Source organism: Duganella sp. LjRoot269, assembly GCF_964254095.1.
Taxonomy (GTDB): domain Bacteria; phylum Pseudomonadota; class Gammaproteobacteria; order Burkholderiales; family Burkholderiaceae_D; genus Rugamonas; species Rugamonas hordei.
Genome location: NZ_CAXUSL020000001.1, coordinates 3,412,938 through 3,872,350, shown reverse-complemented (window position 1 = coordinate 3,872,350; position 459,413 = coordinate 3,412,938). Strand labels below are relative to the sequence as shown.

Annotated in this window: 387 protein-coding genes, 5 tRNA genes and 6 pseudogenes (2 of these 398 cut by a window edge); 200 read left to right on the top strand and 198 right to left on the bottom strand. The window is 64.3% G+C overall.

The features are described from left to right. Positions 1-2,012, top strand: the 3' portion of a protein-coding gene (locus tag ACSQ3S_RS17325) for a TonB-dependent receptor (protein ID WP_436143157.1). Its footprint begins 160 nt before the window's first position; only the last 2,012 of its 2,172 coding nucleotides appear in the window; the start codon falls outside the window, past its left edge; it ends in the stop codon at positions 2,010-2,012. A gap of 1 nt (position 2,013) precedes the next feature. Here the strand turns inward: ACSQ3S_RS17325 and ACSQ3S_RS17320 are convergent, their stop codons facing one another. From ACSQ3S_RS17320 to ACSQ3S_RS17285, 8 genes are all read right to left on the bottom strand, one after another. Next, positions 2,014-2,511 (bottom strand): TPM domain-containing protein, encoded by a 498-nt coding sequence (locus tag ACSQ3S_RS17320; protein ID WP_353403685.1) that lies wholly within the window; start codon positions 2,509-2,511, stop codon positions 2,014-2,016. Between the two features lie 8 nt (positions 2,512-2,519). Beyond that, positions 2,520-3,356, bottom strand: a complete 837-nt coding sequence (locus ACSQ3S_RS17315; RefSeq protein ID WP_436143156.1) for a TPM domain-containing protein — start codon at positions 3,354-3,356, stop codon at positions 2,520-2,522. Continuing rightward, entirely contained in the window at positions 3,353-3,985 is a 633-nt protein-coding gene (locus ACSQ3S_RS17310; protein WP_413446122.1) for a LemA family protein, read from the bottom strand. Before ACSQ3S_RS17310 ends, ACSQ3S_RS17315 begins: the two co-directional genes overlap by 4 nt. A 113-nt stretch (positions 3,986-4,098) precedes the next feature. After that, on the bottom strand, positions 4,099-5,493 hold the full coding sequence (locus ACSQ3S_RS17305; RefSeq protein WP_436143155.1) for a DUF2799 domain-containing protein: 1,395 nt from the start codon (positions 5,491-5,493) through the stop codon (positions 4,099-4,101). 59 nt (positions 5,494-5,552) lie between these two features. Then, complete coding sequence (locus tag ACSQ3S_RS17300; RefSeq protein ID WP_436143154.1) at positions 5,553-7,334, bottom strand: sensor domain-containing phosphodiesterase; 1,782 nt, start codon at positions 7,332-7,334, stop codon at positions 5,553-5,555. Positions 7,335-7,348: 14 nt separating this feature from the next. Next, positions 7,349-9,010, bottom strand: coding sequence for a methyl-accepting chemotaxis protein (locus ACSQ3S_RS17295; RefSeq protein ID WP_436143153.1), 1,662 nt, complete (start codon positions 9,008-9,010; stop codon positions 7,349-7,351). Between the two features lie 189 nt (positions 9,011-9,199). After that, on the bottom strand, positions 9,200-10,570 hold the full coding sequence (locus ACSQ3S_RS17290) for a sensor histidine kinase (protein ID WP_353403629.1): 1,371 nt from the start codon (positions 10,568-10,570) through the stop codon (positions 9,200-9,202). Positions 10,571-10,577: 7 nt separating this feature from the next. Then, positions 10,578-11,234 (bottom strand): response regulator transcription factor, encoded by a 657-nt coding sequence (locus ACSQ3S_RS17285; protein ID WP_436143152.1) that lies wholly within the window; start codon positions 11,232-11,234, stop codon positions 10,578-10,580. A 178-nt stretch (positions 11,235-11,412) separates the two neighbouring features. On the opposite strand from ACSQ3S_RS17285, the gene ACSQ3S_RS17280 reads away from it, so the two are divergent. The 6 genes from ACSQ3S_RS17280 to ACSQ3S_RS17255 all read left to right on the top strand — a co-directional run bounded on the left by ACSQ3S_RS17280 (position 11,413) and on the right by ACSQ3S_RS17255 (position 18,658). Then, a complete protein-coding gene (locus ACSQ3S_RS17280) occupies positions 11,413-14,160 on the top strand; it encodes a TonB-dependent receptor (RefSeq protein ID WP_436143151.1) in 2,748 nt (915 codons plus the stop codon). Beyond that, positions 14,147-15,316 carry a DUF5009 domain-containing protein gene (locus ACSQ3S_RS17275; RefSeq protein WP_436143150.1) on the top strand — a complete coding sequence of 390 codons (1,170 nt, stop codon included), beginning with the start codon at positions 14,147-14,149 and terminating at the stop codon, positions 15,314-15,316. The genes ACSQ3S_RS17280 and ACSQ3S_RS17275 overlap by 14 nt, the downstream gene beginning before the upstream one ends. Positions 15,317-15,328: 12 nt before the next feature. Beyond that, positions 15,329-16,390 carry an acyltransferase family protein gene (locus ACSQ3S_RS17270; protein ID WP_353403625.1) on the top strand — a complete coding sequence of 354 codons (1,062 nt, stop codon included), beginning with the start codon at positions 15,329-15,331 and terminating at the stop codon, positions 16,388-16,390. Between the two features lie 175 nt (positions 16,391-16,565). Beyond that, positions 16,566-17,288 carry a PEP-CTERM sorting domain-containing protein gene (locus ACSQ3S_RS17265; protein WP_436143149.1) on the top strand — a complete coding sequence of 241 codons (723 nt, stop codon included), beginning with the start codon at positions 16,566-16,568 and terminating at the stop codon, positions 17,286-17,288. A 69-nt stretch (positions 17,289-17,357) separates the two neighbouring features. Next, a complete protein-coding gene (locus tag ACSQ3S_RS17260; protein WP_436143148.1) occupies positions 17,358-18,170 on the top strand; it encodes a sterol desaturase family protein in 813 nt (270 codons plus the stop codon). Next, a complete protein-coding gene (locus ACSQ3S_RS17255) occupies positions 18,167-18,658 on the top strand; it encodes a hypothetical protein (protein ID WP_436143147.1) in 492 nt (163 codons plus the stop codon). Before ACSQ3S_RS17260 ends, ACSQ3S_RS17255 begins: the two co-directional genes overlap by 4 nt. On the opposite strand, the gene fusA is transcribed toward ACSQ3S_RS17255, so the two are convergent. Further along, a complete protein-coding gene (fusA, locus tag ACSQ3S_RS17250) occupies positions 18,655-20,757 on the bottom strand; it encodes an elongation factor G (protein WP_436143146.1) in 2,103 nt (700 codons plus the stop codon). The genes ACSQ3S_RS17255 and fusA overlap by 4 nt on opposite strands. Positions 20,758-20,912: 155 nt before the next feature. Here fusA and ACSQ3S_RS17245 point away from each other — a divergent pair, with 155 nt between their 5' ends. Further along, entirely contained in the window at positions 20,913-22,070 is a 1,158-nt protein-coding gene (locus tag ACSQ3S_RS17245) for a phospholipase A (RefSeq protein ID WP_176650663.1), read from the top strand. Here the strand turns inward: ACSQ3S_RS17245 and ACSQ3S_RS17240 are convergent. The 3 genes from ACSQ3S_RS17240 to ACSQ3S_RS17230 all read right to left on the bottom strand — a co-directional run bounded on the left by ACSQ3S_RS17240 (position 22,067) and on the right by ACSQ3S_RS17230 (position 23,626). Further along, the gene (locus ACSQ3S_RS17240) at positions 22,067-22,264 is read right to left on the bottom strand and encodes a hypothetical protein (RefSeq protein WP_176650662.1); all 198 of its coding nucleotides are present in this window, start codon (positions 22,262-22,264) and stop codon (positions 22,067-22,069) included. The two genes, ACSQ3S_RS17245 and ACSQ3S_RS17240, sit on opposite strands and share 4 nt — an antisense overlap. Positions 22,265-22,395: 131 nt before the next feature. Continuing rightward, complete coding sequence (locus tag ACSQ3S_RS17235; protein ID WP_353403619.1) at positions 22,396-22,644, bottom strand: hypothetical protein; 249 nt, start codon at positions 22,642-22,644, stop codon at positions 22,396-22,398. A gap of 58 nt (positions 22,645-22,702) precedes the next feature. Then, positions 22,703-23,626 carry a methyltransferase domain-containing protein gene (locus ACSQ3S_RS17230; protein WP_436143145.1) on the bottom strand — a complete coding sequence of 308 codons (924 nt, stop codon included), beginning with the start codon at positions 23,624-23,626 and terminating at the stop codon, positions 22,703-22,705. 185 nt (positions 23,627-23,811) lie between these two features. On the opposite strand from ACSQ3S_RS17230, the gene ACSQ3S_RS17225 reads away from it, so the two are divergent. Continuing rightward, entirely contained in the window at positions 23,812-24,609 is a 798-nt protein-coding gene (locus tag ACSQ3S_RS17225; RefSeq protein ID WP_436143144.1) for an alpha/beta fold hydrolase, read from the top strand. Positions 24,610-24,620: 11 nt separating this feature from the next. Here ACSQ3S_RS17225 and ACSQ3S_RS17220 read toward each other — a convergent pair whose 3' ends face one another. Next, positions 24,621-25,292 carry an ankyrin repeat domain-containing protein gene (locus tag ACSQ3S_RS17220; protein ID WP_436143143.1) on the bottom strand — a complete coding sequence of 224 codons (672 nt, stop codon included), beginning with the start codon at positions 25,290-25,292 and terminating at the stop codon, positions 24,621-24,623. Between the two features lie 7 nt (positions 25,293-25,299). Then, positions 25,300-26,079, bottom strand: a complete 780-nt coding sequence (locus tag ACSQ3S_RS17215; RefSeq protein ID WP_436143142.1) for a TatD family hydrolase — start codon at positions 26,077-26,079, stop codon at positions 25,300-25,302. Positions 26,080-26,145: 66 nt separating this feature from the next. Here ACSQ3S_RS17215 and ACSQ3S_RS17210 point away from each other — a divergent pair, with 66 nt between their 5' ends. Both ACSQ3S_RS17210 and ACSQ3S_RS17205 read left to right on the top strand, forming a co-directional pair. Then, entirely contained in the window at positions 26,146-27,162 is a 1,017-nt protein-coding gene (locus ACSQ3S_RS17210) for an alpha/beta fold hydrolase (RefSeq protein ID WP_436143141.1), read from the top strand. A 65-nt stretch (positions 27,163-27,227) separates the two neighbouring features. Further along, positions 27,228-27,818, top strand: coding sequence for a DNA-binding protein (locus tag ACSQ3S_RS17205; RefSeq protein WP_176650656.1), 591 nt, complete (start codon positions 27,228-27,230; stop codon positions 27,816-27,818). Here the strand turns inward: ACSQ3S_RS17205 and ACSQ3S_RS17200 are convergent. From ACSQ3S_RS17200 to mltG, 5 genes are read right to left on the bottom strand one after another with little or no spacing between them, the layout of a single operon-like run. Further along, on the bottom strand, positions 27,793-28,308 hold the full coding sequence (locus ACSQ3S_RS17200) for a GNAT family N-acetyltransferase (protein WP_413446138.1): 516 nt from the start codon (positions 28,306-28,308) through the stop codon (positions 27,793-27,795). The two genes, ACSQ3S_RS17205 and ACSQ3S_RS17200, sit on opposite strands and share 26 nt — an antisense overlap. Before the next feature lie 15 nt (positions 28,309-28,323). Next, positions 28,324-28,704 carry a PilZ domain-containing protein gene (locus tag ACSQ3S_RS17195; protein ID WP_176650654.1) on the bottom strand — a complete coding sequence of 127 codons (381 nt, stop codon included), beginning with the start codon at positions 28,702-28,704 and terminating at the stop codon, positions 28,324-28,326. Positions 28,705-28,707: 3 nt separating this feature from the next. Then, the gene (locus ACSQ3S_RS17190) at positions 28,708-29,748 is read right to left on the bottom strand and encodes a DNA polymerase III subunit delta' (protein WP_436143140.1); all 1,041 of its coding nucleotides are present in this window, start codon (positions 29,746-29,748) and stop codon (positions 28,708-28,710) included. Between the two features lie 47 nt (positions 29,749-29,795). Beyond that, the gene (gene tmk, locus ACSQ3S_RS17185; RefSeq protein WP_176650652.1) at positions 29,796-30,413 is read right to left on the bottom strand and encodes a dTMP kinase; all 618 of its coding nucleotides are present in this window, start codon (positions 30,411-30,413) and stop codon (positions 29,796-29,798) included. Between the two features lie 4 nt (positions 30,414-30,417). After that, on the bottom strand, positions 30,418-31,407 hold the full coding sequence (gene mltG, locus ACSQ3S_RS17180; RefSeq protein WP_176650651.1) for an endolytic transglycosylase MltG: 990 nt from the start codon (positions 31,405-31,407) through the stop codon (positions 30,418-30,420). 168 nt (positions 31,408-31,575) lie between these two features. Between mltG and ygfZ the strand changes: the two genes are divergently transcribed. From ygfZ to ACSQ3S_RS17145, 7 genes are all read left to right on the top strand, one after another. Next, the gene (gene ygfZ, locus ACSQ3S_RS17175; RefSeq protein ID WP_413446139.1) at positions 31,576-32,586 is read left to right on the top strand and encodes a CAF17-like 4Fe-4S cluster assembly/insertion protein YgfZ; all 1,011 of its coding nucleotides are present in this window, start codon (positions 31,576-31,578) and stop codon (positions 32,584-32,586) included. Between the two features lies 1 nt (position 32,587). Then, on the top strand, positions 32,588-32,875 hold the full coding sequence (locus tag ACSQ3S_RS17170) for a DUF4936 family protein (RefSeq protein ID WP_436143139.1): 288 nt from the start codon (positions 32,588-32,590) through the stop codon (positions 32,873-32,875). Beyond that, positions 32,866-33,609: an NRDE family protein gene (locus ACSQ3S_RS17165; protein WP_436143138.1), complete on the top strand. Its 744-nt coding sequence runs from the start codon at positions 32,866-32,868 to the stop codon at positions 33,607-33,609. The genes ACSQ3S_RS17170 and ACSQ3S_RS17165 overlap by 10 nt, the downstream gene beginning before the upstream one ends. A gap of 77 nt (positions 33,610-33,686) precedes the next feature. Continuing rightward, complete coding sequence (locus ACSQ3S_RS17160) at positions 33,687-35,285, top strand: inorganic phosphate transporter (RefSeq protein WP_436143137.1); 1,599 nt, start codon at positions 33,687-33,689, stop codon at positions 35,283-35,285. A gap of 14 nt (positions 35,286-35,299) precedes the next feature. After that, the gene (gene ppk2, locus ACSQ3S_RS17155) at positions 35,300-36,220 is read left to right on the top strand and encodes a polyphosphate kinase 2 (RefSeq protein ID WP_413446141.1); all 921 of its coding nucleotides are present in this window, start codon (positions 35,300-35,302) and stop codon (positions 36,218-36,220) included. Positions 36,221-36,270: 50 nt separating this feature from the next. After that, positions 36,271-36,642 (top strand): VOC family protein, encoded by a 372-nt coding sequence (locus tag ACSQ3S_RS17150; RefSeq protein WP_436143136.1) that lies wholly within the window; start codon positions 36,271-36,273, stop codon positions 36,640-36,642. A gap of 6 nt (positions 36,643-36,648) precedes the next feature. Further along, complete coding sequence (locus ACSQ3S_RS17145; RefSeq protein ID WP_436143135.1) at positions 36,649-37,014, top strand: glyoxalase superfamily protein; 366 nt, start codon at positions 36,649-36,651, stop codon at positions 37,012-37,014. A 51-nt stretch (positions 37,015-37,065) separates the two neighbouring features. Here ACSQ3S_RS17145 and ACSQ3S_RS17140 read toward each other — a convergent pair whose 3' ends face one another. The 5 genes from ACSQ3S_RS17140 to ACSQ3S_RS17120 form a co-directional block, all read right to left on the bottom strand. Further along, positions 37,066-39,393: a GH92 family glycosyl hydrolase gene (locus tag ACSQ3S_RS17140; protein WP_436143134.1), complete on the bottom strand. Its 2,328-nt coding sequence runs from the start codon at positions 39,391-39,393 to the stop codon at positions 37,066-37,068. A gap of 113 nt (positions 39,394-39,506) precedes the next feature. Further along, on the bottom strand, positions 39,507-40,409 hold the full coding sequence (gene gspK, locus ACSQ3S_RS17135) for a type II secretion system minor pseudopilin GspK (protein WP_436143133.1): 903 nt from the start codon (positions 40,407-40,409) through the stop codon (positions 39,507-39,509). Beyond that, on the bottom strand, positions 40,409-41,536 hold the full coding sequence (locus ACSQ3S_RS17130) for a polysaccharide lyase family 7 protein (protein WP_436143132.1): 1,128 nt from the start codon (positions 41,534-41,536) through the stop codon (positions 40,409-40,411). Before ACSQ3S_RS17130 ends, gspK begins: the two co-directional genes overlap by 1 nt. Positions 41,537-41,668: 132 nt before the next feature. Continuing rightward, a complete protein-coding gene (locus ACSQ3S_RS17125; RefSeq protein WP_436145040.1) occupies positions 41,669-42,832 on the bottom strand; it encodes a cyanophycinase in 1,164 nt (387 codons plus the stop codon). A gap of 44 nt (positions 42,833-42,876) precedes the next feature. Further along, entirely contained in the window at positions 42,877-43,830 is a 954-nt protein-coding gene (locus ACSQ3S_RS17120; RefSeq protein WP_176650969.1) for a MurR/RpiR family transcriptional regulator, read from the bottom strand. A 121-nt stretch (positions 43,831-43,951) separates the two neighbouring features. Between ACSQ3S_RS17120 and ACSQ3S_RS17115 the strand changes: the two genes are divergently transcribed. Then, positions 43,952-44,269: a FlxA-like family protein gene (locus ACSQ3S_RS17115; RefSeq protein WP_436143131.1), complete on the top strand. Its 318-nt coding sequence runs from the start codon at positions 43,952-43,954 to the stop codon at positions 44,267-44,269. A gap of 30 nt (positions 44,270-44,299) precedes the next feature. On the opposite strand, the gene ACSQ3S_RS17110 is transcribed toward ACSQ3S_RS17115, so the two are convergent. The 4 genes from ACSQ3S_RS17110 to ACSQ3S_RS17095 all read right to left on the bottom strand — a co-directional run bounded on the left by ACSQ3S_RS17110 (position 44,300) and on the right by ACSQ3S_RS17095 (position 47,969). Further along, positions 44,300-45,124 (bottom strand): SDR family NAD(P)-dependent oxidoreductase, encoded by an 825-nt coding sequence (locus ACSQ3S_RS17110; RefSeq protein WP_436143130.1) that lies wholly within the window; start codon positions 45,122-45,124, stop codon positions 44,300-44,302. 61 nt (positions 45,125-45,185) lie between these two features. Continuing rightward, positions 45,186-46,187 carry an NADP-dependent oxidoreductase gene (locus tag ACSQ3S_RS17105; RefSeq protein WP_436143129.1) on the bottom strand — a complete coding sequence of 334 codons (1,002 nt, stop codon included), beginning with the start codon at positions 46,185-46,187 and terminating at the stop codon, positions 45,186-45,188. Between the two features lie 134 nt (positions 46,188-46,321). Next, a complete protein-coding gene (locus ACSQ3S_RS17100) occupies positions 46,322-46,921 on the bottom strand; it encodes a TetR/AcrR family transcriptional regulator (protein WP_436143128.1) in 600 nt (199 codons plus the stop codon). Between the two features lie 31 nt (positions 46,922-46,952). Beyond that, complete coding sequence (locus tag ACSQ3S_RS17095) at positions 46,953-47,969, bottom strand: AraC family transcriptional regulator ligand-binding domain-containing protein (protein ID WP_436143127.1); 1,017 nt, start codon at positions 47,967-47,969, stop codon at positions 46,953-46,955. Between the two features lie 186 nt (positions 47,970-48,155). Between ACSQ3S_RS17095 and ACSQ3S_RS17090 the strand changes: the two genes are divergently transcribed. The 5 genes from ACSQ3S_RS17090 (at position 48,156) to ACSQ3S_RS17070 (ending at position 54,514) form a co-directional block, all read left to right on the top strand. Beyond that, positions 48,156-48,965 carry an SDR family NAD(P)-dependent oxidoreductase gene (locus tag ACSQ3S_RS17090; RefSeq protein WP_436143126.1) on the top strand — a complete coding sequence of 270 codons (810 nt, stop codon included), beginning with the start codon at positions 48,156-48,158 and terminating at the stop codon, positions 48,963-48,965. Next, positions 48,962-49,273 carry a YciI family protein gene (locus tag ACSQ3S_RS17085; RefSeq protein WP_436143125.1) on the top strand — a complete coding sequence of 104 codons (312 nt, stop codon included), beginning with the start codon at positions 48,962-48,964 and terminating at the stop codon, positions 49,271-49,273. The genes ACSQ3S_RS17090 and ACSQ3S_RS17085 overlap by 4 nt, the downstream gene beginning before the upstream one ends. Continuing rightward, on the top strand, positions 49,273-50,004 hold the full coding sequence (locus ACSQ3S_RS17080; protein ID WP_436143124.1) for a glutathione S-transferase family protein: 732 nt from the start codon (positions 49,273-49,275) through the stop codon (positions 50,002-50,004). Before ACSQ3S_RS17085 ends, ACSQ3S_RS17080 begins: the two co-directional genes overlap by 1 nt. Before the next feature lie 92 nt (positions 50,005-50,096). Next, positions 50,097-51,461, top strand: coding sequence for an amino acid permease (locus ACSQ3S_RS17075; protein ID WP_436143123.1), 1,365 nt, complete (start codon positions 50,097-50,099; stop codon positions 51,459-51,461). After that, positions 51,458-54,514, top strand: a complete 3,057-nt coding sequence (locus ACSQ3S_RS17070; protein WP_436143122.1) for a sensor histidine kinase — start codon at positions 51,458-51,460, stop codon at positions 54,512-54,514. The genes ACSQ3S_RS17075 and ACSQ3S_RS17070 overlap by 4 nt, the downstream gene beginning before the upstream one ends. On the opposite strand, the gene ACSQ3S_RS17065 is transcribed toward ACSQ3S_RS17070, so the two are convergent. Continuing rightward, entirely contained in the window at positions 54,511-54,780 is a 270-nt protein-coding gene (locus ACSQ3S_RS17065) for a GlsB/YeaQ/YmgE family stress response membrane protein (protein ID WP_176650975.1), read from the bottom strand. The two genes, ACSQ3S_RS17070 and ACSQ3S_RS17065, sit on opposite strands and share 4 nt — an antisense overlap. Before the next feature lie 166 nt (positions 54,781-54,946). Here ACSQ3S_RS17065 and ACSQ3S_RS17060 point away from each other — a divergent pair, with 166 nt between their 5' ends. Continuing rightward, the gene (locus ACSQ3S_RS17060; RefSeq protein WP_436143121.1) at positions 54,947-56,269 is read left to right on the top strand and encodes an amino acid deaminase; all 1,323 of its coding nucleotides are present in this window, start codon (positions 54,947-54,949) and stop codon (positions 56,267-56,269) included. Here ACSQ3S_RS17060 and ACSQ3S_RS17055 read toward each other — a convergent pair. Further along, a complete protein-coding gene (locus tag ACSQ3S_RS17055; RefSeq protein ID WP_436143120.1) occupies positions 56,266-59,343 on the bottom strand; it encodes a response regulator in 3,078 nt (1,025 codons plus the stop codon). The genes ACSQ3S_RS17060 and ACSQ3S_RS17055 overlap by 4 nt on opposite strands. Beyond that, entirely contained in the window at positions 59,344-60,492 is a 1,149-nt protein-coding gene (locus ACSQ3S_RS17050; RefSeq protein WP_436143119.1) for a glycerate kinase, read from the bottom strand. 200 nt (positions 60,493-60,692) lie between these two features. Between ACSQ3S_RS17050 and ACSQ3S_RS17045 the strand changes: the two genes are divergently transcribed. Beyond that, the gene (locus ACSQ3S_RS17045) at positions 60,693-62,081 is read left to right on the top strand and encodes an amino acid permease (RefSeq protein WP_353403589.1); all 1,389 of its coding nucleotides are present in this window, start codon (positions 60,693-60,695) and stop codon (positions 62,079-62,081) included. Between the two features lie 47 nt (positions 62,082-62,128). Here the strand turns inward: ACSQ3S_RS17045 and ACSQ3S_RS17040 are convergent, their stop codons facing one another. Beyond that, positions 62,129-62,815 carry a pentapeptide repeat-containing protein gene (locus tag ACSQ3S_RS17040; protein ID WP_436143118.1) on the bottom strand — a complete coding sequence of 229 codons (687 nt, stop codon included), beginning with the start codon at positions 62,813-62,815 and terminating at the stop codon, positions 62,129-62,131. After that, positions 62,812-63,261, bottom strand: a complete 450-nt coding sequence (locus tag ACSQ3S_RS17035; RefSeq protein WP_436143117.1) for a nuclear transport factor 2 family protein — start codon at positions 63,259-63,261, stop codon at positions 62,812-62,814. Before ACSQ3S_RS17035 ends, ACSQ3S_RS17040 begins: the two co-directional genes overlap by 4 nt. Before the next feature lie 14 nt (positions 63,262-63,275). Here ACSQ3S_RS17035 and ACSQ3S_RS17030 point away from each other — a divergent pair, with 14 nt between their 5' ends. The 7 genes from ACSQ3S_RS17030 (at position 63,276) to ACSQ3S_RS17000 (ending at position 68,805) form a co-directional block, all read left to right on the top strand. Further along, a complete protein-coding gene (locus ACSQ3S_RS17030) occupies positions 63,276-64,196 on the top strand; it encodes an ROK family protein (protein ID WP_436143116.1) in 921 nt (306 codons plus the stop codon). Beyond that, a complete protein-coding gene (locus ACSQ3S_RS17025) occupies positions 64,189-64,914 on the top strand; it encodes a copper homeostasis protein CutC (protein ID WP_353403584.1) in 726 nt (241 codons plus the stop codon). Before ACSQ3S_RS17030 ends, ACSQ3S_RS17025 begins: the two co-directional genes overlap by 8 nt. A gap of 100 nt (positions 64,915-65,014) precedes the next feature. After that, entirely contained in the window at positions 65,015-65,683 is a 669-nt protein-coding gene (locus ACSQ3S_RS17020) for an amino acid ABC transporter permease (protein WP_436143115.1), read from the top strand. Next, positions 65,683-66,354, top strand: a complete 672-nt coding sequence (locus tag ACSQ3S_RS17015) for an amino acid ABC transporter permease (protein WP_176650984.1) — start codon at positions 65,683-65,685, stop codon at positions 66,352-66,354. The genes ACSQ3S_RS17020 and ACSQ3S_RS17015 overlap by 1 nt, the downstream gene beginning before the upstream one ends. A gap of 1 nt (position 66,355) precedes the next feature. Next, entirely contained in the window at positions 66,356-67,090 is a 735-nt protein-coding gene (locus ACSQ3S_RS17010; protein ID WP_436143114.1) for an amino acid ABC transporter ATP-binding protein, read from the top strand. Beyond that, positions 67,087-68,007, top strand: coding sequence for an isoaspartyl peptidase/L-asparaginase (locus ACSQ3S_RS17005; RefSeq protein WP_436143113.1), 921 nt, complete (start codon positions 67,087-67,089; stop codon positions 68,005-68,007). The genes ACSQ3S_RS17010 and ACSQ3S_RS17005 overlap by 4 nt, the downstream gene beginning before the upstream one ends. 12 nt (positions 68,008-68,019) lie before the next feature. Then, positions 68,020-68,805, top strand: a complete 786-nt coding sequence (locus ACSQ3S_RS17000; protein WP_436143112.1) for a transporter substrate-binding domain-containing protein — start codon at positions 68,020-68,022, stop codon at positions 68,803-68,805. Here ACSQ3S_RS17000 and ACSQ3S_RS16995 read toward each other — a convergent pair. After that, positions 68,795-69,793, bottom strand: coding sequence for a LacI family DNA-binding transcriptional regulator (locus ACSQ3S_RS16995; protein WP_413446166.1), 999 nt, complete (start codon positions 69,791-69,793; stop codon positions 68,795-68,797). The two genes, ACSQ3S_RS17000 and ACSQ3S_RS16995, sit on opposite strands and share 11 nt — an antisense overlap. A gap of 110 nt (positions 69,794-69,903) precedes the next feature. Here ACSQ3S_RS16995 and ACSQ3S_RS16990 point away from each other — a divergent pair, with 110 nt between their 5' ends. The 7 genes from ACSQ3S_RS16990 (at position 69,904) to ACSQ3S_RS16960 (ending at position 76,937) form a co-directional block, all read left to right on the top strand. Beyond that, positions 69,904-71,202, top strand: a complete 1,299-nt coding sequence (locus ACSQ3S_RS16990; RefSeq protein WP_436143111.1) for a cation:proton antiporter — start codon at positions 69,904-69,906, stop codon at positions 71,200-71,202. A 54-nt stretch (positions 71,203-71,256) separates the two neighbouring features. Beyond that, positions 71,257-72,369, top strand: a complete 1,113-nt coding sequence (locus ACSQ3S_RS16985) for a GNAT family N-acetyltransferase (RefSeq protein ID WP_436143110.1) — start codon at positions 71,257-71,259, stop codon at positions 72,367-72,369. A 124-nt stretch (positions 72,370-72,493) separates the two neighbouring features. Next, complete coding sequence (locus tag ACSQ3S_RS16980) at positions 72,494-72,868, top strand: nuclear transport factor 2 family protein (RefSeq protein WP_436143109.1); 375 nt, start codon at positions 72,494-72,496, stop codon at positions 72,866-72,868. 128 nt (positions 72,869-72,996) lie between these two features. Further along, complete coding sequence (locus ACSQ3S_RS16975) at positions 72,997-73,236, top strand: hypothetical protein (RefSeq protein WP_436143108.1); 240 nt, start codon at positions 72,997-72,999, stop codon at positions 73,234-73,236. A gap of 155 nt (positions 73,237-73,391) precedes the next feature. Further along, positions 73,392-75,881, top strand: a complete 2,490-nt coding sequence (locus ACSQ3S_RS16970) for a GGDEF/EAL domain-containing response regulator (RefSeq protein WP_436143107.1) — start codon at positions 73,392-73,394, stop codon at positions 75,879-75,881. Between the two features lie 37 nt (positions 75,882-75,918). Next, positions 75,919-76,446: a flavodoxin family protein gene (locus ACSQ3S_RS16965; protein WP_176650995.1), complete on the top strand. Its 528-nt coding sequence runs from the start codon at positions 75,919-75,921 to the stop codon at positions 76,444-76,446. A 14-nt stretch (positions 76,447-76,460) separates the two neighbouring features. Further along, positions 76,461-76,937, top strand: a complete 477-nt coding sequence (locus ACSQ3S_RS16960; RefSeq protein WP_353403573.1) for a pyridoxamine 5'-phosphate oxidase family protein — start codon at positions 76,461-76,463, stop codon at positions 76,935-76,937. Here the strand turns inward: ACSQ3S_RS16960 and ACSQ3S_RS16955 are convergent. Genes ACSQ3S_RS16955 through ACSQ3S_RS16945 form a run of 3 tightly spaced genes read right to left on the bottom strand, consistent with a single transcriptional unit; the run spans position 76,934 to position 79,842 of the window. Further along, positions 76,934-77,884, bottom strand: a complete 951-nt coding sequence (locus tag ACSQ3S_RS16955) for an ornithine cyclodeaminase family protein (protein ID WP_436143106.1) — start codon at positions 77,882-77,884, stop codon at positions 76,934-76,936. The two genes, ACSQ3S_RS16960 and ACSQ3S_RS16955, sit on opposite strands and share 4 nt — an antisense overlap. Continuing rightward, the gene (locus ACSQ3S_RS16950; RefSeq protein ID WP_436143105.1) at positions 77,871-79,277 is read right to left on the bottom strand and encodes a nitrilase-related carbon-nitrogen hydrolase; all 1,407 of its coding nucleotides are present in this window, start codon (positions 79,275-79,277) and stop codon (positions 77,871-77,873) included. Before ACSQ3S_RS16950 ends, ACSQ3S_RS16955 begins: the two co-directional genes overlap by 14 nt. Beyond that, positions 79,261-79,842, bottom strand: coding sequence for a TetR/AcrR family transcriptional regulator (locus ACSQ3S_RS16945; protein WP_436143104.1), 582 nt, complete (start codon positions 79,840-79,842; stop codon positions 79,261-79,263). The genes ACSQ3S_RS16950 and ACSQ3S_RS16945 overlap by 17 nt, the downstream gene beginning before the upstream one ends. Positions 79,843-79,936: 94 nt before the next feature. Between ACSQ3S_RS16945 and ACSQ3S_RS16940 the strand changes: the two genes are divergently transcribed. After that, positions 79,937-81,037 carry an acyl-CoA dehydrogenase gene (locus ACSQ3S_RS16940; protein WP_436143103.1) on the top strand — a complete coding sequence of 367 codons (1,101 nt, stop codon included), beginning with the start codon at positions 79,937-79,939 and terminating at the stop codon, positions 81,035-81,037. A 13-nt stretch (positions 81,038-81,050) separates the two neighbouring features. Here the strand turns inward: ACSQ3S_RS16940 and ACSQ3S_RS16935 are convergent, their stop codons facing one another. From ACSQ3S_RS16935 to ACSQ3S_RS16910, 6 genes are all read right to left on the bottom strand, one after another. After that, positions 81,051-82,793: a PHA/PHB synthase family protein gene (locus tag ACSQ3S_RS16935; protein WP_436143102.1), complete on the bottom strand. Its 1,743-nt coding sequence runs from the start codon at positions 82,791-82,793 to the stop codon at positions 81,051-81,053. A 125-nt stretch (positions 82,794-82,918) separates the two neighbouring features. Then, positions 82,919-84,493: an AAA family ATPase gene (locus tag ACSQ3S_RS16930; protein ID WP_436143101.1), complete on the bottom strand. Its 1,575-nt coding sequence runs from the start codon at positions 84,491-84,493 to the stop codon at positions 82,919-82,921. After that, positions 84,483-85,484: a zinc-dependent alcohol dehydrogenase family protein gene (locus ACSQ3S_RS16925; RefSeq protein WP_436145039.1), complete on the bottom strand. Its 1,002-nt coding sequence runs from the start codon at positions 85,482-85,484 to the stop codon at positions 84,483-84,485. The genes ACSQ3S_RS16930 and ACSQ3S_RS16925 overlap by 11 nt, the downstream gene beginning before the upstream one ends. A gap of 50 nt (positions 85,485-85,534) precedes the next feature. Continuing rightward, a complete protein-coding gene (locus ACSQ3S_RS16920) occupies positions 85,535-85,972 on the bottom strand; it encodes a universal stress protein (protein WP_176651011.1) in 438 nt (145 codons plus the stop codon). 18 nt (positions 85,973-85,990) lie between these two features. After that, positions 85,991-86,653, bottom strand: a complete 663-nt coding sequence (locus tag ACSQ3S_RS16915; protein WP_436143100.1) for a BON domain-containing protein — start codon at positions 86,651-86,653, stop codon at positions 85,991-85,993. 21 nt (positions 86,654-86,674) lie between these two features. Continuing rightward, positions 86,675-87,373: a lipid-binding SYLF domain-containing protein gene (locus tag ACSQ3S_RS16910; RefSeq protein WP_436143099.1), complete on the bottom strand. Its 699-nt coding sequence runs from the start codon at positions 87,371-87,373 to the stop codon at positions 86,675-86,677. A 244-nt stretch (positions 87,374-87,617) separates the two neighbouring features. Between ACSQ3S_RS16910 and ACSQ3S_RS16905 the strand changes: the two genes are divergently transcribed. From ACSQ3S_RS16905 to ACSQ3S_RS16870, 8 genes are all read left to right on the top strand, one after another. Then, the gene (locus ACSQ3S_RS16905; RefSeq protein ID WP_176651014.1) at positions 87,618-87,956 is read left to right on the top strand and encodes a DUF5335 domain-containing protein; all 339 of its coding nucleotides are present in this window, start codon (positions 87,618-87,620) and stop codon (positions 87,954-87,956) included. Between the two features lie 107 nt (positions 87,957-88,063). After that, positions 88,064-88,765: a phosphoribosyltransferase gene (locus ACSQ3S_RS16900; RefSeq protein ID WP_436143098.1), complete on the top strand. Its 702-nt coding sequence runs from the start codon at positions 88,064-88,066 to the stop codon at positions 88,763-88,765. 47 nt (positions 88,766-88,812) lie between these two features. Further along, complete coding sequence (gene dnaK, locus ACSQ3S_RS16895; protein WP_413446183.1) at positions 88,813-90,711, top strand: molecular chaperone DnaK; 1,899 nt, start codon at positions 88,813-88,815, stop codon at positions 90,709-90,711. A gap of 4 nt (positions 90,712-90,715) precedes the next feature. Further along, positions 90,716-91,132, top strand: a complete 417-nt coding sequence (locus ACSQ3S_RS16890) for a bis(5'-nucleosyl)-tetraphosphatase (RefSeq protein WP_436143097.1) — start codon at positions 90,716-90,718, stop codon at positions 91,130-91,132. Between the two features lie 80 nt (positions 91,133-91,212). After that, positions 91,213-92,202, top strand: coding sequence for a PaaX family transcriptional regulator C-terminal domain-containing protein (locus tag ACSQ3S_RS16885; protein ID WP_436143096.1), 990 nt, complete (start codon positions 91,213-91,215; stop codon positions 92,200-92,202). 104 nt (positions 92,203-92,306) lie between these two features. Beyond that, positions 92,307-92,606: a DUF1540 domain-containing protein gene (locus ACSQ3S_RS16880; RefSeq protein ID WP_436143095.1), complete on the top strand. Its 300-nt coding sequence runs from the start codon at positions 92,307-92,309 to the stop codon at positions 92,604-92,606. Positions 92,607-92,681: 75 nt separating this feature from the next. After that, positions 92,682-94,691 carry a hypothetical protein gene (locus ACSQ3S_RS16875; protein ID WP_436143094.1) on the top strand — a complete coding sequence of 670 codons (2,010 nt, stop codon included), beginning with the start codon at positions 92,682-92,684 and terminating at the stop codon, positions 94,689-94,691. Between the two features lie 153 nt (positions 94,692-94,844). Beyond that, positions 94,845-96,779, top strand: a complete 1,935-nt coding sequence (locus ACSQ3S_RS16870) for a hypothetical protein (protein WP_436143093.1) — start codon at positions 94,845-94,847, stop codon at positions 96,777-96,779. 4 nt (positions 96,780-96,783) lie between these two features. Here ACSQ3S_RS16870 and ACSQ3S_RS16865 read toward each other — a convergent pair whose 3' ends face one another. The 3 genes from ACSQ3S_RS16865 to copC all read right to left on the bottom strand — a co-directional run bounded on the left by ACSQ3S_RS16865 (position 96,784) and on the right by copC (position 98,949). Then, on the bottom strand, positions 96,784-97,632 hold the full coding sequence (locus ACSQ3S_RS16865; RefSeq protein WP_436143092.1) for a MipA/OmpV family protein: 849 nt from the start codon (positions 97,630-97,632) through the stop codon (positions 96,784-96,786). Positions 97,633-97,704: 72 nt separating this feature from the next. After that, the gene (locus ACSQ3S_RS16860) at positions 97,705-98,580 is read right to left on the bottom strand and encodes a CopD family protein (protein WP_436143091.1); all 876 of its coding nucleotides are present in this window, start codon (positions 98,578-98,580) and stop codon (positions 97,705-97,707) included. Beyond that, entirely contained in the window at positions 98,581-98,949 is a 369-nt protein-coding gene (gene copC, locus ACSQ3S_RS16855) for a copper homeostasis periplasmic binding protein CopC (protein ID WP_176651023.1), read from the bottom strand. It lies immediately after the preceding gene. 264 nt (positions 98,950-99,213) lie between these two features. Between copC and ACSQ3S_RS16850 the strand changes: the two genes are divergently transcribed. The 8 genes from ACSQ3S_RS16850 (at position 99,214) to ACSQ3S_RS16815 (ending at position 107,239) form a co-directional block, all read left to right on the top strand. Then, positions 99,214-100,074: a GNAT family N-acetyltransferase gene (locus tag ACSQ3S_RS16850; RefSeq protein ID WP_436143090.1), complete on the top strand. Its 861-nt coding sequence runs from the start codon at positions 99,214-99,216 to the stop codon at positions 100,072-100,074. A gap of 2 nt (positions 100,075-100,076) precedes the next feature. Further along, positions 100,077-101,024, top strand: coding sequence for a 2-hydroxyacid dehydrogenase (locus ACSQ3S_RS16845; RefSeq protein ID WP_436143089.1), 948 nt, complete (start codon positions 100,077-100,079; stop codon positions 101,022-101,024). 127 nt (positions 101,025-101,151) lie between these two features. Then, positions 101,152-102,531, top strand: a complete 1,380-nt coding sequence (locus ACSQ3S_RS16840; RefSeq protein ID WP_176651025.1) for an aspartate aminotransferase family protein — start codon at positions 101,152-101,154, stop codon at positions 102,529-102,531. 102 nt (positions 102,532-102,633) lie between these two features. Next, on the top strand, positions 102,634-103,131 hold the full coding sequence (locus ACSQ3S_RS16835; RefSeq protein WP_176651026.1) for an Lrp/AsnC family transcriptional regulator: 498 nt from the start codon (positions 102,634-102,636) through the stop codon (positions 103,129-103,131). A gap of 170 nt (positions 103,132-103,301) precedes the next feature. Further along, on the top strand, positions 103,302-104,408 hold the full coding sequence (locus ACSQ3S_RS16830; protein WP_176651027.1) for a tartrate dehydrogenase: 1,107 nt from the start codon (positions 103,302-103,304) through the stop codon (positions 104,406-104,408). Then, positions 104,399-105,883 carry an NAD-dependent succinate-semialdehyde dehydrogenase gene (locus ACSQ3S_RS16825; protein WP_436143088.1) on the top strand — a complete coding sequence of 495 codons (1,485 nt, stop codon included), beginning with the start codon at positions 104,399-104,401 and terminating at the stop codon, positions 105,881-105,883. Before ACSQ3S_RS16830 ends, ACSQ3S_RS16825 begins: the two co-directional genes overlap by 10 nt. Continuing rightward, on the top strand, positions 105,880-106,839 hold the full coding sequence (locus ACSQ3S_RS16820) for a M14 family metallopeptidase (RefSeq protein WP_436143087.1): 960 nt from the start codon (positions 105,880-105,882) through the stop codon (positions 106,837-106,839). The genes ACSQ3S_RS16825 and ACSQ3S_RS16820 overlap by 4 nt, the downstream gene beginning before the upstream one ends. 25 nt (positions 106,840-106,864) lie before the next feature. After that, on the top strand, positions 106,865-107,239 hold the full coding sequence (locus ACSQ3S_RS16815) for a cupin domain-containing protein (protein ID WP_436143086.1): 375 nt from the start codon (positions 106,865-106,867) through the stop codon (positions 107,237-107,239). On the opposite strand, the gene ACSQ3S_RS16810 is transcribed toward ACSQ3S_RS16815, so the two are convergent. Then, complete coding sequence (locus ACSQ3S_RS16810) at positions 107,236-107,955, bottom strand: hypothetical protein (RefSeq protein ID WP_436143085.1); 720 nt, start codon at positions 107,953-107,955, stop codon at positions 107,236-107,238. The genes ACSQ3S_RS16815 and ACSQ3S_RS16810 overlap by 4 nt on opposite strands. After that, on the bottom strand, positions 107,937-109,154 hold the full coding sequence (locus tag ACSQ3S_RS16805; protein WP_436145038.1) for a DUF1624 domain-containing protein: 1,218 nt from the start codon (positions 109,152-109,154) through the stop codon (positions 107,937-107,939). The genes ACSQ3S_RS16810 and ACSQ3S_RS16805 overlap by 19 nt, the downstream gene beginning before the upstream one ends. A gap of 309 nt (positions 109,155-109,463) precedes the next feature. On the opposite strand from ACSQ3S_RS16805, the gene ACSQ3S_RS16800 reads away from it, so the two are divergent. From ACSQ3S_RS16800 to ACSQ3S_RS16785, 4 genes are read left to right on the top strand one after another with little or no spacing between them, the layout of a single operon-like run. Continuing rightward, complete coding sequence (locus ACSQ3S_RS16800) at positions 109,464-111,026, top strand: ABC transporter substrate-binding protein (protein ID WP_436143084.1); 1,563 nt, start codon at positions 109,464-109,466, stop codon at positions 111,024-111,026. A 19-nt stretch (positions 111,027-111,045) separates the two neighbouring features. Then, positions 111,046-111,762: a HupE/UreJ family protein gene (locus ACSQ3S_RS16795; RefSeq protein ID WP_436143083.1), complete on the top strand. Its 717-nt coding sequence runs from the start codon at positions 111,046-111,048 to the stop codon at positions 111,760-111,762. 14 nt (positions 111,763-111,776) lie between these two features. Then, entirely contained in the window at positions 111,777-112,376 is a 600-nt protein-coding gene (locus tag ACSQ3S_RS16790) for a transmembrane anchor protein (protein ID WP_436143082.1), read from the top strand. A gap of 4 nt (positions 112,377-112,380) precedes the next feature. Then, positions 112,381-114,360, top strand: a complete 1,980-nt coding sequence (locus ACSQ3S_RS16785; RefSeq protein ID WP_436143081.1) for a PepSY domain-containing protein — start codon at positions 112,381-112,383, stop codon at positions 114,358-114,360. Between the two features lie 68 nt (positions 114,361-114,428). Here ACSQ3S_RS16785 and ACSQ3S_RS16780 read toward each other — a convergent pair whose 3' ends face one another. The 4 genes from ACSQ3S_RS16780 to ACSQ3S_RS16765 all read right to left on the bottom strand — a co-directional run bounded on the left by ACSQ3S_RS16780 (position 114,429) and on the right by ACSQ3S_RS16765 (position 119,491). Next, positions 114,429-114,806 (bottom strand): hypothetical protein, encoded by a 378-nt coding sequence (locus ACSQ3S_RS16780; RefSeq protein WP_176651034.1) that lies wholly within the window; start codon positions 114,804-114,806, stop codon positions 114,429-114,431. A 57-nt stretch (positions 114,807-114,863) separates the two neighbouring features. Then, positions 114,864-115,601: a DUF4198 domain-containing protein gene (locus ACSQ3S_RS16775; protein WP_436143080.1), complete on the bottom strand. Its 738-nt coding sequence runs from the start codon at positions 115,599-115,601 to the stop codon at positions 114,864-114,866. A gap of 11 nt (positions 115,602-115,612) precedes the next feature. Further along, on the bottom strand, positions 115,613-117,793 hold the full coding sequence (locus ACSQ3S_RS16770) for a TonB-dependent siderophore receptor (RefSeq protein WP_176651036.1): 2,181 nt from the start codon (positions 117,791-117,793) through the stop codon (positions 115,613-115,615). A gap of 210 nt (positions 117,794-118,003) precedes the next feature. After that, a complete protein-coding gene (locus tag ACSQ3S_RS16765; RefSeq protein WP_436143079.1) occupies positions 118,004-119,491 on the bottom strand; it encodes an aldehyde dehydrogenase family protein in 1,488 nt (495 codons plus the stop codon). A 426-nt stretch (positions 119,492-119,917) separates the two neighbouring features. On the opposite strand from ACSQ3S_RS16765, the gene ACSQ3S_RS16760 reads away from it, so the two are divergent. Genes ACSQ3S_RS16760 through ACSQ3S_RS16725 form a run of 8 tightly spaced genes read left to right on the top strand, consistent with a single transcriptional unit; the run spans position 119,918 to position 128,381 of the window. Beyond that, positions 119,918-120,586, top strand: coding sequence for a haloacid dehalogenase type II (locus ACSQ3S_RS16760; RefSeq protein WP_176651038.1), 669 nt, complete (start codon positions 119,918-119,920; stop codon positions 120,584-120,586). A gap of 23 nt (positions 120,587-120,609) precedes the next feature. Beyond that, complete coding sequence (locus ACSQ3S_RS16755) at positions 120,610-121,884, top strand: NAD(P)/FAD-dependent oxidoreductase (protein WP_436143078.1); 1,275 nt, start codon at positions 120,610-120,612, stop codon at positions 121,882-121,884. A gap of 7 nt (positions 121,885-121,891) precedes the next feature. Continuing rightward, positions 121,892-122,848: an ABC transporter permease gene (locus tag ACSQ3S_RS16750; RefSeq protein WP_436143077.1), complete on the top strand. Its 957-nt coding sequence runs from the start codon at positions 121,892-121,894 to the stop codon at positions 122,846-122,848. Then, entirely contained in the window at positions 122,845-123,723 is an 879-nt protein-coding gene (locus tag ACSQ3S_RS16745; RefSeq protein ID WP_353403517.1) for an ABC transporter permease, read from the top strand. Before ACSQ3S_RS16750 ends, ACSQ3S_RS16745 begins: the two co-directional genes overlap by 4 nt. Then, the gene (locus ACSQ3S_RS16740) at positions 123,720-125,576 is read left to right on the top strand and encodes an ABC transporter ATP-binding protein (protein ID WP_436143076.1); all 1,857 of its coding nucleotides are present in this window, start codon (positions 123,720-123,722) and stop codon (positions 125,574-125,576) included. Before ACSQ3S_RS16745 ends, ACSQ3S_RS16740 begins: the two co-directional genes overlap by 4 nt. Continuing rightward, positions 125,573-125,881 (top strand): (2Fe-2S)-binding protein, encoded by a 309-nt coding sequence (locus ACSQ3S_RS16735; protein WP_176651043.1) that lies wholly within the window; start codon positions 125,573-125,575, stop codon positions 125,879-125,881. The genes ACSQ3S_RS16740 and ACSQ3S_RS16735 overlap by 4 nt, the downstream gene beginning before the upstream one ends. Continuing rightward, on the top strand, positions 125,863-127,245 hold the full coding sequence (locus tag ACSQ3S_RS16730) for an FAD-dependent oxidoreductase (protein ID WP_436143075.1): 1,383 nt from the start codon (positions 125,863-125,865) through the stop codon (positions 127,243-127,245). The genes ACSQ3S_RS16735 and ACSQ3S_RS16730 overlap by 19 nt, the downstream gene beginning before the upstream one ends. Continuing rightward, positions 127,242-128,381 (top strand): NAD(P)/FAD-dependent oxidoreductase, encoded by a 1,140-nt coding sequence (locus ACSQ3S_RS16725; protein WP_436143074.1) that lies wholly within the window; start codon positions 127,242-127,244, stop codon positions 128,379-128,381. Before ACSQ3S_RS16730 ends, ACSQ3S_RS16725 begins: the two co-directional genes overlap by 4 nt. Before the next feature lie 10 nt (positions 128,382-128,391). On the opposite strand, the gene ACSQ3S_RS16720 is transcribed toward ACSQ3S_RS16725, so the two are convergent. The 3 genes from ACSQ3S_RS16720 to ACSQ3S_RS16710 all read right to left on the bottom strand — a co-directional run bounded on the left by ACSQ3S_RS16720 (position 128,392) and on the right by ACSQ3S_RS16710 (position 133,869). Then, a complete protein-coding gene (locus ACSQ3S_RS16720) occupies positions 128,392-130,341 on the bottom strand; it encodes a TonB-dependent receptor plug domain-containing protein (protein ID WP_436143073.1) in 1,950 nt (649 codons plus the stop codon). A 235-nt stretch (positions 130,342-130,576) separates the two neighbouring features. Further along, positions 130,577-132,775 (bottom strand): LamG-like jellyroll fold domain-containing protein, encoded by a 2,199-nt coding sequence (locus ACSQ3S_RS16715; protein ID WP_436143072.1) that lies wholly within the window; start codon positions 132,773-132,775, stop codon positions 130,577-130,579. A gap of 26 nt (positions 132,776-132,801) precedes the next feature. Continuing rightward, positions 132,802-133,869, bottom strand: a complete 1,068-nt coding sequence (locus tag ACSQ3S_RS16710; protein ID WP_436143071.1) for a hypothetical protein — start codon at positions 133,867-133,869, stop codon at positions 132,802-132,804. Between the two features lie 459 nt (positions 133,870-134,328). On the opposite strand from ACSQ3S_RS16710, the gene ACSQ3S_RS16705 reads away from it, so the two are divergent. Together ACSQ3S_RS16705 and ACSQ3S_RS16700 are read left to right on the top strand one after the other, a co-directional pair. Continuing rightward, entirely contained in the window at positions 134,329-140,310 is a 5,982-nt protein-coding gene (locus ACSQ3S_RS16705) for a beta strand repeat-containing protein (RefSeq protein ID WP_436143070.1), read from the top strand. Positions 140,311-140,331: 21 nt separating this feature from the next. After that, positions 140,332-140,895, top strand: coding sequence for a hypothetical protein (locus tag ACSQ3S_RS16700; protein WP_436143069.1), 564 nt, complete (start codon positions 140,332-140,334; stop codon positions 140,893-140,895). 11 nt (positions 140,896-140,906) lie between these two features. On the opposite strand, the gene ACSQ3S_RS16695 is transcribed toward ACSQ3S_RS16700, so the two are convergent. The 3 genes from ACSQ3S_RS16695 to arr form a co-directional block, all read right to left on the bottom strand. Beyond that, entirely contained in the window at positions 140,907-141,254 is a 348-nt protein-coding gene (locus tag ACSQ3S_RS16695; protein ID WP_436143068.1) for a hypothetical protein, read from the bottom strand. Next, positions 141,247-141,777: a GNAT family N-acetyltransferase gene (locus tag ACSQ3S_RS16690; RefSeq protein WP_176651051.1), complete on the bottom strand. Its 531-nt coding sequence runs from the start codon at positions 141,775-141,777 to the stop codon at positions 141,247-141,249. Before ACSQ3S_RS16690 ends, ACSQ3S_RS16695 begins: the two co-directional genes overlap by 8 nt. Before the next feature lie 89 nt (positions 141,778-141,866). After that, complete coding sequence (arr, locus tag ACSQ3S_RS16685) at positions 141,867-142,262, bottom strand: NAD(+)--rifampin ADP-ribosyltransferase (protein ID WP_176651052.1); 396 nt, start codon at positions 142,260-142,262, stop codon at positions 141,867-141,869. A gap of 240 nt (positions 142,263-142,502) precedes the next feature. Between arr and ACSQ3S_RS16680 the strand changes: the two genes are divergently transcribed. Together ACSQ3S_RS16680 and ACSQ3S_RS16675 are read left to right on the top strand one after the other, a co-directional pair. After that, complete coding sequence (locus ACSQ3S_RS16680; protein ID WP_436143067.1) at positions 142,503-144,473, top strand: sialate O-acetylesterase; 1,971 nt, start codon at positions 142,503-142,505, stop codon at positions 144,471-144,473. 172 nt (positions 144,474-144,645) lie between these two features. Continuing rightward, a complete protein-coding gene (locus ACSQ3S_RS16675) occupies positions 144,646-146,421 on the top strand; it encodes an NPCBM/NEW2 domain-containing protein (RefSeq protein WP_436143066.1) in 1,776 nt (591 codons plus the stop codon). A 31-nt stretch (positions 146,422-146,452) separates the two neighbouring features. Here the strand turns inward: ACSQ3S_RS16675 and ACSQ3S_RS16670 are convergent, their stop codons facing one another. Continuing rightward, on the bottom strand, positions 146,453-147,442 hold the full coding sequence (locus ACSQ3S_RS16670) for an alpha/beta fold hydrolase (RefSeq protein WP_436143065.1): 990 nt from the start codon (positions 147,440-147,442) through the stop codon (positions 146,453-146,455). A gap of 121 nt (positions 147,443-147,563) precedes the next feature. After that, positions 147,564-148,463 carry a LysR family transcriptional regulator gene (locus tag ACSQ3S_RS16665; protein WP_436143064.1) on the bottom strand — a complete coding sequence of 300 codons (900 nt, stop codon included), beginning with the start codon at positions 148,461-148,463 and terminating at the stop codon, positions 147,564-147,566. A gap of 105 nt (positions 148,464-148,568) precedes the next feature. Between ACSQ3S_RS16665 and ACSQ3S_RS16660 the strand changes: the two genes are divergently transcribed. After that, positions 148,569-149,930, top strand: a complete 1,362-nt coding sequence (locus ACSQ3S_RS16660; RefSeq protein ID WP_436143063.1) for an alpha/beta fold hydrolase — start codon at positions 148,569-148,571, stop codon at positions 149,928-149,930. A gap of 59 nt (positions 149,931-149,989) precedes the next feature. On the opposite strand, the gene ACSQ3S_RS16655 is transcribed toward ACSQ3S_RS16660, so the two are convergent. Genes ACSQ3S_RS16655 through ACSQ3S_RS16645 form a run of 3 tightly spaced genes read right to left on the bottom strand, consistent with a single transcriptional unit; the run spans position 149,990 to position 154,467 of the window. Continuing rightward, positions 149,990-150,781: an SDR family NAD(P)-dependent oxidoreductase gene (locus ACSQ3S_RS16655; RefSeq protein ID WP_436143062.1), complete on the bottom strand. Its 792-nt coding sequence runs from the start codon at positions 150,779-150,781 to the stop codon at positions 149,990-149,992. Between the two features lie 35 nt (positions 150,782-150,816). Further along, on the bottom strand, positions 150,817-151,452 hold the full coding sequence (locus ACSQ3S_RS16650) for a response regulator (RefSeq protein WP_436143061.1): 636 nt from the start codon (positions 151,450-151,452) through the stop codon (positions 150,817-150,819). A gap of 60 nt (positions 151,453-151,512) precedes the next feature. Further along, entirely contained in the window at positions 151,513-154,467 is a 2,955-nt protein-coding gene (locus ACSQ3S_RS16645) for a sensor histidine kinase (protein ID WP_436143060.1), read from the bottom strand. A 135-nt stretch (positions 154,468-154,602) separates the two neighbouring features. Between ACSQ3S_RS16645 and ACSQ3S_RS16640 the strand changes: the two genes are divergently transcribed. Continuing rightward, positions 154,603-155,508: an alpha/beta fold hydrolase gene (locus ACSQ3S_RS16640; RefSeq protein WP_436143059.1), complete on the top strand. Its 906-nt coding sequence runs from the start codon at positions 154,603-154,605 to the stop codon at positions 155,506-155,508. 112 nt (positions 155,509-155,620) lie between these two features. On the opposite strand, the gene ACSQ3S_RS16635 is transcribed toward ACSQ3S_RS16640, so the two are convergent. Then, complete coding sequence (locus tag ACSQ3S_RS16635) at positions 155,621-156,751, bottom strand: sensor histidine kinase (RefSeq protein WP_436143058.1); 1,131 nt, start codon at positions 156,749-156,751, stop codon at positions 155,621-155,623. A 298-nt stretch (positions 156,752-157,049) separates the two neighbouring features. On the opposite strand from ACSQ3S_RS16635, the gene ACSQ3S_RS16630 reads away from it, so the two are divergent. Then, positions 157,050-157,679 carry a glycine zipper 2TM domain-containing protein gene (locus ACSQ3S_RS16630; RefSeq protein WP_436143057.1) on the top strand — a complete coding sequence of 210 codons (630 nt, stop codon included), beginning with the start codon at positions 157,050-157,052 and terminating at the stop codon, positions 157,677-157,679. Between the two features lie 69 nt (positions 157,680-157,748). On the opposite strand, the gene ACSQ3S_RS16625 is transcribed toward ACSQ3S_RS16630, so the two are convergent. After that, positions 157,749-160,112 (bottom strand): S53 family peptidase, encoded by a 2,364-nt coding sequence (locus tag ACSQ3S_RS16625; RefSeq protein ID WP_436143056.1) that lies wholly within the window; start codon positions 160,110-160,112, stop codon positions 157,749-157,751. Positions 160,113-160,174: 62 nt separating this feature from the next. Here ACSQ3S_RS16625 and ACSQ3S_RS16620 point away from each other — a divergent pair. Continuing rightward, positions 160,175-160,550 (top strand): annotated as a pseudogene (locus ACSQ3S_RS16620) (ketopantoate reductase C-terminal domain-containing protein); the annotation flags it as partial. A 4-nt stretch (positions 160,551-160,554) separates the two neighbouring features. On the opposite strand, the pseudogene ACSQ3S_RS16615 reads toward ACSQ3S_RS16620, so the two are convergent. After that, a pseudogene (locus tag ACSQ3S_RS16615) lies at positions 160,555-161,459 on the bottom strand (methyl-accepting chemotaxis protein); the annotation flags it as partial. A gap of 93 nt (positions 161,460-161,552) precedes the next feature. Then, positions 161,553-161,753 carry a hypothetical protein gene (locus ACSQ3S_RS16610; RefSeq protein ID WP_176650959.1) on the bottom strand — a complete coding sequence of 67 codons (201 nt, stop codon included), beginning with the start codon at positions 161,751-161,753 and terminating at the stop codon, positions 161,553-161,555. A 312-nt stretch (positions 161,754-162,065) separates the two neighbouring features. On the opposite strand from ACSQ3S_RS16610, the gene ACSQ3S_RS16605 reads away from it, so the two are divergent. Beyond that, on the top strand, positions 162,066-163,616 hold the full coding sequence (locus ACSQ3S_RS16605; RefSeq protein WP_436143055.1) for an SDR family oxidoreductase: 1,551 nt from the start codon (positions 162,066-162,068) through the stop codon (positions 163,614-163,616). 46 nt (positions 163,617-163,662) lie between these two features. After that, complete coding sequence (locus ACSQ3S_RS16600) at positions 163,663-165,039, top strand: wax ester/triacylglycerol synthase family O-acyltransferase (RefSeq protein ID WP_436143054.1); 1,377 nt, start codon at positions 163,663-163,665, stop codon at positions 165,037-165,039. Here the strand turns inward: ACSQ3S_RS16600 and ACSQ3S_RS16595 are convergent. The 8 genes from ACSQ3S_RS16595 to ACSQ3S_RS16560 form a co-directional block, all read right to left on the bottom strand. After that, complete coding sequence (locus tag ACSQ3S_RS16595) at positions 165,036-165,272, bottom strand: SRPBCC domain-containing protein (protein ID WP_436145037.1); 237 nt, start codon at positions 165,270-165,272, stop codon at positions 165,036-165,038. The two genes, ACSQ3S_RS16600 and ACSQ3S_RS16595, sit on opposite strands and share 4 nt — an antisense overlap. 74 nt (positions 165,273-165,346) lie before the next feature. Further along, the gene (locus ACSQ3S_RS16590; RefSeq protein WP_436145036.1) at positions 165,347-165,784 is read right to left on the bottom strand and encodes a GNAT family N-acetyltransferase; all 438 of its coding nucleotides are present in this window, start codon (positions 165,782-165,784) and stop codon (positions 165,347-165,349) included. 275 nt (positions 165,785-166,059) lie between these two features. Next, positions 166,060-166,965, bottom strand: a complete 906-nt coding sequence (locus ACSQ3S_RS16585; protein ID WP_413446228.1) for an SDR family oxidoreductase — start codon at positions 166,963-166,965, stop codon at positions 166,060-166,062. Between the two features lie 2 nt (positions 166,966-166,967). After that, on the bottom strand, positions 166,968-167,966 hold the full coding sequence (locus tag ACSQ3S_RS16580) for an NADP-dependent oxidoreductase (protein WP_436145035.1): 999 nt from the start codon (positions 167,964-167,966) through the stop codon (positions 166,968-166,970). An 11-nt stretch (positions 167,967-167,977) separates the two neighbouring features. Beyond that, complete coding sequence (locus tag ACSQ3S_RS16575; RefSeq protein WP_436143053.1) at positions 167,978-168,760, bottom strand: SDR family oxidoreductase; 783 nt, start codon at positions 168,758-168,760, stop codon at positions 167,978-167,980. Positions 168,761-168,772: 12 nt separating this feature from the next. Next, positions 168,773-169,075, bottom strand: a complete 303-nt coding sequence (locus tag ACSQ3S_RS16570) for a Dabb family protein (protein WP_176650644.1) — start codon at positions 169,073-169,075, stop codon at positions 168,773-168,775. A gap of 13 nt (positions 169,076-169,088) precedes the next feature. After that, positions 169,089-170,987, bottom strand: a complete 1,899-nt coding sequence (locus ACSQ3S_RS16565) for an acyl-CoA dehydrogenase (protein WP_436143052.1) — start codon at positions 170,985-170,987, stop codon at positions 169,089-169,091. A 5-nt stretch (positions 170,988-170,992) separates the two neighbouring features. Further along, entirely contained in the window at positions 170,993-172,171 is a 1,179-nt protein-coding gene (locus ACSQ3S_RS16560) for an acetyl-CoA C-acyltransferase (RefSeq protein ID WP_436143051.1), read from the bottom strand. A gap of 208 nt (positions 172,172-172,379) precedes the next feature. Here ACSQ3S_RS16560 and ACSQ3S_RS16555 point away from each other — a divergent pair, with 208 nt between their 5' ends. After that, positions 172,380-174,077: an MFS transporter gene (locus ACSQ3S_RS16555; RefSeq protein ID WP_176650641.1), complete on the top strand. Its 1,698-nt coding sequence runs from the start codon at positions 172,380-172,382 to the stop codon at positions 174,075-174,077. A gap of 116 nt (positions 174,078-174,193) precedes the next feature. Here the strand turns inward: ACSQ3S_RS16555 and ACSQ3S_RS16550 are convergent, their stop codons facing one another. Beyond that, positions 174,194-176,281 carry a 3-hydroxyacyl-CoA dehydrogenase NAD-binding domain-containing protein gene (locus ACSQ3S_RS16550; protein ID WP_436143050.1) on the bottom strand — a complete coding sequence of 696 codons (2,088 nt, stop codon included), beginning with the start codon at positions 176,279-176,281 and terminating at the stop codon, positions 174,194-174,196. 354 nt (positions 176,282-176,635) lie between these two features. Between ACSQ3S_RS16550 and ACSQ3S_RS16545 the strand changes: the two genes are divergently transcribed. From ACSQ3S_RS16545 to ACSQ3S_RS16510, 8 genes and pseudogenes are all read left to right on the top strand, one after another. After that, entirely contained in the window at positions 176,636-178,333 is a 1,698-nt protein-coding gene (locus tag ACSQ3S_RS16545; RefSeq protein WP_176650639.1) for a methyl-accepting chemotaxis protein, read from the top strand. 2 nt (positions 178,334-178,335) lie between these two features. Next, the gene (locus ACSQ3S_RS16540) at positions 178,336-179,169 is read left to right on the top strand and encodes a CheR family methyltransferase (protein ID WP_436143049.1); all 834 of its coding nucleotides are present in this window, start codon (positions 178,336-178,338) and stop codon (positions 179,167-179,169) included. Then, positions 179,166-179,717, top strand: a complete 552-nt coding sequence (locus ACSQ3S_RS16535; protein ID WP_353398497.1) for a chemotaxis protein CheD — start codon at positions 179,166-179,168, stop codon at positions 179,715-179,717. The genes ACSQ3S_RS16540 and ACSQ3S_RS16535 overlap by 4 nt, the downstream gene beginning before the upstream one ends. Next, positions 179,704-180,618, top strand: a pseudogene (locus ACSQ3S_RS16530) (chemotaxis protein CheW); the annotation flags it as partial. The gene ACSQ3S_RS16535 and the pseudogene ACSQ3S_RS16530, both read left to right, overlap by 14 nt. A 51-nt stretch (positions 180,619-180,669) precedes the next feature. Beyond that, positions 180,670-181,209 (top strand): chemotaxis protein CheW, encoded by a 540-nt coding sequence (locus ACSQ3S_RS16525; RefSeq protein WP_436145034.1) that lies wholly within the window; start codon positions 180,670-180,672, stop codon positions 181,207-181,209. Between the two features lie 66 nt (positions 181,210-181,275). Beyond that, complete coding sequence (locus tag ACSQ3S_RS16520) at positions 181,276-181,968, top strand: DUF4197 domain-containing protein (RefSeq protein WP_353398492.1); 693 nt, start codon at positions 181,276-181,278, stop codon at positions 181,966-181,968. A 116-nt stretch (positions 181,969-182,084) separates the two neighbouring features. Beyond that, on the top strand, positions 182,085-182,528 hold the full coding sequence (locus ACSQ3S_RS16515; RefSeq protein ID WP_436143048.1) for a MarR family winged helix-turn-helix transcriptional regulator: 444 nt from the start codon (positions 182,085-182,087) through the stop codon (positions 182,526-182,528). Continuing rightward, a complete protein-coding gene (locus ACSQ3S_RS16510) occupies positions 182,525-183,961 on the top strand; it encodes an MDR family MFS transporter (protein WP_436143047.1) in 1,437 nt (478 codons plus the stop codon). The genes ACSQ3S_RS16515 and ACSQ3S_RS16510 overlap by 4 nt, the downstream gene beginning before the upstream one ends. A 6-nt stretch (positions 183,962-183,967) precedes the next feature. On the opposite strand, the gene ACSQ3S_RS16505 is transcribed toward ACSQ3S_RS16510, so the two are convergent. Beyond that, complete coding sequence (locus ACSQ3S_RS16505; RefSeq protein WP_436143046.1) at positions 183,968-185,614, bottom strand: 3-(methylthio)propionyl-CoA ligase; 1,647 nt, start codon at positions 185,612-185,614, stop codon at positions 183,968-183,970. A gap of 145 nt (positions 185,615-185,759) precedes the next feature. On the opposite strand from ACSQ3S_RS16505, the gene ACSQ3S_RS16500 reads away from it, so the two are divergent. The 7 genes from ACSQ3S_RS16500 (at position 185,760) to ACSQ3S_RS16470 (ending at position 191,141) form a co-directional block, all read left to right on the top strand. Beyond that, the gene (locus ACSQ3S_RS16500) at positions 185,760-187,226 is read left to right on the top strand and encodes a protein adenylyltransferase SelO (RefSeq protein WP_436145033.1); all 1,467 of its coding nucleotides are present in this window, start codon (positions 185,760-185,762) and stop codon (positions 187,224-187,226) included. A 14-nt stretch (positions 187,227-187,240) separates the two neighbouring features. Continuing rightward, entirely contained in the window at positions 187,241-187,639 is a 399-nt protein-coding gene (gene msrB / locus ACSQ3S_RS16495; RefSeq protein WP_176650632.1) for a peptide-methionine (R)-S-oxide reductase MsrB, read from the top strand. 9 nt (positions 187,640-187,648) lie between these two features. Continuing rightward, positions 187,649-188,278, top strand: a complete 630-nt coding sequence (locus ACSQ3S_RS16490) for a septation protein A (protein WP_176650631.1) — start codon at positions 187,649-187,651, stop codon at positions 188,276-188,278. Then, positions 188,275-188,559, top strand: a complete 285-nt coding sequence (locus ACSQ3S_RS16485; RefSeq protein WP_353398479.1) for a BolA family protein — start codon at positions 188,275-188,277, stop codon at positions 188,557-188,559. Before ACSQ3S_RS16490 ends, ACSQ3S_RS16485 begins: the two co-directional genes overlap by 4 nt. A gap of 122 nt (positions 188,560-188,681) precedes the next feature. Next, positions 188,682-189,461, top strand: a complete 780-nt coding sequence (locus ACSQ3S_RS16480) for a peptidylprolyl isomerase (RefSeq protein ID WP_176650629.1) — start codon at positions 188,682-188,684, stop codon at positions 189,459-189,461. A gap of 100 nt (positions 189,462-189,561) precedes the next feature. Further along, complete coding sequence (locus tag ACSQ3S_RS16475) at positions 189,562-190,338, top strand: foldase protein PrsA (protein ID WP_176650628.1); 777 nt, start codon at positions 189,562-189,564, stop codon at positions 190,336-190,338. Positions 190,339-190,475: 137 nt separating this feature from the next. Beyond that, on the top strand, positions 190,476-191,141 hold the full coding sequence (locus tag ACSQ3S_RS16470) for a DNA alkylation repair protein (protein WP_436143045.1): 666 nt from the start codon (positions 190,476-190,478) through the stop codon (positions 191,139-191,141). A gap of 43 nt (positions 191,142-191,184) precedes the next feature. On the opposite strand, the gene purL is transcribed toward ACSQ3S_RS16470, so the two are convergent. After that, entirely contained in the window at positions 191,185-195,258 is a 4,074-nt protein-coding gene (purL, locus tag ACSQ3S_RS16465) for a phosphoribosylformylglycinamidine synthase (protein WP_436143044.1), read from the bottom strand. 245 nt (positions 195,259-195,503) lie between these two features. On the opposite strand from purL, the gene ACSQ3S_RS16460 reads away from it, so the two are divergent. Continuing rightward, complete coding sequence (locus ACSQ3S_RS16460; RefSeq protein WP_176650625.1) at positions 195,504-197,144, top strand: response regulator; 1,641 nt, start codon at positions 195,504-195,506, stop codon at positions 197,142-197,144. Between the two features lies 1 nt (position 197,145). Here the strand turns inward: ACSQ3S_RS16460 and ACSQ3S_RS16455 are convergent, their stop codons facing one another. After that, on the bottom strand, positions 197,146-197,286 hold the full coding sequence (locus ACSQ3S_RS16455) for a hypothetical protein (RefSeq protein ID WP_176650624.1): 141 nt from the start codon (positions 197,284-197,286) through the stop codon (positions 197,146-197,148). Positions 197,287-197,487: 201 nt separating this feature from the next. On the opposite strand from ACSQ3S_RS16455, the gene ACSQ3S_RS16450 reads away from it, so the two are divergent. The 3 genes from ACSQ3S_RS16450 (at position 197,488) to ACSQ3S_RS16440 (ending at position 200,682) form a co-directional block, all read left to right on the top strand. Beyond that, on the top strand, positions 197,488-198,624 hold the full coding sequence (locus tag ACSQ3S_RS16450) for a sensor histidine kinase (protein WP_436143043.1): 1,137 nt from the start codon (positions 197,488-197,490) through the stop codon (positions 198,622-198,624). Positions 198,625-198,827: 203 nt separating this feature from the next. Next, a complete protein-coding gene (locus tag ACSQ3S_RS16445) occupies positions 198,828-200,168 on the top strand; it encodes an MFS transporter (protein WP_436143042.1) in 1,341 nt (446 codons plus the stop codon). A 55-nt stretch (positions 200,169-200,223) separates the two neighbouring features. Beyond that, complete coding sequence (locus tag ACSQ3S_RS16440; RefSeq protein WP_436143041.1) at positions 200,224-200,682, top strand: cache domain-containing protein; 459 nt, start codon at positions 200,224-200,226, stop codon at positions 200,680-200,682. A gap of 13 nt (positions 200,683-200,695) precedes the next feature. Here the strand turns inward: ACSQ3S_RS16440 and ACSQ3S_RS16435 are convergent, their stop codons facing one another. Beyond that, positions 200,696-204,310: a hydantoinase B/oxoprolinase family protein gene (locus ACSQ3S_RS16435; RefSeq protein ID WP_436143040.1), complete on the bottom strand. Its 3,615-nt coding sequence runs from the start codon at positions 204,308-204,310 to the stop codon at positions 200,696-200,698. 95 nt (positions 204,311-204,405) lie between these two features. Here ACSQ3S_RS16435 and ACSQ3S_RS16430 point away from each other — a divergent pair, with 95 nt between their 5' ends. Next, positions 204,406-205,926: an NAD(P)H-hydrate dehydratase gene (locus ACSQ3S_RS16430; RefSeq protein ID WP_436143039.1), complete on the top strand. Its 1,521-nt coding sequence runs from the start codon at positions 204,406-204,408 to the stop codon at positions 205,924-205,926. 16 nt (positions 205,927-205,942) lie between these two features. Here ACSQ3S_RS16430 and ACSQ3S_RS16425 read toward each other — a convergent pair whose 3' ends face one another. Then, positions 205,943-206,662, bottom strand: coding sequence for an ABC transporter ATP-binding protein (locus ACSQ3S_RS16425; RefSeq protein WP_176651242.1), 720 nt, complete (start codon positions 206,660-206,662; stop codon positions 205,943-205,945). 31 nt (positions 206,663-206,693) lie between these two features. Between ACSQ3S_RS16425 and ACSQ3S_RS16420 the strand changes: the two genes are divergently transcribed. The 3 genes from ACSQ3S_RS16420 (at position 206,694) to ACSQ3S_RS16410 (ending at position 211,086) form a co-directional block, all read left to right on the top strand. Next, positions 206,694-207,338, top strand: coding sequence for an arylesterase (locus ACSQ3S_RS16420; protein WP_436143038.1), 645 nt, complete (start codon positions 206,694-206,696; stop codon positions 207,336-207,338). Then, complete coding sequence (gene mnmH / locus ACSQ3S_RS16415; protein ID WP_436143037.1) at positions 207,335-208,396, top strand: tRNA 2-selenouridine(34) synthase MnmH; 1,062 nt, start codon at positions 207,335-207,337, stop codon at positions 208,394-208,396. Before ACSQ3S_RS16420 ends, mnmH begins: the two co-directional genes overlap by 4 nt. Before the next feature lie 254 nt (positions 208,397-208,650). Beyond that, positions 208,651-211,086: a TonB-dependent receptor plug domain-containing protein gene (locus ACSQ3S_RS16410; protein ID WP_436143036.1), complete on the top strand. Its 2,436-nt coding sequence runs from the start codon at positions 208,651-208,653 to the stop codon at positions 211,084-211,086. A gap of 47 nt (positions 211,087-211,133) precedes the next feature. On the opposite strand, the gene ACSQ3S_RS16405 is transcribed toward ACSQ3S_RS16410, so the two are convergent. From ACSQ3S_RS16405 to ACSQ3S_RS16345, 13 genes are all read right to left on the bottom strand, one after another. Then, positions 211,134-213,044, bottom strand: coding sequence for a SurA N-terminal domain-containing protein (locus ACSQ3S_RS16405; protein WP_436143035.1), 1,911 nt, complete (start codon positions 213,042-213,044; stop codon positions 211,134-211,136). Positions 213,045-213,356: 312 nt separating this feature from the next. Beyond that, positions 213,357-213,433: transfer RNA gene (locus ACSQ3S_RS16400), tRNA-Asp, on the bottom strand. A gap of 27 nt (positions 213,434-213,460) precedes the next feature. Further along, positions 213,461-213,537 (bottom strand) — tRNA-Asp (locus ACSQ3S_RS16395). Positions 213,538-213,572: 35 nt separating this feature from the next. Beyond that, positions 213,573-213,648, bottom strand: a tRNA-Val gene (locus ACSQ3S_RS16390). Positions 213,649-213,698: 50 nt separating this feature from the next. Beyond that, on the bottom strand, positions 213,699-213,971 hold the full coding sequence (locus ACSQ3S_RS16385; protein ID WP_070266615.1) for an HU family DNA-binding protein: 273 nt from the start codon (positions 213,969-213,971) through the stop codon (positions 213,699-213,701). 204 nt (positions 213,972-214,175) lie between these two features. Next, positions 214,176-216,587, bottom strand: coding sequence for an endopeptidase La (gene lon / locus ACSQ3S_RS16380; RefSeq protein WP_176650616.1), 2,412 nt, complete (start codon positions 216,585-216,587; stop codon positions 214,176-214,178). 279 nt (positions 216,588-216,866) lie between these two features. Then, a complete protein-coding gene (gene clpX / locus ACSQ3S_RS16375; protein ID WP_176650615.1) occupies positions 216,867-218,135 on the bottom strand; it encodes an ATP-dependent Clp protease ATP-binding subunit ClpX in 1,269 nt (422 codons plus the stop codon). Between the two features lie 162 nt (positions 218,136-218,297). Beyond that, a complete protein-coding gene (gene clpP / locus ACSQ3S_RS16370; protein WP_020703301.1) occupies positions 218,298-218,915 on the bottom strand; it encodes an ATP-dependent Clp endopeptidase proteolytic subunit ClpP in 618 nt (205 codons plus the stop codon). A 167-nt stretch (positions 218,916-219,082) separates the two neighbouring features. Then, positions 219,083-220,423 carry a trigger factor gene (tig, locus tag ACSQ3S_RS16365; RefSeq protein ID WP_176650614.1) on the bottom strand — a complete coding sequence of 447 codons (1,341 nt, stop codon included), beginning with the start codon at positions 220,421-220,423 and terminating at the stop codon, positions 219,083-219,085. Between the two features lie 32 nt (positions 220,424-220,455). Continuing rightward, a tRNA-Leu gene (locus ACSQ3S_RS16360) sits at positions 220,456-220,542 on the bottom strand. A gap of 185 nt (positions 220,543-220,727) precedes the next feature. Then, entirely contained in the window at positions 220,728-221,189 is a 462-nt protein-coding gene (locus tag ACSQ3S_RS16355; RefSeq protein ID WP_436143034.1) for a cupin domain-containing protein, read from the bottom strand. 63 nt (positions 221,190-221,252) lie between these two features. Beyond that, a complete protein-coding gene (locus ACSQ3S_RS16350) occupies positions 221,253-224,345 on the bottom strand; it encodes an efflux RND transporter permease subunit (RefSeq protein WP_436143033.1) in 3,093 nt (1,030 codons plus the stop codon). After that, positions 224,342-225,478, bottom strand: a complete 1,137-nt coding sequence (locus tag ACSQ3S_RS16345; RefSeq protein ID WP_176650611.1) for an efflux RND transporter periplasmic adaptor subunit — start codon at positions 225,476-225,478, stop codon at positions 224,342-224,344. Before ACSQ3S_RS16345 ends, ACSQ3S_RS16350 begins: the two co-directional genes overlap by 4 nt. Before the next feature lie 156 nt (positions 225,479-225,634). On the opposite strand from ACSQ3S_RS16345, the gene hpnC reads away from it, so the two are divergent. The 3 genes from hpnC (at position 225,635) to ACSQ3S_RS16330 (ending at position 227,333) form a co-directional block, all read left to right on the top strand. Then, positions 225,635-226,477: a squalene synthase HpnC gene (gene hpnC, locus ACSQ3S_RS16340; protein ID WP_436143032.1), complete on the top strand. Its 843-nt coding sequence runs from the start codon at positions 225,635-225,637 to the stop codon at positions 226,475-226,477. Between the two features lie 64 nt (positions 226,478-226,541). Further along, on the top strand, positions 226,542-227,060 hold the full coding sequence (locus ACSQ3S_RS16335; RefSeq protein ID WP_436143031.1) for a hypothetical protein: 519 nt from the start codon (positions 226,542-226,544) through the stop codon (positions 227,058-227,060). Between the two features lie 141 nt (positions 227,061-227,201). Beyond that, positions 227,202-227,333: a hypothetical protein gene (locus tag ACSQ3S_RS16330; protein ID WP_436143030.1), complete on the top strand. Its 132-nt coding sequence runs from the start codon at positions 227,202-227,204 to the stop codon at positions 227,331-227,333. Positions 227,334-227,349: 16 nt separating this feature from the next. Here the strand turns inward: ACSQ3S_RS16330 and ACSQ3S_RS16325 are convergent, their stop codons facing one another. From ACSQ3S_RS16325 to ACSQ3S_RS16310, 4 genes are all read right to left on the bottom strand, one after another. Continuing rightward, positions 227,350-227,574 carry a hypothetical protein gene (locus ACSQ3S_RS16325; protein ID WP_436143029.1) on the bottom strand — a complete coding sequence of 75 codons (225 nt, stop codon included), beginning with the start codon at positions 227,572-227,574 and terminating at the stop codon, positions 227,350-227,352. A gap of 158 nt (positions 227,575-227,732) precedes the next feature. Beyond that, complete coding sequence (locus ACSQ3S_RS16320) at positions 227,733-228,833, bottom strand: ATP-binding protein (protein WP_436143028.1); 1,101 nt, start codon at positions 228,831-228,833, stop codon at positions 227,733-227,735. Between the two features lie 3 nt (positions 228,834-228,836). Further along, positions 228,837-229,967, bottom strand: a complete 1,131-nt coding sequence (locus ACSQ3S_RS16315; RefSeq protein ID WP_413447614.1) for an FIST signal transduction protein — start codon at positions 229,965-229,967, stop codon at positions 228,837-228,839. A gap of 64 nt (positions 229,968-230,031) precedes the next feature. After that, on the bottom strand, positions 230,032-230,448 hold the full coding sequence (locus ACSQ3S_RS16310) for a VOC family protein (protein ID WP_436143027.1): 417 nt from the start codon (positions 230,446-230,448) through the stop codon (positions 230,032-230,034). 118 nt (positions 230,449-230,566) lie between these two features. Between ACSQ3S_RS16310 and hpnD the strand changes: the two genes are divergently transcribed. From hpnD to ACSQ3S_RS16285, 5 genes are all read left to right on the top strand, one after another. Then, positions 230,567-231,400 (top strand): presqualene diphosphate synthase HpnD, encoded by an 834-nt coding sequence (gene hpnD, locus ACSQ3S_RS16305; protein ID WP_436143026.1) that lies wholly within the window; start codon positions 230,567-230,569, stop codon positions 231,398-231,400. Continuing rightward, a complete protein-coding gene (hpnE, locus tag ACSQ3S_RS16300) occupies positions 231,393-232,805 on the top strand; it encodes a hydroxysqualene dehydroxylase HpnE (protein ID WP_436143025.1) in 1,413 nt (470 codons plus the stop codon). The genes hpnD and hpnE overlap by 8 nt, the downstream gene beginning before the upstream one ends. Positions 232,806-232,921: 116 nt before the next feature. After that, positions 232,922-233,068, top strand: coding sequence for a hypothetical protein (locus ACSQ3S_RS16295; RefSeq protein WP_353398416.1), 147 nt, complete (start codon positions 232,922-232,924; stop codon positions 233,066-233,068). Between the two features lie 4 nt (positions 233,069-233,072). Further along, positions 233,073-233,870, top strand: coding sequence for a DUF1700 domain-containing protein (locus ACSQ3S_RS16290; RefSeq protein ID WP_176650602.1), 798 nt, complete (start codon positions 233,073-233,075; stop codon positions 233,868-233,870). A 12-nt stretch (positions 233,871-233,882) separates the two neighbouring features. Next, on the top strand, positions 233,883-234,689 hold the full coding sequence (locus ACSQ3S_RS16285; RefSeq protein ID WP_176650601.1) for a head GIN domain-containing protein: 807 nt from the start codon (positions 233,883-233,885) through the stop codon (positions 234,687-234,689). Position 234,690: 1 nt separating this feature from the next. On the opposite strand, the gene ACSQ3S_RS16280 is transcribed toward ACSQ3S_RS16285, so the two are convergent. Further along, complete coding sequence (locus ACSQ3S_RS16280; protein ID WP_436143024.1) at positions 234,691-235,932, bottom strand: TIGR03862 family flavoprotein; 1,242 nt, start codon at positions 235,930-235,932, stop codon at positions 234,691-234,693. A gap of 33 nt (positions 235,933-235,965) precedes the next feature. Here ACSQ3S_RS16280 and ACSQ3S_RS16275 point away from each other — a divergent pair, with 33 nt between their 5' ends. Continuing rightward, positions 235,966-236,211 carry a hypothetical protein gene (locus ACSQ3S_RS16275; RefSeq protein ID WP_353398409.1) on the top strand — a complete coding sequence of 82 codons (246 nt, stop codon included), beginning with the start codon at positions 235,966-235,968 and terminating at the stop codon, positions 236,209-236,211. A gap of 10 nt (positions 236,212-236,221) precedes the next feature. Here the strand turns inward: ACSQ3S_RS16275 and moaD are convergent, their stop codons facing one another. The 8 genes from moaD to kbl form a co-directional block, all read right to left on the bottom strand. Then, complete coding sequence (gene moaD / locus ACSQ3S_RS16270; RefSeq protein ID WP_176650598.1) at positions 236,222-236,476, bottom strand: molybdopterin converting factor subunit 1; 255 nt, start codon at positions 236,474-236,476, stop codon at positions 236,222-236,224. Continuing rightward, complete coding sequence (locus ACSQ3S_RS16265; protein WP_436143023.1) at positions 236,476-237,696, bottom strand: molybdopterin molybdotransferase MoeA; 1,221 nt, start codon at positions 237,694-237,696, stop codon at positions 236,476-236,478. The genes moaD and ACSQ3S_RS16265 overlap by 1 nt, the downstream gene beginning before the upstream one ends. 1 nt (position 237,697) lies before the next feature. Further along, entirely contained in the window at positions 237,698-239,176 is a 1,479-nt protein-coding gene (gene thrC / locus ACSQ3S_RS16260; protein WP_436143022.1) for a threonine synthase, read from the bottom strand. Between the two features lie 145 nt (positions 239,177-239,321). After that, a complete protein-coding gene (locus ACSQ3S_RS16255) occupies positions 239,322-239,852 on the bottom strand; it encodes an FxDxF family PEP-CTERM protein (protein ID WP_436145032.1) in 531 nt (176 codons plus the stop codon). A gap of 51 nt (positions 239,853-239,903) precedes the next feature. After that, the gene (locus ACSQ3S_RS16250) at positions 239,904-240,449 is read right to left on the bottom strand and encodes an FxDxF family PEP-CTERM protein (RefSeq protein ID WP_436143021.1); all 546 of its coding nucleotides are present in this window, start codon (positions 240,447-240,449) and stop codon (positions 239,904-239,906) included. A 311-nt stretch (positions 240,450-240,760) separates the two neighbouring features. Then, positions 240,761-242,164 (bottom strand): L-serine ammonia-lyase, encoded by a 1,404-nt coding sequence (locus ACSQ3S_RS16245; protein ID WP_176650593.1) that lies wholly within the window; start codon positions 242,162-242,164, stop codon positions 240,761-240,763. A 31-nt stretch (positions 242,165-242,195) separates the two neighbouring features. Beyond that, on the bottom strand, positions 242,196-243,164 hold the full coding sequence (locus ACSQ3S_RS16240; RefSeq protein WP_176650592.1) for an NAD-dependent epimerase/dehydratase family protein: 969 nt from the start codon (positions 243,162-243,164) through the stop codon (positions 242,196-242,198). Between the two features lie 26 nt (positions 243,165-243,190). After that, on the bottom strand, positions 243,191-244,396 hold the full coding sequence (gene kbl, locus ACSQ3S_RS16235; protein ID WP_436143020.1) for a glycine C-acetyltransferase: 1,206 nt from the start codon (positions 244,394-244,396) through the stop codon (positions 243,191-243,193). Positions 244,397-244,566: 170 nt separating this feature from the next. Between kbl and ACSQ3S_RS16230 the strand changes: the two genes are divergently transcribed. Further along, positions 244,567-245,142 (top strand): helix-turn-helix domain-containing protein, encoded by a 576-nt coding sequence (locus ACSQ3S_RS16230; RefSeq protein WP_176650590.1) that lies wholly within the window; start codon positions 244,567-244,569, stop codon positions 245,140-245,142. 4 nt (positions 245,143-245,146) lie between these two features. On the opposite strand, the gene ACSQ3S_RS16225 is transcribed toward ACSQ3S_RS16230, so the two are convergent. The 5 genes from ACSQ3S_RS16225 to ACSQ3S_RS16205 all read right to left on the bottom strand — a co-directional run bounded on the left by ACSQ3S_RS16225 (position 245,147) and on the right by ACSQ3S_RS16205 (position 254,351). Next, positions 245,147-246,349 carry an ammonium transporter gene (locus ACSQ3S_RS16225; RefSeq protein ID WP_176650589.1) on the bottom strand — a complete coding sequence of 401 codons (1,203 nt, stop codon included), beginning with the start codon at positions 246,347-246,349 and terminating at the stop codon, positions 245,147-245,149. A 169-nt stretch (positions 246,350-246,518) separates the two neighbouring features. Continuing rightward, positions 246,519-249,026, bottom strand: a complete 2,508-nt coding sequence (locus ACSQ3S_RS16220; RefSeq protein ID WP_436143019.1) for a zinc-dependent metalloprotease — start codon at positions 249,024-249,026, stop codon at positions 246,519-246,521. Then, complete coding sequence (locus tag ACSQ3S_RS16215) at positions 249,023-251,194, bottom strand: prolyl oligopeptidase family serine peptidase (RefSeq protein WP_436143018.1); 2,172 nt, start codon at positions 251,192-251,194, stop codon at positions 249,023-249,025. Before ACSQ3S_RS16215 ends, ACSQ3S_RS16220 begins: the two co-directional genes overlap by 4 nt. A gap of 92 nt (positions 251,195-251,286) precedes the next feature. Next, positions 251,287-253,695 (bottom strand): putative bifunctional diguanylate cyclase/phosphodiesterase, encoded by a 2,409-nt coding sequence (locus tag ACSQ3S_RS16210; protein WP_436143017.1) that lies wholly within the window; start codon positions 253,693-253,695, stop codon positions 251,287-251,289. Between the two features lie 14 nt (positions 253,696-253,709). After that, positions 253,710-254,351: a methylamine utilization protein gene (locus ACSQ3S_RS16205; RefSeq protein ID WP_436143016.1), complete on the bottom strand. Its 642-nt coding sequence runs from the start codon at positions 254,349-254,351 to the stop codon at positions 253,710-253,712. Between the two features lie 238 nt (positions 254,352-254,589). Between ACSQ3S_RS16205 and ACSQ3S_RS16200 the strand changes: the two genes are divergently transcribed. Next, positions 254,590-256,341 (top strand): GGDEF domain-containing protein, encoded by a 1,752-nt coding sequence (locus tag ACSQ3S_RS16200; RefSeq protein WP_436145031.1) that lies wholly within the window; start codon positions 254,590-254,592, stop codon positions 256,339-256,341. 10 nt (positions 256,342-256,351) lie between these two features. Here ACSQ3S_RS16200 and ACSQ3S_RS16195 read toward each other — a convergent pair whose 3' ends face one another. The 7 genes from ACSQ3S_RS16195 to ACSQ3S_RS16165 form a co-directional block, all read right to left on the bottom strand. Then, positions 256,352-257,737, bottom strand: a complete 1,386-nt coding sequence (locus ACSQ3S_RS16195; protein ID WP_436143015.1) for a tetratricopeptide repeat protein — start codon at positions 257,735-257,737, stop codon at positions 256,352-256,354. A gap of 128 nt (positions 257,738-257,865) precedes the next feature. Continuing rightward, positions 257,866-258,648, bottom strand: coding sequence for a metal ABC transporter permease (locus tag ACSQ3S_RS16190; RefSeq protein ID WP_353398377.1), 783 nt, complete (start codon positions 258,646-258,648; stop codon positions 257,866-257,868). Beyond that, the gene (locus tag ACSQ3S_RS16185; protein ID WP_353398374.1) at positions 258,645-259,553 is read right to left on the bottom strand and encodes a metal ABC transporter substrate-binding protein; all 909 of its coding nucleotides are present in this window, start codon (positions 259,551-259,553) and stop codon (positions 258,645-258,647) included. Before ACSQ3S_RS16185 ends, ACSQ3S_RS16190 begins: the two co-directional genes overlap by 4 nt. Positions 259,554-259,563: 10 nt before the next feature. Continuing rightward, positions 259,564-261,027 carry a hypothetical protein gene (locus ACSQ3S_RS16180; RefSeq protein ID WP_436143014.1) on the bottom strand — a complete coding sequence of 488 codons (1,464 nt, stop codon included), beginning with the start codon at positions 261,025-261,027 and terminating at the stop codon, positions 259,564-259,566. Between the two features lie 74 nt (positions 261,028-261,101). After that, positions 261,102-261,458, bottom strand: a complete 357-nt coding sequence (locus tag ACSQ3S_RS16175) for a hypothetical protein (RefSeq protein WP_436143013.1) — start codon at positions 261,456-261,458, stop codon at positions 261,102-261,104. A gap of 55 nt (positions 261,459-261,513) precedes the next feature. Further along, positions 261,514-262,134 carry a 3'-5' exonuclease gene (locus ACSQ3S_RS16170; protein ID WP_436143012.1) on the bottom strand — a complete coding sequence of 207 codons (621 nt, stop codon included), beginning with the start codon at positions 262,132-262,134 and terminating at the stop codon, positions 261,514-261,516. Between the two features lie 9 nt (positions 262,135-262,143). Next, positions 262,144-263,394: an Hsp70 family protein gene (locus ACSQ3S_RS16165; protein ID WP_176650579.1), complete on the bottom strand. Its 1,251-nt coding sequence runs from the start codon at positions 263,392-263,394 to the stop codon at positions 262,144-262,146. Positions 263,395-263,593: 199 nt separating this feature from the next. Between ACSQ3S_RS16165 and ACSQ3S_RS16160 the strand changes: the two genes are divergently transcribed. The 6 genes from ACSQ3S_RS16160 to ACSQ3S_RS16135 all read left to right on the top strand — a co-directional run bounded on the left by ACSQ3S_RS16160 (position 263,594) and on the right by ACSQ3S_RS16135 (position 270,876). Next, a complete protein-coding gene (locus tag ACSQ3S_RS16160; protein ID WP_176650578.1) occupies positions 263,594-264,712 on the top strand; it encodes a LacI family DNA-binding transcriptional regulator in 1,119 nt (372 codons plus the stop codon). Beyond that, a complete protein-coding gene (locus tag ACSQ3S_RS16155; RefSeq protein ID WP_436143011.1) occupies positions 264,709-266,892 on the top strand; it encodes a UvrD-helicase domain-containing protein in 2,184 nt (727 codons plus the stop codon). The genes ACSQ3S_RS16160 and ACSQ3S_RS16155 overlap by 4 nt, the downstream gene beginning before the upstream one ends. Before the next feature lie 116 nt (positions 266,893-267,008). Continuing rightward, positions 267,009-267,536, top strand: a complete 528-nt coding sequence (locus ACSQ3S_RS16150; RefSeq protein WP_353398359.1) for an OmpA family protein — start codon at positions 267,009-267,011, stop codon at positions 267,534-267,536. Between the two features lie 60 nt (positions 267,537-267,596). Continuing rightward, positions 267,597-268,922 carry a chloride channel protein gene (locus ACSQ3S_RS16145; protein ID WP_436143010.1) on the top strand — a complete coding sequence of 442 codons (1,326 nt, stop codon included), beginning with the start codon at positions 267,597-267,599 and terminating at the stop codon, positions 268,920-268,922. Between the two features lie 62 nt (positions 268,923-268,984). Continuing rightward, positions 268,985-270,490, top strand: coding sequence for a catalase (locus ACSQ3S_RS16140; protein ID WP_436143009.1), 1,506 nt, complete (start codon positions 268,985-268,987; stop codon positions 270,488-270,490). Between the two features lie 158 nt (positions 270,491-270,648). After that, a complete protein-coding gene (locus tag ACSQ3S_RS16135; protein ID WP_353398350.1) occupies positions 270,649-270,876 on the top strand; it encodes a hypothetical protein in 228 nt (75 codons plus the stop codon). Between the two features lie 14 nt (positions 270,877-270,890). Here ACSQ3S_RS16135 and ACSQ3S_RS16130 read toward each other — a convergent pair whose 3' ends face one another. Continuing rightward, positions 270,891-271,643: a Crp/Fnr family transcriptional regulator gene (locus tag ACSQ3S_RS16130; protein WP_176650572.1), complete on the bottom strand. Its 753-nt coding sequence runs from the start codon at positions 271,641-271,643 to the stop codon at positions 270,891-270,893. Between the two features lie 449 nt (positions 271,644-272,092). On the opposite strand from ACSQ3S_RS16130, the gene ACSQ3S_RS16125 reads away from it, so the two are divergent. Further along, the gene (locus ACSQ3S_RS16125) at positions 272,093-272,764 is read left to right on the top strand and encodes a transposase (RefSeq protein WP_436143008.1); all 672 of its coding nucleotides are present in this window, start codon (positions 272,093-272,095) and stop codon (positions 272,762-272,764) included. Between the two features lie 50 nt (positions 272,765-272,814). Here ACSQ3S_RS16125 and ACSQ3S_RS16120 read toward each other — a convergent pair whose 3' ends face one another. Next, positions 272,815-274,887 carry a TonB-dependent receptor family protein gene (locus tag ACSQ3S_RS16120; RefSeq protein WP_436143007.1) on the bottom strand — a complete coding sequence of 691 codons (2,073 nt, stop codon included), beginning with the start codon at positions 274,885-274,887 and terminating at the stop codon, positions 272,815-272,817. 85 nt (positions 274,888-274,972) lie between these two features. Between ACSQ3S_RS16120 and ACSQ3S_RS16115 the strand changes: the two genes are divergently transcribed. From ACSQ3S_RS16115 to hmpA, 3 genes are all read left to right on the top strand, one after another. Continuing rightward, positions 274,973-275,329, top strand: coding sequence for a DUF2946 domain-containing protein (locus ACSQ3S_RS16115; RefSeq protein WP_436143006.1), 357 nt, complete (start codon positions 274,973-274,975; stop codon positions 275,327-275,329). A gap of 88 nt (positions 275,330-275,417) precedes the next feature. Then, complete coding sequence (locus ACSQ3S_RS16110; RefSeq protein ID WP_436143005.1) at positions 275,418-277,688, top strand: TonB-dependent receptor; 2,271 nt, start codon at positions 275,418-275,420, stop codon at positions 277,686-277,688. Positions 277,689-277,789: 101 nt separating this feature from the next. Continuing rightward, on the top strand, positions 277,790-278,971 hold the full coding sequence (gene hmpA, locus ACSQ3S_RS16105) for an NO-inducible flavohemoprotein (protein ID WP_436145030.1): 1,182 nt from the start codon (positions 277,790-277,792) through the stop codon (positions 278,969-278,971). On the opposite strand, the gene ACSQ3S_RS16100 is transcribed toward hmpA, so the two are convergent. Next, positions 278,889-280,685, bottom strand: coding sequence for a putative bifunctional diguanylate cyclase/phosphodiesterase (locus tag ACSQ3S_RS16100; protein ID WP_436143004.1), 1,797 nt, complete (start codon positions 280,683-280,685; stop codon positions 278,889-278,891). The genes hmpA and ACSQ3S_RS16100 overlap by 83 nt on opposite strands. Positions 280,686-280,824: 139 nt before the next feature. On the opposite strand from ACSQ3S_RS16100, the gene ACSQ3S_RS16095 reads away from it, so the two are divergent. Together ACSQ3S_RS16095 and ACSQ3S_RS16090 are read left to right on the top strand one after the other, a co-directional pair. Continuing rightward, entirely contained in the window at positions 280,825-281,535 is a 711-nt protein-coding gene (locus ACSQ3S_RS16095) for a Crp/Fnr family transcriptional regulator (RefSeq protein WP_436143003.1), read from the top strand. Continuing rightward, positions 281,532-282,167, top strand: a complete 636-nt coding sequence (locus ACSQ3S_RS16090; RefSeq protein ID WP_436143002.1) for a Crp/Fnr family transcriptional regulator — start codon at positions 281,532-281,534, stop codon at positions 282,165-282,167. Before ACSQ3S_RS16095 ends, ACSQ3S_RS16090 begins: the two co-directional genes overlap by 4 nt. On the opposite strand, the gene ACSQ3S_RS16085 is transcribed toward ACSQ3S_RS16090, so the two are convergent. Together ACSQ3S_RS16085 and ACSQ3S_RS16080 are read right to left on the bottom strand one after the other, a co-directional pair. Then, positions 282,159-282,371 carry a 2-hydroxymuconate tautomerase family protein gene (locus ACSQ3S_RS16085; RefSeq protein WP_176650564.1) on the bottom strand — a complete coding sequence of 71 codons (213 nt, stop codon included), beginning with the start codon at positions 282,369-282,371 and terminating at the stop codon, positions 282,159-282,161. The genes ACSQ3S_RS16090 and ACSQ3S_RS16085 overlap by 9 nt on opposite strands. 10 nt (positions 282,372-282,381) lie before the next feature. Continuing rightward, a complete protein-coding gene (locus ACSQ3S_RS16080) occupies positions 282,382-283,113 on the bottom strand; it encodes an SDR family oxidoreductase (RefSeq protein ID WP_176650563.1) in 732 nt (243 codons plus the stop codon). A gap of 131 nt (positions 283,114-283,244) precedes the next feature. On the opposite strand from ACSQ3S_RS16080, the gene ACSQ3S_RS16075 reads away from it, so the two are divergent. Beyond that, on the top strand, positions 283,245-284,159 hold the full coding sequence (locus ACSQ3S_RS16075; RefSeq protein ID WP_436143001.1) for a LysR substrate-binding domain-containing protein: 915 nt from the start codon (positions 283,245-283,247) through the stop codon (positions 284,157-284,159). Here the strand turns inward: ACSQ3S_RS16075 and ACSQ3S_RS16070 are convergent. Beyond that, entirely contained in the window at positions 284,071-285,138 is a 1,068-nt protein-coding gene (locus tag ACSQ3S_RS16070) for a LysR family transcriptional regulator (protein ID WP_436143000.1), read from the bottom strand. The two genes, ACSQ3S_RS16075 and ACSQ3S_RS16070, sit on opposite strands and share 89 nt — an antisense overlap. Positions 285,139-285,167: 29 nt before the next feature. Between ACSQ3S_RS16070 and ACSQ3S_RS16065 the strand changes: the two genes are divergently transcribed. After that, on the top strand, positions 285,168-286,067 hold the full coding sequence (locus ACSQ3S_RS16065) for an NmrA family NAD(P)-binding protein (protein ID WP_436142999.1): 900 nt from the start codon (positions 285,168-285,170) through the stop codon (positions 286,065-286,067). 43 nt (positions 286,068-286,110) lie between these two features. Here ACSQ3S_RS16065 and ACSQ3S_RS16060 read toward each other — a convergent pair whose 3' ends face one another. The 4 genes and pseudogenes from ACSQ3S_RS16060 to ACSQ3S_RS16045 form a co-directional block, all read right to left on the bottom strand. Then, positions 286,111-286,941, bottom strand: coding sequence for a dienelactone hydrolase family protein (locus ACSQ3S_RS16060; RefSeq protein ID WP_176650560.1), 831 nt, complete (start codon positions 286,939-286,941; stop codon positions 286,111-286,113). Between the two features lie 44 nt (positions 286,942-286,985). Next, positions 286,986-287,281, bottom strand: a pseudogene (locus ACSQ3S_RS16055) (monooxygenase family protein). 137 nt (positions 287,282-287,418) lie between these two features. Then, positions 287,419-287,844, bottom strand: coding sequence for a GNAT family N-acetyltransferase (locus ACSQ3S_RS16050; protein WP_176650559.1), 426 nt, complete (start codon positions 287,842-287,844; stop codon positions 287,419-287,421). A 28-nt stretch (positions 287,845-287,872) separates the two neighbouring features. Continuing rightward, complete coding sequence (locus ACSQ3S_RS16045; RefSeq protein WP_176650558.1) at positions 287,873-288,733, bottom strand: LysR family transcriptional regulator; 861 nt, start codon at positions 288,731-288,733, stop codon at positions 287,873-287,875. Between the two features lie 78 nt (positions 288,734-288,811). On the opposite strand from ACSQ3S_RS16045, the gene ACSQ3S_RS16040 reads away from it, so the two are divergent. Next, positions 288,812-290,233, top strand: coding sequence for an MFS transporter (locus ACSQ3S_RS16040; protein ID WP_436142998.1), 1,422 nt, complete (start codon positions 288,812-288,814; stop codon positions 290,231-290,233). Positions 290,234-290,255: 22 nt separating this feature from the next. Here the strand turns inward: ACSQ3S_RS16040 and ACSQ3S_RS16035 are convergent. Beyond that, a pseudogene (locus ACSQ3S_RS16035) lies at positions 290,256-291,698 on the bottom strand (RecQ family ATP-dependent DNA helicase); the annotation flags it as partial. A gap of 135 nt (positions 291,699-291,833) precedes the next feature. On the opposite strand from ACSQ3S_RS16035, the gene ACSQ3S_RS16030 reads away from it, so the two are divergent. From ACSQ3S_RS16030 to ACSQ3S_RS16015, 4 genes are all read left to right on the top strand, one after another. Next, positions 291,834-292,184, top strand: coding sequence for a PilZ domain-containing protein (locus ACSQ3S_RS16030; protein WP_176650556.1), 351 nt, complete (start codon positions 291,834-291,836; stop codon positions 292,182-292,184). A 102-nt stretch (positions 292,185-292,286) separates the two neighbouring features. After that, a complete protein-coding gene (locus tag ACSQ3S_RS16025) occupies positions 292,287-295,493 on the top strand; it encodes an efflux RND transporter permease subunit (RefSeq protein ID WP_436142997.1) in 3,207 nt (1,068 codons plus the stop codon). A gap of 1 nt (position 295,494) precedes the next feature. Then, positions 295,495-296,748, top strand: coding sequence for an efflux RND transporter periplasmic adaptor subunit (locus ACSQ3S_RS16020; RefSeq protein WP_436142996.1), 1,254 nt, complete (start codon positions 295,495-295,497; stop codon positions 296,746-296,748). Continuing rightward, positions 296,745-298,130: an efflux transporter outer membrane subunit gene (locus ACSQ3S_RS16015; protein ID WP_436142995.1), complete on the top strand. Its 1,386-nt coding sequence runs from the start codon at positions 296,745-296,747 to the stop codon at positions 298,128-298,130. The genes ACSQ3S_RS16020 and ACSQ3S_RS16015 overlap by 4 nt, the downstream gene beginning before the upstream one ends. A 19-nt stretch (positions 298,131-298,149) precedes the next feature. Here ACSQ3S_RS16015 and ACSQ3S_RS16010 read toward each other — a convergent pair whose 3' ends face one another. From ACSQ3S_RS16010 to ACSQ3S_RS15995, 4 genes are all read right to left on the bottom strand, one after another. Beyond that, positions 298,150-299,562, bottom strand: coding sequence for a PA domain-containing protein (locus ACSQ3S_RS16010; protein WP_436142994.1), 1,413 nt, complete (start codon positions 299,560-299,562; stop codon positions 298,150-298,152). Further along, on the bottom strand, positions 299,559-300,668 hold the full coding sequence (locus tag ACSQ3S_RS16005; protein WP_436142993.1) for a choice-of-anchor J domain-containing protein: 1,110 nt from the start codon (positions 300,666-300,668) through the stop codon (positions 299,559-299,561). The genes ACSQ3S_RS16010 and ACSQ3S_RS16005 overlap by 4 nt, the downstream gene beginning before the upstream one ends. 149 nt (positions 300,669-300,817) lie before the next feature. Further along, complete coding sequence (locus ACSQ3S_RS16000; RefSeq protein ID WP_436142992.1) at positions 300,818-309,079, bottom strand: galactose-binding domain-containing protein; 8,262 nt, start codon at positions 309,077-309,079, stop codon at positions 300,818-300,820. Between the two features lie 468 nt (positions 309,080-309,547). Continuing rightward, positions 309,548-309,934, bottom strand: coding sequence for an OsmC family protein (locus ACSQ3S_RS15995; RefSeq protein WP_436142991.1), 387 nt, complete (start codon positions 309,932-309,934; stop codon positions 309,548-309,550). A 120-nt stretch (positions 309,935-310,054) separates the two neighbouring features. On the opposite strand from ACSQ3S_RS15995, the gene ACSQ3S_RS15990 reads away from it, so the two are divergent. Next, a complete protein-coding gene (locus tag ACSQ3S_RS15990) occupies positions 310,055-312,307 on the top strand; it encodes a TonB-dependent receptor domain-containing protein (RefSeq protein ID WP_436142990.1) in 2,253 nt (750 codons plus the stop codon). On the opposite strand, the gene ACSQ3S_RS15985 is transcribed toward ACSQ3S_RS15990, so the two are convergent. Then, complete coding sequence (locus ACSQ3S_RS15985) at positions 312,308-313,462, bottom strand: branched-chain amino acid ABC transporter substrate-binding protein (RefSeq protein ID WP_436142989.1); 1,155 nt, start codon at positions 313,460-313,462, stop codon at positions 312,308-312,310. A 123-nt stretch (positions 313,463-313,585) separates the two neighbouring features. On the opposite strand from ACSQ3S_RS15985, the gene ACSQ3S_RS15980 reads away from it, so the two are divergent. Together ACSQ3S_RS15980 and ACSQ3S_RS15975 are read left to right on the top strand one after the other, a co-directional pair. Next, the gene (locus ACSQ3S_RS15980; RefSeq protein WP_436142988.1) at positions 313,586-314,734 is read left to right on the top strand and encodes a pyridoxal phosphate-dependent aminotransferase; all 1,149 of its coding nucleotides are present in this window, start codon (positions 313,586-313,588) and stop codon (positions 314,732-314,734) included. An 8-nt stretch (positions 314,735-314,742) separates the two neighbouring features. Continuing rightward, positions 314,743-316,965: a hybrid sensor histidine kinase/response regulator gene (locus ACSQ3S_RS15975; RefSeq protein WP_176650546.1), complete on the top strand. Its 2,223-nt coding sequence runs from the start codon at positions 314,743-314,745 to the stop codon at positions 316,963-316,965. Positions 316,966-316,970: 5 nt separating this feature from the next. On the opposite strand, the gene ACSQ3S_RS15970 is transcribed toward ACSQ3S_RS15975, so the two are convergent. Continuing rightward, on the bottom strand, positions 316,971-319,061 hold the full coding sequence (locus tag ACSQ3S_RS15970; protein ID WP_436142987.1) for a putative bifunctional diguanylate cyclase/phosphodiesterase: 2,091 nt from the start codon (positions 319,059-319,061) through the stop codon (positions 316,971-316,973). A 108-nt stretch (positions 319,062-319,169) separates the two neighbouring features. Here ACSQ3S_RS15970 and ACSQ3S_RS15965 point away from each other — a divergent pair, with 108 nt between their 5' ends. Further along, on the top strand, positions 319,170-319,925 hold the full coding sequence (locus ACSQ3S_RS15965) for a substrate-binding periplasmic protein (RefSeq protein ID WP_436142986.1): 756 nt from the start codon (positions 319,170-319,172) through the stop codon (positions 319,923-319,925). 17 nt (positions 319,926-319,942) lie between these two features. Here ACSQ3S_RS15965 and ACSQ3S_RS15960 read toward each other — a convergent pair whose 3' ends face one another. Further along, the gene (locus ACSQ3S_RS15960) at positions 319,943-320,710 is read right to left on the bottom strand and encodes a substrate-binding periplasmic protein (RefSeq protein ID WP_436142985.1); all 768 of its coding nucleotides are present in this window, start codon (positions 320,708-320,710) and stop codon (positions 319,943-319,945) included. A 267-nt stretch (positions 320,711-320,977) separates the two neighbouring features. Here ACSQ3S_RS15960 and ACSQ3S_RS15955 point away from each other — a divergent pair, with 267 nt between their 5' ends. Then, positions 320,978-322,996, top strand: coding sequence for a putative bifunctional diguanylate cyclase/phosphodiesterase (locus ACSQ3S_RS15955; protein WP_436142984.1), 2,019 nt, complete (start codon positions 320,978-320,980; stop codon positions 322,994-322,996). Between the two features lie 70 nt (positions 322,997-323,066). On the opposite strand, the gene ACSQ3S_RS15950 is transcribed toward ACSQ3S_RS15955, so the two are convergent. From ACSQ3S_RS15950 to ACSQ3S_RS15940, 3 genes are all read right to left on the bottom strand, one after another. Next, on the bottom strand, positions 323,067-324,647 hold the full coding sequence (locus ACSQ3S_RS15950) for a GH39 family glycosyl hydrolase (RefSeq protein ID WP_436142983.1): 1,581 nt from the start codon (positions 324,645-324,647) through the stop codon (positions 323,067-323,069). 218 nt (positions 324,648-324,865) lie between these two features. Next, the gene (locus ACSQ3S_RS15945) at positions 324,866-326,077 is read right to left on the bottom strand and encodes a XylR family transcriptional regulator (protein WP_436142982.1); all 1,212 of its coding nucleotides are present in this window, start codon (positions 326,075-326,077) and stop codon (positions 324,866-324,868) included. 313 nt (positions 326,078-326,390) lie between these two features. Then, positions 326,391-327,527, bottom strand: coding sequence for a helix-turn-helix domain-containing protein (locus ACSQ3S_RS15940; protein WP_436142981.1), 1,137 nt, complete (start codon positions 327,525-327,527; stop codon positions 326,391-326,393). 353 nt (positions 327,528-327,880) lie between these two features. Here ACSQ3S_RS15940 and ACSQ3S_RS15935 point away from each other — a divergent pair, with 353 nt between their 5' ends. Together ACSQ3S_RS15935 and ACSQ3S_RS15930 are read left to right on the top strand one after the other, a co-directional pair. Next, positions 327,881-330,019 carry a beta-galactosidase gene (locus ACSQ3S_RS15935; RefSeq protein ID WP_436142980.1) on the top strand — a complete coding sequence of 713 codons (2,139 nt, stop codon included), beginning with the start codon at positions 327,881-327,883 and terminating at the stop codon, positions 330,017-330,019. Between the two features lie 55 nt (positions 330,020-330,074). Continuing rightward, a complete protein-coding gene (locus tag ACSQ3S_RS15930; RefSeq protein WP_436142979.1) occupies positions 330,075-331,751 on the top strand; it encodes a sodium:solute symporter family transporter in 1,677 nt (558 codons plus the stop codon). Between the two features lie 93 nt (positions 331,752-331,844). Here ACSQ3S_RS15930 and ACSQ3S_RS15925 read toward each other — a convergent pair whose 3' ends face one another. The 17 genes from ACSQ3S_RS15925 to ACSQ3S_RS15845 all read right to left on the bottom strand — a co-directional run bounded on the left by ACSQ3S_RS15925 (position 331,845) and on the right by ACSQ3S_RS15845 (position 351,724). Continuing rightward, the gene (locus ACSQ3S_RS15925; protein ID WP_436142978.1) at positions 331,845-332,948 is read right to left on the bottom strand and encodes a hypothetical protein; all 1,104 of its coding nucleotides are present in this window, start codon (positions 332,946-332,948) and stop codon (positions 331,845-331,847) included. 609 nt (positions 332,949-333,557) lie between these two features. Further along, complete coding sequence (locus ACSQ3S_RS15920) at positions 333,558-336,677, bottom strand: TonB-dependent receptor (protein WP_436142977.1); 3,120 nt, start codon at positions 336,675-336,677, stop codon at positions 333,558-333,560. Positions 336,678-336,768: 91 nt separating this feature from the next. Then, the gene (locus ACSQ3S_RS15915; protein WP_436142976.1) at positions 336,769-338,043 is read right to left on the bottom strand and encodes a hypothetical protein; all 1,275 of its coding nucleotides are present in this window, start codon (positions 338,041-338,043) and stop codon (positions 336,769-336,771) included. Positions 338,044-338,305: 262 nt separating this feature from the next. Next, on the bottom strand, positions 338,306-339,250 hold the full coding sequence (locus ACSQ3S_RS15910; protein ID WP_353399216.1) for an ABC transporter substrate-binding protein: 945 nt from the start codon (positions 339,248-339,250) through the stop codon (positions 338,306-338,308). Between the two features lie 50 nt (positions 339,251-339,300). Further along, positions 339,301-340,284 carry an ABC transporter permease gene (locus ACSQ3S_RS15905; RefSeq protein WP_176650532.1) on the bottom strand — a complete coding sequence of 328 codons (984 nt, stop codon included), beginning with the start codon at positions 340,282-340,284 and terminating at the stop codon, positions 339,301-339,303. 4 nt (positions 340,285-340,288) lie between these two features. Continuing rightward, the gene (locus ACSQ3S_RS15900) at positions 340,289-341,845 is read right to left on the bottom strand and encodes a sugar ABC transporter ATP-binding protein (protein ID WP_436142975.1); all 1,557 of its coding nucleotides are present in this window, start codon (positions 341,843-341,845) and stop codon (positions 340,289-340,291) included. A gap of 14 nt (positions 341,846-341,859) precedes the next feature. Then, complete coding sequence (locus ACSQ3S_RS15895; protein ID WP_436142974.1) at positions 341,860-342,726, bottom strand: fumarylacetoacetate hydrolase family protein; 867 nt, start codon at positions 342,724-342,726, stop codon at positions 341,860-341,862. Between the two features lie 37 nt (positions 342,727-342,763). Continuing rightward, the gene (locus ACSQ3S_RS15890) at positions 342,764-343,510 is read right to left on the bottom strand and encodes an SDR family oxidoreductase (RefSeq protein ID WP_436142973.1); all 747 of its coding nucleotides are present in this window, start codon (positions 343,508-343,510) and stop codon (positions 342,764-342,766) included. 3 nt (positions 343,511-343,513) lie between these two features. Next, positions 343,514-343,843, bottom strand: a complete 330-nt coding sequence (locus ACSQ3S_RS15885) for an L-rhamnose mutarotase (protein WP_176650528.1) — start codon at positions 343,841-343,843, stop codon at positions 343,514-343,516. 10 nt (positions 343,844-343,853) lie between these two features. Continuing rightward, on the bottom strand, positions 343,854-344,681 hold the full coding sequence (locus ACSQ3S_RS15880) for an amidohydrolase family protein (RefSeq protein WP_436145029.1): 828 nt from the start codon (positions 344,679-344,681) through the stop codon (positions 343,854-343,856). Then, a complete protein-coding gene (locus ACSQ3S_RS15875) occupies positions 344,681-345,691 on the bottom strand; it encodes an aldo/keto reductase (protein WP_436142972.1) in 1,011 nt (336 codons plus the stop codon). Before ACSQ3S_RS15875 ends, ACSQ3S_RS15880 begins: the two co-directional genes overlap by 1 nt. A gap of 2 nt (positions 345,692-345,693) precedes the next feature. Next, the gene (locus ACSQ3S_RS15870) at positions 345,694-346,914 is read right to left on the bottom strand and encodes a UxaA family hydrolase (RefSeq protein WP_436142971.1); all 1,221 of its coding nucleotides are present in this window, start codon (positions 346,912-346,914) and stop codon (positions 345,694-345,696) included. Beyond that, positions 346,911-347,249: a UxaA family hydrolase gene (locus ACSQ3S_RS15865; protein WP_436142970.1), complete on the bottom strand. Its 339-nt coding sequence runs from the start codon at positions 347,247-347,249 to the stop codon at positions 346,911-346,913. The genes ACSQ3S_RS15870 and ACSQ3S_RS15865 overlap by 4 nt, the downstream gene beginning before the upstream one ends. 59 nt (positions 347,250-347,308) lie before the next feature. Continuing rightward, positions 347,309-348,223, bottom strand: coding sequence for a GntR family transcriptional regulator (locus ACSQ3S_RS15860; RefSeq protein WP_436142969.1), 915 nt, complete (start codon positions 348,221-348,223; stop codon positions 347,309-347,311). Between the two features lie 53 nt (positions 348,224-348,276). Then, positions 348,277-349,407 (bottom strand): mannitol dehydrogenase family protein, encoded by a 1,131-nt coding sequence (locus ACSQ3S_RS15855; RefSeq protein WP_436142968.1) that lies wholly within the window; start codon positions 349,405-349,407, stop codon positions 348,277-348,279. Continuing rightward, a complete protein-coding gene (locus ACSQ3S_RS15850; protein ID WP_436145028.1) occupies positions 349,408-350,418 on the bottom strand; it encodes a zinc-binding alcohol dehydrogenase family protein in 1,011 nt (336 codons plus the stop codon). 124 nt (positions 350,419-350,542) lie between these two features. After that, on the bottom strand, positions 350,543-351,724 hold the full coding sequence (locus tag ACSQ3S_RS15845; protein ID WP_436142967.1) for a XylR family transcriptional regulator: 1,182 nt from the start codon (positions 351,722-351,724) through the stop codon (positions 350,543-350,545). 279 nt (positions 351,725-352,003) lie between these two features. Between ACSQ3S_RS15845 and ACSQ3S_RS15840 the strand changes: the two genes are divergently transcribed. Further along, positions 352,004-352,405, top strand: coding sequence for a hypothetical protein (locus ACSQ3S_RS15840; protein ID WP_176650521.1), 402 nt, complete (start codon positions 352,004-352,006; stop codon positions 352,403-352,405). A gap of 199 nt (positions 352,406-352,604) precedes the next feature. Here the strand turns inward: ACSQ3S_RS15840 and ACSQ3S_RS15835 are convergent, their stop codons facing one another. Both ACSQ3S_RS15835 and ACSQ3S_RS15830 read right to left on the bottom strand, forming a co-directional pair. Continuing rightward, the gene (locus tag ACSQ3S_RS15835) at positions 352,605-354,716 is read right to left on the bottom strand and encodes a copper-transporting P-type ATPase (protein ID WP_436142966.1); all 2,112 of its coding nucleotides are present in this window, start codon (positions 354,714-354,716) and stop codon (positions 352,605-352,607) included. Between the two features lie 168 nt (positions 354,717-354,884). After that, positions 354,885-355,739 (bottom strand): aldo/keto reductase family oxidoreductase, encoded by an 855-nt coding sequence (locus tag ACSQ3S_RS15830; protein ID WP_436142965.1) that lies wholly within the window; start codon positions 355,737-355,739, stop codon positions 354,885-354,887. A 106-nt stretch (positions 355,740-355,845) separates the two neighbouring features. On the opposite strand from ACSQ3S_RS15830, the gene ACSQ3S_RS15825 reads away from it, so the two are divergent. The 5 genes from ACSQ3S_RS15825 (at position 355,846) to ACSQ3S_RS15805 (ending at position 363,453) form a co-directional block, all read left to right on the top strand. After that, positions 355,846-356,745: a LysR substrate-binding domain-containing protein gene (locus ACSQ3S_RS15825; protein WP_413447558.1), complete on the top strand. Its 900-nt coding sequence runs from the start codon at positions 355,846-355,848 to the stop codon at positions 356,743-356,745. Positions 356,746-357,170: 425 nt separating this feature from the next. Further along, complete coding sequence (locus tag ACSQ3S_RS15820) at positions 357,171-357,500, top strand: hypothetical protein (protein WP_436142964.1); 330 nt, start codon at positions 357,171-357,173, stop codon at positions 357,498-357,500. 129 nt (positions 357,501-357,629) lie between these two features. Then, positions 357,630-359,249: an ABC transporter substrate-binding protein gene (locus tag ACSQ3S_RS15815; RefSeq protein WP_436142963.1), complete on the top strand. Its 1,620-nt coding sequence runs from the start codon at positions 357,630-357,632 to the stop codon at positions 359,247-359,249. Next, complete coding sequence (locus tag ACSQ3S_RS15810; protein ID WP_436142962.1) at positions 359,230-361,896, top strand: ATP-binding protein; 2,667 nt, start codon at positions 359,230-359,232, stop codon at positions 361,894-361,896. The genes ACSQ3S_RS15815 and ACSQ3S_RS15810 overlap by 20 nt, the downstream gene beginning before the upstream one ends. Positions 361,897-362,142: 246 nt before the next feature. Then, positions 362,143-363,453, top strand: coding sequence for a sensor histidine kinase (locus ACSQ3S_RS15805; RefSeq protein ID WP_436142961.1), 1,311 nt, complete (start codon positions 362,143-362,145; stop codon positions 363,451-363,453). Positions 363,454-363,640: 187 nt separating this feature from the next. On the opposite strand, the gene ACSQ3S_RS15800 is transcribed toward ACSQ3S_RS15805, so the two are convergent. Further along, entirely contained in the window at positions 363,641-364,399 is a 759-nt protein-coding gene (locus ACSQ3S_RS15800; RefSeq protein WP_436142960.1) for a hypothetical protein, read from the bottom strand. Between the two features lie 101 nt (positions 364,400-364,500). On the opposite strand from ACSQ3S_RS15800, the gene ACSQ3S_RS15795 reads away from it, so the two are divergent. The 4 genes from ACSQ3S_RS15795 (at position 364,501) to ACSQ3S_RS15780 (ending at position 368,808) form a co-directional block, all read left to right on the top strand. Next, the gene (locus ACSQ3S_RS15795) at positions 364,501-364,815 is read left to right on the top strand and encodes a hypothetical protein (RefSeq protein ID WP_436142959.1); all 315 of its coding nucleotides are present in this window, start codon (positions 364,501-364,503) and stop codon (positions 364,813-364,815) included. A gap of 165 nt (positions 364,816-364,980) precedes the next feature. Next, a complete protein-coding gene (locus ACSQ3S_RS15790; RefSeq protein ID WP_436142958.1) occupies positions 364,981-365,964 on the top strand; it encodes a hypothetical protein in 984 nt (327 codons plus the stop codon). 259 nt (positions 365,965-366,223) lie between these two features. After that, positions 366,224-366,562 (top strand): hypothetical protein, encoded by a 339-nt coding sequence (locus tag ACSQ3S_RS15785; protein WP_436142957.1) that lies wholly within the window; start codon positions 366,224-366,226, stop codon positions 366,560-366,562. A gap of 8 nt (positions 366,563-366,570) precedes the next feature. Then, entirely contained in the window at positions 366,571-368,808 is a 2,238-nt protein-coding gene (locus tag ACSQ3S_RS15780) for a DotA/TraY family protein (RefSeq protein ID WP_436142956.1), read from the top strand. Positions 368,809-368,820: 12 nt separating this feature from the next. Here the strand turns inward: ACSQ3S_RS15780 and ACSQ3S_RS15775 are convergent, their stop codons facing one another. Then, positions 368,821-369,141, bottom strand: a complete 321-nt coding sequence (locus ACSQ3S_RS15775) for a hypothetical protein (protein ID WP_436142955.1) — start codon at positions 369,139-369,141, stop codon at positions 368,821-368,823. A gap of 236 nt (positions 369,142-369,377) precedes the next feature. Between ACSQ3S_RS15775 and ACSQ3S_RS15770 the strand changes: the two genes are divergently transcribed. From ACSQ3S_RS15770 to ACSQ3S_RS15740, 7 genes are all read left to right on the top strand, one after another. Next, a complete protein-coding gene (locus tag ACSQ3S_RS15770; RefSeq protein ID WP_436142954.1) occupies positions 369,378-370,424 on the top strand; it encodes a hypothetical protein in 1,047 nt (348 codons plus the stop codon). 389 nt (positions 370,425-370,813) lie between these two features. After that, positions 370,814-371,095, top strand: a complete 282-nt coding sequence (locus ACSQ3S_RS15765) for a hypothetical protein (RefSeq protein WP_436142953.1) — start codon at positions 370,814-370,816, stop codon at positions 371,093-371,095. Further along, positions 371,085-371,615, top strand: a complete 531-nt coding sequence (locus ACSQ3S_RS15760; protein ID WP_436142952.1) for a hypothetical protein — start codon at positions 371,085-371,087, stop codon at positions 371,613-371,615. The genes ACSQ3S_RS15765 and ACSQ3S_RS15760 overlap by 11 nt, the downstream gene beginning before the upstream one ends. 1 nt (position 371,616) lies before the next feature. Continuing rightward, positions 371,617-372,189, top strand: a complete 573-nt coding sequence (locus tag ACSQ3S_RS15755) for an exonuclease domain-containing protein (protein ID WP_436142951.1) — start codon at positions 371,617-371,619, stop codon at positions 372,187-372,189. A gap of 1 nt (position 372,190) precedes the next feature. Further along, complete coding sequence (locus ACSQ3S_RS15750) at positions 372,191-372,697, top strand: hypothetical protein (protein ID WP_436142950.1); 507 nt, start codon at positions 372,191-372,193, stop codon at positions 372,695-372,697. A gap of 76 nt (positions 372,698-372,773) precedes the next feature. Next, positions 372,774-373,925 carry a DUF262 domain-containing protein gene (locus ACSQ3S_RS15745; RefSeq protein WP_436142949.1) on the top strand — a complete coding sequence of 384 codons (1,152 nt, stop codon included), beginning with the start codon at positions 372,774-372,776 and terminating at the stop codon, positions 373,923-373,925. A 41-nt stretch (positions 373,926-373,966) separates the two neighbouring features. After that, positions 373,967-374,635: a hypothetical protein gene (locus ACSQ3S_RS15740; protein WP_436142948.1), complete on the top strand. Its 669-nt coding sequence runs from the start codon at positions 373,967-373,969 to the stop codon at positions 374,633-374,635. A gap of 102 nt (positions 374,636-374,737) precedes the next feature. Here the strand turns inward: ACSQ3S_RS15740 and ACSQ3S_RS15735 are convergent, their stop codons facing one another. From ACSQ3S_RS15735 to ACSQ3S_RS15705, 7 genes are all read right to left on the bottom strand, one after another. Next, entirely contained in the window at positions 374,738-375,133 is a 396-nt protein-coding gene (locus ACSQ3S_RS15735) for a DUF1496 domain-containing protein (RefSeq protein ID WP_436142947.1), read from the bottom strand. Between the two features lie 363 nt (positions 375,134-375,496). Beyond that, entirely contained in the window at positions 375,497-375,880 is a 384-nt protein-coding gene (locus ACSQ3S_RS15730; protein ID WP_436142946.1) for a hypothetical protein, read from the bottom strand. 3 nt (positions 375,881-375,883) lie between these two features. Beyond that, positions 375,884-376,903, bottom strand: coding sequence for a site-specific integrase (locus ACSQ3S_RS15725; RefSeq protein ID WP_436142945.1), 1,020 nt, complete (start codon positions 376,901-376,903; stop codon positions 375,884-375,886). Between the two features lie 111 nt (positions 376,904-377,014). After that, positions 377,015-377,089 (bottom strand) — tRNA-Val (locus tag ACSQ3S_RS15720). 60 nt (positions 377,090-377,149) lie between these two features. Continuing rightward, positions 377,150-377,866, bottom strand: a complete 717-nt coding sequence (dnaQ, locus tag ACSQ3S_RS15715; RefSeq protein WP_176650514.1) for a DNA polymerase III subunit epsilon — start codon at positions 377,864-377,866, stop codon at positions 377,150-377,152. 47 nt (positions 377,867-377,913) lie between these two features. Further along, positions 377,914-378,354, bottom strand: a complete 441-nt coding sequence (rnhA, locus tag ACSQ3S_RS15710) for a ribonuclease HI (protein WP_413447557.1) — start codon at positions 378,352-378,354, stop codon at positions 377,914-377,916. Further along, positions 378,347-379,126, bottom strand: a complete 780-nt coding sequence (locus ACSQ3S_RS15705; RefSeq protein WP_436142944.1) for a class I SAM-dependent methyltransferase — start codon at positions 379,124-379,126, stop codon at positions 378,347-378,349. The genes rnhA and ACSQ3S_RS15705 overlap by 8 nt, the downstream gene beginning before the upstream one ends. 20 nt (positions 379,127-379,146) lie before the next feature. Here ACSQ3S_RS15705 and gloB point away from each other — a divergent pair, with 20 nt between their 5' ends. Beyond that, positions 379,147-379,953, top strand: a complete 807-nt coding sequence (gene gloB / locus ACSQ3S_RS15700; protein ID WP_353398226.1) for a hydroxyacylglutathione hydrolase — start codon at positions 379,147-379,149, stop codon at positions 379,951-379,953. A gap of 118 nt (positions 379,954-380,071) precedes the next feature. Here the strand turns inward: gloB and aceB are convergent, their stop codons facing one another. Further along, positions 380,072-381,670 carry a malate synthase A gene (gene aceB, locus ACSQ3S_RS15695; RefSeq protein ID WP_436142943.1) on the bottom strand — a complete coding sequence of 533 codons (1,599 nt, stop codon included), beginning with the start codon at positions 381,668-381,670 and terminating at the stop codon, positions 380,072-380,074. Between the two features lie 214 nt (positions 381,671-381,884). On the opposite strand from aceB, the gene ACSQ3S_RS15690 reads away from it, so the two are divergent. Beyond that, positions 381,885-382,796, top strand: a complete 912-nt coding sequence (locus ACSQ3S_RS15690) for a LysR family transcriptional regulator (RefSeq protein WP_436142942.1) — start codon at positions 381,885-381,887, stop codon at positions 382,794-382,796. An 82-nt stretch (positions 382,797-382,878) separates the two neighbouring features. On the opposite strand, the gene ACSQ3S_RS15685 is transcribed toward ACSQ3S_RS15690, so the two are convergent. From ACSQ3S_RS15685 to ACSQ3S_RS15660, 6 genes are all read right to left on the bottom strand, one after another. Continuing rightward, entirely contained in the window at positions 382,879-383,082 is a 204-nt protein-coding gene (locus ACSQ3S_RS15685; protein ID WP_008448165.1) for a cold-shock protein, read from the bottom strand. Between the two features lie 301 nt (positions 383,083-383,383). Further along, positions 383,384-383,737 (bottom strand): Hpt domain-containing protein, encoded by a 354-nt coding sequence (locus tag ACSQ3S_RS15680; protein ID WP_176650508.1) that lies wholly within the window; start codon positions 383,735-383,737, stop codon positions 383,384-383,386. A 5-nt stretch (positions 383,738-383,742) separates the two neighbouring features. Beyond that, positions 383,743-384,393, bottom strand: coding sequence for a uracil phosphoribosyltransferase (gene upp, locus ACSQ3S_RS15675; protein WP_161009427.1), 651 nt, complete (start codon positions 384,391-384,393; stop codon positions 383,743-383,745). A gap of 38 nt (positions 384,394-384,431) precedes the next feature. Continuing rightward, entirely contained in the window at positions 384,432-385,013 is a 582-nt protein-coding gene (locus tag ACSQ3S_RS15670) for a TetR family transcriptional regulator (RefSeq protein WP_176650507.1), read from the bottom strand. Between the two features lie 43 nt (positions 385,014-385,056). Continuing rightward, positions 385,057-386,733: an isovaleryl-CoA dehydrogenase gene (locus ACSQ3S_RS15665; RefSeq protein ID WP_436142941.1), complete on the bottom strand. Its 1,677-nt coding sequence runs from the start codon at positions 386,731-386,733 to the stop codon at positions 385,057-385,059. Then, positions 386,730-387,890 carry an acyl-CoA dehydrogenase family protein gene (locus tag ACSQ3S_RS15660; RefSeq protein ID WP_436142940.1) on the bottom strand — a complete coding sequence of 387 codons (1,161 nt, stop codon included), beginning with the start codon at positions 387,888-387,890 and terminating at the stop codon, positions 386,730-386,732. The genes ACSQ3S_RS15665 and ACSQ3S_RS15660 overlap by 4 nt, the downstream gene beginning before the upstream one ends. Positions 387,891-387,999: 109 nt before the next feature. Between ACSQ3S_RS15660 and ACSQ3S_RS15655 the strand changes: the two genes are divergently transcribed. The 4 genes from ACSQ3S_RS15655 (at position 388,000) to ACSQ3S_RS15640 (ending at position 393,900) form a co-directional block, all read left to right on the top strand. Further along, a complete protein-coding gene (locus ACSQ3S_RS15655; RefSeq protein WP_436142939.1) occupies positions 388,000-389,202 on the top strand; it encodes an acetyl-CoA C-acetyltransferase in 1,203 nt (400 codons plus the stop codon). 11 nt (positions 389,203-389,213) lie between these two features. Beyond that, positions 389,214-390,503 carry an enoyl-CoA hydratase-related protein gene (locus ACSQ3S_RS15650; RefSeq protein WP_436142938.1) on the top strand — a complete coding sequence of 430 codons (1,290 nt, stop codon included), beginning with the start codon at positions 389,214-389,216 and terminating at the stop codon, positions 390,501-390,503. A 164-nt stretch (positions 390,504-390,667) separates the two neighbouring features. Next, positions 390,668-392,392, top strand: coding sequence for a putative bifunctional diguanylate cyclase/phosphodiesterase (locus ACSQ3S_RS15645; RefSeq protein ID WP_176650502.1), 1,725 nt, complete (start codon positions 390,668-390,670; stop codon positions 392,390-392,392). Then, positions 392,392-393,900, top strand: coding sequence for an HDOD domain-containing protein (locus ACSQ3S_RS15640; protein WP_176651234.1), 1,509 nt, complete (start codon positions 392,392-392,394; stop codon positions 393,898-393,900). Before ACSQ3S_RS15645 ends, ACSQ3S_RS15640 begins: the two co-directional genes overlap by 1 nt. Before the next feature lie 8 nt (positions 393,901-393,908). Here ACSQ3S_RS15640 and ACSQ3S_RS15635 read toward each other — a convergent pair whose 3' ends face one another. Together ACSQ3S_RS15635 and aroC are read right to left on the bottom strand one after the other, a co-directional pair. After that, positions 393,909-395,060: an MFS transporter gene (locus tag ACSQ3S_RS15635; protein ID WP_176650501.1), complete on the bottom strand. Its 1,152-nt coding sequence runs from the start codon at positions 395,058-395,060 to the stop codon at positions 393,909-393,911. 3 nt (positions 395,061-395,063) lie between these two features. Then, positions 395,064-396,161 (bottom strand): chorismate synthase, encoded by a 1,098-nt coding sequence (gene aroC, locus ACSQ3S_RS15630; protein WP_436142937.1) that lies wholly within the window; start codon positions 396,159-396,161, stop codon positions 395,064-395,066. Between the two features lie 230 nt (positions 396,162-396,391). On the opposite strand from aroC, the gene ACSQ3S_RS15625 reads away from it, so the two are divergent. Continuing rightward, complete coding sequence (locus ACSQ3S_RS15625; RefSeq protein WP_436142936.1) at positions 396,392-398,656, top strand: putative bifunctional diguanylate cyclase/phosphodiesterase; 2,265 nt, start codon at positions 396,392-396,394, stop codon at positions 398,654-398,656. Between the two features lie 76 nt (positions 398,657-398,732). Here ACSQ3S_RS15625 and ACSQ3S_RS15620 read toward each other — a convergent pair whose 3' ends face one another. After that, complete coding sequence (locus tag ACSQ3S_RS15620) at positions 398,733-399,191, bottom strand: CBS domain-containing protein (RefSeq protein WP_176650498.1); 459 nt, start codon at positions 399,189-399,191, stop codon at positions 398,733-398,735. A 196-nt stretch (positions 399,192-399,387) separates the two neighbouring features. Here ACSQ3S_RS15620 and ACSQ3S_RS15615 point away from each other — a divergent pair, with 196 nt between their 5' ends. Both ACSQ3S_RS15615 and ACSQ3S_RS15610 read left to right on the top strand, forming a co-directional pair. Continuing rightward, the gene (locus ACSQ3S_RS15615) at positions 399,388-400,698 is read left to right on the top strand and encodes an O-acetylhomoserine aminocarboxypropyltransferase (protein WP_436142935.1); all 1,311 of its coding nucleotides are present in this window, start codon (positions 399,388-399,390) and stop codon (positions 400,696-400,698) included. 1 nt (position 400,699) lies between these two features. Beyond that, the gene (locus tag ACSQ3S_RS15610) at positions 400,700-401,503 is read left to right on the top strand and encodes an alpha/beta fold hydrolase (RefSeq protein ID WP_436142934.1); all 804 of its coding nucleotides are present in this window, start codon (positions 400,700-400,702) and stop codon (positions 401,501-401,503) included. A 55-nt stretch (positions 401,504-401,558) separates the two neighbouring features. Here ACSQ3S_RS15610 and ACSQ3S_RS15605 read toward each other — a convergent pair whose 3' ends face one another. Then, positions 401,559-402,935 (bottom strand): YihY family inner membrane protein, encoded by a 1,377-nt coding sequence (locus tag ACSQ3S_RS15605; RefSeq protein ID WP_176650495.1) that lies wholly within the window; start codon positions 402,933-402,935, stop codon positions 401,559-401,561. Between the two features lie 65 nt (positions 402,936-403,000). Between ACSQ3S_RS15605 and wrbA the strand changes: the two genes are divergently transcribed. The 10 genes from wrbA (at position 403,001) to ACSQ3S_RS15555 (ending at position 415,021) form a co-directional block, all read left to right on the top strand. After that, a complete protein-coding gene (gene wrbA, locus ACSQ3S_RS15600; protein ID WP_176650494.1) occupies positions 403,001-403,612 on the top strand; it encodes an NAD(P)H:quinone oxidoreductase in 612 nt (203 codons plus the stop codon). Positions 403,613-403,625: 13 nt separating this feature from the next. Next, a complete protein-coding gene (locus ACSQ3S_RS15595; RefSeq protein WP_176650493.1) occupies positions 403,626-404,033 on the top strand; it encodes a DUF2069 domain-containing protein in 408 nt (135 codons plus the stop codon). Continuing rightward, complete coding sequence (locus tag ACSQ3S_RS15590) at positions 404,030-405,436, top strand: FAD-binding oxidoreductase (RefSeq protein WP_436142933.1); 1,407 nt, start codon at positions 404,030-404,032, stop codon at positions 405,434-405,436. Before ACSQ3S_RS15595 ends, ACSQ3S_RS15590 begins: the two co-directional genes overlap by 4 nt. 11 nt (positions 405,437-405,447) lie before the next feature. Then, positions 405,448-405,882 (top strand): DUF4124 domain-containing protein, encoded by a 435-nt coding sequence (locus ACSQ3S_RS15585; protein WP_436142932.1) that lies wholly within the window; start codon positions 405,448-405,450, stop codon positions 405,880-405,882. Positions 405,883-405,893: 11 nt separating this feature from the next. Beyond that, the gene (locus tag ACSQ3S_RS15580) at positions 405,894-408,458 is read left to right on the top strand and encodes an FtsX-like permease family protein (RefSeq protein WP_436142931.1); all 2,565 of its coding nucleotides are present in this window, start codon (positions 405,894-405,896) and stop codon (positions 408,456-408,458) included. Beyond that, a complete protein-coding gene (locus ACSQ3S_RS15575; RefSeq protein ID WP_436142930.1) occupies positions 408,458-409,555 on the top strand; it encodes a lipocalin-like domain-containing protein in 1,098 nt (365 codons plus the stop codon). The genes ACSQ3S_RS15580 and ACSQ3S_RS15575 overlap by 1 nt, the downstream gene beginning before the upstream one ends. A gap of 70 nt (positions 409,556-409,625) precedes the next feature. Further along, a complete protein-coding gene (locus ACSQ3S_RS15570; RefSeq protein ID WP_436142929.1) occupies positions 409,626-411,470 on the top strand; it encodes an ABC transporter transmembrane domain-containing protein in 1,845 nt (614 codons plus the stop codon). 79 nt (positions 411,471-411,549) lie between these two features. Then, positions 411,550-412,323, top strand: coding sequence for a sterol desaturase family protein (locus ACSQ3S_RS15565; RefSeq protein ID WP_436142928.1), 774 nt, complete (start codon positions 411,550-411,552; stop codon positions 412,321-412,323). A gap of 24 nt (positions 412,324-412,347) precedes the next feature. Further along, complete coding sequence (locus ACSQ3S_RS15560) at positions 412,348-413,433, top strand: beta-eliminating lyase-related protein (protein ID WP_176650486.1); 1,086 nt, start codon at positions 412,348-412,350, stop codon at positions 413,431-413,433. A 61-nt stretch (positions 413,434-413,494) separates the two neighbouring features. Further along, the gene (locus ACSQ3S_RS15555; RefSeq protein ID WP_436142927.1) at positions 413,495-415,021 is read left to right on the top strand and encodes a DEAD/DEAH box helicase; all 1,527 of its coding nucleotides are present in this window, start codon (positions 413,495-413,497) and stop codon (positions 415,019-415,021) included. A gap of 53 nt (positions 415,022-415,074) precedes the next feature. Here the strand turns inward: ACSQ3S_RS15555 and ACSQ3S_RS15550 are convergent, their stop codons facing one another. Next, complete coding sequence (locus tag ACSQ3S_RS15550) at positions 415,075-416,550, bottom strand: hypothetical protein (RefSeq protein ID WP_436142926.1); 1,476 nt, start codon at positions 416,548-416,550, stop codon at positions 415,075-415,077. A gap of 33 nt (positions 416,551-416,583) precedes the next feature. Continuing rightward, positions 416,584-417,963 carry a hypothetical protein gene (locus ACSQ3S_RS15545; RefSeq protein WP_436142925.1) on the bottom strand — a complete coding sequence of 460 codons (1,380 nt, stop codon included), beginning with the start codon at positions 417,961-417,963 and terminating at the stop codon, positions 416,584-416,586. Between the two features lie 236 nt (positions 417,964-418,199). On the opposite strand from ACSQ3S_RS15545, the gene ACSQ3S_RS15540 reads away from it, so the two are divergent. The 4 genes and pseudogenes from ACSQ3S_RS15540 (at position 418,200) to ACSQ3S_RS15525 (ending at position 420,312) form a co-directional block, all read left to right on the top strand. Beyond that, entirely contained in the window at positions 418,200-419,174 is a 975-nt protein-coding gene (locus ACSQ3S_RS15540) for a thymidylate synthase (protein ID WP_176650484.1), read from the top strand. Beyond that, complete coding sequence (locus ACSQ3S_RS15535) at positions 419,171-419,866, top strand: alpha/beta fold hydrolase (protein WP_436142924.1); 696 nt, start codon at positions 419,171-419,173, stop codon at positions 419,864-419,866. Before ACSQ3S_RS15540 ends, ACSQ3S_RS15535 begins: the two co-directional genes overlap by 4 nt. Beyond that, positions 419,863-420,054, top strand: a pseudogene (gene yidD, locus ACSQ3S_RS15530) (membrane protein insertion efficiency factor YidD); the annotation flags it as partial. The gene ACSQ3S_RS15535 and the pseudogene yidD, both read left to right, overlap by 4 nt. A gap of 48 nt (positions 420,055-420,102) precedes the next feature. Continuing rightward, on the top strand, positions 420,103-420,312 hold the full coding sequence (locus ACSQ3S_RS15525) for a hypothetical protein (protein ID WP_436145105.1): 210 nt from the start codon (positions 420,103-420,105) through the stop codon (positions 420,310-420,312). Between the two features lies 1 nt (position 420,313). Here ACSQ3S_RS15525 and ACSQ3S_RS15520 read toward each other — a convergent pair whose 3' ends face one another. Beyond that, positions 420,314-420,670 carry a cupredoxin domain-containing protein gene (locus ACSQ3S_RS15520; RefSeq protein WP_353398161.1) on the bottom strand — a complete coding sequence of 119 codons (357 nt, stop codon included), beginning with the start codon at positions 420,668-420,670 and terminating at the stop codon, positions 420,314-420,316. A 3-nt stretch (positions 420,671-420,673) separates the two neighbouring features. Further along, positions 420,674-421,552: a metallophosphoesterase family protein gene (locus tag ACSQ3S_RS15515; protein ID WP_436145027.1), complete on the bottom strand. Its 879-nt coding sequence runs from the start codon at positions 421,550-421,552 to the stop codon at positions 420,674-420,676. 173 nt (positions 421,553-421,725) lie between these two features. Here ACSQ3S_RS15515 and ACSQ3S_RS15510 point away from each other — a divergent pair, with 173 nt between their 5' ends. The 7 genes from ACSQ3S_RS15510 to ACSQ3S_RS15480 all read left to right on the top strand — a co-directional run bounded on the left by ACSQ3S_RS15510 (position 421,726) and on the right by ACSQ3S_RS15480 (position 430,129). Beyond that, complete coding sequence (locus ACSQ3S_RS15510; RefSeq protein ID WP_436142923.1) at positions 421,726-422,274, top strand: sigma-70 family RNA polymerase sigma factor; 549 nt, start codon at positions 421,726-421,728, stop codon at positions 422,272-422,274. Further along, positions 422,264-423,058, top strand: coding sequence for an anti-sigma factor family protein (locus tag ACSQ3S_RS15505; RefSeq protein ID WP_436142922.1), 795 nt, complete (start codon positions 422,264-422,266; stop codon positions 423,056-423,058). Before ACSQ3S_RS15510 ends, ACSQ3S_RS15505 begins: the two co-directional genes overlap by 11 nt. A gap of 50 nt (positions 423,059-423,108) precedes the next feature. Further along, positions 423,109-423,594 carry a dihydrofolate reductase gene (locus tag ACSQ3S_RS15500; protein ID WP_436142921.1) on the top strand — a complete coding sequence of 162 codons (486 nt, stop codon included), beginning with the start codon at positions 423,109-423,111 and terminating at the stop codon, positions 423,592-423,594. Between the two features lie 35 nt (positions 423,595-423,629). Then, on the top strand, positions 423,630-424,229 hold the full coding sequence (locus ACSQ3S_RS15495) for a DUF4337 domain-containing protein (protein WP_176650478.1): 600 nt from the start codon (positions 423,630-423,632) through the stop codon (positions 424,227-424,229). Between the two features lie 200 nt (positions 424,230-424,429). Then, a complete protein-coding gene (locus tag ACSQ3S_RS15490) occupies positions 424,430-426,682 on the top strand; it encodes an Orn/Lys/Arg decarboxylase N-terminal domain-containing protein (RefSeq protein ID WP_176650477.1) in 2,253 nt (750 codons plus the stop codon). Between the two features lie 221 nt (positions 426,683-426,903). Continuing rightward, positions 426,904-428,682 carry a DUF1800 domain-containing protein gene (locus ACSQ3S_RS15485; protein WP_436142920.1) on the top strand — a complete coding sequence of 593 codons (1,779 nt, stop codon included), beginning with the start codon at positions 426,904-426,906 and terminating at the stop codon, positions 428,680-428,682. Between the two features lie 10 nt (positions 428,683-428,692). Then, positions 428,693-430,129 carry a DUF1501 domain-containing protein gene (locus ACSQ3S_RS15480; protein WP_436142919.1) on the top strand — a complete coding sequence of 479 codons (1,437 nt, stop codon included), beginning with the start codon at positions 428,693-428,695 and terminating at the stop codon, positions 430,127-430,129. On the opposite strand, the gene ACSQ3S_RS15475 is transcribed toward ACSQ3S_RS15480, so the two are convergent. From ACSQ3S_RS15475 to ACSQ3S_RS15465, 3 genes are read right to left on the bottom strand one after another with little or no spacing between them, the layout of a single operon-like run. After that, complete coding sequence (locus ACSQ3S_RS15475; RefSeq protein ID WP_436142918.1) at positions 430,130-431,002, bottom strand: intradiol ring-cleavage dioxygenase; 873 nt, start codon at positions 431,000-431,002, stop codon at positions 430,130-430,132. A 12-nt stretch (positions 431,003-431,014) separates the two neighbouring features. Beyond that, complete coding sequence (locus ACSQ3S_RS15470; protein ID WP_436142917.1) at positions 431,015-431,695, bottom strand: hypothetical protein; 681 nt, start codon at positions 431,693-431,695, stop codon at positions 431,015-431,017. A gap of 35 nt (positions 431,696-431,730) precedes the next feature. Then, positions 431,731-432,288 carry a Spy/CpxP family protein refolding chaperone gene (locus ACSQ3S_RS15465; protein ID WP_436142916.1) on the bottom strand — a complete coding sequence of 186 codons (558 nt, stop codon included), beginning with the start codon at positions 432,286-432,288 and terminating at the stop codon, positions 431,731-431,733. A gap of 207 nt (positions 432,289-432,495) precedes the next feature. Here ACSQ3S_RS15465 and ACSQ3S_RS15460 point away from each other — a divergent pair, with 207 nt between their 5' ends. Together ACSQ3S_RS15460 and ACSQ3S_RS15455 are read left to right on the top strand one after the other, a co-directional pair. Next, positions 432,496-433,188: a response regulator gene (locus ACSQ3S_RS15460; protein WP_176650471.1), complete on the top strand. Its 693-nt coding sequence runs from the start codon at positions 432,496-432,498 to the stop codon at positions 433,186-433,188. Positions 433,189-433,192: 4 nt separating this feature from the next. Beyond that, on the top strand, positions 433,193-434,764 hold the full coding sequence (locus tag ACSQ3S_RS15455) for a HAMP domain-containing sensor histidine kinase (protein ID WP_436142915.1): 1,572 nt from the start codon (positions 433,193-433,195) through the stop codon (positions 434,762-434,764). Between the two features lie 19 nt (positions 434,765-434,783). On the opposite strand, the gene dcd is transcribed toward ACSQ3S_RS15455, so the two are convergent. Together dcd and ACSQ3S_RS15445 are read right to left on the bottom strand one after the other, a co-directional pair. Further along, positions 434,784-435,350: a dCTP deaminase gene (gene dcd, locus ACSQ3S_RS15450; RefSeq protein WP_176650469.1), complete on the bottom strand. Its 567-nt coding sequence runs from the start codon at positions 435,348-435,350 to the stop codon at positions 434,784-434,786. Between the two features lie 56 nt (positions 435,351-435,406). Continuing rightward, positions 435,407-436,240 (bottom strand): alpha/beta hydrolase, encoded by an 834-nt coding sequence (locus ACSQ3S_RS15445; protein ID WP_436142914.1) that lies wholly within the window; start codon positions 436,238-436,240, stop codon positions 435,407-435,409. A gap of 180 nt (positions 436,241-436,420) precedes the next feature. Here ACSQ3S_RS15445 and ACSQ3S_RS15440 point away from each other — a divergent pair, with 180 nt between their 5' ends. After that, a complete protein-coding gene (locus ACSQ3S_RS15440; protein WP_436142913.1) occupies positions 436,421-438,892 on the top strand; it encodes a hypothetical protein in 2,472 nt (823 codons plus the stop codon). On the opposite strand, the gene ACSQ3S_RS15435 is transcribed toward ACSQ3S_RS15440, so the two are convergent. From ACSQ3S_RS15435 to ACSQ3S_RS15415, 5 genes are all read right to left on the bottom strand, one after another. After that, a complete protein-coding gene (locus ACSQ3S_RS15435) occupies positions 438,889-441,390 on the bottom strand; it encodes a DNA internalization-related competence protein ComEC/Rec2 (RefSeq protein WP_436142912.1) in 2,502 nt (833 codons plus the stop codon). The genes ACSQ3S_RS15440 and ACSQ3S_RS15435 overlap by 4 nt on opposite strands. Before the next feature lie 71 nt (positions 441,391-441,461). After that, positions 441,462-442,256 (bottom strand): CsgG/HfaB family protein, encoded by a 795-nt coding sequence (locus ACSQ3S_RS15430; protein ID WP_176650465.1) that lies wholly within the window; start codon positions 442,254-442,256, stop codon positions 441,462-441,464. A gap of 63 nt (positions 442,257-442,319) precedes the next feature. Beyond that, complete coding sequence (locus ACSQ3S_RS15425; RefSeq protein ID WP_436142911.1) at positions 442,320-443,123, bottom strand: TatD family hydrolase; 804 nt, start codon at positions 443,121-443,123, stop codon at positions 442,320-442,322. Positions 443,124-443,128: 5 nt separating this feature from the next. Then, entirely contained in the window at positions 443,129-443,824 is a 696-nt protein-coding gene (gene lolD, locus ACSQ3S_RS15420; protein WP_353398127.1) for a lipoprotein-releasing ABC transporter ATP-binding protein LolD, read from the bottom strand. Continuing rightward, positions 443,817-445,082, bottom strand: a complete 1,266-nt coding sequence (locus ACSQ3S_RS15415) for a lipoprotein-releasing ABC transporter permease subunit (RefSeq protein WP_436142910.1) — start codon at positions 445,080-445,082, stop codon at positions 443,817-443,819. The genes lolD and ACSQ3S_RS15415 overlap by 8 nt, the downstream gene beginning before the upstream one ends. A gap of 226 nt (positions 445,083-445,308) precedes the next feature. On the opposite strand from ACSQ3S_RS15415, the gene ACSQ3S_RS15410 reads away from it, so the two are divergent. Then, entirely contained in the window at positions 445,309-446,364 is a 1,056-nt protein-coding gene (locus tag ACSQ3S_RS15410) for a hypothetical protein (RefSeq protein WP_436142909.1), read from the top strand. A gap of 1 nt (position 446,365) precedes the next feature. Further along, the gene (gene recJ / locus ACSQ3S_RS15405; protein ID WP_176650460.1) at positions 446,366-448,060 is read left to right on the top strand and encodes a single-stranded-DNA-specific exonuclease RecJ; all 1,695 of its coding nucleotides are present in this window, start codon (positions 446,366-446,368) and stop codon (positions 448,058-448,060) included. Positions 448,061-448,070: 10 nt separating this feature from the next. Here the strand turns inward: recJ and ACSQ3S_RS15400 are convergent, their stop codons facing one another. Then, positions 448,071-448,529 (bottom strand): YybH family protein, encoded by a 459-nt coding sequence (locus ACSQ3S_RS15400; RefSeq protein WP_436142908.1) that lies wholly within the window; start codon positions 448,527-448,529, stop codon positions 448,071-448,073. Between the two features lie 82 nt (positions 448,530-448,611). Between ACSQ3S_RS15400 and ACSQ3S_RS15395 the strand changes: the two genes are divergently transcribed. The 3 genes from ACSQ3S_RS15395 to ACSQ3S_RS15385 are packed head-to-tail and all read left to right on the top strand — an operon-like array spanning position 448,612 to position 450,072. Continuing rightward, the gene (locus tag ACSQ3S_RS15395; protein WP_436142907.1) at positions 448,612-449,049 is read left to right on the top strand and encodes an antitoxin Xre/MbcA/ParS toxin-binding domain-containing protein; all 438 of its coding nucleotides are present in this window, start codon (positions 448,612-448,614) and stop codon (positions 449,047-449,049) included. Then, a complete protein-coding gene (locus ACSQ3S_RS15390; protein ID WP_176650457.1) occupies positions 449,050-449,739 on the top strand; it encodes an RES family NAD+ phosphorylase in 690 nt (229 codons plus the stop codon). It begins immediately after the preceding gene. Between the two features lie 3 nt (positions 449,740-449,742). Further along, positions 449,743-450,072, top strand: coding sequence for a DUF2288 domain-containing protein (locus ACSQ3S_RS15385; protein WP_436142906.1), 330 nt, complete (start codon positions 449,743-449,745; stop codon positions 450,070-450,072). 6 nt (positions 450,073-450,078) lie between these two features. Here the strand turns inward: ACSQ3S_RS15385 and ACSQ3S_RS15380 are convergent, their stop codons facing one another. Beyond that, complete coding sequence (locus ACSQ3S_RS15380) at positions 450,079-451,929, bottom strand: carbohydrate-binding module family 20 domain-containing protein (RefSeq protein WP_436142905.1); 1,851 nt, start codon at positions 451,927-451,929, stop codon at positions 450,079-450,081. A gap of 250 nt (positions 451,930-452,179) precedes the next feature. Between ACSQ3S_RS15380 and ACSQ3S_RS15375 the strand changes: the two genes are divergently transcribed. The 3 genes from ACSQ3S_RS15375 to ACSQ3S_RS15365 all read left to right on the top strand — a co-directional run bounded on the left by ACSQ3S_RS15375 (position 452,180) and on the right by ACSQ3S_RS15365 (position 454,624). After that, positions 452,180-452,866 carry a GntR family transcriptional regulator gene (locus ACSQ3S_RS15375; protein ID WP_176650454.1) on the top strand — a complete coding sequence of 229 codons (687 nt, stop codon included), beginning with the start codon at positions 452,180-452,182 and terminating at the stop codon, positions 452,864-452,866. Between the two features lie 115 nt (positions 452,867-452,981). Further along, entirely contained in the window at positions 452,982-453,917 is a 936-nt protein-coding gene (locus ACSQ3S_RS15370; RefSeq protein ID WP_436142904.1) for a glycoside hydrolase family 43 protein, read from the top strand. Next, the gene (locus ACSQ3S_RS15365; protein WP_436142903.1) at positions 453,917-454,624 is read left to right on the top strand and encodes a hypothetical protein; all 708 of its coding nucleotides are present in this window, start codon (positions 453,917-453,919) and stop codon (positions 454,622-454,624) included. The genes ACSQ3S_RS15370 and ACSQ3S_RS15365 overlap by 1 nt, the downstream gene beginning before the upstream one ends. On the opposite strand, the gene ACSQ3S_RS15360 is transcribed toward ACSQ3S_RS15365, so the two are convergent. The 3 genes from ACSQ3S_RS15360 to ACSQ3S_RS15350 all read right to left on the bottom strand — a co-directional run bounded on the left by ACSQ3S_RS15360 (position 454,600) and on the right by ACSQ3S_RS15350 (position 458,492). Continuing rightward, positions 454,600-455,961 carry an 8-oxoguanine deaminase gene (locus tag ACSQ3S_RS15360; RefSeq protein WP_436142902.1) on the bottom strand — a complete coding sequence of 454 codons (1,362 nt, stop codon included), beginning with the start codon at positions 455,959-455,961 and terminating at the stop codon, positions 454,600-454,602. The genes ACSQ3S_RS15365 and ACSQ3S_RS15360 overlap by 25 nt on opposite strands. 77 nt (positions 455,962-456,038) lie before the next feature. Further along, on the bottom strand, positions 456,039-457,397 hold the full coding sequence (locus ACSQ3S_RS15355; protein WP_436142901.1) for a nucleobase:cation symporter-2 family protein: 1,359 nt from the start codon (positions 457,395-457,397) through the stop codon (positions 456,039-456,041). 195 nt (positions 457,398-457,592) lie between these two features. Then, positions 457,593-458,492 (bottom strand): LysR substrate-binding domain-containing protein, encoded by a 900-nt coding sequence (locus ACSQ3S_RS15350; RefSeq protein ID WP_436142900.1) that lies wholly within the window; start codon positions 458,490-458,492, stop codon positions 457,593-457,595. A gap of 116 nt (positions 458,493-458,608) precedes the next feature. Between ACSQ3S_RS15350 and ACSQ3S_RS15345 the strand changes: the two genes are divergently transcribed. Both ACSQ3S_RS15345 and ACSQ3S_RS15340 read left to right on the top strand, forming a co-directional pair. Continuing rightward, positions 458,609-459,154 (top strand): carboxymuconolactone decarboxylase family protein, encoded by a 546-nt coding sequence (locus tag ACSQ3S_RS15345; protein ID WP_353398100.1) that lies wholly within the window; start codon positions 458,609-458,611, stop codon positions 459,152-459,154. Between the two features lie 24 nt (positions 459,155-459,178). Then, positions 459,179-459,413: the start of a 2Fe-2S iron-sulfur cluster-binding protein gene (locus ACSQ3S_RS15340; RefSeq protein WP_436142899.1), read on the top strand. It continues 1,361 nt past the right edge of the window; 235 of the gene's 1,596 nt are visible here — the first part of the coding sequence; its start codon is at positions 459,179-459,181; its stop codon lies off the right edge, out of view.

Below are 459,413 nucleotides of genomic sequence, written 5' to 3'. Positions count from 1 at the left end.
CCGGCGGCCAGGTCGCGCGCGGCGGCCGCCTCGGGCTGCTCGGCAATGTCGACATGATGGACACGCCTTTCAACACGCTGAACTTCACGCAAGCGCTGATCCAGGACCAGCAAGCCCGCAGCGTCGCCGACGTGCTGCAGAACGATCCGTCGGTGCGCGTGGCGCGCGGCTTCGGCAACTACCAGGAGCTCTATGTGATCCGCGGCTTCCCGGTCAATTCGGACGACCTGGCCTACAACGGCTTGTACGGCCTGCTGCCGCGCCAATTCGTGGCGTCGGAACTGCTGGAGCGCGTGGAAGTCTTCCGCGGCGCGAACTCCTTCCTGAACGGCGCGGCGCCGGGCGGTGGCGGCGTGGGCGGCTCGATCAACCTGCTGCCCAAGCGCGCCAGCAACAACCCGCTGACCCAGCTGACGCTGGGCGTCGAAACCGGCGGTCAGGGCTATGCGGCGGTTGACATCGGCCGCCGCTTTGGCGCAGACGGCAACACCGGCGTCCGCGTCAACGCCGCCCGCCGCGACGGCGACACCGGTGTCGACCGCGAACACCGCGAACTGACCGTGGCATCGGTCGGCGTCGACTTCGAAGCACGCTTTTTCCGCCTGTCCGCCGACGTCGGCTACCAGGACCACAAGCTGAAAGGCGCGCGTCCCAGCGTGACCGTCAACACCGACATCGCCCTGCCCTCCGCGCCTGACGCCAGCAGCAACTGGTCGCAGAAATGGACGCACTCGAACGAGCGCGACACCTTCGGCACCCTGCGCGGCGAGGCAGACCTGGCCAGGGACGTGGTGGCGTGGGCCGCGTTCGGCGCACGCAGCGGCGACGAGTCCAACATCCTGGCCGCGCCCACCGTCAGCAAGACCGACGGCAGCGCCAGCATGTACCGCTTCGACAACGAGCGCCACGACAGCGTGCGCACCGGCGAGATCGGCGTGCGCGCCAGGCTGAGCACCGGCGCCGTCGGCCACAACCTGAGCGCGACCGCATCCAGCTACTGGCAGGAATCGCGCAATGCCTATGCCTTCAGTAATTTCAGCGGCTTTGCGACCAGCATCTACGCACCGGTCGACGTGGCAGCGCCGGCTGCCGACTTCTTCGCCGGCGGCGTGTTGAGCGATCCCAAGCTGACCAGCAAGACCATCCTGTCCAGCTACGCCGTGGCCGATACGCTGTCGCTGCTGGACGACAAGCTGCTGGTGACGATCGGTGCACGCAACCAGACCATCAAGACCGACAGCTATGACTACAACAACACCGCCACGCTGTCGCACTACAATGAAAGCAAGGTGACGCCGGTGGCCGGCATCGTCTACAAACCATCGAAGAACGTTTCGCTGTACGCAAACTATATCGAAGGCCTGCAGCAAGGCGCCGTCGCTTCCGGCCAGAACATCGACAACATCGGAGAAGCATTCGCGCCGTTCACGTCGAAGCAGAAGGAAGTCGGCGTCAAGTACGATGGCGGCACGCTGGGCGCCAGCGCGGCGCTGTTCACCACCAACCAGCCGTCGGCCTATGTGCAGAACAATCACTTCGGCGTGTTCGGCGAGCAGCGCAACCAGGGCCTGGAGTTGACGGTGTTCGGCGTTCCGCTGCACGGCCTGCGCGTGCTGGGCGGCCTGACGCTGCTCGATGCAAACCAGCGCGTGACGGCCGGTGCGGTCAACCAGGGCAAGGACGTGATCGGCGTGCCGGATACGCAGCTGAACATCGGCGCCGAATGGGATGTGCCGGGCGTTCGCGGCCTGGACCTGAATGCCCGCGCCCTGTACACGTCGTCGCAGTACGCGGACGGCGCCAACAAGCAGCAGCTGCCGTCGTGGAACCGCCTGGACATCGGTGCCAGCTACGCCACCCGCATCGCCGACCGCAACGTGACCTTCCGCGCGCGCATCGACAACGTCGCCGATAAAAACTACTGGGCCTCGGCCGGCGGCTACCCCGGCTCCGGCTACCTGGTACTGGGCGCACCGCGCACGATCGTGGTATCAGGCTCGGTCGATTTCTAATCTACAGCAGCACGACCTTGTCGGGCAGCTCGTTGCGGCGGGCGCCGTGGGATGGGAAGTATGTCGTCAGCAAGCGGGTGATCGCCTGGATGCCGTCGATGACGCCTTGTTCGTAGCGTCCGCCGCGAAACGCGGTTTCCATGCCGCGGCAGATTCGCTCCCATTCGGGCGCGCCGGTCTTCGCGTGCACGCCGCGATCGGCCACGATTTCCACCGAATGATCGGCCAGCAGCAGGTAGATCAACACGCCGTTGCGCTCATCGGTATCCCATATCCGCAGCAGCGAAAACATATCGATCGCGCGCTCCCTCGCGGATTGATCGCGGTACAGAAGCGAAGCCGGCAGGCCTCCTTCCACGGCAAAACGGATTTCGCCCAGGTGTGCCGCTTCGCTGGTCTTGATCTCCTGTTCAATGGCGGCCAATGCGCTTGGAGGGAACGCGCGCTCCACCTGCCAATGCGTCAACACTGCATGCCGCAAGATGCGCTTCATGTTGATCTTCATGTTCACCACCGTCCCGAGGCGCCGCCACCGCCGAAGCTTCCGCCTCCGCCGTGAAAGCCGCCCGATCCACCGCCGAAGCCGCCGCCATAATGCCGTCCGGCCATGCCGAGCGCGCGTCCACCCACCAAGGTGAAGAACAAAGCCAGCACGCCAGCAATCACGGCGGCGGACAACGCTCCCGCAAACAGCCAGGCAAGGAAGGCCACCAACCCGCCCGTCATGATCGCGCCGGGCAGCCTGCCCAGCAACGCGCGCAGGATGCCGCCCACGACCAGCGCCAGGACCAGCAGCACAGGCAGGTATGATCCCACGCCGCCATCCGCTGCCGGTCGGGCCGGCGCAGGCAACGGCTCACCCTCAACGACGCGCAGCATGCCGTCGATGCCGTCGCGAATGCCGCCATAAAAGTCGCCCTGCTTGAATTTCGGCGTGATGACCTCACTGATGATGCGCTTGCACACAGCATCGTTGAGCACACCCTCGAGGCCATAGCCGACCTCGATCCGCATGGTACGGTCGTCCTTGGCGACGATCAGCAACGCGCCGTCATCCACTTTCTTGCGGCCCAGCTTCCATTGCTCGGCCACGCGCAGGGAATACTGCTCGATGGTTTCCGGGGCGGTGGAGGCAAGTATCAGCACGCCGATCTGGCTGCCCTTCTTCGCTTCGAAGTCCTGCAGCACCTGTTCCAGCGACGCCTTCTGGTCCGAGGTCAGCGTGCCGGTCGTGTCGGTCACCCGCGCCGACAACGGCGGCACAGCGACCTGCGCACCAGCGGCGACCGCCCAGCCCAGCAGGCAGACAAGCAACAGGACTCTTGCAAGACTAAGCGCTCTCACTGGCCACCTCCCGGCGCGGGATTTGGCGGTGGACGCGTGGCAGGTGAAAAGTCGACCTTGGGCGGCACCGCGATGGCGCGCTCGTCCGCCACGCTGAAGTTGGGCTTGACCGTGTAGCCAAACGCCATCGCCGTCAGATTGGTGGGGAAGGAACGCACGGTCACGTTGTAGTCCTGGACTGCCTTGATGTACCGGTTGCGCGCCACGGTGATGCGGTTTTCAGTGCCCTCCAGCTGCGCCTGCAAATCGCGAAAGTTGGCATCGGCCTTCAGCTGCGGGTAGTTCTCCGATACCGCCAGCAAGCGGGACAGCGCACCGGAAAGCTCGCCCTGCGCACGCTGGAATTTCTCGAATGCCTGCGGATCGTTGAGCAATTCCGGCGTGGCCTGGATCGTCCCCACGCGCGCCCGCGCCTGCGTCACCTCGGTCAGCACGGTGGCCTCGTGCGACGCGTAGCCTTTGACGGTGTTCACCAGGTTGGGAATCAGATCCGCGCGCCGCTGGTACTGATTCACCACTTCCGACCAGCCGGCCTTGATCTGTTCGTCCTGCGCCTGCATCGCGTTATAGCCGCAGCCGCTCAAGCCAAGCAGCAGCATCGCTAGCGCTACAAATTTCCAATATTTCATGAGATTGCCTCCGGTCATCGGCTTATCTCAATGATATGGCTCAAAACATCGACATTCCTTGATGTAAATCAAGCGCGGAAGTATGACCGGCGTGCCCAACCATAGGCTTTCAATCAGTAAATCTCACGGCGCAGGCGCTGCATTTGCAGGTCGTGACGCTCCGCCCAGCGGCGGGCGTCGTCCAGCTGGCGCTCCAGGCGCTGGATATAGTCGGACAGTTCACGGCGCTCCTGCTCGCGACGGGCGTCCTGCCTTTTCGTGTCGTCGTTGACGACGCGGTCCTTCGCTTCCAGATTGGCGCGAATCTCGCGCTCCAGGCGTCCCAGGCGATTGCGGTTGTCGCGTACGCGGCCCGACAGTTCGTTCACGTCGCTGACGGCCTGGCGGTATTTGACGGCGGCCACCTCGTAGTCCTGGCCGCTGACGTAGGCGTGCTTCAACTGGTTGCGCAGCTCGGCGCGGCAGACATCCACCGCCATGCCGCTGTTGGCGCGGCCGCGTTCGAAGGCGTTGTCCGGCACACAGTACCTGGCGTTCTGTTCTTCCCACGCCGCCGTGTACACGCTGCGCGTGGCGGGAATGACGAACACGCCGTTGCGGCCGGCGTTGGCGATGCGATCTTCCAGCAGGAAGGGCTTGCCGTAGCCGTCGTCCTCGCCGGCCTGGCGCCAGTAGTCCGTCAGGCGCGCCTCCCACGCCAGGCGATATTCGGTTTCGTAGATCTTCAGGCCCTTGGCGCGGGCTTCCTTGCCGCGCGCGGTGAAGTCCTTGCCGCTGACCGCGTCCTGCGTGCCGAGATTGCGCCAGTAGTTGATGATCTCCGCGTTCCACGCGGCGCGGTAGGCTTCTTCCTGCACCTGCACGCCGGCGTTGCGGGCGGCGGAGGCGCGGTCGCGGAACTCGCTGTCCGGCGTGCCGTTGCGGGCGTCGGTGTAGCCGGCGTCCTGCCAGAAGGTGCGGTTGCCGATCTGCCAGCCGTCGCCATACGCGGCTTCGTCGTAGCGCAGTTGCATGGCGGCGGCCTTGGCGCGCGCGGCCTCCCGTTGCGACAGCGGCTTGCCGTCCGTGCCGTCGCGCCGGCCCAGCGTTTTCCAGTATTCCGAATTCCCTAGTGCCCAGCCCGCGTCGTAGGCCGGACGGTTGAGCGGCGTCTTGTGCTTGCGTACCTCGTCGCCGACCACATGGACGTCGTAGTGCGACGGCTGCATGCCCGCCGCGCCGTCCTTCTGGCCCAGCACCGACCACAGGTCCCAGTTGCCTTGCGCCCAGCCGTTGATGTATTGCGCCTCCGAGCCGGTGGCGGCAGGCTTCTTGTCGTTGGCGTGATCGTCGCAGAAGTCCTTGCGCTCGGCGTAGTCCGGCGGATCGCCTGCCAAGCCATCCTTGTGGCCGATGGCGGTCCAGTCGCCGACCTTGCAGTCGGCGATGCGCTGGGCCGTGGATTGGCAACCGGCCAGCAGCAGCGGCGCGATCAGGATCAGGGCGTGAAGTCGGTTCAGTTTTGTCATTGCCCGATTATATGGCAAAGATGACAAAAGAAAAAAGGCCGCTTGACGGCGGCCTCCAGTCAGGCGGCGACCTTGTGGCTGTCGCGGTACCGGATCACGTGCGCCAGAAAGGCCGGCGCCGCCAACGGCTTGGCAAAGTGGTAGCCCTGCGCGATATGGCAGCCCCACTCCCGGATCAGGCCCAGCGATTGCTCGGTCTCCACGCCCTCCGCCACCACCTGGTAATCCAGCTCTCTGGCCAGCGAGATCAGCGAGCGCACGATGCGCTGGTCGCGCGGGTTGGCGTGGACGTTACGGATCAGCGACTGGTCGACCTTGACCACCGTGGCCGGCACTTTTTGCAGGTAGGCGAAATTGCTGTAGCCGGTACCGAAATCGTCCAGCGCCAGGCTCATGCCGAGCGCGCGGATGTCGTGCAGCGTTTTCAGGATGCCGCTGCCTTCCATCCAGATGCCTTCGGTGCATTCGATCTCCACGTAGCGCGGATCGACGTTGAATTCGCGGCAGACATCCGACAGCCGCTGCACGATGTCCGGCTCCTCGAAGTTGTAGGCCGACAGATTGATGGCGACCTTGACCCGGTGACCATCCGCATGCCACTCCGATACCTGCTTGATCGCCGTGCGTATCACCCAATGCGTCAGGGGACCGATCAGCGCGGTCTTCTCGACCAGCGGGATGAACTCGGCAGGCGATATCGGTCCCAGTTCGTCGTGATTCCAGCGCAGCAGCGCTTCCGCCGACAGGCAGGCGCCGTTCGCCAGATCGTGCTTGGGCTGGTACACCAGCTGGAACTGATCGGCCTCGATACCGGCCTGCACGTCGTTCAGCAGGCGGAAGGCGCGCTGCTGCCGTTCGTCTTCGGCGTTGTTGTAGACGCTCCAGCGCTGCTGCTTGATCAAGGCCTGGTTGACGGCCGCCGCGGCCTTGCGCGGCGCATCCTTGGCGGCGGTCGGGCACAGCTCGAAGGCGACGATGCCGCCGAAGCTGGGCAGGTTCAGCGGAATATTCAGGTTGAGCAGCGGCGCCTGCAATTGCGCTTCCAGTCCCTGCAGATAGTCGATGAAGCCCTGCGTGTCCTCGTCGTTGGAGAGGATGGCGAAGCGCGCGTCGGTCAAGTGATAGAGGTGCGCCCGGTTCTCGAACAGCAGCTTCAATCTGTCGCCGACGGCGCGTATCAGCTGGTCGTAGACGGCGACGCCGAGCACGCGGACGATTTCGAAAGCGCGGGCGGAATCCGGCATGTCGATCGCCACCAGCACCCGCTGCTGGCCGGCGTGGCGCTTGCCGAGCGCGTCGAGGTCGTCGGCCATCTGGTATTTGTTCGGCATGCCGCTGACCGAGTCCACATGGCCGACCGCGCGGCCCAGCATGATGTGCGACATCACCAGCGCCGCCATCGCGGTCAGGCGGTCGCGATCGGCCTCGCTCAGGGTGCGCGGCTTGGTGTCGATGACGCACAGGGCGCCGATGGCGTAGCCTTCCGGCGTCACCAGCGGCGCGCCGGCGTAGAAGCGCACGCCGGTCGGACCGGTGACCAGGGGATTGCTGGCGAAACGGGGATCGAGCAACGTATCCTCGATCATCAGCACCCTGCCCTGGCGGATCGTATGATCGCAAAAGGTCTGGTCACGCTGGTTGGCGCTGGGCGGCGGACAAAAGCCTACCGTCGATTTGATCCACTGCCGGTCGCTGTCGATCAGCGAGATGTATGCGCCGGACATGCCGAACATCTCGGCCACCAGCCGGGTGACGGCGTCAAAATATTCGCTGGTGTTGGTGTTCAGGATACCCAGCTGGTGCAGCGCTGCGATGCGCTCCGGCTCGGAATTCCTCAGCATAATCTCCTGCATCATCACACACCCGCCGGTGCCGGCAGCATGGCGCGCTGGCGCGTGCCGGCGGCCTGTTTGCCGCGCGCAGGCGCAGCATGGTGCGATGCCGGCTCGGTCTTGAACACGCCGACCGCGTGGTTCAGGTGTCCGGCCTGGTCCTGCAGCGTTTGCACCGCGCCCGCCGCCTGCTCCACCAGCGCCGCGTTCTGCTGCGTGACCTGGTCCATCAGCGAAATGGCGCGGTTGACTTCCTCGATGCCCTGGCGCTGCTCGTTGCTGGCGGTGGTGATCGCCTCGACCATGCCGCTGACTTTCTTGACGCTGTCGACGATGTCGCGCATGGTCGTGCCGGCGTGCTCCACCAGCTGGGTGCCTGCATGGATCTGGCTGACCGATTCGTCGATCAGCGCCTTGACTTCGCGCGCCGCCGTCGAGCTGCGCTGCGCCAGGTTGCGCACTTCGGAAGCCACCACGGCAAAGCCGCGGCCCTGTTCGCCGGCGCGCGCCGCCTCCACCGCGGCGTTCAGCGCGAGGATGTTGGTCTGGAAGGCGATGCCGTCGATGACGCTGATGATGTCGACGATCTTGCGCGACGAGTCGTCGATGGAGTTCATCGTGACCACGACTTCCTCGACGATCTGCCCGCCCTTGCTGGCGATGTCGGATGCGCACTGCGCCAGCGTGTTGGCTTGCTGGGCGCTGTCGGCGTTCTGCTTGACGGTGGCGGTCAGCTGTTCCATCGCCGACGCGGTTTCTTCCAGCGAGCTGGCCTGGTCTTCGGTGCGGCCGGACAGGTGCTGGTTGCGCTCGGAGATCTGGCCGCTGATGTCGCTGACGGCGTTGGCGCTTTCATGTACTTCGGTGACGGTGGTGCGCAGGTTGCCGCTCATTTTTACCAGCACGGCCATGATGCTGTCCCTGTCGCCATCGCGCAGGTCGACGTTGTGATACAGCTCGCCGCGATCGACGGCGTTGGCCAGCGCCTTCACTTCGGCCGGCTCGGCACCCAGGGCGCGCAGCAGATATTGGGTCACGCGCCATGCCACCACCGCGCCGAGGGCCACGGCCGCGGCCAGCAGCGCCAGCATCAACGACTGGAAGTTGTGCGCGGCCTTGCGCGCCAGTTCCGATTCGGCTTCCGTCATCTTTTCCTGTTGATCGATGAAGCCGTTGATGGCGGCCAGCCATTCGACAAACGCCGGCTTGGCCTGCGCCAGCATCATCTGGCGGGCGCCTTCGATGTCGCCGGCGCGGCGGGTGTCGATAATCTTCTTGATCATCGGCGTGGTGCGGCTTTCGCTTTGCTTGATCTTGGCCAGCCAGTCGCGTTCTTCGCTGCCGATCTTGGCGCCGGAGGCGGAGAACAGGCTGTCCAGCGGCTGTGCGGATTTCTGATAGTCCGCGTCCAGCTTGTCGATCAGGCCGGTGACGCCGCCGATGTCGCCGTCGGCCACCAGCGTCACGTCGCGCAATGCGATGGCGCGGTCGTGCACACTGCCCCGGAAGTTGATGGCGTAGCGCTGCTTGACGTTGTTGACGTCGCTGATGTGCTGCAGGCTGGCGTCGATGGCGTTGACTTTGTAGATGCTCAGCACCGTCAGCACCAGCATCATGGCAAGCAAAATGCCAAAGCCGACCGTGAGACGCGTCGCAACGCTGATTTCATTCTTTGAGGATTCCATGCTGTTTCCTTAATTCTTACCTGGTGAACGCAATCATATTCCATACGGCAAATGTTCGTGAAATTTATTAATTAAATAAATTCAATAGATATTGACTATACGAAATGTCGATAAGTTAATCCACTTAAAAATTTACTACCAATTGGCAACGAAAACGACCCTCGAAAGAGGGATTGTGCGGAATGGGCGTCAGGTGATACCGGTACCAAAAACCACCAGTACCCTCAGGCCGGGGCCGTCGTCGCGGTTGTCCAGCCGGATGGTGCCCTGGTTGCGCGCGGCGGCTCGTTCGGCGATGGCCAGGCCCAGGCCGCTGCCCGCCTGGTCCTGGTCCGGCAGGCGGAAGAAGCGTTCAAACACCTTGCGCAGCATGTCGGCCGGGATGCCCGGCCCCTGGTCGGCCACGGACAGCGCAACCCGGCCGTCCAGCTCCGCGATGGAGATCGACACCCGCCCGCCGAGCGGCGAATACTTGACCGCGTTGCTGACCAGGTTGTCGATCAGCGAGGCCATGCTTTCCAGATGCATGGGCAGCGGGCAGCGCTCGGGCGCCTGCAGTTCGATCTCGATGCCGCGCGTGGCGGCGATCTGCCCGGCCAGCGCCAGGCGGTCGGCCACCAGTTCCACCAGGTCGCGCGGCGTCAGGCTGGTGTGATCGCGGTCGCCGCCGGAACGGGCCAGCGCCAACAGTTGATGCACTGTATGGGTGGCGCGCTGCACGCCTGCGCGCAGGCCCTCCCCCGCCTGTTCCACGCGCTGTACTGTCCGTGTAGTGGTCAGTGTATCGGCGTTGATCTGGATGATGGACAGCGGTGTTTTCAGCTCGTGCGCGGCGTCGACCAGGAATTCCTGTTCGCGCTCCAGGCGCTCGGTCAGCCGCTCCATCAACTTGTTGACGGAGCCGACCAGCGGCGACAGCTCCTGGTACGGCGACGCCGCCAGCGGCGACAGGTCCGTCGCCGAACGCTCCTCGATCTCGCCGACGATGGACTTCAGGGGACGCAGGCCGACGCGGATGATGAACCACGCCGGCAGCAACAGGAAGGGAATGCTGAACAGCAGCGGCGCGAAGTAGTAGCCGATGCTCGACACCTGCAGCATCCACTCGCCGATCACCTCCGTTGCCATGCGCACGGTGACGCCGGTCGCGGGATCGTCCTCCACCGAGACGACCCAGCCTTCCCGCAGCGGCTGGCCGTACGGGCCGGCGGCGGCGTCGGTCGGCGGCAGGCCCGGGTCCGGCGATGCATAAACCAACTGGCCGCGCTTCCAGACCTGGGTCTGCAGCGCCGGAATGTACCAGCCAAGTTCCTTGTAGAGTGCATAGTGCAGCCCTTCCATCTTGCGCACGACGGGCTGGATCTGTTCCGGCGGCCGCTCGCCGATGGTCTGCATCACGACCAGGATGCGCAAGGCGCTGGCACGCAGTTCGCGCTGCATGTCGCGCCGCTTGGCGGTGCGGGTTTCGTAGACGTCCAGCGCCAGATTGGCCAGCCACACCAGCAGCATCACCGAGATGAAGCCCAGCAGCAGGCGGCGGAACAGCGAGCGATTCTTCATCGGCTGTTCATTTGTCGACCACGTAGCCGACGCCGCGCACGGTGCGGATATAGCCTTCGCCGATCTTCTGGCGCAGGTGCGACATGTGCACGTCCAGCGCCGCGCCTTCGCTGTGCGGCAGCGCGCGCGACTCCAGCTCGCGCCGGGTCAGCACCCGGTCCGGGTAGCGCATCAGCGCATGCAGCAAGGCGAATTCGGTTTTCGACAAGACCACATTGGTTCCCGCTCGTGTCAGCAGCATGCGCTTGTCATCCAACACCAGGTCCTTGACCTTCCATACCGGCTCGCCCGATTCGCTCCAGCCGGTGGACCGCCGCAGCACCGCGCGCAGCCGCGCCAGCAATTCGGTGACGACGAAAGGCTTGACCAGGTAATCGTCGGCGCCGCGATCGAGGCCGTTGAGGCGGTCCTCCAGGCTGTCGCGCGCGGTGATGACGAGGATGGGCAGCGTGTGGCCTGCGGCGCGCAGGTCGCGCAGCACATCGATGCCGTTCCCATCGGGCAGGCCGAGGTCCAGCAGCACCGCATCGAACGGCTCGGTCTCGACCCAACGACGGGCGTCGCCGGCGCGGCGCACCCATACAACTTCCTGTCCCGCGTCCTGCAAGGCCGATTGCAGCGCCTTGCCCAACTCCAGGTCGTCCTCGACCAGGCATATCTTCATGACTCTTTGCTCCACTGCGTGAAGTCCGTATCTACGCATCTTCTTGCCGATGTGTCAATCGCCTGCGCGCCACAGCCTTAGGCAAACGTTAAGGTTTCTTTTGGATTTGCTTAAGGAAGACTGTGGAGAATCCGGCAACAGTAGTTCGAATAAATCCAATCAATACAAGGGAGAGTAGATGGACAGCAAAGCAGGGATGAAAACGGTGCCGACGCCTATCGCGTCGGCTGTGGCATTGATGCTGGCGTCGATGGTGACGTGCGCATCGTCGCCGGCGCTGGCACAGCAGGCCGCGGCCGACGGCCAGCCGATGGAACAGGTTGTGGTGACCGGCATCCGCGCCTCCCTGCAGCAGGCGCTCACGCGCAAGCGCAACAGCGACACGCTGTCCGAAGTGGTATCGGCCGAGGACATCGGCAAGATGCCGGACAAGAACGTGGCCGACGCCATCCAGCGCGTGCCGGGCGTGAACATCTCCTCCTCTGCCGGCGGCGAAGGCGGCTTCGCCGAGAACGACCGCGTCAGCATCCGCGGCACCAGCTCCAGCCTGACGCAAACGCTGGTCAACGGCCACACCATCGGCACCGGCGACTGGTTCGTGCTGGACCAGGCGGGCGCCGTCGGGCGCAGCGTCAGCTACGCGCTGCTGCCGTCGGAAATCGTCAGTGCCGTCACGGTCCAGAAAAGCCAGCAGGCCGACATGGTCGAAGGCGGCGTGGCCGGCTCGGTCAATATCGAAACCCGCAAGCCGCTCGATTTCAAGAAGCAGCTGACGCTGGAAGCCTCGGTCCAGGCGATCCGCGCCGACCTGCCGGGCAAGACCGACCCGCAACTGAATGCGCTGATCGGCTGGAAGAACGACGCCAGGACCTTCGGCGTGCTGCTGCAGCTGTTCTCGGAAAAACGCCACGAGCGCCGCGACGGCCAGGAGTTCTACGGCTATGCGCCGATCGACGCCGAGAGCAACGCCGCCAAGGCGCACCCCGAACTGGCGGGCGTACTGGCGCCGGCCGGCATCAGCGCCTCGCTGTTCGAACAGACCCGCAAGCGCACCGGCGGCGCCATCGACCTGCAGTTCAAGCCGAGCAGAGACTTCAGCTTCGACATCAACGGCTTCAGCTCGCAGCTGGACGCGGCCAACTACAACCGCAGCTTCTACAACAACATCGCCGGCAACCTGAACGCCACCGATCCGGACACCGGCGCCTCCGTCGGCGTGGTACCGTCGGCCTACACGGTCAGGAGCGGCACGCTGGTGTCGGCCACGATACCGGCCTCGCAGTACCCGGCGGTCAGCGCCACGAAGCCGTACAATTCGTCGCTGTACTCGGCCTTCGGCGACCAGATCTATCGTCCCGGCTCCTCGTCCTCCTCGGCCTACATCGATCTCGATGGCGCCTACAAGGTCAACCAGGACTTGCGCATCACCGGCAGCGCGGGCTACACGCGCGGCACCGGCAAGACCCCGGCCGATATCGGCTACGAGGCAGGCCTGACCGGCGCCGGCTCTAGCTACACGCTGAACGGCATGTTGCCGGCGACGATATCCTTCCCTGGCGCAGACACTTCCAAGTTCACCAACTACGTGACCGCCTCCGCCTGGGGCTCGCACGTGGTCACGCTGGATACGGAAAAATACGGCCAGCTTGACGGCGAACTGAAACTGGACAAGGGCGTCATGGAGTCGGCCAAGTTCGGCGTGCGCTACGCCGAGCACCACCGCAACGTCAGCCAGCCCGAGAACCGCAGCTGCGCCGTGTGCGACGGCACCACGTCGGCGCCGCTGCCGGTGTGGGATGGCGCGACGTATCCATCCAACTTCGGCAACGGCATTTCCGGCAGCGGCGGCTTCCTGCGCAACGTGTGGCAGATCAGCCCCGCCAACATCGCGGCCTGGGCCACCAGGTACGACCTGGCCGGCGGCCCGAATACCGAGAACTGGGCCGGCGAGATGGATGTCAAGGAGAAGACCAGCGCCGTCTACGGCATGGTCAACCTGGCCGGCGACGGCTGGCGCGGCAACGTCGGCCTGCGCTACGTGCACACCAACCAGGCGACGATCACCAACATCCCGGGCGGCGACAATCCGATCGGCCAGAACAACGTCAACGGCGTCTACACGCCGACCCTGAACCAGCGCGGCTACAACGACGTGCTGCCTAGCGCGAACGTCAAGGTCGACCTTTCGCCGACGCTGGTGGGCCGCTTCGCCGTGGCCAAGACCATGGCCCGCGCCGACTACAGCGCGATGGTGGGCGCCGTCACGCTGAACGACACCAACCTGACCGGCAGCAGCGGCAACCCGAACCTGAAGCCGGTCCGCTCGACCAACTACGACGCGGCGCTGGAGTGGTACTTCTCGCCGAAGTCCCTGCTGTCGGCCGGCCTGTTCTACATGGACATGTCGTCCTACGTCACCTACGGCACGGCCAACCTCACCTACTTCAACAACTCGTTCAAGCGCTTCGACAGCTACACGATCTCGTCGCCGACCAACATCGGCGCCAAGAACAAGGGCGCGGAGCTGGCCTACCAGCAGGACCTGTTCGGCGGCGTCGGCGTGGTGCTGAACTACACCTACACCGACGGCAAGGCGGACGACGGACTGGCGGTGGTGGGCAATTCCAAAAACACCTACAATGCCGAGACTTACTACGAGGACGACAAGCTGAGCGCGCGCCTGGCCTACACCTACCGTTCCAGCTTCTCCGGCGGCTTGTACAACAGCTTCCCGCAGGTGATGGCGGGCACCGGCAACCTGGCGGCGTCGGTCAGCTACAAGATCAACGAGAACCTGTCGGTCACCTTCGATGCGCTGAACCTGAACAACGCCGTGCTGCGCTACTACGGCATGAACAAGGACCAGCCTATCGCATCGTACTCGAACGGCCGTCAATACTATCTGGGCTTGCGTGGCAAACTCTAAACCACAACGGGTGCTGGCGATCGATGCCTTCCGGGGCATCACCATACTGGTCATGATCTTCGTGAACGCGCTGGCCGGCGTGCGCGGCGTGCCGGCCTGGATGGATCACGCCCCGGCCGGCATGGACGGCATGACCTTCCCCGACGTCGTGTTCCCGGCGTTCCTGTTCATCGTCGGCATGTCGATCCCGTTCGCCGCGGCGCAGCGGTTGGCGGCGGGCGACTCCACGTGGCGGCAGTGGCGCCACATGCTGTCGCGCGCCGCCGGCCTGCTGGTGCTGGGTGTCTTCATGGTCAATGCCGAGGAAGGCTACAACGAGGCGGCGATGGGCATGTCCATCCATGTGTGGTCGCTGCTGTTCTACGTCTGTGCGATCCTGGTATGGGCGGTGTACCGGTTCGAAAACAAGGCGCTGGCAATCGGTTTGCGCCTGCTCGGCGCGGCCGGTCTGGTCGCGCTGGCGCTGGCTTTCCGGGGAGGCCCGGACGGCAGCCTGCGGCTGGCGCCGCAGTGGTGGGGCATATTGGGACTGATCGGCTGGGCCTACCTGTACGCCAGCGTGGCATTCCGGCTGACGCGCGGCAGTCTGGTGGCGGTGGCCCTGCTGGTGCTGGGCTGTGCGGCGTATTACTGCCTGGCCCGCACCGTGGCGGCACCGTCGTGGTTTGGCGCCCAGGCCGAGAACGCGGTGCACACGTCGATCGCCTTGTGCGGGCTGCTGACGGCGCTGATCTTCTTCGGCGATGGCGGGCGGGCCGGCCGAGCATTCGGCATGGCGGCGGCGCTGGCCGCCGTGCTGGCGGTCATCGCCTTCTTGCTGCGCCCTGCCTTCCACGTCTCCAAGATCGACGCCACGCCCAGCTGGGCCCTGTACAGTTCCGCCATCTGCGTGCTGCTGTTTGCGGCGCTGTACTGGCTGGTGGACGTCCAGCGGCGGCAGCGCTGGACCGCGCTGGTGCGCCCGGCCGCCGCCAATCCGCTGCTGACCTACATCATTCCCTACATCGTCTACGCGCTGATGCAGTATCTGCATCTGTCGTTTCCCGCCGTGCTGGGCGCAGGCTGGCCCGGCCTGCTCTGGGCCGCCGCCTATGCCGTTATCGTCATGGCGCTGGCAGCAGTTCTCAACCGCATGCATATCAAACTGCAGCTATAAACTTAAAAATCTATGCGCATCAATTCTATCGACGCAGTGCGCGGCCTGACGGTGGCCGCCATGCTGCTGGTGAACGACGCCGGCGACTGGTCGCACGTCTACCCCTGGCTGGAACACGCCGAATGGCACGGCTGCACGCCGCCCGACTTCATATTCCCCGTCTTCCTGTTGATCGTGGGCGTGTCCATCAACCTGGCGCTCAGCCCTCGCCTGGATGCAGGAGCGGCCACGGCGCCGTTGACGCGCGCCGTGCTGCTGCGCGCCGTGCGCATCGTGCTGCTGGGCCTTGCGCTGCACGTGGTGGCGATGCTGCTGCTGAATGGACGGGGCTTCCGCCTGTTCGGCGTGCTGCAAAGGACGGGCATCTGCTTCGCCGCGGCGGCGCTGCTGACGATCCATGTGCGCAGCGCCCGCGCACAGTGGGCGATATGCGCGGCCATCCTGCTCGGCTACTGGGCGCTGCTGACCGCCGGCGGATCGCTGGAGCCCGGCCTGAACCTGGCGGACCGCATCGACAGCGCCTTGCTGGGCCACCTGGCCTACCAGTACGACGCCGCCACCGGCATCGGCCACGATCCCGAGGGCATCCTGGGCACGCTGCCGTCGCTGGCCACGGTGATCCTCGGCCTGCGCGCCGGCGACTGGCTGCGCAAGGGACAGACCCGCAACCTGGCGCTGGCCGGCGCGGCGGCGATGCTGCTCGGCGGCCTGTGGTCGCTGGCACTGCCGTTGAACAAGCAGTTGTGGACTTCCTCGTTCGCGCTGTGGACCGGCGGCTTCGGCATGTTGGCCATTGCGCTGGCGCACCAGTTGATCGATGTGCGCGGCTGGCCGGCGCTGGGCCGCGCGATGGGCGTGAACGCCATCGCCGCCTACGCCGGATCGTGGATCGCGACTTGCGTGATTGAAGGCAGCGGGGTCATGGCGCCGCTGTATGCCCATGTTTTCAGCCGCCCGCTGGCACCGCTTTTCGGTCCCTGGGTGGCGTCCGTGGCCTTCGCGGCGGCCTTCACCGGCGTGTTCTGGCTCGCTATGGCGTATGCCTACCGGCGCAACTGGCGCATGACGATCTGACGGGCGCGGTTTGCTCAGGCCGCCGTGGCAGCGCTTCCAATTTTTAGCATAAGACTTAAACTAGTGGCAACTTACTTTACAAATTAAAAATATTCCTAAAAAAACTATTCTTGAGCATAATGTCGCTCAGGCAAGTTCTTGCTTTTTAATTAGTGAACTTTATCAGGAGCCATCTATGCGTTTGAAATCCTTACTGCTGGCCGTTACCGCCGCCGCTGCCCTGTGCAGCGGCGTTGCCAGCGCATCCACCGAGCTGATCGTCAACGGCAATTTCGAATCCGGCGACTACGGCCAGATCAACTGGGGCGGCCATCAGCTGCAAGGCTGGACCACGGCCGGCTACAACTTCCTGTTCAGCGGCTCTAACGTCGATCACGGCGGCACGCCCGGCAGCTACGGCAACCTGCAATTGTGGGGCCCGAACAATGGTTCGGCCAATGGCCTGCAGGCCAGCCCGGTCGGCGGCAATTTCGTCGCCTCCGACGGCGCGTTTGAAGTCGCTCCGCTGTCGCAGACGGTCAACGGCCTGGTGGCCGGCCAGCAGTACAACCTGACCTTCTACTGGGCCGGCGCCCAGCAGTCCGGTTTCAACGGCGCCACCACCGAACAGTGGAAAGTCTCGCTGGGCGGCGAAACCCAGTCGACCGCCGTGAAGAACAACGTCAACCACGGCTTCACCGGCTGGCAGAAGGAAACCTTCACCTTCACCGCGACCGGCACCAGCGAACTGCTGAGCTTCCTGGCCGTGGGCACGCCTGCAGGCGTGCCGCCGTTCTCGCTGCTGGATGGCGTGTCGATGACCGCCGCTGTACCTGAGCCGCAGACCTGGGGCATGCTGGGCCTGGGTCTGGGCCTGGTTGGTTTCGCCGCGCGCCGCCGCAAAGCCAAGGCTGCGTAATATACTGTCAGCCGCAACCGATGCCGGACGCACGCGTCCGGCATTTTCTTTTCCGCTATCATTCCAGCCATGACACTGATAAACGACATCCTCGCCTACCTGCCCACCTTCGCCGTCAACGTCGCGCGGCTGTGCCTGTGGCTGGTGCTGCTGTCGCTGGTATTCGTGCCGCTGGAACGCTGGCTGGCGGTGCGCAAGGCGCGACTGACACGGCGCGCGCTGGCGCTCAATCTCGGCCTGTATTTCCTCAACAGCCTGCTGCCGGCCGCCATCCTCGGCGCGCTGATGGCGGTGGTGGCCGTGGCCGCGCAAGCGGTGCTGCCGGTCGCCGTGCCCGCCGCCATGGGCGCGCTGCCCTTGGCGGTCAAGCTGCCGCTGTCGATGCTGATCGCGGAAACCGGCTTTTACTGGGGGCATCGCCTGAGCCACCGCTTGCCGTGGCTGTGGCATTTCCATTCGGTGCATCACAAGCCTGAGCACCTGTACTTCCTGATCAACACGCATGCGCATCCGGTGGACATGATCGTCACCCGCCTGTTCGGCATGACGCCGCTGTACGTCCTCGGCCTGGCCGGCGCCAGCGCGGGCGGCAGCGCGGCGCCGGCGCTGGTCATCGTCATCGGCACGGCATGGGGATTTTTCATCCATTCGAACTTGCGGGTCCGTCTCGGCCCGCTGGAATCGATCATCGCCACGCCGGCCTTCCATCACTGGCACCACACCAGCGTCGCGCCGCTGGACCGCAACTTCGCGTCGACCCTGCCCTTCCTCGACCGCGTGTTCGGCACCTGGCACCTGCCGGCCAAGTGGCCGGAAGCCTACGGCCTCCACCGGGACGCTATAATCCGTCGTCCTCAACATGACGAAGAAAGCTTCGGATGATCAAAAGTTTGCGTATTGCCGGCGCGGTGCTGCTGGCCTGCCTGTCCGGTGCGGCGGCGGCCGACACCTTTGAAACCATCGAATCGGCGCCGCTGAAGGAAGTGTGGCTGAACGGCGGCTTCTACTCCTACCACTTCCAGCGCGACAAGGGCCTGAACGACAGCAATCCCGGCCTGGGCGGCGAGTACCGCTTTTCGACGGTGGCGTCGGCCACGGCCGGCCGCTTCTACAACAGCGACCGCGGCTACTCCAATTATGTGGGCTTGTACTACCAGCCGTGGAAAATCGGCCCGGTGCGGCTGGGCGCGGTGGCGGGCGGCTTCAACGGCTACCCGAAGATGCGCGACGGCGGCTGGTTCCTGGCGGCGATCCCCACCGCCAGCTTCGAATACAAGAGCGTGGGCGTCAATGTCGCCATCGTGCCGACCTATAAGGACCGGCTCTACGGCGCCATTTCCGTCCAGCTCAAGCTGAAGGTCTTCGACTAACGGCCCTTGACGGCGACCTGGTCCAGAATGTGCTTCGGCACGGCGGCGTAGTGCTTGAACTCCATCGTGTACGTCGCCCGGCCCTGCGTCAGTGAACGCAGCGTGGTCGAGTAGCCGAACATCTCGGCCAAAGGCACCAGCGCGCGGATGATCTTGCCGCCGCCGCCCGGGATCTCGTCCATGCCCTGCACCATGCCGCGCCGCGCCGTCAGGTCGCCCATGGCGTTGCCCATGAACTCTTCCGGCGTTTCCACTTCCACCTGCATCATCGGCTCCAGCAGCACGGGATCGGCGCGCTTCATGCCGTCCTTGAAGGCCATCGAGCCGGCCATGCGGAAGGCGTTTTCGTTCGAGTCCACGTCGTGGTACGAGCCGAACGTCAGCGTGACCTTGACGTCCACCACCGGATAGCCGGCCAGCACGCCGCTGCGCAAGGTTTCCTGCACGCCCTTGTCGACGGCCGGAATGAACTCGCGCGGCACCACGCCGCCCTTGATGGCGTCGACGAACTGGTAACCCTTGCCCGGCTCCAGCGGCTCCAGGGTCAGCACCACGTGGCCGTACTGGCCCCGTCCGCCCGACTGCTTGACGAACTTGCCTTCGATGTCGCTGGCCGTGCGCTGGATGGTTTCACGATAGGCCACCTGCGGCTTGCCCACCGTCGCCTCGACGCTGAACTCGCGCCGCATGCGGTCCACCAGAATCTCCAGGTGCAGCTCGCCCATGCCGGACATGATGGTCTGGCCCGATTCCTCGTCCGTGTGCACGCGGAACGACGGGTCTTCCTGCGCCAGCCGGTTCAGGGCGATGCCCATCTTTTCCTGGTCAGCCTTGGTCTTCGGCTCCACCGCCTGCGAAATCACCGGTTCCGGGAAGATCATCTTTTCCAGCACGATCACGTGATCGGGCGAACTGAGCGTATCGCCGGTGGTCACGCCTTTCAGCCCGACCGCCGCCGCGATGTCGCCGGCATAGACTTCCTTGATCTCCTTGCGCTCGTTGGCATGCATCTGCAGGATCCGGCCCAGCCGCTCCTTCTGGCTCTTGGTCGGGTTGTAGACCGTGTCGCCGGAATTGACCACGCCCGAATACACGCGGAAGAACGTCAGCTGGCCGACGAACGGGTCGGTCATGATCTTGAACGCCAGCGCCGAGAACGGATCGCTGTCGTTCGGATGGCGTTCGATCGGATTATCGTCCTCGTCGGTACCGGCGATCGCCGGCACGTCCACCGGCGACGGCAGATACTCGACCACCGCGTCCAGCATGGCCTGCACGCCGCGGTTCTTGAACGCGCTGCCGGCCAGCATCGGCACGATCTCGTTGCGGATGGTGCGCTGGCGCAGCCCGGCCTTGATTTCCTCCTCGGTCAGCACGCCACCGTCCAGGTATTTTTCCAGCAACCCGGGCGAGCCTTCGGCGGCGGCCTCGACCATCTTGTCGTGCCACTCCTGCGCCAGCGCCTTCAGGTGCTCCGGAATGTCCTCGTAGGTGAACTTGACGCCCAGGCTCTCGTCATCCCAGTTGATGGCGCGCATCTTGACCAGGTCGACCACGCCGTGGAAATTGTCCTCTGCGCCCAGCGGTATCTGGATCGGAATGGCGGCGCCCTTCAGCCGCGTGGCGATCTGCTCGCGCACGCGGAAGAAGTCGGCGCCCACGCGGTCCATCTTGTTGATGAAGGCGATGCGCGGCACCTTGTACTTGTTCGCCTGGCGCCACACGGTTTCCGACTGCGGCTGCACGCCGCCCACGGCGTCATACACCATGACGGCGCCGTCCAGCACCCGCATCGAGCGCTCGACTTCGATGGTGAAGTCGACGTGGCCCGGGGTGTCGATGATGTTGATACGGTGTTCGGCGAAATTGCCGGCCATGCCTTTCCAGAAGGCGGTGGTGGCGGCCGACGTGATGGTGATCCCGCGTTCCTGTTCCTGCTCCATCCAGTCCATCGTCGCGGCACCGTTATGTACCTCACCGATTTTATGGTTGACGCCGGTGTAAAACAGGATGCGCTCCGTGGTCGTGGTCTTGCCAGCGTCGATGTGGGCGCTAATGCCAATGTTGCGGTAACGCTCGATGGGGGTCTTGCGGGTCATCACAATTCTCCTTGAACACAATTCTGTTGGATGCAGGTGCGGCGGTTTATGGCGAATTCAAGTGCTGCCTTAGCGTGCGACATGACTAGAGGCAAGTAATATAGTCTGTGGAACAAACAGCAACCTGTATAGCTTACATCACCTGGAAAATCTGCATGCCGCTTCGACCGAAAATCTCATTTATCCTGACCTTGGGCGTGGCCCCTGGCCTGGCCCTGGCCCAAGCCGCATCACCGCAAGCCTCCGACCTGGAGATGCGGCTGGAACGCTGCGCGCTGCTCGGCGACGCCAGCGCGCGCCTGGCCTGCTATGACGGCCTGTCGAAAACCGGGCCCGCCGTCACCGCCGCCGGCGGCAACGCGGTCGGCAAACCCGATCCCGGCAAGACCAGCGCGCTGGTGACGGCGATCACCCAGCCATCCTCGGCGGCGCCCACGCAAGCGACGCAGCCGGCAGACCCTCCGGCCGAGCCCAAGCTGCCTTCCAAACTGGCGGCCATCACCACGATTCCGCCGGAAGACACGGTGTCGCGCATGGTGCAATGGTGGGAGCTGGACCGCTCGGCCAAGCGCGGCGTGTTCAATTTCCGCCCCCATCGCGACACCTACCTGCTGCTGGCCAACTACAGCACCAGCTCCAACGATGGGCCTTTTGAGGATTTCACGCCGGCCGGCGTCAAGTCCAAGCACGTGGAACTGACTTACCAGCTCAGCTTCAAGATGAAGTTGATCGAACAGATGCTCAATACGCCGGTCGACCTGTGGTTCGGCTACACCCAGAACAGCTTCTGGCAAGCGTACAACCGCGCCGCCTCCAGCCCCTTCCGCGAGACCAACTACCAGCCGGAACTGATGCTGACCACGCCGCTGAGCCTGGCACTGGGCAGCGCGCTGGACATCCGCTACCTGACCCTGGGCATGGTGCACCAGTCGAACGGGCAGACGTCCACGCTGTCGCGCAGCTGGAACCGGGTTTATGCGGAGGTGGGGGCGGAACACGGCAAGTTCGCCGCGCAATTGCGCCTGTGGAAGCGGCTGGACAACGCCCGTTCGGACAACGACAACATCGACATCACCGACTATCTGGGCCACGGCGACCTGAATCTGAGCTACCGCAGCAACGGCCACGAAGTCTCGCTGATGGCGCGGAGGAATTTTTCGACCCGCCACGGCGCCCTGCAGGCCGGATGGGCGTTCCCGCTGTCGGCCAACCTGAAGGGGTATTTGCAGGCGTTCACCGGCTACGGCCAAAGCCTGATCGACTACAACTATTCGCAGAAATCCCTGGGAGCGGGATTCCTGGTCGACTTTTAACGGGGCGAGCCGCGCAGTATGCGCGCCGGCAGCATGACGACGGCGCGCAGCAACTCGAACACGCCCTCGACGCCGATGCCGATCAGGCGGAACGGCAGGCTGATCAGCCAGAGCAGCGGATACAGCACCAGCGCCAGCAAAGCCAGCGGCCAGCACAGGAATAACAGAACCAGCCACAGCACGAATCCCAGCATGAGATGCTCCCGAGTCAGTTAATGCGTTGTCAATGCTATCACTGTAATGCGCTGGCCGGCGACGGGCAATTGCCATGCGACCAACTGCAGAAAAGCGCGATCAATCGCGGGAATTCGCGGATGAATGGAGATTACTGGCCGACGCAGATGATCTTGGTGACGTATTCGTGGGCGTTCGGTTTCTTCTTGGCCGCCCATTCGATGGCTTGGTTGGCCTGCTCGATGGTCAGGATCGACGCTTTTTCCTTGGATTTGATGAAGGAAACGCCTTCGAACACGCCTTCCTTGCTGCGCATGACTTTGGCAAACACGGGCGGCTTGGTGTCGCCGTCGGCGATCTTGTTCTGCTGGATGAGGTAGCGCTGGTCGTTCTGTTCCATATATTTCTCTGTGCAAAAGACGAAATATACGCTGCGGAACGACCTTCGTGGGGACTATTTACGCGTAGGCGGGAACAGATTGAAAGGGCTGCATTGCCGCCTCGTAGAGGATGTCGGCGCGCAGCGAAGCCTGCAGCGACGGGATCGAACCGCCGGCGCGGTACTGGAAAGTGACCTGCAGCACGTCGCCCTCGCGCGCCTGGACCGGCGTGGCCAGAGGCAAGGTCATATAGTGGTTCAGCCAGTCGATGGTGGATGACCGCTCGCTCACCACGGCCAGGATGTTCTTGGTGACGAAGCGCATGGCGTTGATCTCGCCGCTGCGTTCGACCACGAACTTGCCCTGCCACGAATAGGTCAGCTCGTTGGGCTGGTTGAAGTCGATGATGCTGTAGACGGCCGGCTGCGCCATTTCCACGGTGCCGGGATAGATGACGGTGGTTTCCTGAAACTGCACGATGGGCGCGTAGAAACCTTCGAAATCGTATTCCTGCTGCAGCGGCTGCACCGCCATGATGACGGCTTCCGGCAGGAACACCGGCAGCGGGCCGCCGAAGCGCTCGGTATAGCGGCGCTTGAACGATTCGATGACTTCGACCTGTTTTTCGCGCAGCATGCCGACGTGGATCATCTCGCAGATGACGACGTCGACCGGTTCCGGCGGCAGGTATTCGAAGGCGTCGGCGTGCACCACCTCGACTTTTTCGCCGTTGGGGTTCAGCGCCAGCATCTTGCGCGCTTCCTTGACCATGTCGGGATTGAACTCGACGCAATAGACCTTGTCCGCCTTGGCCGCCGCGAACCACGACAGCACGCCGGTGCCGCCGCCCAATTCCAGCACCTTGGCGCCGGGCTTGACCGCGTAATCGATCGCCGACTTGAAGCCGTGCATGCGGTTTTGATCCATCAGCATGTTGTGATGGTAGTGGACTGGAATGAATTGCCCCAGATAGCAGCTTTCAATCTCGCGTTCGTTCAGCATGGGTATCCTTGGTTGATGCGCATTGTGTCTGGGAGCAATGCACTGGAGCCATTATCGTCAACAATGTTGACCCGCCAAGCTGGGAACTGGAGCCCAAAAACCCGTCAATTCGGGCGTTGTTGAAAAGCCAAGCACCAGCCGCCATTGGTGTCTATACTAGCGCCACCATAACCTCCGGAAACTTCATGACCATTCAACGCCGGAACAATGTGCACTGCCTGGGCTCCGGTCCGAAAACCATCATGTTCGCGCACGGCTACGGCTGCGACCAGCAGATGTGGCGCTTCCTGGCGCCGGCGTTCGCCGAGCGCTACCAGGTCATACTGCTGGACCTGGTCGGTTGCGGCGAATCCGACCTGAGCGCCTACGATCACGAGAAATACGGCAGCCTGCACGGCCACGCCAATGACATCCTCGATGTCATCGAGGCCTGCGCCACCGGGCCGGTGATCTTCGTCGGCCACTCGGTCAGCGCGATGATCGGCATGCTGGCTTCGATCGAGGCGCCGGAGCGGTTCGCCGGACAGGTCATGATCGGACCGTCCGCCTGCTACATCAACGATGACGACTACGTCGGCGGCTACAATCCCGAAGACATTGAAGGATTGCTGCAACTGATGGAAGAAAACTATCTGACGTGGATAAAAAAGATGGCCCCGGCCATCATGGGCGCGCCGCGGTTTCCCGCGCTCTCCATGGAGTTGCTGAACCGCTTCGAGCGCAACGACCAAACTATCGCCAAACATTTTGCCCGGGTCACGTTCACCGCCGACCATCGCGCGGACTTGCCCAAGTCCACCGTACCGGCCCTGATCCTGCAGTGCAGCGACGACCTGATCGCGCCGCGCAAGGTTGGCGACTATCTGCATGCGCACCTGCCGCGCAGCCGGCTGCAAGTGATCGACAATACCGGCCACTGTCCGCACCTGAGCGAACCGTCGACCAGTTCGGCTCACATCCACGATTTCCTGGCCAGCCTGTAGCTGCCGGACAGCTAGCGCTTGGCCTTGGCGGCCAGGTGGGCGTTGATGGTCTTGGCGATCCAGGGCTTGTCGGCCTTGGTCGCGAATTCGGCGGCGGTCAGGTGGAAGCCGCCGTCTATCAGCGAGGCGTCGGCGCCCTGCTCCAGCAGCAGTTCGACGACTTTCTCCTGGCCTTCGCGGGCGGCGATCATCAACGGCGTCATGCCGGACGGCGCTTCGGCGTCGATGTAGGCGTAGTTGTCCAGCAGCAGCTGGGTGACCTCGACGCTGCCGGCGGCGGCCGCGTAGTGCAGCGCGGTCCAGCCTTTCTGGTTCACCTGGGCGCCGCGCTTGATCATGTCCAGCACCACCGCCTTGTTCTGGCGGAACGCCGCCATCATCAGCGCCGTGTTGCCGTTGGGCGCCTTGGCTTCGAGGTCGATGCCGGGCTGGTCCATCAATATCCTGGCCACGTCGTAGGCTTCGTAGCGCATGGCGACGATCAGGGCGGTCTCGCCGGCCGGCTCGCGCAGGTTTGGGCTGACGCCGCGCGCCAGCAGCTTCTTGATGCCGGAAGTGTTGTTCAGCTGGGCCGCGCGGAAGAAGTCGACTTCGTCATCGCTCTGCTCGGCGGCCATGGCCGGCGCGGCCAAGGCGCATGCCAGCATGGTCAACAGCAGGCGCCTCTTGGATAGAATCAACATGAGAAAGTCACGCTACCACGTTGAATAATTTAAAGAAATTGGCGCTCGTCTGTTCGGCGACCTGCTCCACCGGGATGCCCTTGAGCTTGGCGATGTACTCGCCGACGTGGGCGACGAAACCCGGCTCGTTCATCTTGCCCCGGTGCGGCATCGGCGCCAGGTAGGGCGAATCGGTCTCGATCAGGATGCGCTCGAGCGGCACTTCCAGCGCCACCGCCTGCAGGTCCTTGGCGCTCTTGAAGGTCACGATGCCGGAGAATGAGATGTAGAAACCCATGTCGATCGCCGCGCGCGCCACTTCCAGCGACTCGGTAAAGCAGTGCATGACGCCGGCCACGCCGCCAGCCTCCGTGCCCGCACCCTCTTCGCGCATGATGCGGACGGTGTCCTCGCTGGCGCTGCGGGTGTGAATAATCAAGGGCTTACGCGTGATTCTTGATGCTTTGATGTGAGTGCGGAAGCGCTCGCGCTGCCATTCCAGATCGCCTTGCAGGCGGAAATAATCCAGCCCGGTCTCGCCGATGGCGATGATCTTCGGATCGTTGGACAGCTCCACCAGCTGTTCGACGCTCGGTTCGGGCGTGTCTTCATAGTCCGGATGCACGCCGACCGAGGCGTAGATATGCGGATACTCGTGGGCCAGCGCCAGCACCTGGGGGAAATCCGGCAAATCCACCGACACGCACAACGCGTGGGTGACCTTGTTGTCGGCCATCTTGGCCAGGATTTCGGGCATGCGAGCAGCCAGCTCGGGGAAATTGATGTGGCAATGGGAATCGATAAACATGCCGTGATTGTAACCTATGCGTAGCTGGCCTAGAATCGGCGATCCGAATCCAAGAGGAGTCCCCGCATGCCCCGCCGCATCCTTCCCGCCCTCGCACTCGCTCTCCCCCTGTCAACAGGCCTGGCCGCCGAAGCGCCGCCCCAGCAGTTTGCCGACCTCGGCGACGTGCGCCTGGAAAGCGGCGCCGTCATCAAGGATTGCAAGCTGGGTTACCGGACCCTGGGCAGCTTGAACGCGGCCCGCTCCAATGCCGTGGTGTTCCTGCCCTGGCATACCGGCAAGAGCGCCGAGGCGCTGGGCCTGCTCGGAGCCAAGGGCTTGTTCAACACCGCCGGGCATTACGTAATAGTCATCGATGCGATCGGCAACGGCGTGGGCTGTTCGCCGTCCAACAGCGCCAGCCAGCATGGCACGGCGTTCCCGGTTTTCAACATCCGCGACATGGTGGAATCCGAATACCGGCTGCTGACCGAGAAGCTGGGCCTGAAGCAAGTCCATGCCATCGTCGGCTACTCGATGGGGGCGACGCAGACCTTCCAGTGGATGGTCAGCCATCCCGATTTCATGAAGGTGGCCGTACCCATCGCCGGCACGCCGCGCCAGACCAGCTACGACCTGCTGTTCTGGCGTACCGAGGAAGCGGCCATGCTGGCCGACCCGGAATACGCCAACGGCGGCTACAAGCAAAACCCCAGGCTGCCGCTCTACCACCAGATTTTTTCGCTGAATTTCGATACGCCGGCCTACCGCGCGGCCAAGACCAGGCCTGCCGAGGTCGAAAAGTTCATCGCGGAGACGGTGGAATACGATCCGGACGCGGCCGACGCCAACGACACGCGCTGGCAGATGCGCGCCTTCCTGGCCCAGGATATCGGCGACGACGCGGCGAAAAAAATCAAGGCCAAGGTCCACATCATCAACCCGCGCACCGACCTGATCGTCAATCCGGCCCCTGCCCTGGCCTTGGCCCGGCAGATCCGCGCCACCACCACCGTGCTCGAGGGCGATTGCGGCCATTCGGCCGTATTCTGCGCGGCGGACCAGATCCGCCCCGCCGTCGACCGCGCGCTCAAGCAGCCTTAGGCGGTCGGAGAGACATCTATCGACGCCAGGCTGTTACAATCCTCAACTATGAACTTGAACCACGGATGACGAGACCAATGGCGCGTACAGGATTAAGCAAGTCCCAAGTCAGGGCAAGCCGCGATCAGCTGCTGGCGGAAGGACGCTACCCGTCCGTCGACGCGGTGCGCCTCATGCTGGGCACCGGCTCCAAGTCGACTATCCACAAGTATTTGAAGGAACTCGGCAGCGAGGACGCCGGCGCCGGCATGACGCGGGAGGACACCGCCCGCACCCTGCTCGGCGTAGTCGAACAGCTGGCGGACAAGCTGCACGGCGACGCCGAACGCCGCCTGGATGCGCTGCGCGCCGAGCACGAGCAGGCGCTGCGGCAGAAGGAAGAGGAACTGGCCGAGCTGCGCCGCACGGTAGCCAGGCTGGCCGCCCGGGTGGAAGAGCTGGGCGGCGACCCCGTCCCCGGCGGCTACACCAACCCGCCACCGCTGGCCGACGGTTTCGGCAATTTCAGCAATCTGCAATCGTCCTCGCGCGACGGGCGCAGCGAAATCTCGCCGTTCGGCATGAGCCTTGCCGGCGGCCGCTCCGCGGTATTCGATTTCGACGGCCTGCGCCCGGCAGGCCAGATCCAGCTTACGCCACGCGTTTTCCCAGGATAATCAGGTCGCGCTCGACGCCGTCGAGGTTGGCCACCTTGGGCAGGTTGGCCCAGGTTTCAAAGCCGTACTTGGCGAACAGGCCCAGGCTGGGCTTGTTGTGGCCGAAGATGAAACCCAGCAAGGTGTGCACCTTGATAGCCGGCGCATACGCGATGGCCTGCTCGATGCAGTAGCCGCCTATGCCCTTGCCGCGCCATGCCTCGGCGATATAAATCGAGATTTCCGACGTGCCCGAATAGGCCGGACGGCCGTAGAAGTTGGAATACGACATCCAGCCCAGCGTTTCCGGCCGCTCCGACACGTCGTCGGCCTTTTCAATGATCCACAGCGGACGCTTCTCCGGCGTATGGTCGTGGAACCACGGCAGGCGCGATTCGACCGACACCGGTTCGGTATCGGCGGTCACTTCGCGCGAGGCGATGGTGGTGTTGTAGATGGCTACGACGGTTGGCAAGTCTTCAAGCGTGGCGAGGCGATGGCGGAAAGTCATGGCATAAAAGCAAGGTTACAGGGTATGGGTGGCGCGCGATGAACGCAACGCTGCGCCGAGGATCTCTTCGATGCGCAGGCGGGCGCGCTGGCCGCTTTCGTCTTCGGGGAAATGCACGCCTATGCCCTGCGCCTTGTTGTTGTGCGCGCCGGCTGGCGTGATCCAGGCGACTTTGCCGGCGATCGGGTATTTGTTCGGGTCGTCCATCAGCGCCAGGATCAGGTAGATCTCGTCGCCGATCTTGTACGGTTTCTGGGTCGGCACGAAGACGCCGCCGTTCTTCAGGAAAGGCATGTAGGCGGCGTACAGGGCCGCTTTTTCCTTGATGGCCAGCGACAGCACCGTCGGCCGTGCCAGCGGCACGGTGTTCGGATCGATAGGGCTGGCAGCAGACATGGGTTACCTTTCAGCGCAGCAGGCGGCGTAGTCCAGCAACATATCCTCCAGGAACAGCTTGGGCGACAGGGGATGATCGGCCGTCGCCCGGCGTTCGTTGGCTCCCTTGATCGCGGCCAGCAGACGGCTGACGTGAATCTTGTCGGCCAGACTCGCCAGTTCCTTCTGGTAACGAGGATAGTACCGGATGTTACCTGCCAGTTTGTAGGAAAACACATCATAAAGCCAGCGCTGCAACCAGGAAACTTGTGCACTCAGCGGCACTTTTTGCAGTTTGTCGGCAACTTTCAACGCGCCTTCGACGCTGGGACGGACCAGCAGCTGTAGCAGTACCTCCAGATCGTCGCGGTTGCCCACTTCGGCCTGCGCCATCGCGGCCAGCGGCGCGCCGCCCTGCTCGCGCAGCCAGCTGTCGGCGTCGGCCACGCCTTGCGCCTTGAGCCAGGCCAGCGCTTCGGCATGGCTGGGCATGGGCAGCGCGAACTTGCGGCAGCGTGACAGGATGGTCGGCAACAGGCGGTCCAGGCTGTTCGACGCCAGCAGGAACACGGTGCCCGGCGGCGGCTCTTCCAGCGTCTTCAGCAAGGCGTTGGAGGCGGGCATGTTCAGCGCCTCGGCCGGATACAGCACCACCACCCGCAGCCCCTGGCGGTGGGTGGAAATGTTCATGAAATCCGCTAATGCGCGGATCTGCTCGATCTTGATTTCCTTGGACGGCGCCTTGGTCGACTTGGCGGTCTTCTTGCTCTCGCCCTCGCCTTCTTCGCCTTCGGCGGCAGGCTCGTCTTCCAGCGCCTCCGGCCGCACGCGGCGGTAGTCCGGATGGTTTTGCTGGGAGAACCAGCCGCAGGAGGAACATTGGCCGCAGGCGTGACCGTCGGGCAATACCGCCTCGCACAGCAAGCCTTGGGCGAAGCGTTCGATGAAGTCGGACTTGCCTATGCCGGCCGCGCCGTGGAACAGGATCGCGTGCGGCATGCGCTGGCGCAGCAGTTGCAGCTGCTGCCAGGACGCTTCCTGCCACGGGTAGATGGAATTGCTCATTATTAGTATTCTGTTTTAAAACAAGCGCTTATGCAATGCTTTTAAAGTTAAAGTAACTCGTCGAGGATGGCGCCGATCTGGGTTTGAATCTCGGCGATGGTCTGGGTCGAGTCGATGACGCGGAAGCGCTCGGGGAATTGCGCGGCGCGGCGCAGGTATTCGTTGCGGGTGGCGGCGAAGAAATCGGCCTTTTCCTGCTCGAACTTGTCCAGCGAGCGGGTGGCGTCCAGCCGCGCGCGCGCCACTTCCAGCGGCACGTCGAACAGCAAGGTCAGGTCCGGCTGCAGGTGCGGGTGCACCCACTGCTCCAGCGCTTCCAGCTTGGCCAGGTCCATGCCGCGCCCCCCGCCCTGGTAGGCGAAGCTGGCGTCGGTGAAGCGGTCGGAAATGACCCAGGCGCCGCTGTGCAGCGCCGGCGCGATCACCTGCGCGATGTGCTCGCGGCGGCTGGCGAACATCAGCAGGGCTTCGGTTTCCAGGTGCATCTTTTCGTGCAGCACCAGGTCGCGCAGCTTTTCGCCCAGCGGCGTGCCGCCCGGCTCGCGCGAGCTGACCAGCGCTATGCCGCGCGCCTTGATGTAGTCGCCGACGAAGGCGATGTGGGTGGATTTTCCGGCGCCGTCTATGCCTTCGAAGGTGATGAATTTACCGCTGTGTTGAGTCATGTGCTTATCGTTGATACTTGTTTACTGCCCGATTGTGGTCGGTCAAATTGTCCGAGAACTGGCTGGTGCCGTTGCCCTTGGAGACGAAATACAGGGCCGGCGTCTTGGCCGGGGCCAGCGCGGCCGACAACGATTGCACGCCCGGCAGGGCGATCGGCGTCGGCGGCAGGCCGGTGCGGGTATAGGTATTGTAAGGGGTGTCGGCTTCCAGATCCGATTTGTGGATCTTGCCGTCGTATTTGTTGCCCATGCCGTAGATCACGGTCGGGTCGGTCTGCAGCAGCATGCCGATCTTCAGGCGGTTGACGAAGACGCCGGCGATCATGCCGCGCTCGGACTTTTGCCCGGTTTCCTTTTCGACGATGGAGGCCATGGTCAGCGCCTCGTACGGCGTCTTGTACGGCAGCGAAGGATCGCGCTTGTCCCAGGCCTCGGCCAGGTGGCTGAGCATCATCGCGTGCGACTGCTTGTAGATCTGCAGGTCGCTGGCGCCCTTGGCGAACAAATAAGTATCCGGGAAGAACAGGCCTTCCGGCAACTTGTACTCCGAGGCGATCGCGCTCATCACTTCCTTGTCGGACAGCGCCACGGTGTCGTGCTTCAAGCCCTTGTGGGCGGCGATGGCGGCCCGCATCTGGCGGAAGGTCCAGCCTTCGATGATGGTCAGCTGCTCTTGCGCGAACTCGCCGCGCACCAGCTGGTCGATCAGGCGCAGCGGCGTGGTGCCCGGCTTCAGCTCGTAGGCGCCGGCCTTCAGCTTGCCGCTCTTATTGGTCACGCGCGCCAGCAGGTTGAACAGCAGCGGCTCGATCGGCACGCCGGCCTCGGCGATCTGCTGGCCGGCCGCATGGGCGCCGCTGCCCGGGGTGATATTGAATTCGATAGGCTCGATCTCGTCGCCGATGATCGGGTGCTGCGACCAGTACATGAAATAGCCGCCGCCGGCGATCGCCAGCATGATGCAAAGAGTGATGATTTTTTTTATAAAAGCCATTGTTAAAGCCGTTGGGTTGGATCAAGTGTTGGATCAAGTCGCACAGCTTGCCACTTCTTGGCACAGTCCGCCAGTGCCGCGTTTTGCGCAGCATCCGACGCGATCCGTCCGACATCACTATAATGAGCCCGTAATGATAATGCTTTAATCGTCAAATTATTGGAAATTATGTCTTCTTGGAATGAACTTTCAGCATCGCAGGTGCTGACGACCACCCAGCTGGCCGTGGGTTTCGCCGCGCCGATCGCCGACCAGGGCCTGATCGCGCTGGACGGCGAGGAATCGGCCGCCTTCCTGCACAACCAGCTGACCAACGATGTCGAACACCTGGGCACGGGCGAAGCGCGCCTGGCCGGGTATTGCTCGCCTAAAGGCCGCCTGCTGGCCTCTTTCCTGATGTGGCGTAGCGAGACCACCATCTTCCTGCAGCTGCCGCGCGAGATCCAGGCGCCGGTGCAGAAGCGGCTGGGCATGTTCGTGCTGCGCGCCAAGACCAAGCTCAGCGACGCCACCGAGGCGCCGGCCAACCAGGTCGTCATCGGCCTCGGCGGCGGCCTGGCCGAAGCGGTCCTGCAAAACTGGTTCGACACCCTGCCCGCGCAACCGTTCGCCAAGCTGGACCATCCGCTGGGCACGCTGATCCGCGTCGCCGACGCGTTTGGCGCGCCGCGCTACCAGTGGCTGATGTCTGCCGAGACCGCCCACACGGTGGCGCCGGTGCTGGCCGACAAGCTGGCCGTGGGCCGCACGGACGCCTGGCACCTGTCCGAAATCCACGCCGGTGTGCCGCAGATCACCAAGGCCACGCAGGAACAGTTCGTCCCGCAGATGATCAATTTCGAGCTGCTGGGCGGCGTCAATTTCAAGAAAGGCTGCTACCCGGGACAGGAAATCGTCGCCCGCAGCCAGTATCTGGGCAAGCTCAAGCGGCGCACCACCCTGGTGACCATCGCCGACGCGGCCGCCGCGGCCGGTGTTGAAGTGTTCGCCACGGCCGACCCCGAGCAGCCTTGCGGCATGATCGTCAACGCCGCGCCGAACGGCCACGGCGGCATCGACGCACTGGTCGAAATGAAGCTGGCCGCCATCGAAGCGGCCTCGGTCCGCCTCGGCTCGGCCGACGGCGCGCCGCTGATCTTCCTCGACATGCCATACCTGCTGGACCCGCTCGATCTCTAGCATGGATCTCTATATTTACTACCAGGTCAAGGATGCCGACGCGGCGCCCTTGCAGGCGGCGGTCGTCTCGATGCAGGCGGAGCTTGCCGCGCAGCATGGCGTGACCGGCCAGCTCAAGCGCCGTCCGGAAGCGAAGGACGGCATGCAGACGTGGATGGAAGTGTATGCCGCCACGCCTGACGGATTTGCGGCGGCGCTCGGCGCCGCGGCAGAACAAGCCGGCTTGTTCGCATGGATAGCCGGCGCGCGCCACACCGAAGTTTTTACGGATTTAGCCCCATGTGCCTGATCGTTTTTGCCTGGCGGGTCATACCGGGAGTACCGCTGGTGGCCGCGGCCAACCGCGACGAGTTTTACCAGCGCGCCACCGCGCCGGCCGGCGTGTGGCCGGAGCATCCGCAAATCTACGCCGGCCGCGACCTCAAGGCCGGCGGCAGCTGGATGGGCATCACCCAGCCGTCCGGCGACAACGGCCCGTCGCGCTTTGCCGCCATCACCAACATCCGCGCGCCGGCCGAGCACCGGGACGACGCGCCCTCGCGCGGGCACCTGGTGTCCGACTTCCTGGCCGGCAGCATGACGCCGCAGCAATACGTCGACGCGATCCGCCCCGGCGCCGGCGCCTACAATGGTTTCAACCTGGTGCTGGGCGACCGCGACACGCTGATCTGGTTCTCCAACCGCGGCGACAACGACCCGCGCAACGGCAAGCCGCTGGAACCGGGCGTGTACGGCCTGTCGAACGCGCTGCTGGACGCGCCATGGCCGAAGGTGCTGAAGACCAAGGCCCAGTTCGCCAGCCTGCTGTGCCTGGGCGCGCCGGACGACGCCTTCTTCGAAATGCTGGCCGACACCACGCCCGCCCCCGACCAGCGCCTGCCGGAAACCGGCGTGCCGCTGGACCTGGAGCGGACGCTGTCGGCGGTGCGCATCGAAAGCCCGAGCTACGGCACCCGTACCTCGACCGTGGTCAAGCTGTACACCAACGCCCCCGCCACCTTGCAGGAGATGCTGATCCACTAGCCAGCGGAAAGTCGTCATACCTCTGTCACAATCCCCAAGTACATTCAGTTACCAAATTTATATTGGAGCTGAATGGCATGAATACGATAGTCCAAGCCGCGCGCGTCAGCCCCGCTGACAGCAAGAGCACTCCCCTCACCGCCGCCATCTTCGTCGTGCTGCTGGTCGCCGGCCTGCTGTTCAGCGCCTACAGCCTGCGCGCCGACGTCACCGAGGCCGGCCCGGTCGCCACCAGCTGGCTGCCCTACATCCTGCTCGGCGTCGCCCTGCTGATCGCGCTTGGCTTCGAATTCGTCAACGGCTTCCACGACACCGCCAACGCCGTCGCCACCGTCATCTACACCAACTCGATGCCGGCCAACGTCGCCGTCGTGTGGTCCGGGTGCTTCAACTTCCTCGGCGTGCTGATGTCCAGCGGCGCGGTCGCCTTCGGCATCATCTCGCTGCTGCCGGTCGAGCTGATATTGCAGGTGGGTTCGAGCTCCGGCTTCGCCATGGTGTTCGCGCTGCTGATTGCCGCCATCATCTGGAACCTCGGCACCTGGGCGCTCGGCCTGCCTGCATCGTCGTCGCACACGATGATCGGCTCCATCCTCGGCGTCGGTATCGCCAACGCGCTGATGCACGGCCGCGACGGCACCAGCGGCGTCGATTGGGCGCAGGCGTCCAAGGTTGGCTACTCGCTGCTGCTGTCGCCGATGGTCGGTTTCGGCTGCGCCGCCTTGCTGCTGCTGGCCTTGCGCGCACTGGTCAAGAGCCGCGAGCTGTACGAAGCTCCGGTGGGCAACACCCCGCCGCCGTGGTACATCCGCGGCCTGCTGATCCTCACCTGTACCGGCGTCTCCTTCGCGCACGGCTCCAACGACGGCCAGAAGGGCATGGGCCTGATCATGCTGATCCTGGTCGGCACCGTGCCGATGGCCTATGCGCTGAACCGCGCCATGCCGGTCGACCAGGTGACGCAGTTCGTCGCCGTCACCCAGGTCACCCAGCAGTCGCTGCAAAAATACGTGGTGCCGAACGCGCTGGCGGCCGCCGAGCCACGCACCGTGCTGTCGACCTACATCCGCAGCAAGGAAATGACGCCGGCCGTGGTGCCTGCGCTGGCGGCGCTGACCGGCGAGATCGGCCAGGCCGTCAAGCTGCATGGCTCGCTGGCCAAGGTGCCGGCCGAAACCGTGGGCAACGTGCGCAACGACATGTACCTCGCCGCCGAAGCCATGCGCCTGCTCGACAAGTCCAAGGCCCTGCCCTTCGACCAGGATACCGCAGCCAACCTGAAGGCCTTCCGCAAGCAGCTGGACGACGCCACCAAGTTCATTCCGCTGTGGGTCAAGGTGGCCGTCGCCATCGCGCTGGGGCTGGGCACGATGGTCGGCTGGAAGCGCATCGTCGTCACCGTCGGCGAGAAGATCGGCAAGTCGCACCTGACCTACGCGCAGGGCGCATCGGCCGAACTGGTGGCCATGCTGACCATCGGCGCCGCCGACGTCTACGGCCTGCCGGTATCGACCACGCACGTGCTGTCGTCCGGCGTGGCCGGCACGATGGCGGCCAACCGCTCCGGCCTGCAATGGTCCACCGTCCGCAACCTGGCCATGGCCTGGGTGCTGACGTTGCCGGTGGCGATCCTGTTATCGGGATCGCTGTTCTGGCTGTTCTCCCATATTTTCTGAACCAAGGAATGACCATGCAATTGAATGAACAGGATTTGATGGAGCGCGTACAGCGCGAACTGACCGACAGCTACGACGAAGAGCTGGAAATGGAACTGGAAGACCGCGAGATCGACCCGGTCACGCGCGAAGTGGTGGTCACCGAGCGCAGCGCCGAAGCCAAGGAAGCGCGGCGCCAGTACTTCCGCGAGCTGTTCCGCCTGCAGGCGGAGCTGGTCAAGCTGCAGGACTGGGTGGTCCACACCGGCCACAAGGTGGTGATCCTGTTCGAGGGCCGCGACGCAGCAGGCAAAGGCGGCGTGATCAAGCGCATCGTGCAGCGCCTGAATCCGCGCGTCTGCCGCGTCGCCGCGCTGCCGGCGCCGAACAACCGCGAACGCACGCAGTGGTACTTCCAGCGTTACGTGTCGCACCTGCCGGCGGCAGGCGAAATCGTGTTGTTCGACCGCAGCTGGTACAACCGCGCCGGCGTCGAGCGGGTGATGGGCTTCTGCACCGACGACCAGTACGAGGAATTCTTCCAGACCGTGCCGGAGTTCGAGCGCATGTTGGCCCGCTCGGGCATCCAGCTGATCAAGTACTGGTTCTCGATCTCCGACGAAGAGCAGAACGCGCGTTTCCTGGGCCGCATCCACGATCCGCTGAAGCAGTGGAAACTGAGCCCGATGGACCTGGAATCGCGACGCCGCTGGGAGGAATACACCCGGGCCAAGGAGATCATGCTGGAGCGCACCCATATTCCGGAGGCGCCGTGGTGGGTGGTGCAAGGCGTCGACAAGAAGAAGGCGCGGCTGAACTGCATCCACCATTTGCTCGAACAGATGCCTTACGAGGAAGTCGAGCATCCGGTGATCCAGTTGCCCGAGCGCGAGTATCACGACGACTACGTGCGCCGTCCGGTGCCGACCGAGATCATCGTGCCCGAGGTGTACTGAGCGGGGCAAGTGTGCTAGAGTTGTTAGATCAGCCACGTTAGGAGATCGACATGCAACTCGGCGCATTTTCCATCAGCCTGGCGGTCAAGGACCTTGCCGCCTCGCGGGCTTTCTACGAAAAGCTGGGGTTCAAGGAGTTTGGCGGCAATGCGTCGCAGAACTGGCTGATCATGAAGAACGGCGACCACGTCGTCGGCCTTTTCCAGGGCATGTTCGAGAAGAATATGCTGACCTTCAATCCCGGCTGGGACCAGGACGCCAAGCCGCTCGATGGCTTTACCGACGTGCGCGAGATCCAGCGCCAGCTCAAGGAGCAAGGCGTCGCCCTCGCCTCCGAGGCTGACGAGACCACTACCGGCCCGGCCAGCATCATCGTCATCGATCCCGACGGCAATCCGGTGCTGATCGACCAACACCTATAGGCCGCCATGATCCTCGGACAAGTCACCCCCATCCTGCGCAGCTTCGACGAAGCGAAGACGCGCGAATTCTATGTGGACTTCCTCGGTTTCAAGGTCGATTGGGAGCACCGCTTCGAAGACAATCTCCCGCTTTACATGCAGGTCTCCAAAGGCGGCTGCGTGCTGCACCTCACCGAGCATTTCGGCGATTGCAGTCCCGGCGCCGCGCTGCGCATCCAGACCGACGGCCTGGCGGAGTACCATGCGGAGCTGAATGCCAAGCAGTTCAAACACGCCCGTCCGGGCATCGAGAATCCGCCCTGGGGCGGCAGCGAGATGTCGATCAAGGACCCATCCGGCAACCGCCTCACCTTCGTGCAGAACGGCGAGTAGCACTCGGCCTGCCGCCTGTGATGCGGAGCGGGGCGCACCTGCCCCGCTGAATCAATACGCCGTTTGCGTGTAGGGACGCGCGGCGGTGCCTTTGCCCCAATCCATATTCGGCTTGCCGGACATCGTGAATACCAGCTCTCCGCCCGCCGTGATCTGCTCATGGCGCAGGAAGGTCTGCGCCAGCGGCTTGCCGTTCAGGGTCACGCCGGCCACGTACACGTTCTCCGCGCTCAAGCCGACGGCGCGGATGGTGAAGGTCTTCCCGTTCGGCAGATTCATGACCGCCTTGTCCAGGAACGGCCGGCCGATCACGTACTCGTTGCTGCCCGGCGCCACAGGGTAGAAGCCCAGTGCCGTAAAGGCCAGCCATGCCGACATCTGCCCCAGGTCGTCGTTGCCCGACAAGCCGTCCGGCTTGGCGCTGTACTGCGACGCCACCACTTGCGTCAGACGCTTCTGCGTCTTCCACGGCGCGCCGGCATAGTTGTACAGGTAGGCCACGTGATGCGACGGCTCGTTGCCATGCGCGTAGTGGCCGATCAGGCCGGAGATATCCTCCATGTGCGCATACACCTTCTCGTCCACCTTGGCGTCGAACATCATGTCGATCTTGTTCTGCAGGCCGGCATCGCCGCCCAGCATCTTGATCAGGCCAGCGTTATCGTGCGGCATATACCAGGAATACTGCCATGCGCTGCCTTCGGTGTAGTCGCTGCCGAAGTTGGACAGCACAGGATCGAATGGCTCACGGAACGTGCCGTCCGATTTCTTCGCTCGCAGGAAGCCTGTCTTCACGTCGAACGAATTGCGATAGTTCTGCGCCCGCTTGTAGTAGCGCGCCGCGATATCCTTCTTGCCCATCTTCTCGGCCATGCGCGCGATGGTCCAGTCGTCGAACGCATACTCCACCGTCTTCGACGCCGCCTCCGGTTCAAGATCGATCGGCACATAGCCCAGCTTCATGTAGTACTGCAGGCCGCCATACGGACCATATTCGGCGCTGCTGGTCATGGCCTTCAGCGCCTCCTCCGCATCGAAGCCCTTCAGTCCCTTCATGTAGGCATCGGCGATGACCGGCACCGCGTGATAGCCGATCATGCACCACGTCTCCAGCCCGTGGAACTGCCATACCGGCAGGATGCCGTACGGGCTGGCTTTCTGCGACTCGATCAGCGAGCGCACGAAATCGACGTTGCGCTGTTCCGGCTGGATCAGCGTCAGCAGCGGATGCAGCGCGCGATAGGTGTCCCACAGCGAGAAGGTCGAATGGAAGCGGAAGCCCTGCGCCTGATGCACCTCGTTGTCCGGGCCGCGATAGCGTCCGTCGCGGTCCATGAACAGGCTCGGCGCCAGCATGCTGTGATACAGCGCCGTGTAGACCATCTTGCGCATGTCCGGCGCGGCTTCGATCGCCACCGCGCCCAGCGCCTCGTTCCACGCCGCCGATGCTTTCGCGCGCTCGGCGTCGAAGTCCCAGCCCGGCATCTCCGCCAGGTTGGCGATGGCGCCCTCCTCGCTGACGGCGGAAATCGCCACCTTCACTTCAAGCTGGCCATCCGGCGGCACGCCGAACTCCAGCGCGCCGACCAGCGCCTTGCCCTCCACCACGGCCTTGTCGCCAGGGCCGCTGCCCGGACCGGCGAAGCCCTTGTACTCGACATCGAGCTCCATGTTGCGCAATGCGCGCGAGGTCAGCGGATGCGAGAACGATATCGCGAAGTACAGCTGACGGCCGGCCGCCCAGCCGCGCGTTTCGCGCATGCCGGTGATCAGCGTGTTGTCGCGCACGCGCAGCCGCGACCACAGGTTCTTGGCCTTGTAGTCGTAGATGCTGCTGCGCAGGTCCAGTATCACCTTGGCCTCGGCGCCCTTGGCATACCGGTAGCGATGCAGGCCGACACGCTCGCTGGCGGTCAGCTCGACATCGACATCGTTGTCCATCAGCTTGACGGCGTAGTAGCCCGGCTCCGCATGCTCGTCCTGGTGCTTGAAGCGCGAACGGTAGCCGCTGAACGGACGCTCGGGATAGCCCGGCTCCAGCTTGGTCTCGCCGCTGTACGGCATCAGCAGCACGTCGCCCAGGTCGGAATGGCCGGTGCCGGAGAAGTGCGTGTGCGAGAAGCCGAGTATGCTGTCGTCCTCGTAGCGGTAGCCGGACGCCCATGGATAACTCTGGCGGAACGGCCGCACCTGCGTATCGGGACTCAGCTGGATCATGCCAAATGGCCGCGCCGCGCCGGGGAAGGTATGGCCGTCGCCGCCGGTGCCGATGAAAACATCGACCGCGGCGGCCGGTGTGGTCTGGCCGGTCGCGATCGACGGTAGTGCAAGGACCAGCGACAGCGCGGCGGCGGTTGAAAAGAGTTTAGTCGCGTTCATTCGGATTCCAGTACAGGGACGATCCGACTTTATAGCCCCGGACAGGGCACCGGTCAATCACTTCCCCGCCGCGATGGGCATTGTTTAGTAAATTCGCTAAACAATGCCCTCGTCTAGTCCTCCCGTGACCATAGCAGTGCGGCGCCGGCCTTCCCTGCTCCGCGCTGTATCAGCCCCTGCATGCGCAGCGTGGCGCGCGCCAGCGTCAGCGTGCTGTCGACCAGGAAGTAGCTGCTCGAGACCTCGTAGCTGACGCCCTCCAGCGTCTCCTTGTCGTTCAGCCGGAACGCGAAGTCGCTGGGTCCAGTGAAATAAGCCTGCCGGCGGCGGCCGATCAGCTCCCGCGCATCCTGCAGCGAAAAGTTGACCACCGTCGTCAGCACTTCCGGCGAAGCCGTGTTCACGTTGACCGGCGTCGCCTCCGGCAGCACGACGGCGAACTCCCGCAAGCGTTCCAGTGCCGCCGGACTGAAACCGGCGATGGTGCGCAGGTCGTCGAGCCGCTGGATATCCATGCCCTTCTGCGCGCCGGCGACGGCTTCCGCCACCCGGTAAGCCAGTCCGGTATCGAGCCGCAGCACCGCCAGCAGCCGCGAAAACGCCGTCACCTGGAACAGGTCGATCTTGCCGCCGGGCGCCAGGTTGCGCAGATTGAAGCGCGACTGCGCGTCGACGATGCGCTGCGCCAGCCGGCCACCGGAGCCCATCCCTCCCGGCCCGGCATCCTGCCCGAGGTAGCGGTCCAGCCGGTCCTCCAGCAGCGGCGCGGTCCAGGCGCCGTCCAGCGTGGTGACGTTGGCCTGCGCCGCCACGTCGAGCAGCGCGAGGCGCGCGGCATCCTGCGCCGCCCGCACTATCAGCTTGCCCTGCAGTTGCAGGCGCTGCCCCTCCATGCCGCGCACCAGTACCTGTTGCTGCCAGAAGATACCGGTGACCAGCGTGACGGACAGCGCCGTCAGCAGCAAGGCCGTCACCACGGCCACGCCGCGTTGACGTCCCCTCCGCCGCGCGGGCATTACTGCAGCGCCGTTACCGCGACCTTGGCATGGGTGCCGTCGGCCGACGAATCCTGCGAGTACGCGCCGATCTTGAAGTACAGGTCGATCGCGCTCCACGACGCCGTGTCGTAGGTATAGGACTTGGAAGTGCCGTTCACCGTTACCGTCACCGTCGATCCAGCCAGCTTGATGGTGTAGTCGATGTTGTCACCCAGCGCCAGGCCGCTCTTGATGAGGATCTGCTGCTCCGGATCGGCGAAGTGCTGCTTCACGCCCATCAGCACATCGCCATTGGTCCAGCGGATTTTCAGCAGCTCGGAACCGCCGGTCTGCTCGCCATGGATCTGGCCGATGATGATCTTGCCGGTGGCCGGCTGCTGCAGCACCTTCATCGATGCCGACAGCGTATGCGTGCCGCCCATGTTCCAGGTGGCGTTGCCGCGCATTTCGGAGCGCGGATACTCCGAATTGGCGGTCGAGCCGGCGCCGGAAGGCACGTAGAACGTCATCGCGCCGGTGGAGCCGTCGGTATAGAAATACGGATCGGTGTAGCTGCCGATCGGGCTGACCTGCTTGAGCTGCAGCGAGCCGTCCAGCGTCTGCAGCTTATAGCCGGACAGGTCGAAGTTCTGGCCTGGCGCCTTGGCGGTATCGAGGCCGGTGCAGCTGCCCGCGCCGTTGGTCCATATCTCCATCTCCGACAGGCTGACCCACTTGTTCACATCGCTGCCCGTGCTCTGCACCCGCACGTACTTGGCCGACTTGTCGCCGAAGGTGTAGGGTTTGAGCTGCGCCGTGGTGCCGCTGTTGGTGCCGTTGAATACATCGCTCCAGCTGTTGCCGTCGTTCGACGTCTTCAGCGACAGGCTGTATTTGCGCGTATCGCCGTTGTACCAGGCCAGGTTGGCGTAAGCGACCTTGTAGCAGCCGCCGAGGTTATATTGCAGCCACTGCGCGCCGGCGGTGGCGTCGGCCGACCAGCGCGTGGCCAGCGAACCGTCGTTGGCGTTGACCGGCAGGTTGGTGTCGCTGCCGCTGGCAGTGATGTTGGAATTGGCGATCGTCAGTTTGGTCTGTGCCGAAGCCGGGGCGAGCGCCGCCAGCAGCACAGCAGCGATCGCTGCCTGAGCTGAAATTTTTTGCATGTCGAGTGTCCCCTGTAGTTTATTTTCGGGTGAATTGCCAATTCATCATACTCAACACATAATTCAAGGTAAACGTTTTTCTAATATGTCGTTGTTTTAACGGAACCAACTAGTATCTTCAAAGTAAAACGTTTACTTATACCAAGGCCGCGTGATCTGCAGCGGACGCACATCGAGCCGTACATTGAGGATCGTATAGGCGTCGGTGGTGGCGGACGCATAACCGATGCTGTCGGCCGTGCGGGTGAATTTGAACTCGAACCCCAGTTCCTGGAACGGCTCGCCGGGGCCCGCGGTGGCGATGCCGATCGCCTCGGTCTGCACGTTGTCGATCAGCTTTTCCAGCATCACCAGCACCGTGTTATGGCCGAGGACATCGGTCGAATAGACCGGATCCTTCTCCTCCGGTTTGAGCGGATCCAGCAGCCCATCGGCCTTGTCCGCCGATGGCGTGTAGCGGCGCGTGGCCAGGTTATAGCGGTCGCCGTGATCGAGATAGCTGATGCGCGCATTCGACAGGTTGAATTCCTTGGCGCCGCTGGTCTTGGCTTGCGACAGGTCGAGCAACAGCGCGCCCTGGTAGCCGATCACCTCCACTTCGTGCTGCGGGCCGATGATCAGCGCCGAGTTCTCGTCGATCCCCAGCCCGAGCTTGTAGCCCTTCTTCAGCATCGCGGGCAGCATGCGCGCAAAGCGTCCGCGCGCCAGCAGGTGCTGGTCGACGAAGACGTCGTTGCCGATGAAGCCCAGTCCCGGCGCCAGTTCCACGCCATCGTTGACGCCCTGGCTCAGGGTGCCGAATACGGTCTTGGCGTTGTAGTACATGGTGGCGCTCATGATTGCGGCGCCGGCGCTACTGCCGGCGATCACGCCGCCGCGCCGGTACACATCCCATATCGCTTCCAGCGCCGCAGTGCGGCTGCCGTCCGCGCGCACCAGCGCCTGCGTGATCAGCGCCTGGTCGCCGCCGGCGAAATAGACGCCGCCGGCCTGGCGGATCGATGCGGCCAGCGCCGCGTCTTCCGCATCGCGGCGATAGTCATGATCCTTCAGGCGCACCGCCAGCGGCACCACGAACGCCGAGGCGCCGTAGTGGTTCAGGTATCCGGCCAGGTTGGCGCCGGAGAGCACGGGATTGGCCGCGGCGGCCGGGATGACGGCAATCCGCGCACCGGCGCCGCCGGCCAGCTTCACGACCCGCTGCCAGATTTCGGCGTTGTCGGCACGCAGCGCGCCGCCGACGATGACCAGTGAACCCTGAGGCGCCTGCTCCGCCGCCTGCGCGGCCGGCAGCATCGCGCAAAGCAAAGCACAGACCCGGATCACACGAAGAAGATAGCTCACGCCTTGCCCTTCCCCTTGCCGTTCTTGCCGGCCGTCGGGCCGTACAGGTAGGCGGATATCGCCTCCGTCAGTCGCGCGGCCTTCTCCACATTATCCTTGTTCGACACCATCAACGACACCGCCAGCGCTTCAATGATCGCCACGGCGGCCGTCGAGCTGCTCGGCAGGACCGGATGGGTGCTGTTCGCATACAGCACGTGCTGCGACATTTCCACCAGCGGCGAGGCCGGAGCATCGGTCAGCGCGATGACGCAAGCCTGGTGGTCGCGCGCATACTGCGCCAGGCGGACCACGTCGAGCGCATAACGCGGGAACGAGATCACCACCAGCACATCCTCCGCGCCGATAGTGGCCAGATGGCCCGCCGCGACCTCGGTGCCGCCCGCGGCCGCCACCTCCACCACATGATGGCAGAACGGCTGCAGATGCAGCGACAGCAGGCCCGCCAGATAATAAGACAATCCAAAACCCAGCACATACACGGTACGCGCCGCGCCCAGTTTTTGCACCACCTGGTCCATGTCCGCCTGCGACAAGGCGTTGCGGGCAGCGCCGATATTGGCCAGCGCGTACTCCACGCTCTCGCCGCCGGGCCACATCGAGCCCTCGCGGTTCTCTATCGAGTGGCGCAGTTTGTCGACCGGCTGCATTTCCGAATGCAGCGTCTCGGCCACGGCGCTGCGCATGGCGGCGTAATTGGCGAAACCGATATCGCGTGCGAAGCGGCTGATGGTCGCGGTGGACACCTGGCAGCCTTCGGCCATTTCATCGATCTTCAGCGCGGTCACCCGCATCGGGTTGCGCAACAGGTAATTCGCGATACTGCGATTCGATGCCGAGCCCTGGGCCAGGACTCCGGACAGCACATGGCCCAGCGACGACTGCGCAAACGCGACACCCGCCGACGACGATCGAACCGCAGGCGCCGAAACTGGTTTGCTGGTTTTCATGCAGTCCTCGATTTTCGAAAGAACGTAAGGATACTGATATTTCTGGAAATTTCGAGTCGTATTTACACTTATACACAGTTAGTTGACTTACAATACCAAAAAAAACCAACCAGGAGTCACAATGGTATCCAGCATTACCTCAGGAGGCGCGCGCAGCGCGGGTGTCGTCTCCGGCGCCCAGGCACAGATTAATGGCCTGCTGGGGAATATCAAGAAGTTGCGCAAACAGATCGCCGCGCTGCAGAAGCAGCTGATGGAAACCAGCGATCCCCAGGCGCGCCTGCAGCTGATCAAGGAGATCGAGGATCTGAACCGCACCGTGCAACTGCTGGAGCGGCAGATCGCGCAAATCGAGGAAAACGAACGGCGCAAGGCGGAGACGCACCGCCAGGCGCAAATGGATATGAAAAAGGAGGAGGAAGCGCGGCGGCAGCGATAGCTCGACCCCGTCAAGGGGCCCTGAGTGCGCTTAACTAGCTCTTCGCGCCGGCAGCGCCAACCGCGGCTTGCCTAGCACCAGAGTCGCAACCCGCGACGCGAACCGCCGCGTCAAGAAGCGCACGCCGAAGCACGACAGCTTGTTGAACAGGCCGGGCACAACCGTACGCTTGCCGCGCAGCATCGCACGGATAGCGGCGCGCGCGACGAACTCCGCGCTTTTCGTCGACGCGTTCGCAATCCACGAATAGTCGCCCCCGCCGGATGCGGCATGGAACTCGGTTTCCGTGCCGCCAGGGCAGACGCAGGTCACCGACAGCGACGTGCCGCGGTGCTCGTCATGGAGGCCCTCGCTGAAGTTGCGGACGAACGCCTTCGACGCGGCGTACAGCGCCATGTTCGGCACTGACTGGTACGCGCCGGTCGACGCGATGTTCACCATGTACGCGGGTCCGGTGCCTGCCTTGCGCGCGTCGACGAAGCACCGCGCGAGTGCGACGAGCGAGGTCATGTTGAGTTGGACGAGCTCCGCGTCGCGCGCCCAGTCGACCTCGTCGAACCGGCGGAAGTAGCCGAATCCGGCGTTGTTGATCAGGATGTCGATCGGGCCGGCCGCAGTGGCGGAGGCCCACAGCGCGCGCGCGGCATCGGGCTTGCCGAGATCCGCGATAACGATCTCGACCTTCACGCCCTTGCAGGTCGCGGCGACCTCCTCGAGTGCGTCGCGGCGCCGCGCCGTCAGCACGAGATCAACGCCGAGCGCCGCGAGCTCGCGCGCGATTGCCGCGCCAATGCCGCTGGATGCACCGGTCACCAGTGCGCGCTTGCCCATGCCGACGGTTGTGGATGTACTCAAATCGCTCTCCTTATCGTGTGAAAATCACCCTAGCCAGGTGATCCGGGGTCTTTGACCGCCTCTATCTCATCTTGACGACGACCTTGCCCCTGGAACGCCCCTGGGCAAGGTATTCAAGGGCTTCCTTTGCTTGCTCGAATGGAAACACCTTGTCGATCACCGGCCGGATGTGCCCTCCCTCGAGGAGTTCGCCGATTTGGGCGAGTTGATCGCCATCGGGACGCACGAACAAAAACGAGTAGGCGACTTCCCGTCTTTTCGCAAGGCGGATGATCTTGCGGCTCATCAAGCCGAACACGAAGGTCAGCAAGAAGTTCAGCCGTCGAGCGCGAGCGAATGCCGCGTCCAGCGGTCCGACCAGGGATACCATCGTGCCTCCCGGCTTGAGGATATCGACGGTTTTCTCCAACGCGTCACCCCTGACCGTGCCAAGCACCGCGTCGTAGTCGCGTAGCACTTTCTCGAACTCCTGCTTCTTGTAGTCAACCACCTCGTCCGCGCCCAGCCCGCTCACCAGTTCGACGTTGCCGGTGCTGGTGCTGGTTCCCACCTTGGCGCCCAGGTGCTTTGCCAGTTGAATCGCAAACGTGCCAATACCGCCGGAGCCTGCGGGAATGAACACCTTTTGACCAGCCCGAAGAATGGCGCGTTCACTCAGCGCTTGCCACGAGGTGAGCCCAACCATCGGGATCGATGCCGCCTGCACGAAGTCCAGGTTGGCCGGCTTCATCGCGGCCGCGCTCTCCGGCACCACCGCGAACTCGGCGATCGAGCCCGTGCCCATGTCGAAGATGCTGGCGAAGACCGCATCGCCGGGTCTGAAGCGCGTCACGCTGCTGCCGACCTCCGTCACCACACCGGCTAGATCGCTGCCCAGCGTAGCCGGAAGCCGGAACCGAAGGACGGGTTTGAAGATGCCGGTGGGGATTATGTTGTCGATCGGGTTCACGCCCGCGGCGTGGACCTGAACCAGCAGTTCGCTGGGCTTGAGCGTCGGGCGGGGAACGTCCGAGATGCCGATGTCGGGCGACTTGCCATAGCGTTTGAAGGTGAGCGCTTTCATGATTTTCCTTGTTCCTGACGTAGCGAGGTTTGTGAATGGCGTCGTATGACTCCATGCTGGGGACGTAATTTTTATTTTCGCATGATGATCATCATATTTTTAGGCAAGCGAAGAATTGATGGATTTCAGTGGCGTCAGGCGACGGGCAGGTGCTTCAAGGCAGCCGTAAGCAGGCTGTCGGACAGCGCAGGCTCGTCGACGACGCGGGCCAACAGCAACGTGCCGACCATGGCAGAGATGGTCACGAGGGAGCGCTCGTGGACACCCGGCTGCCCCCAATCCGGCGACTGGCGGGCAACAAGATCGACCATTTCCTTGATGTACCGGGTGGTCACGCGCCGGACTTCGGGCGCTTGGCGCACGGTCTCCGAGCCCAGCGCGGCCAGCGGGCACCCCTGCTCCACCTGCTCCAGGTTTTCTCGCGAGAGATAGGCGTGGAGCATGTAGGTCAAAGCCTGTTCCGGGGGCACGCTGGCAACAACGTCTGCCGCTACGGCTGCCGACTCCGCACAAGCCCGCCCCACTGCTTCCGCCAGCATGGCCTCGCGCGAGGCGAAGTGTGCGTAGAAGGCGCCGTGGGTCAGGCCGGCCTCCTTCATGATGTCGGCTACTCCGGTCCCGTCATAGCCGCTGCGACGGATCGCCCGCGCAGCGGCGGCCACGATGCGCTCATGCGAGGCTTCCTTGGCTGCCGTTCTAATGGTGGGTTTTGTATTTCGCATGACGATAATCATACACGATTTCAAAAAAATGTGTTGTGAGGCGTCAAACCGTTGTCGCAACGCTTTCCTCCCTTACCGTCTGCGGGGTCTTTCCTGTCCAGGCATGAAATGCCCTGGCAAAGGAATTGGAATCCTCAAAGCCCAGCAGGAAGGAGATCTCCGCACCCGACATGTGCGTGTTGCGCAAATAGTGGTGTGCCAGCGAGCCGCGCAGCGTATCCAGCGTTTGCTGGAACGTGGTGCCCTCCTCTTTCAGCCGACGTTGCAGCGTGCGCGTGCTGACTGCCAGCTTGCGGCTGACCGTCAGCATCGACACTTCGCCGGCCGGCAGGCATTCCAGCAACGTGCTGCGCACCCTCTCCAGCATGCCGGCGCTGCGGTCCAGATCGGCCAGCCGCTGCCGCAACGACGGTTCGAAAAACAGCCACATCTTGTGGTTTTCGGTCAGAAAGGGGCGATCCATATCCTCGTTGGCGAAGACCAACGTGGCCAGCTGCGCGTCGGTCACCGCCATGCCGAAGTGCGAGGCGTATTTATCCGCGTCCGCTTCGGTGATGGCATGAAGAGGCCAGCTGACGCGCAGTGGCTGGACATGCGTGCGCGTCGCCAGGCGCGCCAGCTGAACAAAGAAAACCAGCTTGAACGCCAGGAACACCAACGGCGGCCGCGCGGTGGGCTCGATGAAGTCGATGGTGACCGTGGTCTGCGCCGGCGCACGCGTCATGTTGATGCTCATGGGCGCGATTAATTTGACGTACTTGCTGATCCGATCCAGCGCAGCGGCCAGGTTAGGACTGCACAGTGCGGCAAACAGTTCAGGATCGAACCATTCAGAGGACATGACCTGCGCGATACGCAGTGGCGCCGGCAGGTCCGGGGCGAGCGATGCCGCTTCGTCGTCGATCGCGGTCCACAGCTTGAAGAAGTTGGCGGCATCCAGACGCACGTTCTGGCGCGCGAACAAGTCGCCTGGCAATTGCGCGCGGCGCAGCACCGGCGCGGTGGCCAGCCCCGCATCCTGCATCAACAGGCGCCAGCCCGGCCAGATCGCATAGTCCATTTTATTTGATGAGTTCATGGGATCAGTCTAGCTCGCAGAACACGCCACCACAATAGCCAACGGCGCCAGGACGCCTACGGTGAAGTTGGCGCATTTTGCGCTTATGTGGCGCGATTGGCGAGTGCCAGCAACGTCCGCCTCAGGCAAAGTAAAGCCACTGCAAAACTCTACAAAGAAGGCAATGAAATGAAAAAGACTATCCTGATTACCGGCGCATCGTCGGGTTTCGGCATGCTGTTGGCTAACCACCTGCACCAACAAGGCCACACAGTGATCGGCACCAGCCGCGAGCCGGAAAAGCATGCCGGCAAGTTGCCGTTCAAGCTGCTCCCACTGGATATCGGCGACGACCGCTCCATCCGGGCATTCACGGAAGCGCTGTTCCAGCACACGTCGAAGCTCGATGTGCTGGTCAATAACGCTGGCTACATGGTGACGGGCATCGCCGAGGAGACCTCGATTGAGCTGGGGAGGCAGCAGTTTGAAACCAACTTCTGGGGCACGGTGAAGGTGACGAATGCTTTGCTGCCGCAGTTCCGCGCGCAGAAGCAGGGGCAGATTATTACGGTCAGTTCCATCGTCGGCCTGATCGGACCACCCAACCTGTCGTTCTACAGCGCTTCCAAGCATGCGGTACAGGGGTACTTCAAATCGCTGCGCTTCGAGCTTAACCAATTCAACATCAAGGTCAGCATGGTTGAGCCGGTGTGGTTCAAGACTAACCTGGCCCATAACGCAGTTGCGGCAAGCCAGACCAATATCGCGGATTACAACAGCTATCGCCGCAAGGCGAATGCCGCAACTCAAAAGGGCATCGATGAAGCGGAGGCGCCGGATGCGGTGGTCAATACCATTGATCGGTTGATCAGCACGCAGGAACCGAAATTCAGCAATCCGGTCGGCAAGATGACCGGCATGATTCTGTTCCTGCAAAGCTATGCGCCGAAGATGTTTGAAGGCTCCATTCTGAAAAGTGTGGAGACCGCCTTATCATGAAATACTACCTCTGCAAATACATTCCGCCACGCGCGAACTTCCTGTCCACCATTTCTGCCGATGAGCAAGCTTGGATGCAGCAGCATGGCAACTATCTGAACCAGTTGCTGGAGCAAGGCGCGATTGTGGCGCATGGACCGGTGATCGATGAGACTGGCGGCTATGGGGTGTCGCTGTACCAGATCGCCGACGACCAGGAGATTGACGCGCTGACATCGGAAGACCCGATTATCAAGCACGGCATAGGCCACTACGAGCACTACACCATGTTGCATTTGAAATTCAAGCCATTGCCGCCGCACGAGTGATGCCCGAAGCCGGCGGCGCGATTTCTTTTTCGCCCGCCGGCTTTTGCATTAGAATCAGCGTCTTTGCATACCGCTCAGGGAACCCGATGGCAGATGTGCCCCTTCTCACGGTTTACGGTGCACAAGCGTCGGGATCGATCGCCGTCGAAGCGGCACTGACACTGCTCGGTATTCCGTACTCCCTCATCGAGGGCGCCACTTGGGTGGATGAGGAAGCCAGAGACCGCGTCGCAGCGGAAAATCCGATGCGGCAGATCCCAACCTTGGTCATGCCAGACGGAGAGGTCATGACGGAGAGCGCCGCAATACTGATCTACCTTGCGGATCTGTACCCTGACGCGGGCCTGGCGCCGGCGCCGGAAGACCCTCGGCGGCGCCAATTTCTGCGATGGATGGTCTACGTATCCTCAGCCATCTACTCGCTCCATTGGATCAAGCCCGATGTCCAGCGCATCGGCGCGCCCGTCGGCGCACGAACGTCCGTGGTCAACGCAGTGCATGAGCGCATCGCATTTTGTTGGAACAACATGGATCGTCAGCTAAAGCCAGGCCGGTATCTTCTTGGTGATGATCTGTCCGTGCTTGACCTCTACGTCACGGTGGCCTCCCGCTTCGGCCCTTGGCGCGATCGTTTCTACGAGGTCGCGCCACGCATGACGCCGGTGGTACGCCGCGTGGACGAAGACCCCCGTCTCACGACCTTCTGGCGCGAGCGTTTCCCGCAAGACTAGACGCAACCGCCCAGGCCGGCGGCGCGATTTCTTTTTCACCGGCCGGCTTTTGCATTAGAATCATCGTTTTTGCATACCGCCCAGGGAAACAGATGGCAGATGGTAAGAACGAACTCAAACGGGGCCTGAAGAGCCGGCACATCCAGCTGATCGCGCTTGGCGGCGCCATCGGCACCGGCCTGTTCCTCGGCATCGCCCAAACCATACAGATGGCCGGGCCGTCGGTGCTGCTGGGCTATGGCATGGCCGGCCTGATCGCCTTCTTCATCATGCGCCAGCTGGGCGAGATGGTGGTCGACGAGCCGGTCGCCGGTTCGTTCAGCTACTTCGCCGACAAATACTGCGGCCACCTGGCCGGCTTCACGGCGGGCTGGAACTACTGGGTGCTGTATGTGCTGGTCAGCATGGCCGAACTGTCGGCGGTCGGCATCTACGTCCAGTACTGGTGGCCGGCGATCCCGACCTGGGTTTCTGCATTGGCGTTCTTCGCCATCATCAACACCATCAGCCTGTCCAACGTCAAGGCCTTCGGCGAGATGGAGTTCTGGTTCGCCATCATCAAGGTGGTCGCCATCGTCGGCATGATCGTGTTCGGCGCCTACCTGCTGTTCTCCGGCAGCGCCGGTCCGGAAGCCACGGTCGCCAACCTGTGGCAACACGGCGGCTTCTTCCCCAACGGGGTCGGCGGCCTGGTCATGGCGATGGCCGTCATCATGTTCTCGTTCGGCGGCCTGGAGCTGATCGGCATCACCGCGGCCGAGGCGGACAATCCATCGCATACCATACCCAAGGCCACCAACCAGGCCATCTACCGCATCCTGATCTTCTACATCGGCGCGCTGGGCATCCTGCTGTCGCTGTACCCCTGGCAGAAGGTGGTCACCGGCGGCAGCCCGTTCGTGCTGATCTTCCATGCGCTGAACAGCAACCTGGTGGCGCACGCGCTGAACGCGGTGGTGCTGACGGCCGCGCTGTCGGTGTATAACAGCTGCGTGTATTCCAATACGCGCATGCTGTACGGCCTGGCCAAGCAAGGCAACGCGCCGCAGGCGCTGCTGAAGTTGAACAAGCGCGGCGCGCCGCTTGCGGCGCTGGGCGTGTCCGCGCTGGCGACCGGCATCTGCGTGGCCGTCAACTACTTCATGCCGGGCAAGGCCTTCGGCTTCCTGATGGGACTCGTCGTCTCGGCGCTGATCATCAACTGGGGCATGATCAGCTGGATCCACCTGCGCTTCCGCGCGCAGAAAAAGGCCGAGGGCCAGACCACCGCGTTCCGCAGCCTGGGCTACCCGCTGACCAACTACCTGTGCCTGGCCTTCCTGGCCGGCATCCTGGTGGTGATGTACATGACGCCGGACCTGCAGCTGTCGGTGTACCTGATCCCGGTATGGCTGGCGGTGCTGGGCGTCGGCTACCAGCTGCGCACCAAAAAGCCAAGCGCCGCAGCGGTGCAATGAACGTGCGGCGCGGCCGGAGCTGGCGTGCCCTCGTCGGCGCCGCCATGCTGTGGCTGGCGTGCGCGCCGGCCGCGGCGCTCAATCCGGACATCCGGCTCGACGACTACAATCACGCCTCATGGACTGCGCGCGACGGCGCGCCGGGCGAGGTAAAAAGCCTCGCGCAGACGCCGGACGGCTGGCTGTGGCTGGGTACCACGACCGGCCTGTTCCGCTTCGACGGCGTGCGCTTCGAACGCTACGTCCTGCCGATCAACGGCGAATTCGCCCGCCGCCGCATCACCGAACTGCGCGCGCAGGACAACGGCGACCTGTGGATCAGCTACATGGTCGGCAGCCTGTCGGTGCTGCACAAGGACGGCAGGCTGGAAGACCTGCCCGCATTCGACAGCAAGAACGGCCGCGTCATGACGCTGGCGCCGGACAGCGACGGCGGCGTGTGGATCGCGAGCGACAACGGCCTGTTCCTGCATGCGCACGGCCAGCCGCGCAAGATCGGCCCGGATCAAGGCCTGCCGGAGTTGATGGCAAAGAGCGTACTGCTCGACCAGTACGGCCAGGTCTGGACCATCAATGCCCTGGGCCTGTACCGCCTGGACCGCGCCACCGGAAAATTCCAGCAAGTGCTGGCGCAGGCCAACGACGCCGCGCTGATTCAATCGCCCGACGGCCGCATGTGGCTGGCCGATGGGCAGCGCCTGCAGCCGGTGCCGTTGGCGCTGAGCCTTCCGCCCGGCTACGCCCCGGCCCGCGCGCTGCCGCGTTCAGCCGGCTTCAATCCGGCCGAATCACGCTGGGCCGGCCAGTTCGACCGTGACGGCAATCTGTGGACCCAGCACTGTCCGCAGGGCTTGTGTGTGGTGGCGCGCGGCGGCCAACGGCAGGACGCATTCACGCCGGTGCGCGACGCCACAGACACGCTGAATCCGCTCACACAGATGTCTGCGCGCGCCGCCAACGTCATCATGGAAGACCGCGAAGGCAATATCTGGATCGCCACCCAGGGTGGCCTCGACCGCTTCCGTGAAAACCGTTTGATACCGGCGCGGGTGCCGCTGTCGGCCGGCATTTTCAGCATGGCCGGCGACACCGAGGGCGGCGTCTGGGCCACCACGCAGAACACCGCCACCGCCTGGCGACTGGCGCCGGGCAAGGCGCCGCAGGAAGAACGCAGCCAGCCGTTCTCGGTGGTGGCCAACGCCCGCGACGGCGCGCTGCTGCTGGCGGGCCGGCGCGAGATCGAGCGCCGCCTGCACGGCCAGGTCAGCAAGATACCGCTGCCGCCGGGCCCCGACGGCCAGCCCACGGACCTCGACGTGCTCGGTCTGCAGGACGACGGCAAGGTGCTGTGGATGGCGGCCTCCAAGGTCGGCCTGATGGGCTACGTGGACGGCCGCTGGCTGCCGCGCAGCGCCTTCACGCTGTCGCCGCGCATCTTCCTCGGCGCGCCAGGGCGCGGCGCCGGCCAGCGCTGGCACGCCACGGCAGACGGCATGCTTGTCTTCAACGACAACGGCAAGATGACCACATACGACGGCCGTGCCCTGGGGCTGATCACCAGCATCACCGCCGGCGAGGACGTCGTGGCCGGTGGCGACCAAGGCCTGGCGGTATTGCAGGGTCAGGGCTTCCGCATGCTCAAGACCGACCGGCCCGACGCGCTGGTCAACATCTCCGGCATGGCCATCACCGCCGACGGCGACCGCTGGCTCAACGGCGCCAAGGGCGTGGTCCACGTGCGCCGCGACGACTGGCGCGACGCCGTCGACCATCCGGACGCGCCGCTGCGCTACGAATTGACCGGCGCCCTGGATGGCTATCCGGGCCAGGCGATGGTGGAGAACCGCCTGCCCAGCGTGTTTGCCGACCGCGCGGGCCAGCTGTGGTTCATGGCCAGCGGCGGCATCGTGCGGCTGGCCCCGGGCCAGATCCGCCGCAACGGTTTCAAGCCGGAAGTGCGGGTGCTGCGTATCGACGCCGGCGCCACCAGCTACGCCGCCAAGGCCGGCCTGCGCCTGCCGCCCGGATCGCAGGACCTGGACATCCAGTTCACCGCGCCCGGCCTCGGCAAGCCCGAGGCGATGCGTTTCCAGTACCGGCTGTCCGGCGTCAACGGCGACTGGCAGGAGGCAGGCGGCCGCCGCACCGCCTACTACACCAACCTCGGCCCGGGCAGCTACAGCTTCCGCGTGCGCGCCTGGAACGACGACGGCGTGCCGGTCGAGCAGGAGGCGCTGCTGGAATTCGAGATCGCGCCGACCTTCGTGCAGAGCATCTGGTTCAAGCTACTATGCGTGCTGGCGGCGGCCGGCCTGCTGTACCTGCTTTACCTGCACCGCATGCGCGTCGCCGTCGAACGCGTGGCCGAGCGCATGCACGTGCGCATGGCGGAACGCGAACGCATCGCCCGCACGCTGCACGACACCTTCCTGCAAAGCGTGCAGGCGATCATCCTGCGGCTGGACGTGGTCGTCACCACGCTGCCGCAAGACAGCGCGGCACGCAAGGCGCTGGAACCCATCCTCGACAATGCCAGCGACACCGTCGTCGAAGGCCGCGACCAGGTGCACGAGCTGCGCTCTGGCCGCATCGACGACGTCGAGCGCGCCGCGCGCGAGGCCGGACTCCAGCTGGAAAGCGAGCATCCCGGCACCCGATTCGTGCTGATGGTCTGCGGCGCGCGCGTCAAGCTCGACGCCCTGGTGGCGGAGGAAGCCTGCGAGATCGGCCGCGAAGCGATGCGCAACGCCTTCCATCATGCCGGCGCGGCCCAGGTGGAGGTGCAGCTCATCTACGAACGCGAACACTTCATGCTGCAGGTGGTCGACAACGGCAAGGGCATGACCGCCGCCGAGGTACAGGGCGAGAACAGCCCCCGGCACTACGGCCTGGTCGGCATGCGCGAACGGGCGGCGCGCGCCGGGGGCAAGCTGGACATCGACAGCGCACCCGGCAAAGGCACCCGCGTGACGCTGACCGTTCCAGCCCGCCTGGCCTACGCCGGCGGCGTGCGGCGCTGGTGGCGCCGCCGGCAGCACCCCAAAGCCGCCTAGCGCAACCGGCCGCGCCGCAGCAGGTTGACAACGGCCAGCAGCACCAGCGCGCCGACGAAGGATACCGCCAGCGATTCGACACTGAAGTCGTTCGCATTGATGGTGCCGGTGCCCAGCATCGGCGCCAGCAGCCAGCCGCTGAGCAGCGCGCCGACTATGCCGACCACGACGTTCAGCACCAGCCCCTGCTGCGCGTCGGTTCGCATGACCAGGCTGGCCAGCCAGCCCAGTATTCCTCCCACCACTATCCAGATGATGATATTCATCGTACTCCTCCGTGTGATCAACGCGGCCGGCGGCCGCTGTGTGACGATTATCCAAAGCCCGGTCGTTCGCGCCTATCGGAGTTGGCGCCGCCACGGCGTCGGACTGCTCCTGCCTCGCGACGGAGTAAAATGGCGGCAAGCACATGCACTCTGAACGGGACCACACTTGAACCGCACCGCCCCAGCCTCCATCACCAAGCTTGAACAGCAGCTGCTGCAGCCCGGCGTCAAGGGACTGCCGATCACCATGCCGCTGCGCCAGGCGGACATCGCAGCCCAGCACTGGAACGTGCTGCGGGCGGAGACCGGCTTTCCGGTGGCGCTGCTGAAGATCTCGGCGCTGGAGCACAACCTGCAATGGATGCGGCGCTTCTGCGCGCAGTACGGCGCGCAACTGGCGCCGCACGGCAAGACCACGATGAGCCCCCAGCTGTTCGACGCCCAGCTGTCCAACGGCGCCTGGGGCATGACGCTGGCCACCGCCGCGCAAGTGCAGGTTGCCTACCGCTTCGGCGTGCGGCGCGTGCTGATGGCCAACCAGCTGGTGGCGCCGGCCGACATCCACGCCATGCTGACGCTGATGCAGCGCGATCCATCGTTCGAGTTCTACGCGCTGGTCGATTCCAGCGCCGGCGTGGCGCGCTTGTCGCAGGCGGCGAAAAAGCTGGGCATGCAGCGGCCCTTGCCGCTGCTGGTGGAGCTGGGCCTGGCCGGCAAACGCGCCGGCTGCCGGAGCACCGACCAGGCCCTGGCGCTGGCGCGCGAGGTCGCCGCCGCGCCCGGCCTCGAACTGGCCGGCATGGAGGGCTACGAGGGCCTGCTGCACAGCCACGACGCCGAGCAGGACCGCGAGGCCGTCGGCGGCTTTGTCGGTCAATTGTCCGAGCTGCTGCGCCAGGCCGACGCCGAGCAGCTGTTCACGCGCGACCAGATCCTGCTATCGGCGGGCGGCTCCGCCTACTTCGACCTGGTCGCCGCAGGCTTCGCGCAGGTCAAGGGCTTGTCGCGCACGGTGCTGCCGGTGCTGCGCAGTGGCTGCTACCTGACCAGCGACCACGGCTTCTATAACGGCATGATCGCCCAGCTCAACGAGCGCGAAGGCACGGCGCAGGACCAGGGCCTGCGGCCGGCGCTGGAAGTGTGGAGCATGGTGCTGTCGCGTCCCGAGCCGACGCTGGCGATACTGGGCATGGGCAAGCGCGACGCCTCCTACGACATGGACCTGCCGCGCGCCCTGCTGTCGCACCGCCCGGGCACGGCGGCGGCCAGGCCCACGGCATTGCCGGACGGCTGCCGCATCGAGAAAATGAACGACCAACACGCCTATCTGCGGCTGCCGGAGGGCCATGCCATCGGCGCGGAACTGGAGGTCGGCGACCTGATAGGCTGCGGCATTTCGCACCCCTGCACCACCTTCGACAAGTGGCCGCTGATCCTGGCGGTGGACGACGACTACGGCGTGCGCCACGCCGTCAATACCTTCTTTTAGGCCGCGCCTGCGGGCAGGTGCTTTTTCATGACGGCGAACATCTGCTCGACGTCGATCGGCTTGCCGATGAAATCGTCCATGCCGGCTGCGATGCACTGCTCGCGCTCGGACTCCATCACGCCGGCCGTCATCGCGATCACCGGCAAGGCCAGCGCCAGCTCGGTGCGAATCGCGCGCGTCGCCGCAAAGCCGTCCATGACCGGCATCTGCACGTCCATCAACACCATGTCGTAGCCCCTGCTCTCGCGCAGGCGCGCAAGCGCGGCCTCGCCGTTGTCCGCCACCGTCACCACGGCGCCGGCGTGTTCAAGGATGCCGCGCGCCACATGCTGGTTGATCAGGTTGTCCTCCACCAGCAGCACGCGCAGGCCCGCAAACGCCGGTGCCGCCACCGGATCGCCGTCCACCGCGCCAACCGGGCGATGCGCCAGCGCCGTCTGCATCGCGTCGAACAGTGTGGACGATGTCACCGGCTTGGTCAGGAATGCCGACGCGCTGTTCGACGCGGCTTCCTCTACCAGCTTGTTGCGCCCGAACGCGTTGACCATGCAGATCACCGGCACGCCCGGCATCTGCCGCTGGATCGCGCTCATGGCGGCCGGACCGTCCATGCCGGGCATCTGCCAGTCCACCAGCGCCGCATCGTAAGTCCGTCCGCCATCCAGCAGCTCCAGCGCTTCCTCGCCCGAGGCCACGACATCGCAGGTCCAGTTCCAGCCCATGATGGTCTTGCCGAGGAAGGAGCGGCTGGTCGGGTTGTCGTCCACCACCAGCAGGTGCAGACGGCCGGCCTGCTTGCCGGTCTCCGCCGCCGCCTCGCCGGAAGGGTTCATCGGCAGCGTAAACGCAAACGTGCTGCCCTCCCCGACCACGCTGTGCACGGCGATGGTCCCGCCCAGCAGCTCGATCAGGCCCTTGGAGATCGTCAGTCCCAGCCCGGTGCCGCCGAAGCGCCGTGTGGTCGACAGGTCGCCCTGCGTGAACGGCGAGAACAAACGCGCCAGCTGTTCCCCGCTCATGCCGATGCCGGTGTCGCGCACGGTAAAGCGCAGCATCAGCAGCGGGCCGTCGCCGTCCGCGCGCTCCACCAGCACCGACACCTCGCCCTGCGCGGTGAACTTGATGGCGTTGCCGGTCAGGTTGACCAGTATCTGCTGCAGGCGCAGCGCGTCGCCCACCAGCATGCGCGGCACGTCCAGCTCCACGCCGATGCACAGCTCCAGGTTCTTTTCGCCGACGCTGACGCTCATGATGCTGGCCAGCGAATGCAGCACCTCGTCCAGATGGAAGCTCGCCGGATGGATTTCGATCTTCCCGGCGGTCATCTTGGAGTAGTCCAGGATATCGTTCAGTATCCCCAGCAGCGACTGTCCGGAAGCCCGTATCATCTCCAGGTAGCGTGCCTGCTCCTGCGACAGCCCGGTGGTGCTGAGCAAATGCGCCATGCCCAGCACGGCGTTCATCGGCGTGCGCAGTTCGTGGCTCATATTGGCCACGAAGATGTCCTTGGCGGCGCTGGCGATCTGCACCTGCTCCATCGCCTGCCGCAGTTCCGTTTCGGCGCGCTTCTGCTCCGTGACGTCGCGCACGATGCCGACGAACAGCGGCTGGCCTTCGACATGCAGCGCCCGTATCGACAGCTGCAGCGCGAAGGTGGTGCCGTTCTTGCGCAGTCCCTCCAGCTCGACATTGTTCTTGCCTACCACCGTCGGCGCGCCGCCGCCAAGGTAGCGCTTCATGCCCGCGTCATGCGCGCCGCGCATTCGCTCCGGCATCAGCCGCACGATGTTGGAGCCGACCGCCTCCTCCGTCGTATAGCCGAAAATGCCCGAGGCGGCGCGGTTGAACGATTCGATCACGCCACTGGCGTTGATGGTGATGATGCCGTCGCCGACGTTTTCCATCACGGTGCGCGTGCGCAGCTCCTTGTCGATCGCCTCGCGCCGGGCCGATTGCAGTTGCAGCGTGCGTTCCTCGATCACGCTTTCCAGGCGGTCGCGGTACTGCTGCAGTTCCGTCTCCACCGCGTGCAGCGTCTGCAGGGCATCGTCGGCCTCGAGGAAGATCGGCCGCGCGCGCCCGCGCCCGGAGACGGCGCCGCCGCCGCGCCCCAGCGCGGTCGCCGCCAGCGACAGCATGCTGACCGAATCGCCGATGCGGCGCGCAAAGTACCAGGCCATCGCGACGCCCATCGCCAGCAGTCCCGCCACCAACAGGCTGATCCACCTGATCGATTTCAGCATCTCCGCCAGCACGGTGCTGCGCGGGACGGCGATCACCACCGCCCATCCGGTGGCCGTCGAATGGCTGATCATCGAATACACCGGCGTTCCCTCGTGGGTGGTCGATTCGATCACCGCGTCGCCGCTGCGCCCCATCTGCGCCAGCAGCGAGGGCGAGCCAGGTTTGCCGATGTATTTTTCAGGTTCGAGTGTGCGCGCCACAGTCACGCCCTGCGTATCGAAAATGCCGGCCACCCGTCCCTTCGACAATCCCTGTTCCATCAACACCTTGCCCAGCCGCTCCGGCACGAAGCCCACCGAGATACAGTAGATCACCTTGCCGTCGCGGATCACCGGCACGTGCACCGCCACCAGCGGCCGTTTCAGCGCGCCGCCGATAAACACATCCGACACCACCGTCCGCCCGGTATCGAACACCTTGCGGATGCGTTCGAGGCTGCCCGGATCGGCCATCGATCCGCCGAACGGCCGCACGGTGTTGAGCAGCTGGACCGAGTCGCGGTCGCTCAGCACGAAATTAAAGCCGGGGAATTCGGGACCCAGTGCCCGCGTGGCCTGGCGGTGGAACGCGGCCAGGTCGCCCCGGTCCAGGCTGGGCGAGTGGCTCAAGGCCAACGCCAGGGAGATGCCGGTGTTCAGGTCGCGGTCGACCACCCGCATCAGGGCGCGCGCGGTGATCAGCGCCTCATGCTGGATCTGCGCGCGTTCGCGCTCGAAGAAGTTATTCGCCAACAGCGCAAAGCCGACAACGGCCGGCAGCGCGCAGGCCCACACCAAAGTGTAGATCTGCGTCCGGATCGACGGCAGCGGGCGTCGGGCGGCTGGCTTCATCTACAACCTGGCGCCCAGGCTGAGCACCGCCGCCACGTTGCGCGCGGCGCTGCGCACGTTCTGCGCCGCCTCGGCCAGCGCCTGCTCGACGCTGCACGGGCGAGCGACCGCCGCGAACACGGCGTCAATGCCGTGCTGGTGCACCACGCCGGCGCCCGGTGCCAGACAGCCGGCGATGCCGATCACCGGCTTGCCGTGCCGCTGCGCCACGCGCGCCACGCCGATCGGCGTCTTGCCGTGGATGGACTGGCTGTCGATGCGGCCTTCGCCGGTGATCACCAGGTCGGCGTCTGCGACGGCCGCATCCAGCCCGACCGCCGCCGTCACGATCTCGCTGCCGGGACGCAGCCGGCCGCCGAGGAACACCAGCATCGCCGCCGCGATGCCGCCGCCGGCGCCGGAGCCCGGCACATCGGCCACCTCGGCCAGCTGCCGCCCCAGGTCGCGGGCGACGATGGCGGCGTAGTGGCGCAGGTTGTCGTCCAGTTGCAGGACCGTGGCGACATCGGCGCCTTTTTGCGGGCCGAAGATATGCGAGGCTCCCTGCGGGCCGACCAGCGGGTTGCTGACGTCGCAGGCGACGTCGAATTGCGCCTCGGCGATGCGCGCATCGAGACCGGCGGCATCGATCCGGGCCAGCGCGCGCAAGGCGCCGCCGCCGGCGCACAGCTCGGCGCCGCCGGCATCGAGCATGCGCACGCCCAGCGCCTGCAGCATGCCGGCGCCGCCGTCGTTGGTGGCGCTGCCGCCCACGCCCAGCACGAAGCGCCGCGCGCCGGCGTCGAGCGCATGGCGTATCAACTCGCCGGTGCCGTAGCTGGTGGTGCGCAGCGGATCGCGCTGCGCGGGCGCCAGCAGTTCCAGTCCGCTGGCGGCGGCCATTTCGATCACCGCTGTTTTCCCATCCCCCATCATGCCGTAGAACGCGGCGACCGGCGCGCCCAGCGGGCCGGTGACCCGCAGCTCGATGCGGCGCCCGCCGCTGGCGTCTATCATCGCCTGCACCGTGCCTTCGCCGCCGTCGGCCACCGGCAGCTTGCGATACTCGGCGTCCGGGAAGAACTCGCGGAAGCCGGCCTCGATTTCATTGGCCACCTCCATCGCGGTCAGGCTCTCCTTGAACGAGTCGGGCGCAATCACAATTTTCATCAGGGAAACCCAATCAACAGTCGATACAGCAAGTATCGCACCAAACAGCAACATGCTGGCCGCCGATTCGCGGATTTGGCTTGCCCATATAACAACAACCTCGGCACAAGCGCCAACTTCCTGTATTATTTGCCGTTGCCTGAAACGGCTCATGAGGCCGTCTTGGGAACAGAGATAAACACAATAAAATTGGAGCCATTTTGAGCATCTTTAGAACAAAGAACCTTGACGACATGATCGCCAACAGCCGCAAACCCGGCGGCCTGGCGAAAGTACTCGGTCCCTTCGACCTGATCCTGATGGGTATCGGCGCCATCGTCGGCACCGGCATCTTCGTCCTGACCGGCACCGGCGCCGTCACCGCCGGCCCCGCGCTGACGCTGTCGTTCATCGTCGCCGCCATCGCCTGCGGCTTTGCCGCGCTGTGCTACGCGGAATTCGCTTCCACCATCCCGGTGGCCGGCTCCATCTACACCTACACTTACGCCACCCTCGGCGAACTGGCCGCCTGGATGATAGGCTGGGACCTGCTGCTCGAATACGGCCTGGCCACGTCGGCGGTATCGGTCGGCTGGTCGGGCTACTTCCAGTCGCTGATCGCCGGCTTCGGCATCCATCTTCCGGTCGCCTTGACGGCCGCTCCCGGCGCGCTGCCCGGCGTGCACACGCTGATCAACCTGCCGGCGCTGTGCATCATGCTGGTGCTGACCGCGATGCTGAGCTGGGGCGTGCGTGAATCGGCCCGCCTGAACAACGTCATGGTGGCGATCAAGGTCGGCGTGGTGCTGCTGTTTATCGTGGTGGGCGCGCGTCACGTGCAGCCGGCCAACTGGCAGCCGTTCCTGCCGTTCGGCTACAACGGCATGCTGAGCGCCGCCGCGCTGGTGTTCTTCGCCTTCATCGGTTTCGACGCCGTGACCTCGGCCGCCGAGGAAGTGAAACGCCCCGAGCGCGATCTGCCGATCGGCATCATTGGTTCGCTGGCCGCCTGCACCATCCTGTACGTGGTGGTGTCGGCCATCATGACCGGCATCGTGCCGTACCAGCAATTCCTCGGCATCGACCATCCGGTGTCGCTGGCGCTGCAGCACGCGGGCGAGAACTGGTTCGCCGGCTTCGTCGACCTGGGCGCGATCCTGGGCATGACCACCGTGATCCTGGTGATGGCCTACGGCCAGACCCGCATCATCTTCGCCATGTCGCGCGACGGCCTGCTGCCGAAGCGCCTGTCGAAGGTGCATCCGCGCTTCCACACGCCGTTCTTCGCCACCTGGCTGGTCGGCATCGTGTTCGGCCTGATCGCCGCCGTGGTGCCGCTGAACGTGCTGACGGAGCTGATCAACATCGGCACGCTGGCCGCATTCAGCCTGGTGTCGATCGCCGTGATCATCCTGCGCAAAACCCGCCCAGACCTGAAGCGCGCCTTCCGTTGCCCGGGCGTGCCGGTGATCCCGGCGCTGGCCGTGATCTTCTGCGTCATGCTGATGACCTATCTGAGCTCGTTCACCTGGATCGCCTTCGTGATCTGGCTGGTGATCGGCCTGGCGATCTACTTCGGCTACGCCCGCAAGCGCTCGGAACTGAACTAAGTATCTGAATTATCTTCGCCGCCGGCTGTCCTGCCGGCGGCAGTCCACTAGACAACGATCAGGTCCAGCTCGCGCAGGAAACTGGCCGCCTGCGCGTGCGAGATGATCGCGCCCTTGAACAGGCCGGCCTCGGTCAGCTTCACGCCTTCGATATCCGCGCCCCGCAAATCCGCTCCCTGGAATTTCGCCAGCTTCAGCGTGGCGTTGCGCAGGCTGCCGTCTTCAAACACCGCTTCGCGGAAATCGCATCCGGCCAGGTAGGCGTCGGAAAAATCCAGCTCCTTCAGCGTCATCTTCTTGAACGACATGGCGCGCAGGTCGGCGCCCACCAGCAGGCTTTCCTCGAAGCTGATGCCGAGGTGCGCGACTTCCTCGAACGACGCGCCGGTCAGCTTGCAGCCGCGGTAGGACACCGCCGCCAGCTTGGCGCGGCGCCACTTGGTGTTATTCAGGTCGCAGCCATCGAAGCGCGCGTCGACCGCATCCACCGACTCGAAATCCGCGCCACCGGCGCGGCAGCGCAGCCAGCTGCTACGCGCCAGCTTGGCGGCGAACAGGCTGGTGTCGACAAAGGTGCAGCGTTCGAAGGTGCAGCCTTGCAGGTCGAGACGCGACAGGTCGGCGTCGTCGAAGCTGCAGTTGTCGAAGCTGCGCACCGGTTGCGCAAGGTGCGCTTCCAGTGCGGCCCTGTCCAGCGTTGCGCCGGAGACTCTGGTGTTCGTGGTTTCCGTCATTTTTCGCTGGACCATACTTTCATCGTTTGATTCGACAGCAGCTTGCACTTGCCGCCGTCATTGACATAGGTGCGCATGAACTGGTAACGGTTGCTGCGGAAGGTCTTGCCGTCGGCGTTCCACTGATCGACGGTGCTCAGGCCGCGCAGCACCACGGTGTCGCCCTGGATGTGGGCATGGACGTCGCTGGTGGTGCGGGCCTTGTAGACGATAGCCGGCTTTTCGGAACGGGCCAGGATGACGGCCTTGGTCTCGACCTGCGCTCCCAGCGTGTGGACCCAGACGTAGTCGTCCGCCAGCAGGTCCCGCAGGAACGGCACATCGCCGACCCGCAGCGCCTCTTCATACTGGGAGTCGCGCGCGACCAGGGCATCGGTCGGCAGGCATGGCGCGGCCAGGACGGAGGTCGGGAGTGCCCAGCATAGGCACAACAGGAGCTTTTTCATCTATCATTCCAATCATGAAAATTACATGCTTCGATATCGGCGGCAGCGCCATCAAGTGCGCCAGCGCGGCTGCGGACGGCAGCATCGGCCCCTTGCGCCGCGTCCTCACGCCCACGAACGACTTTGCCGCGTTCACCGCGGCCATGAGTGCCTTGATCGCCGACGGCGGCCCCTCTGACGGCGTCGCCATCTCCATCGCGGGAGTGATCGATCCCGCCGACGGCCGCATCAAGTGCGCAAATATACCCTGCATCGACGGCCGAGCGCTAGCCGCGGATCTTGAGGACGCCTTTAAACTGCCGGTCTGGATCGCCAACGACGCCGACAGCTTCGCGCTGGCCGAGGCGCAGGCCGGCGCGGGACGTGGCCACGCCAACGTCTTCGGGCTGATATTGGGCACCGGCGTCGGCGGCGGACTGGTGATCGAGGGCCGGCTGATCGGCGGTCCGGGCGGCTTTGCCGGCGAATGGGGCCACGGCCCGGTCGCCGCCCACTTTGCCGGCACGCCGCCGGTGGCGATTCCGCGCTTCGCATGCGGCTGCGGCCAGACCGGCTGCCTCGATACGGTGGGCGGCGCGCGCGGGCTGGAGCGCCTGCACCACACGCTGCACGGCACAGCGCTCGACAGCCGCCAGATCATCGCCGCATGGGAGGCCGGCGCGGCCGACGCGGAGCGCACGGTGGCCTGTTTCATCGACCTGCTGTGCGGGCCGCTGGCGATGCTGGTCAATACCATCGGCGCCTCGGTGCTGCCGGTCGGCGGCGGCCTGGCCAACAGCGCGCCGCTGATCGCGCGGCTCGACAGCGCGGTGCGCGGCGCCATCCTGCGCAAGACCGATGGCCCCATCATCGTGCCGGGACAGGCGGGCACCGAGCCGGGACTGATCGGCGCCGCGTGGCTGGGACTGGGCAAACTTGGAGGTGCACATGGCTGAAATCATGTTGGAAGTCTGCGTCGACAATGTGGATGGCCTGGCGGCCGCCATCGCCGGCGGCGCCGACCGGATCGAACTGTGCTCGGCGCTGGAGATCGGCGGCCTGACCCCTTCGGCGGGGCTGATGCGGGTGGCGGCGGCCAGCACGGTGCCGGTCTACGCGATGATACGTCCGCGCGGCGGCGAATTCATCTTCGACGACGTCGAGGTGCAGCTGATGCTCAATGAGATCGACGCCGTCGCTTCGGCCGGCCTGCAGGGTGTAGTGCTGGGCGTGTCGCTGCGCGACGGCCGCCTGGACCAGCAAACGCTGGACCGGCTGATACGGCGGGCCCGCGACCATGCCCTGCCGGCAACGCTGCATCGGGCGATCGACCTGTGTCCCGACATTGCGCAGGCGACCAGGCTGGCGATAGACCTCGGCTTCGAGCGCATCCTGACCTCGGGCGGCGCCAAGAGCGCCCTGCAGGGCATCGACGGCTTGCGGCGCTGCTTCGACGCGGCCGCCGGGAGCATCGCCGTCATGCCCGGCGCCGGCATCAACGCCGAGAATATCGGGCAGCTGCGGGCGCGCCTGCCGCTGCAGGAGGTGCATGCCTCGTGTTCGGCGCCGTCGCCGGTGTCCGGCGCGCCGGCGCTGGCCTTCGGCTTCGACAGCGGCAACCGCCGCCAGACCAGCCGCGAACGCGTCAGCGCGTTGAAGGAAGCCCTGCTTTAACCACCGTCCCGCCGCCGCCCTCTTGAAACTCCGGGCAGTTTGTGTGACACTCGTCCGTATTGCAGTGAAACCGGTTTCACTTTTAGCTGGAGCACCCTGTTTGGCGTTCGATCCGACTATTCTGGCACCCTACCTCGGCGACCTGGCGGCAGGCGCGCGCCTGACCGCGCTCGCCTGCGCGCTGGCCCTGTCCGGCGGCCTCGCACTGGGCATCGTGGCCGCGCTGATGCGCACCGCCGCCTCGCCGCTGGCCCGCCGCGCGGCAAATGCCTATGTCGACATCTTCCGCAACGTTCCCTTCATCGTGCAGCTGTTCTTCCTGTTCTATGGCCTGCCCGAAATCGGCATCGAACTGGATGCCTTCGGCACCGGTGTCCTGGCGCTGTCGCTGGCCGGCGGCGCCTTCACCTCGGACGCGATCCGCTCCGGCATCCTCGCCATCGAACCCGGCGTGCTGGAAGCGGCCCAGGTGAGCGGCCTGTCGCGGTTGACGATCTACCGCCGGATCGTGCTGCCGATCGCGCTGCGCACCTCGGTCCGGCCGCTGGGCTCTGTGTTCGTCAACCTGATACTGACGTCGTCCATCCTGTCCGCGATCACGGTCAATGAACTGACCGGCAGCGCCAAGATCGTCGCCGCCGACACCTTCCAGCCGTTCGAGGTGTACGCCCTGCTGCTGCTGGCCTACGTGACGCTGACGTATCTGGTCTCGCTGTCGGCCGGCGCCCTGCACCGCCGCCTGAACCGCGACCGCGCACTGGGCAGCTGATGCGCTATTCCGACTTCACGCCCAACGACATCCTGCTGCTGCTGCAAGGGCTGGGCGTATCCGTCGCGCTGTTCGCCGCCACCACCGCCATCGGACTGCTGATCGGCCTGGCCTGGGCCGTGCTGCGCTACTACCGCACGCCGTTGCTGGCGCCATTGGCCGGCGCCGTAGCCGAGCTCCTGAAAAATTCGCCGGTGCTGGTGCAGCTGTTCCTGGTCTTCTTCGGCCTGCCGGTGCTGCTGGAGACCGACCTGACGCCGGTGCAGGCGGCCGTCATCACACTGTCCGGCAATACCGCCGCCTTCATCTACGTGATCGCCGTGTCGGCCATCGAATCGGTCGGCCGCGAACAGCTGGAAACGGCGCGGGTATTCGGCATGAGCCGCTGGCAGGTGCTGCGCCACGTCGTCGCGCCGCAGGCCGCCGCGTTCGGACTGGGGCCGCTGACCGGATTGCTGGTCAACCAACTGCAGGTCACATCGCTGATCTCGGTGGTCGGCGTGCTGGACCTGACCAAGATCGGCCACATCCTGAACCTGCGCACCTTGAAGCCCTTCATCGTCTGGACGGTGGTCGGGCTGCTGTACTACCTGATGGCCAAGCTGATCGCCAGGGCCTGCGCGGGCCTGGAGACGCGCTTGCGCGCTCATAGTCAATGGAAGGGTTTGTAGCATGATCGAGATCGAGGGCGTGGGGAAGAAATTCGGCGCCACCACCGTGTTGGATGGCGTAGACCTGCGCATTGCGCCGGGCGAAGTGGTGTCCATCCTCGGCGCCAGCGGCTCCGGCAAATCCACGCTGATACGCTGCATCAACGGACTGGAAAAACTGGACCGGGGCAGCATCGCCGTCGATGGCCATCGCGTCGACGACCCGAAACAACTGCAACTGGCGCGCCGCTGCTCGGGCACAGTGTTCCAGCTGTTTAACCTGTATCCGCACATGACGGCGCTGCAGAACATCGCACTGGCGCCGGTGGAAGTGCTGAAAATCCCGCGCCGTCAGGCCGAGGAGGAAGCGCGCGCCTTGCTCGCTTCCGTCGGACTGGCCGACCGCGCCAACGCCTTCCCTGCACAACTATCCGGCGGACAGCGCCAGCGCGTCGGCATCTGCCGCGCCTTGGCGATGAAGCCGCGCTACCTGCTGCTGGACGAGGTGACCAGCGCGCTGGATCCGGAGATGACGGCCGAAGTGCTGGACATCCTCGCCAAGCTCGCCGCAGCGGGCACCACGATGCTGTTCGTCACCCACGAAATCGAATTCGCGCGCAGCATCTCCAACCGCGTCGTCTTCCTCGACCAGGGGCGCCTGCTGGCCGACCTGCCGACGGCACAATTCTTTGCCACCGATGGCGGCCTGGCGCATCCTCGCATCGCCCAATTCCTTTCACGTATGAGCAAATCATGAGAATGCTGCTTGCAAACGCCGAGGCCTGGCCCGGATTCGATACCACCGTCGAACTGCTGAAAAACGGCGGCGCCGGCATAGACGCCATGGTGGCAGGCATCGCCAAGGTCGAACGCGAGGCCAAGGTGCGCAGCGTCGGCTATGGCGGCTGGCCGAACATGATAGGCGACATGGAGTTCGACGCCGGCGTCATGGACGGCACCACGCGCGACGTCGGCGCGGTCGGCGCGGTGCCGGCCACGCTGCCCGTCGCCGCGCTGGCGCATGAAGTGATGAAGCACCTGCCGCACGTGATGCTGACCGGCGCCGGCGCCCGCCGCTTCGCCACCGAACGCGGTTTCGCCGTCGACGACACGCTGCACCCGGACAGCAAGCGCGTATGGTGGGAGCGGCTGCAGAAGGAGATGTCGCCCGAGCAGCTGGCTGCCTTCCCCGATATTCCGCTGGCCCCGCTCAGCAACACGATCACCGATCCGGAGCGGGTGCGCGACACCACCGTCTTCCTCGCGCGCGACGCCGCCGAGGGCCTGGGCGTGGTCACGTCGACCTCCGGCTGGGCGTGGAAATATCCCGGCCGGCTCGGCGATTCGCCCATTGTCGGCGCGGGCTTCTACGCCGACAGCCGCTACGGCGCGGCCGCCTGCACCCACACCGGCGAGATGACGATGCGCTGCGGGACTTCGCGCAGCATCGTGCTGGCGCTGCGGCTGGGTTATTCTCTGGAGGACGCCGTCAAGCTGGCGGTGGAGGAACTGTCGGAACTGAAGACGGGCTTCCTGGCCGGCGTGGTGATCCACGCGATCGACGCCAAGGGGAATCACAAGGTCGTCAACTACCGCAACGAGGAAGAGATACGCTACTGGTACTGGGACGAACGGATGGCCGCGCCGGAACTGCGCGTCGCCGGCACTATCTAGAAAGGACTGCACATGCTGAATAAACTGTTCGCCGTCGCGGCGCTGGCCATGCTCACTGCCAGCGCCCAGGCCGGCCGCATCGAGGAAATCAAGGCGCGCGGCTATGTGCGCATCGGGGTCTCGCTGGGCGGTGAGCCGGTCGGCTTCCGCAATGCCAAGAACGAGCCGGTGGGCTACGACGTCGATGTCGCCACGCAGCTGGCGGCCAGGCTGGGTGTGCCGGTACGGTTCTCCGACGTCTCCAGCGACGCCCGCATCTCGATGCTGATGTCGAAGCAGCTCGACCTGGTGGTGGCCAATGTGTCGATCACGCCGCAGCGCGCCCGCGTGGTGGACTTCTCGATGCCCTACAACCAGGCCGGCCTGCGCGTCATCGTGCAGAAGAGCGCGGGCATCAAGACGCTGGCGGACCTGAACGGCAAGCGCGTGGTGATCGGCCGCGGCACGCCGGGCGACGCCTTCCTCAAGCAATCCGCGCCACGCGCCATTCCCGTCTACACCGACAACTTCGCGCCGGACGGCGTGCTGCTGCTGCAGCAAAAACGCGCCGATGCCGGCATCGAGGATTCGTCGCTGCTGGACTACCTGGCCAGCAAGGGCGACCAGCTGGATACCCTGCCCGGCCTGTACTCGAACAGTCCGATCGGCATCGCGATGGCCAAAGGCGATCCCGAGCTGCTGAAGTTTGTGAACGCCTTCGTGGCCGACTACGTCAGGAGCGGCGCCTACGCGGCCAACTACAAGAAATGGTGGGGCGCGAAGACCGCGCCGCCGGTTCTGGAAGGCGCTAGCCGGTGAGGCGCGGCACGAAGCGCGTGGCGACCAGCACATGGGCGCTGTTTTGCGCCAGCTCCGCCGGCTGGTTCAGTATCCGCACAATCTGCGCGACGTATTCCTTTTTGTCGGCGCCTATCGACGAAATCGGATAGGCGTCGAACTGCGTCAGCGAGACATTGTCGAAACCGTACAGGCGGAAGCGCGCCGGCCGGTGCTCGGGGAAGTGCCGGCGATGCGCATCGAGCACGCCCATCGCCATCGCATCGGACGTGCAGAACACGGCGCCGGTGCCTTCCACATCGATCTGCTGCGCCAGCGCGCGGCCGCTGGCATATGAATAGTCCCCCGCCAGCTCGTCCAGCAGCTTGATGCCGTGCCGCTGCAAGGCTTGCCGGTACGACGCCACGCGCGCCTGCTCGACCAGCGACATCATGCGTCCCGTCAGCAGCGTCGCTGTGCGCACGCCCTTGCCCGCCGCATCGGCCACTGCTTCGGCGATGCCCTGCGCCTCGTCCATCGTCACCGACGACGCGCCCTCGTCGTGATGCCCGTTCAGCATCAGCACCGCGTTATTGCGGAACATGCTGCGCACCGTGGCGGCGTCGGCAAAGTCGGAAAACACCAGCGCGGCGTCGACATGATAGGCCACGCCGTCGCGCAGGAAGCGCTCCGCGTCCTCGCCGGCGCCGACGCGGATGAAGATGACCTGCTTGCCGATCGCCTGTATCTGCGCCAGCAGCAGGTCGAACAAATCCAGGTCCGACAGGTCGTGGATGTGGTTGACGAGGATGGCGACCAGGTTGACGGTCTTGCTGGCCAGCCCGCGCGCCAGCAGGTTGGGACGGAAGCCCAGCGTTTCCGCCGCCCGCACCACGCGCTCGCGCTTGTCGGCCGACACCGGCCGTGGCTGCGCCGACAGCGCCCGCGACGCGATCGCCCGCGATACGCCCGCCAGCGTCGCGACATCGGACAAGGTGGGTTCAGGGGCGGGTTTCCGGGCATCGGTCATGGATCGATTATAACCGGCCAGGGTGCCCTATCCCACAGACAAGGCCGTCGAAACCTCATACGCTAAGGGATAAGATAAAGAATAAGGCACGTCATTGCGAAGGAGACCGCATGAGTACCAATCAATGGTTCCTGCTGGTCGGCTGCCTGATGCTGGCGCGCGGACTGGCGGCGACGACGATCTCGCGTTCGCCCTTTACTTCAGCCATCGTCTACCTTGGCGTCGGTATCCTGCTGGGCCCGACCTTGCTGAATATTTTCGGTTTCGACCCGAAGCGCGAATCCGCCCTGCTTGAAATCATGGCGCAGATCGCGCTGTTGATTTCGCTGTTCTCGGCCGGGATCAAGATGCCGGTGCCGTTCAAGCTGAAACGCTGGGACGCTCCTCTGCGGCTGGCGTGGATTTCCATGACCCTGACCGTGGCGCTGGTCGCCCTGTTCGGCTACTACGTGCTGCAGCTTCCCGCCGGCGCGGCGGTGCTGCTGGGCGGGATCCTGGCGCCCACCGATCCGGTGCTGGCCACCGATGTCCAGGTGCGCCACGCGGGCGACAAGGACCAGCTGCGCTTCACGCTGACCTGCGAGGCCGGCATGAACGACGGCAGCGCCTTCCCCTTCGTCCTGTTGGGCCTCGGCATGCTGGGCCTGCCGGAGGCCGGCGGGCATCACCTGCACTGGCTGCTGGTGGACGTCCTGTGGGGCACCGTCGGGGCGATCCTGGTCGGCGTGGCGGCCGGCGCCGGCGTCGCCCGGCTGGGCTGGCAACTGCGTATCGTCGAGCCCAAGCACGAGATCATGGACGATCTGGTGGGGCTCGGGATGATCGGCGTGGTCTACGGCGTCGCCAGCCTGTGCAAGACCTCGGGCTTCCTGGCCGTGTTCTTTGCCGCCGTCGCCTTGCGCCAGACCGAGTTGATACTGGCCGGCGCGCCGAAAGACCGCCACGGCCTGATGGAGCCGGACACCGCCAAATCCGAAGTCGCGCAGGCCAGCGAGACGCACGAGGCGCCGCAGGTGGTCAGCACGGAGGCGCTGGCGTTCAAGGAACACCTGGAGCGCCTGTCCGAGCTGACACTGGTGCTGCTGTTGGGCGGCATGATCTCGCTGCGCCAAATGGACTGGCAGGCCGTGGGCACGGCCGCCTTCCTGTTCCTGGTCGCCCGTCCGCTCAGCGTGTTTGCCGGGCTGGCGGGCAGCGCGACCAGCCTGCGCATGCGCGCCATGACCGGCTGGTTCGGCGTGCGCGGCATCGGCTCGATCTTCTACCTGATGTTCGCCGTCGAAGCCGGCCTGCCCGCCGCGCTGGCCGAGCAGCTGACGCGCATCGCGCTGTTTGTCGTCATGTTGTCGATACTGGTCCACGGTTTCAGCGTCAAGCCGCTGATGGACACCCTGTGGCGCCGAACTTGAGCCGATTGGACCTGCGTCAACAACAGACCGCCCGACCTGTGGGATCGTCTTGCGATGAGCGACGCAGACAACTATCACATCGAAAGGGCCAGCCACAGGGTCGGCGACCAAAGCCTGCTGCTGCGCTGGCGCGAACTGCTGGCGGAAAGCGAAAGCCCCGGGCGGCTGTACCAAAGCCCGGAATTTTTCGACTACCTGCTGGCCACCGCCCCCGATGACGGGCCGCCGGAACTGCTGCTGCTGCGCGAACGCGCCGGCGGCGCCATCGTCGGCGTCATCCCCATCGCGCTGCGCCGGCACAGTTTCAACTTCGCGGCCGGCCGGCGCCAGCTGGCCCGCGTCGCCATCCCCAGCATCGTACTGCTGGGCAGCGCGCCGCTGATGCCGGCGCGGACCGAGCTGTTCGCGCTGCTGCTGCGCTTCCTGCTGGCCGAATACCCGCGCCACCAGGCCGTGTCGCTGACCGCGTTGCCGCAGGACAGCACACTGTGGCGCTGCATCAGCGGCACCGGCGATTTCGCCCGCGGCTACCAGTTGCATCTGCTCAACGACTGGCGCGATTGCCACCAGATACCGCTGCCGGCCACCTTCGAACACTTCATGTCGCAGTTCAGCTCCAAGCGGCGCTACAACCTCAAGCGCCAGCAGCGCCAACTGCGCGATCACGGCCAGGGCCGGCTCGACTTCCACTGCATCGAGCATCCCGGGCAACTGGACATGCTGCGCACCGCGCTGGCCGCGCTGACCACGCCCGCGCACCGCAGCGAGCTGTGGACCGAGGCAGACCTGCTCGGCTTCGCCCGGCGCGGCATGCTGCTCTGCTATCTGCTCGATTGCGGCGGCCAGGCCTGCGCGCTGATGCTGGGCTTGCGTTCCGGCGGTACGCTCTACCTGTTCAACATCCTGCACGACAGCGCGCTCGACCATTTATCGGTCGGCACCACGATGCTGCACCTGGCGATCGAAGACCTGTGCGACCGGCGCCATTTCTCAATAATCGACCTGGGCTATGGCACGCCCGGCCACAGCTACCAGTCCACCAACGTCACCGTGCAGCGCGCACATCTGCTGTTGATGCGACGCAACCTGAGGAACCGCCTGGCAAGTCAGCTGCACCATGGTTTTTCCAGCGCCATCGACTGGCTCAAGAAGAACAAAAAAAGATAGCTTTTCAAAGAACCTTGTCATGTGGCCGGGCGCATCATGCGCCACGGCCTATACCCGCTATGCGCGCGGCGCGGTCACGGCAAGAGCGCCGTCGCGTAGGATGCGCTCTCCAACTGGAGACTTCATGACTACTTTTAACGACGAACAACTGGCCGCGCTGGAACCCGTACACAACTACTTCCAGGGTCACGCCCAGGACAACGCCGCCTTCATGCGCCAGGCCTTCCTGCCGAGCGCGCATATCGAATCAGTGCGCGACGGTGTATTCACCTCCTGGCCGCTGGACGTGTACTGCGAGCGTTTCAAAGGCACGCCGGCTGCCGACGAGCCAACCCGCGAGCGCAGCGTCGACTGGATCGAGGTGCACGGCAGCGCCGCCAGCGCCCGCATCACGCTGGAGCACGGCGCGATGAAATTTGTCGACTACTTCGTGCTGCTGAAAACCGAACAGGGCTGGAAGATCGCCAACAAGGCCTTCCACGGCCAGGCTGCGACGTAGTTTCTATCCGGACTCTTGTATTCTCCGAGCATCGGACCAGTCCTACACGCGCGCTGCAAGCACGCCGATGGCACGCAAACTCAGGAATAGCTAGCATAAGGCTCGATCCCTCCCACAAGGAAACAGCCATGAAACAGCTCCACGTCACCGCCAAATTTGCCTGCGCATTGATACTGACGGCAGCCGCCGTCACCGGATGCCAGAAAAAGGAAGTGGATACGCCGCCGGCTCCTGAAGTCGTTACACCGGCGCCGGCCCCTGCGCCAGCCGCCACGCCGCCTGCCACCGACAGCAATGTGACGCCGCCAGCGGCAGGTACCACGCCGCCCGCCGACACGCCGCCACCGGCAGCGCCGCCGGCACGCTGACCGGCAGCTGGGACGGCTGCCGGTCCGCCGCAGCCGTCTGACTCACCACTCCGCCGCCGCGCTGGCCCCAAAATTGCGTACGCCTGACACAGATCAAGACACCGATCCGATGACAGTCGACGATGGCTGGGTAAATAGCGAACAGCGAGACCCTCATGGCGGCAACCGGCGATCCGACAGTGGTGCACGCGGCCACACGGATACTGGTGGTCGAGCACGAGCACGCCGCTGCGGAAGAGCTATGCGGCCAATTGGGTTCGCTTGGCTACCATGTCTGCGGACGCACCGACACCGGCGCCGCGGCCATCGACGCGACGGCGGCGCTGCGGCCCGACGTGGTCGTGATCAATGCCCTGCTGCCGGGCGAGATCAGCGGCATCCGCGCGGCGGCGGAGATCGGCGGCAGCCTGGAGACGCCCTTGCTCTTCCTCAGCGCCAACAACGATCCTGACACCGTCGAACTCGCCTTGCGTGCCCATCCCTACGCTTATCTGAGCAAACCCTTCGAGCTCCACGAGCTGTACGCGCAGATCGAAGTATCCCTCGCCAAAGGCCGCTCCGACAAGCAATTGCGCGACGCCCTGCAATGGTATGCGGCGACCCTGCGCGGCGTTGCCGACAGCGTGGTCGTCACCGATGCCGCCTCGCGCGTGCGCTTCCTCAACCCCGCCGCGGAAACACTGGTGGGCTGGCGTCTGACGGAGGCGCAGGGACAGGACATCGACCGCGTGCTGCAGCTGCAGGACGCCGACCGCAATCCGCTGCCCTCGCCGCTGCGCCAGGTCTTGTCGGCCGCTCCGAGACCGGCGATGCCGCAGGGCCTCAGGCTGGTCCCGCGCGGCGGCGAATCGCACGTGGTGGAGGATTCCGTCGCGCCCATCTACAGCAACCAGGGAAAACTGCTGGGCGCGGTCATGGTCCTGCGCGACATACAGCAGCGCGCGGCAGCGGAACAGCGGCTGCGCCAGAGCGAGGAGCGCTTCCGCAACGCCTTCGACCTGGCGCCCGGTGGCATGGCGCTGGCGGCGGCGGACGGCCGCTTCGTCCAGGTCAACGCGGCCATGTGCCGCCTGCTGCGCGTCGCCCCCGATAACTTGACCGGCCGCAAGCTGGACGACTACGCCGCCGACGAGGCCGGCGCCGCGCCCCATCTCGAGTTGCTGCACGGCGGCCATGGCGCCACCGTCCAGTTTGAACAACGCCTGCGCGCGGGCGGCCTCGAGGTGTGGGCGCTGGTCAGCGTCTCCCTGCTGCGGCCGGACGATGGCGGCGGCATGCTGTTTCAGCTGCATGACATTACCGAGCGCAAGCTTGCCGAGGCCAGGCTGGCGCGGCTGGCCCATTTCGACGCCCTGACCGGCTTGCCCAACCGCGCGGCGATCAGCGAAGAGATCGAACGCCAGATCGCGCTGGCGCGCCGCCACGGCCATCGCCTGGCCGTGGTGTTCCTGGACCTCGACTATTTCAAGCACGTCAACGACAGCCTCGGCCACGAGGCCGGCGATGAACTGCTGCGCGTGATCGGCCGGCGGCTGCGCGCGGCGGTGCGGGTGTCGGACATGGTCGGCCGTCTCGGCGGCGACGAATTCGTGCTGCTGCTGCCGGAGATCGCCGACCTCGAGGATGTCATGAAGGTGGCCGCCAAGATGCAGGCCGAATGCCTGAAGCCGATACACATGCTGGGCCACGAGCTGCGGGTCGGCATCAGCCTCGGCGCCAGCCTGTTTCCCGACGACGCGCAGGACTCCCGCAGCCTGCTGCGCTATGCCGACAGCGCCATGTACGCGGCCAAGGCCGAGGGCCGCCACAACCTGCAATTTTACCGGCGCGACATGACGCGCGGCATGGAGCAGCGCCTGCGGCTGGGCGCCCACCTGCGCCATGCCCTGGAGCGTCAGGAGTTCGAACTGTATTTCCAGCCCATCGTCGCGCTGGACTCGTCGCGCCCGCGCGCGGCCGAAGCCCTGCTGCGCTGGAACCATCCGGACCTGGGGCTGCTGGGGCCGGACCAGTTCCTGCCGCTGGCCGAGGACATCGGCCTGGGCGCCGCGTTGAACGCCTGGGTGTTCCAGGCGGCCTGCCGCGCGGCGGCGGTCTGGCCGGCCACCGCGCCGGAGCCGCTGCGGCTGTCCATCAACGTCTCGCCATCGCAGTTCCGCGACCACAAGCTGATGCAGCTGATCCGTCAGTCGCTGAGCGCGTCGGGCTTGCCGCCGGAACGATTGTGCGTCGAAATCACCGAACACCTGATGCTCGGCGATAACCCGCACAACCGCGACATCTGCCACCAGCTCAAGGCGCTGGGCGTGCAGATCTCCATCGACGACTTCGGCACCGGCTATTCTTCGCTGAGCTATCTGAGCCACTTCAACCCCGACGAACTGAAGATCGACCGCTCCCTGATCCGGCCGCTGTGCGACGAAGCCGAGCACGCCGCCATCGTGCGCGCGGCCATCGCGATGGCGCACGGCCTGCAGTTGACCGTGGTCACCGAGGGTGTGGAGAACGCGCAGCAGCATGCGCTGTTGCGCGCCATGGGGTGCGACTACGGCCAGGGCTATTGGTATCTGCGTCCCTGCCCGGCGGCCCAATTCGACGCCTGGCTGGCGGGAACCATGGCGGCGCGCAGCGGTCCAACCCCATGACATTATCCGCCGGTCGATGCGGAAAAAAGGAGGCGCCATGAAACTTTGCCTGATCGTGTACTACTCGCGCACCGGCGTCACCGCCCGCGTCGCCACCGAGCTGGCCCAGGCCTGCGGCGCGGACCTGGAGCAGATCCTCGACGTGCGCCCGCGCAGCGGCGCCGGCGGCTATGTGCGCTCGGCATGGCAAGCCTTGCGCCAATTGCCGGCAGAGATCGTGCCGCCGCAGCGCCGTCCCGCCGACTACCCGTTCATCGTGCTGGGCACCCCGGTCTGGGCCGGGCACATGAGCGCGCCGATGCGCAGCTACATCCTGCAGCAGCGCGAGCACTTCCGGCGTATCGGCCTGTTCTGCACCATGGGCGGCAGCGGCGGCCACAACGTGCTGAGCGCGATGGCGGACATGTGCAACAAGCTGCCCGTGGCCAGCCTGTGCCTGCGCCAGGCCGACGTGCTGGCCGGCCGCCATGCCCAGCCCCTGGCCGACTTCGCCAACGAACTGGTGGCCGTGCGCGACAGCGAGCAAGCCGCCACGGCAGCGGAATCGCTGGCCCGTCCTGTTTGAACCCGCGAGGCCCCATGCAACCACTGGACCGCACCCATCGCCAATTCGTCCTCAGCCTGCTCGGGGGCACCCACGACATGACGCTGGCCACGCTGCGCCCGGACGGCTATCCCCAGGCCACCGTGGTCAGCTACGTCCACGACGGCCTGACGCTGTACGCCGGCATCGGCCTGGACAGCCAGAAGGCGCACAACATCCGCCAGCACGACAAGGTATCGGCCACCATCACCCCGCCTTACGACGACTGGCGGCACATCCGCGGCCTGTCGCTGGCCGGCCGCGCGGAGATGGTCAGCGGCGCCGACGAGAATGCGCACGCGGCCGACCTGATGCTGTTCCGCTTCCCGCAGCTGCGCCAGTTCGTGCAGGCCGGCGCCGTCACCTGGCCCGGCGCCGTCTTCGTACGCATCACGCCGTCGGTGATCTCGGTGCTGGACTACGAACAGGGCTTCGGCCACACCGAGCTCTATGAGGTATTGCCCGGGATTTAATCTGCTTCGGTGTTTTTCAACACCAGCTGCGCCGCGATCAGGTCGCTCAGCGCCGTGCCGACCGACTTGAAGAGCGTGATCTGATCCGGGCTGTCGCGCCCGGCCGGACCGGCGCGGCACAAGTCCTTGAGCTCGCCGCGTATGGCGTCGGCGCTGAACACGCCCTCCGCGATCGGGATCAGCAATTCGCCGGCTTCGCGCAGCACGTTGTCGCGGTTGTCGACATAGACCGCGCTGCCGGCCACCAGTGCGCTGTCGCACTCGCGCCGGTCGGGGCTGTGGTTGCCCAGCAGGTCGACATGGCAGCCGGGCTTGACCCATGCGTCAAACAGCAGCGGCGTGGCCGCGCCCGTGGCGCTGACGATGATGTCCGCCGCGCCCGCGCACTGCGCCAGATCCTGCGCGCAGACAAATTCGACAGCCGGATGGGCGGCCTGCAGCCGGGCCTGCAGCGCCAGAACTTTTACCGCATCGCGGCCCCACAGGAAGACGCGTTGCAAATCGCGCACGGCAAGGTGGGCGGCCACCAGGAACGAGGCCAGCCGGCCGGTCCCCAGCAACAGCAGGCTGGCCGAGTCAGGCCGGGAAAGAAGGCGCGCAGCCAGCGCCGACACGGCGGCGGTGCGCCAGTAGGTCACGGCGGTGCCGTCGACCAGGGCCAGCGGCACGCCATGGCTGCGGTCGAACAACAGGATCTTCGAATACAGCGACGCGAAGCCGGCCGCCTCGTTGTCCGGAAAATAGGTGAAGGCCTTCACGCCGATCAGCGTGTCGTTCCACGCCGGCAGCAGCGCGAAGCCATCGTGCGACGACGCGTCCTTGCCCGCCAGCTGGAACACCTGCCGCGGCGGCATGCCGAAGTCGTCCCGGAATCCCGCTTCAATGGCGTCGATCAGGCTGGGAAAATCCAGCGCCCGGTCGACCTGTTCCGCTTCAAGTATTTTCACGCTTCCTCCTTCGTGGCAGCCAGATCATCGCCAGCAGGAACAGGTCCAGCCAGGCAAACCAGTCGCCCCAGCGCGCGTACAGCGTGCGGGACTGATGCAAGGGCAAATCGGCGACCAGTTGCGCGCTGCCCTGCGCGTCGCTGGTTTCCGCGACGATGCGTCCACGGTCGTCCGACAGCGTCAGGTTGCCGCGCTTGGCCGCGCGGGCAATCGCCAGACCGTTTTCGACGCCGCGCAGGACCGCCATGCGGCTGTGCATCGTGCCGTCGACATCGAAGTCCCAAGCCGGCACCAGCAGCAGATTGGCGCCGCGCGCGGCGTAGGCGCGGCCGGTGTCGTGGAAGTCCATGTCCTTGCAAATCGCCAGCCCGGTCCGCGTGCCGGCCAGCATGGCGTAGTCCGTTCCCGGCTGGTATTGGCCCTCCAGCCCCGGTATCAAGTGGTGCTTGGCATAGCCGGCGGCGACGGCCGGCGACGGCCCATACGCCAGCGCCTGATTGCGACCCTTCAGCGCGACGCCGGCGTCTATCCAGATCCGGTGGCGCGCCGCGCTGGCCGCCAGTTCGGGAATCGCGGGCTGATCGGTGCTGAACGCCGTCTCCGGCAAGACCACCGCCTGCGCGCCCTGCGCGGCAAGCTTGTCGATCACGGCGAGATAGCGCTGCAGCTGCGCCTTGCCTTCCGCCGTGGCCAGCGATGCGCGAAACGGTCCGTCCAGCGACGCCAGGCCGATGCGCATGCTGCCGCTTGCCGGCTGCTGCAGGCGCGCGGCGCCGAAACCGAAGGTTGCAACGACCAGCAGCGCCGCAACGCCGCCGAGCAGCGCGCGTTGGCGCGGCGGCACATCCGGCAGCAGCACAACGGCCAGCGCGGATGGCGCCAGCAGCACGATAAAGGAGACGCCCCACAACCCCGTCAGGCTCGCCAGTTGAAGGACGTGCAAGGCATCCACCTGGCTGTGCGCCAGCGTGCCGAACACGCCGTGTGGCGAGCCCAGCGACCCAAGATAATCAAGCGCCACCCACAGCGCGGGAAAGGCCAGCAGCGCCCGCCCCGGCCGGCCCGACAGCAAAAAATAACGGTGCAACAGCAGGCTCAGCGCAAACTTGAGCGCCGCGCCAACCGCGACCAGCACGCCGATCGTCACTGGCAGGCCGATCACGCCGCACAGGTAATGCCACAGGTTGAGCCCGGCGCATGCACCGGCGCACAAGGCGGCTAGTCCGGCATATTGCCATCGCAGGCGCGGCGCGATCAGCAGCAGCGGCAACGGCGCCAGCCAGGTCAGCCACGCCTGCGGCGCCAGTCCCGTGCCCAGCCACCACGCCGCCCCGGACAGGATGGTGGCCGCGAGCGTCCATGCCAGCAATGCGCGTTTATCGTTTGATGCCATCGAACAGTACTCCGAAGGATTGCAGGTAGAAGGCGCGGAACCGCGCCTCGTCGTAGCTGAAGCGGCCAGCCCGGTACAGGGCGATCAGACCATGGGCCTGGGCCCACAAGGTCATGGCCAGGTCCCACGGATCGCCGTCGCGCAGCAGGCCGAGGCGGATGCCTTCGGCCAGCAGGTCGGCGATCACATTCAGCGTGGGCGACTGGCGGTCACGAAAATCGTCGGGGAAGCGGCGCGCATCGTCGCGCGCGACCGAAAAGTTGTAGTCGAACAGATGCGGCTGCCGCAGCGCGTAATCGAGGTAGTTCTCCATCGAATGCAGCAGGCTGTGCATCAGGTCCGGATGCCGTACCTGGCCCAGCCACTGCTGCGCCACCGCGGCAAAGGCCTCGTCGGAAATATGCTTCAGCAGCGCCTCGCGGTTGGCGAAATGCCGATAGATCGCCATCGGCGTAATGCCCGCGGCATCGGCCACGCGCCGCATGCTGACGGCGGCCGCGCCTTCCCGCTCCAGTATCCGGCGCGCCGCTTCGACGATTTTCCGTTGGGTGTTCGGCTGATTCATGTATACAGCGTATACACGAATAATTCCGCCGTCAACACGTTTGGCATCTCAAAGATGAGAAAATGCCGGACTTTGCCACCGCCACAAGCTCCGCATGACATTGCCAACCTCCTCTCCCCTGGGCGCGCGCGACACGCGCCGTATCGAGCGCTACGCAGGGCTGGCCGACGCCGCCCGCTTCCTTCATCCCGTCCAGCAAGCGCTGCTGCACCGGCGCGGCTGGCTCAAGATGCTGGCGCCGCGCGCCAGCGGCGGCGCCGAGCTGCCGTTGCCGGAAGTGGTGCGCCTGGAAGAGGCGGTCGCGGCCGTGGACGGCAGCATGGGATGGGTGCTGACGCTGTGCGCCGGCGCCGGCTGGTTTGCCGGCTTCCTGGCGCCGGAACTGGCGCGCGGCATCATCGGCACGCCGCGCGTCTGCCTGGGCGGCAGCGGCGCGCCTACCGGCCATGCGGAACAGGAAGGCGACGGCTACCGCATCACCGGCCGCTGGGACTACGCCAGCGGCGCGCCGATGGCCACCCATTTCACCTTGAACGCCGTGCTGCGCGCCGGCGGCCAGCCCCTGCTGGACGAACACGGCGCGCCGCGCATCCGCGCCTTCCTGGTGCCGGCTGCGCAGGTGCAGATCGTGCCGTCATGGGGCAGCATCGGCCTGCGCGCCAGCGCTTCGCACAGTTACCGCATCGATGGGCAATGGGTGGGCCAGGAGCATGGATTCACCATCAGCCCCGCCACCGCCACGGCGGATGGGCCGCTGTACCGCTACCCGTTTTATTCGCTGGCCTTCGTCACGCTGGCGGCCAACGTGGCGGGCATGGCCAGCCATTTCATGCGGCTGGCGCGGCCCTGCATCGAGCGCCGCCGGCATGCCGTGAAAAACCTGCCGCTGCTGGAGGTGCCCGAAGTGGCCGCCCTGTTGCGCGACAAGGAGCAGGCCCACGCCGCCGCCCGCGCGCATTTCTATGATGTGCTGGACCGCAGTTGGGCATCGGTGGCGGCTGGCATGGCGCTCAGTGTGGACGACATGCTGGCCGTGCGGACCGGTTCGCTGGCCCTGGTGGCCGCCTCGCGCGCCGCGGTCGACGAGCTCTACCCCTACTGCGGCCTGTACGCCGCGCACCAGGACAGCGCCATCAACCGGGTCTGGCGCGACTTCCACACCGCCAGCCAGCATTCCTTGCTGCTGCCGTGCTGAGCGCGTCCCTGGCTCAGGGTTGCACCACGAAGCGCCCCGGCGCCGGCCCCAGCGTCCGGCCCAGTCCCATGGCCGGCGGCGCCACGCGCTGACGGTCCGAATGCCGTGCCAGCCACTGCTGCCAATGGGGCCACCACGAGCCTTCGGTGTGCTCGGCCTGCTCCAGCCACTGCTCCGGGCTGGTGTAGCCGATCGGCGCCACGTTGGCGGGATGGCTGTAATAGCTGCGGTTGGCGTGCCCCGGCTCCGAGACGATGCCGGCGTTATGGCCGCCCGAGGCCAGCACGAAGTCGATCGGCCCGTTGCACAGCAGGTGGATCTTGTAGACCGAGCGCCACGGCGACACGTGGTCGCGCTCGGTGCCCAGCACGAACATCGGGGTGCGGACATCGGCCAGCGCCACCGGCTTGCCGGCCACCTTATAACGCCCCTCGGCCAGATCGTTGTGCAGAAACAGCCGCCGCAGATATTCGCTGTGCATGCGGAACGGCAGCCGCGTGGCGTCGGCGTTCCAGGCCATCAGGTCGTTCGGCGCGCTGCGTTCGCCCAGCAGGTATTCGCGCATCATGCGCGACCACACCAGGTCGCGCGCGTGCAGCAGCTGGAACGAGGCCGCCATCTGGTCGCCGTCCAGATAGCCCTGGTCCCACATCAGCGCGTCGAGGAAGGCCAGCTCGCTGTCGTCGATAAACAGGCCCAGCTCACCGGGCTCGTGGAAGTCGGTCTGCGCCGCCAGCATGGTCAGCGACGCCAGCTTGCCCTGCGCGTCCAGGTGGCCCGCGCTGAGCGCCGCGGCGCCCATCGCCAGCAGGGTTCCGCCCAGACAGTAGCCGGCCGCGTGCACCGGCGCGCCGTCGCACAGCAGGTCGGCCTGCTCCAGCGCGGCCAGCAGTCCGCGCCGCAGGTAGTCCTCCATGCCGAGATCGCGGTCTTCGGCGTCGGGATTGCGCCAGGAAATCATCAATACCGTATGTCCCTGTTGCACCAGATAGCGCACCAGCGAATTGTGCGGCGACAGATCGAGGATGTAGTACTTCATGATCCACGACGGCACGATCAGCACCGGCTCCCGGTACACCTTGGCGGTCTGTGGCGTGTACTGGATCAGTTCGATCAGATCGTTGCGATAGACGACCTCGCCGGGCGTCAGCGCCACGTCTTGTCCGGGCACATAGGTCCGGCCAACCGGCTCCGACACCGTCGCGCCGGGCGGCGCCAGGCGCCGGCACAGATCCTTGCGCCAATTGAGGGCGCCATCGATCAGGCTGCGACCGCCGCTGGCGACCGCCGCGCCCAGCACCTCCGGGTTGGTCCACAGGAAGTTCGACGGCGAGTACATATCGAGCAGCTGACGCGCGGTGAACGCCACCACGTCGGCGTGATGCGACGACACGCCGGCTACGCCGCAGGTGGCCTGCTTCCAGAACTCCTCGGCGTGCTTAAAGACCTGCGCGTACCCGGAAAACGGCCACTGCCGCCAGGCGGCATCGGCGAAGCGCTTGTCGGCGCCGACGTCGACCGCCTGCGCGCCGCCGGCCAGGGCGCCGCTCCAATAGGCCAACAGTTCGCTGCACTTGCCCGGGGACACCGCCAGGTGCTGCCACCAGTCGTGGAACGCCAGCGACATCGCAATCGGCGACACGCCGCCCGTCATGCGCGCCACTTGGCTTTGCAGATATAAATCCAGTGCGTTGCGGCTGTCCATCGCCGCCGTGGGCGCCGGCGCGCCAGCCGGACTCGATATGGCCTTCAACATTGTTTTTTCCACATTCCCTCCCTGATCATCATCGGACGATTATGGTTGGCGGAGGTTCCTGACGTATTTGATCCAGGTCAAATACGTCAGCGATGTCGCTCACAGCACCAGGCCGCCGTGAGGGCCTACAGCCTGGCGCGTATCGCCACCGTCAATGCGGCGGCCCGCACGGCGTCCCAGCCGCCACCGGTATCGACCACCAGCGCGTGCGACTGCTCCTGCGCCTGCAGCGGCTCGCGCGTCTGCTGCTGATAGGCCAGCAGCTCGACTCCGGCGTCGGAGGCTTGCTCCGACTCGCCGCCACGCGCGGACAGGCGTGCCGCCAGCGTCGCCGCAGGGGTGACGATATCGAGCAATAGCCAATCAGCGCGGAGCCGGCGCGCCAGCCGGACCAGGCGCCGGCGCTGCCATCGCTGCAGAAACGCCGCATCCAGCAGTACCGGTTGGCCGGCCGCCGCCGCGCGACAGGCCAGCCGCAGCAGCCAGCCGTAGGTTAGACGGCTGGCTTGCCCGGTATAGATGCCGGCTCCTGGCGCGGCGGCGGCGCGCTGGCTGGCGGCCATCCCGTGCAGACGCTTGCGCTCGACGTCCGAACGCACGCGCACGGCGGCAAGCGGCTCGACCAGACTGTCGCACAAGGTCGACTTACCGCTGCCGGACAGCCCATGCGTCGCCAGCAGCAACGGTGGCGCCGGCAAGCTGGCTTGCAGCGCCCAGTCCAGATAGCGTTCCGCCTCGGCCATGGCTTGCCCCCTGGCCGCGCCATCGCCGCCGCGCAGCAGCGCCACCTTGGCCCGCACCAGCGCCCGCTGGCAGCGGTAATACGGCAGCAGCACCGCGCCGTCATAGTCCCCGCCGCGCTGGAGATAGGCGTCCAGCAGCCGCGCGGCCAGGTCGGCGCGGCCGCGGCACTGCAGATCCATGCAGACAAAGGCCAGGTCCTGCTGCACGTCGGTCCAGCGCAGGCCGGCGTTGAATTCGATGCCGTCGAACACCAGCACCTGGTCCGCCAAGGTCAGGATATTGCCGCAGTGCAGATCACCGTGGCATTCGCGCACCCAGCCGCCGGCCCGGCGCCGTGCGAAACGGCTGGCCAGCCGGCGCTGCTGCGCGTCCAGCCAGGCCGCCAGCCGCGCCAGCGTCGCACGCGCCGGCGAGGCCGGCGGCAGCAGCGCGTCCACTTCGGCCAGATCGGCGCCGGTGCGCTCGCAGATGGCCGTCGGCGTGCCCCACGGCGTGTCGGCCGATGCGCGCGCGGCGCCGGCATGAAAGTCGGCCAGCAGCAGGCCCAGGTCCCGCGCCTCGCCGGTATCAAGACTGCCGTGCGCCAGTCGTGCCGTCCACAGCGCCTGCTGGTCGAAGCGCAGCATCCGTACGGCGTAGTCCAGCACCGGCCCGGTGCCGCCGAACCGTGGCTGGCGCACGCTGCCGGTGACCGCTTCCACGCCAAGGTACAGGCTGGGCGCCAGCCGCCGGTTCAGCCGCAGTTCCTCCTCGCAGCAGCGGCGCCGCGCCTCGACGTCGCTGTAGTCGAGCCAGTCGAGCCGGAGCGCCTTCTTGAATTTGTAGGCGTGCGTGCCGGCCAGCAGCACCCATGAGATATGGGTTTCGATCAGCTGGCCGTCGAGCCGCCGCGCCAGCGCATGGATCAGCTGCCGCTGGCGTGCGGCGGCCTGCGCCAGCGGCGCGTCAGCGCCCATGGTCCGGCACCAGCACGGCCGCGCCGTCGAATGCGCCGGCCCTCAGGTCGGCCAGCGCTTCGTTCGCCTGCAGCAGCGGATACGTCACCGGCGCGGTGCGCAGGTCGATCTGCGCGGCCAGCCGCATGAACGCGGCGCCGTCGGCCCGCGTCAGATTGGCCACCGAGCGCAGGCTGCGTTCGCCCCACAGCAGCGCATACGGCATGGCCGGCAAGTCGCTCATGTGGATGCCGGCGCAGACCACCGTCGCACCCTTGGCGCAGGCGGCCAGCGCCAGGGGCACCAGCCGGCCGTCGGCGGCGAACAGGATGGCCGCGTCCAGCGGCACCGGCGCCGGGCCGCTCGATGGACCGGCCCACACCGCCCCCAGCGACCGGGCGAACTGCTGCGAGCGCGTGTCGCCGTCACGTGTGAACGCGTACACCTCGCGCCCCTGCGCCACCGCCAACTGGGCCACGATGTGGGCGGCGGCGCCGAAGCCGTACAAGCCCAGCCGCCTGGCGGCGCCGGTCATCGCATAAGCGCGATAGCCGATCAGGCCGGCGCACAGCAGCGGCGCCGCATGCACATCGTCGTAGCGGTCCGGCAGCGGCAGGCAATAGCGGCTGTCGGCCAGCGCGTAGCCGGCATAGCCTCCGTGCCGGTCGCAACCGGTGAAGCGGGCGCGGTCGCACAGGTTTTCCCGGCCGGCGCGGCAAAACGCGCACACGCCGCAACTGTGGGCCAGCCACGGAACGCCGACCCGCTGCCCCACCTGCCACCGTCGTACGCGCCCGCCGACGGCGCTCACGACGCCGACGATCTCATGCCCGGGCACCAGCGGCAGCCGGCGCGGCGCCAGCTCGCCGTCCAGCAGGTGCAGGTCGGTACGGCAGACGCCGCAGGCCGACACCCGCAGCAGCACGTCGTGGCCGCGCGGACGCGGCACGCCGCACTCGCGCTCACGCAACCGCGCACCGGCGCCGCTGTGTTCCAGCACCATGGCCCGCATGACGGCGCCCGCCGCCGGCCCGACCCTTCCCGTCGCAGGCAGATCGGCACTCAACGAAACACCAGCACCGGCAAATGGCAGTGGGTCAGCACTTTCTGGGTTTCGCTGCCCAGCAGCAGCGCCTGCACGCCCCTGCGGCCGTGCGACGCCATCGCCACCAGGTCACAATGATGCTGGAGCGCGGCGTCGATGATGGCTGCATACGGATGCTCATGCTCCATCGTCAGCGTGTCGCACGCCACGCCTCTCGAGCGGGCGGCGGTCGCCACCCGCTCCACGCAAGCGCGGGCCCGCTCCTGGCTATGGACCGCGTAGCCTTCCGGGGTATCGGCCAGCACCTCGGCGCGCGTGCTCAGCACGTGGAATGGCTCGGTCACGTGCAGTACCGTCAGCCGGGCGCCCGTCTCTTTGGCGAAGCTCAGGCACGGCGTCATGGCGGCGATGGACGGCGCCTCGCCGTCGGTGGGAAACAGGATATGTTTAAACATGGAAGGACCCCGGCGCCGTCAGCGCGTCAGCGTGGCATCGATGGTGATCAGGTTGTTGACGTGGGTCACGCCGGGGGCCAGCCAGGCCGCCCGCTCGGCCGCCTCGCGCTCGGACCATGAACGCACGCTGCCATGAAGCGTCACCGTGCCGCCGCTGGCCTCGACCCGCAGCCTGGCCGCATCGACCGCGGCGTTGCGGTGAAAGGCCGAGACGATCTTGCGCTCCACGTCGTGGGGCTCGACCGCCGGCCGCAGGTGTATCTGGTTGGTGACGCCGCGCACGCCGCGTATCCGGCGCACCGCCTGCTCGGCGCGCTGGCGCTGGTAGTTCCATTCCACCTCGCCCTCCAGCTTGAGCATGCCGCCGTCGGCCACCACCTGGATCGATTCGGCCGAGTGCGGCAGCTGGAATTTGAGCACGGAGGCCGCTTCGCGCGCGATGTCGGCGTCGAGCCGGCCCTCGCCGGCCAAGCGCACCTCGATATCGTTGGCCACGCCAGCCACGCCGACGACGCGCTGCGCGGCGCGTTCCGCGACGATCTTCTGGCTGTAGCTGCGGACAAAGCCGCTGAGCGTGACGATTTTCTCGCGCACGGAAACGCCCACGTCGGCCGCGGCCAGATCGGCATCCCAGGCCAGCTCGTGCTCGACGTTCTTCTTGATGTCGCTATCGGTCATCATGACTTCCTCCTTGCGTCGCCGCTACTTGGTGATGGTCGACGCCTCGCCCAGCGCCTGTTGCAGCGGCTGCGCCTGCGGATTGCTGACGGTGCCGGCGGCAATGTCCTTCGGCGACAGCGTGCGACCGTAGTAGGCGTTGGTCAGGTTTTGATTGAAGCGGATGTCGTTCAGTCCGATCGCCACGGCGTCGCCGAACAAGCCCTTGGTGCCGCTCCAGGCGACCACATCACCGGTGCCCGCCGTGCCCTGGGCCAGCTTGGACCAGTTGACCACGGTCAGGCCGGCCTCGGCGCTGAGGGCGAAGTTGTTTTTCTTCATGAACTCGGCGACCGCCTTGTCGTTGTTGAGGACCATGGCGATCGCCCCGCCCTCGGCGCCGACCTGCAGGCCCACCGTCAGCCCGCCGAGGTCGTAGAACGCCGGTCCGCTCCAGCTGCCGTCGGTGCGCTTGAGCAGCAGCAGGCCGGCGCCGCCGTGGGCGCCGACGCCGAGCGCCGCGCGCCCGTACGACGGCACGATCAGCACGCCCTTGGCCTGCTGCAGCAATTGCTTCATGCGCGGCTCGGCCTCGAGCTGGCGTACCACGGCCAGCGCGTCGCTGACGCGCCGCGTCGCGCTTTGCGCCGGCTTGGAACTGGTGTCGGCCTGGCTGGACTGGTTCGATTGATCAGCCTGGCCCGCCGCCTGCGCCACCGTTGCGCCGCAGATGGCCAATGCCACCAGACTAGCCAGTACGCTTTTCCGCTTGGTATGTTCAATAGGCATAGCGTTCCCTCCTGGGTTGATGTTCTTGCACACCCCTCGTGTACCGGATCATGCTAGTCCCGCCACACGCGTGACATCCTTGATCTCGGTCAAATGCGCACTGGATTGGCCCATTGGCGCTGGAGGGAATCCTCGGCCGCCGCGATGGTCAAAAACTGGAAGGCGGAGCTACCCGCCGCCATACCTTGGGAGACCAGCCATGACCACTACCAGCAAGCTCGAGAAAACAGCATGGAAGCCGTACTTCGATCACGTCTCCACCCTTCTGGAGGGAATGAACGTCGGCATCGAAGTCGCATCGCTGCAGATCGGCAGCCAGTTTGCGGCCGAATGGCTGCCGCTGACCGGCGTCGTCTACGATCCGAAAGACGACCTCATCGCGATCATGGCGGAGGGACTCGACCACATGATACGGCGCCCGCGCGAAGTGTTTATCGAGACCAAGGGCGTCAACCTGCTGAGCATGGAGGTGGTCGACGCCGACGGCGTCAGCCAGGTCATCCGGTTCAGGGAACCGCTGAAGCTGCCGGCACCGTAGGCGCCGGCCGGGCCGGGAACCAAACCGGCGGCCGCGCGTCCAATGCAAACGATGTCCCTCAAGCGTACGGAGGAAGAACGACAGCGCTGAATTTTCGAGGACCGCTCATGCGCAGACTGTTCAACAATCGACTGCACGCGGGCAAGCTGCTGGCCGGCAGGCTGCACAGCTACGCCGGGCGCGACGACGTCATCGTGCTGGGTCTGCCGCGTGGCGGCGTGCCCACCGCCTTCGCCGTGGCAGAGGATCTGGCAGCGCCGCTGGACGTGCTCCTGGTGCGCAAGCTGGGCCTGCCTGGCTATCCGGAATATGCGATCGGCGCAGTCGCAGGCGAAGGGCCGTGCCTGCTCAACCTCGAGGAGCTCAGGCTGCTCGGCATGCCGGCGGCCGCACTGAACGAAGAGGTCGACCGCGAACGCGAGGAAATCGCCCGCCGGGAAGTACGCTATCGCGGTGGCCGTCCGCCACCGCAATTGCGCGACCGGATCGTGCTTCTGGTCGACGACGGCATGGCCACCGGCGCCACCATGCGCATGGCGATCCTGGTGGCGCGCCAGGCGCGGCCGGCGAAAATCATCGTTGCCGTGCCCGTCGCCCCGCAGGAAGTCTACCGGGCGCTGGCCGGCGAGGTCGATGCGTTGGTCTGCCTGCACACGCCCCATCCGTTCCATTCGGTCGGCGAGTGGTATCGGGACTTCGAGCAAGTCGGCGACGAGGAAGTGGCCAGCCTGCTCGCGCGGGCGTGGCGCGGGGTCGCCGGCGCCACTATTTCCACGCGTATCTGTCGCAACAATTCGACGGCCGGTTGAACTCCGGCAGTCGGCGGCAGGTCCAACCACAAAAGGCGGAGGCTATCATGGGCAAGATGATCGGTATCGATCTCGGCACGACCAATTCCTGCGTGGCGATCATGGAGGGCGGCCAGGCCAAGGTGATCGAGAACGCGGAAGGCGCGCGCACCACGCCGTCGATCGTGGCGTATCAGGACGGCGGCGAAATCCTGGTGGGGGCGCCGGCCAAGCGGCAGGCGGTGACCAATCCGCTGAACACGCTGTTCGCGGTCAAGCGCCTGATCGGCCGCAAGTACGACGAGCAGGAGGTGCAAAAAGACATACACCTGATGCCGTTCAAGATCACCAAGGCCGACAACGGCGACGCCTGGATCGACGTGCGCGGCAAGAAGCTGGCGCCGCAGCAGGTGTCGGCCGAGGTGCTGCGCAAGATGAAGAAGACCGCCGAGGACTACCTGGGCGGCCCGGTGACGGAGGCGGTCATCACCGTGCCCGCCTACTTCAACGACGCGCAGCGCCAGGCCACCAAGGACGCGGGGCGCATCGCCGGCCTGGACGTCAAGCGCATCATCAACGAGCCGACGGCGGCGGCGCTGGCCTTCGGCCTGGACAAGACCGGCAAGGCCGACCGCAAGATCGCCGTCTACGACCTGGGCGGCGGCACCTTCGATATCTCGATCATCGAAATCGCCCAGGTCGAGGGCGAGAAGCAGTTCGAAGTGCTGTCGACCAACGGCGACACCTTCCTCGGCGGCGAGGACTTCGACCAGCGCATCATCGACTACATCATCGACGAGTTCAAGAAGATCAACGGCCTGGACCTGAAGAAGGACCCGATCGCCCTGCAGCGCATCAAGGCCTCGGCCGAGCGCGCGAAGATCGAGCTGTCGTCGTCGCAGCAGACCGAGATCAACGAGCCGTACATCGCCATGGCGAACGGCGCGCCGGTCCACCTGACGCTGAAGATGACCCGCGCCAAGCTGGAATCGCTGGTGGAACAGCTGATCGACGCCACCATCGCGCCCTGCCGCATCGCGCTCAAGGACGCGGGGCTGGAGATCGACAAGATCGACGACGTGATCCTGGTCGGCGGCATGACCCGCATGCCCAAGGTGCAGGAGGCGGTCAAGGCGCTGTTCGGCAAGGAGGCGCGCAAGGACGTCAATCCCGACGAGGCGGTTGCTGTCGGCGCCGCGATCCAGGGCTCGGTGCTGTCGGGCGAACGCAGCGACGTGCTGCTGATGGACGTGACGCCGCTGTCGCTCGGCATCGAAACGCTGGGCGGTGTGATGTCCAAGATGATCGGCAAGAACACCACGATCCCGGCCCGGTTCAGCGAAGTGTTCTCAACCGCCGACGACAACCAGCCCGCCGTGACCATCAAGGTCTACCAGGGCGAACGGGAGATGGTCAGCGGCAACAAGCTGCTGGGGGAATTCAACCTGGTCGGCATCGCGCCGGCGCCGCGCGGCATGCCGCAGATCGAGGTCGCCTTCGACATCGACGCCAACGGCATCCTGCATGTGAGCGCCAAGGACAAGGCCACCGGCAAGGAAAGCAAGATCACCATCAAGGCCAACTCCGGCCTGACCGAGGCGGAGATACAGAAAATGGTGCGCGACGCCGCCGCCCATGCCGAGGACGACCGGCGCCTGAAGACGCTGGCTGAGCGCCGCAACGCGGGCGAGGCGCTGGCGCACGCGACACGCAAGTCGCTGGCCGAATACGGCGCGCGGCTCGACGCCGCCGAGCGCGCGGCGATCGAGCAGGCCATCGGCGCGCTCGACACCGCGCTCAAGGGCAACGACCAGGCCGACATCGACGCCCGCATCGAGGCGCTGTCCGCCACCGCGCAAAAGCTGGGCGCCAAGATGTACGCCGGCACGCCGGAGGCCGAGACCGGCAATGTCCCGCCACAACAGGACGACGTCGTCGATGCCGACTTCAGGGAAGCCAAACACTGACGGCTTGAAACCACGTATTCTTTCCGCCGGCGTCGTGGTTCAACATCGCGGAGCGCAAGGTTGCCGCTATCTGCTGCTGCGCAGCTACCAGTACTGGGATTTCCCCAAGGGCCTGGTCGAAGCCGGGGAAAGCCCGCTGTCGGCCGCCTGCCGGGAGGTGCGTGAGGAAACCTCGCTGGACGCGCTGGCGTTTCCATGGGGGTATGCGTTCCGCGAAACGCCGCCTTACGGCCAGGGCAAGGTGGCGCGCTATTACCTGGCCCAGAGCCACAGCGACGACGTGCGCCTGCCGGTCAATCCGCAACTGGGGCGCCCCGAGCACCATGCCTTCCGCTGGCTGCCCTACGCCGCCGCGCGCGACCTGCTGCCGCTCCGGCTGATCCCGGTGCTGGACTGGGCGCATGCGTTGACCGAAGGTTAAGGCGGCCCGCGCTGCCGGCCGATTACGCGGTGTCAAGGCCGAAGTTTTTGATATGCATCAAAGAAATGCGGTTTGGGCCGGTGGGACAATCCATCCAGCCCATCACCGAGGACGACTATGATGCAGCACGACCTGGCCGCGGCGGCGCGATCATGAACGCCGCCGCCGAACACTATCTCAACCTGTACCTGGGTCAAGCCCGGCCCCGGCTGCGCACCATGCTGCGGCTGATGTTCAGCAGCGCCCAGGAATACGGGCACAAGAGCCTGTGGCTCGGCAGCGCCATCGAATTGATGCGGCCGCTGGGATTCCAGCAGCCCGCCGTGCGCGCCGCGCTGTTCCGGCTCGGCGTGCATCAGCAACTGCGCGTCGAGCGGCACGGCCGCCACAGCCTGTGCACGCTGACGCCGGCCGCCAACGCCGCGATCCTGACGGCGCGCCAGCGCCTCAACACGCCGCCGGAGCGCAGCTTCGCCGAGGACTGGACCATGCTGATCAACAGCGGCGGCATCAGCTCCGCGCGTTATGCCCGCGTCCGCCGACAGTTGCAGGGGCTGGACTACTGCCTGCTGGCGCCGAATGTGCTGGCCCGTCCCGCCGGCTACGCCAACGCCATGCCGTCGGCCGAAGACCATGGCCTGGCGCTGTTCCATGTCTGCGGCAGCCAGTTGGCGGCCGCGGTACGCCAGCCGCTGTTCGGACTGCCGGAATGGGACTTCGACGGCGCGGCGGCGCTGTATCAGCAGTTTGAAGAGCGCTTCGCGCCGCTGCTGCCGATGATCGGCCGGCATGATGCCATCGACGACGAGCAAGCCTACCTGATCCAGCTGCTGGTCAGCCACGGCTACCAGCACTGCCGCCAGGCCGATCCGCTGCTGCCGCAGGAGTTGCTGCCGGACGCCTGGCCGGCGACGACGGCCTACCGGACCTACGCGGCGCTCTACAACGGCTGCGCCGAGCAGGCGCGACGCCACCTGTTGAGCGTGACGGCGGCGCCGGACCGGCCGGCGGCCGCAGGCGCAGCCAGCCGCGCCTGCGACGAGCGGCTTGAAATGAGCCGGACTGCTTGATATAACGCAAACCCGCGATACGCGTGGGGACGCGCCTCCTCCCTCTCTCCGTATACTCCTTCAATGGGCGCGCTTCAATGCGCGCTCATTAGCCGGAGGTCATCATGAAACAAGTTTCCATCGAAATGCCGCTAGTCGCACAGTGCTCGGTTGTCGAGTGCGCCTACAACACAGACCGCTGCTGCCACGCCCGCGCCATCACGGTGGGCAGCGGAGTCCACCCCGGGTGCGACACCTTCCTCGACTCCGCACCGCACTCCAAGGCGGAACAACGCACCGCCGGCGTCGGCGCCTGCAAGGTCTCGGCTTGCCGGCATAACGACGATTACGAGTGCATGACCGATCACATCACCATCGGCCGCGACAGCAACTCCGTCCGCTGCCTGACCTATCAGCAGCGCTGAACCGCCATCGTCGCGACCATCATCGGCGCCACGCAAGCGCCTGCTTGCGCCAACTTTCTTGCAAGGGGAACCATCATGCAGCAACCATGGAGCAGCAATGCTGGATTACGCACGCACCTCATCGCCGGCGCTGTCGCCGGCGCCTTGGCCGCACTTGCCGCGCCCGTTGCGGTCTGGGCCGGCGAGCAGGCCGCGCCCGCCGCTGCCGACAACTTGGTCAGCGGCCCCGGCGACACCGAAGCCAGCCGGGCGCGCACCTGCATCTACAGCGTCATCAACCTGGGGCCGGAGGCTGGCGCCGCGGCCCTGCTCAACGAACGCGGCCAGGCCGCGTTCGGCTCCTTCATTGGCGGGGGCATCACCAACGGCTTCTTCGACGGCGACCGCGTGCACGATATCGGCTCGCTGGGCGGCAGCTATACCCTGATACACGGGCTGAACAAGCTAGGCGTGGTGGTGGGCGAATCGGAAGACGCCGAACAATTCAGCAACATCCTGGCGTTTGCGTGGACCGTGGGCGGCGGCATGCACGCGCTGCCCGGCACGACGGTCTCGAGCGCGCGCGCCATCAACGACCGCAACCAGATTGTCGGACAACGGCCAGCGCCCGGCATCGCCGCGCGCGCCGTGCGCTGGAATCCGGGCGGCGCCGTCATGCCGTTGGGACCGCTCCCGCTGTCGCTGTCGGAGGCCGATGCCATCAACCAGCAAGGCTTTTCGGCCGGCTATGCCGATGTCGCCGGCGGCGCGATCCACGCCATGCTGTGGGACCGCGCGGGCAACCAGACCGACCTCGGCACCTTGGGCGGCACCCTCGCGTTCGGCGAGCACATCAACGAGCGCAACGAAGTGGCCGGCGAGTCCGACAACGCCGCCAACGACAAGGTACTGGGCTTTTTCTGGAGCCGCGACAGCGGCATGGTGCAGATCAACGTCGAAGGCGGCGGCTCGCGCCTGATCGCCGGCCTGAACAACCGCGGCGAGGTGGTCGGCGACACCGTCATCGGCGAGCGCAGCGTGGCCTACCAGTGGGCCATGGGGCGCGGCGTGGTGCAGCTGCCGTCCGGCTCGGCCGTGAGCAGCGACGTGTTCGACATCAACAACCGCAGCGAGATGGTGGGCATGATCGAGCGGCCCGCCGGCGACGGCGGCGGCCGGCGCGCGGTGCGCTGGCCGGCGCTGACCGAGCCGATCGACCTGAACGCGCATCTGTACCGTCCACCTGCCGGGCTGGTGCTGGAGGCCGGCGCAGCCATCAACGACGACGGCGTGATCCTGGCCCATTCAAATGCCGGCCTGGTCATGCTGCGCCCCGGCACCCGCGGCACCGACGCGCCGGTGCTTGGCCCCCTGCTCGGCCTGCCGGACGTGATCGAGGTCGGACAGGACCTGGCGCTGACGGTCGGCTTTGTCGACAACGCCGCGGCGCAGACCCACACGGCCAGCGTCGCCTGGACCGACCAGTGCGCTTCGCCGGCGCCGACGGTAAGCGAAGCGCGCGGAGTCGGCCAGGTCCGATTGCGGCACCAGTTCTGCGCCGCCGGCTATTACACGGTCAAGGCGCAGGTCACCGATTCGGGCGGCCGGTCCACAGCGGTCCAGCGGGACATCGTGGTTGATGCGTCCGGGCTTGCCTCGCTCAGCGGCAAGGGCACGCTGGCCGGCGGCGGCGCAGCGGCCGCGCGCGGCTTTCGGGACCTGCCGCTGCACTTTGCGCTGTGGGCGCCGCTGGCCAGCGGCACGCAGAGCAAGGCTGCCGCCGGCAGTCCTGTCGTCATGTTGTCCGGCCCCTTCCATTTCCGCAGCGATCAGGTCAGCACCGCCGCATCGTCCGGCCAGCAGGCGCGCGTCGAAGGCACCGGACTGCTCAATGGCCGCGCCGGCTACCGCTTTGCGCTGGAAGCCTGGGATGGCGGCAAGCAAGGCGCCGGCCCGGACCGCCTGCACGTGCGGGTGACGCATGCGGACGCGGCCACCGGCGTCGAAGCGGTCGACTACGACAATGCCGCGCCGGCCAAGGCCAGGACGGCGCTCGCGCTGGACCGTACCGCCGTGGCGGAGGGCGGGCTCAGGCTGCGGAATTAGCGATATGAATGGGCCTGCCGGCCAAAAAACGTCCGCTGATTGGTGAATTTCGCAATTGCACACTCAGCATGTTCATTGCACAATACGGAGATGAGACACTCGACACTTGTTCGCCATGCGGTTTTGCTGACTTGCGCGCTAGCCGCCGCAGGGATGGCCGACGCCGCAGACGGGACTGTGCCGCAGTCCTACACCCCGGATTACTTCACCCAGTTTCAGGCCGGGACAGCGATGGACATGGTGACCCGCCTGCCCGGCTTCGTCTTCGACGGCGGCAATGCGGCGCGCGGTTCGGCCGGCAACGTGCTCATCAACGGAAAGCGCCCCGCTTCCAAGACGGATCCGCTCGGCGACGCGCTGGCGCGCATCCCGGCGGCGGGCGTTCAGCGCATCGACGTGATCAACGGCGGCGCGGGCGGCATCGATATGCAGGGCTACGCCACCGTGGCCAACATCGTGCTCAAACAGATGGACCTGGTTTCCGCCGCCACCAGCGTATCGGGCTACCTGATGCCTGACGGCAGCCTGCAGCCCTCGATGGATGGCAATTACAGCCTGAAGCGCGGGGACCGCAGCATCAACGTCACGCTGGGCTGGACCCGGACGCCGGATACCACGCAAGGACACAAGACCACGACGTATGCCGGCGCCGCCGCTGCCGCCGAGGCGACGATGGAGAACGCGGGCATTGCCGACAACAAGGCGATCAAGCTCAATTACGGGCAAGACCTGCTGGACGGCCAACTGAGCTTGAACGGCGCGCTCAGTCCGTGGACCTACCAGTCGCAGGGCCGCTACGACGCCGGGACGCCCTCCCTGAACAGCAACGACAACGCCGGGCGCACGCGGGAACAGGGCCTGGCTTATACGCGGGACCTGGCGCACGGCGCCAGCATGGACCTGAAGGCACTGCATCGGACAGCCGACATTGCCGCCGAATCGACATCCACCACCAGCGGCAACAGCTCGTATTCGCTGTCGAACAGCACGGCCAGCGAACAGATTCTCGCGGGACAACTGAGTTGGCAGGCGCTGGATGGCGTCGTGATACGCGGCGGCTTTGAACGGGCCGTCAACACCAATGACAGCAGCAACAGCTATCAGGCCAACCCCAACGCCGCAGCGGCGCCCACCGCCAGCGCCTGGGTGCAGGAATCGCGCTTCGAGGGCCAGCTGTCCTCGGCATGGCAGGTCGACAGCTCGATCACCGCCGAAGCCGGCCTGAAGGTGGAGCAATCCAGCCTGAGCATCGGCGCCGACCAGCCGGAGGCCAAGGCTCACGTCTATCCCAAGCCGCGGCTGCGCCTGTCGTTGTCTCCCTCGCCGTCGCTGCAGCTGCGCTTGCGCATGGAGCGCGAGACCAGCCAGCTGAACTTTGGCGATGCCGCGGCGTATTTCGCCATCGCCGACAAGACGCTGCGGGCCGGCTACCCCGATCTGGTGCCGGCCAAGACCTGGCTGTGCGAAGGCGCGCTCGAATACCGCTTCTGGGAACGGGGCGCCGCCATGCTGAGCTACACGCAGTCGCACATCAGCGACGTCATCGACCGCATGCCGATCCGCACCCCGTCCGCCACCATCGACACCGCCGGCAATATCGGCGACGCCAGCGCCGACAGCGTGACCGGCATGCTGAACCTGCCCACCGACAGCTGGTCGCTGCCGCAGGGGCTGATCAAGTTGTCGACGACCTGGAAGTCCTCGTCGGTCACCGATCCCGTCACGCTGGCGACGCGCCGGCTGTCCGGCGAACAGCCGCTGTCGTGGCGGGTCGAGTTCTCGCAGGACTTGCCGCGCCAGAGAACGGCCTGGGGCTTTTCGGTCGACAACGGCTGGACCAACGACAACTGGCAGCTTGCCGAACGCGATACCAGCAGCGGCACGGGCTGGGCCAGGGCCTTCGTCAACTACCGCCCCGTGTCGAACATGATGGTCACGCTGGAACTGAACAATCTCGCCGGGCGCGCCGTCACCTATGACCGGACGCACTATGCCGGCGACAGGCTGGCCGGCGGCGTCGACTTTGTCGAGCACAACATCACCCGCACCCAGCCGTTCGCCATGCTGCGCGTCCGCAGGGACTGGTAGGCGCTCATTCCCAGGCCCGCGCCAGCGAGCGGTAGGCCGTCCAGGTAAAGCCGACGCCGAGCGACAGTCCGCTGTTCTGGCGAAACAGCGGACTGTCGCGGTTGGCGGCGTGCGTGTAATTGTCGTAGCGGGCGAAACCGAATACGCGCCAATCGGGCGATACCCGGCGCGACAGGCTCAGGCCGAGCCGCGTCATCATCCAACCGCCCGTCGCGTGGTAGGCCGGGCGCGCGGCGTTGGCGTATTGCGGTGCGACTTCATAAAAATACTGGTTCAGGCGGGCATTCCCAAACACCGCGCCCAGGTTGGCGTCGGCCTGCCATCCGCCGGTCTTGTCGCCGGCCTCGAACACCACGCGCGGCTCAAACACCAGGCCCTGGCGCCGAAAACCATTTCCAAGCTCGAGCGGCACCCGCAGCGGCAGCTCCAGTCGCACGCGGCTGGCGGCCGTGGGCTCGGCCAGCAATACTTTCAGGCGCGGGCCGAACTCCAGCAGCGACTTCAAGTCCGGCATGCCGGCGCGGGCCGCCACGTCGCCGGAGCGGGCCGGCAGCGACAACGCGAACCCAAGATCGAGCTCGACCCGCTCGGTGTTGAGCAGGCGCGCGGCTACGCCGGAACGGTCGGCGCGCAGCACCTTGCCGCGATAGATCAGCAGCGGCAGCAACAGCGCGCGCGTGGAGCGGTCCTCGGCGCCCGGGTAGGCCGGCGTGGTGGCGGCGCCGCCGAACAGGCCCACTTCCCACAGCGGCAGATCCGCTACCGGCGTTGGCTCCGCCTGCTGAGCGGCGGCTGGCGCCATCAGCGCCAGCGTTGCCAGCGGTGCCATCCCAGCCCACATGCGCTGCTTCATGGTTGCGTCCTCGCCGATCTTGCAAAGACAGACATCTTATCAGCTTGCCATCCCCGCCCACAACACGCTTGATCAACCGAAAGCCGGCGGCGCCTGGCTGGTCAGCACAGCAGCCGCCAGCGCCGCCGCCGCCAACAGCAGCGACTCGATCCGAAGCACCAGCACCACCACGGGCCGGGCGCCGGCTTGACCCGCAACGATGGCGGGAAAGCCTCGCAGTTTGTTGTAGCCACCCAATGCCACGGCCAGCGCAACCAGCACCAGCTTGACAGTCAATGCCACGCCGTATGGGGTGGCGGCCAGGTTGTCCAACTTGCCCAGCCCGCGCCATGCGTTGAAGATGCCGGTGGCGACAATGCCGGCCAGAGCCAGCGTCGCCGCGTCCGACAGCTTGCGCAGATAGGCGTCCGGTGCCGCGCCGCCCCCGGCGGCGCTGGCGGGCAGCACCACCCAGGCGGCAACTGCAACGCCCCCCACCCACAGCGCGATCAGCAGCAAGTGCAACCATTCAACCAGGAGCGGCAAGGTGAGCAAGCCCTGCTCGGCCGCGTGGCTGTTGGCGACGCGACTGAAGGCAAACGCAACCAGCACCGCCAGCGAGCGGCCCGGGCTCAGCGGCCAGAACGCCAGCGCCGCCAGGCAGGCGGCAGCGGCCCATGCGGCTTTGCCATAGTCGCTCTGCGCCAGCAGCATCCACAATGCCGCGCCGGCTTCGGACAGCGGCACATCGGCCATCGCCGCCGCCACCGCCCACAGCACCAGCAAATACGCCGCCAGGCAGACCAGCGCCGCCGCGCGACAGGACTGCTGCGACCACAACCGGCAGCGCAGTGTCCAGCCAGTGCCTTCGTTGCGCAGCCAGAATGCCGCCGTACACGCGCCCACCATCCAGGCCAAAGCCAGGTTCAACGCCCACACGGCGCCAACCTGCAGCAACATCGTCGTCATTTACTTGACCGAGAAGCCATACTGGCCGGTGCGGCGATGACCATCCGGTCCCACCGCCACCCAGCGCACGATATAACGGCCGGACTTCAATGCCGGCAGCGCCAGCGTCATTTGTGCCGGATGGGCGGCATCGGTCTGCGCCTTGTCGGTGGGGACGACTTTGCCGGTCTCGTCCTGCAGCGCGATGGAACTGAAAGCGGGTTCGACTTTTTCGTTGAAGGTCAGCTGGACCTGCTGCGGCGCCTGCGGCAGCACGGCGTCCGCCGCCGGCAAGGAGGCCTGCAAGGTGGCGTGAGCCGATGCCGGCAAACTGGCCAGCGTGGAGACGGCCAGCAAGGCGCCCAGCGCCAGGGAGTGCAATCGTTGCATGTTGATTCCAATTCAAAAGTCGAGGGAGAGTGCGCGCTCCACTGTAAACGTTGCCCCCCTGGTAAGGTCAAGCGCTTTTTCGCGTCGCGATGCTACTCGACAGGGATGCGAAAAAAGCGATGCCCCGACAGCACTTTGTGCCGAAACGGCTGGCGCGCTTGCGACTTCCTTGCGTTCTTACTTCGGTGCTGGCGCGCCCCGCCGCGGCTGGGTTAGCATGGCTGCACGCTGCAACCACCAACACTGCTGAAGCACGGAGGAAATGTGAGTGATCCACAAACCGGAACCGCGGTGCGCTACCGCCGCATGACCGAGCAAGACCTCGACGCGGCGCACCGCCTGTCGCTGTCGGTGCGCTGGCCGCACCGGCTGGAGGACTGGGCCTTCATTCAACGCCTGGGGGCCGGCTATGTGGCTGAAAACGACGAAGGTCTGATCGGCACGGCCCTGTGCTGGAGCCACGGCACCGAATTCGCCTCGATCGGCATGGTCATCGTTGCCGGCGCGTGGCAAGGAAAAGGCATAGGCCGCAAGCTGATGGCAATGGTGATGGCGGAACTGGGCAGCCGCAACGTGCTGCTGCACGCCACCGCCGCCGGCAGGGACCTGTATGCCCGCATTGGATTCCAGCAGATCGGCGAGATTCATCAGCACCAGGGCACCGTCTTCAAGTCGCCGTTGATGCCGTTGCAGCCGGGGGAGCGCATCCGTCCACTCGGCTCGCGCGATGCCGCCAAGCTGGCGGCGCTGGGCGCCCGCGCCACGGGCATGCCGCGCGCCACGGTCATGGCCGCGCTGCAGGACGTGGCCGAGGGCGTGGTGATCGACCGCTACGACGAAGTGATCGGCTGCGCCATGCTGCGCCGCTTCGGCCACGGCTACGCCATCGGCCCGGTGATCGCGCCCGACATCGAACGGGCCAAGGCGCTGATCAGCCACTGGACCGGCACCTACGGCGGCGCCTTCCTGCGCATCGACGTCAGCGGCAGCAGCGGCCTCGGCCCGTGGTTGACCGAACTGGGGCTGGTGCAGGTCGACAGCGTGGTGGCCATGGTGCGCGGCGACGCGCCGCTGCCCGATCACGGCGTGCGCCAGTTCGCCATCATCAACCAGGCGCTGGGTTGAGCATGCGCTGGTCCGAACTGCCGGCGGGCACCTTCCTGTACAAGGCCGATCCGCAGCGCGGCGCCGAGTGGGCGCGCCTGTTCGCCCGCCACGCGCCGCAGCTGGACTTCCGTATCTGGCCCGACGTCGGCGATCCGGCCAAGGTACGTTACCTGGCGGCGTGGCTGCCGCCCGACGACCTTGGCGCCTTTCCCCGGCTGGAGCTGATCTTCTCGATCGGCGCAGGCATCGACCAGTTCGACCTGGCCGCGCTGCCGCCGGAGCTGCCGCTGGTGCGCATGGTCGAACCGGGCATCGCCGCCGGCATGGCCGAGTATGTGACGCTGGCGGTGCTGGCCATCCATCGCCAATGGGCCACGTATGCGGCGCAGCAGCGCAAGCACGCGTGGCGCGCGTTGCGGGTGCGTCCCGCGTCGGCCTGCCGCGTGGGCGTGCTGGGACTGGGCGTGCTGGCGCAGGCCGCGCTGGCGCAGCTGGTGCGGCTGGGCTTTGACTGCGCCGGCTGGAGCCGCTCGGCCCGCGCGCTCGACGGCGTGGCCTGCCACGCGGGCGCCGCCGCGCTGCCGGACTTCCTGGCCCGCTGCGACATCCTGGTCTGCCTGCTGCCGCTGACGGCCGACACCCGCAACATCCTGAACCGGGCCCTGTTCGATGCGCTGCCGCGCGGCGCCGCGCTGGTGCACGTGGGCCGCGGCGGCCACCTGGTGCAGCAGGATCTGCTGGACGCGCTGAACGACGGCCAACTGGCGCAGGCGGTGCTGGACGTGTGCGAGCCGGAGCCGCCGCCTGCCGACCATCCCTTCTGGGAGCATCCCGCCATCGTGCTGACGCCGCACATCGCCAGCATGACGCAGCCGGAAACGGCGGTGACGGTGGTGCTGGACAATCTGCTGCGCCATCATCGCGGTCAAGCGCTGGAAGGCCTGGTCGAGCGCACGCGCGGCTACTGAGGCGCAGCACAATCTGCCGCCGTCGCCGGAAATTCGCAATTTCGATGCGCTGCGCCGACGACAATCGCCAGCACTGGCTGCGGTAACGGTCCTAAGATGGTGACAGACCATTACACGGATCGTCATCATGCCCAACACCTCCCTCGTCGACCTCGATCGACAATTCCTGATTCACCCCGTCAGCAACTTCCGTCAACATGAACAGCGCGGCGCCGCCGTGCTGGCGGCCGCCCATGGCGTCTACCTGCGCGACGACGCCGGCCGGGAACTGCTGGACGCCTTCTCCGGCTTGTGGTGCGTCAACACCGGATACGGCCACGAAAGCATCGTCCAGGCAGCCAATGAACAGATGCGGCGCCTGCCCTACGCCACCGGCTACTTCGGCTACGGCTCCGAGCCGGCCATCCGCCTGGCCGCCCGGCTGGTCGAACTGGCGCCGGCCTCGCTGCGCCACGTCTACTTCACGCTGGGCGGATCGGACGCCGTCGACAGCGCGCTGCGCTACATCAGCTATTACTACAACGCGCTGGGCCAGGAGCGGCGCACCCAGTTCATCTCGCTGCAGCGCGGCTATCACGGCTCGTCCTCGGTGGGCGCCGGACTGACCGCGCTGCCGGTGTTTCATCGCCATTTCAACCTGCCGCAGGCGAACCAGCACTACCTGCCCTCGCCCTATGCCTACCGCAGTCCGCTGGGCGACGACCCGCAGGCCTTGATCGCGGCCTCCGTCGCGGCGCTGCGCGCCAAGGTGGCGGAACTGGGCGCCGAGCGCGTCGCCGCCTTCTTCTGCGAGCCGATCCAGGGTTCCGGCGGCGTCATCGTGCCGCCGCGCGGCTGGCTCAAGGCCATGGCCGATACCTGCCGTGAACTGGGCATCCTGTTCGTGGTCGACGAAGTGATCACCGGCTTTGGCCGCACCGGACCGCTGTTCGCCTGCGAAGCCGAGGGCGTGCAGCCCGACATGATGACGCTGGCCAAAGGCCTGACCGCCGGCTATGCGCCGATGGGCGCGTTGATGATGTCGGACCGGATCTACCAGGCCATCGCCGACGGCGCCGGACCGGAGCTGGCGGTCGGCCATGGCCAGACCTATTCAGGCCATCCGGTCAGCGCCGCCATCGGGCTGGAGGTGCTGCGCCTGTACCACGAAGGCGGCCTGCTGGCCAACGGCGTGGCGCGCGCGCCGCAATTCGAACAGGGCCTGCGCGACCTGCTGGCGCATCCGCTGGTGGGCGACGCCCGCAGCCGCGGCCTGCTGGGCGCGCTGGAACTGGTGGCCGACAAGCACAGCAAGCGCCAGTTCGCGGCGGAGCTGAAGCTGCACGAGCGGGTGGCGCGCGCGGCCTACGATCAGCAGCTGGTGTTCCGCGCCTTCGGCGACAACATCCTCGGCTTCGCGCCCGCGCTGTGCTACACCGCCGATGAATTCACGCTGCTGTTCGCACGCTTGCGCGCCACGCTGGACCAGGTGCTGGCCCAGCCCGAGGTGCGCCAGGCGTTGTCGTAAGCGCGCCACCGCGGCGCCGCGCAGGGGCCTTGTAAGGCATTACCGCCATGCTACAATCACCCCGGGCGCCGCATCATTGTGGCGCATCGGGCAAGGGAGCTTATGTTAGAAGGTGCTTTCAAACTGGACAGGATCGATATCCGCATCCTGTCTCACCTGCAACAAAGCGGCAGGATCGCGAACGTCGACCTGGCCGATGCGGTCGGCTTGTCGCCCAGTCCCTGCCTGATCCGCGTCAAGCGGCTGGAAAAAGCCGGCTACGTGACCGGCTATGGCGCCCACATCGAACTGGAAAAAATCGGCAACGTGCAGCTGGTGTTCACCCAGGTCACGCTGTCGGACCACCGCCGCGAAGACTTCGTCAAGTTCGAGGCCGCGGTGCGCAAGATCGATGAGGTGGTCGAATGCCATCTGGTCAGCGGCGGTTTCGACTACCTGCTGAAGTTCGTCACCACCGGCGTGGTGCACTACCAGACCATCATCGAGGGCTTGCTGGACCAGCACATCGGTATCGAAAAATACTTCAGCTACATCGTCATCAAGTCGCCCTTCACCAAGGGTTATTACCCGGTCGAAAAGCTGTTCACCCAGAACAGCTGACCAGCATCCCGGCGGCGCGGCACAATCTGCCGCTGCCGCGCGAAATTCGCAATTTCCCACCCGTCGTCCCGCCCCAATTCCGCGTCACCCGCCAGCCTTCCTCCACTACCATGGTCTCAGCAGTTCCCGGCCGGCGTCCGCCGCCCGGCAATCACTGACCGACCACACACATGAGCCAAACTTTTCATATCGCCGTCATCGCGGGTGACGGCATCGGCAAGGAAGTCATGCCCGAGGGCCTGCGCGCGCTGAACGCGGCGGCCGCCCGTTTCGGCATCACCCTGCGCTACACCCATATCGAATGGGCCAGTTGCGACTACTACGCCCGCACCGGCCAGATGATGCCGGACGACTGGAAGCAGCAACTGTCCGCCATGGACGCGATCTACTTCGGCGCGGCCGGCTGGCCGGACGCGGTGCCCGACCACATATCGCTGTGGGGATCGCTGCTGAAGTTCCGGCGCGAATTCGACCAGTACATCAACCTGCGCCCGGCGCGCCTGTTCGAGGGCGTGCCCTGCCCGCTGGCCGGACGCCGGGCCGGCGACATCGACTTCGTCATCGTGCGCGAAAACACCGAAGGCGAATACTCGTCGGTCGGCGGCATCAGTTTCGAAGGCACGCCGCGCGAAGTGGTGATGCAGCAGGCGGTGTTCTCGCGCCACGGCACCGACCGGGTGCTGCGCTTCGCCTTCGACCTGGCCCAACGACGCAAGCGCAAGCACGTCACCGTCGCCACCAAGAGCAACGGCATCTCGATCAGCATGCCGTGGTGGGATGGGCGTGCCGCCGACATGGCCGGACACTATCCGGACGTGGCCTGGGACAAGCAGCACATCGACATCCTGTGCGCCCGTTTCGTGCTGCAGCCGCAGCGCTTCGACGTGGTGGTGGCCTCCAACCTGTTCGGCGACATCCTGTCCGACCTCGGTCCGGCCTGCACCGGCACCATCGGCCTGGCGCCGTCGGCCAACCTGAATCCCGAACGCAGCTTCCCCTCGCTGTTCGAGCCGGTACACGGCTCGGCGCCCGACATCTACGGCAAGAACATCGCCAACCCGATCGCCATGATCTGGTCCGGCGCGCTGATGCTGGACTTCCTCGGCCAGGGCGACGCCGCCTGCCGCGCCGCGCACGACGCCATCGTCGCCGCGATCGAAACCGTGCTGCTGAACGGCCCGCACACGCCCGACCTGGGCGGCCAGGCCTCGACCACGGAGCTGGGCCAGGCCGTGGCCGCCGTGATCGCATCGATGCCGGAGGCGCCATGCCACTGACCCTGACCCGCGCCGCCCTGCTTTGCGGCGCCAACTACATTGCCGGCGTCTGGTGCGCCGGCCGCGACGCCCTCGCCTATGAGGTCTGCGACCCGGCCGACGGCATCGCCTTTGCCACAGTGCCGGACAGCGGCGAGGCCGATGCCGCCGCCGCCGTCGATGCCGCCGTGGCGGCCTTCGAGGGCTGGCGCGCCCGCAGCGCGCGCGATCGCGCCCAGCTGCTCAAGCGCTGGCACGCGCTGATCATCGCCAATGCCGACGACCTGGCGCGCCTCATCTCGCGCGAACAGGGCAAGCCGCTGGCTGAAGCACGCGGCGAAGTGCTGTACGGCGCTTCCTACGTCGAATGGTTTGCCGAGGAGGCGGTGCGCTGCTACGGCGACGTGATCCCGGAACCGGTGCGCGGCAAGAAGCTGATCGTGGTCAAGGAAGCGGTCGGCGTGGTGGCCGCCATCACGCCCTGGAACTTCCCGCTGGCGATGATCGCCCGCAAGATCGCGCCGGCCCTCGCGGCCGGCTGCACGGTGGTCGCCAAGCCGGCGGAGGACACGCCGTTGACCGCGCTGGCACTGGTCAGCCTGGCCCACGAGGCGGGCATTCCGCCGGAAGTGCTGAACATCGTGACGGCCTCGCGCGCGCGCACCCCGGCCGTGGTCGGGGTCTGGCTGGCCGACGCGCGCGTGCGCAAGATCACCTTCACCGGCTCCACCGCGGTCGGCAAAAGCCTGGCGCGCGATTCGGCCGCCACGCTGAAAAAACTGTCACTGGAACTGGGCGGCAACGCGCCCTTCATCGTGTTCGACGACGCCGACCTGGATGCCGCCGTCGACGGCCTGATGGCGGCCAAGTTCCGCAACGGCGGCCAGACCTGCGTCAGCCCGAACCGGGTCTACGTGCAGGACGCCGTCTACCAGCGCTTTGCCGAGCGGCTCACGGCCCGCGTGGCGGCGCTGAAGGTCGGCCCGGCCGCCGATCCCTCGTCGCAGATCGGTCCCATGATCAACCGCCGCGCGCTGGACAAGATCCAGGCCCACGTCGCCGACGCCCTGTCGCACGGCGCGGTGCTGATGTGCGGCGGCGAACAGCTGCATCCGCCCGGCGCGGACGGCCCCACCTACTACGCGCCCACCGTGCTGGGCGAGGCAGGCCCGCACATGCAGCTGGCGCAGGAAGAGACCTTCGGCCCGGTGGTGCCGCTGTTCCGCTTTGACACCGAGGCCGACGTGGTGGCGCAGGCCAACCACACGCCTTTCGGACTGGCGGCCTATTTCTACGCGCGCGACATCGCCCGCGTGTGGCGCGTGGCCGACCGGCTGGAGACCGGCATCGTCGGCATCAACGAGGGCGCGCTGGCGGCGGAGGCGGCGCCGTTCGGCGGCGTCAAGGAATCGGGCTATGGCCGGGAAGGCTCGCGCTACGGCCTGGAAGACTATATGCACACCAAATATCTCTGCATGGGCGGACTGCAAGCATGACACTGGAAACCTATCCGATCGAAGTCGAATTCCCCGATTTGTCGGCCTACGCCAAAGGCAACACCGGCATCCCCTACGTCTACACCTTCGACAGCGGCAAGCCCGGTTGCCATACCATGATCAACGCCCTCACCCACGGCAACGAGGTGTGCGGCGCGATCGCGGTCAAGGCCCTGCTGGACGGCGGGCTGCGCCCGCGCCGTGGCCGCATCACGCTGTCTTTCGCCAACGTGGACGCCTACCGGCGCTGGGATCCCGCGCGACCCGACGCCTCGCGCTTCGTCGACCAGGATCTCAACCGCGTCTGGCAGCCCGCCATCCTGGACAACCTGGAACTGGACAGCGTCGAACTGCGCCGCGCGCGCGCGATGCGGCCGCTGGTCGACACGGTGGACTTCCTGCTGGACCTGCACTCGATGCACGAACGCTGCGCGCCACTGAACGTGTGCGGGCCGCTGGACAAAGGCATCGCCATGGCCCAGCGCCTGGGCGTGCCGTCCTACATCATCAGCGACGCCGGCCACCAGGAAGGCTGCCGCCTGCGCGACTATGGCGCCTTCGGCCAGGCGGGAAGTTCGCGCAACGCGCTGCTGATCGAATGCGGCCAGCATTGGGAAGCGCAGGCCGTCACCGTGGCCAAAAACAGCTGCGCGCGCTTCCTGCTCTTGTGCGGCAATATCGACCTCGGCGATGTCCCGCACGGCTGGCTCAAGCCGCATCCCGAGCAGCGCCACGTGGTGCGCGTCACGGACGCGGTGGTGGCCAGCAGCACCGACTTCCGCTTCGCCGCCAACTACACCGGCCTGGAGACCTTCCCCGAGGCCGGCACCGTCATCGGCTGGAACCAGGGCGAGACGGTGCGAACGCCCTATCCCAATTGCGTGCTGGTGATGCCGTCGCTACGCCAGCTGCGTGCCGGCGTGACCGTGGTACGCCTCGGCCGCCTGCTGACCTGACTCTCCATCAACGAAAGGAAAACCCATGACCCAGCCCACCATCGCGCACTTCCACGACATCGCGCCCGAGACCACGGTCCAGTATCCGGACCCCGAACGCCGCATCAAAGGCAATCCGAAACGCACCGCGCGGGAATATTTCGCCAACCAGCTGCACGGCGTGCGCGCCGGCACCTGGCAGGCCGAAACCGGCTCCTACCGCATCGCACTGCCGGCCGACAAGCATGAATTCTTCCACATCATCAGCGGCCACGTGATCATCTCGGCGCCGGACGGAAGCCAGTCCCGCCATTTCGGGCCGGGCGACAGCGGCGTCATCACGCCGGGATTCGAGGGAGTTTTCGAGATCGTGGAAGCGGCCAGCAAGTTCTGGGTCGTGACCGAGCACGCACCCGCTTAACGCAGCAGCTGCACTCCCAGATACAACACCAGCCGGCGCCGCGCTTCGCGCTCGCCGGCGATATCGCGTCCGGCGCTGGCCTGCAACAGCAGGTCCGCACCCAGACTCCATTTGCCGCCGGCGCTCAGCAGGGTCTGACCGCGCGTGCCGGCGGCCCGCGAGTGATCGAGTTCGATGCGGCACTCCAATTGCGGCAGGCACTGCCGCATCACCTTGACGCCCGCGCGCCATTCGTCCGGGCCACGCTGCGCCAGGTTGCGGCCCATTTCGGCGAACAGGCCGGTATCGCCGCTGCGGAAACCCGCCAACAGCGGGAGCAGCAGGCTATGTCCCTGTGGCGCCACGCCACGCGCGGCCGACGTGCCGGATGGCGTCCAGGTGAAGCGCGGATACCAGCCCAGGGCGTAGCCTGCCTCGGGCGCATCCAGCCAGCGCCATTTCACGCCGGCGGTGGCGGCGCCCAGGCCCGATTTTGCGCTCTCCCCGCCCTGGCTGGCATTGATGAAGGGCTGGGCCAGCAGCAGCTGCAGATGGTCGGACAGGCCATGGCTGACATCGATCGCCGGCAGCGCGCGTTCGCGGCTGCCGGCGTGCAGTTCCTGCGCCGCGCCGAGATTGATTTCCCAGCGGCCGGCGCCGAGCATGTCGGTATCCTCCGTCGCGGCCGCCGGCAGGACGGCGCCCAGCAACAGCGCCCTTAGAAATAACGTACCCATGCCTGGTTCGACGTCCGCTTGAAATTGGCGAAGGCGCGGCAAGGCACGTACAATACCGGCATCAAGATCAGCGCCACCACCCACACCGGCCACAGCTGGTCGACACCGAAGCGCGCGCCATGGTTGGCGCCGAACAGCGTCACCAGCACATGCTGCATCGCCAGCAGCAGGTACAGGTGCAGCAGGTAGTAGAACATCGGCGCGCCGCCGAAGGTCGCGCAGGCGCGCGTGAACCAGTTTTCCAGCGGTTCCATCACGGCCAGGGCCAGCATGCCGGTGCCGATCGTCATCAGCAGAAAGTCCAGCGACGGCGGGTATTTGGTGAAGTTAAAGAAGGACATGACCGTCTGTACGGCGGTCGCGCCATGCACCCAGGGCAGTTCCTCGCCATAGATGTTAAAACCGCGCAGCACGGCCAGCAACAGCAGCGACACCGCGCCCAGCATCAGCAACAACTGCCGGCGGCGCTGCGGATCCATCGCCTTCGCGTACAGCGGGCCGGCGGCGTAGCCGAGCAGGATCACGCCCACCCACGGCAGCAGCGGATACGTCACCTTCAGCTTGATCGCGCCGTCAGCCACCAGGAAGCCGCGATGCAGCAGGATGGTCCAGGCATCGTAGGCGATGCTGCCCGGTTCAAAACTGATCCAGGTCAGCGCATTGTGGCCGAACACGATCAGCAAGCCGACCGCCATCAGCAACTTGAGCGACAACCGGTGCAGCAGCGCCAAAATGATCATCGCCAGCCCGATCACCCAGATCACCTGCAAATACAGCACCGGCGGCGGGAACTGGCCGGCCCAGGCGAAGTTGACCACCACCAGTTCCAAGCCCACCAGCAGCAGGCCGCGCTTGACCAGGAAGCCGGTCGCATTGCGCGGACCGGCCGCCGGATGGGCGTACAACCAGGCCGACAGACCGGTGAGGAAGACGAACATCGGCGCGCAGAAGTGCGCCGCCATGCGGGTGAAGAACAAGGCCGGCTCGGTGGCGGCGACCGTCATCGGGTCGGTGACCTGCATGTGCAGGTACAGCGTCTCGCGCACATGATCGAACAACATGATCAACATGACCAGGCCGCGCAGCACATCGATGACCGCGATGCGCGAGCGGACGGCCTGGCCGGCCGGGTTGGCGGCCGCCGGTGCGGCCTGCTTGTGCGCCCACAGGGGGGGATTGTGAATACTGGTGTGGTCCATCATGCGTGTCCTGCCCATTTATCTGGTTATAGAATACTCCGCGAGGGGCCGCCCGTCGCCTTGCGGGAGCGGGTTGGCCACCAGGTCATTGTACGGACGGGGACTGGTTTTTTCTGCTTTGTTGGGCCCCGCAGGCGATGTTTGGGCAGTAAAGTTCGCCGTAGCTCAGCATATTCTACGGTCGGCAAACTATGCTGAAGCGGGCCGGAAAAACCGTCGTTTGTGCGCTGCATGGCGCCGCAAACGCCACATCTGCCATGGCGGTTTATGATGTAATGAAGTTATTGAAACAGGCTGGAGGCATATCTGATGAAATCCGAGTATCCCGCGCCAGCGGCCGCTTGCCCGTCCCCGCAGCGCCGTACGTTGTTGCGCGGCGCCGCCGGTGCTCTGCTGTTGCCGGCCAGCGGCGTGCTGCAGGCGGGCCAGCAACCGCGCCGGGGCGGCATGATGACCATCGCCACCCAGTCCAGCTCCAATGCCGACACCCTGGACCCGGCCAAGGGCGCGCTGTCGACCGACTACCTGCGCGCCCACATGTTCTACAACGGCCTGACATCGCTCGACAGCCAGCTGGCGGCGCAGATGGTGCTGGCCGAGGAGATCGTCACCGACGACGCCATCACCTGGATCGTCCGCCTGCGCAAGGGCATCCATTTCCACGACGGCAGAGAGTTGACCTCGGCCGACGTGGTGTATTCGCTGAACCGCCACAACGATCCGGCGGTCGCGTCCAAAGTGCGCGGCGTGGCGCAGCAATTCGACAGCGTGCGCGCGACAGGGCCGTTGACGGTGGAGATCACGCTCAAGGGCGCCAATGCCGACCTGCCGGTGATGCTGGCGACCTCCCACTTCGTCATCATCCCGGACGGCACCATCAACTTCGCCACGGCCAACGGCACCGGCGCCTTCAAGTGCAAGGAGTTCACGCCGGGCGTACGCACCATCGGCATCCGCAACGAACATTACTGGAAGCCCGGCCTGCCCTACCTGGACCAGGTATCGCTGTTCGGCATTCCGGACGAATCGGCGCGCATCAACGCGTTGCTGTCGGGTGACGTGCACTGGGTAAACGAAGTCAATCCACGCTCGACCAAACGTATCAAGGGCGAGCCCGGATACGCGGTGCTGGACAGCCAGGGCGGCCTGTACACGGACCTGATCATCCGCCAGACCGTAGGCCTGGGCCGCAATCCCGATTTCACGCTGGGCATGAAGTACCTGATCGACCGCGAACAGATGAAGCGCGCCGCCTTCCGCGGCTACGCCGTGATCGGCAACGACCAGCCGATCGCGCCGTCCCACCGCTTTTACTTCGCCGGCCTGCCGCAACGCCCCTACGATCCGGAACGGGCCAAATTCCACCTGCGGCGCGCCGGTGCGCTGGGCTTGACCTTGCCGGTGGTGGCCTCGGTGGCCGCCTCCGGCTCGGTGGACATGGCCATGCTGCTGCAGCAGTCGGCGCAAAAGGCCGGCTTGAACCTGGCCGTCAAACGGGTGTCCGCCGACGGCTACTGGTCCAATCACTGGATGAAATCGCCCATCGGCTTCGGCAACACCAATGCCCGCCCCAGCGCCGACATGTTGTTTACGCAGTTCTTCAAGTCGGACGCGCTATGGAACGAGTCGGGCTGGAAGAACGAGCAGTTCGACCAGCTGTTGATCCTGGCGCGGGCCGAAACCGACGACACCAAACGCCGTCAGTTCTACGCCGACATGCAGGTGCTGGTGCATGAAAAATGCGGCGTCGGCATCCCGCTGTTCATCAACAACCTGGAAGGGATCAGCACCGCCGTGCGCGGCGCCACCTCCCATCCACTGGGCGCCTTCATGGGCTATACCTGCGCAGAGCAGGTCTGGCTGGATGCCTGACACCTCTTCAAGGACCATCATGCGACATTACCTTTCCGCGGCGCTGATGCGCTGCCGCCCGGCCCTGCTGCCGGCCCTGACCATCCTGATGGCGCTGGCGGCCGGCGACGGCATGGCGCATGGCGTGGCCGAGGACGACAAGGCTTACCTGGAGCAGACCAGCGGGATGCAGATCCTGCCCTTCATCTACCTGGGCGCCAAGCACATGGTGACCGGCTACGACCACCTGCTGTTCCTGGTCGGCGTGATCTTCTTCCTGTACCGGCTCAAGGATGTCGGCGCCTACGTCACGCTGTTCGCGCTGGGCCACAGCATCACGCTGCTGTCGGGCGTATTGAGCGGCACCCACATCAATCCCTATCTGGTGGACGCCATCATCGGCTTTTCGGTGGTGTACAAGGCGCTCGACAACATGGGGGCGCTGGAACGGCTGCTGGGATTCCAGCCCAACACCAAGGCCGCGGTGCTGATCTTCGGCCTGTTCCACGGCTTTGGCCTGGCCACCAAATTGCAGGAGCTGACGCTGTCGCAGGAGGGGCTGGTGCCCAACATCCTGTCGTTCAATATCGGCGTCGAGATCGGGCAGATGCTGGCGCTGAGCAGCATCCTGATCGCGATGGGATATTGGCGCCGCAGCGCGTCCTTCCGGCGCCAGGCCTTCAACGCCAACGTGGTGCTGATGATCGCCGGCTTCGTCCTGATGGGCTATCAACTGACCGGTTACGCGACCGTCTGAACAAGGAAACCAGCATGATCACCACCTATGAAACCGCATCCCTGCCCACGCTGCAGCAACTGGGCACGGCAACCGGCGTCGCGCTCGCCGTCGCCGCCCTGATCCTGACCGTGGCGGTACTGCCGGCCGAATACGGCATCGATCCGTTGGGCGCCGGCGGCGCGCTGGGACTGACCAAGCTGTATGGCGGCGCCCGCAAGACGGCCGAGGTGCTGCCGGTTCCCGCGTCCGGCGCCACGCAGGCTGCGGCCACGCAGGCCGGCCCGGTAAGCAGCAGCGCCATGCCGCTGCGTTCCGACGAGATGCGCGTGACGCTGCAGCCGGGCCAGGGGGCCGAAGTCAAGGCGCTGATGCGCAAGGGCGAGCATTTCGTGTTCAGCTGGTCCAGCGACGGCGGCCCGGTCAAATCCGACATGCACGGCGAACCGGAACATGCGAAGCCGGGGGAGTTCACCACCTACTGGAAGGTGGCGCAGCAGAGTGCCGCGCAAGGCGCATTCACCGCCGGCTTCGACGGCATCCACGGCTGGTTCTGGCGCAACAAGGGAGCGCAGCCGGTGACCATCACCGTCAAGGTCACCGGCTTCCACGAAAAGCTGTTCCGGCCGTCGTGATGCCATGAAGCGCGGACTGCTGCTACTGCACCGCTGGAGCGGGCTGACCTTCGGTGCGCTGTTCGTGATGGTGGGCGTGACCGGAGCCGGCATGGTATTCCGGCCGCAGCTCGAACCGCTGGTCAGTGCCGATCTGCTGCGGGTCGCACCCTGCGCCGTGTCGTTGCCGCTGGATGCGCTGGTGGCGGCCGCGCGGCAGGCCAACCCGCATGGCGGCGCGCCCGGAACGATCCGCATCGCCGGCGACGCAGGCACCAGCGTCAAAGTGCGGCTCGGCGACGACCGCTGGATCTATGTCGACCCATGCAATGCCCGGGTGCTGGGCAGCCAGCAAATGTATGGCGGCCTGTTTGGCACTTTGGCGCGCCTGCATATCTTCGGATACCTGCCTGGCGGCGAGCTGGCGGCAGGCGGCATGGCGCTGCTGCTGGGCGGTGCGATGGCGTTGGGCGGTCTGTGGCTGTGGCGGCCCGCCAGCCTGCGGCAGCTGAAGCGCGGCTGGCGCATGGACTCCGGCTTGCGGGGACGCGCCTGGCAGTTGCAGCTGCATCGCACCGCCGGCATGTACGCCGCGCCAGTGCTGCTGGTCAGCGCGCTGACCGGCGTGCCGCAAGCCTTTGGCTGGGCGGCTCGCGCGATCGATATCTCCAGCGTATCGCCGCCCCGTGCCGCGGCCCCCACCGCAAGCGCGTCCCCGATCGACGCCATGTGGCGGAACGCGCTGCGGCTGTCGCCGCCATTGCAAAAGGCCCAACTGCGGTTGCCGCAGGCGCCGGGCCAGCCGGTGGTGATGGAGCTGGTGGCGCGCGACGCCCCCCATCCCAACGCCAACAGCTATCTGTATTTCGACCCCGCCAGCGGCGTGCTAATCAAGCAGATCCCCTACAACGCCAACCCGGCCGGCCACAAGATCTATCTGTGGGCGCTGGCCATACACTACGGCTGGGTGGGTGGCCTGGCCGGCCAGCTGCTGCTGTTCCTGGGCGCCATGTCCATCCCGTTGCTGGCCTGGGCCGGCACGCTAAGCTATCTGCACAGCCGCCGCACGCCGTCCCGATTGCAGCTGCGGGTGGATCGGATGGCGGCGGAAGCGGCAGGCATACGCAGTTTTCAACTCAGCGCCCCGGATGGCGGGCGACTGCCGGAATTCATTCCCGGCGCCCACATCGACGTCTTTCTTCCCGGCGGCTTGGTGCGTCAATACTCGCTGTGCGGCGATCCGTCCGACCGCTATCGCTACCGGATCGCCGTACTGCGCTGCGCGGACTCCCTCGGCGGCTCGCTGGCTATGCACGCGCTGGACCAAGGCGACATGCTGACCGTCGGCCCGCCACGCAATCACTTTCCCCTGGCCGCCGACGCCGCCCATTCGATCCTGATCGCCGGCGGCATCGGCATCACGCCCATCCTGTGCATGGCGCGCCACCTCGCGGCGCAAGGCGCCAGCTTCGAGCTGCACTATTGCTGCCGCGCCGAGGACCATGCGGCATTCCGCACGGAGCTGCGCGGTTCCGGCTTCCGCCAGCGCGTGCACTGGCATTTCCCTCCCGGCCGCCTGGACCTGGATGCGCTGCTGGCCAGCAGCACTCCCGGCAGCCACGTCTACGTCTGCGGACCGGAGCGGCTGATGGACGCGGTCTGCGCGACCGCGGTCGTTCATGGCTGGCCAGCCGCGCAGGTACACCGAGAATACTTCAAGACCGGAGCCGCCGACACCTCCGCCGACAGACCGTTCGACCTGAAGATCGCCAGTTCCGGACGCGTGGTCAGGGTCGATGCGGGAGTCACCGCGCTGGCGGCGCTGGCCGATGCCGGCATCGTCATTCCGTCGTCTTGCGGCCAGGGCGTCTGCGGCACCTGCGTCACGGGCGTGCTGGAAGGCGAGCCTGAACAACGCGACCGCTGTCTGCCGCCGTTCTGCATCGACCGCTTCACGCCGTGCTGTTCACGCGCGCGCGGCGCGCTGCTGGTGCTGGACCTGTGATCCGGCGCTTCAATACAGCATTAAGACAAAAAAAATGCGCCATCGCTGGCGCACAAACCATCCTATTCCTATTTGATCTCGAAGGTGGTGCTGACCTTGGTCTTCTTGTCATCCAGCGTCAGCACGGCCAGTACCTTGCTGCCCTTGACCGCACCCGGCGCCTTGGCCTCCAGCAGATTGCCGCCGGCCGGCTTCAGCGTGAACTCCGATCTGGCGGCGCCCTTCACCAAGGTCAGTTTGCCGCTGATGCCGGCGGTCGGCATATCGTCGCCATCGTCCTGCAAATACAGCTGCAGGGTATCGCCCTTCACCACAAGCTCCAGCCAGGTCTCGCCCGAGGTCTGGACGATGCCCCCGTGGTTGGCCGTCGCCGAACCGTGCGCACCGGCCAGGCCGCCGGCCAGCGCGGCGACACTCAATACCAGCCAGCCCAGAATTTTCTGCATGATGCTGCTCCTTAAGGAATGCGGCGCTCTTGATCAGGCGGCGCCGCCTGGCCCCTTTTACTCCGGTGCGTGCGGCAGCACGAACGACAGCGAGGCCAGATGCTCGATGCGGTTGTACTTGGCCGGCTGATCGGACGGCGACTCAAAGATCGCAACGATCACGTTCAAACCCTGGTTGCGCACATTCAGCGTGACGGTGCCGTCGGCGCCACTCAGCACCGGCGCGCCATCGGGGTCGTTCAGCCAGTCCTGCAGTACCTTGGCGCCGGCCACCGGTTTGCCTTGATACAGCACGCGCAGCCTGATCGGCTGACCCAGCAAGGCCGGCAATCTGGACTCGACCGGAACGATCTCCAGCGTCTGGTGCGGCAGCGCTCCGATCGGCGCGTTGACGGCGGTGCGCAGGTGCACCGCGTATTTGATGGTGCGCTCGGCAACGACGGCGTTCGGTACTTCGTCCTTGCCCTTCTTGTGCCACTTGCCGTCCGGGGTCTTGCTCCAGGTGCCGTTATCGAGCACCGCCGCCACCACCGCCGGCTGGTTTTCCAGGTTGACCAGCACCAGCCGGCCATCCGGTTCGAGCTTGGTGGCGACCGGCTTGCCGTCGGCGTCGTAACCGTCGACCGAGGTCACCTGCGGCAGGCGCTTGAGCGAATCCAGGTCGTCGGCGCCGACGCCGTACAGGAAAGCCAGCTGGGTGGCGCGCTGCGCGAACCAGATGCCGTGCGCCTGCACGCTGCCGGCGACGCCCGCGGCCAGCGCGCAGGCAACCATCAATTTTCCAATTTTTTTCATGTCAGCTCCGCTTAGAATTTGTACTGCAGATTCAAGGTGATGGTGCGCTCGATGCCGGGCGAAACCCAGACCTGGCTGTACGAGCTGGCGTAGTACTTCTTGTTGAACAGGTTGTCGACGTTCAGCGAGACGCGTACCTTCTTGTTGGGCGACCAGGAGGAAATCAGCTTGGCCGTGGTATAGGCGGGCAGCATGAAGTTGCTGGAGACCGCGACATCGCCCAGCCGCTCGCCGACATAATTCAAGCCGCCGCCCAGCGACGCCGTGCCGCCGGCCAGCGCGAAGGAACGGGTCAGCACCACGGTGGCGCTTTGCTTCGGCACATTGGGGAAGCGGCTGCCGGTGACGATGGTGTTGTCGCCCTTGGTGACGGTGGCATCGGTGTAGGCATAGGCGGCCGACAGGCGCGTGGCCGTGGCGATCTCGCCCGACAGGTCCAACTCCACGCCCTTGCTGCCTACCTCGCCGGCAGACACCGAGAAATCGGTGTTGAGCGGATTGGTGGTCAGCACATTGGACTTCTTGATGTGGTACAGCGCCAGCGTGCCGGTGATCTTGCCGTCGGCCGTTTCCAGCTTGGAGCCGACCTCGTACGAGCGGCTGTCCTCCGCCGGGAAGGCCTTGTTGTCGATGCTGATGCCGCTGTTCGGACGGAAGCCCTTGGCCGCCGTGGCATACAGCGATATCGTCGATATCGGTTGATACACCAGGCCGGCGCGCGGACTGGTGGCGGTCAGCGACTGGCTGTTCGACACGTTCAGGCGGTAGTTGGTCACCGTCTGGTCATAGGTGTCGGAGCGTACCCCCAGCAAGGCTTTCCACTGGTCGCTCAGGTCGATCTGGTCCTGCGCATAGAAGGCGTGGGCGCGCTGCTCTTCCTTGGTGTTGATCGACTGCGTCAAAGGATCGGCCACGCCGCCGTAGACCGGGTTGTAGATGTCGATCGCATAGGCGTTGGTGGCGCTCGGGTTGCGCCGCAGCTGGATGCGGCGGTCGTTGAAGCGGTAGGCGTCGGCGCCGACCAGGATGTTGTTGACCAGCGACCCGGTGCTGAATTTCCCCACCAATTCCACCCGGCCGGAAACGTCGATCGCCGAGAAGTCGCGGTAGCGGCGCTGGCGGCGCAAAGTGCGGCCGTCGGCCAACAGGTTATTGGCCTCGGTCGAGTAACCGTCGAGCGAACTGTCGCGGTACGACAGGCCCGACTGCAGTTTCCAGTCCCCGTTGAACTCATGCTGCAGGAAGACCTGGTGGCCCAGCGACTTCACCGTGATCGGGCCGTCGGCCGGTTCGCCCAGGAAGCGCGAGTTGGGCACCAGTCCCAGTACGCCTTTGACCGCCACCACGCCGCGGTCGAACGGCACCCGCTGCTCGCTGGCCTCCACCTCGTACGACAGGGTGGTGCTGTCGCCGATCAGCCAGATGAAGGACGGCGACAGGAACGACCGCTCGGTTTTTACCGTGTCGCGGAAGCTGTCGCCCTTTTCGTAGGCACCGTTCAGGCGGTAAGCCACGGTCTCGCTGATGGGGCCGGTCAGGTCGACCGCCGTGCGCCAGGTATTGAAACTGCCGAGCGACAATTCCAGCATATAGGCCGGCTCGAAGCGCGGCTTCTTGGTGGTGATGTTGACGGTACCGCCGGGCTCGCCACGGCCGTACAGCGCCGAGGCCGGCCCTTTCAGCACTTCGACGCTGTTGGTGCTGGCCGAATCGCGCAGGCCGTTGTAGCCGCGGCTGGAGCTGAAGCCGTTGACCAGGTAGTCGGAGCCGAAGTTGGGATCGCCGGTAAAGCCGCGCATCGCATAGCTGTCCCACAGGCCGCCCAGGTTGCTCTGGCGGGAAATGCCGCTGGTCAGATCGAGGGCGCTGGCCAGGTTGGTCACGCCGACGTCCTTGAGCAGGTCGGCGGTGAGCACGCGCACGCTTTGCGGCAGGTCCTTGAGCAGCGTGTCGGTCTTGGTGGCGCCGGTGGCCGACAGCGCGCGATAGTTCTGGCGCGCGCCTCTGACCTCGACCACGTCCGGTTTTCTGGGCTCGGTCTGCGTTTCCGCGGAGGCCGCCGCGCCGGCGTCACCGGCTGCGGCGGCTGCGACAGCCAGCGGTGCGGCGGGATCGGCCTCGCCGGCAAGCGCCGCCAGCGGGTAGGTGGCAGCCAAGAACAGGGCCAAGGTGCGGTGACGGGTGGGATACATGACAAACTCCTGGTTAGGTGTGAATGTACTAGATGAAACGTCTACTGAGACTGATTACAACATGGGCAGATCTCTCGTTTATCCTGTAATCGCCCTGTCACAAAACAGAAATAATTGTTTTCCGAATCAGAATCAGCACGCCTTGCTGCATGCCAGCCGCCCGCACCAGCCCAGTGCCGAATCGGGCCCGCCGCCCCAGGCAAGAGCGCCCTACTCCCCGCTTTCGGGCGCGAAATCGATCAGCACCGTCTTGTGCCGCAGGTTCGCCTCGTAAGCCTGGCGGCCCAGGTCCTTGCCCATGCCGGAGCGCTTGAAGCCGCCGGTGGGCAGCACGAAATCGTCGCTGCGGCCGTAGCGGTTGACCCACACCGTGCCGGCCTCCAGCTGCCGTACGCAGCGCAGCACGCGGCCGATGTCGGCGGTGTGGACGCCGGCCGCCAGTCCGTACGCTGGATGGTCGGCCAACGCCAGCGCCTCGTCGTCGTCGTCGAAGGTCTGCACCGTCAGCACCGGGCCGAAGATCTCGTCGCGCACCGCTTCCATGTCGGCGCCGACGCCGGTGAGGATGGTCGGCTGGTAAAACGCGCCCTCGCCGCCGAACGGCGCCAGCGCGCCGCCGGCGGCGATGCGCGCCCCCGCCTGCACGCTGCGCTGGACCACGCCGTCGATGCGCTGGGCGTCGGCCGGACTGATGATGGGCGAGAGCGTGCTGTCCTGGTCCCAGGTGTGGCCAGGACGCAACGCCTGGAAGGCCTGGGCGATGCCTGCGACCACGCGATTGGCCACGCTGCGCTGCACGATCAGGCGCGAGCCGGCCACGCAGACCTGTCCGGCGTTGCCGGCGATGGCGCCGGCCACCATGCGCGCCACCTTGTCCAGGTCCGGCGCGTCGGCAAATACCAGCTGCGGGCTTTTGCCGCCCAGTTCCAGGGTCACCGGCTTGGTGCCGCTGTGCGCGCAGGCGGCCATGATGGCGCTGCCGGTGCGGGTCGAGCCGGTGAAGGTCACCTTGGCGATGCGCGGATGGCGCACCAGGGCGTCGCCGGTGACGCGGCCGTCGCCCTGGATCACATTGAAGATCCCCGGCGGCATGCCGGCCGCAATGGCCAGCTCCGCCAGCCGCAGCACGGAAAACGGCGTCAGTTCCGACGGCTTCAGCACCACGGCGTTGCCCGCGGCCAGGGCCGGCGCGATCTTCCAGGAGGCCATCACCAGCGGGAAATTCCACGGCGCGATGGCGCCGATCACGCCATACGGCTCGGCCACCGTCATGCCGAACTGGTCGCTGCGGGTGGCCGCCACGTCGCCGCCCTCCTTATCGGCGAATTCGGCGAAGAAGCGTATGCCTTCAGCCGTAAACGGAATATCCCATGCGGCGGCGTTGGCGATCGGACGGGTCGACCCCACCGCCTCCAGAGGCGCCAGTTGCGCCACGTCGGCCTCGATCAGGTCGGCCCAGCGGCGCAGCACGCGCGCCCGGTCGCGCGGCGCCTGGCGCGCCCAATTGCTGGTCTTGAAAGCCTGCCACGCGTTCTCCACCGCGCGGTCGACCAGTTCCGCGTCGGCTACCGGCAGGGAGGCGTAGGCGCGGTTGTCGGATGGCCGGCGCACTTCCAGCGCGGCGCTGGCGGCGACATATTGGCCGCCGATGAAGTGGGCGCTGTGGACCTGGACCTGGTCGGGATGAAAGCTGGGCATCGCGGAATTCCTTAGTAGACTGATTGGTGAGCCGGGAGACGGCTGGAATGAAAGCTGCATGGCTTATGCTAAGCGCGAACGCGCAGCATTTAATGCGGTCGTCATGGCCGCGGGAGGCGCAAGCTTGTGTAGTTCGGGCGCCAGCCGTAGATCGTGCTTAGCCGGCCAAAACGGCCGCCGGGGGCCGTTTTCCCTCTGGCGGACGGCTGTTACCGCATGACCGCGACAACCGGCGCCGCGCCGGCCGCGCCGCGCAGGGGCCGCAGCAAGGTATGCTGTCGGAGTCGGGAAAAACCGTTGTTTCTGTTTCAAGGAGGCGGCAATACGGAATAAAGCGCAGCAGGGGCTATGGTGTAATGAATGTCAGCGGAACACAACGCCAACGCAAGCTGTGCAACCTGCTTCACTAACCTTCAAGGACCAACGATGAGCATCTTACGCCCCAAATACATCACCTTCGACTGCTACGGCACCCTGACCCGCTTCCGCATGGCCGACATGACGCGCGAAATCTTCGCCGACCGCGTCCCGGCCGAGCGCATGGACGAATTCGTGATGCTGTTCGCCGACTACCGCCTGGACGAAGTGCTCGACGCATGGAAGCCATACGAGCAGGTGGTCAAGAACGCGCTGTTCCGCGCCTGCAAGCGCTGGAACGTGCCGGTCACCGAGGCCGAGGCGCAAAGCTACTACAACGCGGTGCCGACCTGGGGTCCGCATGCCGACGTACCGGAGCCGCTGGCCAAGCTGGCTAAGGAATTCCCGCTGGTGATCTATTCGAACGCCGCCAACGCGCAAATCATGCATAACGTCGAGAAGCTGGGCGCCCCGTTCCATCAGGTGTTCACCGCCGAAAACGCCAAGGCCTACAAGCCGCGCCTGGCCGCCTTCGAATATATGATCGACAACCTGAATTGCAGCCCCGACGACATCCTGCACGTGTCGTCCAGCCTGCGCTACGACCTGATGCCCGCGCGCAGTCTGGGCATCAAGAACAAGGTCTTCGTCAACCGTGGCCACGAACCGTCGACGCCCCACTACGGCTACAACGAGATCAAGGACCTGTCCGGCCTGCCGGCCCTGCTCGGACTGTAATCGCCCGCCCACTGGGAGCAAACATGAAGCTTGAATCGTACTGGCTCGATACCGCCCCGCCCTTTACCGGCGCCGCGCAGGGACAGGTGCCCGTGCGCGCCGACGTGGTGGTGGTCGGCGGCGGCTTTACCGGCTTGTCGGCGGCGCTGGCGCTGGCACGGCGCGGCGCCTCGGTAGTGCTGCTGGAGGCGGGCCGGATTGCCGGCGAAGCCTCCGGCCGCAACGGCGGCCAGTGCAACACCGGGCTGGCGCACGATTACGCCGACCTGTGCGCCCGCATCGGCGAACCGCAGGCGCGCAGCTTCTACCAGGCCTACGACGCGGCGGTCGACACGGTCGAGCGATTGATCAGGGAGGAAAACATCGATTGCGACTTCCAGCGCTGCGGCAAGCTGAAACTGGCCGCCAAGCCGGAGCACTACGCCAAGCTGCAACGGGTGTATGAGCAGTTGCGCGCCAGCGTAGATCCCGGCATCGAGCTGGTGCCGCCGGAGCAGCTGGCCAGCGAGGTAGGATCGTCCGGCTTTTACGGCGGCCTGCTGCAGCGCCAGGGCGCTCAGATGCACATGGGGAAATTCGCGGTCGGCCTGGGCGAGGCGGCGGTGCGCGCCGGCGCGCAGCTGTACCAGGATGCGCCGGTCGACGACATCGTACGCATCGCCGGCGGCTTCCGCGTCCGCAGCGCGCGCGGCCCGGTGGACGCGGCCCAGGTGTTTCTGGCCACCGGCAACTCCAGCCTCGGTCCGTTCGCCTACTTCCGCCGCAGGCTGGTTTCAGTGGGCAGCTTCATCATCGCCACCGCGCCGCTGGACAAGGAGCAGCTGGACCGCATCGCGCCCGGCCGCCGCAACTACGTCACCACCAAGAACATCGGCAACTACTTCCGCATCACCCCGGACCAGCGCCTGCTGTTCGGCGGGCGCGCCCGCTTCGCGCTGTCCAATCCCAAATCGGACGCCAAGAGCGGCGCCATCCTGGCAGACACCATGATCCGGCTGTTCCCGCAACTGCAAGGCACACCCATCGACTACTGCTGGGGGGGGCTGGTGGACATGACGGCCGACCGCCTTCCGCGCGCCGGCCAGCATGAGGGCATGTTCTATTCGCTGGGCTACAGCGGCCACGGCGTGCAGATGTCGGTCCACATGGGCCAGCAGATGGCCGAGGTGATGGCCGGCCGCGGCGATTGCAATCCGTGGCGCGGCCTGGAATGGCCGGCGATTCCGGGCTACTTCGGCAAGGCCTGGTTCCTGCCGCTGGTCGGCGCCTACTACAAACTGCAAGACCGTCTGCACTGAGGCCCGGATGAACCGCACCATAGCCAAACTGCTGATCAACCGCCTGGCGCTGGCCGCGCTGACGCTCTTGATCGTGTCGGTGGTGGTCTTCACCATCACCAACCTGCTGCCGGGCGACGCCGCCGAGGAATCGCTGGGCCAGGCCGCCACGCCGGAAACGGTGGCCGCACTGCGTCTGCAATTCGGCCTCGACGACCCGGCCCCGCTGCGCTACGGCCGCTGGCTGCTGCACCTGCTGCGGGGCGACGCCGGCAACTCGCTGGTCAACGGCCAGCCGGTCGGCACGCTGATCGCGACCCGCCTGCCGTCTTCCCTGGTGCTGGCCGGCGCCACCGCCGCCGTCTCGGTGCCGCTGGCGCTGCTGCTTGGCATCGTCTCGGCGATGTACCGCGGCTCGCTGTTCGACCGCGGCATGAACATGCTGGCGGTGTCGCTGGTGTCGGTGCCGGAATTCCTGATCGCCACGCTGGCCGTGCTGCTGTTCGCGGTCAAGCTGCGCTGGCTGTCGGCGCTGTCGCACACCGCCGACATCGCGACACTGGGCCAGTTCCTCGCGGCCTATGCGATGCCGGTGTTCACGCTGTGCTGCGTGATCGTGGCGCAGATGGCGCGCATGACACGCGCAGCCGTCATCGATCAGCTGCGCGCGCCTTACGTCGAGATGGCGCGATTGAAAGGCGCGCGGCCGGTGCGCATCGTGCTGGCGCACGCGCTGCCGAACGCGATCGGCCCGATCGCCAACGCGGTCGCCCTCAGCCTGTCGTATCTGCTGGGCGGGGTGCTGATCGTCGAGAGCATCTTCAACTATCCCGGCATCGCCAACCTGATGATCGACGCCGTCACCACCCGCGACATCCCGCTGGTGCAGGCCTGCGCCATGATCTTCTGCGGCGCTTACCTGCTGCTGGTGATGCTGGCCGATATCTGTGCAATCGTCTCCAACCCGAGGTTACGCAATCTATGAAGCGCCCTGTTCCCCCATCCCCGGCCCGCCTTGCGCGCGTGTTCCGTCCGCGCCTGCCCGCATTGGCTTCGCTGCCGCCGCTGGCCTGGATCGGCCTGGCCATCGTGCTGTTCTGGCTGGCGGTGACGCTGTGCGGCCCATCCATTTCGCCGCACGACGCGGCGGAGATCGTCGATCCCGACGTCTTCGGCGGCATTAGCTGGCAGTATCCGCTGGGGACCGACTACCTGGGCCGCGACATGCTGAGCCGCGTCCTGTACGGCGCCCGCTACACGGTGGCGTTGGCGCTGGCCGCCTCGGTGCTGGCCAGCGCCACCGGCACCCTGCTGGGCCTGTACGCGGCGGTCGCCGGCGGCTGGGCCGACGCCACGCTGAGCCGCGCGCTCGACGCGCTTATCTCCATCCCCAGCAAGATGTTCGCGCTGATGATGGTGGCCTCGTTCGGCTCCTCGGTGCCGCTGCTGATCGTTACCGCCGCGGTGGGCTTCATGCCGGGCGCCTACCGCATCGCGCGGGCGCTGGCCGTCAACGTGCAGGCGATGGAGTTCGTCCAGGCCGCCCGCGCCCGCGGCGAGGGAAGGTCTTACATCGCCTGCGTCGAAGTGCTGCCCAATATGATACGGCCGGTGCTGGCCGACTTCGGCCTGCGCTTCGTGTTCACGGTGCTGCTGCTGAGCGGCCTGTCCTTCCTCAGCCTGGGCGTGCAACCGCCCGACGCCGACTGGGGTTCGCTGGTGCGCGAGAACATCGGCGGCCTGAGCGAAGGCGCGCCGGCGGTGCTGATGCCGGCGCTGGCGATCGCCACGCTGACCATCGGCGTCAACCTGCTGATCGATAACCTGCGCAACACGCGCCACGCCAAGGAATCCCGATGACACCATTGGTACAAGTGAGCGGCCTGCGCGTGGTCGCGCGCAACGACGCCGGCCTCGACGTCCCCATCGTCAAGGACGTGGACTTCGCGCTGAATCCGGGCGAGGTGCTGGCCCTGATCGGAGAGTCCGGCTCCGGCAAGACCACGATCGCGCTGTCGCTGATGGGCTATGCCCGCAGCGGCTGCCGCATCGCCGGCGGTTCGATACGGGTCGGCGAGCAGCAGGTGCTGGAGCTGGACGCGCGCCAGCTGGCCAACCTGCGCGGCCGCACCGTCGCCTACATCGCGCAAAGCGCCTCCTCGGCCTTCAATCCCGCGCGCACGCTGATGGACCAGGTGGTGGAAAGCGCCTGCATCCACGGCACGCTGCCGCGCGCCCAGGCCGAGGCCAAGGCGGTCGACCTGTTCCGCGCGCTGGCGCTGCCGGATCCGGAAACCATCGGCAAACGCTATCCGCACCAGGTTTCGGGCGGCCAGCTGCAGCGTGTGATGGCCGCCATGGCGTTCATTACCGACCCGGCGCTGGTGATCCTGGACGAACCGACCACCGCGCTGGACGTCACCACCCAGATCGAAGTGCTGCGCGCCTTCAAGGACGTGGTGCGCCAGCTCGGCACCACGGCGGTCTACGTCTCGCACGACCTGGCCGTGGTGGCGCAGATGGCCGACCGCATCATCGTGCTGCGCGACGGCGAGGTGCGCGAGAACGGCGCCACGCCGCAGGTGCTGAAAGCGCCGGCCCATCCCTACACCCAAAGCCTGCTGGCCGCCGCCGCGCCGGCCGAACGCGATATCGGCGTCGCGGCGCCCGCGCTGACCCGGCTGGCGCCGCCGCTGCTGGAAATCCGCAACCTGGTGGCCGGCTACGGCGCGCCGGACGCCAGCGGCCTGCCGTCCAGGCGCATCATCAACGACGTCAGCCTGACCATCGCGCGCGGCGCCACGCTGGGCGTGATCGGCGAATCGGGCTGCGGCAAGACCACGCTGGCGCGGGTGGTGGCCGGCATGGTGCCGGGCGCGCGCGGCGAAGTGCTGCTCGACGGCGGTGCGCTGCCCGCCTGCGGGCACGGACGCACCCGCGAGCAGCACCAGCGGGTGCAGTTCGTATTCCAGAATGCCGACACGGCGCTCAATCCGGCCCACACCATCGGCGGCATCCTGGCGCGGCCGCTGACCTTCTATCACAACCTGCGCGGTGAGCAGCGCCGCCGCCGCGTGCTGCAGTTGCTCGATCTGGTCAAGCTGCCGGCGGCGATCGCCGACCGCCTGCCGGGCGAGCTGTCCGGCGGCCAGAAGCAGCGCATCAACCTGGCGCGCGCGCTGGCGGCCGAGCCGGACCTGATCCTGTGCGACGAGATCACGTCGGCGCTGGACACGGTGGTGGCAGCCGCCATCCTCGACCTGATGGCCGAGCTGCGGCGCGAATTGAAAGTATCGTATATGTTCATCAGTCATGACATCAACACCGTGCGCGCCATCTGCGACGACATCGTGGTGCTGTACGCCGGCCAGAAGGTCGAGTCGCGGCCGCGCGCGGCGCCCGCCGACGCACCCTTCCATCCGTATTCGCAGCTGCTGATTTCATCGGTGCCGCAACTGCGCCAGGGCTGGCTGGACCAGGTCTGCGCGCGCGGCGCCGACGCGCTGCCGCCGCTGGCGCCGGACACCGCTGCCGACAGCGGCGCCCTGTGCGCCTTCCGGCCGCGTTGCGCGGTGCGCGTCGACGGTCTCTGCAACCGCCTGCCGCCGCCACAGCAGCACCTGGAGCACGGCGGCACCATCCTGTGCCATCACAGCGGCGCCGACCTGGCGCTGTTTGAGCATGCAGCGCCCTGCGCCGAGGCGGTGGCATGAGCGCGCGCTTCGTACGGCTGGCCGAGCAGGATCGCGCCCCGGTCCACTTCTTCATCGACGGCGAACCGGCCAGGGCGCTGCAGGGCGACACGCTGCTGGTGGCCATGCTAGGCGCCGCCAATTCCCTGCGCAGCTCTGAATTCGGAGACGGCCGCCGCGCCGGTTTCTGCCTGATGGGCGCCTGCCAGGATTGCTGGGTATGGACCGCCGACGGCGCGCGCCTGCGCGCCTGCTCCACCGAAATCGCCGAAGGCATGCGCATCATCACCAGGAATACGGAGGCAGCATGGCTGAACCCCGCGTAATCGTGGTCGGCGCCGGACCTGCCGGCGTGCGCGCGGCCGAGGCCTTGTGCGCGGCGGGCATCCGGCCCATCGTCATCGACGAAGGCCGGCGCGACGGCGGCCAGATCTACCGCCGCCAGCCCGAAAACTTCACCCGCTCGTACGCCACGCTGTACGGCAGCGAAGCCACGCGCGCGCAGTCCCTGCACCGCTGCTTCGACGCGCTGCGCGAGCGGATCGACTATCGGCCCGACACGCTGGCCTGGAACGTCAGCGAAGGCCACCTGCACGTCGCCAGCCGACACGGCACCAGCCGCCTGCCATACGACGCGCTGCTGATCTGCGCCGGCGCCACCGACCGCCTGATGCCGCTCAAGGGCTGGCAATACGCCGGCACCTACAGCCTCGGCGCGGCACAGATCGCGCTCAAGTCGCAGGCTTGCGCCATCGGCGGCAAGGTGGTTTTCGTGGGCACCGGTCCGCTGCTCTACCTGGTCGCGATGCAGTACCTGAAGGCCGGCGCGAATATCGCGGCCGTGCTCGACACCTCCCGGCTGCGCGACCAGATCGCCGCATTGCCTCAGCTGCTGGCCCGTCCCGCGCTGCTGTGGAACGGCCTGCGCTTCATCGCCATGCTGCGGCGCGCCGGCGTTCCCGTGCTGTCCGGCGTGACGCCGCTGGAAATCGAAGGCAGCGTGGACGACGGCGTGCAGGCGCTGCGCATCCGCGACCGGCAAGGCGTCGAACGCCGCTACGCCGGCGACGCCGTCGCCATGGGCTACCACCTGCGGCCGGAGACCCAGCTGGCCGACCTGGCGCGCTGCGAATTCCGCTTCGACGCCGCCGGCCGCCAGTGGTTTCCTCAAGTGAGCGAGGATGGCCGCAGTTCGGTGCCCGGCGTGTACCTGGCGGGAGATGGCGCCCGCATCCTGGGCGCGGACGGCGCCGAGAACGCGGGCCGGCTGGCAGCGCTGGCGATCCTGCAAGACCTGGGGCGTCCGGTGCCGGACCATGAACAACGCCGCAGCGCCCTGCTCGGCATCCGCTACACGATGGAGCGCTTCCGCCAAGGCCTGGTGCGCGCCTTCCCGTGGCCGAAGCAGCAGGCCGCGGACTTGCCTGACGAGGCGCTGGTATGCCGCTGCGAATGCATCAGCGCCGGCGAACTGCGCCGCGTCGCCACCGGATTCGGCGCCAGCGAAGCCAATCGCGCCAAAGCCTTCAGCCGGGTCGGCATGGGCCGCTGCCAGGGCCGCTACTGCGCCCAGGCCGGCGCCGAGGTCATCGCCCACGCCTGCGGCGTGCCGTTGGAGCAGGTTGGCCGCCTGCGCGGCCAGGCCCCCGTCAAACCCCTATCGATCCAGACCCGCGAGGAACAGCAATGAGCGTGCCGCAACAAGCCGATGTCCTGATAGTCGGAGGTGGCCTGATGGGCGCGTCGACCGCGTTTTTCCTGCGCCGGCGCGGCCTGTCGGTGATCTTGCTGGAACGAGGGCTGGTGGGGCAGCAAGCCAGCGGCGTCAACTTCGGCAACGTGCGGCGGCAGGCCCGCTTCCTGCCGCAGCTGCCGCTGGCCAATCGCGCCTTCGATATCTGGTGCAAGCTGCCGCAACTGATCGGCGAAGACATCGAATTCCTGCAATCCGGTCATCTACGCGTGGCCTACCGCCCGGAGCAAGCGGAGGTGCTGGAGGACTACGCGCGCGAAGCCCGCCACTACGGGCTGGATCTGGAGCTGATCGCCGGCGAAGCGATGCGCAAGCGCTATCCCTTCCTCGGACCGGAGGTGCTGGCCGCCTCGCTGTCGCCGCGCGACGGCCACGCCAATCCGCGCCTGGCCGCTCCAGCCTTCGCACGCGCCGCGGTACGCGCGGGAGCCACGATCGTCGAACAGTGCGAGGTACTGGAACTGGAGAAGGACGGGGTGGATTTCCGCGCCAGTTGCGCCGACGGCCGCAGCTTCCGTGCCCCGACGCTGCTGATCGCCAGCGGGGCATGGGCCGGGCGCATGGCGGCCGCCTTTGACGAAGCCGCGCCGATGACGGTACGCGGCCCGCAGATGGCGGTGACCGAACCGATGCCCTATGCCATCGCGCCGGCGGTCGGCGTCGCCACCAAACTGCTGGAGGAAAGCTTGTACTTCCGCCAGGTCAAGCGCGGCAACATCGTGTTCGGAGGCTGCGGGCGGGGTCCCGCCGACATCGACACCAGGCGCGCCTATGTCCAACCCGAGCACACGCTGACGCAGTTCCGCCAGCTGGCCCGCTTGGCGCCCGCGCTGTCACGGCTGAACATCATCCGGGTCTGGAGCGGCATCGAGGGCTACATGAGCGACGACCTGCCGGTGATGGGGCCCAGCACGCGCGTTCCCGGACTGTATTACGCTTTCGGCTTCAGTGGCCACGGCTTCCAGCTCGGTCCGGGTGTCGGCGACGTGATGGCGGAACTGATCGACACCGGAAGCACGTCGACGCCGATCGCCCCGTTTTCGATTCAGCGCTTCGCCGCGGTGCCGGCCTGACAAGCGCGTTTCAGAATCTCCAGTTCGCGCGCACGGTGGCGTTGATGCGGTCGTCGGGAATGCCGCCCACCGAGCCGAGGGGAGATGGCAGGCGGCTGTCTCGATCGAACAGGTTCCGCACCACAGCGGTGAGCGTCAGCGACTTCGAGATCACGTGGCTGTACGACAGGTCCGTGCGCGCGTACGAAGGCAGGCGGCTGGGCGCAAACACGTCGCCCCTGGGGATGTCGTCAAAGCCGTCCATCCAGCGCTGGGCCACGCCGATACGGCCGGCGCCGTCGAACAGGCTGCGGGCGACCGAGACGTTGACCGAGCGCCGGGGAGAGATATTGTAGGACGCGCCGGTGCTTGCATTCCGGCTTGCCACCCATGCGCCGCCGGCTTCGCATTGCCAGCCTTCGCTTTGCCAGGTGACGCTGGCTGTGGCGCCGTGCGCCCGGTTGCGCTCGACGTTCTGGAACTGGTTGATGCGGAGGTCCGGGCGGAAGACGATGGCAATGCCATCGCGCCAGGCGGTCTCGAAGACACTGGCCTGCCACAGCAGCTTCGCCTGCCGCCGGATGGCCACCAGCTCGAGGCTGTCGATCACTTCCGGTTTCAGGCCCGGGTTGCCCAGCACCGTGTTGACCGTGCCGTTTCGTTCCGCTGCGGACGGGGCGCGGAAGGCTTGCCCGTACAGCAGCTTCAGCGCCCCAGTGTCGCTCGGCTGGTAGATCAGCCCAAGCCGGGGCGACGCGTGTCGGCCGAAGTCGGAATAATCGTCCAGCCGGCCGCCCCACACTGCCCGCCAGTCCCGGCCGAAGCGGGAATTCAACTCCAGCGTCGCGCTGTTGACACGGCGGCGCGCGTCCGACGCCGCATTCGGTGTATCGCTCAGGAAGTCCCCCGCCACCGTATGTATCGCCACGTGCACATCGCGCACGTTCAGCTTTTCGGTGGCCAGCGCCAGCGCCCAGTCGGTGCGCCACTGCGGCAATGAATCGCGATAGATCGCCTGCAGGCCGAGACGGTCCTGGCGGCTGTACAGGTCGCGCTGGACAACCCTGGCCGGCAGTTGCAGGCGGCCGCCCACGTCGTTATCCACCCACCAGCCATAGGCTTTCAGCTCAAGCGAGCCGCTGTCGCCGACTTGCCTCTTCGCGCCTGCCTGCAGCATCGCGAAGCGCGTATCGAGGCCACCCAGGTCTTGCGCGCCGGCCAGGCGCGAGCCCAGTCCCTGGAAGTCATCCGCGCCGTAGCGATGCAGGTACAGTCCGCCGTTGAATTTCCATCCGCCACCGGTGCCGCTGGATGCCTTCAGCACGGCGGTCTGGGCGAGGAAGCGATTCTCGCGCACCACCGAAATCGGCGGACCGCCGGCCGGACCAGGACGGGTGGCGATGCGTTCCTGGTCGCCCTGGCCGTTCGCCGCGAACGCCATGCTCCAGTGGCCGCCCTCGCCCAACGCCTGCGCGTAGCGCGCGGCAGCTTCGTAGTAGCCTTCGCCGCCCGCCGTCACGGAGGCTTGCTGGCCGGCGTCCTCGCCATCGTGGGTACGCAGCGCCAGCACGCCATGGAAGGCATCGCTGCCATACAGCGCGGAGCCCGGCCCCTGGATCAACTGCATTTGCGCCATCACGCCCAGGTTCAGGCCGGGAAAGTTGTATTGAGGGGACGAGCGATAGAGGTCGGTCAGCGGCACGCCGTCGAGCGTGACCGCAACGCCGGTGAACGACGTGAGGCGCGCATAACCGCGGATCGCCAGCACCTGGTTGCCGTTTGTATGCGGCATCACGAATACACCGGGCGTGCCATCCAGGGCGTCCAAGGTGCGCCGCGCGCCGCTGCGCTCCCATTCCTGCGGGGTGACCGAGGAGATGGACGAAGCGGCGGACAACAAGGTCGACGGCAGCAGCGAACTCGCGCTGACGTCGATGCGCCCGAGGTCCTCGATCGACATCGAGAATAGCTCTTCAGGCACCACAGCTCCCTCTGCCCGCCCGAACGGTGCAAAACCAGCCAGGATGGCGACAGCGATCGGCAACGCACGCATGGATGCCTTCGTAACAAAATGATATCCGTTACGGTATCTCAATTTAGCCGTTGAGAATCTATCCAAACATCACACGATTGCGCCAGTTTCACCCAGCCTGCCCGGACACAGGCGGAGCGGCGCCCTTCGCCTGTCCTGCCACGGCGCATTATTGCTTGGGCTGTCAGGCCGTCATCAATGCCGCCACCTCGGTTGCGCTGAGCGCGCCGCGATAGATGCGGAACTCATCCACCTTGCCGTTGAAGTACGGGTCGCTGGCAAACTGCGAGCGGCCGATCCAGTTCCTGGTGGTGTTCTGCAGCCGGAACGGCGCCAGGAACATGCCGGTGTTGATGCCGACCTGCACGCCGTTGACGTACAGCGTGCCGGTGCTGCCCGACAGCGTCACCGCCACGTGCACCCATTGCCCCGTGGGCAGCGGCGCGTTGCTGGCGATGTTCTGCTCATTGCTCCCGCCGTTGACCGTGATGGCGAAGCGTGCCGGGCCATTGCCGGCGCGCGCGGTCAGCATCATGTAGTGGCCGGTACCGGAACCGAAGTCGAACACGCGCGCCCAGTTCTGGCTGGCGTTCCAGTACACCCAGCACGCGATGGTGGCGTCGGCCACATCGGACATGATGCCCGCCTGCAGGCCGACATAGCCGCTGCCGCCGTCCAGCGATACGGCGTTACCCTTCTTGCCCGCCACCCAGCTGGCACCGCCGGTCAGCGTGCCGGTGTGGCCCAGGCCGCTGGCATCGGCGGCGGTCGTGCCGCTGAGCTCGTTGAACGCCAGGTAGGTGTGCAGTTGCGTGCCGACCACCACCTTGGCCTCGTTGGATTTGGCCGTGACGCCCGACGGTGTGGACGCCGTCACAACGTAGTAGTAAGTACCGTTCGCCAGGCCGCTGTCGCTATAGGCGAGCAGGTCGGCGATGCCGCTGGCCACCGTGGAATACGGCCCGCCCGGCGTGGTGGCGCGCATCAGCGTATAGCTGGTGGCGTAGGCGCTGCCCCACCACGACAGCTGCACCGCGCCCGCCACGGTATAGGCGGTCAGCCCGCTGGGCGGGACGCCGCTGGCGATGGGATCGCGCGTGCAGGTCAAGGTGCCATAGCCGAGCTGGTCGTAACCGCCGCTGTTCGGTCCGTAGTTGCCGCCGCCGCCCTCGGGCTGGACCAGCTGCGCGAACTGTTTCGAGTACGGCGCCGCCAGCCCCTTGCGGTTGACATAATGGTTGTAGACCAGCGCCCAGCAGGGCCGTGCCGTACCCTGGCCGCCGGTGCCCAGCACGGTCTGGTTGACATTGTCGACGTTGTCGTAGGTGACGTAAGGCACGGTGTAATAGCTGGTGCCGGATTCGATCAGATTGCTCTTGGCGACATATTCCGCGCCGGCCAGGAAGCGGTTGTTGTCGTAGCCGTACAAGTCCTCGCCCTGGTTCCACGCCATTTCGCAGATCGCGCCCAGCAGCGCGATGCCCAGCGTGGCGTGGCCCTGGTCGCGCCCCGTCTCCTGCCACTGGCCCAGATAGCCGGGATGCAGGAAATACACGGCCTGGCCGATGCCGCCGTTGCCGGACTCGCCCTTGAGGTAGTTGATGGCCTCGTCCCATTTGGCCTGGTCGTCGCACAACACGCCGATGGCCAGGATCGAGGCCAGGTTGCACAAGTCCCAGTTGGCCCAGTAGTGGGTGATCTCGGTGCCGTTGTGGCGTATCAGGAAGTCATGGTTGATCGGATAGAAGACGGTGAGCATCATGTTCTGGAAACGGGCGAAATCGGCCGCGGCCCAGCCGCTGTAGCCGCGCATGATCTCGGCGGCGTTGGCGAACTCGTAGCCATAGATGCCGGCCGCCAGCGCGGCGTTGGTGTCGCCGCCGATGCCGGTCAGGACGCCGGACCAGGCGTTCATGATCGCCACCGCCTTGTCGGCGTAGTCGGGGTTGCCCGAGACCTTCCAGCGCAGCGCGCAGGCATAAGCCGCCGCCACGTCGTTGTACAGCAGCGTGTAATTCTCGCTATGGACGCCATCGCTGCCGCGATAGACGACGGGAACCGGACGCGGCGTGTAGCCCAGGCTGGCATGGCTGTTGTTGATCAGCAGGTTCCAGCTGGCGTTCCATGGGCCGGTGGTGTACTTCGCCGCCATGCGCGTGAAATCGGCATCCGTGTGCAGCAGGCCGGGGTGAACAAACCCGCCCAGCGGCGCCCCGCCCTGCAGGACCCTGCCGCCCAGGCGGGGAGATGCGCCGCCCTGCCCGTCGCCTCCCAGCCCACCGCCGCAGCCGGCCAACGCCAGCGCCCCGAGGCTGTACAGGAAGGTGCGGCGCGAGAGATCCGCATCCATGTCTTCGATAACATTTTCCACCGTTTCAGTCATGTTCTTCACTCCGTTTTGTACTGCGGTTAAAAACTTGATCCGGCAATCAGCCGGATCCGGGTCGGCGCATCGCGCCTGGCTTCGAGCCAGCCGCCCTCATGCGAGAGTTCGACCACCTGGATCACGCTGCGACGCTGCTCGGGGCCATCGTCCTCGGCGTGCGCGCCGCGCCGCCCGGGATGGGTGAAGTAAAACAGGAAGGCGCGTTCGCCGCTGACCACCACGTCGGCGTGGCCGCCTTTCACCTGGTCGTCGGCGCCCAGGCCCGGCGTCTCCAGCAGATTGGACGGCTGGCGTTCCCAGTGCACGGTGTCGCTGGAGCGGTACACCGCCAGGCCGCGCCAGACGTCGGTGATCATCCACCACGTCCCGCGCCAGAAGAATACTTTCGGCCCTTCTCCACGGTCGTCCATGGCCCGGCCGCGGTCGGTCCAGTGTTCGAGGTCGGCGCTGTCGGCGTAGTAGATCGTCTTCTGGTCGGCCTCGTTGTTGTACCACATGCGCCAGGCGCCGCCGGGCAGGTGCACCAGCGCCGCGTCGATCACCTTGTCGGAAGCCAGCTTGACGACGCGCGCATTGCGCCAGCTGCGCAGGTCGCGGCTGGTCAGGTGGACTATCAGGCGCGGGTGCGCCCAGTCCTCGAACACGCCGGGCACCACCGTCAGGAACATGTGATAGATGCCGTCGTCGTCGCGCGCGATGTCGGGCGCCCAATGCGTCGATTCGGCACCGCCCAGATCCGGCGGGAGTTCGATGTCGGCGGTGCCGAGATAGTGCCAGTTGGCGCCCTCGTCGCCCGACTCGGCGATGCCGATGCGGGTGCCGTGCACCCAGCTCGCGCCAGGCAGGCCGGGCGTGTTGGCGCGACGGTTGGTGTAGAACATCCACCAGCGTCCCAGCTCGACGTTGCGCACCACCACCGGGTCGGCCGCGCCGTCGCCGGCCGGGTCGCGAAACAGCGGCTTGGCGGCCACCGGCTCGGCGGAAGCCGCCTCCGCCGGCAACGGCATCAGCGTCCAGGCCAACAGACCGGACATTGCACCGACGATCACAATACGTTTGAGTGCCGCGTTCAGAGAATCAGAAAAAGTCATCTCGGGTCTCCACCGGATTTGTATGCTTTATATTTGAAGCAGTTGCCTGTTATCGATATCAGATACTAGTGCATCGCCACACGCATGTCGATGGATTTTTGGGCCATCCGTGGCATATCAGGCCCCCGCGACGACGATTTTTGTCGTCGAGAACACGAAACCTCAAAGAAAAACAGTAAAACAAAGTTATCGATATCAATTTTGACATCCAGCAACGGTAGCTATGTCAAAAAATCAGCCAGACCCATCAAAAAAATCATACGTAAAGCCCGTCATTGATGACTACAATCCGGTAGTCGCTCATGAAATGTGCGCAGGCGGAGCAGCAATCCGCCTTATTTTTCACTCAAGATTGTTATCGATCACACAGCATTCAGCCTTTCCCGAATTCCAACATCAGCGCCGGCGCCGCCGTGGGCTGGGAATACCACCGACCTATAAAAAAACAGGAGGAATATAATGAGGAGACTGAGACCACGAGATACGCTGCTGCGTATCTGGTCCATGGTTGTTGCATGCGGCTTGATCGCCGCCACGGCGGGCGCGGCGGACATCACCACGATCGCCACCAGCTACCAGCCGACGATCAACGAAACCATCGATGCCAGCGGCTTCAAGCATCCCGGCGTCGGCCTGACCAAGGATGTGCTGGAGAATATGCGCACCCAGGTGCGCGCGCAAAAAGAACCCTGGAACACCTACTTCAACCAGATGCTCCTGTCCGGCGCCGCCTCGACCACGCCGTCGATCAAGAACGTCAGCGGCTCCGACCCCACGCAGCCGCGCTACTACGGCCTGAACAGCCAGGGCGTGGAGTCGCTGTTCGTCACCGACGCGCTGACCGCCTACACCCAGGCCATCTTGTACTACGTGACGGGTAACGAAACCTATCGCGCCAACGCGCTGCGCATCATCCGCCTGTACTCGCTGATGGACCCGAGCCAGTTCGCCTACTACACGGACGCCCACATCCACACTGGCATTCCGCTGCAACGCATGGTGGGAGCGGCCGAAATCCTGCGCTACACCAGCTACCAGACCGCCTCGCTGGCGTGGACGGACGACGACACCAACAACTTCGTGAACAACTTCATGCTGCCGACCATCAATACCGATGACAGCAGCAACGAGCACTTCATGAACCAGCACCTGTACACGACGATCGGCGCCATGTCGGGGTATATCTTCACCGGCAACCGTGCCAAATACGACGAGACCGTCGAGTGGTACACGGTGAACAAGACCGCCGAGGACCAGGGCCAGAACGGCGCCATCAAGGCCCTGTTCCGCCTGGTGACCAGGAACGACCTGACCGGCGAGGATGTCACGCCCGCCGTGCAGCACGTCGAGATGGGCCGCGACCAGGCCCACGGCGCCGGCGACATCACCAACACGCAAATCCTGGCGCGCTTCCTGATGGCCCAGGGGACCAAGGTAGACCCGGTCGACGGCACGCCATCCACGGCGCCAAATGCCGTCGGTCCGTACGAATTCCTGGGCGACCGCATCCTGCAGGCGGGCGAGCTGTTCGGCACCTATATGCAGGGCTACGAGATTCCCTGGATCCCGACCGCGTCGCACACCGACGCCTACGGCAGCCCGACCGTCGTGTACCGCAAGGTCGCCGAGGGCTACCGTGGTCGCCTTACCCAGAACACCTGGGAGATGTATTACTACTACAAGTACACCCGCGGCGTGAATCTGGAGCAGGTCGCGCCCAATTTCACCCGCATCTTCGCCAACCGCACCGTCTATAACTGGGACGGCGGCGATGGCGGCGGCGACTTCTGGCTCTTCATCCCGGCCGCCGCGGCCGCCGAGGGCAGCAATTACCTGGTGAAGAAGATCACCGATCCGTATCGCGAAGTCGAAGTGCGCTTCACGCCGCTCGACGCCAATTCCGTGCTCAAAACGGACACAACCGCATCCTACATCGAGACCACCGCCACCGAGGCGGGCAGCAATTTCGCCGTCTATGGTTATGGCTACGGCACCACCAGCCTCGCGTTCAAGGTCCGCACCAATGGCACCGCCACCATGCAGTTCTACGGCACCTCGGTCCAGCTGCCCAACACCAATGGCCAGTGGATGTACGTCAATTACGCCGGAGGGCTGGGTGACTTCCTGGCGGTCACGATCAAGGGCTCCGGCACGACGGTCGACATCGACCACATTAACATCAACGGCAGCAGCCTCAGCCTGCCCAGCTTCACCATCGGCAACGCCGACCTGAGCGTCTACACCTACGCCGGATCCAGCCAGGCCGTGAGCGCCAATTTCGCGGCGACCGATTCCAACGCGAGCGCGACGTTGACCTACCAGATCGACAACCTGCCCTTCGGCGCCAGCTTCAACAGCAGCACGGGCGCGTTCTCGTGGCAGCCGACCCAGGCCGGCAGCTACAGCTTCGTCGTCTCGGCCAAGGATGGCACCACCGTCACCAGCAAGCGCGTCACCGTGGTGGTGGGCGCCGATCGCCAGGCGGTGGTCAATGCGGTGATTGCCGCCTATAACCCGAACCTGCTGTACGTCAGTTCGACCCTGGCCACCTACACCGCCGCTTACAACGACATCGCCGGCGTGATCTCGAGCGCGACCGATACGGTGTTCTTCCAGAAGCTGGCAACCCTGCAATCGGCCGTGACCGGCCTGCAGCTGCTGACGCCGGTGATCAGCGACGGCAGCATGAACTACACCAACATGCTGGCCTCCTCCACCTTCGGCACGCAGGTAGCGAATGCGCTGGACAACAATCCGGACAGCTTCGTCGGCTACTACCTGGCGCAGAACCAGACCCACACGCTGGACTTCGGCCCCGGCTTCAAGATCGCGGCAACCTCCTTCGGCCTGCAAGTGCGCACCAGCTTTCCCGAGCGTGTCGGCGGCACCACCGTGTACGGTTCCAACGACAACACCAACTGGACCCGCCTGACCCCGGGCCTGACCTCGGTGACGGAAGACATGCAGAACCTGCCGGTCGAGGATGACCTGCAGAACCAGCGCTTCCGCTTCATCAAGATCGCCATGATCCAGCCTTCGAGTTCAATGCTGGAACTGGGCGAGTTCCATATCTTCGGCACCCGCTACGAGACGGTGAACCTGCTGTCGGCGGTGACCTTGAGCTCGGATCAGGCGCTGCGCAACCGCATCGTCCTGGGCAACACGGTCAAGCTGAAATTCGTGTCCACCGCGCCGATCAACAGCGTCGGCGTCACCATCCAGGGCCAGCCCGCGACGGTCACCACGACGGACAACCTGAACTGGATGGCGACCTGGGTGGCCAACGCCACGGCGCCGTACGGCAAGGTGAGCTTCCAGCTGAATTACAAGACCGCCGCCGGCGCCGACGCCGAACCGACCTTCTTCACGACGGACGGCAGCGGCGTGTTCGTCGCCGACCAGACGGATCTGATCAACAACGTCACGACGCTTGCCACGGTGACCGATTCGAGCGGCCGCGACGCGGCCAGTGCGATTGCGACCGCCAACCTGCTGTTCGACAGCAACCTGAGCACGATCACCGACTACCGCGTCAACGGCAGCGGCAACGGCAGCTGGGTGGAATTCGACTTCCGCGGCGGCGGCACCGTGAACCTGACGCGCGCCGAGATGATCGTCCGCCAGGACAGCAACACGGGCCGCCTCAACGGAGCCGTCGTGCAGGGCTCCAACGACAACACGACGTGGGAGACGATCACCAATGTGGCGAGCAGCAGCGCGGACTGGCAAACGCTGACGGTCAACAACACCACGCCATATCGCTACCTGCGCGTCTTCAACGGCAACGCGTGGTTCGGCAACATGGCGGAACTGCGACTGTACGGCACCTACAGGTCGACCGCACAGATCGCGACGGCATCGATCACCTCCGCGCAATCGCTCAGCCCCGCCGCGACCTTGAACAAGCGCATCGTTCCAGGCAACACCGTGACGCTGAAGTTCAGCTCGAAGGTCGCCATCAGCAACGCCACGGCCACCATCCAGGGCGTGGCGGCGACCGTCGGCACCACCGACAACATCAACTTCACAGCCACCGCGATTCTGCCGCAAGGCGTGGCGGCGGGCAATGTGGGCTTCACCATCAACTACCAGCAGCAGGACGGCACGGCCGGCTATCCGGCCAACGCCACCACCGACGGCAGCGCCGTCTACGTGGTGGACGAATCGGACGTGATCCGCAACATATCCACCATCGCGACGCTGATCGATTCGTCTCAACTGTCCTACCACAACGCCGCGGCCACCAAGGCCAACGTTGACGTGCTGTTCGACGGCAATATCAGCACCACCTCGGACTTCCGCATCGGCAGCACCAACAGCGGGACCGGCAGCTACATCATCTTCGACTTCAAGTCCGGCAACCAGGTCAACCTGACCAGTGTCGAGATGCTGGCGCGCCAGGACCAGACCGGCCGCGCGAAAGGCGTGGTGTTCCAGGGATCCAACGACAACACCAGCTGGACCACCATCGCCGGCACCGGCGCGCAGACCGCCGATTGGCAAACCTTTACGGTGTCCAGCGCCGTGCCGTATCGCTACCTCCGCATCATCAACGGAGCCAGCTGGTTCGGCAACCTGGCGGAAGTGCGCCTGCACGGTTCGCTGCACGCCAGCGACACCACCGCGCCGGTGACCCAGGCCAACGTCCCCGGCGTCACCGTCGGCACGGTCACCACCGTGACCTTGAGCGCGACCGATGTGGGCTCGGGCGTGCAAGCGACCTACTACACCGTCGACGACGGCGCCAAGCAGACCGGCACCAGCATCGCCGTCCCGGCCGACGGCGCCCATACCCTGGCCTACTGGAGCGTGGACTGGGCCGGCAACGTGGAGCAGCAACACACGGCGACGGTCTCGCTCGACAAGACCCCGCCGGTGATCGCCGGGCTGTACGCGGACGTGACCACGCCCACCAACCAGAACGTCACGGTAACGATCTACTACCCGACGGACGCGGCGGTGAAGGAATACAAGCTGGGCGACAGCGGCGCCTGGAGCGCCTACAGCGCCCCGGTCGTCGTGACGGACAACACCACGGTCTACGCCCGCAGCGCGGACGCGGCCGGTAACGTGTCGGCCGTCGCCAGCCTGGCCGTCGCCAACATCAACAAGGTCCCGCCGGCGGGCGCCAGCTTCGCGCCCAGCATCACGGACCCGACCCAAGGCAGCGTCACCCTCAGCATCGCCTATCCGGCTAGCGTGGTGCTGCGCCAGTACCGGATCGACGGCGGCGCGTGGACTGCCTACGCCGGTCCGGTGACCGTGAACGACAACGCCACGATCTACGCGCAGAGCGTGGACTCCGTCGGCAACGTATCGCCGGTGACCAGCTACGCCGTCACCAACATCGACCGCGTCGCGCCGGTGGATGCGCAGTTCTCGGCGGACATCACCGATCCGACCAACAAGGACGTGACGGTCACCGTCATCTTCCCGGCCGACGCCGCCACCCGGGAGTACAAGCTCGGCGCCGACGGCCAGTGGACGGCCTACGGCGCGCCGGTGCTGATGTCCGGCAACGGCACCGTGTTCGCCCGTGCCACCGATGCGGCGGGCAACGTCTCCAACGTGACGCAGTATGTGGTGGCGAACATCGACCGCATCCCGCCGGTCGGCGCCGCGCTGGCGGTCGACACCACCAGCCCGACCAACCAGGGCGTTACCGTGACCATCACCTATCCGGATGATGCCGCGGTCAGGGAGTTCAAGGTCGGCGACGGCGAATGGACGCCGTACACCGCCGCGGTCCTGGTGGCCGACGACAACACGGTGTATGCCCGCGGCAGCGACGCCGTCGGCAACGTATCGAACGTGACCAGCATTGTGGTCAGCAACATCTACAAGGTGGTGCCGATCACCAATGTCGCCCTGAACCCTGCTTCGCCGAACGGCAAGAACAGCTGGTATACGAGCGACGTCTCGGTGACTCTGGCGGCGAACCCGGGCGCCTACGGCGGCGCGGTGACCACGGAGTACCAGGTCAACGGCGGCGCCTGGACGGCCAGCACGGGGGATGCGATCGCCTTCGGCGAGGGCAGCTACAAGCTGGGCTACCGCACCCGCGACCAGGCCGGCAATGTGGAACAGGTCAAGACCATCGAGTTCAAGATTGACAAGACCGCGCCGACGCTGGCGGTGGTGCTGGATAAGAACGCGATCTGGCCGCCGAACCACATGATGGTCCCGATCAACGCGGCCCTGACCGCGGCGGACGCGGGTTCCAGCGTCGAATCCGTGATCCTGACCAACATCACCAGCAGCAAGCCGGACAGCGGCAAGGGTGACATCGAGGCCGATTTCGGCACCCCGGCCACGACCTTCAGCGTGCGCGCGGAGAAGGATCGCGTCTACACCGTCACCTACACCGCGACCGACAAGGCCGGCAATGTGACACCGAAGACGGCGACCATCACCGTTCCGCACGACCAGTCGGGCCAGTAAGGCCGGCGACCCGGCGCCATCATGCCGTCTTTGTATGACGGCATGATGGCGCGCACCACGAAGCTAAGCTGCGCGCGGCACACGAACCGCCCTGCAAAACTGTGGCTGCCCCAGCGGGCTGGCCATCTGCGCATTGCCCATGTCGTCGCGCCCTCGTTTCTTCGAGATCTCGCAATCAAGCGCAACACTCGCCGGTTTATCGACAAACATTGGCAACAGCGCCCCAATCTGGGCGGTACCATCCGCGCGTCGAATGCAGACCGCCGTGAGTTGCATAGTCCGATCCGGCGGATTGAGCAACGATTGCATCAACAGCGCGTTCGAGTGCTCTGCAATCTGGAAGCTTCCATCGACGGGAGAAACATCCACCCGGTCGCCGGCTTCGCCGCATGGATCATTCGTTCCCGGCTTGGCGCCCAGGAAGACCCCAGCGCCGGGAATCGGCTTTCCATCCTCCAGCAGGCGCCCTGCGATGCTCGGGCGGCTGTGCTCAACATGTGGCCAGGGCGCGCAAGCAGTCAGCGACGCAAGCCCCGCGACAAGAACTGTGCAAGCAATGATTTTTTGCATTGGATGATCCCTTAACTGTTAGCTCATCATGGTTCAAGCTTCGCGCCGCATTTGGAGCAAAACCGGGACCGAAAGAATGGATTTCGGCTCATGTTCGTCTTGCCGCAGGCATCGCAGAACTTCGCCGATCGCAGGTTAAAGAAAGTGATGAGGGCGACGACCGGAATCATGAAGAGGAAGGTCTGCGATGGCCAGTCCATTGCCCAGACAAATCCAACGAACAAAATGGCTGTCCCAATTGTGAAAGGAGGCCATACCTTGCGCTTCAGCTTGGCGTTCTTACTGAAGGAAAAGAACGCTGCGGAGAACAGGCAGAGAACCATCCAGACGCCGAAGAAGATTGGAAAGATGTCACTGTGGGAGTTTTTAAGCACCGGGCTTCTCCTTTGATGTTCGCGTATGGCCGCCACTAGCCAACTCGCTGAGATGTGGCTCGAATAGCCTGTAGCTGAGCCTGTCGGCAACTGGCTTTGCCCCCAAACTTTCGTAGAAAGCGATGCCCCTGGCGTTGCTTGCCTTGACCGGCCAATCGATGCGCCCGCATCCATTCTCCAGCGCGTACTGCGCTACCCACGACATGAGCGCCCTGCCGACGCCCAGTCCTCTCCTGGAAGACAGGACATACAGCTCCTTCAGCCAACATTGCCGACGCTTTTCTGGAGTGAACTCGACAAGCGAATAGGTTAGCGTGATGGCTGCAAGGCCAAGCACCTGGCCGTCGTCCTGGAAGGCCACGGCTAAACGCAGCGGCGATTCGGCGGCGAGCAACTCCTCTACAAGGTATGAACGCACCATCTCACGAGGCAGTGACGAACCTTCGTTGTAATACGCGTGCAATTCCTCCAGCAGCTCTACCAGAGACTCGTACTGTGGTTGGGAGATGAGTTCGACTCGCACCTATTGCCCTCGTATAAGCGAAAACTCGCCTGAGCGAAGATTTTCAGCGGTTTTTCGGGGGTGTTTTTTATTCATGCCAACAGTTTGCACTAATTGATAATTTCACCCATGCCCGTTGCCACGCTGCGTCTGAGGTTTTGGATGAATTCAGCATCGAAGGGCTCCCAGCTGGCGAGTTCGCCGATGATTTTCAAAGGTAATTTACATCGGTACGACCGCGTTGGATTGCCGGGGAATTTTCTGTCCGTGACGTTGGGGTCGTTCTCAAATTCTCCCGTCGGTTCAACGATGTACACTCGCGGTTTGCCGTCGCCTTGGGCCATTTCCGCAGCCAGCCCCGCCCCTTTTGACAGGGCCGTGAAATAGATGTGGTTCATCACGACGCTGTCGTCGTAGTTTGATCTGAAACCTGCTGTCAGCAAATCGCCGACCTGCAGATCAGCTTTCGTACCATGGTAAAAAGGTCCGGTATCTAAAAGGGTCATAAATATTCCGTCCAACGTTGTTGAATTATGGAAACTAATCCGGCTGAAGCACTACAACATCCGCACTGTACAACGCCACGCCTGCTGAGGGGAAATCGTACAGACTTCTTTTTCCCAAGCTTCATGTTTTTCATCAATTACATTCGGCATTTGGTCATTTTCATAATTGCTTCGAGACATACAACAGCGCACAATCCCGGGCGAGCACCGCCCCATCCACGCCTACAACGATAAAGAATCATGATGGAGACAACACGTATTGCTGCCCCCCTGTTGGCGCTTGCCTTCGGCTGCGCCAGCCTGCCCGCCCACGCGGCCGAACTCGGCTTGGCGCGCCTCTTTTCCGACCACGCGGTCCTGCAGCGCGACCAGCCCATCGCAGTCTGGGGCACGGCGGGCGCCGGGCGCAAGCTGACAGTCACCCTCGCTGGACACACAGTGAACGGCAGCGCGAACGCGCACGGCAAATGGCGGATTGAGCTGCCGCCGCAACCTGCCGGCGGACCGTACGCGTTGACGGTGACGTCGGACGGGCAGACGGTCAGCCGCGCCGACATCCTCGTCGGCGACGTCTACCTGTGCTCGGGCCAGTCCAACATGGAATTCGCCGTGCGCACGTCGACCAATGCCATCGGCGCCACATACGGCGCGGGCAACGACAGGATGCGCTACCTGAACATCCAGAAGAACAACGCGGCCACGCCACAGGACGAGCTCAAGGGCCCGGCCGAGTGGACGCCCCTGACGCCGGAAACGGTTGGCGACGCTTCCGCCGTCTGCTACTACATGGCACGCTCGCTGCAGGCCAGCTACAAGATACCCGTGGGTTTCATCAACGCCAGCTGGGGCGGAACGACAATTCAGAGCTGGATCGGGGCCGAGTCGCTGCGCACCTTCGGCGACTACAAGGCAGGCGTCGCCGCCGTCGCGCAATACGGCGCCGATGCGGCTGCGGCCATGCGCGCCGAGGACACGCGTAACGAAGCATGGTGGCGTGCGCACGACCCGGCTGCGGCCTCCCAGCGCGCATGGGCCACGCCGGACTTCGACGACACCGCGTGGCAGGCCGTCACGCCGGCCGGATCGTGGAAGGACAGCGGCCTGGCCGGCTTCAAGGACTTCGACGGCGTGGCATGGTACCGCACGACCGTCACCCTGACGGAAGCGCAGGCCAAGGCGGCGAACCTGCTGCACCTGGGCCCCGTCGACACCTATGACACCACCTGGGTCAACGGCGTGCGCGTGGGCGGTACCAGCACATCCTGGATAGGGCGCGATTATTCCGTGCCGGCCGGCGTGTTCAGGCCGGGACGCAACCTGATCGCCATGCGCGTGCTGAACGCCGGCCAGGGCGGAGGCCCGTCGGGGCAGCCGGCCAGCCGCAACATCGGCACGGCGGACGGCCAAGTGATCCCCCTGCCCGGCGCCTGGAAAGTCCAGCGTGGCAGCGCGTTGACCGGCCTGTCCGTGCCGCCGGCGCCGTGGGACGTGCCGACCAGCCTCACCACCCTGTACAACGGCATGATCGCCCCGCTGGTCGGCTATAAATTCAAGCTGGCGGCGTGGTACCAGGGTGAATCGAACACCGGCGCGGCGCAGGAATACCGCACGCTGCTGCCCATGTTGATGCGCGACTGGCGCCAGCGCTTCGACCAGCCGGCGCTGCCTTTCCTGGTCGCGCAGCTGACGTCGTTCGGCTCGACGGCAAAGACGCCCGGCCAGTCCGGCTGGGCCGAGCTGCGCGACGCGCAGGCAGAATCCGTGGCGCACGACGCCCATGCCGGACTCGCCGTCACGCTTGACGTGGGCGACCGCTTCGACATCCATCCTACCCAGAAGACGATCGTCGGCGAGCGCCTCGCGCGCGCCGCGCGCGCCGTTGCGTACGGCGAGAAGACGGCGCCCGGCAGCCCTTACCCGCTGTCCGCGCGGCGCAGCGGCAACGACATCGTCATCGCCTTCCGCGACACGGGCGGCGGCCTGGCGACGTATTCATCCGATCGCGCCATCGGCTTCGAAGTGTGCGCGGGTACGGCCTGCCGCTATGCCGACGCGCGCGTGGCCGGCGATACCGTCGTCCTGCCCGGCGCCGGCACGGCCGGCGTCACACGCGTGCGCTATGCCTGGGCCGATGCACCGTTCGTGAATCTGTTCAGCGGCGACGATCAGCCGGTCTCGACGTTCCAGCTCGACATAACTGCTTCAAATTAAATTGGACTACCCAATGCAAGCAATGCAAGCGCAAACGACTGTACGCCGGCGGCCTGGCCTGGCATTGCTAGCCCTTTGGTTCGCCACAGGTGGATTGCACGCGGCGACCGATCCACTTGCGCCAACAGCGCACTGGAGTGCGTACACGGCCGGTCGAGCGACAACACCCCCGATGGGATGGAGCAGCTGGAACGCGTTCGGTACCGATATCGACGAGACAAAGATACTCGGCTCGGCCCAACGCATCGTCGACAGCGGACTGGCCGCCGCCGGCTATCGTTACATCAACATCGACGACGGCTGGTGGGCGCGCCGCCAGATACCGGATGGCCGCCTGGTGATACGGGCCGACCGCTTCCCTTCGTCGGTCAAGGGCAGCACCAGCAGCTTCCGCCCTTTCACCGACAAGCTGCATGCGATGGGGCTCAAGGCCGGCATTTACTCGGACCTCGGCCGCAACACCTGTTCCCAGGCCTATTCCGGCGATGACACCGACCTCCCCAAGGGTAGCGTGCTCGAGCGCGAAGTCGGCCTTTACGGCCATATCGATCAGGATATCGCGCTCTATTTCGCCGACTGGGGTTTCGACTTCATCAAGGTCGACGGCTGCGGCCTGCGCGCCTACGGCGCCGCGAGTCCGAAAGTCCGCTCAGGCCAGTATCGCGCGCTGGCGCCTGTGCTGGACCTGCAATCGGTCACCCGCTCCAACATTCCAGCGGTGCAGGCGGAATTTACCCAGATTAATGCGGCGCTCGTGCGCAACAATCCCGATGGCGACTTCCTGTTGTCGCTGTGCGTCTGGGGCGCCGCCGATGTGCGCGCATGGGGCAAAAACTTCGGCAACCTCTCCCGCACCAGCGACGATATCACGCCTTCGTGGGCCCGCTTGCTGACCAATTTCGACAGCGCGGCAAGGCGCGAGCTGTATGCGCATCCTGGCAGCTGGAACGACCCGGACATGCTGTACATCGGCAAGGGCGACTTCGACGCCAACCACCTGGTTGAAGCCAGATCGCATTTCGCACTCTGGGCCATGTTGAACGCGCCGCTGATGATAGGCGCCGACCTCAGGACCATGCCGCAGCCGCTGATGGACATCGTCGGCAATACCGACATCATCGCGGTCAATCAGGATCCTGCCGGCAACCAGGCGACGCTCGCTTATGACGCCGACGATCTCGAGATCCTGGTCAAGCCGCTGGCATCGGGTCAGAAGGCGGTCGCCATCTTCAACCGCGGCCTCGCGCCGATGGACGTCGACCTGACCGCCGAGCAGCTGAAGTTCCGCGACAACGCCCCGATCACGCTGACCGATCTCTGGACCAAGGCGGACACCACGTTTACGAACGAGACCAAGCTGCGTGTCGCGCCGCGCGAGACGCGGATCTTTCGCGTCCAGGGTACGCGCATGCTGGCACAGGGCATCTATCTTTCCGAACGGCCTGGCAGCGTGAACCCGGCCGTCGATGGCGTGACCAGGCCGCAGCCCGATCCCACGATCTTCCGCTCGTCGGCCGGTTGGACCGGAACCAAGGGCGCGGGCGAACGGCCCATGTATGCCGGCTGGGGCGGCGCGCGCGCCGACAGCACGCCCTACGGCCAGACGATGCAGATTGCCGGCACGCCCTACGCCGCCGGCATCGGCATCCTGGCCAATTCCCGGCTGGAAGTGCGCAACAATGGTTACCGCAGCCTGAGCGCCCAGGTGGGCGTGGACGATTCCGCACAGGACCGCACGCACGGCGTCACATTCATGATCTATGGCGACGGCAAGCTGCTGGCAAAGAGCAAGCCCTTGCGCTGGGGGCAGCCGGCACAGGCGTTGAGCGCCGATGTCGCGGGCGTCAGCCTGATTGAACTGGTGGTCCGCAGCACGGCGCAAGTCAACGAGCAGTTGCCGGTAAGCTGGGGCGACGCCGCGCTGCTATCGCCGGCTCGACCTGACTGATCAGCGCGGTTTCGGCTGGATCTACGCCATGTTACTTGCCCGACTTCAGTGTACGGCCGAGGAAGGAGCGCATATAGGCACCGATGGCCGCGCTGTCTTCTTCCAGCGCAAAGTGTCCCGTATCCAGCAGGTGTAACTCGGCCTTCGGCAAATCACGCAAGTAAGGATGAGCGCCCGCAGCCGGGAAGATCTTGTCGTTCTTGCCCCAGACGATCAGCATCGGCGGTTGGTACTTGCGGAAATAGGATTGCCATTCCGCGTAGTGTCCCGGATTGGTGCCATAGCTGTAGAACAGTTCGAGCTGGATGTCCTTGTTGCCGGGACGGTCGAGTTTGGCCTGGTCCACGGTCCAGGCGTCCGGACTGATGCGCGTGGCGTCGCGGACGCCTTCGGTGTACTGCCACTTCGTCGCGCCCAGCTCGAACAGCGGACGCAGCTTCGCGCCGTTGGCCTCGGACTTATCGGACCAATACGTCTTCATGGGCGCCCAAAATTCGTTGTCGATCCCCTCGTTGTATGCGTTGCCGTTCTGGACAACGATGGCGGAAATGCGTTCCGGATGGGCCGCGGCCAGGCGGAAGCCCACCGGTGCGCCATAGTCCTGCACGTACAGCGCATAGCGCGACACGCCTACGGTCTCGGTAAATTTATCCATCACCTGGGCCAGGCGGTCGAAGCTGTAGGTGAATTTGTCCATGGCAGGCATATCGCTCTGGCCGTAGCCCGGATAGTCGGGCGCGATCACGTGATAGCGGTCCGCCAGCAAGGGGATCAGGTTGCGGAACATCTGGGACGACGTGGGAAACCCATGCAGCAGCAACAGCGTCGGCGCGTCCTTCGGACCGGCTTCGCGATAAAAGATGTTCAGGCCGTCGACCTTCACGGTTTGATAGCTCACGTCCGCTGTGCTGGCAACGTTGGCCGCCGCTTTGGCCGCGTCTGGGGCCGCCTGGGTTGCATGGGCCGCCAGCGCAAATGCGGTTGCTGCGGCGGTATGGATGAGGAAACGGGAACGGTTCATGGCTATTCCTTTCAAGAATTCGAATCACGGTTTAAGGTGTACGAATTGTAGAAAGCTCAGCCGCCGCTGAGAACGACGCGCGACGCAAGACACTATTACGCTCGACAGCAACCCGCGCGGATCAATTCAGATGGGGGTGGGCACGTAAATTTTCGGCCAACAGGTCGATAAAATTGCGCACCTTGGAAGAACCAAACTTGCTTTCGCGATGCAACAAGTGCACCGGCCATTGCGCTTCCTCATAGTCCGCCAGCACGATTTTCAGGCGCCCCTCGGTCAGCTCGCTGGCGATTTGATAGGACAGCAGCCTGCAAATGCCCAGCCCGGAAGTGGCCGCCTCGATAGCGGCATCGTTGCTGGTGACGGTCAGCCGCGGTTTCATCCTGACCATGGTGGGATCATCGACGGCGCCAAATTTCCACTCCACGCGCGGCGATATGCCGCTGGCCGCGATGATGGTATGGCGCAGCAGATCGGACGGATGCTGCGGCACCCCGTTTTTTGCGAGGTACTCGGGCGACGCGCACAAGACGCGGCGCACTTGGCCGACCCTCAGCGCCTTGAGGCTTGAATCCGGCAAGTGACCAATTCGGACAGCAACATCGATGCCCTCGTCGACCAGGTTGACGACCCGGTCCAGGAAATAGGCCGACACTTCGACCTCAGGATATTGTTTTAAAAAATTGATGATGCAGGGCATGACGTAAGATTTTCCGAACAGCACCGAGGCGGTGACCGAGAGATTTCCTTTCGGTGCCGAATTCACGCCGGCCGCCATCTCATTTGCTTCCGCGATGCTGGCAAGGATGTTGCGGGAGTCGTCCAGGTATCGGCGTCCGGCCTCGGTCAATCTGACGTTGCGTGTCGTGCGCAATAAAAGCTTGACGCCCAGCTGCTCCTCCAGCCCGGAAATGGCCCGCGTCACGGCCGCCGGCGACAGGTCCAGGCGCCGCGCCGCCGAGGCGAAACTCTCGTCCTCGCCGACAGCGACAAAAACGTTCATCAGATGGATTTGATCCATTCATTGCTCCTGGCGAAATAGTCCATTGCGTTCAGCCCCCTTCCTTGCGTGGTGGATTATTTCGCAGAATACGGACAACAGCAACTAATCTTAGCGAAGCCCATCATGGATACCGGGAACCAGCCTCCCCTCGTCATCAGCAATACGCCCGTGGGCGCCTGCGCTGTCAGCTTCATGAACAAGCTGGCGCAGGGCGGAAGCCTGAACCAGCGGACGCGCGTGCGTATCGCGATTTACCTGGCCAAGCGTGGCTGCAGCGTGTTTCCGCTGGATCTGCTGCGTGAGTACGGGCGCGCGGCCGGCATGAACAGCGCCGAGATGACCGCCAATGAACGAGGTACCAGTCACGACGCCATGGCTACGGCTTGCCTGCGCTTCGTCCAGTCCATCGTGGCCAGCCCCACGACGCCAACGCCCGAGGACCTGCAAGGCATGTACGACGTGGGCTACACCTTGAACGAAATACTCGAGGTGATGGCACAGGTCAGCACCAATATTCCAACACCACTCACAGGAGGATTTATGAAAGCCATCGCCGCAACCGCCGTCGCCGTTTCCCTATCTGTCGCCAGTCTTGCCCAGGCCGCTCCGGTTGCCTACCGGACGGTAAAGGTAGACAACATCAATATCGCCTATCGCGAAGCGGGCGATGCCAGCAAGCCGACGATCTTGCTGCTTCACGGCGTGCCGAGCTCATCCCGCATGTACGACGCCCTGCTGCGCAAGCTGGGCGACGAATACCACCTGGTGGCGCCCGACTACCCGGGCTTCGGCAATAGCGATGCGCCGGACCCGGCTGGTTTTACCTACACCTTCGATCACCTGGCCCAAGTCATGCAAAAATTCACCGACGCCGTCGGCGCGCGGCGCTACGTCCTGCTCATGCAAGACTATGGCGCGCCGGTGGGCATGCGCATGGCGATCGCCCGCCCCGACGCAATTCAGGCGCTCGTATTCCAGAACGGAAACGTCTACGAGGATGGGCTTGGCGCCATTTGGGAAAAGCGAAAACCGTTCTGGACGGATCGCGCAGCCCATGAAAAGGACGTTATCGCTGCACATCAATCGGTGGCGACCACCCGCGCGCGCCATATCGGCACCGACCCGAATGTCGAGGCATACGATCCCGACCTCTGGATGGACGAATATGCTTACCTGAACCGCCCGGGCCAGGCCCGCATTCAAACCGACCTGATCTACGACTATCAGCACAATCTGGCCGCCTATCCGCAGTGGCAGTCCTGGCTGAAACAACGCCAGCTGCCCACCCTCGTCGTATGGGGGAAACACGACACGGCCTTCACCGTGCCGGGCGCCCAGGCCTTCCGTCGCGACAATCCGGCCGCTGAAGTGCACATCCTCGACGGCGGACATTTTGTGATGGATACGCAGCTCGACGCAGTCGCCAAGGTGACCCGCGCCTTCATGCATAGGCTTGAAACGGCTACCTCAGGAGCAAAACCATGATGACGTCGCGGGTCTGCGCCATTCGCGCCTTAGCCTGAGGCCCACCGCACAGCCATGCTTCAGAAGGCGCTCTTGATCACACCGCCGTCGACACGCAGCGCCGCGCCGGTGGTCGCAGATGCCAGCGGGCTTGCCACATAGGCCACGAGCGAGGCTACTTCTTGCGGCGTGCCGAAGCGCTTGATCAACGACGTCGGCCGCACATGTTCGAAGAACTCCGCTTCGACCTGCTCGAAGCTCTTGCCGGCCGATCGCGCCAGGTCCTCAACAAAGTCGCCGACGCCACGCGATTTGGTCGGGCCGGGCAGTACGCTGTTGACCGTGATACCGGTGCCGGCAACCGACTCCGCCAGTCCGCGCGACACCGCAAGCTGTGCTGTCTTGGTCATGCCGTAGTGGATCATTTCGGTGGGGATCTGCACCGCGCTTTCGCTGGAGATGAAGATGATACGCCCCCAATTCGCGCGCTTCATCTCCGGCAGCACCAGGCGCGCGAGGCGGACACCGCTCAGCACATTGACGTCGAAGAAGCGCCGCCAGTCCTCGTCGGGAATGTCTTCAAAGGCCTTGGGCTCGAAGATGCCAAGGTTGTTGACCAGAATGCTGATGCCCGCATGGCGTCGAACCACCTCTTGCGCGGCCTCGGGCTGGCTAAGGTCGCCGGCATAGCCCAGGACCGTTCCGCCCGTCTCCGAACGGATGCGCTCCACCGCCTCATCCACGCTTGCCTGCATCCTGCCGTTGACGATGACGCTTGCGCCTTCCTGGGCCAGCTGGTGCGCAATGGCATAGCCGATACCGGCCGTGCTGCCGCTGACTATGGCGGTCTTGCCGCCGAGTTGCAAATCCATGTCGATACTCCTTGGTTGCTTGCGAAAAGTGAAATCTAATTGTCCCAATACCCGCGGTGCATGGCGATCGTCACGGCATGGGTGCGATCGCGCGCGTCGAGCTTGTGCAGGATGGTTTTCATGTGCGCCTTGATGGTGTCTTCGCTCAAGCCCAACCGGTCGGCCACACGCCGGTTGGAATTGCCATCCGCGACATAGCGGAGTACTTCCAGCTCGCGCTTGCTCAGCGTATCCTGCTGGAAGTTGTTGGCCAGGCTGCTGGCGACCTGTCGCGATAGCTGCCACTGTCCTGCGTGCACGGCAACGATATAGCTGCTTAAGTCAGTACGCGCAAGGTTTTTCAGGAGATAGCCGCTGGCCCCGGCTTTCAAGCCGCGCGCCACGCGTTCATCGCCGGCGTAGGTGGTCAGGATAATGATACGCGCCTGAGGATTGAGGCTGCGAATGGCCGTGGTCGCTTCGATGCCGTTGCGCCCCGGCATTTGCACATCCATCAGCGTGATGTCGGGACGGAAGCGTTTGTATTGCTCGATGGCGCCGTCGCCATCCCCGGCCTCCGCCACCACCGAGAACTTCGGATCGGCCGACAGCACGGCAGCTATCCCGCTGCGCAGCAAGGGATGATCGTCCGCGATCATCACCCTGATCATTCCGCCGCCCCTGCTTTCCATAACAGCGCTCCTTTATCGTCTTGGACTAGCGTATCACCGGAAAGTCCTGCCGACATCACCCTATTGGGTATAAGCCAGGGCTGCGGGCAGTGTCAGCTGCCACTCGGTGCCCGTTTCGGCGCTACTGCGCAACACGAGCTTGGCGTTAATCCTGGCCGCACGCTCCGCCATGCCGCGCATTCCCCAGTGATTCCGGCGCCCGCCGTCACCCAGGATTTCCGCAGGAATGCCGACACCGTCATCACGTACGATACACCGGAATTCCCGCATGCCGTATTGAAGTTCCACCTCTATGCGCTGCGCCCTGGCGTGACTGCAGGCGTTGGCGATCGCCTCGATGGCGATTGCCATGGCTTCCTGATAAATCGCACCATCCAGCTGGCGCAACGCGCCGCTCATCTTCAACTGGATGGCGCTTGCCTCGCAAAGCTGCAAGCGGTTCGCGGCGGCCAGCAGCGCGTCCGGGAAGCTGAGCTTGTCGTCTTCGCCCCGCAATTCGCGTATGCGGCCGCGGCCTTCATCCACCACGTCGTCAGCCTGCTGCAGCACATTCTCCAGCTGCATGCGCATCGCGTCTTTGGGCGGCATTTTCATGACGGCGGCGTGAATATGCAGGATCAGGCTTTGCACCGATTGCAGCAGGGTGTCGTGCAACTCCCTCGCAATGCGCTCGCGCTCGCTTACCCGTTCCTGCAGGCGATGCGCCATTTGCCTGGACATACGGTTGATGTGCCAGCGGTATGCCAGATAGGCCGCCGACAGCAGCAGCGCGCCGCATAGCGCTTTGAACCACCAGGTTTCCGTCATGGCCGGAGCGATCGTAAAGTGCGCCATGGTGTGTTGACCGGCCCATTTGCCGTTGTAATCGGAGGCCGCGACGCGAAAGTGATAATCGCCGGGCGCGAGATTGCTGTAGTACGCGTTGCGGCGGGCGCCTACCTCCTGCCAATCCGCGTCGACTTCCTCCAGTCGATAGCGAAACCGTACCCGCTCCGGCATCGCCAGCGAGGGAATGGTGTAATCGATCTGCAATGCGGAGACGCCGGGAGCAAATTGCGCATGCTCCTGCACCGCCTTGCTTTCTCCCTGCGGTCCGATCGTCTTGATGATGGCAGGCTGTGCCGGCGAAAGCGGTAATTGCTCCCTGGGATCCAGTCGAAACACGCCGGTCGTCCGGACTATCCACAGGCGCAAGTCGGACGACAGCACCAGCGAAGGCGATGGAACGAGGCGCGGCGCACTCCCCTCCAACCCGTCAAGCTGATCCAGGCGCTCGTACTGCACGCGGTAATCCGGGACGCGTTTGAATTTGGCGATCTCTTCGCTGGCAATGCGGAACAGGCCTGCCGTGGCATTCAGCCACAGATCGCCGTTATCCAGTTCGACGATGCCGGAGATGCCGTCGAAGGTTTCGCCATTCAAGCCGCCGACCTGTTGGAACCGGCCGGCTTCAAACAGCGCGAGTCCGTTGTCCCCGCCCGCCCACACGTGCCGGCCATGCAAATGCAGCGCCATCACCAGACCCACGGTGAGGCCGTCGGCCGGACCATAGTTGCGCCACCCGGCACCCTCGGCGTGCGCCACGCGGCCGGGAAAGTAGCCCAGCCACAGGCCCAGCGCATCCGAGCGTGCCATCACGCTGACTTCGCCTTCGTTTCCGGTTTTCTCCCACTCGCCGCTGGACCTCCGACGATACAACCCCAGGTGTTGTACCGCCGCCAGCAGGTCGCCGTTCTGGTCCGCCAGCACGCTTTTGACGACCCTGTTGCCGATGGTGGCGGGCAGTGCAATTCTCCGGCTGTCCTTGCCCTGGATGCGGCGCAGCGCGCCGTAGGATGAGCCCCATAGTACGCCGTCGCTGGTGCGGGTAAAGCCGGTCAGCATATCCGCCCAGCCCTCCTGGTTGGCTGGCCATAACGGCGTGATCCTGGCCTGGCCGGCATTGCTGGAGGAAACGTGAAAGCCGCCTATCCAGGCGCCGCCGCTGTCATCGGCCAGGATCGCGGCGCCTATGGCCGACTCGGGGACCTCGATTCTGGCCAGGCGCCGGCTACGAAAACGATCTACCCCGGAGGATGTGGCGGCCCAGACATTCCCTTCCCTATCCTCGAAAATAGCGCCGACAGAAGGTCCGCTCAAGCCTTGCGGCGGCGTGGTCCGGCCGGACACTCCGCTCGCGGTGCGGTATTCAAGTCCCCCTTTAAGCCCTATCCAGAGATCGCCGCGGTGGTCGAACAGCAGGCTGGCAGGGTCGCCCAGATGCTCCCAATGCTGCGGGTAGCCGCCCTGCGCCGGCCCGGCAAGCTGATTGAAACGGGCATGTCCGGCGTCCCAGCTCACCACGCTGCCATCGGGCAGGTTAAACAGCACGCCGGTGCCGCTGCTGACCGGCGCCTTGGCGAACTGCTTACTGCCCGGCCGGAGAAAATAGACGCCGGTATCGCACTGCGCCCACAGCACACCCTGGCGGTCACGCATCAGTGTCTTGTACTGTCCGCCGGGCACCTCCCACGAACTGGCGGGCGCTTGCCAGCGTTCGTTTTCAAGGTAATACATTCCCTGCGCCGTCGCCGCCCAGACGCGACCGTCGCCATCTTGCTCCACGCCCCAGACCGAGCGGCCAGGCAAGCCGTCCCGCTCGCTGTAGTTGCGGATGCGTCCATGCCGCAGCTGCGCGGCGCCGCCAGTGCGATAACCTATCCACAAGGAGCCATCGGCAAACGCGTTGACCACGCTGACATTCCTGGTCAACAAGGGCGCGTTGGACGGGGCGAACTGTTCGAACTGGATACCGTCAAAGCGATACAGGCCGGTCGGACCGCCCAGCCACAGCCAGCCGTCCTGGGTCTGGGTCATGGACAAAATCATGGCCGGGGCGCCATCGCGAACGGTCCAGCTGGTGTGGTGCAGATTGATCGGCGCGGCCGAAGTGCTGCGGGCCTGCGACGACAGGCAGCAGGAAAGAATTACCAACAAGGAAAATATTCTGCCGTAACTCATCAATGGACTTTTCATGGAAGAAACCGGCGATTAATTGTAATTCTGAAATTTTTGCTACCGCGAATATTGTATAGAAATAAACCACCCGATAGTGTGTATGTCCGCGCCGATCAGTTGGATATTCTGTTGGTTTAACCACGGGAGATCATCATGTTACGAACTGTCACCAGGTTGCTATGCGCGGGCTTACTGATGTTGTACGCCTTCATCGGACCAGCTCAAGCGCAAGCCCCGAAGAGCAATTTTGCGGAAGTAAATGGTGTGCGGATTCACTACCTGTCCGCCGGCAAGGGCGATCCTGTGATCCTGCTGCATGGCTACACCGAGTCCAGCCACATGTGGCTGCCGCTGATCACCCAGCTGTCGAAAGACCATCTGGTCATCGCCCCCGATTTGCGCGGCTTCGGACAATCCGGCCTGCCGCAGGGGCCTTACACCAAATCGGTGATGGCACAGGACGTCCACGCGTTGGCGGTCAGCCTTGGCATCAAGTCAGCCAAGGTTGTCGGTCACGACATCGGCCTCATGGTCGCTTACGCCTATGCCGCCCAGTATCCGCAGGAAGTCAACAAGATCGTCTTGATGGATGCGTTCCTGCCGGGCGTGGGCAATTGGAAGGATGTCTGGCTGCTGCGCGACCTGTGGCATTTCCATTTCTATGGCGAGACGCCGCTTGCGCTGGTTAAAGGACGCGAACGCACCTACTTCGAACATTTCTGGAACGATTTCGCCGCCGATAAAACGAAATCGCTGAGCGAAGCGGATCGTAAGTTCTACACCGCCGAATACGCCCAGCCGGGCCATATGCGCGCCGGTTTCGAAGTCTTCCGCGCCTTCAGCCAGGATGCGGAGGAGTTCGCCCAGTACATGAAAACGCCGCTGACCATGCCGATGCTCGTGCTCGCCGGCGAGAAGGCATCGGGTGAATTCCTGATCCAGCAGGCCCGCCTGGTCGATACCCACGTCGAAGGCGTGGTGGTCAAGAACAGCGGACACTGGCTGATGGAGGAAGCCACCGCGGAAGTGGTGCCCAAGCTGGTCCAATTTCTGAAGTAAGGGAAGTCAGTCGGGCGAGAATAAAAATGCCGTGTGAAACAGGGCTGTAGCTCAGCATGTGATTGACATGCTGAGTTGAATTCCGTCGAACGCTAACGTTAGCGTCGAGGAATCAGGAAGGCATGGCGCGGCGCGGCAGGCTGATTGTGAAAACACAACCGACCCGAGGAACATCGCGCACGCTCAACGTGCCGCCGCTCGCGGTAACCGATTGCTGAGCAATCGTCAGGCCCAATCCGAGTCCATTTCGATCACTACCGTGCTGCGCGAAAGGCAGAAACATTGTGGCTTCGGCGTCGGGGGGAAGCCCACCGCAATGGTCTGCAACATCGATTTGAATTCTGTCCGCCGAGGCATAGGCGCTCAGGGTCACCGTTGTCCCCACATGCGTGAACTTGATTGCGTTTTGTAGAAGATTAGCCGCCGCAGAAAGGAGCAGTTCCCGATTTCCACTGACTGCGAGAGCATGGTCTACAGCGGTGACAGAGATACGACACCCTTTCGCCTGTGCAGCCAGCTGCGCAGCCGCCTCCAGTTCGGCCACAAATTCATACAGCGAAAACGAACGAAGAATTGTCGTGTTCTGACCCACGGCACGGATGTCGACTAAAGACTCATCAATTAATCGAGAAAGACCGCTCAGGCTACGCTCCAGGATGGAGCCTGTCGCACCAGACAGACTGAGATTGCCTGCCTTCGAAGCGGCGAATGCCAAAGAAGCGGTTCCTAAAATATTTCTCAGCTCGTGGGCGAAGAAGCCCGCACGCTGGTTACTTTCAGTCGCTACTTTGTCGGCCGCCGCAAGTCTTTGTTGATAGCTAAATTCAGTTACGGCATCGGCTATCGCGTTATCCAGGCATCGGTTAAGAGTCCTGAACTCATCCACTAAAAAGGGGGCGTCCCGCTCCACCGCAAGGTCCGTAATTGCCTGGCATAGGTCACCGTAATCATGAACAACTTCGTCCACGGTGTAACCCATGATGAGCAAATCTTTTCCATGCTGGGTAGCAGACGTCCCCACTTCCGAATGCGCCGTCCCCCCACCCGCCGGGCCTGAAATATAGACGCTTTCCTCGCGGTCTTGCGTCTGCTCACTTTGGAGCGTGCGAATGAGTTGGTCAAGAAAAATGGGGATGCCATTTTCCAGTTGATCCGAGGAGGCCAAGCGCCCCAGGCGAGTAGAAACCTTATCTCGACAACGTTGAACCAAATCAGCTCTATTGTTAAACAGGAACTCGTGCATCACAGCGTAGCCTTTCACTCAGCTAGCAGTTGACACAAGATGCCGTAACCTAGCTAAGCCATCCTATGACCTTACCATGTTGGGACTTTCTTCCGCGTTCGCTATAACCTCTCGCGTCTAAGGTGATACTGCTGTGCATTAGAAAAAGTCTCTCACTGAGTACTCTTACAGCAAGAATACAGTTCAGAACATACGTTTTCTTACAATTGATACACGATTCATGTCGCGCGACCGGCTATGTCGAACGTTATCAAAGGCAGGTACACCCGTAAAAAAACATCCAATGAAAAGGTCACAAATGAATACTCCGCTCACACCAGTTTCAAAGCCAGCGCTCCATCCATTAATTCTCGTCGCGGCGGTCGCGATAGTGCTGGTTTGCGGCCTCGGCGCAGCAGCAATCATGGGATGGTTACCATCTTCCGCCGGGAAAAATTCTGACCTTCCCCTCAACGCGAACGGCCAGCCTATGGCTAGCCAGTCCATACAAACGCCATTGCCCCAATCCGGCGATCCCGCATATCACCGGACAACACCGCCCGTCCACCATGCACGTCCTGCAGAACACCTCGCTTCAGCAAGCCCGACTATTTGCACGGATTGCGGCGTGATTGATGCAATCAACGAAGTTGATACGCGCGGCCAAGGCAGCGGAGTAGGAGCAGCAGGCGGAGCAGTCGTAGGTGGCCTGCTGGGTAACCAGGTAGGCAGCGGTCGGGGTCGCGAATTGGCGACCATCGCTGGCGCGATAGGCGGCGCAGTAGCCGGCAATCAGATTGAAGGCCGCGTTAAAACCAATCATAGTTATAATATTTCCGTTCGACTGAACGACGGTTCCTTCCGCACATTCCATCAATCGGAGCAGCCTGGATGGCACACCGGTGATCACGTACGAATTGTGGATGGCATGATTCGCGCCAACGGATAGTCATCCGCGTACCAAACAAAAAACCCGCTACTCCTTCCGGAGCAGCGGGTTTTTTCGTTGTCTTTAATTTCAGCGCGCCGTCACCGTCACCGGGATCGTCAGCTGGGCGCTGCCTCCGGCATTATCGGTCACCGCCACCTTCAATTGATAGCTGCCGGCCACCGGCGCGCTCCAGTACGGCATGACGCTCAGGCCGTTGGACTGGAACATCATGCCCAGTGGCACCCCGGAGATCGTGATCGACACCGAACTGGCGCCATTGTCCACGATGGTGATCAAGCCCGTCATCGGCTTGCCCGCCACGCCCGTCATGGCCGCGGCCGTGATCACCGGGCCACCGGCGGTGATTTGCACCGTGTACCTGGCCTGGCCGCTCAAGCCGGTCTTGCTATCCTTGGCGGTGACGGTGACGGCGTAGGTGCCGGCCACCGGCTTGGCCCAGCTGACCAGGCCCGCAGTGCTGATCGCCATGCCGGACGGCGCGCCGCTCAGCGCGTAGGTGACCGGATTGGCATTGCTGGCCGCCGCCGAGAACGACAACGCCACGCCCACCTTGCCGCTGATGGTGCCCGAAGTCAGCACCGGCGCCGACAACGGCGCGATCACGACGGTGTACACGCCCTGCCCGCTGAGGCCGGTCTTGCTGTCCTTGGCGGTCACGGTGACGGCGTAGGTCCCGGTCACCGGCGCCGCCCAGCTGACCACGCCGGCGCTGCTGATGCTCATGCCGGACGGCGCCCCGCTCAGTGTATAGCTGACCGTATTGGCCGCAACGGTGGAAACCGTGAACGTCAACGCTGTCCCGACCGTGCCCTTGATGCTGGCCGAGCCCACCTGCGGCGCGGGGGCGACGGTCAGGCCCGACAGCGTCGACAACAGGCTGGACACGTTCGGCGTGCCCAGGCCGGTCAACTGATCGTAGCCGGTCTTGGCGGTGCAAGCAGCGCAGCTGCCGTCGCTGCCGGCGGTGACATCGGCAAAGGCGGACGCGTAAGTGCCCGGCACGGCGGCGATCCCGCCATACAGCGCCGCATGCGGCGCGCCCATTGCCGCCTTGCCGCTCAGCGCGCGGGTGGCGTTGGCCACAGCGATCAGGCCGGCCCACTGCGGCGTCGACAAGCTGGTGCCGCCCACGCTGCCCCAGCGCACCGTGCTGCTACCGGGCGCGATCATCGCCACGTACTGGCCAGACGATGGATCGGCATTGAAGGCGACATCGGCCACCGTGCGGCGCGCGGGCGTGCCCATGCCCGGCACGGCGCTGGTCTGATAGCTCGGCGTGGCCGTGTACAGGCTGACGCCGCCGCCGGTGCCGGACCAGGCCACTTCGGAACGCAGTCCGCTGCCACTGTAGCTGAGCGTGGTGCCACCGACCGCCAGCACATGCGGCGCGACCGCCGGCCACGACACGCCTGCGCCGGAGTCGCCGGTGGCGGCCAGATAGGTCATGCCGGTGGCGGCGAATACGCTGTCGGAGGAGACGGTACCGCTGCTTTCAGAACCGCCAAAACTCATCGAGACGATGCCCGGCCCCATCGCGTTGGCCAGCTTGGCGCCGCCCAGCAGATTGTTGTAGCTCGCGTCGGCGGTTTCGATCAGCACGATGCGGGCCAGTGGCGCGGTGGCGTGCGCCCACTGCACGTCGAGGGTGATTTCGCTGGCCCAGCCGGAGTCGTACGCGGGCTGGGTCGCGGTCATGGCGCCACTGGCGGTGCTGTACACCACGGCCAGTTCGCAGCCGCTGGTGGAGGCGGCGGCCAACGGCAGGCTGGCCGTGGGAGCGATGGTCTTGGTGGTGCAGGCCGGCAGGCTGAATTTGGTGTTGAACGCGGCCAGTTCGGCGACCACGTTCGGGTCATGCTGGGCGTCGAGGATGTAGATGGTCTGGCCGGCGCCCAGCTGTGCCGCCTGGGCGGCCGTCAATGCGCTGCCGGCCGCCGGCAGCGCCGGCAAGCCATAGGCGGCGCGGATCTGGGCCGGAGTGTAGGTCGCCACCACGCTGCCGGAGGCTGCCGGCGCCGCGGCCGCTTCCGGGCTCAGGCTGCGCATGGCTTCCAGGTGACGGCCGCGCAGCGCCTGCATGGTCAGGCGGCGAGTCGAAAGGTGCTGGAATTCAGTCGGGACGGCCTGTGCGTGCACCGGCGCGGTGGCGCTGTCGGCATGGTCGTCCGGCGCCTGTAGTTCGACCGGCGCCATGTGGAACGACGGCAGCGCCATGCGCTGGGCATCTTCGGCCGGCAGCGTGCCGGCGTCCAGTACCAGCGTGGTCGAGCCGGTTGCGAGCGGAGCTGCGCCCTGTACCAGACGCGTTTCAGCGGAGTTGTCAGTGCCGCCAGCGCCGCATGCGCTCAGCAGGGCAGTCGCGCACAGTGCGAGCGCCGGCAGCGCCACCGCAGATACGTTATATTTTGTTAAATATTGATTTTTCATCATCCGCCTTGGCGCTGCCATTTTGTATCCACGCGGAAATTATCGCACATTATTTATGCATTACCGACGTCCGCTACGACATCTGGTACAAGCTGTGGGGGGAACATGACGCTCAATCCGGTATCGGCCATCACCGGCGCGACTGCGGACTGCATCCTGGACGACCAGCTGGTGGCCGAATTCTGCCGCGCCGCGATGCGCGAGGCGGCCGTCATCGGCGAACGCATCGCCTAAACGCCCGAGCAGCGCCACCTGATCACGCGCAAGCTGGGCGCCTTCCAAAGCTCGCTGCTGCGGGACGCCGAAGCCTGCCGCATGCTGGAACTCGACGCGCTGGTGGCGGCCGTGCGCAAGATCGGCCAGCGCCTGCAACTGGCCACGCCGCACATCGACGCCCTGTTCGGCCGCGTGCACGGCCTGAATCCGCCGGCGGCAGGCTAAACAGTCAGAACGCTTCCCAATCGACGCCGACAACCGCGGCGACCCTGGCCGGCCGCGCCGCCTGCGCGCGTGGGCTCGCGGCGATTTTCGCCACCGCCTTGACCACCTTCAGCGGCCGGCGGACAGCGGGCTTGCCGGCGGCCGAAGCGCCCCGATACGCGCCCAGCTTGAAGGCGCCGACCACCTGCGCCAGTTTGACCGCCTGGTCCTGCATCGATTCGGCCGCCGCCGCGGCCTCCTCCACCAATGCGGCATTTTGCTGGGTCACCTGGTCCATCTGCGTGACGGCCTGGTTGATCTGCTCGATGCCGGCGTTCTGCTCCTGACTGGCGAAGGCGATTTCGGACATGATGTCCGTCACCCGCTTGACGCTGTCGACGATCTCGCCCATGGTCGCGCCGGCCTGGTCGACCAGCTTCGCGCCCAGTTCCACTTTACCCACCGAATCGCCGATCAGCTCCTTGATTTCCTTCGCGGCCGACGCCGGGCGCGCGCCAGGTTGCGCACTTCCGACGCCACCACCGCGAAGCCGCGCCCCTGCTCGCCGGCGCGCGCCGCCTCGACCGCCGCGTTCAGCGCCAGGATATTGGTCTGGAAAGCGATGCCGTCGATCACGCCGATGATGTCGACGATTTTCTTCGACGAGTCGTTGATCGACCCCATCGTCTGCACCACCTCGGACACCACCGCGCCACCGCGCAGCGCCACCTCGGACGCGGAGTTGCCCAGCACATTGGCTTGGCGCGCGTTGTCGGCATTCTGCTTGACGGTGGAAGTCAGTTCCTCCATCGACGACGCGGTCTCGTCCAATGAACTGGCCCGCTCCTCGGTGCGCGACGACAGGTCCTGGTTGCCGACCGCGATCTGGCGCGACGCGGTGCCTGTGGTCTCGGTACCGGAACGCACATCCGCCGCGCCCTGCCTGGGGCGCCCGGACGCGTGGACATCGTTGCCGCAGCGATCAAGGAGGCCTGGGGCGGGCTGTTGCCGGGCAAACCTTAATCAATCGTCCCGGTTGCCGCGCTCGTCGCGGCTGCCGGACTGGCGCTGGCCAGGATTGCTGTTTTCCTTGTTCTTGCTATCGCGGCTGGTGTCGACGCTCTGCTGCTGGCTGCCACCGCGCGTGCCGCTTTGCTGAGATCCGGGAGTGCCCGATTGTTTGGAATTTTCCGATGGCGATGGATTGTTTTTACCTTGGTTCATGGTGGTCTCCTGTTCAGGTGGTTAAATTGCCGGCCGCAGCCGGTAACAAATCATCTGCCCACGCGATACGGCACGATATAGGAGCACCGCCCACTCCGCTGTAGGACTGGACTGAGTTCCGCAAGAACATAGTTCGTTGCGCAAATGCCTCAATGTTGTAAACGCTGCCACACCGCTTCCCCCGGCACCACAGCCGCATGACTCGCGCCGCCATGCGTTTGGCTTCCAAAGCCACTGCAAAGTCGCCAGTCACTCCCGGGTTTCGCTCTAAGATCGGATCATTGTAGTAATGACACCGTTTCTGAGAACCCTATGAAACCAGCATTGAATGTGCAAGCGGCGCTGTCGGGCAAGCGCATCCTGATTACCGGCAGCACCGGCTTCCTGGCCAAGGTGGTGCTGGAAAAGCTCATCCGCAGCGTGCCGGACATCGGCGGCATCGTGCTGCTGATACGCGGCGGCAAGCATGGCGCCGACGCGCGCCAGCGCTTCGACCGCGACATCGCCACCTCGTCGGTGTTCGACCGCCTGCGCGCCGAGCGGCCCGCGTTCCTGGCCGAATTTTTCGCCGAGAAGATCGAATGCGTGACCGGCGAAGTGACCGAGCCCTGCTTCGGCCTGCTGTTGCCGGACTTCACCGCGCTGGCGCGCCGCGTCGACGTGGTGATCAACGCTGCCGCCAGCGTCAACTTCCGCGAGGCGCTGGACGAGGCGCTGGCCATCAACGCGCTCAGCGTGCAGAACATCTGCGAACTGGCTCGCACCGGCAACGCGCCGCTGATCCAGGTCTCGACCTGCTACGTCAACGGCTACAACCGCGGCGACATGCTCGAACAGAACGTCACGCCGGCGCGCGCCGCCATCCCGCGCCATGCCGACGGCCACTTCGATTTATATGGTTTGCTCAAGCACCTGCAGCACCGCATCGCGGTGGTGGAGGCCGAGACCAGCGGCTCCGAGCAGCTGGAGCGCCGCCTGACGGAACTGGGCATCGCCGAGGCCAACTACCACGGCTGGAACGACACCTACACCTTCACCAAGTGGATGGGCGAACAGCTGGCGATGCAGGCCATGCGCGGCAAGACGCTGACCATCGTGCGGCCGTCCATCATCGAAAGCACGCTGCAGGAACCGGCGCCCGGCTGGCTCGAAGGCGTCAAGGTGGCGGACGCCATCATCCTGGCCTACGCGCGCGGCAAGACCAGCTTCTTCCCGGCCAAGCCGAACGAGATCGTCGACATCGTGCCGGCCGACCTGGTCGCCAACAGCATCGTGCTGGCCGCCGCCGAAGCGCTGGCCGATCCGGGCGCCGCCCGCATCTACCAGGCCTGCACCGGATCGGCCAACCCGATCACCGTCGGCCGCGTGATCGACCTGATACAAACCGAATCGAAGCGCAACTGGCGCAGCTACGAGCGCCTGTTCTACCAAGAGCCGAAACACGACTTCCGGGTTGTCAGCCGTCCCGCGTTCCTGCTGATGCTGCGGGCGATGCGCATCGGCGCCAGGGCTTGGAGCGGCGTGCGGCGGTTGCTGGGCGACGGCGAATCGCCGAAGCTCGAGGCGCTGCGCACCACGCAACTGCTGGCCCTGACGTTCTCGTTCTACACCGCGCCGCGCTACGTGTTCCACAACACGTCGCTGATGGCGCTGGCGCAGCGCTTCGGCAGCGAAGACCGGGCGCGCTACATGGTGGACCCGAGCGCCATCGACTGGAAGGAATACCTGTGCCGCATCCACATGGCGGGCCTGAACCGTTATGCGCTGCGGCCGCGCTCACCCAAATCGGTGGAGGCGGCAGCCGCGGCTGCGCCATCGCCGTCAACGGAAGCACGGGCAAAAGCGACACCTGTAAAAATATAAGCGGACGCCGGCAAAGATCCGGCGCCGCACGAGGAGACGGCATCACATGAGCAAACCAACCGCAGCACCGGCGGCGATGACGCGTCGCGACTATGCATGGCACCGCATGGACACCGACAAGAACCTGATGGTCATCAACAGCATCCTGCTGTTCGAAGGCGCGGTCGACATGGAGCGGCTGACGTCCACCATCGCGCATCGCCTGCCCAACTATCCGCGCTTTACGCAGAAGGTGGTGCAGCGGCGCGGCCGCCCGCACTGGGTGGAGGACGAGCGGTTCGACATCACCCAGCACATCAAGCTGGAACAGCTGTCGCAGGAAGTGAGCCGCGAACAGCTGCAGGCTCACATGACGCGCATCGCCCACCTGCCGCTGGAACGCGACCGGCCGATGTGGCACATGACGGTGCTGGACCGCGTCAACGGCGGCCACGCCATCGTGTTCCGCGTCCACCACTGCATCACCGACGGCCTGGGCCTGGTGCATGTGCTCAACCACCTGACCGATGACAACGGCGTGCATGGCCGCACGCCCTCGCCGGTCGGCCATCCGCACCGCGCCACGGTCGCGCACAACGCCGTGTGCTCGGCGGTGGCGCGCAGCGTGTCGTGGCTGAAGATCGCCGCCCATGTGGCGCGGCTGTCGGTACTGTGGCCGGACGCGCACAGCCGCTTCAAGGCGCCGATGACCGGCGCCAAGCAGCTGGTCTGGCTGCCGCCGCTGGAGATGGAGCGGGTGCGCGCCATGTCCAAGCGCATGGGCGTGACCTTGAACGATGTGTGGGTGGCGGCCGTCTCCGGCGCGCTGCGGCGCTACCTGGACGAGCATGGCCAGCGTCCCGACGGTCGCGCGCTGCGCGCCGCCGTCACCTTCAACCTGCGCGAGAAGGCCAACGCCTTCCAGCTGGGGAACGAGTTCGGTCTGGTGGCGGTGGACCTGCCGACCAATGTCGACGACCCACGCGTGCGGCTGCGCCAGTCCAGCGACCGCATGACGGCCATCAAGCGCTCGCACCAGCCGCGCGCCACGATGGCCTTCCTGTCGATCGCCGGCTGCCTGCCGACGGCGCTGCAGCACTTCGCGCTGAATCTGTTCACGTCCAAGGGCTCGGTGGTGCTGACCAATATCGAAGGTCCCGGCAGCCGCCGCTACCTGGCCGGCTCGCGCATGACGGACCTGATCTGCTGGGTGCCGCAGGCGGGCAAGCTGGGTGTGGGCCTGGCGTTCATCTCCTACGCCGGCCAGATCCAGCTGGCCCTGTTCGTCGACACCGACCTGGTGCCCGATCCCGACCGCCTGATGGCGTTGACCTACGACGCTTTCGAAGAGCTGGAACTGGCCACCCGCCCGGTTCCGGGGGAACTGCCCCAGGAAACCACCGACGCCGGCCATGCGGGCCGGCCGTTGGCGCCCGCAGCCTAACCCAGCTGCTTCATGTGGGCGATCAGTTGGTCGAGCGCCTTGCCCCAGCCATCGTGAAAGCCCATCTGCTTGTGCGCTTCCAGGGTGGCCGACGGGCCGGCCATCACCGAGCGGAACAGGCCGACCGGACGCAGGTCGCATTCTGCTTCCAGCGTCTTCCACGGCGCCGGCGTAAACCAGTGCACCAGATGCTCGGGTTTGGTCCATCCAGCCCAGACTTGCTCCGGCGAGATGTCGATGTCGCGCTAGAACACCAGGTCCAGCTCAGGATCGAAATTCTCAACGATGTTGGTCATGACGGCGTTCCTTAAAAGGTGTACTGCATGTTGATGTGCGAGATGCCGGCCTCGAAGAATTCGTCGCCGTCGATGGCGAAACCATGGCGCTCGTAAAATGGCGCGGCATGGGTTTGCGCGCTCAGCACCACCTGCTTGTCGCCGCGGGCGCGCGCTTGCTCCATCAGCGCTTGCAGCAAGGCGCCGCCGATGCCGGTGCCGCGCGCGCCCCGGCGCACGGCCATGCGGCCGATATGGCCGTCCGGCAGCAAGCGGCCGGTGCCGATCGGCGTGCCGGTGCTGTCGTAGGCCACGGCGTGCAGGCATACCGCGTCCATGTGGTCCATCTCCAGTTCGGCGGGAACCTTCTGTTCTTCGACGAAGACTTCAAAACGAATGAGCCTGGCGTCCGCGTTGAGCGGGGCGTTCCAGTCTCCGAAACGGATATCGTGCTTGGCGGTGTCGGTCATCGGCGTGCAATCAAGTTGGCGGAACACGATTGTCGCACGCAAGATGCCGTTCAGGGCGCCGCGCCGCCACTACGGCGACGTTTTCGTATCCACCGCGTCAGCGCGGTCACCACGAGCACTATGCTGGCTATTCCGAACACCCACGACGACAGGGCCGTGGGATACAGGTTATAGAAAATCGCCAATGAAAACCAACACGCGTACAACCATTCGCGCGACCATGCGTTGCCGATGGCGAGCACTGCGAGGAGGATCAGGTAAGCGGTATGCTCGTCTCAACCCAGTTTCATTTTGGCGCGCAAGGCTTCGCGCACGTGCGGCGTGGCGGCATACGGGTCGCCGGGATTGGTGGCGGCGACGATGTGCTCCATGCGCTCCTGCACGCCGGCCAGCGCGCCCGGATGCGAGTAGATGTAGAACTGGCCGTCGGCGATGGCCTTGAAGGTGATCTCGGCCACGTCCACGGCGGTGACCTTGCCGGACGAGACCGCCTTGTCCGTCATCGCCTGCGCGGCCAGCTGGCTGGCGGTCGGTCCCTGCGTCATGCGCACGTCTTCCGGCCGGTTGCGGTGCGACTGACTGATGCCGGTCGGCACAAAGTAAGGACACAGCACCGAGGCGCCGATCGGCGCGCCGACCAGTTGCAAATCCTGGTACAGCGTTTCCGACAGCGACACCACCGCATGCTTGGAGACGTTGTACACGCCCATCGCCGGCGCGTTCAGCAGCCCCGCCATCGACGCCGTGTTGACGATATGGCCTTCGAACGACGGATCGCGCGATGCCGCATCGAGCATCAGTTTGGTGAAGATGCGCACGCCATGGATCACGCCCCACACGTTCACTCCCATCACCCATTCCCAGTCGGCTTCCGTGTTTTCCCAGATCAGCCCGCCCGAACCGACGCCGGCGTTGTTGAACAGCAGGTGCACGGCGCCGAATTCGGCCACGGCCGCGTCGGCCAGCGCCTGCACCTGCTCGCCTTTGCGCACGTCGCAGATCATGGCGATCACGCTGGCGCCCTGTCCCCTGAGCTCCGCGGCCGCGCGGTCCAGCGCGTCGCGTTGCACATCGGCCAGCACCAGCTTCATGCCCTCGCGCGCCGCCACGTTGGCGAATTCGCGGCCCAAACCACTTGCACCGCCGGTAATGACGACGACTTTGTCTCTGAATGTTTTCATTATTAGATTAGCTTCACCAGTTGTTTGCCGAAGTTGTGGCCCTGAAGCAGGCCGATAAACGCTTGCGGGGCGGCAGCCAGGCCGTCCGCCACCGATTCGCGGTATTTGATTTGATGATTGGCCACCAGCACGGCCAGTTCCTGCAAGCCCTGCTGCCAGAATTCCATGTGTTCGGTGATGATGAAGCCGCGCACCGTCAAGCGGTTGATCAGCAGCAGCCGCGAATTCTTGATCGGCATTTCCTGGCCGTTGTAGCCCGCGATCATGCCGCACAGCGCCAAGCGGGCGAAGGCGTTGGTGCGCGCCAGCGAGGCATCCAGGCAGGCGCCGCCGACATTTTCAAAGATCGCGTCGACGCCGTCCGGCGTGGCGGCGGCCAGGTCGGCCTCGAGGTTGCCGGCCTTGTAGTCGACGCAGGCGTGGAAGCCCAGTTCCTTGACAACGTAGTCGCACTTCTCCACTCCGCCGGCGATGCCGACCACGCGGCAGCCGCGCAGCCTGGCCAGTTGGCCGACCACGCTGCCGACCGCGCCGCTGGCGGCCGACACCACCACCGTATCGCCGCTGCCCGCTTCCATGATCTGGTTGAAGCCGTACCAAGCGGCCATGCCCGGCATGCCGACCACGCCGAGGAAGGCCGATAGCGGTATGCGCGTGGTGTCCAGCTTGCGCAACAACAGGCCGTCGGATACGCCCATTTCGGACCAGCCCAGCATGCCGCCGACGAACTCGCCGACCTTGTAATACTCGTTGCGCGAGGCGACCACCTGCCCGACCGTGCCGCCTATCATGGTCTCGTCCAGCTGCTGCGACGTGGCGTAGCTCTTGGCCGCGCTCATGCGTCCGCGCATGTACGGGTCCAGCGACAGGTAGTGGTTGCGGATCAGCAGTTCGCCATCGGCCAGCGCCGGCACCGGCACTGTCTCCAGCCGGAAATTCTCCGGCGCCACCGGGCCGCGCGGACGCGCCGCCAGCACCATGCGCCGGTAAGTCTGAGGAATCTCGGCCATCGTCAGACCGCCGAGACGCCGCCGTCCACCGCCAGGATCTGGCCGGTGATGTGCTTGCCAGCATCGGACGCGAACAGCACGACCGCGCCTTTCAGGTCTTCGTCGTCGCCGAGGCGGCCCAGCGGGGCGTCCTTGGAGATCTCGTCCGGCCCCAGCTTTTCCAGCAAGCCCTTGGTCATCTTCGATGGAAAGAAGCCCGGCGCCAGCGCGTTGACGGTGATGCCGTGACGGCCCCACTCGCCCGCCAGGGTGCGGGTGAAGTTGACCAGCGCGCCTTTCGAGGTGTTGTAGGCGATGGTCTGCATGGTGCCCGGCGGATTGCCGGCCAGGCCGGCGATCGAGGCGATGTTGATGATGCGGCCGTACTTGCGCGGGATCATCGATCGCTTGCCGACCAGCTGCGACACCACGAAGATGCTGCGGATGTTCAGGTTCATCACCTTGTCCCACGCTTCGACCGGATGGTCTTCGGCGGGTGCGCCCCAGCTGGCGCCGGCGTTGTTGATCAGGATGTCGATATGGCCCAGCTGTTCCAGCGCGGCGCTGACCAGCGCCTCCGCATGCGCGTCCTGCGACAGGTCGGCGGCGATGGCGTGGGCGGCGACGCCGTGGCCAGTCAGGAAGGCGACCGCCTCATCCAGGTCGGCCTGCTTGCGCGACGAGATGACGACCTTGGCGCCCTGCTCGCCCAGCGCCAGCGCCATCTGCAGGCCCAGTCCGCGCGAGCCGCCGGTGACCAGCGCGGTCTTGCCGGCCAGTGAAAACAGTTCTTGAGTTGTACGCATTGGGGTGGGTCCTTAGATTTCGTAGTCCATGCACTGGCGCTGGTCGCGCACGGCGCCGAAGAATGGCTTGATGGCCACGTGGTCCGGGTGTTCCTGGTAGGCGTCGAGCGCGGCCTTGTCGGTGAATTCGGAATACAGGATCACGTCGTAGGTCGCCTCCAGTCCGGGCTGGGCCACGGCCGCTTCGAATTTCAGGATGCCGGGCACCAGCTTGGCGCAGCCGTCCAGCATGGATTTCATCTTGGCGGCGTTGGTGGCGCGGTCGCCACCCTCGGCGTGTTCCTTCAGTTTCCACATCACGATGTGCTTGAGCATTGTCCTCTCCAGGTTAAAACCACGCGTCGCGCATGTCGAGCGTGGTGGTGTCTATGCTGGCCAGCAGTTCCAGCTGCTGTTCGACTTTCGGCAGTTCCCAGCGGAAGAAGTAGCGGCAGGCCTGCAGCTTGCCGCGGTAGAAATCGGCGTCGGCGCTGTCCAGGTCCAGCGAGGCTGCGGCCACCAAGGCCTGCTGCAGCCAGATCCACGCGACCACCACGTGGCCGACGGCTTCCAGATAGGTGCTGGCGTTGGCCAGGGTCTTGTTCATGTCGCCGGCAGCATACAGCTTTTGCGTCACTTGTTCCACTGCCTGCCAGGCGGCGTCCAGCGCAGCTGCGTGCGCCAGCAGTTCGCTGCTGATGTCGCTCAGGTGAGCGCCGACCGCATCCGGCGCGCCGACGCTGCCGCGCACCTTGCGCACCGTCTTGCGCAGCTCGGCGCCGAAGGCCCTGAACAAGGCGCCGTCCTGCGCCGCCACCTTGCGGCCCAGCAGGTCGAGTCCGTGGATGCCGTGCGTGCCTTCATGGATGGCGTTCAGGCGGTTGTCGCGGTAGAACTGCTCGACGTTGTATTCGCGCGTGTAGCCATAGCCGCCGTGCACCTGGATCGCCAGGCTGTTGGCCTCGACGCACCACTGCGACGGCCACGACTTGGTGATCGGCGTCAGGAAATCCAGCAGGCGCGCCGCGTGTTCGCGCGCTTCCGGCGTTTCCGCCGTCTGCTGTTCGTCGACCAGGCGGGCGCTGTACAGCACCAGGCCGAGGCCGCCTTCAACGTAAGCCTTTTGCGCCAGCAGCATGCGCCGTACGTCGGTGTGTTCGATGATGGGCAGCTGCGGCTGGGCCGGGTCCTTCTGCGCCGGATGCCGGCCTTGCGGACGGCTGCGGGCGTAGTCGAGCGCATGCAGGTAGCCGGTGTAGCCCAGCACCGCCGCGCCCAGGCCGACGGCGATGCGCGCGTCGTTCATCATGTGGAACATATTGGCCAGGCCCTGGTGCGGATTGCCGACCAGGTAGCCGATGGCGCCGCCCTTGCCTTGCGGCTTGAACTTGCCTTCGCCGAAATTGAGCAGGCAGTTGGTGGTGCCGCGATTGCCCATCTTGTGGTTCAGGCCGGCCAGCACGACGTCGTTGCGCTCGCCCAGGCTGCCGTCTTCATTGACCAGGTATTTCGGCACGATGAACAGCGAGATGCCCTTGACGCCGGGAATCAGCTTGCCGTCAGGACCGGGAATCTTGGCCAGCACCAGGTGCACAATATTGTCCGACAGCTCATGCTCGCCGGCGGAGATCCACATCTTGTTGCCGCTCAGGCGGAACTGGCGCTCGCCTTCCACGCCGTCGACCGGATCGGGCGCCGCGCGGCTGGTGATGTCGGACAGGCTGGAGCCGGCCTGCGGCTCGCTCAGACACATGGTGCCGAAGAAGCGGCCGGCAAACATCGGCTCGACGTAGCGCCGCACCTGCTCCGGCGTGCCGGCCTTGAGCAGGGTTTTGGCGCCGCTCATCGTCAGGAAGGTGTAGGCGCTGGTGGCGACGTTGGCGGCCGTGAAGTACGACGCCAGCACCTTTTCCACCACCAGCGGCAGCTGCATGCCGCCGCGCTCGAAGTCCTGCCCGGCCGCCATCAGCCCGGCGGCGGAGAAAGCGTCCAGCGCGGTCTTCACTTCCGGAATGATCCTGACGTTCAGGCAGTGCTCGCCGGCCACCGCATGCGGCTCCTCGCTGTCGCTCTTTTTATTGTGCGGCGCGAACAGCTCGGTCGCCATCTGCTCTGCGGTATCGATGGCGGCGTCGAAGCTCTCGCGGTTGTGATCCTGGAAACGGGCGCGCTTGTTCAGCGCCTCCGCGTCCAGCCATTCGTACAGCATGAAGGCGATGTCGCGGCGCGACAGGATTTTCGACTGCATCGCGCTTACACCACTTCGAACAGGCCTGCGGCTCCCTGGCCGCCACCGATGCACATGGTGACGACCACATATTTGACGCCGCGGCGCTTGCCTTCCAGCAGCGCATGGCCGGTCAGGCGCGCGCCCGACACGCCGTACGGGTGGCCGACGGCGATCGCGCCGCCGTTGACGTTGAGACGGTCCATCGGAATGCCCAGCTTGTCGGCGCAGTACAGCACCTGCACGGCAAAGGCTTCGTTCAATTCCCACAGGCCGATGTCCTCGACCTTGAGGCCGGCTTTCTTCAGCAGCTTGGGAATCGCAAACACCGGGCCGATGCCCATTTCATCGGGCTCGCAGCCGGCCACCGCGAAGCCGCGGAAGATGCCCAGCGGCGTCAAGCCCTTGGCGGCGGCGGTCTGCGCGCTCATCAGGATGGACATCGAACCGCCGTCGGAGAACTGGCTGGCGTTGCCGGCGCTGATGACGCCGCCCGGCACCGCGCTGCGGATCTTGGACACGCCCTCATAGGTGGTGTCGGCGCGGATGCCTTCGTCGGCCGAGATCGTCACTTCCTTCGACAGCAGCATGCCGCTGGCCTTGTCGGCCACGCCCATGACGGTGGTCATCGGCACGATTTCCGCGTCGAACAGACCGGCTGCCTGGGCGGCGGCGGCGCGCTGCTGGCTCTGCACGCCGTATTCGTCCTGGCGCTCGCGGCTGATGTTGTAGCGCTTGGCGACGGTCTCGGCCGTCTGCAGCATCGGCCAGTAGATTTCCGGCTTGTGCTCGGACAGCCAGACTTCCTTGTACATATGCATGTTCATTTCCTGCTGCACGCAGGAGATCGACTCGACGCCGCCGGCGGCGTAGATGTCGCCTTCGCCGGCGATGATGCGCTGGGCGGCGGTGGCGATGGTCTGCAGGCCGGACGAGCAGAAACGGTTGATGGTCATGCCGGCGGTGGTCACCGGGCAGCCGCCGCGGATGGCGATCTGGCGCGCGATGTTGCCGCCGGTGGCGCCCTCGGGATTGGCGCAGCCGACCAGCACGTCCTCCACTTCACCGGACTCGATGCCGGCGCGGCTGATGGCGGCGGCCAGCGCATGGCCACCCAGCGTGGCGCCGTGCGTCATGTTGAACGCGCCTTTCCACGATTTGGCAAGTGCGGTACGGGCGGTTGAAACAATGACGGCGTCGATCATGGAAGTCTCCTATGTGGATGATGTTTTGATGAACCCAGAATAGCATATTTTAGTACGGTCGTTCGCAAATATTTATGTCAGTTTCATGTAAGTTTCGAGCAAGTATTGTGTAAGGTTCAACGGCCACACTGCATCCATGCTGACGAAGGAGTAACGAAGCAACGTACACCTCTCGGCTGGGGAAATCCAAAAATTACAGGAGACAGACATGGCATCAACATCAGGCACCGCAGACCCGCGTAACCTGCCGAAGTCCGGCGCGATCACGCCGGAAGAACGCAAGGTCATCTTTGCGTCGTCGCTCGGTACCGTCTTTGAATGGTACGACTTTTATCTGTACGGCTCGCTCGCCGCCATCATCGCCAAGCAGTTCTTCATCGGCGATCCGACCACCACCTTCATTTTCGCACTGATGGCGTTTGCCGCCGGCTTTATCGTGCGCCCGTTCGGCGCGCTGGTGTTCGGCCGCCTGGGCGACATGATCGGCCGTAAATACACCTTCCTGATCACCATCCTGATCATGGGCGGCTCCACCTTCATCGTCGGCCTGCTGCCGGGCTATGCGGCGATCGGCATTGCCGCGCCGATTATCCTGGTCACGCTGCGCATCCTGCAGGGCCTGGCGCTGGGCGGCGAATACGGCGGCGCAGCCACCTACGTGGCCGAGCACGCACCGAACGGCAAGCGCGGCGCCTTCACCTCGTGGATCCAGACCACGGCGACCCTGGGCCTGTTCCTGTCGCTGCTGGTGATCCTGGGCACCCGTACCGCCATCGGCGAAGACGCATTCAACGCCTGGGGCTGGCGCGTGCCGTTCCTGGTGTCGGTGCTGTTGCTGGGCATTTCGGTGTGGATCCGCCTGTCGATGAATGAATCGCCGGCCTTCGCCAAGATGAAAGCCGAAGGCAAGACCTCGAAAGCACCGCTGAGCGAAGCATTCGGCCAGTGGAAAAACCTCAAAGTCGTGATCCTGGCGCTGATCGGCTTGACCATGGGCCAGGCGGTGGTCTGGTACACCGGCCAGTTCTACGCGCTGTTCTTCATGACCCAGGTGCTGAAGGTCGACGGCCCCAACGCCAACATCATGACCGCGATCTCGCTGGCGCTGGCCACCCCGTTCTTCATCTTCTTCGGCACGCTGTCGGACAAGATCGGCCGCAAGTGGATCATCCTGGGCGGCTGCGTGCTGGCCGCGGCGACCTACTTCCCGCTGTTTGGCGCGCTGACCCACTACGGCAACCCGGCGCTGGAAACCGCGCTGAAAAATTCGCCGGTGGTGGTCGTGGCCGATCCTGCATCGTGCAACTTCCAGTTCAACCCGACCGGCACCAAGAAATTCCCATCGTCGTGCGATATCGCGACCGGCATCCTGTCCAACGCTTCGGTGGCCTACACCAAGCAGGACGCGCCGGCCGGCAGCCTGGCCAAGGTCAAAGTGGGCGACAAGGAAATCACCTCGTTCAACGCGGTGATGACGCCTGACGGCCTGAACTTCGACGCAGACAGCAAGAAGGCCGAAGCGGCGCTGAAGAAGGAAGTCGGCGGCACCATCAAGGCTGCGGGCTATCCTGCCAAGGCTGAAGAAGCGCAGATGAACAAGCCGATGATGGTACTGATCCTGTTCATCCTGGTGCTGTATGTGACCATGGTGTACGGCCCGGTCGCCGCGATGCTGGTGGAAATGTTCCCGACCCGCATACGCTACACCTCGATGTCCCTGCCTTACCACATCGGCAACGGCTGGTTCGGCGGCCTGCTGCCGACGATCTCGTTCGCGCTGGTGGCGTTCAAGGGCGACATCTACTACGGCCTGTGGTATCCGATCATCATCGCCCTGATCACGGCAGTGATCGGCGCGCTGTTCGTCAGCGAAACCAAGGACAACAACATCTACGCCGCCGACTAACCGTCGCCGCGTAACGAAAATAGCCGCCAGCGATGGCGGCTATTTTTTTGCCCGGATAAACCCGAATACGCACATGCCATGTTAATTCCCACACGGCATGTGAGATTTTGCCGACATCAGTTGTTGAAGCCCTTGCCTTCTTCGACCAGCTTGACCAGCAGCGGCGCCGGCTTCCAGGCCTCGCCGTGGTGGCCGCGGGCATATTTGTTGATCGCTGCCAGCACGTTCGGCAAGCCCACGGTGTCGGCGTAGAACATCGGGCCGCCGCGGAACAGCGGGAAGCCGTAGCCGGTCAGGTAGACCATGTCGATGTCCGAGGCGCGCAGGGCGATGCCCTCTTCCAGGATGCGCGCCGCCTCATTGACCATCGAATACACCAGGCGCTCGACGATTTCCTGGTCGCTGATCTTGCGCCGCTCGACGCCGATGTCGGCCGAGTGCTGGACGATCATCGCGTTGACCTGCTCGTTCGGATAGGCCTTGCGGTCGCCGGCCTTGTAGTCGTACCAGCCGGCGCCGGTTTTCTGGCCGAAGCGGCCCATTTCGCACAGCAGGTCGGCGGTCTTCGAATAGCTGATTTCCGGCTTCTCGACGTAGCGGCGCTTGCGGATGGCCCAGCCGATGTCGTTGCCGGCCAGGTCGCCCATGCGGAACGGGCCCATGGCGAAGCCGAATTTCTCGGCGGCCTTGTCGACCTGCTCAGGCAGCGCGCCCTCCTCCAGCAGGAAGCCGGCCTGGCGGCTGTATTGCTCGATCATGCGGTTGCCGATGAAGCCGTCGCACACGCCCGAGACCACGCCGGTCTTCTTCAGCTTTTTCGACAGCGCCAGCGCAGTGGCCAGCACGTCCTTGCCGGTCTGCGCGCCGCGCACGATTTCCAGCAGCTTCATGACGTTGGCCGGCGAGAAGAAGTGGGTGCCGATGACGTCCTGCGGACGCCTGGTGAAGGCGGCGATCTGGTCGACGTCCAGCGTGGAGGTGTTGGTGGCCAGGATAGCGCCCGGCTTCATCACCTCGTCCAGCTTGCGGAACACGGTTTCCTTGACGCTCATTTCCTCGAACACGGCTTCGACCACGATGTCGGCCTGGGCGATCTCTTCATACGCCAGGGTGCCGCTCAGCAGCGCCATGCGCTGGTCGAACTTCTCCTGCGTCAGCTTGCCCTTCTTCAGCGTGTTTTCATAGTTCTTGCGGATCGTGGCGATGCCCTTGTCCAGCGCTTCCTGGCGGGTTTCCAGCATGACCACCGGAATGCCGGCGTTGAGGAAGTTCATCGCGATGCCGCCGCCCATGGTGCCGGCGCCGATCACGGCCGCCTGTTTGATCGCGCGCACCGGGGTGTCGGCCGGCACGTCCGGCACCTTGCTGGCCACGCGCTCGGCGAAGAAGGCGTGGCGCAGCGCTTTCGACTCGGTGGTCTGGATCAGGTGCAGGAAGCGTTCGCGCTCGAACTTCATGCCGTCTTCGAATTTCATGGTGACCGAGGCGGCCACCGTTTCCACGCATTCCAGCGGCGCCGGGAACGGGCCGGACATGGCCTTGACCGTGTTGCGCGAGAATTGCAGGAAGGCTTCGTGGTTCGGGTAGTCCACCTTGCGGTCGCGCACTTTCGGCAGCGGACGCGCGTCGGCGATCGTTCCGGCGAAGGCGACGGCGGACTGCACCAGGTCGGCATCGGCGGCGAACACCTGGTCGAACAAGGCGGTGCCGGCCAGCTTTTCGGACGCCACCGGCGTGCCGGAGACGATCATGTTCAGCGCCATTTCCAGGCCCAGCACGCGCGGCAGGCGCTGCGTGCCGCCAGCGCCCGGCAGCAGACCCAGCTTGACTTCCGGCAGCGCGATCTGCGCGCCCGGCAGCGCCACGCGGTAGTGGCAGCCCAGCGCCAGTTCCAGGCCGCCGCCCATGCACACGGTGTGGATGGCGGCCACCACCGGCTTGGTCGAGCCCTCGGCGGTGGCGATCAGCGTGTGGAGGCTGGGCTCGGTCAGCGCCTTGGGCGAATTGAATTCCTTGATGTCGGCGCCGCCGGAAAACGCCTTGCCGGCGCCGGTGATGACGATGACCTTGACGGCCTCGTCGGCCAGCGCCTGCTGGATGCCCTGCACGGCCGCCGTGCGGGTGGCCAGGCCCAGGCCGTTGACCGGCGGATTGTTCAGCGTGATGACGGCAACGGCGCCGTGGACTTGATATTCAGCAGTCATGTCTCTTCCTTATGTTTTAGTGGGAACCTCAGCCCGCTCACTATACCGCATAAAAGAACGATCGTATTATTTTTTTCTGTTGGCGTTCTTGCATGGTACAGGATGCCCCGCCGGCCAGCCATGCAAACTTGTCTTTCCAGCCACCGCTTTTGAATGCGGCGACAGCGCTTTGTGAATAAGAGAAAACACTGCTTAAAACATAAGCCACCATTAATTCCACGTGGCAAATAAAGTACACGGCCAATTAAAACTTTCGGCAAGCTCTTGTGTTTTATGGGAATTCGGCTGAATATTAATGCGGAAAATCCAATAACTTCTTGGATTAAATTCTCTCCAAATATAACAGGACTCCATATGGACGCGCATAGCCAGGTAATCAAATCGCAGGATCTGGATATTCAAGCTATTAACACCGCGCTGAACCGCGTGCAAGCGCTGATCGAGTTCGGACTGGACGGCACCATCCTGCATGCCAACGACAATTTCCTCGCCACTGTCGGCTACACGCTGGAAGAAGTCCAGGGCAAGCATCACTCGATCTTCTGCGATCCCGAGTACGTCAAGACGGCGGAGTACAAGGACCTGTGGGCCCGCCTGGGGCGTGGCGAGTTCGACCGCGGCGACTACAAGCGCTTCGCCAAGGGCGGCCGCGAGGTGTGGATCAACGCATCCTACAACCCGATCATCGACGCCGATGGCAAGGCCTACAAGGTCATCAAGTTCGCCACGGTGATCACCGACAGCAAGCTCAAGAGCTCCGAATACGAAGGCAAGGTCGACGCCATCTCCAAGGCGCAGGCGGTGATCGAGTTCGACATGGGCGGGCATGTGCTGAATGCCAACGATAATTTCCTGAATGTCATGGGTTATACGCTGGAGGATATTAAGGGCGAGCACCATCGCATGTTCTGCGAGCCCGAATATATTAATAGTTCAGAATATAAACGGTTCTGGCAAAAATTGAATCGTGGCGAATTCGACAGCGGCCGATATAAACGAATCGGCAATAATGGCAAAACCATATGGATACAGGCGACTTATAACCCGATACTCGATTTGAATGGCAAGCCTTATAAGATTGTCAAATTCGCGACCGATATCACGGCCCAGGTCAACCTGGAAGTCTCGGTGGCGGCCAAGGCCGACTCGGACGGCGCCAAGATCAAGCGTTTGCTGGAGTCGGTCGAGCGCGCCGCGCAGGGCGACCTGACCAGCAAGATCGCCGTCGATGGCGATGAGCCGCTGGACCATCTGGCCGAAGGCATCAGCAAGATGATCGCCGACCTGCGCAAGGTGATCGGCGACGTGGTGGCCTCGGCCGGCGGCCTGTCCGAGGCCTCGACCACCATCGCCGAGCGCTGCAACGGCGTCGCCGTCGGCACCCAGGCGCTGGGCGCCACGGTCGAGGAGATGAACGCTTCCATCGACGGCCTGACCAACTCCATCAATTCGATCGCCAACAGCACCACCGGCGCCGACACCCTGGCCAAGACCACCCAGCGCGAGGCCGAGGCCGGCGCCAAGGCGGTGGCCAAGTCGATCGAGGCGATGGACCTGATCAACCGCTCGTCGGAAGACATCGGCGAGATCGTCAAGGTGATCAGCGAGATCGCCAACCAGACCAATATGCTGGCCTTCAACGCGGCCATCGAGGCGGCGCGCGCCGGCGAGCACGGGCTGGGCTTCTCGGTGGTCGCCGACGAGGTGCGCAAGCTGGCCGAGCGCTCGTCGCAGGCGACCAAGGAAATCTCCAAGCTGATCAACGAGTCGGTCAAGCGGGTCTCGGCCGGCAGCGAAATCTCGCGCCAGGCCAGCGACGCGTTCGACAAGATCGTGGCCGGCGTCGCCCAGACCACGGTGGCCATTTCCGACATCTCCAAAGCCACCAACGAGCAGCTGTTGACGGCGCGCGAAGTGAGCACGGCGGTGCAATACATCGCCGAGGAAGCGGAAAAATCGGCGGCCGCCTGCGACAGCATCGCCCGCTCGACCGAGGGGCTCAACCAACGCGCCGGGGACCTGAATAAAACCGTCGCCGGCTTCGTGGTCTAACCGTGGACAGCAGCGCCGGACTGAACCCGGCGACGCTGAGCGCGCTGATCGCGCTGGTGCGCAAACACACCGGCATCGCGATGACGGAGCGCAAAAGCGTGCTGCTGGAGGGGCGCCTGCGGCCAAGGATGCAGGCGCTGGCGATAGGCAGCTACCAGGCCTACCTGGACAAGGTGGAACAGGACCGTTCGGAGATCCCGCACTTTATCGACCTGGTGACCACCAACGACACGCTGTTCTTCCGCACGCCGCAGGTGTGGGACTACGTGGAGCAGGAGTTCCTGCCGCAATGGTGGCAGGCGCATCCGGGCGGATGCCTGAAGGTCTGGTCGGCGGCGGCGTCCAGCGGCGAGGAACTGTATTCGATGGCCATGCTGTGCGAGGAATTCCAGGCGGCCCACCCCGGCTTCACCTACCGCATCCATGCGACCGACATTTCGCGGCAGGTGCTGGAGCAGGCGCGCGCCGGCGACTACGCCGGGCGTTCCGTCGAACGCATCCTCAGCACGCATCCGGACTGGGTGAAAAAATATTTCAAGCCCGGCAGCAAAGGCCTGCAAGTGGTGGATGCATTGAAAAGGAACGTCGAGCTGGCGCAGCACAACCTGCTGGCGCCGCTCAAGCCGCACAAGAAATTCGACCTGGTGTTCTTGCGCAACGTGCTGATCTACTTCGACCAGGAGCACCAGGAAACGGTGTTGCAGCAGGTCCGCCACAGCATGACATCCGATTCGCGCCTGATCCTGGGCGAGTCCGAGTCGATCCGCGGTCTCAACCTGCCCTACCACTGCGAGCGGCCGATGGTCTATACGATGGATAAGCGAGCAACCCCGTGATCACACACCACATCATTCCCAATCCGCGCGCCGGAGCGCTGGGCCCCGGCCCGGCGGTGCCGCCGCAATGCCTGCAGGTGACCATGGGCAAACTGAAGATAGGCGCCCGCACCGGCCAGCTGCAAGCCCTGCTGGGCTCCTGCATCGGCATCGGCTTCATCTGGAGAAAGCGCGGCCGCTGCGGACTGGCCCATTGCCTGCTGCCGGAAGCGCCGGAATTGCAGGCTGAACTGGGCGCGCGCTACGTCAGCCAGGCGGTGCCGTCGCTGCTGATGATGATGGGCGCCACCGAAGCCGACTATCCCGATATCGAGGTGATCGTGGCGGGCGGCGCCAACATGCTCGGCAACTACACCAGCCGCTTGCAGATTGGCACGCAAAACGCCGCAGCCGCCCACAAATACCTGAGCCTGCACGGCTTGACCGTGCGCTATTGCCGCGTCGGCGGCGAGTGCGGCCGCACCATGACCATCGATTGTGCCACCCACAGCTACGCCATCTGCGAGATCGGCAACCATCCACAGGACCTCCGCCATGCAAGCAACTGACAGCGCCACCGAATTGTTCGGCTCCTTTGTGCTCGGCGCGGATGAATTCGCGCTGCCCGCCAGCTGTATCCGCGAGGTGGTCAATTTCCCGGACAAGGTCAGCGCGCTGCCGCTGTCGCCGAAGTTCCTCGAAGGCGTGTTCACCCTGCGCGGCGCGGTGATCCCGGTGGTCAACCTGGGCCGCGTGTTCAGCGCGGACGCGCGCGGCGCCGAAGCCAGCGACAAGATCGCCATCCTCGACTTCCAGGGCGTGCTGGTCGGCATCCTGTTCCATGCCACCGGCGAGATCCTGCGCGTGCGGCGCGAGCAGCGCAGCACGCTGAGCTACGCCAACGGCGACGCCCACGGCGTGGTGGCCGGCACCATCCTGCTCAGCGACGGCGCCCGCCTGGTGCAGGTGCTGGATCCGGCCGCGCTGGTGCGCATCGAGAACGTGCCGCAGGTGTTGGCGCTGCAGGGAGCCGGCAGGCAGGCGGCGCAGCGCAGCCAGGGCGAGCGGCGCCAGTGCGTCAGCTTCCGCGTCGGCGCGTCGTCGTTCGCGTTCGAGATGAGCGCGATCCAGGAGATCATCCGCGTGCCGGAACTGCAGGCGTCGATCTTGAACAGCGCGTTGTGCCTGGGCCGCATCAATTTTCGCGGCAGCCAGGTGGCGGTGGTCGATTTCACCGCCCTGCTGAGCGCAGCGCCAACCACGCGCGAGCTCCATGCCGACCAGCGCATCGTCATCGCCCGCATCGACGACGCAACCATCGGCTTCCTGGTCGACTCGGTCGACAGCATCGTCAACTTCTACGGCGAAGAGCTGATGGCGATACCGCTGCTAAGCAAGGCGCGCGCCGGCATGTTCGGCGGCTGCATCGCCAAGCCGGGGTTGGGCGACATCATCTTCCTCAACCACCGTGAAATCTTCAGCAGCACCGAGATCCAGGAAATGCGCACCGGCCACGCCAACCTGTATCCCAAGGACCAAACCGGCACGACGCCGGCCGGGCGGCAGGCGGCCAAACGCAGCCAACGCCAGGTCTACATCACCTTCGCGCTGGAGAACACCTACGCGGTGGAGATCAAGCAGGTGCGCGAGATTATCGATTTTTCCGACGACATCACGCGGCCGCCGGGCATGCCGGACTTCATGCGCGGCATGCTGAACCTGCGCCAGCAAATGATCAGCGTGATCGACTTGCGCAGCCTGTACCGGATGCCCGCGCTGGAGCACAGCGGCCGGGCCAAGATCCTGGTCATCGAGCGCGGCGAAGAACTCTACGGCCTGATGGTGGACGCCGTCGAGAACATCATGACGGTCAACGACAGCCGGCGCTTCACGGCGCCCAAGATGATGCGCAACACCAGCGCGCAAGGCGATCCGCGCAGCGAGATGGAGGAAGTCATCGATATCGAGGGCGACGGCGACAACCACCAGACGCTCAGCGTGTTCGAGTGCGACCGCCTGCTGCAACGATTGGCACGCGAGATTCCGGCGCTGGCGGCATGAGCGCCGCTGGAGTAAAGTGGGACCGTGCCGGCAGCCGCCGGCGGCTTACTTTTTCCGAGGTTGACTATGTCCATGCCACGCCGCGCCATCGCCGTGTTGATTCCCCTGAGCCTGCTGGCCGCCAGCGCCTATGCGCTGTCGCTGGCCGATTTGACCAACCAGGATGCATCCGGCGGCTTGAAGGCGGCGCTGGAACAGGGCTCTTCGATGGCGGTCTCCAAGCTCGGCACGGATGGCGGCTTCCTGAACAACGCCAAGGTGCGCATCCCGCTGCCGAAGATCCTGGAGCAGGCGCGCCCGCTGCTGAAGATGACCGGCAAGGGCCAGCAGCTCGACGACCTGGTGGTGCAGATGAACCATGCGGCCGAGGCGGCCGTGCCGATGGCCAAGCCGCTGCTGCTGGATGCCGTCAAGTCGATGACGGTCACCGACGCCAAGAACATCCTGACCGGCGGCGACACCTCGGTGACCGACTTCTTCCGCGAAAAGACCTCGCCCAAGCTGGCGGTGCAGTTCCTGCCGATCGTGAAGAAGGTCACCGACCGCTCCGACCTGGCGAACAAGTACAACGCCACGATGGCGCTGGCGCCGAAGATGGGCATGCTGGCCAAGGACCAGAGCACGGTCGAAGGCTACGTCACCCAGCGCGCGCTGGACGGCCTGTACACGATGATAGGTGAAGAAGAAAAAGCCATCCGCGCCGACCCTCTCGGACAGGGCAGCAAGCTCATAGGAAAAGTGTTCGGCGCCCTCAAATGAAGCAGTAAAGAACGTCTCCTCCCCTCGCCCGGCCGCCGCCGGGCTTTTTTTGTCTTGAAATCCGGCAACGTCCGCGTTAAGATAGATAGGTAACCTACCTATCTTTACTCTACCCCATGGAAAAACCTGTTCCGCAGGAAGCCATCGCGCTGGCCGACGAATTGCGCAACGTCCTGCATCACGTATTTCGCCGCATCCGCCAGGAGGGCGACAGCGATCCGTCCGGCCTGTCGCTGCAGCACAGGATGCTGCTGTCGACCATCAGCCAGACGCCGGGCATCGGCGTAGCCGAACTGGCGCGCATGGAAAAGCTGCGCGGACCGACCATGAGCGGCCATATCAAGTCGCTGGAAGCGGCCGGTCTGATACGGCGCGACACGCCCGATCCGGAAGACCGCCGCCGCAGCGGCCTGCTGCTGAGCGAGCACGGCGCCGCCGTGCTGGAAGACATCCGCAACCGCCGCCGCGACTGGCTGGCGCGCAAGCTGGCGCAACTGCCGCCGGAAGGCGCGCAGGCGCTACGCAACGCACTTATTTACCTCAACGAGATCGGCGAATGACCATTCCTTCCGCAGCCCCCACCCGGCTTGAAATCCGCGCCATTTACCGCGGGCTGGTCATCATGATCGCCCTGTCCGCGCTGGACCAGAGCATCGTCGCCACCGCGTTGCCGCGCATCGTATCGGACCTGGGCGGCATGACCCATCTGTCGTGGGTGGTGACGGCCTATGTGCTGGCCTCGACCGCCACCATGCCGCTGTACGGCAAGCTCAGCGACCAGTACGGCCGCAAGCCGCTGCTGTACACCGCCATCATCACTTTCCTGGCCGGCTCGATGCTGTGCGGCCTGGCGCAGAACATGTTCCAGCTGATCGCCTTCCGCGCCATACAGGGTCTGGGCGCGGGCGGCTTCCTGCCGCTGGCGCAGATCGTCATCGGCGATTTGATACCGCCGGCCGAACGCGGCAAGCGCCAGGGCAGCATCGCCGCCGTGTACGCGGTGACCAGCGTGCTGGGACCTGTGATCGGCGGCCTGCTGACGGACTGGCTGTCGTGGCACTGGATCTTCTACGTCAACCTGCCGGTCGGCGCGCTGGCGCTGTACGCGATCGCCAAGTCCATGCACGGCGACCGTCCGCACCACGCGCACAAGATCGACTACCTGGGATCGGCGCTGATGACCGGCGCCGTGACGGCTGCGCTGCTGGTGCTGGCGCTGGGCGGCACCGAATGGCCGTGGGATTCGCATGAGGTGAAGTTCCTGAGCCTGCTGTCGGCGGCACTGGCGGCCGCGTTGCTGGCCCACGTGCGCCGCGTGCCCGAGCCGGTGCTGCCGCCAGACCTGTTCCAGAACCGCGTGTTCAACGTGGCCAGCATCGTGCTGGCGCTGACCTTCGTCGGCATGATGGGCTCCAGCGTGTTCTTCCCGCTGCTGTTCCAGATGGTGATGGGCGTCAGCCCCGCCAACTCGGGCCTGCTGACGATGCCGATGATGGTCGGCCTGGTGATCTCGTCCACGCTGAACGGCCGCGTGCTGGCCAAGTCGGGGGGCCGCTACAAGCCGGCGCAAATCATCGGCCTGAGCCTGGCGACGCTGTCGTTCGGCGTGCTGGCCTGGTCCATCTCGACCTCGGCCGGCTACACGGTGCTGGAGCCGGCCATTTTCGTGCTCGGCGCCGGCCTGGGGCTGGTGATGCCTAACATGACGATGGCGGTGCAGAACGCCCTGCCGGCCACGCGGCGCGGCGTCGGCACGGCGATGCTGGCCTTCTTCCGTTCGTTGGGCGGCCTGGTCGGCGTGACGGGGTCCGGCGCGATCCTGGCGCAGCGACTGCACGGACAGGCCGCGACCGCCGACGTCTATCGCCACGCGATCGCCAGCATCTTCACCGCCGGCACCGTGCTGGTCGGGCTGGGCTTGCTGATGCTGTACTTCCTGCCCGAGCTGCCGCTGGCGACCCACACCGCGGAGCACGCCAGGATGGCGAAATAAAGTTGTTCAGGCGCCGGGCAGCTTGTGGTCGCGGTACTGCTCGCGCAGCTTGTTTTTCTGGATCTTGCCGGTGCCGCCGACCGGCAGCGCATCGGCGAACACCACGTCGTCCGGCAGCCACCATTTGGCCACCTTGCCGGTGAAATGGGCCAGCAACTCCTCGCGCGTGACTTCCTGCCCGGGCCGGCGCACCACCACCAGCAGCGGCCGCTCGTCCCACTTCGGATGGGCCACGCCGATGCAGGCCGCCTGCATCACCGCCGGGTGCGACATGGCGACGTTTTCCAGGTCGATGGTGCCTATCCATTCGCCGCCGGACTTGATGACGTCCTTGCTGCGGTCGGTGATCTGCATGAAGCCGTCGACATCGATGGTGGCCACGTCGCCAGTCGGGAACCAGCCATCCTCCAGCACGTCGCCGCCCTCGTCCTTGAAGTAGCGCGCCGCCACCCACGGCCCCTTGACCAGCAGGTGGCCGTAGCTGACGCCGTCCCACGGCAGTTCCTTGCCGTCGTCGTCGACGATCTTCATGTCGACGCCGTAGATCGCGTGCCCCTGCTTTTGCAGGATCTTGCGCTGCTCCGCCTTCGGCAGTTCCAGGTGCTTGCACAGCAGGCCGCCGGTGGTGCCCAGCGGCGACATCTCGGTCATGCCCCAGCCATGGATGACCTCGACGCCGAACTCGTCGATCAGCGTGTTCATCATCGCCGGCGGACAGGCCGAACCGCCGATCACCGTGCGGCGGAAGGTCGAGAACTTCAGCTTGTTCTGGATCGCGTAGTTGAGCAGGCCCAGCCACACGGTCGGCACGCCGGCCGAGAACGTGACCTTTTCGCTTTCCATCAGGTCGTAGACCGACTTGCCGTCCAGCGCGCCGCCGGGAAACACCATCTTGGCGCCCGACAGCGGCACCGAGTACGGCAGGCCCCAGGCGTTGACGTGGAACATGGGCACCACCGGCATCACGGTGTCGCGCGACGACACGTTGAGCACGTTGGGCAGCGCCGACGCGTAGGCATGCAACACCGTGGAGCGGTGCGAGTACAGCACGCCCTTCGGATTGCCGGTGGTGCCGGAGGTGTAGCACAGCGTGCTGGCGGAGTTCTCGTCGAACAGCGGCCACCGGTAATCGTCCGAGTGGGCGTTGATCAGGTCCTCGTAGGACATCAGGTTGGGGATCTTGCTGTCGGCCGGCAGGCGGTCGGCCTCGCCCAGCAGGATGAAGCCCTTGATGGTCTTGCAGTGGGGCGCGAACACTTCCACCAGCGGCAGGAAGCAAAAATCGAACAGCAGGTACTGGTCTTCGGCGTGGTTGCAAATGTAGGCCAGCTGCTCGGGATGCAGGCGCGGATTGATCGTATGCAGCACGGCGCCGGAACCGGACACGCCGTAGTACGCCTCCAGGTGGCGGTAGCCGTTCCACGCCAGCGTGCCGACGCGCTCGCCCATGCGCACGCCCAGGCCCTGCAGCGCGTTGGCCAGGCGCTTGGCGCGCCGGTGGCAGTCGCGGAAAGTGTAGCGGTGCAGGTCGCCCTCGACGCGCCGCGAGACGATCTCGCTGTTGGCGTAGTGGCGGGCGGCGAATTCGAGGATGCCGGACACCAGCAGTGGCTGGTTCATCATCTGGCCCATCAATGGACTCTGGGGATACATGGCTGCCTCGGGAAAAGTTAATTTTATGTGAACAAGTTTGTGACGCGGCCGCGCTCAGCGTCAATGGTTTTCGATGCTGCATTGCAGCAGCCATGGCGTGCGGTAAAATTGACGGCTTACGCCCTTACACAGAACGGGAACCGCCATTACTGCCTCAAAACTGCCGCTGGACAATTCCTTCGCGTCCCTGCCGCCTGCCTTCTACACCCGCCTGATGCCGACGCCGCTGCCGGCGCCGTATCTGGTCGCCGTCAGTGCGCCCGCCGCCGACTTGATCGGACTCACGCCGGCCCAGGTCGCCGACGGACTCGACGTCCTGATCGGCAACGCCGCGCCCGAGCGCGCGCTGCCGCTGGCTGCCGTGTATTCCGGCCACCAGTTCGGCGTCTGGGCCGGCCAGCTGGGTGACGGCCGCGCCATGCTGTTCGGCGACGTCACCACCAGCGAAGGGCCGATGGAGCTGCAATGGAAAGGCGCCGGCCTGACGCCCTACTCGCGCATGGGCGACGGCCGTGCCGTGCTGCGCTCGTCGATCCGCGAATTCCTGTGCTCCGAGGCGATGCACGCACTGGGCATTCCCACCTCGCGCGCGTTGTCGGTGGCAGGTTCCGACCAGGGCGTGATGCGCGAGACGGTCGAGACGTCGGCCGTGGTGGTGCGCATGGCGCCGACCTTCGTGCGCTTCGGCTCGTTCGAGCACTGGTTTTACCGCAAGAAGCAGGAAGAATTGAAGATACTGGCCGATTACGTCATCGACCGCTTCTATCCCGAGCTGCGCGACGCGGAAAATCCGTACCAGGCCTTGCTGGCCGAAGTCTCGCGCCGCACCGCGCACATGATCGCGCAATGGCAGGCGGTCGGCTTCATGCATGGCGTGATGAACACCGATAACATGTCCATCCTCGGCCTGACGCTGGACTACGGCCCGTTCGGCTTCATGGAAGCTTTCGATTCCGACCACATCTGCAACCACACCGACCAGCAGGGCCGCTATTCGTACTCGAACCAGCCGCAGGTCGGCCACTGGAATTGCTACGCGCTGGGCCAGGCACTGCTGCCGCTGATCGGCGAAGTGGAAGCGGCGCAGGCCGCGCTGGACGTTTACCAGCCCGAGTTCGCCGCAAAAATGGACGAACTGCTGCACGCCAAGCTGGGCCTGGCCACGCTGGAGCAGCACGCCGACGCCGACCGCGCGCTATTCGACGCCATGTTCGCGCTTATGCATGCCAACAGCGTCGATTTCACCCTCTTCTTCCGTCGCTTGAGCGGCATCAAGGCTACCGACGCCAGCGGCGACGAACCGCTGCGCGACCTGTTCATCGACCGTCCGGCCTTCGACGCCTGGGCGCTGCAATATCGCGCCCGCCTGCAGGCCGAGTCCAGCGACGATGCAAGCCGCAAGCTTGCGATGGACCGGGTCAACCCCAAATACGTGCTGCGCAACTACCTGGCCCAAGTGGCGATTGAAAAAGCGCAAAATAAGGACTTTACTGAAGTTGAGCGCCTGCTGTCAGTTTTGCAGCGCCCATACGACGAACAGCCCGAGCACGAACAATACGCAGCCTTGCCGCCGGACTGGGCAAGTCATTTAGAAGTCAGCTGTTCCTCTTAAGCGAGCACTAAGCCATGACAAATAAAGTCACCAAATCCGACGCCGAATGGCGCGCCATGCTGGATCCGATGGAATATCAAGTCACGCGCCACGCGGCTACCGAACGCGCTTTTACCGGCAAGTTCTGGGATCATCACGAACACGGCATCTACACCTGCGTATGCTGCAATACGCCGTTGTTCCGTTCCGACGCCAAATTCGACTCGGGCTGCGGCTGGCCCAGCTACTTCGAGGCGCTCGATCCGGCCAATGTCATTGAAAAAACCGACCGTACGCATGGTATGCTGCGCACCGAAATCATTTGCGCGGTCTGCGATGCGCACTTGGGTCACGTGTTCCCGGACGGCCCGCCGCCGACCGGGCTGCGTTATTGCATCAATTCCGCCTCTTTACGCTTTGATCCACAAGACTAATAAGACACTATGAAATTTCTGTTCGACCTGATCCCGCTGCTGCTGTTCTTTGTCGCCTACAAGCTGTCGGGCTGGAACGCGGACGCCGCCCAGCACTTCATCAACACCTACCTGAGCGGCATCGTCTCCGGCGGGACGGTCACCACCGAGCAGTCGCCGATCGTCATCGCCACGCTGGTCGGCATCGTGGCGACGATGGGCCAGATCGGCTACGTCAAGGCGCGCGGCCGCAAGGTCGACTTCGTGCTGTGGTTTTCGCTGGCCATGTTTGTATTCTTCGGCGGCCTGACGATATACCTGCACGACGAGGATTTCATCAAATGGAAATTGAGTATCGTGTATTGGTTCTTTGCCTCGGGCCTGCTGGTGAGCGAGTTCGTCTTTAAAAAGAACCTGATGCGCAAATCGATGGAAGAAATCATCCAATTGCCGGACCTGATCTGGGCGCGCCTGAATCTGGCCTGGATATGTTTCTTTATCGCAATGGGCTTCCTGAATTGGTATGTCGCCTTCGTCTTGTTTAAAGGAGACACCAGTTCATGGGTCAGCTTTAAAGCCTTCGGCTCGACCGCCCTGATGTTTGTGTTTATTGTTGCGCAAACGATTTATCTGTCGCGCCACATGAAGGATGAAGCATGAGCGACCTGACCAAGGACACGCGCATGGAGCGCATGCGCAGCCGCTTCGAGGCCGCTTTGACGCCGGTGGAGCTGACGCTGGAAGACGATTCCGCCCTGCACGCCGGCCATGCCGGGGCCGCCTCCGGCGGGGGGCATTACAACGTCAGAATTGTTTCGTTACAATTCGAGGGCCTCAAACTCGTCACAAGACATCGACTCGTGTATGATTCCGTGCACGATATGATGCATAAAGAAATTCATGCATTGGCCATTACCGCATTGGCTCCGTCCGAAGTATGATGTAACGCTTGGTGTGGGAACGGTTGGCGTCGTCGAAAATAATTGAGCACAAAGACAGATAGCTGATCCAACTCCTACCGCCCGGCAATTTCGCTAAAACTTTCCCCTTACAGGAATTAATAATGACTTTCAAGCCAGCCAGTTTGCTGATTGCACTTCTCGCCGTTATCGCCGTACCTGCTTTCGCACAAAACGTTGCCGTAGTTAATGGCAAAGCCATCCCAACGTCGCGCGTCGACGCCGTGGTCAAGCAAGTCGTTGCTCAAGGCCAGCAGCCTGATTCGCCACAACTGCGCGAACTGATCAAGAAAGACCTGATCGGCCGCGAAGTGATGATGCAGGAAGCGGAAAAACAAGGTTTCGGCAAGGACGCAGCGGTCAAGGCGCAAATCGAAAACGCCCGTCAAGCCATCATCATCAACTCGCTGATCGGCGACTACGTCAAGAAAAACCCGGTGTCGGACGCCGACATCAAGGCTGAATACGACCGCTTCACCGCACAGGCCGGCGACAAGGAATACCACGTCCGCCACATCCTGCTGGGCACCGAAGCCGAAGCGAACGACGTGATCGCCAAGATCAAGGGCGGCGCCAAGTTTGAAGACCTGGCAAAAACCTCGAAAGACACCGGTTCGGCAGCCAATGGCGGCGATCTGGACTGGGCCTCGCCTTCGTCCTTCCCGCCAGCGTTCTCGGCCGCCTTCGTGGCCCTGCAAAAAGGCCAGGTCACCGAGAAGCCTGTGCAGACCCAGAACGGCTTCCACGTCATCAAAGTGGACGACATCCGTCCAGCCAAGCTGCCTACCCTGGAAGAAGTGAAACCGCAAATCGCGGAAGCGCTGACCCAGAAGAAACTGCAGGCTTACCAGGAAGAACTGGTCAAGAAAGCAAAAGTGCAGTAATGTTACAAAAGGCGGCGCCCTGCGGGGCGCCGTTTTTGATTTTGCGTTGGTACAATGCACCGCCCGAGTGCGATTTCTTGATTTTTTATAGGATTTAATAATGATGTTGAAGCCAGCCCGCCTGTTGTTAGCACTGATCGCTGTCGTTGCAGCTCCGGTATTCGCGCAAAACGTCGCGACCGTCAATGGCAAGGCTATTCCTGCCTCCAAGGTAGACCAGATGGTCAAGCAAGTCGTCGCCCAAGGCCAGCAGCCTGACAGCCCGCAACTGCGTGAAATGGTCAAGAAAGAACTGATCGGCCGCGAAGTGATGATCCAGGAAGCGGACAAGCAAGGTTTCGGCACCAAGCCGGAAGTCAAGGCCGCGATTGAAAACGCCCGTCAAAGCATTATCATCAATGCGATGCTGGCTGATTACGTAAAGAAAAACCCAGTCAAAGATACTGAAATCAAAGCTGAATACGACAAGTATAAAGCAGCGATGGGCGACAAAGAATATCACTCGCGTCATATCCTGGTCGCTACCGAACAGGAAGCCAAGGATATTATCGCCAAGCTGAAAGCCGGCGGTAAATTCGAAGAATTGGCTAAAGTATCGAAAGACGGTTCGGCCAATAACGGCGGCGACCTGGGCTGGATGACTCCAGGCAAACTGGTCAAGCCTTTCGCTGATGCGATGGTCGCGCTGAAAAACGGCGAGATTACCCAAACCCCGGTTAAAACCGAATTCGGCTATCACGTGATCAAGCTGGAAGAATCCCGCGCGACCAAACTGCCGGCACTGGAAGAAGTCAAAGGCCAGGTTGCAGAAGCCCTGCAACAGCGCAAAATCGCCGCTTATCGCGACGAGCTGAGCAAGAAAGCCAAGATCCAGTAATACTGGTTTCGCGGTTATAAAAGGCGCCTCTTGAGGCGCCTTTTTTTTACACCTTGAATATGCCAGTTTTTAGCTTATTCACGCCAGGAACCGGCTTATCTACGGGGCGAAACGTGGAGTCGGCTATAATCTGCAGCATGAATCCACAGTTCCAGGCCGACCTTGAAGCGGCCCTCGCCACCGTCACCGATGCCGCCCGCGCACCTGCCATGCGCGCCTACATGCGCGATCAATTCGATTATCTGGGCGTCGGCACGCCGCAACGACGGCTGGCGGCCAAGCCGCTTTTAAAGACTTTAAAAGGCTCAGGTCCGGATAATCTGCTGGATTATGCATGCGCATTATGGGAGTTGCCGCAGCGTGAATATCAATATGTGGCGATCGATTTACTGGCGATGCACTGGAAAGAAATGGATATCCTGCATATTCCACGACTGCTTGCATTGGCACAGAATAAATCGTGGTGGGATACCGTGGACGCGCTGGCCGTGGTAATCAGCGACGTGCTGCGACATAAACATGATGAAATGGACGCTGCGCTCACCCACGATAATATGTGGGTGCGGCGCATCGCCTTGCTTCATCAATTAGGCTGGCGTGACAAAGTCGACACGAATCGATTATTCAATTACGCGCTGACGTTATCGCACGAAAAAGAATTCTTCATACAAAAGGCAATTGGCTGGGCGTTGAGGGATTATGCCCGCCACGATCCCGACGCAATCCGGGCATTTACCTTGAAAGAAAAACCGCGCTTATCCGCACTAAGCTTCCGAGAGGCCAATAAGCATTTATCCAAATAAAAAGCCGGATCGCTCCGGCTTTTTTATTTGGCACGTCGTTAAATTAACCGACGAATTTACGGGCATTGCGGAACATGCGCATCCACGGTGAATCCTCACCCCACGATTCTGGATGCCACGATTGCTGCACCGAGCGGAATACGCGTTCGGCGTGCGGCATCATAACCGTGAAGCGGCCGTCGGCCGTCGTCACCGACGTCAAGCCTTGCGGCGAGCCGTTCGGATTGTACGGATAGGCTTCCGTGGCGGCGCCGCGATTGTCGACGAAGCGCATCGCTGCCACGGCTTCGCTGATGTTGCCGGTCTGCGTGAAGTCGGCATAGCCTTCGCCGTGGGCGATGGCGATCGCGGTTTGCGTGCCGGCCATGCCGTTGAAGAAGATCGACGGCGAATCCAGCACCTCCACCATCGCGAAGCGGGCTTCGAACTTCTCCGACTTGTTGGTGGTGAACTTCGGCCACGCGTGTGCGCCAGGGATGATGGATTTCAGATTGCTCATCATCTGGCAGCCGTTGCAGACACCCAGGCCGAAGCTGTCGGTGCGCGCGAAGAAGCGGGCGAACTGCTCGGACAGCGCGGCGTTGAACAGGATGGTCTTGGCCCAGCCCTCGCCGGCGCCCAGCACGTCGCCGTACGAGAAGCCGCCGACGGCGATGATGCCCTGGAAGTCGTCCAGCTTGACGCGGCCGGCAATCAGGTCGCTCATGTGCACGTCGACGGCGTTGAAGCCCGCCTGGTGCATCACGTATGCGGTCTCGATGTGCGAGTTGACGCCCTGCTCACGCAGGATGGCGACGCGCGGACGCACGCCGGTGGCCAGGAACGGCGCGGCCACGTTTTCCGCCAGGTCGAAGGTGATCTTCGGCGTGATGCCGGGATCGGTGACGTCCAGGATGCGGTCGTATTCGGCGTCGGCGCAGGCCGGATTGTCGCGCAGGCGGGCGATGCGCCAGCTGGTCTCGCTCCACAGGCGGTGCAGTTCGGCGCGCGGCTTGGCGTAGATGATCTTGGCGTCGCGGGTGAACTCGATCACGCCACGGTCGTTCGGCTTGCCGATGATGTGGCTGCAGGCGCCGAGGTTGAAGGTGCGCAGCACGTCCATCACCAGCGACTTCTCTTCAGCGCGCACCTGGATCACGGCGCCCAGCTCTTCGGAGAACAGCGCGCGCAGCGTTTGCTCGTTGCGGCGTTCGGCGATCTGGCCGGCCCAGTTCTTGGCGTCGCCCTGGTCGGCGCCATGGCCCTCTTCCAGCGTCAGGATGTCGAGGTTGATCGACAGGCCCGCGCGGCCGGCGAAGGCCATCTCGGTCAGCGTGCCATACAGGCCGCCGTCGGAGCGGTCGTGGTAGGCCAGCAGCTTGCCGTCGTTGTTCAGTTGCTGGATCGCGGTGAAGAAGGCTTTCAGGTCTTCAGCGCTGTCGACGTCCGGCGTCTCGTTGCCCAGCTGGCCCATGACCAGCGACAGCGCCGAGGCGCCCAGGCGGTTCTTGCCGCGACCGAGGTCGATCAGGATGATGGCGGTGTCGCCGGCATCGGTCTTGATCTGCGGCGTCAGCGACTTGCGCACGTCGTGCACCGGCGCGAAGGCCGAGACGATCAGCGATACCGGCGAAGTGACAGCTTTGGCAATGCCAAAGCTGTCAGCCTTCTCGTCACTTTCGTCTTTCCACGTGGTGCGCATCGACAGCGAATCCTTGCCGACCGGGATGCTGACGCCCAGCGCCGGGCACAGCTCCATGCCGACCGCCTTGACGGTGTCGAACAGCGCGGCATCCTGGCCCGGCTGGCCGCAGGCGGCCATCCAGTTGGCGGACAGCTTGATGTCGGAGATATCCTTGATCGGCGCGGCGGCGATGTTGGTGATCGCCTCGGCGACCGCCATGCGGCCCGACGCTGCGGCGTCGATGACGGCCAGCGGGGTACGCTCGCCCATCGCCATCGCTTCGCCCAGGTAGCCCTCGAAGCTCATCGCGGTGACGGCGCAATCGGCCACCGGCACCTGCCACGGGCCTACCATCTGGTCGCGCACGGACATGCCGCCCACGGTGCGGTCGCCGATGGTGATCAGGAAGGACTTGTCGCCGACGGTAGGCAGCAGCAGCACGCGCTTGGCCACTTCCTCCAGGTCCATGCCGGTCAGGTCGATGGCCGGCAGCTCGTTCTGCACGTGGTGTACGTCGCGCTGCATCTTCGGCGGTTTGCCCAGCAAGACGTCCATCGGCATGTCGACCGGCTCGTTGCCCAGCTCAGGATCGATCAGTTTCAGTTGACGCTCTTCGGTCGCGGTGCCGACCACGGCGTACAGGCAGCGTTCACGCTCGCACAGCGCCTTGAACATCGGCAGGTTGTCCGGCGCGATCGCCAGCACATAGCGCTCCTGCGATTCATTGGACCAGATTTCCTTCGGCGCCATGCCGCTTTCTTCCAGCGGGATCTTGCGCAGGTCGAAGATCGCGCCGCGCTTGGCGTCGTTGGTGATTTCCGGGAAGGCGTTCGACAAACCGCCGGCGCCCACGTCGTGGATCGAGATGATCGGGTTCTTGGCGCCCAGCTGCCAGCAACCGTTGATCACTTCCTGGGCGCGGCGTTCCATTTCCGGGTTGCCGCGCTGGACCGAGTCGAAGTCCAGGTCGGCGGTGTTGGTGCCGGTGGCCATCGACGATGCGGCCGAGCCGCCCATGCCGATGCGCATGCCGGGACCGCCCAGTTGCACCAGCAGGCTGCCGACCGGGATGTCGTTCTTGTGCGTGTGCTGGCCGGAGATGTTGCCGATGCCGCCGGCGATCATGATCGGCTTGTGGTAGCCGAACACGGTGTCCTGCGCGCCGGCGAACTGCTTGCCGATGTTCTGTTCGTAGGTACGGAAGTAACCGCCCAGCACCGGACGACCGAATTCATTGCTGAACGCGGCGCCGCCCAGCGGGCCTTCGATCATGATCTGCAAGGCCGAGGCGATGCGGTCAGGCTTGCCGTAGGCCTTGGTGCTGTCGCGGTAATCGCTGACCGGCGCGGTGACGTCGGCATCGTTTTCCCAGGCCTGCACGGCGCCCGGCAGCATCAGGTTCGATACGGTGAAGCCGGTCAGGCCGGCCTTGGGCTTGGCGCCGCGGCCGGTCGCGCCCTCGTCGCGGATCTCGCCACCGGCACCGGTCGAGGCGCCGGGGAACGGGGAGATCGCGGTCGGGTGATTATGGGTTTCCACTTTCATCAGCGTGTGCGTCAACTCGGTGGTCGGCGCGTACTGATGCGCGTCGCCCTGCGGGAAGAAGCGCATCACTTCGGCGCCTTCCATGATCGACGAGTTGTCGCTGTAGGCGACGATCGTGCCTTTCGGCTGCAACTGGTGGGTGTTCTTGATCATGCCGAACAGCGACTTGGTTTGCGCCACGCCGTCGATGGTCCAGTCGGCGTTGAAGATCTTGTGGCGGCAGTGCTCCGAGTTCGCCTGCGCGAACATCATCAGTTCGACGTCGGTCGGATTGCGGCCTGCCTTGGTGAAGGCGGCGTCCAGGTACTCGATCTCGTCGTCGGACATGGCCAGGCCCAGGTCCGTGTTGGCCTTCTCCAGCGCGGCCTTGCCCATGCCGATCACGTCCACCGATTCCAGCGGCTTGGCGTCCAGCGTGCGGAACAAACCGGCCGCGTCGTCCGGCGAGCGCAGCACCGATTCGGTCATGCGGTCGTGCAGCAGCGCGGCGACAGCCTGCACTTCTTCTTCCGACAGCTTCTTGGCGGCGCCGATGCTGCTGCCCAAAATGCCGGTCTTCAGGTTGATGCGGAAGGCGATGCCCCGCTCGACGCGCTTGACGTGCGCCATGCCGCAGTTGTGGACGATGTCGGTGGCCTTCGAGGCCCACGGCGAGATCGTGCCGAAGCGCGGGATGACGAAGAACTCTTCGACTGCGCCGTCGGTGTTGTCGGCGTGGGCCGGCTCACCGTAGGTCAGCAGCGCGCCAAGGCGGCTGGTGTCGTCGGCCGACAGCGGCGCGGCGGCGTCGATGAAGTGGACATAGCGCGCCTGGACGGCGGCGACGGCAGGCAGCGCGGCTTGCAGTTGAGTTAACAGGCGTTGGCTACGGAATGCGGACAGGGCGTTGGAGCCCGGCAGAATCAACATATTTGGAGGATGGTTGATGCAGCGTGGCTGCGGATTAAAGGGTGATGGAGCACGAGATACTTGTCTTGCAGAATTCCTTTGCGCGCATTATACCCCTTACCGTTGTCTCTATACAGCGCCAATTACGGCCAAAAACTGCCGGCGAAGCAACATTTTCAGTCTATTTCGTCTCCTAAGGCCTTGAATTCATACATTTTGATTTTCCATGGAGTATCCTAGATTTAACTTTAGATGAGGCACGTAACATGGCGGAATATAGTGAATTGTCGGTGCTGATCGTCGACCCGAACCCTGGGATGCGCGGCAGCCTGCACAATATGCTGAACCAGGCGGGCATCACCAGGATCGAATACGCGGTGAGCTCCGGCACGGCCATCCGCCAACTGGCCAAGAAACCGTTCGACATCGTGCTGTGCGAGTACGACCTGGGCAACGGCAGCGGAGAGAACAACGGCCAGGATGGCCAGCAGCTGCTCGAGGACCTGCGCCTGCACAAGCTGATCGCGCCGTGGACCATCTTCATCATGCTCACCTCCGAGGGCGTCTACAGCAAGGTGATCGGCGCGGCCGAACTGACGCCGACCGACTACGTGCTCAAGCCCTTCACCGTCGACGCGCTGCTGCAGCGCATCCGCAAGGCCGTCGACAAGCGCGACGTGTTCCTGCCGGTCTACCAGTTGGTGGAGAACGGCAACGTGCGCAAGGCCATCGCCGACTGCGTGGGCGGCGAGGAAAAGAATCCCCGCTACGCGATCGACTTCGCCCGCCTGCGCGCCGAGCTGCTCGTGTCCATCGGCGAGCTGGCCGAGGCCGAGATCGTGTACCAGGTGATCCTGATGGCCAAGCCGATCGCATGGGCGCATCTGGGCATGGCGCGCTGCCAGTTCGGCCAGCAGAAGCTGGTCGAGGCGCAGCAGACCCTGCAGGAACTGCTGGCCGACAATCCCAAGTTCATGGCGGCCTACGACCTGCTGGCGCGTACCCACGAGGCCATGGGCCAGCAGGAGGAAGCCAAGAAGATCCTGGAGGACGCGGTGGCCATCTCGCCCAACATGGTCAGCCGGCTGCGGCACCTGGGCGAAGTGGCGTTCGAGACCGGCGACGTCGGCATGGCCGAGAAGGCGTTCAAGCAGGTGGTGGCCAAGGCCAAGTATTCGGAATTCCGCGACCCCGAGGATCACGTCAAGCTGGTCAAGACGCTGGTCAAGAAAGGCGACGCCAACCAGGCCAGCGGCGTGATCCGCGACATGGAACGCTCCTTGCGCGGCGGCGCCAACGTGGAGGCCTGCCGCGCGATCGCGGCCGGCATGCTGCAGGAAATGGCCGGCAACCTGGCCGGCGCGGCGACCGAGCTGACCAACGCCGTCAACGCCATCGGCGCCACGCGCGGCCTGTCGACCGGGCTGAAGATCGGCCTGGTGCACAGTTGCCTGAACGTCAAGCTGGACCAGCAGGCGTCGGAATTGATGCTCAACCTGATGAACGACACCGACAGCGGCGTGTCGATGGACGACGCGGTGGACGTGTTTGAAAAGGCCGGCCGCCACGACCTGGCCGAGGGCATGGGCGAACAGATCAAGCACCAGGTGGACGAGTTGATCGCCCATGCGCACGATCAGCGCAGCCAGGGCGACCTGCGGGCGGCGGTCGATACGCTGAACGCGGCCCTGCGCAAGGCGCCGGCCAACATGGCGCTGCTGCCGGCGGCGACATCGGCCATCCTCAAGCAGCTCGACGACCTGGGCTGGGAAGTACCGCTGGGCGAGCAATGCGCGTTCCTGCTGGAACGCATGCGCAAGATCGACCCCGCCCATCCATCGCTGGAGGCGCTGCAGGCGCAGTACGCCCACACCCAGCGCAAATACGGTATCGCGACGGTCGCCTAGCTCAGATTACCGAGCCGGGGAAGTTGGACCAGTGGGCGATCATGTACCACGAGACGAAGTACAGCGCGCACAGCAGAAAGGCCGACCAGATCGCCGCGCTGGGCGATTTGCGTCCACGCAGCAGCTTGAATAGCGTTCGCATTGTGATTTCTCCTTCCATCCGATTCACCCGCCTCCTGAAAACCTGGACTGTACGCGCCGGCCCGGTGGCGGACAAGCGGCGAATCCGTGGTACCGGATTCCGGTGCCCCAGGTATCGGCAGGCGGACGGCTATGGCTATTGCGAGCGGCGCAAGCTATCATGGTTCGCTGCACCTTGCGCGCTACCGAACAGGCCTTACAAATGAAACTTTCCACCTTTATCCGCAGCAACATAGAAACCATCCTGGTGGAGTGGGAATCGTTCGCGCGGACGCTGCAACCGAAGGATGGTCAAATGTCGCCGCTGGCGCTGCGCGACCACGCCAAGCTGATACTGCTGGCGATAGCGGACGGGATCGATGTCAAGGAGACGCCGGACGAGCAGTACGACAAGTCGCGTGGCGAGGCGCCGGAGGCCACCGGACCGGAAAGCGCCGCCGCGACCCACGGCACGCTGCGCCACACCAGCGGCTTTACGCTGATCCAGCTGACCGCCGAGTACCGCGCGCTGCGCGCCACGGTACTGCGGCTGTGGCTGCCGAAGCTGTCGGCGGTCAACGAAGAAATTGCCGGCGACATGATGCGTTTCAACGAAGCGATCGACCAGGCGCTGGCCGAATCGGTGCTGACGTATTCGAACAAATCGGCCAAGACGCGCGACACCTTCCTCGCCATACTCGGCCATGACCTGCGCACCCCGCTGGCCACGATGTCGATGGCGGCCGCCTATCTGGCGCGCTTGCCGCCGGGCGAGCTGAAGATCGATCAGACGGCGGCGCGGATACAGCGCAGCGTCGACACCATGAGTTCCATGGTCAACGACCTGCTCGACTACGCGAGGACACAGCTGGACGGCGAGATGCCGGTGACGCCGGTAATGGCCGACATCGGCGCGACCTGCCGCACGGCGCTCGATGACGCCCAGGCGGCGCATCCGGACCGCCAGTTCCGCTGGAGCGGCTCCGGCGACCTGACCATCAGCTTCGACCAGCACCGCATGCAGCAGGTGCTGTCCAACCTTCTCAACAACGCCGCGCGCTACGGCACCAACGACGGCCCGGTAACGATGGACGCCAGCGGCACGGCCGAGCAGGTGGTGATCGCGGTGAACAACCGGGGCAACGTCATTCCGGCCGAATCGCTGGCGGCGATCTTCGCCCCGATGGTCAGGCTGTCGGTCGAAGCCAGCGCCGACGGGCCGCCGTCCAGGAGCATCGGGCTCGGGCTGTACATCGCCCAGGACATCGTCGAGGCGCACGGCGGCACGCTCGGCGTCACCTCCAGCGCCGCGGACGGCACCACCTTCACCATCCGCCTGCCGAGAACGGCCGCCGCTTAATTTCAGATTCGCCGCGTTACGCGCCGCATCGCCCCCGAGGCGTTGTGACGCACCACGTCCAGCCAGGTACGCTCCCCTTTTTGCACAGGCCCTCGACGCCGTGCCGTGAATATCATATAAAGCAATAATCGATGCCAAAAGAGCAGTTCCTGACGTGCGGCACACATATAGACTGGAACAATTAATTATAAGGAGACGTACGCATGGGAACTCATGCTAAAACGCAGGCAAATGAACTTCCCAAGGAGATGAGCGATGCAACGGCGCGTTCGCACAAAAATCCATGGCGTGAGATTTGTGCAGCCAGCATAGGCAATGCGCTGGAATTTTATGACTTGTTGATCTATGGTTATTTTGCCATCGTAATTGGCAAGCTCTTCTTCCCTGCTGACAATGAAGCCACGTCCTTGTTGCTCAGCATTGCATCATTCGGCATTTCCTTCGTTACGCGTCCGCTGGGCGCGATCATACTCGGCAGTTATGCCGACCGGGCTGGGCGCAAGGCGTCGTTGACCGTGTCGATCGGGTTAATGATGTTAGGTACGGCCATGATCGCCTTCGTGCCAACCTATGCACAGATCGGCATCGCGGCACCAACCGTTATTGTGGCGGCGCGCATGCTGCAGGGCTTCTCCACCGGCGGGGAATTCGGTGCCGCGACAGCGTTCATGGTTGAACACGCCGACACCAAACGACGAGGTTTTTTCGCCAGTTGGCAAATGTCCACGCAGGGCTTGGCGACAGTCATGGCGGCCGGGATCAGCGCACTCCTGAGCGCCAACCTTAGCGACGCGCAGGTAAGCGATTGGGGGTGGCGGGTGGCGTTCGCTATCGGCCTGCTGATCGGCCCGGTAGGTTTATACATTCGTCGCAATATCGACGAAACCGCCGATTTCAAAAAACTAAGCGCTGCGCAAAAGCGGAAATCACCACTGCGTGAAGTCTTCGCCAACGACTGGCGCAATATGCTCCTGGGCGGCGGTGTATTTGCGGCGGCTACGGCATTTAATTATGTCCATAAAGTTTACATGCCTACCTATGCCATCAAGCAGCTACATCTGCCAGCCAGTACATCGTTCCTGGGGGCGGTGGTCACCGGCGCGGTGCTGATGTTTGCGGCACCGGTTGTCGGCAGTCTGTCCGATCGACACGGCCGGCTTCGCGTCATGATGATCGCACTGATTCTAATCGGAACCACCAGTTTCCCCTTGTTCTTCCTGCTGTCGACCTGGCCTACCGTCATGACGCTGATGCTGGTTCAAGGCTTGGTGGGGCTGCTACTGGCGGTATGCCTGGCGCCCATTCCAGCGCTGCTGGCGGATATCTTCCCGACCAGTACACGTAGCACGGGGCTGGCGCTCAGTTATAACTTCACTGCTACGCTGTTCGGAGGGTTTGCCCCGCTGATTGTCACGCTGCTGATTGACAGTCTGCACAACAAAACAGCGCCAAGTTTCTACGTCATGTCGACCACCGCGATAAGTCTTGCCGCGCTGGTTCTACTGGGCCGGCGAACCGGCGGCGCTGCCGTCTTGCATCGATAAACACCGGCACGGCACAGCGCCGGGCCGCCGCTCTTTAATTCCAAAAAGGTCAGTCATGAAAATTCTTTTGAAACTGCTGTTGCCTGTATGCGCCCTGGCCCTCAACGCCGGAGCCGTTTCTGCGGCGGACAATCCGGCCGATGCCATCGCCTTGGTGGACAAAGGGGTCGGCTATATGAAAAAAAACGGCAAAGCTGCGCTGATCAGCGAGATCAACCACAAAAATCCGATGTTCATCAATGGCAATATTTATCTCGGTATGCGCTCCACCGATGGAACAACTCTGGCGCACCCCATGAACCCGCGAGTAATCGGCAAAAACATGGTGCTGCTGCCCGACGCGGACGGAAAATACTATCGCAAAGAAATCCTGGAGATCGCTGCCAAGACGGGGACAGGCTGGGTAGAGTACCGCTACAACAATCCCAGCACCAACGAAATCGAACACAAAGCGACCTATTTCGTACGCGTGGACGATGTGATCCTGGAGGCTGGGATATACAAGGGCAAGTAAGCCAACGTCCGCCCTACCCCTCCGCCCCCGGAGCGCCGTAGCCGCCGCCGCCGGGGGTTTCGATGATGAACATGTCGCCCGGCCGCATGGCGGTCTTGCCGATGTGCGGCAGTTCTTCCACGCTGCCGTCGGCGCGCACCACGGTGTTGCGGCCCAAGGCGCCCGGCTCGCCGCCGGCCATGCCGAACGGCGCGTGGATGCGGTTGTTCGACAGGATCGCCGCCGTCATCGCTTCCAGGAAGCGCACCTTGCGCACGCCGCCATTGCCGCCGCGCCAGCGCCCCGCCCCGCCGCTGCCTTCGCGGATCTCGTAGCTCTCCAGCCGCACCGGGAAGCGGAACTCCAGTATCTCCGGATCGGTCAGGCGCGAGTTGGTCATATTGGTCTGCACGACGCTGGTGCCGTCGAAGCCCGGCCCCGCGCCCGAGCCGCCGCTGATGGTCTCGTAGTACTGATACCGCTCATTGCCGAACGTGAAATTGTTCATCGTGCCCTGCGCCGCCGCCATCACGCCCAGCGCGCCATACAACGCGTTGGTGATGCAGGTCGACGTCTCCACGTTGCCCGAAACGACAGACGCCGGATAATGCGGATTGAGCATGGAGCCAGGCGGAATAAGGACTTTCAGCGGTTTCAGGCAGCCGGCGTTCAGCGGGATCTCGTCGTCGACCAGGGTGCGGAACACGTACAGCACCGCCGCCATGCATACCGCCGACGGCGCGTTGAAGTTGTTCTCCAGCTGCGCCGAAGTGCCGGTGAAATCGATCTCCGCGCTGCGGTTGGCGTGGTCGACCCGCACCGCGACCTGGATCTGCGCGCCGTTGTCCAGCTGCAGCGTGTAGCTGCCGTCCTTCAAGGCGCTGATCACGCGGCGCACCGCCTCCTCGGCGTTGTCCTGCACGTGGCCCATGTAGGCCTGCACCACGTCCAGCCCGAAATGCGCCACCATCTTGCGCAACTCCTCGACGCCCTTCTGGTTGGCCGCCACCTGCGCGCGCAGGTCGGCCATGTTCTGCTCCGGATTGCGCGCCGGGTAGCGCGCGGCCGCCAGCAAGGCGCGCGTCTCGGCGTCGCGCAACTGGCCGCCGGCTTCCCCGTCCACCAGCTTGAAGTTATTGATCAGCACACCCTCTTCCTCGATCACGCGCGAATCCGGCGGCATCGAACCGGGCGTGGTGCCGCCGATATCCGCATGGTGGCCGCGCGAGCCGACGTAGAACAGGATCTGCGCGCCAGCCTCGTCGAACACCGGCGAGATCACCGTCACATCCGGTAAATGAGTGCCGCCGTTGTATGGATCGTTGAGCATGAAGACGTCGCCGGCGCGCATCCGGCCCGCGTTCTCGCGCATCACGGTCTTGATCGACTCGCCCATCGAGCCCAGGTGCACCGGCATGTGCGGCGCGTTGGCGATCAGGTTGCCGTCGGCGTCGAAGATGGCGCAGCTGAAGTCCAGCCGCTCCTTGATGTTGACCGAGTATGCGGTGTTCTGCAGCCGCAGCCCCATTTGCTCGGCGATCGACATGAACAGGTTGTTGAAGATCTCCAGCATCACCGGATCGGCGCTGGTGCCGATGGCGCGCCGCTCCGGCAGCGCCGTCACGCGCCTGAGCACCAGGTGGTCGTGCAGCGAGACCTCGGCCTGCCAGCCCGCCTCCACGATGGTGGTGGCATTGGCCTCGGCGATGATGGCCGGGCCCTTGACCACATCGCCGATGCGGGTCGAGGCGCGCTGATACAGGTTGGTCTGGCGCCATTTGCCGCCGGTGTACATCGGCACCACCGCATTGGGCATCAGGCCGGAGATGCGGCGCGGCGCCGGCTCCACCGTCTCCGCCGGCGCATCGGACTTGCCGACCGCCTCCACCGACACCGCTTCGACGATCAGCGCCTTGGACGGCATCAGGAAGGAATAGCGCTTGCGGTAGGCCGTTTCGAACTGCGCCTTCATGCTGTCGACGGTATCGAACAGCACGATCAGCGCCGAATCGGTGCCCTCGTAACGCAGGTGCACGCGGCCGATCAGCGCGATGCGCGCGTCGTCCACGCCCTGGTGATGCAGGTCGGCCCGCGCCTGGCGGCCCAGCGCATGCAGGCGCGCCTCCATGTCCACGTGCGCGTCTTCGGACAGGCGCACCTCGACGGCCGCCTCGCGCATCGCCGTCTGGTCGGCCAGTCCCATGCCGTAGGCCGACATCACGCCCGACAGCGAATGCACGAACACCGTCGTCATGCCCAGCGCATCGGCCACCAGGCAGGCGTGCTGGCCGCCGGCGCCGCCGAAACTGGTCAGCGCATATTCGGTCACGTCGTGGCCGCGCTGCACCGAGATCTGCTTGATCGCATTGGCCATATTGCCGACGGCGATTTCGATATAGCCCTCGGCCACCTGTTCCGGCGTGGCCTCCTTGCCGGTGGCGGCGCCGATTTGCGCGGCCAGCTCGGCGAACTTCGCCTTCACCGCCTGCGCATCGAGCGACTGCCGGCCTTGCGCGCCGAACAGCTGCGGGAAATGGTGCGGCTGGATCTTGCCCAACATGACATTGCAGTCGGTGACCGCCAGCGGTCCGCCGCGGCGATAGCTGGCCGGTCCCGGATTGGCGCCGGCGCTGTCGGGCCCCACGCGATAACGGCTGCCGTCGAAATGCAGGATGGAGCCGCCGCCGGCCGCCACGGTGTGGATGCTCATCATCGGCGCGCGCATGCGCACGCCGGCCACCTGGGTCTCGAACACGCGCTCGAACTCGCCGGAATAATGCGACACGTCGGTCGAGGTGCCGCCCATGTCGAAGCCGATCACCTTGTCGAAGCCGGCCAGCTTGCTGGCGCGGACCATGCCGACGATGCCGCCGGCCGGGCCGCTGAGGATGCTGTCCTTGCCCTGGAAGGCGCGCGCGTCGGTCAGGCCGCCGCTGGACTGCATGAACTGCAGGCTCACGCCCGGCAATTCCTTGGCCACCTGGTCGACGTAGCGCCGCAGTATCGGCGACAGGTAGGCATCGACGACGGTGGTGTCGCCGCGCGCCACCAGCTTCATCATCGGGCTGACCTCGTGCGACACCGACACCTGCGTAAAGCCCATCTCGCGCGCCATCTCGGCCACCTTGACCTCGTGCGCGTGATAACGGTAGCCGTGCATGAAGACGATGGCCAGCGAGCGCAGGCCCATGTCGTAGGCGTGCGCCAGTCCGGCGCGTGCGGTGGTCATGTCGAGACCGATCACGGTGTCGCCATGCGCATCCATGCGCTCGTCGATTTCGACGACGTGGCTGTACAGCAGCTCCGGCAGCAGGATATGGCGGTCGAACAGACGCGGACGATTTTGATAAGCGATGCGCAGCGCGTCGCGAAAGCCGCGCGTGATGGCCAGCGCGGTCGGCTCGCCCTTGCGCTCGAGCAGCGCGTTGGTGGCCACGGTGGTGCCCATCTTGACGGCGCCGATCTGCGCCACGGGTATCGGCTTGCCCTTGGCCACGCCCATCAATTGGCGGATGCCGGCGATGGCCGCGTCGGCGTAGTGCTCGGGATTTTCGGACAGCAGCTTCAGGGTGCGCAAGCGTCCATCGGGCGGACGCGCCACGATGTCGGTGAACGTACCACCCCGGTCTATCCAGAACTGCCAATCCATACCTGCCTCGTCAACTTTCGGAAGCGTATATTGTAGAGGCTCCATGGCGGGTGGCATAGCGGCCTTACAACATATTTCAATGTTAAAATTACACGATGAACCCACTCTACTCCTGCGCCGAGATCCGCGCCATAGAACAAGCCGCCGCCGCCGCGCTGCCGGACGGCGTCCTGATGCAAAGAGCCGGACAGGCCGGCGCCAACGCGGCGCTGGACCTGCTGCCGTTCTCCACCGCGCACGCCAAAGTGCTGGTGCTGGCGGGCCCCGGCAATAACGGCGGCGACGCGCTGGAAACAGCGGCCCACCTCGCCTACGCCGGCGCCCAGGTCACCATCCTGCATTATGCGCCTGCGGCCGAGCCTTCGCCCGAACGCGCGGCCGCCATGCAGCGCGCGCAGACCAGCGACGCCCGCTTTGCCGAATTCGAGCAGGCCGCCGTCGCCACCAAGGAATGGAACCTGGTCATCGACGGCCTGTTCGGCATCGGCCTGAAACGACCGCTGAGCGGCGCCATGCGCACGCTGGCGGAAACCGTCAACCGGCTCAAGTGCCAGGTGCTGGCGCTGGACCTGCCCAGCGGCCTCGACGCCGACACCGGCGCCATCGTCGGGCCGGACGGCGTGGCGATCCACGCCACCCACACCATCACCTTCATCGGCGACAAGCCGGGCCTGCACACCTGCGACGGCCGCGACTACGCCGGCCTGGTCGACGTCTCGCGGCTCGATATCGACGCCGCCCATTTCGCGCCGACGCGGCTGCACCTGAACGACGTCAAGTTCTTCTCGCGCCATCTGCGCGCGCGCCGGCACAACACGCACAAGGGCAGCTACGGCAACGTCGCCGTGATCGGCGGCGCGCGCGGCATGGGCGGCGCGCCGCTGCTGGCGGCGCGGGCCGCGCTGCACAGCGGCGCCGGCCGCGTCTATGCGCTGTTTGCCGAGGATGCGCCGGCGTGCGACAGCGGCCAACCGGAACTGATGTGCCGCCTGGCCGGCGATTTCGACCTGGGCACGGCGACGCTGGTGATCGGTCCCGGCCTCGGCGCCGCGCGCCAGGCCCTCGAATTGCTGACGCACGCGATCGCCAGCGGCAGCGCGCTGCTGGCCGATGCCGACGCGCTCAACCTGCTGGCGGCCGATGCCGGGCTGCAGTCGGCGCTGGCGCGGCGTTCCGCCGAAGGCGCCACCGCCACGGCGGTCGTCACGCCGCACCCGCTGGAGGCGGCGCGGCTGCTGGGCGCCACCATCGCCGAGGTGCAGGCCGACCGTGTCGGCGCCGCCCGCAAGCTGGCCGTCAAGTTGAACGCGGTGGTGGTGGTCAAGGGTTCCGGCACGGTGATCGCCGCGCCGAATGGCGACGCCGTCATCAACACCACCGGCAACCCGGCGCTGGCCACGGCCGGCACCGGCGACGTGCTGGCCGGTCTGATCGGCAGCCTGCTGGCGCAAGGCTGGCCGCAGTGGGAGGCCGCGCTGGCCGGCGTCTGGCTGCATGGCATGGCGGCCGACGTGCTGGTCACCGAAGGCAGCGGCCCGATCGGCCTGACCGCCGGCGAGCTGATACCGGCCATCCGCGTGGCGCTGAACCGCATGGTCCAGCACCACGGCCGCTAGCGTTTCAGCCGCAACGTCAAACCAGCCGGCCGGCCGCGATGGTGATGGTGCGGCCGCAGCGCGCCGCCATCGCCTGGTCGTGCGTGACCAGCACCAAGGTCGAGCCGTGCTCACGGTTCAGCTCGAACATCAGCTTGATCACCGCCTCGCCGGTGGCAGCGTCCAGGCTGCCGGTCGGCTCGTCGGCGAACAGCAGCGGCGGCTCCGTCACGAAGGCGCGCGCCAGCGCCACGCGCTGCTGCTCGCCGCCGGACAGGTATTTGGGATAATGCTTCAGCCGGCTCGACAGCCCGACCTTGCCCAGCATGAATTCGGCCTTCTCGCGCGCATGGGTGGCGCCGCTCAGCTCCAGCGGCAGCATGACGTTCTCCACCGCCGTCAGATGCGCCAGCAGCTGGAAGGACTGGAACACGAAGCCCAGCTTTTCCTTGCGCAGCGCGGCGCGGCCATCCTCGTCCAGCGCATAGATGTCGACGCCGTCCAGCACCACCTTGCCGGCGCTGGGCGTGTCGAGACCGGCCAGCAGGCCGAGCAAAGTCGACTTGCCCGAGCCGGAAGCGCCTACAATGGCGAGCGTCTCGGCCTTTTGCACGGTAAAATCCACCTCGTGCAAAATCGTCAGTTCGCCGCTGGCGTCGGCCACGCGCTTGGCCAGGCCGCTGACGACGATGGCCGGCTGACCGGCTGGCTGCGCCACGGGCGCCGCCGTCGCGGCAAGGGCCGGGCCGTCCGGTATGAAATTGGAAGACGCTTTAGGGAAATCGGGCATGCTGAATGTGTTGAATGATTTATCAAAAAAACTGAGTGTACACGGTCTGTTCGCCCTGCTCCTGTTGTCGGCAGCGGAAAGCGCCTATTCTGCACCAAAAACCGTGCTGGTGCTCGGCGACAGCCTGTCGGCCGAATACGGCCTGGCGCGCGGCGCCGGCTGGGTCGCGCTGGCCGAGAAGAAACTGCAGGACCAGAAGATGGACACCACCGTCGTCAACGCCAGCGTCAGCGGCGAGACCACCAGCGGCGGCCGCTCGCGCCTGCCGGCGCTGCTGCAGAAATACAAGCCGGCGCTGGTGGTCATCGAACTGGGCGCCAACGACGGCCTGCGCGGCCTGCCGGTGGCCGCCGCCCGCGCCAACCTGCTGGCGATGGCCGACGCCGCCGCCAAGGCCGACGCCAAGGTCATGCTGATCGGCATGCGCATGCCGCCCAACTACGGCCGCGACTATGCCGACAAATTCTTCGCCATGTACGGCACCTTAAGCAAGGAAATCAAGGCGCCGCTGGTGCCGTTCATGCTCGACGGCGTCGCCGACAAGCAGTTCCAGGCCGACCGGCTGCACCCGCTGGCCGAAGCCCATCCAACCATCCTGGCCAATATCTGGCCGACGCTGCAAAAAACCATCAAGGCCAAATGAAGTATCCGGAAATTCTCAGCTTCGAAGACGCGCTCCTGCAACTGGACAGCTTCGACGCCATCATCGACGCGCGCAGCCCGTCCGAATATGCGCTCGACCACCTGCCCGGCGCCATCAACGCGCCGGTGCTGGACGATGCGCAGCGCATCACCGTGGGCACCATGTACAAGCAGGTCAACTCGTTCGAGGCCAAGAAGGTCGGCGCGGCGCTGGTGGCCAAAAACATCGCCAGTCATATCGAAGCGCTGTGGCTGGACAAGCCGCGCGAGTGGCGGCCGCTGGTCTACTGCTGGCGCGGAGGCAACCGCAGCGGCTCGATGGCGCACATCCTGGCCAAGATAGGCTGGCCGGTGGCGCAGCTGGACGGCGGCTACAAGGCCTTCCGCGCCCATGTCGCCGCCGCGCTGGAGCAGGCGCCGCCGCTGCGCTTCCAGGTCATGTGCGGCACCACCGGCAGCGGCAAGAGCCGCCTGCTGGAAGTGCTGCACGCGCAAGGGGCCCAGGTGCTGGACCTGGAAAAGCTGGCCGCGCACCGCGGCTCGGTGCTGGGCAACCTGCCCAGCCAGCCGCAGCCCAGCCAGAAAGCCTTCGAGACGCGCATCTGGGACACGCTGCGCCGCTTCGATCCGGCCCGTCCGGTGTTCGTCGAGTCGGAAAGCAAGAAGGTCGGCAACCTGCGCGTGCCGGCCGCGCTGATGGAGGCCATGCGCGCCTCCGAGTGCATCTCGCTGACCTTGTCGCGCGCCAACCGCGTGCGGCTGCTGATGGAGGACTATGCGCACTTCACCGCCAGCCCCGGGTCGCTCAACGAACAGCTGGAATTCCTGGCGGCGCTGCACGGCCGCGAGAAGATCAAGCACTGGCAGGCCATGGCCAGCGGCGGCGCGATGGCGCAACTGGTCGAGGAACTGCTGATCCATCACTACGACCCCGCCTATGTGCGTTCGATCGACCGCAACTTCGTCAAATTCGGCCAGGCCAGGCTGCTGGAGCTGGACCACATCGGCGAACAGGCCTTCCTCGACGCCGCCCGGAGTTTGATCGCCAGCACCGCCTGACCCAAAACAGTGCAGCACCCCGGCGCCGCCGAAATAACTTTGTTATTCGGCGGCGCTTGCTTTTGGGCACCCTTCCCATTCTGCCGCCACCCCGCCAGTTTGCGCAAAGTTCTTACACAACTTTCATTTTCCTTTCAGGCATGCAATTTGCGTTGAGGTAAGTATCGTTATGCCAGTTTCATGGCGCAAGCGATCCACCAAAAACTAAGGGAGCGGTACACATGAAGCATCCGATGCAAATGAAAAGACGTTTGATGACGCAAGCCGTATTGCTGGCCCTGCAGGCCGGCGTCGCCGTATCCGCCATCGCAGCCGACGGCGACGGTGCGCCGGTCACGCCCACCGCCGCCGTGGCCGACAATGTCGAAGCCGTGATCGTCACCGGCACCCGCCGCAGCGGCCTGAAGGCGGTCGACAGCGCCTCGCCGATCCAGGTGCTGGACTCCGGCTCGCTGGAACGCACCGGCCAGCCGGACCTGATCCAGGCGCTGGCGCAGAACCTGCCCTCCTTCACCGCCCAGGCCTTCGGCGGCGACACCGCCAACCTGACCCTGTCGGCCCGCCTGCGCGGCCTGAGCCCGAACGACACGCTGGTGCTGGTCAACGGCAAGCGCCGCCACACCACCGCCAACCTGGCCGTGCTGGCCGGACCGTTCCAGGGCGGCGCCGCGACCGACCTGAACTTCATCCCCGTGTCCGCCATCGACCACGTCGAAGTACTGCAGGACGGCGCCGCCGCCCAGTACGGCACCGACGCCATCGCCGGCGTGATCAACATCATCCTGAAGAAGGACTCGTCCGGCGGCTCGCTGACAGGCACCGGCGGCGCCTATATCGACCAGGGCGGCAAGACCGGCGACGGCTCGTTCAACATCGGCTTCGAGCCCACCGACAAGGCCTACATCAACGTCAGCGGCGAGCACAAGTACCACGGCCACAGCGACCGCGGCGACATCGACCCGCGCGTGACCAGCGCCGCCAACCTGGCATCGATGCCCAACCTGACCAAGGCCGACGGCTACCCTTACGCCAACCACATCTCCGGCGACGCCGCCTATCACATCTCGCTGCTGGCCCTGAACGCCGGCATCGACGTCGGCGGCGTCGAGCTGTACACCACCGCCACCTACGGCGAGAAAAAGGCGCAATCGTTCGAGAACTACCGCGTGCCGAGCCGCCTGCCCAAGGTCTACCCGAACGGCTTCAACCCGCTGGAGGCGATGGACGAGAAGGACTTCGGCTTCACCGCCGGCGCCAAGGGCGTGCTGGCCGACTGGAACTGGGACCTGAGCACCACCTACGGCAAGGACAAGGCCGACATCGGCGTGGTCAACTCCGGCAACATCTCGCTGTTCAACGACACCGGCGCCACGCCGACGCAATTCCACGCCGGCACCTTCACCGCCAGCCAGTGGACCACCTCGCTCGACGTGAGCCATGAGTACAACGTCGGCTGGGCCAGCCCGCTGTCGGTGGCCGGCGGCCTGGAGTTCCGCCGCGACACCTACGAGATCGGCGCCGGCGACCCGGCCTCGCGCTACAAGGAAGGTTCGCAATCGTATCCGGGCTTCTCGCTGACCGACGCCGGCAGCCACAGCCGCAACAACAAGTCGGTGTACATCGACATCGCCGGCTCGCCGATCGCCAACCTGAAGCTGGACGCCGCCGCCCGCTACGAGGACTATTCGGACTTCGGCAGCGCCAAGGTCGGCAAGCTGACGGGCCGCTACGACTTCACGCCGGCGTTCGCGCTGCGCGGCACGGTCAGCAACGGCTTCCGCGCGCCGACCATGGCCGAGCAGTACTACTCGGCCACCAACGTGTCGCCGACCCAGGCCTCGGTGCAGCTGGCGCCGAACTCGCCGGCCGCCGCGCTGGTCGGCATCAACGGCCTGAAGCCTGAGAAGTCGCAGAACTACAGCATCGGCCTGGTGCTGCATCCGGTGCCGAAGGCGACGGTGACGATCGACGCCTACAGCATCAACATCCACGACCGCATCATCGGCAGCGGCACGGTGTTCGGTTCGGGCAACGCGGTCAACGCGCCAGCGGTGGTGGCGGCGATCAAGGCCAACGGCAACGTGCTTGATCCGACGGTGACCAAGACCGGCATCAGCATCTTCTCCAACGCCGCCAACACCAAGGACCAGGGCATCGAAGCGGTATACTCGTACGCCAGCAACTTCGACGAGCTGGGCAAGGTCGACTGGTCGGCCTCGGCCAACCTGAACAAGGTCGAAGTGACCAAGATCAACCAGGCGCCGTCGCAACTGCTGCCGCAAAAGCTGCTGGACCAGGCGGCCATCGCCTCGCTGGAGAAATCGTCGCCGAAGATGCGCATCAACCTGGGCGCGTTGTGGAAGAAAGGTTCGTGGACGGTCAACCTGCGCGAGTCGGTGTATGGCCCGTCGTCGTCGTACAGCTCGCTGGACAACGTGACCTACTACGAAACCAAGATCGACACGCTGTTCACCACCGACCTGGAAGTGTCGTACCGCTGGATGAAGTCGGTCACCTTCTCGCTGGGCGCCAACAACCTGTTCAACAAGTATCCGGACAAGATGAACCAGGCCTACATCACGGCGGCGCGCGCGGCGCTGAACACGGCGGCGGTGACGCAATACCCATCGTTCTCGCCGATCGGCATCAACGGCGGCTACTACTACGGCCGCGTGAACTACACGTTCTAAAAAATCGCTGGATGTAAAAAGGGCCGCGAATTTCGCGGCCCTTCTTTTTACTTCACTTCGGTCACGGTGGTTTTCGTGATCGGCTTGAGGATCTTTACCTTGGCTTTTTGCTTCAGCAGTTCGATATAGTCGTGCATTTCCTGCTGGGCGACGATGCCGTTGATCTGCTCGGCTTCGGACTTGCGGCGCGCTTCGTCTTGCTCCGCAGGCTGCTGCACCTTGCCGATGCGGTAGATGCCGTAGCCCATGCCCGGCACGTCCACGCCGACATACGCCGGCAGCTTGGTCGCGTCGGCCTTGAACACGGCTTGCGCGGCCAGGCCGTTCAAGCCTTCCGTCTTCGAACGCGATACCAGCTTGGCGGCGGCGAAGCCGGTGGCGTCGCCGGATTTCTTCAGCGCTTCCAGCTTGTAGGCGCCGGCCTTGGCGGCCAGCTTGGCGGCTTCTTCCATCGTCACGCGCTGGCGGATGGCGGCGTCGACTTCAGCCAGCGGACGCTTGGACGCAGGCTTGAACTCGACGATGCGGCCGGCAACCAGCGTGCTCGGCGCGGTCTCGACCGCTTCGGTATTGCGCTTGCTGCTGATCGATTCGTTGGAGAACAGCGCGGCCAGGAACTTGGCGTTGTTGTACGGCAGCGGGCCGGCCATCGGCGATGGATTGCGCGACACGTTGGCGGCGCTTTCGATCTTCAGGCCCAGCTTGTCGGCCACCGGCTTCAGGCTGTCGGACTGTTCATAGACGGTGTTGGTGAAGGCTTCGGCCATTTCCGAATACTTCTTCGCGGCCTTCTGCTTTTTCAGCGCGTCGGCCACTTCGGTCTTCACTTCGTCCAGCGGCTTGACGACGGCCGGCTTGAGCGCGGTCACGGTCAGCACGTGGAAGCCGAAGTCCGACTGCACGGCGTCGCTGATCTCGCCCTGCTTCAGTTTCAGCACGGCCGCTTCCACCGGCGCAGGCAGCGCGCCCTTGGTCACGATGTCGAGGTCGCCGCCCTGCTCGGCCGATACCGGATCTTCAGACTTGGCCTTGGCCACCTTGGCGAAGTCGCCCGGGGTCTTGCGCAGTTCGGCCACGATGGCGTCGGCCTTGGCCTTGGCGGCGGCCACGTCGGCGGCGCTGGCGCCCTTCTTCAGCCCGATCAGGATGTGCGCGGCGCGGCGGCTTTCCGGCGCGGTGAAGCCGGCCTTGTTGGCTTCGTAGTAGGCGGCGACTTCGGCGTCGGTGACGGCCACCTGGCTCATCACGGCGTCGCTGTTGAAGACCACGTATTCGATCTTGGCCTGCTCGGGCACTTCGAAGAACTTGGCGTTCTTTTCGTAGTAAGCCTTGACCATCTCGTCGGTCACTTTGACCTGCGGCACGAAGTCGGTCACCGGCAGCAGCAGTTCCTGCACTTCGCGTTCCTGCGAACCGATGTCGGACAGCGTCTTGGCCACGGTGCGCGGCGCGAAGCCGGTGTTCTGGATGGCGTTACCCAGCTGCAGCAGCGTCATTTCGCTGCGCATGCGCTGGTCGTACATGGTCGGCGTCATGCCTTGCGCGGCCAGGATGGCCTTGTAGCGCTCCATGTCGAAGGCGCCTTCGCCGCCGAACTGGTCCTTGATGGCCTTCTGCAGCTGGGCGTCGGAAACGCTCAGGTGCGAACGCACCACTTCCGCCGCCACTGCGCGCTCGGCGATCAGCTGGTCCAGGATGTTTTGCTTGAATTCCGGGGTATCGAACAGCTTCTGGTCGAACTGCGCGCCCATACGCTGGCGGTAGCTGTCCAGCTGGGTGCGGATGGCGTTGTCGAACTCGAGCTGGCTCAGGGGTTTGCCGTCGATCTTGGCGATCGTGTTGGCGTCGTCGCCGAAGCTTTTGTAACTGCCGATACCGACGAATGCAAACGATGGGACGATGATGATCGCCAGGAGAATCTGCATCAAGCGCTGATGGGTACGAATAAATTCAAACATGGTCTGCCAATTCGGATTGAGTGGAACTTGCACATACAAAAAAGGCGAACACGCGTTCGCCGATTCCGGTTGCCGGATTTTACAGGGAGGCCCCCTCTATAGCAAGCGCAAATCATTGGCAAAACGGACACGTTGCCGGCGCCGGCGGACGGCGCGGCGGCGGCTGCCCGACTTGTGGTCGATAAGCGGCTCCGGCTTGAATAAGGCGGTGGCGAAACTATCCGCCGATATTCAAATACAGATAATCGGAATTAATATGCCATAAAAAGAAAAACCCCGCAGCTCATTATAAGCTGCGGGGTATCTTGTTCTTGGCGGAGCGGACGGGACTCGAACCCGCGACCCCCGGCGTGACAGGCCGGTATTCTAACCAACTGAACTACCGCTCCTTGGTCAAACTAAATATTGTATTTTGTTGGCGGAGCGGACGGGACTCGAACCCGCGACCCCCGGCGTGACAGGCCGGTATTCTAACCAACTGAACTACCGCTCCAACAAAACACTGGGTACTACTCACTACTGCAAAACTGGTGGGCGGTGAGAGGCTCGAACTCCCGACCTAAGCCTTGTAAGGGCTCCGCTCTACCAACTGAGCTAACCGCCCGTTTTGCCTTTGGCGAGCTGCTCAAGCGTTGAGCCGCTCACCGAAGTCCGTTAGTTTACAGCATCTTTCAAAGCTTTACCAGCTTTAAATTTAGGAACTTTAGCTGCTTCGATGGTGATCTCTTCCTTGGTGCGCGGATTGCGGCCGGTGCGGGCAGCGCGTTCGCTCACGGAGAAGGTGCCAAAGCCGACCAGGGTGACGCTGTCGTTCTTTTGCAGGGTGGTGGTTACACCGTCGATCACTGCGTCCAGCGCGCGTGCAGCAGCCGCTTTCGAGATATCAGCGGTAGTAGCAATATGGTCGATCAATTCAGTCTTATTCAAAGCAATTCCCCGTCACAAAGGTTATATCGTTTTAGCCCGGGAATTAAGGTATTTGAATACCGTTACCGGGCCGAGAAAAATCTCAGGCCGTATTAAACAAGCCAGCCCGCCTCTGTGTCAAGCACCGCACCCTAGAAAAATGGGGTGAAATAACAAACAGGCGCTATAAAAGCGCCTGTTTGGGAGATTAACGGTCAATTAAAGTTAGTGTTTTACTACTTCCGTCTGGCCGTCTGCTTTGGCGGCAGCCGCCGCGACGGCTTCCACCGGCGCGGTTTCCGTCACCGCTTCAGGCATGCGCTCCAGCGCGATTTCCAGCACTTTGTCGATCCAACGCACCGGCACGATCTCCAGTTTGTTTTTGACGTTGTCCGGAATGTCGGCCAGGTCCTTGACGTTCTGCTCGGGTATCAGCACGGTCTTGATGCCACCGCGCTGCGCCGCCAGCAGCTTCTCTTTCAGGCCGCCGATCGGCAGCACTTCGCCGCGCAGCGTGATCTCGCCCGTCATCGCCACGTCGGCGCGGACCGGAATGCCCGTGAATACCGACACCATCGCCACCGTCATCGCCGCGCCGGCCGAAGGACCGTCTTTCGGCGTTGCGCCTTCCGGCACGTGGATGTGGATGTCGCTCTTCTCAAACACTTCGTTCTTGATGCCGAGACGATTGGCGCGGCTGCGCACCACGGTGCGGGCTGCCTCGATCGATTCCTTCATCACGTCGCCCAGGGTGCCGGTGCGGATCACGCCGCCCTTGCCCGGCATCTGCACGGCTTCGATGGTCAGCAGATCGCCGCCCACCTCGGTCCATGCCAGGCCCACGACCTGGCCGATCTGGTTTTCCTTTTCCGCGACGCCGAAATCGTAGCGGCGCACGCCCAGGAACTTGTCCAGGTTCTTGCTGGTGACGGCGACCTTTTTCTCGGTCTTCTTCAGCAGCAGCATCTTGACCACCTTGCGGCAGATCTTCGACACTTCGCGTTCCAGCGAACGCACGCCGGCCTCGCGGGTGTAGTAGCGGATGATGTCGCGCAGCGCCGACTCGGCCACCGAGATTTCCTCTTCCTTCAGACCGTTGTTCTTGATCTGTTTAGGCAGCAGGTAGCGCTGGGCGATGCTGGTCTTCTCGTCTTCCGTGTAGCCGGACAGGCGGATCACTTCCATGCGGTCCAGCAGCGCCGGCGGGATGTTGTACGAGTTCGACGTCGCCACGAACATCACATCGGACAGGTCGAAATCGACTTCGATGTAGTGGTCGGAGAACGTGTGGTTCTGCTCGGGATCCAGCACCTCCAGCAGGGCCGACGACGGATCGCCGCGGAAGTCCGCGCCCATCTTGTCGATCTCGTCCAGCAGGAACAGCGGATTGCGCACGCCGACCTTGGCCAGCGACTGCAGCACCTTGCCCGGCATCGAGCCGATGTAGGTACGGCGGTGGCCGCGGATCTCGGCCTCGTCGCGCACGCCGCCCAGCGCCATGCGCACGAACTTGCGGTTCGTCGCGCGGGCGATGGACTGGCCCAGCGAGGTCTTGCCCACGCCCGGAGGACCGACGAAGCACAGGATAGGTGCTTTCAGCTTGTCGACGCGCTGTTGGACTGCAAGATATTCCAGGATGCGTTCCTTAACCTTGTCCAGGCCGTAGTGGTCGCCCTCGAGCACTTTCTCGGCGTTGGCCAGGTCGTTGTTGACCTTGGATTTTTTCTTCCACGGCAGGCTGACCAGCGTGTCGATGTAGTTGCGCACGACGGTGGCTTCGGCCGACATCGGCGACATCAGCTTGAGTTTTTTCAGCTCGGCGGTGGCCTTGTCCAGCGCCTCTTTCGGCATCTTGGCCAGCGCGACTTTCTTCTCCAGCTCGTCCAGGTCGGCGCCGTCCTCGCCCTCGCCCAGTTCCTTCTGGATGGCTTTGACTTGCTCGTTCAGGTAGTACTCGCGCTGCGATTTCTCCATCTGGCGCTTGACGCGGCCGCGGATGCGCTTCTCGACTTGCAGAATATCGAGCTCGCCTTCCAGCTGGCCCAGCAGGTGCTCCAGGCGCTTGGCGACGCTGAAGATTTCCAGGATCACCTGTTTCTGCTCGAGCTTGAGCGGCAGGTGCGCGGCGACGGTGTCGGCCAGGCGGCCGGCGTCGTCGATGCCCGACAGCGAAGCGAGGATTTCAGGCGGGATCTTCTTGTTCAGTTTGACGTACTGGTCGAACTGCTGAACGATGGCGCGGCGCATCGCTTCGATTTCCGAATCGTCGCCCAGCTCGGAATCGAGCGGCGTCAGATCGGCAACGAAGTGCGTCGGTGCATCGGTGATGCGGTTGATGCGCGCACGCTGCGCGCCCTCGACCAGCACCTTGACGGTGCCGTCCGGCAGCTTCAGCATTTGCAGAATATTGGCCACGCAGCCGATCTCGTAGATATCGGAAGCAGAAGGTTCGTCCTTGGCAGCGGCTTTTTGAGCGGCAAGCATGATGCTCTTGCCCTGCTCCATTGCGGCTTCCAGCGCCTTGATCGATTTTGGGCGCCCTACGAACAGCGGTATCACCATATGCGGGAAAACTACAACGTCCCGCAGCGGCAATAACGGCAGTTGAGTTTGCTCAGTTAATTTGGAAGTTGTCATGGCGTACCTTATGTGAAAGCGTGATTATGATGTGGGCGCTGTTTCGCCAAATCACAAGACCGACCTGCAAGAAATAATTCTCCTAAAAAAGAGTATTTTCCAGTCCAGCTAGTCTGCTCTAAAAGAATACATCAAATAAAAAAGCCACGCGCGACAAGGCTGTCACGTGTGGCTTTCCGAATGAAGCCTGCATTCTTTTATTGATTTAAATTGTACCGCCTTGCCCCACGGATGCGAAATGAATTTTGCTCATCCGCCGGGTAAGTGTGCACAAGTTATTTAATTCTCACCAGATGCCTTGGCCTGGTCTTGATAGATCAATAAAGGTTTGGCGCCGCTGGTGATCGTATTTTCATCAATGACCACTTTGGTGACATTGGTTTCATTCGGCAGCTCATACATCGTGTCGAGCAAGGCGTGCTCGAGGATCGAACGCAGGCCGCGCGCGCCGGTCTTGCGGGCCAGCGCTTTCTTGGCGATCGCGTGCAGCGCGGCCGGACGGATTTCCAGTTCCGCGCCTTCCATGTCCAGCAGCTTGGAGTACTGCTTGACCAGCGCGTTCTTCGGCTCGACCAGGATCTGGATCAGCGCTTCCTCGGTCAGCTCCGACAGCGTGGCCACGACCGGCAGGCGGCCCACCAGCTCGGGGATCAGGCCGAACTTGATCAGGTCTTCCGGTTCCGCTTCCAGCAGCACTTCGCTGGCGTTGCGTTCCTTCTTGCTCTTCACGGTGGCCGAGAAGCCGATGCCGGATTTCTCCGAGCGGTTGGCGATGACCTTGGCCAGGCCGTCGAACGCGCCGCCGCAGATGAACATGATGTTGGTGGTGTCGATCTGCACGAAGTCCTGGTTGGGATGCTTGCGTCCGCCCTGCGGCGGCACCGACGCCATCGTGCCTTCGATCAGTTTCAGCAGCGCCTGCTGCACGCCCTCGCCCGACACGTCGCGGGTGATCGATGGATTGTCCGACTTGCGCGAGATCTTGTCGATCTCATCGATGTAGACGATGCCGCGCTGGGCCTTGTCGACATCGTAGTTGCAGCTTTGCAACAGTTTCTGGATGATATTCTCTACGTCCTCGCCCACATAGCCCGCCTCGGTCAGCGTGGTGGCGTCAGCGATGACGAACGGCACGTTGAGCATGCGCGCCAGCGTTTGCGCCAGCAGCGTCTTGCCGGAGCCGGTAGGACCGACCAGCAGGATGTTGCTCTTGGCCAGTTCGATGTCGTCTTTCTTGCCCAGGTGTTTCAGACGCTTGTAGTGGTTGTACACCGCCACCGACAGGATGCGCTTGGCCGTTTGCTGGCCGATGACGTACTGGTCCAGCAAGTCCTTGATTTCATGCGGGGTCGGCAGGTCCGACTTGGCGCCCGTGACCGACTCGATGGCCGAGGTTTCATCGCGGATGATGTCATTGCACAGGTCGATGCATTCGTCGCAGATGAAGACCGACGGGCCGGCGATGAGTTTCTTTACCTCGTGCTGGCTCTTGCCGCAAAACGAGCAGTACAGTAATTTTTCGCCGCTGGAGGATTTTTTGTCTGACATGGGGCAGTTTTCTTTGGGTTACAGAATGGCTAGACTATGCCAGGAAGCATATATTTGAGTCCGGAAAAATCCGCCTACGACTACATGCTACCCGAAATAAAAACGAAACGCCCGAACGATTAATCGCCCGGGCGTTTTTTCAGCAATGCTGCGAAGGAAGCATCAAGCCCGGTTTGACAACATTTTGTCGATCAAACCATACTCTACCGCCTCTTCCGCCGACATGAAACGGTCACGATCCGTGTCTTTGGCGATCTGCTCGACCGTTTGACCGGTACGCTCGGCCATGATCGAGTTCAGGCGGTGACGCAGATACAGGATTTCCTTGGCCTGGATTTCAATGTCCGAAGCCATGCCTTGCGAGCCGCCGGACGGCTGGTGAATCATGATGCGCGAGTTCGGCAGCGAGAAGCGCTTGCCCTTGGCGCCGGCGGCCAGCAGGAAGGCGCCCATCGAGGCGGCCATGCCGGTGCACAGCGTCGAGACGTCCGGCTTGATGAACTGCATCGTATCGAAGATCGCCAGGCCGGCCGACACCGAACCGCCTGGGGAGTTGATGTACAGCGAGATATCCTTGTCGGGATTTTCGCTTTCGAGGAACAGCAACTGGGCGACGATCAGGTTCGCCATCTGGTCGTTGACGGGGCCGACCATGAAGATTACGCGTTCCTTCAGCAGGCGCGAGTAAATGTCATAGGAGCGCTCGCCACGGCCGCTTTGTTCCACCACCATCGGCACCAGGCCGAGCATTTCAGTGTCCAGCGCCGGATTACGGTTCATACCAGTCATTCCATTTCCTTGTGAAGCAGCTAGGGTCAGAAATCGTTTGCCGCTTAGCCGTCATCCTCGCGCAAGCGGGGATCCATAGAACGCATGCTCAGTATGGATTCCCGCCTGCGCGGGAATGACGACGGCTACGGCGCCGTCTCTATTCTATCCTAGCTGGATTACGCTTGTGCGTTGCTTCCCATCAGTTCGTCGAAGGCCACGACCTTGGACGAAGTTTTCGACAGGCCCAGGACGTAGTTGACGACGTTTTCTTCCAATACAAGGGCTTCGACTTCGGCCAGGCGGCGACGGTCGCTGTAGTAGTACTTCAGCACTTCGCGCGGGTCTTCGTAGCTCTGTGCGAAGTCTTCGACTTGTGCCTTGACCTGCTCTGGCTGGGCTTGCAGCTTGTTCTCGCCGACCAGTTGCGACAGGATCAGGCCCAGACGCACGCGACGCTCGGCTTTTTCCGCGAACAGTTCTGGCGGGAAGGGGATGTCCTTGACGTTCATGCCACGGTTGGCCATGTCCTGGCGGGTCATTTCGGCCAGGCGCTCGGTATCCTGGGCGATCAGCGATTGCGGCACGTCCAGGGTCGCGGTTTTCACCAGCGCGTCCATCACGGCTTCCTTGTTGCGGGCCTTGACACGGCCGGCAACTTCGCGTTCCAGGTTGACCTTGATGTCTTCGCGCATTTTGGCGACGTCGCCGTCGGCCACGCCCAGCGATTTGGCGAATTCAGCGTCGACTTCCGGCAGGTGCGCCCATTCCAGCTTTTTCAGCGTGATGGTGAACGATGCGGTTTTGCCGGCGACATCCTTGCCGTGGTAGTCCTCTGGGAAAGCCAGTGGGAAGGTCTTGGCTTCGCCAACCTTCAGGCCCACGGTGGCGGCTTCGAATTCCGGCAGCATGCGGCCTTCGCCCAGCACGAAGGCGTAGTCGTCAGCCTTACCGCCTGGGAATTCCACGCCGTCGATCGAGCCGACGAAGTCCACGGTCACGCGGTCGCCGTTGGCGGCAACCGGCTCGCCGCCGTCGCCGTGTTCACCGGCTTCGCCCTTGGTGTGGAAGTGCACGCGCTGCTTGCGCAGGATTTCGATGGTCTTGTCGATTTCGGTTTCCGACACATCGGCCTTGACGGTCTCGATTTCCACCGTCGACAGGTCGCCGACGACCACTTCCGGGTAGACTTCGAACGTCGCGTCGAAGGTCAGCACGCCGGCTGGCGACTCGGCCTTGGGCTCGATGTTCGGATAGCCGGCCACGCGCAGCTGGTTTTCGTTTGCGGCGTCGTTGAAAGCGCGGCCAACTTTATCGTTCAGCACTTCGGTTTCGATCTGATAACCGTATTGTGCCGCGACCATTTTCAGAGGAACTTTACCCGGACGGAAGCCTGGTGCCTTAGCCGTTTTGGCTTGCACTTTCAGGCGCTTCTCAACTTCAGCGCGGACCTCGGTCAGCGGGAAGGAGATCGTGATACGACGTTCGAGTTTGCCTAAGGTTTCGACTGCAGTTGCCATGTAAAAATCGTCCAAAAAATAAGAAAAACAGTTGGTGCGAGGAGGGGGACTCGAACCCCCACACCATTGCTGGCGTCAGGACCTAAACCTGGTGCGTCTACCAATTTCGCCATCCTCGCGGCATGTTTGCACAAAAGCAAAGGGCGACCCGTAAGTGAAAACGGTCGCCCTATCCCCACTTTTCCCGCGGGGGCTTTCAACTTCAACGCGATATTCTAACGGGTTTTCTAGCGAAATGTGGCGATTTTTAATCTCTCGCCAACATTAGCGCGGTTTTTGCCCATTTAGCCAGCAAAGCGGGCCGTTAGTAGGGGCTGGACGCAGGCCGGCCAGCCAAATCGGTCCATATATCGTCGGGCAGCGAGCGGTCTCGCAGGCACACCCGATCATGCTCTGGATAGGTGATGTGATCGACCTGCGCGCGGGTTCCCACCACCAGGCAACGCGTCGCGCCGGCACTCCGGTTCTCCAGGTAGTGCCCGACCCGGACCCCGGCCCGGAAGGTCGCGGCGCCGCCGGCGCGCACCAGCGTCTCGGCGCTCCCCTCCACCACGGTGATCTCGCCGGCAAGGACGTAGACCATCTCGTCATCGGCGCTGTGCCAATGCTTGATCGAGGACCTGCAGCCGGGCTGCAGCACTTCGATGAAGGCGCCGAACTGCGTCAGCCCTCCAGCCTCGCTGATCCACAGTGTTTGATTCGGCTCGGTGGATCCGTCCACCGGATTGACCTCGGTAACCAGTTGATCAGCGGTGAAGACAGGCATGATGACGCTCCGTGCGCAGCAGCAGTTTTTTGGACACGCGGCCCCGCGTGTCCTCGGCGCATATCATAACGCCTGCGGTTTTTTGACGCGGAACCAGGCCGCGTACAGCGCCGGCAGGAACAGCAGCGTCAGCGCGGTCGCCAGGATCAGCCCGCCCATGATGGCCACCGCCATCGGTCCCCAGAATACCGAGCGCGACAACGGTATCATCGCCAGCGCCGCGGCCGCCGCGGTCAGGATGATGGGACGGCAGCGCCGCACCGCCGACTCGACGATCGCGGTCCACGGATCGTGGCCGGCCTTGATGTCCTGCTCGATCTGGTCGACCAGGATCACCGAGTTGCGGATGATCATGCCGAACAGCGCGATGATGCCCAGGTTGGCCACGAAGCCCAGCGGACGGCCCAGCACCAGCAGCGCCATCGCCGCGCCGGCCACGCCCAGCGGACCGGTCAGGAACACCAGCAGCGCCCGCGAGAAGCTGTGCAGCTGCAGCATCAGCAGCGTGAAGATGATGAAGATCGCCAGCGGCAGGTTGGCCGCGATCGACGCTTCCGCCGTGCCGCTGTCGGCCGCCGCGCCCTTGACGGTGATGGCGTAGCCGGCCGGCAGCTTGTCGCGCAGCGCCTTCAGCTTGGGCTCGATCTGGCCGGAGACGGTCGGCCCCTGGATGTTGTCGGCCACGTCGGACTGCACGGTGATCGCCCATTCGCGCCCTTCCCGCCACACCACGCCCGGCTCCCACACGAAATGCGCACGGGCCAGCTGGCTGATCGGCACCGACTTGCCGCTGGCGGTAGGGATGTTGGTGTCGTTCAGGATCGAGATCGTGTTGCGCTCCTCGATAGGCTGGCGGATCTGGATGTCGATCAGCTTGATGTCCTCGCGGAACTGGCCGATGGTGGTGCCCGACAGGATGGTGTTGGCCGCCCGCATCACCGTTTGCGAGGTGACGCCCAGCGCGCGCATCTTGTCCTGGTCCAGGTCCAGGCGCAGCACCTTGATCGACTCGTTCCAGTTGTCGTTGACGCCCAGCGTGTTCGGATTGTCGCGCATGATGTCCTTGACCTGGTCGGCGATGGCGCGCACCTTCTCCACCTCGCCGCCGGTCACGCGGAACTGCACCGGATACGGCACCGGCGGCCCGTTCGGCAGCAGCTTGACGCGGCCGCGCACCTCGGGGAAGTCCTGCTTGAAGATGGCGACGATCTTGTCGCGCAGCGCGCCGCGGGCGTGCAGGTCCTTCGGCAGCACGACGATCTGCGACACGTTAGTCTGCGGGAAAATCTGGTCCAGCGGCAGGTAGAACCGCGGGCTGCCGGTGCCGACGTAGCTGGTCACGCTGACCACGCCCTCCTGCTTGCGGATGAAGGCCTCGAACTTCTTCACCTGCTTTTCGTTGGCGGCGAAGGTCGTGCCTTCCGGCGTCCACAGCTCCACCATCAGCTCGGGACGGCTGGAATCGGGGAAGAATTGCTTCTCGATGAACTTGAAGCCATACACGCCCAGCGCGAAGATCACCAGGGTGGCCGCGATGGTGGTCTTGCGGTATTCGACGCACCAGTTGACCACGGCACGGAACTTTCGGAATCCCGGCGTGTCGAAGAGGTCATGCTCGGATTCGCCTTCAGCGTGTGGCTTGACTTTCAACAGCACATAGCCGATGTACGGCGTGAACACCACCGCCACCACCCACGAAATGACCAGCGCCAGCGCGTTGACCGAGAACAGCGAGAACGTGTACTCGCCGGCCGCCGACTTGGCCAGGCCGATCGGCAGGAAGCCGGCGACGGTGATCAGGGTGCCGGTCAGCATCGGGATCGCGGTCGAGGTGTAGGCGAAGGTGGCGGCGTCGAAGCGCGACATGCCCTCCTCCATCTTGCGCACCATCATCTCGACGGCGATGATGGCGTCGTCCACCAGCAGGCCCAGCGCGATGATCAGCGCGCCCAGCGAAATCTTGTGCAGGTCGATGTCCAGCATGCGCATGAACAGGAAGGTGACCGACAGCACCAGCGGTATCGTCAGCGCCACCACCAGGCCGGGACGCACGTCCAGCCGCAGCTTGGGCTTGCTGTGCAGGCCCAGCGCGACGAAGCTGACGGCCAGCACGATCAGCACCGCCTCGATCAGCGTGTGCACGAACTCGCCGACCGAGGCCTTGACCGCCTCCGGCTGGTCCGACACGCGCTCGAGCTCGATGCCGACCGGCAGCTTGGCCTTCATCGCGGCCACAGTCTTTTCCATGCTCTTGCCGAGCTGGATGATGTTGCCGCCCTTTTCCATCGACACGCCCAGGCCGATCACTTCCTTGCCGTTGAAGCGCATCTTGTTACCCGGCGGATCCTGGTACTCGCGCTTGATGGTGGCGAAGTCGCCCAGGCGGAAGGTGGTGCCGTTGGCGCGCAGCTCCAGGTCCTCCAGGTCCTTGACGGTCTTCAGCGCGCCGGTCACGCGCACCTGCAGGTTGTCGGTCGGCGTCACCAGCACGCCGGTCGATTCGACGCTGTTCTGCGTGGCGATCTGGTTGACGATGGCCTCGAACGGTATGCCCAGCTGCGCGAACTTCTTGTGCGAGAACTCGATGTTGATCTTCTCGTCCTGCACGCCGAACAGCTCGACCTTGGACACCAGCGGCACGCCGAGCAGCTGCTGGCGCACGAAGTCGGCGTAGTCCTTCATCTCGGCATAAGTGAAGCCGTCGCCGGACAGCGCGAAGATCGAACCGAAGGTGTCGCCGAACTCGTCGTTGAAGAACGGCCCCTGCACGCCCGGCGGCAGGGTGCCGCGGATGTCGCCTATCTTCTTGCGCACCTGGTACCACGATTGCGCCACTTCCTTCGGCGGCGCCGATTCGCGCAGCTTCAGGATGATGGTGGTCTCGCCCGGCTTGGAATAGCTCGATATCTCGTCGATATCCGGCGTTTCCTGCAGCTTTTTCTCCAGCTTGTCGGTGACCTGCTCGGCCATCTGCAGCGAGGTCGCGCCCGGCCAGTTGGCCCGCACCACCATCGCGCGGAAGGTGAACGGCGGATCCTCGTCCTGGCCCAGGTTGGAATAGCTCAGCATGCCGCCTATCAGCAGCACGGCGATCAGGTAGCGCGTCAGCGGAATGTGTTCCAGCGCCCAGCGTGAGAGATTGAAGCCGCCCTTCATTTGGCGGTCCCGGCGATGGCAGGGGCTGGCGCGGGAGCGGCAGGCAGGTCATCGCCCAGGATCTTGACCTTCTGGCCCGGCTTGAGCAGGTTGACGCCGGCCGTGACGACGGTCTGGCCGGCCTTGACGCCGCTGCCCAGCACGATATCGTTGCCGGCCGCGCCGGCGATGGTCACCGGCACCAGCTTGACGGCCCCGCCCTCCACCACCCAGACCGAGGAGGCGGATTTTTCATAGTACAGCGCGGTCAGCGGCACCTTGATCTGCGGCACCGGCGACTTCGAGGCGAACTGCACCACGGCCGTCATGCCCAGCTTGGCTTCGGCCACCGAATCCGGGATCGACACCTTGGCGGTGTAGGTGCGGGTGGACGGATCGGCCACCGGCGAAATCTCGCGGATCTTGCCGGCCACCGCGTTTTTCGGGTCGGCCCACAGGCGCACCTGCACGTCGGTGATGCGGCGCAGCGTCTCGACCTTGTCTTCCGGCAAGCCGATGACGATTTCCTTCTCGCCCTGCCTGGCCACGCGCACCACCGGCGTGCCCGGCTGCACCACCTGGCCGACCTCGGCGTCCACCGCCGTCACCACGCCGTCCACATCGGACACCAGGCTGGCATAGCCGGCCTGGTTGGACTGGCCGCGGTACGCCGCCTGGGAAGCGTCGACATTGGCCTGCGCCGCCTTGTAGGTGGAATCCTTGGCGTCCAGCACGGCCTGGCTGACGAAGTTCTTGCTGCGCAGTTCCTGATAACGCTTCAGCTCGGCCTTGGCCAGGTCGCGGTTGGTTTCGGCGGCGCGCAGGCCGGCCAGCGCCTGGGCTTGCGATAATTGCAAGTCCTGTGGATCCAGCTGCATCAGCACCTGGCCGTGCTTGACCAGCGTACCGACGTCGACCTTGCGGGTGACGATCTTGCCGCCGACGCGGAAGCCCAGCCGCGATTCCACGCGCGGACGCACTTCGCCGGAAAACTCGGCGTTGACGTCGATGTCGCTGCCGGCCAGCACGATGGCGCGCACCGGGCGGATGTCCTCGGTCTTTTCGACCGGCTTGGAGCAGCCGGCCAGCGCGGCGGCGGCCAGGAGACTCAATATGAAGGGGGAAATCTGACGCTGTTTTTTCAAGGCGACCACGGTGTATTCCTTTAGCTTGCTCTGGAGTGTAGATGGCACTACTATTACGGGTTGGAAATAAATGACTTTCCGTTAATTAATTATAAGCCGAGCAAATCCGTTTGCAAATGACTTTCGCGTCATTAATTTTAACAATGCTTTTAGGCTACATGTAATATGTCGGTTGACCACTACGAAAATTTTCCCGTCGCCTCAATTTTGTTGCCGAGCCGCCTGCGCCCGGCGGTAGAAGCGATCTACGCCTTTGCCCGCAGCGCCGACGATCTGGCCGACGAAGGCGACGCCACGCCCGAGCAGCGGCTGGCCGCGCTGAACGCCTACGAGGCCGAGCTGGCCGACATCGAGGCCGGCGGCAGCGGGAAAGACCCGATGTTTGAACGCCTGGCGCAGGTGATCCGCGAGCACGGCCTGCCGCTCAAGCCGCTGCACGAGCTGCTGTCGGCCTTCAAGCAGGATGTGCTGGTGAGCCGCTACCAGACTTACGACACGCTGCTGGACTACTGCTCGCGCTCGGCCAATCCGGTCGGTTTCCTGATGCTGCACCTGTACGGCGCGGCCGATGAAGAGAACATGCGCGACTCGGACGCGATCTGCACGGCGCTGCAGCTGATCAACTTCCTGCAGGATGTGGCGATCGACATCCACAAGGAGCGCATTTACATCCCGCTGGAGGATTTGAGCCGCTACGCGATCTCGCCGGCCGCGCTGGACCACGCCAGCGCCCGGCCGCGCTGGCGGTCGATGATGAAGTTCGAGGTGGAGCGCACCCGCGCGCTGCTGCTGAGCGGCGCGCCGCTGGCCCTGCGGCTCAACGGCCGCATCGGCTTCGAGCTGCGCATGGTGGTGCAAGGCGGCTTGCGCATCCTGGACGCCATCGAGGCGGTCGAGTACGACGTCTTCCTGCACCGCCCCAAGCTGACCCGGCGCGACTGGCTGGCCATCTTCTGGGCGGCCCTGCGCATGAAAAAGCAGATGAAGGCCGCGTTCAGCGCCGCTTGATGCCTCTCAATTGAAAGTGCTCTCTGCCGCGCTATACTTCGGAGATAGGCTCCGGAGTACAGCCATGCCCGATATCACCCGTGAAGAAATCGACGCGAAGGCCGCTGCGGCAGAAGCGAAATCACAAACGCAGTTTGCCATCTTAAACGGTAAATTTGACGCCGCCGCAACCCAGTTCAATGGCAGACTTGAGGCCATGGCAGCCCAGTTCAACGACAGACTTGAGGCCATGGCCGCGCAGTTCAACGGAAAGCTTGACGCCATGGCCGCGCAGTTCAACGGCAGGCTTGACGCCATGGCAGCACGCCTGGATGGACATGGGGAGCGCATCGACGCGTTGGAGCATGCCGTCAGCCGTCTCAAAACCACGGCCACAGTCACCGGCATCAGCTCGGTGATCGCCATCGTACTCGGTGTGGCGACATTCAATGCCACGCTGCTGTCCAATATGACAGCCACCTTTCAGGCTGGCAAAGATGTAGCAACGACTCAGGCGGAAGTACAGCGCCAGGTTGAGGCCACGGCGGCGCTGTTACGGCGGCTGGAGCGCGAACATCCACCCTTCTCGCCATCTCAAAAATAGCCGCGCACGATTAAATCGTTGCCTCTGCACAATTTTTACTCTTCATGCTACCTTTCAAGAAAACTGAAAGGCAAGATCATGTTAGTGGGAGAGCGGTCGTTGCGGCCGAATGCGGAAATGTCAAAGGTGGTGGAACTGGGTGTGAGTCTGTTGCAGAGCCGGGGGCGCGCGTTTGCGTCCGAGTTCCTGGTGCGCAGAAATATCCCGGTCAACGTTATCGTACGCGTGCTGTCCGACCCGCCCGGCCGCCGCCGCGCCGGCCAGCGCCGCTAAGCTAAGCCTTACGCCGCTAAGGCGCCAAAGCCTGCTGCTTCACCGAGTCGCGAATCGCCGCCGCCTCGGTCACCGACATCGCCGTCTGGCAGTTGACCCACTCGTTCGAGATCTGCCATTCCTGGTAGTCCCCCACGCTGAGCGCGTGCTGCTTTTGCACGTTCAGCTGCTCGCAGCGCGCCGCCACACGGGCGGCCTCATCCAGATGTTGGGCGTAGTAGGTGGCGGACTTCGTCTGCATATTGTTCGCCGCCGGCGCACGGTCGCATCCGCAAAACAGCGGCACGACCAGCAACGCGGCAAAGTTCGACGTTCGCATAAGAAATCGTTCTGATGAAAATGTAACGCATTGTATCGCAGGCGATACCTCAGGTGCGGCGCAATTAGACCCGCAAGGGCTCACTCCGCCGTTGCCTCCCGGTCGGCGGGGTTCACGGGATGGTGTATCGGCAACACCACGCGGAAGGTGGTGCCCTGGCCCGGCGCGCTGTCGACCTCGATGTGTCCGCAATGGGTTTGCACGATGCCGTAAGTCACCGACAGGCCCAGCCCCGTGCCCTTGCCGATCGGCTTGGTGGTAAAGAAGGGATCGAAGATGCGGTCCAGGTGTTCCGGCGCGATGCCGCTGCCGGTGTCGCTGACGGAAAACCAGACATGGTCGCCCTCGGTACCGGTGCGCAGCGTGATCTGCCCGCGCCCCGGCCGGATCGCGTGGGCGGCGTTGACCACCAGGTTCATCACCACCTGGTTGATCTGCGAGGACAGGCATTCGATGTCCGGGATGTCGCCGTACTCCTTGACCACGTCGGCGCTGTACTTGATTTCGTTGGCGACGATGTTCAAGGTCGAGTCCATTCCGTGGTGCAGGTTGAACCATTGCCACTCGCGCTGTGCGTCCGCGTGCGAGAAATCCTTCAAGTCCTGCACGATGCGGCGCACCCGCTCCAGTCCTTCGCGCGATTCGGCCATCAGCTGCGGGATATCGGTGCGCAAATAGCCGAGGTCGATCTCATGACGCAACTCGCTGATCCGGGACAGCACCTCGGCCGCAGCGATGGCGCCTTCCGCATCCTCATATGCGCGCAGCATCTCGAACAGCTGGCCCACGTAGCTTTGCAAGGTGGCGAAGTTGGAATTGATGTAGCCGATCGGGTTGTTGATCTCGTGCGCCACGCCGGCCGCCAGCTGGCCGATGGACGCCATCTTGTCCGACTGCAGCAGCTGGTTGCGGGTCGCCTCCAGCTTGCTGTTGAGCTCGCGCAGCTCGGTGTTGCTGCTGCTGAGCTGGTCCATCATCCGCTGCTTGTCTTCCAGCTGCTCGGCCAGCTGGCGGTTGCGCTTGCCCAGCTCCTGCGACATGAGTTCCAGCGAATTCTCGATCAGCAGCCTGTCGTTCTCGAAACCCGCGTAGGCATCGTCGACCGCCTTGCTCAGGCCCTCGAGGTCGACCTGGCCGTCGCGGCAAAACTTCTTCAGCTGGCGCGCCAGCAGCGGATGCATGCCTCAATCCTCGCTGAAGGTGGTGACGGTCATGGTCTGGTTGTGCAGCTCGCAGCGGGTCAGCGCGCTGTGCGGCGCGATCTCGCCGTAGGAGTAAAAGCCGGCCAGCGTGGCCTGCGGCCCCAGCACGTCGGCCACGCCCTCGGTCTCCTCCTCGATGCGCTGCTGCAGCACCAGCTTGCGGCCGATGCAGCTGATCAGGATCGCCAGCTCGGGCGCGCGGCCGTCCAGCTGGGACAGCGTGTCGTCGGCCGCGGCGATGGCGCCGTCGACCAGGCGGTTGAAATTGGCCTTCATCAGCTGCGCGTGCGAACCGACCGGCATGTCGCCGGCGAAGGTCATGCTTTGCTGCGCCTCGTCGACGCCAAGGATGGTACGCACCACGTAGGTGTCGGTGCCGGGCAGGTGCAGCGCCAGCGGGAACAGCAGCGCCGACGAAGGCAGGCCGTCGGCCTGCTTGCCGAGGTAGGTCTTGTACAGGCTCAGCGCCGACTCGCCGTCAAGTTCGTACAGCACGTTGCCGTCGGCGCGCGTGATGCGGCGTTCCGGCCCGAAGGCATCCCAGCCGCCTAGCGAGCCGTAGCCGACATGCAAGGCCTCGCTGTAAAAACCGATGGCGGCGATGGTGTGGCCGGCGGCGGCCGCATCGGCCAGCACCACGGTCTCGCCGAAATCGGCGCCATCCCCGGCCAATCCGCCCGTCACGTTGACGCCGGACGGCAGCGAGGCGCGCAAGCCCTGCACCAGTTCGCTACCGTTGACGCCCAGGCCGTCCGACAGCACCAGCACATGGCGCAGGTGTTCGCCCAGCAGCTGGCGCGACAGCGACTCGCCGGCCTGGCGGCTGTCCGCCGCCAGTTCCAGCCGCACCGCCACCATGGCCACCCGGGTCGCGGAGAAGCTGACGGCGGTCAGCACGATGCTGCCGTCCAGCACTTCGGTACCGCAAATCTCGCCGGCCGTGCTGCAGCCGGCGATCACCGCGTCGGGACAGGCCGCGCGCAAGACGGGAAACAGTTCCCCGGACTGCAGCAGCGCCCGGGCACCGAACACCAGCAGCAGATCGGCTCCGGCGGGTAGTGCGAAATCGGATACCTGCGCCACCGTCATGGCCTTGAATTGCTCGATACGCATAGCCTTCTCCTGCCGGGAATCATCAACCGATTGTATTGAAGTCGGCAGTGGGTGTCGCGAAATATCAGGCTGCGTTGCCCGCGGGCGGGCCTTTCAGCTCGACCACGTTGTTTTCCGGGTCTGTAATGTAGATCGACGGCCCCTCGCCCTCCGCGCCGTAGCGCGATTCGACCTTGCCGGCCTGCACGCCGTGCGCGCTCAGATGGGCGCGGATCGCGTCGGCGTCGAACGGCTCCACGCGCAGGCAGAAATGGTCCATATTGCGGCCCTCGGCGCCCGGCGCCGCGCCGCCCATCCTGCCCAGCTTGCCGTCCACCGGCACCAGGTCGATCAGCGAACTGCCCGCCCTCACCTGGATCAGGCCGATTTCCTCCTGCCGCTTCTCGACCGGACAGCCCAGCACCTCGCAGTAAAAATGCAGCATGCGCTGCAGATCGCTCACTCGCAAAACGATATGGTCGATCTCCCGGATATGGATCATGTTGAACCTGCCTCTTGATAAACCGTCAAATAAGGAATTGAGACTCTACCGCATCGCCCCCATCCGTGCACTGAACACTATAGAATAGCGGCTTCGAGTAACCCTTGCTTTTTTATCCATGTCTCCCGACGACTACTGCCAGCAAAAGACCGCCCAAAGCGGCTCCAGTTTCTACTACAGCTTCCTGTTCCTGCCGCCGGAACGTCGCCGCGCCATCACCGCCCTGTACGCATTTTGCCGCGAAGTGGACGACACCGTCGATGAATGCACCGACGAATCGGTGGCCCGCATCAAGCTGGCCTGGTGGCGCAAGGAAATCGCCAACATGTACGAGGGCAAGCAAACCCATCCCGTCACGCAGGCGCTGCAACCGCACCTGAGCGTCTACAAGCTGGAACAGCAGCATCTGCAAGCCATCATCGACGGCATGGAGATGGACCTGAACCAGACCCGCTACCTGGACTACCCGGCGTTGACCACGTATTGCTGGCACGTGGCCAGCGTGGTCGGCATCCTGTCGGCCAGCATCTTCGGCGCGACCCGGCCGGAGACGCTGCAATACGCCGAAAAGCTGGGCCACGCCTTCCAGCTGACCAACATCATCCGCGACGTCGGCGAAGATGCGCGCAAGGGCCGCATCTACCTGCCGATCAACGAGCTGCAGCAGTTCAACGTGACCGCCGCCGACCTGCTCAACGCGCGCCACACGGACAACTTCGAAAAGCTGATGGCCTTCCAGGTCGCCCGCGCCCAGAAGGCCTACGACGAAGCGTTCGCGCTGCTGCCGAAGGAAGACCGCCGCGCCCAGCGTCCCGGCCTGATGATGGCCGCCATCTACCGCACGCTGCTGACCGAAGTGGAAGCCGACGGCTACCACGTGCTCACGCAGCGCATCTCGCTCACGCCCATCCGCAAGCTCTGGCTGGCGTGGAAGACCTATATCCGTGGCTAACGACGGCGTGGACAAGCGCGGCGACGCCAGGACCGAGCCGGGCCTGACGTCGCGCTCGGTCGCGGTGGTCGGCGGCGGCTGGGCCGGCTGCGCCGCCGCCGTCGAGCTGGCGCGCGCCGGCTACAAGGTCACGCTGTTTGAAGCGGCGCGCACCCTCGGCGGCCGCGCCCGCCGCGTCGACACCGACCGCGCCCATCTCGACAACGGCCAGCACATCCTGCTGGGCGCCTACAGCGAAACGCTGCGGCTGATGAAGCTGACCGGCGTCGACCGCGACCAGACCCTGCTGTCGCTGCCGCTGCAGATGCGCTACCCGCCCGGCAGCGGCGGCATGGATTTCGTCGCCCCGCGCCTGCCGGCGCCGCTGCACCTGGCGCTGGCGCTGCTGCGCGCCAAGGGCCTGCGGCGGGACGACAAGCTGAGCCTGGCGCGCTTCTCGACCACCGCGCGCTGGATGGGCTGGCGCCTGCACACCGATTGCAGCGTCAGCGAGCTGCTGCAACGCTTCGACCAGACGCCGCGCCTGATCCAGCTGATGTGGCGCCCGCTGTGCCTGGCCGCGCTGAACACGCCGCCGGAACGCGCCTCGGCGCAGATCTTCCTCAACGTGCTGCGCGACAGCCTGGGCGCCAGACGCAGCGCCTCGGACATGCTGCTGCCGCGCGCCGACCTGTCCGCGCTGCTGCCGGAAGCGGCCGGCGCCTTTGTCGAGGCGCATGGCGGCTCGGTGCGCGGCGGCGCCAAGGTGCAGGCGATACGCCCGATCGAAAACCGCCTGTGGCAGCTGGAAGTGAGCGGCGCGGCGGTCGGCGGGCAATGGAGCACCTATTTCAGCGGCGTGGTGCTGGCCACCGGCGCCAGCCAGGCCGCCACGCTGCTGCACGACATGCCCGGCGCCGACACCAGCGCGCTGTGCCGGCAGCTGACCGCGTTCGAGCCGGAAGCCATCACCACCTGCTACCTGCAATACGACCGCGCCACCCGGCTGGGCCTGCCCTTCTACGCGCTGCTGGACGATCCGCACAATTACCAGTGGGGCCAGTTCGTGTTCGACCGCGGCCAGCTGGACGAGGCCCAGGCCGGCCTGCTGGCGGTGGTCGTCAGCGCCTCCGGCGAGGCGGCCGGCCAGAGCCAGGATTTGCTGGCCGAGGCGGTCGCGGTGCAGCTGGCGGCCGTGTTCCAGCGGCCGGAGCTGGGCCGGCCCGAGTGGTTCAAGGTCATCACCGAGAAGCGCGCCACCTACGCCTGCACGCCGGGACTGGTTCGCCCGGGCAACGCCAGCGGCCTGGCGGGGCTGGCCATCGCCGGCGACTACACGGCGGGCGACTACCCGGCCACGCTGGAATCGGCGGTGCGCAGCGGCGTCGCCGCCGCCGCCGGCGTGCTCAGGAGGACTACCATCTAGTCCCCCGTTTTTGTCGCCTGATCCGCTATTTATGCAGCCTGTCACATGCCGGTGGCATCTGGACGAGCGTCTGCGTACAGTAGCACCATCGACAAAAGCAATATATTGGAATCAACATGAACCTCGCTCTCAGCCTTAAAACCCTCGCCCTGGTCGCGTTCGTGGTGGCCAGCACGGTGGCCATCGTCAAGACGACGCCGGTGGCCGACAGCGCGATGGCCATGGCGCACACTGTGGCAACCGTAGAAACATTAGGTATTTGATATCATGAACAAGCAGCAATACCTCGACGCGCTCAAGCAGGCCATGCAGGGACTGCCGCCGGAAACGGTGGCCAAGACCCTGGCCTACTACGAGCAGCGCTTCATCGACGGCCTGGTGGCCGGCCGCAGCGAGGAAGAAGTCTACAAGGAGCTCGACGAGCCGCGCAAGATCGCCATGACGCTGCGCGCCAACGCCCACCTGTCCGCCTTCGAGCAAAAAAAGACCCCGGTCAACGCCGCCCGCGTGGTGGTGTCCTTCATCGGCCTGGCCATCTTCAACCTGTTCATGGTAATCCCGGCGATGGTGTACGGCTGCCTGCTGGCGGCGGTGTATGCCTCGGCCTTCGCGTTCTACATCGGCGGCGTGGCGCTGGTCGCCAGCGGCCTGTCCGGCCAGAACGAGCTGGCGCTGGAAGGCCCGCTGCGCCACGTGATCGAATTCACCAACTCGCGCTTCGACACCCAGGAAGAGGAACAGGCGGCCGAAGGCTGGCGGCTGGCGATCAACAGCATGGGCTTCCAGGTCAGCAAGGACCCGGTCAGCCCGGAAGCGGCCGCCGAGGACGACGGCCTGAGCCGCAGCGGACGCCTGCTGAACCGCGCCGAGGCGGTGGCCGGCGGCGATCTGCACATCACCACGGATTTTGACAACGGCGCCCGCACCAGCCAGTCGCTGATCGGCTTCGGCATGATCCTGGGCGGCATAGGCTTGTGCCTGGTCAGCATCGTGCTGACCCGCTACACGATGATAGGCATCAAACGCTATGTGGCGATGAATGTATCGCTGCTGCGCGGCCGTTAAGGAGGTTTGAACATGCGCGCTTTACTGAAAATCGGAACCAGCCTGCTGGTGCTGTCGTTTGTGCTGATCGGCGTGTCCTACAGCATGCTGAAAGCCTACGGCAGCACCAGCCCCACCAGTTCGGCCGGCCGAGCGCTGGGCGGCGAGACGCGCAAGGTCGACGCCATGGCCACCGCCATCGAGTTGAGCGGACCGATCGACCTGACGCTGACCCAGGGTCCGGTGGCGTCGCTGAAGGTGCGCGGCGAGCAGCGCTCGCTGGCCAATATCGAGACCATCCAGGATGGCCGCGACCTGCACATCGGCACCAAGGGGATGCTGCTCAACCCGCGCCATCCGCTGCAGGTGGAGCTGGTGCTGCCGCAGCTGGAGGAGCTGGTGGTGCGCAGCAGCGGTGACACCAAAGTCAGCGGCTTCAACGGCGACAAGCTGGACCTGCAGCTGCACGGTTCGGGCAATCTGAATTTCAACGGCCGTTACCGCGAGCTGAGCGCCGGCACCCATGGCAGCGGACACCTGACCCTGAACTCCGGCAGCAGCGAGAACGTCGAGCTGGAAATGGTGGGTTCGGGGCAGATCACCTCGTCGGGCAGCTGCAAGACGCTGAACGCGGAGTTGACCGGCTCCGGCGACCTCGATGCGCGCCACCTGGCATCCGAAAAGGTGACCGTGAACCTGAAGGGCTCGGGCACCAGCCAGGTGTTCGCCAAGCAGTCGGCCGACCTGACCCTGCGCGGCAGCGGCGACATCCGCGTGTCCGGCAATCCGGACAACCGCAACGTCAGCCGCACCGGTTCGGGCGACGTGACCTGGGAATAATTCAGCCAGCCGCCAGCCAGGCCAGGGCATCGCGTCCCGCCGCCTGGCCGCCGGCCAGGCAGGCTGTCAGCAGATAGCCGCCGGTCGGCGCTTCCCAGTCGACCATCTCGCCGGCGACGAACACGCCCGGCGCAGCCTTCAGCATCGTTCCCTGCAGCGCCTCCCAACGCACTCCGCCCGCGCTGCTGATCGCCTCATCGATGGCCCGGGGACGCAGCAGGCGCACCGGCAGCATCTTGATGGCGCGCGCCAGCTCCTCTTCGTCGCCGTACTGTTCCTTGCTCAAACACTCGCGCAGCAGCCCCGCTTTCACGCCCTTGATGCCAAGACGGCTTTGCAGATGGCTCGCCATCGAGCGCGCGCCGCGCGGCCGCGCCACCTCGTCCGCCACGCGCTGCGCCGGCAAGTCCGGCAGCAGGTCAAGGTGGATGATGGTGCTGCCGTCGGCGGCGATCTGGTTGCGTAAGGCGGCCGACAGGGCGTAGATCAAGCTGCCCTCGACGCCGCCCTGCGTGACGACAAACTGGCCCTGCTTGCGGAACGGCTTGCCGTCCGCGCCGGTGGAGATGATGGCGACCGTGGTCAGCGGCTCGCCCGCATGGCGGCTGCTGAAATGCTCGCTCCACGCCACGTCGAAGCCGCAATTGGCCGGCACCAGCGGCGCCACGCCGACGCCGCGCGCCACCAGCAAAGGCAGCCACGCGCCGTCCGAGCCCAGCCGCGCCCAGCTGCCGCCGCCCAGTGCCAGCACCGCCGCGTCGGCGCGTACCAGCAGCTCGCCGTCCGGCGTTTGTAGCGCCAGCGCGTCGTCGCGCCAGCCCAGCCAGCGGTGGCGCATGTGGAATTGCACACCGCTTTCGCGCAGGCGGTGCAGCCACGCGCGCAGCAGCGGAGCGGCCTTCATATCGGTCGGGAACACGCGGCCCGAGGTGCCGACAAAGGTGTCCACGCCCAGCCCGTGCACCCAGTCGCGCACGTCCTGCGGGCCGAACGCGTCGAGCATGCCGCGCAACGCCGGCACTCCTCCTTCCGCCACGTAGCGGGTGACGAAATCGGCATACGGCTCGGCGTGCGTGATGTTCATGCCGCCGCGACCGGCCAGCAGGAACTTGCGGCCGACCGAAGGCATCGCGTCATACAGGTCCACCTGCGCCCCGCCCTGCGCCAGCGTTTGGGCGGCCATCAGGCCGGCGGGACCGCCGCCGATGACGGCGACGCGAAAAGGTGTCAAACTAGACTGCATGGACTCGATCCGATACTCATTACAGGAGACAAAATGGGCGCGCTATTCTGGATTAAACGCTATCTGCTGGCGGCGGTGCCGTTGTTTGCGATACTGGCGGCCGTGGAGTGGTTCAAGGGCTCGACCTCGCGCGACGACTACCTGAGCGCCGCCGTCTGGGCGCTGGTTGCCGCCGCCATCTTCACCTACGCCGCCTGGCGCCGCTACCGCAGCAACCAGGCCTGCGCCGTGTGCGACAGCTTCGACGCCGGCGCCAAGCCGAAAAAACCGGGCGCCTGACCGGAGGCGGTCAGCCGCCGGTGACCGGCGGGAAGAACGCCACTTCGGCGCCGTCGGCCACGGCGGCATCGGCGCCGCACATGACCTGGTTGCAGGCCATGCGCAGCGCCGGACTGCCCAGCGCCTTGTTCCATGCCTCGCCACGCGCAGCCAGGTGCGCGCGCAGTTCGCCGACGGTGGCAACGCCAGCCGGCAGTTCCAGCGTCTCGGACGACGCGCCCAGCGCCTCGCGCACGCTGGCGAAAAATTTTACGGTAACGGCCATCAGTGCATTAACTCGCTAAACGGTATAAATCGAACCGTGTCGCCGGCCGCGATGGTCTGGCCGGGCGGATTGTCGATCACGCCATCGCCCCACACGGTCGACGTCAACACGCCGGAGCTCTGGTTGCTGAACAGTTCGAGGCCGCCGGCGACGTTGATGCGCACGCGCAGGAACTCGTTGCGCTTGTCCGCCTTCGGCCAGTTGAAGTCGGCCCGCATCGCAAACGCGCGCGGCGCCAGCGCGCCTTCCACGCCCTGCAGCCGCAGCACGAACGGGCGCACGAACATCAGGAAGGTGATGAAGCTCGACACCGGATTGCCGGGTAGTCCGACAAAGAACGCCTGCCCCACTTCGCCGAACGCCAGCGGCTTGCCCGGCTTGACGGCGATCTGCCACATATTCAGCTTGCCTTCCGCCTCCACCGCCGGCTTGATGTGATCCTCCTCGCCGACCGAGACGCCGCCGGAAGTGATGATCAGGTCATTCTTCCGCGCGCATTCGCGCAGCACCGAGCGGGTCGCTTCCAGCGAGTCCGGCACGATGCCGAAATCGCTGATTTCGCAGCCCAGGTTTTCCAGCAGCGCACGCAGCGTGAAGCGGTTGGAATTGTAGATGGCGCCAGGCGCCAGCGGCTCACCCGGCATCGTCAGTTCGTCGCCAGTGAAGAACACGGCCACGCGCAGCTTGCGCTTGACCGGCAACTCCGCCAGCCCAACCGAAGCCGCCAAACCCAGTTCCTGGCTGCGCAGGCGCGTGCCGGCCGGCAGGATCACGCTGCCGTTGGTGATGTCCTCGCCGGCGCGGCGTATCCACTCGCCGGATTTCGGCGCATGCTTGATGGTGACGATATTGCCGACCAACTCGCACTGCTCCTGCATGACGACGGCGTCCGCGCCCTCCGGTATCAGCGCGCCGGTGAAGATGCGCGCCGCGGTCCCCGGCAGCAAAGGCTGGCCGACATGGCCGGCCGGGATGCGCTGCGATACCGTCAGCGCCGCGTTGCCGCCGGCGCAATCGGCCGCGCGCACCGCGTAGCCATCCATCTGGGTGTTGTCCATGCCCGGCACGTTCATGCCCGACACCTGCGCCTTGGCCAGCACGCGGCCGTTGGCCGACAGCGTCGACACGACTTCGGTGTCGGCCAATGGACGCGCGGCGGCGTCCATCAGGGCCAGCGCTTCGCTGACCGCCAGCATCGGCTTGGGCTTGTATTCAGTCATTTCAGAGACCAGTGTTCGCCGCGATGTAGGCCTTCATCTTCTCCACGTCCGGCGGCATGACGACGAACTTCTGCGGCAGGTCCTCGATATTCTCGAAGCCTTCCGGACGTTCGGCGTCCTCGCCCAGCGCATCGAGGATGGTCTCGTTGAACTTGGCCGCCAGCGCGGTCTCCAGCACGATCATCGTCACGCCGGGTTCCAGGTTCTCGCGCGCGACCTTGATGCCGTCGGCGGTGTGGGTGTCGATGACGATGCCATAGTCGTCGGCCACGTCGCGGATCGTGTTCAGACGGTCCTCGTGCGTCGACTTGCCGGACTTGAAGCCGTACTTGGCCACCAGCTTGAACTCGTCGCCGTCGCTGCCAGGCTTGCCGGACAGGTCGAAGCCGCCGTGGCTCTCGACTTTCTGGAACAGGGCGCGGGTGCGGTCGCCGTCGCGGCCCACCAGGTCGTAGATGAAGCGCTCGAAGTTGGACGCCTTGGAGATGTCCATCGACGGGCTGCTGGTGTGATAGGTCTCGGCCGACTTGCGCACGCGGTACACGCCGGTGCGGAAGAATTCGTCGAGCACGTCGTTTTCGTTGGTGGCGGCAACCAGCTTGTCGATCGGCAGGCCCATCATGCGGGCGATGTGGCCGGCGCAGATATTGCCGAAGTTCCCCGAAGGGACCGTAAACGACACCTTCTGGTCGTTGGACGTGGTGGCCGACAGGTAGCCGCGGAAGTAGTACACCACCTGCGCCACGACGCGCGCCCAGTTGATCGAGTTGACGGTGCCGATCTTCTGTTTGGCCTTGAACGGCAGGTCGTTGGACACCGCCTTGACCATGTCCTGGGCGTCGTCAAACACGCCTTCGATGGCGATGTTGAAGATGTTCGGATCCTGCAGCGAGAACATCTGCGCGGTCTGGAAGGCGCTCATCTTCTTGTGCGGCGACAGCATGAACACGCGGATGCCCTTCTTGCCGCGCATCGCGTATTCGGCGGCGCTGCCGGTGTCGCCGGAGGTGGCGCCGAAGATGTTCAGTTGCGCGTCCTGCTTGGCCAGCGTGTATTCGAACAGATTGCCCAGCAATTGCATCGCCATGTCCTTGAAGGCCAGCGTCGGGCCGTTGGACAGCGCCTGCAGCACCAGCTTGGTGCCGTTGTCGCCCTCTTCCAGCACGCGCAGCGGCGTGATCTGGCCGGCCTTCTCGCCTTTGCGGGCGTTTTTGTAGACTTCCTTGGTGTAGGTCTTGGCGGTCAGCGCGCGCAGGTCGGCTTCCGGAATGTCGGTCGCGAACTTCCTCAGGATCTCGAACGCCAGGTCGGCGTAGGACAGCTGGCGCCAGGCATCGAGCTCGGCGCCGGTCACCTGCGGGTAGGCCGACGGCAGGAACAGGCCACCATCGACGGCCAGGCCACCCAGAAGGATGTCGGAGAATTGTTGGGAAGACGAGGAAGCGGCCGATGCGGCGGCGCGGGTAGACACGTATTGCATAGATTAGAAAAGTCCGGTTGGGCTGACGGCTAAAGGGCAGAACGGTGCAAAGGAGCGGTTATTATAGTGCGAGCAAGCCGATGGCACAAAAAAAAGCCCCGGAACCGGTCCGGGGCGTTGCGCGGCCTTGGCGGCCTCGACACTTTTATGCGCTTTTGCGGCGGCGCATCCAGCCCATCACACCCAGGCCGGCCAGCAGCAAGGCATAAGTTTCAGGTTCCGGCACCGGCGCCGGCGTCAGATTGACCGTAAAGCCATACGTGGTATCACCCGCAACTCTGGAACCCGCCACTTCCAGGTAGTAAGCGGTATTGGCCGCCACCGCGACATTGGAGAAATACCAGTAGCCTGAGCCAGCCTGCGCCACGGAGGAATCGCTGGCCGACACCTCGTAACCGGCCGGGCCGATCAGCGCGTTGCTGGCGGCGCTATGGATCGAGAACGACGTGATGGAGATGCCCAACTGCTGCAGCAGCGAGTCGGTCAGGTAGCCGGAACCATCCGTGGTGAATGTGTAGTGGTCGACGAACGTGCCCGCCGCACCGGTGAACGCCTTGTCGACACCGGCGGTCCAGTCCACGACCAGTGAATTCAAGTCGTAGTCAGTCGCCTGGGCCGACGAGGTAAACATACCCGCTGCGAGCGCTACGGCAGCCAGTGCCGCTTTCGTGGTCATATTCATGTTTGTGCCTTTAGGTTGGATGGGAGGAGGCTGAAAATTCTCGCGTCAGGACTTTTTGCCGGCATTGCGTTTGCGGCGGGCCACCAGGCCCAGTACGCCCAAACCGCCCAGCAACATGCCGTAGGTTTCCGGCTCAGGAACCGCAGTGACGATCTTGCCGTCCAGCGTCAGCGAGCCGCGGCTGTGGAACTTGCCGGTCACGGTAATGGTGTAGTTGCCATTGATCAGGCTCAAGGTCGGCAGCGTCCAGAGCTCGCTCGTGCCGGTCTGCACCTGGTTGCCGGAACTGCCAGTCGGACCACTCAACGTAAAGGAGTACAGGTCAAGTCCACCGGTGACGCTGGTCGACGACACCTTGAAATCGCTGAAGGTCGACCATGTGGTCGGGCTGGCCAGCGTAAATGTAAAGGTATCGGTGAACAGGGTTTCCGCAGGATTGGTGCGGCCATAAGTGATGCTGTTGTGCGCTACGGTGCCGGTCAGGGCCAGCGGCGCACTCACATCCAAAGTGGTCGCTTGCGCGCCCGACCATCCCACCACACCCGCAAGCAATACGCCTACAACACTGACTTTTTTCAGCGACATCTTCATAAAGACACCTTTTAAGTAGTAGTGGGGCCAGTACTGCAGCCAATATTAAAGCCCTGAAAATTTCTGAATTAGGATTAATGTATCACTGCGGACAGATTTTTTGTTATCAATTTTAAATTTTAAATTTCCCCCGAGTCAACTTTTCTCGAATGCATGGGTTTCTGATTCCGCCCAGAAATTTTTACCGCAAATTCGGCCTAAAACATTTTCTGGGGAAATTTTGTGATGCAAGTGCACAACAAACCCTTTCCGCAAAACAATTGCGGCAAAAAAGGGCTGTTGTATTTTGGCAGCAGCGCGGCACGCCCGAATTAGCAAGCCGCGTGATTGACAGTGATGACGTGGATGGCGAGGCCGCCCAGCGAGGTTTCCTTGTACTTGGCCTGCATGTCGGCGCCGGTCTGGCGCATGGTTTCGATCACTTCGTCGAGGCTGACGAAGTGGGTGCCGTCGCCCTTCAAGGCCAGCGAGGCGGCAGTGATGGCCTTGACGGCGCCCATGCCGTTGCGCTCGATGCAGGGAATCTGCACCAGGCCGCCGATCGGGTCGCAGGTCATGCCCAGGTGATGCTCGATGCCGATTTCGGCCGCGTTTTCGATCTGGTTGTTGCTGCCGCCCAGCGCCGCCACCAGGCCGGCCGCAGCCATCGCGCAGGCCACGCCGACTTCGCCCTGGCAGCCGATTTCGGCGCCGGAGATCGACGCGTTACGCTTGCACAGCATGCCGATGGCGGCCGCCGTCAGCATGAAATTGCGCACGCCGGTGACCGGGTCGCTGGGCTTGCAGTCTTCCGCGTAGTAGCGCAGCACGGCCGGTATGATGCCCGCCGCACCGTTGGTCGGCGCCGTGACGACACGGCCACCGGCGGCGTTTTCCTCGTTGACGGCCATTGCGTACAGGCTGACCTGGTGCAGCGCGTCGTGCGGCAAGTCGTTGGCGCGGTTGTCGGACGCCTTGGCGTCGCTGGCCTGCTTCCACAGATTGGCGGCGCGGCGCTTGACGTTCAGGCCGCCCGGCAGCTGGCCCGGCGTTTCCAGGCCGTGGGCGATGCAGTCGCGCATGACCTGCCAGATCTTGTCGATGCCGGCGTTCAGTTCCGCATCCGTGCGCTTGACGTTTTCGTTCGTGCGCAGCATTTGCGGAATGGTCAGGCCGCTGCGCTCGCCGTGGGCCAGCAACTGGTCCATGGTGTCGAACGGATAAGGAATGGCCGACGCGGGCGCGCTGCCGGACACCGGGGCGGCCTCGTGTGCCTCCCCCTCCTCCTTGATGAAACCCCCGCCAACCGAGTAATACACCTTGCCGAAGGTGCTGCCGTCGGCGCGCGTAACGGTGAAACGCATGCCGTTCGGATGCTCGGCCAGCGATTCGGCCATATGGAACACCAGGTTGACGCCGCGCTTGAACGGCACCGCGTGCTTGCCCAGCAGCTTCAGCTCGCCGGCGGCTTCGGCTGCCGCCAGTTGCGCATCGACGCTGGTCGGCACCACGTCCTGCGGGGTTTCGCCCATCAGGCCGAGAATGACGGCCTTGTCGGTCGCGTGGCCGATGCCGGTCAGCGCCAGCGAGCCATACAGCTCGGCGGTCACGCCGGTGACGTCGTCCAGCGGAGCGCTATCGAGCAGAAACCGGCGGGCCGCCACCATCGGTCCCACCGTGTGGGAACTCGACGGCCCGATGCCGATTTTAAACAGGTCGAATACGCTCATGTCCATCAGTTGTCTCGCTTTTTTATAGTGTGTTGAATTACGCCGCTTTGCCCAGATGGACATCGACGTTGGCCAGCATGTCGGCCACCATCTCCTCGACGCCGATGCGGGCTTTCCAGCCCCAGTCGGCGGTCGCGGTGGCGTCGTCCAGGCTTTGCGGCCAGGTGTCGGCGATGGCCTGGCGGCTGTCCGGCTTGTAACCGATCTTGAAGTCCGGCAGCGCGCGGGTGATCGCGGCGGCCAGCTGTTCCGGATTGAACGACACGCCGGCCACGTTGTAGGCCGAGCGCACCTTGACCTGTTCGGCCGGCGCGTCCATCAGTTCGATGGTGGCGCGGATGGCATCGGGCATGTAGATCATCGGCAGCGTGGTCTGCGGGCCGAGGAAGCATTCATAGCGCTCGCCGCGCAGCGCCGAGTGGAAGATGGCGATGGCGTAGTCGGTGGTGCCGCCGCCCGGTGGCGACTTGAAGCTGATGATGCCCGGGTAGCGGATCGAGCGCACGTCGACGCCATACTTGATGAAGTAGTACTCGCACAGGCGCTCGCCGGCCAGCTTGCTGATGCCGTAGATGGTGGTCGGATCCATCACCGTGGTTTGCGGCGTATTGACGGCCGGCGTGTTCGGGCCGAAGGCGGCGATCGACGAAGGCCAGAAGATGCGCAGCGGCTTGCCGATGGCGCCGCGCTCACGCGCCACTTCCAGGATGTTGAGCAGGCCGTCCATGTTCAGCGTCCAGGCTTTCAGCGGCGCCGCTTCGCCGGTGGCCGACAGCATGGCCGCCAATTGGTAGACCTGGGTGATGCCCTCTTGCGTGACCAGCGCCGACAGCGCTTCCTTGTCCAGCACGTTCAGCGGCGTGTAGCGCGCCGCGTTGTACAGGTTGGTCGGGCTGATGTCGCTGGCGATGACGTTTTGCGCGCCGTGCTGGGCGGCCAGGGCCTCCACCAGTTCACTGCCGATCTGGCCGTTGGCGCCGATAACAAGGATGCGTTGTTGTTCCATTTTTATGTTCCTGACGATTTTCATGTTTAGTTTTTCAGCAGGCCCAGTTCTTGGCCCGCCTGTTCGAATGCTTTGAGCACGGTGTCCAGCTGTTCGCGGGTGTGAGCCGCCGACAGTTGGACACGGACGCGCGCCTGGCCCATCGGGACCACCGGGTAGAAGAAGCCGCTGAGCAGAACGCCCAGCTCATACATTCGTGCCGCGAATTTCTGCGCGACGGGCGCATCGAACAACATGACAGGAACTACAGGGTGCGTACCGGGCTTGATGGTGAAGCCGATACGCTCGATCTCCTTGCGGAAGTAAGCGGTGTTTTCATGCAGGCGGTCGCGCAGCTCGGTCGATTGCGACAGCTGCTGCAGCACCGCCAGCGAAGCGCCGGCGATCGACGGCGCCAGCGTGTTGGAGAACAGGTAGGGACGCGATTTCTGGCGCAGCATGTCGATCACTTCCTTGCGCGCCGAGGTGAAGCCGCCCATCGCGCCGCCCAGCGCCTTGCCCAAGGTGCCGGTGATGATGTCGATGCGGCCCATGACGTTGTGGTGCTCGTGCGTGCCGCGGCCGGTCGCGCCCATGAAGCCGGAGGCGTGGCATTCGTCGATCATCACCAGCGCGCCGTACTTGTCGGCCAGGTCGCAGATCTTGTCCAGCTGGGCGATGGTGCCGTCCATCGAGAACACGCCGTCGGTGACGATGACCTTGTGGCGCTTGTCGGACGCCGCCTGCAGCTGCACTTCCAGATCGGCCATGTCGTTGTGGGTGTAGCGGAAGCGCGCGGCCTTGCACAGGCGGATGCCGTCGATGATCGAGGCGTGGTTCAGCGCGTCGGAGATGATGGCGTCGTTTTCATCGAACAGCGGCTCGAACACGCCGCCGTTGGCGTCGAAGGCCGCCGCGTACAGGATGGTGTCCTCGGTACCGAGGAACTTCGAGATCGCCTGTTCCAGCTGCTTGTGCACCGTCTGGGTGCCGCAGATGAAACGTACCGACGACAGGCCGTAGCCGTATTTCTCGGTCGCGTCGATCGCGGCCTGGGCCACCCACTCCTGGCCGGACAGTCCGAGGTAGTTGTTGGCGCACATATTAATCAAGGTGCGGCCATCCTCGCCCACCACTTCCGAGCCCTGGCGCGACGCCAGCACACGCTCGGGCTTGTACAGGCCCTGCTCGCGCAGCTGGTCGAGGTTTTGCTGCAGGCCGCTGAAGAAGGAGGTTTTGGCTTGGATGGTCATGATAGTCCTTGTGTGTGGTACGATTTCACCGCGTTTACACTGTCTTATGCGAAATCCGTTATTTCGAACTCAAATTCAATATATCGAATATTACAGAGAACCAGTGAACTCTGCAAGCCGCGCACCAGCGGCGATTCAATTGAAATTTAGTCCATCTGCCGAATAAAACAATGAAAACACCTGTTTCGACAAACGCCCCACCGGAAGTCGGCGCCGCCCTGCAGCGGCTGCGCCTGGCGCGCGGCCTGACCCTGGAAGACCTGTCCCGGATCGCGGGGGTCTCCAAGTCGATGCTGTCGCAGATCGAGCGCGAGAAGGCCAACCCGACCATCGCCATCACCTGGCGGCTGGCCAATGCGCTGGGAGTGCAGATCGGGGAACTGCTGGCAACGGCCGAACGGGAGACGGAGACCGTCCGCGTGATCGAGGCGCACGAAATTCCTACCCTGCCCGGCCATCACGCCGGCTACGTGCTGCGCATCCTGGGCCCGCTGGAACTGGCGAGCAAATATGAGTGGTATGAACTGACGCTGGTGCCGGGCGGCGAACTGGCCTCGCAGGGACATGATCCTGGCGCGCAGGAACACCTGACGCTGCTGCACGGTTCGGTGGAAGTGGAAGTGGGACCCGACAAGAAGAAGGTCAAGCTGGGCAGCACGGCGCGCTACCCGGGTGACCAGCAGCACATCATCCGCAACGTCGGCAAGACCGAGGCGAAGGCGCTGCTGGTGGTGATACACCGTTAATTGGTTACCAATTCGACTCCCGCTCCGGAGTCGATGTGATGCGGTGGATCGACAGGTCGGCCCCCTGGAACTCCTCCTCCGGATCGAGACGCAGGCCGAGCGTGGCTTTCAGCAGGCCGTAGATGGCGAAGCCGCCGATCAGGGCGATCGCCACGCCGAGCAAGGTGCCGCCCAGCTGCGCCGCCAGCGACACGCCGCCGATGCCGCCCAGGGCTTTCTGGCCGAAGATACCCGCCGCGATACCGCCCCACGCGCCGCACAGGCCGTGCAGCGGCCACACTCCCAGCACGTCGTCGATCTTCCATTTGTTCTGCGCCAGCGTGAACATCCAGACGAACACACCGCCGGCGATGGCGCCGGTGGCCAGCGCGCCCAGCGGGTGCATCAGGTCCGAGCCGGCGCACACCGCCACCAGGCCGGCCAGCGGCCCGTTGTAGGCGAAGCCGGGATCGTTCTTGCCCATCAACAGCGCGACCAGCGTGCCGCCGACCATCGCCATCAGCGAATTGACGGCCACCAGGCCGTTCATCTTGTCCAGCGCCTGCGCGCTCATGACGTTGAAGCCGAACCAGCCCACCGTCAGAATCCACGCGCCCAGCGCCAGGAAAGGGATCGACGACGGCGGATGGGCGGCGATGGCGCCGTTCTTCATATAGCGTCCACGGCGGGCGCCCAGCAGCAGCACGGCCGGCAGCGCGACCCAGCCGCCGACGGCATGCACCACCACCGAACCGGCGAAATCGTGGAACTCGGCGCCGAAGGCGGAGGCCAGCCATTGCTGCACGCCGAAGCGGTGGTTCCAGACGATGCCTTCAAAGAATGGGTAGACAAAGCCGACCAGCAGCGCGGTGGCGACCAGCTGCGGATGGAAGCGCGCCCGCTCGGCGATGCCGCCCGAGATAATCGCAGGAATCGCCGCCGCAAAGGTCAGCAGGAAGAAGAACTTGACCAGCTCATAGCCGTTTTTGGCAGCCAGCACGTCGGCCGAGGAGAAGAAATTGACGCCATAGGCGATGCTGTAGCCGACAAAAAAGTACGCAATCGTCGACACCGCAAAATCCACCAGGATCTTGACCAGCGCGTTGACCTGGTTTTTCTTGCGCACCGTGCCCAGCTCCAGAAACGCGAAGCCGGCATGCATGGCCAAAATCATGATGGCGCCGAGCAAAATGAACAATGCGTCGGCGCCGTCTTTGTATCCACCCATCAAGATTACTCCCCAAAATAATGCAAAAGTTAAAAACGAATATGAGTAAAAGCAATATTCGTTCCACTTTGGTGCAAATTTTAAGTGACTGATTTCGCTGGGTTTTGTTTTGGTGAATACTTCGCACCACCGTCGTGCGCACCGAAAGATGGCATCATTTTGGTGCAGATCAGATCGGAGCTCCCGGAGGCACAGCAGGCAAGGCCCGCAGTTTGACGCTGCGCGGATCGGCCAGATAGCCGGCAATCAGCTCGGCCGCCTGCTTGCGGCTGCCGGCCGTGACACCTTTGCCGGGATTCTTTTGCAGCCACTGCGCCAGCTCGCGCACCGATTGCCGCACCTCCGCCGCCACCTGTGGATGCAGTTTGCCGCCGTCCAGCAGGTTCAGCATGGCGTCGGCCAGCACCCAGTCGGCCGCCAACTGCACCGCTTCGCCTCCGACGACCGAGGCCGGCACCGGCTCGCGCTTCCAGGTTTTTTGCAGCAGCAACGACAGCACTTCCTGCACGCCGGGCTGTTGCGCGTCGCGCGCGTGCTGCCAGGCGACGCGGTTGATACGGTTGGCGTCCAGCAGGAAGCCGGCCGTTTGCGCGGCGCCCGCCTCGGCGATCGAGAAGGCGTCGAACACCGAACCCATATTGGTGGCGAAGTATTCGCGGCTGCGTTCATGGCCCATCGCCGGCGGCGTCAGGACGTCCAGCACGCCGGCCGGCAGCGCCAGGTATTCGGCGCGCAGGCTGTCGGCCAGGCGGTTCAAAGCCTGGCGCTGAATCGCCGCTGGCGTGGCCTTGATGCCAGCCTTGCCCAGGCCGGCCTTGACGTCGCCCGCGCTGGTGTAATCGAAATCTCCGCCGCCGATCAGTCGCGCCACCGCTTCGCCCTGATAGCGCTGCAGCAGGTAGACAGGGACCAGCCGCGCTTCCAGCTCGCCGATCTGGCGGGCGTCCGGCAGCACATCCACCGAGAAGGTTTGCAGCGCGCGCTGGCGGACGGCGCCCAGTTGGTCCCAGGTCTTGATCGAGTCCGGTCCGAAGTCCCACAACAGGCCGTCGGGATGGCTGGAGCCTGGCGAGCGGTCGTCCTGGTCGCTGGAGTACGGCATGCCGGCTGCGCGCGCATCGGCGCGCAGCTTGGCCAGCGCCGCCTGTTCCTGAGTGCCGCCGCCAAAGTCGCCGTAGATGTATTTGACGATGTAGTCGTCCCACGGCCCGACGCCGACGCCATAGGCATCCGCCAGATCGACATTGCCCCTGGCGTCAAGCTTCAGTATCGGATGGGGGTAATCCATCACCGAGCCGTTGCCGTTGCCCATGCGGCTGGCCGCGAAATTATGGGCGAAGCCCAGCGTGTGTCCCACTTCATGCGCGGCCAGCTGGCGCAGTCGGGCCAGCGCCATTTCCTCGGCCAGCTTCTGCTTGTCGGCCGGAGCGTTCTTGCCGTACGGGGCAAGCAGGCTTTCGGCGATCAGGATGTCCTGGCGCACGCGCTGCGAACCCAGCGTGACGGCGCCGCGGATAATCTGTCCGGTACGCGGATCGGCCAGCGCGTTCCCGTAGGACCAGCCGCGCGTTGCGCGGTGTACCCAGTGGATGACGTTGTAGCGGATGTCCATCGCATCGACGCCCTCGGGCAGCAGCTCGACGCGGTAGGCGTCCTTGAAGCCGGCCTTCTCGAAGGCGCTGGCCCACCACGAGGCGCCGGCGATCAATGCCGAGCGCACGGGCTCCGGCGCGCCGCGGTCGACGTAGTAGACGATGGGCTTCTTGACGGTGCTCACCGCCGCCGACGGATCGGTCTTTTCAAGGCGGTGCCGTACTTGCCAGTGAACGTCGATGCTGCTGGCGAGCGGCGTGGCGAAGTCGTAGTAGCTGGTGTCGAAGCCACCGGAATATGGATGGTAGGCGCGTGGCTGCCAGCCGCCGGCTTTTTCACCCACCTCGGGCAGGCGCACCATGCTGATGCGCTGGCGCAGCGACAGGCTGGCGGGATCGGCGCCAACCTGGCGCACATACTCGGCCTGTCCGGGACCGGCAAAGGTCAGCAGCGACTCCAGTTCGATGTTGTCCGGGAAGGCCTTGGCCTCTTCCGCCAGCACAGCGCTACGCGTGGCATCTACCTGGTAGGCGCCCTGCTTGGCGGCCGTCAGGCGCGCGACGACGCCGTGACGGTCGGCCAGCAGGAAGCTGGAGAAGTCGATGAGATGACGCCCGCCATCAGCGGCGAGAATGTCGCCGGACCACAGTACGGCGCTGGCAAAGGATTCCTGCACGGCGGCGCGTTCGTCCTTGTCCGGCGAAGCGGCGATGAAGTTGGTGTTTTCCTGGACCAGGAACAGCCTGGCGCCACGTTTTTCAAAGTGCGCCATGCGCATCTCGCCCGGCTGGCCGCGATCGAGGCCGACGTCGTTCGAGCCCAGTGCGTAAGGCAAGGAACTCAGTAGCAGGAAGGGCTGGTTCAACGCGGCCACCGACAGCAGCACCCTGCCCTTGTCGGTATCGCGCCAGACGTCGATGAAGCCCGGCTGCGATTGCATGCCGCGCGTGACGTCGGCGATCTGCCTGGCAGCCGGCGCCGTGGACGAAACGGCCGAAGGCGAAGCGGCGGCGCCAACCACCGGTGCCGCGCCCGACATCAAAATGGCGAGCAGCAGCGGCCCGGCGGCTGGCGCGGCCCTCACTGCTGGCCCGCCGCTTTGACGCCTTCAGCGGCGCCGTCCATCTTCAGCGCGCGGCTCAGGAAGCCCCAGCGGTCCGCCACTTCCTCGATCTGCTTGGTGGTCGGCTTGCCGGCGCCGTGGCCGGCCTTGCTGTCGATACGGATCAGGATGGGCGCGCCGCCCGGCGCCTGATCGGCCTGCGCGGTCGCGGCGAACTTGAAGCTGTGGGCCGGTACCACGCGGTCGTCATGATCGGCGGTGGTGATCATGGTCGCCGGATAGCAGGTGCCCTTCTTCAGGTTGTGCAGCGGCGAGTACTTGACCAGCGCCTTGAATTCGTCGGCGTTGTCGGACGAGCCATAGTCCGAAGTCCAGGCCCAGCCGATGGTGAACTTGTGGAAGCGCAGCATGTCCATCACGCCGACCTGCGGGATCGCCGCCGCGAACAATTCGGGACGCTGCGTCATCGCCGCACCGACCAGCAGGCCGCCGTTGCTGCCGCCGCCGATGGACAGCTTGGCCGGCGACGTGACCTTGTGCTCGATCAGCCATTCGGCCGCGCCGATGAAATCGTCGAACACATTCTGCTTCTGCAGCTTGGTGCCGGCCGCATGCCACGATTCGCCGTACTCGCCGCCGCCGCGCAGGTTGGCCATCACGTAGACGCCGCCCATTTCCAGCCACGCCAGGTTGGCGACCGAGAACGACGGCGTCAGCGAGATATTGAAACCGCCGTAGCCGTACAAGTAAGTAGGATTGCTGCCGTCCAGCTTCAGACCCTTCTTCGACACGATGAACATCGGCACCTTGGTGCCATCGCGGCTGGTGAAGAATTCCTGGCGTGTCTCAAACAAAGCCGGGTCGAAGTCCACCTTCGGCTGGCGGTACACGCTGCTCTTATTGGCCTTGAGGTCGTAGCGGTAGATGGTCGACGGCGTGGTAAAGCTGGTGTACGAGTAGAAGGTTTCGGTATCGGCGCGCTTGCCGTTGAAGCCTCCGGCCGAGCCGAGGCCCGGCAGTTCGATATCGTGCAGCGGCTTGCCTTTGAGGTCGAACACCTTGACCAGGCTGTGCGCATCGCTCAGGTAATCAACCAGCAGCTGGTTGTTGACGATGGATGCGGACACCATCGTGTTGCCACTCTCGGGCACGATCTGCTTCCAGTTCAACACGCCCGGCTTGCGGGTGTCGATGCTGATGATGCGGCCGCGCGGCGCGTTGCGCTCGGTGCGGAACCAGAACACGGAACCGTCGTTGCCGATGAAGTTATAGGCCGCGTCGAAGTCCTCCAGCAGCGGCACCACCTTGGCGTCCTTGCGCGACAGCTCCTTGTAGTAGACGCGGTTCTTGTTCTCCGTGCCCTGCGACGCGGTGATCACCAGGTATTTGCCATCCTCGCTCACTTCGGCGCCGAAGCCCCAGTCCTTGTGGTCCGGCCGGTCGTAGACCAGCGTATCCGCGCTTTGCGGCGTGCCGACCTTGTGGAAGTACAGCTTCTGGAAGTAGTTGACGTCGGCCAGCTTGGTCGCTTCCTTCGGCTCGTCGTAGCGGCTGTAGAAGAAGCCGGAACCGTCGTGCAGCCATGCGGTGCTGGAGAACTTGACCCACTTGATGATGTCGTCGGTGTCCTTGCCGCTGTCGATGTCGCGCACCCTGATCTCGTTCCAGTCGGAGCCGGATGCCGCGGTGCTGTAGGCCAGGTAACGCCCGTTCGGGCTGACGGCCAGGCCGGCCAGCGCCACGGTGCCGTCGGCGGCCAGCGTGTTCGGATCGAGCAGCATGCGCGGCACGTCGGCCAGCGTCTTCATCGTGTACAGCACCGACTGATTCTGCAGCCCGTCGTTACGGCTGTAGAAATAGCGGCCGCCTTCCTTGAACGGCACGCTGAAGCGCTCGAAGTTCCACAGCTTGGTCAGGCGCGACTTGATCGCGCCGCGGCCCGGGATCTGCGACAGGTAGCCCTGCGTCAGCTTGTTCTGCGCCTCGACCCAGGCGTGGGTCTCGTCGCTGTTGGCGTCTTCCAGCCAGCGGTAGGGATCGGCGATGGTGGTGCCGTGGTAGTTGTCCTGCTGGTCCACGGTGCGGGTGATCGGGTAGTTCAGCGTTGCGCCGGGGGCCGGGCAGGTTTGCGCCAGGGCGGAGGCTTGCGACAATATCAGGGAGGCCAATAGCGATAAACGTCGTTGCATGTGTGATCCGTATCAAAGTAAGGTTCAGGAACACAGATCATAACGTGAAGTTTAGCAAATTTGAAACGTTAGGCCGGAAGCCAGGACATTTTTTATTTGGCGTAGCTGACGTCGTCGGTGGCGATGGCGGCCGGCGCCTGCCACGTCTCCAGCCAGGAAATGAACTGGTCGCCGGGGATCGGACGGCTCATGAAGTAGCCCTGTCCCTGGTCGCACCCCAGTTCGGCCAGCAGGCGCCATACGGCTTCGCTCTCGATGCCCTCGGCCACCACGCGCAGGCCCATGTTGTGACCGAGGTCGATGGTCGAGCGCACGATCTTGGTGTCGCCGATGTCGTTCTCCATGTTCAGCACGAAGGACTTGTCGATCTTCAGTTCATTGACCGGCAGCCGCTTCAGATACGCCAGCGACGAATAGCCGGTGCCGAAATCGTCGATCGACAGGTCCACGCCCATCGCGCTCAGGCGCTCCAGCGTGTTCTGGGCGCGCACCGGATCGTCCATGATCGCGCTCTCGGTGATCTCCAGGCAGAACGAGCCGGGAGCGAGCTTGTGGCGCTCCAGCAGGTCGGCAAACTTGGCCGGCAGGTCCTGGTCCAGCAAGTCGCGCGTCGACAGGTTGACCGACACCTTCAGCGGATAGCCCTTGGCCGCCAGCTCCTGGCACAGCTCCGCCGACTTCTCCATCACCCAGCGCGTCAGCACGCGGATAAAGCCGGTCTGCTCGGCGAACGGAATGAACTCGTCGGGGAACACGTTGCCGCGCTCGGGATGGACCCAGCGCACCAGCGACTCCATGCCCACCACCTTGCCGGTATCGAGCATGATCTTCGGCTGCACGTGCAGGCGGAACTCGTTGCGCTCGATGGCGTTGCGCAGCTCCGTCAGCAGCGACAGGCTCTTCTCGCTGGACTTGTCCATCGCCACGTCGTAGACCACGGCGCCGTCGTTGCGCTGCTTGGCCGCGTACATCGCCACCTCGGCCATGCTCAGCAAGGCGACGCCGTCGCTGCCGTGGGCCGGATAGCCGGCGATGCCCAGGCCCGCGCCGATGTCGACCGTCTGGTCTTCCAGCGACAGCGGCGTCTCCAGCGTCTGCAGGATCTCGGCGGCCATGCGCTGGGCCGAATCGAGGTCGGAGGCCGGCAGCAGCACGGCGAATTCGTCGCCGCCTAGCCGCGCCACCTGCGCCGACGACTGGCGCCGGTTCGCCAGCAGCAGCTGCAGGCGGCCCGCCACCTGGCGCAGGAGCGCATCGCCGAAGTTGTGGCCCATGACGTCGTTGACGTGCTTGAAGCGGTCCAGGTCCATCATCAGCACGAACACCGCTTCATCGCGCTTGCCCGCGTCGGCCAGCGCGTCGTTCAGCAGCAGCAGGAACTGGGCGCGGTTCGGCAACCCGGTCAGCGTGTCCCAATACGCCAGCCGGCGGATTTCCTGTTCTCGCTTGGCGATCCCCTCGCGCATCGCGTCGAAGGCATGCGCCAGCGCGCCGATTTCGTCTTCGCGGCTGGTGTCGATCTGGCCCTTGTAGTCGCCCTGCTCCAGACGCTTGGCGGTTTCCGCCAGTGAGCTGATCGGCTGGGCGATGCGCTTGGCGGTGAACACGATGGCCAGCGCCGAGACGGCGATGCCGGCCAGCGTCAGGCCGATCAGCCAGTGTTCGAGGCGGGTGTATTCGGCGGTCGCCTCGTCGATGGAGCGCGCCAGCAGCACGCTGGCGGCTTGGCCGTTGTCGCTGCCGATCGACAGCAGGCGCGCGCTGTACTGGCTGCTCTCGACCGTCATGTCGAATGGCCCTTCCGGCGTGGACGGCAAGGCCTGCAGCTGGTCGACCACGGTTTGCGCCGACGCGCCGAGGAAGGTCGAGCCCACGGCCATCCAGCGCCCTTGCGGGTCGCGCGTCAGCACGGTGGTGTGCAGCGAGCTGACTTCGCGCATGTCGGTGGCCAGCTGGCGGTCGATCGGGAAGGTCATCACGATCCAGCCGATGGTGATCGGCGCCTTGACCGGCATGACGACGATCTGGTACGGCCGGCGGTCGACGATGGCGATGCCGTTGGCGCCGTCGGAGGCTTCGGCGGCGTCGAGCATGCTGTCGACCAGTTTTTCCAGCCCGGCCGACTGGCTGTTGTTGGTCGATACGCTGATCTTGCGCTCGGCGCTGATCAGCATCGTCAGCGAAGCCTTGATGCGGCGCCCGCTGTTGGCCAGCGCCGACTCGATGGTGGCGCGGTCGCTCTCGTCGTTGTTGCCGATGGCGGCCACGAAGGCGGTGTCGCGCGCCAGCAGGCGGGCGCCGAAGCGCAGGCTTTGCGCGTTCTGGTCCAGCAGCCGGCGGAACACCTTGGCGCCGTTGCTGAGTTCGCTACTGATGCTGAGCCGGGCGTTGTTGTCGATGCCGCGCTGGATCACCAGCAGGCCGGCCACCTGCACGGCGATGATCAACACCAGGAACAGCGTGACGATCCGGCTTTCCAGGCTGCGAAAACGAATGCGCATGCTCAGGCCATCCCTCAGTAATTGGACGAGGATGCGTCTTCGGCCGACGCCGCCTTCATCGGCAGCTTGAACACCGCGGTCGCCAGGCTGTCGCCCGCCTTCACCGTCAGCGGCTGTTCGGGGGTGGCGCCGCCGACCGTGTTGTAGTGCCAGGCCTTGACCACGTATTTGCCGGCGGGCAGCTCGATGCGGGCCGCGCCGGCGCCGTCGGTCTTGGCGAAGTTCGGCGTGTCGACCACCTTGACGTAAGCCAGCATCTTGTCATGGATGTTACAACCGAGCACAACCGTGCCTGCCTTGTCGAACACCTGGGGCGCGGCCGACTGGCCGGAATACAGCTTCTGGTCGAATTTATGGGCCGGCGAGAAGGAATAGATGTGGTGGCGCACCTTGTCGTTGTTCGGGAAGAATACCTTGCTGCCGGTTTGCACCACGCTGACCAGGGGCAGGAACTTCAGGCCCTTCTGCTCGATCTCCGCCGTGGCGGGCGCCTTGCCGGCCGCCGGACCGCCTTCGGGCTCGACATAAATCACGGTGTCGGGCAAGGCTTTGCCGGCCGCGTCCTGCACCTGCACGGTGAGACCGCTGGCGCCGGCGCCGGCGGCGCTCCAGGCCAGCAGGCAGAACAACAGGGATCGACGGACACAACGACGCATGGGGAGCCTGAACTTTATTTATGACAAGCACATATTGTACCGATTGTAGCGACCGGGGGTAGCGTCGGAGCAATAGATTTGTTTCTATACGTCATCATGCGGTCACAAAAGCGCGCTACGATCTGCCGGTTGAAGCCTATTGAGCACCGCCATCGTGAATTCCGTTCTCGGCCGCAAACCGCCGCAAGGCGCTACCGTCAGTTATCTCAAGCCCCTGGCAGAGGATGACGACGCCGTGCTGCGCGCGCATCTGCACGACATCCTCGCGCGGCGCCAGCTGAGTGCGCTGTTCCAGCCCATTGTACACATGCAGAGCGGCGAAATCATCGCCTACGAGGGCTTGATACGGGGGCCGTCCGACAGCCCGCTGCACTCGCCGATGAACTTGTTCAAGGTGGCGCGCGTCAACGGCCTGACGGTGCAGGTCGAGCACCTGTGCCGCAAGGTGGTGCTGGAACGCTTTGCCGAACTCAAGCTGCCGGGCAAGCTGTTCCTCAACGTCAGCCCGGAATGCCTGCTGCAGCGCGACGCGCGGCATGGCGAGACGCTGGAATACATCCACCAGATCGGCATCCACCCGGACCGCGTGATCATCGAGCTGACCGAAAACCAGCCGACCTACGACTACGACCTGATGCGCGAGGCGGTGCTGCATTACCGCAACATGGGCTTCCAGATCGCCATCGACGACCTTGGCGAAGGCTTTTCCAGCCTGCGGCTGTGGTCGGAACTGCGTCCCGAGTATGTCAAGATCGACATGCATTTTATTCAAGGCATCAACAACGACCCGGTCAAGCTGCAGTTCGTGCGCTCGATCCAGGAGATTGCCGACAAGTCCGACACGCTGGTCATCGCCGAGGGCATCGAGACCCAGGCCGAGCTGCTGGTGCTGCGCGACGTCGGCGTCGCCTTCGGCCAGGGCTACCACCTGGGCCGGCCCAACGCGCAACCGGCCCGCACCGCGCCGGCCGAGGTGGTCAAGGCGCTGGCGCGCAACGGCGTGGCGGTCTATCCGCAGCGCGGCGCCGAAAAAAACACGGCCAGCATCTACAAGCTGCTCAACCAGGTCGATGCCGTGCCGTCCTCCATGAACAACAACGACGTCTACGAAATCTTCGTCAAGCAGCCCAAGCTGCTGATCATCCCGGTGGTCGACGACGGCGAGCCGCTGGGGTTGATCAGCCGCTTCGACATGATCGACCACTTCGCCCGTCCCTACCAGCGCGAGCTGTACGGCAAGAAATCGTGCAAGCAGTTCATGGACCGCAAGCCGCTGATCGCCGACAAGGACACCAGCCTGCAGGACCTGAGCTTCCGCATGGTGCAGGCCGACGCCCATCACCTGTTCAACGGCTTCATCATCACCGACCAGGGCCGCTACCTGGGCATGGGCACCGGCCACGACCTGATGCGCGAGATCACGCAGATGCAGATCAACGCCGCGCGCTACGCCAATCCGCTGACCCAGCTGCCGGGCAACGTGCCGATCAACGAGCACATCGACCGCCTGCTGGAAAGCGGCACGCGGTTCTGGGTCTGCTATTTCGACCTGGACCACTTCAAGCCTTTCAACGACGTCTACGGCTACCGCCGCGGCGACGACGTGATCCAGCTGACCGGCCAGTTGCTCAGCGAGCGCTGCGACGCCAACCGCGACTTCGTCGGCCATATCGGCGGCGACGATTTCATGGTGCTGTTCCAGAGCGAGGATTGGGAGGAACGCTGCCAGGCCGTGCTGGAGCAGTTCGGGCATAGCGTGCTGGACTTCTACAGCCTCGAGGACCGCGAGCGCGGCGGCTATCTCAGCGAAGACCGCCAGGGCAAGAAAGTGTTTTATTCGCTGATGAGCTTGTCCGTCGGCGCGATCCGCGTCGAGCCGCGCCAGTACTACACCCACCACCAGATCGCCACTGCGGCGGCGGAATCCAAGAAGCAGGCCAAGAAGATACACGGCAACAGCCTGTTCATCGACCGCCGGCAAGTCGCCTGACAGGCAAAGGCTATAGCGGCCGCGTCAGCTTGCAGTGGGCGGCGCGCCATTCCCGCGCCTGTTCCTGCGCCGCCGCCATCGCTTGCGGCGTCAAGCCCAGTTCGGATTTCTTGCGGTTGCTGGCGGCGGCCAGTTCGCTGGCGTCGGCCGCCAGCAACAGCCACATGCACGCCTGCTGCACGTCGCGCGGCACGCCGCGGCCGCTGCCGTACATGCCGCCCAGGTTGAACTGCGCCATCGCGTGGCCCTGCCCGGCGGCCTTGCCATACCATTCCGCCGCCTGCCGGTCGTCCTGCGCCACGCCCAACCCGTTGGCATACATCACGCCCAGGTTGTTTTGCGCGCTGGCGTCGCCCTGCTCCGCCGCGCTGCGGTACCAGGTCACCGCGCGCGCCTCGTCCTTGGCCACACCGTGGCCGTTCGCGTACATCACGCCGACATTGAACTGCGCGTTCGGCGCCCCCTGCTCGGCGGCCATGCGGTACCACTCCAACGCACGCCGCTCGTCGCGCGCCACGCCGCGTCCGCGCGCGTACATGCCGCCGAGGTTGTACTGGGCCAGCACATGGCCGGACTCGGCCGCGCGGCGGTACCACGAAAACGCCAGCTCGTCGTCGCGGTCCACGCCCTTGCCGTTGGCCAGCATGATGCCCAGGTTGAACTGCGCGTCGGCGTCTTCCTGCTCGGCCGCGCGCTGCAGCCAAGCATAGGCGCGCAGCTGGTCGGCCGCCACACCCAAGCCCTCGGCGTAAGCCACGCCGACCAGCCGCTGCGCGACGGGATCGCCCTGCGCGGCGGCCTGGCGGAACCATGCCAGCGCCTGCGCATCGTTGCGCGCCACGCCGTGGCCGTGCTTGTACATCAAACCGAGATTGAGTTGTGCGCTGGGATCGTTTTGCAGCGCGGCCTTGCGGAACCAGGCCAGCGCCAGCGGAAAGTTGCGCCGCACGCCCATGCCGTGCACATAGGCTTCGCCGAGCAAGGTCTGGGCGCTGGCCGCCCCCTGCTCGGACGCGCGGTAAAACCACGACAAGGCGGTTTCATCATTGCGGGACACGCCGCGCCCCTTCTTGTACATCTGCCCCAGGTTTTGCTGGGCCGAGACGTCGCCCTGCTGGGCGGCGGCGCGAAACCAGCGCACCGCCTCCCGGTCGTCGCTGGTGACGCCGCGGCCGTTGTAGTACATCACCCCCAGATGGTTCTGGGCGAACGCCAGGCCCCGGTGCGCGGCCTTGAACATCCAGTAGAAAGCGCGGCCCTCGTCGCGCGCGATGCCGTCGCCTTTTTTGTAGAGCAACCCCAGATTGAACTGGGCGTACGCATCGCCGCGCTCGGCGGCTTCGCGATACCACAAATAGGTGTCGTACCCTTCCCTCGCCGAGCTCTGATTTTTCATGGCACACCTCAGTCCAACGCTGTCACAATGTTGGTTAAAGTGTAAAACGCACCCCGTTTCGTGGTTTGAGCGCGCTCAAATGCGTCATGATAAAATGTTATCGTTTTCAGTGATGACTCAGTGACGACTCAGTGATGAATGCTGCGTTGCCGGCCATTGGGCTTCGGACCCGCCGCGTACACGCCAATCGCCAGCACCGTCAGGCACCAGACGATCAAGGCGCCCGATGGCAGATCGTACAGTGTCGACAGCACCAGGCCGCTGGCATAGCCGGCGGCGCCGATCAGGTAAGCCAGCACTAGTCGTTTCTTGCCGGAATAATGGCGCACCGCCAGGCCGGGCACGATCAAGCTGGTGAACACCAGATAGACGCCCACCAGTTGTACCGAAGCTGTGACAGCGAGCGCGAAGATCAGGTAAAAGCCGAGCCGGCTCAAACGGTCGCGCAGGAAATACAGCAGCGCGCAGATGACCACTGTGCCGATGGCCGGCACCAGCAGCTGATCGTAGCGCACCCACAGGATCTGGCCGGCCAGCAAGTCCTGCAAATGCTCGCCGCCGTGCGGATTATGCGCCACCAGCAGCAAGCCGGCGGTCGCGGCCAGGATGAACATCACGCCGATCTGCGCTTCCTGCACTTCCGGCCAGCGCTTCTCGGTCCAGGTCAGCAGCAAGGCGCCCAGCACCGCCGCCGCGGCCGCCGCGCCCTGCACCGCCCAGCCCTGCGGATCGAGCTCGGCCACGCCGGCGATGATCACGCCCAGCGCGGCGATCTGCGCGATCGCCAGGTCGATAAACACGATGCCGCGCTTGAGCACCTGCGCGCCCAGCGGCACGTGCGTGGTCAGCACCAGCAGGCCCGCCAGCAGCGCCGGCAGGATGATCATCAGGTCCAGTGTTTCAGCGTTCATTTATTCGCATCCAGCAAGCGTTGTACAGTCGAATCGAACAGGCCGAACAAATCCTTGCTCTTGTCGTCGCCGCCCACGGAGAACGGCAGCACCACCGCCGGAATCTTGGCGTGCTCGGACAGCCACTGCGAAGCGCGGCCGTCCTGGTAGGCGGCGCGTATCACCATCTTGGCCGGCGCGCGCTGCAGCTGGTTGAGCAACTCCGACAGGTGCGCCGCGCTCGGCTCGACGCCCGGCTTGGGCTCCAGCGTGCCCACCTGGCGCAGGCCCAGCCAGCTCATCAGGTACTCCATGTTCTTGTGGTGCTCGACCACGGCCACGCCCTTCAGCGGCGCGGCCTGTTTTTCCCACTTCAGCATGGCGGCGTCCCAGCGCGCCGAGAAATCCTTCTGCCGCGCCTGGTAGTAGGCGGCGTTGGCGGGATCGAGCTCGGCCAGGCGCTTGGCCAGCGCCACCGCCACCAGCGCGATGTTGTGCGGGTTTTGCTGGATGTGCGGATTGCCGGCGGCGTGGACGTCGCCCTCGCTGCGGTCGACCTTGCTCGGCACGTCGAGGCGCTGCACGAACGCGCCGGCCTCGAAGTTGCCCGGCTGGCCGGCGGCGATCTTGCTGTTGCCCGACTGCTGGACCAGCACCGGCAGCCAGCCCACTTCCAGCTCCAGCCCGGTGCACACCAGCAGGTTGGCGTTGCGGGTGCGCGCGATCAGGCTCGGACGGGCCTCGACGCGGTGCGGATCCTGCAGCGCGTTGGTGGCGCTGGACACCTTGACCTTGTCGCCGCCCAGCTCATTGGTCAGCGCTTCCCATTCCGGCTCGCAGGCCAGCACGTTGAGGGCGGCGTGCGCCGACGTGGCCGCCACGCAGGCTGCGGCGGCCAACAGCAGTTGTTTGAGTGTGTGTTTCATTGCCTGCTCCTTAGAACGAGTGGGCAGCATGCGTGCCCAGGCTCATGATGTATTGAAGGAAAATCTGGTTGTCGGTGACGCCGGGACGCGACTTGTCGCGCGCCAGTTGCAGGCGCAGGCGCGAGAACTCGGACGGGCTGTAGTCGATCATGAAGCTGGTGCGCGACGGGTCGTACGCCTCCAGGACAGGCAGACTGGCCCAGCCCAGCACGCCGCTGTCGATCAGCCCGATGCGCTGCGAGCCGGACGACAGCCGGTCGTAACGCAGGCCGGCGCGCCAGGTCGGCATGAACTGATAGACGCTTTGCAGGTACCAGCCGGACTGCGTGCTGCGGTAGCTGCCGTTGGCGGCCTCGGCGGTGTCGACCGCGTAGTCCAGCGTGCCGGTTTCCTTGCGGCGGAAGTATTCGCCCTGCAGCTTGAAGTTGGTGTTGGTCGGATTGCCGTTCGGCGCCCATTTGTAGATGGCATCGGCGATCCACATATTGGTCTTGCCGCTGAAGCTGTTGGTCAGGCCCTGGTCTTCATAGGCGCGCTGCTCGGCGCCGGTATGCAGATAGGACACGCCGGCGCGGTAGCTGGCCGCATCGCCGATGTCGTCGCCGATGTGAGCGAACACGCTGACGGCGCCGGCGCCGTTCTTGTTCCGGTCGTTGCCTGGGAAGCCGCTGCCGCTGCCTGCCTCGACGCCGATTTCCAGGAACTGGTCGATCGGCGCCAGCCACTTGGCCTGCACGCCGTCCGGCTTGTACTGGCCGCCGAGGAAGGCCTGGTAGGCCAGCGGCGCGTCGACGAAGTCCCAGGTGTGGGCGTGCTGGCTGTTCAGGTAGCCGATGGAGGACAGGAAGCGGCCGGCCTTGATGTTCAGGCCGTTTTCCATGGCGCGGGTCTGGACGAAGGCTTCTTCCACCGATACCTCGTTGTCGCCGCTCAGCGAGAAGGTCAGCTGGCCGGCGAATTGCGGATCGATGTTGGCGGCCATGGTCAGCTCGGATTCGCCCAGGCTGAAGCCGCGCTTGCCCGGACCGACCTCGCCGCCGCTGGGCGCGAAGCCTTGCAGACGGTACTGGGTAGTATCCTGTTTCAGGTTTTGCAGCGTGCCGCCGAGGATCATCGAGATGTTCGGGTTGAACAGGTTGCTTGGCGCGTTGGCGCCGCCGACGGCCGACGGCGCTGCCGGCGTTTCAACGTAAGGCGCGGCGGCCACGGCATCGGCCGGCGGGGTCGTCGCCGGAGCGGCGGCCGAAGCGACGGCCGGCGCAGCCAGCTGCGCCTTGGCGGCGGCCGCATCCGATTGCGCCTGCTGCAGACGCTGCTCCAGCGCCTGCAGGCGGGCCTCGTAGGCGTCCTTCATCTGGCGGATCTCGGCGCGGATCTCGGCCAGTTCCTTTTGTTCTTTTTTATCGGCGGCATGCACTTGTGGTGCTGCCACGGCGGCGCTCAGGGCCGCCACGATTACGCTGTGCTTCAACATGTTGATTCCTGTAGAGAGATACGACGAACCGCCGCCTGCTCTGGGTGCAGCGGCAACGGATCCAACGGACGCAATCAGGACAGGACGGGCGGAGCTCGGGACAGGAAGCCGCAAACGGTGCGCTGGCAATCCAGCGCCGCGGGCGTGGAGGCGATGGCGACCGACGCATCGTTGTCGGCCAGCGGGAAGGAGTAGAAACGGGTGTCGGCGGCGGAGCCGATCTGCGCGAACGCCAGGCATTGGGCGCAGCTGTGATCGAGGCCCAGCTTGGTGATGCCGCCGGTGTCGTCAGCCGCCTGGTCGCTTGCCTGGGCGGCAAGCTGCACCGAACCCGCCGCCGCATGCGACAGCGCGTGCGAGAACCCCATCTGCTGGGAAAACACCAGCAGAAGCGACATCAGCACGTGGCAAAGGTTGCGGCGTATGTTCACAAAATACCAACAAACGGTTAATCGGTGCCGGTATTGTAATGCGAGTGACGCTTGGTCACCGCACTTTTTGTTTTTCCAGGAACTGGTGGACCTTGGCGGCCGCCAGCTTGTTGATCGACACCAACAAGGCCGGATCGACACCGGCGATGCCATAGGTGGCGCCGATATGTTTGCCGATATGAATCAGCACCTGCGCCGCCACTTCCGCGTCGGACTCGGCCCGGTGGGCCGCGCTGGCAAAGCGGATGCCTAGCTGTCCCGACAGATTGCCCAGCTTGTAGCTGGCCAGGTTGGGAAACACGCGGCGCGACAGTTTCAGCGAACACACCAGCGATTGATAGCCCGGCGTCAAGCCCAGCCGGGCCGCCTCGGCGCGCAGGAACTTGTCGTCGAAGCTGGCGTTGTGGGCGGACAGCGCGTCGCCGCCGATGAAGTCCAGCAGCTCCGGCACCACTTTCGATACCGGCGGCGCGCCGTCGACCATCGCCTGCGTGATGCCGGTCAGGCCGGTGATAAACGAAGGGATGCGCACATTGCAGTTGATCAGCGACACATAGCGCTCCACCACCTTGCCGTCGACGATGCGCAGCGCCGCCACTTCGGTGATGCGGTCGCCCATGTCGGGCGACAGGCCGGTGGTTTCAAAGTCGAGCATGACGATGGACTGGTTCAGCATCTCGTCACCTCAACCGAACTTGCGCACGGCGTCCAGCGCCAGGCCGGCGCCGATGCTGCCGAACAAATCGCCCTCGACCTTGCGCGCGGCCGGCACCAGCGCCGCGATGCGTTCGCGCAGCATGCGCACGCCGCTCGATCCGCCGGTGAAGAAGACGGTGTCGACATCGGCCGGCGCTACGCCTGCATCGCGCAGCAGGCTGAGCACGGTGTTCTCGACCGAGCCGACCAGGTGGCCGATCGACTCGTCGAACGCGGCGCGGTCCAGCTCGAGCGTGACGGCCGGCGACAGACGGTCCAGCTCCAGCTGCACGCGGGCGGCGTCGGACAAGGCGATCTTGCCCTCCTCCACCTTCATCGCCAGCCAGTGGCCGGCGCGCTCGTCGATCAGCCTTTGCAGGCGGCCCAGCTTTTCCTGCTCGGCCGAATCGCGCAGCAGGTCGGACAGCTGGGTCCACATCTTCTTGGTGTAGGCCTGGTTGATCGTGTGCCAGGTCGCCAGGTTGAAGTAGTAGCTCGACGGCACCTCGCTGTTGTTGCGCAGGCGGCTGCCGTAGCCCAGCAGCGGCATCACCGACGACAGGCTCAGGTATTTATCGAAGTCGGTGCCGCCGATGTGGACGCCGCCGTTGGCCAGGATGTCGTCGCGCCGCTCGGTTTTCTTCGCGCGCTCGGGCGACAGGCGCACCAGCGAAAAGTCCGAGGTGCCGCCGCCGATGTCGGCGATCAGCACCAGTTCCTCGCGGGCGATCTGCGACTCGTAGTCGAAGGCGGCGGCGATCGGTTCGAACTGGAAGGCGATGTCCTTGAAGCCGACCGAACGGGCCACCTCGGCCAGCGTGTCCTCGGCCAGCTGGTCGTTGTCGCTGCTGTCGTCGATGAAATGGACCGGACGACCGAACACGGCCGACGTGAACTGGCGGCCGGCCGACTGTTCGGCGCGGTGCTTGAGCTCGCCGATGAACTGGGCCAGCAGCGCGCGGAACGGCAGCGCGCGGCCGCCGACCTCGGTCTGGCCGTCGATCAGGCTGGTGCCGAGCAAACTCTTCATGGAACGCATCAGGCGTCCCTCGTAGCCGGCCAGGTATTCGGCCAGCGCCGCGCGGCCGAAGGTGACTTCCTCGTCCTCCGCGTTGAAGAACACGACCGACGGCAAGGTGGTCTTGCCATCCTCCAGCCCGAGCATCACGGGGTGGCCGGGACGCACCCAGCCCACGGTGGAATTTGACGTGCCAAAATCGACGCCGCAAGCTATGGCCATGTCAAATCCTTCAGATCGTAAAGGGGCGGTATCTTATCAGAAATTGCCGCAAAATCCCACCTTCGGGTAAAAATTGCATGGTGGCCACAACTAGCCGAATATTTCTTGAAAGAAAAACGATATTTGTTGCTATCGGACAAGTTTTTGATTATGCTCGACGGATTGAGACCTGCACAAGCAGCCACCCCGCATAAAAACAATGACCAAGACCAAGCCGACACTCGAAGTCAGCGCGACTGAACACAAAGCCACCATCGCCCGCGAAGCCCGCCGCGTCACCTCGTACGACGTGGCGCTGGTGGCCGGCGTATCGCAATCCGCGGTATCGCGCTGCTTCAAGCCGGGCGCCAGCGTCTCCAAGACCACCTACGCCCGCGTGATGAAGGCCGCCGCGCTGCTGGACTACATCCCCAACGCCGCCGCCCGCAGCCTGATCACGCGCCGTTCGAACATGGTGGCGGTGCTGATCACCAACCAGGCCAACCTGTACTATCCCGAACTGCTCGCCGAGCTGAGCCAGAACCTGACCACGCGCGGCAAGCGCGTGCTGCTGTTCACCTTGGAACGCGAGAGCGACGTCGACCGCGTGCTGGCCGACGTCTGGCAATTCCAGGTCGACGGCGTCATCGCCGCCGCCCGCCTCAGCGGCGACCACATCGCCGAATTCGAGCGGCGCGGCATGCCGCTGGTGCTGTTCAACCGCACGCTGCGCGACGAAAGCGTCAACACCGTCACCTGCGACCACCTGGAAGCGGGCCGCATGCTGGTCTCGCGCCTGGCCGCCGCCGGCCACCGCCGCTTCGGCATCATCGCCGGCACCGAGGATTCCACCGTCGCCAGCGAGCGTCGCCGCGGCGCCTGCGAGCGGCTGGCCGAACTGGGCCTGCCGCCGCCGGTCGTGGTGCCGGGCGAATACGACTACAAGAGCGGCGCCGCCGGCCTCAAGGCCATCATCGAGCAGATGGGCGGCGTGCCGGACGCCATCATCTGCGGCAGCGACGTGATGGCCATCGGCTGCCTCGACTGCGCCCGCCACCAGCTGGGCATCGCCGTGCCGGAGCAGATGTCGGTGGCCGGCTTCGACGCGGTCGAGCCGTCGAACTGGCTCAGCTACAACCTGACCACGCTGCGCCAGCCGATGCAAAAGATGGCCGCCGCCGCCGCCAACCTGCTGTGCGCCGTCATCGACAGCCGGGAAACCGAGATCGAACGGCGCGTGTTTAGCGCCCAGTTCATCGAGGGGGCGACCGCGCGCCTGCAGCCATTGCAGCCACCGGTGTCCGCCATCCCCGCGCCGCTCGCTATAATGTGCGGATGAGCGCTGTCCAAACCAATAATCCTCCCCGTTTCACCCCGCATGGCCTGATCCCCACCGCAGAGCAGACCGCGATCCAGCTGGCCCAGAACAAGGTGGTGCTGGTGGACGCCAACGCCGGCGCCGCCAAGACCACCACGCTGGCGCTGCGCATCGGCGAGGCGCTGGCGCGCAAGCTGGCGCCGGAGCAGATCCTGGCGCTGACCTTCACGCCCGAGGCGCGCGACGTCATGCGCCAGCGGCTGCTCGACGTCGGCGTGCCGGCGGCGCTGGCCGCGCGCGTGGCGGTGCAGACCTTCGAGGATTTCGCGGCCCAACAGCTGGACCGCATCGACGGCGACTCGCTGCGCCAGTGCGCCGAGGCGCGCCAGCTCAAGGCCTACGCGCTGGAGGCGGTCGACCGCGTCGGCGAGCGCTACGCCGGCGGCCTCGACGGCCTGGAGCCGCAAACCCACAGCATCGCGCTGGCCCAGTTTCTCGACCTGCAGCTGCAATTGAAGGCGACGATGGCGCTGGCCACCGACGTGGAATTCATGGGCGTGGAGGAAGCGGCCGAGTTGCTGGGCGTGCCGCTGACCGACTACCTGACCACCATCGAATACGAAACGTTGCGGCTGGACGGCGGCGCGGGCGCGGTGTTCCGCGGCCCGTTCGACGCCACCTACGACCTGGCCTGCAACCTGGACGGCGGCGCGCGCCTGGCCGAGCACTTTCCCGACTACCGGCTGGTGCTGTGCGACGAGCTGCACGACCTGAACGAGGCCGCCTTCCGCATCCTCGACGCGCTGGTCGTCAGGCCGCAATGCTTCTTCGTCGGCGCCGGCGACAAGGACCAGGTGATCCACGCCAGGCTGGGCGCCAGCGAGCAGTACCTGAACCGCCGCTTCGCGCAGAGCTATCCGAAGCTGGTGCGCTATCCGCTCACCTACAGCTACCGCCACGGCCCGCACCTGGCCTACGCCATGGCCGAATTCAAGCAGAAGGCGGTGGAATCGAGCCTGCCGCTGCGCACCGAGATCCGCCAGGCCCACTACGACGACGCCGCCGGCTGCGCGCTGCAGGCCATCGCCGCGATCAAGCAATGGAAGGCCGGCGGCCAACCGCTGGACGGCTGCGCCATCCTGATACGCGACCGCCATCAGTCGATGGCCATCGAGAACGCGCTGATCGAAGCGGACATCGACTACCGCACGCCGGCCATGGCCGGCTACCTGCAGCGCGACGAGATGCTGTTCCTGCGCGGCCTGCTGGCGATCGCGCTGAAGGACTTCGCCGCCGTCAAGTCCGAACAGGTGCGCGGCGCGATTGTCGACGCCATGCTGGCCTTCAGCGAAATGCGCTTCACGGCGCGCCGCATCGACAACTTCAAGGCGCAGATCGTCAAGGATCCGGCGCTGCTGGGCGAGTTGTTCCTGATCGAGGACGAGCGCCGCGACGACGAGGAAACCAGCTACCGCGACGTCGCCAGCCAGGCCACCAAGCAGGCGGTGATCGCCACCATCGCCTGGCTGTCCACGGTCGACCAGGCCACGCCGGCGGCCGACGTGCTGCGCGAAGTGTGCGAGCGGGTCAAGCTGGTGGCGACGGCGCGGCGCATCTTTGTGCGTCCCTACGAAGCGGGCGTGGTCAACAAATCGGTGGCGGGACTGCTGGAATCGGCCGCCGCCTCGGGCCAGACGCTGCGCGAGTTCTGGGCCGCGATGAACGCCCGAGAAGCCTTCATCCGCCGCAAGCGCGAACGCAAGGCGGTGCTGATCGAATGCGTGGCCAACGCCAAGGGCAAGGAATTCGACCACGTGATCCTGCCCTTTTTGCAGGCCGACGAATTCCCGCACCCGACCCAGCCCAAGGCCGACGAGGAAAACCTGTTCTACGTCGGCGCCACCCGCGCCCGCGTGCGCCTGACCTTGCTCTCGCCCGCCGACGCGGCGCTGCGCAGCGCCTTCATCGCCCAGATGCGGCTGCCGAAATCGGCCGCCGCCGCCGACGGCGCCGTGGCCCGCAACCAGTCGCAGAGAGCCGCCGCGCCCGCCGCCGCGCCGTCGCGCCACTACCTGAGCGCCACCTTCCACGAGAAGGACCAGGTCAAGGCGCTGGGCGCGCAATTCGACATCGCCCGCCGCGCCTGGTACGTCGAAGCGGGCAAGGATCTGGCGCCATTCGCTCCCTGGCTGAAAAAATAATGCATTGAGTCAATTCTTCTCAGGGAAACCCTTATATAATACCGCTCGCGGCTGGCTGTACAGCCTCATACCCATGCAGTTCCCTACAAAAACTGAAACCATTCGGGAGTTTTTCCATGAAAGCACAACAAAAAATCTTGCTGGCAGCCTGCGCACTGGCCGTCCTGAGCGCCTGCAGCACCCCAGCCCCTGTCGTTGCCCCGGCACCGGCACCTGCGCCGGTCGCTCCTGCACCGGTCGCTCCAGCTCCAGCACCAGTGGCCGCTCCGGTTGCCGTGGTTCTGCCAGCCTACCTGGACCCGAACAGCTCGATCTACAAGAACCGCAGCGTGTTCTTCGACTTCGACAAGTACACCGTCAAGCCGGAGTTCAGCGCGCTGGTCGCCGATCACGGCAAATTCCTGTCGGCCAATCCTAACGTGTCGATCAAGGTCGAAGGCAACACCGACGAACGCGGCGGCACCGAGTACAACCTGGCCCTGGGCCAGAAGCGCGCCCAAGCCGTCATCACCGCCCTGAAAGTACAAGGCGTGAAAGACAGCCAGATGGAAGCCGTCAGCTTCGGTAAAGAAAAAGCCACCGGCAGCGACGACGCAGCCCGCGCACAAAACCGCCGCGCAGACATCGTCTACCCAAGCAAGTAATCGCCCTTCAAAACGCCCGGCCCAAGCCGGGCGTTTTTACTTTCAGGTTCTGCAGCGCAGATGAAACACCCGCACAATATCCGCCGGGCCTTCCACAAAGAATTCAGCGACTGGCGCGTCTGGAGCTCGCGCGGCCTGGTGGTGGCGTTCGCCGCCGCCGCCGGCCTGACCGTGGTCGGCTTCACCTGGCTGGCCGAGCAGGCATTCGATCTGTTCGAGGCCTTGTGCCGCCTGGCCTGGTGGGCTCCGCTGCTGTGGACGCCATTGTCGACGGCCGTCATCGTCTGGCTGACGCGCCGCTATGCCGCCGGCGCCGGCGGTTCCGGCATACCGCAAGTCATGGCCGGCCTGGAACCTTCGACACCGACCGAGCAACTCGGCCTGTTTGCCTCGTTGCGGCTGAGTGTCGCCAAGATCCTGTTGACCGCCGGCGGCTTCCTGGCCGGCCTGTCGATCGGCCGCGAAGGACCGTCGGTGCAAGTGGCGGCCGGCGTCATGCTCAGTGCGCGGCGCTGGCTGCCCGAGCGGACCACCGTCACCGCGCACGGCCTGCTGGTGGCCGGCGGCGCGGCAGGCATCGCCGCCGCCTTCAACACGCCGCTGGCCGGCGTCATGTTCGCCATCGAAGAACTCTCCCGCACACCGGAACAGCGCAGCAGCGGCCTGCTGATGGCCGCCATCGTGCTGGCCGGCCTGATGGCGGTCTCCGTCAACGGCAACGCCACCTACTTCGGCATCATCCACGCGGCCGGCATCGACCTGTCGCTATTGCTGCCGGGGTTGCTGGTGGCCCTGCTGAGCGGATTGGCCGGCGGCCTGTTCTCGCGCCTGTTGATCGCCTCGCTCAGCGGCACCGCCACCGACCGCTTCAGCCGCTGGCGCGGCCGTTGGCCCATATGGTTCGCCGCCGGCTGCGGCCTGGCGGTAGCGGGCCTGGGCCTGCTGACCGGCGGCGCCGTCATCGGCAGCGGCTATGGCCATACGCACGACATGCTGGCCGGTCACGATCGCACGCCGGCGATGTTCTTTTCCTTCAAATTCATCGCCACCTGGCTGACCGCCTGGTCCGGCGTCCCGGCCGGCATCTTCGCGCCGTCGCTGGCCATCGGCGCCGCGCTGGGCAACGACGTGGCCCAGTTGCTGAATTATCCGCACGCGAGCGCGCTGATCGCGCTGGGCATGGTCGGTTTCCTGGCGGCGGCAACCCAGGCGCCGCTGACCTCCTTCATCATCGTCATGGAAATGGTGGACGGCCACGCCATGGTGCTTAGCCTGATGGCCTGCGCGATGGTGGCGCGCACCGTCTCCCATGTCCTCGGCCCGCCGTTGTACGCCAACCTGGCCCTGGTGCAGCTGCAACGATTGCCGGGCGCGCGCTCCCCCTAAAGAGAGCGGCGCCGCAAGCATAAGTTCGGTAAGCTGAAAGTTTCCATAACCTGGGAGCTTCCATGAAAAACCTCACCACCGCGGCCGGCGCGCCCGTCGTCGACAACCAGAACACCCAGACCGCCGGCCCGCACGGCCCGGTCCTGCTGCAGGACGTATGGCACCTGGAAAAGCTGGCCCACTTCGCGCGCGAGGTGATACCCGAGCGCCGCATGCACGCCAAGGGCTCCGGCGCCTTCGGCACCTTCACCGTCACCCACGACATCACCAAATACACGCGCGCCGCGCTGTTCTCCGAGGTCGGCAAGAAGACCGATATCTTCATGCGCTTCTCCACCGTGGCCGGCGAACGCGGCGCGGCCGACGCCGAACGCGATATCCGCGGCTTCGCCGTCAAGTTCTATACCGAGCAAGGCAACTGGGACGTGGTGGGCAACAACACGCCGGTGTTCTTCTTCCGCGATCCGCTCAAGTTCCCGGACCTGAACCACGTCGTCAAGCGCGACCCGAAAACCAATCTGCGCAGCGCGGAGAACAACTGGGACTTCTGGACGCTGCTGCCGGAAGCGCTGCACCAGATCACCATCGTCATGAGCGACCGCGGCATCCCGAAAGGCTACCGCCACATGCACGGCTTCGGCAGCCATACCTTCAGCTTCATCAGCCCGAACAACGAGCGTTTCTGGGTCAAGTTCCACTTCGTCTGCCAGCAGGGCATCGCCAACTTCAGCGACGCCGAGGCGACCGAGGTGGTGGGCCGCGACCGTGAAAGCTCGCAGCGCGACCTGTTCGACGCCATCGAGAACAAGGACTTCCCGCGCTGGAAACTGGCGGTGCAGATCATGCCGGAAAACGAAGCCTCCAAGGTGCCCTACAACCCGTTCGACCTGACCAAGGTCTGGCCGCACAAGGACTACCCGCTGATCGACGTCGGCGTGCTGGAACTGAACCGCAATCCGGAAAACTATTTCGCGGAGGTCGAGCAATCGGCGTTCTCGCCGGCCAACGTGGTGCCGGGCGTGAGCTTCTCGCCGGACAAGATGCTGCAATCGCGCCTGTTCTCGTACGGCGACGCGGCGCGCTACCGGCTCGGCGTGAACCATCACGCGATCCCGGTCAACGCGCCGAAATGCCCGTTCCACAGCTACCACCGCGACGGCGCCATGCGCACCGACGGCAACCACGGCGCCGGCACCTCGTATGAGCCGAACAGCCGCGGCGAGTGGCTGCAGCAGCCGCAGTTCGCCGAACCGCCGCTGTCGCTGGAAGGCGCGGCCGCGCACTGGGACCACCGCGTCGACACCGACTACTATTCGCAGCCGGGCAATCTGTTCCGCCTGCTGACGGCGGAGAAGAAGCAGCTACTGTTCGAGAACACGGCGCGCGCGATCCATGGCGTGTCGAAGCCGGTGCAGGAGCGCCATATCTTCAACTGCACCCAGGCCGATCCGGCCTACGGCGCCGGCGTGGCGGCCGCCATCGCCGCACTTGTAGTGCAAATAAACAATATTATTGAAATGGAAATTATCGGCAAAGTGAGGCGGCTTGCCGCCTCATTTCCGCCGTGACAGACGCAACAGTTGATGCAAAAACACAACAATGGCCGCATTTTACGCGGCCATGCCTGACTTCTGATGCGCATGGGTGAACTGGCGCACATTCAAATGGCGGCGAGCCGGTCAAAATGGCATCGCATACTGCCCAACCTAGCCATTCCGTGACCGCCATGACTACTCTGATATCTGCCACCTACGCCCTGCAAAGACAGAAAATCGCCGTGGAGAGGACGCTGTACGCGCGTTCGGCGGAGGAATCCCAGTTGGCGGCCCGCTGGGCCAGCGCCTGGCATAAACTGGTGCAGCGCAAGCTCGACCAGGCCGAGGCGATCCGTCCCATGCCACGCATGGACTACGCCGGCTTCAGCATCCAGCCGGCGTCCCGCGTCCTGCACTAACCCTGCATTGACCATCAAGCCGCGTATCGCATGGCCTTGCCGGCGGCGCCGTGTGCCGACTGGTAGCAGCTGCCGGCGCGGCATTCCATCATGTCGCGGTCCAGCACGGTGACGCAGCCGCGGCGATACTCGATCAAGCCTTCCTCGGCCAGTTTGCCGGCCGCGCCCGTGATGCTTTCACGGCGCACGCCGAGCATATTGGCGATCAATTCCTGCGTCACCTTCAACTCGTTGGACTGGGAACGGTCGAGGCGCTCCAGCAGCCAGCGGCACAGCTTCTGTTCGATGGTGGTATGGCGGCTGCCGGCGACGTTCTGGGCCAGCTGGGCGAACATGGCGCTGGTGTAGCGCATCAGCTGCTGGGCCAGCGGGCCGCCGCTGTAGAAGGCCGCGCGCAGCACGTCGGTGCGCAGGCGGTAGCCGTAGCCGGCGCACTGGACGACGGCCGAGTAGCTGGCGCGTTCGGTGGGATACAGCGCCACGCCGACCACACCCTCGCTGCCGACGACGGCGATCTCGGTGGTGGCGCCGTCTTCCATCACATACTGCAGCGAGACGATGGCGTTGGTGGGGAAGTAGGTGTATTCGACCTGGTCGCCGTAGTCGAACAAGTGCTTCCCTGCCGGCAAAGTCACCAATTCCAGGTCGGCAAACAACGCCAGCAAATCGTCGCGGGACAGCGCGCGCAGCAGGTCGTTCTGCTGGGCGCCGATCAGGCTGATGGACTGCGAAGGAGCTGCCTTGGTGCTGATATTGATGTTGTTCATTTTATGCCTCGATGTCTGGTTGATCCTTCGAATGATGTCGTGTGGATCGCATGTAGACACTATAGGCAGCGGCCCTGACTGCAGGTATAGGACCACCTTGCAGCCCTATGTAGGCTATGAACATTGCAAAATGTCATCTTTGTCCTACGCCCAAATCCGCAAATCCGGGGTCAGATCTGACATTTGGACACGAACTCGGCTGTAATCGGCATATGCTCAGCTAGTTGAGCAAAAGCTGAGGTTTCTCAATCTTTACTGGCTCAGGTCGATTAGTGTCGCAGCATGGCACGCCCCCTCCGACTACAGTTTGCCGGCGCTCTTTACCATGTCACCGCACGTGGAGACCGTAAAGCGTCGATCTATCTCGACGACACCGACCGTCTCGTCTGGCTGCAGCATATTGGCGACGTATGTGAGCAGTTCAATTTTGTGGTCCATGGATACTGCAGATGGGGAATCACTATCACATCCTGCTCGAAACCGCAGATGGCAATTTATCGCGCGGCATGCAGCAACTGAATGGCGTGTATTCGCAATACTTCAACCGCAGGCACAGTTTGGTTGGCCATGTTTTTCAGGGTCGATACAAAGCCATCCTGGTGCAAAAGGAAACCTACCTGCTGGAGTTGGCGCGATACATCGTTCTGAATCCAGTCCGCGCAAATTTGGTCGCAGCCCCGGAAGATTGGCCGTGGAGCAGTTACCGTCTGACGACAGGATCCACACCGCCGCCGACATGGCTGCAGACCGACTGGTTGCTGGCCAACTTCGACGCAAACCGAGCGGATGCCATCGTGAAGTACAAGAAGTTCGTATTGGAGGGCAGCAGCGCGGAGAGTCTACTCAAGCAGACATCAAACCAGCTCATACTTGGCGACGCGGATTTTGTTAGGCGGCTTCAGCCGTCACAGGACATCGCGACACTTGACTATATCTCCAGACAGCAACGCGGCAATCTTGCACAGCCACTGACCACCTATCAAAAGAACTATGCAGACCGCAACGAGGCCATGGCCCGCGCCTACGCCAGCACTGCATACACCATCGCCGAGATAGCACGACACTTCAACGTGTCGGTAAAAACGGCGAGTCGCGCGATCCGGGCGTGGAAAGGCTCTTAGTCAGGGCAGTACGGTAGAGTCCGTGTCCAAATGTCAGATCTGACCCCGGATTAATAGCTGGCGCGAAGTTGCAGGTAGGCCATGCGCGGGGCGCCTACCATGCGGCCGGCGTTGCCGTCGACGTTGCGGGTGTAGTAGCGCTTGTCGGCGATGTTGTTGATGCCGGCCATCAGTTCATAGCCAGGCTTGCCCGGCAGCTTCCAGCCCAGCTGGGCGCTCCACAGGCGGAATCCGGGGATCTGGCCCACGCTGGCGTTCGCCGCCTCGGCCACCGTGTTGGCGGTGTCGGAATATTGCTTGCTCTGGTGGGTGCTCGACAGGTTCGCCGTCCACGCGCCGACGCGGTAGCGCGCGCCCACCGTGTCCGTGTTGCGCGAGTAGAACGGCACGTCCAGGCCGGCCGTCGTCCCCGAATCCTGCACCGCTTTGGTGTACGTGTAGTTGGCGTAGACGTTCAGGCCCGCCAGCGCGCCCGCTTCATCAAAGCCATAATCGACCGCCGTTTCGATGCCGTCGTGCTTGGTCGCGCCGATGTTGCGGAACACCGCCGGCGTCGTGCCCGGCACTTGCAGGATCTGGTTGTCGAATTTCAGCTTGAAGGCCGTGACCTCGGCGCTAAGCGTTGAAGTCTTCCAGCGCGCGCCCAGCTCGGCCGTCCTGGCCAGCTCCGGGATCAGCGGGTTGGCCGACGTCTGCGAATTGAGCTGGGTGTTCTGCACCGGTCCGAACGAGGTCGTGTAGTTGGCGAACACCGTCAGCGCCCGGTTCATCAGGTAGGCCACGTTCAGCGACGGCAAGGCCTTGTTGTTGTCGGTCGCGAAGACAGACCTGGCCGTCAGATCGTTGCGCTCCGACTTGATGTGCTCGTATCGCAGCCCCGGTGTGATGCGCCAGGCGCCAACCGCGATGCGGTCGTCGACATACGCCGCATGCGCGTCGGTGCTGTTGAGGAAGGTCGACGTCGCGCCGTTCGCGCCGGTCGATACGGTCTGGATGTAGTTGTTGTCGTCGCCCCGCTCACGCAGGTAGCGGTAGCCGACCGTCACATCGTGCGTCATGCCGGCGGCGGCGAAGCGCTGCGTGGCGCGCGGCTCGATGCCCAGCACTTCGTAGTTGCGCGGCTGCCAGGTCAGCTGCGTCCTGCCGGCGTTGATCAACGAGCTCTGGCGGAAACTCTCGTTATAGTAGGCCTTGATCTCCACTTCCTGCGTGGCCGACAAGGTGTTCAGGTAGCCGACGTCCATGCCGTTGCGGTTGCCGCTCCAGAAGTCGGTCGGGCGCGTGTTCTGGAAGGGATTGGCGTTGTACTCCTTCACCGTCAGCCCGCCCGGCGTGCGCGAATTCACCTCGAAGTAGGACAGATTGCCGTACACCTCGCTGTGCGGATCGATCTGGTAGCGGAACTTGAGCGCGACGTCGTTGACCTTTTCATCGCTGGCCACGCGCCAGTCGGTGCCGTCCATGCCGGCATACAGCAGCGCCACGCCAAACCCGTTCTCCATCTGCGCGCCGGCAAACGCGCTGTACTGGCGGTTCTGCCCGCCGCCGCTGTACTCGTTGTAGCGCAGCGACGCATCGGTGACGACGCCCGGCGCGTCCGGAATCGAGCGGCTGCGGAAGTTGATGATGCCGCCGACGTTTTGCGGACCGTAGCGCACCGCGCCGCCGCCGCGCACCACGTCGATCGATTCGATGTTGTTGAGGCTGACCGGCGCGAACGACAGCTGCGGCTGGCCGTACGGCGCCACCGCCAGCGGGATACCGTCCAGCAGCACCGTCGAACGCGGCGAATAGCGGCCGGTCAGGCCGCGCACGCCGATGTTGAGCGAGATCGAGCTGCCGGCGGTGCCGGAGTTGTCGGTCGACTGCACGCCCGGGATGCGGCGCATGACGTCGCCGATGTCGGCGGCGCCGGTGGCATCGATGTCGTCCTTCTTCAACACGGTGCGCGCGCCGGCGAAATTCTTCACGCTGTTCTGCAAGCCGGAACCGAGCCAGCTGCCCGACACCTGGATCGACTCAATGGGCGCGTCGGCCTGCTGCGCGTGCAGCAACGGCGCCGCCAGCAAGGATACGGCGACGGCGATCAGGGTGCGTTGAAACGGCAGGGTATGCAAGGACATATGGGCAGGCCAGAGAGCTACGAGGTTCTAAATGATAACACTTCTCATTCGCAAATGTAAGGGCGGCCTGAGATATAATGCCGCCATGCTGAAAAGTCTGAAACGTCAAACGCTGCACATCTGGATCGCCATGCTGGCCGTCCTGTTCAGCGCCATTGCGCCGACGATTTCGCATGCGCTGACGCCATCGACGCCCTATGGCTATGCCGACATCTGCTCGGTCGACCCGGCCAAAAAAGCGCCGTCGCCGCCGATGCACGGCATGGAGCACTGTCCGTATTGCGCCACCCACGGCGGCTCGCTGGCGCTGCTGCCGCCAACGGCGACCGGCCTGTCCGTCATCGCCGGCCATGACTTTTATCCGCCGCTGTTCTACAGCGCGCCGCAACCGCTGCACAACTGGACCGCCTCCCATCCGCGCGGCCCGCCCGCCATTTCCTGACCGTTAGCCCTACAGCTGTACACAATCGCGCCGCCCGCCGACCATAGAGATCGCGCGCGGCCGCTGTCATCGAACCATCAGGAACACCATGAAACCGACCATGTCTCCACTGGCGCTGGCGCTGCTTGCCGCCTTCTCGTCCGCCGCCTGCGCGCAGGACGCACCGATCCACCAACTGGGCACCGTGACCATTTCCGGCAACCGCCCTACTTCGCTGCCGACCCAGATCCCGACCACCATCGAAGGCATCACCAAGGAAGAAGTCGAACGCACCATCAACGCCACCGACGCAGAAGACGCGCTGAAATACCTTCCCAGCCTGCTGGTGCGCAAGCGCTACATCGGCGACTACAACCACGCCGTGCTGTCCACCCGCGCCTCCGGCACCGGCAACAGCGCGCGTTCGATGGTGTACGCCGACGGCATCCTGCTGTCCAACTACCTCGGCAACGGCGCCACGTTCGCGCCCCGCTGGGGCATGGTCAGCCCGGAGCAGATCGAGCGCGTCGATGTGCTGTATGGCCCCTTCTCCGCGGCCTACGGCGGCAACTCGGTCGGCGCGGTGGTCGACTACGTCACCCGCATGCCGACCAGATTCGAAGCCCACGCCAAGCTGACGCTGACGCATCAGCCCTTCGACCTGTACCGCACCAGCGACAGCTACCAGGGCAAGCAAGGCAGCTTCTCGCTCGGCGACCGCCAGGGCGGCTGGTCGTGGTACGTGGACCTCAACCGCACCGACAGCGACGGCCAGCCGCTGACCTTCCCTACCCGCCTGCTCGGCGCCGGCACGCCGGGATCGACCGGCACGCCCGTCACCGGCGCCGTCGCCGGCCAGGACCGCGCCAACAAGGATTGGCTGATACTCGGCGCCGCCACGCAGTACCACACGGTGCAGGACCAGTTGAAGGCCAAGCTGGCCTACGACTTCTCGCCGACGCTGCGCGCCAGCTACACCTTCGGCCTGTGGCGCAACGACTCCGAAGGCCGTCCATCCAGCTACCTGCGCGACGGCGGCGGCCTGGCCGTCTACAGCGGCGCCGTCAACATCGGCGGCCGCAGCTACGCGCTGGGCGCGACGGACTTCAACCTGTCCAACGAAAACCTGCAGCACCTCATGCACGGCCTGACACTCAAGTCCAGCACCAGGGGCGTGTTCGACTGGGAGCTGGCCGCCAGCCTGTACGACTACGACAAGGACATCCTGCGCGCCGCCACCACCGCACTGCCGGCGGCATCGGCCGGCGGCGCGGGACGCATCGTCAACCAGGGCGGCACCGGCTGGAACACCTTGTCGGCAAAGGGCGTATGGCGCCCGGACGCAGCACACGTGGCGGAATTCGGCTATCAGCGCGAAGCCTACAAACTGGCCAGCATCGAGAACGCCACCAGCGACTGGATCGCCGGCGCGCCCGGCGCGCGCAATGCCGCCTTCACCGGCAAGAGCGAGACCAACAGCCTGTATGCGCAGGACAGCTGGAAGTTCGCGCCGTCGTGGAAGACGGTGCTCGGCATGCGCTACGAACACTGGCACGCCCATGACGGCGCCATCTCCAACGCCACCAGGACCGCGCCGTATCCGGAGCGCAGCGAGAACCATCTGTCGCCGAAAGCCGCACTGGCCTACCAGGCGAATGAGGACTGGGTGCTGAAAGCCTCGCTGGGCCGCGCGGTGCGCATGCCGACCGTGTCCGAGCTGTACCAAGGCGGCGTCAACGCAGCCGGCCAGACCACCAACAATGATCCGCACCTGAAGCCGGAAAAATCGTGGACCTCGGAACTGACGGCCGAACGCAAACTCGCCGCCGGCCTGCTGCGCCTGACCGCCTTCGGCGAGCGTACCAGCGACGCGCTGTACTCGCAGACCAACGTGCTGGTCACGCCCAACGTCAACAATATCCAGAACGTCGACCGCATCCGCACCAAGGGACTGGAGGCGGCCTACACGGCGGACGACGTCTGGCTGCGCGGCCTGGGCCTCAGTTCCAGCCTGACCTGGACCGATTCCAAAATCGTCCGCAATGACAAGCTCCCGGCCAGCGTGGGCAAATGGCAGCCGCGCATTCCCGAGTGGCGCGCCACCGGCGTGGCCAACTACGCGGCCACGGACAAGCTCTCCCTGACGCTGGCGGCGCGCTACAGCGGCAGCCAGTATTCGACGCTGGACAACACGGACGTCAACGGCTTCACCTACCAGGGCGCCAGCAAATACTTCACTACCGATGTCCGCGCGCGCTACCGCATCAGCCAGCAATGGAGCCTGGCGCTGGGGATCGATAACCTGAACAACTACAAATACTGGAACTTCCACCCGTATCCGCAACGGACCTACGTGGCTGAACTGAAGTTCGATCTCTAAGGCAGCTCCCGCAAGCGCATTGATTTTCATTGCGCTTGTTGTTGCGCTTAAAGATTCATATGATATACTTGTTTATGTCGAAACCACACATGGACCATAAAATGCTCAGCACCGAACAAAAAGCCATCATCAGCGCCACCGTCCCCATCCTGGAACAAGGCGGCGAAGCCCTGACCCGACATTTCTACCTGACGCTGTTCCGCGACTTCCCACAGGTTCTGCCCCTGTTCAACCAGGCCAACCAGCAGGACGGCAACCAGCAGCGCGCGCTGGCCAACGCGGTGCTGATGTACGCGAAGAATATCGACCGCCTGGAGCAACTCGGTCCGCTGGTATCGACCATCATCAACAAGCACGTCTCGCTGCGGATCCAGCGCGAGCACTATCCGATGGTCGGCGCCTCGCTGCTGAAGGCGATCCGCGAAGTGCTGGGCGCGGAGACGGCAACCGATGCGGTGATCGATGCCTGGGCTGCCGCCTACGGCCAACTGGCCGACATCCTGGCCGGTGCCGAGCAAAGCATCTACGAAGAGCAGGCGGCGGCGGAAGGCGGCTGGAGCGGCGCGCGCGAGTTCAAGATCGTATCGAAGACGGTGGAAAGCGACGAGATCACCTCCTTCGTCATGGAGCCGGTCGACGGCGGCAAGGTGATGGCGCATCAGCCGGGCCAGTACATCGGCCTGCTGGCGACGGTCGACGGCGAGGAAGCGCGCCGCCAGTATTCGCTGTCCGCCGCCAGCAACGGCAGCAGCTATCGCATCAGCGTCAAGCGCGAACCAGGCGGAAAAGTGTCCAACTTCCTGCACGATCACGTGGGCGTCGGCGACAGCCTGCAGCTGTTCCCGCCGTCGGGCGAGTTCCTGCTGAACGCCAGCGACAAGCCACTGGTGCTGATCAGCGGCGGCGTCGGCATCACGCCGACCCTGGCCATGCTGACGGCGGCGCTGGCCACCGGCCGCAAGATCCATTTCATCCACGCCGCGCGCCACGCCGGCGTGCACGCCTTCCGCGATCACATCGACGCGCTGGCGGCGGCACACCCGCAACTGCAGCGCTTCTACTGCTACGAAGCGGCCAACGACGCCGGCCCGCAGCCGCACGCCACCGGCTACCTGAACCAGCAGCAGCTGGGCGCCTGGCTGCCGGAAACGCGCGACGTGGACGCCTACTTCCTCGGACCGACGCCATTCATGAAGGCCATCAAGTCGCACCTGCGGGACCTGGGCGTGCCGCCGTCGCAAACCTTCTACGAGTTCTTCGGCCCGGCCGAAGCGCTGGGCTGATGCAATCCGGCGCGGCCAACACCTCCAGCTCGGATGCCGGTACCGGCCTGCCATACAAATAGCCCTGGTACCGCAGGCAGCCCATCTGCTCCAGCAGCTCGCGTTGCGCCGATGTCTCGACGCCCTCGGCGATCACATCCAGCTGCAGGCTGCGCGCCATCGCGATGATGGTGCGCACGATGGCCTGGTCGCTGGCGTCGTTGGCCAGGTCGCGCACGAACGACTGGTCTATCTTCAACTGGTTCAGCGGCAGGCGCTTCAGGTACTGCAGCGATGAATAGCCGGTGCCGAAATCGTCCAGTGCGAAGCGCACCCCCATCTCCTTCAGCCGCCGCATGGCGGTGATGGTGTGCTCTATTTTTTCCAGCAGCATGCCTTCGGTCAGCTCCAGTTTGAGCTTGCGCGGGTCGATGCCGCAGCGTTCGACCGCCGAACGCACGTCGTCGCAAAAACCCGGCTGATGGAATTGCAGCGCGCTGACATTGATCGCCAGGATCATGTGCTCCATCCCTGGAACCGACTGCCATGTCCGCAACTGGGCGCACGCCGTCTCCAGCACCCAATGCCCGATCGGCAGTATCAGGCCGGTCTCCTCGGCCAGCGGAATGAAGCTGGCCGGCGAAACCAGCGAGCCGTCCTCGCGCACCCAGCGTATCAAGGCCTCGACGCCGAGGGGCATGCCCAGCTGATCGACCTGCACCTGGTAGTACAGCTTGAACTGGCCCAGGTCGATCGCGCGCCGCAGATCCGTTTCCAGCTGCGCCCGTGCGCTGACGCGGTCCTGCATCTGCTGGTCGAAGAAGCGCATCGCATTGCGGCCGGCCTGCTTGGCCTGGTACATGGCGATATCCGCCTGCTTCAGCAATTCGACCGGCGACGGCGGTTCGCCGTTGTGGAACAAGGTGACGCCGATACTGCATGTGCTGTGGATTTGATGTTCGCCCAGCGTGTACGGGAGGTTGAGCGAGGCCTGCACCTTGGCGCCCAAAGCTTCGGCTTCGCCCACCGCTTCCCGCGCATTGCCGCTCAAGCCTTCCGCCAGCACGACGAATTCGTCGCCGCCGAGCCGGGCCACGGTGTCCCCCTTGCGCAAACCTGCTTGCAAGCGATCCGCCGCCTGCTGCAGCAACTGGTCGCCGACGTTGTGGCCAAGCGTGTCGTTGAGCGCCTTGAAGTTGTCCAGGTCGATGAACATCAACGCGCCGTACTGGTCATGCAGCGCGCCGCCGGCCAGCATCTGGCGCAAGCGCTCCAGCAGCATGCGGCGGTTGGGCAGATGCGTCAACGGGTCATAAAATGCCAGGCTGCGGATTTCATCATTGGCGGCCTTGCTCAGCGTGATATCGGCCAGCGACGCGACGTAGTTGCAAACCGCGCCGGCGTCGTCGCGTACGGCTGCGATGCTCAGGTATTCAGGATACACCTCGCCGTTCTTGCGACGGTTCCATATCTCGCCCGCCCAGCGGCCATCGCGGGCGATCGCCGCCCACATGGCTTGGTAGAAGTCGGGCGCGTGGCGGCCGGAGTTCAACAGGCCCGGCGTCTTGCCGGCCACCTCGTCGGCATCGTAACCGGTGATGCGGGTGAACTCCTGGTTCACCTTCAAGATGCGGCCGTGCGCATCGGTCACCATCATCCCTTGCGACGCCTCGAAGGCCACGGCGGCGATGCGCAACTCTGCGCGCAGGGCATCATGTGCGGCGGTCTGGTTCATGGCTCAATTCCTAAATAGCATTACTTGTGATCAGTTGCCAAAGAGTACTGATATTCATCAAGAAAAAATTTGATCCACATCAAGGATTTTGCGCTTCGACACTTCTACCATGCAAGCAAATAACACCGGAGTGGACGACATGAACAAATCCAACGGAGGCAGCTCCTGCGCCAGTTGCGCGCACCATGGCTTGTGCCAGGGCATCGCGGATGGCGATCCGGCAGACAGCCCGCATATCCGCATCGACCGCCACACCATTCTTTACCAGGCCGGCGATGCGGCCGGCGGCCACATTTACAATATCCGTTCGGGAAGCTTCAAGATCCTGCGCGCGGCGCCGCAATGCGCGCCGCAAATCGTCGGCTTCGCGGTGGCATCGGAATTCATCGGACTGGAAACGCTGGGACGGCGGCAGCACGCCAACACCGTCGTCGCGCTTGAAGATAGTGAAGTGTGCCGCATCCGCTGGAGCCGTCACGCGACGCTGCGCCCCAGCCTGCACAATCTGCTGAGCCGCGAGATCGGGCGCGAACAGCGCGCCACGCTGATGCTGCGCGATACCCGGGCCGAACAACGCATGGCCGACCTGCTGCTGTCGTTGTCGCAACGGCAGACAGGCAACGGCGGCGACGCAGTCCGGTTCCGCCTGCCGATGTCGCGCTGCGATATCGCCAGCTACCTGGGCGTGACGCCCGAATGCGTCAGCCGGCTGCTGCTGGATTTCAAACGGCGCGCGCTGTTGCAGCTGTGCCGCCGCGACGTCACGCTGCTCGATGCGCCCGCGCTGCATCGGCTGGCGGATGTCCGGGCACCGGGACATCCTCAGATCGAAGGGCGGGCAGCGGCATGATCATGGACATTGTGCACAACCAGCTTGGCAGGCCGCTGCAGCTGCAACGCGGCGCCCACCTGTTCCAGATGAACGACGCCACCCGCGATGAAATCTACTTCATCCGCATCGGCCATATCAAGCTGTACCAGCAGTGCCGCGACGGCGTCCGTCGCATCGTCGACTTCCTGCAGCCGGGCGACTGGGTCGGCATCGAAGCGCTGGGACAGCAGCAACGCCAGACATCGGCACTGGCGCTCACCGGCTGCCACATCGACGCCGTCCCCTATCACCAGCTGTCGGCGCTGATGCGGCAACAGCCGGGCGCCGCCGACCGCTTCAGCACCATGCTGAGCGCGGAGATCGACCACCAGCAATTGACCGCATCCATCCTGCGCAGCGCCAGCGCCAGCCAGCGCGTCGCACTGTTCCTGCTGCAGCGCGCAGGCCCCGCGCCGCTGCCGCCGAAACCGGAAGGCCATATTCCGCTGCCGATGTCGCGCGAGGAGATCAGCGATTATCTCGGCCTGACCGCCGCCACCGTCAGCCGCACGCTCAGCGCCATGCGCCGGCGTGGCTGGGTGGAGTTGCGCGAGCGCGGCTTCGTCATACTTCACCGGACCGCGCTCGAACAGATGGCGGCATCACTCTGAGGCTTTGGCGCGCTTGCGGCGCGTGGTGATGTTCTCGCGGTTCAGGCCCCAGTTGTCGGTCTCCACCTCGTCGATGATGACGAAGGTGGTCGCCGGGTCCTTGTTCAGCACCTCGCTCAACAGGTCGGTGACGCCTTCGATCAGCTTCAGTTTCTGCGCCGACGTCACGCCCTCATTGGTCACACGGATATTCACGTAAGGCATGGCCGTCTCCTTACCAGGTGCCGGCGGTGGCGCCGCCGTCTACCGGCAATACCACGCCGCTGGTGAAGCTCGACTCGGTCAGGTACAGCACGGCGTCCACGATGTCCTGCGTGCTGCCCATCTCGCCGCTCGGCGACAGCCCCTTCAGGAAGGACTGCGTGCCTTCGTCGGTGCCGTGCATCGGAGTGCTGATGATGCCGGGCGCCACCGCGTTGACCTTGACGTTGGCGCCGGCCAGTTCCAGCGCCAGGCCGCGCGTGGCATGATTCAGCCCGCCCTTGATCAGGATCGGCAGCAGCGCAGGCACTTTGGATGTCGGCTGTATCGCCAGGCTGGCGGTGATGGTGACGATATGGCCTTGCTTGTTGGCGCTCATGTGCTTGGCCGCTTCCTGCGATGGATAGAAGAAGCCCATCAGGTTGGTGCTGACGATGCCTTCGACATCAGCCTGCGAGTAATCGGCGATCGGCTTGGCGACGAAGATGCCCGCGTTGTTGATCAGGATGTCGACCTTGCCGTAAGCGGCGATGGCGCGCTCGAACAGGGCCTTGGCCGTCGCCGGTTCGGCGATGTCGCCGGCCACCGGCAGGAAGTTGGACGGGTTGCCCAGTTTGGCGGCGGCCGTTTGCAGGCGGTCCAGCGTGCGGGCGTTGCCGACGACGTTGTAGCCGCGTTTCAGGTAAGCCTCGGCGATGGAAAAGCCGATGCCGCTCGATGCGCCAGTGACGATAACAGTTTTCATTTTGATGCTCCTTGAAGTTTCGTGGGTAGCGTTCTCGACGCCATGGAACTCACTATACTTTTGAGCAGCACGTTGATAAAGACAGCGGAATGCAAGATAATTGATACACCATGTAATCAATTGAGGCCGATATGAAGCGCTATTTCGACGATGTCCTGCTGGGGAGCATAGAGTTGTTCTGCTTCGCGGCGGAACTGGGCAGCTTCACCGCCGCCGCCACCGCGGCCGGCGTGACGCCGGCCGCGGTCAGCCGCTCGATCGCCCGGCTGGAGGAGCGGCTCGGCGTGCGCCTGTTCGTGCGCACCACGCGCCAGATCCGCCTGACGGACGGCGGCCGCCTCTACTTCGAGCAATGCCGCCAGGCGCTGTCGCAGCTGACCGACGCCGAACGCCAGGTCACCGGCGGCCAGGCCAAGCCGGCCGGCGCACTGCGCATCAGCGCGCCGACGCCATACGCCCACTACCGCCTGCTGCCCTTGCTGGGCGAGTTCCGCCGCCGCTACCCGGAGGTCACGCTGGATATCCACGTCAGCAACCGCAACATCGATTTCGCCGACGAAGGCTACGACCTGGCGATACGCGGCCGCTCGCCGGCCGATTCCAACCTGATCGCGCGCAAGCTGGAAGACGCGGAGCTGGTGCTGGTGGCGGCGCCCGCCTACCTGAAGCGCGCCGGCAAGCCGAAAAAGCTGGAGGACCTGCAGAACCACGAGTGCGTACAGTTCGATTTGCCCAGCACCGGCAAGCGCATCCCCTGGCCCTTCATGGTGGACGGCGCGCAGGTCGACGTGCCGACCGGCGGCGGCTTATGCTGTTCGGAAGATGTGCTGGGCATCGTCACGCTGGCGCGCGCCGGCGCGGGGCTGGTGCAGACCTACCGCTTCATCGTCGAGCAGGACCTGGCGCGCGGCGACCTGGTGGAGCTGCTGCCGCAGCACGGCGGCACGTCACGGCCCTTTATCCTGCTGTATCCGCACGCCCGCCATCTGTCGCTGCGGGTGCGGACCTTTGTCGATTTCCTGATTGAGAAGCTGCCACGCTCCTGAGTGAACCATGGGCAGCACAACTGAACGCCGCGACGACGTCGACAAGCTGTTGCCTGACCCACATATGGGCGGGGTCTCGATGGTAACGCTCGTGCCAGATCATCGCCGGCGACAAGGGCGCAACCTGTAGCGGCAGGTCCAGGAGTGCGAGCGGGAGCCTTTCCGCAAGCAGGCGTGCCAAACGACTTGGCAGCGTGAGTATCATGTCACTGTCGGCCACCAACATCGCGCCGGCAAGAAAGTGGGGAACTCGCAGCGCGACGTGGCGAGTGAGCCCCAGTGCCGAGAGCGCAACGTCGACCGCGCTCTCTCCCACCCCGGAAATGGTCACGGCAACGTGACGCAAGGTCACATAGCGCTCCAGACTGAGTCCGTCCGCCAAACCGGGGTGCTCGGGCCTCACCACGCATACCAGGCTGTCGGCGTAGAGGTCGCGTCGATGAAGACTGCCGGGCAGTGTATTGAAAATACCCAGTGCGAGATCAGCGCCCCCTTGCTCGATAAGCCGCACGTTGTCCCCGGCAGGTTGCGCGATATGGAGACTTAGCTCAGGCGCATGGCGCCCGAAGCGGACGATCAAGCCAGCAAGGACCGTCAGGCTCAGGTGGTCGTGAGCTGCGATCGTGAAGCGCCCCGTGGCGGAGGCGGGATCGAAGACGGTCGGCGCGATGATCCCTCGGGCATCGTCCAACAGCTTGGCTACCGGGCCCGCCAGCGCTTCACCGCGGGGAGTTAGTTCCAGACCGAACTTGCCGCGGACAAGCAGGCGATCACCCAGCATCGTGCGCAGTCGCCCAAGCGCGCGGCTGGCGGCCGGTTGGCTCAAGCCCAGGCGGAGACCCGCCTGGGTGACGCTTCGCTCCCGAACCAGTGCTTCGAACAGTTTTAACAGATTGAGGTCGACCGTAGATAAATCCACTTGGTGCATGTTGACTATGACTTTCATGCCATTGGTGTATGTCGAGCGATCATGCACCATTCAGTTTCATCTGAAAAGGAGATTTTTATATGACTGCTTCCTCCCCCCTTCCTTACGTAATATTCGGCGTGACCGGGCGTACCGGCGCCGCTGCCGCCGACGCGCTGCTGCGTTCCGGCCATCCTGTGCGCGTCGTGGTGCGCGACCCAGTCAAGGGCCGAGCGTGGGCCGAACGCGGCGCGGAGGTTGTCGTGGCCGACCTGACGGACCTGGCCTCGATGACCAAGGCGCTCAGCCGGGTCCTGGGCGCCTATGTCGTCAGCCCCCAGCAATACAATCGGGAAGACCTGTTCGAGTGGGCAGAATTGATTGCCGATACCACGGCGCGCGCCGCGGTGGCGGCTGACGTGCCCAGACTGGTGGCGCTTTCCTCGGTGGGTGCCGACCGTGACGGCGGAACAGGATGGATCGGGATGAACCGCATGTTCGAGCGGCGTTTGGGCGAAACCGGTGTTTCCACCACCTTCCTGCGCGCGGCATATTTCATGGAGAACTGGATGCCGATGATCGGACAGGCCATGCGCAGCGGCACTCTGCCGACCTTTCTGGCACCACCACAGCGTCCTCTCCCGATGGTGGCCACAGCCGATGTCGGTAGCACCGCCGCTGCATTGTTGCTGGAGAAAAGGACAGGGACCGCAATCGTCACTCTCTCGGGGCCGAAAGACTACGCTCCCGATGATGTCGCCGCCATTATCTCAATCGCGCTCCGGAAGCCTGTCGGCGTGGCGGTTCTGCCAGAAACAGAGTGGCCCGAAGCGCTGGCGGATGCCGGTTTCTCAAAGGCCGCCCTTGCTGGCTTCGTCGAAATGACCCGCGGCCTCAATTGCTCGCATATCGACATCAAGAGCGATCCCACCTCGGTCGAATGGGCAGGGACGACGACGCTCGAACAAGTCGTCGCAGAGCTGGCGCGGCTTCACAATTAGATAATCAGCCGCCTGCGGATCTGGCCCAAACGCTCAAGTGACTTCAAATACAATTCTTGTCGATAAAGTCCAAGACATCCGGGAACCAGGTTGAGCTTCCCCGATAGGCAAAGCTATGACCCTCGGCAGCCGAGTTTCCAAAAGCCGGATAGGTTTTTACCTCGACTCGTTTGCCGGCTTGCTTCCGCTCAGAGGACAGCACTTCATTGGGAGCGAGATTGAAATCATTGGCTGCTTGGAAAAATAGCATCGGGCTGCTTGCGGTGCGCACGGCAGCCTTCATGACTTCCTGAAGTTCGGGTGACTCATCCCAGCTCTCGGCGCCGCCGGATGCCACGACCGCAGCGCAGTACGGGACTTTTGCAGCGCCAAGCACGGTTTCGACGCCGCCGAAGGAATTGCCGGCAACGGCAATCCGGGTTGGCTGCACAAAGCTTTGCAACTTGAGCCAGGCCAACGCGGACAGTTGGTCCTCCAGTTGTTCCGTGCTGAGCAGGCGCGTCATCGTCGCGGAGGCCTCCTGGAGACCGCCACGTCGCCGCGCCGCCTTGATTTCATCGAGGATGTACGGTCCTGCATCCGCGCTCAGCCCCTGTCCACGGCGATACGGCATGAAGAAAATCCACCCTTTGCTCGCAAACAGCGGGCCGATGATCTTGCTCGCCTGGCTGTTGAGCATGCCGCCTGCACTTCCATGATTGTATAAGACCGCGGGAAAGGGGCCGCTGCCCGTAGGCTTGAATATCTCCCCGCCGAGTTCACGCCCTCCGCTTTGAAAGTGAACTATCTGCGGAACGGCTGGTAATGTTTCAGCTATTCCATTGCCCATGTTAAACAGGGAGAAAAATATAATAGCTAAAATTTTACGATTCATTTAACTCTCTATCATTGGACAAAAGTGCGTACCTGGGAAAAACACTAAAGACAGCTGCTGGCCGAGCACGGCCAAAGATAGTCAGGATTTGCGCCCGGTCGCCGCTTCCAGACTGCCGGTACGGCCCAGCCCAAGGCAGGCATGTTGACATAGACGCTCTCGTAGGCCCCGGCAGCTACGGCGAAGGTTTCATGCCAGATGCCGACCGTTCCATCAGTACCGACGGACTGATTGAACGCCTTCCACGCCGGCAGATGCGCCGCAGCTCGCTAATCATGCGTGGCATCGCGGCGGCGACTGGCCACCACTTGTGCACCTTCCATGGCTGATTAAGACGCATGCCGATGAGGAAAACGACAAAGTCGCCGTCGATTGTTGCGGTGAGCCGTTCACGGTGAATCATGCTACTCCTTACAAACTAGTTTAATGGTCCGCTCCTTATCGTCGGGCATTTTTTGCTGCGATTTTCGCCATGTGCTACAGCTTCTTAGTCATGAACACGCGGCTGATGCCTTCCCGCTCGGAAGCTATTTCGCCAAAACTTAGCCATCCATTTTTTTCATAAAATCCGGGCGCCTGGAAGCTGATCGTGTAAAGCACCGCCGAACTGCAACCCCGCTGGCGGGCCTCCTCTTCGAACGCCCCAAGGATTTTTGTTCCTAATCCGGAACCCCGCAGAGAACTCGGCAGGTGAAACAGGTCCAAAAAAGCAAGCCCAAGAGAAGTCCTTCCAACCGCGCCCCCCAATACTTCGTTGCTATCGGAATCTCTCACGATGACGCATAAGGGGCGTCGGTCACTCAAGCCCGCGACCTGTTCGTTAAACTCATCCAGACCTTTGCCAATAACTCTTGCAAACTCAGGTTCTGCACTATCGCTGATAACGATTACATTCTTCTTCAAAGGTTTCCTTTCTTTTGAGGGGCTTTGCCTAGGCCCCCAAGATCTCTGCAAACGCCGCCCGCGCCGGATGGTGCAGCACGTCCTTGCGCCACACTAGCATGGTTTCGACGTGGGCGATCGCCGGCGGCAGCTGGTGCTGGCGCACCGACCTGGCCAGCTTGCGCTGCTCCACCAGTTCCTTCGGCATCAACGCCACGCCCATGCCGGCCGCCACGCAGCCGATGATGGCCTCGAAGGTGCCGAACTCCGACACCCGCGCCGGCACCACGCCCGCTTCCGCGAACCATGACTCTAAACGGCGCCTGTAGGTACAGCCGCTACGGAACACCAGCAGGTTGCGGCGCGCAACCTCGTACGGCGACGTCACCGGCGCATGCGTGTGACAGGTGATCAGCACCAGCTCCTCCTCGAACACCGGCCGCCGCTCCAGTTCGGGATGCGGCACCGGCCCGGCCACCAGCGCCACGTCCAGCCGGTGCTTCAGCACGCCGTCCAGCAGCTGATCGGTGGGCGCGGTATCGAGCACCAGGTCGACCCCGGGATGCTTGCGGTTGAAAGCGGCCAGCACCTGCGGCAGGCGCGCCGCGGCGGTGGTCTCCATGGAGCCGATGCGCAACTGGCCGGACGGCTTTTGATCCGGCTGCACCGCCGCCTGCGCCTCATCCGCCAGCTGCAGCAGGCGGTCGGCGTAGGCCAGCAGGCGCGAGCCCTCGGTGGTGATCTGCAGCTTGCGGCCGGAGCGGTGGAACAGCGCCACGCCCAGCGACTCCTCCAGCTGCGTCAGCCGCGCCGACACATTCGACTGCACGCGGTTGAGCCGTGAAGCGGCCAAGGTCACGCTGCCCTCCTCGGCCACCGCTTTAAAGATGCGCAAGGCGGAGAGTTCCATATTCGATTCTTAAAAAGAGATAGATATCTTCATTATTATTCATTTTTTTAAATAGTCAAAGACTTCTATAGTGAAGCCATGAAAACCTCGCACACTCCCTCCCTGGCCATCCTGCTCGCTTGCAGCTTCGCCTTTATCATCGTCCAGCTGGACGTCACCATCGTCAACGTCGCCTTGCCGCAGATCGGGCACGAACTGGGCGCCGGCGTCACCGACCTGCAGTGGGTGGTGGACGCCTACACGCTGGGCTTCGCCGTATTCCTGCTGTCGGCCGGCGCGCTGGGCGACAAATTCGGCTCGCGCCGCACCTTCATGACCGGTTTCGCGCTGTTCACCGCCGCCTCGGTGGCCTGTGCCATGGCGCCGACCGCGATGGTGCTGAACGTCGCCCGCGCGCTGCAGGGCATCGGCGCCGCGCTGCTGGTACCAAGCTCGCTGGCCATCCTGAACGCCGCCTACGCGGACGACAAGGCGATGCTGGGCAAGGCCATCGCCTGGTGGACGGCCGCCGGCGGCGTGTCGATCGCCGTCGGGCCGGTGCTGGGCGGCTTGCTGATGTCGCTGCCCGGCTTCGGCTGGCGCAGCATCTTCTGGGTCAATATCCCGATCTGCGTCGCCGGCTTCTGGCTCACCGGCCGCGTGGTGCCGGCGGCGGCCGGCCGCGATCCTCACCGCAGCCTGGACGTCAAGGGCCAGCTGCTGGCGATCGTCATGCTGACCAGTTTCATCGGCGCCGTCATCGAATTTCAATCGCTGGGCTGGCAGCACTGGCTGGTGCGCGGCGGCATACCGCTGGCCGCCGTCGCCGCCGCGCTGTTTGTCTGGGTCGAGGCGCGCGGCAAGTCGCCCATGCTGCCATTGGGGCTGTTCCGCGGAGCGCCGTTCTCGGGCGCCGTGCTGTTCGGGGTATTGATGAATTTCTCGTACTACGGCGTGATCTTCGTGCTCAGCTTCTACCTGCAAAAGGTGCGTGGCTTCGGCGTGCTGCACGCGGGACTGGTGTTCCTGCCGCTGACCGGGACCTTCATTTTCGCCAACATCACCAGCGGCTGGATGCAGGCGCGTACCGGCGTGCGCACGCCGATGATATTGGGCGCCATGATCGGCGCGTCGGGCTACACGCTGCTGGGCTTGATCGGCATCTCGGACGACGCCAGCTTCCTGCAGATGCTGCCCGGACTGGCCCTGATCCCGGCCGGCATGGGCCTGGCCGTGCCGGCGATGACCACCTCCATCCTGTCCGGCGTCGAGCGGCGCCAGGCCGGCACCGCGTCGGCGGTGCTGAACACGGCGCGCCAGGTGGGCGGCGCGATGGGCGTGGCGATCTTCGGCGCGCTGGTCAGCTCGGGCAGCAGCCTCGAAGTCCTTAGCGGAATCCGGGGGGCGATGCTGGTATCGGGCGGCTTGCTGCTGCTGGCGGCACTGCTGGCGTTTGCGTGTGTGCGCCGGCCGGCTCCAGTGGCGGTGAAGGTTCCAGCTGCAGCGGACTGTCCTGGATAGAGGGCGGCGACAGGCAGTTGTCGCAGCGGCAGCAGCGCTCGAAATCGTCCGGACGGTCGCCGAAATAATCGAGCAGCAGCTTCCAGCGGCAGTAGCCGCTCTGCGCGTAGGACACCATCTGCTCCAGCCCCGCGCGGTCCCGCTCGTGCTTGTCCGCATACACCTGCGCCATGCGCTCGAACTGCGCCGCTTTCGGCGTGCCGGGCGCCAGCACATAGGCCATCTTGCGGTTGCGCTTCAACAGCTTGCCGTCCTTGAGCATCTTCAGGCAGATTTTCAGCTGGCTGGCCGGCGTTTGATCGACCAGCGACTTGAGTTCCGCCTCCGAGAACGAGGGCTGGCCCAGCGCCACCGCCGCTTCGTACACGGCCCGCAGCTCCAGCGCGGACGGATAGTGCTTGACCAGGAAGTACTGCTGCAGGCGCTTGTCCGCGTGGTAGTACAGCAGCGTGCACTCGGCATCGAGGCCGTCGCGCCCTGCGCGGCCCGACTCCTGGTAGTAGGCCTCCAGATTGGCCGGCACCTGCAGGTGGATGACGAAACGGGTATCGCTCTTGTCGATGCCCATGCCGAAGGCGTTGGTCGCCACCATCACGCGGCGTTCGCCGCTCATGAACAGGTTCTGGTTTTCAGCGCGCTCGGAGGCGCGCAGCTTGCCATGGTAAAGCGTGACGCTTTCGCCGGCATCGAGCAGCAGTTGGTGCATTTCCTCGGCCGCCTTGACGGTGGCCGCGTAGACGATGCCCACGCCCTCGCTGTCGCGCACCAGTTGCAGCGCGGCGGCGTATTTTTCATCCGGGTTGGTGACCTGCTTGACACGGTAATGCAGGTTGGCGCGATAGATGCCGGTGTTGACGACCTCCATGCGCGGCCGCCCCAGCTGGTTGCGGATGTCGGCGATCACGTCGTCGGTGGCGGTCGCGGTCAGCGCCAGCAGCGGCGGCCGGCCCAGCGCATCGAGCGCGGCGCCGATCTCCAGGTAGGCCGGACGGAAATCGTGCCCCCACTGCGAGATGCAGTGCGCCTCGTCTACCACCACCAGGGCGATGCGGCTTTGCCTGAGCAGCGCCAGGAAATCCGCCGTTACCAGCCGCTCCGGCGTGCAGAAGATGACGTCCTTGTCGGCCTGCCCGATGGCGTCCAGCGCCGCCAGTTCGTCGCTGCGCGACAGGCTGCTGTTGATCTGGGCGGCGCTGGCGATGCCGCCGTCCTCCAGCTTTTCGGCCTGGTCCTTCATCAGCGAGATCAGCGGCGACACCACCACCGTCGCCCCCTCCAGCAGGCAGGCCGGCAGCTGGTAGCACAGCGACTTGCCGCTACCGGTGGGCATCACGGCCAGCGTGTCGCGGCCGGCCAGCACGCTGTCGATCACGCGACGCTGGCCGTCGCGCAGCGTCTCCATGCCGAACACTTCGCCCAGGATCTTCTTGATGCGTCTTTGCTGCTGTTTTTGCTCCGCCGCCATGACATTCTCCGTTTTCAGCCGTTTTTCAGGTGCCTGGCCTCAGCGTAAATAAGCTCCGGCGGGCGGTATGTGCGACAACGCACCGCCGCAGCCTATGCACTCGCCTATGCCCCGCGAATCTGTCATACTGTAGCCATGGACCCAAGAAGAGAACATGTGCGCCGGTTGCTGCAGGTGGATGCCCATGTCAGTGACATGGATGGACGAAACACGGCCGTCGTGCAGATCATCGATATATCGCGCATGGGCGTGGCCTTCGTCAGCGACCACCAGCTGCCGCTCAATAACGGCTACGTGCTGGACTTTTGCTTCCCCGGCAGCGCAATCCAGAACAAGGTCACGCTGACCGTGCTGCACAGCGCCCTGGTCGGCACCCACGGCCGCTATCGCAACGGCGCGCGTTTCTTGAGCATCCCCGACGTCGCCGCCGACCTCATCGTCGATTACGTGACCGCCGCCCCCGTGCCCGACGCCACCTGCGTGTAACGCACTGTATTCAAAGTATCTCTGAGTTCCAAGCCGCTAGCCGCGCACCGGCTCGTGCTATGATTTTCCGCTAAAGTCACTGTAGACCCGGAAAATTTCAGCATGTGGATCGTTCAAATCGCCTTGCGGCGGCCCTACACCTTTATCGTGATGGCGCTGCTGATACTGTTGTCCACGCCTCTGGTCCTGACCAAGATGGCGACCGATATTTTCCCCGAGATTAATATCCCCGTCGTCAGCGTGATCTGGCAGTACGGCGGCCTGTCGGCGCAGGAGATGGGACAGCGGGTCGCCTCCTCCACCGAACGCAGCCTGACCACCACCGTCAACGACATCGAGCATATCGAGTCGCAATCGCTGGCCGGTTCCTCCGTCATCAAGATCTTCTTCCAGCCGGAAGCGAACATCCAGACCGCGCTGGCGCAGGTGGTGGCGATCTCGCAGTCCCAGTTGCGCCAGCTGCCGCCGGGGATGCAGCCGCCGCTGATCATCAAGTATTCCGCCTCCAGCATTCCGGTGATCCAGCTCGGCCTCTCCAGCCCGGCCATGACCGAGCAGGCGATGTTCGACACCGCCGTCAACTTCCTGCGGCCGCAGCTGGTCACGATACCCGGCGCCGCCGTGCCCTACCCTTACGGCGGCAAGTCGCGCCTGGTCTCGGTCGACCTGGACACCAGGGCGCTGCAGGCAAAAGGCCTGACGCCGACCGACGTGGTGGCCGCCGTCAGCGCGCAGAACCTGATCCTGCCGTCCGGCACCGCCAAGATCGGCGGCGCCGAATTCAACGTCAGCATGAACGCGTCGCCCGACACCATCGCCGGCTTGAACCAGATTCCGGTGCTGAGCAAGAACGGCAGCATCACCTATCTGTCCGAGGTGGCGCGGGTGCGCGACGGCTTCTCGCCGCAGACCAATATCGTGCGCCAGAACGGAGAGCGCGGCGTGCTGCTGTCGGTGCTGAAGAACGGCGGCTCGTCGACGCTGGACATCGTCAACACGCTCAAGGCGCTGCTGCCGCAGGCCATGCAGTCGCTGCCCAAGGAACTGAAGATCACGCCGCTGTTCGACCAGTCGCTGTTCGTCAAGGCCGCCATCAGCGGCGTCATACGCGAGGCCATCATCGCCGCCGCGCTGACCGCCGCCATGATCCTGCTCTTCCTCGGCAACTGGCGCAGCACCTGCATCATCGCCGTGTCGATTCCGCTGTCCATCCTGTCGTCGATCCTGGTGCTGTACATGCTGGGCGAGACCATCAACATCATGACCCTGGGCGGCCTGGCGCTGGCGGTCGGCATCCTGGTGGACGACGCCACCGTCACCATCGAGAACATCGAGCGCCATCTGCACCAGGGCTCGGACCTGCACAAGGCCATCATGGAAGGCGCCGGCGAGATCGCCGTGCCGGCGCTGGTGTCGACGCTGTGCATCTGCATCGTGTTCGTGCCGATGTTCTTCCTGACCGGCGTGGCGCGCTACCTGTTCGTGCCGCTGGCCGAGGCGGTGGTGTTCGCGATGATCGCCTCCTACATCCTGTCGCGTACCCTGGTGCCGACCATGGTCATGATGATGATGGACCATGCGCCAAAGTCAGCGGACGACAAGCCGAACATGATGCAGCGCGTGTACCTGCGCTTCGACGCGGCCTTCGAGCGCTTCCGCGGCGGCTACATCGTCATCCTGTCCTCGCTGCTGACGCACCGCAAGCGCTTCGGCGGCGCCTTCCTGCTGTTCTGCGTGCTGTCGCTGGGACTGGTGTTCGCCATCGGCCGCGATTTCTTCCCCAGCGTCGATTCGGGCCAGATCCGGCTGCACATGCGCATGCCGACCGGCACCCGCATCGAGGAGACCGCGCGCGTGACCGATCAAGTGGAAAAAGTCATCCGCGAAGTGATCCCGAAAGAGGAACTGCAAACCATCCTCGACAACCTCGGCACGCCGTACAGCAGCATCAACCTCTCGTACAGCAACGCCGGCACCATCGGCACGCTGGACGCGGAGATATTGATGTCGCTGCACGAGGACCACCATCCGTCGCAGATCTATATCGACAAGCTGCGGCGCGAGCTGCCCAAGCGCTTCCCCGGCGTGGAGTTCTTCTTCCAGCCGGCCGACATCGTCACGCAGATCCTCAACTTCGGCCAGCCGGCGGCGGTTGACATCCAGGTCGCCGGCAAGGACCTGGCCAGCAACTACGAAGTCGCCTCGCAGCTGATGAAGCAGATCAAGCAGGTGCAGGGCACGGTCGACGTCCACATCCAGCAGCGCATGGACCTGCCGACCCTGGGCCTGAAAATGGACCGCAGCCAGATGAAGCAACTGGGCCTGAACCCGATCGACGTCGCGCAGAACCTCTTGGTGACCCTGTCCGGCAGCGGCGTGACGCAGCCGGCCTTCTGGCTCAACCCGAGCAACGGCGTGGTGTACAGCGTGGCGGTGCAGTCGCCGCAATACCTGATCGACGACCTGGACGCGCTGCTGCGCACGCCGGTGCGCGGCGCCGGCACGCCGGGAGCGGCGGGCGACGGCACCGGCGCCACCCAGCAGCTCAGCAGCCTGGTGAGCGTGGCGCCGACCACCCAGCCGGCCATCATCTCGCACTACAACCTGACGCCGGTGATCGACATTTTCGTCAGCGTCGAGGGCCGCGACCTGGGCGCGACGGCGGGCGACATCCAGAAGCTGGTCGACGAGATGCGCACCAAGCTGCCGCGCGGCAGCAAGATCGACGTGCGCGGCCAGGTCGAGACCATGCATACCTCCTTCGTCGGCCTGGGTGTCGGCCTGCTGATGGCGATCGTGCTGGTCTACCTGCTGATCGTCGTCAACTTCCAGTCGTGGGTCGATCCGTTCATCATCATCACGGCGCTGCCGGCGGCGCTGGCGGGCATCGTCTGGATGCTGTTCCTGACCGGGACCACGCTCAGCGTGCCCGCGCTGACAGGCGCCATCATGACCATGGGCGTGGCCACCGCCAACTCGATCCTGATGGTGTCGTTCGCGCGCCAGCGCCTGAACGACGGACTGCCGCCGCTGTCGGCCGCGCTGGAAGCGGGCGCCACCCGCATCCGGCCGGTGCTGATGACGGCGCTGGCGATGATCATCGGCATGGTGCCGATGGCGATCGGCATGGGCGAAGGCGCGGAACAGAACGCGCCGCTGGGCCGCGCCGTGATCGGCGGCCTGCTGTTCGCCACCGTCTCCACGCTGCTGTTTGTGCCTATCGTCTTTGCCGGCGTCCACCGCTACCTCGAACACCGGGCCGCGCGCCGCGCGCCCTCCATGCCTGCCGTCGCAGAAGGGAATACCTGATATGTCCGAACAACGTCACGCCGCACTTGGCATCCACAGCGCGCCGGAGGATGGCGCGCATGAACACCGCCATCCGCATCGGGGACCGGTGCTGAAGCGCGCCAAGCTGGTCGGCCTGGTCGCGCTGGCGCTGCTGCTGGCCGGCGGCGCCCTGACGCTGGTGCAGCGCGGCTTCCACGCCAGCGCGCTGGCCGCCGCCACCACGGAATTGAACCAGCAGTACGTCGTCACCACCAACGCCAAGGCGGCAAAAGGCGGCCAGCCGCTGTCGCTGCCGGGCACGCTGCAGGGCATGATCGAATCGCCGATCTACGCGCGCAGCAGCGGCTACGTGCTGCGCTGGACCAAGGACATCGGCAGCCGCGTCAACAAGGGCGAGGTGCTGGCCGAAATCGATACGCCGGAAGTGGACCAGCAACTGTCGCAAGCGGTGGCGGCGCGCCAGCAGGCTGCGGCCAGCCTGGAACTGGCCAAGAGTTCGGCCGAGCGCTGGGAAGCCTTGCGCAAGAAGGACGCTGTCACGCAACAGGAACTCAATGAGCGCAGCAGCGCCTACACGCAGGCCCAGGCCAACCTGGCGGCGGCGGACGCCAATGTGCGCCGCCTGCAAAAGACCGAGGAGTTCAAGCGCGTGCTGGCGCCGTTCTCCGGCGTGGTCACCAGCCGCAACGTCGAGGTCGGGGACCTGATCAACGGCGGCAACGGCGGCGCGGACCGTGCCCTCTTCCGCCTGGCGCAGATCGACCCGCTGCGGGTCTACGTGTATGTGCCGCAGACGTATGCGCAGCGCATCAAGGTCGGCGACAAGGTGACTGTCACGCAGGCCGAGCTGGCTGGCCAGCAGTTCAGCGGCACCGTGGTGCGTACCGCCGGCGCGATCGATGCCGCCACGCGCACCATGCAGATAGAAATCAACCTGCCGAACAAGGACAACGCGCTGCTGGCCGGCGCCTATGTGCAGGTGGCGCTGCCGTTGAGCGGCAGCTCGAATGCGCTGCTGGCGCCGTCGAACGTGCTGCTGTTCCGGCCCGAGGGTCCGCGCGTGGCCGTCGTGGGCGCCGATGGCAAGGTCAAACTGAAGGCGGTCACGCTGGGACATGACCTGGGCAACAGCATCGAGCTTCTCGGCGGCGCCACGCCGGAGGACAAGCTGGTCGTCAATCCGGCGGATTCGCTGGCCGACGGCGACGTGGTGTCGGTGCGGCCGCCCAAGGCCGATGCCGGCGTTGGCGGCGCGCAGAAAGCGCAGCCATGAGATTGCAGTACCGAACAGGCATCGCCCTCAGCCTCGCGCTGGCCGGATGCGCCGGCGCGCCCGTGTACGAGCAGCCCGCGCCGGTGGACATGCCGGCCATGTGGCAGTCCGCCGCCACCTTCCGCTCCGGTGCGCCCGCCGATGCTGAATTGAAGGGCAACTGGTGGACCGTCTTCGGCGACCGGCAACTGAACCAGCTGGCCGAACAAACGCTGTCGCGCAACCAGAGCCTGGCCGCGGCGGCCGCGCGGCTGGAGCAGGCCCGTGCGCAGGTGACGGTCAGCTCGGCCGGCCTGTTCCCGCAGGCGACGCTGCAGGCCGGCGCCGCGCGCCAGAAGACCGCCAGCACCCGGCAGGCGCTGGACCACTATCAGCTGGGCTTTGCCGTCAACTACGAGGCCGACCTGTTCGGCCGCGTGCGCAGCAGCGTGCAGAGCGCGCGCGCCGGCGCCGAACAGGCCGCGGCGGACTATGAAAACATGCGCCTGGTGCTGGCCTCCGAACTGGCCGCAGACTACTTCAACCTGCGCGAACTGGATGCCGAAATCGACGTACTCAACCAGGGTCTCGTGCTGCAGCAAAAAGCCTACGACTTCATCCAGGCGCGCCACGAACTGGGCGCCGCCACCGGCCTGGATCTGGCGCAACAGCAGTCGCTGCTGGACGCCAGCAAGACCCAGCTGGAACTGCTGCAAAGCCAGCGCTCGCAATACGAACATGCGATCGCCACGCTGACCGGCACGCCGGCGCCCTCCTTCAAGCTGGCGCCGGCCGTGGTGACGTTGTCGCCGCCGTCGCTGCCGGTCGGCGTGCCGTCCGACGTGCTGCAGCGCCGGCCGGACGTCGCCTCCGCCGAACGCGCCGTGGCCGTCGCCAACGCCAACATCGGCGTCGCCCGCGCCGCCAATTTCCCATCGCTGACGCTGCAACCGACCGGCGGCTGGGACAGCGGCGAAATGAGCAAGCTGCTGACCGCGCCCAACCTGATCTGGTCGCTGGGCGCGGCCGTCACGCAGTCGCTGTTCGACGCCGGCCGCAACGACGCCACTGTCGCCATCGCCAAGGCCGGTTACACCGGCGCCGTGGCCAACTACCGCCAGAGCGTGCTGGTGGCGATGCAGGAAGTCGAGGACGGCATGAGCAACCTGACCACGCTGGGCCGCGCCCATGCGCTGTCCGAGGCCAGCGTGCGCAGCTCCCAGCGCGTGCTGGAGCTGGCCAACGACCGCTACACCGGCGGCGTCGAAACCTATTTCGACGTCATCACCGCGCAGCAGACGCTGCTCAACAACCAGCGCCTGGCGGTGCAGATACGCGGCAAGCAGATGGTCAGCTCGGTCTATCTGGTGAAGGCGCTTGGCGGCGGCTGGCTGAAACACTAGTCAGTCGCCCCAACGCCGGCTACCAGCCTATGTCCCTCAACAGCGGGAAGGTCAGGTCGCGCGGCGGTGCGACTTCATGCAGCAGGTCGCCGTTGATGGCCGGTTCCATCAGCAGGTTCGGGAAGGCGCTGGTGTCGTAGTGCGACACCGACGATCCCGGCTGGTCGGGATTCGGCGCGAACATCAGCACGCGGCCGGCGGCGTCGGTGCCGGCGCGCATCGCCAGGTTGACGCCCAGGTTGGCGAACACGCCCGAATGCAAACGCGTGCGCTTGGCCAGCGCGGCCTTGAGGCGCAGGCCGTCGTCCTGCGTGATGCGGACCGCCGGAATGACGATGCCCGGATCGGTGCCGCCCAGCCCCGCCGGCGGCGAACCGGGCGCGTTGTCGGCGATGACGACGGCGATGGCGCCGGCGTCCTGCGCGTTCCGCACCTTGACCACGAAGGTGCACGCGCCGCGATCGATCAGCGCGATCTTGCCTCGCACCGCGAGCGCGTTCGCCGGCGACAAGGGATTGCAGGCCAGCCCGAGGTCGGGCGCTGTATCGATCACCTGCATCACCTCGCCCGTGATGCCCGGACTGCCCAGCGGAGGACCGAAGCTGGCCGCGCCGACCTGGTCCACCCCGGCGATGCTGGCCGGCGACAATATCGTCAGCACCGGCGCACCGGCCTGCAGCAGCGTCCGCGCCGCCGCCGTGACGATGGGCCCGTTCCATACCAGGTGGCCGGAATTGGTGGCCGAGAACACGCGTTCCTCGTCGCTCATGTCCTTCCACAACTTGCCCAGGGTGGTGTCGAGCAGGAAGTAGTCCCAGATGCTGGGAACGCCGGCCAGCTGTTCGCCGGTTTCGTCGTCGGTGTAGGTCTGGAAGCCCAGGCCGTGGCCGAACTCGTGCAGCAGCACCGTCACCAGGTCGACCAGCGGCCCGTGATTGTTGTCCAGGCCGAGGTAGAACGGGGTGCCGGTGAAGCAGCCGGGCTGACCGAGATTGACGTTGAACGTGGCGCGGATGTCGGGCGTGTCCGGCTCGACGTCCTCGCCGACCAGCTTGTCGGTCTCGGCCTTGCTGAACCAGGCGTTGGCGACCGGCGCGGCGGGAAAACCGGAGAACACGGCCAGCGCGCCCGCCGCGCCGAGCACGGCGCCGCCCTCGTCGCAAGGCAGCGCATCCCAGGTGGCCAGGATGCGGATGGGCACGGCGCTGTCGAGCGTGGCGCCCCATTTGGCGGCCGCCGCCTGGAACACGTTCAGGCGCTGGGCGCCGAGCGTCGTGCCGAGGTTGCCGCCGACGGGCGCGGCCGGCGTGGTGTCATTGAAGCCGACGCCGGCCGGGTCGCCGTTGACGATGGCGATGGTGGCGGCGGCCCAGCTTGCCGACGAGAACAGCAGCGCCAATGCTGCAACGGAGGCGGATAAAAGGCGTTTCATTTCCGTTCTCCTTTCATCGCGGCCAGTGCCGCTTGCTCTCCGGACACGCACTGCTCCGTCACGCCGCCGGCATCCCTGCTGGCGACGGCAAAGCTGGAGTACGGCTTGTCGCGCAGCACGCCGATGCCGCCTTGCGCTGGATGAATCATCTTCGGTCCGGCAACGCGCGACCTGGCGGCAGGCTTGGCGGCCTGGACGGCGGCGTTCAGCGCGGCCGCCTGGGCTGCCGTCGGAGCGCCCAGCTTGCCGGTGGCGGGATCCTTGTAGGCCTTGAAACCGCCCTCTTGCGAGGGCGCCACGGCGGCGGACGGTTGCGCGACGACGGTCACGTTAGGAAAGCTCATGACGCCGTTGTCCATCGGCGCGGCCTGGGCGGCAAGCGCCGCCGCCGACAGGCCGGAGACGGCCAGCCAGTGGCGCGGCCGCAAGCGGCGGCGCACGCCGAACATCGCGCAGCCGCCGAGCAGCATCAGCGCCATCGCGCCGGGCTCGGGGATGGCCGTGGCGTTGACGCTGACCGCATCGATGCCGATGTAGTCGCCGTTGACGGCGGTATCGTCGACCACGTATCGGAAGGCGAAACGTCCGCTGGCCGGCGCCGCCAGGCCGTCGACCAGCACCGAACGCGCTACCCAGCCGGTATCCGCCGTCGAATCGAAGGCGGCCAGCAAGGTGAACACGCCGGTCGAGGCGGCGTCGAAGCCGACGTCGGTACTGACGCCGCTGGTGCTCAGGTAGACTTCGACCCGGTCCAGGAAGCCTTCGCCCAGCAGGCGCAGCGAGAAGTTCATCGCCTCGCCATTGTTCAACGCCAGCTCGGGCGTGATCAGCCAGTTGCTGACGGCGCCGCCGAATGCCGCGTTGTTGAAGTTGGCCGCGATATAGGAATTGGCGGGACCGGATGGCGCGGGGAACAAGGCCGGATTGCCCTGGAACCAGGAGGTCGTGCCCGGCGGCGAACTATTGTTTTGCAGCACCCAGCCGCTGGCCGGCAAGGTGGCGATATTGTCGAAGCCTTCGCTGAGCAACGGCGCGGCGCCGGCGGTGACGACGGTACAGCTGGCGGCGGCTGCAAGCAGCCGCGCCAAACGTTTCATCAAGTTCATGGCAATCCCCAGGTGAGAAAGTCGAATCAAGAAAATCAACGGTACGGCTCAACTTGCCTTGATTAGACTTGCGGCCCCATCCGCGAGTTCCCGCCGGGACGAAAAAAAGCCCGGCACGTGGCCGGGCTCCGGAGTGTTGCGGTGCTGAATTACCAGCCGATGCCGAAGATCAGGTGTTCCGGTTGAGGCTCCTGAATCGTGGTGCTCTGGTTTTCCACGTCGTCGTACGGGAAGCCGTAGGCCAGCCCGTTGATGCCGTGGTCATGCCAGAACTTCGCGAAGAAGTTCGCCGGCGCCGCCTTGTACCAGGCGGAAGGCACGGTCCACTTGCTCGTGTCCAGCGCGACATGGCGGTTGAACGCTGCGCACAGCTGCGCCTCGATCGCCTTTTCCATGGCGGCCTTGTCGCCCTTCAGCGGGTCGGGATCGCCGAAGGCCAGCGGACCCGCACCGTTGAACACATCCTGCGTGTTCGGTTTCCCGACCACAAAGTTGCCCGGCTTCACGGCACCCGTCTGCGTATCCACTTCCGTGAACACCAGCTGGTTGCCGACGACGCCGCCGTTGAACTGGCGCCCGCCCACGGTGACAGCCATGTTGTGGCTGGCATAGTAAGTCCATACCTCGTCGATGTAAGCGTCGAAGTAATGGCCGTTGGCGCGGCCGTCGCCAAAGCTGCCCTTGGTCGGCGCCGTGATGCGCAAGGCACCCGCCGCCGGCTGGAAGGCGGCCGGCACTTCCTCGTTGAACGCGCTGAACAGCGTGGCGCGATCCTGGTTGATACCGGTCTGCGCATGGCGGGTGTTGCCGTTGCCATACATATCGAGCAGCAGCGGGAAGCTGAACTGGTCGACCTGCGTGGTGTTGATCCACATGCCGTTGTTGTTGTAGCTGAACTCGTACCAGTCGAAATTCACGTCGATGTTCGGATCGGTCGGATTGTCCACGTTGGGACCGGCAAACGCGATGTCGCCGTTGATATCGCTCAGGATCTTGATGAACATCGGCCCGCCCAGCGAGACGAAGACACGGCCCGAATCCATCTTCGGAATGTTCAGCGTCTTGCTTTGCGCCAGCGTGAAGAAGTAGTTGGCATAGTTCTGGCCGTTCTTGCTCAGGTGGTTGGGACCGTCGTTGTCCTCGGCCGCCGCCGGCACGATGGTGCCGTCCGGCTTGAGCCAGGAGAAACGCTGCGTGCCCGGGTCGCGCGCGATCACCGCCACATACACCTGGTCGTCGCGGAAGGCGCCCTTGGTGTTGTTCCGCAGATCGACGCTGACCATGTTCGGCTGGGCCGTGTAGACAGGCGCAGCGCCCATCGTCACGGTGGCCGCCGCCGACGTCACCTTCTTGCCGGCGGCATCGGTCACCACCACGTCGTAGCTGTTGCCCGCGTCGCCCGCGGCCAGGGCCGGGGTGTTGTAGCCGGCCAGGGTGGCACCGGCAATCGCCGCGCCGCCCTTGCGCCACTGGTAGCTGAACGGCGCGGTGCCGCTGGCGGCCACGGTGAACCCGGCGCTTTGGCCCGGCAGCAGCGCCTGGCTCGCAGGCTGGCGCGCGATCACCGGCAGCGTCGGATCCGGCGCCGGATCGGCGCCGCCGTCGTTGTAGACGCCCACTTCAAACAGCGAGTAGCCGTAGATGCTGGAACGCTGCTTGCCGAACAGGCGCACGAAGCGAGCCGTCGTCGCAGGGAAGGTAAAGGCATCCAGGCCGCCCTTGCCGTTGTCCTGCGTATAAATCACCTGGCTCCAGTCCTTGCCGTCATGCGAGACCTGGATTTCATAAGCCTTGCCGTAGGAGTTTTCCCACTGCAGGGCCATGCGGTTGAAGCGCTGCTCCGAGCCCAGGTCGATCATCAGCCACGACGGGTCTTCAAACTTCGACGACCAGCGCGTATCCGGTTTGCCGTCCACCGCGTTGGCGGCGTTGGTGCCGTCGTTCTCGTCGCCGCTGGACAGCACCTTGCGGCCCTGCGCCAGGTTGGCGTCCGGCGCCGCCGGAGCGAAGGTCACGGCGATGCTGTGGGCGGCCGTCACGTTGCTGAACGTATAGCTGTTCTGCACTGCGACGTCGTTGCCGTCGACCTTGACCGAGGCCACGGTATAGCCGGGGTCGGGCAGGAAGCTGAAGGTCTTGCCACCGCCCTGCGGCACCGGGGCGGAGCCGGCCGGGCTGATCGCGCCGTGCGCGCCGGCGCTGGCCGCGATGGCCAGCTGCGGCGCCGCGGCGCTGTTGTACACCTCGAACTCAAACAGCGAGTAACCGTACTGCGTGTTGCGCTGGGTGCCGAGCATGCGCACAAAGCGGGCCGTGACCGGCGCCAGCGAAATATCCTCGACGCCGCCGTTGCTGTTGTCCTGGCCATACACCTTGGTCCACTGGTCATTGCCGTTCGAGACCTGGATCTCGTACTTCACCGCATGGGCGTTCTCCCAGCGCAGCACCACGCGGTCGAAGGTGGTGGGTGCGCCGAGGTCGACGGCGATCCACGATAGATCCTCGAACCTCGAAGACCAGCGGGTATCGCCGGCGCCGTCCACTGCAAACGGGGCGGCGACGTTGTCGCCTTCATTGCCGCTGCTGGTGGCAATCTTGCCTTGCGCCAGGTTCGCGGTATTCGGCGAGACCGGTTGCTGCGGCTGCTGCGGTGGCTGCGGCGACACCACGGTCAGCTTGGCCGCCGGGCTGGTGACGCTGCCGGCGACGTTGTTGACCTGCACCTTGATGCTGGCGCCGTCGTCGCTGGCCGAGGTGGTGGCGATGGTGAAGGTCGGCACCGTGGTGGTGCCGATCTGCACGTCGCCCTTCAGCCAGTTGTAGGTGAATGGCGCGGTGCCGCTGGCCGTCACCGTGAAGGTGGCTGGCTGGCCGGCATTGACCGTCACATCCGACAGGCCGGTGGCGATGGCCGGTGCGATCGGCTTGTTATACACCTCGAACTCGAACAGCGAGTAACCGTAGTTCGACGCGCGCTTGTGGCCTTGCAGGCGCACATAGCGTCCACTCACCAGCGGGAAGCTCAGATCCTCGATGCCGCCGATGCCGGCCGTCTGGGTATAGGCCGCCGCCCAGTGTTCGTTGTCGTCGGACACCAGGATCTGGTAGGCCACGCCATAGGCGTTTTCCCAATGCAGCACGACGCGGTTGAAGGACTGCACCGAACCCAGGTCGACCTGCATCCACGCTTCGTCCTCGTAGGCCGAGGCCCAGCGGCTGTCCAGCTTGCCGTCCACCGCTTGCGACGCCGGATGGCCGTCGTTTTCCAGCTTGCTGGAATCGGTCTGCTTGCCCAGCGCCAGGTTGACACTGGCCGACAGCGGGCCGAAGCTGGCGCTGATGCGGTGCGCGGCCTGCACGTTGTCGAAGGTGTAGCTGTTGCGCAAGCCGATGCTGTTGCCATCCACCGCGATCGCCGTCACGGCAAAGCCGTCCGCCGGATTCACGGTGTAGGTCTGCGTGCCGCCCTGGTAGATCGCGCTGTCGCCGCCAGGCGTCAGCGTGCCGTTGCTGCTGGTGCTGGCCGACACCACATACTGCGGCGTGTTGGCGGTGTTGTAGACCTCCAGCGCGAACAGCGAGTAGCCGTACTGGCTGGCGCGCTTGTCGCCGCTGAAGCGCACATAGCGCGCGGTCACGGCGTCGAAGCGCAGGTCCTCGGTACCGCCCTTGCCCGCCGTCTGCGTCGACACGGTCCTCCAGTCAGCCTGGTCGTTCGATACTTCGATGTGGTAGGCGCTGCCGTAGGCGGCCTCCCAGCGCAGCACCACACGGTTGAACGCCTGCGCGGTGCCCAGGTCGACGACCGCCCACGACTTGTCGTCGAGGCCGGACGACCAGCGCGAGTTGACGTCGCCGTCGGTCAGCGCGGCCGAGGTATCGGCCGTGCCCTGGTTGCCACTGACGGTCACGTGCTTGCCGACCGCGATGTCCGACGTCGGGTCGGTGTGCGGCGGAGGTGGCGGCGGCGGATTGTTGCCGCCACCGCCATTGCCGCCACCATTGCCGCCGCCGTTGTCCACCGGCGCCGTCACGGTCAGTACCGCGTAGCCGCTGGTGATGCCGCCGCCGCCATTGCTGACGACCACGTTGTACTTCGCGCCATTGTCATCGGCGCTCAGTTCCGGTGTCACATAGAACGGCGCCGTGGTGATCGCTTCCGGGATATCGTTCTTGAACCACTGGTAGCTCATCGGACCGGTGCCGCTGACGCCGACCGTGAAGGTTGCGCTCTGGTTGGCCGGTGCGCTCTGGTTCACCGGTTGCGCGGTGATCGCCGGCGCCGGCACCGCATCGCCCTTCACGCACAGGGCCCAGCCCGGCGTGTTGACGATGATGCCGCCCACCGATGCGCCGTTCGAGAACGCCAGGTAGGCGTTGGTGGCGTCGTTGGGCACCACGGTGGTGGTCCAGGTGGCCCAGGTCGAAGGGAAGCCGCAGGCGGCGTAGTTCGAGCTGGCGATGGTCATCGCTTCGGCGCGGGTCGGCAGGCGCATGCCCAGCGAAGCGCAGTACTGCGCGGCGACAGGCTGGGTGAACTGCGCGCCCTGCTGCTGGAACGTGGTCACGTACTGTTGCCACAGCAGCTTGCTGACGTTGTCCTGCACCGTCGGCACGAACGGGCCGTTCGGAATGCCGTCGATGTGCGAGATGTAGGTGCCCGGCAGCGCCGCCTGCGTGGTGTAGCGCTCGCCGGCGCCGCACTGCGGCACGTCGTACACCGAGAACTCGTACAGCGAGTAGCCGTAGTCGCTGCCACGCTTGCTGCCCAGCATGCGCACATAGCGCGCCGCGACGGTCGGGAAGTTCATCGTTTCGGTGCCGCCATGGCCGCCGGTCTGGCTGGCCACGGTGCGCCACGAGGCTTCGTCGTCCTTGTCGTTGGTGACCTGGATCTGGTAGTCGGCGCCATAGGCCGCTTCCCACACCAGCACCACCTGGTCGAAGCTTTGCACCGAACCGAGGTCGATCGCGATCCACGACTTGTCGATTTCGGGCTTGGAGCTCCAGCGGCTGGTTTCGTCGCCGTCCACCGCGAACCTGGCGGCCAGGTTGTCGCCCTGGTCGGTGCTCGAGATGGCGGTGCGGCCCTGCGCCAGGTTGATGCCGCTGCCGCCGCTGACTTCCAGCGTGGCCGGGTTGCTGGTCTTGCTGCCGGCGTCGTTGCTCACGGTGACCGTGTAGCTGCCGACGTCCTTGGTCTGGGCATTGGCGATCGCATAGCTCGGACTGTCGCCGCCGACCAGCACCTTGCCGCGGCGCCATTGGTAATGCATGGGCTGCGAACCGTTGGCCAGCACGCTGAAGCTCAGGCCCTGGCCGGACGACACGTTCTGGCTGCGCGGCTGGGTCAGGATGGTGGGCGCGACCGGCGCGCCCACCGTCAGCCTGGCATCGTCGGACGTAATGCTGCCGACGTTGTTGCTGATCGTGACGCTATAGACGGTGCCGGTATCGGCCGTCTGCATGCCCGGCGTGGCGTAGGTGCTGTCATTGGCGCCGGCGATTTCCTGGTGGTTCTTGAACCACTTGTAGGCCAGCTTGGGCGAACCGCCCGCCGTCACCGAGAACTGCGCGCTCTGGCCCGCGCCCACGCTTTGCGGCGCCGGCTGGGTGATGATGGTCGGCGCGCTTGGCGCCACCACCGTCAGCACCGCGTCATCCGACCTGATCTGCGTGGCCGGATTCGACACCAGCACGCTGTAGCGCGCGGCGTTGTCGCCCAGCGCAGTCGGCGGCGTGGTGTAGGTGTAGCTTTCCGCGCCGGCGATCACCTGGTCGTTCTTCATCCACTTGTAGGTCAGCGGACCGGTGCCCGACGTCAGCGCGGTGAAGGTCGCCTGCTGGCCGACCGCCACCAGTTGCGGCAGCGGCTGCGTCACGATCTGCAGCGCGCTGACCGGCTGTTCGGCCACCTGCGTGGTGGTGCCGTCGAAGAAGGCCAGGCTGTCTACCGGTTTGACTTCGAACGTGACCGAACCGTCTTTCAGGCCGGGCACCTTGGCGTTGACCGTCACCAGGCCAGGCACGAACTGGGTGCGCACGGCCACCTTGGCCAGGCCGCCCTCGACCTGCAGGTTGGGATCGCCGGGCGCGTGGTAGCCCTGCGGCTTGTCCGGCGTGACCAGGTGGTCGGTGCCGCCGCGATAGGTGCCGACGCCGCTGACGCTGAAAGTGATTTCAGGACGGGCTTCGTACACGCGGTTGCCTTGCGCATCGACCACCGTGGCCAGCACGAAGGCGGCGTCGGTGCCGTTGGCGGTCAGCTGGAAGGCGCTGCCGTCAGGCTTGCGCAGTTCCGGCTCGACGCTCAGCACCACGTGGTCCGGCGCGCCCGAGGTCACCAGCTTGTCGCTGGCCAGCACGTGGGCGGCATCGTCCATGCAGTCGGCCTGCAGCGTGCCGGCTTCCCATTGCACGTCCCAGTGCGCCTGCGACGGCAGCGACACCGAGTCCTGGCCGATGTCGGCGCCGACGTCGATATCCTGCGAATTCGGCACGGCGTCGCCCAGCGGTTTGCCGTTGACCGACAGGCGCACCACCGGGCAGTTGCTGAAGGCGTTCACGCGCACCATGCCGGCGCGGTTCCAGTGGTGGCCCAGCTTGACGACCGGCTTCAGGGAAAACGGCGTCCACGCCGCCTGGTACATGTAGTACAGCAGGCGCGGGATGCGGTTGCTGTCCATCATCGAGGCGTGATTGCCGCGCACCAGCGTGTTCAGCGTGCCGTCCGACTGGGTATTGATTTCACCCGGCGAATCGGCCAGGTACCAGTGCGCCATGCCGAAGGCCTTGGCGCGCTTGCTGTTGCTCCAGTCGCGCAGGTAGGAGGCGCCGAACTTCAGTTCGTAATTCCACGAATCGCGCGCCACGCCGTCGCCCCAGTATTCGGAGCCCCAGGTCGGCGCATCGGCGAACTCGCCGAGCTTCTTGGCGATCTCGCAACCCTGGCCGCTGCAGCCGAAGATGTCGCCGTTGGCGTGGTTGGGCATGCGGTCGGCCTGGGCGCGGGTCAGGATCGGATCCCACACCTTGGAGATTTCCTTCAGCTGCTGGGCAAAGGAACTGTCGGTCGAGCCGTTGTCGGCCTCCCACGCCAGCACCGATGGATTGTTGCGGCCGAACACGATCATGTCGCGGTGCAGCTCCTTCTTCAGCGTCTGGTTGCTGATCGACGTGCACTCGGTGGAAACGTTTCCATCGCAGACTTTAGTAAACCCGTTTTCGCCATCGCCCGATGGCTGGATCACCATCACGCCGTAGGCATCGGCCGCGTTGAGGAACTCCGGGCCTTCGCTGTTGTGACCGGGACGGTACAGGCTGCCTCCGGCTTCGGCCAGCAGGCTCAGGTCGCGCCACTTCTGCTCGGCCGGCATGGCTGAACCCAGCGCCGGATAGTCGTAGCGGCCGGAACCGCCCCACAGGTAGTGGGCCACGCCGTTGATCAGCGGGAAGTTCTGGTCCCAGGAAATCGTGCGGATGCCCAGCGGCGACGTCACCGCGTCCACCACCACGCCGTCGATGCTGACGGTATGCACCACCTTGTACATGTACGGCTTGCCGGCCGTGCTGTTGTTCGGGTACCAGAGCGTCGGATTGCTGACGGTCAGGTTCTGGTCGAAGGTCAGCGGATGCAGGCCGGGCTGCACGTTCGGCGCCACGGTGCGCGTGTCTTGCGCGGTCGAGACGACAACGCCGCGGTCGTCGACGATCTGCGTGGTCAGCGTCACCAGCTGCGGCGTGTCCTGCTCGTTGAGCACGTTGGTCTGGACCTTGATCAGCGCTTCGGTCGGGCTGGCGCTCAGTGTCGCGACATAAGTGCCCCAGGTGTTGAGCACCGAGTAGACGTTCTGCGGAATGTGGACGCGGTCGGTGATGTGCATGCGCACCGGACGGAACAGGCCGGCATCGGACTGGCCGAAGCGGAACGCGCCGCCGAAGCTGGGCGCCTCGAAGAAGTCGGCGCCGCGCGCGACGCGCACCGCCAGCACGTTGTCGCTGCCGTCGAACTTGACGGAGTCGGTGATGTCGACCACGAACGGCACGAAGCCCAGCACGTGGGTCGCGTTCGGGTTGACGGTGCTGTTGCCCTTGACGAACTGGCCGTTGATGTAGACCTGGGCGCCGGTGTGCGCGCCCTCGAATTCGATGAAGATCTTGCGGCGCGCGTAGGACTTGTCGAGCTTGAAGTGCTTGCGGTACCAGTTCATGTTGCCGGTCAACTGCCCTTCCCCGCCGCCGGACTCGAGGTTGATGAAGGTGTCCTGGTCGCTCGGCGATTGCGGCACGCCGACCGGCGTCCATTTGCTATCGTCGAAGCCGGGTTTCATCGCGTCCTGCGGATCGGAATCCTTCAGGTATTGCCACGGCGTCTCGCCCAGATTGATGCTGAGACGGTTCGATACCGGCAATACCCCTCCTTCGGCTTGCACCAAAGTGGTATTACCCGCCCCCAATAAAACGATTAACAGCGTCGACCATACCGGTAGCCGCTGTCGCCAACTTGCCATGCCCGCATTTCTCATTTATGCCCCCTTGTGCATCATTGCCTCAGTGCTAAAAATTACCCGTTAGAAACAAGTAACGAAATATAGTAGTGACAATTTGCGCTGTCAACTGAAATTATTTTCATAAAATGGCTGAATTTCAGCAGTAAATTGCGCATTTTTTGCAAATTAAACTATATTAATAACTTTACGGAAACACTGTCTCCTATGTACGCCAGCGTACTTAGCACGCAGAGTAATTGGTTTCTAAAAATCCACGCGCGCGCTTGAATTGAACTTTTTTTCAACGAATTGGTATTAATGGATACGGCAGGGTTCGCCCTGTTGGCCGGCACAGGGGAAAGGCGCGCGCGGAGGCGCGCCGGGAGGGGATCAGGCGAAGGAGGTGTCGATGCGCAGTCCCGCCTTCAACGTCAGCGTGACCGGGGTTTTCTCGGCGATTTCCGCCATGCGCGATTTTTGCTCCGGCTGCAGCGCGCCGCTGAACGCCAGCGTGCGCTTGACCACCAAGGCGCCGTCGTCGTGGCTCAGGTGCAGCGAGACGTCGACCGCGTCCAGCGGCCATTGCTTGCGGTCGGCGTACATGCGTAGCGTGATCGCGGTGCAGGCGCCGAGGCCGGCCAGCAGATAGTCGTACGGCGCCGGCCCGGCGTTGGCGCCGCCGTTGCGCTCCGGTTCGTCCGCGACCAGCGTATGGCCGCCGACTTCCAGCGTGGTGCGGTAGGTGTCCCTGCCGATGTGTGCGACGCCTCGTGACATGTTTATTCCCCGGTTACATATTGGTAAAGTATTGTAAATCGCCGGACTACTTTCGGTTCAAGTATGTAAAATAGCAACTTTACATCATCCACATGACGGCGCCGCCACTGCCGCCAATCTATGCACAAAATACTGTTGACCGCAGGTGTAGTAACGTCTTTCGCCACATCGATCACCGCCCAGGCCCAGACCTCCCCCGAAAAAACCGACGCCAAGCCAGTCACCACGGCCAAGCCCAAGGAGGCGGCCGTGCTGCCGTCGGTCACCGTGGCCGGCGAGCGCCCGACCAACCGTATCGACCGCCAGGTCTACGACGTCAAGTCCGACATCTCCAGCACCAACGGCACCGCCGCCGACGCGCTCAACAACGTGCCGTCGGTGGCGGTCGATCCGGACGGCACCGTCACGCTGCGCGGCAGCACCAACGTGCAGATCCTGGTCGACGGCAAGCCGTCGGCCATGCTGCAGGGCGACAACCGCGGCCCGACCTTGCAGGCGATGAACGCCGACGACATCGAATCGGTCGAGGTCATCAACAATCCCGGCGCCCAGTTCGGCAACGAGGCCGGCGGCGGCCCCATCCTCAACCTGGTGATGCGCCGCAACCGCAAGCCCGGCGGATTCGGCTCGGCCAACGCCAACGCCGGCTATGCGGGCCGCTACAACAGCGCCGTGTCGGGCAGCTACAACGAGGGGCCGTGGGGCTTCCAGGGCGGCGTCAACGTCCGCCACGACGGCCGCAACTCCACCGCCGTGGTCAGCCGCGACCGGCTCGACCCGGTCACCGGCAATTTCGTGCACAGCAGCCAGGCGTCGTCCGGCGTCGGCCTGAACGACATGGCCGGCGCCAACGGCACCGTCAGCTACAACCTGAACCAGAACGACACGCTGACCGCCAGTGCCAACTACATGGGGCGCGGCAACGACCAGCACGGCCTCGACCACTACGTCAACGGCGCCATCGGCGGCTTCCCCGCCACCGACTACACGCGCACCACCGCGCGCGAAGGCGACGCCAGGAACTTCAGCTGGGGCAGCCGCTACGACCACAAGGGCGAACTGCCGGGCGAATCGCTGAAGATCGACCTGCGCGTGTCGGCCAGCGAAAACGACAACGACAGCGCCTACGCCAACACCTACGCCGCCGGCAACCTGCCGGACACGCGCGCCACGCAGCACAGCGACACCAGCACCCACATCGTCGATTTCACCGGCGACTACGAGCGGCCGCTGTGGGGCGGCAGCCTCAAGGCGGGCTACAAGGCCGCCACCAACAAGAACGAGTCGGACACGCTGTACACCGACATCAATCCGCTGACCTCGGCGGCCACCGTCAATCCGGCGCGCAGCAACCGCTACGAGCTGGAAGAGACCGTGCTGGCGCTGTACGCGTCCTACCAGATGCGCCTGAACGAGCGCTGGGGCGCGCTGGCCGGCCTGCGCACCGAGTACACCGACCTGGACATTCACCAGCTCACCAGCAGCATCGAGGCGAAGAACAACTATACAAACTATATACCCAGTTTCTTCGCCACCTACAAGGCAAGCGAGACGGCCAACCTGCGCTTCGCCTACGCGCGCCGCATCCGCCGCCCCAACGCCAGCGACTTGAATCCGTACGTGATCTATCGCGACGAGTTCAACGTCTCGTCGGGCAACCCGATGCTGAAGCCGACCAAGACCGATTCGTTCGAAGTGGGCTACGAGACCAAGATGGCCGGCCTGGAAACCAACCTGCGCGGCTACTACCGCAAGGACACCGACGCCATCGTCGACTACCGCTACTTCATCGCCAACAACGTGCTGCTGACCACCCGCCGGAACGGCGAAGGCAGCCATTCGAGCGGGCTGGAATTCACCGTCAGCGGCAAGCTGCTGCCGAACCTGACCTTGAACAGCAGCGGCAACCTGGCGCGCAGCCAGCAGACCACGCAGGACGACACCGGCGCGCTGATCACCCGCAGCGCCAACTCGCTGAGCGGCCGCGTGCGGCTGAACTGGGCGGTCACCAGCGGCACCCAGGTCCAGGGCGCGCTGCAGATGCAGGGCAAGACCTTGTCGGGCCAGGGCTACCGCTCGCCGAATTCGACCTTCAACCTCAGCCTGCGCCACGCGGTGACGCCGCAACTGAGCCTGGTCGGCACGGTCACCGATTTGTTCAGCACCAACAAGATGGAAACCGTCATCAACAGCGCGACCTTGCGCGAAACCAGCACGCGCCGCTTCGACGGCCGGGTGTTCTATGTCGGCCTGTCGTACCGCTTCGGCGGCAATGTGAGGAACGGCGAGGACGGCGGCGAGCCGCGCTTCGGCCCGCCGGGACAGCGCGGCCCGGGCGGACCCGGCGGACCCGGAGGTCCGGGCCCGGGTTGATTACTTGACCACGCCCAGCTTCTGGCGGGTGCCATTCTTGAAGGTGTAGATGGTCAGCACGCCGTCCTTGACGTCGCCGCGCTCGTCGAAGGAGATGTTGCCGGTCACGCCCTTGTGCGTGATCCTGGCCATGACCGGGATGTACTTGACCGGGTCGATCGAGCCGGCCTTCTGCATCGCCTCGACCATCGTCATCATCGCGTCGTAGGCGTACGGCGCGTAGGTCTGGATGTCGATGCCGTAGCGCTTCCTGTAGGCCGCGCGGAAATCGGCCATGCCTTTTTCCTGCGCCGGCTCGACGCCGCCCGCCTCCGCGCATATCACCTGGCCGTCGCTCATGCCCTCGCCCGCCAGGCGCGGCACCGAGTCCGAGCACATGCCGTCGCCGCCCATGAACTTGATCGGGATGCCCAACTGCTTCATCTGGCGCAGCATCGGGCCGGCCACGGCGTCCATGCCGCCGAAGAACACCATGTCCGGCTTGGTCGCCTTGATCGCGGTGAGGATGGCGCTGAAGTCGGTGGCCTTGTCGTTGGTGTACTGGTTGGACACGATGCCGGCACCGGAGGCCGCGCCGGCGTGCTTGATGTTCTTGGTGAATTCATCGGCCAGGCCCTTGCCGTAGGCGGTGCGGTCGTCGATGACGGCGATGCGTTTGGCCTTGAGCGTGTTCAACGCGTAGCGCGCCAGCGCGGCGCCCAGCTGCTCGTCGTTGGCGATGTTGCGGAAGGTGGTGTTGTAGTGCTGACGCGTGTATTGCGGATTGCTGGCCGACGGCGATATCTGCGGAATGCCGGCGTCGTGATAGATGCGCGAGGCCGGGATCGTGGTGCCCGAAGTCTCGTGGCCGATCACGCCGGCCACGCGGGCGTCCGCCAGCTTTTGCGCGACGGCCGTGCCCTGCTTCGGATCGCCGGCGTCGTCCTCGGCCTGCATGACGATCGTGTATTTTTTGCCGCCGATGACCACGCCCTTGGCGTTGAGCTCGTCGACCGCCATGCGGGCGCCGTTTTCATTGTCCTTGCCCAGGTGGGCGATAGGGCCCGAAGTCGCCGCCACGTGGCCGATCCTGACGATCTCGTCCGCCTGCGCGGCGCCGGTGGCAAGCAAGGCCAGCGCGATCGCCTGGCCCAGTGTTTTTGTTGTGAACTGCATAACTTCCTCTTTGGTTAGTCTGGCAAGGATACCATTTGGCAAGTTTCTCCGCCATGCGTGCGTGCCTTCTTGCGCAACTGAAGTAAAATGAAAAATCGAAACATTTGCCCCATAGATACTAGTATGGAAATCTCCCAACGCATCTCCCGCTCCAGGCCACTTGCCACCACGGCCATGCACGGCAGGGTCGATGCGCTGAAGGCGCGCGGCGACGACGTCATCGATTTTTCCATCGCGATTTCGCATTTCCAGGCGCCGCCGTCGGTGCTGCAGGCGGTGCGCGACGGCCTGCAGGCGCCATCGCCATACACCACGGTGGCCGGCGACGGCCAGATCCGCGCCCGCCTGGCGGCCAAGGTGACGCGGGAAAACGGCATCGACGCCGCGCCGGCGGAAATCCTGGTCACCAACGGGGCAAAGCAGGCGCTGTACCAGGCGCTGTACGTGCTGGCCGATCCCGGCGACAAGGTGATCATCTTCAAGCCGCACTGGCCGGCCTATGTCGCCACCTGCAAGCTGCTGGGGCTGGAGCCGGTGCTGGTCGACCTGCCCGCCACGATCACCGCCGAACTGCTGGACCGGTTGCCGGCGGCCCGCATCCTGATCGTCAACAATCCGCACAACCCGACCGGCGCCGTGCTGACGGCGGCCGAGACCGATTGCATCGCCGCCTGGCTGCGCCGAACCGGCACCAGCGCCATCGTCGATGAAAGCTATGAAAAGCTGATCTTCGACGGCGTCCATGTCAGCCTGGCCGCGCGGCCGGACTGGCGCGAGACCGGCATCGTCACCCTCTATTCGGCGTCGCAGTGCTACGCGATGATGGGCTGGCGCGCCGGCTTCGCGGTGGCGCCGGCGCACGTGGTGACGGCGATGGAAACGCTGCAGGGGCCGATCACCGCCGCCGCGCCCATGCTGATCCAGCTGGCGCTGGCGGCCGCGTTTGAAAGCGGCGCACCTACCGCCATGCTGGCCGACTACCGTCGGCGCCGCGACCTGGTGCTGGACCTGGTGCACGGCCTGCCGTGGCTGACGATGCGCCGCCCCGCCTCCGGCCCCTACCTGTGGGCCGACATTAGCCCGCTGACCACCGACACCCACGCCTTCGCCGAGCAGCTGCTGGCCGAATGCGCGGTGGCGGTGATGCCGGGCGAGGCGCTGGGCTGTCCGGGCTTTATCCGCCTCGGCTATATTGCGGCCGACACCGCCACGCTGCGCCGCGGCGTGCGGGCGATCATCGGCTTCGGCAATCAACGCTACCGGGCCCGATAATCCAGCGCATGGCTTTTCTCCTCTTTCAACTCAACAGCCTGCGCAGCCGGCTGATCCTGCTGGTGGCGCTGGCGATCGCGCCGATCGCGGTGATGACCGTCATCGGCGGCGTGCGCGAACGCGAACACGCGATCGAAGTGGCGGAGGAAAACCTGCAGCGCCTGACCAACCTGGCCGCCGCCAACGAGGCGCAATCGATCGAGGGCGCGCGCCAGATCCTGCGCGACGTCGCCAGCATTCCCGACCTGACGGGCGACCAGCAGCATTGCAGCCGCCTGCTGGCCAACCTGCAGCAGCAGAATCCGGACTACGCCAACTTCGGCCTGATCCAGCTCAACGGCGACGTCACCTGCAGCGCCATCCCGTCGGTCACGCTGATCAACCTGGCGGACCGCTCGCACTTCCGCCGCGCCGTGCACCTGCGCCGCTTCGTCGCCGGCGGCTACGTGTTCGGCCGCGTGATCCAGAAGCACACCGTCAACCTGACCTACCCGCTGCTGGGCGAAGGCAACCAGGTCAAGGCGGTGGTGTTCGCCGCGCTGGACTTGACCAAGCTGGACCGCTTTGTCGCCGACATCAAGCTGCCGCCCAATTCGCTGCTGCTGACGGCCGATTCCGAAGGCCGCATCATTTCGCGCAAGCCCAACCCCGAGCAATGGTTCGGCCAGATGGTGTGGCCGGAGATGCGCTCGGCCATGGCCGGCGAACCGGGCAAGCCGGTGCTGCTGACCGGGCCCGACGGCATCGAGCGGCTGCACCGCTTTGCCCGCGTCGGCAACAACGGCCTGTCCGACTACACGGTCACCATCGGCATCCCGGTCGAGGACGTCACGGCGGTGGCCCGCCACGACCAGCGGCTGGACTTGATGGCGCTGGCCGCCACGCTGGCGCTGGCGCTACTGGCGGCCTGGTTTGTCGGCGACGTGCTGGTGCTGCGCCGGGTCAAGCGGCTGGCCATCACCGCCAACCGCATCGCCTCGGGCACGCTGGAGGCGCGCAGCGGCATCAGCTACGGCAACGAGGAGATCAGCGAGCTGGCGCGGGCGCTGGACGCCATGGCCGCCGCCCTGCAGGACAAGGAACTGCAGCACCTGAACGCCGAGCGCCTGCTGCGCCTGGCCGACCAGCGCAAGGACGAGTTCCTGGCGATGCTGGCGCACGAGCTGCGCAATCCGCTGGCGCCGATCAGCGCCGGCGCCCAACTGCTGCAAAGCGGCCACGCCAGCGCCGGGGCGGTGGAGCGCACGGCCGCCATCATCGTGCGCCAGGTCAACCACATGACGCGGCTGGTGGACGACCTGCTCGACGTCTCGCGCGTGACGCGCGGGCTGGTGACGCTGACGCGCGTGCAGCTGAATGTGGCCGACATCGTCGCCGACGCGATCGAGCAGGCCGACCCGATGATCAGGTCGCGCCAGCACAAGTTCGAGCTGTCGCTGCCGGAGGTGCCGCAGCAGGTCACGGGCGATCACAAGCGGCTGGTGCAGGTGCTGGTCAATGTGCTCAACAACGCCGCCAAGTACACGCCGGCGGGCGGCACCATCAAACTGGCGGTGCGCGGCGGCGGCGGCCTGGTGCGGCTGGTGGTCAGCGACACCGGCATCGGCATGACGCCGGAGCTGCGCGGCCGCGTGTTCGAACTGTTCGCCCAGGCCGACCGCAATTCCGACCGCTCGCAGGGCGGCCTGGGACTGGGGCTGGCGCTGGTCAAGTCGCTGGTCGAACTGCACGGCGGCACGGTCGCGGTCGACAGCGAGGGCGAGCACAAGGGCAGCACCTTCACCATCACCCTGCCCGGCACGCCGGGCCAGCTGGCGCAAGCCGCCAACGCTGCGGCGGCGCAGTCCGGCTTCAAGCTGCGGGTGCTGGTGGTCGACGACAACGTCGACGCCGCGCAGACGCTGCAGCTGCTGCTGGGCGCGTCCGGGCACCAGGTCATCGTCGCGCACACCGCGCTGGAGGCGCTGGAAATGGCGCAGGCATCGGCGCCGCAGCTGTGCCTGCTCGACATCGGCCTGCCCGACATCAGCGGCTACGACCTGGCGCGCAGCCTGCGCGCGCTGCCGGCGACCGCCAAGGCCATGCTGGTGGCCGTGACCGGCTACGGCCGCCGCGCGGACCGCGACCTGGCGGCCGCGGCCGGCTTCGATCATTACTTCGTCAAGCCGGTCGACGTCGACGCGCTGCTGGCGCTGATCGCCAGGCTGGCGCCGGCGACCCAGGACGCCTAGGCCGCTCACGAAGTTTCCGCGATCAGCAGCTGTTCAAGGCCCTGGGGCGGAATCGGTTCCGAGAAATAGTAGCCTTGCGCCAGGTCGCAGCCGGCGGTCCGCAGCCAGTCTTTCTGGCCGGCCGTTTCAACGCCCTCGGCAATCACCTTCAGTCCCAGCTTGTGGCTCATCGCGATGATGGACTCGACAAACATCCGGCTGTCGGCCTGCTTCATCGCGGTGTTGACGAAGGAGCGATCGACCTTTAAATAATCGGCCTCGAACTTCTTCAGCGTGCTCATCGATGCATAGCCGATGCCGAAATCGTCGATCGCCAACTGCCCGCCCGCCTTCTTCAGCAGGCCGATCCTGGCCCTCGCCGCCGGCGAACTGTTGAGCAGCACATCTTCCTTGATTTCAATCAGCAGGGCGCCGTCCGCAGCCTCAGCCCGGCTTTCCGCCGACGCCGCCATCAGCTCGGCCGCCGATTTGTGGATGCCGATCTGAAATGCGATGCCGCTCAGCACACGCCATCGTTGCGCATGCGCCAATGCCTGATCCTGCACCCACGCGCCGATTTCGTTGATCAAGCCGGTCTCCTCGGCCAGGCCGATGAACGACGCGGCCGACATCACGCCCGATGCCGGATGCTGCCACCGCAATTGGGCCTCCGCCTTGACGATGCGCTCCGACACCAGGTCCACGATGGGCTGGTAATGCAGGCGCAACTGCCGCTCGGGCAAGGCATGGCGCATCTCATCGATGACACGCAGGCGGGCCCAGGCGGCATTGCGCATGCGCATGGTGAAGAAGCCAAAGCGGTTGCGCCCGGCCGCCTTGGCCGCGTACATGGCCTGGTCGGCGTTCCGTATCAAGTCCTCCGGCCCGCTCGCGTCCTGCGGGAACAGGGTGATGCCCATGCTGGCGGAGACCTGGACATCGCCGCCCGGCACGGAAAACGGCTTTGCCAGCTCGTCGAGGATTTGCTGCGCCAGGATCTCGACATGGGACGTGCGCCGGACCTCGGCCAGGATGACGGTAAATTCATCGCCCGCCAGCCGCGCCACCGTATCCATGTCGCGCACACAGCCCCGGATGCGCTGCGCGGCCTGCTGCAGCAGCTGGTCGCCCGCCGCGTGGCCGAGCCGGTCGTTGACTTCCTTGAAGCCGTCCAGGTCGATGAACAGCAGCGCGAGCGGCACGTCGGCGCGCGCCGAACGCTTGACTTCGCGCTCCAGGCGGTCGTGGGACAGGCTGCGGTTCGGCAAACCGGTCAGCGAATCGTAGTTGGCGTTTCTCCTGACCCTGTCCTCCATCGCCTTGCGCTCGCTGACGTCGCGCGCGGTGCCGGCGATCGCCTCCAGCTTGCCGGCGCCGTCCAGCACCGGTATCAACAGCCCTTCATAAGTGGCGGCGGCGCCCGATACCGAGGGTATGCACGGCATTTCCCCGCGATAGACGGCGCGGGAAGCGACCAGCTGGTCGACATGGCGCCGCAGTTCCTGGGCACCGACCGTACAGATATCAAACAGGTTTTTCTGCATGATTTCATTGGCGGGCATGCCGTACAGGCAGGAAAACGCCCTGTTTGCGTAGAGAATGGTGCCGTCCTCGCGAAAGATGTAGTGCAGGTCGGGCGAGGAAGACAACAGGGTGTCGAACAACCGGGTATGGCGGTTCTTTTCATCGGAGAATCGCCCGACCGATTCGCTCAGCGCCTGGTCGATGGCCTCGTTGAAGCGGGTGATTTCATCCGCGCCGGCCTGCGCGGCCGCCGCGCTCGCCTCGAACCACAGGCGCAGCACGCTTGCGCGCAGGGCACGGAATTCGGCCATCGCGTCGTTGACGCTGAACCCCGCCGTGACCCGCGCGGCGCCATGCAATTCGGCCTCGGTCGACAACGGGCCGCGCGGCCCGTGGCCTTTCGATTTCGCCTGTTGCTCCACCGGCGACTGCGGCCGGTCCAGGTCGTTGGCGATGGTGTGCAGTATGCCCAGCGCATGACCGCGCAATGTCGCCGTGTCGAGCTCGCGGCCGGCGGAGACTTCCTTGGCAAATATTTCCCATTCGTCCAGAATGGGGTCGGTGTTCGCACGGATGAATTCAGATAGTTTCACTTTAAATTGCTTCCGTTAAGCAAAAAAAGACGGGAACGACAAAATCTTTAGATCAAAAAGGACGTATTTTGTTCATACTGGAGGCATTTTTATAATTTCGGAAATGGCATGGCATTAATGGACCTGGGCGCAAACGTCTGCCGTATTTTCAGCCTGTGCATTCTGCTGTGGCCGTCGCTCGGCGGCTCGGCCGAGCTGACCGCCTATGCGGAAGAATCGCCGCCCTATCACTACATGAAGGACGGCCAGGCGGTCGGCATCGCGACCGAGATCCTGCAGGCCGCCTGCTTGCGCGCGCGGATAGGCTGCCACATCCAGATCGTGCCGTGGGCCAGGGCCTACGCGCTGACGACGACCACGCCCAACACCCTGATCTTCTCGATCGTCCGGCGGGCGGACAGGGAGAAGGACTTCATATGGCTGAGCCCGATCGCCACCGAAACCATGTGGATCTACGGCCGGAAAGACTCGCCCGCGATCAGCGCCCTGTCCCAGCTCAAGGCCCGGCGCATCGGCGTGATCAACGGCAGTTCGGCCATCGCGGAACTGCGCAACGCCGGCGTACGCGACGCCATCATCGACGTCGCCAACTCCACGGAAGGCAATCTGCGCAAGCTCGAGGCGCGCCACCTGGACTACATCGTCAGCACCGACACGCGGGTGGACGCGGCCAAGGCCAAATTCGACATGCGCCTGAACCTGGTGAAGGCGACCAGGTTGAGCGAGGTGACCAGCTACTACGCGATCAGTCCCGGATCCGATCCCAAACTGGTGGCCGCCATCAAGTCCGCGCTGGCCGAGGTCGGCTCGAGCGCCGCGCGCGACAAAATCACGTTGAAGTATCTGCCGGCGCCGGCCCGGTAAGCCGCTTTATTCCCCGCTTATTCCCAGTTGCGGGCGATGCGTTCCAGCTCGCCGCTTTTTTCCAGCGCCTGCAGGGCGGCGCGCAGGCGCTCGACGACGCCGGGATCCAGGTGTCTGCCGACCACGAAATACAGCGGGCTGCTGGCCATTTCCATCGGCAGTATGCGCACCCTGGCGCCGTAGCCGGTGCGGTTCAGCGTCGCCTGCAGGCCCGGGCTGCGGTGGAAAAACAGCCGGCCGCGGCGGGCCAGCAGTTTTTGCACGTTCAGCTGCGGATTGGCCGCGCTGGCGTCGATCAGGCGCACGCCCGCCTTTTCCAGCACCGTCACGCCGGCGAAGCCGCGATTGGCCAGCACCACGCCGTCCGGTTCCAGCTTGCGCACATCGTCCCAACTGGCGATCGAGACCGGATCGTCGACGCGCGCGATCAGGTGATAGCGGATGGTAAACAGCGGCGGACCGACGAACACGTATTTCTTGTCGCGCTCAGGCGAATGCGACAGGCCGCAGGAGGCGTCCTGCGTGCCGTGGTCGATGGCGGAGTAGATGCGCGCCAGCGGCTGCCAGGCTTGATGGCCGCTGAACCTCAGGCTGGGGTCCACGCGTTCGACCGCATTCATGATGTCGATGCAAATGCCGACCACCATCCCGCTGCGCTCGTCGGCCTGGAATTTCGGCTCGGTGCCCACCTGCGCGGCGGTACGCACTTCCGTCGCGGCCATGCCCGCGCCGGCGCACAGCAGGGCCGACAGCAACACGCCGGCATGGCGCAAGCTGATAGACAAGCGTAACAATGGCGACTCCATGTCTTGACGCAAGGAAATTCATTATAAACCCGGTTCATTCCTTCATGGATAATCATCTGCTGTGCCAGCCACCCGGCCTCCCTCAGATGAACGATACCCCCGGTTCAGTGTCCAACTGCGGACCATTCTAAACCGGGACACAACATGAATAATGAAGAACAAGGGAATGAAACGCAGAAGCCTGAAGCCCCACCGCAGGAATGGGGAGACTCGGCGTTATTGCGGAACACCCCGCTGGGGGTGATCATGAAAGTACTGCCCGGCACCTTTTACATGATAGACCGGGACGGCCATTTCCTGCTGTGGAACAGCAATCTGGAGCAGGCGACCGAGATGACGGCGCAGCAGCTGCGGACGGTGTACGCACCCGATCTGTTTGCGGAGGAAGATCGCGCGCGCGTCGAGGAAAGGATGCGGGCCGTGTTCGACGAGAACGAAGAGACCATGCTCGAAGCCACCGTCGTCAGCTGCAGCGGCAAGAGCAGTCCCTACCTGCTGTCGGGCGCGCGCATCGAGTGCCACGACAACGTCTACCTGTGCGGCATCGGCCTGGACCTGACGCAGCGGCGCCAGCAGGAAAACCTGCTGCGCTTGCGCGAACGCGCGCTGCACGCGGCCAGCAACGGCATCGTCATCACGCGCTGCGCCGGCAGGGACAACCCGATCGAATACGTGAACCCGGCCTTCGAGCGCATCACCGGCTACAGCGCGGCCGAAGCGATGGGGCGCGACTCGCGCTTCATGGCGGCGCCGGGCCTGGACGACGACGAGCGCGGCCAGCTGCGCGACGCCATCAACGAACGCCGCGAAGCCAACGTCATCTTCCGCAACCTGCGCAAGGACGGCTCGCTGTTCTGGAACGAGCTGTCGATCACACCGGTGCTCGACGAGCACGGCGTGACCACCCACTATATCGGCGTCATCAACGACGTGACCGCCGCCAAGCAGCGCACCACGCATCTGGAGCACCGGCTCAACCACGATCCGCTGACCGGCCTGGCCAACCGCAACCTGCTGTGGGACCGGCTGGAACAGGCGCTCCACGTCGCCCAGCGCAACAAAACGCTGGTGGCGACAATCATGGTCGACCTCAACAAGTTCAAGCTGATCAACGACACCTTCGGCCACGAGGCCGGCGACATGGTGCTGACTTCGGTGGCCAAGCGCATGCAGGCGTCGGTGCGCGACACCGACACCGTGGCGCGGCTCAGCGGCGACGAGTTCGTGCTGGTGCTGGCCAACCAGCCGTCGCTGCGCTACACGCTGCGCATGATCGACCGCCTGCGCGACGGCCTGTCCAAGCCGGTCGCCGTCAACAGCAGCGAAATCCCCATCGGCGCCAGCCTGGGGGTGAGCGTCTATCCGCACGACGGCGACTCCCCCATCGACCTGGTCAAGGCGGCCGACATCGCCATGTACCACGCCAAGTCCTCCGCCAGCGGCGACGTGCACTTCTACTCGCCGGACATGAAGTCCAGCTCGGACGCCAAGCGCAAGCTGGAAAATGAGATGCGCACCGCGCTGGAGAACCAGGAATTCTTCCTGCTGTTCCAGCCGCGCCGGCACGCCAGGAGCGGCGTGTTCGGCAGCGTCGAAGCCCTGCTGCGCTGGCGCCATCCGGCCCAGGGCGTGCTGGCGCCGGTCTCGTTCATCTTCGAAGCGGAGGAAAACGGCATGATACGCGCCATCGGCCAGCGGGTGTTCGAGCTGGTCACCGGCTTCATGGTCGACATGCGCGATAGCGGCCACGGCGACCTGCTGGTGTCGGTCAACACCAGCTACCGCGAATTCAGCCAGCAAAACTACATCGGCAATATCTGCCGCTGGCTGGGCGATCTCCGGCTGTCGCCCGGCAACCTGGAGCTGGAGATGAGCGAAAGCCAGCTGCTGCGCAATCCGCAGCTGAGCCGGGGGCTGACGCGGCAGATGCGCGACGCCGGCATCCACCTCTCGTTGGACGACTTTGGCGACGGCTTGAGCAGCCTGGCCAGCCTGCCGGACCTGGCCGCCACCCACCTGAAAGTCAACCGCGGCGCCGTCCACTCGATCACGCCGGACGGCGACCAGGGCATGCTGGCGCGCATGCTGATCGACATCGGCCACAGCCTCAACGCGCAGGTGATCGGCGAAGGCGTGGAAACGGCGGCGCAGGCATCCTTCCTGCGCGAGCACGGCTGCGATGAATTGCAGGGGAACCACATCAGCTCCCCGATCGCCGCCTGCGCGCTGAAACAATTGCTCGAGGTGGCGCCGTTGCAGGTTTAGCAGCTCCCCATCCTGACCTGCGGCACCACTGGACGGCCGGTCAGGTTGGGAAAGGTTGGAGGTGCGGGGCTCAGTCGGCGCGCGTCAAGGTCACCAGGGCGATGTCGTTGCTGCGCATGGGCACGGTGAGGGTAAAGGCGCCGTCCTTGCCGATCCGGACCACGCGGTCGGTCTCGGGCGCATCCTTGGTCAGCGCGTGCAGCTGATCGACCTGGGCCGGCGTCAGCGTCTTCGGCGCGCCCATCTCGATATAGGCCGAGTACGCGTCGTTGGCGCGGAAGCCGCTGCGGCGCACCTGCAGCCGGTACTTGCCCGGCTTGACATGGCTGACCCGCATCGCGACCGGCGCCGACGGCGACGACGGCACGACGCGGCTGTAGAACGGCCGGTTGCTGACCTTCTGCTCCGGTTGCTGGAAGTCCCACACCAGCGTGGCCACCGTGTTGCCATCGGACGTAGCCATCACCTGCGCGTCCTGCACGGGAATCTCGTTGCCGCGCAAGGCATGCAGGTATTTATAGGCGAAGTAGGCCGGCTTGCGGATGCCCTGCGGATTCAGCAGGCCGAAGCCGCCTTCGAACGGCTTGGACGGCGGGCCCGGTTCTTCGAACAGGTCGGTGTAGGTCCAGTAGCTCATGCCCTGCACCAGGCCCTTGGTGCCCTTCAGCTTGCTGAGGATGTACGGCGAGCTGATATAGGAATCGTGCACCAGGTCGCGCGGCGTGTAGCTGGTGCTCCACTCGGTGAAATACATCGGCAGCGTCGGAAACTTCGAGGCGGCGATCTGCTCGCGCACGCGCCGCACGTCGCCGATGATGGCGTCCGGCGATGGCGACAGCTTGGTGTCGCCCTCGCCCTTTTCGTCGAGGAAGCCGCCGTCGACGCCGTAGGTGTGGGTGGTGACGAAATCGACGGCGGCGCCGCTGCGCGCCACATGGTCGAGGAATTCCGGCACCCAGGCGGCGCCGGCGGTCGACGGTCCGCCCACGCGCAAGGCCGGATCGATCGCCTTGATCGTGTTGGCGGTCAGGTCGTACAGTTCGAAATAGGCTTTCTGGTCGGCGCGCTCCCAGAAGCCGTCCAGGTTGGGCTCGTTCCACACCTCGAACAACCAGCTGCGCACCTCGGCCTGGCCATAGCGCGCCTCGATGTGCTGCACGAACGCAGCGATCAAGTCCTTCCAGGCATCGGGCTTCGGATGCGAGGTGTTGCCTTGCCAATAGAAGATCTGGTTGTCCGAGGTCGCCATGGCCTTGGGCGTGAAGCCCAGCTCGACGAAGGGTTTGATGTTGCGCGCCAGCATACGGTCGTACAACTGGTCGATCTTGGTCCAGTCGTAGACGGTCTTGCCGTTCTCGACGCGCACGGTGCCCAGCACGTCATGGAAGATGGCGTGGAAGCGCAGATAGCGGAAGCCCAGCTCGTCGACCGTGGTCTGCAGTTGCGCCATGCTGTCGTCGCGCAGCAGCGTGCCCGGATAGTCCGAGCCGACCGACAAATCGAAGAAACGGTCGAGCGGCTTGCTTGCCTGCGCCGCATCGACGACCACATTGCGCGGTGCCGGCTTGGCGGCATCGGCTGCGTGGGCGGCCGGCAGCACAAGATAGAGCGACGCGAAAGCCGCCAGGCAGGTGTGCTGGAAATTCTGCATTGTTACAATCTCCTTGTTCTTTCCGGTTGTGGCTGGAATGCTAACACCTTGAATCCGCAAGCAAAATGGGGCGCGGGGCAGTTGTACGATATCGTTCAGCCGCTTGGTGATTTTTATAAAAACCGAAAAAAAGAGGACAGCCGAAGCTGCCCCCAAAAGTCTGCCGAACCAGGCAGCGAGGAGAACGGTAGCGGCTGATCAGGCGCTCGAGGCGCGATCTATGCCGTCTGATGGTCGGCGTCGCGGACGTCGTCCGGCAACGCTCCGAACACCTGGTCGCGGTAGGCGCGCGGCGTGCAACCAAGTTCGCGCTTGAACACCAGGTGCAGATACTGGGTGGAGGTGAAGCCGCAGGCGAGCGCCACGTCGCCAATGCTGCGTTCGCTTTGCAGGCCGGCCTTGGCCGCATCCAGCTTGTAGCGCAGGATGACGTCGTGCACGCTGCATCCCAGTTCGCGGCGGAAGTAGGCTTCGAGCGACGAGCGGGAAACGCCCACGTATTCGGCCACCTGGTGAGTCTTGATGCCCTGGCAGGCGTACTGGCGGATATAGTGGCAGGCCCGCATCACGTGCGGATGCTTGACCAGCGGGTGCAGGCTGGACGCGCACACCTTGATGCCGGCCGGCGGCACCAGCACCGGGGTGTTGTCCGGGCGTACGCCGTGCAGCATCTGGTCCAGCAGATGGGCGGCGGCCCGGCCCATCTCCTGGGTGCCCTGGATGACGGAACTGAGCGGTATGCGGGTCAGCATGCGCACCAGCGGATCGTTGTCGATGCCGACCAGCGCCACCTGTTCCGGCACCTCGATGCCGGCGATGGTGCAGGCTTGCAGCAGCAGCCGCGCGCGCGCATCCGTGACGGCGATGATGCCTATCGGCTTGGGCAGGCTGTGCAGCCAGGCGATCTGACTCCGGACCGCCTCGTCCCACGACAACGCACTGGTTTCATGACCACGGAAGATCTCGGCCTCCATGTTGTCGTGCTGCATCAGGCTGCTGAAGGCATCCTCCCGCTCCTGCGCCCAGCGATGCTGCTCGGACTTGGGCAGGCTGAACATCGCGAAGCGATGCAGGCCGACGTCGATCAGGTGGTCGTGCGCCACCTTGACAAGATTGAAATTATCCGTCGCCACATAGGGTACGCCGGGCGGATAGTGGTCCAGGCTGGCATACGAGCCGCCCACCCCCACCACCGGCACGGTGCAGCGCGACAAGGCCGCCACCACCGCCGGGTCGTCCATGTCGGCGATGACGCCGTCTCCCTGCCAATGTTCGATGCCGTCCAGGCGCGTGCGGAAATCCTCCTCCAGGAACAATTCCCAGGTCGAGCGCCGGCGTCCCAGATAGGCGGCAATGCCTGAAATGACCTCGCGGTCAAAGGTCTTGTTTGCGTTGAACAGCAACGCGATCCGATGTGTTTTCGTCGTCATAGTCTCCGTCCTTGTCTTTTTTATAATGAAAAACATCGGCGGCACACCTCTTGCGGGGGCCGCCGTCACTGCCTGCGGCGTTACCGTCGTTGCGGCTTGCCGTGCATGTCGTCGATAGCGGCCGCCAGGATCGCGTAGAAAGGAAGGGCAATGCGGGATTTGAAATTATTCATTCGTCAACCCTGGACGGACACCTCAACTGCCTTGCAGCTTAGATGCGTCCGTACTATCGGGGTAACGTTCAGGAGGGAATTACTACCAAAACGAGGGGTGTGTTATTAATTCTGTCGTTAGTGTTAATCATAAAACGACATCACGGCTTGCACGCGCTGCGGAACGCCTTGGGCGTACAGCCGTACTCTTCCTTGAAAAGCTTGTTGAAGTACGACACATTGCCGTAGCCGACCGAATAAGCGATCTCCGCCACCGTCGCCGCGTCCTTTTCGGCCAGCAACCTGGCCGCTTCGGTCAGGCGCAACTTGTTCAAATAACCACTAAAAGTAAAGCCCAGCTCGGATTTCAGCACATCGTTGACCTTGTTGCGATTGACCCCGGTCTGCTCCACCACGCTTTCCAGGTCCAGCTCCGCGTCGGCATACTTGTTTGCAATCAACTGCAGGATCGCCGTCTTTTCCTTGTCGCGATGCGGCTCCAGAGATAGTTGCTTATACGCTACGAAAGGCAAGTCCTTCTGCAGCTTGCCTTTTACATCATCGATCAGGGCGCGCGCGTGTTGCCGGAAAAACCACAGGCCAAAACCTCCCCATGCGACGCTCAACAGTACGCCCAGCAGCAGCAGATAACGGCGGTCGCGGCCTTCCAGTTCCAGCTCGCTGACTTCGACGTTCGACAGCACGCCGATGGGACTCTGTAACGAGCTGCCGATGGTGATTTTCGGCACCTTGTCGAGTTTATAGGCATGCCGCGACAAGTCCAGGTTCACCATCTGGAACCACCACTGGGGAGTTTCGAGGCGCGTCAGGTCGATCTCGACGCGGGATTCCTGTTCATGACAGGAAAAATACGTCGAAAGCGCCCGGTAATTCAGGTAGTCGGCACTCTTGGATACCCCCTCGAAGGTGATCAGGCTGAGCGACAAGGTATTGGCCGGCGCACACTTAACCCGCAGCGCGATGGAGCTGTAGCGCGACAAATCCACATGGACAGGCTTGCCCTTTCGATCAAGGAAAGATAATTCCGCTGCAACAAAGGGATGCTCGACGGTCTTGGACAGGTTGAAGTCGTAGCGCAGCCGCTGCTGAGCTTCGTGGATGTGGAAGGTCGCGCCGACATTCCAGCTGGACTGGGCTTGCCAAGGCAGAGGACTGTCCTGCACCGGGAAAAGCGAGACTTGTAAATAGCTTTGTCTAAGACAGATGTAAGCAAGGGCCAGGCTTGCAGCGAGAAGGCAAAAGCACCCGCGGAATGCTTTTTTATAGAATTCATGCATGCGGGCGATTCTACCCGCTCGATGTTCCCATTACAACAGTGTGCTGCGGCAAAAAAAGGGCGGCCGCAGCCGCCCAAAGCTACCGGAGAGGCAGTTGGAAAGTACAGATAACACGACGGGCAACGGAAACAGATTGATTGCCCGGGATGTATTTTGGAAGCAGCGCCGGCGCGGCGCAATTGTTAAAAATATCAACCACACACATCAAATTGCGTAAGCGCGCCATACCGGCGGGAGAGTTGGGACAAATTGTTAATCGCCTCGGCGAATTTCATAATTGCCAGCCTGCCGGGCAAGTCCGCACAATGGCCCACCTGTCATCAAACCAATAAAACTCCCCAGGATGGTCTCGAATGTTTAGAGGACGACTACTTTCATATGCCTTGTCGGGCGTCATCGCCGCCGCGGCGTGCGTGCCGGCAGGCGCTCAGCCGCAGCCGGCCGCGCCGCCGGCATTCCCGACCATCTTGTACGGCGCCGCCTACTATCACGAATACATGCCCTACGACCGGCTGGACAAGGACGTGCGGATGATGAAGGAGGCCGGATTCAATGTGGTCCGCCTGGGGGAATCGACGTGGAGCTTGTGGGAGCCGGAAGACGGCCGCTTCGAGTACGCGTGGATGGACCGCGTCGTCGACGCCATGGGCAAGGCCGGGATCAAGGTCATCATGGGCACCCCGACCTATTCGGTCCCCGCCTGGATGGCCAGGCAGCATCCGGAAATCCTGGCCCGCAAATTCAACGGCGTGCAGAACACCTACGGCATGCGGCAGAACATGAACACCGACGCGCCGGCCTACCGCTACTACGCCGAGCGGCTGATCCGCCGTATCGCCGCGCGCTACAAGGACAACCCGAATGTGATCGGCTGGCAGGTCGACAATGAAACCGGCAGTTACGGCGCCGCCAACGACGACGTGTTCATCCGCTTCCAGCACTATCTGGAAAAGAAATTCGGCACCCCGGAAAACCTCAGCAAGGCCTGGTTCCTGAACTATTGGGGCCAGGATCTGCACAGCTGGACCGACCTGCCCCGTCCCGACGGCGCCCAGAGCACCGGCTACAAGCTGGAATGGTCGCGCTGGGGCCAGATGCGCGTGACCGACTTCCTCACCTGGCAGGCCGGACTGATACGCGAATGCGCGTCGCCGCGCCAGTTCGTCACCCATGATTTCGCCGGCTCCATGCACGCCGACGTCAACGAGGCGGCCGTGGCGCGCGCGCTCGACATGCCGGCCGTCAACATCTATCACTGGGGCCAGCGCGAGTGGTACAACGGCGCCGGGCAAAAGCTGGACGCCGACTTCACCCGCTCGCTCAAGCGCGGCAATTTCCTGGTGACCGAGACCAACGCCCAGACCACGGACTGGTCCTCGTCCTTCCAGTACCCGCCGTACGACGGGCAGTTCCGCGAAGACGTCTACACCCACCTCGCCAACGGCGCCAACATGGTCGAGTACTGGCACTGGTCGTCTATCCACGCCAACCAGGAAACCTACTGGAAAGGCGTGCTGTCGCACGATATGGAGCCGAACCGCGCGTATGCGGAAATGAGCCGCACCGGGCGCGAGTTGCAGAAGATCGGCCCGCGCCTGGTCAACCTGAAGCTGCACAGCGACGTCGCGATCCTGTGGAGCCGCGACTCGCTGAACGCGCTCAACGACATGCCCTTCGCCAAGGAGTCGCAGTGGGGCGGCGGCGGCACCAAGGCCGACTACGGCTCGCTGGTGCGCCAGATCCACCGCTCGCTGTACGAGATGAATATCGGCACCGATTTCGTGTTCCCGGAGACGCAGGATTTCTCCTCCTACAAACTGCTGATCGTGCCGTCGCTGTATGTGGCCGACGACGCGCTGCTGCTGCGCATCGCCGACTATATCCGCAAGGGCGGCCATGTGGTGATGACCTTCAAGAGCGGCTTCACCAACGAGAACGCCGCCGTGCGCTGGACCATGGCGCCGGGGCCGCTGCGCGAAGCGCTGGGCTTCCACTACCAGGAGTTTTCCAACCTGGCCCAGCCGCTGGCATTGAAGGACGACCCTTACCACGCCGGCGCGGACAACAAGGTGCAGCACTGGGCCGAGTTCCTGCAATTGGACAGCGCCAAGGCCCTCGCCTATTACGATCATCCGTTCTTCGGCCAGTGGCCGGCGATCACCTCGAATCAGTACGGCGCCGGCAAGGTGTTTTATGAGGGCACTTATTTGTCCGACAAATTGCAGAAAGCCGTGCTGCAATCGCTGCTGCAGGAACAGGGCCTGACCGGACCGGACCAGCAATTGCCGCAGCAGGTATCCACGCGCTCCGGCGTCAACAGTTTCGGCCGCACCATCCGCTACTATTTCAACTATTCCGGCACGGCGGTCAGCTTCAACTACCGCCACAAGGCCGGCGTCGACCTGCTCGGCTCCCGCCGCGTGGCGCCCGACGACGCGCTGACCCTTGGCCCGTGGGATGTGGCGATCATCGAAGAGGATGCCAGCCGATAACGCGTGCCGATTCCAACAACAACTTCAGAGACAACTTTTTCATTGTGAGCACTTCATGAGTACTTTTTCAACCATCGACATCATCGTCTTCCTGTTTTATTTCGTCCTGGTGGCCGGCTACGGCATCTGGGTCTACCGCCGCAAGCAGGCCGGCTCCGGCAAGGCCTCGCACGACTACTTCCTGGCCGAGGGCTCGCTGACCTGGTGGGCCATCGGCGCCTCGCTGATCGCCTCCAACATCTCCGCCGAGCAGTTCATCGGCATGAGCGGCTCGGGCTACCGCATCGGCATGGCCATCGCCGTGTATGAGCTGATGGCCGCCGCCACGCTGGTGATCGTGGCCGTGTTCTTCATGCCGGTCTACCTGAAAAACCGCATCTACACGATGCCGCAGTTCCTCGAACAGCGCTACGGCAAGGGCGTCGCCACCACCATGGCGCTGTTCTGGCTGGGCCTGTACGTGGTGGTCAACCTGACCTCGATCCTGTACCTGGGCGCGCTGGCGATCAGCAGCCTGTCCGGCATCGCCCTGCTGCCCTGCATGCTGTTCCTGGCCGTGTTCGCTGCGGTGATCACGCTGGGCGGCATGAAGGTGATCGGCTATACCGACGTGGTGCAGGTCACCTGCCTGGTGGTCGGCGGCCTGGTCACCACCTGGCTGGCGCTCGACCTGGTCGCCGCGCTGGGCAACAAGCACGGCGCGCTGGCCGGCTTCTCGGAACTGTATGCCCATACCCGCGACCACTTCGACATGGTGCTGACGCGCGACAATCCGAACTATATGGACTTGCCGGGCCTGTCCGTGCTGCTGGGCGGCATGTGGATCGTCAACCTGAACTACTGGGGCTGCAACCAGTACATCACCCAGCGCGCGCTGGGCGCCGACCTGCCGACCGCGCGCAAGGGCCTGCTGTTTGCCGCCTTCCTCAAGCTGCTGATGCCGGTCATCGTGGTGTTGCCAGGCATCGCCGCCTATGCGCTGGACAAGTCCGGCGCGCTGGGCGACGCCATGCACGTGGGCGGCGAAGTGAATCCCGACCGCGCCTACCCTATCCTGCTGGGCCTGCTGCCGTCCGGACTGAAGGGCATCGCCTTTGCCGCGCTGACCGCCGCCGTGGTGGCTTCGCTGGCCGGCAAGGCCAACAGTATCGCCACCATCTTCACGCTCGACATCTACACCAAGCTGTTCAACAAGACCGCCAGCGAGCAGCGCATGGTGTGGGTGGGCCGCGTCAGCGTGGTGGTGGCAATGGCCCTGGCCGTGCTGATCGCACCGCTGCTCGGCATCGACAAGAAAGGCGGCTTCCAGTACATCCAGGAATACACCGGCTTCGTCTCGCCTGGCATCCTGGCCATGTTCCTGCTGGGCTTCTTCTGGAAGCGCACCACCTCCGGCGCGGCGATGTTCGCCACTTTCGGCGGGCTGGCCGGCTCCATCGTGCTGAAGTTCCTGCCGACGATGATGGACCTGTCCTTCCTGGCGCCGATCGGCTTCTCCAAGGCCAATGCCGCCGGCGTCTACGAGATTCCCTTCCTGGACCGCATGTTCATCGTGTTCTGGGTGGTGGTGGCTGGCATGGTCGTGATCAGCAAACTGGCGCAGCACGCACCGGGCACGGCCCCCCGTCATCTGCAGATCGACCGCACGCTGTTCCGCGTCGACGGTGCGTTCGCCTTCGGCTCGGTGGTCATCTGCGTGCTGCTGGCCAGTATCTACAGCAGCTGGTGGTAAGCACAGTTAGTTCAAGCAAGACAGGCCTTACCTTCTGAGAAACGCCCGATGAATTTCATCGGGCGCTTTGTTTTTGATTCGGTGCCTCGGCACTTATTCAGGCGACGCCCAAAGTCCAAACGGAATACCGACGAAAACACCAGCGCTCCACTTCTTATCCTTGCTATTGGTGCCAAACTTCAAGCCTCCGTTGAGTGATCCGGAAGCGTTTCCGAGCCAGTAGACTGGGATCTCAGTGGTGGTGACTTTTTCGCTTAAATCTCGCGAGATGACGATAGCGGCAGCAATCGACTTATCGATGAGGCGTCGTACTTCAACCGATCCGTTCGAGGACGTTTTCTTTTCCGGTGCTCCGAACGAGCCTGAAGTGCATGTCAGTATTAATGCTCCGGCGACGACAGGACATTTTGTGGCGCTTTCAGCATCCTCATAAGTGCGTTTTTTTTCGGCCTTAAAGATGACCATGGTGTTTTGAGAGCTTTTCGGATTCCATCCAACGAATATATTCACAGACCAAGGCGAATATCGGTTTTCTTTTTTCTCAAGCGTGCTGACATCATAGAACTTGGAGTTCTGCGTTCCATATTTTGCTGATGCCCCGATAAGAACGCCACCTGGGGCAGGCATCCCCATGCCGGCGCGCGCAGCATCGACTCGAGTTGGTAGATATTTTTGATAATTAGACTTAGTACAGTCCAGTTCCTTTGACGCTTTGGCGGCTTCTTCATCCGTCGTACCTGGCGATTCCTTGACCATCTGTTTCGCGGCCGCTGAGTGCATTTCCTGGCAATATAGACTACGCAATTTCGCCTGCTCGGGGTCTGCGGGTTGCCAGCTGGTTAGGAAAGTCGAATACGAAAGTCCCAACGTTGTAGCATTGCCCCAGCCGTCCAAAGAAAAAAGACTATGGCTTGTTTCAGATTTTGAAATTGGCGCCGATGCAGTGACGCTTAGCCAGTCAAACGTCACTAATCCATCCTTATTCGGGTCGAGAGGAATAGTGGATGTCTCTTTGGTCAGCTTCAACGAAACTGCGGACCCGTCATTGCTTGCGGCGATTTCTGCCCCAGGACGGGAGACACTCGATGAGACCGGAGCTGCCTTAATCACCTCCGGTGATTCCGGGCCCCCTCTTGCCTTGGACGTAGACACCATCGCGACGAGCAAGATCCCAACAAATTTATGCAATTTTCTCATTTCAATCTCCCTATCGTCACGGCACAGTAAATGGCTTGGAACCCCAACCGTCGACGCTACCGGGTGGGATGTCGTCAGCTGCCTTAACAAGCACATTACCGGATGCTAGAGAAATAGAAAATTCCAACGCGTCTCCAGCAGCCCCGCGGAAATCCCAGAACAATTCGTAATTTCCGGGCGGAAGATCAGCTGTTGCGTCGGTGAGATTGACGTTGTGTGGCCCGAGTGTAGTCCAGTACCAATAAGGACCACTTGGTTTCTTCGATGTTTTACCTTTAACGGATGACATAATTACCCCTGATTTGGACAGTTGATTTGTCGTGGATCCAAGTCGCTGCTGGCGGAATAATGCAGAGACTGGGCCGTTTTTTTCTAGTATTGCCCTGACACTATCACATATTATTTTGACAATTATTCTCACACAATGTCACTTTGGTTGCGAATCCTAATAAGCGTCTACAAATAGAGGAATTTAATTCGAGAAAAACAACAAATTGAAAGGCGAGCTGGGAAGCGCCTCGGTGCTGGGCGCGCATAAAAAAGGGGCGGCCGAAGCCGCCCCATGAACTACCGGTAAGGTAGGGAGACAAAACTCTCAAGTTGCTCGCGTCAGTAGGAATACCTCAGCGTCATGCGATAGCTGCGGCCAGGCTCGAACCAGGCGCGCCCCATGTTGCCGATGTGCTGCTGCTGCGTCTGCCTGACGACGATGTCGGTCAGGTTGGAGGCCGAGAAGTTGCCGGACAGGTGCTCGCTGAAACGGTAGTCGATGCCGAAGTCCAGCTGGCCGGTCGCCTCCTGCCAGGTCGGCAAGCCCCAGCCCACGTCCTGCGCGCCATTGCGGGCCGGATCGGCGCTGGTGCCGTCCGTGCCCTGGGTGCCGTTCACGGTCACGCCCTGCAGGAAGCGTCCGCGCCAGCTGTACGCCAGCCGCGCCGACAACGGTCCCTTGTCGTACATGAACGTCAGGTTGTAGGCGTTCTTGGACAAGTACATCAGCGGCAGCGAGCTGAATGGCAGTCCGTTGGTGTCGCAACCATACAGGCTCAGGGAGCTGTTGTTGAACGATCCCGCGGCCGGACAGTACTTCAGGTCGAACGGGTGGTACAGCGTCTGCTTGCTGTCGATGTAGGTGTAGTTGGCCGCGATGCCGAAGCCCTTGGCCCAGTCGGGCAGCAAGCGGTCCAAGACCGGCACATGGTCGAGGTAGGTCTGGCCGGCCAGCTCCAGGCCCGTCACCGAACCCTTGGCGGAATTGTCCGGCGCCGTGATCAGGAAGCTTTGCGAATTGCCCGCCAGGTCCTTGTAGCTGCGCGTGTAGGCGCCATACAGGATGATGTCGCGCACGTCCTTGCGGAACACGGCCGCCGTCAGCGACGAGCCGCTGCTCGGATACCACTCGAGCGTCAGGTCGTAGCTGTTGGCGCGGGTCGGCTTGAGGTTGGCATTGCCACGGTCGGTGCCGGTGTAGGTGATGTTGCGCACGCTGCCGCCGGGACCGGTGTTGTCGATGTTCTGGTTCAGCGTGATGTACTCGCTCAGCTCGCCGAAGCCGGGACGGTACATCGACTGCGCGAACGCGAAGCGGGCCTGCAGCTTGTCCGACAGGCTGGCCTTCAGGTTCAGGCTGGGCAGCACGTTGACGTATTGGTGGGTGGCCTCCAGCGGCTCGTTGATCGGGCCGAACTGCGGCACCTCCGGCGGCGTGGTGCTGCCGTAGGTCGGCAGGAACACGGTGTAGCCGTGGGCCGTCGATTCGGTGTGCACCACGCGCACGCCGACATTGCCCTCGACCGGAACGCGCAGGTTGTCGAAGCCGAAGCTGGTCGACACGAACGCGGCCTGGGTCTTCTCGCTCTGGCGGCCGACCTTGGCCGGATCGCCGTCAAAGCTCAGCGGCTTCCAGCTGCTGCCCGCCGTCGAGCAGTCGTTGTTGTTGCCGAACAGCTGGTTGCCGTCCTGGCATTGCAGCTTGAGGATTTGCGTCAGCTGCGCGAAGGAGGCGGGATTGCTCTGGGTGAACGCCATGGTCGGCACCACCATGGCCGGCGGCGCGGCGACCTTGCCGTTGAAGAAGTTCGGGAAATTATAGGCCATGGTCGGCACCAGGCTGGCGTAGCGCGGATCGCTGAAGTAACCGAACGTCCCGCGCGACTGCCAGCCCTGCTGGTCGGTGGCGTTGGGCAGTTGGCCCGGCACCGACGTCTGCTTGACGTTCCACGGCTCGGCCAGGCTGGTCCAGCCCGAGCCGCCGCCGTCGACGTGGTTGGCCCGGCGCTCGGTCAACCGCAGGCCGAAGCGCAGGTCGCGCAGCACCGGATGGTCGAACACGTAGCGGGCGTCGGTCTTCCACGCGTACAGGTCGCCGTCCGCCTTGCTCAGCGACGGCATCATGAAATTCATGTAGTAGTTGGCCGGATTGGCCAGGAAGTCGCGCGCCTTGCTGTCGAAGTTGATCTGGACCGGATTGCTGGACAGGTTCAGGCCCACGCTCGGCACGAAGGTGCCCAGCGTGACCACGTTGCCCAGGCTGCTGTCCCTGGCGTGCACCCACTGCACGTCGTTCTGCACCGTCCAGCTGTCGCTGACGGCCCACTTGAAGTTCCAGGCGATCTCCCGCGTCTGCGAACGGCGCTCGCTGAAGCCGGTGTCGGCCTGGAAGCCCAGGCCGCCGGCGGCGAAGTTGTTCGCGCCCAGGCCGCCCACCGGGTAGGTGTAGGTGCCCGACTGCAGCACGCCATGGCTGTCGAACACGGGATTGAGGATCAGCGACTTGTACGAGTTCTCGACGCCGGTGAAGGTGGCGTTCTCGCTGTCGCCTTCCTTGTAGGCCGAGTGGAAATAGGTCAGGGCCGACTGCATGCCGTTCTTTTTCCACTGCAGCGCGCCGTACACGCCGGCGCGGTCGGTCTTGCTGGTGTTGGTGCGCCACGACGCGGACTTGGGCGCCCACACGGTCTGGCCGTTGACGATGTCGGTGCGCGGGAAGTAGGCGTCCAGCTGCACCGTGTCATTGTGGGAGTTGGTCTCGTTGGCGGACAGGTCGAGCAAGGCGCCCCATTGCCCGAACGAGTTTTCCCAGCGCTTGGAGACCAGGCCGGACACGCCGGGCGACTTCTTGCTGCCCAGCGCGTTGTAGTTGCCGTTGACCGTGAACGAGAACTTGTCGCCCTTGTAGTCGAACGGCAGCGCGGTGCGCAGGTCCACCTGGCCGCTGACGCCGCCCTCGATCAGGTCGGCCGGCGGATTCTTGTGCACGATCACCGCCGACATCAGCTCGGCCGGCACGTCGCCCCAGCTCAGCTCGCGGCCCGGCCAGCCGGCCGAGAACGACTCGCGCCCGTTCAGCGTGGACGAACCCCAGGTCAGGCCGCGCACCGAGATGCCCGAGCCCTCCACCGAGAAGTGCTCGGGATCGCCGCGTGAGCGGTTGCGGTCGATGGTCACGCCCACCACGCGCTGCAGCACCTCGGTGATCGACCTGTCGGGCAGCTTGCCGGCTTCCTCGGCAACCACGCCGTCGATGATCTCGTCGGCGTTCTGCTTGAGCTTTTGCGCCGACTGCAGCGATGCGCGCTGGCCGCTGACGATAACCGTCGGGCCCTTGTCGGCGCCTTGTTCGGCGCCGATGACGCCGTTGTCCGTGCTCTGGGCCGCCGCGCCGCCGCAGATCATCACCGCCTGCGCCACAGCCATGGCCAGCGCGGTTTTCTTGAATGGACTCCTCATTTCTTGCTCTCTTCTTCTAATAGGTATCTCGATGGCCCTCCCCGTCGACCGACGGGGTGGGAACAATGGCTAGCCGCTCCGGCGCGCCGGCTTATTGCACCGTGACGGGCGCGGTCAGGGTCAGCTCGGTCGGATAGGTCGGGCTGGAGGCCGACTTGCTCAGCACCGTGACATTGGTCGACGCGGCCTCGATCTTGATCTTCACGATCGGGTATTTGCTCAGCTCGGTGGCCGGGTCCACCGTCAGGTCGCAGCTCTCGCCGATGCCCGTGAAGCTGGCCAGTTGCACCTCGTACGCGGTGACCGCGGCGCTCTTCGGCGCGAACGTCGTGTTCAGCGCCACGTTGCAGGCGCTGTTGTTGTTGGACGCCTTCCTGGCGAAGTGGCCGAGGACCAGCGTGACCTTGACGTTGTTGGCGCCGCTGCCGAACCATTCGCTATTTTGTCCCACCTTGAGCTTGAGCACCTTCTGCTTGCCGACCTGCACGCCGCCGGTGGTGTCGCCGGTCGAGCTGATGCTGCCCACGCCCGGGGTCAGGAATTCGAGGCCGAAGTAGGCGCCGATACCGCCACCGCCATAGGGATGCTTGGGATCGCCGGTCTGGACCAGGTAGTGGTAGCTGACGCTGCCGCCGTCGGCGCTGAGGCTGGCGCCGCACCAGTTGGCGTCGCTGCACCACCAGCCGTCGATGCTGCTGCCGGCGAAGGTATCGAAAACGCCGCCGTCCGTGGTCGCGGACAGCGAGGCGAAGCCGGACAGGGCCGGCAGCACCGGCGGCGGAGCGTCGCCCACGTCGAACGCGACCACCACCGGTTTCGCCACGTCATAGGTGCCGTCGCCGGCCTGCGACGCGCCGATGTCGCACTCGCCCTTGGACACAAGGGTCAGCCTGGTGCCGCTGACGGTGCAGACGGCCGGCGTGAGGGAGGTCAGGCTGACCGGCAGGCCCGAGTCGGACGAGGCGGCCAGCGGGGCCGGGGTCGAGGCCAGCGGCTGGAAGCCGGGCGACGCGAAGGTGATGGTCTGCAGGTGCTTCAGGACCTTGAACAGCTGTTGCGCGCTGGCCGGCGCGTAGGTGCCGTCACCGGCCTGGCTGGCCGTGACCGAGCATTCCCCCACCGCCACAGGCACCAGCTTGCCGTCGGTGACGGTGCAGTTGGCCGGCGTGTTCGAGGCGAAGGTGACGGGCAGTCCGGAGGACGTCGTCGCGACCAGCGGCGCGGGCGCCATCGCCAGGTAGCGCGCGCCCGGGTAAGGAAAATCGACCGACTGGGCGCGGCTTCCCGACGCACCGCCACCGCCGCCGCCGCAGGCGGTCAGCAGCGCGGCGCAGGAAAGCGCCAGCGCAGGCAGCTGCAAGCTCATAGTCTGCCGCCTCATGGAATGTCCCTCTTTGATGTATTTTTTCATGTTGCTTGTCTCGTTATTTGTCATATTGTTTGTCACGTCGCTTGTCACGGCGCTGTCATATTTTTGTTCTTGGAGCGGATGCTATCACCGCCCATCGGCGCATGGCACAGGTGAAACGGCTGTTGATATATATTGCCCAACAGGCTGGCGGTTTTCATACATCGCAAAAAAAAGGGGCAGCCGAAGCTGCCCCTGGATGCCGCTTTCCGCCCTCGGTTCAATACAAGACCTTGGCCGCTTCCGGCAGGTCGACATTGGCCTTGGTGACCAGCACCACGCCGGTGGTGACCTGCGGCGGCACCTTCTTCCCTTCGATCACCTTGACCACGGTCGACACGCCGAGCGTGCCCATGGCATAGGTGTCCTGCACCGTGGTGGCGTACAGCGTGCCGCCCTTGACGAAGTCGCGCAGGTCCTGGTTGCCGTCGAAGCCGACCCCCACCACCTTGGCGGCCTTGCCCGACTGCGCCAGCGCACGTCCCATGCCGACCGCGGTCGGCTCGTTGGCGCCGAAGATCCCCTTCAGGTCGGGGTGCGAGGCCAGCACGTCGATGGTCTGGTTCAGCGCGGTGGCCATCAGCGATTGCGAATAATAGGTGCCGACGATCTTCAGCTGCGAATTCTGCTCGATGTACTTGCGGAAGCCGCCGACCCGCCCCACTTCCGAACCGCTGCCGGCCACGTAGGACATGATGGCGATCTTGCCGGTGGTGCCGATCTTGCCGATCAGCGCCCTGGCGCTGGCCGCGCCGGCCGCCTCGTTGTCGGTGGTGACGCTGGACTGGTAGTACTTGGCGCCGGAAGCCGACACCGGCGAATCGATGATCACCACCGGTATCCGCGCCTCCCACGCCTTGCGGATCGCCGGCACCAGCGCGTCCGGATCCGACGGCGCCAGCACGATGCCGGCCACCTTGCGGTTGACCGCGTTCTCCACCATGCTGACCTGGTCGGCGATGGCCGACTCCGAGGCCGGCCCCTGGAAGCTCAGCGTGTAGCCCGGCGCCTGCTGCACGCCGGCCTGCCCGCCCTTGCGCACCACTTGCCAGAAGTTCGAGTTGCTGCTCTTGACGATCATCGCGATTTCCTTGTCGGCCGCGCGCGCCGTTTGCCCCGTCAACGCCAGGGCCAGCGCCAATGCCAACGGCGCGATCTTCGCTATTCGGTTCATGCTCTCCTCACTCTCTGTTTTTTTAATCAGGTTGCGGCGCTTCAGCGCCGGTTGCGTCTCTGGTCGATCCATACCGTCAGCAGGATCACCAGTCCGATGATGATCTGCTGGATGAAGCTCGATACCCCGTTCATGTTCAAGCCGTTGCGCAGGATGCCGATCACGAAGGCGCCGATCATGGTGCCGCCGATGCCGCCGATGCCGCCGCTCAGCGAGGTGCCGCCGATCACGGCGCTGGCGATCGCGTCCAGCTCGTACATCACGCCCTCGTTGGGCTGGCCGGTGACCAGGCGCGACATCAGCACGCAGCCGGCCAGCCCGGACAACACGCCCGACAGCACATAGGCCGCCAGCGCCACACGGTCGACCTGCACCCCCGACAAGCGCGCCGCCTCCGAGTTGGAGCCGACCGCGTACAGGTGGCGGCCGAACACGGTGCGCCGCAGCACCAGCGCGGCGGCGACCGCGATGACGATCATCAGCACCACCGGATACGGCACGCCGGGGAACACCACGTCCGGAAACGGCCCGCCGGTGTCGCGCTCGATGCGTCCCAGGGAGCCGTTGCCCAGCGCGCCGAAGGCCTCGCCCAGGCCGGAAATGGCGCGCGCGCCGGTGATCTGCAGCGCCACGCCGCGCGCGATCAGCATCATGCCCAGCGTGGCGATGAAGGGCGGCAGCTTGAGGCGGGTGACCGCCAGGCCGTTGGCCAGCCCGCAGGCGCCGCCGACGGCGACTCCCGCCAGCATGGCGACGCTGGTCGGCATGCCGCCCTGCGCCAGCAACGCCGCCACCACGCCCGACAGCGCCAGCACCGAGCCCGAACTGAGGTCGATGCCGCCGGTGATGATGACGAAGGTGGCCGCCACGCCGAGGTAGGCGATCGAGGTCACCTGCAGCGCCACGCTCATGCCGTTGCCGACCGTGAGGAAGGCGTCGCTGGTGAGCGCGAACACCAAGGCCAGCGCCGCCAGGCTGGCCAGCGCCGCGAACTTCTGTATCAAATCCTTCTGCCTGTCATTCATGTCTCTATTGTCCCGTTTCTGATTCTGATGTGCGCTTCTTGCTGAGCGAGGCGAGATGCATGATCTCTTCTTGTGTCGTGTCGCGGGTGTCGACGACGCCGGTGATCCGGCCTTCATGGAACACCACCACCCGGTCCGTCATGCCCATGATCTCCGGCAGCTCGGAGCTGATCAGCACCACCCCGATGCCGTCGGCCGCCAGCTGGTCGAGCAGGCGGTAGATCGCCAGCTTGGCGCCGACGTCGATGCCGCGCGTGGGCTCGTCGAAGATGATGATCTGCGACTGGCGGAACAGCCATTTGCCGATGGCGATCTTTTGCTGGTTGCCGCCGGACAGGCACTGGGCCAGCTGCGCCGGCGACGGCGTCTTGATGCCGAGCGCCTCGATGTAGCGCACGGCCGCCGCCTGCTCGGCCGGAAAATCGATCAGGCCCGCGCGCGTGGCCACCGCCGCCATGTTGGCCAGCGTCAGGTTGGCGGCCACCGACATGCGGATCGCCAGCCCCTCGCCCTTGCGGTCCTCCGACAGGTAGGCGATGCCGTGGCCGATCGCCTCCGCCGGCGAGCGCACCGTGATCGCGCGTCCGCCCAGTTCGATGGTGCCGCCGTCGAGCGGATCGGCGCCGAACAGCGCGCGCGCCGTCTCGGTGCGGCCGGCTCCCATCAGGCCGGCGAAGCCGAGGATTTCGCCGCGCCGCAGCTCGAAGTCCAGCGGGCCGAACACGCCCTTGCGCTGCAGGCCGCGCACGCGCAGCAGGCAGTCCGTTTGCGGCGCGCGGGTGGCCGGCGGGAAGGTGTCGTCCAGCGCCCTCCCCACCATGCCGGCCACGATGCGCTCGACCGACGTGTCGCGCCACAGCGCGGTCGAGATATAGCGGCCGTCGCGCATGATGGTGACCCGGTCGACGATGTGCTGGAACTCGTCGAGCCGGTGCGAAATGTAGACGATGGCCACGCCATCGCGCTTGAGTTCATGGATGATCTCGAACAGGCGTCCGGTCTCGCTCTCGGTCAGCGAGGACGTGGGCTCGTCCATAATCAGCACTTCGGCGTCGAGCGACAACGCCTTGGCGATTTCCACCATCTGGCGCTGCGCCACCGACAGCGTGCCCACCAGCGCCTGCGGCGCCACGTCCAGCTTGAGCCGCTCGAGCAGGCGGGCGGTGTCGGCGCGCATGCGGCGCTGGTCCACCAGCCAGCCCTTGCGCGGCTCGCGCGCGAGGAAGATGTTCTCGGCCACCGACAGGTGCGGCACCAGGTTCAGCTCCTGGTGGATGATGGCGATGCCGGCCGCCTGCGCCGCCACGGTGGAGCTGAAGCGGCAGGCCGCGCCGCGGTGCACGATCTGGCCGGCGTCGGGCTGGTAGACGCCGCTGAGGATCTTCATCAGCGTCGACTTGCCGGCGCCGTTCTCGCCGCACAGCGCGTGCACCTCGCCCTTGAACGCGTCGAAATGCACGTCGTCGAGCGCCACCACGCCGGGAAAGCGCTTGGTGACGCCGCGCACCGACAGCAAGGCCTGCTCCTCGCGCAACGGCGCCTCGGGCAAAATCGCGGGCATGAGCGCTTCCACGGTCAGCCGTCGATCAGTTCCGGATTCCACGCGTGCACGGTCTGGCGCTGTTCGCCCAGGCCGCCGATCCCCAGGCGCATGGTGTCGCCCGGGCGCAGGTAGACCGGATCGGGCTTCTGCCCCAGGCCCACGCCGGGCGGGGTGCCGGTGCTGATGATGTCGCCGGGGTTCAGCGTCATGAAGCGGCTGATGTAGCTGACCAGGTGGGCCACGCCGAACACCATGGTGCGCGTGCTGCCGCTCTGGAAGCGGCGGCCGTTCACCTCCAGCCACATGTCGAGGTTTTGCGGGTCCGGCACCTCGTCCGCCGTCACCAGCCACGGGCCGATGGGGCCGAAGGTGTCGCAACCCTTGCCCTTGTCCCACTGGCCGCCGCGCTCGAGCTGGTACTCGCGCTCGGACAGGTCGTTGACCACGCAATAGCCGGCCACGTGCCGCAGCGCCTCTTCCTCGGTGACGTAGCGCGCGGTGCTGCCGATGACGACACCCAGTTCCACCTCCCAATCGCTCTTGACCGATTCGCGCGGCAGCACCACCGGATCGTTACAACCGATCACGCAGCTGGTGGCCTTCATGAACAGCACCGGCTCGGCCGGCACCGCCATGCCCGATTCGGCCGCGTGGTCGGAATAATTGAGGCCGACGCAAATGAACTTGCCGACGCCCGCCCACGGCTGCGCCATGCGCACCGGCTCGGGCACCGCCGGCAGCCGGGCCGGATCCAGCGCCGCCAGCCGCGCCAGCGAGGCCGGCCCCAGGTCGGCCGCGCGCAGGTCCGGCAGCACGGCCGACAGGTCGCGCAGCACGCCCTCGGCGTCGATCAGGCCGGGTTTTTCCTGGCCCTTGGGGCCGTATCGCAGTAATTTCATGTCTCGGTTTCTCTTTGTTGTGGTAAAGGGTTGATGCTCAATTGCTCCAGCCGCCGTCAATCACATGCACGGTGCCGGTGGTGAAGGCCGATTCGTTGCCGGCCAGGTAGACCGCCAGCGCGGCGATCTCCTCCGGTAAGCCCAGCCGCCCCATGGGCTGGCGCGCGGCGAAGGCCTGGCTGACCTGCTGCACGCTCTGGCCGCTGTCGTGGGCCTGCGTCTCGATGCGCTGGCGCAGCGATGGCGAGGCCACGGTGCCCGGACAGATCGCGTTGCAGCGCACCCCGCTGGTGACGAAATCGGCCGCCACCGACTTGGTCAGACCGATCACGGCCGCCTTGGTGGTGCTGTAGATGAAGCGGTTCGGCACCGCGCGCACGCTGGAGGCGATCGAGGCCATGTTGATGATGGAGCCGCTGCCCCGCTCCAGCATGCCGGGCAGGATGGCACGGATCAAACGGTACATCGAGCGCACGTTGAGGTTCATGGAAAAATCCCAGTCGCTGTCCTCGCAACCGAGGATGGTGCCGGCATGGACGTAGCCGGCGCAGTTGAACAGGATGTCGACCGCTCCCAATTCCTGCGCCAGCGCGGCGATGGCCTGGGCGTCGGTGACGTCCAGGCGGCGCGCCTCGCAGCCGGCCAGCGTGGCCACCTGCTCCAGGTCGCGGTCGGTGGCGATCACGCGCGCGCCCTCGGCCGCGAAGGCCAGCGCGGTGGCGCGGCCGATACCTTGACCGGCGGCCGTGACCAGCGCGGTTTTTCCTTGCAATCGTTTAGTCATGATTCAATCCATGTGAAAGACGGGTTCCATCATCGCCCAGTGCTCGCCTTCGGCGCGGCTGGCCAGCGGCAGCTGGCAGGGACTGCAAAAGGTCCACCAGCGCTGGGTTTCCGGGTCGGCCGCCACCCGCCGCATGTCGGCGTCGAAGTCGGAACCGTGGTATTCCCAGTAGCCGAACAGCAGATTCTCCGGCTCACGCAGGAAGATCGTGTAGTTGCGCACGTTCGCCTCCCGCAGCACCGCCAGCACCTGCAGCCACACGGCCGCGTGCAGCGCGCGGTACTCCGCGATCCGGTCGGGTGCGATGCCGATCACCATGCCCATTCTTTGCATGTCAGTTTCCTCAATCAAGTCGGTAAAAGCGTAGCGCGTTCAGGCCGAAGACGTCGTCCAGCGCCACGCCGTCCAGGCCCGCCAGCAAGGCCTCGCTGGCGGCGACCCATTGCCCGTAGTCGGCGGCCAGGTCCAGCACCGGCCAGTCGCTGCCCCAGATCACACGGCGCGGACCGAAGACCTCCAGGATGTGGTCGACGTACGGGCGCAGTCCCTCCACGCTCCAGGCCCCGCCAGCCTCGGTCACCAGGCCGGACAGCTTGCAATGCACCTGCGGCAGCCGCGCCAGGCGCGCGATGTCGCCGCGCCACGGTTCCAGCTCGCCGCGCGCGATGGGCGGCTTGGCGCCGTGGTCGATCACCAGCGGCAGGTCAGGATGGCGCTCGGCAAAGGCCAGCAGCGCCGGCAGGTGGCGCGGCAGCACCAGGCCGTCGAGGCTCAGGCCGAAATGCCGCATCGCCTCGATCGCCGGCGCCAGTGCCTCGTCGTCGATCCAGCGCTCGTCGTCGAGGTCCTGCAGCATCGGGCGCAGTCCCTTGAGCATCGGGCAGAGCGCCAGCGAGGCGATGCGGGTCGGCGCGTCGCGCGCCTTCAGGTCGACCCAGCCGACCACCCCGCCGATGAAGGCATGACGCTGCGCCAGGTTGAGTATGTAGCGGGTGTCACGCTCGTCTGGCATCGATTGCACCAGCACCGTGCGGGCAATGCCGTGCCGCACCAGCAACGGCGCCAGGTCGTCCGGCGCGAAGTCGCGGTGGATCGCGGCCAGCGCCGGCGGAGGCCAGGCTCCGTGGCGGTCGGCCAGGCGCCAGAAGTGCTGGTGGGCGTCGACCCGCATCACGCCCCCAGCTCCACCGGCGCGCGCTCGTCAAGCAGGCCGCGGCGCTTGAGCTCCTGCCACAGCTGCGGCGGAATCGGCAGCTCGAACCACTCGGCGTTCTGGCGCAGCTGCGCCACGTCGTGCGAACCGGGGATGCAGGACACCACGGCCGGATGGGCCATCGGGAATTGCAGCGCGGCCGCCGGCAGCGGCGTGTCGAACTCGCGGCAGACGGCGGCGATGGCGTCGACCCGCTGCAGGATCTCTGCCGGCGCGTCGGTATAGTTGAAGGTGCGGGCGCCGGCCAGCACGCCGGAATTGAACGGTCCGCCGATGACGATCGCGTTGCCGTGCCGCTGGCAAGCGTCCAGCAGGGGCGTCAGCGCGCCCTGCTCCAGCAGCGTGTAGCGGCCCGCCAGCAGCGTGCAGTCGAGCGGGCATTCCTGCATCGCGTCGGCCACCACCTCCCATTCGTTGACCCCGAGTCCGATCGCACCCACGCGCCCGGAGCCGCGCAGCTCGTCCAGCGCGCGGAAGCCTCCGCCGGTGAGCTGACGCCAGTATTTGTCGTGCAGCTCGCCGTGCGTGGCGCGGCCGATGTCATGCACCAGCAGGATGTCGATGCGATCGAGGTCGAGGCGCTCCAGACTGTCCTCGTGCGAGCGCATGATGCCGTCGTAGCTGTAGTCGTAATGCGGGCGGTATTGCAGCGGATCGGCCCAGCCGCAGGTGCCGGGCAGCACCCCCGCGGCGGGCAGCATCAGCCGACCGACCTTGGTGCTGACCACGTACTGGTCGCGTGGACGTTCGCTCAAGGCCTCGCCCAGGCGGCGTTCGGAGCGCGTGAAGCCGTAGTACGGCGCGGTGTCGAAATAGCGCAGGCCCAGGTCCCATGCGGCATCGACGGCGGCGCGCGCCGCGCGCTCGGAGACGGCCTGGTACAGGCCGCCGATCGGCGCGCAGCCCATGCCCAGCCGGGTCAGCCGCAGGCCGCCGCGCGGCAGGGCGATCGAGTCGTCGCAGCGCACGGTCAGGCCGCCTTCAGCGGGAAGCAGCCGGGCCCCGTGGGCTCGAACTGCTTGTAGGTCAGGATGAATTCCTGGTGTCCCAGCTGCTCCGAGCAGCTTTGGGCACCGTTGGCGACGCTCGCCACCAGGTCGACGATCTCGCCGCCGACCTGCTCCAGCGTCGCCTCGCCGGTCAGGATGCGGCCGGCGTTGACGTCCATGTCCTCGGCCAGCTTGGTGTAAGTGGCCGGATTGGCGCAGACCTTGATGACGGGCGAGATCGCCGAGCCGACCACCGAGCCGCGCCCGGTGGTAAACAGCGTCAGGTGGGCGCCGCAGGCGATCAGTTCGACGATCTCGGCGTTATCGGAAATGTTGGGGAAGCCGAAGCGCGGTTCGCCGTCGGGCACCACGTCGAGCAGGTACAGGCCGTGGCCCGGCGGCTGGTCGCCCGGCTTGAGGATGCCGCTGATCGGCGAGGCGCCGCTCTTGGCGTAGGCGCCCAGCGACTTTTCTTCCAGCGTGGTCAGGCCGCCGTCGGCGTTGCCGGGGGCGAAGCTGCCGTGTCCCATGATGGTGTAGTAGCGCGCGGCCTTCTCCACCGTCTGCACGATGGCCTCGCCCAGTTCCGGCGTCACCGCGCGGCGCTTCATGTGGTATTCGCAGCCGACCAGTTCACCCGTCTCCTCGAAGATGCAGGCGGCGCCGGCGGCGATCAACTGGTCGAAGGCGACGCCGACCGCCGGATTGGCGGTGATGCCGCTGGTGCTGTCGGAGCCGCCGCAGATGGTGGCCACCACCAGCTCGTCCAGGCCCATCGGCACGCGCTGCTGGGAGCCGACCTGTTCCAGCGCCCAGCTCACCCATTCGCGGCCGCTCTGGACGCCGCTGCGGGTGCCGCCCGCGTCCTGGATCGTGACCGTGTGCACCGGGCGGCCGCTATCGGCGACGGCCGCTTCCAGGCCGTTCTTGTCGAAGCTCTCGCAGCCGAGCGACACCAGCAGCGCCGCGCCCACGTTCGGGTGGGTCAGCACGCTGCGCATGATCTTGTCCGCGTACTCGTTGGGGAAGCAGCCGGGGAAGCCGATCAGGTGCACCGGCTGGTCCGGGAAGGCGCTGGTGATCAGGCGCGCCACGTGATGCGCGCATTCGACCAGGTAGGCCACGACGACCACGTTGCGGATGCCCTTGCGGCCGTCCAGGCGCTGGTAACCGGCCAGGGTGTACGATGGTTGCGACGTCATTTGGCTTTGCTCCCGATGAAGTGGTGGCCGCCCTCGCCCAGCGTGTAGGTCGGGATATAGCAGCTTTCCAGGTTGTGCGTATGGATATGCGCGCCGGCGGCGATCGGCGCGCTGGCCTTGCCGATGATGGCGCCGTAGCGCAGCACCGTGTCGCCGGCGCGCAGGTCGCTGCGCGCGACCTTATGGCCCAGATGGATGTCTTGCGCGAGGGTGACGGCCTGGCCGTCGATCTCCACGCTGGCGCCGGCCTTCAGTTCAAGGCGGGCAATCAGGCAATTGTCCTCGGGTGACATCAGGAGCAGGCTCGATGCCTGCGCGGTGGTTGGTGTGGGCATGTCGGTCCTTTGCATACAGTCGGTTCCAGAGAGAGCTGTCCATGCCGCCGCGCGCCGCGTCAGCCGGAGTGGGCCCGCATCTCTCTGGTGCGGATGGATTGCAGCAGTGTGCTGCGGGAAGAATTCAGATGGATGCGCATGGCGTCCAGCGCGCCGTTGATGTCCCGCCGCGCCAGCGCGTGCAGGATGTCGAGGTGCTCGTGCGCCGCGTACTGGTTGCGCGCCATCTCGTTGCCTTTGTCCCACTGGTAGTGGTAGTGGAACACCAGCGACACGATGTCGTAAAAGCCCTGCGCGAAGCGGTTGTGCAGCAGCCCGATGAGGAAGGTGTGGAAGTCGCGGTCCAGCGCCGGAAAGTCCTTGTGGCGCGCCGGCATGACCGAGCCAAGCTGCTCGTGGCGCGCGATCAGGTCGTCCAGCACGGCCATCGCCGGGTCGCTGGGCGGCAGCATGCCGAAGCGCTCGATCGCCGCCAGCTCGAACATCTGGCGCACGTCGGCCAGCTCCATGGCGAACGAGCGGTCGAAGGCGCACAGGCGCCAGCCGCCGTTCGGCTTCTTTTCGATCAGGCCGTAGCGCGAGAACTCGATCATGAATTCGCGCACGCTGATCGTGCTGACCTCGGCCGCACGCGCCAGTTCCGCCTCGGAGAACTCCGCGCCCGGCGGCAGGTCGCTGTGGTAGATGCGCTCCATCAGCACCTGCCGCACCCGGTCCGGTCCGGTCTGTAAATCGGCGATGTCGAAGTAATCCTTGCGCGCCGGCTTGCGCAGCAGGCGCCGTTCCTTCAGGTCGCTGATCAGGCCCTGCGCATGCAGATACGTCAGCGCACTGCGGATCGCCGTGCGGCTGCCGCCCACCAGCGCGACCATCTGGTGTTCCGTGGGCAGCGTGTCCCCGATCGCCACCTCGGTGGTGATGTGCTTGAGCAGCAGGTTGGCGCTGCGCTTGAAGATGGTAGGAGGTCGGGCCATGAGGTTGGGAACACGCCGGATTGGCGATCATATATAAAGGACAATCATACATTCTACCGTACCTCCAGCGCCACCAGGCCAAGGGCATCGCGCAGACGCGCTTGCGCAATGCCTAGACCGAGTTCGCCGGCCAGCTCCACCACCGGCAGCAGGCGCCGGCGCTTCTTTTCCTCGTGGTTCTGGGCGATGTCGGCGAGCCGGTGGGCCAGATAGGGATTGTTGAAACGGTCCCTGACCTGCTCCACGTAGGCGCGGCTTTCGGCCTCCTCGCCCAGCGCCTTGAACACCGGCAGCACCTCCTCCTCCCACAGCGCCTCCAGCCCCGCGCGCAGGCCATGGTCGGCCATCGCCTGCAGCACCGTCTCGCCGGCCGGCCGCGCGCCGCGCAGCCATTGCTCGGCCAGGAAACTGTGGCCGAGGTTGAGCAGGAACAGCTTGCGCCGCTCATACGGCTCCAGCCTCCTGGTCACCACGATAGCCGGATGCGTGCATGGCAGCTCCATGTCCGGCTGGGCTTCGACCACCCACAGGGCATAGGGTTCGGCCACCGCGCCGGCCGGCTCGATCGGCTCGGACACGATGCGGTCGACCAGGGAATTGATCCAGATGCAGCGGCTTTGCAGCCAGTCGACGAAGGCCTGCTCCAGCGCCCAGTCGCGCGCCAGCCGCAGCACCACCTCGCGCAGCGCGCTGCCGTTGTTGGCGACCAGCTCGCACGGGAACAGGGTGATGGGCGCCCCGCCCTGGCGGTAGCGCGCGTGCAGCAGCACCAGCAGCTTGGCCGGAAAAGCGCGCGGCGCGGTATCGGCGGACAGCAGGCCGGGGTGGTCGTGCTCCGACAGGTCGTAGCCGCGGTCGCCGGTGTTGGACACGATGACGCGCGCCTCGCCGGCGGCATGGCGGCGGATCTCGGCCCAATCGCGGTCGGCGTGCAGGCCGCGCCGGACCGAGGTGACGCGCAGCTCGTCGTCGATCACGGCGCCGTCGCGCAGCCCGCGGATGCGCACCGGATAGCCGTGGCCGAGGTTGAAGGCGGCCAGCCGCTGTTCGCTCTGGGCGCTGCCGGTGCTCTGCACCACCGTGATCGGCCCCAGCGCCGCGCCATTGGCCATCGCCTCGCTGACAAACAAATCGACGTGCGCCTGCAGAAAGCGGCTGGTGCCAAATTGCAGAATCGGATTCAATCAGACCTCGACGATGGCTTTGATCACGCCGGCGGAGGGTTCCATCCATTGCGGCAGCACGTCGATGAAATCGTCGAGCGTGGCGCGATGGGTGTTCATCAGGCGGGTCGGCACCAGGCCGGCCTTCATGGCCGCCAGCACCTCGCGGAAATCGTCCGCGGTCGCGTTGCGGCTGCCGAGCAGGGTCGTCTCGCGCTTGTGGAATTCCGGATCGGCGAACGAGATCCGGTCCGGCACGATCGACACCAGCACATAGGCGCCGCCATGGGCCACGAACTCCAGGCCGCGCTCCATGGCCTTGATGTTGCCGGTCGCGTCGAACACGACGTCGAAGAAATCGCCGCCGGACAGCTCCTGCAGCGCGGCCTTGTCGCCCTCGCCGACCGCCACCACGTGCTCGACACCCAGCGCGTCCTTGCAGAAGGCCAGCCGGTCGGCGCGCGAATCGAGCACCGCGACATTGGCACCCTTGAGGGATGCGAACAAGGCCACCGCGACGCCGATCGGTCCCGCCCCCACCACCAGCACGCGCTGTCCGGCTTCCACCGAACCGCGCCGCACCGCGTGCGCGCCGATGGCCAGGAATTCGAGCATCGCGGCGTCATCGAGCGAAATGCCGTCGGTCTTGAACAGGAATTGCGCCGGCACGGTCAGATATTCAGCCATGCCGCCGTCGCGGTGCACGCCCAGCACCTGGATCCGGCTGCAGCAGTTGGTCTTGCCCTTGCGGCAGGCCACGCAGCTGCCGCACGACAGGTAGGGCATGGCGTAGACCTGGTCGCCTGGCGCCAGTTCCGAGCCTGGCGGCGCGGTCACGACCTCGCCGGACAGCTCATGCCCCATCACGCGCGGATAGCTCAGGAACGGCTGGGTGCCGCGGAAGATGTGCATGTCGGTGCCGCATACGCCGATGCGCCGTACGCGCATCAGCACCTCGCCCTCGGCGGCAACGGGAATCGGACCGTGCACCATGCGCAACTGGCCGGGTGCTTCGCACACTATGCTTTTCATCATGAAATTTTCCATTTAATACTATTTTTTGTGACGGCCAGTGTATGGTATATGTTTTGAACATTCAATAATTTTGCGTTCATTAAATCACCAAGTGGCGCAATGAATTTGCTTACTTCCGGCCTCAGGCCGCCTCCGCCTCGCCCAGCGCGCGGCTGCGGTAGGCGCGCGGCGTGCCACCCAGTTCGCGCTTGAACACCAGATGCATGTATTGGGCAGAACTAAATCCGCAGCCCTGGGCCACGTCGGCCATGCTGGCACCTCCGCTTTCCAGGCCCATCTTGGCCGCTTCGAGCTTGAAGCGCAGAATCGCATCGTGCACGCTGCACCCCAGCTCCTGCCGGAAGTAAGTCTCCAGCGAGGAGCGCGACACGCCCACGTAGGCGGCCACCTGCTGGCCCCTGATGCCCTGGCAGGCATATTGACGGATGAAATGGCAGGCCAGCACCACCTGCGGGTGGTTGACCGCCTGGTGCCGGCTCGATGCCTGCGCGTTGACGCCGGCGGGCGGCACCAGCAGGCGAAGCTCGGCCGGCGGTACGCCGTGCAGCATCCCGTCCATCAGCCGGGCGGCGGCGGCGCCGATCTGCTCCCCGCCCTGGATCACGGAGCTGAGCGGGATGCGCCCCAGCGCCCGTACCAGCGGGTCGTTGTCGATGCCAACCAGCGCCACCTGTTCCGGCACCGCGATCCCGGCGATGGCGCAGGCCTGCAGCAGCTGGCGCGCGCGCGCGTCCGTGACGGCGATGATGCCGATCGGCTTGGGCAGGCTGTGCAGCCAGCAGATCAGGCGCCGTACCGACTCGTTCCAGGCCGCCACGCTGGTGTCGCCCCCGCGGAAGATCTCGACCTCCATCCGGTCGCGCTCCATCAGGTCGTGGAAAGCGTTTTCGCGCTCTTGCGCCCAACGGTGCTCGTCGGTCGCGGGTTGGCTGAACATGGCGAAGCGGCGCAGGCCTGCCTCGGCCAGATGCTGGTGCGCCAGCTTGACGATGGCCGCGTTGTCGGTCGCGACATACGGCACGTCGCACGGATACTCGGCTTCGCTGGCATAGGAGCCGCCTACGGCTACCACCGGCACGCTGCTGCGCGACAGAACAGCCGCCACCGCGGGGTCGTCGAAGTCGGCGATGATGCCATCGCCCTGCCAGTGCTCGAAGCCGGCCAGGCGCAGGCGAAAATCCTCTTCCAGAAACAGGTCCCAGGCCACATCGGCATCACGCAGGTAGGAAGCGATGCCAGCCACGACGTCGCGGTCGAAGGCTTTGTTGGCGTTGAACAGCAAGGCAATCCGGGGCGCTTTCATCGCTGACCTCCTCTGAGTGGCAGGTGACGCGAACTGCTGGCCCACGGCGCGCGGCATGGCTTGAGTGTCATTGGATTGTCTCCCCATAGACGTATGTTTTTATATTGAGCGGTGTTTAACCGCTGTTTAATATATATAGAATACAACCAAAACGCAAGCCGTGTTGAACGCACCAGTTTGTTGTTTTTTTGACGCCGGGGACAATTTTGACTTGGATCAAACAATTCTCAGGCATGAATCCGTAGGATGAACCTTGTCACCATGTCTCTGGAGAACCGCATGAAATCGTTCCTTGCCCTGCCGCTCACACTGGCACTGATCGCGCCCAGCCAGGCGTTCTCGACCGAACCGCCCCGGCATGAGGAGCATCATCCGGCTGTCTCCGCGCCCGCCAATACGCCCGTTGACACGGCGAAGATGGATGCGCAGATGCGAGCCATGCGCGACATGCACGAAAAGATGATGAGTGCCAAGACCCCGGAAGAGCGCAAGGCTTTGATGGCTGAACACATGAAAGCCATGCGGGAAGGTATGTCGATGATGGATGGTATGACGGGCGCGGGCTCCGCCAGAGCAAAAACCATGTCGCCCCAGGCGATGCAGAAGCAGATGGACATGATGAAGATGATGATGCAAATGATGATGGACCGAATGGATGCCACCCCGCCACCAGGCAAGTAATCCTATCGCCGCCTCAATCCAGTCCCGGAGCGCCGCCCGAGCCGCGGAACGAAGGCGGGAGTGCGATCGCGGTAGCGTCGGTACTCCTCGCCGAATTCCCCCAGTGCCCGCACTTCCTCGGTATGCGCCAGCCGGGCGTACACATATACCAAAAGGGCCCGAAATGGGGAATGTTCCCTGATGAGGCTCCCGAAGTGCATCATCTGAGCCGCAAGGCGTTGCTGATCACCGAAGCGGAACTGAGGCTCATCGCCAATGCGGCGATGAGCGGCGAGAGCAGCCATCCCGTCAGCGGATAGAGCACGCCGGCCGCGATCGGAATGCCAAGCGCGTTGTAGACCAGCGCGAACAGCAGGTTCTGCTTCATGTTGGCGACAGTGCCCACCGAGATCAGGCGCGCCGTCGCGATCCCGCGCAAATCTCCTTTGACCAGCGTCACTTGCGCGCTGTTCATCGCCACGTCGGTTCCGGTGCCCATCGCGATGCCGACGTCGGCCCGCGCCAGGGCGGGCGCGTCGTTGATGCCGTCGCCAGCCATCGCCACGACACGTCCCTCGCGCTGCAGTTTTTCGACCAGCACCAGCTTGTCGGCCGGCTTGACCTCGCCGTGCACCTCGTCGATGCCGAGGCGCTTGCCGACGGCGACGGCCGTCGTGACGCCGTCGCCGGTGGCCATGACCACCCGTATTCCCGCCGCGGCAAGTGTGTCGAGCGCCTCGCGCGTGCTGGCCTTGATCGGGTCCGACACGGCCAGCAGCCCGGCCAGACGGCCATCTACCGCCAGGTGCATCACGCTCGCGCCCTCCAGGCGCAGCGCCTCGGCGGCCGGCTTCATGGGCGCCACATCCACGCCGATCTGAGTCATCAAGGTGGTATTGCCGAGCGCGAGCTGCCGGCCGTTGACGCTGCCGCGCACGCCGATGCCGCTGCTTGACTCGAACGCATCGGGTTTGTCGAGCGCCAGCTCGCGCTCGCGCGCGGCGCGCACGATGGCGTCGGCCAGCGGATGCTCGCTGCCCTGGTCGAGGCTGGCGGCCAGGTGTAAAACCTCGTCCTCGGCAAAGCCGGCGGCGGCGATGGCGCGCTCGAAGGCGGGCTTGCCTTCGGTCAGCGTACCGGTCTTGTCGACGATGACCGTGTCGACCTCGCGCAATTTCTCGATCGCGGCGGCGTCGCGAAACAGCACGCCATGGGTGGCCGCCTTGCCGGTGGCGACCATGATCGACATCGGCGTCGCCAGGCCGAGCGCGCACGGACAGGCGATGATCAGCACGGCCACCGCATTGATGAGTCCATAGACCCAGCTCGGCTGCGGGCCGAACAGCCCCCACGCAAGGAAGGTCAGCACCGCGATCGCGACCACGCCGCTGACGAAATATCCGGCCACCACGTCCGCCATGCGCTGCATCGGTGCCTTGGAGCGCTGGGCATTGGCAACCATCTGCACGATCTGGGCCAGCACGGTTTGCGATCCGACCTTCTCGGAACGCATCACCAGAGCCCCGCTGGCATTCAGCGTGGCGCCGATCACCTTGTCTCCCGTGCGCTTGGTGACGGGGATAGGCTCGCCCGTCAGCATCGACTCGTCGACGGCGCTGCTGCCCTCCAGCACAACGCCATCGACCGGCACCTTTTCGCCGGGACGAACCCGCAGCATGTCGCCGACGTGGACATGGGCGAGCGGCACATCCTCCTCGCTGCCGTCGGCATGGATGCGGCGCGCGGTTTTCGGCGCCAGCCCCAGCAGCGACTTGATGGCGGCCGAGGTTTTCGAACGCGCCTTCAGTTCGAGCATCTGCCCGAGCAAGGTCAGCGAGATAATGACCGCCGCCGCTTCGTAATACACGCCGATGCGCCCCATCGACACGAACGTCGGCGGGAACACCTGTGGCGCGAGCGTCGCCACCACGCTGTAGACAAAGGCGGCGCCGGTGCCGAGCCCGATCAGGGTCCACATGTTCGGGCTGCGGTTGCGCACCGATTGGGCTCCACGGACGAAAAATGGCCATCCCGCCCACAGGACGATGGGGATCGCGAGTATCAATTCCACCCAGGTCTGGGTGCGGATCTCCATCAGCTCCAGCCGGTGCCCGAACATCGCCAGCGTGGTCACCACGACCGTCAGCGGCAAGGTCCACCAGAACCGGCGGGTGAAATCCCGAAGTTCCGGATTGTCGTCGTCTGCCAGATCGGGAATCACCGGCTCCAGGCTCATGCCGCATTTCGGACAGTTGCCCGGATGGTCGAGCCGGATTTCCGGATGCATCGGACAGGTGTAGACCAGGTCTTTCGATATTGATTCCCGAAGCATTTCAAATCCCATCTTGAGGTCCTGAATTGGCCATGTTGTCAATCACTGTAGTCGGATATGCATCCTCAAAACCTTGATATACATCAAATTACCGGAGATTCGCCGTCCATACTTTCGGCAGTTGGTGGGAAGTGCAAGTTTCGAACTGGAGCGCGACCTGGCCGGCAGTTATGCCGACGTGATGATGCCATTCAGCTTACGGACGGCTTCCGGCGGCAGCATCAGATCGGCAGCGGCGGCATTTTGACGCAGATGGGCAACCGATGAGGTGCCGGGAATCAGCAGGATATTCTGCGAACGTTGCAGTAGCCAGGCCAGCGCTGTCTGCATGGGCGTGGCGGCCAGCTGCGCGGCGACATCCGACAGGATAGCCGATTGCAGCGGCGAGAAGCCACCAAGCGGGAAGAACGGCACGTAGGCGATACCGTCTTTTGCCAGCTCGTCGATCAGTGCGTCGTCGTGGCGGTGGACCAGGTTGTATTGATTCTGCACACAAACAATGGGGGCGATGCTGCGCGCCTGCTTCACTTGCTGCGCGGTCGCATTGCTCACGCCAATATGACGTATCAGGCCGCGGTGCTGCAGTTCCGCCAGTGCGGTGATGTGGGCTTCAATGTCGCCTTCCGCCGGCCCCATGACGTCAAACATGAGACGCATGTTCACCACATCCAGTCGTTCCAGGCCGAGGTTGCGCAGGTTGTCATGCACTGCTGCCTCCAGCGCCTTCGGTGATTGGGCTGGCAGCCAGGAAGCGTCAGCGCCGCGCGAGGCGCCGATCTTGGTGACGATCACCAGATCGTCCGCGTACGGATGCAGCGCTTCGCGGATCAGCTGGTTGGTGACATGAGGGCCGTAGAAATCACTGGTGTCGATGTGATTGATGCCCAGCGCAGCAAGCTCCCGCAGCACTGCCAGCGCTTCCTCGCGGTTCGTGGGCGGGCCGAAGACGTGCGGGCCCGAAAGCTGCATGGCGCCATAGCCCATGAGGTTGACAGTCAGATCGCCAAGTTGGAAGGTGTTCAAAATATGCTCCTGAAGGATGGGTTGACGAACACAGTCTAGGCGCGAAAACTTTGTGCGACAATACCTCGCAATGGCACAACTTGTGCCGAATACAGGACAATGACCGATGGCTGATCTGCAGGATATCGGCGCCTTCGTCGCGGTCGCCAAACACGGCGGCTTTCGCGGCGCCGCGCGCATGACGGGCAATAGCGCGTCACAACTGAGCGAAGCGGTGCGACGGCTTGAGGCCGGCCTTGGTGTGCGCCTGCTGAACCGCACCACCCGCAGCGTGGCCACCACCGACGCCGGCCAGCGCTTGTTGGAGCAACTGATGCCGGCGCTGGGCGCGGTCGAATCCGCGCTGGATGTGGTGAACGGTTTTCGCGACCGTCCGGCTGGCAGACTGCGGCTCAACGTGCCGCTCAGCGTATCGAAACTGATCCTGCCGCGCATCATTCCGCCGTTTATCGCCGCGTATCCGGACATCTGCCTGGAGATCATCGTCGATGACAGCTTTGTCGATCTGCAGCGCTCCGGCTGCGATGCCGGCGTCCGCTACGAAGAACACATGGAGCTGGATATGGTGGCGATTCCGATTGGACCGCGCCGGCAACGTTTTGCGCTGGCAGCGTCGCCTGGCTATCTGCTAAAACACGGCCTGCCCAAGCGGCCGGAAGACCTGTTGAGACATACCTGCCTGCGCGGACGCTTCTCCAGCGGTGCCATGCCGGATTGGGAATTCGAGCACAAGGGCAAGAAAGTCGTCATCAAACCGGTCGGTCCGCTGATCGTCAACCTGGGTGCCGGCGCCGACTTGAAGGTGGATGCGGCGCTGGCCGGCAGCGGCCTGGTGTACCTGTTTGAAGACTGGCTGAAGCCCTACATGGAACGCGGTGAACTGGAGCCGGTGCTGGAGCGCTGGTGGCCAGCCTTTAACGGTCCCTCGCTGTATTATCCAGGCCGGCGCTATCTGCCGGCGCCGCTGCGCGCGTTTGCGGATTTTATTCCGACCATGCGCTGGTAGAGCACCGAAGGCAAGAGGCGGCCCTGCTTGCCATGACGCCAGTTCTGCGCGCACGCCGACAGATTCAGCTAACTATCTTCACTTGTTTGAAGCTTTAGAAGGATCTTTCTGATCATGCTCCTCGGCTTGGGCCCGCTTCAGCCACAGCGAGCTTGAGCCGTGGGAGGCCGCAAGCCTCCCGGTACGATTCCCGGATCATTAAAATTCCGTTGCCTTGGTGGAAGTATTTCCATTTTGCGAAGCGCTACTATCTGGATGAGACGGCAACCTCCTTGGATCACGATACCTCGATGTTAGACAGGAAATAGAAACGATAAGTTGCTTGCATTGAAGTGGAATAGCGGTAAACTCGGGCTTGTTCTCCCAATGCAGTGCAGGCGTGGCGACGCGTCCGGCACCTTGTGAAACTGGAAGGAATTGATCGCATGCAATCCTTGGTGTCCGGTTTGTTCGCATCGCGGATACTGTTCGCCGCGGCCGATGGCACAGCACAGTTGACGGTGATCGAGTCGGACAGCGTCATCCCTTCCTCCATCCTCGAAGGGAAAAAGGAATTCCTGCCACCCGACGGCACCGGACAGATTGAAACCTATCTGAAAGCCGGCCGGAACGGAGCCGATGTCCCCGACTATCTGCATGCCTATGTCGATACCTTTGGCAACAGGCAGCAATTGCCTTACTTGCGTATTTCGGGCACCTACAGCAATTGGCAAGTACTTGATTTTCACCTGGCGCAGGCGACCGCCGGCCGATAGATCCCGGAGTCGGCACTGAAGACGACCGCTGTCGATTTCGAAGAGATTGCGATACGCCTCGGTCGCGAGCGACAGAGGCGTGTTTACCGGGTCGCTCGGATTTCAGTAGCGAAGTATTTGCCGCTGGTCATGACGGCGGTCGACAAGGAACGAACCATGGACAGGAACAGGAATAGGAAGGTTAGGCTGCTGGCAATGTTGATTGCGGCATGCTCGGTTTCGATGATGGTTGGGGCCGAGGAAGCGAAGCCGAAACTGGAACTCTATGAAGCAGCGGTCGTGAAGGCCGGGAAAATCGTTCCACCCCGGGTCGTGCAGCCATGCAAGCCCAACAACTGTCCGTTCGCCGGCCAGACCGTCACGGTGCTGCAGGAAAATAGGCAGAACGGCGGCGCGATCGGCGAGTTGAAGGAAGAATTCGAGGCGGCCACCGGCGCCAAGCTCAATCTGGTTCAACTTACGCACGAGGAGGCGTATCCGAATTTCATTTCCGATCTGACCAACCGCGGCGGCAAGTACGATGCGGCATACGCCGGCGCCTGGTGGTTGGGCGAGCTGGCGGGCGGGGGTTATCTGCTTTCCTACGACAAGTACTACAACGATCCGCGCTTTCCGAAATGGAACATCGACGACGTATTGCCGGCGCCGCGCAGCCTGCTGTCGTATGGCGGCAAGAAATACATGGTGGCCAACGATCACGACGGCCAGGTCATGTATTACCGACGCGATCTGCTGGCGGATGCACAGCATCAGGCGGCGTTTCGTCAAAAGTATGGCTACGCGCTCGATGTGCCAAAGACCTGGGCGCAGTTCCGGGATGTGGCCGAGTTTTTCAACGGCAAGGATCTCAATGGCGACGGCGTGCCGGATCATGGGCTCTCCATGCATCTGAAGGTGGGAGCGCAGGGCATGTTTCATTTCATGTCGTTTTCGGCGCCGTTCGTGATCGGGCCGGACAATCCTCAGCTGTACTGGTTCGATCCACAGACGATGAAGCCGCTGATCGAGAGTCCGGGCCATGTGCGGGCGCTCACGGCGCTGGTCGATCTGGTCCATTTCGGCCCCAAAGAGATGCTCAACTGGGATCTGGGAAAAAGCTGGGACTACTTTCTGGCCGGCCGCGCGGCGCTTACTTTCACTTGGGGCGATCTTGGCGCGCTGGCGCAGGAAAGCGGCAGCAAGGTCAAGGGCAAGATCGGTTCCGCGGTGCTGCCCGGCACGCGCGAGTACTACAGCATCGCGCAGCACAAGTGGATCAAGACGGCGCAGCCTAACCTGGTCGGCAATACCACCGGCGGCTCGTGGGCTGGCGTCATCTCGAAGCAATCGAAAGTGCCGGCGGCGACCTATTACCTCTTCGCCATGCTGGCGACTTGGGAAAAATCGCAGGTGTATGCGGCGCGCGGCTGGGACGGTATCGATCCCGGGAGAACTTTTCATTTCCTGCCGCCCGACGGCACCGGACAGATTGAAACCTATCTGAAAGCCGGCTGGGACGAGGTCGACATACGCGACTATTTGAAGGCGTATTTCGAAACGTTCACCAACAAGCTTCAGTTTCCCTATCTGCGCATTCCCGGCGCCTACGGTTACTGGCAGGCGCTCGACGTGCACCTGGCGGAAGCGGCCGCCGGCCAATTGAGTCCGGAGGCGGCACTGAAGGCAGCCGCCGTCGATTTCGAAGAGATCACGATCCGCCGCGGACGCGAGCGGCAGCGGCGATCCTATCATGCATCGCTGGGGCAGTAACGTGCGAGCCGGGGAATTCTTCACTCCGCTCATTCTCTATCTGAAGCCGTTCAGTATCGGCCGCAAGCTGACGATCGGATTTGGTGCACTGGCCATCGTCACGCTGCTGGTTGCGACACTAGCCTTCGTTGCGGGACGCAACGCCACCGAGGACATCCGTCTTGTCGAAGCGGTGCGCGCACCCGCGTCGCTGACTTCGGCGCAGGCGCAGGCTGGCCTGCTGAGAATGCAGCTGCATATGCGCGGCTATCTGGTGTTGTCCGACCCTGTCGACATCGACGAATTCCAAGTGGCCCGGCATGCCTTCGAAGTGAGCCTTGCGTCCTTGCAGGCGATGTCCCGCAACTGGCCCAAGGAAGAGGCGAAGTGGGTCGTCGAACTGACTACCACCTATGCGCGCTGGGCCAAGCTGCCGCCGCATCTGTTCGAACTGCACGACAATCCGCTCAAGAACCGGCCGGCCTTGCGCATTGCCAGGGGTGACATCCAGGAACTGCGGATCCGGATTCTCGATGAGATCGATACCATGATCAGCATCCAGAAAGCGCGCGGCATGCAGCCGCAGAGCCGGGAATTGCTGGCCGACCTGCTGGGATTCCAGACCTCGTTCGAGGCGATGGCGACCAACCTGATGGCGTACGGCGCGTCGGGAGAACTCAATTTCGAGCTGGCCTACGGACCGCAATTGGGGACCAATGCAGCGATCTGGAATACCCTGTCCGGCAAGCGCGCGCTGCTGTCGGACGAACAGCGGAGCAAGTTCGACATGATTTCCCGCGATCGGGCGCAAGTCGCGGAGCTGGCCTTGCAAATCATAGGCATACTCCACGGCGAGCATGCCTATGAGGATCTGTATCTATTCCGTACCGAGGTCACGCCGCAGGCGGAAATTCTGCTCGACCTGCTCAACAAGATCACCCAGCGGCAACAGGTGCAATTGCAAACCGATCTCGCACGGGCGCGCAGCAGCCTATCGGATGCGCGCCTGCAAACGGCAGTCGGCGGCATGCTTGCCGTTGTTTTCAGCGTCGCGCTGGCCTATCTGTTCCGGCGCAGCATTGTCGATCCGGTACGCCGCCTGACCGAGGTGGCCGAGCAGGTCGCGGCCGGCAATCTTTCCACGCGCGCCGAGGTCGAGTCACGCGACGAGATCGGCGTGCTTGGAATCAGCATCAACATCATGACGAAGCGGCTGGCCGAAACCATTGAACATCTCGAAGCGGCGTTTGCGGAAGCACAGCGTGCCAGGGATGCCGCCGAGGCCGCCAACAGTGCCAAGAGCGAGTTCCTCGCCAACATGAGCCATGAACTGCGCACCCCGCTCAACGGCATCCTCGGCTACGCCCAGATCTTGCAGCGCGACCAGACGCTGGGCGAACGGCAACTGGCGGGGGTGAACGTGATCCGGCACAGCGGCGAGCATCTGCTCACCCTTATCAACGATATCCTGGATCTGGCCAAGATCGAAGCCGGCAAGATGGAGCTCTACCTGACCGACCTCCAGTTGGCGGGCTTCGCGCGCACCTTCGTCGAGATGGTCGAGATGAAAGCGGTGCAGAAGGGCCTGGCATTCCTATGCGACCTGGCGCCGGAGGTGCCGCAGTGGGTCCGGGCCGACGAAAAGCGGCTGCGCCAGGTGCTGCTCAATTTGCTGTCCAATGCCGTCAAGTTCACCGACCACGGCCAAGTGACGCTGCGGGTGCGCGCCGTGTCGCCCGCCCGGCTGCGCTTCGAGGTGCAGGATAGCGGCGTGGGCATCAGTACCGATCAATTGGGCGCCCTCTTCCAGCCGTTCGAGCAAGTTGGCGAGGCGCAGCGTCGTCTGGGCGGTACCGGCCTGGGACTGGCCATCAGCCGGCAATACGTGCGCCTGATGGGGGGCGATATCCAGGTCGAGAGCCGGCTCGGCCAAGGCAGCACGTTCTGGTTCGAACTGGATTTACCGGTGGTGGTGGCCGATACGGCCAAGGCATCCGCCCGCATCGTGACCGGCTACGCCGGGCCGCGTCGGAAGGTGCTGGTGGTGGAAGATGTGGCCGGGAATCGGGCGGTGGTGGCCGATCTGTTGACGCCGCTCGGCTTCGAGGTGGTCGCGGCAGTCAACGGCCGTGAAGGGCTGGAAATGGCGCAGCGTTTGCAGCCGCACCTGATCCTGATGGATATTGCGATGCCGGAGATGGATGGACTGGAAGCCACCCGCCGCTTGCGCGAACTGCCGGCCTTCCAGGAAGTGCCGATCATTGTGCTATCGGCCAGCGTTTCCGCGAGCGATAATGAACAATGCCTGGCGGTCGGGGCGAATGCATTTCTGCCCAAACCGATCGACTTGGACCGGCTGCTGAGCCAGATTGCCACGTTGTTGCCGCTGGAGTGGGTCTACGATTATCGGCCGGAAACAGAAGCCGCTTCGGAAGGAGACGCGAGCGAGGTATTCGTGGTGCCGCCGCAGCCGGAAATGGCAGTGCTGTACCGTCTGGCCCGTATTGGGAACATGCAAGAAATTATGGCGCACACAGCGTACCTGGCTGAACTCGACCCACGCTACGGCCCGTTCGTCAGCCAATTGCGCGAGCTAGCCAAGAGCTACGAGTCCAAAGCCATTGTCAGCCTAGTGGAGCGCTGCCTGAATGGAAGCCAGGTGCAATGACAGTGTTGACGTCGCTGTCGTGCCTTGCAAAATTGCTGACTCTTGATCACAACTCAGCAACATGGAGCGTCAGCTGGCGCAGCCACGTTTGGGTCATGGGTGGGCGACGGTTCAAATGATGGGGCAACAGCATCGCTCAACCGCAGATGCTGGATCCCGAAGTTTACCCAGTTTCCCTGAATTTGGGATTATGATCGGACGCAGTGACTGCGAAATAGAATCAACTCTCCCGGGAGGCAGCGTTTCATGACGCCAGACATGCCCCAGCAGCGGCAGACGGAAGCTAAGGCTCAAGCGAACCTGGGCGAAGTCCTGATCGTCGAAGACACCCCGACCTCGCTCAGGCTGCTCGCAAGCTTGCTGGACCAGGCCGGCTACAAGGTGCGCGTGGCGCACGACGGCGAACTGGCGCTGTGGAGCGCGCAGGCGTACCCGCCCGAACTGATCCTGCTCGATGTGCGCATGCCCGGCATCGATGGTCTCGAAGTGTGCCGGCGCCTCAAGCAATCGGCCCAGCTGCGCGACATTCCCGTCATTTTCCTGTCCGCCCAGTCCGATACCGAGGACAAGTTGCGCGGCTTTGAGGCCGGCGCCATCGATTTCATCGGCAAGCCCTACCAAGCCCCGGAAGTGCTGGCGCGCACCGAAGCCCATCTCGCGCTGGCACGCAGCCAGCGCGCATTGGCGCTGGCCAATGCCGAGCTGACCAGCACCATGGCACAGTTGCAGGCCACGCGTGAGGACCTGCAGCGCGCCGAACGGCTGGCGGCCTTGGGCACCATGGTGGCCGGTGTAGCGCATGAACTGAACACCCCGATCGGCAATTGCATGCTCTGCGCCAGCACCCAGGACCAGCGTGCGCGCGACTTTGCCGAGGCCGCCGCCAGCAATCGCCTGCGCCGTTCAGACCTGAACGCCTTCGTCGACTACACCGTGCAGGCCAGCGCACTGCTGCTGCGTAACCTAGTCGCCGCCTCCCGGCTGATCGACAGCTTCAAACAGGTCGCCACCGGCCAGGCCGGTTCGGTGCGGTGCCGTTTCGACCTGGCGCATCTGCTCGTGGAGGTCCTTGGCTGCCTGAGGCCGCACCTGCATGCTGCCGGAGTGACGCTGGAAATCGCCGCCGCGCCTGGCATTGTCATGGAATCCTACCCCGGCGCACTGGATCAGGTCATCAACCAGCTCGTGCGCAACGCCCTGATCCATGGCTTTCACGGCGACGCCAGCGGCGCCGTCCGGATCGAGGCCGCCACCGAGGACGGACAACTTACGCTGGCATGTTGCGACAATGGGGCGGGTATTGCGGAGGGCGACCTGGCACGCGTGTTCGAGCCATTTTTTACCACCAGGATGGGCCAGGGCGGCACCGGGCTGGGTCTGCACATCGTGCACAACCTGGTGACCAACGTGCTGGGCGGAACGATCAAGGTCACCAGCGGCGGCGGGGAAACCCGCTTCGTGCTGCGCTGCCCCTGCCTGGCCCCGGCGCTGGAGGTGCAGCGCCTGCCTGTTACCGGCACGCCTGACTTGGCGACCAGCGGCGGCGTTTCCAGCTAGTGGCCAACAAAAAAAGGCCCGCATCGAATTGACGCAGGCCTTTGATTTTTCTACTAAATTCTGGTGGGAAGTGCAAGTTTCGAACTTGCGACCCCTGCAGTGTGAATCGGAAAGCTTGCCGCTGGTTTAGATTAGAAATTAGTCAAATACACAATAAAAACAATAACTTACTTCATTTCATTTTATCTCACTCTTGTTCAATTGAGCGCAATTTTTGTGGCGATAATGTGGCAAGCAACCACTCCTTAGCTTCAACGGAAAGTGCCGTGTTTCGCTCAATGGTCCGACGCGCGCGGAGCTCATCGTTGGCAGATAAGCTAGCAAGCTCGTCTTTCAGATCCACTGCAAGCTTCAGTTCATCCGACTGGCGGAAACCGGTCTTACGATCACTAATTTTCCTCCAGAGGCGACGTACCGAGACGTTTACCGCCTCCAGCTGCTTCGTGTGTTCCATCAGGTTCAAGAATTGGGACTGACCAAGCCAGCCATTCCAGTACGAATTTGCCACCGCCCTCTTAAAGTCATCCGGACTCATCCCGGCCCGGGAATTCATCCACCGCCTAACGAGGCTCTGGGCCTCGGAAAACTCTCCCAATGCTTCAGCGAATTTTGCCAGAGGCACACGCGGCCTTGAGCACCTCTTAAGGTCCGAACAAGGGTAACTGTTCACGGACTGGCCTTCTTCATATTTCCGCCGAACGACCTTGATCGGTATTCCGCCAATGAGGGCTGCAGGCTCTATTGCTGCTTCCCAACCTGCGCAGTCTTCGACGCCAGCAGAGCGGCATGCGTTCATGCGGATATAGCGCAACGTCGACGAGGTGAAGTCACTTGGCAGCGACTTCGATTTACGCGACTTTTTGGATTCATCGCCCGGCTTGCCTTCGCTCCGCCACCCGCGCTCCACCGTTTTGATGGCCCATCTGAAATTATCGAGTACTGACACAGCATCTCTCTTATTTGTCCTGTTTTCATTGTGCCGATTCCTCCAGACTAAAGCAACGGTGAAATGAATTCAGCAAGCAACAACTGACATAGGAGGAATCAATGGAACGTGATTGGGACTTGGTTGAAAGGCTGTCCCGCCTTGAAGATTGTGTCGTGGTCGGTGTCGTAGAAACCGCGGCCTATACGGGCCTTGCCCCCGCGACGTTGCGCGGAAGAGGCGTGAAAGGCTTTCCCACGCCGATTCCAGGTCTGCGGCACCTCAAGTGGAGCCTGGGCCAGTTGCGCGCGTGGGCAAAGGGAACGGAAGCTAAGTCGCAGGTAGAAGTGGAAGTGGCCCCCGCCCCATCCGCACGGCAATCCCGCCAGAATCGGCCCGCCGCCGGCGGGGCGAGCGCGAAAGGTGAAGGTTTATGAGCAGCGCCTTCCGATCGTGTGAAATAGGCTTCAGAGCCCCTTCGCTCCCAGCTAACAAAGCCTCGGCACAAAGAACCGACGCCGTCTCTCGGGGCCCAAAGGTGAAGATCTATGGGGCAGATCAATGAGCGTTATCAAGGTCCTGACACTGGATGTCGACTTCGCATGAGTCAGGACATCCAACTTGTCCTGGCGTCACTGCTGGGGGACCGAGAGGTCATTGCTTACCGTCCTGCCCTGGCCCGCGCACTCGGCTCACCAATAGCTGCCCTCTACCTCGGCCAAGCAACCTACTGGCAAAGCAAAGTGGGCATTGAAGAATGGTGGTTTAAATTGCGGGACGCCGACCGTGACAGCTCAGGGGCCATGATCCCGCCGACCAACCGCACTAGGCAAAGCTGGGAATGGGAACTCGGCATGAAGCGCTCTGATCAGGAGCATGCTCGCCAGCTGTTGAAGGAAGCAGGGTTGCTTGAAGAACGACGTGCGGGAGTACCGGCCCGCCTCTACTATCGAGTCAATCTGTTCGCGTTAGAGCGCTTCCTACTCGCTGCCACCCAGATGGTGGAATCCCACCATCTAGATGGCGGGATTCCACCATCTGGGCGGCGGGAACCCGCCGGCAAGATGGACGAAATTCCACCAGCTAATTCAGAGAGTATTTCAGAGACTATCAAGAATATAACTACTACTACCACCATCGCACCTCCGGCGCGTACCACATCACCAACGCCTGTTGAGGCGGGGCCAAACAGCAGTAGTAGTGGTAGTGAACTTATATTCGAGGCATCTATTGAAAACATGAAAGAGCAACTGCTGCGAATCACTTCGTCGCCCTCACTCGATCTACAACTTGCACAACAGCTTTTGGACGAATTAGCGGGCGTGCTCGAAGCGGGCAAGAGAGGCGAACGAACACCAATTGGCGCACCGATTGGGTGGTTCCGGCAGTTAGTCAAAAAAGCCCTTGCGGGTGAATTCGACCGCAATTATTGCGATCGCATCGCTAGCCGAAGAGACAAGGCGGCTCGCATAGTCGACAAAGACAAAAATCAGCCCGTGGCTACTGAAGAGCAAAGGCACCTGGCAAGCTTAGCCCGCCAGGAGGTCAAAGACATGGTGAACACTTGGCGGAGGAAACAGGCATGAAGAAAATCCAAATATCATTCGCGGCGCTCATTTCCCTGGGCTCCCTCCAACACCAAGTTTGCACTGCGGGCGAGGTACCAGCTACGGGAAGTGACTGCGCTACCGCTCCAGTAGGAAATCCTCCCCCCTGCATGGATGCTGCTTGCGCTGCACGGGCAAAAGCCGAACTCGACCGGGCACTCGCCTGCCACAAGGCCAAGATGGCCGAACTAGTGGCCAGCGCCGCGCTGCCGACGCAGGTTGGCGCTGGAGTGAACAAATGATGAAGGCCGCTATCACCAAGCTAAAGGACTTTTTCCTCCATTCCAAATCGTTCGATCACGCAACCCGTCGAGTGGGAGCCCTGCTTTTGTTATTACCCTGTCTCGTGGGCATCCCCCTGGGCGTGCATAGGCCCTTTCTTGGCCTCGGCTGGGGAGATTGGTACTTGCTTCCTAGCCTCTTCGTCATCTCCTGCTGCGGGACGATTTTGTACGTCCACAGCGGTGAAAAGGGCTGGGCGCTGCTCACTGCTCTCTATACCCTCGGCATTGCCCACGAGCTGTGGCTAATCGCCACAGTACCACTCTCGTCTACCCAGCAAGGGGAGGAAAAATGATTCGGCTCATGACAACCGTGGCACTTGTCGTCTACATGTCGGGAGCACAAGCCGATTCCTCGGGTCCACAGGGAATTCAACAATTCACGCCGCCGGCGAGCGACTTGTCGGTGGAGTATCTGCGCGAGGTGTTCGGCAGCATCATCGGCTTCATCCACAGCGGTGCCAATGTCCAGGGCGGCCAGACCACGGACGTGCTCGGCGCGATGATGAAGATCTTCAATAGCGCGGTCCTGTTCTTGGGGATGATTTTTGTCGGCTATACAACTGTCAAAGGGACCATTGATTCGGCCCATGATGGTGAGGTGCTGGGGAAGAAGATGTCTTCCATTTGGGTTCCTCTGCGCACCGTCGGCGGCACGGCACTCCTGCTTCCTTTGGGCTCAGGCTACTCCCTGATCCAGATCTTTATTCTCTGGCTCGCGCTGCAGGGCGTCGGCATCGGGGACGGAATCTGGAAGGCGGCGATCGAGCAGATGAACCAGGACAACATGATCGCCCGCCCGATGATCCCTGACTCGCGCCCGCTTGCCGCCAACATCCTCAAATTCGAGGTCTGCGCCGCGGCGATGAACAAGCAGTTCCAGGAATCGAACCGCAGTACCAGGATCACCGCGGTGTCGATCCCGCAGACGATGTCGAACACCGGCGAGCTGCTCAACTACGACGTCTTTGACGCGGCTGCGCCAGTGGGCGTGTACACGACCATCAAGAATTTCGCGAATGCGCGCTACAGCGTGGTCGACTACAAATGGCGGGCCAACGACAACACCTACTTGAACCCTGACGTCTGCGGCGGCATCAGCTGGAAGCAGTCCTGGGAAGCGTCGGAAGGCAACAGCAATACCAAAGTCATCAAGGCCCCGATCATGGCGGCGCATGCCCAGGCCGTGCAGAAGATGATCATCGCGCTGCAGCCGATCGCCGACCAGATCGTGGCGGGGCAGAAGCCGGCGGCGGGAGCGCTTGAGTCGGCGGCCGCCGACTACGAGACGGCGCTGCGCTCGGCCGCCAAGACGGCAGTCCAGAGCACCAATGATCGCGCGCGCAGCGACTTCATGAAGGGTGCCCAGGATGGCGGCTGGATCTTCGCAGGCACCTGGTACAACCACATCGTCAAGATGAATGACGTGATGCAGTCCACGCTCAACGGCCTGCCCACCTCGGAGCCGATCGACATTTCGGACAAGGAGACCAAGGAGGCGCTGGTAACTTACCAGGACGCGATCGCCACGGCCGATGAGTACGTCAAGCACCGCGCCGACGGCGTCCGCAACGTGTACTACGCCGAGACCAACGTGCGCGCCCCGCGCGAAGGTGAAGGTGCCTGGGAATACGTCCGCAAGCTGATTTCCGCTCCATTCATGGGCGCGATCAACCAGATGACGCAGGAGATCGCAGGTTCCAACCTCAACCACATGAGCCAGACAAAGTCCTTCGGTGATGTAATCGTAGGTACCGGCGAAGCAATGCTGATTACGCTGGCAAGCGCAACTGGGGCCGCAAACTCGCTTGCTGTCAAGGGGACTGTTGGAATAGGTTTCGACCTCGGTGCCGTCTTCGCGTTCCTATCGGGAACACTAACTACCCTTCTGCTTGCTCTGTGTGGCTGCGGAGTTGCTCTTTCGACCTATGTTCCCATGATCCCATCGATCACGTGGACCACGTCGGTGGTGAACTGGTTTGTGCTGGTCTTCGAAGCTGTGATTGCCGGGCCTCTCTTCGGCATCGCGCATGTGCACCCGGACGGCGACGATGCGGTCGGCAAGGCCGGCCAAGGCTACATGATGATTCTGTCGCTGTGCATGCGGCCTGCGCTGATGCTGTTCGGCCTGATTGGCGCAATGTTGCTCACCCAACCAGTCACAGGCATAGTGAACGTGATGTTTATGACGGTGATCTCGGGTGTACAAGCTGATGCTCTAACCGGCATCGTGTCTTTTGTAGCATACGTGGCCATCTACGTCATAACAATGACGACGGTCGTGCACATCGTTTTCTCACTGATCCATTGGATTCCGGACAACATCTTGAGGTGGCTGGGCTCTCACGCTGCAGGCTTGGGTGATGCGCAACGCACTGGAGAACAGGGGCACGACGTCCTGGTCGGCGGGGTTCGCGAAGTTAGGCATGGCGCGGCGGGAGGGTTAGGCGAACACCGCAAATCTGGCCGGCCAGGCCAGGTTGCGACCGACGCAAAGGGCGGGCAAACCACGCCCACGAATCGAGACCTGCTAGGGGATTAATCCAACTCGGTATTAGCGCTTGTGAAACCGACCAGTGGAGGAATTGTATTGAAAGCCTTTTTGTTCAAACGCGGCGACACGCGCCCGATCGAAGAGCTGTTCTGCAACGGCATCTTGAAGCAGAGGATGCTTCGGGTTTGCCTCGCGCAGAGCTGCACGCAGTTGGCGAACGTACTCCACGCTCACCTGGCGTTCGACACTCTCCGTCAAGAGCTTGGCCTTCAAATCTTGGGCAAAGCTGGCCCACTCACCGATGGCGCTATCAGCATCGCGACGGACTCCGCGCGCGCGAGCCATTCCCGCCCCAAGCCCCGACTGGTAATCGCTTCCCATATGACCTCCGAAATTGGCACTTCACCGGACATTATCACACTCAGTAAACGCGAGCAACGCCGCATTTTTCAAATGCGTCAATGTGACCCAAACGCCCTTTCCGCGCGCCGAGTCAATGTGACCCACGTGCTCGAATCGAGACATTAACTGACAGGGTCAGTTAATGTGCCCGGCGATGGGATCACGTAGTGATCGACGGGCATCCGAGCACAAGACTATCCACTTTGAGCACATCGATGAATCAATCCGAAAAAGAAAAAATCTTCGACACCATACGGAGAGCCCGTGCACTCAATATGGCGCTGAAACCGAGTACGGCGTCTTCGGCATCCAAAGCTCAATACGCGCAAGAATTTAGGCGACTGGTGGCCAAATGTACCACCAAGACACCCGTAGGCATGTTCGAGGTCATGCGCTCCACAAAATCGAAGAGAACGTGGTATCTGAGGCGCGCAGCCGCTCGCCATGTCATCCAGGAAGGGCTTATGTACACGTTACGGGAACAAGATCGTCACCAGGCAGCCGGCGACATGACCTCATGGGAAATGAGCGTTAAGAAGATCGACTTTCTGATCGGGCTGCACGCCACGCTTGAAAACCATGACAACAAATGCCCCATCACGTCCACGGCAAAAAAGCGGAGCAAGCGACAGATGCTGCACAAGCTCCCAGACGACTTTCGAGAACAGATGTATTCCGCCATGTCCAACTCGAAGTACCGCCTGGCAGTCCTCGCGGCAAGCTTATCCGGGGCACGCCCTCAAGAGCTCGAGTACGGAATCAGGATGGCCGAACGTGATGGGACGCTGACGCTGCACATAATCGGAGCAAAGGTAATCGAAGGCGGCGTTCAAGGCCAAGCGTGGCGGGAAATTGAATACTCGATTACAGACGACAATCCGCTGATCGCAGCAGCGCTCGCGGAACTCCGAAGCCATGGGCAAAATGAAATTCTTGTGTCGGTCTCCAGCAAAGACGCTTATACGGCCGCCCTTCGTCGAGTAGGCCGAGTACTTTGGACTCGCATGAAGTCAGAGACCACCGGGTACTGCTTGAGACACATGTTCTCATCGGATCTGAAAGCAGCAGGCCATTCGATCGAAGCGATCGCGATGGCCCTCGGGCACAGTGTCACTCGGACACAATCCCTGTATGGCCAGGCACAGATATCCACACGTGGCAGCGGAATGCTGAATCCCACAGCAGTTCGGGCTGCAGCACCTGTTAGGCAGACCAGGACTGCCCACCCTGGTCCAAAGGCGTCGCGACACCAGCGCAGGTAAAGGGTCACATTAACGCAGGTCGATTTCTTAAACAGGGTCACATTGACGCGAACTCCCTTTTATGAGTGGACGCGTTATCCAAATGCAGTCAATGTGACCCAGCTAAACTGGGTCACATTGACCTTGCTGGCAAAAAGACGAGTCAAGGTGACTCAAATCGTTGTAAACGGGCTCGGATCTCAGTATTATCTTTAGCACGAAGCACGCATAGTCGGATTTTTCGTCGCGACGATGTTGAGATGGGAAAACCAGATATTTTTGGGGGGGCAATCCTCTCTGTCTTACTGAGAATTGTCTTGCGTGCTCGGAGCTTCAAATAGTCGGCCATGCACAGCGGCGGCAACCACTGCGCATGGCCTTACCTTTGACAAGTAATGGAGGTACTGCCAATGGCTGCCGCAATTTTATCAACTCATTCGCTGGTTTCCCAATCCCTGGTCGAGGACCTTATCACCGAGGTCGCACCTCGCATGGAATTTGCCAAATCCAAGTCGTTCAAGCACATCTACGCCGTCCTGCAAGCGTCCGTGGATTGTGTGGCCGCAGCATACCGTGACCTGGCGAGCTTACCGGTCGTCATTGCAGCAGAGCGGCTGCGGGTTGCAGCCGCAGGAAAAGTCTGCCTGAGTGCGTTTGAACTGTTCCTAACCAATCTGGACAATGGAGACTGAGCACTTCACTGGCATTGGGCACTCTTCCGAGAGCCTGCAACGGGCCGCCCAGCTGCCGGAAGGTAGCTGGGTGCGGCTCGACGACTTGCTATTTTCGCTGCACGGGCTTGGCCCGCGTTACGCCCTGGTGCAAAACGCGACGGTCTACGGCCAGGCCCTATCCTATGCCATGCTCGATCTGCCTGGCACCGCTTATGACCTCATCACCGACCACGACGCGTCGCATGTGCTGGGCACGTTCGAGCAGTTGGCCGTCGCCGCCGGCGGCGCGCTGCGCGCCGCGCTCGATGCGGCTTTCAAGGCCGATCGACAAACGGGCGGCTTCGCCAGCAAGCAGCAAATGGCCCTTGCCCTGATCCGCGCCGCGGCCGATCGCGTCGACCACCTCGACCAGTTGGCCGTGCTGCGCACCGTGCGTTGGGCCAAGCGCTACGAGCTGCGAGCCGACTGGCTGGCCCGCCATCGCGTGGCGGCCTTCACGGCCGCGTTCATCGACTGGCGCGCATTGGGGTTCAACTGACATGCTGGCCAACATCCTGGTAATCGACCTTGAGGCGACGTGCGCCGACGACGGCAGCATCCCGCCGGAACTGATGGAAGTGCTGGAAGTGGGCGCGGTATGGGTTGCGCCAGATGGCCAGATCCTCGACCGCTTCCAGTCCTTCGTGCGCCCGATCGAGCGGCCGCAGCTGACGGACTTCTGCAAGCGTTTGCTGCCCCATATCGAGCAGGGCGCGATCAGCGCCGCGGCGACTTGGCCGGCCGTCGCCGCCAGGCTGGCCGAGTTCGCGCAGAGCCACCAGCAGCCGGGCAGTTGGTGGGGATCGTGGGGAGCCTTCGACCATAACCAGATCGAGCGCGAATCAGACCGCCACCGCACTGTGGATCCGCTGGCGGACCTGCCCCACGAAAATCTAAAGCGGAATTTCGCCAAGGCTCGCCGGCCGAAGATCAAGCAATGCGGCATGATCGCAGCTATGAAAATCTGTAACCTGGCGCCCGAAGGCCATCACCACCGCGCCCTTGACGACGCGTTCAATATCGCCCGGCTGCTGAAATTTTGCCCTCGCCTGCATTCGGCAGCGGAAGGCTGACATGCTGGTCTTCCTAGATACTGAGTTCACCACCCTGGCGCGTGTCGATCCCGAACTTATCAGCATTGGGATGGCAGCCGTAGGATCGAGTGACTTCTATGCCGAGCGAACCGACTACAGACGCGACGACACAAGCGAATTCGTGCGAACTGATGTCATCCCACTGTTGGGCAAAATACCTGGCGCGGCCTGTACGTCCGTTGAGCTGGCCAGCCGCTTGCGCCGCTGGTTTGATGCACTGCCCGAGCCTGCGACCATCATGTATGACTTCGTCATCGACTGGCAGCTGCTGCAGGCCGCTTTCGCCGGCGACTTGCCGCCCAATGTCGGCGCGCACCAGCTGGTCGATCATAAGATCTTCCGCACCGCCCCCTACAAGCTGGGCGAGGTGCTGACGTACTCGGCGGCCTGGCCACCGCATCACGCGCTGGCCGATGCGAAGGCTCTAAGAGAAGGCTTCTTACGGTGGCAAACGGCCATGTCCGGCCGTGTATGGAATAAGACTTGACATACTCCTGGTCATTGACATCGTCTACAATGTTGATCAACAGGCCCACTCACCGGCTTTTAGACAAGGAACCGAAGTGCAAACTGCCCCACAAGAAGAGCTTTTTGAACCAGTCTTTCCAACGGACCAGCAGGAAGAGGAGTCCGATCTTCAGAGTGACCAGATCAATTTCCGCGATGCCGTTATGCATACGGCAGACTGGACCGTAGGTACGCTTTACTCTCAGCTTCAAAAGGGAACCATTAATCTTGATCCAGGATTTCAACGCCGCCAGGCGTGGGATGACGTTCGCAAAAGCAGATTAATCGAATCCTTGATAGCCGGACTTCCCATTCCTAACATTGTGTTAGCAGAGAATAGCGAGCATCGCGGCCGATTCCTCGTCATTGATGGAAAGCAGCGACTGCTCACCATTCAAGATTTTCTCGATAATAAGCTGGTGCTGAAAGGTCTCGATTTGCGTCGAGACTTAGAGAATAAGACTTTCGAATCGCTTCCTGCGGATGATCGTGACTTTTTTGAGAATAATTCCATTCGATCAACTTTGATCAAGAACGTCCCAGACGCGGATTTTTTATATGTATTGTTTTTCCGACTAAATAGCGGAAGTCTTCAACTGTCGCCCCAAGAGCTGCGTCGAGCGCTAATCGGCGGAAATGCACTCTCTCAAATCGATAAATACATCGAGAATAGCATTTTCTTTGGGAAAGTATTCGGACCAGGCCTTGATCGCAGGATGCGTGACTCCGAACTAGTTCTTAGGTTCGTCGCATTTGATCGAGCCTACGCGTCCTATGACGGTGACCTAAAGAAATTTCTAGACTCTACAGTCGATTACTTTGAAAGGGGCGGCGTGGATGCCGAGAAAGAACTGTTCAGTCTCTTTGCTAAGCTGGATTGCGCCCTAAGTGCCACTATCGATATTTTTGCTAAGGATGCGTTCAAAAAATACTCTGCTGGAAAATATGAACGTCGAATCAATCGAGCTGTTTTTGACGTGATAACGCGCTTCTTTTCTGATGAGAAAATTGCAGATCTAGCGCGCCAAAACGCCTCCGCAATTGTCAATGCATTCAAGGAAGTATGCAGCATTCCGGAGTTCCGCTCCGCTATTGAAAAAACCACTAAATCAAATGAGGCAACGACGAACCGAACGAACATTTGGGGGACGCGCTTGGCCGCCGTTTTGGGAATGACCTACGAAGCAAACGCCGCTCGGATTCAATAGATATGGCCGCGTGCCCGTTCTTTAGCCACTTGGCGGCCCGCGTGCCGATCTTGGAACAAAAATTTCTAGCTGCGCAGCTAGCCGCAGAGCTAGCTGATCCATTTTCCTTCACGCCGGATACAGACTTGTTAGCGGCATTTCGCCTTCTTGTTCATGCTGAGATTGAGGATTTTCTTGAGCGGAAGGGTCGAGCAGACCTCGACAGTATGGCAAGACTATTTGCTAGTCAAAATCCGATCACGCCCACGATCTGGGCATACCAATTAGCAAATCATTTCGGCATGACACTGCCTCACGAGTGTCCATTCAATGATGGTAGATTCAGGTCGGCGGTGGATGCAGTAATAAAGCGGGCGCGCGAAACGCTGGCCGACAACAACGGAATTAAGACTACGATCTATTTGATTGTCTGCCTGATAAGCGGCTACAGTATCGAAAAAGTCGACCATTCCTTGGCAGCCGCGCTTTCGGCCTTTGGGGAAGCTCGCGGGGATGTCGCCCACAAGAGCACCAACCGAGTTACTACGATTCGCGCACCATCAGCGGAAAAGAAGGATGTGGACGACATCATGAAAGGCTTGGCCCAGTTTTTCTTTCCAGTGCCGGCCGCGCCAATAATCGCAATTCCTCCGTCTACCGGCACCGGCGCGCCGGTACCAATAGCGGAGACACCCGCTGTGGGAGTGGCAGCAACTGCGCCGCCCCCCTAAGTGCTCCATGTCGAACTAGCCAAGGTTTTAGGGGATACCTTTTATCATGCGGACCGGGGCGGTCTTGGCATCACGCACAGGACGATGCTATCAGCTAGCCATTCAGTTCTTATCGCTTTTCTTGAAGGCGATGTCGTTCTGCTTTGCTTCGGCTTCCATCAAGGCAATCCGAGCCTGAATGAGCTGCGTTTGCAGTCGTGCCCTTTCGATCTCTTGATATAGGATCGCTAACCCTGGCTTTTCTTGAGCAGTCCACATGAATTCAGCCGGCCGCGTGTCGTCGCGAGTACCATTAATAACGGAGGTTACTCGACCCCGCGTGCACACCATCCCGCTCTGTACCCAACCTTCCGAATACTTTTGGTCTTGATACAAGCAATATCGCTGGCTCCCAGCCGTCGAAGTGGCGTTTCCACTTGGAACTTCAGCATACGCACTACTTGCGCTGACCGCAAAGCCAGTTGACATGGCTGCAACAAACATGATCTTGAATTTCATCCTATCCTCTTCTCTTAAACAGAAATTGCTTAACGGGCGCATCCATCAAGCATTCTTGCCCAAATGCATGTCTTTGTCCATTGCTATCACGAACACATAGCAAGTAGAACATTTTCCGAGACTCAGGTTGCTGTGCTGCTTCATGTCGCCAGTGCGCCTTGCCCCCAACTTAGTTGCACGACTTTACTTCGATCGTTTTGCCGACACGCTTCACTATCTGGATGCTCCTCCGTATCGGAGAAGCCGGTGCGGGCGATTGGAGTCCGGGCGAAGGCCCGGATGCCCGAAGGGCACCCGCACGCATCGTGGGCGCATGTAGGAGCGCTTTGGCCGGTCGTCCCGGCCAGCGACGATGCGATCCGCTCACATGCGCGGGTGCACCTGAAGCTGATCGTCATGTCCCAGTCCCTCAAGGTGACGCTGCAGTCGCTCCCATGCTGCCAGTAAGAACGATTGATTCAAAGGCGCGAGGAATAGCGGAGTATCCACCCAAGACGCTACACCGTCAGCATCCCACCCTGACTCGAATAATCTGAAATCCAGGTCGTCACCGACGCCCTTTTCGTCAACGAGTTCGTAATAGGAATCGAGGTTGTAAAATGAGACGTCATCTGTCGGGCAACCGTACAACGTTCCGATCAGTCGCGAAATCTTGAGCGCGGCACTTTGGCGATCAGTGGCTTCGACAAACACGGCCGTGTCGTATGGCCAGTCGCAATAGGCGCGGAAAAGCGAGGTCTTATTCATTGCTCACCCCAGCTTCCGAGCCAAGTCCTTGGCGCGCGGATGGTAGTACCGCTTCAGCATGGACAAGGTCTTGTGGCCGGTCACTGCGGAGAGCTCAAGTACATTGTCGAGCTTCTCAGCCATGCGGCTGGTGCCCTCGTGACGAAGGTCGTGAAAGTGGAGATTCTTAATGCCGGCACGATCAGCCGCACGCACGAACGCCTTTTTGACCGCGTCTGCGGTGGTCTGGAATACCTTTCCGGGAACCGTATCTTGAGGAAGCCCTTTCAAGACATCGTGGGCCTTTTTCGATAAAGGGACATCACGAGACTCGCCATTCTTCGTGTCATGGAGCCGCACGAATCGATCCTCTAGGAAGACATCGTCCCAGTGCAATGATAGAATTTCGCTGCGGCGCATTGCCGTCTCGATCGCCAATACAACCAATGGGTAAATCCAGGGATTTCTCGTCCCGCCTTCTTCGTAATAACCGTTTGCGCAGCGTGTGCTAGGCTCCAATTCGGAAAGTAGGCGCTGCTCCTCGGATGCCGACAGGCGACGATTGCGCCCCCGGCTCTCCGGCGGCCGACGAATCATCGAGACGGGGTTTTCCACGTTGATGCCCCATTCTTTGCGGGCAACGTTGATCACGTGGCTGATCAGGCCCAGATCCCGGTTGGTGGTTGACCCCGAAACCACTTTCATACGGCGGTCACGCCACTCCGCGAGCACCTTGCCTGTCAATGCTGCGACCTTGTACTGAGAAATGGGATCGCGTTGCAAGGCTCGTAGCCTGTAGCTTTCCGACGAGGCACCCTTTTTTGATCCGGACACATCGCGAAGATACCTATCGAAGAGGTCGCCGAGCGTATTGCGCTCCGCCTCGGAGCGATCCATAAAGACGCCACGAACCATTTCCGCTTCGATCACGGTAGCCCATTCACGGGCCGAGGTTTTATCTGGGAAGGTTTCTGAAACGGTAGGCCAGCCCTTGCGTCGGATCTGGACTTCTACTCGGTTACCACGTTGACGAATCGTTGCCACTTTCACTCCATGCCACTGAACATGTGGCAATTTTGTGGCAAACAGTACGATTCAATAAGGACAGATACTGAGGATGCGCTTGAATACGCAATGAAATCAATACCTTGAAACTGGTGGGAAGTGCAAGTTTCGAACTTGCGACCCCTGCAGTGTGAATGCAGTGCTCTACCCCTGAGCTAACCTCCCGAAGCGGGGCGAATTATCGCACACAACCTCCCGCCATGGGAAGGGCCCGCGCGAAAATTGTCAGGCGGCAGCCTGTGGCGCCACCGTCGCGGTCCAGATGCACTGGCCTTTGACCGCCTTGTCCAGTCCGGCGAGCGTGGCGGCATGCGCTTCCAGCTCCTCGTCCGAGGCCGGCAGGAAGATGATGTCGGCCATCGGCACCGGCTCCAGCAGCGCGCCGCCGACCACCACCTCCTCTTCCGCATCCATGCCCAGGCTGTTCTGCCCGCGCGTCATCGACAGGTAGACGTCGGCCAGCAGCTCGGCATCGAGCAGCGCGCCGTGCAGCTTGCGGTGCGAGTTCGACACGCCGTAGCGGTCGCACAACGCGTCCAGCGAGTTGCGCTTGCCGGGATGGAGTTCCTTGGCATGCACCAGCGTGTCGATCACGCCGCCGATATGGCTGGAAAAGTCCGGCAGGTTCAGCAGCTTGAATTCGTGGTTCAGGAAGCCCAGGTCGAACGGCGCGTTGTGGATGATGACCTCGGCACCCTGGATATAAGTGCGCAGCTGTTCGACGATCTCGTGGAATTTCGGCTTGTCGCTCAGGAACTCGGTGGTCAGGCCGTGGACGTTGAGCGCGCCCTCTTCCGAGTCGCGTTCCGGATTGATGTAGACGTGGAAGTTATTCCCCGTCAGCATGCGGTTGTTCAGCTCGACGCAGCCGATCTCAATGATGCGGTTGCCCAGCTTGGGGTTGATACCGGTGGTTTCGGTATCGAGTACGATTTGGCGCATAGTGTTCTGTGATGAGTCTGATCGTGGAGTATAACAGGCGATACCGGTCACCGGCCCCGGGCCAGCTCGACGCCGCGATTGGCCAGCATGTCGGCGCGCTCGTTGCCGGGATGGCCGTTGTGGCCGCGCACCCAGCGCCATTCGACGGTGTGCATCGCCTGCGCGGCGTCCAGCGCCCGCCACAGGTCTTCGTTCTTGACCGGCTCCTTGGCCGCCGTCTTCCAGCCGCGCGCCTTCCAGCCGTGGATCCATTCGCTGATGCCCTTTTGTACATACTGGCTGTCGGTGTGCAGCGTGACCATGCACGGACGCTTGAGCGCGTTGAGCGCCTCGATCACCGCCTGCAATTCCATGCGGTTGTTGGTGGTGTCGCGGGCGCCGCCGCAAATCTCTTTTTCAGCGCCCTCGGCCACCAGGAACGCGCCCCAGCCGCCGAGTCCGGGATTGCCCTTGCAGGCGCCGTCCGTAAAAATTTCTACCTTATCCATCCTGCTGTTCCCGCCTTTTATTTGTTGCCGGCACGACCGCGGGGGCCGATGCCGTTTTTTTGGTCCAAGCCGGACCGATCAGATGCATGCCCTTCACGCGCTTGATCGCCTGCACAATGTAGACACCGCCGAAATACGGCCACCAGCGCGGTCCGGCATTATCCATGAAGGCGTAGCGGTGCAGCCATTTTTCTGTGCGGCAGGCCGGCGCGTAGCAGCCGAAATGACTCTGGCTGGCGCCCATGTTCAATAATTTTAACCAGTCTTTCATGCGCGGCATAGAGATCAGCTCCTCGGTGCGCGGCAGGAACGAGGTGCCGCCGACGCGCCGCAGCACGTGGCGCGCGCCCCACAGGCTGGCCGGATTGAAGCCGCAGATGATGAGCTGCCCTTCCGGAATCAGCACGCGCTCGACTTCGCGCAGCACCTGGTGCGGATCGGTGGAGAATTCCAGCACATGCGGCAGCACCACCAGGTCGATCGATTGCGAGGCGAACGGCAACTCGGTGTAGTCCAGCGTCAGCGTCACCGGACGCAGACCATCGTTTTCCGCGGCGCGCACCTTGCGGTCGGCCAGCAGCTTGTACGGCATGCGGCTGGCGGCCAGTGCATCGATTTGAGGCATGCCGATCTGCACCGCGTTGTATCCAAAGATATCGGCTGTTAAATTATCGAGACAGCTTTGTTCCCACGCACGCAAGTAGACGCCGGCGGGCGTTTGCAGCCAGCCTTCCAGCGCTATAATGGATTTCTCAGATCCTGCCTTGTCCATGCCTAGCCTTTTGCGATCCAATGACCAACTCTTCTACTCAAACTCTCAGTGTTCTTACTGTTCCTGCGTTCCACGACAATTACCTGTGGCTGATACATGATGGTGTCCACGCCGCAGCGGTCGACCCCGGTGATGCCAAGCCTATCCTGGCGGCCCTCAAGGCCAACGGACTCAAGCTCACCGCCATTCTACTCACCCATCACCATGCTGACCATATTGGCGGCGTTCCTGAATTATTACAGCATTATCAGGTTCCCGTTTTCGGCCCGCGCAACGAGAGCATCGCCGCCGTCACGCTGCCGGTCGGCGAAGGCAAACTGATCGACGTGCCCGGCCTGGCGCTGAAGCTGTCGGTGCTCGACGTCCCCGGCCATACGATGGGCCACATCGCCTACCTGCGCGAACGCGCCGACGGTGAGCCGATCTGGCTGTTCTGCGGCGATACGCTGTTCGCCGGCGGCTGCGGACGCCTGTTCGAGGGCACGCCGGCACAGATGATCAGTTCGCTCGGCAAACTGGCCGCGCTGCCGGATGATACCAAGGTATTCTGCGCCCACGAATATACGCTGTCCAATCTGCGCTTCGCGCGCGTGGTGGAGCCCGATAACGTGGCGCTGCAGGAGCGCGTCAAGGTGGAGACCGACAAGCGCGAGCACAACCTGCCCACGGTGCCGAGTACGATAGGTGTGGAAAAAGCCACCAATCCGTTCCTGCGCTACCGCGAGCCGGCGATTGCCGAACAATTGGTCAAGGCCGGCAAGCTCGATCGCATCGATACGCCGCTCGCGACCTTCACCGCGCTGCGTTTGTGGAAAAATGACTTCTGAGAGGCCGCGTCATTCCCGCGAAAGCGGGAATCCATACCGAGTGCGCACTGCCGCTTCAGCATGGATCCCCGCTTTCGCGGGGAGTCATGGCGCCCAGTGGGCGCAATGACGAGAGACTTTAAATTTCTTCGTACAGAGGCAAGGTCAGGAACTCCGCGAACGATGCCGAGGTCGACATCTCCTCGAAGATCTGGCCGGCGCGCACGTAGGTCGGGCCGTCGCCGCCCGGCGCGTCGCGCTGCACTTTCGCCAGTTCTTCAGGAATCATCGCGCGCACCATGTCGGCGGTGACCTTGCGGCCGTCTTCCAGCACGCCCTTGTCCGAACGGATCCACTGCCACACTTGCGAACGGCTGATTTCCGCCGTGGCCGCATCTTCCATCAGGTTGTGGATAGGCACGCAACCGTTGCCGGCCAGCCAGCTGCCCAGGTAGTGGATGCCGACGTTGATGTTGTAACGCAGGCCCGCTTCGGTGATCGGCGCTTCCGGCTTGAAGTCCATCAGCTGCGCGGCCGTCACTTCAACGTCGGGACGCTGCTTGTCGATCTGGTTGGGCTTGTCGCCCAGCACCTTGGTGAACTCGGTCATCGCCAGCTCCACCAGGCCAGGGTGGGCCACCCAGCCGCCGTCGTAGCCGTCGGTCGCATCGCGCGCCTTGTCGGTGCGCACGCCGCCCATCGCGATATCGTTCTTCTCCGGATCGTTCTTGATCGGAATCAGCGCGGCCATGCCGCCGATCGCCGGCGCGTTGCGCTTGTGGCAGGTCTTCAGCAGCAGCAAGGCGTAGGCGCGCATGAACGGCGCGGTCATCGTCACCTTGGCGCGGTCGGCCAGGCAGAAATCCTTGTCCAGCTTGAACTTCTTGATGCACGAGAAGATGTAGTCCCAACGGCCGGCGTTCAGGCCCGAGCTGTGTTCGCGCAGTTCGTACAGGATCTCGTCCATCTCGAACGCGGCCAGGATGGTTTCGATCAGCACGGTGGCCTTGATGGTGCCCTGCGGCAGGCCCAGCTCGTTTTGCGTCATCACGAAGATGTCGTTCCACAGGCGCGCTTCCAGGTGCGATTCCATCTTCGGCAGGTAGAAGTATGGACCGGCGCCGCGCGCCAGTTGTTCCTTGGCGTTGTGGAACATGAACAGCGCGAAGTCGAAGATGCCGCCCGAGATGCGCTTGCCGTCGACCAGCACGTGCTTTTCATCCAGGTGCCAGCCGCGCGGACGCACGACCAGCGTGGCGATCTTGTCGTTCAGCTTGTAGGACTTGCCGTTCTGTTCCAGCGAAATGGTGCGGCGCACGGCGTCGAACATATTGATCTGGCCGGTGATCTGGTTGTCCCAGTTCGGCGTGTTCGAATCTTCGAAGTCGGTCATGTAGCTGTCGGCGCCCGAGTTGAAGGCGTTGATGACCATCTTGCGCTCGACCGGGCCGGTGATTTCCACGCGGCGGCATTCCAGCGCCTTCGGAATCGGCGCGATCTTCCAGTCGCCGGCGCGGATGTGCGCGGTTTCCGGCAGGAAGTCGGGACGCTCGCCGGCGTCCAGGCGCTTGGCGCGCTCGACGCGCACGGCCAGCAATTGTTGACGGCGCGCTTCAAATTCGCGGGTCAGCTTGACCACCAGCGACAATGCCTCGGTGGTCAGGATGTTTTCGTAGCCAGGCTTGATCTCGCCTGTGATTTCCATGCCTGCCGGCAGAGTGATGGTGGACTGCGTCATGAGGTATCTCCGAAAAAAATATTAACTGCCAGATCATTAACTACCAGATCAAATTATAAGCACTGCCCATCATGTTGCACGCCGAATCTTTTAGTGTGACGACTCGGTTACGCCTTGATATGTTTTACAGTATATTCACTAATAAGTTATGCAAACGAGACTAAAAATCACATCATCTATGCGTTTTTATCACAAATAACGGGTCAGGCACCACATGGGTCAGTTCAGACAGATATCCACCTTCGTCGAGGTCGTTTCAAAAGGCAGCCTGTCGGCCGCCGCCAGGGCCGAAGGCATCGCGCCGGCCATGATAGGCCGGCGGCTGGACGCGCTGGAGAGCCGCCTGGGCGTCAAGCTGCTGCAACGCACCACGCGCAAGCTGGCGCTGACCAACGAGGGCGCGGCCTTCCTGGAGGATTGCCAGCGCATCCTGGCGGAACTGGAGGAAGCGGAAACCGCCGTGGCCGAACGTAGCGCGCACGCGACAGGTCACCTGATGATTTCCGCGCCGGCCGGCTTCGGCCGCCAGCACGTGGCGCCGCTGATCCCGTCTTTCCTGTCCGAGCACCGCGACGTCAGCGTCACGCTGAACATGAGCGACCGCGTGGTGGACATCGTCGGCGAAGGCATCGACGTGGCGATCCGCATCGCCAGCCTGTCCGATTCCAACCTGGTCAGCGTCAAGCTGGCCGACAACGAACGGGTGGTGGTGGCGGCGCCCTCCTACCTCAGGCGCCACGGCGAGCCGAAAACCCTGGCCGACCTGGCCAAGCACAACTGCCTGGCGATCAGCAGCGAAGGCAGCCAGCGCGGCTGGACCTTCCGCGAGAACGGCAAGAACCTGGTGCTGAAGGTCAACGGCAACATGGCCAGCAACGACGGCCAGGTGCTGCACGACTGGGCGCTGGCCGGCAAGGGCCTGGCGTGGCGTTCGATGTGGGAAGTGGGCAACGAGATCGAGGCGGGCAAGCTGCAGACCGTGCTCAACGAACACTCGGCGCCGGGCAACGATATTTACGCGGTGTTTGCGCAGCGCCGGCATTTGCCGCTGCGGATACGCGCTTTTGTGGATTTCCTGCGGCACACTTATGCGCAGCCGGACTATTGGCGCAAGACGGGGAAATGAGCGAAGGGAAACAATTACAAAAACGCAGGCGAAAAAAAATCCTCGGATACCGAGGATTTCTTATTTCGTTTGATTCAGCGTATTACAGTGGCTGAATGTTCGAAGCTTGCTTGCCCTTAGGACCAGCGGTCACTTCAAAAGAAACGCGTTGGTTCTCTTGCAGCGACTTGAAGCCTGCGGACTGAATCGCCGAGAAGTGAGCGAACAGATCTTCGCCGCCTTCGTCAGGGGTGATAAAGCCGAAGCCCTTCGAATCATTGAACCATTTTACGATACCAGTTGCCATTACAATTCCTATTTCAGTTAAGTTGGGCTTGCGCCCGTGATATCGTTTGAGGCAAGAAAGAAATGACAGACAAACTGCACTACTCTTGAATCTAAACGATCCCGCATTATACCCATTTACGAGAGAAAAGCACGTCTTCGCGAAAATAAATGCAAAGACAGGCTTTTTTTGGTAGAAAACCTCGGCTACAGATGACTTTCTGTAGCTTAAGACTCCCCGTCAAGCCTCTCGTCGGTCAGGGTGTGAATGTCACTATAGACAACTAAATGATAGCGGGTTTGAGCTGGATCAAGCGCACGCCTTACTCGTAAGTCGTGGAACGCGGATCTTTGGCGGCCCAGCGCAGGAATTGCTCTACTTCCGGTATCACGGCCGGCCATCCGGAATGCTCGGATAAAACAACACGCAGCATCTGCTCGATGCGCCGCGCCTGCTGTCCCAGCATGCCGAAACCGAAGGTGCCGGCCGATCCCGCCACGCCGTGCAGCAGCTCATGCAGCCGATGCAGCGCGGCATCCGGCGGCAGGTCGCCGCCGGCCCTGCATTCGGCGAAGGCCTGGCCGATCTTTTCCATCGTCGCAGGGACGGTGGCGGCGAACTTGTCGTTGAGCGCCGCCAGGCGGGCGCGGAATTCCGGATCGGCAGGCGTGGCCATGGCGGTTACTTGGTGCCGAAGATGCGGTCGCCGGCATCGCCCAGGCCAGGCACGATGTAGGCATGGTCGTTCAGGTGCGAATCCAGCGAGGCGCAGTAGATCTTCACGCCCGGATGCGATTTCTGGAACACTTCGATGCCTTCCGGCGCCGCCACCAGGGCCAGGAAGATGATCTGATCGTCGGTGACGCCGCGCTTTTTCAGCACGTCCACCGCGTGCACGGCCGAATTGCCGGTCGCCACCATCGGATCGCACAGGATGAAGGTGCGCTCAACCGTGTCCGGCAGGCGCACCAGGTATTCCACCGGCTGGTGGGTTTCCGGATCGCGGAACACGCCGATATGGCCGACGCGGGCCGACGGCACCAGGTCCAGCAGGCCGTCGCTCATGCCGATGCCGGCGCGCAGGATGGGAACGATGGCCAGTTTGCGGCCGGCGATGACCGGCGCGTCGATGGTCATCAGCGGGGTTTCGATGGTGCGGGTGGTCAGCGGCAGGTCGCGGGTGATCTCGTAACCCATCAGCAGCGTGATTTCCTTGAGCAGGTCGCGGAACGTGCGGGTCGACGTATCCTTGGCGCGCATGTGACTCAATTTGTGTTGAATCAGCGGGTGGTCTGTGATGAACAGGTTGGGAAAGCGCGGATCTTGTTTCATTGTTTGCTCTTTTTGGACGGTATGTGCTTTTTATTATACTAGGCCTCCGGGCCTAAAAACATGGCGACGGCCTCCGCCGCTATCTGGTCCAGGTCCGATCCCTGCCCCGGTTTGTACCACAGCACGCTGTAGTTGATGGCGCCCATCAACAGCAGCCGGGCGACGGCGCTGTCGCTGCGCAGCAGGCCGGCGCCGGACAATTCGTTGACCACGTCCTGCCACAGCTGGTCGTAGCGGTCGCGCAGCACCTGCACGCGCGCGCGCAGCTCCGGCGTCAGCCGGCGCCAGTCGTACAGCAGCACGGGGATGAAGTCGTGGCCTTCGCCGAGCACGATCTCCAGATGCGCCCGCACCAGCGCCTGGAACTTGGCGCGCGGCGGCAGGCTGGCGGCGACGATTTGCTCGGCGGCCGGCAGGCCCGCCACCAGGCCCTCCTCCATCACCGCGGCCAGGATTTCCTGCTTGCTCTTGAAGTGATAAAACGGACTGCCGGAGCGCATGCCGACGGCGTCGGCGATATCGCGCGTGGTGGTGCCGTCGAAGCCGTTCTCGCGGAACAGGCGCGCGGCCACGCGCACCAGGTCGGCGCGGCGGTTGTCGACAGGGACTGTGTTCGTCATGGATACCTTGTGCTCAGTTATTCAACCCGCTTATTCGACCCGCCTATTCAACCAGCGCCCGGGCCAGGATCGCCGCGCAATCGACGCCGGCCGGCAGCCGGCCGAACGCCCCGCCCGGCTCGCGCGCCAGCCGCGACGCCACAAACGCCGACGACACATATGACGGCGCATGCCGCAGCAGCAAACCGGCCTGCACCGCCAGCACGACCCGCTCGGCCAGCACCCGCGCGCCGAACTCGTCGGACTGCGGCTGGCTCAGATCGGCCAGCAGGGCTTGCGTGGTGCGGACGTAGTCGGCGTCGGACTCGCCGGCCAATGCGAGCTCTGCGGCCAATGCCTCGCGCGCGGCAGGAGTTTTGCCGAAGGCGCGCAACAAGTCAAGGCACATGACGTTGCCCGAACCCTCCCAGATCGAATTGACCGGCAGTTCGCGGTACAGCCGCGCCAGCGGGCCGTCCTCGACATAGCCGCTGCCGCCGATGACCTCCATCGCCTCGGCGCCGAAGGCCGGCCCGCGCTTGCAGATCCAGTATTTGCCGGCCGGCGTCAGGATGCGGCCCAGCAGCGCCTGCGCCGGGTCGCCGCCCTGGTCGAAGCAGCGCGCCAGCCGCATGCCGAACGCGGTGGCCGCTTCCGATTCCAGCGCCAGGTCGGCCAGCACGTTCCGCATTAGCGGCTGCTCGGACAGCGGCCGGCCGAACGCCGACCGGCCGCGCGCGTGATGCAGGGCGTGCGTCAGCGCGGCGCGCATGGTGCCTGCGCTGCCCAGCACGCAATCGAGCCGGGTGTGGCTGCCCATCTCCAGGATGGTCGGGATGCCGCGCCCCGGCTTGCCGATCAGCCAGCCGTAGGCGCCGGTGAACTCGACTTCCGACGACGCGTTCGAGCGGTTGCCCAGCTTGTCCTTGAGCCGCTGCACGCGGATCTGGTTGCGGCTGCCGTCGGGCAGGTAGCGCGGCAGGAAGAAACACGACAGGCCGGCGCTGCCCCCATCGTCGGTCTGCGCCAGGATCAGGTGGGCGTCGCTCTGCGGTGCGGAAAAAAACCATTTGTGGCCGACGATGCGGTACACGTCCTCGCCCTCGTCGCCGAACAGCGCGCGCGCATCGGACGGCGGCAGCGGTTCGGCGCGGGTGGTGTTGGCGCGCACGTCGGAACCGCCCTGCTTCTCCGTCATGCCCATGCCGATGATGGCGCCGCACTTTTGCTCGACCGGCAGCGAACGCGGATCGTATTGCGACGACAGTATCTTCGGCAGCCATTTGGCGGCGATCTTCGGCGCCTGCTTCAGCGCCGGCACCGACGCGTAGGTCATGGTGACCGGGCACTGCGAGCCATTTTCCAGTTGCCCGAACAGCATGTAGCGCGCGGCCCGCGCCACCTGCGCGCCCGGCTGGCCCGACCACGGCGACGCGGCCGCGCCGTTCTCGATCAGCAGCGTCATCAGTGCATGCCAGGCCGGGTGGAACTCCACCTCGTCGATGCGCTGGCCGCCGCGGTCGAAGTTGTGCAGCCTCGGCGTGTGCAGATTGGCCAGCCGCGCCAGGTCCAGCGTCTCCGCGCGGCCAAGTTCGGCGCCCAGCGCGTGCAGCGATTCCGCGGCGGCCGCGCCGCCTTCGCGCAGCAACGCTTCCTGCAGGGCGGGATCGGCGGCATACAGATTGACGTTCTCGAACGGCGCGACCGTGTTGCTGACCTCATGCGTATCAAACGTATTCATTGCTTCTCCTTTTTCGGCAGGATGCCCATTTGCTTGGCGATGATGCCCAGCATGATCTCGTCCGAGCCGCCGGCGATGGACGTCAGCCGGCCGTCGCGGAACAGGCGCGCCACGCGGTTGTCCCAGCTGTAGCCCATGCCGCCCCAGAACTGCATGCAGGCGTCGGGCACCAGCCGCAGCAGCCGGCCCGCCTTCAGCTTGCACATCGAGGCCAGTTCCGTCACGTCCTGCCCGCTAATATATAGCTGTCCGGCCCGGTAGGTCAGCGCGCGCAGGCTCTCCACTTCCGTCTTCAATTCCGCCAGCTTGAAATACACATGCTGATTATCCAGCAGCCGGCCGCCGAACATCGCACGATCGCGCGCCCATTCCACCGTCAGGTTGATGCAGTTCTCCAGGCTCTGCACCGCGTTGGCGGCGGCCCACAGCCGCTCCTCCTGGAACTGCAGCATCTGGTAGACGAAGCCCTGCCCCTCCTCGCCGATGGCGTGGCGTTGCGGCACGCGCACTTCGTCTAAATAGATCAGGCCGGTGTCCGACGCGTTCATGCCGATCTTGCGGATCTTCTTGCCGGTTGAAACGCCGGGCGTGTTCATCGGCACCATCACCAGCGTCTTGTTCTTGTGCGCCGGTCCGTCCGAGGTATTGACCAGCACGCACATCCAGTCCGCCTGCAGGCTGTTGGTGATCCACATCTTGCTGCCGTTGATGATGTAGTCGCCGCCATCCTTGCGCGCGTGGGTCTTGATGGCCGCCACGTCCGAGCCGGCATGCGCCTCCGACACGCCAACGCAGCCCACCATCTCGCCGCTGATGGCCGGCGCCAGGAATTCGCGCCGCAGCGCGTCCGAGCCGAACCGCGCCAGCGCCGGCGTGCACATGTCAGTCTGCACGCCGATCGCCATCGGGATCGCGCCGCAATCGACGTGGCCCAAGGTCTCGGCCATCGCCATCGAATACGAATAATCGAGGCCGAGGCCGCCGAATTCGGGCGGCTTGGTGAGTCCGAGCAAACCGAGGTCGCCCATTTTGCGGAACAATGCATGGGCGGGGAAGATTCCCGCCTCCTCCCACTCATCGACATGGGGATTGATTTCCGTCTCGATGAAGCGCTTGAGAGTGCGCTGTAATTCCTGATGTTCGTGGCTGTCAAACATGCTGGCCCCTTATTTTAGGGGACCAGACTAGCGCAAATAACAACACGAAGCAAGCAGTTGCTTTGTTGGCCATCGCGTTCTATGATGGTCGTCTAGACAAGGAGTATCCATGACCGAAGCCTATGTGTACGAGGCCATCCGCACGCCGCGCGGCAAGGGCAAGAAAGACGGCAGCCTGCACAGCGTCAAGCCGATCACGCTGCTGTCGGGCCTGATGCAGGAGCTGCAACACCGCCACAAGCTCGACACCGCGCTGATCGACGACGTCGTGCTTGGCTGCGTGACGCCGGTCGGCGACCAGGGCGCGGACATCGCCAAGACCGCCGCGCTGGCCGCCGGCTGGGACTGGAAGGTGGCCGGCGTGCAACTGAACCGCTTTTGCGCCTCCGGCCTGGAGGCGGTCAACCTGGCCGCGCAGAAAGTGCGTTCCGGCTGGGAAGATCTGGTGGTGGCCGGCGGCGTCGAATCGATGTCGCGCGTGCCCATGGGCTCGGACGGCGGCGCCTGGGCGCTGGATCCGGAAACCAGCTTGCGCACCGATTTCTTGCCGCAAGGCATAGGCGCCGACCTGATCGCCATGCTGGACGGCTACAGCCGCGAGCAGGTCGACGCCTACGCCATGCGCTCGCAGCTGAAGGCCGCCGCCGCGCGCGCCGCCGGCCGCTTCCGCTCGGTGGTGCCGGTGCGCGACCAGAACGGCGTGCTAATCCTGGCCGAGGACGAATTCATCAAACCGAACACCACCGTCGAGGCGCTGGGCGGCCTGAAGCCGTCGTTCGAGGCGGCCGGCAGGATGGGCTTCGACGCGCTGGCGCTGCGCAAATATCCCCAGCTCGAGCGCGTCGACCATATCCATACCGCCGGCAACTCCTCTGGCATTGTGGACGGCGCGGCACTGGCGCTGATCGGCAGCAAGGCCGCCGGCAGCCGGCTGGGCCTGCGGCCGCGCGCGCGCGTGCTGGCCACCGCCGTCACCGGCACCGACCCGACCATCATGCTGACCGGTCCCGCGCCGGCGGCCCGCAAGGCGCTGCTCAAGGCCGGACTGGAGATCAAGGACATCGACCTGTTCGAGGTCAACGAGGCGTTTGCCTCGGTGGTCATGCGCTTCATGAGCGAGCTGGGCGTGCCGGAGGAAAAGGTCAACGTCAACGGCGGCGCCATCGCGCTCGGCCATCCGCTGGGCGCCACCGGCTGCATGCTGCTCGGCACCCTGCTGGACGAACTGGAGGCGCGCGACCTCAGGCGCGGCCTGGTCACCCTGTGCGTGGGCGGCGGCATGGGCATCGCCACCATCATCGAACGCGTTTGAATGGAATGAGCATGATCACCACACATCAAAACGGCGGCACCATCACCGTCATGCTGGCCGCGCGCGCCATCAACCCGCTGAGCCGACTGTTCCAGCGCGAACTGGGCGCGCTGATCGACAAGCTGGAGGCGCAGCGCACCCAGCTGCACGGCGTCATCATCGGCTTCCATTCCGAGGCGGCCGACGCCGACCACGAGCTGGAACACCTGATGGCGCTGACCACCGCCCAGGCCGGCGACTGCATGCACATGCTGGGCGCCTACAACGCCCTGCTGCGCCGGCTGGAAACCCTGGGCATACCGGTGATCGCCACGCTGAGCGGAGCGGTCACCGGTCATGCGCTGGGGCTGGCGCTGGCCTGCCATCGCCGCATCAGCCTGGAAGAAGCGACTTTCAGCCTGCCGCAGGTACACCTGGGCATGACGCCGGTGGCCGGCGAGATCGCCCGCGCCGCGCGCCTGGCCGGGCTGCAGGCCGCCATGCCGCTGTTGCTGGAGGGAGCGACGCTGAGCGCCGGCCAGGCGCAAAAAGCCGGCCTGCTGCACGCGGTGGCCGGCGACGAGGAACACATGGCGGAACTGGTCCACCACGCGCTGGAGGCCGATATGCCGGCGCTGCAGCCGTGGGATGCGAAAGCCTGGCGCCTGCCCGGCGGCGAGCTCGATTCGGCGCCGGTGCTGGCCCTGCTGCAGGTGGCGCCGGCCATGCTGCGCGAGCGCACCGGCGGCCACGCGCCCGCGCCGGAAGCCATCCTGTGCGCGATGGTGGAAGGCCTGCAAGTCGATTTCGACACCGCGTTGCTGATCGAGAGCCGCTATTTCTGCCAGACCGCGATCAGCCCGGTGGCGCGCAACCTGATGCGCTTGAGCCAGATCAGGTGCGACCTGGCGTCGCCAACGGCGGCAGCGTTTGCCGCCACGCTGCGGCAGACATACGCCGGCCAGACCGATGCGCTGCGCGCCGAAGGCGTGTCCGAGACGCTGCTGCGCAACGCCGCGCGCGCCGCCGGCCTGCCCCCGCCACCCGCCGCCAGCCCCGCGGCGGCGCCGAACGCCGACGCCCCCGCCCCGGCGCCAGCGTTCGACGACATCCGCGACCGGCTGCTGTACGCGCTGGCCAATGCGACGCACGCAGCTGTCGACGCCGGCGACGTCGACAGCGACGAGGCCGACCTGGTGTCGGTGCGCCTGTGCGGTTTTCCGGCACATACCGGGGGCGCCGCGCATTTTGTCGAATATGTCGGAAAAGACAGCTTTGTAAAGCGCTCCGCAGCCCTCAAAATGCCCCCTTTTTTGCTATGAAATGCCGTTTTTCGGCCCAAGCTTGGAGAATTCTTTAAAAGTCGCAAGGATGTTGTCTTTTTTCATGTAATTTCACTCTCATCAGTGATACATTGCGTTCTGGTTTTGCAAGATTCGAGCAGCCCAATTGTTACATGCTTAAATTGAAAGATTAGATCCTCGCGATGTTTTCCAGTATTCCAGACCAGCCTCACCGTTACGATGTGGATAACCTCCTGGAGGAGGCTGGCGATGTTGTGTTCCGCCTGAATCTGCTGGGGCAAGTGCTGTTCGCCAGCAAACGGGCCATCGCGCTGATCTCCAGCCAGCATCCGCTGACCAGCGGGCTCCTGGCCACCCTGCTGTCCGAGGGCGACCAGGCGCCGCTGGCGGCCGTGCTGGCCGAAGTGCACGAGTCGGGCGGCACGCGCCTGCTGGAAGTACGCATCAAGACTCCGGATGCCGAAGTCTGGCACGAACTGCGCGTGGCCTGCTACGCCAATCCCGCCGGCGCCGCCGAACTGCTGATCGTCGGCCGCGACATGACCCAGCAGCACACCACCGAGGAACGGCTGCGCCACATGGCCACCCACGACGCGCTGACCGAGCTGCCGAACCGACTGCTGCTGTCGGACCGCATGCGCATGGTGATCGCCAACGCGCGCCGCTCGGGCCAGGGCTTCTCCGTGGCCACCATCGGCCTGGACGGCTTCAAGAAAGTCAACGACGGCCTCGGCCATCCGGTCGGCGACGCCGTGCTGCGCACGGCCGCCGCCCGCCTGCGCAAGACGCTGCGCGACAGCGACACCCTGGCTCGCGTGGGCGGCGACGAATTTGTCGCGGTCCTGCCTGGAACCGCTACCGATGCCCAGATCAAGCTGGTCACCGGCCGCCTGATCGCCACCTTGCAGTCGCCGTTTGAAATCGACAGCCACACGATCTACGTCGGCGCCTCGGTCGGCGTCTCGGTCTACCCGCAGCACGCCGAGGACGAGGTGCGCCTGGTGGCGCTGGCCGACGCCGCCATGTCGCGCGCCAAGGAAACCGGCAAGGCGCGCTGCGTGGTCTACAGCCAGTCGCAGTCCGGCCCGCCCGAGCACGACATCTCGCTGGAGGCGGCCATGTTCCAGGCCGTGCGCGAGGGCGAGTTCCTGCTGTACTACCAGCCCATCGTCGACGCCAGGACGCGCGAGATCCAGGGCTTCGAAACGCTGATGCGCTGGAAGCACCCGACCCTGGGCATGGTGCCGCCGGCCCGCTTCATCCCGATCGCCGAGACCAACGGCCTGATCAACCTGCTGGGGGCGTGGGCGCTGAAGGCCGCCTGCGTGCAGCTCAAGCAGTTCGAGGAGGTGGCAAAGCGCAGCCTGTACATCTCTGTTAATATCAGCCCGCGGCAATTCCGCAACGATAAATTTCTCGACGTGCTGGACGACGCGATCGCCTTCTCCGGCCTACTTGGTGAGCAATTGGTATTGGAAATCACAGAAGGCACACTGATGATCGATCCGGCGCATGCCGAGTCCCTGCTGACCAAGATGGCCGAGCGCAACGCCCGCATCGCCATCGACGACTTCGGCACCGGCTACTCGTCGCTGGCCTACCTGAAGCGCTTCCCGATTTCCGTGCTCAAGATCGACCGCACCTTCATCCGCGACCTGCCCGATTCGCAAAAGGACGGCGCCATCTGCAACGCCGTGCTGGACCTGGCCAAGCACCTGGACCTGTCCGTCGTGGCCGAGGGCGTCGAGACCGAGGAGCAGCTGCAATACCTGGACCAGCGCGGCTGCCAGTACATCCAGGGTTATCTCACCGGCAAGCCGATGGCGGCCAATGTCGCCATGGCGGCGCTCAAGGAAAGCATCCACGTCAAAGTGGTGCCAGCCGAACTGCGACAGGTGGCGCAATGATGCAAGCCGCTTTCGAGACCAGCTCGCCGCTGGGCGGACAAACGCTGTCCCAGTTGTGGGATTGCACGCGCCGCCGCGGCGACATGCCGGGCTTCGCCAAGGCCATCACCGCCATCCTCGGCGCCATGCGCGGCGAGGACGAGCAGGAATTCAACATGACCCGCACCGTGCTGTCCGATCCGGTGCTGACGCAAAAAGTGCTGCGGCTGGCCAACAGCGGCATGTATTCGGCCTTCGGCCAGCATGTGAACACGGTGTCGAAGGCGGTGCTGGTGCTGGGCACCGAGGCCATCGGCCACCTGGCGCTGGGCCTGAAACTGATCGAGGAACTGGCCGCCGACTCGAACGACGCCACCATCGCCCACGTTGAAATGGAAAAGGCCGTGCTGGCCGGCATCGTCGCGCAGCAGATCGCCTACACCGCCGAAAGCCGCCACGGCGAGGAAGCCGTGGTGTGCTCGATGCTGCACACGCTGGGCCGCATGATGCTGACCTTTTACATGCCCGAGCGCTGGACCGAGCTGCAACGCATGGCCGACGACGCCGGCCGCCGCGTCGAGGACCTGGCGCCGGAGTCGCTGGGCCTGAGCCTGGAGGAAGTCGGCCACGCGGCCGCGCTGCACTGGGGCCTGCCGCACAGCCTGATCTCCGGCATGCGCCACCTGCCGCCGCCGGAGCCGGGCGCCGAAGTCAGCGCGTCGGACTGGATCGCCGGCCTGTCGACGATGTCGGCGCTGTGCGCCGAATCGCTGTGGCACGACGATGCCGCCGGCGCCGAGGCGGTCAAGGCGCTGACCGAGTCCTACGCCGGCATGCTGGGCGTGGAGCCGGGCAACCTGATGCACGCCATCGAGCAGGCCAAGGTGGTGGCCGCCAACGACCTGACCATCGCCCCGCTGTCGCGCCCGGCCGAACGGCGCGCCAAGGCGCTGGCCAAGACGCGCCAGCGCGCGGCCGGCAACAAGATCCTGCTCAGCGGCCTGGCCGACATGCGCGACGTGCTCGACTCGGCCAGCCCCGGCCAGATGGTGCAGATCGCGCTGGAGACGGTCTACAAGGGCCTGGATTTCTCGCGCGCCGTGGCCTTCGTGCGCAACCGCAAGGAAAACCAGTACGCGGCCAAGATCAGCTTTGGCGACGGCACGCGGGAATTGCTGCCGGCGATGACCTTCGACGACGCCTACGAGCCGAACGTGTTCCATGCCGCGCTCAACAGCGACCGCGTGATCTTCATCGAGAACGCCCGCGACGCCAAGTTTGCCGCCAAGCTGCCGCTGTGGTGGAAGAGCTCGCTATCCGAGGCGCGCAGCTTCGTCATCCTGCCGCTGTCGTCGAACGGCCAGCCGGCCGGCTTCCTGTACGGTGACTGGGACGATTCCTTCCCGCCCATCCAGCTCAGCCAGACCGAGTTCTCGCTGCTCAACGACATGCGCGCCATCGTGGTGCGCTCGGTCGAGCGCCGCCACCAGACCGAGGTCGGAAGCAAGGCGGTGGCCAGCCGGGGCTAGCCGGCTGGCTAGTAGCGGTCCCCGGCCTGCCAGCGGAACGACAGCATGGCGGCCAGCGCCGACAGCATGGCCAGCACGGCCGCCACGTAGTACACCGACTGCGGCCCCGCCCGCTCCCACCACTGCGCCAGGAACAGGCCGCCCAGCGAGCCGCCGATGCCGTAAGACAGGCTCATGTACAGCGCCTGCCCGCGCGCCTGCAGCGGCCCGGAGAACCAGCGCTGCAAGGTCATCACCGACGACGAATGATGCAGCGCGAACGTGGCCGCGTGCAGGACCTGCGCCACGATCAGCAGCCACAGCACGTGCGGGCCGAAGCCTATCATCAGGAAGCGCACGACGGCCACGCCCAGGGTCAGGTACATCATGCGCATCGCGCCCCAGCGGCGGAACAGCGGCGCCTGGAAATAGAACAGCAGCACCTCGGCCAGCACGCCCAGCGACCACATGGCGCCGATCACGGTCTTGCTGTAGCCGTTGCGCTCCAGATACAGCGAATAAAAGGTGTACAGCGAGGCATGGGCCGACACCATCAGCGCGGTCGACAGGAAGAAGGCGATCACCTGGCGCCGGCGCAGCAGCGTAAACACCGGCAACGGCGGCTCCTTGTGCGCGCGGCGCGGCACGTCGCGCAGGCGGAAGGCGGCGCCTATCGTCAGCACCAGCAGCAGCGCCGCCACCCACGGCAGCGTGACGATGCCGTAGTGCTCCAGCGCGTACGAGGCCAGCGTCACCGAGACGATGAAGCCGATCGAGCCCCACATGCGGATGCGCCCGTAATAGGTCAGGTCGCCCTTCATCTCGGACAGCATCAGCGCTTCGCAGATCGGCGCCTGGCCGCTGGTGAACAGGTTCAGCACGATCATCGCCAGCATGAAGTGGCCGAAGGTGGCGCCAAAGAAGAAGCCGGAAAAGCCGATCAGCGCGGCGAAGCCGGCCATGCGCAGCACCAGCACGCGGCGGTCGTAGTGGTCGGCGACGTAGCCCCAGACGTTGGGGCCGACGATGCGCAGCACCTGGATCATCGACATCAGCACGCCGATCTGCGCCACCGTCATGCCCTTGTCGGCAAAGAACAGCGTGGCGTAGGTGCTCCAGGTTCCCGCGTGTGCGTAGTAGCAGAAGAGGAATAAGGCGAAGCTGAAGGCTTGTACCGGCACCGCTTACAGCGAGATGTTCGGGGTCGAGACCTTGACGTCGCCGCATTGGGCGCGGTGCATCAGCGCATGGTCCATCAGCACCAGCGCCAGCATCGCCTCGGCGATCGGCGTGGCGCGGATGCCGACGCAGGGGTCGTGGCGGCCGAAGGTTTCCACCATCACCGGATTGCCTTCCTTGTCGATCGAGTGGCGCGGCGTGCGGATCGACGAGGTCGGCTTGATGGCGATCGATACCGTGATGTCCTGGCCGGTCGAGATGCCGCCCAGCACGCCGCCGGCGTTGTTGCCGATGAAGCCGGTCGGCGTCAGCTCGTCGCCGTGTTCGGTGCCCTTCTGCGCCACCGACTTGAAGCCGGCGCCGATTTCCACGCCTTTGACGGCGTTGATGCCCATCATCGCGTAGGCGATGTCGGCGTCGAGCTTGTCGTAGATCGGCTGGCCCAGGCCGACCGGGATGTTCTGCGCGATGACGTCGATGCGGGCGCCGATCGAGTCGCCCGCCTTGCGCAGCTCGTCCATGGCCGCTTCCATGCGGGCGATCAGGTCGGCGTCGCCGGTGGCGGCGAAGAACGGGTTGTCCTGCGTGTAGCTCCAGTCCTGGAACGGCACGGCGATATCGCCCAGCTGGCTCATGCAGCCCTTGAACACGGTGCCGTATTGCTGGTTCAGCCACTTCTTGGCGATCGCCGCCGCGCCCACCACGGGCGCCGTCAGGCGCGCCGACGAACGGCCGCCGCCGCGCGGGTCCCGTACGCCGTATTTGTGCCAATAGGTGTAATCTGCGTGCCCGGGGCGGAAGCTTTCTGCAATGTTGCCGTAGTCCTTGCTGCGCTGGTCTTCGTTGCGGATCAGCAGCGCGATCGGCGTGCCGGTGGTCACGCCCTGGTAGACGCCGGACAGGATTTCCACCGTATCCGACTCCTGGCGCTGCGTCACATGGCGCGATGTACCCGGTTTGCGACGGTCCAGTTCAGGCTGGATATCCGCTTCCGACAAAGGCAATCCCGGTGGGCAGCCATCGATCACACAACCAATCGCGGGACCGTGCGACTCACCAAAGGTGGTAACTGAAAACAATTTGCCAAATGTATTGCCGGACATAAGAAGAGAATCTTTGGAAAAAGGTGGAAAGTTCCTAATTCTACCAGCCCGCCGCGCCCCGCGTCCCGCTGGCGTAACAATTTCTAATGGACAAGTTTCCATTGGCAAAATATCATGTTTCAATCGAAAGCCCACAACACGGCCTCCCCAGCCCCCGAAATCTGCGTTCTTTTTAACAATTCGCTATATACTTGACTCAAGAACACCGAGAAATCCTGGAGAAGCTACACATGCCCCCACCGATCACACCCCTTGAGCACTCCAAGGATGATCAAGACGATCTGGTATTCTTAGAAGAGCATCCGACGGCGCCTGCGACTGCCGGTACCCGCCACGTATGGCGGGTAATGATTATCGATGACGACGAAGACGTCCACTCGACCACCACCTTCGCGCTCGGCAACCTCGACATGCAGCAGCGCCCGCTGGAATTCGTCCATGCATATTCGGCCGGGCAGGCACGCGAACTGCTGAAACACGAGGCGGAAATCGCCGTCATCCTGCTCGACGTGGTGATGGAACAGGACGACGCCGGCCTGCATCTGGTGCGCTACATCCGCGAAACGCTGAAACTGGTCGACGTGCGCATCATCCTGCGCACCGGCCAGCCCGGCTACGCGCCGGAAATCGACGCCATCCGCGATTTCGACATCAACGACTACAAGACCAAGTCCGAGCTGACCCGCATCAAGCTGTTCACCACGGTCACCGCGGCGATCCGCTCGTACGAGCAGATCCGCAAGATCAACGACAGCCGCCGCGGCCTCAATCAGATCGTCCACGCCAGCACCCAGCTGATGACCCTGCACGGCGTGCAGAACTTCGCCGCCGGCGTGCTGGCGCAGATCACCGACCTGCTGGGCCAGGACGGCAACGGCGTGCTGTGCGTGCAGGAATGCCCGGAGGACGGCTGCCACGAACTGATGGTGATGGCCACCGTCGGCGCCTGCCGCCGGCTGGACGGCATGACCCTGACCGCCCAGGACGAACCGCGCATCCACGACGCGATGGAACTGGCGCTGGCGCAGCGGCGCAACCTGTACGGTCCGGACTTCGTCACCCTGTACTTCGCCGGCAAGGCCTCGCGCGACTTCGTCGCCTTCCTCGAGGTCAGCCGCGCGCCGACCGAGATCGACGAGCGCCTGCTGGAAGTGTTCTGCAGCAACGTGGCGGTCGGCCTGGACAACGTCGAGCTGGTCACGCACCTGCACAACGCCGCCTTCTACGATCAATTGTCCAAGCTGCCCAACCGCACCCGCCTGGTCGAGATCCTCGACGCCACGCTGGCCGGCCCGGCGCGCGACGACGCCACGCTGTCGCTGGTCGACCTCGACCACTTCGCCGAGACAAACGACGCGCTGGGCCACCAGTTCGGCGACATGCTGCTGGTCGCCGTGGCCGGACGCCTGCAGTCGGAACTGGGCGGCCAGCTGACGGTGGCGCGCATCGGCGGCGACATCTTCTGCGTGCTGGGCGACTCGTCGCAGGTCAACCCGGCCAATATCCTGGCGCTGTTCCAGCGCCCGTACAGCATCGACGGCCAGGACGTGCAGCTGTCGGCCACGCTGGGCCTGGTGCGCCTTGGCGAGCACGAAGGCAGCGGCGCCGACGCGCTCAAGGATGCCGACATCGCGCTGAAGCGCGCCAAGTCGCAGCAGCGCGCCGGCCACTTCTACTTCTCGCGCTCGATGGGCGTCGAGATCCGCGAACGGGTGCGCATGATGCACGCGCTGCGCACCGCCTTCGGCCAGAACCAGCTGTTCGTGGTCTACCAGCCGCAGATCGACCTGGCCACGCGCCGGCCGGTGGGCGCCGAGGCGCTGCTGCGCTGGCAGACGCCGGACGGCAAGTTCATCTCGCCGGACCGCTTCATTCCGATCGCCGAGTACTCGGGCCTGATCATCGACCTGGGCGAATGGGTGATGCGCACCGCCTGCCGCGAGCTGGTCGACCTGCGCAAGGCCGGCCATGACGATTTCATGATGTCGATCAACGTCTCGCAGGTGCAGTTCCGCCATCCGCACTTCCTCGACATGCTGCGCAGGGCGCTCGAGGACACGGGCGCGCCGCCGGAATTCGTCGAACTGGAAATCACCGAGTCGATGGCGATGGAAGAGCCGGACATGCTGATCAAGATGCTGGGCCAGATCAAGCAGACCGGCGTCAGCATCGCAATCGACGATTTCGGCACCGGCTTCTCGTCGCTGTCCTACCTGCAGCGGCTGCAGATCGACCGCCTGAAGATAGACCGCGCCTTCGTCACCGAAATCACCGGCTCCGCGCGCGGCAGCAGCATTGCCGAGATGGTGATACAGCTGGGCCGCAACCTGGGCCTGGCGGTGATTGCCGAAGGGGTGGAAGATGAGCGCCAGGCGCAGATCCTGCAGGCGCTGGGCTGCCCGCTGGCGCAAGGCTTCCTGTTCGCGCGGCCGATGACGGCATCGGCGCTGAACGGCTGGCTCAGTAACGACACGCTGGAAAAAGGCGTGGCCTGAAAGGGAACGCGAAAAACAACAACGCCATGTGCGCCGCGGCGGCCTTGACCGCCGCGGCGCACATGGCGTTTTTTGTTTAGTCGGTCGCCTGATCGGCCGTTTCGGCCGGCCAATCGCGGATATAGGCTTTCAGCATGCGGTTCTCGAAGCTCTGCGCTTCCAGCACGGCACGCGCCACGTCGTAGAACGAGATCACGCCGAGGATGGTCTTGGCGTTCATCACCGGCAGGTAGCGCGCATGCTTCTCCAGCATGATGCGGCGCACCTCGTTGACTTCGGTATCCGGGGTGACGGTGATCGGATGGTCGTCCATATGCTTGCGCACGGTGCCGGCGCCTACCGTGCCGCCGTTTTCGTGCAAGGCGCGCAGCACCTCGCGGAAGGTCAGCATGCCGGCCAGATCGCCAAACTCCATGACCACCAGCGAGCCGATGTCCTTCTCCGCCATGGTATTGGCGGCATCCACCAAAGGCTGGTCCGGAGAAATCGTGTAAAGAATGCTGCCTTTAACCTGAAGAATTTCGGAGACTTTCATTTTGGGCCGTCCTGTCCGCTGATATAGGCTCTGTGAATGGGGGTTCTAGTTATTGTAGCCTTATAGCGAATGTAGCGTATGCCCGGAGAAAAATCCAGCGCTCTGGATAAGCAAAACGCAACATTTTTGCAGTGCTGTTGCCACGGCGCGATTCGGGGTAGGATGCGCGGCATACTTATAACTCTACAGAGACAATATGAGCGGACCCAAATACCCCGGTTTCGATACGCTGTCGCTGCACGCCGGATCGTCACCCGACCCGGCCACCGGTGCGCGCGCCACGCCTATCCATTTCACCTCGTCGTTCGCGTTCAAGGACTCGGACCACGCGGCCTCGCTGTTCAATATGGAGCGCGCCGGCCACGTCTACTCGCGCATCTCCAACCCGACCAACGCGGTGCTGGAGGAACGCATCGCCGCGCTGGAAGGCGGCGTGGCCGGCATCGCCACGGCCAGCGGCCAGGCCGCGATGCATCTCGGCCTGGCCACCATCGCCGGCGCCGGCTCGCACATCGTCGCCTCGCGCGCGCTGTACGGAGGTTCGCACAATATGCTGGCCTACACGCTCAAGCGCTTCGGCATCGACACCACCTTCGTCGATCCGCGCGACCTCGACGCCTGGCGCGCCGCGATCCGGCCGCAGACCAAGGTGCTGTTTGCCGAAACGCTGGGCAATCCGGGACTGGACGTACTCGATATCGGCGCCGTATCGGCCATCGCCCATGAGCAGCACCTGCCGCTGATGCTGGATTCCACCTTCACCACGCCCTACCTGCTGAAGCCTTTCGAGCACGGCGCCGACCTGGTGTTCCACTCGGCGACCAAGTTCCTGTGCGGGCACGGCACCGCCATCGGCGGGCTGCTGGTGGACGGCGGCACCTTCGACTGGCAGGCCGCCTACGACAAGACCGGCCGCTTTGCGGAGCTGTGCGAGCCGTACGACGGCTTCCACGGCATGGTGTTTGCCGAAGAGTCGACCGTGGCGCCGTTCGCGCTGCGCGCGCGGCGCGAGGGCCTGCGCGACTTCGGCGCCGTCATGAGCCCGCACAACGCCTTCGCCGTGCTGCAGGGCATGGAGACGCTGAGCCTGCGCATGGACCGCCACGTCGCCAACACACGCAAGGTGGTCGAGTTCCTGCTGTCGAATCCCGCCGTGGAATCGGTGTCGTATCCCGAGCTGCCGACGCACCCGGACTACGAACTGGCCAAGCGCCTGCTGCCCAAAGGCTGCGGCGCCGTGTTCTCGTTCAGCCTGAAAGGCGACCGCGCCGTCGGCCGCCGCTTCGTCGACACGCTGAAGGTGTTCTCGCACCTGGCCAACGTCGGCGACGCCAAGTCGCTGGTGATCCATCCGGCGTCCACCACGCACTTCCGCATTCCGGCCGAGCAGCTGGCCGCGGCCGGCATCACCGAAGGCACGATGCGGCTGTCGGTCGGGCTGGAAGACGTGGACGACCTGATCGAAGACCTGGCGCGCGGCCTGAAGCTGTCGCAGAAGGGAGCCTGAGATGCTGCTGACCGTACAAGGCGTGGACGCCTATTGCTACACCGGCGGCAAGCCGTTCAACCCCGCGCTGCCGACCGTGGTCTTCATCCACGGCGCGCAGAATGATCACTCGGTGTGGGCGCTGCAGACACGCTATTTCGCCCATCACGGCTATGGCGTGCTGGCGGTCGACCTGCCGGGTCACGGCCGCAGCCAGGGCGCGGCCAAGGCCAGCGTGGCCGAGCTGGTGGACTGGCTGCTGCAGGTGCTGGACGCGGCCGGCGTGCGGAAGGCCGCGCTGTTCGGCCACAGCATGGGCTCATTGATCGCGCTGGAAGCATCGCACAAGGCGCCGGAGCGCGTGACGCACCTGGGCATGATAGGTTCGACTTATCCGATGAAAGTGTCGGACGCGCTGCTGGAAACCTCGCGCAGCGATGAGCAGAGCGCCATCGACATGGTCAACATCTGGTCGCACTCGTCGATCGCGCACAAGCCCTCGTGTCCGGGGCCCGGCTTCAGCGTCATGGGCGGCGCGCGCCGGCTGATGCAGCGCATCTCGCAGATCAATCCGCAGCAGGTGTTCTACACGGACTTCTCGGCCTGTAACGCCTATGCCAACGGCGAGGCGGCGGCGCAGGCGGTGCGCTGCCCTACCCTGTTCCTGTTCGGCGCCCGCGACATGATGACGCCGCCCAAGTCCACCAGGCTGCTGACATCGACCATCAAGCACGGCAAGGTGGTGACGGTGGACAGCGGCCACTCGCTGATGAGCGAGCAGCCGGACGCGGTGCTGGATGCGCTGTTCAGTTTTGCGGGAACTTGAAGCGGATGATGTGGTTCGCTTCTTGCATCACGAAGCCACGATAACGGTCCAGGGTTTAGCGGCAGTCGATGGGACCGAAATGGTCGGCCAGCGTCTTGGACAGGCCGTTTTCGACGGCGGTTTCCACCTCGCGCGCCAGTTGCGCGGCGTCGCGGGCGGCTTGCCGGTCGCGCTCATCGTCGCTGTCAGTCACCACGCCGGCGTTGATCGGCATGCCGGAGAAGACGAACAGGCGGTACACCTCGGCCAGCGTCAGCCTCTCGACGTTGGCCAGGATGACCCAGTGGTCGCCGCCATCGCTGACGCGCTTGCCCCACTGGACCCGCGACGGCGCCTCGACCTTGACGCGCCCCACCCAGCCCTCGGCCATCATCCGCTCAAGCAGCATGTCCATCTCGTCGAAGCCCAGGCGGGTGCGCGCGCGTATCGTGCCGGCGCTGACCAGCGCCGTGTCGCCGCATTTGCAGGCCACGTGCAGCACTTTCAGGATCGCCATCGCGTCGACGAATTCGCCGCCCGGCTGCGCCTCGTGCCACCAGCGCTCGTACTTCACCACCGGCAGCGCGGCCACCAGCAGCGCGCCGAACAGCGTGATCATCCACGACACGTACACCCACAGCAAGAACAGCGGCAAGGCCGCCAGCGCGCCGTAGATCTTCGAATAGGTCGGAAACTGCGTGATGAAAATCGCGAAGCCGCGCTTGGCCACCTCGAACGCCAGGCCCGCCACCAGGCCGCCCCAGGCCGCGTCCTGCCAGTCAACGTCGCGGTTCGGCACCGCCACGTACAGCAGCGTGAAGCCGGCCGTGGTCAGCGCCAGCGACAGGATGGTGTAGATCAGCACGCCGATCACCGGCACGTCACCGACCAGGGTGCTGGTGGCCATGAACACCTGCGACGACAGCGTCAGCGACACGCCGATCAGCAAGGGACCGAGCGTGACGATGGCCCAGTAGACCAGGATCCGCTTGCTCCAGCGGCGCTCGTCGCGCACGCGCCAGATGCGGTTGAACACGCGCTCGATCAGGTTCATCATCGCGATCGACGTGAAAATCAGCGCCACCGCGCCCACCGCCGACAGCCGCGTGGCCTTCGAGGCGAACATGGTCAGGTAGTTCAGGATGGTGGAGGAAATCGACTTCGGCATCACGCTCTGCACGAAGTAGGCTTCCAGCGAGCTGCGGAAGGAATTAAACAGCGGGAACGTGGTGAAAATCGCCAGCGCGATGGTCAGCAGCGGCACCAAGGCGAACACCGTGGTAAAAGTGAGACTGCCCGCCACTTGCGGCAGGCTTTCCTCGCGCAGGCGGCGTTGAGCAAATAAAAACAGGTCGCGCACTTCGGGCCAGGACAGCGAACGCACCGTCGCGATACCGCTGCGGCAGCGGCGGAACAGATAATGTAAAACCGGATGAATATATTTTTCGTACATGAGCGATAATCGAAATACAAGAGTGACAACGATGCCACCCGCTAAAGCGCCCTATAATACCGCTGATGAACCAACCTAATCTGATTATTCTCGTTTTGTTCTACTCGCGCCATGGCGCCACGCGCAAACTGGCCGAGCTGATCGCCCAGGGCATCGAGAGCGTGCCGGGCTGCGACGCGCGCCTGCGCACGGTTCCCGCCGTGTCGACCGTGGCGGAGGCCACCGAACCGGAGGTGCCGGCCGACGGCGCGCCGTATGTGGAGCTGGACGATCTGAGCGAGTGCGCCGGCATCGCCGTCGGCTCGCCTACGCGCTTTGGCAATATGGCCTCGGCCATGAAGTATTTTTGGGACGGCACCGCCACCCAATGGCTGTCCGGCACGCTGGCCGGCAAGCCCGCCTGCGTGTTCACCTCGACCGGCAGCCTGCACGGCGGCCAGGAATCGACGCTGCTGTCGATGATGATACCGCTGTTCCACCACGGCCTGATGGTGCTCGGCCTGCCCTACACCCATCCGGAACTGATGACGACGTCCAGCGGCGGCACACCGTACGGCGCCAGCCACTGGTCCGGCCTTGATGGCAAGAAGACCATCACCGAAGATGAAAAACGCCTGGCCGTCGCGCTGGGCCGGCGCCTGGCCGAAACGGCCGTCAAACTGCGCGCCGTCGCTTGAACGGGGACGCAACATGGAAAACTCAATGCAAAAATATTTTCACTGGGGCGCCATCGGCAGCCTGGTGACGCTGATAGTCTGGTGCGTGCTGTGGGAGATGGTGCTGGCGCCGCTGCACCCGGGCGGTTCGTGGCTGGTGCTGAAGGCCTTGCCGCTGCTGCTGCCGCTGTACGGCGTCTGGAAGCGCGACATCTACACGCTGCAGTGGACCTCGATGATGATACTGCTGTACTTCACCGAGGGCGTGGTGCGCGGCTGGAGCGACAAGGGCAACCTATCCGCATGGCTTGGCTGGGGCGAGGCGCTGATCGTCTGCGTCTACTTCGTCTGCGCCGTCATGTACCTGCGTCCATATAAGAAGGCGGCGAAGAAGCTGGCCAAGGAATTGCTCGACAAGGTGAAGGTCACCACCGTCAAATGAAGGACTTCCTGACGCACTGCCGGTCGCTGCTGGGCGAGGCCTGGGTGCTCGACACGCCCGCCGACATGGCGCCGTTCCTGACCGACTGGCGCGGCCGCTTTACCGGCAGCGCGCTGGCCGTGCTGCGGCCGGCGTCGGTGGACCAGGTGGCGGCTCTGGTGCGCGCCTGCGCGCAGTGGCGCGTCGCATTGGTGCCGCAGGGCGGCAATACGGGACTGGTGCTGGGCAGCGTGCCCGATGCCAGCGGCACGGCGGTCGTGCTGTCGCTGGCCCGGCTCAACACCATCCGCTCGGTCGACGCCGTCAACCGCACGATGACCGTGGATGCGGGCTGCATCCTCCAGCAGGTGCAGGAAGCCGCTGCCGCAGCGGGCTGCCTGTTCCCTTTGTCGCTGGCGGCCGAAGGCAGCTGCACGATAGGCGGCAACCTGTCCACCAATGCCGGCGGCACGGCGGTCCTCCGCTATGGCAACACGCGCGAACTATGCCTCGGGCTGGAGGTCGTCACGCCGCAGGGCGAGGTGTGGAGCGGCTTGCGCGGCCTGCGCAAGGACAATACCGGCTACGATCTGCGCGACCTGTTCATCGGCGCGGAAGGCACGCTGGGCATCATCACCGGCGCGGTGCTCAAACTGTACCCGCAGCCCAAGGCCAGCATCACGGCGCTGGCCGCACTGCCCTCGCCTGCCCACGCGCTGCAATTACTGAGCCTGATGCAGGACCACTGCGGCTCCAGCCTGACCGGCTTCGAGCTGATGTCGCGCTTTTGCCTGGAGCTGGTGGCGCAGCAGTTCCCCACGCTGCCGAAGCCGTTCTCGGCGCCGCATCCGCAGTACGTGCTGCTGGAACTGTCGAGCAGCGAATCGGAAGACCACGCGGTGGGCTTGCTGGAACGGGCCATCGGCGCGGCGCTCGACCGCGACGTCATCAGCGACGCCGTGGTGGCGACGTCGGTGGCGCAATCGGCCGGTCTGTGGCAGCTGCGTGAGCATATCCCGCTGGCGCAGGCCAAGGCCGGCAAGAACATCAAGCACGATATCTCGCTGCCGGTGTCGAGCATCGCGGACTTCATCGCCGCCACCGGGCCGTTGCTGGAAGCGGCCTTCCCCGGTTGCCAGCTGGTGTGCTTCGGCCATCTGGGCGACGGCAACCTGCACTACAACGTGGCGCCGCCGGCCGGCATCTTCAACGAGGATTTCCTCGCCAACCAGGACAAGGTTAATCGCGTCGTGCATGACAGCGTGGTGGGTTTTGGCGGCTCGATTTCGGCGGAACACGGCATCGGCGCGTTGAAGCGCGACGAGCTGGCCCACTATAAATCAGCGGTGGAACTGAACATGATGCGGGCCATCAAAGCGGCGCTGGATCCACTGGGTATCATGAATCCCGGGAAAATCCTTTGAAGGGAACTGCCATGAAATTCGCTATCGCGGCCGTGCTGTGCGCGGCATCCCTGACGGCGCACGCCCGGGACGTCCACAAATGCACCGTGGATGGAAAAGTCAGCTACAGCGACGTGCCTTGTCCCGCCGGCGCGGCGTCGGCCACGACCTTGCAGGTGCCGGCGGCGCCGGCGGCGGATCCCGCGGCGGCGCGCGACCTGGCGCGGCAAGGCAGGGAAGCGGCGGCGCTGGAAAAGGCGCGCCATCAGCGTGAGGACAAGGACGCGCGCGAAGCCGACAAGTCCGCGCAGGCGGCCGCCGTGCAACGCAAGAGGTGCGGCAAGCTCAAATTGAACAAGCGATGGGCCGACGACGACGTACTCCGCGCCACCGCAGTCAATCTCGATAACGCCAAGCTGCGCGCCAAACGCGCCGGCGACACGCTGGCGCTGGAGTGTCCCAAGTAATGTCCGGATTGATGCCTGCAAATACTCGCCTGTCACGCTGGCTGCTGCTGGGCGAGTGGCGCGCGCATCCCGTGCGGGCATTGGTGGCGATAGCCGCCATCGCCATCGGCATCTCGCTGGGCTTCGCCATCCATTTGATCAACGCCGCCGCGTTCAACGAATTTTCGTCCGCCATCAAGGGACTGTCTGGCGTCGCCGACGTGCAGGTGCGCGGCACCGAACCGTTTTTCGACGAAACCATCTATCCGCTGCTGGCGCAACGCGACGGCGTGGCTGTGGCCTCACCGGTGCTGGAGTTCGACGCTTCCGTGCCCGGTGAACGCACCGCCCTGAAGATCCTGGCCGTGGATGCCTTCCGCGCCGGCTTCATCTCGCCCGACCTGGTGGGGGCTCCCGCCGAAGACAAGGTGGACGACCTGTTGGCCGACGACGCCATCTTCCTGTCGCCCGCGGCACTGCAATGGCTCAAGCCCGCGGGTGGCGCGCCGCTGACGCTGCAGGTCGGCGTCGGCCAGTTGCATCTTCGCGTGGCCGGGCCGCTGCAGCGTGCCCGCGCCGGGCAGCGCGTTGGCGTGATGGATCTCGGCGCCGCGCAATGGCGCTTCAACAAACTGGGCCAGCTGTCGCGCGTCGACCTCAAGCTGCGCAGCGGCGTCAATCGGGACGCCTTCAAGGCGCAACTGGAACAGCAACTGCAGCGCGACTATCCGGGCCGCTTCCGCGTCAACCAGCCCAATGACGAAGAACAGAACAGCCGCAACGAAGGCATGAGCCGCGCCTACCGCGTCAACCTGACGGTACTGGCGCTGGTCGCGCTGTTCACCGGCGCTTTCCTGGTTTTCTCCACGCAGGCGCTGTCGGTGATCCGCCGCCGCAGCCAGTTCGCGCTGCTGCGCGTGCTCGGCATGGATCGCAAGCACCTGCTGCGCCAGATCATGATCGAGGGCCTGAGCCTCGGCGTGGCCGGATCGGCGATCGGCATCGCCGCAGGCTACGGCATGGCGGCGGCCGCGTTGCACTTCATGGGCGCCGACCTGGGCGCGGGATTCTTCTCCGGCGTGAGGCCGGAAGTCCAGTTCACGCCGGTCGCGGCAGCGGTCTATTTCGCGCTTGGCGTCGCCGTCGCGCTGCTGGGCTGTGCCGCGCCCGCGCTGGACGCGGCACGCGCCAAGCCTGCCGTCGCGCTCAAATCCGGCACCGAGGAAGCGGCGATGTCGCACCTGTCGCGCGCCTGGCCATCGCTGGCATGCATCGCGCTGGCGGCGCTGTTAACGCAGGCGCCGCCGGTATTCGAGCTGCCGCTGTTCGGCTACCTGTCGATCGCCCTGCTGCTGATCGGCAGCATCTCCCTGATGCCCCGCCTTGCCGCCATCGTGTTCCGCGCGGCCCATTTGCGCTGGAGTGCGGCCAACGCCAACAGGCCGGGCGCGTCGCCGGTGCTGACGCTGACGCTGTCGCGCCTGGCCAACGCATCCAGCCAGGCCGGCATCGCGCTGGGCGGCGTGCTGTCGAGTTTCAGCTTGATGGTGGCGATGGCCATCATGGTCGCCAGCTTCCGCGTGTCGCTGGACGACTGGCTGCTGCACATCCTGCCGGCCGATATCTACGTCAGCACCACCAGCGGTGGCACCACGGCCGGGTTGCGTCCGCAGGAACAAGCCGCCATCGCCGCCCTGCCCGGCGTGGCCAGCGCCGACTTCCTGCGCGTGCGGGCGATCTCGCTGGCCGCCGCCCGCCCACCGGTCGCGCTGATGGCGCGCAACGTGGACGCCGCCGATCCCGGCAAATCGCTGGCCATCGTCGGCGCGACGCAAGTGCCGGGGCCTGGCGCTCCGCCGCCGGTGTGGGTATCGGAAGCGATGGTGGATTTGTACGACATGCATGTCGGCCAGCGCATCGACCTGCCGCTGAACGGCAAGCTGCATGCGTTCCAGGTCGCCGGCGTCTGGCGCGACTACGCGCGGCCGACCGGTACCATCCAGATGCGGCTGAGCGACTACCGCGCCATCACCGGCGACCAGGACGCCAGCAATGCCGCGCTGTGGCTCAAGCCGGGCGCCAGGCCCGCCGGCACCACGCAGGCCTTGAAGCGCCTGCCGTTTGCGGCCTCGCTGGAAACCAGCGCGCCGTCCGAGATCCGCGCCATGAGCATGAAGATATTCGACCGCAGCTTCGCCATCACCTACCTGCTGGAAGCGATCGCCATCGTGATCGGCCTGTTCGGCGTGGCGGCGACGTTCTCGGCGCAGACGCTGGCGCGGTCCAAGGAGTTCGGCATGCTGCGGCACGTCGGCGTCACCCGCCGCCAGATCCTGTCGATACTGGCGATCGAGGGCGGCGCGCTGACAGCGCTTGGCATCGGCACCGGCTTCGTGCTGGGCTGGGTCATCAGCCTGATCCTGGTCTTTATCGTCAACCCGCAATCGTTCCACTGGACCATGCAGCTGCACCTGCCATGGCCGCTGCTGGGCACCGTGGCCGGCCTGCTGCTGGCCGCCGCCGCGCTGACTGCGCTGCTGGCGGGCCGCCAATCGCTGTCGGGCGGACCGATACGCGCAGTCAGGGAGGACTGGTAATGCTCAGCCGTATTCGCAAATGGGCCGTCGCCGCCCTGGTCCTGCCGTTGCTGGCCGCCGCCCCGGCCCGATCCGCCGCGCCGGAATTCAAGACCGTCGTTCCGCTGGCGGCTGGCGCCGCGCTGCGCTTCCCCGCAGACTTCGGCGCTCACCCCGACTACAAGACCGAATGGTGGTACGTCACCGGCTGGCTGAACACGGCCGATGGCAAGCCGCTCGGCTTCCAGGTCACCTTCTTCCGCAGCGCCACCGGGCATGACCTTGCCAATCCCAGCCAGTTCGCGCCTAAGCAGCTGATCATCGGCCATGCCGCCGTGTCCGATCCGGCCAACGGCAAGCTGCTGCACGACCAGCGCAGCGCGCGCGAAGGCTTCGGCCTGTCCTACGCCAAGGTCGGCGACACCGACCTCAAGCTAGAAGACTGGCGCATGACGCGCGCCGCCGACGGCAGCTACCAGGTACATCTCGACGCCGCCGAATTCAAGCTGGACCTGAAGCTGGCGCCGTCGCAGCCGGTGCTGCTGCAAGGAGAACAAGGGTATTCGCGCAAAGGACCGCAACCACGGCAAAGCAGCTACTACTACAGCGAGCCGCAGCTGACCACCAGCGGGACGGTGACCCGCGCCGGCAAGGCCGTCGCCGTCAGCGGCGCCAGCTGGCTCGATCACGAATGGTCCAGCCAGGCCCTCGATCCGGCCGCCAGCGGCTGGGACTGGGTGGGCGCCAACCTGGCCGACGGCGGCGCGCTGATGGCTTTCCAGGTCCGCAGCAAGACAGGTGCTAAACTATGGGCGCACGCGACATGGCGCGATGCATCCGGTAAGATCACGCAGTTCTCGCCGGACCAGGTCAGTTTTACCCCGCAAAGGCGGTGGCGTTCGCCCCGCACCAATGCCGAGTATCCGGTCGCGACGCAGCTCACCACAGGCAGCACGGTCTGGCGGATCGTCCCCTTGCAGGACGACCAGGAGCTGGACTCGCGCCGCTCGACCGGCGCCGTTTACTGGGAGGGCGCCGTCACGCTTGAGCGCGACGGCAAGCCGGCCGGGCGCGCCTACCTGGAAATGACGGGTTACGTCCGGCCGATGAAACTGTAAAAGATGAAACTGTAAAATATAGCGCTACCCGAATCGTCAACAAAGAATACTTACAAACCGCAGCCACACGATGACCAACAGCACCACCGCCAGCACCCCGTCCGCAACCGCCCCCAACACCGCCAGGGAAGCCAAGAAAGGCAGCCTCGCCACCTTGCGCGGGCTGACGCCTTTCCTGCTGCCGTACAAGCGCCAATTCGTCATGGCCGGCATCGCGCTGGTGGTCGCCGCCTGCGCCACGCTGGCGATCCCCGCCGCCTTCAAGCAGATGATTGACCTGGGCTTCGGCGGTACCGGCGCCAAGAGCATCAAGCACGTGGACCTGGTGTTCCTGGCGCTGTTCGCGGTCGCCACCGTGCTGGCGCTGGCCACGGCAGCGCGCTTCTATACCGTCTCCTGGCTGGGCGAGCGCGTCACCGCCGACATCCGCAGCGCGGTGTACGACCACGTCGTCACCCAGAGCCCGGAGTTCTTCGAGACCACGCAGACCGGCGAAGTCCTGTCGCGCATCACCACCGACACCACGCTGATCCAGGCGGTCGTCGGCACCAGCATCTCGATGGCGCTGCGTAACGTGCTGCTGTTCATCGGCGGCCTGGTGATGCTGTTCGTGACCAGCGCCAAGCTGTCCGCCATCATCATCGGCCTGCTGATCCTGACCGTGCTGCCGATCGTGATGTTCGGCCGCCGCGTGCGCAAGCTGTCGCGCGATTCGCAGGACCGCATCGCCGACGCCTCGGCCATGGCCGGCGAAATCCTCAACGCCATGCCGACGGTGCAGGCGTTCACGCACGAGAAAATCGAATCGACCCGCTTCGGCGCCTCGGTCGAAGGCGCGTTCGGCACCGCCATGCGCCGCATCCGCGCGCGCGCGCTGCTGACCATGATCGCCATCGTGCTGGTGTTCGGCACCATCGTCTTCGTGCTGTGGCTGGGCGCGCACGCCGTGCTGGCCGGCTCGATGACCGGCGGCGACCTGGGCCAGTTCATCCTGTACGCCTCCATCGTCGCCGGCGCCATCGGCGCGCTGTCCGAAGTGATGGGCGAAGCGCAGCGCGCCGCCGGCGCCACCGAGCGCCTGCTGGAACTGATGTCGGTCAAATCGAATATCCAGTCGCCGGCCCAGCCGCTGGCGCTGCCGCCGCGCGCCGCCAACGGCGCCGCACTGAGCCTGCACGACGTGACCTTCTCCTATCCTTCGCGCCCCGATACGGCGGCGCTGGGCCACCTGTCGCTGGACATCAAGCCGGGTGAAACGGTGGCCGTGGTCGGTCCTTCCGGCGCCGGCAAGACCACGCTGTTCCAGCTGTTCCTGCGCTTCTACGATCCGCAGAGCGGCAGCATCAAGCTCGATGGCGTGGACATCACCCAGCTCGAGCTGCACACGCTGCGCGGCGCCATCGGCATCGTGCCGCAGGATACGGTGATCTTCTCGGCCGACGCGATGGAAAACATCCGCTACGGCCGCGCCGGCGCCACCGACGCCGAGGTGATCCAGGCGGCCAAGCTGGCCGCCGCCCATGAATTCATCGAGCGTCTGCCGCAGGGCTACCAGTCCTTCCTGGGCGAGCGCGGCGTGCGCCTGTCCGGCGGCCAGCGCCAGCGCATCGCGATCGCGCGGGCCTTGCTGAAAAATCCGCCATTGCTGCTGCTGGACGAAGCGACCAGCGCGCTGGATGCGGAATCCGAGCGCCTGGTGCAAAAAGCGCTGGAAGCGGCGATGGTCGGCCGCACCACGGTCATCATCGCGCACCGCCTGGCGACCGTGCAGCGCGCCGACCGTATCATCGTCATGGAAGACGGCCGGATTGTGGAAACCGGCACCCACGCGTCGCTGGTGGCGTTGGGCGGCATCTACGCCAACCTGGCGGCGCTGCAGTTCCACAACGTCCACGTCGAACACCAGCCGCATTAATCAACGCGTTAATCAAATCATAAGCACGGCCGGCGCAACCGGCCTTAGCATCGGGTTATCTTAATTTCAAGGGAACGCCATGCTGGACAACCTTGCGCGCACTATCCTGCAGACGGCCTGGCACTACCTGGTGGTGGTCGGCGTCTTCACCGCGCTCTGGCTGTGGTGGCGCTTCCGGCCGGGTCGCCGGCAGCGCTTGCAGGCGAAGGCGGTCGGTATTCCGCAGATCCGGCGCGAGGTCTTGACTTCGATCGTCAGCATCGTAGTGCTCGGCAGCGTGATGCCAGTGGCCTTTGCGCTGGGCCTCGGCCGGCACGCCCACTTCTACCAAAGCGTGCATGCCTACGGCCGCGGATGGGGCTTTATCGCCGCCGTCGTCATGTTGATGATACTGATCCAGGATACCTGGTTCTACTGGACGCACCGGCTGATGCACCACCGCCGGCTGTTTCGCTGGGCGCACCGCACCCATCACCTGTCCACCAACACCAGCCCCTGGTCCACCTACTCGATCAGCCCGCTGGAAGCGGTGATCGACAGCGGCGCCAGCATCGTGATCCTGTTGCTGTTGCCGGTGACGTTCTGGTCTCTGTTCATCTTCACGTGGTTCAATACGATCTTCGCGGTGTACACGCATCTCGGCTATGAGCTGTTCCCGCGCGCGCTGTCGCGGCACTGGCTGGGCCGGTGGATCAACACTTCCACGGCGCACAACACCCACCACGCGCGGGGCCGCTACAACTATGGCTGGTACTTCCTGTTCTGGGACCGGATGATGGGCACCCTGTCGCCGGACTATGACGAACACTATCGCAAAGCCGGTTTTTTGGCCGCCGAGGCAAAAAGCCGGTAACATTCTCTCTTTCAGGAGAACGCCTTGACCGACGCCGAATTGCGGCTCAGCTGCACAACCCATCTTCCCGGCCATCGCCAGCCGTCGCCCGCGCAGCTGTTTGCGGCGATGTCGGCATGGTGCGAGGCCAACGGCGTGGCGCACGACACCTACGGCAACGGCCCGCTGATCCAGCAATTCGAGCAGAAGGTGGCCGGCTTGCTGGGCTTCGAGGCGGCGCTATTCTGCATCACCGGCACGATGGTACAGGCGACCGCACTGCGCATCGCCTGCGCGGAACGCGGCAGCAAGCTGGTGGCGCTGCATCCGACGTCGCACATCCTGCGCCACGAGCGCGGCAACCACCAGCTGTTCGACCACTTTCACGCGCTGCAGATAGGCGACCAGCACCGTCCGTGGACGCTTGAGGAGCTGAAAGGCATCCCGGACAAGCTGGGCGCTGCCACGCTGGAACTGCCGATGCGCGAAATCGGCGGCCAATGCCCGAGCTGGGACGAACTGGCGGCGATCAAGGCTTACTGCCGCGAGCGGGCCATCCACCTGCACCTGGACGGCGCCCGCCTGTGGGAAACCGCCGCCGCATACGGCCGCCCCGCCGCCGAGATCGCGGCCGGCTTCGATACGGTCTACGTCTCGATGTACAAAGGCATAGGCGGCATGGGCGGCGCCATGCTGCTGGGCAGCGCGGATTTCGTCGCCAAGGCGCAGGAGTGGTTCCGCCGCCAGGGCGGCAACGTCTACCAGCGCACGCCGTACGTGGTGGCGGCGGCGATGCAGTTCGATGCGCGGCTGAAGGCAATGCCCGACTACTTCCGCCGCACGCGGTGGCTGTACGAGCAGTTGCGCGACTTTCCGCTGCTGGTGCCGAATCCGGCACAGCCGCAGGCCAGCATGTTGCACCTGCATCTGCCGGTCAGCCGCGAGCGCGCCAACGAACTCCGCAACAGCATCGCCGAGCGCCATGGCGTGTGGCTGTTCAACGCCGCCAGCCACGCCGCGCTGCCCGGCCGCAGCTCGGTGGAGCTCTACATCGGCGACAACCTGCTGAACATGCCGGACGACCGCGTGCGTGAAATCCTGGCCTTGTGGTCCGACGCGCTCGTCAACTAATTTCGCACAAGCCGGGCCAACCGGCTACACTGCGCCCTCTTTTCGTTTTACTGCATATATCATGACCTTCCAAGCCCTCGGCCTGATCGACCCCATACAGCGCACGCTGGACACGCTGGGCTACAAGCAGCCTACGCCCGTCCAGAAGCAAGCCATTCCCGCAGTGCTGGCGGGTCGCGACCTGATGGCGGCGGCGCAAACCGGTACCGGCAAGACCGCCGGCTTCGCCCTGCCCATCCTGCAGCGCCTGACCATGGAAGGCGTGACCGAGCCGAAAGCCGTGCGCTGCCTGGTGCTGGTGCCGACGCGCGAGCTGGCCGAGCAGGTCTACGAAAGCTTCCGCACCTATGGCGGCAACCTGCCGCTGAAGTCCGCCGTGGCCTATGGCGGCGTGCCGATCGAACCGCAGATCACCAAGCTGCGCAAGGGCCTGGACGTGCTGGTGGCGACGCCGGGCCGCCTGATCGACCTGCACGACCAGGGCGCGATCAGCTTCACCCTGCTGCAAACGCTGGTGCTGGACGAGGCGGACCGCATGCTGGACCTGGGTTTCGAGCGCGACCTGGACATCCTGCTGGCGGCGCTGCCCAAGAAGCGCCAGACCTTGCTGTTCTCGGCCACGTTCTCGGACGAGATCCGCAAGCTGGCCGGCGGCATGCTGAAGGATCCTGTCTCGGTGCAGGTCAGCGCCAGCAACACCGCGACCAAGACCGTGCGCCAGTGGCTGATCCCGACCGACAAGCGCCGCAAGCCCGAGCTGCTGCTGCATTTGCTGAGGAAGCTGCAATGGGGCCAGGTGCTGGTGTTCGTCAAGACCCGCAAAGGCGTCGAGACGCTGGTCAAAACCTTGCAGGAGCACGGCATTTCGGCCGACTCCATCCACGGCGACAAGACGCAGCCGGCCCGCCTGAAGGCGCTGGCGCGCTTCAAGAAGGCCGAGGTGCAACTGCTGGTGGCGACCGACGTGGCCGCGCGCGGACTCGATATCGAGGCGCTGCCGCAGGTGGTCAACTTCGACCTGCCGACCGTGGCGGAGGACTACATCCACCGCATCGGCCGCACCGGCCGCGCCGGCATGGAGGGCGAAGCGGTGTCGCTGGTGTGCGCCGATGAAGTCGAGATATTGAAGGCCATCGAAACGCTGACCCGCCAGGTCATAGCGCGCCAGGAGGAACCGGGTTTCGAGGCCGACCACCGCGTACCGGAAACCGGGCCGAAAGGCGCCGCCATCGCGGCCGCCAAAAAAATGGCGGCCGAGGCCCCGGCCAAAAAGAAGCGTTCCTTCACCGGGCCTGCCGGCGGCAAGGCAGCGGCAGGCAACGCGCTCGCGGCAGGCAAGGCCGTCACGGTGGCCCGCCCCGCCGGCGGCGATGCCTCTCTAGGTACCTGGGAGCCCCCTCGAGCATCGCCCAAGACAGCCGGCGGTGCCCGCTCCGCCGGCCGCACGTATGACGGCGGCAAACAGGCCACTGCGCCCAAGGGCGCGGTCGTCGTCACCGGAGGCAGGGGCGCAAAGTCATTGGCACGCTCAGCCGGCAATTCCGCCGCCAAATCCGCAGCTCGCAAGGTCAAACCAGGGGGCCGCTGACAATAGGCTTCGAGCATGCCAGGCGGCCGAAGATTCGCACTCCTGGCCTGTCTTTATTCGGCCGCTCCATACATCGGTAGCGGCGCAGTCAGTATTTGGTCCTCAGTCAAGACTCTAAGGCCGCGGGCTTTGATGCTGGCACCGATCTGGATGAGATTTCGTCTCTGCGCATAGCCATTTTGAGGCGCGGGATAATATTTTTGAATGCTTTTGATATTGACGCCCTGCCTGATTAAACTCCAGGCGACGAAACGCGCGTCAAAATCTGAAACATCTTCAGTGTAGAACACCGTGGTAGTCGGATCCTTCATCAGGAACTTGGTGACGTTGCTCGACACACTTCTTATGATATTACCTTTGCCGTCAAGAACCGGATATCCGAGATTCGACACCGCGCGCAGGACGATGTCTTTGTCCTGTTCATGCGGGTAGACTTGAATTGATATTCTTTCGGGCACGCGAATTTTAATCGCAAACCGTTCCAACGACGCCGCAACCTGGACCTTCTCGGCCTCATTCGAGCCGTCCTTCGGCGCGGAGCCCCCCTCAGGATAGTGAATATTTATCCTGTTTTCAGCGATGAACTTCCGCCGCTCCGGCGTCTCGTTCAAAGCTGGGGCATAGATAAACGCCACAGCGATTTTATCCAATTCCGATAGATCGGTAACCTGATCCCGGCGTTTGCATGGATTTACTTTCCCCAGCCGATCGGGAGCATACCAGTTTGGATAGAAATTATATTGCATAATGGAATTCTGGTTATAAGCGCCGATAAATTGGTACAAATTCCCACTGTCCGGCAACGACTCCACCTGGTGTTTTACCTGCGCTTCGGTCCAGCCAGTGTCCTTGGCAATTTCCTTGATGTTAAACCACCCCTTGCAAGCTTCGCGCTGGTGCTCGTGCATCAGCGCCAAGGCGTGCCCAAACTCGTGTCTGACGTTGAATTTGTAATTGGCCTTATCATAGCTCTTCATCCGCATGGATCCCACCAGGTTCATCGTGGTCGGATAACGTACATCTTGATAAACTTGGGTTCCGACATAAGACCAATCACCATTTTTGTCCTCATCGGCGTTCCATAGTGGACGTGGATCGTTCGCGTTCAAATTAATGCGGATATCGGCGATCCTATCGCTGTCGCTCATATCGGACAAGTTACAGATGCGATTTTTTCCGTTCACTTTGTAAACAAATTTTATATCCGGAACGGCGTTCTCCCAAACCGAGGCGGTTTGCATAATTTCATTCTGGTCGGCCTCTTCCCCATTCCAAAAACACACCTTTATATCCAGTTTATTCCACATGTATTTTTTAAAGACCACACTCTTGGCTGCTTCAATGGTCTTTTCTGGCACACCAACACGTCGTCCTCGTTCTGTTAACAACTTTAATTTCTCGCTATCTCGCTCCGCTTCACCAAGGGGCGGATTAATAGGCATATTTCGGGGAAATGAATCATGAGCCAAAGAAATATTCGGCAAGAACATCACCGCGGCCATCAATGTGTTACGCAAATTTATCGACATTTATCACTCCAATGGATCGGCTGCAGCGATGACTTAGATTCGATTCCCGTCTATTTTCTTCAAGGACTGAGCGCAGCTATTGTCCGCGCCGTCGGCCCGCAGCGCTTTGAACGCATCCTTGTGCATCTTTTTCGCCCAAGGGAACCCATTGATGAAGCTCCAAGTGACGATGTCCGCGTCGTCGTTATTAAGACCCAGATTGACGATGCTATTTTTTATCTTCAAACACATGGATTCCGCAATGGGACCGTCATTATCCAACGCGCTATTAAATTCCGACATGGACTTCCCATACCAATCCTGCTGAAGAATATACGCAGAAATCGTCCCCAACTCTTTATTTGACTTGATGAGCGGATAATTCAATACTTGGTTAAAGGACAGCTCTTTATGAATTCTTTTCAGCGCCTCGGTACGAGACGACGCGCATCGAATTTTTTGGTTCTCCTCTGCGCATATCCGCCAGTCGCCAAAGATCGATGGGCGAGGTTCTTCAAAGGATATTTTCCACGTTCCTATGGCGCCGGCTTTTTCGTTCCAGCTGCTCTCTGTTGGGAGTATGAAAGTGAGCGCCATGCCACCATTGGCGTTCCACATGCGCAGATCGCGGTGAACAATCTGTTCTTCACGGATTCCATTGGAAAATAATTTTCCGATAGCTGCATCGATCGCTTGAGATTTGTTTTTAGCCGACTGGGCTGTAAGTTTTGTCAGGACACCACTGTCGGGCGAAACATCTTGTAATGTGGAGGTGACGAGATCCAAGGCTTTCCCAGCCATGTTACTGGAGTACTCTTTCGTGCCCGCCATTTTTATTTGAAAGGTAGGAATACTTGCTTCCCCATCGGGCCGAACCAGGAAAAGCGGAAAATCGAGTAACAGCCGGGAAATGCTCCTGGACCATTGCTCCCCTTCCGTTGTGCTCTGGTGGCTTACGGTTACCAATGGCACCGTCGTCTCATACTCACCGACCTTGATTTTCACCGAGAGGTTGGAGTCAAATTTTTTTCCAACGAAGTATCGTACGAACCAATTTCTCTCATCATAAGCCAGCGGCTTCGAACTACTTCCGCCGTCCCCGTCGGAAATTATGTGCGAATCTATTTTGAGCCGGGTATACGAGTTAGTAAATCGGCCGCCGTCCGCCGCACCTGAACTATCGCCGTCGGAGTACTGAGAAAACGGCGTGATATTTATTGAACCGGTCGACACACTGGCACCCGGCCGGGTGGTGGGCGCTGGAGCGGGCGCAGGGGCTGGAGCAGGCGCAGGGGCTGGTGGGGGCTCTACGCGTTCAGTCGTGGGCAAATCCTTCTGGCGATATGATTCACCAGTCCCCTCCCGCGACACCGTTGCACACCCTGAAAACAGCAAAACAAAAATTAAGTACGTTAGCACGCGCATAGATTTCATTTTCCAACCCCAGAGTTATTGGATTATAAAAAACCATGATATGTAAATATCATAAAGACTATCCAATTAAACAACTTTTTGGTCTTCGCTTGTCAAATATCTCTTCGAGTGTTGTTTTTTATGCACTGCTGGATCGTTTGGAGCACTCGCCGGGCCCTTGAGCTGGGCGTACGCAACCCGCCGGCCGACTGATAAAATAAGCACCTTTATGCGCCCCGCGCCTGTTGGAGAATTGAATGCAGCAATACCAGGAATTGATTCAGACCGTCCTCGACACGGGCAGCTGGCAAGATAACCGCACCGGCATCCGCACCTTAAGCGTGCCGGGCGCGATGATGCGCTTCGATCTGCTGAATGACGGTTTTCCCGCCGTGACCACCAAGAAGCTGGCATTCAAGTCCGTGGTCGGCGAATTGTGCGCGTTCCTGCGCGCCTCCCGCAGCGCCGCCGACTTCCGCGCGCTGGGCTGCAAGGTCTGGGACCAGAACGCCAACGAAAACAAGCAGTGGCTGGATAATCCCTACCGCCTCGGCGAGGACGACCTCGGCCCGGTCTACGGCGTGCAGTGGCGCCAATGGCCGGGCTTCAAGCTGATCGCCGTCGACCAGCCGGCGCAAATCGCCGACGCGCAGAAGAACGGCTTCCGCCTGATTTCGCAAATCGAGGATGAAGGCGTGACCAAGGTCCTGCTGCACAAGGCCATCGACCAGCTGCGCGAGTGCCTGGACACCATCGTCAACAATCCGTCCAGCCGCCGCATCCTGTTCCACGGCTGGAATCCGGCGGTGCTGGACTCGGTCGCGCTGCCGGCCTGCCACCTGCTGTACCAGTTCATTCCGAATCCGGCCACGCGCGAGCTGTCGATGTGCCTCTACGTCCGTTCGAACGACCTGGGCCTGGGCACGCCGTTCAACCTGGCCGAAGGCGCCGCGCTGATGCACCTGGTCGGCCGCCTGACCGGCTACACGCCGCGCTGGTTCACCTACTTCATCGGCGACGCGCATATCTATGAAAATCACATGGACATGGTCAAGGAACAGCTGACCCGCACGCCGTTCCCGGCGCCGCGCTTCATCATCTCCGACCGCGTGCCGGATTTCGCCAAGACCGGCAAGTACGAGCCGGAATGGCTGGAAAAGGTCGAGCCGTCCGACTTCTCGCTGGAAGGCTACCAGCACCACGCGCCAATCACCGCGCCGATGGCGGTATGACGCGGCTGGACTTCATCCCCGGCACCTTGTGCGACGAGAGGATGTGGTCCCGCCTGACGCCGTCGCTGGGAGACGGCTTCGAATTCAATCACGTCCCGCTGCACAAGGCGCGCACGCGCGCGCAGATGCAGCAGCTGATTTCGGCGCATAGCGCGCCGTCCGCCCATCTGGTGGCGTTCTCGCTGGGCGCCTACCTGGCGATCGAGCACGCGCTGGCGCATCCGGAGCGGGTCCAGTCGCTGGTGCTGATCGCCAACTCCGCCCGTGGGCTGAGCGACGCTGAAATCCAGACCCGCCGGCGCATCATCCCCATGTTGGAGCGCAATGCCTACAGCGGCATGACGCGCCAGCGCCTGCGCGAAGTGCTGCATCCGGACCACTTCGAAGACCAGTCCATCGTCGACGTCATCCAGCAGATGGCGCTGGACCTGGGTAAGGACGTGCTGCTGGCGCAGTTCACCGCCTCCATGGAGCGCCCCGACCTGATGGACCGGCTATCGGAGATCGCCTGCCCGGTCCTGATCGTCGGCGCGGAAGGCGACCAACTGGTGGATGCCGCCATCCTGCGCGACATGCACACCCGCCTGCCCCACGCCCGCTTGAGCATGCACGAAGGCAGCGGCCACATGATCCCGCTGGAGATCCCTCAGACGCTGGCCGCCGACATACTGGCCTTCCACGACGCCGCATGAAACGGCTCGCCCTCGCCGCCATCGCGTTTTATCGACGCTACCTGTCTCGGCTGAAGGGTTTTTCCTGCGCGTTCCGCGTCCATACAGGCCGTGACAGCTGCTCAGCTTACGGCCAACGCGTAATCGCACGGTATGGATTGCGCGTCGGCTTGGCCCTGCTGAACCGCCGTATGGGCGATTGCGGCGACATGCATCGCCAGCATCGTCCTTGTCCGCCGGCCGCAGCGCCGCGCGGCATGACCACACGACACCTGGCACAGGCCGGCTTTTGCGACCTGCCCTGCGACCTGCCCGACTTGCCCTGTAGTGCGGGCGACGCCTGCGATGCTGCCGACTGCCTGGGCAACCTCGCCTCCTGCGACGGTTCCAGCTGCAGGAACTGGTGGCGCAGAAAACGCAACCAGGACCAGTACGTGCGCGTCAACCCCACCCAAGGCCTGGAGTAACTCAAGCCTTGACGATAATCGTGCCGGCCATTTCCTCGTGGCCGCTGCCGCAGAAGTTATCGCACAAGAAGCCGAATTGCCCCACCTGGTCCGGCTTCAATCTCACCTGCACCGGCTTGCCCATCACCAGATCGGCCCGGATCTTGAAGTCCGGCAGACTGAAGCCGTGCGGGAAGTCCAGCGCGGTCAGCTCCAGCACCACCGCCTCACCCTTCTTCAACTCGATCACATTGGGCGCGAAGCGGAATTTGCGCGCCTCGATCTTGATGACGCGTTCCTTCGCCTTGGCCTGCACCACGCCCAGCACCGCCAGCGCCAGCGGCGCGCTGACCAGCAGCCTTCGTTTTGTCGACACCATGACTTATCCTTTCATCGCAGGGAATTCGGTGATCTGGTAGCCCACGGGCTTCGCTTCCGCTTCCACTTCGCGGAATCCCAGGCCCTTGCCCGGCGCCGCAGGGTCCCACGGCAGCGGCGCGCGGTTGGGCTGCGAACCCGGCGCCGGCAGCGGGAAGATCAGCGACTTGGCCGCGTGATGGGCGATATGGCCGCTCATGTGGTGGTTCTCCTGGTGGATATGGCCGTAGAACACGGTCACGTTCGAATATGGCATCAGCAGCGCGACGGCCTGGTCGCCGTCGCGCGTGGCCCAGTCCCACTTGGGCGCCAGGTCGAACAGCGGCCGGTGCGTCAGCACGACGATGCGCGCGTCCCTGGCTTGCTTCGCCAGATCCGCCTTCAGCCACGCCAGCTGCGCCTCGCCGATGCGCGCGCCGGGATCGGAGACGTTGTCGAGGGCGATGAAGTGCACGCCCTTGTGGTCGAAGCTGTAGTGCGTCGGTCCGAAGAATTCCTGGAACGCGGCGCCGTTGTCGAGCGAGGCGTCGTGCTCGCCCGCCAGGAAATGCACCGTTTTGACCTTCAGCCCGCCGACGATCTGCTTGAACTCCGCCATGCGCCGGCGGCGCTCGGCCGGATCGTCGGTGGTATGCGTCAGGTCGCCGGTGAAGACGATGAACTCTGGCGGCACCGTTAGCGCGTTGACGCTGTCAACCGCCAGCTTGAGCGTGTTGTGCGCGTCCGGATTGGCCGGGCCCTTGTAGCCCCAGTGCGAATCGGACAGCTGGACGAAGTAAAAATCCTCATAGCCGGTGTCGGCCAGCGCCGTGCCGTACAGGCCGGACATGAAAACGGCGCCCCCGCCGACTGCCGTCAACCGTATAAATCCCCTGCGATCCATCATGATGTGCTCCGTGGTCAGATTGAAAAGACGGCGCCCATGGCATAATCTGCGGGCGTCGCTCGTACCGGCTAAAACCCGGAGCGCAGCGAGATTATTCCCGTTTATTTTTTTATTTTTGAACCGGGAATAAAACCGCATCCCACCGAGTCTTCATCCACTGGATCACTACGATGGACAAGTATTTGGGCGACGACGACAAAACCGCGCGGTTCGAGGCGATGACCATGCCGCACCTGGACGCGGCCTACAACCTGGCCCGCTGGCTGACACGCAACGAGCACGACGCCGATGATCTGGTGCAGAGCGCCTATCTGCGCGCCTTCCGCTTTGGCGACGGCTTTCGCGGCGGCGACGTGCGCGCATGGCTGCTGACCATCGTGCGCCACACCTATTACACGGCGCTGCGCGACGGCCAGGCCCAGCGCGGCGACGTCAGCTACGACGAGGAACTGCATGGCGACGGCGAGCAGGACGACGACGCCGGCGACCCGGCCGCCATCGCCGCCAGCCGCGACACCTGCCGCACCGTCAACGCCGCGCTGGCGCAGCTGCCGCGGGCGTTCCGCGAGGTGCTGGTACTGAAGGAGATGGACGATCTGTCATACAAGCAGATCGCGCAAGTAACCGAAACGCCGATCGGCACGGTGATGTCGCGGCTGGCCCGCGCGCGCAAGCTGCTGCTGGCCTACCTGAAGCACGGAGAACAGGATGGACTGTAAGCACAGCCAGGAAATGATGTCGGCCTATCTGGACGCCGAACTCGGCGCGGCCGACCTGCGCCAGATCGAGGGCCATCTGGCGTCGTGCGCCGCCTGCCAGGCCGCGCTGGCGGAACTGCGGGCGCTGCAGGACCAGATCGCGACGCAGGCGACGCGCCACGCCGCGCCCGAACACCTGAAGCGCCGCATCCACGCGGCGCTGCAGGCCGAGCGTCCGCGCCAGGCCGATGCGCAAGGCCAGCGCAGCCGGCGCGCCTGGCCGTGGGCATGGATCAACCTCGGCCTGGCCGGCGCCGCGACGGCCGCCTTCGCCGTCACGCTGACGCTGTACCTGGGCCAGCCGTCGGCCAACGAGCTGGTGGAGCAGGAACTGGTCGCCAGCCACTTCCGCGCGCTGATGCCGGACCACCTGGCCGACGTCGCCTCGACCGACCAGCACACGGTCAAGCCCTGGTTCGCCGGCAAGCTCGATTTTTCCCCGCCGGTCTACGACCTGGCGGCGCACGGTTATACGCTGGTCGGCGGCCGGCTGGACTACCTGCAGCGGCGTCCGGTGGCGGCGCTGGCCTACCGCCACCGCCAGCACATCATGAACCTGTACGTCTGGCCCGACGCCGGCGGCCGCGACAGCGCGCCGCGCGCCGCCGCGCGCCAGGGCTTCCACCTGCTGCGCTGGTCGCAGGACGGCATGCAGTACTCGGCCGTGTCGGACATGAATCCGCAGGACCTGGCGGAATTCGCCCGCCTGCTGCACGACAAGGTGACGCAATCGGCCGCCCAATAGCATGGCAATTTGAACGATAATGTTGGCTCTGCATCGGATAGCATCGAAAAATGAGCACACTAACCATCATCGTCGCCATGGACGCCCAGCGCGGCATCGGCATCAACAACACCCTGCCGTGGAAGCTGCCGGAGGATCTGGCGCATTTCAAGCGCCTGACCACAGGCCATCCCATCATCATGGGCCGCAAGACCTTCGATTCCATCGGCCGGCCGCTGCCGAACCGCCGCAACATCGTCATCACCCGCAACGCGGACTGGCGCCACGACGGCGTGGAAGCGGTCGGCTCCATCGACGCGGCCATCGCGCTGCTGGACGGCGCCGAAGGCTACCTGATCGGCGGCGCCGAGATCTACAAGCAGGCGCTGCCGGCGACCGACAAGCTGGTCATCACTGAAATCAGCGGCAGCTTCGCCTGCGACGCCTTCTTCCCCGCCCTGGCGCCGTCGGAGTGGGAAGAGACCGCCCGCGAGCCGCACGTTTCGGAATCCGCCGGTTTGTCCTACGCTTTTGTTACACTGCGCCGCAAGGCGTAAGTCCTATCTTCAACTTCATCAAGGAATCAACAGCAATGTCAGGCGATGGTTTTCACGTACACGGACCGCACGATCACGCGGTCGAACACGCGGCCCACGGCAGCGATGGCTTTTCGAACAACATTGCCGTCATGACGGCCATCCTGGCCACGGTGGGCGCCACCTTCGGCTACCTGGGCGGCGCCACGCAGAATGACGCTGCGCTGTTCAAGAACAACGCGGCGATCGACAAGACCCAGGCCGCTAACAGCTGGAATTACTACCAGGCCAAGTCCAGCAAGCAAAACCTGGCCGAGCTGGCGATGACGCTGCCGGGCGTCGACCCGAAACGCTACGAGGCCGAGGTGGCCCGCTACAAGGGCGAAAAGGAAGACATCAAGAAGGATGCGGAGAAGTGGGAAGAGTCGTCCAAGGAATGGAACCATAAGTCGGACGAGGCCATGCACCAGCACCACCAGTGGGCGCTGGCGACCACGGCCGAGCAGATCGCCATTTCGCTGGCGGCCATCACGCTGCTGACCCGCAAGAAGTGGATGATGGGCCTGGCCTACGGCGTGGCCGGCGTCGGCATCGCGCTGGGCGCGTTCGCCTGGTTCCACGTCGATCCGATCGGCGCGCTGCTGGGCGGTCACTAAGCAACATTATATGAACGGCATGACGCCTGTCACAGGGGCGTCATGCTACTCATGCATTCTGTTACGATAATTTTTTCCCGCAGCGGCGCTATTTCTGCGAGAATCCCGTTCTTATTTTTTTGCGGCCCGTTCACCTGAAGGGTCGCGCCCTGTCCGCCCCTGCACCTTTGCCGGGGCGGCTTGCTTTTTTGGAGACATGCATGAAATTTCGTTTCCCCATCGTCATCATTGACGAGGATTTCCGTTCCGAGAACACGTCTGGCCTGGGCATCCGCGCCCTGGCCGATGCGATGGAAAAAGAAGGCATGGAAGTGGTGGGCGTGACCAGCTACGGCGACCTGTCCCAGTTTGCCCAGCAGCAATCGCGCGCGTCGGCCTTCGTGCTGTCGATCGACGACGAGGAATTCGGCGCCGGCTCGGCCGAGGAAACCGATGTCGCGCTGAAGTCGCTGCGCGCCTTCGTCGAAGAGATCCGCTACAAGAACGCCGACATCCCGATCTACCTGTACGGCGAAACCCGCACCTCGCGCCACATCCCCAACGATATCCTGCGCGAGCTGCACGGCTTCATCCACATGTTCGAGGACACGCCGGAATTCGTGGCGCGCCACATCATCCGCGAAGCCAAGTCCTACCTGGACGGCCTGTCGCCGCCGTTCTTCCGCGCGCTGGTGCACTACGCCAACGACGGCTCCTACTCGTGGCACTGCCCCGGCCACTCGGGCGGCGTGGCCTTCCTGAAGTCGCCGATCGGCCAGATGTTCCACCAGTTCTTCGGCGAAAACATGCTGCGCGCCGACGTCTGCAACGCCGTCGAAGAGCTGGGCCAGCTGCTGGACCACACCGGTCCGGTGGCCGCGTCCGAGCGCAACGCCGCGCGCATCTTCAACGCCGACCATTGCTATTTCGTCACCAACGGCACGTCGACCTCGAACAAGATGGTCTGGCACTCGACGGTGGCGCCGGGCGACATCGTCGTGGTCGACCGCAACTGCCACAAGTCCATCCTGCACTCGATCATCATGTGCGGCGCGATTCCGGTATTCCTGATGCCGACCCGCAACCATCTGGGCATCATCGGACCGATTCCGCTGGAAGAGTTCACGATGGAAAGCATCATGCGCAAGATCGAGGCCAACCCGTTCGCGCGCGAAGCGGTAAACAAGAAGCCGCGCATCCTGACCATCACCCAGTCGACCTACGACGGCGTGGTCTACAACGTGGAAACCCTGCGCGAGATGCTGGACGGACAGATCGACACGCTGCACTTCGACGAAGCGTGGCTGCCGCACGCCACCTTCCACGACTTCTACAAGAACATGCACGCGATCGGCAAGGACCGTCCGCGCGCCAAGGAGTCGATGATCTTTTCGACCCAGTCGACGCACAAGCTGCTGGCCGGCCTGTCGCAGGCCTCGCAAGTGCTGGTGCGCGAATCGGAAACGGTCAAGCTGGACCGCGACGCCTTCAACGAGGCCTACCTGATGCACACCTCGACCTCGCCGCAGTACTCGATCATCGCTTCCTGCGACGTGGCGGCGGCGATGATGGAAGCGCCGGGCGGCACCGCGCTGGTGGAAGAGTCCATCCTCGAAGCGCTGGACTTCCGCCGCGCGATGAAGAAGATCGACCAGGAATGGGGCAAGGACTGGTGGTTCCAGGTCTGGGGCCCGCAGGAATTCGCCGAGGAAGGCATCGGCTCGCGCGAAGACTGGGTCATCCGCGCCGAGGACGACTGGCACGGCTTCGGCAAGCTGGCGCCGGGCTTCAACATGCTGGATCCGATCAAGGCCACCATCGTCAATCCGGGCCTGTCGCTGGACGGCCAGTTCGCCGAGTCCGGCATTCCGGCGTCCATCGTCACCAAGTACCTGGCCGAGCACGGCGTGATCATCGAGAAGTGCGGCCTGTACTCGTTCTTCATCATGTTTACCATCGGCATCACCAAGGGCCGCTGGAACACGCTGCTGACGGCGCTGCAGCAGTTCAAGGACGACTACGACAAGAACCAGCCGATGTGGCGCATCCTGCCGGAATTCGCGGCCGCCAACCCGACCTACGAAAAAATGGGCCTGCGCGACCTGTGCCAGCAGATCCACGACTTCTACAAGGCCTACGACGTGGCGCGCCTGACCACCGAGATGTACCTGTCGGACATGATCCCGGCGATGAAGCCGTCGGACGCCTTCGCCAAGATGGCGCACCGCGAGATCGAGCGCGTCGCCATTGACGAGCTGGAAGGCCGCATCACGTCCATCCTGCTGACGCCCTACCCGCCGGGCATTCCGCTGCTGATCCCGGGCGAGCGCTTCAACAAGACCATCGTCGACTACCTGCGCTTCGCGCGCGACTTCAACGAACGTTTCCCCGGCTTCGAAACCGACGTGCACGGGCTGGTCAAGCGCGAAGTGGACGGCAAGCGCGGCTACTTTGTCGATTGCGTCAAGCAGTAATGCAGTCAAGGTGTTAATTTAACGTTGCGCGCAAGTTACATTTACCAAAATAAATGTTAATTGTTAAATCGAAAGTTCGCGCAACGTGCCGCCATTGGCGCTCATCATCGGATAATTAATTGTCAAATTGTGACAATTATCTGCACACAAATGAACAATTTTTTTAACGACTGAGTTCGCTATCTTACAATCGACGCCTCTGGATTTCCCAAAGGCTATTTATGAACCGTAAGAATTTGAAGCCGGTCGCCGGTTTGGTGATCGGCATGCTACTGACTGCATGTGGCGCAGGCAGTGGCAACAATGGCAACAATGGCGCTCCGGCGTACGCAGCCGTCGACACCAACGGCAAAACCAGCAGTGGCGTTACCAGCGGAGATCGAGTCCGCAGCGGCGCCGCAACAATCACACTGTCCAGCGTCACCACCAGCGCGGCGCCGGTTACGCCAGCCGAGGCGGCTCACTTCCTCGCACAGGCTACTTTCGGCCCTACTACCGCCAGTATCAACCAGGTCGCCGCCAGCGGCAAAAGCAGCTGGCTGGCTGCGGAGTTTCAAAAGCCACGCACCCTTCATCGCGACTACGTTCAGCAGATCGCGACGTCTTTAGCGACCGGCACCATCGTCGGCCAGGGGCAGGTATATGAATCGTTCTGGAAGCAGGCGATCACCGGCGACGATCAACTACGCCAGCGCGTTACCTACGCGCTGTCGCAGATTTTCGTCGTCTCGCTGGCGGACAGCAATATCGTGGGTCACCCGATGGGCGTTGCCGGCTATTACGATATGCTGGCGCAATACGCTTTCGGCAATTTCCGCGACCTGTTGCAAGGGGTGGCGCTGCATCCGATGATGGGCACCTACCTGTCCCATATTCACAACCAGAAAGAGGCGGGCGTCCGTGTTCCGGACGAGAACTTCGCGCGCGAAATCATGCAGTTGATGACGATCGGCCTGTATCAGCTAAACCAGGATGCAAGTATCAAGACCCTGGGCGGCAAGCCGATTGAAACCTACACCCACGACGACGTGGCGGGCCTGGCCAAGGTGTTTACAGGTTGGAGCTGGGCCGGCCCCGACCAGACCTTGGAACGTTTCTTCGGCACCAAGGGAGACCCGGCGCGCGACTGGACGCCGATGCAGGTCTATCCAGCCTATCACTCCACCGCCGTCAAGTCCTTCCTTGGCGTGAGCACACCTGCCGGTGCTTCAGGCATGGCCGACCTGAAGGTAGCGCTCGACACGCTGTTCAATCACCCCAACGTTGGCCCTTTCATCGGACGCCTGCTGATCCAGCGGCTGGTCAGCAGCAACCCCAGCCCGGCCTATGTCGGCAGGGTGGCGGCGGCCTTCGCCAACAACGGCGCCGGAGTGCGCGGCGACATGCGTGCGGTGATCAGCGCCGTATTGCTGGATCCGGAGGCGGCAGACACCGGCAACGCCAAAAAGCTGCGCGAGCCCGTGCTGCGCCTGGCCAACTGGATGCGCGCCTTCAATGCCAAATCAGCCACGGGACGCTTCATGCTGAGCTCCATGGACGACCCATTGAGCAGTCTCGGCCAGACGCCGCTGCGCTCGCCGTCCGTGTTTAACTTCTTCCGTCCCGGGTACACGCCACCGAACACCACGCTGTCGGCCGCCGGCATGGCGGCGCCGGAAATGCAGATCACCGGTGAACCGTCGGTGACAGGCTATCTGAACTTCATGCAGGCCGTGATCGGCGTGGGACTCGGCAACAACCAGGACGTACACTCCGACTATACCGACGAACTGGCTTTGGTGGCGTCCGCCGGGCAACTGGTGGATCACCTCAATCTGCTGCTGCTTAGCGGGACCATGTCGACCACCTTGCGCGGCCAGATCATCAGTGCGGTCAATGGTCTCCCCATCCCGCAATTCATCGGCACCAACACCGCGCAGGTCGACAGCGTGCGCAAGAAGCGCGTCTATCTGGCTATCTATCTGACCATGGTTTCGCCCGAGTATCTGGCGCAGCGATAAAAGGACATCTATGCACAAGCACAATCCATCACGCCGCAGCTTTGTCGGCAACATGCTGGCGCTGGCGGGCGGCAGCTCCATACCGTTCACGCTGAACCTGGCGGCCATGGGCAACGCCGCCGCGCAGGGAGCGGACGATTACAAGGCCATCATCTGTCTGTTCCTCAACGGCGGCAACGACGCCTTCAACACTGTGCTGGCGACCGACAGCGGTTCGTGGAGCGAATATGTACGCCTCCGCACCACGCCCGATTCCGGCTCCATCGCCCTGCGCGGAGTCGGTCTCAGCAACGGCGTACTACCCATCACCCCGCTCAGCGCCCAGGCCGGCCGTACCTTTGCCTTGCATCCGTCGCTGCGGCCCATCAAGGACTTGTTCGACGCGGGGCGCGCCGCCATCGTCGCCAATGTGGGCACACTGGTTCAGCCGACCACGCTCGCGCAATACAAGGCCGGCGGGGCCGGCTTGCCGTCGCGGCTGTTCTCGCACAACGATCAGCAGGCAACATGGCAAACGCTGCAGACCGAAGCGTCCGCTTCGTCCGGCTGGGGCGGTCGCATCGCCGACCTCGTAGCTTCCGGCAACAGCAATGCGACCTTCACAAACATTTCCGCCGCAGGCAATGCGCTTTTCCTGAGCGGACGCCAGGTGCGCCAGTACCAGATCGGCGGCACCAGCGCAGTTCCGATCAATCGCCTGAACGAATCCTTGTTCGGGACGCCTGCGTCCGCCAACCCGCTACGCCAGATCATCGCCGGCGACTCGTCCGATCCATTCCGGAAGGAATATGCCGCCGTCACTGCGCGCGCCATCAACTCCCAGGCAACGCTCGCCAGCGCGATGCTGGCCAACGGTGCGGCTGGCGTTCCCAATCCCACGCTCTACACCGATCCAGCGACGGCAATCGCCAGCGTCAACCCGTTGGCGGTGCAATTGCAAACGGTGGCGCGCATCATAGGCGGCCGCGCTGCGCTGGGCATCAAGCGCCAGGTGTTCTATGTCAGCCTGGGCGGATTCGACACCCACGATTTCCAGCGTGTCAACCAGGCCACCCTGCTGGCACGGGTGGCACACGCGGTGGCATACTTCGACGGCGTAATGGCCAACCTGCAGGGCACTGATTTGCGCAAGCAAGTGACGCTGTTCACTGCCTCCGATTTTGGCCGCACCTTCACCAGCAATGGCGACGGTACTGACCACGGCTGGGGTTCGCATCACTTCGTCATTGGCGGCGCGGTCAAGGGCAAGGACATCTATGGCAGCATGCCTGTCACCGGCTTGGGCCACTCGCTTGACGTGGGCTCAGGCTCGCTGCTGCCGACCACCTCGGTCGACCAATACGGCGCCACGCTGGCCAGCTGGTTCGGCCTGAGCGCCACCCAGATCGTCGACGTGTTCCCCAACATCGTCAACTTCAGCAACCGCAACCTGGGCTTTATGTCCTGATCAGCCGGCCACGCCGACCGTCAGCGTCACCACGTAACCGTCGGTGACGTTGCCGGTAACGGCGCCCATCTGCAGCGTGGTGCCGTCGCTGAAGACGTTGTCGGTGGCGTAGCTGATCTGCGCCAGGTTGCGCACGCTGGCGCTGTAGCCGCTGGTGGCGTAGACCTCGTTCAGCGTCGCCATCGGGAAGGTGAACTGCGAGGTCTTGATGCGGTTGGCGGCGCTGGTGCTCTTGGCCAGCGTCGGGTACACCTCGAAGTGCACGTGCGTCATGCGGCCCGAATAGCAGCCCGGGAAGATGGTCTGGAACGTGACGTTGCCGCTGGTGTCGCTGGCCTGCACGCCGCGCAGATAGTTCTCCGACGTCACGCCGCTCGAATACAGCGAGTAGTTGCCGTCGCGGTCGCAATGCCACAGGTACACCGCGTAGCCGGGCAAGGCCGCGCAGCTGCCGTTGGCGTTGACGATCTGCAGCTTGATCGTCAACGGCACGCCGGCCGCCACGCCGGTCGGACCGTTGAAGCTGCTGCGGATGTCGCTGCGGACCACGCCCGTCTGCGTCAGCACATTGACCACGCCGCTGGCGTTGCTGTTGGTGCCGTCGCCCGGATAAGGGCCGCCGGTCTCCTCGGGAATCACCGCGCATGAGCCGGTGGTCGTTGTTGTCGTGGTGGTGGTAGTAGTGCTGCTGGTCGAGGTGGTTGCGCTGGTGCTGTCGCTGGCACTGCCACCGCCGCCGCAGCCGAGCACCGGCAAGGCCGATGCGCCGGCCAGCAGCCAGCGCAGGGTCTGGCGCCGGTCGCTGGCCAGGTTGAGCATGGCGCCCAGGTCGGCCGCCAGGCTGTGCTCGTGTTGATCGTCGTGCATTGTCATTTACATTTCTCCTTATACCGTGGTGTTGACCAGGCTGCCGCTGGTGCCGCTGCCGCCGACCTTGGACGACAACGCTTGCAGGAAGTCCGCCAGCTTGGCGTTGGCACCGCTGCTGTCGGTGCTGCCGGTGCCGCTATCACCGCTCAGCTTGTCCAGCAGATTGGCGAACGTGCTTTCCAGTTCGCTGACGGCATCGCTGCCATCGGTGCTGTCGGTGCTCGTGGTCGACGAAGCGGTGCTGCCCGATGTCAGCTTGGCGACCAGGCTCTGCAGATCGGACTGCAGCTTGCCCGGACCGCCCGGCCCCCCGCCCTGCTGCGCGTCGCTGTACGGCGGCGGCGCCTCGCTGCCATTGTTTTGCGCGTGCAGCGCGCCCATCAGGCTTTGCAGGAAGCTGCCCAGCGCATCGGCCAGCGTGCCGCTGTCGGTGCCGTCGGTCGTGCTGTCGGTGCCGCCGGCCGCTGCCGTGGTGCCGGTGCTGGTGTCGGTGGTGCCGCCGGTGATGCTGGCGTCGGTAATTCCGATCGCCGCCAGCGCGTCGGCGATGGCCGAGGCGAAGCCGCCGCCTTCCGGTGGCCGAGGTGGCGGCGCGCCGCGCGTTGCCTCGGCACTGCTGCCGGCATTGGTGCTGCTCAAACGGCTCAGAAAGCTGAGCTGGCTGACGTTACTGGAACTCAGGGAGCTGATCGACATGGCGTTCTCCGTTCATGTGAGTGGTTGAGGTTGATTCAGGAGCGCGGTGCGCGCCGTGCATCGTCTTCGGCTGGCTTCTTGCGCTGTTCCGGCGTCAGCACGGCCCGCAGCTTCTGCTCGGTGCGCACGTGCTGCAGCGCGATGTTGGCCATCGCCGTCGCCGCTTCCTTCGCCAGCGCCGCGGCCTTGGCGTCGTCGTACTTGTCGGCTGCAGCCAGCGCGCGCAGCGCTTCGTGGGCCTTGGCGGCCGCCTTGCCCTGCTCGCGCAGATACGGTTCCTGGGCATGCAGGATGGCGAACACCTGGTCGTCCTGGGCCTCGCTCAGCTCGACGCCGCGCAGCGACCGCGAGGGGCCGCCCATGACCGGCCCGCCAAATGGCGCCATGCCGCCGTGGAAGCCGGGGCCACGGTCCGGGCCGCGCTCGCCGCCGTGCGCTGGCGCGTCGCCTTCCCGCATCATCATCGGTGGACGGCCGCCGTCGGCATCGCCATCGTCGTTGCCGGCGCGGACGGCGCCGCTCATGGCAAACAGCGGCAGCGCCATGGCGGCCGCCAGCAAGATATTGTGTACGCTGTTTCTTGGAGTTTTCATGCAAACAATCCTTGGTTGGTAGGGAGCAGCCATTTTCTTGCCAGCCCGTGTAAAGCGCTGTTAGCCTGCGGTAAATCGATGTAAAGATGGTCGATTTGACACTTGATTGGCACAGGGCAACGCGTTGTAAAACGGGGTAAAAGCATGCCGGGGGTCGCCGGAGGGCTGCTATGATCGGCTTCTCGATATAGAAAGAACCATGCGGCAATGAAGAGCAAAGTACTGCTGATAGACGACGACATCGAACTGGTGGGCATGTTCCAGGAGTACCTGGAGCGCGAAGGCTTCGATGTCAAAGCCGTGCACGACGGCGAAGCCGGCACCGCCGAAGCCTTTACCGGCATGTATTCGATCGCCATCCTGGATGTGATGATGCCGCGCATGAACGGCCTGGAGACGCTGCGCCGCATCCGCACCAACAGCCAGTTGCCGATCCTGATGCTGACCGGGCGCGGCGACGACACCGACCGCATCGTCGGCCTCGAACTGGGCGCCGACGATTACGTCGCCAAGCCCTGCACGCCGCGCGAGCTCACCGCCCGCATCCGCGCCATCCTGCGCCGGGCGCAAAGCGCGCCGGCGGACAGCGGCACGCCGGCCGCGCTGACGGTCGGCCAGCTGACCATGTGGCCGGAGCAGCGCCGCGCCGCGTGGGCCGGCGACAAGCTGGAACTGACCAGCACCGAATTCAACCTGCTCGAAGTGCTGGCCCGTAACGCCGGTCGCCCGGTCAGCAAGAACACCTTGTCCGAACAGGGCCTGGGCCGGCCGCTGGCGCGCTTCGACCGCAATATCGACGTTCACCTGAGCAGCCTGCGCCACAAGCTCGGCACCATCGCCGACGGCCGCTCCTGCCTGCAAACCGTGTACCGCCTGGGCTATCAGCTGATCAAGGAGTAAGCCTGTGGGCCGTTTGTTCTGGAAGTTTTTCGTCTGTATCCTGCTGGCGCAGCTGACCGCAACGGTCGGCATCGGCGGCGCCGTCTGGCTCAAGAACCTCCGTCAGCAAAACACCGCGGCATCCGACCTGGACACCAGTCCGCCGGCCGAAATGGCGATCGGCGCGGCGGCGGCCACGCTGGAATTCGGCGGCACCAAGGCGCTGCGGAAGATGCTCGATGGCCTCGAGCGCCATCGCGTTTTCGTGGTCGACGAGCAGGGGCATGAACTGCTGGGCCGCGTCGTCACGCCGGCCATGCTGCGCGAATCGCGCGCCCTGCTCAAGCAGGAAGGCAAGCGCCACGTGGTGCGCCAGGTGACCGATCCGGACGGCCTGCGCCACACGCTGTTCCTGCCGACGGCCGAGCGCCTGCGCGGCCTCGATGGCGGCCGCCAGTTGATGGCCGGTCTCGGCGGCGCACAGATGGCGCTGCAAGGCGCCCCGGCGATGCCGCCCGGCGGCGACCAGCCCCACGGCCCGAACGGCCAACCGCCAATGCCCGACCACCGCTTCGACCCGGGCCATGCGAACCCGCCACCCGACAGCGGCCCAGGCGGGCCGGGCGATGCCGCCAGCCCTCGTGGTCCGGGCGGTCCCGGAGGCCCGGGCGAACCGCGCGAGATGCGCGGCCAGCGCTTCCAACCGCTGACGCCGTGGGTGCCGATCGCCGCGGCCACCCTGGCCAGCCTGCTGTTCTCGTTCCTGCTGGCGTGGTATTTTTCCCGTCCCATCCGCGCGCTGCGGCAGGCGTTCGACGCCGCTGCCGGCGGCGATCTGGCGCCGCGCTTCGGCAACGGCAAGGGCAATTCGGAATTGAACGATCTCGGTCGCGACTTCGACCGCATGACGGCCCGCCTGCGCAGCCTGATCGACGGCCAGACCCGTTTGCTGCACGACGTTTCGCACGAACTGCGCTCGCCGCTGGCGCGCCTGCAGGCCGCGATCGGCCTCGCCCATCAGCAGCCGGAAAAGCTGGGCGCATCGCTGGAGCGCATCGAGCGCGAAAGCGTGCGCATGGACAAACTGGTGGGCGAGTTGCTGACCCTGGCGCGGCTGGAAGCGGGCGCCATCCGCGCCAGCCAGGAAGAAATCAGCATGGCGGAGCTGCTGGACCAGATCGCCGACGACGCCAGCTACGAGGCGTCCAGCCAGCAGCGCAGCGTGGTGCAGGAAGGCGAAGCCGAAGTGCTGGTCGCCGGCCAGGCCGACCTGCTGGGCCGCGCCATCGAGAACGTGGTGCGCAACGCCATCAAGCACAGCCCCGAGGGCGGCGTGGTGCAGCTGCAGTCGCGCACCGTGCAGGACGCGCGCCAGCTGTGCATCCGCGTGCTCGATCGCGGCCCAGGCGTGGCGCCCGCCGATTTGGAAACCATCTTCCAGCCCTTCTTCCGCTCCAGCACCGCCAGCGCGGACGGCCACGGCCTGGGCCTGGCCATCGCCCAGCATGTGATCCAGGCGCACGGCGGAAGTATAAAAGCCACCAACCGTACGGGTGGTGGCTTGTGCGTGGAAATGCTGCTGCCGATTAAGCGTTAAGCCTTATCGGCCTCGGGACTCAGGCCTTCGGCAAGGTCACGCCGTGCTGGCCCTGGTACTTGCCGTTGCGGTCCTTGTACGACACCTCGCACACTTCGTCGCTCTCGAAGAACAGCACCTGCGCGCAGCCTTCGCCGGCGTAGATCTTGGCCGGCAGCGGCGTGGTGTTGGAGAACTCCAGCGTGACGTAGCCTTCCCATTCCGGCTCGAACGGCGTCACGTTGACGATGATGCCGCAGCGCGCATACGTCGATTTGCCCAGGCAGACCGTCAGCACGTTGCGCGGAATGCGGAAGTACTCGATGGTGCGCGCCAGCGCGAAGGAGTTCGGCGGGATGATGCAGACATCGCTCTTGATATCGACGAAGGAATTCGAATCGAAGTTCTTCGGATCGACGATGGTGCTGTTGATGTTGGTGAAGACCTTGAATTCGTCGGCGCAGCGGATATCGTAGCCGTACGACGAGGTACCGTAGGAGATCACCTTGCGGCCCTCTTCCTGGCGCACCTGGTCCGGGAAGAACGGCTCGATCATTCCATGCTGCTCCGCCATCCGGCGTATCCATTTATCGCTTTTAATCGTCATCGCAAGGCATTCCTAAAGTTCAGGGGGCGGCGCAACCGCGCCGGATGCCCGAGATTTTACGCGAAAGCCCCGCTTTTAAGAACTTTTTTGCTCGATATGCCCACGAGATTGCCTATCATCTCCCGCGTCGCCTCGGCCGCCACCTGCGGCGACTCCATCGGGAACAAATGGCCGCCTTTGACGATGCGGAAATGCCTCCCCACCAGCGCCTGCGTATGACCGAGGCCGGACTGGCTGGTTTCCCACGAATCCGTGCCGCCGATAAAGCCGATCGGCACCGGGAAGCGGCCGCGCACCAGCTTGGGCAGGTGGTGCGGCAGGCTGGCGTAGATCGCCGTCTCCACCTCGCGGGTAAAGCGCAGCTGCACGCCCTCCGGGTGCGGTTTCAGGCCGCTTTCCATGTAGTCGGCCAGCACGCCCGGTGCCCACGCGGCAAACAGGTCCTTGGTGACGAAATGCTGGTAGGCCGCCTGCGCGTCCGGCCACACGTTGCGGCGGCGGATGGAGAACTTGGCCGGCGGCACGCTGTTGGCCCTGCCGGTCATCTTGATCAGGCGCCAGGCCAGCGCGCGCCAGCCGGCCACCACCGGCGCGTCGAGCATGACGACGCAGCGCACCAGGTCGGGCCGGGCATGCGCCACCATCAGGCTCAGCATACCGCCCAGCGAGTGGCCGACCAGGATCACCGGCTCGTCGTAGCGGGCGGTCAGTTCGTTGATATATTCGTCGACCAGGTTAGGCCAGCAGTCGCTGACCGGGTAGCGCGGGCTATGGCCGTGCATGTCGAGCGCCTGGATGTCGAAATCCTCGGCCAGCAACGCGAAATATTGGCGGTACACGCCCGCCGGATAGCTGTTGGCGTGGGCGAAATGCAGCTTGGGCTTGCTCACAAGCGGTCTCCGTATGATTGTTTCGGCCCATTGTAAGGGCAGTTTGCTCCGGGGATATGGGGAAAAGGCTCTAATCCCGAGCACCGGCCGTTGTGACTATTGGAGAGACTTTTTCTAAAAATAAAGATCAAAATAGCAATTGATGTAGGACTAATCTTACAAATCCAGACGGAGGTGGACATGGCGGCATGGCACAAACTATCCGACAAAATACTGGCTATCCTGCTTTGCGTGCTGTCGGCGGGATGCGGCAGCACCATGAAGCTGTACTACCCGCCTCCTCCGGCGGAGGCGGCGCCTGTTCCGCCAAAGACCGGCCCCGCCGTGTCTGTCGATGTTCTCCCCCGGCTGGGATTGTTTGACGACCTGCTCTATCGCAGCCGCGCGGATTATCTGGCACGCTTGCCGGCCGACGCGCTGGTTTCCCGCTACGCCGCGCCGCAGAGAAAATGGACTGCGGTATTTCCCAAGGCCAAAACGGGAACAGTCAGCGAATGCGCGGAAAGCAACTCCGACCCGCATACCTTGTGTGGCAACCTCGCCAGCCGCCAGCTCATATTGAAGGCGGATGGCTTTGGCGAGAACAGCACATGCACCTGGACCCTCGATGACAAAGAAATAAAGGACCCTAAGCAACTATGCTTCATAGAAACGACCCAACGCGGCAATGCGCGCGGCAAGGGCCGGGTGGTAGTTCATCTGCCGGCTGGCGACCAAGTCGTCGATTTCCCCATTCCGGCCGATAAATTGATCGTGATCTTGGGCGATTCCTATGCTTCAGGTGAAGGCAACCCTGATCTTCAACTCGGCGAGGCAGGCGTACGGCAAAAGAGCGCAGCCGAGCCGGAGCTGGTTCCGATCGACAACCGCGCCATCTGGATGAGCGAGCGCTGCCACCGGTCGTTCTGGGCCGGTCCGATGCGGGCCGGACTGAAAATGGCGGCGTCTACCAGCGCAGTGGAAAACGGCGTGCGGATCACAACGGGCGGCGCCATCACCGTCCTCAGCGCCGCCTGTTCGGGCGCCGAGCTGGCAGACTTGCTTATCGGCGCCGCCCCGGAGCAAGGTTATGCAGGCCGGGAGACTGTCGGACAGATGAAAACCGCGCATGTGGACCACTATGGCTGGGAGAAACTGCCCTTGTTTTCAGCCGTGGGAAACGAGTGGGAAACGCTCAAGCCCCAGATCAAGGAAATCGCCGACTTGCTGGACACAGCCTCGCCCAATGAAATCGACGCTGCGCTCATCTCGATTGGCGGCAACGACATAGGCTTTGGCTCCATAGTCGTCGACATGATGATGCGCAAAGGCCTGCCTTCCGAGCAAGACCGCATCAAGGAGGAAGAAAAAATAAAGAAAGTGAGTAGCTGGTTTCCGAAACTGTTCGATCAACTAGAGCAAAAACTCAATCCCGCCAACGTCTATCTGATGTCCTACCCGGACCCAACGCGCCTGACGCTGCCCGCAGACGATAAAACCGCCTATGGATATTGCAATTGCAACGCTGGCGGTTTCCTGAATATCCGGGGAATCGACAAGAAATTCTGCATGGATGAAGAGGAAAACAAGTACGCCTCCAACGACATCGTGTTGCGGTTGAACCGCGAATTGGCCGCGGCCGCCGGCAAACACGGCTGGTATTTCGTGCACGGTTTGAAGACCGATCCATTCCTGGCCGATGCCAGCGTCGACGATTTTTCACGCAAGGTCGCCCACGCGCTGAGCGAATTCGATACCCACCCCTGGTGTGCGGCGGACGACCAGCGCTGGATGCGCACGCTGGCCGACTCCTCCCACTTGCAGGGAAAAATCCCTGGCAACCCGATATTATCAAGCGGCGCGATGCACCCCAGCGCCAACGGCCACGAGGCCTACATGGCGGTGCTGTATTCCGCCATGGCGGAACGCGGCAAGGCTCCCCCCATCGACATTGCGCAGTCGGCGCTGTCGGTCGATGGCGCCACGCTGTTCGTGCCGGGCACAGCAAATTTCAAACTCACGGGAAGCTCGATCGATCCGGCAAGAGATACGGCCGCCTATATGCGGACTGTCTATCCGGACGTCACCGCGTTCTCCCGTAAATATGGCGCGAGGACGCTGTGCTCAGGCGCCCGATCCAGCACTTCGTACCGCAGCCCGGGTGCGAAGTGCTCGTTCGACGCGGCCGGCCAGACGCTATCGATTGATCTGTCGGCCCTTGCCGACGAGGGTCCGTTTGAATTGGAGCTGGCGGTCCGGGATGCCACCTTGAAGCGTTTCCAGGTCAAGCCCACGACACGGCTGGAAGTCGACACCGTGGCGCCATCCTTCGAATGCAGCGTGCAATTGGCGGACCTCAAGCTGGCGTGCGACGATCCCGCCGTCAACAGCACGGTGTTCGAGGGCGTACCCGATCTGGTACTGGTGGCCAAGGACGACAAGTCGGGATTCAGGCAATGGAACTGCGAAGGCGCAGCCTGCGCCGCAGAGCAGGAAAACCAGCCTGTGATGCGCTTGCCGCTGACCGGCGGCATCGCCGTCGTCAAGCAGATTGCCGTGCAGCCGGTCGACCAGGTCGGCAATGGCGCGCGAAAGAATGCTCCGCTGGAAAAAATCGTCACGCTGAATATCAAGCCGTCCGTATTGCAGGCCAGCGGCGCCGGAGCCAACTAGCGGCCGTTCCAGTAGCGCCGGTGCTCGGTGCGATAGCTGGCAATGCCGATACCCTGGCCGGCGCCGTTGCTGAAATCGATGGTAACGGCGCCGCTTTCGTCGGTACGCAAGCGGCGTATGCCCTGCACGCCGTAGCGTTCATACACTTCCTGCTTGGGATGGTGATAGCGGTTGCGGTAGCCCACCTGGAACACGGCCACCGATGGCTGCACGGCCAGCAGGAAAGCCGGCGTCGACGAGGTGCCGCTGCCGTGGTGTGGCGCCAGCAGCACGTCGGCCTGCAAACGGCCACGATCGCGCTCCAGCAGCGCGGCTTCCTGCGCGGCTTCGATGTCGGCCGCCAGCAGCATCGATTTGCCGCCCGCCGTGATCTTCAGCGTGCAGCCGCGCGCGTTCGGCTTGAGCGCGGTGTCGGCGTAGCTGGACGGCAGCGGATGCAGCATCTCGAAACGCACGCCGTCCCAGCTCCAGCCCTGCCCCGCCGCGCAATGCACGTGCTGGCGAGCGGCCAGCGCGATCGGATGGTTCGGCCACAGCGAGGATAAAACCCAGCCGATGCGGATACCGTCGAGCAGCGTCAGCGCGCCGCCGGAGTGGTCGGCGTCGCTGTGGCTGACGATCATGCCGTCCAGCGCCGCGATGCCGCGCGCCTTCAGGTACGGCAGGATGACGCGGTTGCCGGCGTTGGAATCGGGCGCATAGGCCGGACCAGTGTCGTACAGCAGCCGGTGACGCCCGGTCTCGATCAGCAGCGCCATGCCCTGTCCGACGTCGAACCCGGTGACCGTCATCCGACCAGGCGCCGGATGCGATGGCTGCGCCGCCAGCAGTGGTATCCACGTCGCCAGGCCCAGCCAGCGCACCGGCCAGCCGCGCGGCGCCAGCAGCCAGATAGTGCCGAACATGGCCCAGCAGAACAGCCAGAACGGCGGTGTCGGCGCACTCCAGACGGCATAGCGCAAGCCGCTGAACCACTGCAGGCACGCCGCCAGCGCAGCGACCAGCCAGTGCGCAAGCCCCAGCACCGGTCCGGCCAGCGGCGCGGGCAGCATGCTGCCGACCAAAGCCAGCGGCGTGACCACAAGGCTGATCAAGGGAATCGCCACGGCGTTCGCCAGGGGACTGACCACGGAGATTTGCGCGAACAGCAGCATGGACAGCGGCACCAGCCCGAACGTCACCGCATACTGCGTGTGCGCGCCCAGCCGCAACGCCTGCCAAAGCTGCTCGCGGCGCGACGGCGCCTGCGCCGCCGCAGCGGGCGCGGGACCGTGCCGGCCGCGCGCTGGACGCAGCGTGGTACGGCCGACCGTCGCGTACAGGATGACGGCGACCGCGCCGAATGACAGCCAGAAGCCCGGCCACAGCACGGCCCACGGATCGATCAGCACCACCACACCCAGCGCGGTGCACAGCACGTGCGAGACGCTGGTGATCCGGTTCAGCCACAGCGCGGCGGCCACCACCGTCAGCATGTACAAGGTGCGCTGCGCCGGCACGCCGAATCCAGCCAGCAGCACGTAGAGCAAGGCCACCGCCATGCCGACCAGCGCCGCCACCTTCTGCGCCGGGAGCAGCAACGGCAGTTGCGCGCGCGTGAAGAACGACCAGCGCCACAGCTTGAATGCGGCCAGCGCAAACAGTCCCGCCACCATCGTGATGTGCAACCCAGAGATGGAAATGAGATGTCCGATGCCGGTGCGATTGAACACCGCCCAGTCGGATTGGTCGATGCCGCGCTGGTCGCCGACCACCAGCGCGACGATCACGCCGGCATAGGGCCGGTCCGGCAGCGCGGCCAGGATGCGGCCACGCAGCACCGCCCGCGCATGCTCGACGACGTTGCCGATGCTGAAGACAAAGCCGTCCAGCCGCCGGTTGCCCGCGTCCGGACGCACATAGCCGGTCGCGCGCAGGCCTTGTTCCAGCAGCCAGACTTCATAATCGAAACAGTAGGGATTGGCGTTGCCGTGCGGTCGTTGCAGCCGCACCGTGAGCTGCCAGCGTTCGCCCGGCTGGACGTCGCCCACTTCAGTCACCTGGTCGCGGAAACCGGCATACCAGGACAACGCGACATGCGGCGGTACTTGGCCTTGCACGCCGCCGACTACCCGCTCCACCGCGAAGTTGAAGCGCACGCCCCGGTCGAAGCGATACGGCAGGTTGTCGATGGTGCCCACCAGCGTGAAGTCGCGTCCTTCGTCGGCGGACGCCAACTGCGGCGCCAGCGCGCAATGGGCCAGCCAGGCGGCCCAAAGGAATCCGGCGGCGCAGCCGGCAAGCATCGCGGCGAGACGCGCCGCCAGGGTCAAGGCAGCCGCGCCACGCATGGTGGCGGACCAGCCGCCCTGCCCACCGCGCCTGCGCCATGCGGCCAAGGCCAGCGGCAACGCCAAAACCGCGACGGCGGCCAGCCCGATAGTCGAAGCCTCAGGCAGCGCGGCCTGTGTTTGCAGGAGCGCCGCGCCGGCGGCAAAGCCGATTATCGCCATCCGCATCACGCCACCTCGCTACAGCCAGGCCCGCCGCCGGACACTGCGCCTGCCCGGGTTCGCCGGGCGCCAGCCGCCTACTTGACCGAGACGTCCGTCGCCTTGATGGCGACGTGTTCGGTGATATTTTTGGCCGCGATGGTCTCGGCCAGGAAGGACGTCGACTTGACCAGCAGGTCGCGCGCCACCTCCTCCAGCGGCGAGCCGCTGATGCTGGCGTGGCTGCCGCCCAGCCCCACGCCGCCGCCCCAGCCCAGCGCCGACACGCCGAAGCCGTTCTTCTCGTTATTCGCCTGGAAGGTCTTGGAGGCGACGATCTTGGCGCGCTTGACGTCCACCACGCGGATGTCCATGTTCATGTGCACCTTGGATTTCTTGAAGTCGACCGAGCCGGCCAGCAGGCTCAACGGCCCTTTCAGGAAGCCCAGGCCGCCCAGGCCGGTGGAGCTCTGCTCGAAGCCGAGCGAGGTGATCGATCCGGTGATCATGTAGTCGGCCGCCTCGGCCTCCACTTTTTTGCCGATCAGCGCCAGTTCCTTGTTGATCTCTTCCATCTCCGCGCGCTCCTGCACGTCGAAACAGCCGGTTTGCGTCAGCGCGGTCGCCAGCATCTCGGTCATGCCGGTGCCGACGCCGGTGTAGCTGGGCTGCGCCACGTTGCCCTGGCGCTCCCACCAGCGGTACTGGCGCGGATCCTGCTGGCCGGCGCCCGACGAGCAATCCGCCGATTTGCATTTAAATTCGGTAAATACCACCTTGGCGGCGGGATTGGCGCACTTCGGCACGGCGATTTCGCGCTCGGACACCTGGCTGGTTTCAGCAAAACCTAGGATGGGCACGACCAGCAACGATGCAAGGCAGATATTTTTCATGCGGCACTTTCCAGTGAATTATTTTAAAATTAAGATTTAAAATTATGCACTATTAAAGTTCCATCAATTCTCACCAAATCTCACCATGCGCGGCAGCGCGGCGCGGGCGTTGGCGGTGGTCGCGGCGGCCACTTCGGCCAGCGACAGGCCGCGCAACTCGGCCAGCACCTGGCCGATGCGGGGAATCTGGTCGGGGCTGTTGCGGCCCGGATGGATCCAACTGGGTGAAATATCCGGCGCGTCGGTTTCCAGCACGATGGCGTCCAGCGGCAGCTCCGCCGCCATGCGGCGTATCTGCAGCGCGCGGGTAAATGTCATGGCGCCGCCGAAGCCCAGCTTGAAACCCAGCTCGATATAGCCCTGCGCTTGCTGGAAGCTGCCGTTGAATGCGTGCGCGATGCCGCCGGCCGGGCGGATCTGCCGCGCATGCTTGAGCACCACGTCCTGCGAGCGGCGCACGTGCATCAGCACCGGCAGCTCGAAGTCGCGGGCGATCTTGAGCTGTTCGCGGAAGAAGAACACCTGCTTCTCGCGCATGGCCGGTTCGGTCAGCATGGGGATGAAAAAATCGAGGCCGATCTCGCCGATGGCCACGAAGCGATCGTCCGCCATCGCGGCGGCGACCTGTTCGCGCAGCACCCGCAGGTCGTCCTCCGCGGCCTGCGGCACGTAGATCGGATGGATACCCAGCGCGTAGCAGCCGTTGTCCACGCCGGCGGCCAGCTGCGCCACCACCGGGAAGTTGGCCGTCTCCACCGCCGGGATCACGATCATGCCCACGCCCTGCTGCCGCGCCAGCGCGGCTTGCGCGACGGACTCGTCTCCGAATTCGTGCGCGTCCAGGTGGCAGTGGGTGTCGATCCACATCAGGCTTACTCCTGGTATGGCTGCAGGCCTTCGTCGGTGAGGCGCAGCACGCGGTCGCAGCGGCGTGCCAGTTCGATATCGTGGGTGACGATGACGAAGGCGGTGCCGAGGGTGCGCGACAGCTCCAGCATCAGCTCGAAAATCTGCTGCGCGGTGGCGTGATCGAGGTTGCCGGTCGGTTCGTCGGCCAGCACGCAGGCCGGCTGTGTGACCAGCGCCCGCGCCAGCGCCACGCGCTGCCGCTCGCCGCCCGACAGTTCGCCCGGCACGTGCGTGACGCGCTTGGCCAGGTTGACGCGCGCCAGGATCTGCTGCGCGACGCTGGATGCCTCGGCGCGCTTGACGCGCCGTATCATCAACGGCATCGCCACGTTGTCCAGCGCACTGAACTCCGGCAGCAGGTGGTGGAACTGGTAGACGAAGCCCAGCGAGGCGTTGCGCAAATCGCCGCGCGCCGTTTCACTCAGGCTGGCGAAGTCCTTGCCCAGCAGGGTGACGCTGCCCTTGGTCGGCGTATCGAGGCCGCCCAGCAGGTGCAGCAGCGTCGATTTGCCGGAGCCGGAAGCGCCGACGATGGCCACGCGTTCGCCGCGCCGCACATCGATGTCGATGCCGTTCAACACAGGCACCGAGTAGGCGCCCTGGGTGAAGGTCTTGCCCAGGCCGCGGCAGGAAAGGACGACGGGTTCGAGGTTACTCATAGCGCAGCGCCTCCGCAGGTTTCACGCGGGCGGCCCACCAGCTTGGATAGATGGTCGCCACGAAGGCCAGCACCACGGCCACGCCGCCGATCTTGAACACGTCCGGCCAGCGCAGGTCGGACGGCACGGTGCTGATGTAGTAAATATCCTTCGACAAGAACTGCACTCCCAATAAATGTTCGATAAATGGCACGATGACGTCGATGTTGAGCGCCACCAGCACACCGCCGGCCACGCCGATGAAGGTGCCGAGGATGCCGACCAGCGCACCCTGGATCATGAAGATCTTCATGATCGAACGGGGCGAGGCGCCCAGCGTGCGCAGGATGGCGATATCGGCCTGCTTGTCGGTCACGGTCATCACCAGGGTCGACACCAGGTTGAAGGCGGCCACCGCGATGATCAGAGTCAGGATGATGAACATCATGCGCTTCTCGGTCTGGACGGCGGCGAACCAGTTGGCGTTGAGCTTGGACCAGTCGCGCATGATCAGGTCGCCCGACATGCTGGCCTTCAGGTCCTGCGCCACTTGCGGCGCGCGGTGCATGTCCGACAGGCGCAGGCGCAGGCCGGCCGGCGCGTCCATGCGCAGCAGTTTTTCGGCGTCGGTCAGGTGAACGAAGGCCAGCGCCGAGTCGAACTCGTTGTGGCCTGCCTCGAAGATGCCGACCACGGTGAACGAGCGCAGGCGCGGCAGCACGCCGGCCGGCGTCGGCTGGCCTTGCGCCAGCGCCAGCGTGACTTTCTCGCCGAGGTTGACGCGCAGCGCGCGCGCCAGCTCGATGCCGAGCACGATGTTGTAGCTGCCCGGCTGCAGCGCGTTGAAGCTGCCGCGCTTGGTCTGCTTGGCGACGTCGGAAACGCTGGGCTCCTGCTCCGGCAGCACGCCGCGGATGATGGCCGGGCGCAGCACGTCGTCGCGCACCAGCATGCCCTGGGTTTCGGCGAACGGCGCGGCGCCGATCACTTCCGGATTCTTGCGCGCCTCGGCGGCGGCGGCGTGCCAGTCCGGCATCGAACCGCGCGCATCGAAGATTTCGATGTGGGCCAGGACCGACAACATGCGGTCGGTCACTTCCTTCTGGAAGCCGTTCATCACCGACAACACGACGATCAGCGCGGCCACGCCGAGGCCGATGCCGGCCATGGAAATCAGGGAAATGAAGGAGATAAAACTGTTACGCCCGCTGCGCTTGCCGGCCCGCGTGTAACGCAGGCCGACCAGCCATTCAAAGGGCAGATTCTGGATAAGGCTCATGGGCTCCGGAAGGAATCAACATTGGTGAGCCCGCAGTTTGCCACACAATGCGGGTTTCATGGGTGAAACACCGCACTGTGCCGCTAGAAAGGCCGGCACTTAAGTGCCGATTAAGCCGCCACAGCCGGTATCGAAGAAGTCGCCTGCCGCGCTTATCTCGGCACTACGGATCAAGCTGGTGCACTAAAATTCGTCCCGCAGGGCCGCGATGCCCTACAATCCCGGGATGACTCAGATTACCCTCGCCCTGCCCTTCGCCCTGCCCCCGCCGGAAATGGCCCCGGACCTGCAGCGCGTGATGCAAACGCCGGCGCTGGCGGCCCTGCTGTCGCGCCACGGCAAACTGGCCACCTTCAATTTTGACAACTCCGGCCGCGTGCTTCCGCATGAAGCCTGGCTGGCCCATGCCCTCGGCCTGGCGCCGGCGCCAAACAGCCCGGACGCCGGCGCGCCGCTGGCCGCCGCCGTGCTGCGCGGCTTCGGCCTCGGCGTCGATGAAGGCTACTGGTTCATGCTGCAACCGGCCCACGTGCAGATCTCGCGCACCCACATGCTGTTGTCCGATCCGCGCCAGCTGCGCCTCGATGCCGCCGACTCGCGCGCGCTGTTCGACCTGGTCCAGCCCTACGCCGAGGAACTCGGCAAGACCATGGTCTACGCCGACGCCAGCCTGTGGCTGATGCGCGCCGACGACTGGGCCGGCCTGAAAACCACCACCGTCGACGCCGTCCTTGGCCAGAGCATGAGCGACTGGCTGCCGGAAGGCGAACACTCGCGCAACTACCGCAAGCTGCAAAACGAGGCGCAGATGCTGTGGCACGAACACCCGGTCAACGAAGCCCGCGCCGCGCGCGGACTGCAGCCGGTCAACGCCTTCTGGCTGTGGGGCGGCGCCGCCGGCGGCACGCCGGCCGAATGCCGCCCTGTCGCCATCGGCGGCGGCCCGCCCTGGATGCAGGCGCTGGCGCAGCCATCCGGCAGCCAGCCGACCGCCGCCACGCTGATCGCGCAGGCCAAGGACAAGGGCCAGGCCACCGCCCTGCTGGCCGACCTGATACCGGACGCCGTGGCCGGCGACTGGGCCGCCTGGCTGGCCATCATGCAGCGCCTGGAACAGCAGTGGTTCGCGCCGCTGCTGGCCGCGCTGAACGACGGCAGCCTCGGCCAGCTGACGCTGGTGGCCAGCCACCGCGACGGCTGGCGTGAAATCAGCACCAGCAAAATGGCGCAGCGAAAATTCTGGCGCAAGCCGGACCTGAACACCTTATTGAGCCCCACCTGACATGACCCGTATCGCCATCCGCCCCTGCCCGTTCCGCGAATCCGAAATGCTGCGCCAGGGCGGCATCCATCCTGTGCTGGCGCGCCTGTACGCGGCGCGCGGCCTGACCGATCCCAAGGAGCTGTCGAGCGAGCTGGCGGCCATGATCCCGCCATCGGGCCTGCTGCACATCGACGTCGCCGCCGTGTTCCTGGCCGACGCCATCGCCGCCGGCAAGCGCATGGTGATCGTCGCCGACTACGACTGCGACGGCGCCACCGCCTGCGCCGTCGCCCTGCGCGGCCTGCGCGCGATGGGCGCCAACATCGACTTCATCGTGCCGAACCGCTTCGAGTACGGCTACGGCCTGACGCCGGAAATCGTCGAACTGACCGCGCGCGAAAAACAGCCCGACATCATCATCACCGTCGACAACGGCATCGCCAGCATCGACGGCGTGGCCGAGGCCAACCGGCGCGGCATCGAAGTGGTCGTCACCGACCACCACCTGCCGGCCGACACGCTGCCGGCCGCGCGCGTGATCGTCAATCCGAACCAGCCGGAATGCGGCTTCCCGAGCAAGCATATCGCCGGCGTCGGCGTGGTGTTCTACGTGCTGCTGGCCCTGCGCGCCGAACTGCGCAAGCGCGGCGTGTTCGACGCCCAGACCCAACCCAAGCTGGACAACCTGCTCGACCTGGTGGCGCTGGGCACCGTGGCCGACGTCGTGCGCCTCGATCCGAACAACCGCATCCTGGTGGCGCAGGGCCTGAAGCGCATGCGCGCCGGCCGCATGCACGCCGGCGTGGCGGCGCTGTTCCGCGTGGCCGGCCGCGAGCCGCGCACCGCCAATCCCTTCGACCTCGGTTTCGCGCTGGGCCCGCGCCTGAACGCGGCCGGACGGCTGGAAGACATGTCGCTCGGGATCGAATGCCTGATCACCGACGACGAGGGCCGCGCCTGGCAACTGGCGCAGCAGCTCAACGAAATCAACTTGAAGCGCCGCGAGATCGAGGCCGAGATGCAGGATGCGGCCCTGCTGCACCTGGACGCGTTCGAGCCGGCCAACAGCAGCACCATCTGCGTGTTCGACGAATCGTGGCACCAAGGCGTGATCGGCATCGTCGCCTCGCGCCTGAAGGAGAAGTTCTTCCGCCCGACGATCACCTTCGCGCCCGGCGCCGACGGCTGGATCAAGGGTTCCGGCCGCTCGATCCCCGGCTTCCACCTGCGCGACGCGCTGGACCTGGTCTACAAGAAGGCGCCGTCGCTGATCGACAAATTCGGCGGCCACGCGATGGCGGCCGGCCTGACCTTGCGCGCCGACGCCTTCGACGCCTTCGCCGCCGCCTTCGAGGAAGTGGGCCGCGCGTGGCTGAGCAAGCAGCAGCTGGAGCGCGTCATCGAAACCGACGGCCCGCTGGAAGACGCCTACTACACCACCGACTTCATCGGCTTGATGGACGGCCAGGTCTGGGGCCAGGGCTTTGCGCCGCCGGTGTTCTGCGACGAGTTCCGCGTGGTGAGCCAGCGCATCCTGAAGGAACGCCACCTCAAGCTGCTGCTGGAGAAAAACGGCGCCCGCTACGACGCCATCTGGTTCGGCCACGTCGATTCGCTGGGCGACCGCGCCAAGGTCGCCTTCCGCCTGGACGCCAACGAATACAACGGCGTCACCAAGGTCCAGCTGATGGTGGAGCATGCCGAGGCGATGTGATCGGATGTGATCACTTGATGCCGCACACCTCGCTGCCGCCGTCGAACACGATGCGCCAGGTGTTCGGCGCTTCCAGCCGCCAGACCGAGTTGAAGCGCGCGATCAGCTTGCCGTCCGGCGCGTAGACCGGACCGGAAGTCTTGGCCAGCGTGCCCGAGGCCAGCACCTCCACCTGGTCCGGCTCCCACGAGAATGGCGCGTCCGGCTTGACGAAGAACTTCGCCCATTCGGCAGCCACCACCTTTTTGCCGCGCTGAGCCTTGTCGCCGGCCTCGAAAATCGCCTCCTCGGACAGGAAATTGACGAAAGCGGCATGGTCGCGCGCCCTCATCGTGGCCGCGAACGCCCGCTCGACATTGGCCACCTGCTCCTGCACCCCGGTAAAAGCCGGCGCAGCACCTGCGCCAGCCGCCGCCACGGCCGATGCCGCCGCCAGCAGCCCCGCCACCGCCAGATTCATCCATTTCATGTCCAGCCTCCCTTGCTTAGTTGAACCCACATTTGCCATTTTCCCGAAAAAGGAGTATAAGTACTCCATAAACGGAGGATTTATGAATCTTACCTATGCTTACCCCCGCAGCCGCTTCGAGCCTACCATTCTTGTCGACCTGAACGCCAAGGCGGAACGCGAGCGGCTGTCCAAGGCAGCCCTGAAGGGCTTTTTCAAGCTGGCCGCCGCCTGGAAACTACGCGACGACGACGCCCGCGAACTGCTGGGCGGCATTTCCAGCAGCGCCTACTACGAGTGGAAAAAGCACCCCGAGCGCACGCTGGAGGTGGACTGCATCACCCGCATCTCCTATTTGCTGGGCACGTACAAGGCACTGCACATCCTCTACGGCGACAAACTGGCCGACGAATGGATGGCCCTGCCCAACACCAACCTGATCTTCGGCGGCCGCTCGCCGCTGGCCTACATCTCGGCGGGCGGCCTGCCCGCCATGCAAACCTTGCGTCAGCTGCTGGACGCGCGCCGCGGAGGACTGTAAGTGCCGGTCAGCCTGATTCCGCCCTTAACCACGCTGCGCCAGTTTGACACTTTTCGATTGCTGCCCTCGCGTTTTGCCGATCTTGAAGACTCCGTTCTCGCGCCGCTGGCCGACAACGACCAGGACCTGCGCGACCTGTTTGAACTGGATAACGCCACCAACGCGCGCCTGCACGCGCAGAACGGCGGCGCCGCCGGCATCACGATGGATGAACTGGTGTTCGGCGTGCCGAACTTCCGCATCGTCAACGCCGCCTTTACCTACGCCCGCCCCGAAGGCAGCCGCTTCAACGGCGGCGATCGCGGCGCATGGTATTGCGCCTTCGACGCCGAGACCGCGCTGGCCGAAGTAAGCTTCCACAAAACCGTCGAATACGCGGAGATCAACCGCTTCGACGACAGCGTCCAATACCAGGCCATGCTGGCCGATTTCACCGCACCGTTTCACGACCTGCGCAACCAGCCGCGCTACGACGCATGCCTGGCTCCGGACAGCTACATCGCATCGCAAACGCTGGCCGAGCGCCTGCTGGACGGCGGTTCGCTGGGTGTGATCTATCCCAGCGTACGGCGCGAAGGCGGCACCAACCTGGCCTGCTTCCGGCCCGCGCTGGTGGGCAATGTGCGCAAAGGACCGGCCTATCGGTTAACATGGCGGGGCAGCCCTGTACCGATTATCGAAATTATCTGAATCATGCAAACCAAACCTGAAAACGACACCGACCTGCGCCTCAAAGTGAACCGCGAAACCGCGCGCCTGCCGTGGACAGAACTGCTCAAGCATTTCGCCGCCGGCAACGTGGTGTGGATCGCCGATTCGCTGGACCTGGTCGACGTGGCCGTGCGCATCTCGCACGACGACAAGGCCAACATCGGCCAGTGGATGAACGCCGGCCTGCTCGCCAAGGTCAGCGACGAGCAGGCGGCAAGCTGGCTGGAGACCAACGCCGAACTGTGGGCGGTGGTGGTCAGCCCGTTCATCCTGGTACAGCAGGAAAAAGCCGTGCCATCGAGCGTGCACTAAACCTCGTCAGAACTTGAAGCTTCCCGCATCCAGCGTGACCGAACCGCCGCAGGCCGGCGTGGTCGCCTCACGGTTGCCGCTGGCGGTGGACTGATTGCTCTCCCACACGGTGGCGACGCCGTACTTCATGAACTTGTACTGGATCGCCGTCGACGGCGGCAGCTGGAAGGTGCGCGACCAAGGCACGTTGGCGCCGCTGCCTTCGATATTCAGCTGATTGCTAGCGCCCTGCACCCAGTTGCCCAGCTCCGCGCGATTGCCGACCACATAGACGTTCTGCCCGACCACGGTGTTGGCGTTCGCCACGCGGAAGGTCACCGGCACCGTGGTGCAGGTGCCACCGCCGCCGCTGCCGCCGATCTTCTGGTTGATGTGCAGCGCCACCGCAGGCACCGTCGAGCCGCCGTTGGCTGGAATGCTCACGGTGATCATGCCGTTGCTGCCGACCATCACACTGTCGCTGGTGCAGGCGGTGCCACCGGCGTTCAGCGTGCCGTGCACCACGTTGCAGTACGTTCCGGCAGGCAGCAGCGTTTGCAGCGACGCGTTCCAGGTCGAGTACTCATTGTTGATCGCGACGAAACCCTTGGCGCCGCGGCCGAAAGCGATCTGGTTGACGGTGCCGTTGGTGAAGTAGTCCACGCCCTGCCCCGACGTCGCCGCACGGAACGCCACCATGTTGGAGATGTCGCTCCAGCGGTGGATGAAGTCCCAGCTCTGGTTGATCAACGGATTGCCGCTGGCATCGAACGGGCTGGCGCTCGGCGGCGCCTGGTCGTAATTGGTGAAGCGGAAGCCCGAGTGCAGCTGCGCATTCCCGTACGGCCAGGCCAGCATGAAGATGTTGGCCAGGTCGTAGCGCTTGGTGCCCTGCGTGTCGTTGGTGGTACCGGAGACGTAATTGCTGGCCACCAGCGAGCTGCCGTTGCGCTCCGTATCCCAGTTGTTGACGAACACCGTCGCCTTGTCGCTCGGGATGAAGCCCCAGGTGCCGCCCCAGTTGCCCGGCGTGCCCATGATCGAGCGCACCTGCGAGATATTGGCGCCGTTCTCGTTGCGGAACATGGCCTTGATGGCGAAGGTGTACTGGAACTCGTTCAGCGTGCCGACGCTGTAGTAGTCCGAGCGCACCACATTGCTGTCCGGGATGACCTCCTGCGTGACCCACAGCGTTTCGCCCGAGGTGGTCGTGTGCGTCACGCCGCCCATGATCGCCTGCAGGTCGGACGGCTGCATATGCTTGGCGGCGTCGAAGCGCACGCCGTCCACGCCCATGTTGATCAACTTGGTCAGGTAGTTCTTGACCTGCCCCTGCACGTAGGCGCCGTCGGTCTTCAGGTCCGGCAGGCCGCTCAGGCGGCAGAACATGACGTTGTAGCGGTTGCCCGGCGAACCGTAATCGCCGCCGGCGATGTCGCAGGCCGGATGAAAATCGCTGCTGCTGAAATACGGGTACGCCAGCGTCGTCGAATTCCACGTCGAGCCGTCGGTGGCGGTGCCGGAACCGGCCGCCAGGTGATTGACCACCACGTCCGCATACACGCGCACCTTGGCCGTGTGGCAGGTATTGATCATGGCCTGGAACTCGGCTTCGGTGCCCATATTGCTCTTGAGCGTAACGAAGTTCACCGGCTGGTACACATCCCACCACGCGCCCAGGCTGGCGGATGCCTGCGGCGGCGATACCTGCACCGCGCCAAAGCCCTGCGGTCCGAGCCAGTTGGTGCACTCCTTGGCGATGTCGTTCCACTTCCAGCGGAACATTTGCACCGAGGTGTCGGCGGCGTTGAAAGCGGCGTGCGCAGGCGCCAGCGCGGCACCGGCAAGGATGCCGGCGGCCAATAAGGTTTTCTTCATGCTGTCTCCGTGTGTTGTTTGTTTTATGTTTTGGGAAATACTGCATCCCGAATAAAATGTAGCAGAACTACAGTAAACAACAAGCGGAATTCTCTTCATTTTTGACAATTCACTACAGGAATCGCTTCCATTAATTCCCATTGAGACACAGATGTAATGTAATTACGGCTACGGCACTGCTACGTAGTCAATCTTCCACGGTCCCTGTATGATGGCAAAAAAACGACACTTCGCCACCGCAAGCCACTTCATGCCCACCACCGCCTCCGCCGACAGCGCCAACGACATCGCGAACAACATCGCCGAAGCCATCGCGGCACGCAAACTGCCGCCCGGGACCAAGCTGAGGGAAGAAGCGTTGTGCCGCCTGTACTCGGTCAGCCGCACCAAGGTCCGCGCCGCACTGCTGATACTGTCGAAGGACAAATTGATCGACATGGTGCCGGACAAGGGCGCCGTGGTCAGCCAGCCGAGCGAGCAGGAGTCGCGCGAGATTTTCGCGGCACGCCGCATCATCGAAGTGGCGCTGGCGCGCGAGTTCACCGCCAAGGCCAAGGCAGCCGATTACCGCATGCTGGAAAAGCACTTGAAGGAAGAACGCAGCCTGCTGTCGCAAGCGCCGTCGAAAATGCGCCAGCAATTGCTGGGCGATTTTCACGTGCTGCTGGCCGATGTCGTCGGCAACCAGGTGCTGAAGGAAATCGTGCGCGAGCTGGTCGGCCGCAGCACGCTGATCACCATGTTGTACCAGTCCGAACGCGACGCAGTCTGTTCATCCGATGAGCACAGCGACTTCCTCGCCGCCGCCCGCGCGGGCGACGCGGACAAGGCGGCGGAGCTGATGCTGCACCACCTGAGCCACGTCGAAGCGGCGCTGAATTTCGACGTCAGTACCAGCCCCGCCAAGAAGGACCTGGTCTCCGCGCTGCTCATGTAGCGATACGATTCGCAGTATCGGTACGCCACAAAAATTCATTAGACGCCCGCCCGCGCCTGCCGCAGCATGAAATCCTGCATCCAGCAGACATAAAAACACATAAAGCGGAGACGACATGAACAAACAGCTACTCAAGCGATGGGCGGCGGCGACAGCCATGGCCTTCAGCGCCATCGGCACCATCAACGCACATGCCACCACCTGGACACTCACCGGATCGCTGATCACGCACGACCCCAGCGTCTACAAGGAAAACAGCACCTGGTGGATCACCGAAACCAGCGACACCGGCATCGGCGTGAAGTACTCGCCGGACGGCCACGCGTGGACGCAGGGCGTGAGCATCTTCGGCGGCGGCCTGTCGTGGTGGACGCAGTACAACGGCAACGGTAAAACCGTTTGGGCGCCGGACATCCACGTATGGAACGGCAAGGCGATCCTGTACTACGCCGTGTCGACCTTCGGCTCGCAGAAATCGGCCATCGGCCTGGCGACGGCCAGCAGCATCGCCCAAGGCAACTGGACCGACCAGGGCGCCGTGCTGACGTCGGCACCGGGCAACAACTACAATGCCATCGATCCCAACTTCTTCGTCGATAAAGCGGGCCAGCCATGGCTGTCATTCGGCTCCTTCTGGACCGGGATCTATACCACGCGGGTCGATCCGAACACGCTCAAGCCGACCGGCAGCTGGTATCACCTGGCCGCCGACAGCAGCGGCATCGAGAACTCCTTCATCATGAGCAACGGCTCGTATTACTACCTGTTCGTCTCGAAGGGCAGTTGCTGCGCCGGCGCCAACAGCACCTATCACATCTCCTACGGCCGCTCGACCAGCGTGACCGGGCCGTATCTCGACAAGAACGGCGTCAACATGCTCAACGGCGGCGGCACCACGCTGGACGCGGGCGGCGGACGCTTCATCGCACCGGGCGGCGAGTCGGTGGCGAACGGCGTGATGGTGCGCCATGAGCTGGACAGCCAGAACAACTACAACGGCGTGTTGTTCATCAACGACCTGACCTTCAGCAACGGCTGGCCGACCTACTGATGAAAGCCTGGGTGGCATTGACGGCGCTGGCGGCGGCGTTGCTGGCGACGCTGGCGTGGCATGACGCGCCGGCGCCGCAGCGCCCTGCCGCCGGTGAAGCCGATGCCACCCCGGCGGCCGATGCAGCCCAAGCCGGCCGGCCGCCGATCGCGGACGCCGCCGCACAGCGCCTGTTCCGCCAACTCGGCACCCAGGCTCCCGCCCCGCCCGCGCCCGAACTCTCGCTCGCCGACAATCAGGAACTGATTGCAGACTTCGCGCTGCATGCGTTAATGGACAGCTTTCTGCTAAACCGACGTGATGCAAGCCGGATGCAAGCCCTTATCGACCACCTGCGCCGCGCGCTCCCCGCCAACGCGGCCGCAGAAGCCATACAGATTGCCACACGCTACCAAGCCTATCTCGCTGCGCACGACGAGCTGCTGGCAGCCCAGAACTTCACCTCCGAAGACGCCACGTCACTGGACCTCAACCGCTTGAGCAGCTGGCAACAGCAACGCCAGCAACTACGCGTCCGCATGCTGGGCGAGCGCATCGCACTGGAATGGTTCGGCAACGAAGAGACCTACGCGGTACAAGCGCTGGACGAATGGCGCCAGCGCGGCAGCGGCCAGGCGCCGCCTTCCGCCGCCAACCAGGACGATCAGGCGCGTCACGACCAGCACATGCGGCAGGCCCTGAATCAGCTGGCGGCCAAGGCCAATTGATGCGCCAGCGCGTTGTGGCGCTCGATCACCACCGGTAGGTCGATCGTACACAGCGCGCCCTCGCGCACCACCACGCGGCCGTTGATCACGCTATACGACACGTTGGGCGGCGTGCAGAACACCAGCGCCGCCACCGGATCGTGCAACGCACCCGCAAAGCCTATGCCGTCAAGCTTGAACATCGCGATATCGGCCGCCATGCCCGGCTTGAGCGCGCCGATATCGTCGCGGTTCAGCACCTTGGCGCCGCCCAGCGTGGCCACCTCCAACGCCTGCCGCGCCGTCATCGCATCCGGGCCAAAGCTCACGCGCTGCAGCAGCATGGCCTGCCGCACTTCGCCCATCATGTGGCCGGAATCGTTGGAGGCGCAGCCATCCACGCCAAGGCCGACCGATACGCCACGGTCCAGCATCTTGCGGATCGGCGCAATGCCGGAGGCGAGCCGCATGTTCGAGCACGGACAGTGCGCGATGCCGGTGCCGGTGCGCGCGAACATGTAGATGCCGTCGTCGTCGAGCTGCACGCAGTGCGCGTGCCAGACGTCGTGGCCCACCCAGCCACAATCCTCGGCGTATTCGGCCGGTGTCATGTTGAATTTTTCGCGGCTGTAGGCGATGTCGTTGGCGTTTTCCGCCAAGTGCGTATGCAGCGACACGCCGAAGCTGCGCGCCATTGCCGCCGACTCCTTCATCAAATCGCGCGAGACGGAAAACGGCGAACATGGCGCCACCACGATACGCTGCATCGCATGGCGGCCGGCGTCGTGATAGGTTTCGATCAGGCGCTGCGTATCCCTGAGAATGGCGCCCTCCTCCTCGACCACCCGGTCCGGCGGTAAACCGCCCTTGGACTGGCCCACGCTCATCGAGCCGCGCGCCGCGTGGAAGCGCATGCCGATCTTGCGGGCGGCTTCGATGCTGTCATCGAGCTTGCAGCCGTTAGGATAAATGTAGAGGTGATCGCTGCTGGTGGTACAGCCGGACAGTATCAGCTCCGACATCGCCGCCAGTGTCGACACGTTGACCATTTCCGGCGTCAGGTTGGCCCAGATCGGATACAGATTGGTCAGCCAGTTAAACAGCTCGCCGTTCTGAGCGGCGGGAATCACGCGCGTCAGGCTCTGGTACATATGGTGGTGCGTATTGACCAGGCCGGGCATCACGACGTGACTGGCGGCGTCGATGACTTCATCGGCTTCCTTCGGCAGATCGGCGCTGTTGCCAACCTGCTCGATCACGTTGTCCCGTATGAAGACGGCGCCATCGGCGATTTCGCGGCGCTCGTCGTCCATCGTCACCAGTACGCGCGCATTTTTGATCAGTAGGGTTTTAGTCATAAGTTCTATGATGATTAAACACTGCGGAAACAATGCGCGGGCACTGCGGAAACAGCGGGGTTAATAATGAAAGTATTTTAAGCCGCTTCACGCTCGGAAGTTAAAAAAGCCTGCGGCACATCTTCCTCTTCATCGTCATCGGTCTTTTCGACCGGACGTTCCGGCAGCACCAGGTTCAACGCCACCGCCACCAGCGCGCCGACCGTGATGCCGGAGCCGAAAACCTCTTTGACGAACGCCGGCAACTTGGACAACAACTCAGGCCGCACCGTCACCGCCAGTCCGCAGCCGATCGCCACGGCCATGATGATGCCATTGCGCTTGGTGTGCTCGACATGGCTCAGCAATTGTACGCCGGCCGAAATGATCATCGCGAACATCATCAGGCCCGCACCGCCCAGCACCGGCTGCGGAATCGTTACGACCACCGCTCCCAATATCGGGAACAGGCCGGCGAGGAACAACATCACACCGGTAAGCGCGACCACGTGGCGGCTGGCCACGCCCGTCAGCGACACCACGCCGACATTCTGCGCAAAGGTCGACACCGGTGGGCTGGACATCAGCGCGGCGAAGGCCGAACCGACGCCGTCGCACAGGATGCCGCGTGCCAGCGTCTTGCCGCGCATCTTGGTGTTGGTGGCGGCGCCCAGCGCCATGAAGGTGCCGGTGGTTTCCACCATCGTCACCAGGTAGGCGATGCCCATTGCGACGATGCCGCTGACCGGGAAACTCATGCCGTAATGGAGCGGCTGCGGCAGCGCGAACACCGGCGCATTCCGCACCTGGGAAAAGTCGATCATGCCAAGAGAAACGCAGACCAGGTAGCCGATGAACATGCCGATCACCACCGCCGCCGCCGACACGATGCCCTTGCCGAATTGGACCAGCATGATGACCGTGACCAGCACAAACGCGGCGATGCCCAGGTTGAGCGGCGAACCATAGACGGCGCCCGGCGCATGGCCGCCAGCCGCCCAGTCCACCGCCACCGGCACCAGCGACAGGCCGATCATCGTCACCACCACGCCGGTGACGGCATGCGGGAACAGCTTGCGTATCTTCGGCATGAAGCAGCTGCCGACGATCATTACCAGCGATGCAGCCAGCGAGGAGCCGAGGATGGCCGGCACGCCGTGTTCCAGGCCGACGCTGATGGCCGCGCCGACAAAGGCGAAGCTGGTGCCCATGACGCAAGGAAGCCTGATACCGACAGGGCCCACGCCTTTGCACTGGATGATGGTGACGATGCCGGAGCCTAGCAGCGCGGCGTTGATCAGGGTGATGATCTGGTCGGCCGGAAGTTTGAGCGCGGCGCCCACCACCAGCGGCACGGCGATGATGCCGCCCAGCGCCGCCAGCATGTGCTGCGCCGCCAGCAGCACGGTCATCAACAAGGGTGGTCGATCCTCGACCTGAAATAACAAGTGATTCATAAGCGCGTCTCCGTCAGTCTCTTTTATATGGGCGTTACTTTGCAACTACTGCCCGCGCGGCCTGCCCTTAACCGTGCGTAGAAATCGTGCCTAGCAACGCTGCAGCTTGTGACCGAGCGCTTTATTGAGGACGATATTGCGCCTCGCCGGATACATTGTCAACGAATTTTGTATACAATTTTTGAATGCGTATTGCTAATTCAACGCACTGTCGGCGCTTAGCGCGGCGATCGCCATATCGAGGAAGGCCCGCACTTTGCGGGAGGACTGGCGGCCTTCGTGGTGCACCACGCTGACTGGCACCGGCGGCGTCTCGTATCTGCCCAGTACCGTCTTCAATCGGCCGGCCGCCAGGTGCGGCGCCGCCATGTAGGAGATCACGCGGGTAATGCCGAAGCCGTCCAGCGCCGCGCGCAAGGCGGCGTCGTTGCTGGTGCTGCTCAGGCGCGGGTGCACCTTTACCGTCGCCGGTTTGCCGTCCCGTTCAAACCGCCAGTCGTTGGTGGCCACCACCGCCGTGGCCGCGATGAGGTCGTGGCGCCCCAGGTCTTCCGGGGTGGCGGGTATGCCACGGGCGTCCAGATATGCAGGCGAAGCGCACAGCACCTGCCGCACCTGCCCCACGCGCACCGCCTGGTAGCTCGAGTCGGGCAGCGCGCCGATGCGGATCGCCGCGTCCACGCCCTCGTCCATCATGTTGACCACACGGTCGAGGAAGCGGCATTCGACGTCCGTCTCCGGATAGCGCCGCAGGTATTCGGTGACGATGGGCGTAACGTACATCGCACCGAACATCACCGAGGCGGTGATCACCAGCTTGCCGCGCGGTGCGCCGTGCGAGCCGGCGGCGGAGGTCTCCGTCTCCGCCACGTCGGCCAGGATGCGGCGGCAATCGGCTGCGTAGCGAGCCCCGACCTCGGTCACCCGCACCACGCGCGTGGTGCGCACCAGCAGGCGCACGCCCATGCTCTCCTCCAGCTCGGTGACGGCGCGTGTGACCACCGGTGGCGAGATCCGCAGCTTGCGCGCGGCCGAGGCGAAACCACCTTCGTCGACGATGGCCACGAAGATCGCCATGGCAGAGAGCTTGTCCATATTATTCCTGATTTAGAAATAGTTCATTGTAAATTCAATGGATTCTCATTATCCGCCATATCGATGAAACTGCAATTGTTCGCTGAACAAACAACCCAACCCAAAGGAGAAACACCATGACCCGTATCGCCACCATCGAAACCGCCACCGCCAACGCAGAACAGAAAGCCCTGCTGGACGCCATCCAGGGCCAGCTCGGCATGGTGCCCAACTTCCTCAAGGTTTTCGCCAACTCGCCGGTCGCCCTGCGCGCCTTCCTCGGCCTGCACGGCATCGCCAACGGCGGCACACTGGACGCGCCGACCCGCGAACGCATCGCGCTGGCGCTGGCACAGCAAAACGGCTGCGAATACTGCGTTTCGGCCCACACGGCCATCGGCCGCAAAGCCGGCTTGAGCGGTGACGAGATGACCGCTGCCCGCAATGGCGGCAGCGAAGATGCCCAAGCCGCCGTGGCGGTGAAGTTCGCGCAAAGCCTGATGGAGAAGAAAGGCGAGATCAGCGCCGTGGAACTGGCCGAGATTCGAGGTGCGGGCTACAGCGAATCCGACATCGTCGAAATCATCACCCATGTCGGCATGAACTTCCTGACCAACATCCTGGGCAAAGCCAGCCGCGTGGAAATCGACTTCCCGAAAGTCGAGCTGAAAATCGCCGCCTGATTCATTTCAATCGAGGAGAGCATCATGGGACGTGCCTATTCCGATATCACCTTTACGCCCACCGTGCGTGAGGTTCAGAGCAGCATGGGCAGCCGCGCCCAGTATGCTTTCCTCGACGAGATGCAAAACCGGCAGGACAGTCTGGGCAGGAGGGAAATCGCCTTCGTCGAAGAGCGCGATCACTTCTTCCAGGCGACCGTCAGCGAGACGGGATGGCCATATGTCCAGCATCGCGGCGGCCCCCAGGGCTTCCTGCGCG

Excerpts from the sequence above, each read along its gene's own strand:
- ACSQ3S_RS17310 (WP_413446122.1), bottom strand. The coding sequence starts at position 3,985 with ATGAAATATTGGAAATTTGTAGCGCTAGCGATGCTGCTGCTTGGCTTG.
- ACSQ3S_RS17305 (WP_436143155.1), bottom strand. The coding sequence starts at position 5,493 with ATGACAAAACTGAACCGACTTCACGCCCTGATCCTGATCGCGCCGCTG.
- ACSQ3S_RS17300 (WP_436143154.1), bottom strand. The coding sequence starts at position 7,334 with ATGCTGAGGAATTCCGAGCCGGAGCGCATCGCAGCGCTGCACCAGCTG.
- ACSQ3S_RS17295 (WP_436143153.1), bottom strand. The coding sequence starts at position 9,010 with ATGGAATCCTCAAAGAATGAAATCAGCGTTGCGACGCGTCTCACGGTC.
- ACSQ3S_RS17290 (WP_353403629.1), bottom strand. The coding sequence starts at position 10,570 with ATGAAGAATCGCTCGCTGTTCCGCCGCCTGCTGCTGGGCTTCATCTCG.
- ACSQ3S_RS17285 (WP_436143152.1), bottom strand. The coding sequence starts at position 11,234 with ATGAAGATATGCCTGGTCGAGGACGACCTGGAGTTGGGCAAGGCGCTG.
- ACSQ3S_RS17280 (WP_436143151.1), top strand. The coding sequence starts at position 11,413 with ATGGACAGCAAAGCAGGGATGAAAACGGTGCCGACGCCTATCGCGTCG.
- ACSQ3S_RS17270 (WP_353403625.1), top strand. The coding sequence starts at position 15,329 with ATGCGCATCAATTCTATCGACGCAGTGCGCGGCCTGACGGTGGCCGCC.
- ACSQ3S_RS17265 (WP_436143149.1), top strand. The coding sequence starts at position 16,566 with ATGCGTTTGAAATCCTTACTGCTGGCCGTTACCGCCGCCGCTGCCCTG.
- ACSQ3S_RS17260 (WP_436143148.1), top strand. The coding sequence starts at position 17,358 with ATGACACTGATAAACGACATCCTCGCCTACCTGCCCACCTTCGCCGTC.
- ACSQ3S_RS17255 (WP_436143147.1), top strand. The coding sequence starts at position 18,167 with ATGATCAAAAGTTTGCGTATTGCCGGCGCGGTGCTGCTGGCCTGCCTG.
- fusA (WP_436143146.1), bottom strand. The coding sequence starts at position 20,757 with ATGACCCGCAAGACCCCCATCGAGCGTTACCGCAACATTGGCATTAGC.
- ACSQ3S_RS17245 (WP_176650663.1), top strand. The coding sequence starts at position 20,913 with ATGCCGCTTCGACCGAAAATCTCATTTATCCTGACCTTGGGCGTGGCC.
- ACSQ3S_RS17240 (WP_176650662.1), bottom strand. The coding sequence starts at position 22,264 with ATGCTGGGATTCGTGCTGTGGCTGGTTCTGTTATTCCTGTGCTGGCCG.
- ACSQ3S_RS17235 (WP_353403619.1), bottom strand. The coding sequence starts at position 22,644 with ATGGAACAGAACGACCAGCGCTACCTCATCCAGCAGAACAAGATCGCC.
- ACSQ3S_RS17230 (WP_436143145.1), bottom strand. The coding sequence starts at position 23,626 with ATGCTGAACGAACGCGAGATTGAAAGCTGCTATCTGGGGCAATTCATT.
- ACSQ3S_RS17225 (WP_436143144.1), top strand. The coding sequence starts at position 23,812 with ATGACCATTCAACGCCGGAACAATGTGCACTGCCTGGGCTCCGGTCCG.
- ACSQ3S_RS17220 (WP_436143143.1), bottom strand. The coding sequence starts at position 25,292 with ATGTTGATTCTATCCAAGAGGCGCCTGCTGTTGACCATGCTGGCATGC.
- ACSQ3S_RS17215 (WP_436143142.1), bottom strand. The coding sequence starts at position 26,079 with ATGTTTATCGATTCCCATTGCCACATCAATTTCCCCGAGCTGGCTGCT.
- ACSQ3S_RS17210 (WP_436143141.1), top strand. The coding sequence starts at position 26,146 with ATGCCCCGCCGCATCCTTCCCGCCCTCGCACTCGCTCTCCCCCTGTCA.
- ACSQ3S_RS17205 (WP_176650656.1), top strand. The coding sequence starts at position 27,228 with ATGACGAGACCAATGGCGCGTACAGGATTAAGCAAGTCCCAAGTCAGG.
- ACSQ3S_RS17200 (WP_413446138.1), bottom strand. The coding sequence starts at position 28,308 with ATGACTTTCCGCCATCGCCTCGCCACGCTTGAAGACTTGCCAACCGTC.
- ACSQ3S_RS17195 (WP_176650654.1), bottom strand. The coding sequence starts at position 28,704 with ATGTCTGCTGCCAGCCCTATCGATCCGAACACCGTGCCGCTGGCACGG.
- ACSQ3S_RS17190 (WP_436143140.1), bottom strand. The coding sequence starts at position 29,748 with ATGAGCAATTCCATCTACCCGTGGCAGGAAGCGTCCTGGCAGCAGCTG.
- tmk (WP_176650652.1), bottom strand. The coding sequence starts at position 30,413 with ATGACTCAACACAGCGGTAAATTCATCACCTTCGAAGGCATAGACGGC.
- mltG (WP_176650651.1), bottom strand. The coding sequence starts at position 31,407 with ATGGCTTTTATAAAAAAAATCATCACTCTTTGCATCATGCTGGCGATC.
- ygfZ (WP_413446139.1), top strand. The coding sequence starts at position 31,576 with ATGTCTTCTTGGAATGAACTTTCAGCATCGCAGGTGCTGACGACCACC.
- ACSQ3S_RS17170 (WP_436143139.1), top strand. The coding sequence starts at position 32,588 with ATGGATCTCTATATTTACTACCAGGTCAAGGATGCCGACGCGGCGCCC.
- ACSQ3S_RS17165 (WP_436143138.1), top strand. The coding sequence starts at position 32,866 with ATGTGCCTGATCGTTTTTGCCTGGCGGGTCATACCGGGAGTACCGCTG.
- ACSQ3S_RS17160 (WP_436143137.1), top strand. The coding sequence starts at position 33,687 with ATGAATACGATAGTCCAAGCCGCGCGCGTCAGCCCCGCTGACAGCAAG.
- ppk2 (WP_413446141.1), top strand. The coding sequence starts at position 35,300 with ATGCAATTGAATGAACAGGATTTGATGGAGCGCGTACAGCGCGAACTG.
- ACSQ3S_RS17150 (WP_436143136.1), top strand. The coding sequence starts at position 36,271 with ATGCAACTCGGCGCATTTTCCATCAGCCTGGCGGTCAAGGACCTTGCC.
- ACSQ3S_RS17145 (WP_436143135.1), top strand. The coding sequence starts at position 36,649 with ATGATCCTCGGACAAGTCACCCCCATCCTGCGCAGCTTCGACGAAGCG.
- ACSQ3S_RS17140 (WP_436143134.1), bottom strand. The coding sequence starts at position 39,393 with ATGAACGCGACTAAACTCTTTTCAACCGCCGCCGCGCTGTCGCTGGTC.
- gspK (WP_436143133.1), bottom strand. The coding sequence starts at position 40,409 with ATGCCCGCGCGGCGGAGGGGACGTCAACGCGGCGTGGCCGTGGTGACG.
- ACSQ3S_RS17130 (WP_436143132.1), bottom strand. The coding sequence starts at position 41,536 with ATGCAAAAAATTTCAGCTCAGGCAGCGATCGCTGCTGTGCTGCTGGCG.
- ACSQ3S_RS17125 (WP_436145040.1), bottom strand. The coding sequence starts at position 42,832 with ATGCTGCCGGCCGCGCAGGCGGCGGAGCAGGCGCCTCAGGGTTCACTG.
- ACSQ3S_RS17120 (WP_176650969.1), bottom strand. The coding sequence starts at position 43,830 with ATGAAAACCAGCAAACCAGTTTCGGCGCCTGCGGTTCGATCGTCGTCG.
- ACSQ3S_RS17115 (WP_436143131.1), top strand. The coding sequence starts at position 43,952 with ATGGTATCCAGCATTACCTCAGGAGGCGCGCGCAGCGCGGGTGTCGTC.
- ACSQ3S_RS17105 (WP_436143129.1), bottom strand. The coding sequence starts at position 46,187 with ATGAAAGCGCTCACCTTCAAACGCTATGGCAAGTCGCCCGACATCGGC.
- ACSQ3S_RS17100 (WP_436143128.1), bottom strand. The coding sequence starts at position 46,921 with ATGATTATCGTCATGCGAAATACAAAACCCACCATTAGAACGGCAGCC.
- ACSQ3S_RS17095 (WP_436143127.1), bottom strand. The coding sequence starts at position 47,969 with ATGGACTATGCGATCTGGCCGGGCTGGCGCCTGTTGATGCAGGATGCG.
- ACSQ3S_RS17090 (WP_436143126.1), top strand. The coding sequence starts at position 48,156 with ATGAAAAAGACTATCCTGATTACCGGCGCATCGTCGGGTTTCGGCATG.
- ACSQ3S_RS17085 (WP_436143125.1), top strand. The coding sequence starts at position 48,962 with ATGAAATACTACCTCTGCAAATACATTCCGCCACGCGCGAACTTCCTG.
- ACSQ3S_RS17080 (WP_436143124.1), top strand. The coding sequence starts at position 49,273 with ATGCCCGAAGCCGGCGGCGCGATTTCTTTTTCGCCCGCCGGCTTTTGC.
- ACSQ3S_RS17075 (WP_436143123.1), top strand. The coding sequence starts at position 50,097 with ATGGCAGATGGTAAGAACGAACTCAAACGGGGCCTGAAGAGCCGGCAC.
- ACSQ3S_RS17070 (WP_436143122.1), top strand. The coding sequence starts at position 51,458 with ATGAACGTGCGGCGCGGCCGGAGCTGGCGTGCCCTCGTCGGCGCCGCC.
- ACSQ3S_RS17065 (WP_176650975.1), bottom strand. The coding sequence starts at position 54,780 with ATGAATATCATCATCTGGATAGTGGTGGGAGGAATACTGGGCTGGCTG.
- ACSQ3S_RS17055 (WP_436143120.1), bottom strand. The coding sequence starts at position 59,343 with ATGAAGCCAGCCGCCCGACGCCCGCTGCCGTCGATCCGGACGCAGATC.
- ACSQ3S_RS17050 (WP_436143119.1), bottom strand. The coding sequence starts at position 60,492 with ATGAAAATTGTGATTGCGCCCGACTCGTTCAAGGAGAGCCTGACCGCG.
- ACSQ3S_RS17040 (WP_436143118.1), bottom strand. The coding sequence starts at position 62,815 with ATGACGGAAACCACGAACACCAGAGTCTCCGGCGCAACGCTGGACAGG.
- ACSQ3S_RS17035 (WP_436143117.1), bottom strand. The coding sequence starts at position 63,261 with ATGAAAAAGCTCCTGTTGTGCCTATGCTGGGCACTCCCGACCTCCGTC.
- ACSQ3S_RS17030 (WP_436143116.1), top strand. The coding sequence starts at position 63,276 with ATGAAAATTACATGCTTCGATATCGGCGGCAGCGCCATCAAGTGCGCC.
- ACSQ3S_RS17025 (WP_353403584.1), top strand. The coding sequence starts at position 64,189 with ATGGCTGAAATCATGTTGGAAGTCTGCGTCGACAATGTGGATGGCCTG.
- ACSQ3S_RS17015 (WP_176650984.1), top strand. The coding sequence starts at position 65,683 with ATGCGCTATTCCGACTTCACGCCCAACGACATCCTGCTGCTGCTGCAA.
- ACSQ3S_RS17010 (WP_436143114.1), top strand. The coding sequence starts at position 66,356 with ATGATCGAGATCGAGGGCGTGGGGAAGAAATTCGGCGCCACCACCGTG.
- ACSQ3S_RS17005 (WP_436143113.1), top strand. The coding sequence starts at position 67,087 with ATGAGAATGCTGCTTGCAAACGCCGAGGCCTGGCCCGGATTCGATACC.
- ACSQ3S_RS17000 (WP_436143112.1), top strand. The coding sequence starts at position 68,020 with ATGCTGAATAAACTGTTCGCCGTCGCGGCGCTGGCCATGCTCACTGCC.
- ACSQ3S_RS16995 (WP_413446166.1), bottom strand. The coding sequence starts at position 69,793 with ATGACCGATGCCCGGAAACCCGCCCCTGAACCCACCTTGTCCGATGTC.
- ACSQ3S_RS16990 (WP_436143111.1), top strand. The coding sequence starts at position 69,904 with ATGAGTACCAATCAATGGTTCCTGCTGGTCGGCTGCCTGATGCTGGCG.
- ACSQ3S_RS16985 (WP_436143110.1), top strand. The coding sequence starts at position 71,257 with ATGAGCGACGCAGACAACTATCACATCGAAAGGGCCAGCCACAGGGTC.
- ACSQ3S_RS16980 (WP_436143109.1), top strand. The coding sequence starts at position 72,494 with ATGACTACTTTTAACGACGAACAACTGGCCGCGCTGGAACCCGTACAC.
- ACSQ3S_RS16975 (WP_436143108.1), top strand. The coding sequence starts at position 72,997 with ATGAAACAGCTCCACGTCACCGCCAAATTTGCCTGCGCATTGATACTG.
- ACSQ3S_RS16970 (WP_436143107.1), top strand. The coding sequence starts at position 73,392 with ATGGCGGCAACCGGCGATCCGACAGTGGTGCACGCGGCCACACGGATA.
- ACSQ3S_RS16965 (WP_176650995.1), top strand. The coding sequence starts at position 75,919 with ATGAAACTTTGCCTGATCGTGTACTACTCGCGCACCGGCGTCACCGCC.
- ACSQ3S_RS16960 (WP_353403573.1), top strand. The coding sequence starts at position 76,461 with ATGCAACCACTGGACCGCACCCATCGCCAATTCGTCCTCAGCCTGCTC.
- ACSQ3S_RS16950 (WP_436143105.1), bottom strand. The coding sequence starts at position 79,277 with ATGGCATCAAACGATAAACGCGCATTGCTGGCATGGACGCTCGCGGCC.
- ACSQ3S_RS16945 (WP_436143104.1), bottom strand. The coding sequence starts at position 79,842 with ATGAATCAGCCGAACACCCAACGGAAAATCGTCGAAGCGGCGCGCCGG.
- ACSQ3S_RS16940 (WP_436143103.1), top strand. The coding sequence starts at position 79,937 with ATGACATTGCCAACCTCCTCTCCCCTGGGCGCGCGCGACACGCGCCGT.
- ACSQ3S_RS16935 (WP_436143102.1), bottom strand. The coding sequence starts at position 82,793 with ATGTTGAAGGCCATATCGAGTCCGGCTGGCGCGCCGGCGCCCACGGCG.
- ACSQ3S_RS16930 (WP_436143101.1), bottom strand. The coding sequence starts at position 84,493 with ATGGGCGCTGACGCGCCGCTGGCGCAGGCCGCCGCACGCCAGCGGCAG.
- ACSQ3S_RS16925 (WP_436145039.1), bottom strand. The coding sequence starts at position 85,484 with ATGCGGGCCATGGTGCTGGAACACAGCGGCGCCGGTGCGCGGTTGCGT.
- ACSQ3S_RS16920 (WP_176651011.1), bottom strand. The coding sequence starts at position 85,972 with ATGTTTAAACATATCCTGTTTCCCACCGACGGCGAGGCGCCGTCCATC.
- ACSQ3S_RS16915 (WP_436143100.1), bottom strand. The coding sequence starts at position 86,653 with ATGATGACCGATAGCGACATCAAGAAGAACGTCGAGCACGAGCTGGCC.
- ACSQ3S_RS16905 (WP_176651014.1), top strand. The coding sequence starts at position 87,618 with ATGACCACTACCAGCAAGCTCGAGAAAACAGCATGGAAGCCGTACTTC.
- ACSQ3S_RS16900 (WP_436143098.1), top strand. The coding sequence starts at position 88,064 with ATGCGCAGACTGTTCAACAATCGACTGCACGCGGGCAAGCTGCTGGCC.
- dnaK (WP_413446183.1), top strand. The coding sequence starts at position 88,813 with ATGGGCAAGATGATCGGTATCGATCTCGGCACGACCAATTCCTGCGTG.
- ACSQ3S_RS16880 (WP_436143095.1), top strand. The coding sequence starts at position 92,307 with ATGAAACAAGTTTCCATCGAAATGCCGCTAGTCGCACAGTGCTCGGTT.
- ACSQ3S_RS16875 (WP_436143094.1), top strand. The coding sequence starts at position 92,682 with ATGCAGCAACCATGGAGCAGCAATGCTGGATTACGCACGCACCTCATC.
- ACSQ3S_RS16870 (WP_436143093.1), top strand. The coding sequence starts at position 94,845 with ATGGCCGACGCCGCAGACGGGACTGTGCCGCAGTCCTACACCCCGGAT.
- ACSQ3S_RS16865 (WP_436143092.1), bottom strand. The coding sequence starts at position 97,632 with ATGAAGCAGCGCATGTGGGCTGGGATGGCACCGCTGGCAACGCTGGCG.
- ACSQ3S_RS16860 (WP_436143091.1), bottom strand. The coding sequence starts at position 98,580 with ATGACGACGATGTTGCTGCAGGTTGGCGCCGTGTGGGCGTTGAACCTG.
- copC (WP_176651023.1), bottom strand. The coding sequence starts at position 98,949 with ATGCAACGATTGCACTCCCTGGCGCTGGGCGCCTTGCTGGCCGTCTCC.
- ACSQ3S_RS16845 (WP_436143089.1), top strand. The coding sequence starts at position 100,077 with ATGCGCTGGTCCGAACTGCCGGCGGGCACCTTCCTGTACAAGGCCGAT.
- ACSQ3S_RS16840 (WP_176651025.1), top strand. The coding sequence starts at position 101,152 with ATGCCCAACACCTCCCTCGTCGACCTCGATCGACAATTCCTGATTCAC.
- ACSQ3S_RS16835 (WP_176651026.1), top strand. The coding sequence starts at position 102,634 with ATGTTAGAAGGTGCTTTCAAACTGGACAGGATCGATATCCGCATCCTG.
- ACSQ3S_RS16830 (WP_176651027.1), top strand. The coding sequence starts at position 103,302 with ATGAGCCAAACTTTTCATATCGCCGTCATCGCGGGTGACGGCATCGGC.
- ACSQ3S_RS16825 (WP_436143088.1), top strand. The coding sequence starts at position 104,399 with ATGCCACTGACCCTGACCCGCGCCGCCCTGCTTTGCGGCGCCAACTAC.
- ACSQ3S_RS16820 (WP_436143087.1), top strand. The coding sequence starts at position 105,880 with ATGACACTGGAAACCTATCCGATCGAAGTCGAATTCCCCGATTTGTCG.
- ACSQ3S_RS16815 (WP_436143086.1), top strand. The coding sequence starts at position 106,865 with ATGACCCAGCCCACCATCGCGCACTTCCACGACATCGCGCCCGAGACC.
- ACSQ3S_RS16810 (WP_436143085.1), bottom strand. The coding sequence starts at position 107,955 with ATGGGTACGTTATTTCTAAGGGCGCTGTTGCTGGGCGCCGTCCTGCCG.
- ACSQ3S_RS16805 (WP_436145038.1), bottom strand. The coding sequence starts at position 109,154 with ATGGACCACACCAGTATTCACAATCCCCCCCTGTGGGCGCACAAGCAG.
- ACSQ3S_RS16800 (WP_436143084.1), top strand. The coding sequence starts at position 109,464 with ATGAAATCCGAGTATCCCGCGCCAGCGGCCGCTTGCCCGTCCCCGCAG.
- ACSQ3S_RS16795 (WP_436143083.1), top strand. The coding sequence starts at position 111,046 with ATGCGACATTACCTTTCCGCGGCGCTGATGCGCTGCCGCCCGGCCCTG.
- ACSQ3S_RS16790 (WP_436143082.1), top strand. The coding sequence starts at position 111,777 with ATGATCACCACCTATGAAACCGCATCCCTGCCCACGCTGCAGCAACTG.
- ACSQ3S_RS16785 (WP_436143081.1), top strand. The coding sequence starts at position 112,381 with ATGAAGCGCGGACTGCTGCTACTGCACCGCTGGAGCGGGCTGACCTTC.
- ACSQ3S_RS16780 (WP_176651034.1), bottom strand. The coding sequence starts at position 114,806 with ATGCAGAAAATTCTGGGCTGGCTGGTATTGAGTGTCGCCGCGCTGGCC.
- ACSQ3S_RS16775 (WP_436143080.1), bottom strand. The coding sequence starts at position 115,601 with ATGAAAAAAATTGGAAAATTGATGGTTGCCTGCGCGCTGGCCGCGGGC.
- ACSQ3S_RS16770 (WP_176651036.1), bottom strand. The coding sequence starts at position 117,793 with ATGTATCCCACCCGTCACCGCACCTTGGCCCTGTTCTTGGCTGCCACC.
- ACSQ3S_RS16765 (WP_436143079.1), bottom strand. The coding sequence starts at position 119,491 with ATGCCCAGCTTTCATCCCGACCAGGTCCAGGTCCACAGCGCCCACTTC.
- ACSQ3S_RS16760 (WP_176651038.1), top strand. The coding sequence starts at position 119,918 with ATGAGCATCTTACGCCCCAAATACATCACCTTCGACTGCTACGGCACC.
- ACSQ3S_RS16755 (WP_436143078.1), top strand. The coding sequence starts at position 120,610 with ATGAAGCTTGAATCGTACTGGCTCGATACCGCCCCGCCCTTTACCGGC.
- ACSQ3S_RS16750 (WP_436143077.1), top strand. The coding sequence starts at position 121,892 with ATGAACCGCACCATAGCCAAACTGCTGATCAACCGCCTGGCGCTGGCC.
- ACSQ3S_RS16745 (WP_353403517.1), top strand. The coding sequence starts at position 122,845 with ATGAAGCGCCCTGTTCCCCCATCCCCGGCCCGCCTTGCGCGCGTGTTC.
- ACSQ3S_RS16740 (WP_436143076.1), top strand. The coding sequence starts at position 123,720 with ATGACACCATTGGTACAAGTGAGCGGCCTGCGCGTGGTCGCGCGCAAC.
- ACSQ3S_RS16735 (WP_176651043.1), top strand. The coding sequence starts at position 125,573 with ATGAGCGCGCGCTTCGTACGGCTGGCCGAGCAGGATCGCGCCCCGGTC.
- ACSQ3S_RS16730 (WP_436143075.1), top strand. The coding sequence starts at position 125,863 with ATGGCTGAACCCCGCGTAATCGTGGTCGGCGCCGGACCTGCCGGCGTG.
- ACSQ3S_RS16725 (WP_436143074.1), top strand. The coding sequence starts at position 127,242 with ATGAGCGTGCCGCAACAAGCCGATGTCCTGATAGTCGGAGGTGGCCTG.
- ACSQ3S_RS16715 (WP_436143072.1), bottom strand. The coding sequence starts at position 132,775 with ATGACTGAAACGGTGGAAAATGTTATCGAAGACATGGATGCGGATCTC.
- ACSQ3S_RS16710 (WP_436143071.1), bottom strand. The coding sequence starts at position 133,869 with ATGACTTTTTCTGATTCTCTGAACGCGGCACTCAAACGTATTGTGATC.
- ACSQ3S_RS16705 (WP_436143070.1), top strand. The coding sequence starts at position 134,329 with ATGAGGAGACTGAGACCACGAGATACGCTGCTGCGTATCTGGTCCATG.
- ACSQ3S_RS16700 (WP_436143069.1), top strand. The coding sequence starts at position 140,332 with ATGCCGTCTTTGTATGACGGCATGATGGCGCGCACCACGAAGCTAAGC.
- arr (WP_176651052.1), bottom strand. The coding sequence starts at position 142,262 with ATGACCCTTTTAGATACCGGACCTTTTTACCATGGTACGAAAGCTGAT.
- ACSQ3S_RS16680 (WP_436143067.1), top strand. The coding sequence starts at position 142,503 with ATGATGGAGACAACACGTATTGCTGCCCCCCTGTTGGCGCTTGCCTTC.
- ACSQ3S_RS16675 (WP_436143066.1), top strand. The coding sequence starts at position 144,646 with ATGGGATGGAGCAGCTGGAACGCGTTCGGTACCGATATCGACGAGACA.
- ACSQ3S_RS16670 (WP_436143065.1), bottom strand. The coding sequence starts at position 147,442 with ATGAACCGTTCCCGTTTCCTCATCCATACCGCCGCAGCAACCGCATTT.
- ACSQ3S_RS16665 (WP_436143064.1), bottom strand. The coding sequence starts at position 148,463 with ATGGATCAAATCCATCTGATGAACGTTTTTGTCGCTGTCGGCGAGGAC.
- ACSQ3S_RS16660 (WP_436143063.1), top strand. The coding sequence starts at position 148,569 with ATGGATACCGGGAACCAGCCTCCCCTCGTCATCAGCAATACGCCCGTG.
- ACSQ3S_RS16655 (WP_436143062.1), bottom strand. The coding sequence starts at position 150,781 with ATGGATTTGCAACTCGGCGGCAAGACCGCCATAGTCAGCGGCAGCACG.
- ACSQ3S_RS16650 (WP_436143061.1), bottom strand. The coding sequence starts at position 151,452 with ATGGAAAGCAGGGGCGGCGGAATGATCAGGGTGATGATCGCGGACGAT.
- ACSQ3S_RS16645 (WP_436143060.1), bottom strand. The coding sequence starts at position 154,467 with ATGAAAAGTCCATTGATGAGTTACGGCAGAATATTTTCCTTGTTGGTA.
- ACSQ3S_RS16640 (WP_436143059.1), top strand. The coding sequence starts at position 154,603 with ATGTTACGAACTGTCACCAGGTTGCTATGCGCGGGCTTACTGATGTTG.
- ACSQ3S_RS16635 (WP_436143058.1), bottom strand. The coding sequence starts at position 156,751 with ATGCACGAGTTCCTGTTTAACAATAGAGCTGATTTGGTTCAACGTTGT.
- ACSQ3S_RS16630 (WP_436143057.1), top strand. The coding sequence starts at position 157,050 with ATGAATACTCCGCTCACACCAGTTTCAAAGCCAGCGCTCCATCCATTA.
- ACSQ3S_RS16625 (WP_436143056.1), bottom strand. The coding sequence starts at position 160,112 with ATGATGAAAAATCAATATTTAACAAAATATAACGTATCTGCGGTGGCG.
- ACSQ3S_RS16610 (WP_176650959.1), bottom strand. The coding sequence starts at position 161,753 with ATGAACCAAGGTAAAAACAATCCATCGCCATCGGAAAATTCCAAACAA.
- ACSQ3S_RS16605 (WP_436143055.1), top strand. The coding sequence starts at position 162,066 with ATGAAACCAGCATTGAATGTGCAAGCGGCGCTGTCGGGCAAGCGCATC.
- ACSQ3S_RS16600 (WP_436143054.1), top strand. The coding sequence starts at position 163,663 with ATGAGCAAACCAACCGCAGCACCGGCGGCGATGACGCGTCGCGACTAT.
- ACSQ3S_RS16590 (WP_436145036.1), bottom strand. The coding sequence starts at position 165,784 with ATGACCGACACCGCCAAGCACGATATCCGTTTCGGAGACTGGAACGCC.
- ACSQ3S_RS16585 (WP_413446228.1), bottom strand. The coding sequence starts at position 166,965 with ATGAAAACATTCAGAGACAAAGTCGTCGTCATTACCGGCGGTGCAAGT.
- ACSQ3S_RS16575 (WP_436143053.1), bottom strand. The coding sequence starts at position 168,760 with ATGCGTACAACTCAAGAACTGTTTTCACTGGCCGGCAAGACCGCGCTG.
- ACSQ3S_RS16570 (WP_176650644.1), bottom strand. The coding sequence starts at position 169,075 with ATGCTCAAGCACATCGTGATGTGGAAACTGAAGGAACACGCCGAGGGT.
- ACSQ3S_RS16565 (WP_436143052.1), bottom strand. The coding sequence starts at position 170,987 with ATGCAGTCGAAAATCCTGTCGCGCCGCGACATCGCCTTCATGCTGTAC.
- ACSQ3S_RS16560 (WP_436143051.1), bottom strand. The coding sequence starts at position 172,171 with ATGATCGACGCCGTCATTGTTTCAACCGCCCGTACCGCACTTGCCAAA.
- ACSQ3S_RS16555 (WP_176650641.1), top strand. The coding sequence starts at position 172,380 with ATGGCATCAACATCAGGCACCGCAGACCCGCGTAACCTGCCGAAGTCC.
- ACSQ3S_RS16550 (WP_436143050.1), bottom strand. The coding sequence starts at position 176,281 with ATGACTGCTGAATATCAAGTCCACGGCGCCGTTGCCGTCATCACGCTG.
- ACSQ3S_RS16545 (WP_176650639.1), top strand. The coding sequence starts at position 176,636 with ATGGACGCGCATAGCCAGGTAATCAAATCGCAGGATCTGGATATTCAA.
- ACSQ3S_RS16520 (WP_353398492.1), top strand. The coding sequence starts at position 181,276 with ATGTCCATGCCACGCCGCGCCATCGCCGTGTTGATTCCCCTGAGCCTG.
- ACSQ3S_RS16515 (WP_436143048.1), top strand. The coding sequence starts at position 182,085 with ATGGAAAAACCTGTTCCGCAGGAAGCCATCGCGCTGGCCGACGAATTG.
- ACSQ3S_RS16510 (WP_436143047.1), top strand. The coding sequence starts at position 182,525 with ATGACCATTCCTTCCGCAGCCCCCACCCGGCTTGAAATCCGCGCCATT.
- ACSQ3S_RS16505 (WP_436143046.1), bottom strand. The coding sequence starts at position 185,614 with ATGTATCCCCAGAGTCCATTGATGGGCCAGATGATGAACCAGCCACTG.
- msrB (WP_176650632.1), top strand. The coding sequence starts at position 187,241 with ATGACAAATAAAGTCACCAAATCCGACGCCGAATGGCGCGCCATGCTG.
- ACSQ3S_RS16490 (WP_176650631.1), top strand. The coding sequence starts at position 187,649 with ATGAAATTTCTGTTCGACCTGATCCCGCTGCTGCTGTTCTTTGTCGCC.
- ACSQ3S_RS16485 (WP_353398479.1), top strand. The coding sequence starts at position 188,275 with ATGAGCGACCTGACCAAGGACACGCGCATGGAGCGCATGCGCAGCCGC.
- ACSQ3S_RS16480 (WP_176650629.1), top strand. The coding sequence starts at position 188,682 with ATGACTTTCAAGCCAGCCAGTTTGCTGATTGCACTTCTCGCCGTTATC.
- ACSQ3S_RS16475 (WP_176650628.1), top strand. The coding sequence starts at position 189,562 with ATGATGTTGAAGCCAGCCCGCCTGTTGTTAGCACTGATCGCTGTCGTT.
- ACSQ3S_RS16470 (WP_436143045.1), top strand. The coding sequence starts at position 190,476 with ATGAATCCACAGTTCCAGGCCGACCTTGAAGCGGCCCTCGCCACCGTC.
- purL (WP_436143044.1), bottom strand. The coding sequence starts at position 195,258 with ATGTTGATTCTGCCGGGCTCCAACGCCCTGTCCGCATTCCGTAGCCAA.
- ACSQ3S_RS16460 (WP_176650625.1), top strand. The coding sequence starts at position 195,504 with ATGGCGGAATATAGTGAATTGTCGGTGCTGATCGTCGACCCGAACCCT.
- ACSQ3S_RS16455 (WP_176650624.1), bottom strand. The coding sequence starts at position 197,286 with ATGCGAACGCTATTCAAGCTGCTGCGTGGACGCAAATCGCCCAGCGCG.
- ACSQ3S_RS16450 (WP_436143043.1), top strand. The coding sequence starts at position 197,488 with ATGAAACTTTCCACCTTTATCCGCAGCAACATAGAAACCATCCTGGTG.
- ACSQ3S_RS16445 (WP_436143042.1), top strand. The coding sequence starts at position 198,828 with ATGGGAACTCATGCTAAAACGCAGGCAAATGAACTTCCCAAGGAGATG.
- ACSQ3S_RS16440 (WP_436143041.1), top strand. The coding sequence starts at position 200,224 with ATGAAAATTCTTTTGAAACTGCTGTTGCCTGTATGCGCCCTGGCCCTC.
- ACSQ3S_RS16435 (WP_436143040.1), bottom strand. The coding sequence starts at position 204,310 with ATGGATTGGCAGTTCTGGATAGACCGGGGTGGTACGTTCACCGACATC.
- ACSQ3S_RS16430 (WP_436143039.1), top strand. The coding sequence starts at position 204,406 with ATGAACCCACTCTACTCCTGCGCCGAGATCCGCGCCATAGAACAAGCC.
- ACSQ3S_RS16420 (WP_436143038.1), top strand. The coding sequence starts at position 206,694 with ATGCTGAATGTGTTGAATGATTTATCAAAAAAACTGAGTGTACACGGT.
- mnmH (WP_436143037.1), top strand. The coding sequence starts at position 207,335 with ATGAAGTATCCGGAAATTCTCAGCTTCGAAGACGCGCTCCTGCAACTG.
- ACSQ3S_RS16410 (WP_436143036.1), top strand. The coding sequence starts at position 208,651 with ATGACGCAAGCCGTATTGCTGGCCCTGCAGGCCGGCGTCGCCGTATCC.
- ACSQ3S_RS16405 (WP_436143035.1), bottom strand. The coding sequence starts at position 213,044 with ATGTTTGAATTTATTCGTACCCATCAGCGCTTGATGCAGATTCTCCTG.
- lon (WP_176650616.1), bottom strand. The coding sequence starts at position 216,587 with ATGACAACTTCCAAATTAACTGAGCAAACTCAACTGCCGTTATTGCCG.
- clpX (WP_176650615.1), bottom strand. The coding sequence starts at position 218,135 with ATGTCAGACAAAAAATCCTCCAGCGGCGAAAAATTACTGTACTGCTCG.
- clpP (WP_020703301.1), bottom strand. The coding sequence starts at position 218,915 with ATGAACCGTAATCCGGCGCTGGACACTGAAATGCTCGGCCTGGTGCCG.
- tig (WP_176650614.1), bottom strand. The coding sequence starts at position 220,423 with ATGGCAACTGCAGTCGAAACCTTAGGCAAACTCGAACGTCGTATCACG.
- ACSQ3S_RS16355 (WP_436143034.1), bottom strand. The coding sequence starts at position 221,189 with ATGCCTGTCTTCACCGCTGATCAACTGGTTACCGAGGTCAATCCGGTG.
- ACSQ3S_RS16350 (WP_436143033.1), bottom strand. The coding sequence starts at position 224,345 with ATGAAGGGCGGCTTCAATCTCTCACGCTGGGCGCTGGAACACATTCCG.
- hpnC (WP_436143032.1), top strand. The coding sequence starts at position 225,635 with ATGTCGGTTGACCACTACGAAAATTTTCCCGTCGCCTCAATTTTGTTG.
- ACSQ3S_RS16335 (WP_436143031.1), top strand. The coding sequence starts at position 226,542 with ATGCCCGATATCACCCGTGAAGAAATCGACGCGAAGGCCGCTGCGGCA.
- ACSQ3S_RS16325 (WP_436143029.1), bottom strand. The coding sequence starts at position 227,574 with ATGCAGACGAAGTCCGCCACCTACTACGCCCAACATCTGGATGAGGCC.
- ACSQ3S_RS16320 (WP_436143028.1), bottom strand. The coding sequence starts at position 228,833 with ATGCATCCGCTGCTGGCGCGCCAGCTGAAGAAGTTTTGCCGCGACGGC.
- ACSQ3S_RS16315 (WP_413447614.1), bottom strand. The coding sequence starts at position 229,967 with ATGCGTATCGAGCAATTCAAGGCCATGACGGTGGCGCAGGTATCCGAT.
- ACSQ3S_RS16310 (WP_436143027.1), bottom strand. The coding sequence starts at position 230,448 with ATGATCCATATCCGGGAGATCGACCATATCGTTTTGCGAGTGAGCGAT.
- hpnD (WP_436143026.1), top strand. The coding sequence starts at position 230,567 with ATGTCTCCCGACGACTACTGCCAGCAAAAGACCGCCCAAAGCGGCTCC.
- ACSQ3S_RS16295 (WP_353398416.1), top strand. The coding sequence starts at position 232,922 with ATGAACCTCGCTCTCAGCCTTAAAACCCTCGCCCTGGTCGCGTTCGTG.
- ACSQ3S_RS16290 (WP_176650602.1), top strand. The coding sequence starts at position 233,073 with ATGAACAAGCAGCAATACCTCGACGCGCTCAAGCAGGCCATGCAGGGA.
- ACSQ3S_RS16285 (WP_176650601.1), top strand. The coding sequence starts at position 233,883 with ATGCGCGCTTTACTGAAAATCGGAACCAGCCTGCTGGTGCTGTCGTTT.
- ACSQ3S_RS16280 (WP_436143024.1), bottom strand. The coding sequence starts at position 235,932 with ATGCAGTCTAGTTTGACACCTTTTCGCGTCGCCGTCATCGGCGGCGGT.
- ACSQ3S_RS16275 (WP_353398409.1), top strand. The coding sequence starts at position 235,966 with ATGGGCGCGCTATTCTGGATTAAACGCTATCTGCTGGCGGCGGTGCCG.
- moaD (WP_176650598.1), bottom strand. The coding sequence starts at position 236,476 with ATGGCCGTTACCGTAAAATTTTTCGCCAGCGTGCGCGAGGCGCTGGGC.
- ACSQ3S_RS16265 (WP_436143023.1), bottom strand. The coding sequence starts at position 237,696 with ATGACTGAATACAAGCCCAAGCCGATGCTGGCGGTCAGCGAAGCGCTG.
- thrC (WP_436143022.1), bottom strand. The coding sequence starts at position 239,176 with ATGCAATACGTGTCTACCCGCGCCGCCGCATCGGCCGCTTCCTCGTCT.
- ACSQ3S_RS16255 (WP_436145032.1), bottom strand. The coding sequence starts at position 239,852 with ATGACCACGAAAGCGGCACTGGCTGCCGTAGCGCTCGCAGCGGGTATG.
- ACSQ3S_RS16250 (WP_436143021.1), bottom strand. The coding sequence starts at position 240,449 with ATGAAGATGTCGCTGAAAAAAGTCAGTGTTGTAGGCGTATTGCTTGCG.
- ACSQ3S_RS16245 (WP_176650593.1), bottom strand. The coding sequence starts at position 242,164 with ATGGACATGAGCGTATTCGACCTGTTTAAAATCGGCATCGGGCCGTCG.
- ACSQ3S_RS16240 (WP_176650592.1), bottom strand. The coding sequence starts at position 243,164 with ATGGAACAACAACGCATCCTTGTTATCGGCGCCAACGGCCAGATCGGC.
- kbl (WP_436143020.1), bottom strand. The coding sequence starts at position 244,396 with ATGACCATCCAAGCCAAAACCTCCTTCTTCAGCGGCCTGCAGCAAAAC.
- ACSQ3S_RS16230 (WP_176650590.1), top strand. The coding sequence starts at position 244,567 with ATGAAAACACCTGTTTCGACAAACGCCCCACCGGAAGTCGGCGCCGCC.
- ACSQ3S_RS16225 (WP_176650589.1), bottom strand. The coding sequence starts at position 246,349 with ATGGGTGGATACAAAGACGGCGCCGACGCATTGTTCATTTTGCTCGGC.
- ACSQ3S_RS16215 (WP_436143018.1), bottom strand. The coding sequence starts at position 251,194 with ATGCAACGACGTTTATCGCTATTGGCCTCCCTGATATTGTCGCAAGCC.
- ACSQ3S_RS16210 (WP_436143017.1), bottom strand. The coding sequence starts at position 253,695 with ATGCGCATTCGTTTTCGCAGCCTGGAAAGCCGGATCGTCACGCTGTTC.
- ACSQ3S_RS16205 (WP_436143016.1), bottom strand. The coding sequence starts at position 254,351 with ATGCGTCGTTGTGTCCGTCGATCCCTGTTGTTCTGCCTGCTGGCCTGG.
- ACSQ3S_RS16195 (WP_436143015.1), bottom strand. The coding sequence starts at position 257,737 with ATGAAAAATCAGAGCTCGGCGAGGGAAGGGTACGACACCTATTTGTGG.
- ACSQ3S_RS16190 (WP_353398377.1), bottom strand. The coding sequence starts at position 258,648 with ATGAACGCTGAAACACTGGACCTGATGATCATCCTGCCGGCGCTGCTG.
- ACSQ3S_RS16185 (WP_353398374.1), bottom strand. The coding sequence starts at position 259,553 with ATGAAACACACACTCAAACAACTGCTGTTGGCCGCCGCAGCCTGCGTG.
- ACSQ3S_RS16180 (WP_436143014.1), bottom strand. The coding sequence starts at position 261,027 with ATGTTGAAGCACAGCGTAATCGTGGCGGCCCTGAGCGCCGCCGTGGCA.
- ACSQ3S_RS16170 (WP_436143012.1), bottom strand. The coding sequence starts at position 262,134 with ATGCTGAACCAGTCCATCGTCATGCTCGACTTTGAAACCACCGGCCTG.
- ACSQ3S_RS16165 (WP_176650579.1), bottom strand. The coding sequence starts at position 263,394 with ATGGCCATAGCTTGCGGCGTCGATTTTGGCACGTCAAATTCCACCGTG.
- ACSQ3S_RS16160 (WP_176650578.1), top strand. The coding sequence starts at position 263,594 with ATGACCAAGACCAAGCCGACACTCGAAGTCAGCGCGACTGAACACAAA.
- ACSQ3S_RS16155 (WP_436143011.1), top strand. The coding sequence starts at position 264,709 with ATGAGCGCTGTCCAAACCAATAATCCTCCCCGTTTCACCCCGCATGGC.
- ACSQ3S_RS16150 (WP_353398359.1), top strand. The coding sequence starts at position 267,009 with ATGAAAGCACAACAAAAAATCTTGCTGGCAGCCTGCGCACTGGCCGTC.
- ACSQ3S_RS16145 (WP_436143010.1), top strand. The coding sequence starts at position 267,597 with ATGAAACACCCGCACAATATCCGCCGGGCCTTCCACAAAGAATTCAGC.
- ACSQ3S_RS16140 (WP_436143009.1), top strand. The coding sequence starts at position 268,985 with ATGAAAAACCTCACCACCGCGGCCGGCGCGCCCGTCGTCGACAACCAG.
- ACSQ3S_RS16135 (WP_353398350.1), top strand. The coding sequence starts at position 270,649 with ATGACTACTCTGATATCTGCCACCTACGCCCTGCAAAGACAGAAAATC.
- ACSQ3S_RS16130 (WP_176650572.1), bottom strand. The coding sequence starts at position 271,643 with ATGAACAACATCAATATCAGCACCAAGGCAGCTCCTTCGCAGTCCATC.
- ACSQ3S_RS16125 (WP_436143008.1), top strand. The coding sequence starts at position 272,093 with ATGGGGAATCACTATCACATCCTGCTCGAAACCGCAGATGGCAATTTA.
- ACSQ3S_RS16120 (WP_436143007.1), bottom strand. The coding sequence starts at position 274,887 with ATGTCCTTGCATACCCTGCCGTTTCAACGCACCCTGATCGCCGTCGCC.
- ACSQ3S_RS16115 (WP_436143006.1), top strand. The coding sequence starts at position 274,973 with ATGCTGAAAAGTCTGAAACGTCAAACGCTGCACATCTGGATCGCCATG.
- ACSQ3S_RS16110 (WP_436143005.1), top strand. The coding sequence starts at position 275,418 with ATGAAACCGACCATGTCTCCACTGGCGCTGGCGCTGCTTGCCGCCTTC.
- hmpA (WP_436145030.1), top strand. The coding sequence starts at position 277,790 with ATGCTCAGCACCGAACAAAAAGCCATCATCAGCGCCACCGTCCCCATC.
- ACSQ3S_RS16100 (WP_436143004.1), bottom strand. The coding sequence starts at position 280,685 with ATGAACCAGACCGCCGCACATGATGCCCTGCGCGCAGAGTTGCGCATC.
- ACSQ3S_RS16095 (WP_436143003.1), top strand. The coding sequence starts at position 280,825 with ATGAACAAATCCAACGGAGGCAGCTCCTGCGCCAGTTGCGCGCACCAT.
- ACSQ3S_RS16090 (WP_436143002.1), top strand. The coding sequence starts at position 281,532 with ATGATCATGGACATTGTGCACAACCAGCTTGGCAGGCCGCTGCAGCTG.
- ACSQ3S_RS16085 (WP_176650564.1), bottom strand. The coding sequence starts at position 282,371 with ATGCCTTACGTGAATATCCGTGTGACCAATGAGGGCGTGACGTCGGCG.
- ACSQ3S_RS16080 (WP_176650563.1), bottom strand. The coding sequence starts at position 283,113 with ATGAAAACTGTTATCGTCACTGGCGCATCGAGCGGCATCGGCTTTTCC.
- ACSQ3S_RS16075 (WP_436143001.1), top strand. The coding sequence starts at position 283,245 with ATGAAGCGCTATTTCGACGATGTCCTGCTGGGGAGCATAGAGTTGTTC.
- ACSQ3S_RS16070 (WP_436143000.1), bottom strand. The coding sequence starts at position 285,138 with ATGGTGCATGATCGCTCGACATACACCAATGGCATGAAAGTCATAGTC.
- ACSQ3S_RS16065 (WP_436142999.1), top strand. The coding sequence starts at position 285,168 with ATGACTGCTTCCTCCCCCCTTCCTTACGTAATATTCGGCGTGACCGGG.
- ACSQ3S_RS16060 (WP_176650560.1), bottom strand. The coding sequence starts at position 286,941 with ATGAATCGTAAAATTTTAGCTATTATATTTTTCTCCCTGTTTAACATG.
- ACSQ3S_RS16045 (WP_176650558.1), bottom strand. The coding sequence starts at position 288,733 with ATGGAACTCTCCGCCTTGCGCATCTTTAAAGCGGTGGCCGAGGAGGGC.
- ACSQ3S_RS16040 (WP_436142998.1), top strand. The coding sequence starts at position 288,812 with ATGAAAACCTCGCACACTCCCTCCCTGGCCATCCTGCTCGCTTGCAGC.
- ACSQ3S_RS16030 (WP_176650556.1), top strand. The coding sequence starts at position 291,834 with ATGGACCCAAGAAGAGAACATGTGCGCCGGTTGCTGCAGGTGGATGCC.
- ACSQ3S_RS16025 (WP_436142997.1), top strand. The coding sequence starts at position 292,287 with ATGTGGATCGTTCAAATCGCCTTGCGGCGGCCCTACACCTTTATCGTG.
- ACSQ3S_RS16020 (WP_436142996.1), top strand. The coding sequence starts at position 295,495 with ATGTCCGAACAACGTCACGCCGCACTTGGCATCCACAGCGCGCCGGAG.
- ACSQ3S_RS16015 (WP_436142995.1), top strand. The coding sequence starts at position 296,745 with ATGAGATTGCAGTACCGAACAGGCATCGCCCTCAGCCTCGCGCTGGCC.
- ACSQ3S_RS16010 (WP_436142994.1), bottom strand. The coding sequence starts at position 299,562 with ATGAAACGCCTTTTATCCGCCTCCGTTGCAGCATTGGCGCTGCTGTTC.
- ACSQ3S_RS16005 (WP_436142993.1), bottom strand. The coding sequence starts at position 300,668 with ATGAACTTGATGAAACGTTTGGCGCGGCTGCTTGCAGCCGCCGCCAGC.
- ACSQ3S_RS15995 (WP_436142991.1), bottom strand. The coding sequence starts at position 309,934 with ATGTCACGAGGCGTCGCACACATCGGCAGGGACACCTACCGCACCACG.
- ACSQ3S_RS15990 (WP_436142990.1), top strand. The coding sequence starts at position 310,055 with ATGCACAAAATACTGTTGACCGCAGGTGTAGTAACGTCTTTCGCCACA.
- ACSQ3S_RS15985 (WP_436142989.1), bottom strand. The coding sequence starts at position 313,462 with ATGCAGTTCACAACAAAAACACTGGGCCAGGCGATCGCGCTGGCCTTG.
- ACSQ3S_RS15980 (WP_436142988.1), top strand. The coding sequence starts at position 313,586 with ATGGAAATCTCCCAACGCATCTCCCGCTCCAGGCCACTTGCCACCACG.
- ACSQ3S_RS15975 (WP_176650546.1), top strand. The coding sequence starts at position 314,743 with ATGGCTTTTCTCCTCTTTCAACTCAACAGCCTGCGCAGCCGGCTGATC.
- ACSQ3S_RS15965 (WP_436142986.1), top strand. The coding sequence starts at position 319,170 with ATGGCATTAATGGACCTGGGCGCAAACGTCTGCCGTATTTTCAGCCTG.
- ACSQ3S_RS15955 (WP_436142984.1), top strand. The coding sequence starts at position 320,978 with ATGAAAGTACTGCCCGGCACCTTTTACATGATAGACCGGGACGGCCAT.
- ACSQ3S_RS15950 (WP_436142983.1), bottom strand. The coding sequence starts at position 324,647 with ATGCAGAATTTCCAGCACACCTGCCTGGCGGCTTTCGCGTCGCTCTAT.
- ACSQ3S_RS15945 (WP_436142982.1), bottom strand. The coding sequence starts at position 326,077 with ATGACGACGAAAACACATCGGATCGCGTTGCTGTTCAACGCAAACAAG.
- ACSQ3S_RS15940 (WP_436142981.1), bottom strand. The coding sequence starts at position 327,527 with ATGCATGAATTCTATAAAAAAGCATTCCGCGGGTGCTTTTGCCTTCTC.
- ACSQ3S_RS15935 (WP_436142980.1), top strand. The coding sequence starts at position 327,881 with ATGTTTAGAGGACGACTACTTTCATATGCCTTGTCGGGCGTCATCGCC.
- ACSQ3S_RS15930 (WP_436142979.1), top strand. The coding sequence starts at position 330,075 with ATGAGTACTTTTTCAACCATCGACATCATCGTCTTCCTGTTTTATTTC.
- ACSQ3S_RS15925 (WP_436142978.1), bottom strand. The coding sequence starts at position 332,948 with ATGAGAAAATTGCATAAATTTGTTGGGATCTTGCTCGTCGCGATGGTG.
- ACSQ3S_RS15920 (WP_436142977.1), bottom strand. The coding sequence starts at position 336,677 with ATGAGGAGTCCATTCAAGAAAACCGCGCTGGCCATGGCTGTGGCGCAG.
- ACSQ3S_RS15915 (WP_436142976.1), bottom strand. The coding sequence starts at position 338,043 with ATGAGCTTGCAGCTGCCTGCGCTGGCGCTTTCCTGCGCCGCGCTGCTG.
- ACSQ3S_RS15905 (WP_176650532.1), bottom strand. The coding sequence starts at position 340,284 with ATGAATGACAGGCAGAAGGATTTGATACAGAAGTTCGCGGCGCTGGCC.
- ACSQ3S_RS15900 (WP_436142975.1), bottom strand. The coding sequence starts at position 341,845 with ATGCCCGCGATTTTGCCCGAGGCGCCGTTGCGCGAGGAGCAGGCCTTG.
- ACSQ3S_RS15895 (WP_436142974.1), bottom strand. The coding sequence starts at position 342,726 with ATGAAATTACTGCGATACGGCCCCAAGGGCCAGGAAAAACCCGGCCTG.
- ACSQ3S_RS15890 (WP_436142973.1), bottom strand. The coding sequence starts at position 343,510 with ATGACTAAACGATTGCAAGGAAAAACCGCGCTGGTCACGGCCGCCGGT.
- ACSQ3S_RS15885 (WP_176650528.1), bottom strand. The coding sequence starts at position 343,843 with ATGCAAAGAATGGGCATGGTGATCGGCATCGCACCCGACCGGATCGCG.
- ACSQ3S_RS15880 (WP_436145029.1), bottom strand. The coding sequence starts at position 344,681 with ATGCGGGTCGACGCCCACCAGCACTTCTGGCGCCTGGCCGACCGCCAC.
- ACSQ3S_RS15870 (WP_436142971.1), bottom strand. The coding sequence starts at position 346,914 with ATGACGTCGCAACCATCGTACACCCTGGCCGGTTACCAGCGCCTGGAC.
- ACSQ3S_RS15865 (WP_436142970.1), bottom strand. The coding sequence starts at position 347,249 with ATGCCCACACCAACCACCGCGCAGGCATCGAGCCTGCTCCTGATGTCA.
- ACSQ3S_RS15860 (WP_436142969.1), bottom strand. The coding sequence starts at position 348,223 with ATGGCCCGACCTCCTACCATCTTCAAGCGCAGCGCCAACCTGCTGCTC.
- ACSQ3S_RS15850 (WP_436145028.1), bottom strand. The coding sequence starts at position 350,418 with ATGAAAAGCATAGTGTGCGAAGCACCCGGCCAGTTGCGCATGGTGCAC.
- ACSQ3S_RS15845 (WP_436142967.1), bottom strand. The coding sequence starts at position 351,724 with ATGAAAGCGCCCCGGATTGCCTTGCTGTTCAACGCCAACAAAGCCTTC.
- ACSQ3S_RS15840 (WP_176650521.1), top strand. The coding sequence starts at position 352,004 with ATGAAATCGTTCCTTGCCCTGCCGCTCACACTGGCACTGATCGCGCCC.
- ACSQ3S_RS15835 (WP_436142966.1), bottom strand. The coding sequence starts at position 354,716 with ATGCTTCGGGAATCAATATCGAAAGACCTGGTCTACACCTGTCCGATG.
- ACSQ3S_RS15825 (WP_413447558.1), top strand. The coding sequence starts at position 355,846 with ATGGCTGATCTGCAGGATATCGGCGCCTTCGTCGCGGTCGCCAAACAC.
- ACSQ3S_RS15820 (WP_436142964.1), top strand. The coding sequence starts at position 357,171 with ATGCAATCCTTGGTGTCCGGTTTGTTCGCATCGCGGATACTGTTCGCC.
- ACSQ3S_RS15815 (WP_436142963.1), top strand. The coding sequence starts at position 357,630 with ATGACGGCGGTCGACAAGGAACGAACCATGGACAGGAACAGGAATAGG.
- ACSQ3S_RS15810 (WP_436142962.1), top strand. The coding sequence starts at position 359,230 with ATGCATCGCTGGGGCAGTAACGTGCGAGCCGGGGAATTCTTCACTCCG.
- ACSQ3S_RS15805 (WP_436142961.1), top strand. The coding sequence starts at position 362,143 with ATGACGCCAGACATGCCCCAGCAGCGGCAGACGGAAGCTAAGGCTCAA.
- ACSQ3S_RS15795 (WP_436142959.1), top strand. The coding sequence starts at position 364,501 with ATGGAACGTGATTGGGACTTGGTTGAAAGGCTGTCCCGCCTTGAAGAT.
- ACSQ3S_RS15790 (WP_436142958.1), top strand. The coding sequence starts at position 364,981 with ATGAGTCAGGACATCCAACTTGTCCTGGCGTCACTGCTGGGGGACCGA.
- ACSQ3S_RS15785 (WP_436142957.1), top strand. The coding sequence starts at position 366,224 with ATGATGAAGGCCGCTATCACCAAGCTAAAGGACTTTTTCCTCCATTCC.
- ACSQ3S_RS15780 (WP_436142956.1), top strand. The coding sequence starts at position 366,571 with ATGACAACCGTGGCACTTGTCGTCTACATGTCGGGAGCACAAGCCGAT.
- ACSQ3S_RS15775 (WP_436142955.1), bottom strand. The coding sequence starts at position 369,141 with ATGGGAAGCGATTACCAGTCGGGGCTTGGGGCGGGAATGGCTCGCGCG.
- ACSQ3S_RS15770 (WP_436142954.1), top strand. The coding sequence starts at position 369,378 with ATGAATCAATCCGAAAAAGAAAAAATCTTCGACACCATACGGAGAGCC.
- ACSQ3S_RS15765 (WP_436142953.1), top strand. The coding sequence starts at position 370,814 with ATGGCTGCCGCAATTTTATCAACTCATTCGCTGGTTTCCCAATCCCTG.
- ACSQ3S_RS15760 (WP_436142952.1), top strand. The coding sequence starts at position 371,085 with ATGGAGACTGAGCACTTCACTGGCATTGGGCACTCTTCCGAGAGCCTG.
- ACSQ3S_RS15755 (WP_436142951.1), top strand. The coding sequence starts at position 371,617 with ATGCTGGCCAACATCCTGGTAATCGACCTTGAGGCGACGTGCGCCGAC.
- ACSQ3S_RS15750 (WP_436142950.1), top strand. The coding sequence starts at position 372,191 with ATGCTGGTCTTCCTAGATACTGAGTTCACCACCCTGGCGCGTGTCGAT.
- ACSQ3S_RS15735 (WP_436142947.1), bottom strand. The coding sequence starts at position 375,133 with ATGAAATTCAAGATCATGTTTGTTGCAGCCATGTCAACTGGCTTTGCG.
- ACSQ3S_RS15730 (WP_436142946.1), bottom strand. The coding sequence starts at position 375,880 with ATGAATAAGACCTCGCTTTTCCGCGCCTATTGCGACTGGCCATACGAC.
- dnaQ (WP_176650514.1), bottom strand. The coding sequence starts at position 377,866 with ATGCGCCAAATCGTACTCGATACCGAAACCACCGGTATCAACCCCAAG.
- rnhA (WP_413447557.1), bottom strand. The coding sequence starts at position 378,354 with ATGGATAAGGTAGAAATTTTTACGGACGGCGCCTGCAAGGGCAATCCC.
- ACSQ3S_RS15705 (WP_436142944.1), bottom strand. The coding sequence starts at position 379,126 with ATGGACAAGGCAGGATCTGAGAAATCCATTATAGCGCTGGAAGGCTGG.
- gloB (WP_353398226.1), top strand. The coding sequence starts at position 379,147 with ATGACCAACTCTTCTACTCAAACTCTCAGTGTTCTTACTGTTCCTGCG.
- aceB (WP_436142943.1), bottom strand. The coding sequence starts at position 381,670 with ATGACGCAGTCCACCATCACTCTGCCGGCAGGCATGGAAATCACAGGC.
- ACSQ3S_RS15690 (WP_436142942.1), top strand. The coding sequence starts at position 381,885 with ATGGGTCAGTTCAGACAGATATCCACCTTCGTCGAGGTCGTTTCAAAA.
- ACSQ3S_RS15685 (WP_008448165.1), bottom strand. The coding sequence starts at position 383,082 with ATGGCAACTGGTATCGTAAAATGGTTCAATGATTCGAAGGGCTTCGGC.
- ACSQ3S_RS15680 (WP_176650508.1), bottom strand. The coding sequence starts at position 383,737 with ATGGCCACGCCTGCCGATCCGGAATTCCGCGCCCGCCTGGCGGCGCTC.
- upp (WP_161009427.1), bottom strand. The coding sequence starts at position 384,393 with ATGAAACAAGATCCGCGCTTTCCCAACCTGTTCATCACAGACCACCCG.
- ACSQ3S_RS15670 (WP_176650507.1), bottom strand. The coding sequence starts at position 385,013 with ATGACGAACACAGTCCCTGTCGACAACCGCCGCGCCGACCTGGTGCGC.
- ACSQ3S_RS15665 (WP_436142941.1), bottom strand. The coding sequence starts at position 386,733 with ATGAATACGTTTGATACGCATGAGGTCAGCAACACGGTCGCGCCGTTC.
- ACSQ3S_RS15660 (WP_436142940.1), bottom strand. The coding sequence starts at position 387,890 with ATGTTTGACAGCCACGAACATCAGGAATTACAGCGCACTCTCAAGCGC.
- ACSQ3S_RS15655 (WP_436142939.1), top strand. The coding sequence starts at position 388,000 with ATGACCGAAGCCTATGTGTACGAGGCCATCCGCACGCCGCGCGGCAAG.
- ACSQ3S_RS15650 (WP_436142938.1), top strand. The coding sequence starts at position 389,214 with ATGATCACCACACATCAAAACGGCGGCACCATCACCGTCATGCTGGCC.
- ACSQ3S_RS15645 (WP_176650502.1), top strand. The coding sequence starts at position 390,668 with ATGTTTTCCAGTATTCCAGACCAGCCTCACCGTTACGATGTGGATAAC.
- ACSQ3S_RS15640 (WP_176651234.1), top strand. The coding sequence starts at position 392,392 with ATGCAAGCCGCTTTCGAGACCAGCTCGCCGCTGGGCGGACAAACGCTG.
- aroC (WP_436142937.1), bottom strand. The coding sequence starts at position 396,161 with ATGTCCGGCAATACATTTGGCAAATTGTTTTCAGTTACCACCTTTGGT.
- ACSQ3S_RS15625 (WP_436142936.1), top strand. The coding sequence starts at position 396,392 with ATGCCCCCACCGATCACACCCCTTGAGCACTCCAAGGATGATCAAGAC.
- ACSQ3S_RS15620 (WP_176650498.1), bottom strand. The coding sequence starts at position 399,191 with ATGAAAGTCTCCGAAATTCTTCAGGTTAAAGGCAGCATTCTTTACACG.
- ACSQ3S_RS15615 (WP_436142935.1), top strand. The coding sequence starts at position 399,388 with ATGAGCGGACCCAAATACCCCGGTTTCGATACGCTGTCGCTGCACGCC.
- ACSQ3S_RS15610 (WP_436142934.1), top strand. The coding sequence starts at position 400,700 with ATGCTGCTGACCGTACAAGGCGTGGACGCCTATTGCTACACCGGCGGC.
- ACSQ3S_RS15605 (WP_176650495.1), bottom strand. The coding sequence starts at position 402,935 with ATGTACGAAAAATATATTCATCCGGTTTTACATTATCTGTTCCGCCGC.
- wrbA (WP_176650494.1), top strand. The coding sequence starts at position 403,001 with ATGAACCAACCTAATCTGATTATTCTCGTTTTGTTCTACTCGCGCCAT.
- ACSQ3S_RS15595 (WP_176650493.1), top strand. The coding sequence starts at position 403,626 with ATGGAAAACTCAATGCAAAAATATTTTCACTGGGGCGCCATCGGCAGC.
- ACSQ3S_RS15590 (WP_436142933.1), top strand. The coding sequence starts at position 404,030 with ATGAAGGACTTCCTGACGCACTGCCGGTCGCTGCTGGGCGAGGCCTGG.
- ACSQ3S_RS15585 (WP_436142932.1), top strand. The coding sequence starts at position 405,448 with ATGAAATTCGCTATCGCGGCCGTGCTGTGCGCGGCATCCCTGACGGCG.
- ACSQ3S_RS15580 (WP_436142931.1), top strand. The coding sequence starts at position 405,894 with ATGCCTGCAAATACTCGCCTGTCACGCTGGCTGCTGCTGGGCGAGTGG.
- ACSQ3S_RS15575 (WP_436142930.1), top strand. The coding sequence starts at position 408,458 with ATGCTCAGCCGTATTCGCAAATGGGCCGTCGCCGCCCTGGTCCTGCCG.
- ACSQ3S_RS15570 (WP_436142929.1), top strand. The coding sequence starts at position 409,626 with ATGACCAACAGCACCACCGCCAGCACCCCGTCCGCAACCGCCCCCAAC.
- ACSQ3S_RS15565 (WP_436142928.1), top strand. The coding sequence starts at position 411,550 with ATGCTGGACAACCTTGCGCGCACTATCCTGCAGACGGCCTGGCACTAC.
- ACSQ3S_RS15555 (WP_436142927.1), top strand. The coding sequence starts at position 413,495 with ATGACCTTCCAAGCCCTCGGCCTGATCGACCCCATACAGCGCACGCTG.
- ACSQ3S_RS15550 (WP_436142926.1), bottom strand. The coding sequence starts at position 416,550 with ATGTCGATAAATTTGCGTAACACATTGATGGCCGCGGTGATGTTCTTG.
- ACSQ3S_RS15545 (WP_436142925.1), bottom strand. The coding sequence starts at position 417,963 with ATGAAATCTATGCGCGTGCTAACGTACTTAATTTTTGTTTTGCTGTTT.
- ACSQ3S_RS15540 (WP_176650484.1), top strand. The coding sequence starts at position 418,200 with ATGCAGCAATACCAGGAATTGATTCAGACCGTCCTCGACACGGGCAGC.
- ACSQ3S_RS15535 (WP_436142924.1), top strand. The coding sequence starts at position 419,171 with ATGACGCGGCTGGACTTCATCCCCGGCACCTTGTGCGACGAGAGGATG.
- ACSQ3S_RS15525 (WP_436145105.1), top strand. The coding sequence starts at position 420,103 with ATGACCACACGACACCTGGCACAGGCCGGCTTTTGCGACCTGCCCTGC.
- ACSQ3S_RS15520 (WP_353398161.1), bottom strand. The coding sequence starts at position 420,670 with ATGGTGTCGACAAAACGAAGGCTGCTGGTCAGCGCGCCGCTGGCGCTG.
- ACSQ3S_RS15515 (WP_436145027.1), bottom strand. The coding sequence starts at position 421,552 with ATGGATCGCAGGGGATTTATACGGTTGACGGCAGTCGGCGGGGGCGCC.
- ACSQ3S_RS15510 (WP_436142923.1), top strand. The coding sequence starts at position 421,726 with ATGGACAAGTATTTGGGCGACGACGACAAAACCGCGCGGTTCGAGGCG.
- ACSQ3S_RS15505 (WP_436142922.1), top strand. The coding sequence starts at position 422,264 with ATGGACTGTAAGCACAGCCAGGAAATGATGTCGGCCTATCTGGACGCC.
- ACSQ3S_RS15500 (WP_436142921.1), top strand. The coding sequence starts at position 423,109 with ATGAGCACACTAACCATCATCGTCGCCATGGACGCCCAGCGCGGCATC.
- ACSQ3S_RS15495 (WP_176650478.1), top strand. The coding sequence starts at position 423,630 with ATGTCAGGCGATGGTTTTCACGTACACGGACCGCACGATCACGCGGTC.
- ACSQ3S_RS15490 (WP_176650477.1), top strand. The coding sequence starts at position 424,430 with ATGAAATTTCGTTTCCCCATCGTCATCATTGACGAGGATTTCCGTTCC.
- ACSQ3S_RS15485 (WP_436142920.1), top strand. The coding sequence starts at position 426,904 with ATGAACCGTAAGAATTTGAAGCCGGTCGCCGGTTTGGTGATCGGCATG.
- ACSQ3S_RS15480 (WP_436142919.1), top strand. The coding sequence starts at position 428,693 with ATGCACAAGCACAATCCATCACGCCGCAGCTTTGTCGGCAACATGCTG.
- ACSQ3S_RS15475 (WP_436142918.1), bottom strand. The coding sequence starts at position 431,002 with ATGACAATGCACGACGATCAACACGAGCACAGCCTGGCGGCCGACCTG.
- ACSQ3S_RS15470 (WP_436142917.1), bottom strand. The coding sequence starts at position 431,695 with ATGTCGATCAGCTCCCTGAGTTCCAGTAACGTCAGCCAGCTCAGCTTT.
- ACSQ3S_RS15465 (WP_436142916.1), bottom strand. The coding sequence starts at position 432,288 with ATGAAAACTCCAAGAAACAGCGTACACAATATCTTGCTGGCGGCCGCC.
- ACSQ3S_RS15460 (WP_176650471.1), top strand. The coding sequence starts at position 432,496 with ATGAAGAGCAAAGTACTGCTGATAGACGACGACATCGAACTGGTGGGC.
- dcd (WP_176650469.1), bottom strand. The coding sequence starts at position 435,350 with ATGACGATTAAAAGCGATAAATGGATACGCCGGATGGCGGAGCAGCAT.
- ACSQ3S_RS15440 (WP_436142913.1), top strand. The coding sequence starts at position 436,421 with ATGGCGGCATGGCACAAACTATCCGACAAAATACTGGCTATCCTGCTT.
- ACSQ3S_RS15435 (WP_436142912.1), bottom strand. The coding sequence starts at position 441,390 with ATGCGGATGGCGATAATCGGCTTTGCCGCCGGCGCGGCGCTCCTGCAA.
- ACSQ3S_RS15430 (WP_176650465.1), bottom strand. The coding sequence starts at position 442,256 with ATGAAAAATATCTGCCTTGCATCGTTGCTGGTCGTGCCCATCCTAGGT.
- ACSQ3S_RS15425 (WP_436142911.1), bottom strand. The coding sequence starts at position 443,123 with ATGTGGATCGACACCCACTGCCACCTGGACGCGCACGAATTCGGAGAC.
- lolD (WP_353398127.1), bottom strand. The coding sequence starts at position 443,824 with ATGAGTAACCTCGAACCCGTCGTCCTTTCCTGCCGCGGCCTGGGCAAG.
- ACSQ3S_RS15415 (WP_436142910.1), bottom strand. The coding sequence starts at position 445,082 with ATGAGCCTTATCCAGAATCTGCCCTTTGAATGGCTGGTCGGCCTGCGT.
- ACSQ3S_RS15410 (WP_436142909.1), top strand. The coding sequence starts at position 445,309 with ATGACTCAGATTACCCTCGCCCTGCCCTTCGCCCTGCCCCCGCCGGAA.
- recJ (WP_176650460.1), top strand. The coding sequence starts at position 446,366 with ATGACCCGTATCGCCATCCGCCCCTGCCCGTTCCGCGAATCCGAAATG.
- ACSQ3S_RS15400 (WP_436142908.1), bottom strand. The coding sequence starts at position 448,529 with ATGAAATGGATGAATCTGGCGGTGGCGGGGCTGCTGGCGGCGGCATCG.
- ACSQ3S_RS15395 (WP_436142907.1), top strand. The coding sequence starts at position 448,612 with ATGAATCTTACCTATGCTTACCCCCGCAGCCGCTTCGAGCCTACCATT.
- ACSQ3S_RS15385 (WP_436142906.1), top strand. The coding sequence starts at position 449,743 with ATGCAAACCAAACCTGAAAACGACACCGACCTGCGCCTCAAAGTGAAC.
- ACSQ3S_RS15380 (WP_436142905.1), bottom strand. The coding sequence starts at position 451,929 with ATGAAGAAAACCTTATTGGCCGCCGGCATCCTTGCCGGTGCCGCGCTG.
- ACSQ3S_RS15375 (WP_176650454.1), top strand. The coding sequence starts at position 452,180 with ATGCCCACCACCGCCTCCGCCGACAGCGCCAACGACATCGCGAACAAC.
- ACSQ3S_RS15370 (WP_436142904.1), top strand. The coding sequence starts at position 452,982 with ATGAACAAACAGCTACTCAAGCGATGGGCGGCGGCGACAGCCATGGCC.
- ACSQ3S_RS15365 (WP_436142903.1), top strand. The coding sequence starts at position 453,917 with ATGAAAGCCTGGGTGGCATTGACGGCGCTGGCGGCGGCGTTGCTGGCG.
- ACSQ3S_RS15360 (WP_436142902.1), bottom strand. The coding sequence starts at position 455,961 with ATGACTAAAACCCTACTGATCAAAAATGCGCGCGTACTGGTGACGATG.
- ACSQ3S_RS15355 (WP_436142901.1), bottom strand. The coding sequence starts at position 457,397 with ATGAATCACTTGTTATTTCAGGTCGAGGATCGACCACCCTTGTTGATG.
- ACSQ3S_RS15350 (WP_436142900.1), bottom strand. The coding sequence starts at position 458,492 with ATGGACAAGCTCTCTGCCATGGCGATCTTCGTGGCCATCGTCGACGAA.
- ACSQ3S_RS15345 (WP_353398100.1), top strand. The coding sequence starts at position 458,609 with ATGACCCGTATCGCCACCATCGAAACCGCCACCGCCAACGCAGAACAG.